Source organism: Streptomyces sp. GL_141 (assembly GCF_057834385.1).
Window position 1 is genome coordinate 4,928,079 of the sequence record NZ_CM174402.1, and the last position, 461,373, is coordinate 5,389,451.

General features: G+C 71.9%; 372 protein-coding genes, 4 tRNA genes, 3 rRNA genes, 1 other RNA gene, 6 pseudogenes and 1 riboswitch (1 of these 387 cut by a window edge). Of the genes and pseudogenes, 257 read left to right on the forward strand and 129 right to left on the reverse strand.

Translation table 11 applies throughout. The features are described 5' to 3' along the window. Positions 1–166: 166 nt before the first annotated feature. The 27 genes from AC3IX6_RS21945 (at position 167) to AC3IX6_RS22075 (ending at position 21,225) form a co-directional block, all read left to right on the forward strand. Positions 167–562, forward strand: coding sequence for a holin (locus AC3IX6_RS21945; RefSeq protein ID WP_489363826.1), 396 nt, complete (start codon positions 167–169; stop codon positions 560–562). 156 nt (positions 563–718) lie between these two features. Beyond that, on the forward strand, positions 719–1,201 hold the full coding sequence (locus tag AC3IX6_RS21950; RefSeq protein WP_489363828.1) for a phage terminase small subunit P27 family: 483 nt from the start codon (positions 719–721) through the stop codon (positions 1,199–1,201). 16 nt (positions 1,202–1,217) lie between these two features. After that, entirely contained in the window at positions 1,218–3,029 is a 1,812-nt protein-coding gene (locus AC3IX6_RS21955) for a terminase large subunit (RefSeq protein ID WP_489363830.1), read from the forward strand. A gap of 15 nt (positions 3,030–3,044) precedes the next feature. Further along, on the forward strand, positions 3,045–3,227 hold the full coding sequence (locus tag AC3IX6_RS21960; RefSeq protein WP_489363832.1) for a hypothetical protein: 183 nt from the start codon (positions 3,045–3,047) through the stop codon (positions 3,225–3,227). Beyond that, entirely contained in the window at positions 3,227–5,248 is a 2,022-nt protein-coding gene (locus AC3IX6_RS21965) for a phage portal protein (protein ID WP_489363834.1), read from the forward strand. The genes AC3IX6_RS21960 and AC3IX6_RS21965 overlap by 1 nt, the downstream gene beginning before the upstream one ends. A 28-nt stretch (positions 5,249–5,276) precedes the next feature. Then, on the forward strand, positions 5,277–5,990 hold the full coding sequence (locus AC3IX6_RS21970) for an HK97 family phage prohead protease (protein ID WP_489363836.1): 714 nt from the start codon (positions 5,277–5,279) through the stop codon (positions 5,988–5,990). Positions 5,991–6,012: 22 nt separating this feature from the next. Continuing rightward, the gene (locus AC3IX6_RS21975) at positions 6,013–7,203 is read left to right on the forward strand and encodes a phage major capsid protein (protein WP_489363838.1); all 1,191 of its coding nucleotides are present in this window, start codon (positions 6,013–6,015) and stop codon (positions 7,201–7,203) included. Between the two features lie 43 nt (positions 7,204–7,246). After that, positions 7,247–7,651, forward strand: coding sequence for a hypothetical protein (locus tag AC3IX6_RS21980; protein WP_489363840.1), 405 nt, complete (start codon positions 7,247–7,249; stop codon positions 7,649–7,651). Positions 7,652–7,662: 11 nt separating this feature from the next. After that, positions 7,663–7,968: a hypothetical protein gene (locus AC3IX6_RS21985; RefSeq protein ID WP_489363842.1), complete on the forward strand. Its 306-nt coding sequence runs from the start codon at positions 7,663–7,665 to the stop codon at positions 7,966–7,968. After that, positions 7,968–8,549, forward strand: coding sequence for a hypothetical protein (locus AC3IX6_RS21990; RefSeq protein ID WP_489363844.1), 582 nt, complete (start codon positions 7,968–7,970; stop codon positions 8,547–8,549). The genes AC3IX6_RS21985 and AC3IX6_RS21990 overlap by 1 nt, the downstream gene beginning before the upstream one ends. Next, positions 8,546–8,875 carry a head-tail adaptor protein gene (locus AC3IX6_RS21995; protein WP_489363846.1) on the forward strand — a complete coding sequence of 110 codons (330 nt, stop codon included), beginning with the start codon at positions 8,546–8,548 and terminating at the stop codon, positions 8,873–8,875. Before AC3IX6_RS21990 ends, AC3IX6_RS21995 begins: the two co-directional genes overlap by 4 nt. A 2-nt stretch (positions 8,876–8,877) precedes the next feature. After that, complete coding sequence (locus AC3IX6_RS22000; protein ID WP_489363847.1) at positions 8,878–9,213, forward strand: hypothetical protein; 336 nt, start codon at positions 8,878–8,880, stop codon at positions 9,211–9,213. Then, positions 9,213–9,380, forward strand: coding sequence for a hypothetical protein (locus tag AC3IX6_RS22005; protein WP_489363849.1), 168 nt, complete (start codon positions 9,213–9,215; stop codon positions 9,378–9,380). Before AC3IX6_RS22000 ends, AC3IX6_RS22005 begins: the two co-directional genes overlap by 1 nt. A 2-nt stretch (positions 9,381–9,382) precedes the next feature. Continuing rightward, entirely contained in the window at positions 9,383–9,748 is a 366-nt protein-coding gene (locus AC3IX6_RS22010; RefSeq protein WP_489363851.1) for an HK97-gp10 family putative phage morphogenesis protein, read from the forward strand. Beyond that, the gene (locus AC3IX6_RS22015) at positions 9,745–10,161 is read left to right on the forward strand and encodes a DUF3168 domain-containing protein (RefSeq protein WP_489363853.1); all 417 of its coding nucleotides are present in this window, start codon (positions 9,745–9,747) and stop codon (positions 10,159–10,161) included. Before AC3IX6_RS22010 ends, AC3IX6_RS22015 begins: the two co-directional genes overlap by 4 nt. Positions 10,162–10,167: 6 nt before the next feature. Beyond that, the gene (locus AC3IX6_RS22020; protein ID WP_489363855.1) at positions 10,168–10,581 is read left to right on the forward strand and encodes a phage tail tube protein; all 414 of its coding nucleotides are present in this window, start codon (positions 10,168–10,170) and stop codon (positions 10,579–10,581) included. A gap of 36 nt (positions 10,582–10,617) precedes the next feature. Beyond that, positions 10,618–11,019, forward strand: coding sequence for a phage tail assembly chaperone (locus AC3IX6_RS22025; RefSeq protein WP_489363857.1), 402 nt, complete (start codon positions 10,618–10,620; stop codon positions 11,017–11,019). A 32-nt stretch (positions 11,020–11,051) separates the two neighbouring features. Next, positions 11,052–11,393, forward strand: coding sequence for a phage tail assembly protein T (locus tag AC3IX6_RS22030; protein WP_489371519.1), 342 nt, complete (start codon positions 11,052–11,054; stop codon positions 11,391–11,393). Continuing rightward, positions 11,326–13,395 carry a phage tail tape measure protein gene (locus AC3IX6_RS22035; protein ID WP_489363859.1) on the forward strand — a complete coding sequence of 690 codons (2,070 nt, stop codon included), beginning with the start codon at positions 11,326–11,328 and terminating at the stop codon, positions 13,393–13,395. Before AC3IX6_RS22030 ends, AC3IX6_RS22035 begins: the two co-directional genes overlap by 68 nt. A 10-nt stretch (positions 13,396–13,405) precedes the next feature. Further along, positions 13,406–16,108, forward strand: a complete 2,703-nt coding sequence (locus AC3IX6_RS22040) for a hypothetical protein (protein ID WP_489363861.1) — start codon at positions 13,406–13,408, stop codon at positions 16,106–16,108. Between the two features lie 3 nt (positions 16,109–16,111). After that, entirely contained in the window at positions 16,112–17,338 is a 1,227-nt protein-coding gene (locus AC3IX6_RS22045) for a poly-gamma-glutamate hydrolase family protein (RefSeq protein ID WP_489363863.1), read from the forward strand. A gap of 11 nt (positions 17,339–17,349) precedes the next feature. Further along, positions 17,350–17,871 carry a hypothetical protein gene (locus tag AC3IX6_RS22050; RefSeq protein WP_489363865.1) on the forward strand — a complete coding sequence of 174 codons (522 nt, stop codon included), beginning with the start codon at positions 17,350–17,352 and terminating at the stop codon, positions 17,869–17,871. A gap of 63 nt (positions 17,872–17,934) precedes the next feature. Beyond that, on the forward strand, positions 17,935–18,747 hold the full coding sequence (locus AC3IX6_RS22055) for an N-acetylmuramoyl-L-alanine amidase (protein ID WP_489363867.1): 813 nt from the start codon (positions 17,935–17,937) through the stop codon (positions 18,745–18,747). A 14-nt stretch (positions 18,748–18,761) separates the two neighbouring features. Continuing rightward, the gene (locus AC3IX6_RS22060; RefSeq protein WP_489363869.1) at positions 18,762–18,983 is read left to right on the forward strand and encodes a hypothetical protein; all 222 of its coding nucleotides are present in this window, start codon (positions 18,762–18,764) and stop codon (positions 18,981–18,983) included. A gap of 20 nt (positions 18,984–19,003) precedes the next feature. Next, on the forward strand, positions 19,004–19,234 hold the full coding sequence (locus AC3IX6_RS22065; RefSeq protein WP_489363871.1) for a hypothetical protein: 231 nt from the start codon (positions 19,004–19,006) through the stop codon (positions 19,232–19,234). Between the two features lie 10 nt (positions 19,235–19,244). After that, positions 19,245–20,861, forward strand: coding sequence for a hypothetical protein (locus AC3IX6_RS22070; protein ID WP_489363873.1), 1,617 nt, complete (start codon positions 19,245–19,247; stop codon positions 20,859–20,861). 112 nt (positions 20,862–20,973) lie between these two features. Further along, the gene (locus AC3IX6_RS22075) at positions 20,974–21,225 is read left to right on the forward strand and encodes a hypothetical protein (protein WP_489363874.1); all 252 of its coding nucleotides are present in this window, start codon (positions 20,974–20,976) and stop codon (positions 21,223–21,225) included. Here the strand turns inward: AC3IX6_RS22075 and AC3IX6_RS22080 are convergent. Next, positions 21,215–22,252, reverse strand: coding sequence for a helix-turn-helix domain-containing protein (locus tag AC3IX6_RS22080; protein ID WP_489363876.1), 1,038 nt, complete (start codon positions 22,250–22,252; stop codon positions 21,215–21,217). The genes AC3IX6_RS22075 and AC3IX6_RS22080 overlap by 11 nt on opposite strands. A gap of 104 nt (positions 22,253–22,356) precedes the next feature. On the opposite strand from AC3IX6_RS22080, the gene AC3IX6_RS22085 reads away from it, so the two are divergent. The 3 genes from AC3IX6_RS22085 to AC3IX6_RS22095 all read left to right on the forward strand — a co-directional run bounded on the left by AC3IX6_RS22085 (position 22,357) and on the right by AC3IX6_RS22095 (position 23,568). After that, complete coding sequence (locus AC3IX6_RS22085) at positions 22,357–22,674, forward strand: DUF6415 family natural product biosynthesis protein (protein WP_489363878.1); 318 nt, start codon at positions 22,357–22,359, stop codon at positions 22,672–22,674. A gap of 94 nt (positions 22,675–22,768) precedes the next feature. Continuing rightward, positions 22,769–23,251 (forward strand): glycine-rich domain-containing protein, encoded by a 483-nt coding sequence (locus tag AC3IX6_RS22090; RefSeq protein ID WP_489363880.1) that lies wholly within the window; start codon positions 22,769–22,771, stop codon positions 23,249–23,251. Further along, on the forward strand, positions 23,248–23,568 hold the full coding sequence (locus tag AC3IX6_RS22095) for a hypothetical protein (RefSeq protein WP_489371520.1): 321 nt from the start codon (positions 23,248–23,250) through the stop codon (positions 23,566–23,568). Before AC3IX6_RS22090 ends, AC3IX6_RS22095 begins: the two co-directional genes overlap by 4 nt. 472 nt (positions 23,569–24,040) lie before the next feature. Here the strand turns inward: AC3IX6_RS22095 and AC3IX6_RS22100 are convergent. The 7 genes from AC3IX6_RS22100 to AC3IX6_RS22130 form a co-directional block, all read right to left on the reverse strand. Continuing rightward, a tRNA-Arg gene (locus AC3IX6_RS22100) sits at positions 24,041–24,113 on the reverse strand. A 446-nt stretch (positions 24,114–24,559) separates the two neighbouring features. Beyond that, positions 24,560–26,038 carry a phosphodiester glycosidase family protein gene (locus AC3IX6_RS22105; protein ID WP_489363882.1) on the reverse strand — a complete coding sequence of 493 codons (1,479 nt, stop codon included), beginning with the start codon at positions 26,036–26,038 and terminating at the stop codon, positions 24,560–24,562. Beyond that, positions 26,035–26,757 carry a peptidase inhibitor family I36 protein gene (locus tag AC3IX6_RS22110; protein ID WP_489363884.1) on the reverse strand — a complete coding sequence of 241 codons (723 nt, stop codon included), beginning with the start codon at positions 26,755–26,757 and terminating at the stop codon, positions 26,035–26,037. The genes AC3IX6_RS22105 and AC3IX6_RS22110 overlap by 4 nt, the downstream gene beginning before the upstream one ends. Before the next feature lie 74 nt (positions 26,758–26,831). Further along, the gene (locus AC3IX6_RS22115) at positions 26,832–28,352 is read right to left on the reverse strand and encodes an FG-GAP-like repeat-containing protein (RefSeq protein ID WP_489363886.1); all 1,521 of its coding nucleotides are present in this window, start codon (positions 28,350–28,352) and stop codon (positions 26,832–26,834) included. 121 nt (positions 28,353–28,473) lie between these two features. Beyond that, positions 28,474–29,325 (reverse strand): poly-gamma-glutamate hydrolase family protein, encoded by an 852-nt coding sequence (locus tag AC3IX6_RS22120; protein WP_489363888.1) that lies wholly within the window; start codon positions 29,323–29,325, stop codon positions 28,474–28,476. Positions 29,326–29,565: 240 nt separating this feature from the next. Continuing rightward, on the reverse strand, positions 29,566–31,074 hold the full coding sequence (locus AC3IX6_RS22125; protein WP_489363890.1) for an FG-GAP-like repeat-containing protein: 1,509 nt from the start codon (positions 31,072–31,074) through the stop codon (positions 29,566–29,568). A gap of 235 nt (positions 31,075–31,309) precedes the next feature. Then, entirely contained in the window at positions 31,310–31,840 is a 531-nt protein-coding gene (locus AC3IX6_RS22130; RefSeq protein WP_489363892.1) for a hypothetical protein, read from the reverse strand. Positions 31,841–32,145: 305 nt separating this feature from the next. On the opposite strand from AC3IX6_RS22130, the gene AC3IX6_RS22135 reads away from it, so the two are divergent. Together AC3IX6_RS22135 and AC3IX6_RS22140 are read left to right on the forward strand one after the other, a co-directional pair. After that, positions 32,146–35,835 (forward strand): ALF repeat-containing protein, encoded by a 3,690-nt coding sequence (locus AC3IX6_RS22135; protein ID WP_489363894.1) that lies wholly within the window; start codon positions 32,146–32,148, stop codon positions 35,833–35,835. Between the two features lie 6 nt (positions 35,836–35,841). After that, positions 35,842–36,999 carry a DUF6183 family protein gene (locus tag AC3IX6_RS22140; protein ID WP_489363895.1) on the forward strand — a complete coding sequence of 386 codons (1,158 nt, stop codon included), beginning with the start codon at positions 35,842–35,844 and terminating at the stop codon, positions 36,997–36,999. 119 nt (positions 37,000–37,118) lie between these two features. Here AC3IX6_RS22140 and AC3IX6_RS22145 read toward each other — a convergent pair whose 3' ends face one another. Next, positions 37,119–38,066 (reverse strand): ScbA/BarX family gamma-butyrolactone biosynthesis protein, encoded by a 948-nt coding sequence (locus tag AC3IX6_RS22145; protein ID WP_489363897.1) that lies wholly within the window; start codon positions 38,064–38,066, stop codon positions 37,119–37,121. A gap of 301 nt (positions 38,067–38,367) precedes the next feature. Between AC3IX6_RS22145 and AC3IX6_RS22150 the strand changes: the two genes are divergently transcribed. From AC3IX6_RS22150 to AC3IX6_RS22165, 4 genes are all read left to right on the forward strand, one after another. Then, a complete protein-coding gene (locus AC3IX6_RS22150) occupies positions 38,368–38,997 on the forward strand; it encodes a ScbR family autoregulator-binding transcription factor (protein ID WP_489363899.1) in 630 nt (209 codons plus the stop codon). A 143-nt stretch (positions 38,998–39,140) separates the two neighbouring features. Beyond that, entirely contained in the window at positions 39,141–39,872 is a 732-nt protein-coding gene (locus AC3IX6_RS22155; RefSeq protein ID WP_489363901.1) for an HAD family hydrolase, read from the forward strand. Beyond that, entirely contained in the window at positions 39,869–40,672 is an 804-nt protein-coding gene (locus AC3IX6_RS22160) for an SDR family NAD(P)-dependent oxidoreductase (protein ID WP_489363903.1), read from the forward strand. The genes AC3IX6_RS22155 and AC3IX6_RS22160 overlap by 4 nt, the downstream gene beginning before the upstream one ends. 155 nt (positions 40,673–40,827) lie before the next feature. After that, positions 40,828–42,135, forward strand: a complete 1,308-nt coding sequence (locus tag AC3IX6_RS22165) for an MFS transporter (protein ID WP_489363905.1) — start codon at positions 40,828–40,830, stop codon at positions 42,133–42,135. Positions 42,136–42,200: 65 nt separating this feature from the next. Here the strand turns inward: AC3IX6_RS22165 and AC3IX6_RS22170 are convergent, their stop codons facing one another. From AC3IX6_RS22170 to AC3IX6_RS22180, 3 genes are read right to left on the reverse strand one after another with little or no spacing between them, the layout of a single operon-like run. Continuing rightward, positions 42,201–43,892 (reverse strand): AMP-binding protein, encoded by a 1,692-nt coding sequence (locus tag AC3IX6_RS22170; RefSeq protein ID WP_489363907.1) that lies wholly within the window; start codon positions 43,890–43,892, stop codon positions 42,201–42,203. 44 nt (positions 43,893–43,936) lie between these two features. After that, complete coding sequence (locus AC3IX6_RS22175) at positions 43,937–44,410, reverse strand: nitroreductase/quinone reductase family protein (protein WP_489363909.1); 474 nt, start codon at positions 44,408–44,410, stop codon at positions 43,937–43,939. Further along, positions 44,410–44,943 (reverse strand): VOC family protein, encoded by a 534-nt coding sequence (locus AC3IX6_RS22180; RefSeq protein WP_489363911.1) that lies wholly within the window; start codon positions 44,941–44,943, stop codon positions 44,410–44,412. Before AC3IX6_RS22180 ends, AC3IX6_RS22175 begins: the two co-directional genes overlap by 1 nt. 296 nt (positions 44,944–45,239) lie before the next feature. Between AC3IX6_RS22180 and AC3IX6_RS22185 the strand changes: the two genes are divergently transcribed. The 12 genes from AC3IX6_RS22185 (at position 45,240) to AC3IX6_RS22240 (ending at position 60,566) form a co-directional block, all read left to right on the forward strand. Then, positions 45,240–46,919: an FAD-binding oxidoreductase gene (locus AC3IX6_RS22185; protein WP_489363913.1), complete on the forward strand. Its 1,680-nt coding sequence runs from the start codon at positions 45,240–45,242 to the stop codon at positions 46,917–46,919. Positions 46,920–47,071: 152 nt separating this feature from the next. Next, complete coding sequence (locus AC3IX6_RS22190; protein ID WP_489363915.1) at positions 47,072–48,022, forward strand: aldo/keto reductase; 951 nt, start codon at positions 47,072–47,074, stop codon at positions 48,020–48,022. A gap of 193 nt (positions 48,023–48,215) precedes the next feature. After that, positions 48,216–49,421 carry a sedoheptulose 7-phosphate cyclase gene (locus AC3IX6_RS22195; RefSeq protein WP_489363917.1) on the forward strand — a complete coding sequence of 402 codons (1,206 nt, stop codon included), beginning with the start codon at positions 48,216–48,218 and terminating at the stop codon, positions 49,419–49,421. Continuing rightward, positions 49,418–51,676 (forward strand): ROK family protein, encoded by a 2,259-nt coding sequence (locus AC3IX6_RS22200; protein ID WP_489363919.1) that lies wholly within the window; start codon positions 49,418–49,420, stop codon positions 51,674–51,676. The genes AC3IX6_RS22195 and AC3IX6_RS22200 overlap by 4 nt, the downstream gene beginning before the upstream one ends. Then, positions 51,673–52,566, forward strand: a complete 894-nt coding sequence (locus tag AC3IX6_RS22205; protein WP_489363921.1) for a sugar phosphate isomerase/epimerase family protein — start codon at positions 51,673–51,675, stop codon at positions 52,564–52,566. Before AC3IX6_RS22200 ends, AC3IX6_RS22205 begins: the two co-directional genes overlap by 4 nt. Continuing rightward, positions 52,551–53,240, forward strand: a complete 690-nt coding sequence (locus AC3IX6_RS22210) for an HAD-IA family hydrolase (protein ID WP_489363923.1) — start codon at positions 52,551–52,553, stop codon at positions 53,238–53,240. Before AC3IX6_RS22205 ends, AC3IX6_RS22210 begins: the two co-directional genes overlap by 16 nt. Before the next feature lie 110 nt (positions 53,241–53,350). After that, on the forward strand, positions 53,351–54,553 hold the full coding sequence (locus AC3IX6_RS22215) for a serine hydrolase domain-containing protein (RefSeq protein WP_489363925.1): 1,203 nt from the start codon (positions 53,351–53,353) through the stop codon (positions 54,551–54,553). After that, complete coding sequence (gene pdhA, locus AC3IX6_RS22220; protein WP_489363927.1) at positions 54,550–55,617, forward strand: pyruvate dehydrogenase (acetyl-transferring) E1 component subunit alpha; 1,068 nt, start codon at positions 54,550–54,552, stop codon at positions 55,615–55,617. Before AC3IX6_RS22215 ends, pdhA begins: the two co-directional genes overlap by 4 nt. A gap of 1 nt (position 55,618) precedes the next feature. Next, positions 55,619–56,620: an alpha-ketoacid dehydrogenase subunit beta gene (locus tag AC3IX6_RS22225; RefSeq protein WP_489363929.1), complete on the forward strand. Its 1,002-nt coding sequence runs from the start codon at positions 55,619–55,621 to the stop codon at positions 56,618–56,620. Positions 56,621–56,634: 14 nt separating this feature from the next. After that, entirely contained in the window at positions 56,635–57,969 is a 1,335-nt protein-coding gene (locus AC3IX6_RS22230) for a dihydrolipoamide acetyltransferase family protein (protein ID WP_489363931.1), read from the forward strand. 42 nt (positions 57,970–58,011) lie between these two features. After that, positions 58,012–59,139, forward strand: coding sequence for a beta/alpha barrel domain-containing protein (locus tag AC3IX6_RS22235; protein ID WP_489363933.1), 1,128 nt, complete (start codon positions 58,012–58,014; stop codon positions 59,137–59,139). 176 nt (positions 59,140–59,315) lie between these two features. Then, positions 59,316–60,566, forward strand: a complete 1,251-nt coding sequence (locus AC3IX6_RS22240; protein WP_489363935.1) for an MFS transporter — start codon at positions 59,316–59,318, stop codon at positions 60,564–60,566. A gap of 5 nt (positions 60,567–60,571) precedes the next feature. Here AC3IX6_RS22240 and AC3IX6_RS22245 read toward each other — a convergent pair whose 3' ends face one another. Next, complete coding sequence (locus AC3IX6_RS22245; RefSeq protein ID WP_489363937.1) at positions 60,572–61,177, reverse strand: TetR family transcriptional regulator; 606 nt, start codon at positions 61,175–61,177, stop codon at positions 60,572–60,574. 173 nt (positions 61,178–61,350) lie between these two features. On the opposite strand from AC3IX6_RS22245, the gene AC3IX6_RS22250 reads away from it, so the two are divergent. Beyond that, entirely contained in the window at positions 61,351–62,553 is a 1,203-nt protein-coding gene (locus AC3IX6_RS22250; protein WP_489363938.1) for an IS701 family transposase, read from the forward strand. Positions 62,554–62,578: 25 nt separating this feature from the next. On the opposite strand, the gene AC3IX6_RS22255 is transcribed toward AC3IX6_RS22250, so the two are convergent. Beyond that, positions 62,579–63,880 carry an NAD(P)-binding domain-containing protein gene (locus AC3IX6_RS22255; RefSeq protein WP_489363940.1) on the reverse strand — a complete coding sequence of 434 codons (1,302 nt, stop codon included), beginning with the start codon at positions 63,878–63,880 and terminating at the stop codon, positions 62,579–62,581. Between the two features lie 145 nt (positions 63,881–64,025). On the opposite strand from AC3IX6_RS22255, the gene AC3IX6_RS22260 reads away from it, so the two are divergent. Continuing rightward, positions 64,026–64,391: an ArsR/SmtB family transcription factor gene (locus AC3IX6_RS22260; RefSeq protein WP_489363942.1), complete on the forward strand. Its 366-nt coding sequence runs from the start codon at positions 64,026–64,028 to the stop codon at positions 64,389–64,391. Then, complete coding sequence (locus AC3IX6_RS22265; RefSeq protein ID WP_489363944.1) at positions 64,388–64,882, forward strand: GNAT family N-acetyltransferase; 495 nt, start codon at positions 64,388–64,390, stop codon at positions 64,880–64,882. The genes AC3IX6_RS22260 and AC3IX6_RS22265 overlap by 4 nt, the downstream gene beginning before the upstream one ends. Before the next feature lie 2 nt (positions 64,883–64,884). On the opposite strand, the pseudogene AC3IX6_RS22270 reads toward AC3IX6_RS22265, so the two are convergent. Then, positions 64,885–65,106: pseudogene (locus tag AC3IX6_RS22270) on the reverse strand (arsenic resistance protein); the annotation flags it as partial. Between AC3IX6_RS22270 and AC3IX6_RS22275 the strand changes: the two are divergent. From AC3IX6_RS22275 to AC3IX6_RS22290, 4 genes and pseudogenes are all read left to right on the forward strand, one after another. Continuing rightward, positions 65,102–65,525 (forward strand): annotated as a pseudogene (locus tag AC3IX6_RS22275) (arsenate reductase ArsC). The pseudogenes AC3IX6_RS22270 and AC3IX6_RS22275 overlap by 5 nt on opposite strands. Positions 65,526–65,705: 180 nt before the next feature. Then, complete coding sequence (locus AC3IX6_RS22280) at positions 65,706–67,214, forward strand: efflux RND transporter periplasmic adaptor subunit (protein ID WP_489363946.1); 1,509 nt, start codon at positions 65,706–65,708, stop codon at positions 67,212–67,214. After that, a complete protein-coding gene (locus tag AC3IX6_RS22285; protein ID WP_489363947.1) occupies positions 67,211–67,957 on the forward strand; it encodes an ABC transporter ATP-binding protein in 747 nt (248 codons plus the stop codon). The genes AC3IX6_RS22280 and AC3IX6_RS22285 overlap by 4 nt, the downstream gene beginning before the upstream one ends. Next, on the forward strand, positions 67,954–69,255 hold the full coding sequence (locus AC3IX6_RS22290) for an ABC transporter permease (protein ID WP_489363949.1): 1,302 nt from the start codon (positions 67,954–67,956) through the stop codon (positions 69,253–69,255). Before AC3IX6_RS22285 ends, AC3IX6_RS22290 begins: the two co-directional genes overlap by 4 nt. A gap of 55 nt (positions 69,256–69,310) precedes the next feature. Here AC3IX6_RS22290 and AC3IX6_RS22295 read toward each other — a convergent pair whose 3' ends face one another. The 5 genes from AC3IX6_RS22295 to AC3IX6_RS22315 form a co-directional block, all read right to left on the reverse strand. Then, on the reverse strand, positions 69,311–70,039 hold the full coding sequence (locus tag AC3IX6_RS22295; protein ID WP_489363951.1) for a tyrosine-protein phosphatase: 729 nt from the start codon (positions 70,037–70,039) through the stop codon (positions 69,311–69,313). Positions 70,040–70,106: 67 nt separating this feature from the next. Next, entirely contained in the window at positions 70,107–71,858 is a 1,752-nt protein-coding gene (locus tag AC3IX6_RS22300) for a PucR family transcriptional regulator (RefSeq protein WP_489363953.1), read from the reverse strand. A gap of 151 nt (positions 71,859–72,009) precedes the next feature. Then, positions 72,010–72,489 carry a RidA family protein gene (locus AC3IX6_RS22305; protein ID WP_489363955.1) on the reverse strand — a complete coding sequence of 160 codons (480 nt, stop codon included), beginning with the start codon at positions 72,487–72,489 and terminating at the stop codon, positions 72,010–72,012. After that, positions 72,486–73,418 (reverse strand): zinc-binding dehydrogenase, encoded by a 933-nt coding sequence (locus AC3IX6_RS22310; RefSeq protein ID WP_489363958.1) that lies wholly within the window; start codon positions 73,416–73,418, stop codon positions 72,486–72,488. The genes AC3IX6_RS22305 and AC3IX6_RS22310 overlap by 4 nt, the downstream gene beginning before the upstream one ends. Positions 73,419–73,568: 150 nt before the next feature. Then, positions 73,569–74,849, reverse strand: coding sequence for a M6 family metalloprotease domain-containing protein (locus AC3IX6_RS22315; protein ID WP_489363960.1), 1,281 nt, complete (start codon positions 74,847–74,849; stop codon positions 73,569–73,571). Between the two features lie 271 nt (positions 74,850–75,120). Here AC3IX6_RS22315 and AC3IX6_RS22320 point away from each other — a divergent pair, with 271 nt between their 5' ends. The 4 genes from AC3IX6_RS22320 (at position 75,121) to AC3IX6_RS22335 (ending at position 78,851) form a co-directional block, all read left to right on the forward strand. Then, positions 75,121–75,948: a TetR/AcrR family transcriptional regulator gene (locus tag AC3IX6_RS22320; protein WP_489363961.1), complete on the forward strand. Its 828-nt coding sequence runs from the start codon at positions 75,121–75,123 to the stop codon at positions 75,946–75,948. An 85-nt stretch (positions 75,949–76,033) separates the two neighbouring features. Then, positions 76,034–77,563, forward strand: a complete 1,530-nt coding sequence (locus AC3IX6_RS22325; RefSeq protein WP_489363963.1) for an MFS transporter — start codon at positions 76,034–76,036, stop codon at positions 77,561–77,563. A gap of 141 nt (positions 77,564–77,704) precedes the next feature. Next, entirely contained in the window at positions 77,705–78,487 is a 783-nt protein-coding gene (locus AC3IX6_RS22330; RefSeq protein ID WP_489371521.1) for a dioxygenase family protein, read from the forward strand. Then, the gene (locus AC3IX6_RS22335; protein ID WP_489363965.1) at positions 78,480–78,851 is read left to right on the forward strand and encodes a hypothetical protein; all 372 of its coding nucleotides are present in this window, start codon (positions 78,480–78,482) and stop codon (positions 78,849–78,851) included. Before AC3IX6_RS22330 ends, AC3IX6_RS22335 begins: the two co-directional genes overlap by 8 nt. On the opposite strand, the gene AC3IX6_RS22340 is transcribed toward AC3IX6_RS22335, so the two are convergent. After that, positions 78,848–79,492, reverse strand: a complete 645-nt coding sequence (locus AC3IX6_RS22340) for a Uma2 family endonuclease (protein ID WP_489363967.1) — start codon at positions 79,490–79,492, stop codon at positions 78,848–78,850. The genes AC3IX6_RS22335 and AC3IX6_RS22340 overlap by 4 nt on opposite strands. A gap of 532 nt (positions 79,493–80,024) precedes the next feature. Here AC3IX6_RS22340 and AC3IX6_RS22345 point away from each other — a divergent pair. Continuing rightward, positions 80,025–81,002 carry a sigma-70 family RNA polymerase sigma factor gene (locus tag AC3IX6_RS22345; protein WP_489363969.1) on the forward strand — a complete coding sequence of 326 codons (978 nt, stop codon included), beginning with the start codon at positions 80,025–80,027 and terminating at the stop codon, positions 81,000–81,002. 248 nt (positions 81,003–81,250) lie between these two features. Here AC3IX6_RS22345 and AC3IX6_RS22350 read toward each other — a convergent pair whose 3' ends face one another. Further along, positions 81,251–82,204, reverse strand: a complete 954-nt coding sequence (locus AC3IX6_RS22350) for a helix-turn-helix transcriptional regulator (protein ID WP_489363971.1) — start codon at positions 82,202–82,204, stop codon at positions 81,251–81,253. Positions 82,205–82,266: 62 nt separating this feature from the next. Here AC3IX6_RS22350 and AC3IX6_RS22355 point away from each other — a divergent pair, with 62 nt between their 5' ends. Then, entirely contained in the window at positions 82,267–83,862 is a 1,596-nt protein-coding gene (locus AC3IX6_RS22355) for an MFS transporter (protein ID WP_489363973.1), read from the forward strand. A gap of 61 nt (positions 83,863–83,923) precedes the next feature. Here AC3IX6_RS22355 and AC3IX6_RS22360 read toward each other — a convergent pair whose 3' ends face one another. Continuing rightward, positions 83,924–84,637 (reverse strand): alpha/beta fold hydrolase, encoded by a 714-nt coding sequence (locus AC3IX6_RS22360; RefSeq protein ID WP_489371522.1) that lies wholly within the window; start codon positions 84,635–84,637, stop codon positions 83,924–83,926. A gap of 148 nt (positions 84,638–84,785) precedes the next feature. Here AC3IX6_RS22360 and AC3IX6_RS22365 point away from each other — a divergent pair, with 148 nt between their 5' ends. Genes AC3IX6_RS22365 through AC3IX6_RS22375 form a run of 3 tightly spaced genes read left to right on the forward strand, consistent with a single transcriptional unit; the run spans position 84,786 to position 88,557 of the window. Then, complete coding sequence (locus AC3IX6_RS22365; protein WP_489363975.1) at positions 84,786–85,547, forward strand: DeoR/GlpR family DNA-binding transcription regulator; 762 nt, start codon at positions 84,786–84,788, stop codon at positions 85,545–85,547. Next, positions 85,544–86,497, forward strand: coding sequence for a 1-phosphofructokinase (gene pfkB, locus AC3IX6_RS22370; protein ID WP_489363977.1), 954 nt, complete (start codon positions 85,544–85,546; stop codon positions 86,495–86,497). The genes AC3IX6_RS22365 and pfkB overlap by 4 nt, the downstream gene beginning before the upstream one ends. Then, positions 86,494–88,557 carry a PTS fructose transporter subunit IIABC gene (locus AC3IX6_RS22375; RefSeq protein ID WP_489363978.1) on the forward strand — a complete coding sequence of 688 codons (2,064 nt, stop codon included), beginning with the start codon at positions 86,494–86,496 and terminating at the stop codon, positions 88,555–88,557. Before pfkB ends, AC3IX6_RS22375 begins: the two co-directional genes overlap by 4 nt. Before the next feature lie 18 nt (positions 88,558–88,575). Here the strand turns inward: AC3IX6_RS22375 and AC3IX6_RS22380 are convergent, their stop codons facing one another. Continuing rightward, positions 88,576–89,346: a DUF6227 family protein gene (locus AC3IX6_RS22380; protein WP_489363980.1), complete on the reverse strand. Its 771-nt coding sequence runs from the start codon at positions 89,344–89,346 to the stop codon at positions 88,576–88,578. Between the two features lie 192 nt (positions 89,347–89,538). Between AC3IX6_RS22380 and AC3IX6_RS22385 the strand changes: the two genes are divergently transcribed. Next, positions 89,539–90,180: a vitamin K epoxide reductase family protein gene (locus tag AC3IX6_RS22385; protein WP_489363982.1), complete on the forward strand. Its 642-nt coding sequence runs from the start codon at positions 89,539–89,541 to the stop codon at positions 90,178–90,180. A 136-nt stretch (positions 90,181–90,316) separates the two neighbouring features. Here the strand turns inward: AC3IX6_RS22385 and AC3IX6_RS22390 are convergent, their stop codons facing one another. After that, the gene (locus tag AC3IX6_RS22390; RefSeq protein WP_489363984.1) at positions 90,317–90,727 is read right to left on the reverse strand and encodes a rodlin; all 411 of its coding nucleotides are present in this window, start codon (positions 90,725–90,727) and stop codon (positions 90,317–90,319) included. A gap of 281 nt (positions 90,728–91,008) precedes the next feature. On the opposite strand from AC3IX6_RS22390, the gene AC3IX6_RS22395 reads away from it, so the two are divergent. Then, a complete protein-coding gene (locus tag AC3IX6_RS22395) occupies positions 91,009–91,554 on the forward strand; it encodes a hypothetical protein (protein WP_489363986.1) in 546 nt (181 codons plus the stop codon). Positions 91,555–91,716: 162 nt separating this feature from the next. Further along, positions 91,717–91,956, forward strand: coding sequence for a chaplin (locus AC3IX6_RS22400; protein ID WP_250737633.1), 240 nt, complete (start codon positions 91,717–91,719; stop codon positions 91,954–91,956). Positions 91,957–92,039: 83 nt separating this feature from the next. Here the strand turns inward: AC3IX6_RS22400 and AC3IX6_RS22405 are convergent, their stop codons facing one another. The 5 genes from AC3IX6_RS22405 to AC3IX6_RS22425 form a co-directional block, all read right to left on the reverse strand. Continuing rightward, on the reverse strand, positions 92,040–92,390 hold the full coding sequence (locus AC3IX6_RS22405; protein WP_489363987.1) for a hypothetical protein: 351 nt from the start codon (positions 92,388–92,390) through the stop codon (positions 92,040–92,042). A 177-nt stretch (positions 92,391–92,567) separates the two neighbouring features. Next, positions 92,568–93,767 carry a chaplin gene (locus AC3IX6_RS22410; RefSeq protein WP_489363989.1) on the reverse strand — a complete coding sequence of 400 codons (1,200 nt, stop codon included), beginning with the start codon at positions 93,765–93,767 and terminating at the stop codon, positions 92,568–92,570. A gap of 121 nt (positions 93,768–93,888) precedes the next feature. Continuing rightward, positions 93,889–94,122, reverse strand: coding sequence for a chaplin (locus AC3IX6_RS22415; protein WP_327306290.1), 234 nt, complete (start codon positions 94,120–94,122; stop codon positions 93,889–93,891). 252 nt (positions 94,123–94,374) lie between these two features. Then, positions 94,375–94,785: a rodlin gene (locus AC3IX6_RS22420; protein WP_383956745.1), complete on the reverse strand. Its 411-nt coding sequence runs from the start codon at positions 94,783–94,785 to the stop codon at positions 94,375–94,377. A 117-nt stretch (positions 94,786–94,902) separates the two neighbouring features. Beyond that, on the reverse strand, positions 94,903–95,151 hold the full coding sequence (locus tag AC3IX6_RS22425) for a chaplin (protein WP_489363992.1): 249 nt from the start codon (positions 95,149–95,151) through the stop codon (positions 94,903–94,905). A 103-nt stretch (positions 95,152–95,254) separates the two neighbouring features. Between AC3IX6_RS22425 and AC3IX6_RS22430 the strand changes: the two genes are divergently transcribed. The 9 genes and pseudogenes from AC3IX6_RS22430 (at position 95,255) to AC3IX6_RS22470 (ending at position 106,983) form a co-directional block, all read left to right on the forward strand. Next, positions 95,255–96,448 (forward strand): DUF3344 domain-containing protein, encoded by a 1,194-nt coding sequence (locus tag AC3IX6_RS22430; protein WP_489363993.1) that lies wholly within the window; start codon positions 95,255–95,257, stop codon positions 96,446–96,448. 19 nt (positions 96,449–96,467) lie between these two features. Then, positions 96,468–97,682, forward strand: coding sequence for a glycosyltransferase (locus tag AC3IX6_RS22435; RefSeq protein ID WP_489363995.1), 1,215 nt, complete (start codon positions 96,468–96,470; stop codon positions 97,680–97,682). After that, the gene (locus tag AC3IX6_RS22440) at positions 97,679–99,283 is read left to right on the forward strand and encodes an exopolysaccharide biosynthesis polyprenyl glycosylphosphotransferase (RefSeq protein ID WP_489363996.1); all 1,605 of its coding nucleotides are present in this window, start codon (positions 97,679–97,681) and stop codon (positions 99,281–99,283) included. The genes AC3IX6_RS22435 and AC3IX6_RS22440 overlap by 4 nt, the downstream gene beginning before the upstream one ends. A 3-nt stretch (positions 99,284–99,286) precedes the next feature. Further along, positions 99,287–100,801, forward strand: coding sequence for an O-antigen ligase family protein (locus AC3IX6_RS22445; protein WP_489363997.1), 1,515 nt, complete (start codon positions 99,287–99,289; stop codon positions 100,799–100,801). A 236-nt stretch (positions 100,802–101,037) separates the two neighbouring features. Next, on the forward strand, positions 101,038–102,810 hold the full coding sequence (gene murJ / locus AC3IX6_RS22450) for a murein biosynthesis integral membrane protein MurJ (RefSeq protein WP_489371523.1): 1,773 nt from the start codon (positions 101,038–101,040) through the stop codon (positions 102,808–102,810). Further along, complete coding sequence (locus AC3IX6_RS22455) at positions 102,800–103,576, forward strand: polysaccharide deacetylase family protein (RefSeq protein ID WP_489363999.1); 777 nt, start codon at positions 102,800–102,802, stop codon at positions 103,574–103,576. The genes murJ and AC3IX6_RS22455 overlap by 11 nt, the downstream gene beginning before the upstream one ends. Beyond that, positions 103,573–104,691, forward strand: a pseudogene (locus AC3IX6_RS22460) (glycosyltransferase); the annotation flags it as partial. The gene AC3IX6_RS22455 and the pseudogene AC3IX6_RS22460, both read left to right, overlap by 4 nt. Positions 104,692–105,130: 439 nt before the next feature. Continuing rightward, positions 105,131–105,844: a YveK family protein gene (locus AC3IX6_RS22465; RefSeq protein WP_489364000.1), complete on the forward strand. Its 714-nt coding sequence runs from the start codon at positions 105,131–105,133 to the stop codon at positions 105,842–105,844. Beyond that, positions 105,841–106,983 carry a GNAT family N-acetyltransferase gene (locus AC3IX6_RS22470; protein WP_489364002.1) on the forward strand — a complete coding sequence of 381 codons (1,143 nt, stop codon included), beginning with the start codon at positions 105,841–105,843 and terminating at the stop codon, positions 106,981–106,983. Before AC3IX6_RS22465 ends, AC3IX6_RS22470 begins: the two co-directional genes overlap by 4 nt. A 14-nt stretch (positions 106,984–106,997) precedes the next feature. Here AC3IX6_RS22470 and AC3IX6_RS22475 read toward each other — a convergent pair whose 3' ends face one another. Continuing rightward, positions 106,998–108,695, reverse strand: coding sequence for a glycoside hydrolase family 26 protein (locus AC3IX6_RS22475; RefSeq protein WP_489364004.1), 1,698 nt, complete (start codon positions 108,693–108,695; stop codon positions 106,998–107,000). Positions 108,696–108,989: 294 nt separating this feature from the next. Here AC3IX6_RS22475 and AC3IX6_RS22480 point away from each other — a divergent pair, with 294 nt between their 5' ends. From AC3IX6_RS22480 to AC3IX6_RS22500, 5 genes are all read left to right on the forward strand, one after another. Further along, complete coding sequence (locus AC3IX6_RS22480) at positions 108,990–110,276, forward strand: carboxylate--amine ligase (protein WP_489364006.1); 1,287 nt, start codon at positions 108,990–108,992, stop codon at positions 110,274–110,276. Positions 110,277–110,404: 128 nt separating this feature from the next. Beyond that, the gene (locus AC3IX6_RS22485) at positions 110,405–111,670 is read left to right on the forward strand and encodes an NAD(P)-binding domain-containing protein (protein WP_489364008.1); all 1,266 of its coding nucleotides are present in this window, start codon (positions 110,405–110,407) and stop codon (positions 111,668–111,670) included. Between the two features lie 32 nt (positions 111,671–111,702). Next, positions 111,703–112,059 (forward strand): hypothetical protein, encoded by a 357-nt coding sequence (locus tag AC3IX6_RS22490; protein WP_489364010.1) that lies wholly within the window; start codon positions 111,703–111,705, stop codon positions 112,057–112,059. 14 nt (positions 112,060–112,073) lie between these two features. After that, positions 112,074–114,194 (forward strand): SpoIIE family protein phosphatase, encoded by a 2,121-nt coding sequence (locus AC3IX6_RS22495; protein ID WP_489371524.1) that lies wholly within the window; start codon positions 112,074–112,076, stop codon positions 114,192–114,194. A gap of 82 nt (positions 114,195–114,276) precedes the next feature. Further along, the gene (locus AC3IX6_RS22500) at positions 114,277–114,456 is read left to right on the forward strand and encodes a hypothetical protein (protein ID WP_267039024.1); all 180 of its coding nucleotides are present in this window, start codon (positions 114,277–114,279) and stop codon (positions 114,454–114,456) included. A gap of 184 nt (positions 114,457–114,640) precedes the next feature. On the opposite strand, the gene AC3IX6_RS22505 is transcribed toward AC3IX6_RS22500, so the two are convergent. After that, on the reverse strand, positions 114,641–115,087 hold the full coding sequence (locus AC3IX6_RS22505) for a DUF6299 family protein (RefSeq protein WP_489364012.1): 447 nt from the start codon (positions 115,085–115,087) through the stop codon (positions 114,641–114,643). Between the two features lie 174 nt (positions 115,088–115,261). Here AC3IX6_RS22505 and AC3IX6_RS22510 point away from each other — a divergent pair, with 174 nt between their 5' ends. Continuing rightward, positions 115,262–115,867 (forward strand): DUF4352 domain-containing protein, encoded by a 606-nt coding sequence (locus tag AC3IX6_RS22510; protein WP_489364014.1) that lies wholly within the window; start codon positions 115,262–115,264, stop codon positions 115,865–115,867. A 57-nt stretch (positions 115,868–115,924) separates the two neighbouring features. Next, positions 115,925–116,419 (forward strand): DUF5949 family protein, encoded by a 495-nt coding sequence (locus tag AC3IX6_RS22515; protein ID WP_489364016.1) that lies wholly within the window; start codon positions 115,925–115,927, stop codon positions 116,417–116,419. A gap of 138 nt (positions 116,420–116,557) precedes the next feature. On the opposite strand, the gene AC3IX6_RS22520 is transcribed toward AC3IX6_RS22515, so the two are convergent. The 3 genes from AC3IX6_RS22520 to AC3IX6_RS22530 form a co-directional block, all read right to left on the reverse strand. Then, positions 116,558–117,805: a cytochrome P450 gene (locus tag AC3IX6_RS22520; protein ID WP_489364018.1), complete on the reverse strand. Its 1,248-nt coding sequence runs from the start codon at positions 117,803–117,805 to the stop codon at positions 116,558–116,560. Between the two features lie 144 nt (positions 117,806–117,949). Continuing rightward, positions 117,950–119,104: a low temperature requirement protein A gene (locus AC3IX6_RS22525; RefSeq protein ID WP_489364020.1), complete on the reverse strand. Its 1,155-nt coding sequence runs from the start codon at positions 119,102–119,104 to the stop codon at positions 117,950–117,952. A 27-nt stretch (positions 119,105–119,131) separates the two neighbouring features. Then, the gene (locus tag AC3IX6_RS22530; protein ID WP_489364022.1) at positions 119,132–119,854 is read right to left on the reverse strand and encodes a sirohydrochlorin chelatase; all 723 of its coding nucleotides are present in this window, start codon (positions 119,852–119,854) and stop codon (positions 119,132–119,134) included. 272 nt (positions 119,855–120,126) lie between these two features. Between AC3IX6_RS22530 and nirB the strand changes: the two genes are divergently transcribed. The 12 genes from nirB (at position 120,127) to AC3IX6_RS22590 (ending at position 136,307) form a co-directional block, all read left to right on the forward strand. After that, the gene (nirB, locus tag AC3IX6_RS22535) at positions 120,127–122,913 is read left to right on the forward strand and encodes a nitrite reductase large subunit NirB (RefSeq protein WP_489364024.1); all 2,787 of its coding nucleotides are present in this window, start codon (positions 120,127–120,129) and stop codon (positions 122,911–122,913) included. A 164-nt stretch (positions 122,914–123,077) separates the two neighbouring features. Then, a complete protein-coding gene (locus AC3IX6_RS22540; protein WP_389686287.1) occupies positions 123,078–124,499 on the forward strand; it encodes a NarK family nitrate/nitrite MFS transporter in 1,422 nt (473 codons plus the stop codon). Between the two features lie 172 nt (positions 124,500–124,671). Further along, entirely contained in the window at positions 124,672–125,976 is a 1,305-nt protein-coding gene (locus AC3IX6_RS22545) for an anaerobic C4-dicarboxylate transporter family protein (protein ID WP_489371525.1), read from the forward strand. A 251-nt stretch (positions 125,977–126,227) separates the two neighbouring features. Beyond that, positions 126,228–128,498 carry a formate C-acetyltransferase gene (pflB, locus tag AC3IX6_RS22550; RefSeq protein ID WP_403719799.1) on the forward strand — a complete coding sequence of 757 codons (2,271 nt, stop codon included), beginning with the start codon at positions 126,228–126,230 and terminating at the stop codon, positions 128,496–128,498. A 108-nt stretch (positions 128,499–128,606) separates the two neighbouring features. Next, positions 128,607–129,434 carry a pyruvate formate-lyase-activating protein gene (gene pflA, locus AC3IX6_RS22555; RefSeq protein WP_489364026.1) on the forward strand — a complete coding sequence of 276 codons (828 nt, stop codon included), beginning with the start codon at positions 128,607–128,609 and terminating at the stop codon, positions 129,432–129,434. 105 nt (positions 129,435–129,539) lie between these two features. After that, on the forward strand, positions 129,540–130,634 hold the full coding sequence (locus AC3IX6_RS22560; RefSeq protein ID WP_489364028.1) for an MFS transporter: 1,095 nt from the start codon (positions 129,540–129,542) through the stop codon (positions 130,632–130,634). Beyond that, positions 130,631–132,961 (forward strand): molybdopterin oxidoreductase family protein, encoded by a 2,331-nt coding sequence (locus AC3IX6_RS22565; protein ID WP_489364030.1) that lies wholly within the window; start codon positions 130,631–130,633, stop codon positions 132,959–132,961. Before AC3IX6_RS22560 ends, AC3IX6_RS22565 begins: the two co-directional genes overlap by 4 nt. A 6-nt stretch (positions 132,962–132,967) precedes the next feature. Beyond that, positions 132,968–133,567 (forward strand): 4Fe-4S dicluster domain-containing protein, encoded by a 600-nt coding sequence (locus AC3IX6_RS22570; protein ID WP_243335392.1) that lies wholly within the window; start codon positions 132,968–132,970, stop codon positions 133,565–133,567. Next, positions 133,564–134,235, forward strand: a complete 672-nt coding sequence (locus AC3IX6_RS22575) for a QcrA and Rieske domain-containing protein (protein WP_489364032.1) — start codon at positions 133,564–133,566, stop codon at positions 134,233–134,235. Before AC3IX6_RS22570 ends, AC3IX6_RS22575 begins: the two co-directional genes overlap by 4 nt. Further along, positions 134,232–134,600, forward strand: coding sequence for a hypothetical protein (locus AC3IX6_RS22580; RefSeq protein ID WP_489364034.1), 369 nt, complete (start codon positions 134,232–134,234; stop codon positions 134,598–134,600). Before AC3IX6_RS22575 ends, AC3IX6_RS22580 begins: the two co-directional genes overlap by 4 nt. 2 nt (positions 134,601–134,602) lie before the next feature. After that, positions 134,603–136,030, forward strand: coding sequence for a NarK family nitrate/nitrite MFS transporter (locus AC3IX6_RS22585; RefSeq protein WP_489364036.1), 1,428 nt, complete (start codon positions 134,603–134,605; stop codon positions 136,028–136,030). 37 nt (positions 136,031–136,067) lie between these two features. Continuing rightward, a complete protein-coding gene (locus AC3IX6_RS22590) occupies positions 136,068–136,307 on the forward strand; it encodes a hypothetical protein (protein ID WP_489364037.1) in 240 nt (79 codons plus the stop codon). 13 nt (positions 136,308–136,320) lie between these two features. Here the strand turns inward: AC3IX6_RS22590 and mscL are convergent, their stop codons facing one another. The 8 genes from mscL to AC3IX6_RS22630 all read right to left on the reverse strand — a co-directional run bounded on the left by mscL (position 136,321) and on the right by AC3IX6_RS22630 (position 143,451). Then, on the reverse strand, positions 136,321–136,824 hold the full coding sequence (gene mscL / locus AC3IX6_RS22595) for a large conductance mechanosensitive channel protein MscL (RefSeq protein ID WP_489364039.1): 504 nt from the start codon (positions 136,822–136,824) through the stop codon (positions 136,321–136,323). Between the two features lie 120 nt (positions 136,825–136,944). Then, positions 136,945–137,544 carry a hypothetical protein gene (locus tag AC3IX6_RS22600; RefSeq protein ID WP_489364041.1) on the reverse strand — a complete coding sequence of 200 codons (600 nt, stop codon included), beginning with the start codon at positions 137,542–137,544 and terminating at the stop codon, positions 136,945–136,947. Positions 137,545–137,682: 138 nt separating this feature from the next. Further along, positions 137,683–138,039, reverse strand: a complete 357-nt coding sequence (locus AC3IX6_RS22605; RefSeq protein WP_489364043.1) for an orotidine 5'-phosphate decarboxylase / HUMPS family protein — start codon at positions 138,037–138,039, stop codon at positions 137,683–137,685. Continuing rightward, a complete protein-coding gene (locus tag AC3IX6_RS22610) occupies positions 138,027–138,767 on the reverse strand; it encodes a carboxymuconolactone decarboxylase family protein (RefSeq protein WP_489364044.1) in 741 nt (246 codons plus the stop codon). The genes AC3IX6_RS22605 and AC3IX6_RS22610 overlap by 13 nt, the downstream gene beginning before the upstream one ends. 106 nt (positions 138,768–138,873) lie before the next feature. Continuing rightward, positions 138,874–139,707 carry an S-methyl-5'-thioadenosine phosphorylase gene (locus AC3IX6_RS22615; protein ID WP_489364046.1) on the reverse strand — a complete coding sequence of 278 codons (834 nt, stop codon included), beginning with the start codon at positions 139,705–139,707 and terminating at the stop codon, positions 138,874–138,876. A gap of 87 nt (positions 139,708–139,794) precedes the next feature. Beyond that, positions 139,795–140,109 carry an FmdB family zinc ribbon protein gene (locus tag AC3IX6_RS22620; protein WP_388498032.1) on the reverse strand — a complete coding sequence of 105 codons (315 nt, stop codon included), beginning with the start codon at positions 140,107–140,109 and terminating at the stop codon, positions 139,795–139,797. Between the two features lie 67 nt (positions 140,110–140,176). Beyond that, a complete protein-coding gene (locus tag AC3IX6_RS22625) occupies positions 140,177–141,517 on the reverse strand; it encodes an MFS transporter (RefSeq protein ID WP_489364048.1) in 1,341 nt (446 codons plus the stop codon). Between the two features lie 365 nt (positions 141,518–141,882). After that, positions 141,883–143,451, reverse strand: coding sequence for a potassium/proton antiporter (locus AC3IX6_RS22630; protein ID WP_489364050.1), 1,569 nt, complete (start codon positions 143,449–143,451; stop codon positions 141,883–141,885). A gap of 321 nt (positions 143,452–143,772) precedes the next feature. Between AC3IX6_RS22630 and AC3IX6_RS22635 the strand changes: the two genes are divergently transcribed. Further along, a complete protein-coding gene (locus AC3IX6_RS22635) occupies positions 143,773–146,619 on the forward strand; it encodes a penicillin acylase family protein (protein ID WP_489364052.1) in 2,847 nt (948 codons plus the stop codon). A gap of 21 nt (positions 146,620–146,640) precedes the next feature. Here the strand turns inward: AC3IX6_RS22635 and AC3IX6_RS22640 are convergent, their stop codons facing one another. Continuing rightward, complete coding sequence (locus tag AC3IX6_RS22640; protein ID WP_489364054.1) at positions 146,641–147,252, reverse strand: 5-formyltetrahydrofolate cyclo-ligase; 612 nt, start codon at positions 147,250–147,252, stop codon at positions 146,641–146,643. 92 nt (positions 147,253–147,344) lie between these two features. On the opposite strand from AC3IX6_RS22640, the gene galU reads away from it, so the two are divergent. The 7 genes from galU to AC3IX6_RS22675 all read left to right on the forward strand — a co-directional run bounded on the left by galU (position 147,345) and on the right by AC3IX6_RS22675 (position 152,748). Then, entirely contained in the window at positions 147,345–148,247 is a 903-nt protein-coding gene (gene galU / locus AC3IX6_RS22645; RefSeq protein ID WP_489364056.1) for a UTP--glucose-1-phosphate uridylyltransferase GalU, read from the forward strand. A gap of 4 nt (positions 148,248–148,251) precedes the next feature. Further along, on the forward strand, positions 148,252–149,607 hold the full coding sequence (gene glp, locus AC3IX6_RS22650; RefSeq protein ID WP_489364057.1) for a molybdotransferase-like divisome protein Glp: 1,356 nt from the start codon (positions 148,252–148,254) through the stop codon (positions 149,605–149,607). 89 nt (positions 149,608–149,696) lie between these two features. After that, positions 149,697–150,200 carry a cyclic pyranopterin monophosphate synthase MoaC gene (gene moaC / locus AC3IX6_RS22655; protein ID WP_254385928.1) on the forward strand — a complete coding sequence of 168 codons (504 nt, stop codon included), beginning with the start codon at positions 149,697–149,699 and terminating at the stop codon, positions 150,198–150,200. Between the two features lie 56 nt (positions 150,201–150,256). Next, positions 150,257–150,781, forward strand: coding sequence for a MogA/MoaB family molybdenum cofactor biosynthesis protein (locus tag AC3IX6_RS22660; RefSeq protein WP_489371526.1), 525 nt, complete (start codon positions 150,257–150,259; stop codon positions 150,779–150,781). Positions 150,782–150,798: 17 nt separating this feature from the next. Next, entirely contained in the window at positions 150,799–151,428 is a 630-nt protein-coding gene (locus AC3IX6_RS22665) for a GNAT family N-acetyltransferase (RefSeq protein ID WP_489364059.1), read from the forward strand. 157 nt (positions 151,429–151,585) lie between these two features. After that, entirely contained in the window at positions 151,586–152,596 is a 1,011-nt protein-coding gene (gene sepX / locus AC3IX6_RS22670; protein WP_489364061.1) for a divisome protein SepX/GlpR, read from the forward strand. Between the two features lie 78 nt (positions 152,597–152,674). Then, positions 152,675–152,748, forward strand: a tRNA-Ala gene (locus tag AC3IX6_RS22675). 88 nt (positions 152,749–152,836) lie between these two features. Here AC3IX6_RS22675 and AC3IX6_RS22680 read toward each other — a convergent pair. Continuing rightward, positions 152,837–153,214, reverse strand: a pseudogene (locus tag AC3IX6_RS22680) (TIGR04222 domain-containing membrane protein); the annotation flags it as partial. After that, positions 153,184–153,684, reverse strand: coding sequence for a GNAT family N-acetyltransferase (locus AC3IX6_RS22685; RefSeq protein WP_489364063.1), 501 nt, complete (start codon positions 153,682–153,684; stop codon positions 153,184–153,186). The gene AC3IX6_RS22685 and the pseudogene AC3IX6_RS22680, both read right to left, overlap by 31 nt. A 38-nt stretch (positions 153,685–153,722) precedes the next feature. Here AC3IX6_RS22685 and AC3IX6_RS22690 point away from each other — a divergent pair, with 38 nt between their 5' ends. After that, positions 153,723–154,526: an exodeoxyribonuclease III gene (locus AC3IX6_RS22690; RefSeq protein ID WP_489364065.1), complete on the forward strand. Its 804-nt coding sequence runs from the start codon at positions 153,723–153,725 to the stop codon at positions 154,524–154,526. Here AC3IX6_RS22690 and AC3IX6_RS22695 read toward each other — a convergent pair. Beyond that, positions 154,508–155,167 carry a MerR family transcriptional regulator gene (locus AC3IX6_RS22695; protein ID WP_489364067.1) on the reverse strand — a complete coding sequence of 220 codons (660 nt, stop codon included), beginning with the start codon at positions 155,165–155,167 and terminating at the stop codon, positions 154,508–154,510. The two genes, AC3IX6_RS22690 and AC3IX6_RS22695, sit on opposite strands and share 19 nt — an antisense overlap. 208 nt (positions 155,168–155,375) lie before the next feature. Between AC3IX6_RS22695 and AC3IX6_RS22700 the strand changes: the two genes are divergently transcribed. The 4 genes from AC3IX6_RS22700 (at position 155,376) to AC3IX6_RS22715 (ending at position 159,036) form a co-directional block, all read left to right on the forward strand. Then, on the forward strand, positions 155,376–156,959 hold the full coding sequence (locus AC3IX6_RS22700; protein WP_489364068.1) for a flavin-containing monooxygenase: 1,584 nt from the start codon (positions 155,376–155,378) through the stop codon (positions 156,957–156,959). Next, entirely contained in the window at positions 156,956–157,918 is a 963-nt protein-coding gene (locus AC3IX6_RS22705; protein WP_489364070.1) for an alpha/beta fold hydrolase, read from the forward strand. The genes AC3IX6_RS22700 and AC3IX6_RS22705 overlap by 4 nt, the downstream gene beginning before the upstream one ends. Next, the gene (locus AC3IX6_RS22710; RefSeq protein ID WP_489364072.1) at positions 157,915–158,799 is read left to right on the forward strand and encodes an SDR family oxidoreductase; all 885 of its coding nucleotides are present in this window, start codon (positions 157,915–157,917) and stop codon (positions 158,797–158,799) included. The genes AC3IX6_RS22705 and AC3IX6_RS22710 overlap by 4 nt, the downstream gene beginning before the upstream one ends. A 78-nt stretch (positions 158,800–158,877) precedes the next feature. Beyond that, positions 158,878–159,036: a hypothetical protein gene (locus AC3IX6_RS22715; RefSeq protein ID WP_489364074.1), complete on the forward strand. Its 159-nt coding sequence runs from the start codon at positions 158,878–158,880 to the stop codon at positions 159,034–159,036. 114 nt (positions 159,037–159,150) lie between these two features. On the opposite strand, the gene AC3IX6_RS22720 is transcribed toward AC3IX6_RS22715, so the two are convergent. Continuing rightward, positions 159,151–162,447 (reverse strand): S41 family peptidase, encoded by a 3,297-nt coding sequence (locus tag AC3IX6_RS22720; protein ID WP_489364076.1) that lies wholly within the window; start codon positions 162,445–162,447, stop codon positions 159,151–159,153. Between the two features lie 210 nt (positions 162,448–162,657). Between AC3IX6_RS22720 and AC3IX6_RS22725 the strand changes: the two genes are divergently transcribed. Together AC3IX6_RS22725 and AC3IX6_RS22730 are read left to right on the forward strand one after the other, a co-directional pair. After that, positions 162,658–163,248: a TetR/AcrR family transcriptional regulator gene (locus AC3IX6_RS22725; RefSeq protein WP_274553102.1), complete on the forward strand. Its 591-nt coding sequence runs from the start codon at positions 162,658–162,660 to the stop codon at positions 163,246–163,248. A 162-nt stretch (positions 163,249–163,410) separates the two neighbouring features. Further along, the gene (locus AC3IX6_RS22730) at positions 163,411–165,618 is read left to right on the forward strand and encodes an MMPL family transporter (protein WP_489364081.1); all 2,208 of its coding nucleotides are present in this window, start codon (positions 163,411–163,413) and stop codon (positions 165,616–165,618) included. 122 nt (positions 165,619–165,740) lie between these two features. Here the strand turns inward: AC3IX6_RS22730 and AC3IX6_RS22735 are convergent, their stop codons facing one another. Continuing rightward, entirely contained in the window at positions 165,741–166,193 is a 453-nt protein-coding gene (locus tag AC3IX6_RS22735) for an SsgA family sporulation/cell division regulator (RefSeq protein ID WP_489364083.1), read from the reverse strand. A gap of 207 nt (positions 166,194–166,400) precedes the next feature. Between AC3IX6_RS22735 and AC3IX6_RS22740 the strand changes: the two genes are divergently transcribed. From AC3IX6_RS22740 to AC3IX6_RS22760, 5 genes are all read left to right on the forward strand, one after another. Continuing rightward, a complete protein-coding gene (locus AC3IX6_RS22740) occupies positions 166,401–167,456 on the forward strand; it encodes an energy-coupling factor ABC transporter permease (protein WP_489364085.1) in 1,056 nt (351 codons plus the stop codon). Position 167,457: 1 nt separating this feature from the next. Continuing rightward, positions 167,458–168,219, forward strand: coding sequence for a cobalt ECF transporter T component CbiQ (gene cbiQ / locus AC3IX6_RS22745; RefSeq protein WP_489364086.1), 762 nt, complete (start codon positions 167,458–167,460; stop codon positions 168,217–168,219). Then, on the forward strand, positions 168,207–168,983 hold the full coding sequence (locus AC3IX6_RS22750) for an energy-coupling factor ABC transporter ATP-binding protein (protein ID WP_489364088.1): 777 nt from the start codon (positions 168,207–168,209) through the stop codon (positions 168,981–168,983). Before cbiQ ends, AC3IX6_RS22750 begins: the two co-directional genes overlap by 13 nt. 62 nt (positions 168,984–169,045) lie before the next feature. Continuing rightward, on the forward strand, positions 169,046–170,212 hold the full coding sequence (locus tag AC3IX6_RS22755; RefSeq protein WP_489364090.1) for a serine hydrolase domain-containing protein: 1,167 nt from the start codon (positions 169,046–169,048) through the stop codon (positions 170,210–170,212). A gap of 54 nt (positions 170,213–170,266) precedes the next feature. Next, the gene (locus tag AC3IX6_RS22760; protein WP_489364092.1) at positions 170,267–170,740 is read left to right on the forward strand and encodes a YbaK/EbsC family protein; all 474 of its coding nucleotides are present in this window, start codon (positions 170,267–170,269) and stop codon (positions 170,738–170,740) included. A 28-nt stretch (positions 170,741–170,768) separates the two neighbouring features. On the opposite strand, the gene AC3IX6_RS22765 is transcribed toward AC3IX6_RS22760, so the two are convergent. Next, the gene (locus AC3IX6_RS22765; protein ID WP_489364094.1) at positions 170,769–171,491 is read right to left on the reverse strand and encodes a 4'-phosphopantetheinyl transferase family protein; all 723 of its coding nucleotides are present in this window, start codon (positions 171,489–171,491) and stop codon (positions 170,769–170,771) included. A gap of 113 nt (positions 171,492–171,604) precedes the next feature. Between AC3IX6_RS22765 and fabG the strand changes: the two genes are divergently transcribed. The 18 genes from fabG (at position 171,605) to AC3IX6_RS22855 (ending at position 206,748) form a co-directional block, all read left to right on the forward strand. Then, positions 171,605–172,351, forward strand: a complete 747-nt coding sequence (gene fabG, locus AC3IX6_RS22770) for a 3-oxoacyl-[acyl-carrier-protein] reductase (protein ID WP_489364095.1) — start codon at positions 171,605–171,607, stop codon at positions 172,349–172,351. After that, a complete protein-coding gene (locus AC3IX6_RS22775) occupies positions 172,348–173,115 on the forward strand; it encodes a thioesterase II family protein (protein WP_489364097.1) in 768 nt (255 codons plus the stop codon). The genes fabG and AC3IX6_RS22775 overlap by 4 nt, the downstream gene beginning before the upstream one ends. A 37-nt stretch (positions 173,116–173,152) precedes the next feature. Then, positions 173,153–174,088, forward strand: a complete 936-nt coding sequence (locus tag AC3IX6_RS22780) for a TauD/TfdA family dioxygenase (RefSeq protein WP_489364099.1) — start codon at positions 173,153–173,155, stop codon at positions 174,086–174,088. Between the two features lie 70 nt (positions 174,089–174,158). After that, the gene (locus tag AC3IX6_RS22785) at positions 174,159–175,133 is read left to right on the forward strand and encodes a TauD/TfdA family dioxygenase (protein WP_489364101.1); all 975 of its coding nucleotides are present in this window, start codon (positions 174,159–174,161) and stop codon (positions 175,131–175,133) included. Between the two features lie 47 nt (positions 175,134–175,180). Then, entirely contained in the window at positions 175,181–176,137 is a 957-nt protein-coding gene (locus tag AC3IX6_RS22790; protein WP_489364103.1) for a beta-ketoacyl-ACP synthase III, read from the forward strand. A gap of 99 nt (positions 176,138–176,236) precedes the next feature. Further along, on the forward strand, positions 176,237–176,482 hold the full coding sequence (locus tag AC3IX6_RS22795) for an acyl carrier protein (RefSeq protein ID WP_489364105.1): 246 nt from the start codon (positions 176,237–176,239) through the stop codon (positions 176,480–176,482). Between the two features lie 3 nt (positions 176,483–176,485). Then, positions 176,486–177,883 carry a condensation domain-containing protein gene (locus tag AC3IX6_RS22800; protein ID WP_489364107.1) on the forward strand — a complete coding sequence of 466 codons (1,398 nt, stop codon included), beginning with the start codon at positions 176,486–176,488 and terminating at the stop codon, positions 177,881–177,883. Further along, positions 177,880–178,893, forward strand: coding sequence for a 2,3-diaminopropionate biosynthesis protein SbnA (gene sbnA / locus AC3IX6_RS22805; RefSeq protein WP_489364109.1), 1,014 nt, complete (start codon positions 177,880–177,882; stop codon positions 178,891–178,893). The genes AC3IX6_RS22800 and sbnA overlap by 4 nt, the downstream gene beginning before the upstream one ends. Beyond that, positions 178,887–179,888, forward strand: a complete 1,002-nt coding sequence (sbnB, locus tag AC3IX6_RS22810; RefSeq protein ID WP_489364111.1) for a 2,3-diaminopropionate biosynthesis protein SbnB — start codon at positions 178,887–178,889, stop codon at positions 179,886–179,888. The genes sbnA and sbnB overlap by 7 nt, the downstream gene beginning before the upstream one ends. Before the next feature lie 67 nt (positions 179,889–179,955). Further along, complete coding sequence (locus tag AC3IX6_RS22815) at positions 179,956–184,824, forward strand: amino acid adenylation domain-containing protein (RefSeq protein ID WP_489364113.1); 4,869 nt, start codon at positions 179,956–179,958, stop codon at positions 184,822–184,824. A 25-nt stretch (positions 184,825–184,849) separates the two neighbouring features. Continuing rightward, a complete protein-coding gene (locus tag AC3IX6_RS22820) occupies positions 184,850–185,767 on the forward strand; it encodes an ornithine carbamoyltransferase (protein WP_489364115.1) in 918 nt (305 codons plus the stop codon). After that, positions 185,743–187,122: an MFS transporter gene (locus tag AC3IX6_RS22825; protein WP_489364116.1), complete on the forward strand. Its 1,380-nt coding sequence runs from the start codon at positions 185,743–185,745 to the stop codon at positions 187,120–187,122. Before AC3IX6_RS22820 ends, AC3IX6_RS22825 begins: the two co-directional genes overlap by 25 nt. Then, the gene (locus AC3IX6_RS22830) at positions 187,115–187,894 is read left to right on the forward strand and encodes an ABC transporter ATP-binding protein (protein WP_489364118.1); all 780 of its coding nucleotides are present in this window, start codon (positions 187,115–187,117) and stop codon (positions 187,892–187,894) included. Before AC3IX6_RS22825 ends, AC3IX6_RS22830 begins: the two co-directional genes overlap by 8 nt. Next, positions 187,891–190,380 (forward strand): ABC transporter permease, encoded by a 2,490-nt coding sequence (locus tag AC3IX6_RS22835; protein ID WP_489364120.1) that lies wholly within the window; start codon positions 187,891–187,893, stop codon positions 190,378–190,380. Before AC3IX6_RS22830 ends, AC3IX6_RS22835 begins: the two co-directional genes overlap by 4 nt. A 218-nt stretch (positions 190,381–190,598) precedes the next feature. Next, positions 190,599–190,814 (forward strand): MbtH family protein, encoded by a 216-nt coding sequence (locus AC3IX6_RS22840; RefSeq protein WP_489364122.1) that lies wholly within the window; start codon positions 190,599–190,601, stop codon positions 190,812–190,814. Positions 190,815–190,898: 84 nt separating this feature from the next. After that, the gene (locus AC3IX6_RS22845; protein WP_489364124.1) at positions 190,899–201,830 is read left to right on the forward strand and encodes an amino acid adenylation domain-containing protein; all 10,932 of its coding nucleotides are present in this window, start codon (positions 190,899–190,901) and stop codon (positions 201,828–201,830) included. Then, positions 201,827–204,697, forward strand: coding sequence for a non-ribosomal peptide synthetase (locus tag AC3IX6_RS22850; RefSeq protein ID WP_489364126.1), 2,871 nt, complete (start codon positions 201,827–201,829; stop codon positions 204,695–204,697). Before AC3IX6_RS22845 ends, AC3IX6_RS22850 begins: the two co-directional genes overlap by 4 nt. A gap of 206 nt (positions 204,698–204,903) precedes the next feature. Next, on the forward strand, positions 204,904–206,748 hold the full coding sequence (locus AC3IX6_RS22855; RefSeq protein WP_489364127.1) for an AfsR/SARP family transcriptional regulator: 1,845 nt from the start codon (positions 204,904–204,906) through the stop codon (positions 206,746–206,748). A gap of 15 nt (positions 206,749–206,763) precedes the next feature. On the opposite strand, the gene AC3IX6_RS22860 is transcribed toward AC3IX6_RS22855, so the two are convergent. From AC3IX6_RS22860 to AC3IX6_RS22880, 5 genes are all read right to left on the reverse strand, one after another. Continuing rightward, on the reverse strand, positions 206,764–207,615 hold the full coding sequence (locus AC3IX6_RS22860) for a 4'-phosphopantetheinyl transferase family protein (protein WP_489364129.1): 852 nt from the start codon (positions 207,613–207,615) through the stop codon (positions 206,764–206,766). A 175-nt stretch (positions 207,616–207,790) separates the two neighbouring features. Next, a complete protein-coding gene (locus tag AC3IX6_RS22865; RefSeq protein ID WP_489364131.1) occupies positions 207,791–207,982 on the reverse strand; it encodes a hypothetical protein in 192 nt (63 codons plus the stop codon). A 156-nt stretch (positions 207,983–208,138) separates the two neighbouring features. Continuing rightward, a complete protein-coding gene (locus tag AC3IX6_RS22870) occupies positions 208,139–211,135 on the reverse strand; it encodes an AfsR/SARP family transcriptional regulator (RefSeq protein WP_489364133.1) in 2,997 nt (998 codons plus the stop codon). Between the two features lie 417 nt (positions 211,136–211,552). Then, entirely contained in the window at positions 211,553–213,199 is a 1,647-nt protein-coding gene (locus tag AC3IX6_RS22875; RefSeq protein ID WP_489364134.1) for a penicillin-binding transpeptidase domain-containing protein, read from the reverse strand. Between the two features lie 144 nt (positions 213,200–213,343). Then, complete coding sequence (locus tag AC3IX6_RS22880; RefSeq protein ID WP_489364136.1) at positions 213,344–215,125, reverse strand: dolichyl-phosphate-mannose--protein mannosyltransferase; 1,782 nt, start codon at positions 215,123–215,125, stop codon at positions 213,344–213,346. A gap of 88 nt (positions 215,126–215,213) precedes the next feature. Between AC3IX6_RS22880 and rsmI the strand changes: the two genes are divergently transcribed. From rsmI to AC3IX6_RS22930, 10 genes are all read left to right on the forward strand, one after another. Next, on the forward strand, positions 215,214–216,146 hold the full coding sequence (rsmI, locus tag AC3IX6_RS22885) for a 16S rRNA (cytidine(1402)-2'-O)-methyltransferase (RefSeq protein ID WP_489364138.1): 933 nt from the start codon (positions 215,214–215,216) through the stop codon (positions 216,144–216,146). Between the two features lie 301 nt (positions 216,147–216,447). Continuing rightward, the gene (locus AC3IX6_RS22890) at positions 216,448–216,819 is read left to right on the forward strand and encodes a hypothetical protein (RefSeq protein WP_489371527.1); all 372 of its coding nucleotides are present in this window, start codon (positions 216,448–216,450) and stop codon (positions 216,817–216,819) included. Between the two features lie 10 nt (positions 216,820–216,829). Beyond that, positions 216,830–217,708, forward strand: coding sequence for a TatD family hydrolase (locus AC3IX6_RS22895; protein WP_489364140.1), 879 nt, complete (start codon positions 216,830–216,832; stop codon positions 217,706–217,708). 850 nt (positions 217,709–218,558) lie between these two features. Beyond that, positions 218,559–219,737, forward strand: coding sequence for a resuscitation-promoting factor (locus AC3IX6_RS22900; protein ID WP_489371528.1), 1,179 nt, complete (start codon positions 218,559–218,561; stop codon positions 219,735–219,737). Between the two features lie 95 nt (positions 219,738–219,832). After that, positions 219,833–220,672 (forward strand): 16S rRNA (adenine(1518)-N(6)/adenine(1519)-N(6))-dimethyltransferase RsmA, encoded by an 840-nt coding sequence (gene rsmA / locus AC3IX6_RS22905; protein ID WP_489371529.1) that lies wholly within the window; start codon positions 219,833–219,835, stop codon positions 220,670–220,672. Then, positions 220,669–221,565, forward strand: coding sequence for a 4-(cytidine 5'-diphospho)-2-C-methyl-D-erythritol kinase (locus AC3IX6_RS22910; protein ID WP_489364142.1), 897 nt, complete (start codon positions 220,669–220,671; stop codon positions 221,563–221,565). The genes rsmA and AC3IX6_RS22910 overlap by 4 nt, the downstream gene beginning before the upstream one ends. 460 nt (positions 221,566–222,025) lie before the next feature. After that, positions 222,026–223,369: an acyltransferase family protein gene (locus AC3IX6_RS22915; RefSeq protein WP_489364144.1), complete on the forward strand. Its 1,344-nt coding sequence runs from the start codon at positions 222,026–222,028 to the stop codon at positions 223,367–223,369. A 28-nt stretch (positions 223,370–223,397) separates the two neighbouring features. Further along, positions 223,398–225,197, forward strand: a complete 1,800-nt coding sequence (locus AC3IX6_RS22920; protein ID WP_489364146.1) for an ABC-F family ATP-binding cassette domain-containing protein — start codon at positions 223,398–223,400, stop codon at positions 225,195–225,197. A gap of 163 nt (positions 225,198–225,360) precedes the next feature. After that, complete coding sequence (locus AC3IX6_RS22925) at positions 225,361–227,040, forward strand: outer membrane protein assembly factor BamB family protein (RefSeq protein WP_489364148.1); 1,680 nt, start codon at positions 225,361–225,363, stop codon at positions 227,038–227,040. A gap of 742 nt (positions 227,041–227,782) precedes the next feature. Then, positions 227,783–228,922: an outer membrane protein assembly factor BamB family protein gene (locus tag AC3IX6_RS22930; RefSeq protein WP_489371530.1), complete on the forward strand. Its 1,140-nt coding sequence runs from the start codon at positions 227,783–227,785 to the stop codon at positions 228,920–228,922. A gap of 124 nt (positions 228,923–229,046) precedes the next feature. On the opposite strand, the gene AC3IX6_RS22935 is transcribed toward AC3IX6_RS22930, so the two are convergent. Next, on the reverse strand, positions 229,047–230,276 hold the full coding sequence (locus AC3IX6_RS22935; RefSeq protein WP_489364150.1) for an IS30 family transposase: 1,230 nt from the start codon (positions 230,274–230,276) through the stop codon (positions 229,047–229,049). A 138-nt stretch (positions 230,277–230,414) separates the two neighbouring features. On the opposite strand from AC3IX6_RS22935, the gene AC3IX6_RS22940 reads away from it, so the two are divergent. From AC3IX6_RS22940 to AC3IX6_RS22950, 3 genes are all read left to right on the forward strand, one after another. Next, positions 230,415–231,104: a response regulator transcription factor gene (locus AC3IX6_RS22940; RefSeq protein WP_489371531.1), complete on the forward strand. Its 690-nt coding sequence runs from the start codon at positions 230,415–230,417 to the stop codon at positions 231,102–231,104. Between the two features lie 125 nt (positions 231,105–231,229). Then, positions 231,230–232,192: a UDP-glucose 4-epimerase GalE gene (gene galE / locus AC3IX6_RS22945; RefSeq protein WP_489364152.1), complete on the forward strand. Its 963-nt coding sequence runs from the start codon at positions 231,230–231,232 to the stop codon at positions 232,190–232,192. A gap of 507 nt (positions 232,193–232,699) precedes the next feature. Then, positions 232,700–233,485 carry a response regulator transcription factor gene (locus tag AC3IX6_RS22950; protein WP_489364153.1) on the forward strand — a complete coding sequence of 262 codons (786 nt, stop codon included), beginning with the start codon at positions 232,700–232,702 and terminating at the stop codon, positions 233,483–233,485. Here AC3IX6_RS22950 and AC3IX6_RS22955 read toward each other — a convergent pair. Next, on the reverse strand, positions 233,444–233,941 hold the full coding sequence (locus AC3IX6_RS22955; protein ID WP_243335294.1) for a MarR family winged helix-turn-helix transcriptional regulator: 498 nt from the start codon (positions 233,939–233,941) through the stop codon (positions 233,444–233,446). The genes AC3IX6_RS22950 and AC3IX6_RS22955 overlap by 42 nt on opposite strands. Positions 233,942–234,102: 161 nt before the next feature. On the opposite strand from AC3IX6_RS22955, the gene AC3IX6_RS22960 reads away from it, so the two are divergent. Beyond that, positions 234,103–234,999, forward strand: coding sequence for a trans-aconitate 2-methyltransferase (locus AC3IX6_RS22960; RefSeq protein ID WP_489364155.1), 897 nt, complete (start codon positions 234,103–234,105; stop codon positions 234,997–234,999). Positions 235,000–235,113: 114 nt separating this feature from the next. On the opposite strand, the gene AC3IX6_RS22965 is transcribed toward AC3IX6_RS22960, so the two are convergent. Together AC3IX6_RS22965 and AC3IX6_RS22970 are read right to left on the reverse strand one after the other, a co-directional pair. Next, positions 235,114–235,785, reverse strand: a complete 672-nt coding sequence (locus AC3IX6_RS22965) for a TetR/AcrR family transcriptional regulator (RefSeq protein WP_250737780.1) — start codon at positions 235,783–235,785, stop codon at positions 235,114–235,116. Next, complete coding sequence (locus AC3IX6_RS22970) at positions 235,785–236,765, reverse strand: acyl-CoA desaturase (protein WP_385380095.1); 981 nt, start codon at positions 236,763–236,765, stop codon at positions 235,785–235,787. The genes AC3IX6_RS22965 and AC3IX6_RS22970 overlap by 1 nt, the downstream gene beginning before the upstream one ends. 384 nt (positions 236,766–237,149) lie before the next feature. On the opposite strand from AC3IX6_RS22970, the gene ppc reads away from it, so the two are divergent. Continuing rightward, positions 237,150–239,915, forward strand: coding sequence for a phosphoenolpyruvate carboxylase (gene ppc, locus AC3IX6_RS22975; protein WP_489364157.1), 2,766 nt, complete (start codon positions 237,150–237,152; stop codon positions 239,913–239,915). A gap of 60 nt (positions 239,916–239,975) precedes the next feature. Here the strand turns inward: ppc and pth are convergent, their stop codons facing one another. The 5 genes from pth to AC3IX6_RS23000 all read right to left on the reverse strand — a co-directional run bounded on the left by pth (position 239,976) and on the right by AC3IX6_RS23000 (position 244,165). Continuing rightward, on the reverse strand, positions 239,976–240,566 hold the full coding sequence (gene pth, locus AC3IX6_RS22980; RefSeq protein WP_327253105.1) for an aminoacyl-tRNA hydrolase: 591 nt from the start codon (positions 240,564–240,566) through the stop codon (positions 239,976–239,978). A gap of 91 nt (positions 240,567–240,657) precedes the next feature. Continuing rightward, positions 240,658–241,233 (reverse strand): 50S ribosomal protein L25/general stress protein Ctc, encoded by a 576-nt coding sequence (locus AC3IX6_RS22985; protein WP_489364159.1) that lies wholly within the window; start codon positions 241,231–241,233, stop codon positions 240,658–240,660. Between the two features lie 195 nt (positions 241,234–241,428). Further along, positions 241,429–242,406 (reverse strand): ribose-phosphate diphosphokinase, encoded by a 978-nt coding sequence (locus AC3IX6_RS22990; RefSeq protein WP_112451977.1) that lies wholly within the window; start codon positions 242,404–242,406, stop codon positions 241,429–241,431. Positions 242,407–242,539: 133 nt separating this feature from the next. Then, positions 242,540–243,985, reverse strand: coding sequence for a bifunctional UDP-N-acetylglucosamine diphosphorylase/glucosamine-1-phosphate N-acetyltransferase GlmU (glmU, locus tag AC3IX6_RS22995; RefSeq protein WP_489364162.1), 1,446 nt, complete (start codon positions 243,983–243,985; stop codon positions 242,540–242,542). 108 nt (positions 243,986–244,093) lie between these two features. Next, positions 244,094–244,165 (reverse strand) — tRNA-Gln (locus tag AC3IX6_RS23000). A 154-nt stretch (positions 244,166–244,319) separates the two neighbouring features. Here AC3IX6_RS23000 and AC3IX6_RS23005 point away from each other — a divergent pair. From AC3IX6_RS23005 to AC3IX6_RS23015, 3 genes are read left to right on the forward strand one after another with little or no spacing between them, the layout of a single operon-like run. Then, positions 244,320–245,582 carry a sensor histidine kinase gene (locus AC3IX6_RS23005; protein ID WP_489364164.1) on the forward strand — a complete coding sequence of 421 codons (1,263 nt, stop codon included), beginning with the start codon at positions 244,320–244,322 and terminating at the stop codon, positions 245,580–245,582. 6 nt (positions 245,583–245,588) lie between these two features. Beyond that, a complete protein-coding gene (locus AC3IX6_RS23010) occupies positions 245,589–246,134 on the forward strand; it encodes a ferredoxin (protein WP_489364166.1) in 546 nt (181 codons plus the stop codon). Between the two features lie 29 nt (positions 246,135–246,163). After that, entirely contained in the window at positions 246,164–246,706 is a 543-nt protein-coding gene (locus AC3IX6_RS23015; RefSeq protein WP_489364168.1) for a hypothetical protein, read from the forward strand. 5 nt (positions 246,707–246,711) lie between these two features. On the opposite strand, the gene AC3IX6_RS23020 is transcribed toward AC3IX6_RS23015, so the two are convergent. Both AC3IX6_RS23020 and AC3IX6_RS23025 read right to left on the reverse strand, forming a co-directional pair. Further along, on the reverse strand, positions 246,712–247,236 hold the full coding sequence (locus tag AC3IX6_RS23020; RefSeq protein ID WP_489364170.1) for an SUKH-3 domain-containing protein: 525 nt from the start codon (positions 247,234–247,236) through the stop codon (positions 246,712–246,714). 5 nt (positions 247,237–247,241) lie between these two features. Beyond that, positions 247,242–247,907 (reverse strand): YwqJ-related putative deaminase, encoded by a 666-nt coding sequence (locus tag AC3IX6_RS23025; RefSeq protein WP_489364172.1) that lies wholly within the window; start codon positions 247,905–247,907, stop codon positions 247,242–247,244. Between the two features lie 229 nt (positions 247,908–248,136). On the opposite strand from AC3IX6_RS23025, the gene AC3IX6_RS23030 reads away from it, so the two are divergent. From AC3IX6_RS23030 to AC3IX6_RS23040, 3 genes are all read left to right on the forward strand, one after another. After that, positions 248,137–249,198: an SMI1/KNR4 family protein gene (locus AC3IX6_RS23030; RefSeq protein WP_489364174.1), complete on the forward strand. Its 1,062-nt coding sequence runs from the start codon at positions 248,137–248,139 to the stop codon at positions 249,196–249,198. Between the two features lie 7 nt (positions 249,199–249,205). Beyond that, complete coding sequence (locus AC3IX6_RS23035; RefSeq protein ID WP_489364176.1) at positions 249,206–251,686, forward strand: SUKH-4 family immunity protein; 2,481 nt, start codon at positions 249,206–249,208, stop codon at positions 251,684–251,686. Positions 251,687–251,845: 159 nt separating this feature from the next. Next, positions 251,846–252,718, forward strand: coding sequence for a DivIVA domain-containing protein (locus AC3IX6_RS23040; protein WP_489364177.1), 873 nt, complete (start codon positions 251,846–251,848; stop codon positions 252,716–252,718). 90 nt (positions 252,719–252,808) lie between these two features. On the opposite strand, the gene AC3IX6_RS23045 is transcribed toward AC3IX6_RS23040, so the two are convergent. Both AC3IX6_RS23045 and AC3IX6_RS23050 read right to left on the reverse strand, forming a co-directional pair. After that, positions 252,809–253,621, reverse strand: a complete 813-nt coding sequence (locus tag AC3IX6_RS23045) for a hypothetical protein (RefSeq protein ID WP_489364179.1) — start codon at positions 253,619–253,621, stop codon at positions 252,809–252,811. 175 nt (positions 253,622–253,796) lie between these two features. After that, positions 253,797–255,353 carry an MFS transporter gene (locus tag AC3IX6_RS23050; RefSeq protein WP_489364180.1) on the reverse strand — a complete coding sequence of 519 codons (1,557 nt, stop codon included), beginning with the start codon at positions 255,351–255,353 and terminating at the stop codon, positions 253,797–253,799. A 448-nt stretch (positions 255,354–255,801) separates the two neighbouring features. Between AC3IX6_RS23050 and AC3IX6_RS23055 the strand changes: the two genes are divergently transcribed. Then, complete coding sequence (locus AC3IX6_RS23055) at positions 255,802–256,578, forward strand: ABC transporter ATP-binding protein (RefSeq protein WP_284715691.1); 777 nt, start codon at positions 255,802–255,804, stop codon at positions 256,576–256,578. Next, positions 256,575–259,148 (forward strand): ABC transporter permease, encoded by a 2,574-nt coding sequence (locus tag AC3IX6_RS23060; RefSeq protein ID WP_489364182.1) that lies wholly within the window; start codon positions 256,575–256,577, stop codon positions 259,146–259,148. Before AC3IX6_RS23055 ends, AC3IX6_RS23060 begins: the two co-directional genes overlap by 4 nt. Positions 259,149–259,218: 70 nt before the next feature. On the opposite strand, the gene AC3IX6_RS23065 is transcribed toward AC3IX6_RS23060, so the two are convergent. Together AC3IX6_RS23065 and AC3IX6_RS23070 are read right to left on the reverse strand one after the other, a co-directional pair. Then, positions 259,219–259,593, reverse strand: a complete 375-nt coding sequence (locus AC3IX6_RS23065; RefSeq protein WP_489364183.1) for a type II toxin-antitoxin system VapC family toxin — start codon at positions 259,591–259,593, stop codon at positions 259,219–259,221. Then, positions 259,590–259,865, reverse strand: a complete 276-nt coding sequence (locus tag AC3IX6_RS23070) for a type II toxin-antitoxin system Phd/YefM family antitoxin (protein WP_489364185.1) — start codon at positions 259,863–259,865, stop codon at positions 259,590–259,592. Before AC3IX6_RS23070 ends, AC3IX6_RS23065 begins: the two co-directional genes overlap by 4 nt. 229 nt (positions 259,866–260,094) lie before the next feature. Here AC3IX6_RS23070 and mfd point away from each other — a divergent pair, with 229 nt between their 5' ends. Then, positions 260,095–263,631 (forward strand): transcription-repair coupling factor, encoded by a 3,537-nt coding sequence (mfd, locus tag AC3IX6_RS23075; protein WP_489364187.1) that lies wholly within the window; start codon positions 260,095–260,097, stop codon positions 263,629–263,631. Positions 263,632–263,741: 110 nt separating this feature from the next. On the opposite strand, the gene AC3IX6_RS23080 is transcribed toward mfd, so the two are convergent. Then, positions 263,742–263,903: an Rv0909 family putative TA system antitoxin gene (locus AC3IX6_RS23080; RefSeq protein WP_327253092.1), complete on the reverse strand. Its 162-nt coding sequence runs from the start codon at positions 263,901–263,903 to the stop codon at positions 263,742–263,744. Positions 263,904–264,013: 110 nt separating this feature from the next. Here AC3IX6_RS23080 and AC3IX6_RS23085 point away from each other — a divergent pair, with 110 nt between their 5' ends. From AC3IX6_RS23085 to AC3IX6_RS23095, 3 genes are all read left to right on the forward strand, one after another. Continuing rightward, the gene (locus tag AC3IX6_RS23085) at positions 264,014–264,496 is read left to right on the forward strand and encodes an HNH endonuclease family protein (protein ID WP_489364189.1); all 483 of its coding nucleotides are present in this window, start codon (positions 264,014–264,016) and stop codon (positions 264,494–264,496) included. A 75-nt stretch (positions 264,497–264,571) separates the two neighbouring features. Beyond that, positions 264,572–265,312 carry an HNH endonuclease family protein gene (locus AC3IX6_RS23090; RefSeq protein WP_489364191.1) on the forward strand — a complete coding sequence of 247 codons (741 nt, stop codon included), beginning with the start codon at positions 264,572–264,574 and terminating at the stop codon, positions 265,310–265,312. Between the two features lie 64 nt (positions 265,313–265,376). Then, on the forward strand, positions 265,377–265,946 hold the full coding sequence (locus AC3IX6_RS23095) for an NUDIX domain-containing protein (RefSeq protein WP_489364193.1): 570 nt from the start codon (positions 265,377–265,379) through the stop codon (positions 265,944–265,946). Here AC3IX6_RS23095 and AC3IX6_RS23100 read toward each other — a convergent pair. The 4 genes from AC3IX6_RS23100 to AC3IX6_RS23115 all read right to left on the reverse strand — a co-directional run bounded on the left by AC3IX6_RS23100 (position 265,891) and on the right by AC3IX6_RS23115 (position 271,848). Further along, positions 265,891–266,421 carry a coiled-coil domain-containing protein gene (locus tag AC3IX6_RS23100; protein WP_489364195.1) on the reverse strand — a complete coding sequence of 177 codons (531 nt, stop codon included), beginning with the start codon at positions 266,419–266,421 and terminating at the stop codon, positions 265,891–265,893. The two genes, AC3IX6_RS23095 and AC3IX6_RS23100, sit on opposite strands and share 56 nt — an antisense overlap. Continuing rightward, positions 266,418–268,190 (reverse strand): hypothetical protein, encoded by a 1,773-nt coding sequence (locus tag AC3IX6_RS23105; protein WP_489364197.1) that lies wholly within the window; start codon positions 268,188–268,190, stop codon positions 266,418–266,420. The genes AC3IX6_RS23100 and AC3IX6_RS23105 overlap by 4 nt, the downstream gene beginning before the upstream one ends. A 359-nt stretch (positions 268,191–268,549) precedes the next feature. Beyond that, positions 268,550–270,358 (reverse strand): hypothetical protein, encoded by a 1,809-nt coding sequence (locus tag AC3IX6_RS23110; RefSeq protein WP_489364199.1) that lies wholly within the window; start codon positions 270,356–270,358, stop codon positions 268,550–268,552. After that, the gene (locus AC3IX6_RS23115) at positions 270,355–271,848 is read right to left on the reverse strand and encodes a tyrosine-type recombinase/integrase (RefSeq protein ID WP_489364201.1); all 1,494 of its coding nucleotides are present in this window, start codon (positions 271,846–271,848) and stop codon (positions 270,355–270,357) included. Before AC3IX6_RS23115 ends, AC3IX6_RS23110 begins: the two co-directional genes overlap by 4 nt. 77 nt (positions 271,849–271,925) lie before the next feature. Between AC3IX6_RS23115 and AC3IX6_RS23120 the strand changes: the two are divergent. After that, positions 271,926–272,183 (forward strand): annotated as a pseudogene (locus AC3IX6_RS23120) (HNH endonuclease family protein); the annotation flags it as partial. A 128-nt stretch (positions 272,184–272,311) separates the two neighbouring features. On the opposite strand, the gene AC3IX6_RS23125 reads toward AC3IX6_RS23120, so the two are convergent. Then, entirely contained in the window at positions 272,312–273,007 is a 696-nt protein-coding gene (locus AC3IX6_RS23125; protein WP_489364203.1) for an Rv1352/Rv1906c domain-containing protein, read from the reverse strand. Positions 273,008–273,149: 142 nt separating this feature from the next. On the opposite strand from AC3IX6_RS23125, the gene AC3IX6_RS23130 reads away from it, so the two are divergent. From AC3IX6_RS23130 to AC3IX6_RS23140, 3 genes are all read left to right on the forward strand, one after another. After that, positions 273,150–275,285: an N-6 DNA methylase gene (locus AC3IX6_RS23130; RefSeq protein ID WP_489364205.1), complete on the forward strand. Its 2,136-nt coding sequence runs from the start codon at positions 273,150–273,152 to the stop codon at positions 275,283–275,285. A gap of 183 nt (positions 275,286–275,468) precedes the next feature. Further along, positions 275,469–276,122 (forward strand): hypothetical protein, encoded by a 654-nt coding sequence (locus AC3IX6_RS23135; RefSeq protein ID WP_489364207.1) that lies wholly within the window; start codon positions 275,469–275,471, stop codon positions 276,120–276,122. Then, positions 276,119–277,627: a protein kinase domain-containing protein gene (locus AC3IX6_RS23140; protein WP_489364209.1), complete on the forward strand. Its 1,509-nt coding sequence runs from the start codon at positions 276,119–276,121 to the stop codon at positions 277,625–277,627. The genes AC3IX6_RS23135 and AC3IX6_RS23140 overlap by 4 nt, the downstream gene beginning before the upstream one ends. 39 nt (positions 277,628–277,666) lie before the next feature. Here the strand turns inward: AC3IX6_RS23140 and AC3IX6_RS23145 are convergent, their stop codons facing one another. Then, the gene (locus AC3IX6_RS23145) at positions 277,667–280,108 is read right to left on the reverse strand and encodes a YfhO family protein (RefSeq protein WP_489364211.1); all 2,442 of its coding nucleotides are present in this window, start codon (positions 280,106–280,108) and stop codon (positions 277,667–277,669) included. 176 nt (positions 280,109–280,284) lie between these two features. Here AC3IX6_RS23145 and AC3IX6_RS23150 point away from each other — a divergent pair, with 176 nt between their 5' ends. After that, entirely contained in the window at positions 280,285–280,905 is a 621-nt protein-coding gene (locus AC3IX6_RS23150) for a SurA N-terminal domain-containing protein (RefSeq protein WP_489364213.1), read from the forward strand. Between the two features lie 43 nt (positions 280,906–280,948). Continuing rightward, on the forward strand, positions 280,949–281,938 hold the full coding sequence (locus AC3IX6_RS23155) for a nucleoside triphosphate pyrophosphohydrolase (RefSeq protein WP_489364215.1): 990 nt from the start codon (positions 280,949–280,951) through the stop codon (positions 281,936–281,938). A gap of 25 nt (positions 281,939–281,963) precedes the next feature. Here the strand turns inward: AC3IX6_RS23155 and AC3IX6_RS23160 are convergent, their stop codons facing one another. Beyond that, on the reverse strand, positions 281,964–283,148 hold the full coding sequence (locus AC3IX6_RS23160) for a globin domain-containing protein (protein WP_489364217.1): 1,185 nt from the start codon (positions 283,146–283,148) through the stop codon (positions 281,964–281,966). A 199-nt stretch (positions 283,149–283,347) separates the two neighbouring features. Between AC3IX6_RS23160 and AC3IX6_RS23165 the strand changes: the two genes are divergently transcribed. The 10 genes and pseudogenes from AC3IX6_RS23165 to AC3IX6_RS23210 all read left to right on the forward strand — a co-directional run bounded on the left by AC3IX6_RS23165 (position 283,348) and on the right by AC3IX6_RS23210 (position 292,721). Then, positions 283,348–284,646 carry a cytochrome P450 family protein gene (locus AC3IX6_RS23165; RefSeq protein ID WP_489371532.1) on the forward strand — a complete coding sequence of 433 codons (1,299 nt, stop codon included), beginning with the start codon at positions 283,348–283,350 and terminating at the stop codon, positions 284,644–284,646. 174 nt (positions 284,647–284,820) lie between these two features. Next, the gene (locus AC3IX6_RS23170) at positions 284,821–286,032 is read left to right on the forward strand and encodes an RNA-guided endonuclease InsQ/TnpB family protein (protein ID WP_489364219.1); all 1,212 of its coding nucleotides are present in this window, start codon (positions 284,821–284,823) and stop codon (positions 286,030–286,032) included. 65 nt (positions 286,033–286,097) lie between these two features. Then, a complete protein-coding gene (locus AC3IX6_RS23175; protein ID WP_489371533.1) occupies positions 286,098–286,370 on the forward strand; it encodes a transposase in 273 nt (90 codons plus the stop codon). Further along, positions 286,355–286,510, forward strand: a pseudogene (locus AC3IX6_RS23180) (cytochrome P450); the annotation flags it as partial. The gene AC3IX6_RS23175 and the pseudogene AC3IX6_RS23180, both read left to right, overlap by 16 nt. A 143-nt stretch (positions 286,511–286,653) precedes the next feature. After that, the gene (locus tag AC3IX6_RS23185; RefSeq protein ID WP_489364221.1) at positions 286,654–287,784 is read left to right on the forward strand and encodes a LysM peptidoglycan-binding domain-containing protein; all 1,131 of its coding nucleotides are present in this window, start codon (positions 286,654–286,656) and stop codon (positions 287,782–287,784) included. A 276-nt stretch (positions 287,785–288,060) separates the two neighbouring features. Beyond that, positions 288,061–288,232, forward strand: a riboswitch (cyclic di-AMP (ydaO/yuaA leader). Between the two features lie 2 nt (positions 288,233–288,234). Further along, a complete protein-coding gene (locus tag AC3IX6_RS23190) occupies positions 288,235–288,942 on the forward strand; it encodes a transglycosylase family protein (RefSeq protein ID WP_489364223.1) in 708 nt (235 codons plus the stop codon). Positions 288,943–289,262: 320 nt separating this feature from the next. Continuing rightward, entirely contained in the window at positions 289,263–290,549 is a 1,287-nt protein-coding gene (gene eno / locus AC3IX6_RS23195; RefSeq protein WP_327306391.1) for a phosphopyruvate hydratase, read from the forward strand. Between the two features lie 99 nt (positions 290,550–290,648). Beyond that, positions 290,649–291,137, forward strand: coding sequence for an FtsB family cell division protein (locus AC3IX6_RS23200; RefSeq protein ID WP_489364225.1), 489 nt, complete (start codon positions 290,649–290,651; stop codon positions 291,135–291,137). 40 nt (positions 291,138–291,177) lie between these two features. Then, positions 291,178–291,753 (forward strand): DUF501 domain-containing protein, encoded by a 576-nt coding sequence (locus AC3IX6_RS23205; protein WP_489364227.1) that lies wholly within the window; start codon positions 291,178–291,180, stop codon positions 291,751–291,753. Further along, a complete protein-coding gene (locus AC3IX6_RS23210; RefSeq protein ID WP_489364229.1) occupies positions 291,750–292,721 on the forward strand; it encodes a Ppx/GppA phosphatase family protein in 972 nt (323 codons plus the stop codon). The genes AC3IX6_RS23205 and AC3IX6_RS23210 overlap by 4 nt, the downstream gene beginning before the upstream one ends. A gap of 59 nt (positions 292,722–292,780) precedes the next feature. On the opposite strand, the gene AC3IX6_RS23215 is transcribed toward AC3IX6_RS23210, so the two are convergent. The 3 genes from AC3IX6_RS23215 to AC3IX6_RS23225 all read right to left on the reverse strand — a co-directional run bounded on the left by AC3IX6_RS23215 (position 292,781) and on the right by AC3IX6_RS23225 (position 294,596). Further along, a complete protein-coding gene (locus AC3IX6_RS23215) occupies positions 292,781–293,050 on the reverse strand; it encodes a type II toxin-antitoxin system RelE family toxin (RefSeq protein WP_489364231.1) in 270 nt (89 codons plus the stop codon). Then, positions 293,047–293,319, reverse strand: a complete 273-nt coding sequence (locus AC3IX6_RS23220) for a type II toxin-antitoxin system Phd/YefM family antitoxin (protein WP_134073792.1) — start codon at positions 293,317–293,319, stop codon at positions 293,047–293,049. Before AC3IX6_RS23220 ends, AC3IX6_RS23215 begins: the two co-directional genes overlap by 4 nt. A 170-nt stretch (positions 293,320–293,489) precedes the next feature. After that, positions 293,490–294,596, reverse strand: coding sequence for a DNA polymerase III subunit beta family protein (locus AC3IX6_RS23225; protein ID WP_489364233.1), 1,107 nt, complete (start codon positions 294,594–294,596; stop codon positions 293,490–293,492). 462 nt (positions 294,597–295,058) lie between these two features. Here AC3IX6_RS23225 and AC3IX6_RS23230 point away from each other — a divergent pair, with 462 nt between their 5' ends. Beyond that, positions 295,059–296,441, forward strand: coding sequence for an NAD(P)/FAD-dependent oxidoreductase (locus AC3IX6_RS23230; protein ID WP_489364235.1), 1,383 nt, complete (start codon positions 295,059–295,061; stop codon positions 296,439–296,441). 171 nt (positions 296,442–296,612) lie between these two features. Next, on the forward strand, positions 296,613–297,938 hold the full coding sequence (locus AC3IX6_RS23235) for a class I SAM-dependent methyltransferase (RefSeq protein WP_489364237.1): 1,326 nt from the start codon (positions 296,613–296,615) through the stop codon (positions 297,936–297,938). A 104-nt stretch (positions 297,939–298,042) separates the two neighbouring features. Here the strand turns inward: AC3IX6_RS23235 and AC3IX6_RS23240 are convergent, their stop codons facing one another. Both AC3IX6_RS23240 and AC3IX6_RS23245 read right to left on the reverse strand, forming a co-directional pair. Further along, entirely contained in the window at positions 298,043–300,595 is a 2,553-nt protein-coding gene (locus AC3IX6_RS23240) for an ABC transporter permease (protein ID WP_489364239.1), read from the reverse strand. A gap of 63 nt (positions 300,596–300,658) precedes the next feature. Beyond that, positions 300,659–301,423 carry an ABC transporter ATP-binding protein gene (locus AC3IX6_RS23245; RefSeq protein WP_489371534.1) on the reverse strand — a complete coding sequence of 255 codons (765 nt, stop codon included), beginning with the start codon at positions 301,421–301,423 and terminating at the stop codon, positions 300,659–300,661. 579 nt (positions 301,424–302,002) lie between these two features. Between AC3IX6_RS23245 and AC3IX6_RS23250 the strand changes: the two genes are divergently transcribed. Together AC3IX6_RS23250 and AC3IX6_RS23255 are read left to right on the forward strand one after the other, a co-directional pair. Continuing rightward, positions 302,003–302,084, forward strand: a tRNA-Leu gene (locus AC3IX6_RS23250). A 195-nt stretch (positions 302,085–302,279) separates the two neighbouring features. Next, positions 302,280–303,137, forward strand: coding sequence for a Bax inhibitor-1/YccA family protein (locus AC3IX6_RS23255; RefSeq protein WP_489364241.1), 858 nt, complete (start codon positions 302,280–302,282; stop codon positions 303,135–303,137). Between the two features lie 157 nt (positions 303,138–303,294). Here the strand turns inward: AC3IX6_RS23255 and AC3IX6_RS23260 are convergent, their stop codons facing one another. Beyond that, positions 303,295–303,525 (reverse strand): DUF4287 domain-containing protein, encoded by a 231-nt coding sequence (locus tag AC3IX6_RS23260; protein WP_489364243.1) that lies wholly within the window; start codon positions 303,523–303,525, stop codon positions 303,295–303,297. A 101-nt stretch (positions 303,526–303,626) separates the two neighbouring features. On the opposite strand from AC3IX6_RS23260, the gene AC3IX6_RS23265 reads away from it, so the two are divergent. Continuing rightward, positions 303,627–304,028 (forward strand): hypothetical protein, encoded by a 402-nt coding sequence (locus AC3IX6_RS23265; protein WP_489364245.1) that lies wholly within the window; start codon positions 303,627–303,629, stop codon positions 304,026–304,028. 19 nt (positions 304,029–304,047) lie between these two features. On the opposite strand, the gene AC3IX6_RS23270 is transcribed toward AC3IX6_RS23265, so the two are convergent. The 3 genes from AC3IX6_RS23270 to AC3IX6_RS23280 all read right to left on the reverse strand — a co-directional run bounded on the left by AC3IX6_RS23270 (position 304,048) and on the right by AC3IX6_RS23280 (position 307,550). After that, positions 304,048–304,866: a hypothetical protein gene (locus AC3IX6_RS23270; protein WP_489364247.1), complete on the reverse strand. Its 819-nt coding sequence runs from the start codon at positions 304,864–304,866 to the stop codon at positions 304,048–304,050. A 313-nt stretch (positions 304,867–305,179) separates the two neighbouring features. Continuing rightward, the gene (locus AC3IX6_RS23275) at positions 305,180–306,400 is read right to left on the reverse strand and encodes an acetyl-CoA C-acetyltransferase (protein WP_489364249.1); all 1,221 of its coding nucleotides are present in this window, start codon (positions 306,398–306,400) and stop codon (positions 305,180–305,182) included. 67 nt (positions 306,401–306,467) lie between these two features. Further along, entirely contained in the window at positions 306,468–307,550 is a 1,083-nt protein-coding gene (locus AC3IX6_RS23280) for an SGNH/GDSL hydrolase family protein (RefSeq protein ID WP_489364251.1), read from the reverse strand. Positions 307,551–307,717: 167 nt separating this feature from the next. Here AC3IX6_RS23280 and AC3IX6_RS23285 point away from each other — a divergent pair, with 167 nt between their 5' ends. Then, positions 307,718–309,103 carry a cystathionine beta-synthase gene (locus AC3IX6_RS23285; RefSeq protein WP_489371535.1) on the forward strand — a complete coding sequence of 462 codons (1,386 nt, stop codon included), beginning with the start codon at positions 307,718–307,720 and terminating at the stop codon, positions 309,101–309,103. Positions 309,104–309,487: 384 nt separating this feature from the next. Here the strand turns inward: AC3IX6_RS23285 and AC3IX6_RS23290 are convergent, their stop codons facing one another. After that, positions 309,488–309,877 carry a hypothetical protein gene (locus tag AC3IX6_RS23290; RefSeq protein ID WP_489364253.1) on the reverse strand — a complete coding sequence of 130 codons (390 nt, stop codon included), beginning with the start codon at positions 309,875–309,877 and terminating at the stop codon, positions 309,488–309,490. A gap of 9 nt (positions 309,878–309,886) precedes the next feature. Continuing rightward, a complete protein-coding gene (locus AC3IX6_RS23295) occupies positions 309,887–311,149 on the reverse strand; it encodes an MFS transporter (protein WP_489364255.1) in 1,263 nt (420 codons plus the stop codon). 243 nt (positions 311,150–311,392) lie between these two features. Between AC3IX6_RS23295 and AC3IX6_RS23300 the strand changes: the two genes are divergently transcribed. Continuing rightward, complete coding sequence (locus AC3IX6_RS23300; protein WP_489364257.1) at positions 311,393–312,235, forward strand: MurR/RpiR family transcriptional regulator; 843 nt, start codon at positions 311,393–311,395, stop codon at positions 312,233–312,235. 741 nt (positions 312,236–312,976) lie between these two features. Here the strand turns inward: AC3IX6_RS23300 and AC3IX6_RS23305 are convergent. Further along, entirely contained in the window at positions 312,977–314,317 is a 1,341-nt protein-coding gene (locus AC3IX6_RS23305) for a type III PLP-dependent enzyme domain-containing protein (protein WP_489364259.1), read from the reverse strand. 104 nt (positions 314,318–314,421) lie between these two features. Between AC3IX6_RS23305 and hutU the strand changes: the two genes are divergently transcribed. From hutU to AC3IX6_RS23345, 8 genes are all read left to right on the forward strand, one after another. Continuing rightward, on the forward strand, positions 314,422–316,086 hold the full coding sequence (gene hutU, locus AC3IX6_RS23310; RefSeq protein WP_489364261.1) for a urocanate hydratase: 1,665 nt from the start codon (positions 314,422–314,424) through the stop codon (positions 316,084–316,086). A gap of 35 nt (positions 316,087–316,121) precedes the next feature. Continuing rightward, positions 316,122–317,312, forward strand: a complete 1,191-nt coding sequence (locus AC3IX6_RS23315) for an allantoate amidohydrolase (protein ID WP_489371536.1) — start codon at positions 316,122–316,124, stop codon at positions 317,310–317,312. Next, positions 317,303–318,661, forward strand: coding sequence for a formimidoylglutamate deiminase (locus tag AC3IX6_RS23320; protein WP_489364263.1), 1,359 nt, complete (start codon positions 317,303–317,305; stop codon positions 318,659–318,661). Before AC3IX6_RS23315 ends, AC3IX6_RS23320 begins: the two co-directional genes overlap by 10 nt. A gap of 180 nt (positions 318,662–318,841) precedes the next feature. Next, positions 318,842–320,020 carry an imidazolonepropionase gene (gene hutI / locus AC3IX6_RS23325; protein ID WP_489364264.1) on the forward strand — a complete coding sequence of 393 codons (1,179 nt, stop codon included), beginning with the start codon at positions 318,842–318,844 and terminating at the stop codon, positions 320,018–320,020. Between the two features lie 210 nt (positions 320,021–320,230). Then, complete coding sequence (locus AC3IX6_RS23330) at positions 320,231–320,926, forward strand: LPXTG cell wall anchor domain-containing protein (protein WP_489364266.1); 696 nt, start codon at positions 320,231–320,233, stop codon at positions 320,924–320,926. 17 nt (positions 320,927–320,943) lie between these two features. Further along, positions 320,944–321,975, forward strand: coding sequence for a hypothetical protein (locus AC3IX6_RS23335; RefSeq protein WP_489364268.1), 1,032 nt, complete (start codon positions 320,944–320,946; stop codon positions 321,973–321,975). Continuing rightward, positions 321,972–323,165 (forward strand): neocarzinostatin apoprotein domain-containing protein, encoded by a 1,194-nt coding sequence (locus AC3IX6_RS23340; protein ID WP_489364270.1) that lies wholly within the window; start codon positions 321,972–321,974, stop codon positions 323,163–323,165. The genes AC3IX6_RS23335 and AC3IX6_RS23340 overlap by 4 nt, the downstream gene beginning before the upstream one ends. Beyond that, positions 323,162–324,472 carry a hypothetical protein gene (locus AC3IX6_RS23345; protein ID WP_489364272.1) on the forward strand — a complete coding sequence of 437 codons (1,311 nt, stop codon included), beginning with the start codon at positions 323,162–323,164 and terminating at the stop codon, positions 324,470–324,472. The genes AC3IX6_RS23340 and AC3IX6_RS23345 overlap by 4 nt, the downstream gene beginning before the upstream one ends. A 58-nt stretch (positions 324,473–324,530) precedes the next feature. On the opposite strand, the gene AC3IX6_RS23350 is transcribed toward AC3IX6_RS23345, so the two are convergent. After that, on the reverse strand, positions 324,531–326,045 hold the full coding sequence (locus AC3IX6_RS23350; protein ID WP_489364274.1) for a peptide MFS transporter: 1,515 nt from the start codon (positions 326,043–326,045) through the stop codon (positions 324,531–324,533). Positions 326,046–326,538: 493 nt separating this feature from the next. Between AC3IX6_RS23350 and AC3IX6_RS23355 the strand changes: the two genes are divergently transcribed. Both AC3IX6_RS23355 and AC3IX6_RS23360 read left to right on the forward strand, forming a co-directional pair. Continuing rightward, positions 326,539–327,216: a response regulator transcription factor gene (locus AC3IX6_RS23355; protein WP_489364276.1), complete on the forward strand. Its 678-nt coding sequence runs from the start codon at positions 326,539–326,541 to the stop codon at positions 327,214–327,216. Positions 327,217–327,253: 37 nt separating this feature from the next. Then, entirely contained in the window at positions 327,254–328,522 is a 1,269-nt protein-coding gene (locus tag AC3IX6_RS23360) for an ATP-binding protein (protein WP_489364278.1), read from the forward strand. A 21-nt stretch (positions 328,523–328,543) separates the two neighbouring features. Here the strand turns inward: AC3IX6_RS23360 and AC3IX6_RS23365 are convergent, their stop codons facing one another. Then, positions 328,544–329,092: a GtrA family protein gene (locus tag AC3IX6_RS23365; protein WP_489364279.1), complete on the reverse strand. Its 549-nt coding sequence runs from the start codon at positions 329,090–329,092 to the stop codon at positions 328,544–328,546. Positions 329,093–329,316: 224 nt separating this feature from the next. On the opposite strand from AC3IX6_RS23365, the gene AC3IX6_RS23370 reads away from it, so the two are divergent. The 4 genes from AC3IX6_RS23370 to AC3IX6_RS23385 all read left to right on the forward strand — a co-directional run bounded on the left by AC3IX6_RS23370 (position 329,317) and on the right by AC3IX6_RS23385 (position 333,479). Further along, positions 329,317–330,456 carry a 5-(carboxyamino)imidazole ribonucleotide synthase gene (locus AC3IX6_RS23370; protein ID WP_489364281.1) on the forward strand — a complete coding sequence of 380 codons (1,140 nt, stop codon included), beginning with the start codon at positions 329,317–329,319 and terminating at the stop codon, positions 330,454–330,456. Next, positions 330,453–330,989, forward strand: coding sequence for a 5-(carboxyamino)imidazole ribonucleotide mutase (gene purE / locus AC3IX6_RS23375; protein ID WP_489364283.1), 537 nt, complete (start codon positions 330,453–330,455; stop codon positions 330,987–330,989). Before AC3IX6_RS23370 ends, purE begins: the two co-directional genes overlap by 4 nt. Further along, positions 330,986–332,197 carry a dipeptidase gene (locus AC3IX6_RS23380; protein ID WP_489364285.1) on the forward strand — a complete coding sequence of 404 codons (1,212 nt, stop codon included), beginning with the start codon at positions 330,986–330,988 and terminating at the stop codon, positions 332,195–332,197. Before purE ends, AC3IX6_RS23380 begins: the two co-directional genes overlap by 4 nt. Before the next feature lie 205 nt (positions 332,198–332,402). Then, positions 332,403–333,479 (forward strand): membrane dipeptidase, encoded by a 1,077-nt coding sequence (locus tag AC3IX6_RS23385; RefSeq protein ID WP_489364286.1) that lies wholly within the window; start codon positions 332,403–332,405, stop codon positions 333,477–333,479. A 7-nt stretch (positions 333,480–333,486) separates the two neighbouring features. Here the strand turns inward: AC3IX6_RS23385 and AC3IX6_RS23390 are convergent, their stop codons facing one another. Next, positions 333,487–334,794: a glycosyltransferase 87 family protein gene (locus tag AC3IX6_RS23390; RefSeq protein ID WP_489364288.1), complete on the reverse strand. Its 1,308-nt coding sequence runs from the start codon at positions 334,792–334,794 to the stop codon at positions 333,487–333,489. 201 nt (positions 334,795–334,995) lie between these two features. Further along, positions 334,996–336,339, reverse strand: a complete 1,344-nt coding sequence (locus AC3IX6_RS23395) for a UDP-glucose dehydrogenase family protein (protein ID WP_489364290.1) — start codon at positions 336,337–336,339, stop codon at positions 334,996–334,998. A gap of 251 nt (positions 336,340–336,590) precedes the next feature. On the opposite strand from AC3IX6_RS23395, the gene AC3IX6_RS23400 reads away from it, so the two are divergent. The 3 genes from AC3IX6_RS23400 to manB all read left to right on the forward strand — a co-directional run bounded on the left by AC3IX6_RS23400 (position 336,591) and on the right by manB (position 339,781). Beyond that, the gene (locus tag AC3IX6_RS23400) at positions 336,591–337,763 is read left to right on the forward strand and encodes an acyl-CoA dehydrogenase family protein (protein WP_266878075.1); all 1,173 of its coding nucleotides are present in this window, start codon (positions 336,591–336,593) and stop codon (positions 337,761–337,763) included. A 142-nt stretch (positions 337,764–337,905) separates the two neighbouring features. Next, a complete protein-coding gene (locus tag AC3IX6_RS23405) occupies positions 337,906–338,556 on the forward strand; it encodes a hypothetical protein (protein ID WP_489364292.1) in 651 nt (216 codons plus the stop codon). A gap of 142 nt (positions 338,557–338,698) precedes the next feature. Next, a complete protein-coding gene (manB, locus tag AC3IX6_RS23410) occupies positions 338,699–339,781 on the forward strand; it encodes a mannose-1-phosphate guanylyltransferase (RefSeq protein WP_489364294.1) in 1,083 nt (360 codons plus the stop codon). Between the two features lie 77 nt (positions 339,782–339,858). Here the strand turns inward: manB and AC3IX6_RS23415 are convergent, their stop codons facing one another. Further along, complete coding sequence (locus AC3IX6_RS23415; protein WP_489364296.1) at positions 339,859–341,223, reverse strand: LCP family protein; 1,365 nt, start codon at positions 341,221–341,223, stop codon at positions 339,859–339,861. Positions 341,224–341,329: 106 nt separating this feature from the next. On the opposite strand from AC3IX6_RS23415, the gene AC3IX6_RS23420 reads away from it, so the two are divergent. Continuing rightward, positions 341,330–341,872, forward strand: coding sequence for an acyl-CoA thioesterase (locus AC3IX6_RS23420; RefSeq protein ID WP_250736822.1), 543 nt, complete (start codon positions 341,330–341,332; stop codon positions 341,870–341,872). Positions 341,873–341,969: 97 nt separating this feature from the next. After that, a complete protein-coding gene (locus tag AC3IX6_RS23425; protein ID WP_489364298.1) occupies positions 341,970–342,788 on the forward strand; it encodes an SGNH/GDSL hydrolase family protein in 819 nt (272 codons plus the stop codon). 64 nt (positions 342,789–342,852) lie between these two features. Here the strand turns inward: AC3IX6_RS23425 and AC3IX6_RS23430 are convergent, their stop codons facing one another. Beyond that, on the reverse strand, positions 342,853–344,382 hold the full coding sequence (locus tag AC3IX6_RS23430; protein WP_489364300.1) for an LCP family protein: 1,530 nt from the start codon (positions 344,380–344,382) through the stop codon (positions 342,853–342,855). A gap of 141 nt (positions 344,383–344,523) precedes the next feature. Here AC3IX6_RS23430 and AC3IX6_RS23435 point away from each other — a divergent pair, with 141 nt between their 5' ends. Further along, positions 344,524–345,549: a glycosyltransferase family 2 protein gene (locus tag AC3IX6_RS23435; protein ID WP_389686516.1), complete on the forward strand. Its 1,026-nt coding sequence runs from the start codon at positions 344,524–344,526 to the stop codon at positions 345,547–345,549. 89 nt (positions 345,550–345,638) lie between these two features. On the opposite strand, the gene AC3IX6_RS23440 is transcribed toward AC3IX6_RS23435, so the two are convergent. The 4 genes from AC3IX6_RS23440 to AC3IX6_RS23455 form a co-directional block, all read right to left on the reverse strand. After that, positions 345,639–347,351: an LCP family protein gene (locus tag AC3IX6_RS23440; RefSeq protein WP_489364302.1), complete on the reverse strand. Its 1,713-nt coding sequence runs from the start codon at positions 347,349–347,351 to the stop codon at positions 345,639–345,641. Positions 347,352–347,452: 101 nt separating this feature from the next. Further along, positions 347,453–349,186, reverse strand: a complete 1,734-nt coding sequence (locus tag AC3IX6_RS23445; protein ID WP_489364304.1) for an LCP family protein — start codon at positions 349,184–349,186, stop codon at positions 347,453–347,455. A gap of 222 nt (positions 349,187–349,408) precedes the next feature. Beyond that, positions 349,409–350,695: an LCP family protein gene (locus AC3IX6_RS23450; RefSeq protein WP_489364306.1), complete on the reverse strand. Its 1,287-nt coding sequence runs from the start codon at positions 350,693–350,695 to the stop codon at positions 349,409–349,411. A 178-nt stretch (positions 350,696–350,873) separates the two neighbouring features. Next, positions 350,874–351,623 (reverse strand): TIGR03089 family protein, encoded by a 750-nt coding sequence (locus tag AC3IX6_RS23455; protein WP_489364308.1) that lies wholly within the window; start codon positions 351,621–351,623, stop codon positions 350,874–350,876. Positions 351,624–351,773: 150 nt separating this feature from the next. On the opposite strand from AC3IX6_RS23455, the gene AC3IX6_RS23460 reads away from it, so the two are divergent. Together AC3IX6_RS23460 and AC3IX6_RS23465 are read left to right on the forward strand one after the other, a co-directional pair. Beyond that, entirely contained in the window at positions 351,774–353,186 is a 1,413-nt protein-coding gene (locus AC3IX6_RS23460; RefSeq protein WP_489364310.1) for a peptidoglycan recognition protein family protein, read from the forward strand. A gap of 624 nt (positions 353,187–353,810) precedes the next feature. Then, entirely contained in the window at positions 353,811–354,923 is a 1,113-nt protein-coding gene (locus AC3IX6_RS23465; protein ID WP_489364312.1) for a DNA-3-methyladenine glycosylase family protein, read from the forward strand. A 134-nt stretch (positions 354,924–355,057) separates the two neighbouring features. Here the strand turns inward: AC3IX6_RS23465 and AC3IX6_RS23470 are convergent, their stop codons facing one another. The 3 genes from AC3IX6_RS23470 to AC3IX6_RS23480 all read right to left on the reverse strand — a co-directional run bounded on the left by AC3IX6_RS23470 (position 355,058) and on the right by AC3IX6_RS23480 (position 357,956). Continuing rightward, positions 355,058–356,365 (reverse strand): coenzyme F420-0:L-glutamate ligase, encoded by a 1,308-nt coding sequence (locus tag AC3IX6_RS23470; RefSeq protein ID WP_489364314.1) that lies wholly within the window; start codon positions 356,363–356,365, stop codon positions 355,058–355,060. Further along, complete coding sequence (gene cofD / locus AC3IX6_RS23475) at positions 356,362–357,321, reverse strand: 2-phospho-L-lactate transferase (protein WP_385381514.1); 960 nt, start codon at positions 357,319–357,321, stop codon at positions 356,362–356,364. Before cofD ends, AC3IX6_RS23470 begins: the two co-directional genes overlap by 4 nt. A 92-nt stretch (positions 357,322–357,413) precedes the next feature. Beyond that, complete coding sequence (locus tag AC3IX6_RS23480) at positions 357,414–357,956, reverse strand: cysteine dioxygenase (RefSeq protein ID WP_489364316.1); 543 nt, start codon at positions 357,954–357,956, stop codon at positions 357,414–357,416. A gap of 660 nt (positions 357,957–358,616) precedes the next feature. Between AC3IX6_RS23480 and AC3IX6_RS23485 the strand changes: the two genes are divergently transcribed. The 3 genes from AC3IX6_RS23485 (at position 358,617) to AC3IX6_RS23495 (ending at position 364,349) form a co-directional block, all read left to right on the forward strand. Further along, the gene (locus tag AC3IX6_RS23485; protein ID WP_112450237.1) at positions 358,617–358,880 is read left to right on the forward strand and encodes a WhiB family transcriptional regulator; all 264 of its coding nucleotides are present in this window, start codon (positions 358,617–358,619) and stop codon (positions 358,878–358,880) included. A gap of 346 nt (positions 358,881–359,226) precedes the next feature. Beyond that, on the forward strand, positions 359,227–362,862 hold the full coding sequence (locus AC3IX6_RS23490) for a glycosyltransferase family 2 protein (protein WP_489364318.1): 3,636 nt from the start codon (positions 359,227–359,229) through the stop codon (positions 362,860–362,862). Continuing rightward, entirely contained in the window at positions 362,859–364,349 is a 1,491-nt protein-coding gene (locus AC3IX6_RS23495; RefSeq protein WP_489364320.1) for a DUF5719 family protein, read from the forward strand. Before AC3IX6_RS23490 ends, AC3IX6_RS23495 begins: the two co-directional genes overlap by 4 nt. Positions 364,350–364,736: 387 nt before the next feature. Here the strand turns inward: AC3IX6_RS23495 and AC3IX6_RS23500 are convergent, their stop codons facing one another. Next, positions 364,737–365,120, reverse strand: coding sequence for a metallopeptidase family protein (locus AC3IX6_RS23500; protein WP_489371537.1), 384 nt, complete (start codon positions 365,118–365,120; stop codon positions 364,737–364,739). A 231-nt stretch (positions 365,121–365,351) separates the two neighbouring features. On the opposite strand from AC3IX6_RS23500, the gene AC3IX6_RS23505 reads away from it, so the two are divergent. The 6 genes from AC3IX6_RS23505 (at position 365,352) to AC3IX6_RS23530 (ending at position 371,061) form a co-directional block, all read left to right on the forward strand. Next, positions 365,352–365,726: a DUF3499 domain-containing protein gene (locus tag AC3IX6_RS23505; protein WP_274552987.1), complete on the forward strand. Its 375-nt coding sequence runs from the start codon at positions 365,352–365,354 to the stop codon at positions 365,724–365,726. A gap of 78 nt (positions 365,727–365,804) precedes the next feature. Next, complete coding sequence (locus tag AC3IX6_RS23510; RefSeq protein ID WP_489364322.1) at positions 365,805–367,175, forward strand: phosphomannomutase/phosphoglucomutase; 1,371 nt, start codon at positions 365,805–365,807, stop codon at positions 367,173–367,175. A 231-nt stretch (positions 367,176–367,406) separates the two neighbouring features. Next, a complete protein-coding gene (locus AC3IX6_RS23515) occupies positions 367,407–367,595 on the forward strand; it encodes a Trm112 family protein (protein ID WP_215031305.1) in 189 nt (62 codons plus the stop codon). Positions 367,596–367,677: 82 nt separating this feature from the next. Next, positions 367,678–368,811, forward strand: a complete 1,134-nt coding sequence (locus tag AC3IX6_RS23520) for an SIS domain-containing protein (RefSeq protein ID WP_489364324.1) — start codon at positions 367,678–367,680, stop codon at positions 368,809–368,811. Between the two features lie 39 nt (positions 368,812–368,850). Next, on the forward strand, positions 368,851–370,023 hold the full coding sequence (gene manA, locus AC3IX6_RS23525; protein WP_489364326.1) for a mannose-6-phosphate isomerase, class I: 1,173 nt from the start codon (positions 368,851–368,853) through the stop codon (positions 370,021–370,023). A 93-nt stretch (positions 370,024–370,116) separates the two neighbouring features. Then, positions 370,117–371,061 (forward strand): cation diffusion facilitator family transporter, encoded by a 945-nt coding sequence (locus AC3IX6_RS23530; protein WP_489364328.1) that lies wholly within the window; start codon positions 370,117–370,119, stop codon positions 371,059–371,061. Positions 371,062–371,142: 81 nt separating this feature from the next. Here AC3IX6_RS23530 and lepB read toward each other — a convergent pair whose 3' ends face one another. Both lepB and AC3IX6_RS23540 read right to left on the reverse strand, forming a co-directional pair. After that, positions 371,143–371,841 (reverse strand): signal peptidase I, encoded by a 699-nt coding sequence (gene lepB, locus AC3IX6_RS23535; RefSeq protein WP_489364330.1) that lies wholly within the window; start codon positions 371,839–371,841, stop codon positions 371,143–371,145. Between the two features lie 119 nt (positions 371,842–371,960). Beyond that, positions 371,961–374,060 (reverse strand): fructose-specific PTS transporter subunit EIIC, encoded by a 2,100-nt coding sequence (locus tag AC3IX6_RS23540; protein ID WP_489364332.1) that lies wholly within the window; start codon positions 374,058–374,060, stop codon positions 371,961–371,963. Positions 374,061–374,423: 363 nt separating this feature from the next. Between AC3IX6_RS23540 and ahcY the strand changes: the two genes are divergently transcribed. Both ahcY and AC3IX6_RS23550 read left to right on the forward strand, forming a co-directional pair. Next, positions 374,424–375,875, forward strand: coding sequence for an adenosylhomocysteinase (gene ahcY / locus AC3IX6_RS23545; protein ID WP_489364334.1), 1,452 nt, complete (start codon positions 374,424–374,426; stop codon positions 375,873–375,875). 113 nt (positions 375,876–375,988) lie between these two features. Continuing rightward, entirely contained in the window at positions 375,989–376,609 is a 621-nt protein-coding gene (locus tag AC3IX6_RS23550) for a hypothetical protein (RefSeq protein WP_489364335.1), read from the forward strand. Here the strand turns inward: AC3IX6_RS23550 and AC3IX6_RS23555 are convergent. Continuing rightward, the gene (locus AC3IX6_RS23555; protein WP_489364337.1) at positions 376,606–377,517 is read right to left on the reverse strand and encodes an RDD family protein; all 912 of its coding nucleotides are present in this window, start codon (positions 377,515–377,517) and stop codon (positions 376,606–376,608) included. The two genes, AC3IX6_RS23550 and AC3IX6_RS23555, sit on opposite strands and share 4 nt — an antisense overlap. A gap of 115 nt (positions 377,518–377,632) precedes the next feature. Between AC3IX6_RS23555 and AC3IX6_RS23560 the strand changes: the two genes are divergently transcribed. From AC3IX6_RS23560 to rrf, 4 genes are all read left to right on the forward strand, one after another. Beyond that, the gene (locus AC3IX6_RS23560) at positions 377,633–378,640 is read left to right on the forward strand and encodes a stage II sporulation protein M (RefSeq protein ID WP_489364339.1); all 1,008 of its coding nucleotides are present in this window, start codon (positions 377,633–377,635) and stop codon (positions 378,638–378,640) included. Positions 378,641–379,237: 597 nt separating this feature from the next. Next, positions 379,238–380,762 (forward strand): 16S ribosomal RNA (locus AC3IX6_RS23565). A gap of 284 nt (positions 380,763–381,046) precedes the next feature. Next, positions 381,047–384,170: ribosomal RNA gene (locus tag AC3IX6_RS23570) — 23S ribosomal RNA — on the forward strand. Positions 384,171–384,244: 74 nt separating this feature from the next. After that, positions 384,245–384,362 (forward strand): 5S ribosomal RNA (gene rrf / locus AC3IX6_RS23575). The 16S, 23S and 5S rRNA genes sit together here, the layout of an rRNA operon. Before the next feature lie 100 nt (positions 384,363–384,462). Here the strand turns inward: rrf and AC3IX6_RS23580 are convergent. From AC3IX6_RS23580 to AC3IX6_RS23605, 6 genes are all read right to left on the reverse strand, one after another. Then, positions 384,463–385,059 carry a Uma2 family endonuclease gene (locus tag AC3IX6_RS23580; RefSeq protein ID WP_489364341.1) on the reverse strand — a complete coding sequence of 199 codons (597 nt, stop codon included), beginning with the start codon at positions 385,057–385,059 and terminating at the stop codon, positions 384,463–384,465. A gap of 58 nt (positions 385,060–385,117) precedes the next feature. After that, complete coding sequence (locus tag AC3IX6_RS23585; protein WP_489364343.1) at positions 385,118–386,428, reverse strand: DUF58 domain-containing protein; 1,311 nt, start codon at positions 386,426–386,428, stop codon at positions 385,118–385,120. Then, entirely contained in the window at positions 386,428–387,390 is a 963-nt protein-coding gene (locus AC3IX6_RS23590; RefSeq protein WP_489364345.1) for an AAA family ATPase, read from the reverse strand. The genes AC3IX6_RS23585 and AC3IX6_RS23590 overlap by 1 nt, the downstream gene beginning before the upstream one ends. After that, on the reverse strand, positions 387,387–388,565 hold the full coding sequence (locus AC3IX6_RS23595; protein ID WP_489364347.1) for a DUF4350 domain-containing protein: 1,179 nt from the start codon (positions 388,563–388,565) through the stop codon (positions 387,387–387,389). Before AC3IX6_RS23595 ends, AC3IX6_RS23590 begins: the two co-directional genes overlap by 4 nt. 200 nt (positions 388,566–388,765) lie before the next feature. Beyond that, positions 388,766–389,434, reverse strand: a complete 669-nt coding sequence (locus tag AC3IX6_RS23600) for a DUF4129 domain-containing protein (protein ID WP_489364349.1) — start codon at positions 389,432–389,434, stop codon at positions 388,766–388,768. Positions 389,435–389,441: 7 nt separating this feature from the next. Beyond that, on the reverse strand, positions 389,442–390,695 hold the full coding sequence (locus AC3IX6_RS23605) for a glycerophosphoryl diester phosphodiesterase membrane domain-containing protein (RefSeq protein WP_489364351.1): 1,254 nt from the start codon (positions 390,693–390,695) through the stop codon (positions 389,442–389,444). A 253-nt stretch (positions 390,696–390,948) separates the two neighbouring features. Here AC3IX6_RS23605 and mtrA point away from each other — a divergent pair, with 253 nt between their 5' ends. From mtrA to AC3IX6_RS23635, 6 genes are all read left to right on the forward strand, one after another. Further along, the gene (gene mtrA, locus AC3IX6_RS23610; RefSeq protein ID WP_489364353.1) at positions 390,949–391,638 is read left to right on the forward strand and encodes a two-component system response regulator MtrA; all 690 of its coding nucleotides are present in this window, start codon (positions 390,949–390,951) and stop codon (positions 391,636–391,638) included. A gap of 1 nt (position 391,639) precedes the next feature. Beyond that, positions 391,640–393,742: an MtrAB system histidine kinase MtrB gene (mtrB, locus tag AC3IX6_RS23615; protein WP_489364355.1), complete on the forward strand. Its 2,103-nt coding sequence runs from the start codon at positions 391,640–391,642 to the stop codon at positions 393,740–393,742. Then, on the forward strand, positions 393,732–395,579 hold the full coding sequence (locus AC3IX6_RS23620; RefSeq protein ID WP_489364357.1) for an LpqB family beta-propeller domain-containing protein: 1,848 nt from the start codon (positions 393,732–393,734) through the stop codon (positions 395,577–395,579). Before mtrB ends, AC3IX6_RS23620 begins: the two co-directional genes overlap by 11 nt. Before the next feature lie 66 nt (positions 395,580–395,645). Next, positions 395,646–396,434, forward strand: coding sequence for a ComF family protein (locus AC3IX6_RS23625; protein WP_489371538.1), 789 nt, complete (start codon positions 395,646–395,648; stop codon positions 396,432–396,434). Between the two features lie 359 nt (positions 396,435–396,793). Continuing rightward, positions 396,794–397,495 (forward strand): ribosome hibernation-promoting factor, HPF/YfiA family, encoded by a 702-nt coding sequence (gene hpf, locus AC3IX6_RS23630; protein ID WP_389434907.1) that lies wholly within the window; start codon positions 396,794–396,796, stop codon positions 397,493–397,495. Between the two features lie 269 nt (positions 397,496–397,764). Then, positions 397,765–398,493, forward strand: a complete 729-nt coding sequence (locus AC3IX6_RS23635) for a response regulator (protein WP_250751046.1) — start codon at positions 397,765–397,767, stop codon at positions 398,491–398,493. Between the two features lie 220 nt (positions 398,494–398,713). On the opposite strand, the gene AC3IX6_RS23640 is transcribed toward AC3IX6_RS23635, so the two are convergent. Next, the gene (locus AC3IX6_RS23640; protein WP_489364359.1) at positions 398,714–399,889 is read right to left on the reverse strand and encodes a winged helix-turn-helix domain-containing protein; all 1,176 of its coding nucleotides are present in this window, start codon (positions 399,887–399,889) and stop codon (positions 398,714–398,716) included. Positions 399,890–399,898: 9 nt separating this feature from the next. Beyond that, positions 399,899–400,555 carry a GNAT family N-acetyltransferase gene (locus AC3IX6_RS23645; RefSeq protein WP_489364361.1) on the reverse strand — a complete coding sequence of 219 codons (657 nt, stop codon included), beginning with the start codon at positions 400,553–400,555 and terminating at the stop codon, positions 399,899–399,901. Positions 400,556–400,794: 239 nt separating this feature from the next. Here AC3IX6_RS23645 and secA point away from each other — a divergent pair, with 239 nt between their 5' ends. After that, positions 400,795–403,569, forward strand: coding sequence for a preprotein translocase subunit SecA (gene secA / locus AC3IX6_RS23650; RefSeq protein ID WP_489364363.1), 2,775 nt, complete (start codon positions 400,795–400,797; stop codon positions 403,567–403,569). Between the two features lie 103 nt (positions 403,570–403,672). Here secA and AC3IX6_RS23655 read toward each other — a convergent pair whose 3' ends face one another. After that, complete coding sequence (locus AC3IX6_RS23655) at positions 403,673–404,335, reverse strand: Rv3235 family protein (protein ID WP_489364365.1); 663 nt, start codon at positions 404,333–404,335, stop codon at positions 403,673–403,675. 566 nt (positions 404,336–404,901) lie between these two features. Here AC3IX6_RS23655 and AC3IX6_RS23660 point away from each other — a divergent pair. The 3 genes from AC3IX6_RS23660 (at position 404,902) to AC3IX6_RS23670 (ending at position 411,479) form a co-directional block, all read left to right on the forward strand. Then, positions 404,902–405,402, forward strand: a complete 501-nt coding sequence (locus AC3IX6_RS23660) for a DUF6912 family protein (protein WP_489364367.1) — start codon at positions 404,902–404,904, stop codon at positions 405,400–405,402. Then, positions 405,399–406,094, forward strand: coding sequence for an HAD family hydrolase (locus AC3IX6_RS23665; protein WP_489364369.1), 696 nt, complete (start codon positions 405,399–405,401; stop codon positions 406,092–406,094). The genes AC3IX6_RS23660 and AC3IX6_RS23665 overlap by 4 nt, the downstream gene beginning before the upstream one ends. Positions 406,095–406,496: 402 nt before the next feature. Further along, entirely contained in the window at positions 406,497–411,479 is a 4,983-nt protein-coding gene (locus AC3IX6_RS23670) for an NAD-glutamate dehydrogenase (protein ID WP_489364371.1), read from the forward strand. Between the two features lie 154 nt (positions 411,480–411,633). Here AC3IX6_RS23670 and AC3IX6_RS23675 read toward each other — a convergent pair whose 3' ends face one another. Then, complete coding sequence (locus AC3IX6_RS23675) at positions 411,634–412,380, reverse strand: ABC transporter ATP-binding protein (protein ID WP_489371539.1); 747 nt, start codon at positions 412,378–412,380, stop codon at positions 411,634–411,636. A gap of 79 nt (positions 412,381–412,459) precedes the next feature. Continuing rightward, positions 412,460–413,419, reverse strand: a complete 960-nt coding sequence (locus tag AC3IX6_RS23680; RefSeq protein WP_489364373.1) for an ABC transporter permease — start codon at positions 413,417–413,419, stop codon at positions 412,460–412,462. 128 nt (positions 413,420–413,547) lie between these two features. On the opposite strand from AC3IX6_RS23680, the gene AC3IX6_RS23685 reads away from it, so the two are divergent. Continuing rightward, positions 413,548–414,183: a TetR/AcrR family transcriptional regulator gene (locus tag AC3IX6_RS23685; protein ID WP_489364375.1), complete on the forward strand. Its 636-nt coding sequence runs from the start codon at positions 413,548–413,550 to the stop codon at positions 414,181–414,183. A gap of 138 nt (positions 414,184–414,321) precedes the next feature. On the opposite strand, the gene AC3IX6_RS23690 is transcribed toward AC3IX6_RS23685, so the two are convergent. The 5 genes from AC3IX6_RS23690 to AC3IX6_RS23710 form a co-directional block, all read right to left on the reverse strand. Further along, positions 414,322–416,598, reverse strand: a complete 2,277-nt coding sequence (locus AC3IX6_RS23690) for a bifunctional glycosyltransferase/CDP-glycerol:glycerophosphate glycerophosphotransferase (protein WP_489364377.1) — start codon at positions 416,596–416,598, stop codon at positions 414,322–414,324. A gap of 125 nt (positions 416,599–416,723) precedes the next feature. Continuing rightward, the gene (locus tag AC3IX6_RS23695) at positions 416,724–417,632 is read right to left on the reverse strand and encodes a carbohydrate ABC transporter permease (RefSeq protein WP_489364379.1); all 909 of its coding nucleotides are present in this window, start codon (positions 417,630–417,632) and stop codon (positions 416,724–416,726) included. Beyond that, positions 417,629–418,954 carry a carbohydrate ABC transporter permease gene (locus AC3IX6_RS23700; protein ID WP_489364381.1) on the reverse strand — a complete coding sequence of 442 codons (1,326 nt, stop codon included), beginning with the start codon at positions 418,952–418,954 and terminating at the stop codon, positions 417,629–417,631. The genes AC3IX6_RS23695 and AC3IX6_RS23700 overlap by 4 nt, the downstream gene beginning before the upstream one ends. 107 nt (positions 418,955–419,061) lie before the next feature. After that, a complete protein-coding gene (locus tag AC3IX6_RS23705) occupies positions 419,062–420,381 on the reverse strand; it encodes an ABC transporter substrate-binding protein (RefSeq protein ID WP_489371540.1) in 1,320 nt (439 codons plus the stop codon). Between the two features lie 218 nt (positions 420,382–420,599). Then, on the reverse strand, positions 420,600–424,493 hold the full coding sequence (locus AC3IX6_RS23710) for an FHA domain-containing protein (RefSeq protein ID WP_489364383.1): 3,894 nt from the start codon (positions 424,491–424,493) through the stop codon (positions 420,600–420,602). A 495-nt stretch (positions 424,494–424,988) separates the two neighbouring features. Here AC3IX6_RS23710 and AC3IX6_RS23715 point away from each other — a divergent pair, with 495 nt between their 5' ends. Continuing rightward, entirely contained in the window at positions 424,989–426,782 is a 1,794-nt protein-coding gene (locus tag AC3IX6_RS23715; protein ID WP_489364385.1) for a serine/threonine-protein kinase, read from the forward strand. 197 nt (positions 426,783–426,979) lie between these two features. Continuing rightward, on the forward strand, positions 426,980–428,230 hold the full coding sequence (locus tag AC3IX6_RS23720) for a serine/threonine-protein kinase (RefSeq protein WP_489364387.1): 1,251 nt from the start codon (positions 426,980–426,982) through the stop codon (positions 428,228–428,230). A gap of 214 nt (positions 428,231–428,444) precedes the next feature. On the opposite strand, the gene AC3IX6_RS23725 is transcribed toward AC3IX6_RS23720, so the two are convergent. Then, on the reverse strand, positions 428,445–429,506 hold the full coding sequence (locus AC3IX6_RS23725; protein ID WP_489364389.1) for an isopenicillin N synthase family dioxygenase: 1,062 nt from the start codon (positions 429,504–429,506) through the stop codon (positions 428,445–428,447). A 312-nt stretch (positions 429,507–429,818) separates the two neighbouring features. Here AC3IX6_RS23725 and prfB point away from each other — a divergent pair, with 312 nt between their 5' ends. Further along, entirely contained in the window at positions 429,819–430,928 is a 1,110-nt protein-coding gene (prfB, locus tag AC3IX6_RS23730) for a peptide chain release factor 2 (protein ID WP_489364391.1), read from the forward strand. Between the two features lie 117 nt (positions 430,929–431,045). Here the strand turns inward: prfB and AC3IX6_RS23735 are convergent, their stop codons facing one another. After that, entirely contained in the window at positions 431,046–431,240 is a 195-nt protein-coding gene (locus AC3IX6_RS23735) for a hypothetical protein (protein ID WP_489364393.1), read from the reverse strand. Positions 431,241–431,464: 224 nt separating this feature from the next. On the opposite strand from AC3IX6_RS23735, the gene ftsE reads away from it, so the two are divergent. From ftsE to ssrA, 5 genes are all read left to right on the forward strand, one after another. Beyond that, on the forward strand, positions 431,465–432,154 hold the full coding sequence (gene ftsE / locus AC3IX6_RS23740) for a cell division ATP-binding protein FtsE (protein WP_243337359.1): 690 nt from the start codon (positions 431,465–431,467) through the stop codon (positions 432,152–432,154). A 17-nt stretch (positions 432,155–432,171) separates the two neighbouring features. Continuing rightward, entirely contained in the window at positions 432,172–433,095 is a 924-nt protein-coding gene (gene ftsX, locus AC3IX6_RS23745) for a permease-like cell division protein FtsX (protein ID WP_250741071.1), read from the forward strand. A 67-nt stretch (positions 433,096–433,162) separates the two neighbouring features. Further along, positions 433,163–434,389 carry a S41 family peptidase gene (locus tag AC3IX6_RS23750; RefSeq protein WP_489364396.1) on the forward strand — a complete coding sequence of 409 codons (1,227 nt, stop codon included), beginning with the start codon at positions 433,163–433,165 and terminating at the stop codon, positions 434,387–434,389. 18 nt (positions 434,390–434,407) lie between these two features. Beyond that, on the forward strand, positions 434,408–434,893 hold the full coding sequence (gene smpB / locus AC3IX6_RS23755) for an SsrA-binding protein SmpB (protein WP_489364398.1): 486 nt from the start codon (positions 434,408–434,410) through the stop codon (positions 434,891–434,893). 127 nt (positions 434,894–435,020) lie between these two features. Then, positions 435,021–435,409: a transfer-messenger RNA gene (gene ssrA, locus AC3IX6_RS23760) on the forward strand. A 78-nt stretch (positions 435,410–435,487) separates the two neighbouring features. Here ssrA and AC3IX6_RS23765 read toward each other — a convergent pair. Genes AC3IX6_RS23765 through AC3IX6_RS23775 form a run of 3 tightly spaced genes read right to left on the reverse strand, consistent with a single transcriptional unit; the run spans position 435,488 to position 437,317 of the window. Next, on the reverse strand, positions 435,488–435,745 hold the full coding sequence (locus AC3IX6_RS23765; protein ID WP_489364400.1) for a Txe/YoeB family addiction module toxin: 258 nt from the start codon (positions 435,743–435,745) through the stop codon (positions 435,488–435,490). Continuing rightward, positions 435,742–436,008 carry a type II toxin-antitoxin system Phd/YefM family antitoxin gene (locus AC3IX6_RS23770; protein ID WP_489364402.1) on the reverse strand — a complete coding sequence of 89 codons (267 nt, stop codon included), beginning with the start codon at positions 436,006–436,008 and terminating at the stop codon, positions 435,742–435,744. Before AC3IX6_RS23770 ends, AC3IX6_RS23765 begins: the two co-directional genes overlap by 4 nt. Before the next feature lie 37 nt (positions 436,009–436,045). Then, the gene (locus AC3IX6_RS23775; RefSeq protein WP_489371541.1) at positions 436,046–437,317 is read right to left on the reverse strand and encodes an MFS transporter; all 1,272 of its coding nucleotides are present in this window, start codon (positions 437,315–437,317) and stop codon (positions 436,046–436,048) included. A gap of 292 nt (positions 437,318–437,609) precedes the next feature. Here AC3IX6_RS23775 and AC3IX6_RS23780 point away from each other — a divergent pair, with 292 nt between their 5' ends. The 8 genes from AC3IX6_RS23780 to AC3IX6_RS23815 all read left to right on the forward strand — a co-directional run bounded on the left by AC3IX6_RS23780 (position 437,610) and on the right by AC3IX6_RS23815 (position 447,683). Then, complete coding sequence (locus tag AC3IX6_RS23780) at positions 437,610–438,602, forward strand: LysR family transcriptional regulator (protein ID WP_489364404.1); 993 nt, start codon at positions 437,610–437,612, stop codon at positions 438,600–438,602. A 141-nt stretch (positions 438,603–438,743) separates the two neighbouring features. Beyond that, positions 438,744–440,114 (forward strand): nitrate/nitrite transporter, encoded by a 1,371-nt coding sequence (locus tag AC3IX6_RS23785; protein ID WP_489364406.1) that lies wholly within the window; start codon positions 438,744–438,746, stop codon positions 440,112–440,114. A gap of 207 nt (positions 440,115–440,321) precedes the next feature. Next, positions 440,322–441,476 (forward strand): uroporphyrinogen-III synthase, encoded by a 1,155-nt coding sequence (locus tag AC3IX6_RS23790; protein WP_489364408.1) that lies wholly within the window; start codon positions 440,322–440,324, stop codon positions 441,474–441,476. Positions 441,477–441,551: 75 nt separating this feature from the next. After that, the gene (locus AC3IX6_RS23795; RefSeq protein ID WP_489364410.1) at positions 441,552–442,094 is read left to right on the forward strand and encodes a GNAT family N-acetyltransferase; all 543 of its coding nucleotides are present in this window, start codon (positions 441,552–441,554) and stop codon (positions 442,092–442,094) included. A 60-nt stretch (positions 442,095–442,154) separates the two neighbouring features. Next, positions 442,155–442,724, forward strand: a complete 570-nt coding sequence (locus AC3IX6_RS23800) for a CGNR zinc finger domain-containing protein (protein ID WP_489364412.1) — start codon at positions 442,155–442,157, stop codon at positions 442,722–442,724. A 128-nt stretch (positions 442,725–442,852) separates the two neighbouring features. Continuing rightward, positions 442,853–445,183: a HelD family protein gene (locus tag AC3IX6_RS23805; RefSeq protein ID WP_489364414.1), complete on the forward strand. Its 2,331-nt coding sequence runs from the start codon at positions 442,853–442,855 to the stop codon at positions 445,181–445,183. 461 nt (positions 445,184–445,644) lie between these two features. Further along, positions 445,645–447,069, forward strand: coding sequence for an NAD-dependent malic enzyme (locus tag AC3IX6_RS23810; protein ID WP_399384508.1), 1,425 nt, complete (start codon positions 445,645–445,647; stop codon positions 447,067–447,069). A 332-nt stretch (positions 447,070–447,401) separates the two neighbouring features. Next, complete coding sequence (locus AC3IX6_RS23815; protein WP_007264399.1) at positions 447,402–447,683, forward strand: HU family DNA-binding protein; 282 nt, start codon at positions 447,402–447,404, stop codon at positions 447,681–447,683. A 206-nt stretch (positions 447,684–447,889) separates the two neighbouring features. Here the strand turns inward: AC3IX6_RS23815 and murA are convergent, their stop codons facing one another. Further along, on the reverse strand, positions 447,890–449,233 hold the full coding sequence (gene murA / locus AC3IX6_RS23820) for a UDP-N-acetylglucosamine 1-carboxyvinyltransferase (protein ID WP_489364419.1): 1,344 nt from the start codon (positions 449,231–449,233) through the stop codon (positions 447,890–447,892). Positions 449,234–449,506: 273 nt separating this feature from the next. Between murA and AC3IX6_RS23825 the strand changes: the two genes are divergently transcribed. From AC3IX6_RS23825 to AC3IX6_RS23870, 10 genes are all read left to right on the forward strand, one after another. Beyond that, positions 449,507–450,067 (forward strand): YqgE/AlgH family protein, encoded by a 561-nt coding sequence (locus AC3IX6_RS23825; RefSeq protein ID WP_489364421.1) that lies wholly within the window; start codon positions 449,507–449,509, stop codon positions 450,065–450,067. A 72-nt stretch (positions 450,068–450,139) separates the two neighbouring features. After that, complete coding sequence (locus tag AC3IX6_RS23830) at positions 450,140–450,427, forward strand: DUF3039 domain-containing protein (protein WP_243337322.1); 288 nt, start codon at positions 450,140–450,142, stop codon at positions 450,425–450,427. A 165-nt stretch (positions 450,428–450,592) separates the two neighbouring features. Next, a complete protein-coding gene (locus AC3IX6_RS23835; RefSeq protein ID WP_489364423.1) occupies positions 450,593–452,230 on the forward strand; it encodes a beta-N-acetylhexosaminidase in 1,638 nt (545 codons plus the stop codon). A 452-nt stretch (positions 452,231–452,682) separates the two neighbouring features. Then, a complete protein-coding gene (locus AC3IX6_RS23840) occupies positions 452,683–453,615 on the forward strand; it encodes an FAD binding domain-containing protein (protein WP_489364425.1) in 933 nt (310 codons plus the stop codon). Then, positions 453,612–455,624 (forward strand): (2Fe-2S)-binding protein, encoded by a 2,013-nt coding sequence (locus tag AC3IX6_RS23845; protein ID WP_489364427.1) that lies wholly within the window; start codon positions 453,612–453,614, stop codon positions 455,622–455,624. The genes AC3IX6_RS23840 and AC3IX6_RS23845 overlap by 4 nt, the downstream gene beginning before the upstream one ends. Further along, complete coding sequence (locus AC3IX6_RS23850; protein ID WP_489364429.1) at positions 455,621–457,954, forward strand: xanthine dehydrogenase family protein molybdopterin-binding subunit; 2,334 nt, start codon at positions 455,621–455,623, stop codon at positions 457,952–457,954. The genes AC3IX6_RS23845 and AC3IX6_RS23850 overlap by 4 nt, the downstream gene beginning before the upstream one ends. A 145-nt stretch (positions 457,955–458,099) precedes the next feature. Beyond that, entirely contained in the window at positions 458,100–458,600 is a 501-nt protein-coding gene (locus AC3IX6_RS23855) for a DUF2563 family protein (protein ID WP_489364431.1), read from the forward strand. Continuing rightward, on the forward strand, positions 458,600–460,078 hold the full coding sequence (locus AC3IX6_RS23860) for a hypothetical protein (RefSeq protein WP_489364433.1): 1,479 nt from the start codon (positions 458,600–458,602) through the stop codon (positions 460,076–460,078). The genes AC3IX6_RS23855 and AC3IX6_RS23860 overlap by 1 nt, the downstream gene beginning before the upstream one ends. A 132-nt stretch (positions 460,079–460,210) precedes the next feature. Further along, positions 460,211–461,293: a type VII secretion-associated serine protease mycosin gene (gene mycP / locus AC3IX6_RS23865; RefSeq protein ID WP_489364435.1), complete on the forward strand. Its 1,083-nt coding sequence runs from the start codon at positions 460,211–460,213 to the stop codon at positions 461,291–461,293. 55 nt (positions 461,294–461,348) lie between these two features. Next, positions 461,349–461,373, forward strand: partial view of a hypothetical protein gene (locus AC3IX6_RS23870; RefSeq protein WP_489364437.1) — the 5' portion only. The gene runs 401 nt beyond the window's last position; 25 of the gene's 426 nt are visible here — the first part of the coding sequence; it begins with the start codon at positions 461,349–461,351; its stop codon lies off the right edge, out of view.

Sequence of the window (461,373 nt, forward strand, 5' to 3'; positions counted from 1 at the left end):
AGCGGCTTGGTCGGCGTTCAGCAGCCGCGTGCAGGTGACTACCCCGACCACGACGCGTACCTCCTCGCCTGGCACACCTGGCGCGCCCAGATGCGAGACGAGCGCCCTACCAGCGATGAGCTCAGTGCAGCGTTCGACGTCATCGCCGAGGCCTTGAGGAGCTGACGTGCCCACACGCGCACCACGACGCTGCACCACGCCAGGCTGCGCGCGGACGCCCGAGCCGGGCACGGCCAAGTGCAAGGAGTGCACGCGCCCCAGGGCGCGCCCCTCCCCCTCCTCCCAGGGCTACGGCCGCGAGCACGAGCGCCGCTTCCGCGACGTCGTGCTGCGCCGTGATCCGACCTGCGTGTGCGACGAGGAGGGCCACGGTCATGACGCAGAGTGCGGGGCGCCGAGCGCGCACGCCGACCATCACCCCTTGTCCAAGCGTGAGCTCGTGGTGCGCGGCATGGATGATCACGACCCGCGCCGTGGCCGCGGGCTGTGCCACTCGTGCCACAGCAAGGTCACCGCGCAGCACCAGCCAGGCGGCTGGAACCAGGCCGGCCCGGCCTACTGAGCTGCGATGTCACGTTCGGTGAGGGGGAGGGGGGCCTCAGATCGCTGGCCCGGGGCCCCGCGGAACGCGGGGGGGAGTCCCCTCTCGCTCCGACAGGTTTCGGGATCCGCCGTACCGGGCCGCCGTATGTGACGCAATGTGACCGTGGGAGTGATCATGGGGAAGCGTGGACCGGCTCCGAAGCCCACCGCCCTGCGGGTCCTGCACGGCGACCGTGCGGACCGCGTCAACCGGGACGAGCCGCGCCCCTCCGAGCTCGGCATCGAGGCGCCCGGCTGGCTGTCGGAGGCGGCCGTCGAGGTGTGGGAGACCCTCGCTGATGACCTGATCGCCAAGGGTGTCCTGACCGCGTGGGACGTCGAGGCGTATGCGAACTGGTGCGACGCGGTGGCCCGCCGGCGGGACGCGGCCGAGCACGTCGCCGAGGAGGGCGCCGTCACCGAGCAGCCGGTCTACAACAAGAACGGCGACGTGAGCGGCCAGCGGCTGGGGAAGAACCCGTGGCTGCTGGCGCTGGACGCCGCCGACGCTCAGGTCCAGCGCTACGGCGCGCGGTTCGGGCTCACCCCCAGCGACCGGGCGCAGCTGAAGATCGGCGGCCAGGACAATCCGGCCGGAGCGGAGCGGCTCCTGTCCTGAGCGTACGGAGGGCGAGATGACCGCCGGGACCACGACCCGCCGCCCGGCCCGGAGCAAGGCCGCCACCCGCCCGCCCGGCCGCCGCCGGGTGCAGACGTTCAACCACCACAGGCGGTGGCGGCCGGCGTCCCGCAAGGGCGGCCGCTGCGGGTACACCCTCGACGGTAAGACGTGTGTCCGCTCGGGCGCGCACTACTGCGAGCCTCGCGCGGACCGCGTGGTGCAGTTCTTCGCCGAGCTCCTGGTCCACCCCGCGGGCGCGTTCTCCAACACTCAGTTCACGCTGGCGCCGTGGCAGGAACACGAGATCATCCGGCCGATGTTCGGCGAGGTGATCTGGTCGGACCAGTGGGGGCGCTACGTGCGCCGCTACTCGCGGGCCACGATCGTCATGGCCCGCAAGAACGGCAAGAGCGCCCTGCTGTCGGGGATCGCGCTCTACATGCTGTGCGGGGACGGCGAGGAATCCGCCGAGGTCTACGGCGCGGCCGCCAACACCCGCCAGGCGGGCAAGGTGTTCGAGCCCTGCGTGAAGATGGTCAAGAAGTCGCCCATCCTGGCCTCGACGATCACGCACATCCGCAACGCGCGGCGCCTGGTGTACGAGGCCAACAGCTCGCACTACGAGGTCATCCCCTCCGACGCGGACAACGAGCTCGGCCACAGCCCGCACTGTTTCATCCTCGACGAGGTGCTCAGCCAGCCGAACGACAAGCTGTGGCAGGCGATGGTCACGGGCGCCGGCGCGCGCACGCAACCGCTCATGCTGGCCATCACGACCGAGACCAGCGACCAGGCCTCGTTCGGCGCCGACCACATCGACGACGCCGACCGCGTGATGGAGGACCCCGCCCGGGCCCCGCACCACTTCGCGTACGTGCGGAAGATGCCGCGCACACAGGACGAACTCGACCGGCTGCACCGGCTCTTCCCCGGCCGCCCGGACCTGCCCGTCTCGCTGGATCCCTTCGACGAGACGAACTGGTACTGGCCGAACCCGGCGCTGGGTACGTTCCTGGCGATCCAGGCCCTGCGGGTGGACGCGGCCGAGGCCGTCAGCAAGCTGTCCAAGCTGAACAGTTTCCTGCAGTTCCGCATGAACCAGCGGGTCTCGCAGGTCTCCCGCTGGATCCCGATGGACCTCTGGGACCTCAACGCCCGCGAGATCGCCCCCACCCCGGGGTGGATCTCCGGGCAGCTGGAAGGGCAGCGCTGCTGGGCCGGCCTCGACCTCTCGTCCAAGCTCGACCTCACCGCGTGGTCGCTCGTCTTCCCCGACGGGTCGCTGCTCTGGCGGATATGGGCCCCGGAGTCGGTGACCGACCACCTCGACGAGCACACCGGCGGCATGTTCTCCGAGTGGGCCCGCGACGGCTGGGTGACGCTGACCGACGGCGACACCATCGACTACGACACGATCTACGACGACATCGAGACCGACCACGAGCTGTACCGGATCGTCGACATCACCTACGACAAGTGGTGCGGTGAGCCGGTCCGGCAGGAGATCGTCAAGCGCACCCGCCTCAAGTGCGTCGAGTCCGACACCACGTACACGCGGATGACCCCGCCGATGGCCGAGTTCATGCGCGGCCTCAAGGCCCGCGAGTACGCGCACTTCGGGAACCCGGTCATCCGGTGGATGGCCGACAACCTCGAATGCAAGAGCCCCCGCGACGACCCGGACCGCATCCGGCCGGTCAAGCCCGCCCGCGACAAGACCGGCAAGCGCATCGACGGCATGCCCGCCCTGCTGTTCGCCATCGACGGCGCCCTGCGCGGCATGCCTGCACCGTCCATCTACGAATCCCAGGGCATGGCCCTCTGACCCATTGGAGGCCCGATGGACCGCTGGGACCTGCTCGCCCTGCTCGGCCTCGTCCTGCTCGGCGCCGGCCTGTTCCTCGTCGCCCCCTGGCTGGGCATCACCGTCACCGGCCTCGTCCTCCTGGCCGTCGGCCTCGGCGGCGCCATCGCCGCCGAGCGCACCCCCGCCCCGGCGGCCGAGCAGGACGGAGACGCCTGATGGGCTTCCTGCGACAGGCCGTACGCGCCACCAGCGGCCCCCTCGCCGGGCTGGCCACACCGGAGAAGTGGGTCGAGGAGTGGTTCCGCGGCGGCACCGCCAACTCGGCCGGCATCCGCGTGGACCACGACACCGCCCTGACCTACGCGCCGTTCTTCGCCGGCGTGCGCGTCATCAGCGAGGACTTGGCCGGCCTGCCGCTGCACCTGTATGAGCGGCTCGTCCCGCGCGGCAAGACTCGGGCCCGTACCCACGCGCTGTACTCCCTGCTGCACGACCAGCCCAATCCGATGATGACGAGCGTGCAGCTGCGCGAGACCCTGCAGGGCCACGCCCTGACGTGGGGCAACGGCGTAGCCCAGCTGGTGACTCACCCGCGTACCGGGGTCATCGAGGAGATGTGGCCGCTGCGCCCGGACCGGCTGCGTATCTGCGTGCGCCGTACGGGCGCCGGCTCCTTCGAGCGGGTCTACCAGTACCGCGACGAGGCGAACGGCATCAAGGCCACGCTCATGGCGGACGAGGTGCTGCACATCGCGGGTCTCGGTTTCGACGGGATCCGCGGGTACTCCGTCGTCGAGCACGCAGCGAACGCGATCGGCCTGGGCCTGGCCACCGAGCACCACGGCTCGAAGTTCTTCTCCAACGGCTCGGCCCCCGGCGGCGCCCTCTCTCACCCCGGGAACCTTTCCCCCGAGGCCCGCAAGCGGATGGCCACCGACTGGGAGAACATCCACGCAGGCATCGACCGCGCGCACCGCGTGGCCATCCTCGAGGAGGGCGTCACCTGGCAGCAGGTCGGCATCCCCAACGACTCCGCGCAGTTCCTCGAGACCCGCAAGATGCAGGTCACCGAAATGGCCCGCTGGCTGCGGATCCCCTCGCACAAGATCCAGGATCTCGAGCGGGCCACGTTCTCCAACATCGAGCAGCAGCAGCTCGACTACGTGACCAGCGCGCTGAACATCTGGCTCGTGCGCTGGGAGCAAGCGATCACCACGCAGCTCCTCCTGCCCGAGGAACGGGAGAAGTACTTCGCCGAGCACCTCGTCGACTCGCTGCTGCGCGGCGACACCCTCACCCGCTACCAGGCCTACGCGATCGGCCGGCAGTGGGGCTGGCTGTCCGCCAACGACATCCGCGACAAGGAGAACGAGAACGGCATCGCCGGCGGCGACGACTACCTCGTCCCGATGAACATGATCCCCGCCGGGCGCGCCCGCACCCGTGAGGACCGGACCGCCTACCGCCGGGCCCGGCTGCTCGCCGGGCGCGGTGGCGCGGTGCGGGCCTCGCTCACCGAGCAGTACGGGGCGAAGATCCGGGCATCCGACGAGGCGATCGCCGCGCTCGAGGCGGAGAAGGTCGGCGCCCTGGTCGCCGAGCACCTCGAGCCGCAGCGCGGCCGCCTGCGGACCCGCTCCGTCTCCGCATTCCTCGCCGCGCTCGGGACCCTGTATTCGACCGAGGGCCCGATCGCCGAGGCCCTGGCCGCGGCGTGGCTGCCGCTGTTCACCGCGTACGCCGCCGACGTCGCCACCGACGCCGCCGAGGAGGTCGGGCACGAGGACGAGGTCGACCTGTCCGTGTGGGCCCGCGCCTACACCCTGGCCCACGTCGCCTATCAGGTGGCCTCCAGCCTCGGCCAGCTCTCCAAGATCACGCAGGCCAAGGAGACCCCGGAGGACATCGTCGCCGGGGTCCTCGAGCGGCTGCAGAAATGGCAGGACGAGCGGCCCGAACAGACCGCCCGGTGGGAGACCAGCCAGCTGCCCAACGCGGCCGCGCGCGAGACGTGGAAGGCCGCCGGCGTCACCCAGGTGCAGTGGGTCGCCCGCGGCTCCAAGCACTGCCCGTACTGCATCAAGCTCGACGGCACGATCCGCGAGATCGACCTGCCGTTCGTCGCCAAGGGCGCCGAGGTCGAGGGCGACGAGCAGAACGAAAAGCTCGTCGCGAAGCGGGACACCTTCCATCCGCCCGTTCACCCCGGCTGCCAGTGCGAGCTGATCCCCGTATGACCCACACCACCACACCCCGGAGGGGCAGATGACGCGGCACTACCTGCGCGGCTACGTGCTGCGCGCTGCCGACAAGACCGAGGAGGCCGGCGCGCTGCGGATCATCGCGGCGACCGCCGGCCGCAAGGGCGACGGCCTCAACCTCACCATGGACGGCGCCGACCTCGGCCGCTTCCAGTCCAACCCCGTCGTCGGGTACGGCCACCAGTACTGGGGCCGCGAGGGCCTGCCGATCGGCCGATCCGACAAGACGTGGATCGACGACGACAAGCTGATGATGGACATCAGCTTTGACCCCGAGGACGAGTTCGCCCGGACCGTCGAGCGCAAGTACCGCGGCGGCTACCTCAACGCGTTCTCCATCGGCTTCGACGTCTGGGACGTCGATGACACCGGCACGCCCCGCGGCTGGGAACTGTTCGAGGTCTCCGCCGTCCCGCTGCCGATGGACCCCAACGCCGTCGTCGAGTCCGGCCGCGAGCTCGCCCTGGCCCGCGCGCTCGACGCCGACCCCGCGGGCGCGCTGCTCCGCGCGGGAGCCGTGCTGTCCAAGAAGAACAAGGGGCTCGTCGAGAACGCCGTCACCGCGCTGCAGGAGCTCCTCGACGCGGCCGGCACCGGCGACGAGAACGACGACGACCAGGCCCGTACCGCCACCACACAGGCGCCCGCACCCGCGGCACCCGCCGCCCCCTTCGACCCGGCCCACACGGCGCGCCTGCGCCGCCTGGCCGGTATCTGACCCGACCCGAGAGGACCACCACATGAACACCAGGGAGCTGCGCGCCAAGCGCACCAAGCTCGGCGCCGACGCCGCGGCCATCATGGACACGGCCACCGCCGCGGGCCGGAACATGACCCCGGAGGAGGAGACCTCCTTCGACCGGATCATGGACGAGCGCGACCAGACCGACGGCATGATCGAACGCGCCGAGCGGCTGCGTGAGGACGACCGCCAGGAGGCCGAGCGCCAGGAGCCGGAGCCCGGCACCGGCAACGCGGAGGCGATGGGCGCGCTGCGCGCCTACTTCCTCGGCGGCCGCGGCGCCCTCAGCCCCGCGCAGGCCCGCGCGCTGAACGCGGGCAACGACCCGGAGGGCGGCTACCTCCTGCCGCCGATGGAGTTCGTCAACCAGCTGATCCAGCGGATCGACGACGCCGTCCCGCTGCGCGGCCTGGCCACGATTCAGCAGCTGCGCACTGCCGACTCCCTCGGCGTGCCCACGCTGGACACCGACCTGAATGACGCCGACTGGACGACGGAGATCGCCACCGGCAGCCAGGACGACAGCCTGCGGTTCGGCCGGCGCGAGCTCGACCCGAACCCGCTCGCCAAGCGCGTCAAGGTCAGCCGCAAGCTGATGCGGCAGACGACCGGCAAGGCCGAGAACATCGTCCGCGACCGCATGGCCTACAAGTTCGGCGTGACGCAGGAAAAGGCGTTCATGACCGGCGACGGGAACAAGCGGCCGTTGGGACTTTTCACCGCCAGCGCGGACGGTATCTCCACCGGCCGCGACGTCAACAGTGGCCTCGCCACGGGCTTCACCGCCAACGGCCTGATCGACGCCAAGTACACCCTGAAGGCCGGCTACTGGCAGGCCGCGCGGTGGCTCTTCCACCGCGACGCCCTCAAGGCGATCCGCAAGCTGAAGACCACCACCGACGAGCAGTACGTCTGGCAGGCCGGCATCGCCTCGGACCGCCCCGACACCATCCTCGACGTCCCGTTCGTCGTCAGCGAGTTCGTCCCGAACACCTTCACCGACGGCCTCTACGGCGGCATGATCGCCGACTTCTCGTACTACTGGATCGCCGAGGCCCTGGGCCTGGAGATCCAGCGGCTGAACGAGCTGTACGCCGAGGCCGACCAGATCGGGTTCATCGGCCGCCAGGAGCTCGACGGTATGCCCGTCCTCGAGGAAGCCTTCGTTCGGATCAAGTGCGCCACCTGATCACTGCCCCCACCCTCACCCCTCCAGCAGAAAGGGCATCGGCATGAGCCGGGACCTGAAGAACAACGTGTCGGTGGCGCAGTCGCTGGCACCCGCCGCGCGGACCGCGGCCGCCGACGGCGCGGCCGTCGACCTCGCCAACTACGCCAGCGCCACCGTCGTCATCGACGCGGGCACCGCTACGGGCACCTCGCCCTCCTTCACGTTCGAGGTGCAGGAGTCGGACACCACCACCTCGGGCGACTTCACCGCGGTGGCCGACGCCGACCTCGACGGCACGGAGCCCGTCATCACCGACGCCAACGACGTGGCCGTCTACCGGATCGGCTACCGGGGCCGCAAGCGGTACCTGCGCGTCACCATCGAAACGGTCGGCGGCACGTCCACGCCGACGCTCCCCTGCACCGGCCTCGTCCTGCGCGGCAGCCCGCGCAAGGCCCCGAAGTAGGGCGGCCCGGCATGCGACGCGTCACCATGCACACCCTGTACGCCGGGCCCGAGCGGTGCGTGCAGGCCGGGCAGAGCGCGGAGTTCGCCGACGAGGAGGCCGCCCGCCTCGTCGGCGGAGGGTTCGGCGTCTACGCCGACGAGCCCCGCCGCACCGAGCCGACCGAGCAGCCGGTCGAGAAGATGACCGTGGCCCAGCTGCAGGCGTACGCGGCCGAGCACTCCATCGACCTCGGCGAGGCCAAGACCAAGGCGGAGATCCTGGCCGTCGTCGTCGCCGGGGTCGAGGCGGCGCGCGAGGCGGAGGCGGAGGCCTGATGTCGGCCGCCACGGCCGCCGAACTGCGGGCGTGGCTGCGCCTGCAGGAGGCCTTCACCGACGACGAGGCAGTCACCGCCGATCTCCTCCTCGGCCTCGCCCAGGGCGTCATCGAGGAGGAGGCCGGCCAGCCGCTGGAGTCCTCCCGGGACACGGTCGTTCTCGACGGACCCACCAAGGACTCATCGCCGTATCAGTCCGCGGCCCGCTCCGTCAGCCTGGTCCTGCCCCGGTGGCCGGTCACCGCCGTGCACACGGTCACCGAGGACGGCGAGGAGCTCGTGCACGGCAACAGCGCCGACTACACGTGGTCGGCGGCCGGGGTCCTCACCCGCCGCGGCGGCTGCTGGCCCTCCCACGACCGGGCCATCACGGTCGACTACACCGCCGGATTCCTGCTCATGCCGACCGGGCTCAAGCGCATCGAACTGAGGCTGGCCGCGGCCGGCTGGTCCAACCCCGAGCTCCTCGCCTCCGAGTCGCTCGGCGACCACTCCCGCTCCTTCGCCACCGAGACGCTTGGGATGGAGCTCACCAAGGCCGACATGCGGGTCATCGCCGCGTACCGGGCCCGGACATGATCGGCCACTGGCTCAACCGCACCCTGCAGGTGTGGCGGCCGGACGAGGTTCCCGACGGCGCGGGCGGCCAGGACGTCATCCTCGTCCGCCAGGGCGACGACGTCCGCGCCAAGGTCGACCAGCCCGGGACAGCCGACCGGGTCCTGGCCATGCAGGCCGGATCCGAGCACACCCACACCGTGTACCTGTCCGCGGCCGCCGACGTCGCCCGCGGCGACGAGCTCCGCGGCGGCGGCCAGGTACTCAAGGTGCGGTCCGTCGCCGCGCCCTCGACCGCCCGCTACCAGCGGGCCGAGTGCAAGCTCATCGAACCCGAAGGAACCTGATCATGGCCGCCCTCACCCTCCACACGCTGCCGGTCGACGGCGGCGCCTCCCTGACCGACAACCTGACCGCGGCCGCCGGCGGCGGGGACACCGCGCCCACCGGCGCGGGCAGGTTCCTCGTCGTCGCCAACGGCTCCGGCGGATCCATCACCGCCACGCTCGCGACCCCCGGAACCGTCTCGGGTCTCGACGTCGAGAACGCCGCCGTTGTCGTCCCCGCCGGGAAGACGTCGATCATCCCGCTGGCCCGGATGTTCGCCGGGACGGCCGGCCGTGCGGCCATCACCTACAGCGGCGTGACCAGCCTCACCGTCGGATGCTTCGAGCTGGGCACCTGATGACCTTCCCCGACCCGCGCTCGCTGCGCCCACCAGAGCCGCACGTGGCCATCGACCACGCCATCGAGTTGGTCCCGCGCAACGCCAGCGGCGCGATCGCGTGGGCGCTCATCGCCATAGCCACCGAGCTCGGTGCGATCCGGCGCGAGCTGCGCAAGGGGAGGTAGCCGTGGCCGTCACCGCCCGCATCCTCGGCGCCGAGCGCCTGCAGGTCGACCTCGCCCAGCTCGACGACACCATCGTCGCCGCCCTGAGGAAGGCCGTACGGGAGGCCGCGGAGTCCGTCCGCGACGACACCAAGGCCACCGTGCCCCGTGCCAGCGGGCACCTGCAGGAGAACGTCGACATCCGCTACGAGAACGACGGGCTCACCGCGGAAGTCGGCTGGTTCGACGAGGTGTCGTACTACGCCACCTACCTCGAGAACGGCACCCGGTCCCGGCCCGCACAGCCCTCGCTCGGCCCCGCCCTCGAGCGGGAGCGCGGCCGCTACCGGGCCCGCCTCACCGAGGAAGTCAGGCGGGTCCTGAGGTGAGCGAGGCCCCGGCCGCGCTGGGCCCCGTGCAGATGGCCGTGTACGGGCGCCTGACGGGCGATGAGGAGCTGATGGCGCTCATCACCGGCGTGTACGACTACGTCCCGGAGACGGCCGCCTACCCGTACGTGGTCATCGGTGAGGCCACCGAGATTCCCGACAACTGGCACGGCGGATTCGGCCGCGAGACCGTGCCCAGCCTGCACGTGTGGACCCGCCACCGCGGGCACGGGCCCGGGCTGCGGATCGCCGCCCGGATCACCGCGCTCCTCGACCACCAGCCCCTCACCGTCGAGGGCCTGCACCACGTGAGCACGCGGTTCGAGTTTTCGCAGACCCTCACCGACCCGGAACCGGGCGCGGACGTCAGGCACATCCCGATGCGGTTCCGCATCATCACAGAGCAGGAGTGATCACCCATGGCTGGACAGGACGGATTCGGCACACAGTTCAAGAGGGGCGACGGCGCCGGGCCCGAGGTTTTCACCGCGCTGGCCAACGTGACCAACATCAGCGGGCCCGGTCTCTCGCGGGAAACCATCGACGTCACCACCCACGGCAGCCCGGACGGGTGGATGGAGTTCATCGGCGGACTCAAGGACGGCGGCGAAGTCAGCCTCGACGTCAACTACGCGCCGGCCAACCACGACGCCTTGATCGAGGACTTCGACGACGACGCCCCCCGGAACTATCAGATCGTCTTCCCCGACCCGGACACCACCACGTGGAGCTTCGCGGCGATCATGACCGGTTACGAACCCGAAGCCCCGTACGACGACAAGCTCGCCGCAACGCTGACCTTCAAGGTCAGCGGCAAGCCCACCATCTCCTGACCTGCCCCACCCCCGACGAGAGAAAGGCGCCCAGCCGTGGCCCTGCTGACCCGAGCACAGATCGACGCCGCCGACGACCGCACCTGGGAGGACGTCCCCGTACCGGAGTGGGGCGGGGACGTGCGTCTGCTCGGCCTGTCCGGCACCGAGCGCGACGCCTACCAGGCATCCATGGTCCGGATGGGATCCCAGGGCAACGTCGCCGGCGTGAACCTCGCCGACACCTCCGCCCGCCTCCTCGTCAAGTGCATCGTCGATGAGGACTTCCAGCGGGTCTACACCGACAAGGACGTCAAGGCCCTCGGCGCCAAGGACGGCAAGGTGATCAAGCGCCTGTACGCGGACGCACAGCGTCTCTCCGGCCTGGGTAAGGGGGCGGTCGAGGACGCGGCGGGAAAATCCGAGACAACCCCGAGCGACAGTTCTACTTCCGACTAGCCCTCGCCAAGGGCCTGTCCGTCGCGCAACTCCTGGCCACGCACTCCTCGGCCGAGCTCACCGAGTGGATCGCCTACGAGCAGATCACCGGCCCCATCGGTCCTGCCCGCGACGACATCCTCATGGCGGTCCTCGCCGCCACCGTCAGCAACGCGAACCGCGGCAAGGGCCGCAAGGCCCGCGTCAAGGACTTCCTCCCTGCCTGGGACCGCGCCAAGAAGCGCATGAACTGGCAGGACATGCTCACCGCCGTGAAGTCGATCAACCGCACATTGGGCGGGGCCGACCTGACCGAAGGAGGCGAGCATGGCAGTCCTCTCGGAACTCCTGGTCAAGCTCGGCATCGACACACAGGAACTGACCGACGGCGCTGAAGGCGCAGCGCGGGACGTCAACAACTCCCTCGTGGGCATCGGCGGTATGGCCGCCGGCGCCGCGGTCGGCGGCATGTTCGCGGTCGGTCTGTCCGCCGCGATGGACGCCGGCTCGGCCAATGCCAAGCTGACCGCGCAGCTCGGCCTGACCGAGGCGGAGGCGGCCCGCGCCGGCGACATCGCGGGCAACGTGTTCTCCGCCGGGTGGGGCGAGTCCATCGACGAGGTGAACGAGGCGATCAGCTCGGTCGGGTCCGCGCTGGGCGGCCTGTCCGCGATCACCGACACCGAGATGGAGTCGATGACCCGCTCGGCCCTGGCGCTGGCCAAGACGTTCGAACTGGACGTGTCCGAGGCGGCGACGGCCGCCGGCACACTGATCAACAACAAGCTCGTCAAGGACGGCGAGGAGGCATTCGACGTCCTGACCAAGGCGGCCCAGTCCCTGCCGAAGTCGATGATGGCGGACATCCCCGCCACCATCAACGAGTACGGCAAGCACTGGGCGCGCATCGGGCTGGACGCCAAGGACGCGATGGGCATGATGTCGCAGTACGTCAAAGCCGGCGGCCGCGACATCGACCAGGCGGGCGACGTCCTGCACGAGTTCGCCCGCATCACCAGCGAGGAGACCGACAAAGCCAGCGAGGCGTTCAAGGGCCTGGGCCTGCCGGCCAAGGAGATGCTGGCCAACATCCACAAGGGCGGCGAGCCCGCCAAGGCCGCCCTGCAGAAAACGATCGAGGCCCTGCGCGGAGTCAAGGACGAGGGCAAGCAAAGCGCGTTGGCCGTCGAACTGTTCGGGGACATGGCCGGTGAGGGCGCCGACGCACTGTGGGCGATGGACCCCGCGACCGCGGCCGCCAAGACCGGGATGGCGGACGCGGCCGGCGCGGCCGCCGCGATGGAGGGCGCCCTCGCCGCGGACCCGATGATGGCGTACGACTCCATCGTCCGCTCCCTGACGACCGCGCTCGGGGAGCTCCTGGCCCCCGCCCTCGAGACGGTGGCAGGGTTCGCCAAGGACCACCCCGAGGCGTTCAAAATGATTGCCGTGGCGCTCGGCATCTTCGCCATCGCCATGGGCATTGCGGCCGCCGCGCAGTGGGCGATGAACTCCGCGATGCTCGCCAACCCGATGACGTGGATCATCCTCGCCGTCATCGCGCTGATCGCCGTGATCGTCCTCATCGCGACCAAAACGACGTGGTTCCAGACCGCGTGGAAGGCCACGGTCGACGCGGTCGGCATCGCCTGGGACTGGCTGTGGGACAAGCTCAAGGTGGGCTTTGCGGACCTGACCGATCTGTTCCTGACGTGGACCGGCTGGAAGTTCGTGATCCAGCACTGGGACACCATCAAGGCGGCCATCGCCACGGCCATGACCTGGGTGACTCAGAAGACCGAGGCCGGATCGCGCGCCATCTCCGCCGCGATCGACTGGCTGTCAGCCCTGCCCGGCCGGGTCTCGGCCTACTTCGGCGGCATGGTCACCTCGGCCAAGGAGAAGGGGAACGCCCTCGTCAACTGGGTGCGCGGCATCCCGCGCAGCATCCAGGCCGCCGTCGGCAACCTCGGCCACCTCCTCCTCGGCGCCGGCCGCAGCATCGTGCAGGGCCTGATCGACGGGGTCACCGGCATGATCGGCAGCCTGCGCAACCGCTTCTCGTCGATCACCTCGATGATTCCCGATTGGAAGGGCCCCATGTCGCTCGACATGCGGCTGCTGACCCCCTCCGGCGAGGCCCTCATGAGCGGCCTCATGGACGGAGTCGAGGACCGCATGCCCGACCTGCGCCGCACCCTGCAGGGCATCACCTCCGACATCCCCGGCAACGTCAACGTCGGCGTCGGCGCGGCCGCCCGCGGCGGCGGCCAGGAGGTCGTCGCCCGCATCGTCATCGACGCAGCCGTCGACAGCATGTTCGCGGCCGCCATCAAACGCTCCGTGCGTACCGACGGCCGCGGCGACCCCGGCGGCTACTTCAGCCCCCGGCAGTGAGGAGCAGACCATGGCCCACCACCTCTTGACCGAGCTCCAGATCGGAGGGGTGTGGACCCCCATCCCCACCGGCGTCCTCGCCCGCTCGCCCGTCGTCATCGAGCGCGGCCGCCGCGACGAGGACGCCGTCGTAGGACCGAGCAAGGTCCGCCTGCAGCTGGACAACCGGTCCGGCGACTACAGCCCCGGCAACCCGCGCAGCGAGAACTACGGGAAGTTCGGCAAGAACACCCCGATACGTTGCAGCGTCCCGTCGACCGAGCCCTACCTTGCGATGACCGGGGTCTCCGGAGACATGATCGCCACCCCGGATCACAGCAGCCTCGACATCGTCAGCGACCTCGACGTCGCGGTCGAGGCGACCGCGGGCTGGGAGAGCATCGTCCACCAGACGCTGATGGGCAAGTGGTCCGCGGTCGACGGCAACCGGTCGTGGATCTTCCGGATCCAAAACGGGCTGGGCGTTTTGGCGTGGTCGCCGACCGGCCTGTCGGCAGCAGCGATCACCGCGGGCGTCGACCTGCCGCAGCTGCCCCACCGGGCGGCCCTGCGCGCGACGCTCGATGTCAACAACGGCGCGGGCGGCTGGACCGTCACGATGTACTGGGCGGACTCCCTCGCCGGGCCCTGGAATCTCGTCGGCACCACAACCGGCACGGGCACGACCAGCATCTACAGCGGCACGGCGCCGCTGGAGATCGCGCCCACCCAAGTCTTCACCGCGGGCAACCGCATGCCCTGGCGCGGCCGCCTGCACCGGGCGGAGCTCCGCGCCGGCATCAGCGGAACCCTCGTCGCCAGCCCCGACGTCCGGGCCCTCACCCCGGGCACCACCTCGTGGGCCGACTCGGCCGGCCGCACGTGGACCGTCGCCGGCGAGGCCACGATCACCGACCGCGATTACCGGATCTACGCCGAGGTGTCGTCCTGGAATCCGCGCTGGGACGCCTCCAACAAGAACGTCTACATCCCGGCCGAGGGATCCGGAATCCAGCGACGCCTCGGCCAGGGAGCCAAGGCCCTGGCCTCACCGCTGCGCCGCCGCATCCCCACCGTCGGGGCGCCCAAGGCCTACTGGCCGATGGAGGACGGCAGGGACGCCGTTCAGGCGTACTCCCCCCTGGCGGGAGTCGCTCCCCTCGCCCTGTCCGGAGTCGAGTTCGCGGCCGATGACTCCCTGGGCGGGTCCGCAGCGCTGCCCCGCCTCACCGCCACAGCCACCATCCTCGGGACCGTGCCAGCCCACACAGCGACCGGCCAGTGGATGCTGGGCTGTGTTTTCTACTGGCCGGCCGCCCCGGCGTCCTCGACACGACTGCTGACCTTCAGCACCTCAGGCACAGCACAGACGATCATCCTCAACGTCGACAACGGCAGCATCCTCCTCGAGGGGTACACCTCAACAGGCAGCGTTCTGTTCAGCATCCCGGCCGTCACGGTCGGGTTTCATGCGGCCTGGACACGGCTGGAGCTCACCGCCGAAACCAGCGGCGGGTCGGTCACCTACCGGCTGGGCTGGATCGACGTGAGCGGCAGCGGGTGGGGGGACACCGCCACCGTGGCCGCCTCGGCCGGCAGGATCACGGGCATCGCCACCACATGCGGGCCCCTCGCGGCCGACGTCCGCCTCGGCCACCTCGCGGCTTTCGACAGCTCGAACACGAGCGTGTACGAGCGCGCGGACGACGGGTGGCTCGGCGAGCTCGCGAGCAGCCGTCTCCTACGGCTCAGCACCGAGGAGGGCGTGCCCCTCACCACGGGCTGGGCGGCGACGGCCATGGGCGCACAGCGGCCGGACCGGCTGCTCACCCTCCTCGGCGAGTGCGAGCGCGCCGACGGCGGCGTGCTCTTCGAGAGCCGCGACAGGCTGGGCCTGGAGTACCGATCGCGGGAGTCCTACTACAACCAGCCCATCAGCCTCGTCCTCGACTACGACGCCAAGGGCCACGTCGCCCCGCCGCTGGAGCCGACCGACGATGACCAGGGATCCCGCAACGCCATCACCATCAGCCGGACCGGCGGGAGCTCGGCGCCGGCCATCGACGAGACGAGCCCGCTGTCAGTGCTCGCTCCGCCGGACGGGATCGGCGTCTACGAACACGCCCAGACCCTCTCCGTCGCGACCGACGGACAGCTGCCGGGCATCGCCGGCTGGCGCCTGCACCTGGGCACCTGGGATGAGGACCGGTACCCGACCGTCCACATCAACCTCTCTGCGGCCCCGTCCCTGATCGGCGACGTCCTGGCGCTCGACATCGGCGACCGGATCCAGATCATCAACCCCCCGGACTGGCTTCCGCCCGGCCCGATCGACCTGATCGTCGAGGGGTACACCGAGACGTTCGGGCACCCGAGCAGCTGGGACGTCGTCCTGAACTGCAGCCCGGCCGGTCCGTGGACCGTGGCCGTGCTGGACGATCCGGCCCTCAGCCGCGGGGAGTCGGACGGCACGACCCTCGGCGCCAGCGTGGACGCAGACGACACGGTCGTGACGATCACGACTCCGGTGGGGCCGCTCTGGACTACCGACATCCTCGACGCCCCTTTCGATGTGCTGGTCGGCGGTGAGGCGATGACCGTAACGATGATCAACGGGGCCAGGCAGGACCGATACCAGCGGCTGGTCACCTCCGGCTGGGGCGCCACCGACTCAGGCCAGACGTGGACGACATCGGGCGGCGCCGCCGGCGACTTCAGCGTGCAGGGAGCGTGAGCGATGGGAGACCTGTACGACAACTGGGCCGAGCTGGAGGCCGCCGAGACTGAAGGCGTCGACTACAACCTGACGTCCATCACCCCGACGGGAGCGACGTACGCGGCGATCGCGATCCACGGCGGCGGCATCGAGGCGGGCAGTTCCGAGCTGGCCCACGAGGTGTCCGGCGGCGGCACGACGATGGCCCTCTACTACCTCGAGGGCTGGAAGACGAGCGGCAATCAGGACCTACACGTCACGAGCACCAACTATGACGAGCCCGGTGGCCTCGCACTCGTGGCAGCCAGCAACCGCACCCTCAGCTTCCACGGCTACACCGGGGTGAGCGCGTTCGCAGAGACCGCGATCGGCGGACTCGACGAGGAGCTCGGCGCCCGAGTCGCCTACGGCCTGAGGGCCGCCGGATTCTCGGTGACAAACGCCCCTTCCGAGATTGCGGGCGACGACCCGGACAACATCTGCAACAAGAATCTCCGCTCAGCTGGCGTGCAGCTGGAAATGTCCCGGCAGCAGCGCGCCGATTTCTTCCCCAACGGCGACCTCTCCCGGGCCATGCGAGACTCCGGACAGCGGACCGAAACTTTCTACAGGTACGCAACTGCCGTACAGAATGCGGTCATCGGATACGGGCTGGTGTCGCTGACGAACACCAACAACTCACGTTGGGCAACGATAAGCGCGCCCGGCGCGAACGTGGATCTCCTGGCCACGGTCGGCACGGACAAACTCGCGGTCGGCGGCGGCCACTTCTGTTCCCTGGCGGCCCGCTGGGCGGACGCCAGTAATACCTACCTGGCACGGGTGGAGTTCTCCTCCTCCCAGGAGGTGCTACTCACCCTTCGGAAACGGGTGGCCGGGACCGAGACCTCCCTTGCAGGGACGTACACCACCGGCCACACCCATGCCGCCGGCGCCCGGTTCTGGGTCCGCTTCGAGACCGCCGGCACCACGCTGAGGGCCCGCGTCTGGCGGGTCGGCGACCAGGAGCCCTATGCCTGGCACCTGTCGACCACCGACTCCGACCTGAGCGCGGCCGGGCAGATCGGCACCCGCTCGATTCTGTCCGTCACCAACAGCAACACACTCCCGGTGACGGTGGCGTGGGGCGATTTTCAGGTGCCTTCACCGCAGCAGATGACCGTGATCCGCAGCGCCAACGGCATCGTCAAAGGGCACGCGTTCGGGGCGAAACTCCGTCTCGACAAACGCGCCATCATCGCACCCTAAGGGGAGGGCAAATGGTCTATCCCAGCGCGACGGCAGGCCGGTGGCTTCAGGCTTCCCAGCTCGACGCAATGCAACCCCTGTACGTCGAGAAGTCGGCGGACCAGCCCGTCACTTCATCGACGACCAACGCCAACGACAACGCATTGCTCGTACCGCTGGAGACCAATGCGAAATACATCCTGAGCGGAATGCTCATCTACTCGGCGCGCTCGGACACCGACATCAAAATCGGCTGGACGGTACCGTCGGGCGCATCCTTGGACTGGATCGCGCACGCCCAAATTCAAGGCGGCACCACCGGCATCGCCAGCTCGGGAATCGTCGTCGACCGGCAAATCCACGGAAACTCGGCCTTCCCCCTGGGTGGCGCGGCCGCCGAGAACACGACCTACATGACAGCCACCGTGTCGGGGCGCCTCGTGACCGGCGGCACGGCCGGGGACCTGCAGCTGAACTGGGCGCAAATCAGCTCCAATGCCACGGCCAGCATCATGCGCGCTGGGTCGTGGCTCCTGCTGACCCGCGTGGCCTGACCTACCCCACCCCGTTCGCCCCGAGCCTGATGGCCGGGGCGTTTCTCATGCCCTGGAGGCGTCATGGACCTCGTCCGCAGATCGCAGTACGGCCTGCCCGCCACCTCAGAAGCCGACTTCATAGCCAGCACCAAGGGCGTCAAGGTGCACTACCTCGGCTCCGCCTACTCCTCCCGCCGGCACGACCTGTGCGACGACTACGTGCGCGCGGTCCGCGCCTCGCACCTCGCCAACGTGGCCGAGGGCTACGTCGACATCGCCTACAACGCGCTCGTCTGCGAGCACGGCACCACGTTCGAGGGCCGCGGCCCCAACCGGCGTACGGGCGCCAACGGGACGAGGGCCCTCAACGACTCCCACTACGCGGTGTGCGCGCTCCTCGGCGTCCCCGGCGGCGGCCTGTCCACACCGCCGGACGCGCAGCTGCACGGCCTGCGTGACGCCATCGAGTGGCTGCGTGCCGAGGGCGAGGCCGGCGCCTACATCGGCGGCCACCGCGACGGCCACCCCACCACCTGCCCCGGCGACTCCCTGTACGCCTGGGTGCAGCGCGGGGCGCCCCGCCCCGGGACCAGGCCGGCGCCGACCACGCCCGTGGTGGACCTGTCCCGGCTCATCGCCGCCGCGTCGGCAGACCCGCCCAAGAGCGGGACCCCCGTCTCGTACGCCGGCGTCCGCACGGTCGAGGCGGCCCTCCTGGCCGAAGGGCTCCTCGAGCGCGCCCTGGTCGACGGCCACTTCGGCACCTCCACCATCCGCGCCTACGCCGCGTGGCAGCGCCGCCTGCACTACTCGGGCGCCGCCGCGGACGGCATCCCCGGCACGGCTTCCCTTACCCGCCTGGGCGCCGCCCACGGCTTCACAGTCATCAGCTGATGAAAGGCCCCGCCATGAAGGACAGCAGCAAGCGCACCGCCCGCACCATCCTCCAGACCGCGGTCGGTTTCGCCGTGGTCCTGCCCGCGATCGTCGCCGCGTCCGGCGTACCGGAGGCCCTGCCCTGGGTGGCCGGCGCGCTCGCCGTGTCGGGAGGCTTCGCCCGCGTGATGGCCGTCCCGGGCGTGCAGCGGCTGCTGCCCGCTTGGCTCCGCACGGACACCGACGTCGAATGACCCCTTCGGAGAGCCAGTCAGTGGCAGCAGAGATCGCCGAGCTCCGGCGCACGGTCGAGGTCGGGTTCACCCGCGTGGACGGATCGCTCGCGCTCCTCGTCCAGCGGGGGGACCAGACCGAAAAGCACGTGGACGACCACGAAAAGCGCCTCGACGCGCTCGAGCGCGGGCGGTGGCCTCTGCCCGCGCTCGCGGGCCTGACCGGCCTGGCATCCCTCGGCGTCGCCCTGTACGCCCTCGTCGGAAAGTAGGGAGGCTGTCATGCCGCTGCCCACGACGCGCGTCGTGACCGGCCGCTACACCAACCCCGTCACCGGCGTGGCCTGCACGGGGTGCGTCGTCCTGACCCCGTCCCCCGGGGTGTGGACCGACGAGACCGGCGGCCAAGTCCTGACCGGCGGGGCCACCCTCCCGCTCGTCGACGGCGAGTTCACCCAAGCGCTCGTCACGACCGACGCGTCAGGGGTGGAGCCCGCCACCGGACGGCTGTGGCTCCTCGAGGAGCGGATCGACGGCCGCCCCTACCGGCGGCGGCCCTTCGCCCTCGAGGCCGGCATCGACAGCATCCGCGTCACCGACCTCGTCGACCCGGACCCCGCCGACGTCGGGTACGTCAAGGGCCCGGCAGGACCAACCGGCCCGCCAGGAGCTGCAGGCGCACCGGGTACACCGGGCACCGACGGGACCGACGGCGCGGACGGAGCGCCCGGCGCCCCGGGAGCTCCCGGGGCGAAGGGCGACACGGGCGACCAGGGCCCGCAGGGGATCCAGGGTGCGCAGGGCAACCCCGGCACGGCTGGAACCGCTGGCGCCGCCGGCCCCCAGGGCGCGATGGGCGCCTCCGGGACGGTCATCACCATGGCTCAGGCCAACATCACGGACGGAACCGTCACCGACCTGCCCTCGTCTACACCGTGGGTCATCGTGCAGACCAGCGCGGGGACTCCGCTGCAGTGCAGCATCCCGGCGGCCGTCGGGGACCGCATCGACGTCGACCTCGGGATGATGTACAACGGCGGTCACTATATGGACATCGCCCTCTTGACCAGCGCTGGCGCCATCTCCATCTACGGCTCCTCCAACACGAGCAGCCCGCTATCCGAGGGCGCCCCGTGGCTGTACCCCAGCGTGAGCTTCTCCAAGATCATGTCCGAGATGTTCACCGTGCAGGCGGGCCACATCGACGGCGCCGGCAACATCACCATCGCGCTCGTCCACAGCGGCACCAGCACGGGCCGGGTGTACGCCAACAGCGCCTATCCGTGGGGGATGCGGCTGTGGAACTTCGGCGCCGTCGGCGGCTCGGCGGCCGGATCATGGCTGCCGCGGCCGGCGGATCAGGGATTGCTCACGTGGACCGGCGACCCCAACGACGCCGGGCACGTCACCGCTCAGTCCAGCGCCGGCGTCGCGGGCCGGATCACGCTCGTCAAGGTTCCGATCCGCGAGCAGATCACCTGGTCATCCATCTGGATCGGCCTGTCCGGCATCGACGCCGCGGCCTCGCTGTCGAACTGCTACCTCGGCGTCTACGACAGCAGCGGCACGCTGAAGGGCGTCACGGCGGACATCTCCAGCTCGCTGATGACCGGCGCCACAGCCAAGGCCCTGCCCCTGGCCGTCCCGTTCGTGGCGGCGCCCGGCCACTACTACATCGCCATGCTGCTCGGCAGCGGATCGACCTGGGCCACGAACGGGCTCACGTTCAAGGCCACGGGCGCAGGCATCTCCGTCAACGCCAATCTGGCGGCAGGGGCGCTCCGCTACTCGAACATGCTCACCGGTCAGACCAGCCTGCCCGGCTCGCTGACCCTGTCCTCGCAGACCACCACGATCATCAACACCGGGTGGGGCAGCCAGTGGTACGGCGTCTCCTGATCCGGGCAGCGCAACGCCCCCTTCCGCCTTTGGGCGGGAGGGGGCGTATTCGTGCGTTCAGGGGTCTTCCAGCCCGGCCGCCCTGTCGGGCCCCGCGGTTACGATCTGCCGCATGGCCCTCTACGAGATCACCTACGCGATCATCCCGCCCGGCGTCGGCCCCGACGACTACGAGCCCGCCGACCTGGAGCGGCGCACTGAGCGCTTTGAGCTCGCCGATCCCGAGCCCGTTGAAGGGTGGGTCTCGGGCGGCACGCAGATGCAGTACGGCCCGCACATGGCCGACGTGCACCGCGCCATCGAGGCCACGCTGCCCGAAGGGTCCGCCGTGTACGTCGTGAGTATGCCCCTCGTCACCGACTGAGGTGGCGCTCCGCGTCCTCCAGCCGCGCTTGGAAGTGCGCCCGGTCTCGCGGGTAGCCCTCCAGCGCCGGCAGTACTTCGCGCAGCCGGTCGGCAGCGAGTCCCCAGTCTCGACACGCGAACGAGATGTTCGCCGCTTGGAGCTGGGCGCGGTCCGGGTCGAGCCAGTACAGCCAGCCCGGCCGGTCGCCCTCCTCGGGCACCACGCCCGCGTGGGTCACAACCTCGTCGGCTAGGCGGCGGGCCCGATCCCGTTCACCGAGGGCTGCCGCGGCCATGGCCTCCTGATACGCGGCGATCGCGGCGGCCGCCGGTGAAAGACGGCCGGTCCGGCCCGCCTCGGCCGTACGGAGGGCGCGGCGTGGGTCGCCCCATTTGAGACTGTAGTGCGACCGGACACGGTGGACCCATGAGGCCATGTCGGTATGGCCACCGTCGACAGCCCAGCCGTGCGCCACGTCAAGCCAGGCCAGCGCGGGCCCGGTCTGCCCCTCGGTGAAGCTGACCCACGACAGCCAGTGCGCATGCTCGGCGGCAAGAAGCATCAGCCGGTCGGCGACGTCGCCGGTGGTCGCTGGGATGAGCTGGGTAACGGTGTCGAGCTGGGCCCGGACAACGGCCCACAGCTGCTGGCCGCCGACCTCGTCCTCGGCCCGCCGGTGCTCGGCCAAAACCCGGCCGATCCAGTCGGCGGTACGCAGGTCGACGCGGCCGCTGGCGTGCCCGTGGGCGATCCTCTCCCGCAGCTCGGGCGGAGGCGCCCAGCCGCTCGCGGTGGGGTTCAGCCCTATCAGTTCCGGTGGCACGTCGAGCCCTTCGGTCAGCCGAGCGATGACGTCCGGCAGCGTGGGGCGCCGGTGGCCCCGCTCGATTGCGGAGATGTGCGGCTGGGGCATCCCTATGACAGCCTCCAGACCGCGCTGGGAGAGCCCAGCGGCGCGTCTGTACTCGAGGAGGATCGCGGCCCAGTCCTGTAGCGCCCACGCTGCTCGCAGACGTGGATCAGCCCAGGGTGTCTGACGGCTCATGCCCCGCACGATACGCCCGCTGATACAGGGGTGTGTATCGGATCCAACTCCCTGTCGCGGGACGGTTATCCCACCACCCGCTGACGACGGTAGGGAGCCCCCGAATGACCGGCAAGACGCAGACCATCGAGGAACTGGTGGCAAGGGCTCTTGCACCGTACTCGGAGCGTCCCGACACCGTAGGTGTTGCCCTACTCATCGACGATCTGATCACCGCCGGGCAGGAACTCGCCACCGACGTCTCCAACGTGCGGCCGGCTGACCGGACCCACCGGGTGGGGGCCGCACTCGTTGAGTGGACGTACTTCACCGAGGCGGGTCCGCTGAACACCGGCGGCCACGCGGCCTGGAACCACGCCCGCGGCCTGGCTCGGATCATCCAGAACATGGCGTCGGGCCTCGACCCGTCAGACGTCCTGTGACCGAGCGGCTGCGTCAGGCCCTGTCCGTCGCAATCGTCCTCGGCATCCTCGCCGTGATCGTCGTCGGCACCTGTTGACCCGCACCTTCCTGCACATGACCAAGGGAGACGCCATGTCCACGCCCCCCAAGCCCCCGCCGCCGTGCAGCGCCGGCAAGGGCGAGTCCCCGACGCCCGCGGCTACGGGCAACGTGCTCACCGCCGCGCCCGGCGAGCGCAACGCCCGCGGACTCCTCGATGCCGACGAGTTCATGACCGTCACCGCGACGCTCGCCCGCAACGAGCCCTCCTTCGGCTGGGCGTACGCCGAGAAGATCATCGTCGAGACCCTCAAGTTCTACATCGCGACCGCTGAGAGCGACGAGCGTCTCGTGCCCTCCGAGATCGTCGACAAGGGCGTTCACGCGCTCCTCGAAAACACCGAAGTCCAGTACGCCCTGGGCGCCCGGCTCGGAGCCTTCGTGCACCACTACCCGACCATCCCGGGCTCCGCACCGATCGCGCCCGGCTGGCTCGAGCGGACGGTCGCCGCGATCCGCCGGGCCGGCCTCGCCGAGGAGCCGGAGATGTGGACGTGATCACGACCGAGTTCCCCACGTCGCCGACGGACGTCACCACCTGCGAGGCCTGTTGGCAAGGGCCTGTCCAAGCGGCCCGTACCGCCGCCCACGCCCACGGTCGTGACCTCCTGTGCATTCCGTGCGCAGAGGCCGGCTACCCGGCCCGCGTCGACCTGTTCCCCCCGCTCGGTATCTACAAGCTCACCGGAAGGACCCTGAAGATGACCATGGACATGGGTAAGCACGGCAGCGGCCGCCCCCAGACCCCGCCGGACCCCGGCCCGCCGCTGCCGTCGCCGAAGCCGACGACCACCCCCAACCGCCCGCCCGTGTAGGCGCCCCAGCACTGTCCCCCCCCACAAGCTCGCCCCCCGCGCCTCGCGCGATCAGGGGCGAGCGGGACGGCTCGGTCGGCGTTCGTACATCCGCCGGCCCTGATCGTCCTGGCCCCGGTTTCGACCGGGGCAGCCGCCCGGTCCCCATCGTGGGGCCGGGCGGTTTATCGTGGGCAGCGAGAAGGCCCCCGGCGACAATCGCGCCGAGGGCCTTCTGTCCGTGTGCCGGGCCTCCCCGCCGCAGCGCACAGATTCTGAGCGGCGTACATCTGGCGCGCGTGGGGGAGTCGCGCCGGCCCCGCTCTAGCAGCACCATAACCCGATGATGCGCCTGTCGGATGCCCCTAAATGGGTGACGGGATGGTCAAGATCCATGGGGATGTGGACTCTATGCGGACTTCGATCATGAGCGAGGCCCCCCGTTCGAACGAACGGGGGGCCTCTTTGGTGCTCTGACCTGCTATCCAGTCAGTGCCCTCGGCAGGATTCGAACCTGCGACACCCGCTTTAGGAGAGCGGTGCTCTATCCCCTGAGCTACGAAGGCGGGGGCTTGTCGGAAACCTTGCCGGAAACCCCAGAGGGATCGCGCGAGCTGCCTCGACAAACATGCTGGTCAGATGGCGTGCCCGCACCCCGGTGGAGATGCCCTCGCGGACACTTTCCCGGGCACACGCTTGGGAGCCGTCTGACCGCTGACAGCCTAGCGGATCGTGCTGGGAGTGGTCGCATGGATTGCCGTGGGGGCCGGGCTGAGGCGAAGGCGTGGTCGTGACCTGGGGATTCTGAGTGTCTCGGGTGGGGTGCCGGGGGTGCGGTACAGGCCTGGGCAGGCTGGTGGAGCGTCCGTTCTGTTCCACCTGCCCCTGAGGGGGCGTTGGCGGAGCGACGGCCGCGCCCTGGGGTGGGCGCGGCCGTCGTGGGGTCGAGGGGGGCAGGCGATGGCTTGAGGACCCGGCACGTGACCGTGGCGGGAATGCCGTCCGTGGCCGGCTACGGGGTCTGTATTCCGTAGCCGCTGCGGCTGGTGTAGACGGCGTTGGAGACCGGACGTTCCACGGTGCTGTTCTCGTTGCCGGGGAGGGTCTGGCGGTTCTTTCCGGTGAGGAGGGTGGTGGAGCCGCCGCCGTCGAGGTTGATGGCGTCGGTGACGGAGAACTTCTCGCGCAGGTAGTGGGCCATTTCCTCGGGGAAGGCGCCGTCCATGGCCTTGCTTCCGGTGATCGTGGCGAGGACGGTGCGGCCGGCGGTGTCGATGCCGATGACGGTGCGCGCGTCTCGGCAGAAGTCGTCCTTCTCGGCAGCCGCGGGTGTCTTGTCCGTCTTGACGTTCCCTGCGGAGTCGAAGAGGCGGCCGCATTGCCCGCGGGTATGGAGGTTGGGGAGGGACGGGACTACGTACGTGCCGTTGCGGAGCAGTTCGTGGACGCCGTTGACGATGTCCACCGACGTGTCGAGGGGGATCAGGTCTTCGGTGCGCGTGTCGGTGACGGTCTGCTCGAGGTGCAGCTGGGTTCCCGGGGCCCAGGCGTTCTTCGTCAGCCAGTCGGCTCCGCTGCCGATGCCCTGGAGGATGGTTTCGCCGGTGCCGGGGATCGTTCCGCCTCGACCTGTACGGCTGCTCTTGACCGTGCCGTTCGGGTTCACCACGACCTCGACGCCTTGAGCGTCGTCCGTGGTGATCGTGGGGTCCACGCCGGGCTTCGGGGTGTAGGCGCGGTAGCTGTCGTTGAACAGGACGATCTCGTTGGCGTCCGTGTAGAGCGTCTGGGGCGCACCGGCGGCCCCCGTCACCGTCGTCGCCCTGTCGTGGGCGTCGCGTGCGCAACCAGGGGCACGGCCGGGGTTGCGGTTGATGTCGTCGATCCGGACGTTCAGTTCGGATGCGGGGTCGGCCGGTTTGGCGCTGCCGACACTGACCGACAGGTTGGTCTTGATCCGGGTGATGTAGGGCACGCCGTGCTGCAGCACCACGGCCATGTTGCCCGCGCCGCCGTTGTGGCAGGTTGCCCCGAGCAGGGTGCCGTTCTCGACGGCACTGCCGTTGAACGCGATGGTGTCGAGCCCGATCTCCGGGTGCGCGGGCTCGGGGGAGAAGTAGCCGCCGTTGGTGCCGGCGATGGGTTGTCCGGGGGTGACCTTGCCGAGTTGGTAGGACGTGGTTTCGGCGAGGACGGCCGCGGTGCCGACAGTGCCGTGCAGCGTCATGCCGCCCATCGACGGGTTGATCTGGACGACGTTCAGGATGCGGGGATCCTTGCGGCCGGACTGCGGTTCCCTTTCGGTGTACCGGGTGTGGAGCACGCCGTCGGACAGCTTCTCAGTCGGGCTCGGCGTCCACTCCTTGGCGGGGATGAATTGCCCCGCGGGCTCGCCGGCGGCGTGGGCGGGCGCGGCCATCAGCAGAGCACTCAGGGCAGTTGCGGAGGCGCCCAGGCGGCGGCGCAGATGCCGGGCACGGGAGATGTTCACGGGCGCTCGCAGTCCTTGCCGGAGGTGTCGATCTGGTGGGAGCTGAAGGAGTCCTGGAAGGTCGGCGGCATGGTGGCGGACTCGCCGGGGAGCACGATGAACGCCCCGTACACCTTGTTGTCCGATCCCGTCCAGGTGCCCTGGAGGGACCTGTCCTCGTAGAAGCAGATCGGCCACGTGCCACGGTTCATGACCGACTGGATGTTGTTCTCCCAGGGCGCCACGTACACATTGATCGTCGTCGTCGTGGTTGCGAACATCTGGCCGCGCCCTCGGACATCGGTGAAGAGACAGACGTGGCTGTCCAACTGCCGGGACATACAGCGTTCGAAGCCGGTGAAGCAGTGCCCCCGGGACGGCACGAGCTTGTGGGAGCTGGGCGCTATCGGGCCCGTACCCGCCGCGAGGTCATCCACGGAGTTTCCGGGAGCCACGGCGCGGAAACCGCCCCCGTACTCGGTCTCCTCGTACAGACAAGCCCAGGAGGAGGTGTTGTTCCGGACCGACCGCGCCATGTCGTCCCAGGCGCCGTAGACCCGTTCGACCGGCCGGGTGTCCGACTTCTGGTTTCCGCCTCCGGCCGGCCCGTCGTACAGACACAGGCTTCCCCGGGGGCATTGGTCGAACGCGGCCTCGGCCGGTGCGGCAACGAGCATCGAGCAGAACAGCGCGAGCACTCCCGCAAGGAGTGAGCCGCGCAGGACATTCATGAGGGACATGGTCTTCCTGGGAATCCTTCGCGGGAGCGCGGGCGGTTGGAGTTGCAGCGGCACGGGGCGCGGGCGTCACTGGGTCAGGTGAGCTGGAGCATGGTCTTCCAGCTGGTGCCGCCCACCATGGCGATGCCGTCCGTGATGCCGCCCATGCCGTCGCCCTTGTAGAGGTGCAGGCTGCCGTCGTTCCAGACGGCCATGAGGTCGGCGATGCCGTCGGCGTTGAAGTCGCCGGCGGTCATGTGCCTGACCGTGCCCCAGGTCGTGCCGCCGAGCGGGACCGGGACCTGGCCGCCGATCTGGCCGGTGCCGTCACCCTTGTAGAGGTGCAGGCTGCCGTCGTTCCAGATGGCCATGAGGTCGGCGATGCCGTCACCGTTGAAGTCGCCTCCGGGCAACAGCTTCACGGTGCCCCAAGTACTGCCCCCGGTGTTCACCTTGACCTCGGGTTCGAGCTGGCCGTTGCCCTTGCCCTTGTGCAGGTGGAGGGTGCCGTCGTTCCAGATGGCCATGAGGTCGGCGATGCCGTCACCGTTGAAGTCGCCGGCCGTGAGCTGCTTGACGGTGCCCCAGGTGTTTCCGCCCTCGGTGACGGTGACGCCGTCGGTGATCTTCCCCTTCCCGTCCCCCTTGTACAGGTGGAGGGTGCCGTCGCCCCAGATCGCCATGAGGTCGGCGATCCCGTCACCGTTGAAGTCGCCCTTGGCCATCTGCTTCATGGTCTTCCAGCTGGTGCCGCCGATCTGCGCGATGTTGGTGCCGGCCAGGCCCTTGTCCTTGTCGCCGGGGTAGACGTACAGATTGCCGTCGCCCCAGATCGCCGCGAGGTCGCCGATGCCGTCCTGGGTCATGTCGCCCGGGGAGTGGAAGGCGGTCTTACGGATCCAGTCCTGGAGGTCGTCCGCGCGAGACGCGACGGCGTCGGTGCGGGTCTCCGAAGCAGGGGTGCCCAGGCACCCGGCCTGCCAGGACCGGGTGTTGACACCGGCCAGTTCGCCCTTGCCGTTGACCAGGGGGCCGCCGGCGTCGCCCTGGCAGATGGAGTCGGTGCCCTTGCCTGTGAGTGTCAACGTCGTGGCGTCCGCGGAGGCGACGCCGAAGGCGGCGGTGTGGACCTTCCCCTGTACCCAGTCGGTCTTCGTGCGTCCGAACCCGGCCGCCGTCACCGCGGCGCTCACCGCAGGCGGCGCGGCCGCGAGCTTGACGGGGGCGATGCCGGTGACTGGCTTGGACAGCCGGGCGAGCACCACATCACGGTCGCTGCGCGGCACGATCCTGACTACATCGAGCGTGGTCGTACCCATCGTGGCCGTGCTCTTGAGCTTCGGCTTCCCGGCAGGCACCGCCTCGCCGGGCTTCGCTGCGAAGCAGCTGGACGCCGTCAGAACCCAGCTCGCGTCGACCAGCACGCCGGAACAGGCCCGGCTGTTGGCCTCGTCGCCGATGTTGAGCCGGGCGGTGTAGGTGTACTGCCCAGCGGCGGCCGGGGTGCCGACAGCCGCAAGGGCGGCGCCGGCGGTCACGAGGCCGGTTGCTACGTCGGTGGCGGTGGCGGCGGCGGCGAGGGCGGTCCACGCGGTGCGGGGACGGGGTGCGGACATGCGAACGTCGTTCCTCGGGAGGTTGGTTGATGGCACCAGGGATGGGAGTGCCTGTGTGCCCGAATGGCTGCAGAGGCCGGTGCCGCGGTCTTTGGACGCGCGGGACGTCCGGGCAGGTCTCTCAGTAAACGAACAGACTTTTGCGTGCTTGCTGTTCGGCCTCCACCGCCGCGATTGCGTCGCGGCAGGCATTGGCGAACTTCCAGAACTCCGCGTTCGTGGTGGTCGCACGGTTGTTCGCACCGGAGAAGTTGTCGAAGAAGCTCTGACGGAGTTCCGTGGTCAGTTCCAGCTGCGCGCCACCTTCGCCAGTCAGGGTGCGGTTGCAGATGTTCTCCGGCAGGTCTCCGTTGAGGTCCTCTGGAGCGGTGCTGAGCACTTGGAAGCCCGCGGTGCGCAGTTGTGCGGACAGAGCCGCGCGGAAACGGGGGTTGAGCCCGCCCACCACAATCGCCTTGGGCTGAGCTGTCGGAGCGCCGGCCTGAGAGGCTGTGCATCCGTGCAAGCTGAGGACGTTCGCGCTGCCTGCGGCCATCGATCGCGCGACCGCGTCGTCGCAGCGTGACGAGGTGACGTGCAGCTCGCGGTTCTGGGACGAACGCAGGCCTTCGAGCATCCAGTAGTCGTACACCGCGGCGCCCGCCGTGACGGGGGCCAGCGTGTCCGGCCGGTACCCGGCTATGCCCAGGCAGAGCTCCGAGGTGCCCATCTCGATGCCACCTCCATGGATGGCCAGCACACTGGTCAGACGGGGGAGAGGGGTGGTGGCCTTCTCGTTGTCGAAGGCCTCGTGCCGCTTGGACCGGCGAGCGAAGTCCTTGCCCTCGATCGTCTTCGTGTAGAGGTCCGAGTTGGAGGTGTACAGGTCACCACTGGCAGCGGCAGCGGCAGCGGCACCGGCACTGGTACCGGCAGCGGCTGACGGAGTCGCGGCCAGGGAAGTCAGCAACGGACCGCCTGCTGCTGCGGCCACGAGGGAGGTGAGGATGGTCCTGCGGCTTGCATGTGGACGGGACATCGTTGCTTTCCTTCAGTGCTGTGCGCCCCGCATCCAGGGATGCGGGCGGTGTCTGGTGCTCTGACCGCATAGGTGGGCCAGGTTGTTCAGGTGGCAGCCGGGATGGGGCGCCCCGCCGCCCGCCGGCCGACGGGCCCGCCCCAGACCCCGGTGCGGAGTCTGGGAGACGGGGCGACCGTGTGGCGTTGCCGGGGGCTAGCTGATGGACTTGATGGAGCCCCAGGCGCCGGATCCGACTTCGATGGACGGGCCGTCGATCGGGCCCTGGGCGTTGGAGCCGCCCTTGTAGAACTTCAACGTGCCGTCATTCGCCGTGGCCCACATGTCCGCGACTCCGTCACGGTTGGCGTCCGCGGCGCCCGCGATGAGGGGACGGTACGACGTGGTGTATCCGTGGCCGAACTCGGAGCGCGCGCCCAGGTGGCCGCCTGCCTTGCCGGGATACAGGTAGAGCTTGCCGTCCCGGGTGTCGCGGGCGAGGAGGTCGGGGCGGCCGTCCCCATTCGCGTCGCCGGGGGCGGTCAGCGTCATCACGTTCCAGCCCGAGCTGCCGATCTGGATCGGAGTCCCGTGCTGGGGAGTACTGCCGACCACGCCCGGGTAGATCCAGAGCTTGGTGTCGTACTGGACGGCGAGGTCGGGCTGTCCGTCGCCGGTGGCGTCACCGATACCGACGATCTTGACGTTCGCCGGCAGGGTGCCGATCTTGATGGGGGCGTCGAGCGTGCCGTCTCCGCGGTTGGGGTAGACGCGGAGTTCACCGCCCACGACAGCGACGATGTCCTCGATGCCGTCCCCGGTCCAGTCGCCGCGGTGGGTGACCTGGGAGCCGCCCCAGCCACCCGTTCCGATGTAGGTCGGGGCCAGCAGGCCGCCGGCGCCGTTGCCGGGGTAGAGCCGCAGCTTGCCCTCGCTGTCCACGGCCACCATGTCGGGCCGGCCGTCACCGTTCATGTCGCCGGCTACCCGGGTGACGTTCTCGGTCGTCCAGTCACGGAGGTCGTCCGTGCGTGACGCGATGGCGTCGGTGCGGGTTTCCGTGTCCGGGGTGCCCAGGCAGCCGCCCTGCCAGGATCGGGTGTTGATGCCGACCAGCTCGCCCTTGCCGTTCACCAGCGGGCCGCCGGCATCACCCTGACAGATCGAGTCGGTGCCCTTGCCCGTCAACGCCAGGGTCGTCGCATCCGAGGAGGTGACATTGAATGCGGCGGTGTGGACCTTCGACTGCACCCAGTCGGCCTTCGTTCGCCCGACGCCGGCCGCCGTCACGGCGGCCCCCGCGGCGGGCTGGGAGCCGCCGAGCTCGATGGGGGCGATGGTGCTCGTGACCGGCTTGTTCAGCTTCGCGAGCACGACGCCACGGTCACCGCGCGGCACGAGGCCGACCACGTCGAACGTGGCCGTTCCCTTGCCGATCTTCATGGTGGTCTTCAGCGCCGGACTGCCCGCCGGCACCGTCGCGCCGGGGGTCTTCGCGAAGCAGCTCGTCGCGGTCAGGACCCAGCTCGCGTCGACCAGAACGCCGGAACAGGACCGGCTGTTGGCCTCGTCCCCGATGGTGAGCTTGGCGGTGTAGGTGTACTGCCCTGCGGCGGCGGGGGTTCCGACCGTTGCCAGGGCGGCGCTGGCGGGCATGAGCGCGGCGGCGCCTGCGATGGTCGCGGCCGTGGCCGTCCGCATGGTGTGCCGGCGTATGTAAGACATGGGGGGTTCCTCGTAGTGAGCTTCGGGAGGGGGTGCGAGCGGCTGGGCCAAGCGCTTCGCAGCGTCACAAGGACGGAGCGCAAGACTTTCCGGTCACGGCACTGGCCGATCGGGGTGAAGCCGTTGGCGGGTACGTTCGCGACGACGGGACTGTGGTGTGGCGTGCGCGTCCGGAACAGGAGCCTTCACGGCGTGGGGCCGTTCGGAGCGTCCATGGCCGGAGGGCGGCGGCCGGTCAGCCGTTGATGCGGAGTTCCACCAGCGTCGCCTTCTTGGATCCGCCCGGGATGTCGCCCTCACCCACCGGCCTGTAGTCGTCCTTGGGAACGTCCACCGTCGACGTGCCGCTGTCGTTCGTCAGCTTCGCCTTCACCGCATTGCCCTCGGCGTGGATGACGAAGGTGTCCTTGAGTTCCAGCGTCAGGTAGCCGCTCTTGCTCGCCGCCTTGAAGCAGAACTTGAAGTCGTCCCCGACCGCGGGGTCGTTGGACTTCACCATGACGTTCCAGGTATCCGAGCACTGGGTGAGCCAGAGCTGGCCGTCCCCGCGCTTCAGCTTGATGCCGCGGTCCTTGAGGATCTGGTCCGCGTTGGGGTACGAGAAGTCCTCCAGCGCGTACGGCATGGATTCTGACGCCGCGTGCGCGGCAGGCGCGGCAGCCGCCGTGGAGCCTTCCTCCTGGCCGGCCGCGTAGGCGACCCCACCGACACAGACCGTCAGGCCGAGAGTCGCCGCGAGTACTGCCCTGTGAGCGCGAAAGCGCATGGAACCACTCCGAGTTCAGTGACCCTTCGGGCCGGGGCAGGGCGGCCTAAGGGGAGCTTAAGTAATTACTTGGTAATGTACCTCAAGATTCACCAATGCGAAGTCGCGGTCGGAGGTGAAGTCTTGGCGGAGGGCCCTTGTCCCCGGGGGGTTGGCGTCCTCGTCGCCCCGACCGTGCGCGTATGCACATACTTCCCAGTTCGCTTCTCGCTGATCCTGCCCTCAGCGAGCCGAGCGATCGTCAGGTTCCGAGGGCGTCCGGCACACCCGGCCGGCCCTCGGTCCCCACCACAGAAGGGCCGAACGTGGCAAAGCGTTACCGTCTCGAGCACGGTGCGAGGGCAGGAACACCGGGGCGGTGGTCCCGCAGACGGCGCGGAACCCTCGCGCTCGCGCTCCCCGTCACGCTGATCGCAGGGCTGTTCTCCGGCCAGGGCCTCGCCGTGGCCGATGAGACCGAGCAGGAGCCGATCGCGGTCCAACGCGGCCTCGTCGTGAGCCAGTGGCTCTACGGCGGCCCCGGCGCCAAGGCCGCGGCGCAAGCCGCGCTCCTCGGGACCGATGAGGACGTACGCCGGTTCCTGAAGGCCGAACTCCCCGGCATCACCGAGCGGGACGACTCCCTCACCGCCGCCCAGATCGGCAGCACGGGCGGGCCGAGCGTGCGCGCCGCCGCGGGCAAGGCGCTCAAGGGCTCGGCCGCGGACATCAGCGCCTTCATCGACGGGGGCTGGAAGCAGCCTCTGGAGATCGACCAGCAGCTCCTCGCGACCCAGGTGTCGAGCCAGGGCGGTCCGGGGGTGAAGGCGGCCGCAGCGGACGCCCTCAAGGGGAACATCGACGACCTCCAGCACTTCCTGAACGAGGTTCAGTACAGCGAGCGCGAGAAGGACAACGAACTCCTCGTCACGCAGATCTCCAGCACGGGCGGCCAGGCCGTGAAGGATGCGGCGCGTGTCGCACTGACCGGTACCCCGGCCGACATCCAGGAATTCCTGGACATCGGACAGCACACGGCCCGTTCCCGTGACCAGGAACACGCCACGGTCGCGGAGCTGGCACGCCAGGCCGAGGAGGCCGGCGCTCAGGCCAAGACCGCGGCCGAGTCCGCGATCGAGACCTCCGAGCAGGCCAAGGAAGCGGCGCGCCGGGCCCAGGAGGCCGCCGCCCGGGCCGCCAAGGAAACCGAAGCCGCCCGCAACGACTCCCTCCGCGCGGCGGCCGCCGCCGGACAGGCCGCGAGTGCGGCCCGCGGCGCGGCCCAGGCCGCGCAGCAGGCGATCTCCGCGTCCAACGCGGCGATCCGTGCCGCGCGCGTCGCGGCGACCGCCGCCCAGCAGGCCGCCGCCGCCGCGGTCGGCGCGTCCGACGCCGCGGCGAAGGCCGGCCGGGCCGCGGCCGATGCCGCGCGGGACAAGAACAAGGCGGGCGAGTCCCGCAAGGCCGCCCAGGACGCCCGTGACGCGGCCAAGGCCGCGGACTCCGCCGTGGTGGCGGCGGACTGGGCCGCCCGGGCGGCGGAGGACACCGAGAAGGTCTCCGCCGCGGCGCGCGGCGCCGCGCAGAGCGCCCAGGACGCCGCCGACGCCGCGACGGAGGCCGACGGGTTCGCCTCGGCCGCCGGCGTCAACGCCGTCGAAGCGCGCGAGGCCGCGGCGCAGGCCCGACGCCACGCCGGCGAGGCCAACCGCGCCGCGAACACCTCGGAGGCCCTCGCCCGCAAGGCCGCCAAGGCCGCCTACCAGGCGCGTGACTTCGCGAAGTCCTCGGCCGACCATGCCCGTAGGGCCGCCGACGAGGCCGACCGTGCCGCCGACCACGCGGGAGAGGCAGCGCAGGCCGCGGCCGAATCGGCCAAGCACGCCAAGGCGGCCCAGGAGTACGCCGACGTGGCCGCCGCGGCGGTGAACAAGGCCAAGGAGATCCACGACCTCGCCCGCGAGACGGAGCAGGCCGACCTCGACACGCGCAGCGCGGCCGCCACCGAACGCGCCAAGGACTACGCCAAGGACGCGGAGAGGTTCCAGGAGGCGTTCCAGAAGTCACTGGACGCCGTGGACGCACGCAAGAAGCGGGCCGAGGAGCTCGCCCAGGAGGCGGCCAAGCCCGACGCGGACCCGGCCCAGCTGGCCCTGAAGGGCCGCACGCTGGCCCTCGACCTCATGAAGAGCGGTGGCGCCTGGACGCAGAACGCCGCCATCAGCGCCCTCACCGGATCCGAGCAGGAGGTACGCGCGTACCTCCTCACCGGCCGCCTGGAGGCGGTCGACCAGGACTCCCGGGACCGTGTCGAGCAGATCTCGAAGGACGAGAAGCGCTCGGCGAAAGTCCGTACCGCCGCCACGACCGCCCTCGCGGGCGACAAGGAAGTCATCACCCGGTTCCTGCGGGACGGCCAGTTCAAGGTCGATGAGATCGACCTGTCGCTGAAGGTCACGCAGATTTCCAGCGAGGGCGGCGCCAACGTCAAGGCCGCCGCGCGCAAAGCCCTGCTGGCGGACACCGGTGAGGCCCTGACGGCCTTCATCAACGAGGGCCAGTACAAGGCGCGCGAGGTCGACGAGAGTCTGATCGCGACCCAGCTCGCCAGCTCGGGCGGGCCCGAACTCAAGGCCGCCGCCCAGATCGCCCTGTACGGCGACGCGCGGAGCCTGCACGAGTTCGTCTCCACCGGCCAGTACTCCGCCCAGCGGCGCGACAACCTCACCACCACCCACAGCATCCGCGTCACGGGCCTGATCGCCGGCGCCGCGAGCGTGGCCTCGAAGGCCCAGGAGCAGGCCTCCCTCGCCGCCAAGGCCGCGGCCGAGGCGAACGACGCGGCCGACCAGGCCAAGGAAGCCGAGGCTCAGGCCAAGGACTCCGCCCGCAAGGCAGCCGGGTACGCCGCGGACGCCAAGCAGTCGGCCGCGGACGCACAGGTCTCCGCCGACAAGGCGGCCCAGTCCGCCAAGACGGCCCGCGCCGCCTCGGACCGGGCCCAGCGGGCCGCGGCCGAAGCCGACATCTCGGCGGCCATGGCCTCTCAGTCCCACCGCGACGCACTCGCCTCCGCGGCCCAGGCCCACGATGCGGCCGACCGGGCGTACGCGGACGCCAAGCAGGCCGGCAAGGAAGAAGAGGAGGCCATCAAGGCCCGCGACGAAGCCTTCGAGATCACCCTCGAAAAGGTGAAGGCGGAGTTCGAGGCAGAACTGAAGGCCGAGGAGAAGCGGCTCCAGGAGGAGGCCGACGCGGAGCGCAGCCGGTACACACGCTGCGAGCAGCCGATCGCCAACAGCATGTCCGGGGCACGCTGCTACTTCGACGAGCAGGCCAAGCAGCGCGACGAATTGTTCGCCGCGAGCGTCCAGAGCGACCCGGCGCAGCGCTTCTTCGCCAAGGTGTGGGCCGAGATCCTGGGTCTCAACGACCTCTCCACGTGCACGGACAACCCGGCCGTGGGGAAGTGCAGCTTCGCGATCCTCGCCATGATCCCCTACGGAAAGGTCTTCAAGGGAACCAAGTACGCGGGGAAGTTCGAAGAGTTCTTCCAGAGTGTCGCCAGCAAGGGAGGCAAATTCTCCACTTGCGCGACACTCCGGATTCAGTGCCCGATCAATTTCACCAAGATCGGCCAGGATGTATTCCGCTCACCCGCCGGCATCAAGTACGGAACCGTCAACGGGGAACATCGAATCCCGCACATCATGAAGCACACTCGGCCAGATCCCGGCAAATTGGATCACAACGTGTTCTTGGCCAAGAATGAGAAGGATGTCCTCGCCCTCATCGACGAGGGGTACAAGCGTCGAGGCTACCCCTTGGCGTCGGACGAGTCGGCCTACGTCGTCGACATGGGGCGCGAGATAGGAACGAAGGGGGAGCGGTACCTGCGCATCATCATGGCTCCGGGCAACAAGATCGTCTCTTCCTACCCCGTGCTCACCAAGAACGGGAAGCTTCCCCCCGCCCCGGGCCCGCACTCTCTCGTTCTGCAGAGCCAAGGAGGGTAACGCCCGATGAAACACCAAGCTGCCGACGGCCGGCTGCGGGACATCTCGACACGGCTACCCGGCATGAAGGACGTGAACCCGGTATACGCCATCGCGGACCGAGCCGTCCGAGAGGGAAACGCGGCGTTCGCGGCCGACCTCGGCATGACCCTGGCGGAGCGGTACGGCTCCTCCGCCCAGCCGGTCTGGCAGTACAGCAGCGTCGTCGACCACATCCTCCGGCTGCTGGCGTCGACTCCAGGAGCGGAGAACGTCCAGCACGCGGTGCGCCTCATGTCCGCCGCGGCATCCGAGCCCGGGAGTCTGGACCGTTACGTCGCATCCCTGCTTGCCGCGAGCCAGGCCGCGGAGGACCTGACACCGGCCTTCACCCGTGGCGGGCCGAGGGCTTCCGTTTCACAGGAATTCCGGATGTGCCTCGTCCACGAGTCCGCGCTTCGAGGCGTTCGGGTCCTGGAAATACCAGGAGTCGAGCCCTTGGTTCGTTCGCCGAATTGGCTGCACCACCCGCTCGGCTGGCTTCCGCTGGAACTGTCCGAGCTGGAGAAAGACGCGCCATTGCCCCGTTTTTCGGCGACAGCGGACAGCTACGCCATGCCGTACGGAAAGCCTGACGGTTCCACCATCAGGCCGGGAAAGGATCTTTCCGTCCCGTCTGCCGTCGAGACGACCGTCGATTCCCTCAGGTCATCGGCCACCGCCGCCGTGGCGAACTGGACGGAGAAATCCAACGGTCGGGTCGAGGTACGGAGCTACGACGTCGACGGCCCGGTCACGACGAGCGGCATGCCCCACCTGATGGAAGGTCTGGGTCTGGAATCACTCAAGGGCGTCGATCGCCGTAAACGCCTGACCGTCTCCTCATGTACGCCGCAGCACGCCTGGCGCGCACTTTTCGCAGCGGCATCGACAGGCGGGGCCTACAGCTGGGGCGAGCACGGCGCCTACGGGCGGCTCGCCGCCTGGCGGTCCTTGGCCGCCCTGGCGGGAACCCCGGCGCAGGCATCGTTCGCCGAGGTGGATCAGCGTGTCCAGGCGTGCGACTGGTACTCCTTCGAGGCCGCGACGCATTGGTTCGAGCACGTTGCCTGGGACATCGGGCTGGTGGCCTTCGACCCCGAGCGTCGACGGCTCGCCGTGCTGGCCGCCACGGATACGGACTGACGGTCGACCTCCTCCGCCCCGGCCGGGCCCCTAGGGCTCCGGTTCGGGGCGGAGGAGGTTGCTGTCGGGTCCGGTTCACCCGGGGGAGTGCCGGATGGCGCCAGGACTGAGGCGTCGGGTCAGGTGGTGCGTATCGGGTGGGTGGTCGTTTCGGCGGTGAAGATGGGGGCGCCGTTCTGTAGGAGTTCGACCAGGGTGGCCCTCGTGCCTTCCGGGGTTCCCGGGGGTGCCGGGAGCGGGGTGGCGGTGACGAGGCACGGGGTGTCGAACTCGGCGTAGCGGGTGAAGGTCGTCTTCATCGCCACCACGGTGGCCGGTCGCGGTGACAGGGCCAGGGCCGCCTGGCGGGCCGCCTCCAGGAGCAGCATCCCGGGGGCGTGGTCGACGGGGTGGTCGAAGAGTGCCGGGTGTCCGAGGTCGGACCGCAGGGTCCAGCGGCCCGGGGTGCCCGTGGAGGACAGGACCACGTCCTCGGGGTGCTCGCGGCCGACGAGGCGGGGAGGGACCGGGGCGCCCGGCGGCAGGGCGCGGGCGTGGGCCGCGGCCATGTCGGCGTACGGGCCGCGCAGGCGCTGGTAGACGGCCGGAGCCTGGTTCGAGAACCGGGTCCGTACGTGGGCTGCGGTGATGCCGCCCAGGGATGCCCGGACGGTCATGGTCATGCCCGCCAGCCGGGTGCCGCGGCGTACGACATCGGTGCAGGTGACGTGCAGTTCGGTGGTGGGCGGGGCGTCGTGGGCGCTGAGCGCCGAGGCGTCGAACTGGAAGTGCAGGTCTTCCCAGGCCTGCCGGAAGCCGAACGGCACGTCGTAGGCGGCGTGGCAGAGCATGGGGATGGCCTGGCGTACGCACTCGATCAGCAGCAGCGGGTCGCGGAAGCCGTACGCACCGCCGTAGAAGCGGTGATGTGCCGGCCACCGTGCCACGATGCCGAACCGGTCGGCACCCAGGGGGTGCCAGCTGGTCAGGAGCCGTTCGCTCGCGTCCGCCTTGTGGACCTCGGCCGCTGACACCGGCCGGCTCTGAGGATGCGATTCGCGCCTTGTCGGCAGTGTGCTCGTGAGCATGCTGTCCCCCCGGGACGTCGGAAACGAAGTCGATTCGGACAGGGGTGGATCAGTGGTTCGGTGGATCAGTGGATCCGGTGGCCCCCGCCCGTTCCTCGTTCAACATAACGAGTGTTCGCTTTTGTTTAAAGTCAAGACTTCGTAAAGTGGCAGGTCTGCGGGGCCTCGGAGGGGTGGGTCTCCCTCCGTCGGGAGGGTTCTGTGGTCTTTCCGGGCATCCGAGTGGCGTTCGGGGTTGCCAACGGATCGCCTCGACTCGTTAACATAGGGACCGTTCCGTTTCTTTTTGAGGGGAGAGGTCGTGGCGGGTCCCAAACAGGAGCGGGCGGTTCAGACGCGGGAGGCGATCCTGCGCGCGGCGGCCGAGACCTTCGACGAGCTCGGCTACGCCGGTGCCAGCGTCAACCTGATCCTGAAGCGGGCGGGCCTCACCACGGGCGCCCTGTACTTCCACTTCGACTCGAAAGAGGGTCTGGCGCGCGCGGTGATGAACGCGCAACCCGAGACCATCGTCCCCAGGCTGCACTCCGAAGGACTCCAACGGCTGGTGGACATCACCCTGTTCTGGTCGCACCTGCTCCAGGTCGACCCGCTTCTGCGGGCCGGAGTCCGGCTGACGGGGGAGCAGGCCTCGTGGGGAGGATCCGACGTGACGCCCTACCAGTCCTGGGCCGGGATCATGGCCGACTGCCTGCGCGAGGCGCAGGGCAGGGGGGAGCTGCAGGCGGGTGTGTCGCCCGAGGAGCTGGGCGAGTTCGTCACCGAGGCGTGTACGGGCATGCAGATGTTCTCCAGCGTGGCCAGCGGCCGGAAGGACCTGAGCGACCGCACCCTCCGGATGTGGCGCCTGCTGCTGCCCGGCATCGCCGTACCGGCGATCGTCTCCCGCACCGAGGTCAGCCATGAACGGCTGAGGAGCCTCATCGGCTGACAGGCCGCCTCATCGGCCGACGCGGCGCCGAACGCCTTGATCGCCGCATCGCCGCATCGCCGCACCGCCGCACCGCCGCCCTGTCGTACCGCCATGCCGCTGTACCGACGTACGTCCCGTCCAGTCCCGTCCCTGGAGGACCCATGCCCCACAGCCTCGGCCGGCTTCGGCTCGCCGCCCTCAACATCGACGGTGTCCTGCTCAACGACACCTTCAGCCCCGTGATCCACGGCTTCGTCGTCGGCCGGGGGGGCGCCTACACCGCCGACACCGAGCGTGCGGTGTTCTCGCAGCCCCAGCACATAGCCGGCCGCAACATGGCCGCCGCCGTACCGCAGGAGCTCAGCGGGGAGGAGGCCCTCGCGGCCTACTTCGAGGAGCGCGAGGTCTACCTCGCCGAGCACCCGGTCACCGTCCTGGACGGCGCGATCGACCTCGTACGGAGACTGCGGGCCCTCGGCCTGCGGACGGTCTGTTACGGAGGGCTCTCCGCGGCCCACTTCGACCGGTTCCTCGGAGAGTGGGCGGAGCTGTTCGACGGTCCGCGCTACGTGTGCACCAACGACTTCCGGCCCGGGATCCACGAGATCACCACCGAGGTCTTCGGGCTGGAGCACGGGGAAGCCCTCTTCGTCGACGACGTGGCCAAGGTGGCCGAGACGGCCAGGGAACTCGACGTTCCCTTCATCGGCCACCCGAGCAAGTTCGTGCACAGCTTTCAGCGGCAACTGATGCAGGAGGCCGGGGTCCGGCACGTCGTGGACTCCCTGGCGGCGATCGACGAGCAGCTGATCCGGGCCATCGACGCCGAGGCCCTGCGCGGCACGGTGTGGAGCGAGGTCCCGAGCGGTACGAGCCTGCGAGCAACGGCATGAGCAACGGCATCAGCAACGTGAGCAACGGCGCGAGCGACCGGCGTCCGATGTCCGGCCGGGTGGTCATGATCACCGGAGCGTCCAGCGGGATCGGTGCGGCGGCCGCCCGTGCGTTCGCCGAGGAGGGCGCGGCCGTCGTCCTGGTCGCGCGGCGCGGCGAGCGGCTGCGCGAGCTGGCCAAGACGATCGGGGCCTCAGGCGGACGCGCCCTCGCGGTCGAGGGCGACGTCGTCGACTCCGACCGGATGCGCGAAGCCGTCGAGGCGGCCGTGGAGACCTACGGGCGGCTCGACTACGCCTTCAACAACGCCGGTTACGCCACGGCGGGCGCGCCGCTGCACGAGGTCGACGACGCCGTCTTCCGGCAGACCATGGAGGTGAACGTGACGGGCGTGTGGAACTGCATGCGCCACCAGATACCCGTGATGCTGGGCCAGGGCTCGGGCGGCTCCATCGTCAACACGGCCAGCGTCGCCGCCACCCGGGCCACGGGGGCCAGCGCCGCGTACGTGGCCGCCAAGCACGCCGTCCTCGGAATGACCCGGGCCGCCGCGGCCGACTACGGCGCCGCGAACATCCGGGTCAACGCCCTGATCGTGGGCGCCACGCGCACCGAGATGATGGAAGAGGTGCTGGGGCAACACGCCGAGCTGGAGCAGCGGTTCGCCGATGCGACCGTGCAGAAGCGCATGGCCTCGCCCTCCGAGGTCGCCGAGGCGGCGCTGTGGCTGTGCAGCGAGCGGGCCTCCTTCGTGACCGGCGCCGCGATGCCGGTCGACGGTGGCGCCACCGCGATCTGAGCGGTCCTCTGCGGTCCTCCGCCGCACTCCGCCGTCCTCCGTGAAACCCGGCGCGACTTGTGGCAGTCGGCAACGACAGCCCGCGCGGGCGCTGATGTGCTGGCCGGCAGAGACGCCGTGACGGACGGTCGGCGCGGGAGCACGGAGGATCCACGATGCACGGAACCGCAACCGGAGCAGGACCCGAAGCAGGGCCCGAAGCAGGGCCCGTAGAAGAAGTCAGACCCGGACCCGGACCCGGACCGACGGCCGCGCTGCCGTCGCCGGGCCCACCGGTCCGGCGTGCGTCGCGCGCCCTCGCCGTCCTCGGACTGAGCGCGTTCGTCGTGGGGACCGCCGAGTTCGCCGTGATCGGCGTCCTCGACCGGATGGCCGAGAGCCTGCACGTCAGCGCCGCCACGGCCGGCCTGCTGGTCACCGCGTACGCGGTCGGGGTGTGCCTGGGCGGGCCGCTCCTGACCGCGATGACGCTCCGGCTGCCCCGCAGGCTCGTGCTGGTCGGCGCGCTCGGCGGCTATGCCCTGGCCAACGCCGTCGCGGCCCTCTGGGCGGACTTCGCCGTCGTCCTGGGGGTACGCGTCTTCGCGGGCGCCGTCCACGGACTGTTCGTCGGCGCCGCCTCCGCCGCGGCCGCCGGACTGGTGCCGGCCGAGCGCAGGGGCCGGGCCGTCGCCGTGGTGTTCGGCGGGATAGCCGCCGCCAATCTCCTGGGCGTGCCGCTGGCCACCTTCGCCGGCCGGGTCCTGCCGTGGCAGTACGCCTTCGCCGGCATCGCCGTGCTCGCGTGCGCGGCCCTGCTGCTGACCCGGGTGGCGGTGCCCGAGTCCGCCGGTGGCGGACAGCAGGCCTTGCGCGCACAGTTCCGGCACGTCGCGAAGGCACCGGTGATGGCGCTGCTGGCGATCGCCGTGCTGGTCTTCTGCGGCCAGTTCACCGCCTTCACCCAGCTGAGCGGCTACCTCCAGGACGTCGTCGGGGTCGAGGGCGGCGCGGTCGGCCTGTACCTGCTGGTGTTCGGAGCCGCCGGGACCGCCGGGACCGTGCTCGGGGGCCGCCTCGCCGACCGGGCCCCCGGCGCCACCGTGATCGCGGCGACCGGGGTGCTCGCGCTGGTGCTCACGACGCTCTTCCTGCTCGGCGAGCGGCCCGTGGCCGTGGCCGTGTGCGTCGCGTTCTGGGGCCTCGCCGGCTTCGGCCTCGCCCCCGCCCTCCAACTCCGTACGATCCGCCGCGCCGGGCCCGGCGGCGACCTCGCGGCCACGCTCGGCGCCTCGGCGGGCAATGCCGGCATCGCGGTCGGAGCGGCCGTCGCGAGCGGCATCACGGGAGCGTACGGGTACGCCGTCCTACCGCTCGCCGCGGCGGCGATCTGCGTGGCGACGCTGCCCCTGACCTGGATCTGCCTGTCCCCACGCCGTTCCGCGGGGGACGCCGCGGGGGACCCCGTACCGCCCGCCCCGTAGGGGATACGGCTCGGGCCCATGCCGCACGGCATGGGCCCGACCCGCGCACCCGCTCGCGGCGGGCGTCAGACGCAGTCCTCCTCGCGGTACTCGGCGGCGGCCCCGTCGCCGCGCTCCGCCGCCGCGCGCAGCTCCACCCGCCGGATCTTCCCCGAGATCGTCTTGGGCAGCTCGGCGAACTCGATGCGCCGCACCCTCTTGTACGGGGGAAGCTCCGTCCGGGAGTGGGCGAAGAGCAGCTTCGCCGTGTCCCCGGTCGGCTCCCAGCCCTCCGCCAGCACCACGTACGCCTTGGGCACCGACAGCCGCAGGGCGTCCGGCGCGGGCACCACGCCGGCCTCCGCCACGGCCTCGTGCGACAGCAGGGCGCTCTCCAGCTCGAACGGGGAGATCTTGTAGTCGGACGACTTGAACACGTCGTCCCCGCGGCCGATGTAGGTGAGCCGTCCGTCGGGGCCGCGCACCGCGAGGTCACCCGTGCGGTAGTAGCCGTCCGCCATGGCCTCGGCGGTGCGCTCCGGGTCGCCCTCGTAGCCCGCCATCACCCCGACGGGTGCGGCGGAGAGGTCCACGGCGATCTCGCCCTCGTCGGCCGGGCGGCCCGTGGCGGGGTCGAGCAGGGCGATGGCGAAGCCGGGGCTCGGCCGTCCCATCGAGCCGGGAGCGACCTCCGTACCGGGGGTGTTGGCGATCTGTACGGTCGTCTCGGTCTGGCCGAAGCCGTCCCGGACGGTCACTCCCCAGGAGCGCCGTACCGCGTCGATGACCTCGGGGTTGAGGGGCTCGCCGGCCGCCACCGCCTCCCGCGGCGGTGTGCGCAGCAGGCCCAGGTCGGCCTGGATGAGCATGCGCCACACGGTGGGCGGCGCGCAGAAGGTGGTCACGCCCGCGCGGTCCATCTCCGCCATCAGCCGGCCCGCGTCGAAGCGCGTGTAGTTCTGTACGAAGACGGTGGCCTCCGCGTTCCACGGGGCGAACAGGCTGGACCAGGCGTGCTTGGCCCAGCCGGGCGAGGAGATGTTCAGGTGGACGTCGCCGGGGCGGAGCCCGATCCAGTACATGGTGGACAGGTGCCCCACCGGGTACGAGGCGTGCGTGTGCCGGACCAGCTTCGGCCGGGAGGTCGTGCCGGAGGTGAAGTAGAGCAGGAGCGGGTCGCCGGCGAGGGTCGGGCCGTCGGGCGCGTAGTGCGCGGACGCCGTCAGCGAGTCCTCGTAGTCCAGCCAGCCCGGGAGCACGGTCCCGGCCGGCCGGCCGACCGCGATGCGGGTGGGGCCGCCGGGTAGCGCGTCGAACCGGGCGTGGTCCTGCGCCCGGGCGATGACGTGGCGGACCGCGCCGCGGTCGATGCGGTCCGCCAGCTCCGCCGCGTTCAGCAGCGTCGTCGTCGGCACGACCACGGCGCGCAGCTTCATCGCGGCCAGCGCCGTCTCCCACAGCTCCTTCTGGTTGCCGAGCATGACCAGGACGCGGTCCCCGGCGCGGACGCCCCGAGCGCGCAGCCAGTTGGCGACCTGGTCCGAGCGGTGGGCGAGTTCCGCGAAGGAGTGCTCGGCGTGGGAGCCGTCCTCCTCGGCGATGCGCAGCGCGGTCCGGTCGTTGCCGCGGGCGATCGCGTCGAACCAGTCCAGGGCCCAGTTGAACCGCTCCGGACGGGGCCAGCGGAAGCCCGCGTACGCCGTGTCGTAGTCCTCCCGGTGGGCGAGCAGGAAGTCCCGGGCGGCGCGGAACTCCTCGGTGGGGTCGGTCGTGGTCATGCGTTGCTCCTTCGTGGTCGGCGCGTGCTCCGGGCCGGACCGGGTCAGCCGGCTCCGCCGGTGCCGGTGCCGGTGTCGCCGACGGGGACCAGTGCGACGACGGCGATGGTCCGGTCGGTCTTGGACCGGAACGTCGCGAAGTTCGGGTCCTGGGCCGTCTGCAGCCGCCACAGCTCCTCGTGCTCCGACTCCGGTACCGGTTCGGGCCGTACGGCGAAGCGGTGCGGGCCGACCTCCACGACGCCCTCGCCGGCCGCCATGAGATTGCGGTACCAGCCCGGCGCCACGCGGGCGCCGCCGTTCGCGGCGAAGACGATGTGGCGTCCGTCCCGGGCCAGGTGGACGAGGGGAGTGGTGCGGGTCAGCCCGCTGACCCGTCCCGTGGTGCTGAGCAGCAGGAGCGGGACGGAACCGAAGTCCTTCACCCGGCCGCCGTTGGCCCGGAATTCCTCGATGACGCCCCGGTTGAATGAATTGCTGTTGACGGTCTCGTCGACCGTGCCGTTCGTGTCCTGCATCAGTTCCATTCACCTTCGGGGAGGAAGAGGCGGGTGTTCGTGGTCTGCTCGAAGGGCATTCCGGCGGGCATGTTGATGAGTTCCATGGAAAGGCCCCACGGAGTCGTGAAGTACACCCAGCGGTCTCCGGCGATGGGGCCGTCCACGATGGTTTCCGGCTCGCCGAGGATGGTCACGCCGGGCTGCTCGCGCAGGTACGCGGTGGCCTTGTCGACGTCGTCCACGTAGATCGCGAAGTGGTGCCCGCCCCAGTCGCTGTTGCGCGGCCGGGTGCGGTCCTGGTCGGGCGAGGTGTACTCGAAGAGTTCGAGGTTGGTCACCGGGCCGAGGCGCAGCATGGCGATGTTCGCCGAGGCGCGGGGGTGTACGGCGAGCTTCTCGGTCATCCACGTGCCCTCGGGGTCCTCCACCGGGCCGAGGCGGTAGGCCAGTTCGGCGCCGATGACCTCGGTGAAGAACTCCACGGCCTGGTCGAGGTCGGGCACGGTGTAGGCGATGTGGTGCACCGCGCGCGCTCCGGGGATCTTGCTCAACGTCACTCCGTCCGCCGGGGGTCCCGCCTTCGGCGGAGCCCCGTGCCGCTGTCCGGGCGGAGGCCCGGGCAGGCCCGACGATGCGGCCCCGCGGCCTGCCGATCAAGGCGTAGTTCCCAAAGTGCGCCGACCTGCCGAAGTTGACTTCGGGGGTTGGCGGCGGGCCGTTCCTTCCTGCTGAGATGCATTCATCGCGGCGAACTCAGCCGATCAGAACCGCCTTCGATGCGCCCCCGCTTCTGCATTCATGGGCTGGACTTCCTTCCAATGAACTCGAAGACCAGGAAACGACGAAGATGACGAATGAAATAAAGCGCCGCCGGTTCGTGGGTGCGGGATCGGGAATGGCTCTGGCCGCCGCCGCCGGCGGACTGGTGCAGGCCCCCGCCGCGCGGGCCGCGGGTGCCCGGCTCGCCGGGGCGGCGGGCGAGGCCGGCGCCCAGGCGGCTGCCGGTGTCACGGTGCTCCCGGCCGACTCCCGGTACCCCGATCTCACCTCGGGCATGAACCAGCGCTGGCAGGCCCGCCCGGACAAGATCGTGCTGCCGAGGACGACGGCCGAGGTCGTCGCGGCGGTGCGCGAGGCCGTTTCCACTTCCAAGCGGCTGTCGGTGGTCAGCGGCGGGCACTGCTTCGAAGACTTCGTCTTCAACGCCGACATCAAGATCAACATCAGGTTGTCGCTGATGAACCAGGTCACCTTCGACACGGCGATGAACGCCTTCTGCGTCGGCGGCGGCGCCACCCTGCTCGACGTGTACGAAGCCCTCTACGAGGGCTGGGGCGTGACCATACCCGGCGGCATCTGTCACAGCGTCGGCGTCGGCGGCCACATCACCGGCGGCGGCTTCGGCAACCTCTCCCGCCAGTACGGCCTGACCGTCGACCACCTGCACGCCGTGGAGGTCGTGGTGGTCAACGCGGACGGTTCGGTCCGCAGCGTGATCGCCGCACGGGACTCCTCCGACGCCCGCCTGCGCGACCTGTTCTGGGCGCACACGGGAGGTGGCGGCGGCAGCTTCGGCATCGTCACCCGGTTCTGGTTCCGCACCCCGGGCGCCACCGGGGGCCCCGAGTCGCTGCTGCCCAAGGCCCCGTCGGAGATCTACCTGACCCTGGCCAACTGGCCCTGGGAGAAGGTCACGCAGGACGGCTTCAGCCGCCTGGTCACCTACTGGGGCAAGTGGCTGCAGCGGAACAACACGGCGGGCACCACGGCCGGTTCGCTCTACTCCTGGCTGCTCCTCAACCACCGAGACAGCGGTTCGCTGGGCGCCGTCGTCCAGTTGGACGCCTCGCTCCCCGACGCCGCGGCCGTACTCTCCGACTTCCTGGCCGGCATGGACCTGGCGCTGGGCCTGAGCTCGGCGACCCGGCGCTCGTCCGGCGTGCTCGACTCCGCGTACACCACGACCCGGCTGCACCCGTGGCTGCGGGGCACGCGCTACATCGGCTCCATCTCCCCCACCCAGCTGGACCCGACCTCCCGCGGCATCCACAAGTCGTCCCACCTGCGCACGGCGACCCCCCAGCGGCAGATCGACGCCATGTACCGCAACCTCACGAGCACCACGGCACCCAGCGCCTTCGCCGGGATCGTGCTCTCCGCTTCGGGCGGCCGGATCGCGTCCGTCTCGCCGACCGCCACGGCGGTCGCCCAGCGCGACGCGATCATGAAGACCAACTTCGAGAGCCTCTGGTACGACACCAAGGACGACGCCAAGAACATCGCCTGGGTGCGCAACGCCTTCAGCGAGGTCTACGCCGACACCGGCGGCGTCCCGGTCCCCAACGAGGTCACCGACGGCTGCTACGTCAACTACCCCGACGGCGACCTCTCGGACCCGGCCTTCAACACCTCAGCCGTGCCCTGGCACGACCTGTACTGGAAGGGCAACTACGCCCGGCTCCAGCAGATCAAGCGCGCCTGGGACCCGAGGAACGTCTTCCAGCACCGCCAGTCGGTCCGGCTCTGACCCGAGGCCGGACCCCCACAGACCTGCCGGTCGGGCCGCCGCCCCCCACACGTACGAGCCCGGCCGGCACCCCCTGCCCCCTTCCCTCCCCCTTCCCCCTCTTCCCCTCCCTTCCATCCCCCCTTCAGCTCGTTCAAGGAGAGAGAACCCTCATGCGAACCACCACCCTCGGCAACGGCGGTCCCGTAGTAGGCCGTGTCGGTCTCGGCACCATGGGCATGTCCTTCGGCTACGACCCGCACGGCTGGGACGACGACGCCTCCGTCGCGGTGATCCACCGCGCCCTCGACCTCGGCGTCAACCTGATCGACACGGCCGACGTCTACGGCCCGTTCACCAACGAGGACCTCGTCGGGCGGGCCATCAAGGGCCGCCGCGACGAGGTGGTGCTGTCCACCAAGGGCGGCCTCGTCGTCGACGAGAACGGCATCGGCCTCAACGGCCGTCCCGAGCACCTGACCGCGGCCGTCGAGGCCAGCCTGGGCCGCCTGGGCACCGACCACATCGACCTCTACTTCCTGCACCGCGTGGACCCGCAGGTCCCGCTGGAGGAGAGCTGGGGCGCCCTCGCCGAGCTCGTGCGCCAGGGCAAGATCCGCTCGCTCGGTCTCTCCGCGGTGAGCCTGGAGCAGGTGCGTGCCGCGCAGGGCGTGCACGCGGTGGCCGCCGTCGAGTCCGAGGCCTCGCTGTTCACCCGGGACGCCTTCGCCGACGTCCTCCCGTACACCGTGGAGCACGGCATCGCCTTCCTGCCGTTCTCGCCGCTGGGCCGCGGTCTGCTCACCGGTGCCTTCCAGAACCCGGCCGACCTGCCCAAGGACGACTGGCGCAGCACCCAGCCGCGCTTCACCGAAGAGGCGTTCGCGCACAACAAGGCGATCGTCGACGCGGTGCGCGCCGTGGCCGACCGGCACGAGGCCGCCCCGGCGCAGGTGGCGCTGGCCTGGCTGCTGACCAAGGGCGAGCACGTCGTCCCGATCCCCGGCACCAAGACCGAGCGCTACCTCGTCCAGAACGCCGGCGCCGCCGCGCTGGACCTCACCGACCAGGACGTCGCCGAACTGGACGCCCTGCCCGCACCCATGGGCGCCCCCGAGGCGTGATCACGCCCCCTCGTCCGGCCGGGTGACCCCCGCCGGAACCGTTCCGCCCCCGCCGGTCCCGGAAGATCCCCGGACCGGCGGGGGCGGGGCTCCCCTCCCCGCGGTCCTTCCGCCGGCCCCTTCTTCCGGCCCGGACCCCGGCCCGGCCCCTCCCGCCTCCCCGCCCCGACCTTCAGACGGAGTACTTCCCACGATGTCCGAGATCACCACGGCCCGTCCGAGCAGCAGCCTCACCTCCGCCTTCGACATCCCCCGCCCGCCGGGCCTGACGTGGTTCGTCCAGTCCCAGATGCCGGTGGGCTACGAGGTCTCCCTGACCCGGGGGCTCCTCAACCCCGCCAACCCCGTCCTCGCCCGCTCCGTCGGCGCCGACGGCCGTACCCCCGTCCGCGCGCTCGTCGTCGTGGACCAGGCCGTCGATGAGCTCTACGGCCCGGGCCTGCGCGGCTACTTCGACGCCTGGCAGGTCGACGCGTTCTGGAAGGTCATGCCCGGCGACGAGGAGACCAAGAACCTCGAGCAGGTCGTCGAGGTGACCCGGGCCATGACCGAGATGGGCATCCTGCGCCGCACCGAGCGCGTGGTCGTCGTCGGCGGCGGTGTCCTGATGGACGTCGTCGGCATGGCCGCGAGCCTCTACCGCCGGGGCGCCCCCTACGTGCGCGTCCCCACCACCCTCGTCGGACAGGTCGACGCGGGCGTCGGCGTGAAGACCGGGGTCAACCACGGCACCCACAAGAACCGCCTGGGCACCTACTTCGCCCCCGAAGTCACCCTCATCGACCCGGAGTTCCTGCGGACGGTCGAGCCCCGGCACATCGCCAACGGGCTCGCCGAGATCATCAAGATGGCGCTCATCAAGGACGGCGCGCTCTTCGAGCTGCTGGAGGAGAACGTCACCCGGATCACCAGCGACTCGCTCGCCGACTGCGGGGCGGCGATGAGCGAGGTCGTCTCCCGGGCGATCGCTGGCATGCTGGACGAACTGGAGCCGAACCTCTGGGAAGGCGTCCTGGAGCGCTCGGTCGACTACGGACACACCTTCAGCCCCTCCCTGGAGCTGCGGGCCGACCCGCCGCTGCTGCACGGCGAGGCCGTCGGCGTCGACATGGCCGTCTGCCTGGCGCTGGCCGTCGGACGCCGCCACCTGTCCGAGGGCGACGCCCACCGCGCGCTGGCCCTCATCGCCGGCTGCGGACTCCCGCTGACCCACCCGGTGTTCACCGCCGAACTGCTGGAGGTCGGCCTCGCCGACGCGGTCAAGCACCGCGACGGCGCGCAGCGTCTGCCGCTGACCAACGGCATCGGCTCCTGCGTCTTCGTCAACGACATCACGGCCGACGAGCTGGCCCGCGCCCTGGAGTTCGTACGGGCCTACGCGGACGGTACGGCCAGGTGAGCGCGCCGGGCCCGATCACCGTCCTCGACGTGGGCGGCACCCATGTGCGCAGCGCCGCCTGGTCGCCCGGCGACGGACTCGGCGACACCCTGGACCAGCCGTCGCCGAGCCGCCTGCGGCATCCCGGCACCCCCGTGGCCGAGCTGAGGGAACGCCTCCTCGCCACCCTCTGCGCGGCCGTTCCCCGCACGCCCGGCGGCTCCGTGGCCGGTGTCTCCTTCGGCGCCGCCCTCGACCACCGCAGCGGCACCGTCTACGGCTCCGCACCGCTGTTCGGCGACGAGACCACGCCGCTGGACCTGCGGGGCGAGCTCAACGCCCGGCGCCCCGACGTCCGGTGGCACATCGTCAACGACGTCACCGCCGCGCTGCTGCACTTCGTCTCCGCACCGCACCGCCGGGCCCACCGCAAGGTGCTGTTGATGACCGTCAGCTCCGGCATTGCCTGCCGCACCGTGGACCTGCGCAGCGGCACCATCGCCACCGACGGCTGCGGGCTGCAGGGCGAGGTCGGCCACCTGCCCGCCTCGGCCGTGCTGGCCGGCGAACCCGTCGAGCTGCTCTGCGACTGCGGCCGGCCAGGGCACGTGTCCTCGTACGCCTCCGGTCCGGGCCTGCGCCGGATGGCCGACGTCCTGCGGGAACGCGCACCCGGCCGCTGGGAGCGTTCGCACCTGGGGCGCGCGATGGCGCAGGGCGCCGCCTTCGAACCGGCGCTCCGGGCGGCCCTGGGCGCGGGCGACGCGCTCGCCTCCGAACTGCTCGACGCGTCCACGGCGCCCGTCGCCGACGTGCTGCGCAGTGCGCTCTGCCTCGATCCGGAGCTGGACGAACTCGCCCTCACCGGCGGTGTGGCCAGCGGACTCGGCGCGCACTACAAGGCGTCGGTCCTCGGCCATCTCCGCCGCGAGGGGCTGTACCTGACCGGGGAACGCGCACCGGACTGGGCGACGGACCGCATCACCGTGTGCGCTCCCGGCGAGGCCAACGGCCTCATCGGGGCGGGCATCGCGGCCCTGGAGGGGGAGCGGCCCGCCGGAAGCGGCGAGCCCTCCACGGCTGCGGCGCCCTCCACGGCTGCGGCGCCCGCCACGGCCACCGCGCCCGCCACGGCCACCGCGCCCGCCACGGCCGCCACGCACGCCGCGGTCGTACGGGAGGGGGAGGCGACGCAGCTGCGTCAGCGGCCCACCCCCGCGCCCGGCCCCGGGGAGCTCAGTGTCGCGCCCCTCGTCGCCGGTGTGTGCGGCACCGACCTGCAGATCCTGCGGGGCCTGCGTGAGGACGGCGCCCCGGTCCTGGGCCACGAAGGCGTGGCCCGGATCGTCGAGGCGGGACCGGGCGTGGCCGACCCGCGGCTGGTGCCGGGCGCCCGTGTCGTGGTCAACCCCACGCACCCGTCCGACCCGTCGTTCCTGCTCGGGCACAACGTCGACGGGATGCTCCAGGCCCGCATGCTGGTACCGGAGAGCGCCGTCAGCGGCGGCCTCGTCCTCCCGCTGGAGGAGGTGCCCGAGGGGAACCTGCCCGCACTGATCGAACCCTTGGCGGTCGTACGGTACGCCCTGCTCGCCCTCGCCCGGCACGAGCCCGACACCCTGCTCGTGATCGGCGACGGCACCGTCGGCCACCTCGCCGTACGCGCCGCCCGGCGCTGGCTCGGCCGCCCCGTACGGACCGTCCACGTGCACCACACGCCGGCCGGCCTGGACTGGAGCGGGCGGGCGCCGCACCGGGCCGACCACCGCGTCCTGCGCGACGGCCTGGCGGCGGGGATCCCCGCCGGGACGCTCGACCGGGGACGGGTGGCCGTCCTGATCGCCACACCGGCCCCGGCGACCCTGCCGAGCCTCGACCTGGCCCTGGGCGCGACGCAGGGCGCCGAGGTCGCCGTCGACCTCGTCGGCGGGCTCCGCCGACCCGCCTTCAGCGCGTGGTTCCCGGGCATCGACCTGGCCGAGGTGCGGGCCGCCAACTGCGGCGGCACGCCCGAACCGCCCGTCGTCGCACGGCTCAGCACGGCCGACGGCCGCACGGTGTCGGTCCTGGGCCACCGCGGCGTGGCCAACGAGCACCTGGAGTACGCGGCGGCCGAACTGTGCCGGGACCCGGAGCGCTACCGGGACCTGGTGACGCACGAGACGGACCTCGCCGGCGCGGCCGCGATCCTGACCGCGCTCGCCCGCGACGAGGGCCGGATCGTCGACGGACGGCGGCTGGTGAAGCTCGCCGTGCGGACGGAGGGACCGTCATGAGCCACGCGCCGAGGCCCCTGCCCAGCCGTACGCCGCGCCTCCCGCTGACCGGCCTCGTCGACTGGCGGCTTCCCGTACGCGGCGAGGCGGCCGTGGACCTGGCCTTCCAACACCGGGTCGACGGGATCCAGTTCGACCTCGGAGGGCCCGGACGCGGCCCCTGGCTGGACAAGCCGGGAACGGCCGGGGGAGCGGTCGGGCGGCTGCGCCGCACCGCCGCCTCAGCCGGTGTGACCCCGCTCGGCGTGGCGGCCAACGTGCTCAACGACATCGGCCTCACCGCCGGGGCGGGCACCCTGGCCGCCGCACGGGTCCGGTCGGTCATCGACCGGCTGCTGGACGTGGCGTGGGAGCTCGGCGTCCCGCTGGTGTTCCTGCCGAGCTTCCGGCGCAGCGCCATCGACGGCGAGGCGGCCCTGATGCGCACCGCCGAGGTGCTGCGCTGGGCGGCGGCGCAGGCGCAGGCCCACGGCCTCCTCCTGGCCAACGAGAACGTGCTGCCCGCGCACCACGCCCTGCGGCTGGTCGAGGAGGTCGGCTCGCCGGCCTTCCGGCTGCTGCTGGACAGCTACAACCCGGTCGGCGCCGGCATCGACGTACCCGATCTGGTGGAGGCGACGGCACCCTTCCTCGCCGACCAGATCCACCTCAAGGACGGCCGTGCCGCCACCGCCTTCAGCCCGCTCCTGGGCGATGGCGACGGCCGCGTCGACGAGACCGTCGACGCCGTGGCACGCCATCTGCCGGGCGTGCACGCGGTCGTGCTGGAGAACGACCACCGCGACGGGGACGGGACCCGGCTCCGCGCGGACCTCGAACGGGCCCGGGCGTTCGCCCGCAGGCTGGACCGACGAAGAATGGAGGCGGCACAGCCATGCCCCTCGTACTGACCGCTCACGCCCTGCTGTTCGACATGGACGGCACGCTCGTGGACTCCACCGCCGCCGTGGAACGCACCTGGCACCGCTTCGCCGCGCGGCACGGGCTCGACGCGGCCGAGATCCTCGCCTCCGCGCACGGCCAGCGCACCGCGGAGACCGTCGCCGCGCACGCCCCGCCGGGCACCGACGTGGAGGCGGAGACCGCCTGGCTCGTCGCCCAGGACGTGGCCGACACCCGCGGCACCGTCGCCGTGCCGGGAGCCGCCGAACTGCTGGCGGCGCTGCCGCCGCACCGCTGGGCGCTCGTCACCTCCGCGGGCCGGGAACTGGCCGTACGGCGCATGGCGGCCGCCGGGCTTCCGCTGCCCGAGGTCCTGGTCAGCGCCGACGACGTACGGGAGGGCAAGCCCTCCCCGGAGGGGTTCACGGCCGCCGCCGCCCTGCTCGGCGTCAGCCCCTCGGCCGCCGTCGTCTTCGAGGACGCCGAGCTGGGCCTGCTGGCCGCCGCGGCCGCCGGCTGCTTCTCGGTGGTCGTGGGCGCACACGGCGGCGAGGCCGCCGAGGGCCGTCCCCGGATCGCCGATTTCACCGGCGCCACCTGCGCCGCCTCCGACGAGGACGGCCTGCGCCTGGTGCTGCCCGCGTCCGCACCGGTGCGCGTACGGGTCCCCGCGCGGACCTGACCCGCGCCCGTACGGGCCGCCCCGCGCAGCCCCCGCCTCGCGCAGCCCCCGCCTCGCGCAGCCTCGCCCCTCCTCTTCCCTTCCCTCCCTCCGATCGGAGCGCCTTCGTCATGCCCATCGACCAGAACACGCTGATTCACGGCCACGTGGCCCCCGGATTCGAAGCCGTTCGCGAGGAGTTCGCCCGTAACTTCGCCGAGCGGGACGAACAGGGAGCCGCCGTCGCCGTGAGCCTCGACGGCGAACTCGTCGTCGACCTCTGGGGCGGCGCCGCCGACCCCACCCGCGGTACCCCGTGGAGCGGCGACACCCGCCAGCTGATCTTCTCCGGCAGCAAGGGCATCCTCGCCACCGCACTGCTCCTGCTCGTCGACCGCGGTGCCGTCGACCTGGACCTGCCGATCGCCCACTACTGGCCCGAGTTCGCCGCCCAGGGCAAGGAGGCGGTGACCCTGCGCGAGGTGGTGACCTTCACGGCGCGGATGCCGGCCGTCGCGGCCCGGCTGGCCCAGGACGATCTGGCGGACCCCGAGGCGATGGCGAAGCTGCTGGCCGACCAGCCCCAGGAGGGCGACCCGCGCGCGGAGGGCATCCTGTACGGCCCGTACGCGACCGGCTGGATCGTCGCAGAGGTGATCCGCCGCGTCGACGGCCGCCGGCTGGACCGGTTCTTCGCGGAGGAGATCGCCGGTCCGCTCGGTCTCGACATCTCCTTCGGGATCCCGCCGGAGCTGGAGCACACGGTGGCGCGCACCGAGTACGGGACCGGCTTCCGCGACCAGTTCAGCGGCTACTTCACCAGCGAGGACCCGCTCACCCAGAAGATCTGGCAGAACCCGATCCCGTTCCCCGAGGACGAGGAGATCTGGAACCGGCCGGACCGCCGTCTCGGCCTGATCCCCGCCGCCAACGTCATCGGCTCCGCCCGCGCCTTCGCCACGCTCTACGGCATCCTCGCCGCCGACGCGGCCCGCCCGTACGACGAGGCCCCGGTCCTGCTCTCGCGGCGGCTGCTGGACGAAGCACGGGCCCCGCGCGTCAGCAAGGTCGACCAGCTCATCGGCGTACCCATGGTCTACGGCGGGGGCGGCTACCGGCTGCGGACCAACCCGCGCCCGGGCGTGGACGGCGACTCCTTCGGCCACGACGGCGCCGGCGGATCGGCCAACCAGGCCTGGCCGCGGGGCCGCGCGGGCGTCTCGTACGTGATGAACCGGCTGATCGCGCTGGGCCCCGACGACAAGCGGGCCGCCTCGCTCGTCAAGGCCGTCGCGGAGTCCATGGCCGGTCTCGGCATCGGGAGCGGGGCGTGAGCGGCGACGGCATACGCCTCCTCGCGCCCGACGGCACCCGGGTGGCGCACCCCGAGCACGCGATCGACCTCTCCCCGGAGGAACTGCGCTCCCTCTACCGGGACATGGCGCTGGCCCGTCGGTTCGACGCGGAGGGGGTGACCCTCCAGCGGCAGGGCGAGCTGGGCCTGTGGCCCTCACTGCTCGGGCAGGAGGCCGCGCAGGTCGGTTCCGTACGGGCCCTGCGGGCCGACGACCACGCCTTCCCCAGCTACCGCGAGCACGCCGTCGCCCTGGGCCGGGGCATGGACCCGCTCGGGCTCCTGCGGCTCTTCCGCGGCGTCGACCACGGCGACTGGGACCCGCAGGAGCACCACTTCCACCTGTACACCCTGGTCATCGGCTCGCAGACGCTGCACGCGACCGGGTACGCCCTGGGGCTGGCCAAGGACGGCTCCGAGTCCGCCGTCGTCGCCTACTTCGGGGACGGGGCCACCGCGCAGGGAGACGTGTCCGAGGCGTTCAACTTCGCGGCCGTGTACGGCGCTCCGGTGGTGTTCTTCTGCCAGAACAACCAGTGGGCGATCTCGGAGTCCAACGAGAAGCAGACCCGGGTGCCGCTCCACCAGCGCGCCGAGGGCTTCGGTTTCCCCGGTGTCCGGGTCGACGGCAACGACGTCCTCGCGTGCCTCGCCGTGACCCGGTGGGCCCTGGAGCGGGCCCGCCGCGGCGAGGGGCCGACCCTGATCGAGGCCTTCACGTACCGCATGGGCGCCCACACGACCTCCGACGACCCGTCCCGCTACCGGGACGCCGCCGAGGTGGAGAGCTGGCGGGCGAAGGACCCGCTGCTGCGGCTCGAACGGCTGCTGCGCGCCGAGGGCGCCGCGGACGACGCCTTCTTCGCCGAGACCGAGGCGGCCGGCGAGGCGCTGGCGGCCCTGGTCCGCGAGGGAGTCCGGTCCATGACCACGCCCGACGACCGCAACCTCTTCGATCACGTCTACGCCGAACCGCACGCCCTGGTGGACGAGGAACGCGCGGCGTTCGACGTCTACCGGGCGGCCTTCGCCCTGGAGGGATGAGATGACGACCACCACCACGGTGGCCGGCGAGCGGATGACCCTGGTGGCGGCGCTCAACGCCTCCCTGCGCACCGCCCTCGTCGAGGACCCCAAGACCCTCCTCATGGGAGAGGACATCGGCCGGCTCGGCGGGGTGTTCCGGGTGACCGACGGGCTCCAGAAGGACTTCGGCGAGCACCGCGTGATGGACACCCCGCTGGCCGAGTCGGGCATCGTCGGCACCGCGATCGGGCTGGCCCTGAGCGGCTACCGGCCGATCGTGGAGATCCAGTTCGACGGGTTCGTCTTCCCCGCGTACGACCAGATCGTCACCCAGCTCGCCAAGATGCACGCCCGCTCGCGGGGCAGGGTGCGGCTGCCGGTCGTGATCCGCATCCCGTACGGCGGCGGCATCGGCGCAGTGGAACACCACTCGGAGTCGCCGGAGGCGCTGTTCGCCCACGTCGCCGGGTTGCGCGTGATGTCACCGGCCACGCCCTCCGACGCCTACTGGATGCTCCAGGAAGCCGTACGGAGCGACGACCCGGTGATCTTCCTCGAACCGAAACGGCGCTACTACGAGAAGGGCGAGGTCGACACCCGGCCCGCCGCCCGCCCCGGACCCCCCACCGCGCGCATCGTGCGCGAGGGCACGGACCTCACGCTGGTGGCGTACGGGCCCATGGTCGCGACCTGCCTGAACGCGGCGGCGGTGGCGGCCGGGGAGGGCCACGAGCTGGAAGTGATCGACCTCCGGTCGATCTCCCCGATCGACTTCGACACCGTCACCCGCTCGGTCCGCCGGACGGGCCGGCTGGTCGTGGCGCACGAGGCACCGGTCTTCTTCGGCGCCGGCGCGGAGATCGCCGCCCGGATCACGGAGCGCTGCTTCTACCAGCTGGAAGCCCCCGTCCTGCGGGTCGGCGGCTACCACACCCCCTATCCACCGTCCCGGCTGGAGGACGAGTACCTCCCGGGACTCGACCGCGTGCTGGACGCGGTCGACCGAGCACTCGCCGCCTGAAGGGGCTGTTGAAGATGACGGACACCATGGTCCGCTACCAGGAGTTCCGCCTGCCCGACGTCGGCGAAGGGCTGCGGGACGCGGAGATAGCCCGCTGGCACGTCGGCGTGGGGGACACGGTGACGGACGGCCAGGTGGTCTGCGAGATCGAGACCGCCAAGGCCATGGTCGAGCTGCCCGTCCCGTTCGCGGGGGTGGTGCGCGAACTCCGCTTCCCGGAGGGGACGACGGTCGACGTGGGCGAGGTCATCATCACCGTCGCACCGCGGGGAGCGACCGGGGACACGGAATCGGCCCCGGCCCCTGCTCAGGCCCCTGCTCCTGCTCGGGCCCCTGCCGCGGCGCAGGCTCCGGCGGAGCCCGCCCGGCAGCCGGTCCTCGTCGGGTACGGGGCGGCCGCCGCCCCGACCTCCCGCCGCCCCCGCCGCCCGGCTCCTTCCGCTCCCGCCCCCGGCGTACGGGGCCCCGAGCGGCCGGTGGCGAAGCCGCCGGTGCGCAAACTCGCCCGGGACCTGGGGGTGGACCTCCACCGGGTGCGCCCCAGCGGGCCGCACGGGGACATCACCCGCGAGGACGTGCGTACGGCGGCCGCGGAACCGGTGCCGGTGCGGGCGGCCGACTCGTACGCCGGCCGTGGCGACGGGGCGGAGTACGAGACGAGGATCCCCGCCGGTGCCGTCCGCAAGGCGACGGCCCGGGCTATGACCGAGAGCGCCTTCGGAGCCCCGCACGTGACGGAGTTCGTCACGGTCGACGTCACCCGCACCATGAAGCTCGTCGCGCGCCTGAAGAAGGATCCCGAGTTCGCCGGCGTCCGGGTGAGCCCGCTGCTCCTCGCCGTACGGGCCCTGCTGTTCGCCGTCCGCCGCCATCCGGAGATCAACGCCTCGTGGGACGAGGAGCGGCAGGAGATCGTCCTCAAGCACCGCGTCAACCTCGGCATCGCCGCGGCGACACCGCGCGGGCTGCTCGTGCCCAACGTCAAGGACGCGCAGTCCCTCTCCCTGCCGCGGCTCGCGGCGGTGCTGGACGGCCTGGTCACCACCGCCCGCGAGGGCCGGACCACTCCGGCCGACCTCGGCGGCGGGACCCTCACCGTGACCAACATCGGCGTCTTCGGCATCGACACGGGAACCCCGATCCTCAACCCCGGCGAGGCCGCGATCCTCGCCCTCGGCGCGATCGGCCCCCGCCCGTGGGTCCACCGGGGCGAGGTCGTGCCCCGTCAGGTCACCACGCTGGCCCTGTCGTTCGACCACCGGCTCGTCGACGGGGAGCTCGGCTCGCGGGTCCTCGCGGACGTCGCCGCCGTACTGCACGACCCGCGGCGTCTGGCCACCCATGGCTGAGGGCGCTCCCCACCATCCGCACGACACCCCCTGGGAGGGACCGTGAACACGAGCACCGTACGGGGGCGATCCGCCGCCGGAACCGTGGCGCTCTGGCTCGACCTGCAGGACACCGTGCCGGAAGGCACCCGGCTGGGCGAGCTCTCGTCCCTGGGCGCCGCGGGCGCGATCGCCGGCGCCGGACTCGGGCCGGACACCGGCGTGGCCACGGCGCGGTCGGTGTGCGACGCGCTGCGTCCCCTCCACGAACGGACCGGCGGCCGCCGGGGAACGGTGGTGCTCACCTTGCCGCCGTCCGCCCCCCTGCCGTCCCCCGTCCTGCCGTCCCCCGTCCTGCCGTCCCCCGTCCTGCCGTCCCCCGTCCCGCCGTCCCCCGTCCCGCCCTCCCCGGTCCTGCCGTCCGCGGCGGCGCCGGACGCTGCCGCGCTGGTCCGCGGGGCGGCGTCCCTCGCCGACCGGGTGGACCGCGCCAACCAGGCCGTCGCCCTGCCCGCGAACGGCGCCGGCGTCGCCGCCATGGAGGTCCTGCTCGCCCGGGGCCTCCCCGTCCACCTGGCCACCTGCTTCTCCGCCCGGCGGTACGAACAGGCCGCGGCCGCCTACCTGGCGGCACTGACCCGGGCCCGCACGGACGGCCGTGACCTGGCGGCCCTCGCCTCGACGGTGGCGTTCGGGCTGCGGCCCCTCGACATCCGGATCGACGCGCTCCTGGACCGGGCCGGCGGCGAGGAGGCGAAGGCGCTGCGGGGGACCGCGGCCCTGCTCGCGGCCCGGCTGGCCCGGCGGGCGAGCGCCCGGATCTTCGATCCCCGCACCTCACCGGCCTGGGAGGCCCTCGCGGCCGCCGGGGCGCGACCCCTGCGCCTGGTCTGGACGGAACTCGGCGACATCGCGCCCGCTGCCGGAGCCCAGACCGACTACGCCGCCGAACTCGCGGACACGGACACCGCGTTGGCCGTACCGCCGGAGTCGCTCGCCACCGCGGCGGGCCTGCGGCCCCGGCCGGCCCGGTCGGACCGGGGGCTGGCCGCGCAGGCCGTGCACTTCGAGGCGTGCCTGCGATGGTTCGGCATCCGTACGGAGGAGGTCGTACGGGAACTGGAGGGGGAACCGGTCGCGTTGGCCGTGCGCCCGCGGAGCAGGGCCCTGGTCGCCGGGGGTGTGTCATGAGGCTCCAGGACTACGCGCGCAGCCTCGGCCCGTCCCTCGCACCCCGATCGCCGACGCCGGTGGTGCGGCCGCAGCCACAGGCGTCACACCCTCCTCGCGAGCCGCGAGTACCTCACCAGTCACAGCCGCCGCAGGCCCCGCCGCCGCAGGCCCCGCCGACGCCGGGGCGGCTGGGCGTGGCCACCGCGGTCGTCGCCCTCGGCGGGCTGCTGTTCGGCTTCGACACCGGGGTCATCTCCGGGGCGCTGCTCTTCCTGAAGCAGGACTTCGCCCTCACCTCCTTCCAGGAGGGCACCGTCATCTCGGCGCTGCTGTTCGGCGCGGCCGTCGGAGCCCTGGGCAGTGCGCGGCCCGCCGACCGGTTCGGGCGCAAGCGCGTCCTCGTCGCGGTGGCGGCGACCTTCACCCTCGGGCTGGCCGCCGCCGTCCTGGCCCGCGACTTCGCGAGCATGGTCGCGGCCCGGACGATCCTCGGCCTGGCCGTCGGCAGCGCCTCCACCGTCGTCCCGCTGTACCTCGCCGAGATCGCCCCGCCCCGCCTGCGGGGACGCCTGGTGACCGCCAATCAGGTCCTGCTCACCGTGGGCATCCTGGTGTCGTACCTGGTGAACCTGGCCTTCGCCGGAAGCGCCGACTGGCGTGCGATGTTCGCGGTGGGCCTGATCCCCTCCGCGGCCATGCTGCTGGGCACCCTCTTCATCCCGGAGAGCCCGGAGTGGCTCCGCCGCCGCACGGACGCCGCTACGGGGGAGCCGTCCGGTTCCCGTCCGAGGCGGACGGCCGGCACGACCGCCCCGGCCCACCCCGCGGTGCGCCGGGCGCTGCTGATCGGCCTCACCCTGGCGGCCGTTCAGCAGTTCGGCGGGATCAACAGCATCATCTACTACGCCCCGAGCATCATGGCCCGGGCCGGACTGCCCGCCACCCACTCCATCCAGTACGCGGTCTTCATCGGCGTGGTCAACGTCGTCATGACCGTGGCCGCCGTCCCGCTCATCGACCGCGCCGGGCGCCGGCCCCTGCTGCTGTTCTCGCTCGCGGGCATGGCCGTATCGCTCGTCACCCTGGGCGCGGCGATGAGCGTCCCGCCCGGCCCGGTGACCAACGTGCTCGCCCTGATCTGCATGATCACCTACGTCGGCAGCTTCGCGATCGGCCTCGGGCCGGTGTTCTGGATCCTGGCCGCCGAGCTGTTCCCGCCGGAGGCGCGGGCGCGCGGCGGCGCCCTGTGCGCGCTGGTCAACTGGGCCGCCAACTTCCTCGTCGGACAGCTCTTCCTGCCCGTCGCCGACGCCGTGGGCGTGTCCTGGGTCTTCTGGTGCTTCGCCGCGGTGGCGGCGGGCGGGCTCGTCTTCGTCGTACGGCAGGTGCCGGAGACGAAGAACCGGTCGCTCGCCGAGATCCAGGGCGAGTTGGTCCTGCGCTGACGGGGTCAGGCGCCGGCTCCCGGCCGGGCGATCGCGGTCAGCAGCAGCCCCCACACCTGCTCGGCCGACGGCGCGTGCGGGCAGGTGTCCGCACCGCCGTGGAGGTCGCGGGCGGACAGCTCGGTGCCCTCGACCAGCCGGATGATCAGGGCCTCGGCCACGCCGGGCGCCACGCCGGCCCGCAGGCTCCCCGTCGCGTGGGCGCGGGCGAGCAGGGACCGCAGGGCCGGTGCCCACGCGTGGGCCTCGGGGCGGCCGGTGGTCCCGGAGCCGGGCCGCTCGCGCCGCAGCCGGGCCGCGGCGCGGGCCTCCACGCTGGTCTCCAGGCGCCGCATCAGCGCCGTGACGAGGGCTCCCAGGGCCACCATCGGCGGCTCCTGGCTCGTCAGTGCCTCGGTCACGTGCCGTGCCGTACTCGCCCGGCAGGCCGAGCGGACGGAGTCGGCCAGGGCCCGCTTCGTACGGAAGTGGAAGGTCAGCCCGCCGACCGAGGTGAGGGCGGTCTCGCTGATCCGCGAGAGCGACGCCCCTTCGTACCCCCGGTGCTCGAACTCCAGGGCCGCAGCCTGGATCAATGCGCTGCGTGTGCGGGTGGCGCGCTCCTGCATCATCTGGATCTTTCTCTGCGGGCATGCGGGGACACCCCCCGCAGCATCCTGGCGGCGCGGGGCGCCCGCCGGGGGACCGACTACAGGAAGTAGGACCGACACCGAGAAATAAAAGAGAACGTTCTCTATGCTTTGGCTATCGGGAGTCGGCATGGAGGACGAAGGAGGTATCGGCGATGGCCGTGACAGGAGTGATCGGCCGTGGACCGGCGGGCGACCGCGCGTCGGTCTCGGCGTTCAGTCAGGAGTTGTTCGCGCAGCTGCCGCGCACGGACCAGATGAAGTGGGCCGAGGTCTACCTGCGGGGGCTGCTGGCGACGCCGGGGCGGAAGTCGGTACGCCGCATGGCGGAGACGGTCACCACGTCCGCCACCGCCTCGCAGTCGCTCCAGCAGTTCGTGAACACCAGCCCCTGGGACTGGAACGCGACCCGGCAGGAGCTCGCACGCTGGATAGACGGCCGCTTCACCCCGCAGGCGTGGACCGTCGTCCCGGCGGTGCTGCCCAAGCGGGGAAGCCACTCGGTCGGCGTGCACCGGCGGTTCGTCCCCGAACTCGACCGCACCATCAACTGCCAGCTCAGCGTCGGCCTGTTCCTGTCCGGAGGCCGTGAACACCTGCCCGTCGGGTGGCGGCTGCACCTGCCGGAGCGGTGGACGAAGGACCCGGAGGCCCGGCGGCGGGCGCGCGTGCCCGACTCGGTCCCGTTCCGGCCGCACTGGGCCCACACGGTGGGCCTCGTGGACGCGCTGTCCGCGCATTCCTCGGTCGTGGCCGCACCCGTCGTCGCCGACGTCGGCTCCACCCCCGACGCCCGCCCGGTCGTCGAGCGGCTGAACGGCAGCGGCCACGGCTTCGTCCTCGCCGTGGCCGACGACCTCCAGCTGCTGCCCGACCCGTCACCGCTCCGCTCGGCGGGCCCGGCCGCGGGCGGCCGCCCGGCCGTGGAGAGCGCCCGGCAGAAGCTGCTGCGCAGTGGAGTCCGGCATCCGCACATCACGACCGTGGTCGGCCCGGACGGCCGCCCGCGGCGCGCCCAGGTGGTGTCGGTCCCCGTCAGGACCCCCGTCCTGCGGCCCGACGGCACCCGCACGGTCGCCGCGGGCCTGCTCTTCGCGGAATGGGAACCCACCCGCCGCAGGCCCGGACGCATCTGGCTCACCAACCTCGTCCACCGCCGCATGGAGGAGCTGCTCGCACTGACGCAGCTGCTCCAGGGCGCCGTCGACACGGTCGCCGCCATGGGCGAACACCACGGCATCCAGGACTTCGAGGGCCGCTCGTTCCCCGGCTGGCACCGCCACATGACCCTGGTCTCGGCGGCCTACGCCTACCAGCGCCTGGCCGGCACCACGACCCGGGCCGCCCGAGCGGCCTGACCGGCCGCACGCGCTCGCCGCACCGTCAGCAGCAGCCGCCGCTCTCCTCGGTTCCGCCGGGCTGGTCGAAGAGGTCGGGGCCGCCGCAGACCCCGGTTCCGGGCAGGGTCAACTCGACGCGTCCGGCGGCTTCGTGGTCGCCCGCGAGGGCGGCGGCGATGGAGCGGACCTGCTCGTAGCCGGTCATGGCCAGGAAGGTGGGGGCGCGGCCGTAGGACTTCATGCCGGCGAGGTAGACGTCCTGCTCCGGGTGGGAGAGCTCGGTGGCGCCGTGGGGGTAGACGGTGCCGCAGGAGTGCTGGTTGGGGTCGATCAGCGGGGCCAGCTCGGTCGGGGCCTGGAGGCGTTCGTCGAGGCCGAGGCGGAGTTCGCCGAGGAAGGTGAGGTCGGGGCGGAAGCCCGTCAGGACGATGAGCTCGTCGACGGGGTCGAGGCGGCGTCCGTCCTCGCCGACGAGGACCAGGCGGCCGTCGGAGTCGCGCTCGATGGTCTCGGTGCGGAAGCCGGTGACCGCGTCGGCGTATCCGCCGTCGATGGCGGCCTTCGCGGCGAGGCCGAGGGCGCCGCGGGCGGGCAGCTGGTCGGCTTCGCCGCCGCCGAAGGTCGACCCGGAGATGCCGCGGCGCAGGATCCAGACGGCACGGGTGCCGGTCTCCTCCTTCGCGAGGCCGGCGAGGTGGGCGAGCGCGGTGAAGGCGGAGGCGCCGGAGCCGATGACGGCGGTGCGCTTGCCGGCGTAACGGGCGCGGACAGCGGGGTCCTTGAGGTTCGGGACCCGGTAGGAGACGCGGTCGCCCGCGGCGCGCTCGCCGAGGGCGGGCAGGCCGCTGCCGCCGGCCGAGCTGGGGGTGGACCACGTACCGGAGGCGTCGATGACGGCGCGGGCGAAGACGCGGGCCTCGGTGCCGTCGGCAGCGGTGTAGTGGATGACGAAGGGCTGGTCCGCGCGGTCGGCGTCGACGATGCGGTCCCGGCCGGTGCGGGAGACCCCGGTGACGGTCGCGCCGTAGCGGACGCGCGCGCCGAGGGCGTCGGCCAGCGGCTGGAGGTAGAGGTTGGCCCAGTCGCCGCCGGAGGGGTAGGTGTCGGCGTCGGGCTTGGTCCAGCCGGTGGGGGCGAGGAGCTTCTCGGCGGCCGGGTCGACGACCTCGCCCCAGGTGGAGAAGAGGCGTACGTGGGCCCATGCGCGGACCGCGGAGGCCGCGGCGGGGCCCGCCTCCAGTACGAGGGGCTCGATGTCCCGCTCGACGAGCCGGGCCGCGGCCGCGAGGCCGATCGGACCGGCCCCGATCACGACGACGGGCAGGGCTTCGGTGGATGCGTTCACGACGGGCTCCCCTGGCTGCTTCCGAGACCGCTTCCGAACACTTCACTGATTCGACGTTCGTCGATGTCTGACGGCTCCAGGCTGACACCCTGTATCGACGTCCGTCAACATAGACATCCATCGAATTTCTGGGGATGATGGCGGCATGCCCCCTTCGAAGGTGTTGCCCCTGCTGGAGCCGGAGGCCGTCGCGGCCTGCTGCCCGCCCCTGTCGGAGCGCCCGCTGACGGCCGAGGAGGCCGAGCGGACTGCGCTGATGTTCAAGGCCCTGGGGGATCCGGTGCGCCTGCGGCTCTTCTCCGCCGTCGCCTCGCACGAGGGCGGCGAGGCGTGCGTGTGCGACATCTCGGATGTGGGCGTCTCCCAGCCGACCGTTTCCCACCACCTGAAGAAGCTGAAGGACGCCGGCCTGCTCTCCTCCGAGCGGCGCGGCACCTGGGTCTACTACCGCGTGGAGCCCGCCGTCCTCGCGGCCATGGGTGCCCTGCTGACCCGGGCTGGCTCGGCATGAGCGTCCGCATCGAGCCGCTGACCCGGGCGCACGCGGACGAGGTCCTCGCGATCTACCGGGCCGGGATCGCCGAGGGCAACGCCACCTTCGAGACCGAGGCCCCCACCTGGGAGGTCTTCGACGCGGCCAGGCTGCCCGAGCACCGCTTCGCCGCGGTCGACCCGGACGGCAAGCTGCTCGGCTGGGTCGCCGCGTCCAAGGTCTCGGACCGGTGCGCGTACGCCGGCGTGGTCGAGCACTCCGTCTACGTCCACCCCGCCGCCCGGGGCCGCGGCGTCGCCCGCGCCCTGCTGGACGCGCTGATCGCCTCGACCGAGGCGGCGGGCATCTGGACGATCCAGTCCGGGATCTTCCCCGAGAACACCCCGAGCCTGGCCCTGCACCAGCGTGCGGGCTTCCGGATCGTCGGCACCCGCCGGCGCATCGGCCGCCTCCGCGGCGTGTGGCGCGACGTCGTCCTGCTGGAGCGCCGCAGCCCGCTGATCGACTGAGGTCAGGCGGCCGTCGTGAACCTCTTGCGCCAGGCCGGCGATACGTAGATCAGCCCGATCAGGACCGGTACCTCGATCAGCGGCCCGACGACCCCGGACAGGGCCTGCCCGGAGGTGACGCCGAAGGTGGCGATGGCGACGGCGATGGCCAGCTCGAAGTGGTTGCCCGCGGCCGTGAAGGCGAGGGTGGCGGTGCGGTCGCAGGGCAGGCCGATGGCCTTGCCCTCCACCCCGCTCGCCTCCGTGCTGTTCGTCTGCGTCCACAACGCGGGCCGGTCGCAGATGGCCGCCGGATTCCTGGGCCACCTCGCCGGAGACCGCGTCGAGGTCCGCTCCGCGGGCTCCCTGCCCGGAGAGCGGATCAACCCCTCCGCCGGCGCCGCCATGGCCGAGCTGGGCATCGACATCTCCGACCAGAAGCCGAAGGTGCTGACCCCCGAGGCCGCGCGGGCGTCGGGCTACATCATCACGATGGGCTGCGGGGACGCCTGCCCGTACTTCCCCGGCAAGACCTACCTCGACTGGCAGTTGGAGGACCCCGCGGGCCAGGGGGGGCGAGGCCGTACGCCCCATCCGGGACGCGATCAAGGGCCTCATCGAGGGGCTCGTCGCCGAGATCGACGCACGGAACCGGCAGAGCTGACCTCGCGCCTCCTGCCGGCCGGAGGCCGGGCCCGTCCGCTTTACGCAACTGTGACGGCTGGCATGTCCCGGACTGTCTCTTTTGCCGGAGCGCCGCGGTGATCTAATGAGCGCCTTGCCGCCGACGGGCCCCAAAGCCGTTCGGCGGGACAGGAATGGGTAGCTCGTGGGGGGCCTCCGGATGAAGGACGAGAAGCAGCCGCCGCCGCCCGCGGGCCTCCCGCGCCGGCGCAGGTGGGTCGTCGGGGTGGCGGCCGGGTCCGTGCTGCTCTCCGGCGTCGCGGTGGCGGTCGCCCAGGTGGTCAAGTCGCCGGCCCAGGCCGCCGCGGACTCCGCGGCCCCTCCGCCGAGCGTGCTGACCGCCCCCGTGGAGCAGCGGGTGCTGGTGGCCTCGGTGGTCGTGCGCGGGACCGTCACCGCACAGCAGTCCGTGGACGTGACCCCGGCCGGCGGAGCCCCCGGCGCGGCCGGCGCCGTCGTCACCAAACTGCCGGTCGCCGTGGGGGGCCGGGTCGAGGAGGGCCAGGTGCTGCTGGAGGTCTCCGGGCGCCCGGTCATCGCGCTACGGGGCACCCTGCCGGCATACCGGGACCTCAAGCCCGGCGCCGAGGGCGGCGACGTCGCCCAACTGCAGCAGGCGCTCGCCCGGCTGGGCCACCCCACGGGCGCGGACGGAGCCGGGCGCTTCGGAGAGGGCACGAAGGCGGCCCTGGCTGCGCTCTACGCCGCCGCCGGCCACGACCCGCAGCCCGCGCTGCCCGACGGGAACGCCTCGGTGGCCGAGGCGCGCCAGGCCGTCACCTCGGCGGAGCGCGCCGTGGAGGACGCGCGGGACGCCCTGGACCGGGCCAGGAAGGCCGCCTCCGCCCCGCGGCCGGCGCCGTCGGCTTCGCCGTCCGCTTCGCCGGGCGCTCGCGGCGCCGATCCGCGGGCGGTGGACGGCAAGGGCTCCGGCGGTGACGCCGGGGCCGACCTGGACGGGCTGCGCAAGCAACTGGATCGCTCCAAGGAGGACTTGGGCACCGCGCGGGCCCGGCTGGCGGAGGTACTGGCGGCGGCCGGCCCGATGGTGCCCGTCGCCGAGGTGGTCTTCCTGTCGAGCTTCCCCGCCCGGGTGGACGCGATCGCCTCCAAGGTCGGGGCGCAGGTGTCCGGCAAGGTGCTCACCGTGTCGGCCGGAGACCTCGTGGTCAACGGCCATCTCCAGGAGCACCAGAAGGGTCTGGTGCAGCCCGGCCGGCAGGTGCGGATCGCATCCGAGGTCACCGGCGTGACCGCGGAGGCCTCCGTCGCCTCGGTCGCCGACACGGTGGGGCAGGAGCAGCCCGCCACCGGGACCGGAGAGCCGTCGGGGCAGCAACCGGTCGGCCCCAAGGGCTACTTGATGGTCGTCCAGCCCAAGTCCCCGCTGGACCCCCGGCTGGCGGGCCAGGACGTGCGCCTGACGATCGAGGCGGCGTCGACGGGCGGCGCGGTCCTGGTGGTTCCGGTCTCGGCGGTCTCGGCCGCGGTGGACGGCAGGACGTACGTGACCGTGCTGGAGCCGGACGGGACCCGCCGCCGGGTCCGGGTGACCACCGGAACGACGGGTGACGGACACGTCGAGGTCAGGCCCGCGGAGGGGGATCGCCTGGCCGAGGGCGAGCGCGCCGTCGTGGGCGTGCGCGGCGGGCCGGAGAAGGGGCCGTGAGGGCGCTCCCGTCCGGTGCGCCAGGCGTCCCCGGCGCCCCCGGAGTCCCCGCCGTCCCCGGCGCCCCCGCCGTCATCGAGCTCCGGCAGGCGGGTCTGACGTACCCGGGCCCGCCGCCCGTGGAGGCGCTGGCCCCCTGCGACCTCGTCGTGGAACGGGGGGAGTTCCTCACCGTCGTGGGCCCCTCCGGAGCGGGCAAGTCCACGTTCCTCAACATCGTCGGGCTGCTCGACGCCCCCACCAGCGGCAACTACCTGCTGGACGGGGTCGACACCGGCACGCTGCGCGACGCCGACCGTACGGCCCTGCGCGCCCAGCGCATCGGCTTCGTCTTCCAGGCGTTCCACCTGCTCCCGCACCGCACCGCCCGGGAGAACGTCGCCCTGGCGCTGGTCTACCGGGGAACCGGCCGTGCGGAGCGACGGGCCAGGGCCGGGGAAGCGCTCGACCGGGTCGGCCTCGGCCACCGGGCGGACGCGCTGCCGACCACGCTGTCCGGCGGCGAGCGCCAGCGCGTGGCCATCGCCAGGGCCCTGGTAGGAGCCCCTTCACTGCTGCTGTGCGACGAGCCGACCGGCAACCTCGACACCGCCACGGCCGGTTCGATCCTGGAGCTCGTCGACGAGCTGCACCGGGACGGCATGACGGTGGTGGTCATCACCCACGACCCCGCGGTGGCGGCCCGCGGCGACCGCTCCGCAGCCGTCCGCGACGGCGTACTGAGCGAGCTGGTGCGCCCGTGAACCGCTTCCGGCTCCTGAACCGCTCTCCGCTACCGAAGGGCCGCCGCCCCCGGTTCCCGACCCGCCGCCGCTCCGCACGCCCCGTACCGCGCTCCCGGTTCGCCTGGCGGGAGCTGCTCTCGGAGTGCCTGGCCGGCGTCCTGCAACGCCCCGGCCGGTCGGCGCTCACCGCGGTCGGCACCGTCCTCGGCGTCGGTACGTTCGTGGCCGTCCTCGGGCTGACCGCCACGGCCTCCTCACAGATCGACGAGCGGTTCAACACCCTGACGGCGACCGAGGTGACCGTCGAGGACGTCTCCGCGCAGACCGACGAGTTCGTGGACCTGGCCTTCCCGCCCGACGCCGACGAACGGGTGTCCCGCCTCAACGGCGTCCGGCACGCGGGCGTCTACTGGACCGTCCGGCTCGGCGCGGGCCAGGCCGTGCGCTCCACCCCCGTCGGCGGTCCGGCCGCCGGCGGGGCCGCCGACCTCCCGGTCGTCGCCGCCTCCTCCGGAGCGCTGGAAGCCGCGGGCCCCACCCTCTCCCAGGGCCGGGTCCACGACGCCTGGCACGATGCCACCAAGCAGCGCGTGGCCGTGATCGGCAGCGGTACGGCGTCCCGGCTCGGCATCACCACCCTGGAGACCCGGCCGGCCGTCTTCATCGGCGACCAGGGGTTCACCGTCATCGGGATCGTCGAGGACGTCGAGCGCAAGGCCGACCTGCTGCTGTCCGTGGTGGTCCCGCGCTCCACGGCCCAGGAGCTGTGGGGCGTCCCGAAGGGCGATGCCCGGATGCTCGTCTCCACCCGGCTGGGGGCGGCCGCCCAGGTCGGGGCCGAGGCACCGGCGGCCCTGTCGCCCGCCCACCCCGAGTACTTCAAGGCGGTTCCGCCGCCCGATCCCAGGACCTTGCGCGCGCACGTCACCGCCGATCTCGACGTGCTGTTCCTCCTCCTCGCCTCCCTCTGCCTCTTCATCGGCACGATCGGCATCGCCAACACCACCCTCGTCGCCGTCATGGAGCGCACCGGCGAGATCGGGCTGCGCCGCGCCCTGGGCGCCCGTACCCGGCACGTCACCGCACAGTTCCTCGCGGAATCCGCGGCCCTCGGCGGCCTCGGCGGCCTGATCGGCACCGCCCTCGGCACGATCACGGTGGTGGCGGTGGCCCTGGTCCGCGACTGGACGCCGGTCCTGCACCCCGGCATCGTCGCGGCGGCTCCCGCCCTCGGCCTGGTGACGGGCCTGCTGGCCGGCGTCCACCCCGCGTGGCGGGCCGGCCGCATCCAGCCGGCCGAGGCCCTGCGCCGCTGACGCGTGCCGTCCGTCCGGCCGGCCAGGCCCGTACCGGCCCGGACGGCACCCGGGGTCACCGCGTCAGGAACCGGTCCCGCAGCCGCGCCGTCGTGGCCGGGGTGATCCCGACCGCGTCCGTCAGGTAGGAGTGGACCGAGCCGTGGCGGGCGGCGAGGTCGGCCAGGGTCAGGCGCAGGATCTCGGCGGGCGCACGGCCGTACGAGGGCCAGCGCATGGTGCGGCCCGGGTGGGCGGTGTGCCAGTCGGCCGTCAGCCGGGCGGTGGCCAGCTCGGTCAGGGCGAAGTCCGCGAGGATCTGCTCCTCGTCCACGCCGAGCAGGGTCAGGACGAGCGCGGCGATCAGGCCGGTGCGGTCCTTGCCCGAGGTGCAGTGGAAGACCGCCGGTCCCGGGCCCTCGGCGAGCAGCTCGATCGCGGCGCGGATCTCCGCCACCCCGTCCTCGGCGACCTCGGCGAACCGGTCCGCGAGGAACCGCCAGGGGTCGGTGTCCGGGTCGATCTCGGCCTGGTCGTACGGCCGGTGCTCGATGCTGTGGTTGGCGTACGTGAACCGCTCGGGCTCCGGTATCCGCCCCTTGGCCTCGATCTCCCAGGGGTAGCGCAGGTCGACGACCGTCCGCACGCCGAGGTCCAGGAACCGGTCCCAGTCGGCGCCCGCGAGCTTGCCGAGCGAGTCCGCCCGGTAGAGGGCGCCCCACGCGACGGTGGAGCCGTCCTCCGTGCGGTAGCCCCCCAGGTCACGGAAGTTGTGCAGTCGCTCGAACTCGATGTGGCGGGCCATGCGGGGATCCCCCTCGGTGCGGTGCCGATGATCTTCCTGCGGACCGAGAGGCTACTCCGGGCGGGGCTCAGCCCATCTGCAGGGCCGCGACGAAGTCCATCTTGTCCTCGAGCCGGCTCAGGTTGCGCCCCGTCAGCGCCTCGATGCGGCTGATCCGGTAGCGCAGCGAGTTCACGTGCAGGTGCAGTGCCTCTCCGCAGCGCGCCCAGGAGCCGTCGTGTTCCAGGAAGGACCGCAGGGTGGGCACCAGGTCCGAGCGGTAGCGCCGGTCGTAGTCCGTCAGCGGGGCCAGCAGCCGGCGGCTGAACTCCCGCCGGACCTCGGCCGGGATCAGCGGCAGCAGCGCCATGACGTGCGCGGCGAGATCGTCCGGCCCGCAGGCGGCGACCTGGTCCGAAGGGGCCGCGACCTGGCGGGCGTTACGGGCCTGCGCGAGCGCGTGCCGCAGTTCCGCGGCCCCGCCCACCGGGTCGCTCACGCCGAAGGCCAGCCGCTCCCCGGCCCGCAGCCCGCGCGGCAGCGAGCCGCCGGCGACCCGGACGACCGCATCGGGGGTCAGCCGGGCGTCCGCCGCGACGAGCACGAAGGCGACGGCCTCGGCCCCGTCCCCGGCCGCCGTGACGGCCATCCGCGGACCGGCGTCCGGCCCCAGGCAGCGCGGATGCAGCAGGACCTCCTCCAGCAGGTCGCGTACGGACGCCGCTACGGGGAACCCGTGCGCCCCCTTGGTGTCCAGCCGGGCCGACACGGCCTGCCAGTGCAGCCGGCCTTCCGAGCCGCCGTCCCCGGCGTGTCCTGCAGCCCCGGTGTCCCCGGTGTCCCCGGCCGTGAGCCGGGCCGCCGCCTCCTCTTCCTCGAAGAGCGCCTGCCCGCTCTCCCCGGCGGCGGCGGCCGAGCCGACCAGCGCCAGCAGCCGTTCGGCCGCGCGCCGCCGCATCGTGCGGTCGGTGTCGCGGCCGCCGCGCTCCACGGAGACCAGCCGCGCGAGCCGGTCCAGCAGGTCGACGCGTTCGTCGTTCCAGTCGGCGCTGTCGGCCTCGACGGCGATCAGCCAGTCGGTCAGCGCCGCACCGGGAGCGGAGTCCTCTTCCCCGGCCCCGGAGCGCACCGGGAACAGCGAGAAGGCCGTCCCGCGCGCGACCGTACGGTGCGGGGCCCGCTCGCCCGCCCGTTCGGCGGCCAGGAACCGCCCGGCCAGCGCCGAGGCCGTCTTCTCCGGCAGCGGCGGCTGCGCGCCCGCGATCAGCCGGCCGGTCGGGGACAGGATGTGCGCGTGCAGGTCCAGTTCGGCCAGCAGCAGTTCGAGGAGGGCTTCGGCCCCCGCCCCGGCCTGCCGCTGGGTGCTGAAGCGCCGGTGCCGGTCGACGAGCGCGGCGAGACCGCCGATCCGCTCCTCGGTCCGCCCGCGCGCCACGTACTCGGTGACCGAGGTGAACGGCACCTCCACGCCCACCGCGAGCAGCGGCAGCCCGTACCGGGCGCAGGCCTCCACCAGATCCTCGGGGACGTGTCCGAACTGCGCCTCGCCCGCGCCCAGCGCCACGGCGCCCGCCTCCACGAGCACCCGGACGAACGCGTCGGACCGGTCGGCCCCCGGGTCCTGGCCGGCCCCCGCGTCCTGACGGTGCCAGGCCAGCCCGGACAGCACCAAGTCCCCCGGGGACACGAAGCGCCCGGGGTCGGGCAGGTCGATGGTCACCGTCCCGAGGACGGGCCGGTCGAGGTCCCGCTCGCCACCGGGCAGCCGCAACAGGCGCACCAGACACAGGTCCGCAGGCGTCTGGGCCTCTTCGGACGACAGCAGATCACGCAGCCTCATGACCCCACTTTGCCATGTGCCGCCAGGTTCCCGATCGCGACGGATCCCCACTGAAGCCCAGGTCAGGCCTTTACGTTGGGGTAATTCCACGGAAATCGGGGTGAGTCCGAGCGCCCCGGTTCGTGGGATCGGTGACCGTCGGACGCCCCGTCTAAAGGCCCATCGGAGCGTGCAGTTCGACGAGGAGCTCCACCTCGACGGGTGCGTCCAGCGGCAGCACGCTCACGCCGACCGCGCTGCGGGCGTGGATGCCCGCGTCGCCGAAGGCGGTGCCCAGCAGCTCGCTCGCGCCGTTGACCACGCCGGGCTGTCCCGTGAAGTGCGGGTCGCTGGCCACGAAACCGACCACCTTGACCACGCGCTTCACCGCGGAGAGGTCCCCGGCGACGGAGGTGACGGCGGCCAGCGCGTTCAGCGCGCACTGCCGCGCCAGCTCCTTGGCCTGCTCCGGGGTGACCTCGGCGCCGACCTTCCCGGTGAGGGGGAGCGCGCCGTCGACCATGGGGAGCTGGCCGGAGGTGTACACGTAGTGCCCGGTCTGTACGGCGGGTACGTAGACGGCGACCGGCGAGGGCGTCGGCGGGAGCTTCAGACCGGCGGCGGCGAGGCGCTCTTCGGGGGTGCTGGTCATGCGCGGATCTCCTTGTGGTCGCTGGCGGAGGCGGAGAAAGCGGAGGAGGGGGCCGGGCGCGGGAAGAGGATGACCGGTTTGATCATGCCCGGCTCCTTCGCGGCGAGCCGCCCGAAGGCCTCCCCGACCCGGTGGAACGGGAACTCGTGCGTGGTGATCACCGTCGGGTCCACCAGCCCGTCCCCGATCAGGTGCAGCGCCCGCGCGAGCCGCGCCCCGCTGCTCTGCGGCGGCCGGCAGCGGGCGTACGTGATCTTCCCGCTCTCCGAGAGCCCCCCGCGGGCTGCCTTCGCGGCGGCGGGCGCGGCCGTCGCCATGATCGCGCGGTCGGCGCCGACGCCGCCGGTCAGCTCCATGATCCGCTCGGTGGTGTCCTCGTAGGCCGGGTCGATCACCACGTCGGCCCCGAACCGCAGGGCGAGGCGCTGGCGCTTCATCTCCGGCTCGACGGCGATGACGCGGGCCCCGCGCAGCCGGCCGGCCGCGATGGTCGCGCTGAGCCCGACCGCGCCCTGGCCGAAGACGACGACGCTGCCGCCCGGGGGCGGCCCGGACTCCTGGGCGGCGGCGAAGCCGGTGGGGAGCGCGCCCGCCGCGTAGAGGGCCTGGTGGTCGGAGATGGTGTCGGGGAGCGGGATCAGCCCGGCCCCGGCCGCCGGGGCGCGGAAGAACTCGGCGAGCCGCCCGTGGCCCTCGACGCCGACGCGCCGGCCGACGTAGGAGGGGCAGACCCCGGGGCCGACGGCCTCGACGACGCCGACGGCCTCGTGGCCGAGCCCGGTGGGCGCCCCGGCGGCGGTGTGCCCGTCCCAGGCGCAGATGAGCGCGGCCGTGGTGCGTACGAGGACCTCGCCGGCCCCGGGGTGGGGGACGGGCCGTTCCAGCACGGCGGGCGGCTCGCCGGTACGGCGCAGCGCGAAGGCCTTCACGGGTCTCCTTGACTCGGCGTTACACGGCTCGGTTTCCAACCATGCGGGTACGGATCCGGCCCGGCGGGGGGCCGTAGGTCGCTAGCGGGCGGGCCGAGCGTCAGCATGTGGAGCCGCTGTTCGTCCCGCTCCACTTGCGGAGCCCGCCGCTCACGGCCGGGTGACCCGGACCTGGTAGCTGCCGTTGCGCAGCTCGCCGACGACCGAGACGCTGATGCCCGACTTCTCGTCGGTGAAGGTCTCGCCCGGCCGGAACGGCGCGTCCGAGAGTTCCGCGTGCACGTTGGAGCGCCGGGTGCAGCCCCCGCTCGCACCGGAGCTGTCGGAGACGGTGACGGGCCCGCGGCCGGTGTCCACCTCGGAGTCCACCTTGTAGATGAGGACCCCGGGCTTGCAGACGGCCTCGTCGTTCCCGGCGCGGGTGCGCACTTCCACGGCGTACCCGGCGCTCTCCGAGACGGGGACGAAGGCCAGCTTGGTGCCGCCCTCCACGGCCAGCGGACTCAGCACGTGGTCGCTGACCCCGGACTTCCCGGCGCAGCTGATCTGGTTGCTGTCGAGCCAGCCCAGCTTCCACTTGTGCCAGCCCAGCAGGTCGTTGTTGGCGCCCCAGTCCTCGCTCATGATGTCCCAGTGCCCCACCGTGCCGCCGCCGTCGGCGGTGTAGAGGTCGGGCAGGCCGAAGACGTGCCCGTTCTCGTGGGGGAGCACGCGGTAGCCGGTCTCCCGGTAGGAGCCGGAGCCGTCGTCCTGGCGGCTGTAGACGAAGGACGTGTTGGCGAGCGGGACGCCGTCCGCCATCGGGGCCTCGCCGTTGCCGGAGAAGGTGACGGAGAGGACGGTGTCGAGGGCGGAGGGGCCGGCGTTCGGGGTGACGAGGATGTTTATCAGGTCATACCGGGAGAAATCGACCTCGGCGTCGGAGGTCTTGATGATGTGCTCGACGAGCTGGCGGTAGCCGGGCTCGTACGCGGAACCCCGCTCGATCCCGTACGCCGCGAACGGCATCGGCATCCGCAGCCAGTTCTTTATGGGCGCCTCGGCCCGGTAGGTCAGCCGCCCGTAGGAGCTGGTGCGAAACCAGTCGGACGTCTGCGGGAAGAACTCCGCCAGCCGGTCGGCCGCCGTGCCCTCGCCCTTGGCGTCGGGGAAGTCGATCATCAGGTTCAGCGCCCGGACCTCGCCGGTCGAGCGCGAGTAGCCCGGCGCGGTCGGCAGTCCCTCGGACATCTGCACGCCCATCGCGCCGGAGATCCGGCAGGGCGCGAGCAGTGCCTCGGCGCTGGTCGCGCCCACCGGCCCGGCCGCCGAATGGCTGCGGCTGGATATGCCCGCGCTCGCCGTCGCCGTGATGCCGAGCGCCAGCGCGGTGATGCCCACGTACACGCTGGTGCGGCTTGGCTTGCGTATCCGGTGGCGCGTCTGCGACATGGAGATCGGCCTTCGGGTCCGCGGCAGCCGGCCGGGTCCGGACTGCGCTCTGTGGGCTCACCCTCCGACGGCTGGAGCGCGCTCGCGCGCCGGAAGAGGCCAAACGGGATCAAAAGCCCCAAATCGGTGTGACCCAGGTCACACGGGAGAGTGAAATAAGCGGGGACCCTCTCCCCGTTTGAACAAGAGTCCCCACGAACCGGGGAGCTGCTCCCCGTTTCGGCGTGAGCGACCCACCCGACCTGCGCGTCACCCCCTCAGGGAGTCGTCCATGAAGAGCCCCGCCACCACCGATCCGGCGGCCCTGCCCGTACCGGGCCCGGAGGCCGACCTCGACCTCACGGCTCCGGCCGCGGGCGGCTCGGGTGCGTGCGTGGGCGCGGCCGTGGGGGCCGCCGTGGGCAAGATCAAGGCGGCCGGCAAGCGCGCCCGTGCGCGCACCGGCACCGGCACCGGCACCGGCACCGGCACGGACGCGGTCCCGCGCCCGCGCGCCGACGCCGTCCGCAACCGGGAGCGCATCCTGACCGCCGCCCGCGACGTGCTCGTGGAATTCGGCCCGGCCGCCCCCCTCGACGAGATCGCCCGCCGGGCCGGCGTGGGCAACGCCACGCTCTACCGGCACTTCCCCGACCGTCCGGCCCTGCTCCACCACGTCGTGCTCTTCGGCCTGGACCGGGTGACCGGCCTGGCCGTCGACTCGCTCGCCGAGGAGCCGGACGCCTTCGCCGCCCTGTGCCGGTTCACGCACGCGGCGGCGGACGAGCGGATCGGTGCCCTGTGCCCCGTGCTCTCCAGCGAATTCGACCACGACCACCCCGAACTGGTCGCCTCCCGCGAGGCCTTGGAGGATTCGATCGAGGCCCTGCTGGCCGCCGGCCGCGCCTCCGGACTGCTCCGCACGGACATCGGCATCGGCGACCTGATGATCGCGCTGTCCCAGCTCAGCCGCCCCCTCCCGGGCACCGGCTGCTTCGACGCGAAGGTGTTCGTCCACCGTCATCTGCAGCTGTTCCTCGACGGGTTGAGGGCCCCGGCCCGCTCCGAACTGCCGGGCTCGGCGACCACGCTGGCGGACCTGAGGCGGAAAACCATGTGACGCCCCCGGGTCGCGCCCTTTAGCGTCGCAAGACCGCCCCAAATATCTCTTTTCAGTCATCTCGCACCATGAAGTGGGTACCCCCATGTCAAAAACAGCCGCGAACCCGCAGCTGACCGGCGCCGACCCCAGTCGCTGGAAGGCCCTGGTCTTCATCGCGCTGGCGCAGCTGATGGTCGTCCTCGACGCCACCATCGTGAACATCGCCCTCCCGTCCGCCCAGACCGACCTCGGCATCTCGGACGGCAACCGCCAGTGGGTCATCACCGCGTACGCGCTGGCCTTCGGCGGACTGCTCCTCTTCGGTGGCCGCATCGCCGACAAGTGGGGCCGCAAGAACGCCTTCATCGTCGGCCTCGTCGGCTTCGCCCTGGCCTCCGCGCTGGGCGGCGCCGCACAGGGTGAGGCCATGATGCTGGGCGCCCGCGCCCTCCAGGGTGCCTTCGGCGCACTGCTCGCGCCCGCCGCGCTCTCGCTGCTGGCCGTCATGTTCACCGACGCCAAGGAGCGCGCCAAGGCCTTCGGCATCTACGGTGCGATCGCCGGTGGCGGTGGCGCCGTGGGCCTGATCCTCGGCGGCGTCCTCACCGAGTACCTGAACTGGCGCTGGACCTTCTTCGTCAACATCCCGTTCGCGATCGTCGCCGCCGTCGGCGCCTGGATGATCATCCGCGAGCCGGCCGGCGGCCGTAACCGCGCACCGCTCGACATCCCCGGCGTCCTGCTGTCCACCACGGGTCTGGTCGCCCTCGTCTACGGGTTCACCCGCGCCGAGTCGGCCGGCTGGTCGGACGGCCTCACCGTGGGCATGTTCATCGCCTCCGTGGTGCTGCTCGGCGCGTTCGTCCTCGTCGAGTCCCGTACGAAGAACCCGCTGCTCCCGCTGCGCGTCCTGCTGGAGCGCAACCGCGGCGGCGTCTACCTCTCGCTGGGCCTCGCCGTCATCGCGATGTTCGGCCTGTTCCTCTTCCTCACCTACTACCTGCAGGTCGTCAAGGGCTTCTCGCCCGTCACGACCGGCTTCGCCTTCCTCCCGATGATCGTGGGCATGATCGCCGGCTCCACGCAGATCGGCGCCCGCCTCATGACGCGGGTTCCGCCGCGCCTGCTGATGGGCCCCGGCTTCATGGTCGCCGCCAGCGGCATGCTGCTGCTGACGCAGCTCGAGGTCGGCTCCTCCTACCCGGCGCTGATCCTGCCGGCGCAGCTGCTGCTGGGCCTCGGCATGGGCACGGCGTTCATGCCCGCCATGTCCCTGGCCACGTACGGGGTGAACCCGGCCGACGCCGGTGTCGCCTCCGCGATGGTCAACACCTCGCAGCAGGTGGGCGGCGCGATCGGCACCGCCCTGCTGAACACGATCGCCGCCTCCGCGACGACCGCGTACCTGACCGACCACGCGGCCGAGGCCGCGGCGGGCGGCCCGGCGGCGAAGCTGATCCAGGCCCAGGCCATGGTGGAGGGCTACTCCTCCGCGATCTGGTGGGCGGTCGGCATCCTGGTCGCCAGCTCGCTCATCGCCCTGACCCTCATCACCACCGGCAAGCCGGGCGCGGGCGACCCGGTCGCCGAGGGCGAGGACGCCGACCTGAAGATCCCGGTGATCGCCCACTGACCCGGGTGGTCCCCGCTCCGGGGCGGGTACGGGAATGACTGATGACCCCGCATCGTTCAAATTTGAACGATGCGGGGTTAGTCTGTGTGTGGCGGCCCGCCGTGACGATTCCTGGAGCCCCTGATGCCGACGCCCGAAGCCATGACCCCCCACCGGACCCGGATGCCGGCGCTCTACCTGAGCCACGGAGCCCCGCCCCTCGCGGACGACCCGCTCTGGCCCGGCGAACTGGCCGCCTGGTCCGCCGACCTGCCCCGCCCCCGCGCGATCCTGATGGTCTCCGCCCACTGGGAAGAGGCCCCGCTCGCCCTCGGGGCCACCGAGCCGGTCCCGCTCGTCCACGACTTCTGGGGCTTCCCCGAGCACTACTACCAGGTCCGCTACGACGCCCCGGGCGCCCCCGAGCTGGCCGCGTCGGTCCGCAAGCTCCTCAAGGCACCCGGCACCCCCGTCCAGGACATCCCCGACCGGGGCCTGGACCACGGCGCGTACGTCCCCCTGGTGGAGATGTTCCCGGAGGCCGACATCCCGGTGCTCCAGATATCCATGCCGACCCTGGACCCGCGCCGCCTGATGGAGATCGGCCGCACACTGGCCCCCCTGCGCGACGAGGGCGTCCTCATCGTCGGCAGCGGCTTCTTCACCCACAACCTGGCCGCCCTGCGCCACACCGGCCCCGGCGTCCCCTCGTGGTCCGCCGAATTCGACGCCTGGGGCCACGAGGCGCTGGCCGCCTCCGACATCGACGCCCTACTGGACTTCGAAGCCAAGTCCCCGGCCGGCCGCCTGGCCCACCCCCGTACGGAACACTTCGCCCCCCTCTTCGTCACCCTGGGCACCGCGGAATCCGACCTCACCGGGGCGACCACCCCGGTCTCGGGCTTCTGGATGGGCCTCTCCAAGCGGTCCCTGCAGTTTGGCTGACCGCGAGCAGCTCTGGTGCCCCAGCGGCTCGGCGTACGCGCCGGAGTCGCTGGTCCTCGCGGTCCGCGACGGCCTCGACGGCCCGCCGGTCTACCTCCCCGCCCCGCGCCCGGCGGCCGAAGCCCTGGCCGCACTCCCGCCCGGAACGGAACCGCGCCGCCTGCTCCGCCTGGCCTCCCACTGCGTCCCGCACTGCCTCAACCGTGCGGGCGACACCTGCACCCTGGCCGCCCGTCTGACGGCAACCCCGAGCCCCCCGACCCCTCTCCCGGCCTGCCGTCTCCGCCCGGCCTGCAGATGGTGGACCCAGTCGGGCCCACCCGCCTGCCGCGCCTGCCCCCAGGTCTCCACCCGCCCCGGTTAGGGGACGCGGGGCGGCCCGGTGATGTCCTCGCCGATGGTGAACCCCTTGGCGGGCCCGCTCGGGATGGTGGCCGTGGCGCCGTAGCCCGCCCGGATCTCGTCGCCGTAGATGGCCTGGTCGGGATCGGGAGCGGTCAGCACGGTCACGATGCCGTGCTCGTCGTGGTCGTCGATGAGGACGTAGACGGGGATGCCCGCCCGCGCGTATTCGCGCCGCTTGCGGGTGCGGTCGCGTGTCACGCCGTCGCTGCCGGGGGAGACGACTTCGACGATCAATTGGACCGCGGAGGCCTTGATGCCGATCCCGTCCTCGCTGCTGTGGGCCTCCACGTCCTCGGGTGCCACCAGGACATCGGGGATCCAGACTTTCCGTGCCTGAATGACATTGGTGTCCTGGAACGCCGCGAACTCGCTCCGGTCCAGGAACTTGTCCAAGGCGCGGCGAAGCCGGTTGGCGATCTGGCTGTGCGACAAGCGATCCGTGGGTGACACCTCGATGAGCCCCTCGATGATTTCGGCGTGGTAGCCCTCGGGGAGTTCGATCGCCTGCCATGCCTGCCACAGGACGTCGTCAAGGTCCGACGGGGGAGTCGTGACCTTCGGCATTACGGCCTCCAGCGTCTCGTGGGCGAGAGCGGTCATGTGCAGCACCTCCTCTGAGTGTGGGCGTCGCCGGCCGGGCGGCACAAGCGACTCTCCGACGCTCGGGGCGCTGCGGGTCATGCCACAGGAATATGCCACCGCTTCATTCGGACGGGTAGGTCATCGCCGACCGAGGCAACCAGAAGCCGGTGACGGCCGTCTCTTGGAGTAGGAGCGCAGCCGGGGGCGGCGCTTCGGCAGGGCGAAAGCGGCCCTGTCAAGTGTGACGGTGGTCTCATCGACGCCCTGGCCCACGGGCCCGCCGGGCTTCGGAAGACGGCCATGATCCCCGCCCTGACCTGCGGATCTTCGAGCCCGACGGCTTCCCCGATCCACTCGGATCGGGGGGTGGCGGGGCAGGATACTGCAAGATCTCGAAAAACAGGGAGCAACGTGGGAATTCTGTCCCGATTCCAGTCGTTGTTTCCTTCGGAAGCGGGCACTCGGGAGAGTGTCCGGGCAGCCGCACCAGGGCAGCCGAACCACCGCACGCACGCACCACCGCGACCGAACTCATCGCAAGGGAGCACGCATGGCAACCCGCGCCGTCGCCCGTCGTCAGTCCACGAGCAGCGCTCGCGCCGTGGGCGGGGAGATCGCAGACCGCGACCTGGTCGGCATGTACCTGGACGAGATCGCGCGCACTCCGCTGCTCGACGCGGCCAAGGAAGTCGAGCTCTCGCAGATCATCGAGGCGGGCGTCTACGCCCAGCAGATCCTCGACGGCGCGATAGAGCGCAAGGGCAAGAAGCCCTCCCAGGAGGAGCTCGAATTCCTGGCCGCCGAGGGTGAGCGTGCGAAGGAAGTCTTCATCCGCTCCAACCTCCGCCTGGTCGTCGCCGTGGCCCGCCGCTACCCGCGCAGCGGGCTGCCGCTCCTCGACCTCATCCAGGAGGGCAACGCCGGCCTGGTCCGCGCCGTGGAGAAGTTCGACTACGCCAAGGGCTTCAAGTTCTCCACGTACGCCACGTGGTGGATCCGCCAGGCGATCACCCGTTCCATCGCCGACCAGTCCCGCACCATCCGGCTGCCCGTCCACCTGGTCGAGGAGCTCGGCCGGATCCGCCGGGTCCAGCGCGAGTTCAACCGCGAGAACGGCCGGGACCCGGAACACGCGGAGATCGCCGCCGAGCTGGACACCACGGAGAAGCGCGTCGGAGACGTCCTGGACTGGGCGCGCGACCCGGTCAGCCTGAACATGGGCGTGGACGAGGACGGCGACACGCAGTTCGGTGACCTGCTCGAAGACACCTCGGCCATTTCCCCGGAGCAGTCCGTCCTCTCCCTCCTGCGCAGCGAGGAGCTGGAGGACCTGCTGGGCAAGCTGGACCAGCGAACCGCGTCGATCATCAAGATGCGTTACGGCATTGACGACGGTCGAGAGCGTACGCTGACGGAAGTGGGCAAGCAGCACGGCCTGACCCGCGAGCGGATCCGCCAGATCGAGAAGCACGCGCTCCTCGAACTGAAGCGAATGGCCCGCGACACCGGCTTCGACGCGGTGGCCTGACAGCCCCCGAGCCGCAGCCCCCCATACGAGCCCCCGGTGCCTATCCCCCCCAGGCGCCGGGGGCTCCCCTTTGCCCCACCCCAGCCCCTCCGGCAAATACTCAGCCCCTCCGGCCAAGCTTCAGCCCCTCCGGCGTTTGAGGAGCGGGGTCTGGGGCGGAGCCCCAGGGCCTTTCCGGGTCCGGGCGCAGCCCGGGGAACGGTGGAAGGGCGGGTAGGGGACAGCCCCGCAGGGCAGCCGGCCCCCGGCTACGGCCCCGCCGCCTCCACCAGCCGAGCCCCCAGCGCCCGCGCGGCCTCCACCAGAGCCTTCGGCCCGTGCACGGAAAACGGCACCCCCGCCAGCGCCAGCCGAGCCACCAGCCACTCCGGCGAGTCCGCCGATTCGAACCGCACCCGTACCCGGTCACCCTCCCCGGCCAGGGGCACCGCGAACTCCCGCGCCCACTCCGGCAGCCCCGCGGCCCCAGCGAAGGTGACATCGACCTGGTAGGTCGACTCCCTGCCACGCAGCCCCAGCCGCACGAAGTCCTCCGCGTCCATCGGCAGATCCCTCCGCACGAACCGGACCCCCGTCGCGCCGGGCTCGCTCACCCGGTCCACGCGGAAGGTCCGCCAGTCCTCGCGCTCCATGTCGTAGGCCACGAGGTACCACCGGCTCCCGGTGCTGACCAGCCGGTACGGCTCCACCAGCCGCCGCGAGGCCGCCCCGTCCCGCGCCCGGTACGCGAACCGCAGCCGCTCCGGCCCCGCCACCGCCGAGGCGATCGCCGTCAGCGTCCGCGGATCCACGCTCGCCCCGTCTCCCCGCACCACCGCGACCGTCGCCGACTGCAGCGCGCCCACCCGCCGCCGCAGCCGCCCCGGCAGGACCTGCTCCAGCTTCGCGAGGGCCCGTACGGAGGCCTCCTCCACGCCCTCGATGGCGTGCCCGGCCCCCGCCCGCAGCCCCACCGCGATCGCGACGGCCTCCTCGTCGTCCAGGACGAGCGGCGGCATCGCCGCCCCCGCCACCAGCCGGTAGCCGCCCTCCGCGCCCAGCGTGGCCTCCACCGGGTACCCCAGCTCCCGCAAGCGGTCGATGTCCCGCCGGATCGTGCGGGCACTCACTCCCAGCCGCTCGGCCAGCTCGCTGCCGGGCCACTCGCGCGGGGTCTGGAGCAGGGAGAGCAGGGAGAGGAGACGGGCCGGGGTATCGGTCATGGTTCAAAGGTGCCAGCCAAATAGGACACCAACTGACCTATATGCCGTCTAGGTTTCTCCTCATGAGCACCGAGACGACCCAGTCATCGCCCGAAGGAAAGAACGGGCCCGTACAAGAAGAGCGGACCGACCCTCCCGCAGAGACCACCTCGATCAGCAAGGCCGGCGACGCCGGCGCAACGGGCCCGACCGGCGAGACCGGTGAGCCCGCGGCCCCCGCAGACCGCCGCCGCTGGATCGCGCTCGCCATCGTGATGACCGCCGCCTTCATGGACCTGGTCGACGTCACGATCGTCAACATCGCGATACCCCGGATGCGCGAGGACCTCGGCGCCTCCACCAGTGCCATCCAGTGGATCACCGCCGGCTACGCACTCGCCTTCGCCGCCGGCCTGATCACCGGCGGCCGTCTCGGTGACATCTACGGCCGCAAGCGCCTGTTCCTCATCGGCATATCCGGCTTCACCGCGGCCTCGCTGCTCTGCGGCCTCGCCCCGAACCCCGACGTGCTCGTCGCCGCCCGCATCCTCCAGGGCGGCATGGCGGCCATGATGGTCCCGCAGGTGCTCGCGATCATCCACGTCACCTTCCCGCCGCACGAGCGCGGCAAGGTCTTCGGCCTGTTCGGCGCGATCATCGGCCTCGGTGCCGTCTCGGGCCCGATGCTCGGCGCGCTGCTCACCGAGTGGAACATCGCCGGTCTCGAATGGCGCCCGATCTTCCTGATCAACCTGCCCGTCGGCATCGCCGGCGTGATCCTGGGCCGCAAGTTCATCTCCGAGTCCAAGGCCCCCAAGGCGCTGCGCCTGGACCTGGTCGGCGTCGTGCTCGCCACCCTCGCCCTGGTCATGCTGATCTTCCCGCTCACCCACGGCCGCGAGAACGACTGGCCCGTGTGGGGCTTCGTCTGCATGATCGCCTCGCCGCTGGTCTTCGGTGCCTTCATCGCCTACGAGAAGTACAAGATCCAGAAGGACGGCTCCCCGCTCGTGGAGCTCTCCCTCTTCAAGGTCAAGAGCTTCGCGGGCGGTATCGCGGTCCAGCTGACCTTCGGCCTCGCGACCGGCATCTTCTTCCTGGTGTGGACGCTCTACATGCAGATGGGCCTCGGCTGGAGCGCCCTGAAGGCGGGCTCCACGGGCATCCCGTTCTCGATCGCCGTCTCGGCCGCCGCGGGTGTGTCCGTACAGAAGCTCGTACCGCGCTTCGGCCGCAAGGTGCTCCAGGCCGGCGCGCTGATCATGGCCGCGGGCGTGCTCCTCTACATCTGGGAGTCGGACCGCTACGGCATGACCATCACCTCCTGGCAGATGGCCGCCCCGCTGATCGTCATGGGCGTCGGCATGGGCCTGATCATCGCGCCGCTGACCGACACCGTGCTCTCCGAGGTGCCGCGCGAGCACGCCGGCTCGGCGTCCGGGCTGATCAACACCACCGGCCAGATGGGCAACGCGCTGGGCCTCGGCCTGACTTCCGTCGTCTACTTCGGGTTCATCGAGGACGACCGCGTCTTCGGTCCGCCGTACGTGGACGCGTTCCACAACGCCATGTGGTGGGTCGTGGCCGTCCTGGTCGTGATCTTCTCCGTGATGTTCATGCTGCCGCGCAAGGCCGTCCCCATGGCCGAGCGCGAGGGCGGCACGGAGTACGCGGGCTAGGGCCCGTATCGACAGTGGATCCCGCCCCATGAATGCTCTTCGTTCATGGGGCGGGGTGCTTTCACTCCACGGCGGCATCGAGGAGGATCTGCGCCAGCTCGCGCGGCCTGGAGAACATCGGCCAATGGCCGGTGTCCAACTCGACCAGCCGCCAGCGCTTGCTGCTCAGCAGCTCAGCCACGTCTTCGTCGGGCCCGGCGTCGTCAGGCTCGGCCCCTGGCATCACGCACAGGATGTAGGTCGCCGGAAGTTCACCGAGCGGCCCCGACAGCACGGCGGGCTCGGTCAGCGTGGCTCCCGGGTGGGGCGTCGAGCCGCGCACGAGGCGTGCGATCTGTTCATCGGTGAGACCCTCGCCGGCGTAATGGGCAGCCGGCGCGAGCGGCCAGAACCCTCCGCTCCCGGCGATCGATGCCTCCACTGCCGCCCCGCCGTCCGGCCAGGCGGAGACGAAGGACTTGCCGTCAGTCGGAACACTCGAGTCGACGAACACCGCGCGGGCCAGTCGGTCACCGATCCGCTCCGCGGCCTGGCCTACCGGGATGCCCGAGTAGCTGTGACCCACCAGGACCACGTCACGCAGGTCCCGGCGTTCCACCTCGGCGACGATGTCCTGGACGTGAGTCGCCTGCCCCGCCGGTACACCCTGCTTGTCGGCAAGACCGGACAGCGTCAGCGGAAAGACGCCGTGGCCGGCCGCGCGCAGATACGGCACCACCTCGTCCCACGCCCACGCCCCGAGCCGTGCACCTGCGACCAGCACGAAATTCACCATGCCCGCACCGTAGCCGGGCCGCCTGACCAGGAAACGGGCATGTCCGTTTCTGTTGGCGGACATGCCCGTTTGTTTTGTTTTCAGCCGCAAGTGGGCGTACGATCCAAGAGAACCCACAGAGTCGGGCATCGAACGGATCTGAAACCACATGTACGCACCGGAGCGCCAGCAGGAGATCCTCCGCCTCGCCCGCGAGGCGGGCCGGGTCGACGTCCTGTCCCTGGCCGACCAGTTCCAGGTCACGGCCGAGACCGTGCGCCGCGACCTCAAGGCCCTGGACCGGGCCGGGCTCGTGCGCCGGGTGCACGGCGGTGCCATACCGGCCGGCCGCCTCGACTTCGAGCCGGACCTCACCGAGCGCGAGGCCACCGCCGCCGACGAGAAGGACCGCATCGCGGCCGCCGCCCTGGCCGAACTCCCCGACGGCGGCAGCGTCGTCCTCGACGCGGGCAGCACGGTGGCCCGCCTCGCGGCCGCCATCCCGGTCGACACCGCGCTCACCGTGGTCACCCACGCCCTGCCCGTCGCCGCCCGGCTCGCCGACCACACCGGCATCGACCTCCACCTCGTCGGAGGCCGGGTCCGGCACCGCACCCGCGCCGCGGTCGACGCCTGGGCCCTGAGGGCGTACGCCGAGATCCGCGCGGACGTCCTCTTCCTCGCCACGAACGGCTTCTCGGCCGAGGGCGGCCTGACCACCCCCGATCTCGCCGAGGCCGCCGTCAAGCGGGCCGCGATCGCGGCGGCCCGCCGCGTCGTCCTCCTCGCCGACTCCGCGAAGGGCGGGCAGGAGCACTTCGCCCGCTTCGGCTCCTTCGCCGACGTCGACCTCCTCATCACGGACAAGGGGCTCAGCCCCGCCCACAAGGCGGCGATCGAGGCCGCCGGTACGGAAGTTGTGCTCGTATGATCCTCACCGTCACCCCCAACCCCTCCCTCGACCGGACCTACGAGGTCCCCTCGCTGGACCGCGGTGAGGTCCTGCGCGCCACCACCGACCGGGTCGACCCCGGGGGCAAGGGCGTCAACGTCTCCCGAGCGGTGGCCGCCGCGGGCGTCCGTACGACGGCGGTCATGCCGCTCGGCGGCGCACCGGGCACGATGATCGCCGAACTCCTCGGCGCGCAGGGCGTGGACGTCACGGCGGTCTCCATCGCCGGCCAGACCCGCTCCAACATCTCCCTCGCCGAACCGGACGGCACCCTCACCAAGATCAACGCAGCCGGACCGGCGCTGACCGCCGAGGAATCGGCGCTCCTCCTGGAAACGGTCCGCACCTGCTCGGGCGGCGCCGCCTGGATCGCCTGCTGCGGCAGCCTCCCGCGGGGCCTCGGCCCCGAGTGGTACGCCGACATCGTGACCCGGGCCCACGCCGCGGGCGCCCGCATCGCGCTGGACACCTCCGGCCCCGCGCTGCTCGCGGCGCTGCCGGCCCGCCCGGACGTCATCAAGCCGAACGCCTCGGAACTCGCGACGGCGGTGGGGCGGCCCCTGGCCACCCTCGGCGACGTGCTCAAGGCCGCGGAGGAGCTGCGCTCGCTGGGCGCGGGCGCGGTCCTGGCCTCCCTCGGCGCGGACGGCCAGCTCCTGGTCTCCGAGGAGGGCACCTACTACGGCACGGCGGCCGTCTCCTCGGTCCGCAGCAACGTCGGCGCGGGCGACGCGTCCCTCGCCGGCTTCCTGATCGCGGGGGGTACGGGGCCTGCGGCCCTGGCCTCCGCCCTGGCCCACGGCGCGGCCGCGGTCCAGCTCCCCGGCAGCGCCATGCCGGCCCCTTCCGACCTGTGCCCCGACGCGGTCCACATCACCCAGGACCTGCCCCTGGACCTCCCTCTGTCCGAAATGAGCGACGAGCGATGAGCGAGATGATCCCCCCTCAACTGGTCGACCTCGACCTGTCCGCCGAGTCCAAGGAGGGGGCGGCACGTGCCCTCGCCGAACGGATGGTGACGCTGGGCCGGGTCACCGACCTGGACGGCTTCCTGGCCGACGTGGCGGCGCGCGAGGCCCAGATGCCGACCGGCCTGGAGGGCGGCATAGGCATCCCCCACTGCCGCTCCACCCACGTCACGACCCCCACCCTGGCCTTCGGCCGCTCCCCGGCGGGCATCGACTTCGGCGCCCCGGACGGCCCGGCGGACCTGATCTTCCTGATAGCCGCCCCCGCCGGCGCCGACGACGCCCACCTCTCGATCCTCTCCACCCTGGCCCGCCGCCTGATGCGCCCCGACTTCGTGGCAGCCCTCCGCACGGCAGCGACCCCGGAGGAAGCGGCGGCCCTGATCGCGGGCGACCCCGATCCAGCCCCGCCGGCCCTCAACCCAGCCCCTCCGACGCCAAACTCAGCCCCTCCGGCGTTTGAGGTGCGGGGGGCCGGGGGCGGAGCCCCCGGTTTCGGGAAGGGGCGGGGTGGGGAAAGCCCCGCAGGGCAGCCGTTCCGGGTGGTGGCCGTCACCTCCTGCCCCACGGGCATCGCCCACACCTACATGGCGGCGGAGTCCCTCCAACAGGCCGCCGCCGAGGCGGGAATCGAGCTCACGGTGGAAACCCAGGGCTCGGCCGGCTTCACCAAGCTCACCCCCGAAACCATCGCCGCCGCCGACGCGGCCGTCTTCGCCCACGACGTCCCGGTCAGGGAAAGGGCCCGCTTCGCGGGCAAGCCCACCGTCGACGTAGGTGTCAAGGCCGGCATCAACCGCCCCGCGGAACTCCTCAAGGAGGCCCGCGACAAGGCCGCCCGGGGCGACATCTCGACCACCACCCCGACCCCGGTCGAAGAGGCCGGCCAGGAGCAGGACGGCTACGGCGCGAAGCTCCGCACCTGGCTGATGTCCGGCGTCAGTTACATGGTCCCCTTCGTGGCCGCCGGCGGCCTCCTCATCGCCCTCGCCTTCGCCATCGGCGGGTACGAGATCAACACCGCCCCCTCGGTCGCCGAGCACTTCGTCTGGACCGAAGCCGCCAGCTGGGCCGCACTGCTCTTCCAGACCGGCGGCCTCGCCTTCGGCTTCCTGGTCCCCGTCCTGGCCGGCTACATCGCCTACGGCATGGCCGACCGGCCCGGTCTCGTCCCCGGCTTCGTCGGTGGTGCGGTGGCCCTCACCATCAACGCCGGTTTCCTCGGCGGCCTGATCGCCGGCCTCATCGCGGGCGGCACCGTCCTCGCCGTCCAGCGGCTGAAGATTCCCACCGCCCTGCGCGGGATCATGCCGGTGGTGGTCCTGCCGCTCATCGGCTCGGCCGTCACCGCGTTCCTGATGTTCCTGGTCGTCGGCAAGCCCGTGGCCTCGCTCCAGCAGGCCCTCACCGACTGGCTGTCGGGCCTCTCCGGCGCCAACGCGATCATCCTCGGCGTGATCCTCGGCCTGATGATGTGCTTCGACCTCGGCGGCCCGCTCAACAAGGTGGCCTACGCCTTCGCCATCGGCGGCCTCGCCACCCCCAACGAGGGCAGCCTCAAGGTCATGGCCGCCGTGATGGCCGCCGGCATGGTGCCGCCGCTGGCGATGGCACTGGCCACCACGGTCCGCGGCCGGCTCTTCTCCAAGACCGAGCGCGAGAACGGCAAGGCCGCCTGGTTCCTCGGCGCCTCCTTCATCAGCGAGGGCGCCATCCCGTTCGCCGCGGCCGACCCGCTGCGCGTGATCCCGGCCTCGATGGTGGGCGGAGCGGTCACCGGCGCGCTCTCGATGGCCTTCGAGTGCACCCTGCGGGCCCCGCACGGCGGCATCTTCGTGATCCCGCTGATCGGCAACCCGCTGCTCTACCTGATCGCCATCACCGCCGGTACGGCCACCAGCGCCGGCCTGGTCATCCTCCTCAAGGGGATGCGCAAGCAGGAGGAAACCCCGCCGCCGCAGGCCGGGACCGCCGAAGCGGCGCCCCTGCCGGACCCGGCGAAGGTCACCGTCGCCGCCTGACCGCCATCCCCGTCCCCGTCACCTCACCCGCGCGCGGAGCTCCATGGCTCCGCGCGCGGCCGTTTCGGTCTCGTAGACCTCGCACATGTGCCGCCCGTCCGGCGTCACCGTGTGCTCGACCTCCCACAGGCTCAACTCGCTCCCGTCCAGCAGGACGAAGGAGTGCTCGTACAGGCTGAAGCCGGCGTCCCGCCCGTCCGCGAGACACTGCCGGGTGCCGAACACCTGCGTGATCTGGTGCGCGTAGGCCGACCGCAGGAGCAGGGCCACCCGCTCGCCCGGCCGGTCCGGGTTCTCCGCACGGCGCAGCACCCGGCGGGCGTGGTCCGCGGACTCCTCCACCCCGTACTCGCGGTGCCGCTGGGCCGGGGTCGGATTGGTGAACAGCGCGCTCAGCACGGCGATGTCACTGTCCGGCTCCTCCTCGACCGTCACCTCCACGAGGTCCCGCGCCACCTGCGAGGGGATCTCGCCGAAGAGCCGGGCCGCCGCGAGGCAGGTCTCCGCCTTGCCGGCGAAGACCTCGTACCGTATCGAGAGGTCGGAGTCCTGACGGTGGGCCAGCTCCCACAGGACCACGGAGTCGCCGTCGGACAGCAGGTAGGCGTGCCGGTGTATCTCCCGCCACGGTCCCGCCGCCGGACTGCGGCGGGTGGTGTGGAGCGAGGACCTGTGGGCGAGCGCGGTGCCCAGCCGCTCGATCAACTCGTCGGGCAGGTCGAAGGAGTTGAGGGCGCGGCCCAGGAGTCGCTCGAGGTGCGCCTCGGTTGTCTCGTGCGGATCGCTCAAGGTGGGTCTCCAGGCCGTCGCAGCTCGTCACTTCGCGGAAGCTCAACGTAGCCCCTGGGTCTGACATCACGTCCGGGGTTCGGTAAAACGTCCGGGAAGCGTCAGGGGTTCCAGCCACCCCTTCAGGTCAACCTCCATGTCGATGAGCATGGTTGGGCCGGATAGCGGGCACAAGGGCGGGAGCATGACCGTATGGCAACAAATACCGTGGGCGTCCCCCGCCAGCAGGGCCGGTCCCACAACCGCAAGGACGCAGAACCGATCGCAGCCCCCCGCGCGCTGGCCTGGGTACTGCTCGTCACCGGGGCCGCCGGAGTGCTGGCCGCCTGGGTCATCACCCTGGACAAGTTCCTGCTGCTGGAGAACCCGGACTTCAAGCCCGCCTGCAGTCTCAATCCGGTGGTCTCCTGCGGCAGCGTGATGAAGAGCGAGCAGGCGGCGGCCTTCGGCTTCCCGAACCCGATGCTGGGACTGGTCGCCTACGGGGCGGTCGTGTGCGTCGGCGCCGGCCTGCTGGCCGGGGCCCGCCACCGCGGCTGGTTCTGGCTCGGTCTCAACGCCGGAATGCTCTTCGGCGTCGGATTCTGCTCCTGGCTCATGGTCCAGTCGCTGTACGAGATCAACGCGCTCTGCCTGTGGTGCTGCCTGACCTGGGCGGCCACCCTGGTGATGTTCTGGGCGGTCACCGCGCACACCGTCCGGACGGGGATCCTCCCCGCGCCCGCGCCGGTGCGGAACTTCTTCGCCGACTTCGGCTGGGCCCCGCCCGTCCTGCACACCGGCGTGATCGGGATGCTGATCCTGACCCGGTGGTGGGACTTCTGGACCGGCTGAGGCCGCCGGACGACATGCGAGGGCCCCGGCAGCTGGACGCTGCCGGGGCCCTCGTCACTTCACGACTTCACACCGCTTCTTCGAACGCGTCGCTCCACGGGCGCCAGGCGCCCGGAACGGAGAACGGGAGCGGAGATCAGCTGCCCTGGGAGACGTTGCCCGAGAGGACCGGGATGTTGCTGAGGATGTGCGAGAGCGGCTCGTCGCCCTTGGCCTGGGTGGAGTTCTCGGTGCACTGCTGGTTCTGCGGGTTGGACAGGACGTTGATGTCCTGGACACCGACGTTGACCAGGGCGACCAGCGACTGGGCGTTGACCTTGGCCGGCAGGCCGATGCAGGGCTTGTTCAGGGTGCCCTGGACGACGCCGAGCTGCGGGCTCATGTCACCGTGGGTCTTCTGGTTGCCGTACGCCTGCACGGCGCCGTTCCCGTTGACGGTGTTGATCCCGTTGTCGTTGCCGATCGCCATGGCGGGGGCGGCAGCAGCAGCGCCCGCGCCGACGGCGGCGGCGGTGACCGCAGCAGCAGTCATGATCTTCTTGAGCATCTTGATCCTTTTGTCGCACGAGTGCCCGCTAGTGGAGCGCCCTGATCAACTGTGCTGCCGGAGGGTTGGTTCCGCTGCTTCACTCAAACGGCCTGTCCGCGTGCAGGTTTTCCCCGGGTGGGGTGAGCCGCCCCCGGACGCGTGCGCGAAGCCCGTACGCACCCCGCAACGGCCTAGGGGGGCCCCGCGCTCCTGTTGCGCTCCGTGGAACCCGTTCGCACGGTGGGTAAGGAAGCGGATCGCTCGGGTCCGCTTTTGAGCGACCACCAGAAGGAACACCCATGCACCGCACCAAGGCCTCCCGCATCCGCGTCCTCGTCCCGTCGGCCCTGGCGGTCGTCATACTCACCGGCGCGGCAGCTCCCGCGGGCGCGGCGGAGGGTGCCGGTGCCGCCGCGAATCGGGTGGCGGCAGCACAGGAGGAGATCAACGAGAGGGTGGCGGCGGCGGGTCCCGTCGAAGACGCCCTCGCCGCGGTCTCCAAGATCCTGGCGGACCTGACCAAGAGCCTGGGCACCCTGCTCCCGGGGATCACGATCCCCGAGATCAAACTGCCCGCGCTCCCGTCCCTGCCGCAGATCCCCGCGATCCCGGGGCTCCCCGACCTGCCGATCCCGGCGGTTCCGGAGATCCCCGACATCCCGGTCCCCGACGTCCCGATCCCTGACGTCCCGGTCCCCGATGTTCCGATCCCCGACGTACCGGCGCTCCCGGTCTCCGATCCCGCGGCCCCGCCCGCGGGGACGGCGCCCGCGGTGCCGGCGGTACCCGGGGTGCCGGCGGGCCTCGTCCCGCAGCTCCCGTCGTTCGCGGAGTTCCTTCCGTAGGACCCGGGACCGGAATCCGTACGCGGACCCGCACGCGGTTACGACTATTGGGCTGAACAGGTCTGATCGCGTGCGGAACCGTGTCGTCTGGGATGGTGGACCGTTTCGCTCGATGTGAGCCCCGGAATCGGGGCAGAACATCGAAGAGAAGGTGCACTTCCCATGAACACTGCCAAGAAGGCCGCCCTGGTCCTGGCCACCGCTGGTCTCGCTGCGGCCGGTGCCGCCGGCTCCGCAATGGCCGACTCCAAGGCCGAGGGCGCGGCCGTGGGTTCCCCCGGTGTCCTCTCGGGCAACCTGGGACAGGTCCCGGTCCACGTCCCGGTCAACGTCTGCGGCAACTCCGTGAACGTGATCGGCGCGCTGAACCCGGCGTTCGGCAACGTCTGCGTCAACGACTGACGTTCGACACACATGACTGTGGGCGCCACCGGCGAGGCCGGGGGCGCCCACAGTCGTGTCGGCGGCTGAACGGACCGGATCCGTCAGTGCTTGGAGCCGCCGCCGTTGAGCTTGACTCCGCCGAGCAGCGGGGAGGCCTGGGTGGCCCCGTTGGCGAGGTGCATCACCTCGGCCGGAGCGTCGTTCTTGACCTCGTTGACCTTCTGGACGGTGGTCACGACCTTCTGGACGCTCTCGCCCTGCTCGGCCAGTCCGTTGCCCACGGTCTGGGGCAGCGCCGCCGAGACCGGGTTCACCGAGTCGGTGACGGCCGTCAGCCCGCTCGTCAGGCTCATGGGGACGGCCGGCGCCTCGGTGGCGGCGAAGGCGGGGGAGGTGGCGCCGAGGGCGGCGACGGAGCCGACGACGACTGCGGCGACCTTCGAGAGCTTCATTATCGAAATCCTTTTCTGGGGGGTGACCCGTGGCGGCCAGTGGCGACCGTCGCGCCACTTTCGACCTGGTTAACGATTCCCCGGCGCCACGGAAACGCGGAACCGAACACGGCAACGGCCGGAGAATCCGACAAGGGATTCTCCGGCCGATATTTCTTCTGATTACCGGTATTGCCGTCAGGTGGCGTTACGGGACCTGCGGTACAGAATGGCGCCGCCCAGGATCAGGGCCGAGGCCAGGGCCGCCGCGGCGCCGGGCTGGCCGGCGCCGGTCGCGGCCAGCTCCGGCCGCGCGGGGGCCGCGGGGACCGCCGCGACGGGAACGGCCTCGGGCGCGGGCGCCGGAGCGGGCGCGGGAACCGGGGCGGGTGCCGGGGCGGGCAGCGGTGCCGGGGGGAGCGGGACGGGCAGGTCACCGGCGGGGGCCGCCGGCGGCTGGTCGGCCGGGGGCACTACCGGCGCCGGGTGCTCCACGACCTGGCTGCCGTGCGGGGGCATCGGCGCGGGAGCTTCCTGCACGACGGGCGCCGGAGCGGGGAGCGTGTGCGGAGCCTCCTCCACTACGGGAGCGGGCGCGGGCGCCGGCGCCGGAAGGGGCTGCGGGGCTTCCTCGACCGGTGCCGGTGCCGGTGCCGGTGCCGGTGCCGGAACCGGCACGGGCTCGGGCTGCGGTGCGGGTGCCTGCTCTACGGGCGCAGGGGCGGGCGCGGGCGCCGGCGCGGGAGCCGGGTGCTCCGCCTCGGGCGCGGGCAGCGGCTTCGGCGCGGGGGGCGCGTGCTGCGGGGCCGGGGGGTGCTCGGCCTGCTGCTCCGGCGGGTGCTGCGGCCGCGGTTCGGGCTTCTCCGGGGCGGGGTGGTCGTCGCACTCCTCCTCGGCGGAGTCTCCGTATCCGCCCTGCGGTCCGGGTCCGTCGTCGCCGTGGCCGCCCTGCTGCCCGGGTCCGTCGTCGCCGTAGCCGCCCTGCTGCTCGGGTCCGCGGTCACCGTAGCCGCCCTGCTCGTGCCGGTCCTCGCGGTCGTCGCGCCGGTCGTCCCGGTCGTGCTGGTCGACGTAGCGACGGACCTGCTCGGCCTGCTGCGGGCTGAGGTAGCGCTCGTAGTCGTGTCCGGCGTCGGAGCCGGTCGTGGTGGCGCAGTTGTTGCCCATGGCGGGGTTGAGGCCCGCTCCGGCGTCCACGGTGTTGCCGCACACGTTCGGCGCGAAGGTGATCGGTACCGAGACGCTGTTGCCGGCCAGCACGCCCGGTGAATGGGAGGCCTCGGCCATCGCCCCGGGCTGCGCGTAGGCCGCGCCGGTCGCGATCGACAGCAGGCTGGACGCGGCGGCCGCGGTGAGCACCCCCTTGCCCAGTACCTGTCGGCTCAGTACCTGTCGCATGGGTCCTTCCCTGTCTACCGGCCCTGCGGCCGGTGCTGAATCGAAGGTGGCCTCGGAGTGCACCGCCGTGCACTCCGAGGCCACCCCGAGGAGGTCTGCCCTTGCGGGCACAGGCGCTTCGTCAGGCGTTGACGCAGGTGTTGCCGAACGCGGGGTTCAGCAGCGCGATCACGTTGACGGTGTTGCCGCAGACGTTGACCGGGACGTGGACCGGGACCTGGAGCACGTTGCCGGAGAGGACGCCCGGGGAGCCGACGGCCTTGCCGTCCGCCGCCGAGTCGGCCATGGCGGGGGAGGCGGCACCGGCGGCCATGAGAATGCCGGCGGCCAGCACCACTGCCTTCTTGTACGTCATTTGTTTTCGTTTCCTTCCCGCAGAGGTCTATCCGCTGCAGAAATAACAACGAGTGGGTCCGGGAAAAGAAACCGGGGATTTTCGCGCGCCTCCGGCCAATTCACTCAGATGCTCGGGCGTCCTGAATTGTGGCCGGATTGTTCCGGTCGCTTCGGTGTCCCTATTCGGTCTCCCGACATGCGGCGGGGCCGCCGCGACCCGAAGGTGCGACGGCCCCACTGGCGCGGTGCTGTGTCAGCTGGCGCGGCGCTGTCAGCTGCCGGCGGAGCCGTTGCCGGACAGGACCGGGATGTTGCTGAGGATGTGCGAGAGAGCCTCGTCGCCCTTGGCCTGGGTGGAGTTCTCGGTGCACTGCTGGTTCTGCGGGCTGGACAGGACCGGGATGTCCTGGACGCCGACGTTGACCAGAGCCAGGACGGACTGGACGTTGGCCTTGGCGGGCAGGGCGATGCAGGGCTTGTTGAACGAGCCCTGGATGAGCGCCATCTGCGGGCTCATGTTGCCGTAGGTGGCCTGGTTGCCGTAGATCTGCGAGGCCCCGTTGCCGTTCACGGTGTTGATGCCGTGGTCGTTGCCGATGGCCATGGCCTGCGGGGCCATGGCGGCACCCAGACCGACGAACGAGGCGGCAACCGCTGCGCCGGCCGCAAACTTCTTGATCATGATGGTCCCTTTTTTGCAGGATTGCCCGGTACTCAAGCACTCGGATCAACGGCGCAACCGCGGTTCGGGTTGCGTGTCTTCACTCGGATGCCGAAGTTTCGAGCGGCACGGTTGACGTCAGGCGTTGACGCAGGTGTTGCCGAACGCGGGGTTCAGCAGGGCGATCACGTTCACGGTGTTGCCGCACACGTTCACCGGGACGTGGACCGGGACCTGGAGCAGGTTGCCGCTCAGGACGCCGGGGGACTCGCCGGTGAAGCCGTTCGCCGTCGCGCCGCCGTGCGCGGAGGCGAGGCCCGCGCCGCCCATCAGCAGCGCGGTGCTCGCGACCGCCAGGGTGGTGCCGCGCACCAGCCTCTTCTTCATCTCCGTTTTTCCTTTCGGTTCGAACAATGGTGCAACCCCATAACGACTCGCCCGTCTCCAGGGTGCGTGTTATCGCCCAAAAGGCCGTACGAGCGAGTCCGGCGTGATTTCCCTCCTGATTTCTGACAAAGTTCACTCCTGTTTTGTCCCCTTGATCGAAAATGGAGACAGGGTCATGGGTTCCTCCCGCAGAATCCTCGGCACGCTCGGTCTGCTGTCCTGCCTCACGCTTTCGGTGAACGCGCCCCTGGCGAGTGCGACCGAGGGGGCCGCCGCCCCGCCGGGTGCGCGGAGTCCGCTGGTCAAGGAGGCGCCCCGGGTGCCCTTCACCCAGCGTTACCAGGCCGTGCAGCACGGCGGCCTGGTCCGGGCCTCGAACTCGTCCATCGGCTGCCGCAAGGAGGAGGCCGAGCAGGCCGAGCCGTGTGCCGCGGTCAACAAGGGCGCGGCCGGGACCAACGGCGACTACGAGATGTTCTACGACGAGGTCGACAAGGACCCGGACACCTACAACTCCACCCGGGCCGAGCTCAAGGTCCCGGCGGGCGCGAAGGTCTCGTACGCCCGGCTGTACTGGGGCGGGAACCTGCGGGTCGGCGAGCAGAAGCCGCCGGAGGACAACGGCCGGGTGCTCGTCGCCGAGCCGGGCGGCGCGTACAAGGAAGTGCTGGCCGACACGGTGATCGGGCACCGCAGCGACGCGGCCGGCGATGCCTACCAGGCCTCCGCCGACGTGACCCCGCTGGTCCGCAAGGGCGGCGCCGGGATGTGGACGGTGGCCCAGCTGAACATCGCCATGGGGCACTCGGACATGGGCGCCTGGGGCGGCTGGACGCTGGTGGTCTCCTACGAGCACCCGCAGGAGCCGGTGCGCAGGGTCTCGATCTGGGACGGCTTCGAAGGGCTGGCGGCGGGGGCCGGCGACGGGACGGTGGACCTCACCGGTCTGGACGCGGCGCCCGGCGCGCGCGGGCGGGTCGGGGTGGTCGCGTACGACGGGGACCGCGGGACGCTCGGGGATTCACTCACGGTGACCGCCGACAGCGGGCGCCGGATCAGCCTCAGCGATGGAGAAAATCCTTTTAATGATGTTATGAATTCCACGATCACGGAATTCGGAGATCACTCGTTCGTGCGACAGCCCGAACATATGAATAACCTCGGATATGACGCGGACGTGTTCGATCTGAGCCCCGCCCTGTCCGGTGGAGCCCGCAGCCTGACCTTCGGGTTCACGGGCGAAAAGCAGGGTCATTTCCTCGGTGTGCTCTTCGTTCAGACAGACGCGCGCCGCTGAACGCAGGAGACCACTCCACGTGCCGACGCAGCCTTCCTCACCCTCTCCTTCCCCCTCCTCCCCCTCCTCCCGGCCTCCGGCCGTCCTCCACCTCGTCCAGCCGGTCGAGGGCGGGGTCGCCCGCGTCGTCGTCGACCTCGTACGCGCCCAGTCCGCGGCCGGTCTGCGGACCTACGTCGGCTGCCCGCGCGGCGGACAGCTCGCGGACGCCGCCCGCGAGGCCGGTGCCGAGGTGCTCACCTGGCGTGCCGGCCGGGCCCCCGGGCCCGGCCTGGCCGCCGAAGTGCTCGGCGCGCGCCGCCTGATCGGGCGCGTCCGGCCCGACCTCCTGCACGCCCACAGCGCCAAGGCCGGACTCGCCGGGCGGCTCGCCGTCCGCGGGGCCGTCCCGACCGTCTTCCAGCCGCACGCCTGGTCCTTCGACGCCGTGGGCGGGGCCACCGCCGCGCTCGCGCTGCGCTGGGAGCGCTTCGGAGCCCGTTGGGCCGACCGGGTGCTCTGCGTCAGCGAGGCCGAACGCCGCACCGGCGAGTCCGAGGGGATCGCCGCCCGCTGGTCGGTGATCCGCAACGGCGTCGACCTCGGCCACTTCCGCCCCGGCGGCCCGGACCCCGTCCAGGACAAGGCCCGGGCCCGCGCCGAACTTCCGTTGCCCGCCGCCTTCCAGGGCGACGGGCCGCTCGCCGTCTGCGTCGGCCGGCTCTGCCAGCAGAAGGGGCAGGACGTCCTGCTGCGTGCCTGGCCGGAGCTGCTCGGAGCCGTTCCCGGAGCCCGTCTCGTGCTCGTCGGGGACGGCCCCGACATGGAACGGCTGCGCCGCGGGGCCCCGGCCTCGGTCCACTTCGCGGGGTCCGCCTTCGACATCCGGCCGTGGCTTCGGGCCGCCGATCTCGTTGTACTGCCGTCGCGGTGGGAAGGCATGGCGCTCGCCCCGCTCGAAGCCATGGCCTGTGGCCGCCCGGTCCTGGTCTCCGACGTCAGCGGTGCCAGGGAGAGCCTCCCGCCCGGCCAGGGACGGCTGTGCCTGGTGGAACCGGAGGACCCGACGGCGCTGGCCAAGGCCCTGGGCGGGTTGCTCGCCGAGCCGCGGCTGCTCGCCGCACTCGGGGAGCAGGCGGAGCGGCACGCGCGGATGGAATTCGACGTGCGGCGCACCACGGACGCGGTCACCGGTCTGTATCACGAACTGCTGGGCAGGCCCCGGCCCTTGAACCAGGAGCGCATCAGCCGATGACGATGGACAGCGCACCCGCCCGGCACACCGGGCAGGACGGCACGGGGCCCGCCGGCGGCATCACCGGCATCACCGGCATCACAGGTACGACCACGACCGCGAGCACCGCCGGCGGTGTCGGCGCGATCGGCACGGCCACCAGTGGCGCGTCCGGCACCGGCGTCACCGCCGTGCGCCGTTCCGTCACCGCCATCCACCCCCCGCGCGGGCCCAAAGCCGACCGCGCTCGGGCCGCCGTACGGCCCGAGCGGGTGCGCCGCCGGGACGGGATCGCCCCGCTGCTGGCCGCCGACGGGTTCGCCGCCGCGGCGGCGGTGGCGGCGCTGCCCGGAGCGGAGCTGCCCCTCGGGGCGGCCGCCCCCCTCGCCCTGGCCCTGGTCGCGCTGCACGCGCAGGCCGGGCTGTACCGGCCGCGGCTCGCCCCCTCCGCGCTCCTCGACCTGCCCGCGCTCGCCGGGCGGGCCGCCGCGCTGTGGTGCGGGGCCGCCGCCGTGCTGGCCGCCACCGCCCCGGGTGACGCCCTGGGCTGGAGCGCCCTGCTCGGCGCCGTCTGCGTGCAGGTCGTCCTGGCCTGCGCGGGGCGGGGCTTCGTCAACCAGCTCCGCCGCCGCACCCGCGCCCGCCGCCCCGCCTCCGCCCTGGTCGTCGGGCCCGGCGCCGGGGCGAGCGCGGTGGCCGCCGCCCTGCACGGGCGCCCCGAGTACGGACTGCGCCCCGTCGGGCTCGCGGACACCGGGCCCGACGGGGAGGCGGCCGCGGGAGTGCCCGTACTCGCGACCCACGAGGACATCCGGCGGGCCGTCATCCAGAACTCCGTCCGGCACGCCGTCTTCACCCGCCCGCCCGAGGCCGACGAACGCACCGCCTCCCTGGTCCGGCTCTTCCACGACCACGGGTGCCGGCTCTGGCTCGCCGACCCGGCGGGCACCGCCAAGGTCACCGGGATGCGCGTCGCGCAGCCCGCCGACCAGCTGTGGGGGTACGCCGTCCAGCCGCTGCTGCCGCGTCCGGCCCGGCCGGTGGAGCGGTGGGCGAAGCGGGTCATCGACTCCTCGCTCGCCGCGATCGCCCTGCTGGCCGCCGCGCCCGTGATGGGCGTCTGCGCGCTCGCCGTACGGATCTCCGACGGGCCCGGCGTGATCTTCCGGCAGGAGCGGGTCGGCCTGTACGGACGCCCCTTCACCCTGCTGAAGTTCCGCACCCTGCGCGCCGACGCGCACGAGTCCGCCACCCGCTGGACGGTGGCCGGCGACTGCCGGATGAGCCCGATCGGCTCCTTCCTGCGCAAGTCCTCGCTGGACGAGCTGCCGCAGCTGTGGAACGTGGTCCGGGGTGACATGAGCCTGGTGGGTCCGCGCCCCGAACGGCCTTTCTTCGTCGCCAAGTTCAGCAGCGTGCACCCCGGGTACGAGGCCCGGCACCGGATGCCCGTCGGCATCACCGGCCTCGCCCAGATCAACGGGCTGCGCGGGGACACCTCCATCGAGGACCGGGCCCGCTTCGACAACCACTACATCGACACCTGGTCGCTGTGGCAGGACCTGTGGATCCTGGCCCGCACCGCGGCCTCCTTCTTCCGCTTCCGGCTGGGGGGCAGCTAAAGCATGAGCCTTGCCGCACCGACGTCACCGACGTCGTGGTCCTGCCCGGACCCCGCCGACCTGCTGCGCCGGCACTGGCCGCTGCTGCCGCTCGCCGCGACCGTACTGGCCCTGCTGATCCCCGTCCCGGCCGGTGACGCGACCGCCTCGGGGAAGGTCGGTCCGGCCGACGCCGCCTCACTGCTGCTCGTGTTCGTCTGCGGGATCCAGGCCCTGCGGGGCCGGGTCCGGCCGCTGAGCCCGCTGGGGGTGCTCGTCCTCGGCCTGCCGGCCCTCGGGCTCGCCGTCTCGACGGTGACCGCGGGTGACCCGTACGCGGCCCTGCCCGGGTTCGTGCGCTACCTCCAGGTGTTCGTGCTGGTCCCGGCGGCGATCGTGCTGCTGGTGCGGGACGCCTCGGAGTTCCGGCTGGCCGCGGGGTGCTTCGTGGTGCTGGCGCTGGTCCAGGGAGCCGTGGGCGTGGTGCAGTTCGCCACCCACACCGGGGCCTCGTACCAGGGCGAGGACATCCGCGCCGTGGGCACCTTCGGACCCGGGGACGTCATGGGCATGGCCACGGTCGTGGCCTACGGCCTGGTCGTCGCGACGGCCGGCGCGCTCGCGCCGGGGCTGCCGGCGCGGATCCGGCGGGCCTCGGGCGCCGCGGCGCTGGTCCTGGTGCTCCCGCTGGTGCTGTCCTTCAGCCGCGGCGCGTGGATCGCGACCTTCGCCGCGGCCGGGCTGGTGATGGCCCTGGCCGGGATCCGTCGGGCCCTGAAGGTGCTCCTCGCGCTGGCCGCCACCGGGGTGGTGCTCGTCGGCGGCTTCGGCGTCGGCTCCGCGATGGTCGCGGAGCGGCTGACCTCGATCACGCAGGTCTCCGACGCCCCCGACCAGTCGGTGACCGACCGCTACACGATGTGGGCCGCGGCCGGGTCGATGTGGCGCGAGCGGCCCGCGGTGGGGGTCGGGCTCAAGGGCTTCCCGGCCAACCGGGACGCGCACTCCGGACTGGCCCTGTCCTCCGGCAGCGACACCGCGGGCGCCGGCCAGGGGTACATCCGCCAGCCGCTGCTGTCCCCGCACAACATGTACCTGCTGGTGCTGAGCGAGCAGGGGCTGATCGGCCTCATCGCCCTGGCGGGCGGCTGGCTGGCCCTGCTGGTGGCGGGCCTGCGGCGGAGTCTGGCCGGGCCCTCGGCGCTGCGGGACTGCGGTCTGGTCGCGATCGGCCTGCTCGTGTGGCAGCTCACCGACTTCCTCTACGCGGACATCGGGGGCCCGTCGACCGTCCTGACCGGAGTGATCATCGGCCTGGCGGCCTGGTGGGCCCTGCCCTCCGGGGGCGGGACGGGTGCCTCCGGCGGTCGTACGGGTGAGCGGAGCCGGGTCGTTCCGGCCCCCGCCCCGGCCCCCGGTCGTGCTCCCGGCCCGGTCGGCGGGGCTGCGGCCTCCGGCGGCCGGGCCGCCGCGGGGTCCGGCCGTGGGCCGGGTGCGCCTGCCCGGGCCGCGGCCCCCGACGGTGCGGCCGGCCGGTGACGGATACGACGCCCTGGCGGCGGCCCGCAGCCGCGGCGACCGAGGTCGCCGCGGCTGCGGGCCGTCCGCCGCACCCGCCCGTTCCGCCCCTGGCCCCCGGCTCCACCGGTGCGCCGTCCACGGGCCCGGCCGAGGCCGCGGGCCGGGTGGCCGCGTCGGGCGGCACGCTGTCCGCCGGGCGCGGAGCCGCGCATGTGGGCGTTCCCGTCCCCACCGGCGAAGCCGGAGCGGGCCGCGTGGTGGCCACCGGCCGGCCCGGGCCGGGCCTCGACCGGGGCGCGGCCGCGCCCGGTCTGGTGCCCGCGGGGCCCGGGGCCGTCGGGTCCGGGGCCTTCGGGAGCGGGCGCCGGGGCACCGACGGGAAGGCCCCGGGCGACGGGGGCCGGTCGGGGAGCGGCGGGGCGCTCGCCAAGGCGGCCGCCGTGACCGCCGGGCTGACCGCCGCCGGGGCGGTGTTCGGGCTGATCCGCGACCAGACCATCGCGCACCTCTTCGGAGCCGGGCACGACAGCGACGCCTTCCTCATCGCCTGGACCGTCCCCGAGATGGCCTCGACGCTGCTCATCGAGGACGCCATGGCCCTGCTGATGGTGCCCGCCTTCAGCCACGCCCTGGCCCGCCGGGCCGCCAGCAGGGCCGGGCTCACCCGCCAGGAGGCCCGCGCGCAGGATCCCGTACGGCTGCTCGTGGGCGCCACGCTGCCCCGGCTGCTCGTGCTCCTGGCAGCCGTGGCCTCCGTGCTCATCATCGCCGCGCCGCTCGTCGTGGGCGTGCTCGCGCCGGGGCTGCCCGACCCCGGGCTCGCCGTCGAATGCACCCGGATGACCGCCCTGACCGTGCTGTCCTTCGGGGTCGCCGGCTACTTCAGCGCAGCCCTCAGGGCGCACCGCTCCTTCCTGCCGCCCGCCGCCATCTACGTGTCGTACAACGTCGGCATCATCGGGACCATGGTCGCCCTGCACGCCCTGTGGGGGGTGCGCGCCGCCGCCGCCGGGGTCGCCGTCGGCGGAGTCCTGATGGCCCTGGTCCAACTGCCCGCCTTCATCCGGAACGTGGGCTTCGGACCGTCCCGCGCCAAGGGCGCCCCGCGCAGCCAGCGCGACCGCGACCGGCCGACGCTGATCGCCTTCGGCGTGATCGCCCCGGTGATCTTCTTCGCCGTCTTCCGGCAGTCCCAGGTCCTCGTCGAGCGGTTCCTCGCCGCCTCGCTGCCGTCCGGCGCCATCTCGCACCTCAACTACGCCCAAAAAGTCGCGCAGATGCCGATGGTGCTCTCCCTCATGATCTGCACCGTCACCTTCCCCGTCGTCGCCCAGGCCATGGCCGGCGGGGAGCGGGACAAGGCCCGTCGGCGGGTCGAGCGGGACCTCGCGCTCGCCTCGCTCGCCGTCCTCATGGGCACCGCGCTCGTCATCGGGTACGCCCCCCAGATCATCCAAGTCCTCTTCGAACGCGGGGCGTTCACCCACGTCGACACCGAGGCCACCGCCTCCGTCATGCGGGTCTACGGCCTCGGCCTGCTCGGCCACTGCCTCGTCGGGGCGCTCTCACGGCCCTTCTTCTCCACCGCCCGGCCCATCTGGTTCCCGGCCCTCGCCATGGGCGCCGGACTCCTCGTCAACATCGTGGCCGGAGCCTTCGCCGTCGGCTGGTGGGGCACCTACGGGATCGCCGCGGCCAACGCCGCCGGCATCTCCACCACCGCCGCACTGCTGCTCACCGGCCTCGGCTCGCGGATCATCGCCATCCAGGTCCGCCGGGTCGCCGTCAGCATCGGCCGGCTCTCCGTCGCGGCCCTCGCCGCCTGCGCCACCGGCTGGATCGCCGGGCCGATGATCCCCGACCCGCTGGTCAGCGCCGCCCTCGGCTGCCTGCTGGTCCCGGCCATGTTCGGCGCCACCGGCATGGCCATACGGGCCCTGGAGGTCACCGCCCTGCCGGGCCAGCTCGCCCAGCTCACCGCTCACCTCACCTCCCAGATCACCCAGAGGTTCCGCAATGTCCGCTGACACCGAAACGGCGCGCCCCGCCACGGCGGCCCCCGCCCGCCGCACCGGCTCGCCGTGGGTCCTGATGTACCACTCCGTCGCCGAGTTCACCGATCCCGCCGAGGACCCGTACGGCATCACCGTCACCCCGGACGCGCTGGAGGCCCAGCTGCTGTGGCTGCGCTCCCGGGGACTGCGCGGGGTCTCCGTCGGCGAACTGCTGCGCGCCCGCGCCGCCGGGCGCGGCGCCGGGCTGGTCGGGCTGACCTTCGACGACGGCTACACCGACTTCCTGACCCGCGCACTGCCGCTGCTGCGCCGCTACGACTGCACCGCCACCCTGTTCGTGCTGCCCGGGCGGCTCGGCGTGGACAACGTCTGGGACCCGCTCGGCCCCCGCAAGCCCCTCCTGACCGCCGAGGGCATCCGCGAAGTCGCCGCCGCCGGACAGGAGATCGGCTCGCACGGGCTGCTCCACCAGGACCTCACCGCGGCCCCCGACGACGTACTGGCGCAGGAACTGCGCGGCAGCCGCGAGCTGATCCGGGAGCTGACCGGGACGCTGCCCGCCGGATTCTGCTACCCGTACGGGCACCTCGACGCCCGGGTCGTCGCCGCGACCCGGGCCGCCGGCTACGGGTACGCCTGCGCCATCGACCCCGGCCGGCTCGCCGGACCCCACGCGATGCCCCGTACGCACATCAGCCAGGCCGACGGCGGCCCGCGGCTGCGGATCAAGCAGGTGCGCCACCAGGCGCGCGCGCTGCGCCGGGCGGTGCACCTGTGAGCCCCGGGAAGGTGCTGCACGTCATCACGGGACTCGGCGTCGGCGGCGCCGAGCAGCAACTGCGGCTGCTGCTGCGGCACATGCCGATGCGCTGCGACGTCCTGACGCTGACCAACCCGGGCCCGGTCGCGGAAGGCCTGCGCGCGGACGGGGTCCGCGTCGTCCACCTCGGGATGCGCGGCAACCGCGACCTGGGAGCGGTCCCGAAGCTGGCCAAGTTCATCCGGCGGGGCCGCTACGACCTGGTCCACACCCACCTCTACCGGGCCTGCGTGTACGGGCGCCTCGCGGCCCGGCTCGCGGGCGTGCGGGTGAGCGTGGCGACCGAACACTCCCTGGGCGCGGCCGAGATCGAGGGCCGGCCGCTCTCGGGCGGGGTACGCGCCCTGTACCTGGCGAGCGAACGGCTGGGAGCCGCGACCGTGGCCGTATCGGACACGGTGGCGGCCCGCCTGGAGGCCTGGGGGGTGCCGGCCGGCCGGGTGCACGTGGTGCCGAACGGGATCGAAGCCGTGCGGTTCCGCTTCGAGGAGGGCGTACGGCGGGCCACCCGGACCCGGACCGGACTGCCCGAGCGGGCCTTCGTGGTCGGCGGCGTCGGCCGGCTGGTGCCGGGCAAGCGGTTCGACGTCCTGGTGCGGGCGGTGGCGGCGCTGCCCGGCGCGCACCTGCTGCTCGCCGGCGACGGGCCGGAGCGGGCGGCGCTGCGCAGGCTCGCCGCCGAGCTGGGGGCACAGAGCCGGATCCACCTGCTGGGGGAGCGGGACCCGCTGGGCGACAGCACGGACGGGCGGACCCCGGGGATCCCGGCGCTGCTCGCGGCGATGGACGTGTTCGTGTCCCCGTCGCGGGAGGAGGCCTTCGGGCTGGCGGTGATCGAGGCGCTGGCGGCGGGCCTGCCGGTGCTGCACGTCACCTGCCCGGCGATCGACGACCTGCCCGCGGCGCAGGCGCCGGGGGCGCGGCGGATCGGCACCGGCACGGAGGAGCTCGTCGCGGCGCTGCGGGGGCACATGGAGGCCGGCGCGCAGCGGCTGCCGCCGCCGGGGGTGGTGCGGCGCTACGACATCGCCCGGAGCGCGGCGCAGCTGCTGCACGTGTACGACCACGCGATGGCCGCTCCCGCGGCCGGGTCCCGGGGGGCGGTGACGCTGCCCCGTCCCGGCCGGGGCCCCCGGGGCACTGACCCGGCGGGTCCGGACCGTGCCGCGCCGTTGCCGGGGGCCGGCCCCCGGACCCCTGCTCCTCAAACGCCGGAGGGGCTGAATTCGACGCTGACGGGGCTGGATGTGGCCCCGGCACGTTCGGACCGTGCGGCGCCGTTGCCGGTGACCAGTCCCCGGACCCCTGCTCCTCAAACGCCGGAGGGGCTGAATGTGACGCCGGAGGGGCTGGGTCTGGCTCCGGCGGGCCGGGACGTGCCCGTCGTGAGCCGCGCCGATGACGGCCCGCCGGGGGGCGCCGCCGCCGGTGGCGACATCGGCTGATCCGTACCCGCGGGGCCCGCACCGGGTCCCGAAGCAAGCACCCGTCCACCAGGAAAGAGGTACGCACATGGCGGACAACGCCGACCAGAAGAAGTCCACCCACCGGCGCCGGGTACGGCTGCTGCCGCCGCCCGCGTGGTGGCCGCTGCCCGCCGCCGCGCTGCTGGGGCTCGCCGCGGGCGGGGCGTACGGGGTGCTCAAGGCGCCCGAGTACGCCGCCACCAGCTACGTCGTCGCGGTCCCCGACGACACCACCGAGCCGGCCACCGCCCTCGGCTTCGCCCAGGCCTACGCCCGCATCGCCACCAGCAGTTCGACCCTCGCCTACGCCCAGCCCCGCGCGGGCATCGGCGTGCAGAAGCTGCGGACCCAGGTCCGCGCCGAGACCTCCCCCGAGTCCCCGATGATCGCCATCACCGGGACCGCGAAGAGCGCCGGCGAAGCCGCCGACATCGCCAACGCCGTCGCCGACGCCCTCTCGCTGAGCAGCAACCAGGCCGCCAAGAACACCGGCGTACAGCTGCTCCTCTTCAACCAGGCCGTCGCGCCCAGCGACCCCGCCTCCGCGTCCCCCACCCTCAGCGGGGCGGTCGGCCTGTGCGCCGGCGGGCTGCTGGGCGGGCTGTGGCTGCTGGCCCGGCCCACCGCCGCCCGGCGGCGCGGCGAGGGTCCCGCCGCGGAGAGCGTCACGGAGACGGCCGCGGAGACCGTCGAGGAGTACGCCTCGCTGCCCGCGCAGGGCGAGCCCGCCGCGGCCAAGGAGAAGGAGTCGGTGCGATGACCACCGGCTCCGCCGGGGCCCTGTCGGTGACGCTGTGCCGCGATCCCCGGCAGTTCGCCGCGCTGGAGGAGCCGTGGAACCGGCTCGTCCGCGGCTGTCCCACCGCCACTCCGTTCCAGAGCCACGCCTGGCTGCACTCCTGGTGGCTGTCCTACGGCAAGGACGGCCGGCTCCGCATCGTCCTGGTGCGGCGCGGGGAGGAACTGGTCGGCGCGGCCGCGCTGATGCTCGTACACCGGCCGCTGCCGCTGCTCGTGCCCCTCGGCGGGGGCATCACCGACTACTTCGACGTGCTCGTGGCCGCGGACCACGCCGACCAGGTCGTCCCGGCCCTGGCCAACGGTCTGCACCGGGCCGCCCGGGGCGCGGTGGTCGACCTGCGCGAGGTGCGGCCCGGGGCCGCCGCCGAGGCCGTGTTCGCGGCCTGGCCCGGGATCGGCAGCAAGCTCACCGACTCCACCTGCATGGAGCTGCCGTCCATGCCCTTCGACGAGCTGGTCAAGCGAATGCCGGCCTCCGGCGCCCAGCGGGTCCGGGCCAAGCTCCGCAAGACCGACGCGGCCGGGATCGAGGAGCACGAGGTCACCGAGCAGGAAGTGCCGCGCGCGGTACGGACCTTGCTGCGGCTGCACGAGAAGCAGTGGCGCGGACGCGGGGTGACCCCCGAACACCTCAAGCCCCGCTTCGCCGAACACCTGACCCGGGCCACGCGGCGGATGGTGCGCGCCGGGGAGGGGCGGCTGGCCGAGTTCCGGCTCGACGGGAAGGTGGTGGCCGCCAACCTCACGCTGCTCTCGGGCTCGCTCAGCGGCGGATACCTCTACGGAGCCGATCCCGACCTGCGCGACCGGAAGGTGGACGTGGCCACGCTGCTGCTGCGCTACGAGACCACCCGCGCGCTCGCCGAAGGCCGCCCGGTGGTGAGCTTCCTGCGCGGCAACGAGCCGTACAAGAACCACTGGCGGCCGCGGACGGTGGTCAACCAGCGCTTCCTGCTGGCCACGACCGCGCTCGCGCCCCTGCTGCGACTGCACGAGTCGCAGGTGACGGGGCGCGAGCGGGCGGTGGACGCACTGCGGGAGGCGTTGCCGGCCGCCAGGGACTGGCGGGCGCGGCTCAACGAACTGCGGGTCCGATGACCCGGACGCCCCGCCTAGAAGGGCCAGAAGCCGGTCTCCTTGCCCCAGTCGACCTTGACGCAGACCGACTGCTTGCCGACCAGCTTGGAGAGCCACTCGCCGAAGTTGATCGGCACGCACCACTCCGTGCTGTTGACGGGCGGGGTCGTCGGCTTGGGCGGCTGGGACGGCTCGGGCTTCGGTACGAGCGGCGAGGGCGAGGGCACCGGGGACGGGACCTCGGGGCTCGGCTTGGGCGCGACCGGGCTCGGGCTGACGCTCGGGCCCGGGCTCACCGGGACCTCGGGGCCGACCGGGCTGACCTCGGGGGACGGGACCAGCGGGCTGGGTTCGGCCGGGCTGGGGACGGCGGGACTGGGCACGGCGGGACTGGGCACGGCCGGGCTCGGCTCGACCGGGACCTCCGGGCTCGGGACCACGGGCGAGGGCGTCGGAACGACCGGGCTCGGGGCGACCGGGCTCGGCACCGCCGGGCTGGGCTCGACGGGGCTCGGGACGGCCGGGCTCGGGACCAGCGGGCTGGGTTCGGCCGGGCTGGGCTCGACGGGGCTCGGGGCGACGGGGCTCGGGGCGACCGGGCTCGGGGCGACCGGGCTCGGGACCTCCGGGCTGGGGAGCACGACCGGCGGGGTGACCACCGGCGTCGGGATCTCCGGCGTGGGGACCTGCGGGGTCGGAACGACCGGCGTGGGCACCACGGGGGTCGGGATGGCCGGGGTCGGGATGACCGGGTCGGGCCGCTGCGGGGTCAGCGCCTCGCGGAACACCTTCGTCGAGGCCGGGTTCTGCTTGCACTGCCAGACGCCGTGCGGGCAGTAGTCGGTGATGGTGTGGTAGAGCGGCTTCTGCTGGTGGATCCACTGCAGCATGCGCCGCATGTACTCCGGGTTGTCCCCGTTGCGGAACAGGCCCCACTCCGGGTACGAGATCTCTTTGCCGTGTGCTCGTGCGAAGTCGACGTGCTGCTGGAGTCCGTACGGCTGGCTGATCTGGTCGTCGAAGGTCCGGCCGGGAGCCTGGTCGTACGAATCCATCCCGACGATGTCGACCACGTCGTCGCCCGGGTAGCACTTGGTCCAGCCGATCGCGTCCGTGCCGCGGTTCGGGGTGAAATCGAACTTGAACTTCTGGCCGGGCACGGAGCGCATCGTGTTGACGATGCGCTTCCAGTAGGCCTTCCAGTTCTCCGGGTCGGGTCCGCAGCGGTGGGTGTACGTGGTGCCGTTCATCTCCCAGCCGAGCACGATCACCGTGTCCGGGACGCCCAGCGCGACCAGCCGTTCGGCGAGCTTCTTGAAGTGCCGGTCGTACTGGCCCTCCGCGCCCGCCCGGATCAGCTGGGCCACCTGGCGGTCGGGGACCCGGTCCTCGTTCCGCTCCTGCATGGGCACGTTGAGGACGAACATCCGGTCGTCCCGCTGGCGCCGCCACTGCGCCCAGTCGTCCAGGAAGCTGACGTTTCCTTCGATGCCGGCCCACTGGTCACCGGGCAGATAGGTGTGCCCGACCCGGATCTCCTTGCCGCCCAGCCAGTTCGACAGGAACGGGATGCGGGCCACTCCGGGAGGCCCGTAGTCGAGGTAGGCGCCCATGGCGATGTCGGACCCGGTGTTCTGCTCCTCGGGGGCCGCGAGGGCGGCCCCGGTGGCGAGCAGTCCGGCCGTCACCGTTCCGATGCAGGTGCTCGCCAGTCGGCGGCGTGGTCTGGGCATGGCGTCTCCCGAGCTTTCCTGAATCGGTGTGCTTACCAAAGACGTTAGGCATCACATCTGACGAATGGCCTGTCCGGTGACGTCTGCCTAGGCCATTCGCACCTGCGCACCCTCCCCGCTTGGTCCGACTAGGTGAAAGACACCGCTCCCATGCACGCGCATCCCAGCCAAGTGCCCGCAGTTCTGCTCAGACTCGATCGGAATCCGTTCCACCACGGAACCCTCGGCGCCGTCAGATCCCTTGGGCGCGCGGGTGTGGAGGTCCACGCCGTCGTCGAGGCCGGGGGAGGTCCCATGGGGCGTTCGCGCTACCTGCGCGCCGTGCATCCCGGACCTTCCGGCGGACTCGACCCCGAGGCGCCCGAAGCGCTGCTGGAGTGCCTGACCGGGGTCTCCGAGCAGATCGGCCGCCCGGCGGTGCTCATCGCCATGGACGACCTCAGCGCGATCGCCGTGTCCCGGGTCGCACCGATGCTGACGGACCGTTTCCGGATTCCCCATCAGCCCGACGACCTGCCCGCGCGGGTGGCGGACAAGGCCGAGCTGTCTCGGCTCTGCGCCCGGTGGGACGTACCGCACCCGGAGACCGTGATCCCGGCGAGCGGGGCCGAGGCGGCGGAGGCGGCGTGGCGGCTGGGGCTCCCGGTGATCGCCAAGTGGAGCCGGCCGTGGCTGCTGCCCCCGGGCACGGGCCTGCGCAGCACCACCCTGCTGCACGCGGCCGCCGAGGCGCGGCGGCTGTACGAGCGCGCGGCCGAGGCGGGAAGCCGGCTGCTGCTCCAGCGGTTCCTGCCGGCCGGGCCGGACACCGACTGGTTCTTCCACGGCGCGTTCGCCCGGGGCGGGCGTCCGCTGATCACCGGGTCGGGGCGCAAGGAGCTGTCCTGGCCGGTGCGGACGGGGCTGACGGCGGTCGGGCGGTGGCTGCCGGATCCGGCGGTGGAGGAGGCGGGGCTGCGGCTCGCCGAGCGGCTCGGCTACCAGGGGATCCTGGACCTGGACTTCCGCCGGGACGAACAGGGCGTCTTCCGGCTGGTGGACTTCAACCCGCGTCCGGGGGCGCAGTTCCGGCTCTTCACGGACGCGGGCGGCCTGGACGTGGTCCAGGCGATGTACCTGGACCTGACGGGCCAACGGGTCCCGGAGCCGTCCGGCGGGCCGGGCCGGGTCTTCGTGGCGGAGAACTACGCCCTGCTCGCCGCGGTGCGCGGCCGTTCGCTGCCGCGCCGCCCCCCGGCTCCGCCCGCCGGGGCGGGCGCCGCGGCCGCCCCCGCGCGCCGGGGCCGGGAGCGGGGGCAGGTGGAGGCGGCGTGGTTCGCGGCCGACGACCCGATGCCGTTCCTGTCGATGCTCGCCGCCTTCCTGGGGCGGGGTGCGTTCAAGGGGCTGCGGGTGCTGCGCGGGGTCCCGGAGCAGGGCCGCCGGACGGCCCGGGCGGTGGTCCGCGCCCCGCGTCAGCGGGGCCGGGAGCTGCCCTCGCCCCCGCCTCCGCCCTCGGCGGCCGGGGCCTCCGGCGGAGCGGGCGGCCGGTCCGCACCGCCGGAGGCCCCGGCGGAGCCGGACGAGCTGGTGACGCGGTGACGTCGTGACGCGGTGACGTCGTGAATCCGTAGAACCGTGAAGCCGTGGAAGCCGTACGGGCGCAGGGCATCGCGGGGTGCAGGTGGCAGGGGACGAACCATGAGGCTGGAGGGACTGCGGTGACACGGATGGACGACCTCGTGGTGGTCGGAGCGGGGCCCTACGGGCTGTCGATCGCGGCCCACGCGGCCGGTGCGGGGCTCGGGGTGCGGATCCTCGGGCGGCCCATGGCCTCCTGGCGGGACCACATGCCCGAGGGCATGTACCTCAAGTCGGAGCCGTGGTCCTCCAACCTGTCGGCACCCGGCGGGCGTTACACGCTGGCCGAGTACTGCGCGGGCCGCGGGATCGCCGCCGAACACGGAACTCCGCTGCCCATCGGGACGTTCAGCGCGTACGGGCTCTGGTTCGCCCGGCACGCAGCACCCCCGGTGGAGGAGGCGACCGTCACCGAAGTCACCCCGCAGGGCGGGGGTTTCCTGATCCGCACCGCCGAAGGGCCGCCGCTGCTCGCCCGGACGGTCGCGCTGGCCGTGGGCGTGATGCCGTTCGTCCGGTACCCCGAGGCGCTACGGGAACTGCCCGCGGCCCACTACTCGCACAGCAGCGGCCACCGCGACCTGACCCGCTTCGCCGGCAGCGAGGTCGCCGTGCTCGGCGCCGGGCAGGCGGCCCTGGAGACCGCGGCCCTGCTCGCGGAGAACGGGGCCCGGCCGTGCCTCGTGGCCCGGCGCTCCCGGCTCAACTGGAACACCGTCCCGCAGCCGCTGAGCAGGCCCCCGCTGCGCGCCCTGCGCGATCCGCACAGCGGCCTCGGCACCGGCTGGCGCAGCTGGGCCTGGTCGGAGCTGCCCTGGGCGGTGCGCCGGCTGCCCGCGCCCACCCGGGAGCGGATCGCGGCGACCGCGCTGGGCCCGGCCGGAGCCTGGTGGCTGCGCGAGCGCTTCGAGCGGCGGGTCCCGGTCCTGCTCGGGCACCGGTTGCAGCGGGCCGTCCCGTCGGGCGGGCGGACCCGGCTCGGGCTGTCCAGCGCCGCCGGGGAGTCCGTCGTCCTGGACACCGCGCACGTCATCGCGGCGACCGGCTTCACCCCGGACCTGGCCCGGCTGGAGCTGCTCGACGCGGGGCTGCGGGCCGCGCTGGCCACCGTAGGGGGGAGCGGGACGCCGGAGCTGAGTCCCGGCTTCGAGTCCTCCTGGCCGGGACTGTTCTTCGCCGGGCTGCTGACCGCTCCCTCATTCGGCCCTTCCATGCGATTCGTGCACGGTGCCGGCTTCACGGCGGGGAGACTGGTGTCAGGAGTCCGCAAGCGTCTGGGGGCCAGGAGCCCGCTGACGGGGTCCACCGGTGCGCCCCGGACCGACCGGGCTCCGGCCGCCGGGCACAGAGCGTGAGAGCCAGTCACACGACGTGAGAGGGGTCCGCGATGAGCGATGAGCGCGCACAGGGCCGGGGCTGGGTGAGGATTCCGGCCAGCCGCGCGGAGCAGCCCGGCACGACGAGGGCGGCGCCCCCGCAGCCGTACGGGCAGTCCCCGTACGCGCAGTCCGCGTACGGGCAGGACCCGCATCCGCAGGACCCGTACCCGCACGCTCCGCACGCGCACGGCCGGCACGCGCAGGCGCCGTACCCGCAGGCCCAGTATCCGCAGGCCCCGTACGACCCCTCGATGATCTACCTCTCCCTCGTCAAGCGCTGGCAGGAGGCCGGACGCACCCTTCCGGGGCATCCTGACGAGGAGTGGGAGCGGCTCATTTCCCAGCCGTGCTGGCCCGGCCGTTAGGTGGTGTGAGTCTCGTGGCAGCGGCGGAGCGACGCGACAAGAGACCGGAGGGCCCCGGGAGCACGGGGAGCACCGGGAGCGCCCCGGAACCCCTCATCGGGCCCGGCGAGCGGCTCGCGCTCAACAGCATGGGCAGCTTCGAGTGGGACCTCGGCGCCGGGACCATGGACATGGACGAGGCCGGGATGGCGGTCTTCGACCTGGGGCCGGAGGACTTCGACGGCACCCCCGACAGCATGGGGCTGCGGATCCCCATCGACGACTCCGCACGGCTCCGGGACACCGTCCAGGGCGTCCTGGACGGCGGTGAGGAGACGTACGGCCAGTACTTCACCGTGCAGCGGCGCGACGGCCGCGACCAGTGGACGCACACCCAGGGCCGGGTCCTGCGGGACGCGGAGGGGCGCCCGGTGCGCATCGTCGGCATCGTCCGGGACGCGACCGCCGAGCTCGCCCACCTCACGGTGCTGCGGAAACTGGAGTCGGCCCGCGCCCAGCAGGCGACCATCGTGCAGCGGACCACGGAGGCCCTGTCGCGGGCGGTGACGGTCGACGACGTGACGGCCACGCTGACGGGCGCGGGGGCGCTGGAACGCCTCGGCGTCGACGGAATGGCTCTGGGGCTGGTCGAGGGCGGCCACATCAAGATCATCGCGCTCAGCGGGGAGTCCCTGGAGATCCTCAGCGAGCGCAAGTTCACCCGGCTGGACGGCTCGCTGCCGCTCTCGCAGGCGGTGCTCAGCCGGAAGGCACGTTTCGTCACTTCGCTGACGGAGCTGGCGGACGAGTTCCCGCTGCTCGCCGACTACCTGAACCGCATCCAGTACGACGCGGCCGCCTACCTCCCCCTCATCGCGCAGGCCGAGGCCATCGGCGGACTGGTGCTCTTCTACCGGCGCCGCACCGACTTCAGCCCCGAGGAGCGCAACCTCTGCCTGGGCCTGGCGGGCATCGTCGCCCAGTCGCTCCAGCGGGCGCTCCTCTTCGACCAGGAGCGAGAGTTCGCCACCATGCTGCAGGCCGCCATGCTGCCGCGGCGGATCCCGGAGATCACCGGCGGGGAGATCGCGGTGCGCTACCACTCGGCCTGGAGCGGGCGAGAAGTCGGCGGGGACTGGTACGACGTGATCGCCCTGCCCCGTGACCGCGTCGGCATCGTCGTGGGCGACGTCCAGGGCCACGACACCCACGCCGCCGCCATCATGGGCCAGCTCCGCATCGCCCTGCGGGCCTACGCGGGCGAGGGCCATCCGCCCTCCACCGTGCTGGCGCGCGCCTCCCGCTTCCTGGCCGAGCTGGACACCGAACGGTTCGCGACCTGCATGTACGCACAGGTCGACCTGGAGACCGGAGGCGTACGGGCGGTCCGCGCGGGCCACCTCGGACCGCTGATCCGGCACACGGACGGGCGAACGGGCTGGCCCAACGTGCGCGGCGGCCTGCCGCTCGGGCTGGCCACCGTCTTCGAGCAGGAGGAGTTCCCCGAGACCCGGCTCGACCTGGTCCCCGGCGAGACCCTCGTGCTGTGCACCGACGGGCTCGTGGAGGAGCCCGGCACCGCCATCACCCAGGGCATGGAGGCCCTCGCCCACGCGGTCCGCAGCGGCCCGCAGGAGGCCGGGGCGCTCGCCGATCACCTCTCGGACCGGCTGTGGGAGCGCTGGGGCTCCGGGGACGACGTGGCCCTGCTGGTGCTGCGCCGGGCGCCCGACCCGGGCACCCACCGGGCACCGCGCATCCACCAGTACGTCCACCAGGCGGACCCGGAGGGGCTCTCGGAGGCCCGCTACGCCCTGCGGCAGGCGCTGCGCGACTGGGGCATGCCGGAGCTCGCCGACGACGTGGAGCTGGCGGCGGGAGAGCTGCTGGTCAACGCCCTGCTGCACACCGACGGCGGAGCGGTGCTGACGATGGAGGTGCTGCCGGAGCCGGTCCGGCGGATCCGGCTGTGGGTCAAGGACCGCTCCAGCGTGTGGCCGCGGCGGCGGACCCCGGGGGAGTCGGCGACCACGGGGCGCGGGCTGCTGCTGGTGGACGCGCTGGCCACGCACTGGGGGGTGGAGTCCCGGGGCGACGGCAAGGCGGTGTGGTGCGAGTTCGACGCGGCGGGCAGCGCGGCGCGGAGCGCCCCGTGAGGGGGCGGACCGTGACCGCGTGCTCACGTCGAGTTGTGGGGTGGTGGGGGCGGGGTGATGATGCCGCCATGGAACGGTTTCTGTGGAACCTCCCGTGCGCCGGCTGAGCAAGCGCGCGGTGACGGGCGTCCTGGCCCTGCTGCTGTGCGCGGCCGGGGCGGCGACGGCGGTGGACTGGTCGACCGGGCGTCCGGACACGGATCCGGGGTGTCAGACGGTGGCCTTCATGTCGATGACGGGCGAGGCGCCCGCGTGCCGGTGACGGGCCGGTCCCGCTGACGGGCCGGTCCCGCTGAGGGGCCGACGGCGGCCGACCCGCTGAGGGGCCCCGGCTTCGGCCGACCCGCTGAGGGCTCCGGCTTCGGTCGACGCCCGGCTGCGCCCGGCGCCCGGGTCCCGGTAGCGGCGGCTACCGGAGGGGCGTACGCGCGCACCGCGGGCGGTGGCTACCGGTGGTCGATCACCCGGACCGGGTGGGCGTCCTGCGCGACCGTGTCGATCGACCGGGGCAGCAGCCCGCCGCCGAAGCGGATCTCCTGCAGCTCGGCCCTGGCCAGCGCCTCGCCGGCGTGCACGGTCGGGGTGAGCCGGAGGGTGCCGTGCGCCGACCAGTCGTGCACCTCGCCGTCGCACTGCGCGTCGCCGCCGCCGATGCTGAGGCGGACGCCCTCCTGCTCGATGGTCGCCTTGATCTGAACCGCTCCCGAGGGTGACGGCGCGGCGCAGTGGTACTCACCGAAAAGGTGGATCGTGCCGTCGGGGGCGATGTGCGCTTCCGAAGATACGTAAATGTCATTGCCGTAAGGGGCCGCATTCGCCGGGGCGGTGAATACCGCCGTGGCGCCCAGTGCGGCGAGTGCGGCCAAGGCCATGCGGGGGCCGGTCGTGGCCATCGTTCCTCCTGTTGGACGAGGGGTGCAAGGGGTTGCGGAATTCCGCCGGAACGCATTGTGCTGGCATATGGAGGCCAATGCGTTCCGCGGACTCGTGTCGGTGTGTGCAATTGCCCGCTCGGGCGCGTGAGACTGACCGGAATACGTTCCCGAAGATCCCCGAAGGGATCCCGCATGCGTCAGTCCGCTCTTGCCACGGCCACCCTCCTCCCGCTCCTGCTGTTCGGTGCCACGGCCTGCTCCGGCGCCCCCGAAGGGGCCGCGCTCGCCCCGGCCGCGGTGCCCGCCGTGCCGGTGGACGACGGTGCGCCGGGTGTCGGGGACGATCCCGCGGCCGAGCGCGACGGAGTGGCGAGGGCCGCTTCGAAGGACGCCCATGTGGGTGACTCCGTACGGGTCAGGGGCCGGGAGGTGGGCCGTCACCTCCAGGTGGTGCTCGGCGCCTACGTCGATCCGGCGGTCAGCGTCGAGAAGAACTTCGCCCCGGCGGCGGGCAAGCGTTGGGTGGCGGCCTCGATGTCCTTCGTCAACGTCGGCGGGGCCTCGTACGGGGCTCTCGGGCGCATGTGGGCGCTCGACGGCGCGGGGCAGCGCCACCCGGTGGTGCCCACCGGGGAGCTCACGACCGGCAAACCGCTCGTCTTCGATTCGCTCTCGGTCGGTGAGCGGGCCGAAGGATGGGTGGTGTTCGAAATTCCGGAAAACGCGCGCATCGTGCGGCTCCAGTACCAGGACGCGAACATGATGGCGAATTCCGGAGGTGGATTCTGGGCGGTCTAGCCCGCCCGGGTGAAACGGCGTCAAAGGGCCGGGCCGTCGACCACTAAGGTGCGGCGCATGACTTCTACCCAGGCCGAACTCGACCGCTCCAAGCTCGGCACCCTTTCGGTGCTCGCGTGGATCGGCGACCCCGAAGAGGCCCACGACATTCCCTATCTCCTCGCCTACATCCTCGGGGACGGTCCCGACGGTCCCGAGGCGAGCGAGGCGGCCGCCCGCGGGCTGCTGGAGGAGATCGGCCTGCCCATCGGCGACGTGGTGATGGACGGCGTCCGCAACCCGGCCTCCTTCCCGGTGCAGATCCTCCTGGAGGGCAACCAGATCGCGCTGACCCTGCCCGGCATGAACGCGAAGTGCATCGCCCCGCCGGAGTGGGTCAAGGCGGCGGCCGACAGCGGGCAGGCGTACTTCCTCTTCGCCACCCGCGCCTGGCCCGAGGCCGTGCCCGGACGGCCGGTCGACGCCGAGACGCTGCAGGCGTTCGCGGGGGACACCGAGGTGCTCAACCACAGTGCCCACGCCGTCCTCGCGGTGCGGCGCCTCCAGCGCTAGGCACCCCCTCGCGCGCAGGGCGTCGCCGGAGGGCGCGCCGCGCGCCGGCACCCCCGCTCCGGCCGCCGGGCTCCCAGCCTGCCCGGTGGCCGGCCCGCCTTTCCGGGCCGCCTCCCGGGGCTGCCCCTCCCGGCCCGCCTACGGCTGTTCGAAGGCGAAGCGCAGCGAGCGGACCCGGTTGTCGAAGCTGGAGCCGGCCAGGTCCGGCAGGCCGACCGCGCGCAGTGCGACCGGGCGGGTCAGCAGCTCGCGGAAGAGCGCCTTCATCTCCACCCGGGCCAGGTGCGCGCCCAGGCAGAAGTGCGGTCCGCCGCCGCCGAACCCCAGGTGGGGATTGGGGGAGCGGGTGATGTCGAAGGCGTCCGGATCGGGGAAGACCTCCTCGTCGCGGTTGGCGGAGGCGTAGTACAGCACCACCTTGTCGCCGGGCACGAACGTGTGGCCGCGCAGGGTGTGTTCGGCGGCGACCGTCCTGCGGAACTGGATGATCGGCGTGGAGTGGCGGATCATCTCGTCCACCGCGCCGTCCGCATGCGCCTCGAAGTCCCCGACCAGCAGATCGCGTTGGTCCGGGTGGTCGGTGAGCAGGGTCAGGCCGTGGGTGATGGCGTTGCGGGTGGTCTCCACCCCGGCCACCATCAACAGGGAGAAGAACGCACCGAGCTGGCGGGCGCCGAGCGCCTCGCCGTCCACGTTCGCGCGGACCAGGGCCGAGATCAGGTCGTCGGTCGGGTTCTCGCGCCGCTCCCGCCCGATCCCCGCCACCATCCGCTGCATCCGGGCCAGGGCCCGCAGTCCGCGCCCGGGCATCCGCAGCCGGGCCGTCAGGCCCCGCTCGACGCCGATGTTCTCGGAGGCGTGGTTGACGCGGTCGGCGATCTCGGCGCGGTAGCGCTCCGGGATGCCCATCATGTTGCAGATGACCTCCAGGGGGAGCTTCGAGGCCACCGCCTCGACGAACTCGTCCGGCCGCCGGTCCAGTACGTCGTCCACGATGCGTGCCGCCACCGCGTGGATGTCCTCCTCGGCCGCCGCCAGCAGCCTTGGGGTGAAAGCCCGTTGCACGATCTTGCGCAGCTGCGCGTGCTCGGCGCCGTCCAGGTTGACCATCGAGTCCCCGAACAGCGCCCGCACCCAGCGGGCCGGCTCGGGCGTCGTCACCCCGGGCGCGCTGGCGAACACCTTGGGCAGCCGGCTCGCCTCCTGCACGTCCGCGTGCCGTACGAGGGCCCAGTGCCCGCTGCCTTCGGGGACGAACACGGGGGAGTCCAGGGCCCGCAGGCGGGCGAAGGCGGCCAGGCGGTGGGCGGGGGGAGCCTGCCAGAAGGCCGGATCGGCCAATTCCCTGCCGGGGGCTGGGCCGGGGCGTTGCGCGGGGAGTGTCATGGGCTGAAAACGGTGCCGGGGGCGCGGGGGTGACGGGTCCGGCGCGGCGCCGTTGCCGGGCTCTGCCCGGACCCTCCCCGAGCCTCGTCGGCGCTTGAGGCGCGGGGTCTGGGGCGGAGCCCCGGGAAGCGGCGACGCACGGCGTCAACGGTCGGCACGCGTCGCCAGGGTCAGGCCGATGGCCACCGTCGCCGCCGCGGCCAGGCCCGCGTACAGGACGGCGTACGTGCCCGTCCACGAGCAGGCCAGGACCACGAGGGCGGAGACCGGCAGGGTCAGCTGCTGGGCGATGCCCCGCTTGAAGTGGCGGGAGTGCAGCAGCCAGACCATCAGCAGGAAGAGCGCGGTCGGGACGGTGACGGCCGCGTTCGCGGCGAGCTGCGAGACGTGCGCCTTGCCGACCGCGTGCTCGACCGCGACCTCGATGCCCGCGCCGATCGCCGCGCCCGAGGCGAAGATCAGCAGGTGTCCGTACCCCCACGGGATCGCCTCCCGGTTGGAGGTCAGGTGCTCGTGCATCGGCACCGCGAAGTAGATCCACCAGGCGGCGAAGACGATGAGCAGCCCGCCGGCCGCGATCGGCAGCAGCTCGCCCAGGGCCTCGTGCTCGTCGAGCGCCGACTTCACGGCCACCGTGCTCGCCGCGATCGTCTCGCCGAGCACGATGATCGTGAACAGGCCGTAGCGCTCCACGATGTGGTGGGCGTGCCACGGCGTCTGGTGGCCGCGCTCCGCCAGCACGGGAACCAGCAGTTCGGCGGCGACCAGGATCAGGAACAGCCAGCGCTTGGAGCCGTCCGGGGCGAACAGCAGCGCCACCCAGCCGGCCTGGCACAGGACCAGCCCGGCCGCGTACTTCAGGGCCGCCGCGCGGGCCTCGCCGCGCTCCCCGGAGGCGGCCCGCAGCCACTGGGCGGTGAGGGCGACGCGCATGATCAGGTAGCCGATGACGGCCACCGTCCAGTCGTTCTGGTCGAACGCCCGGCTCACGCCCGCCGCGTAGACGAGCACGCCGCAGATCTGGACGAGCGTCGCGAGCCGGTACGGCACGTCGTCGCAGTCGTAGGCGGAGGCGAACCACGTGAAGTTCATCCACGCCCACCACACACCGAAGAAGACGAAGGCGTAGCTGATCACGCCGGTGCCGGGATGTCCCTCGGCCAGTGCGTGCACGAGGGCCGCGCCCGCCTGTGCGATCGCGACCACGAAGCACAGGTCGAAGAACAGCTCCAGCGGGGTCGAGGCGCGGTGGCCCTCGTCCCGGCTGCGGGGGGTCATGGGTACGTAAGCCAGAGCCATACCGCCAGGACAGCAGTCCTACGGGGCTCAGCAGGCGAGGCGCGCGGCCCTGAGGGCCCGTGTGCCCCGGGCGGACTCGTACCGGCCCAGGACGAGCCGGGCGAGGCGCGGGTGGTCGGCCAGCGGCTCCGAGACCGTCCAGGCGGCCGAAGCGTTCAGGGTGCGCGTGAAGCGGCCCGGGGCCAGCAGGTGCGTCGCCACCGCGATCCGGCGGTACCCGGCGGCCTGGAAGGAGGCCAGGGCCTCGGGGACGGTCGGCCCGGCGGAGGTGAGGTAGGCGGGGACCGCGGGGACGGGGGCGGCGCCGTCGTCGTACTCCAGCAGGGCGGACAGCTGGGCCGCGCAGGCCTCCGTACCGGCATTGCCACCGGGGCGGGAGGAGCCGGCGCCGGCCACCACCACCGCGTCGGCCCGCGTGTACGGGCCGCGGCGCCGCTCGGCCTCGCGCAGCCGGCCGTGCAGGGCGCGGGCGACGTCGCGCTCGCCGCTGAGGCCCTCGGTGAGCACGCAGCCGGTGCCCTCCAGGACGGCGGGTATGTCGACGCGGCGGTGGAAACCGTCGCCGAGCAGCAGGGGGACGACCACGGCGTACGGGTGCTCCCGCACGACCTCGGCGAGCGAGGGGCGCTGCACGTCGAGGTGCCCGACCAGCGCGTGCACCCCGCTGATGGCCTCGACGGCGGCGACGAGCCGGTCGATGGTCGCGGCCGCTTCCGGAACCGCGCTGCCGTGGACGGCGATGACGAGCATGTGGTCTGCCTCCCTGATCCACCCCGTGGGTCCCCCTCCCACGCTAGGCGCGGCGCGGGCCCCCGGGAGCCTGGCCAAGGGCCCGCGTGACGGGCCGGAGGTCCTGTGTGGAAAGGGTCGTTTCCCCGTCCCCAGGGGTCCTTTTCGGGCGTTCGGGGCCGCGGCGCGGACCTACCGTCGAAGAGTCGGAACGCATGCACGCGTGACGTCTTGGCCCGGCCGCCCTGGCCGCCCCGGGATCGCGCGGCACAGGGACACACGGAGTGAGATCCATGGGGCAGACGCTGGTTGTCATCGGCCACGGCATGGTGGGGCACCGCCTGCTGGAGGCGCTCGCCGAGCGTGACGCGCTCGCCGACCCGACCCGCCCCGAGCGCGGCGGCTGGCAGGTCACCGTCCTCGCGGAGGAGGAGCGCCCGGCCTACGACCGCGTGCACCTGTCCGCGGCCTTCACCGGCTCCACCGGCGAGGAGCTCTCCCTGGTCGAGCCCGGCTTCCTGGAGAAGTACGGCATCGACCTGCGCCTCGGCGACCCGGCGGAGCTGATCGACACCACGGCCCGCACGGTCACCGCCCGCTCCGGCGACGTGCTCGGCTACGACGCGCTCGTGCTGGCGACCGGCTCCTACCCCTTCGTGCCGCCGATCGACGGCGCCGACGCGGAGGGCTGCTTCACCTACCGCACGCTCGACGACGTCGAGGCCCTGACCGCGTACGCCGCGGGCGCCGAGGTCCGCACCGGTGTCGTCATCGGCGGCGGACTCCTCGGCCTGGAGGCGGCGGGCGCGCTGCGCACGCTCGGACTGGCCACGCACGTCGTGGAGTTCGCGCCCCGGCTGATGCCGCTCCAGGTGGACGACGGCGGCGCGGCCGCCCTGCGGGCCACCATCGAGTCCATGGGCGTCGCCGTGCACACCGGCGTCGGCGCGGCCGGTGTGCAGATCCACCCCGACGGGCGGGCGCAGGCGCTCCGGCTGACCAGCGGCGAGGAGATCGGCTCCGACGTCGTGGTCTTCTCGGCCGGTGTGCGGCCGCGCGACCGCCTGGCCCGCGAGTGCGGGCTCGCCGTGGGCGACCGCGGCGGGGTCGTCGTGGACGGCCACTGCCGCACCAGCGACCCCTACGTCTACGCGATCGGCGAGTGCGCGCAGACCGCCGACGGCAAGGTCTACGGGCTGGTCGCGCCCGGCTACCAGATGGCCGAGACCGTCGCCGAGGCCCTGGCGGGCGCCGGCGAGCTGACCTTCACCGGGGCCGACACCTCCACCAAGCTCAAGCTGATGGGCGCCGACGTGGCCTCCTTCGGTGACCCCTTCGCCCCCGAGGGCCGCAACGGGGCCGTCTCCGTGGTCTTCTCCGACGCCCGCGAGGGCGTCTACAAGAAGCTGCTGCTGGGCCCCGACGGCGCGCTGCTCGGCGGCATCCTGGTCGGCGACGCGGAGGCCTACGGTTCGCTGAAGCCGCACGCCGGCCGGCAGCTGCCGGCCCCGCCGGAGGCGTTCATCCTGCCGTCGGGCGACGGCATGGCGCTGCCCGGCGCGGACGCGCTGCCCGACGACGCGGTGGTGTGCAGCTGCCACAACATCACCAAGGGCCGGGTGCGCGAGGCGGTGGTCGCGGAGTCCCTCACCGACATCGGCGGCATCAAGAAGTGCACCAAGGCCGGCACGGGCTGCGGCGGCTGCCTCGGCACGCTGCAGGCGGTCCTGGACGCCGAACTGGCCGCGGCGGGCATAGAGAAGCCCCGCGGACTGTGCGAGCACTTCACCCTGACCCGGGCGGAGATCTACGAGAAGATCCGCACCGAGCGCATCCGCAGCTTCAGCGAGCTGCTGGAGTCCCACGGCGAAGGCGGCGAGGGCTGCGCGGTCTGCAAGCCGGTCGTCGCGAACGTCCTGGGCACCCTCGCCCCCGACCTCGGCATCGGACACATCCTGGAGGGCGAGCAGGCGGCCCTGCAGGACTCCAACGACCTCTTCCTCGCCAACCTCCAGAAGGACGGCACCTACTCGGTCATCCCGCGCGTCGCCGGCGGCGAGATCACGGCCGAGCAGGTCATCGCCCTCGGCGAGGTGGCCAGGGACTACGGCCTCTACACGAAGATCACCGGCGCCCAGCGCATCGGCCTCTTCGGCGTCCGCAAGGAGCAGTTGCCGGACATCTGGCGGCGGCTCGGCGGCGCCGGATTCGAGTCCGGGCAGGCGTACGGGAAGTCCCTGCGCGCGGTGAAGTCGTGCGTGGGAGCCCGCTTCTGCCGCTTCGGGCAGGGCGACTCCATCCAGCTCGCGATCGACCTGGAGCTGCGCTACCGGGGTCTGCGCACCCCGCACAAGTTCAAGGGCGGCGTCTCGGGCTGCCTGCGCGAGTGCGCGGAGGCCCGGGGCAAGGACATCGGCGTCATCGCCACCGCCAACGGCTGGAACCTGTACGTCAGCGGCAACGGCGGCGCGACCCCGCGCCACGCCGACCTGCTGGCCTCGGACCTGAACAGCGCCGAACTCTTCGCGCTGATCGACCGGTTCCTCATGTACTACATCCGCACCGGCGAGCGCCTGGAGCGGACGTCCGCCTGGCTGGAGCGGCTCGGCGGCAGCACCGCGGGCCTGGAGCACCTGAAGGCCGTCCTGATCGAGGACTCGCTCGGCCTCTGCGCGGAGCTGGAGGCGCAGATGGAGCGCCACGTGTCGGCGTACGAGGACGAGTGGTCCGCGGTCCTGGAGGACCCGGCGGCGCTGGAGCGCTTCGGGACCGTGGACTTCGGTGCGGCCGAGGGCGCCGAAGGCGCGGCGCAGGCGCTGGAGCCGGGCCGCGGGCGGACCGCGGTGCTGCCGGACGGCACCGAGGCCGCGGTCTTCAAGGACCGCGCGGGCGAGGTCTACGCGGTCGGCAACCGGGACCCCTTCTCGGGGGCCGACGTCATCGCCAACGGCATCATGGGCTCGCGCGACGGGGTGCCCGTCGTGGCCTCGCCGATGCACAAGCAGGTCTTCGACCTGCGGACCGGCATCTGCCTGGACGACCCCGAGGTGTCCCTGCCGCTGGTGGAGCTCAAGCCCTAGGGCTCTGCGGCGGCCGTACCAACGCACTGTGGGCGATGGGACCTTGTCCTGTCGCCCACGCGACGTTCTCCCCTGATATCGGGCGCCCCTGTAGGCGGACCCTAAGAAGGTCAGGGCTTTCAGCTTCATTCTTCTCAACCCCTCCGAACGTGTCAGGACATGCCATGAGTTCCGCCAAGCAGGACGCGCGCGCGGCGACCGGCCGAGTGCAGGCGCCCGATCCGGCGCAGTACCGCCCCGGTCGCACGATCACGGAGTGGACGCCGGAGGACCCGTCCTTCTGGCAGACCACCGGCAAGAAGGTCGCCACCCGCAACCTGTGGATCGCGGTACCGGCCCTGCTGGTGGCCTTCGTGGTCTGGCAGGTGTGGAGCATCACGGCGACGAACCTCAAGGACGTCGGCTTCGGCTTCTCCCAGTCCCAGCTGTTCTGGCTGACGGCCGTCCCCGGCATCACGGGCGGTACCGCCCGCATCCTCTACACGTTCATCGGCCCGATGATCGGCCAGCGCCGCTTCACCGCGGTCTCCACCGTCGTACTGATCGTGCCGCTGCTGTGGCTGGGCTTCGCGGTGCAGGACCCCACCACCTCCTACAGCACGCTGGTCGCCATCGCCGCGCTCTGCGGCATCGGCGGCGCCAACTTCTCCTCCTCCCTGGCCAACATCGGCTTCTTCTACCCGAAGCAGGAGAAGGGCAACGCGACCGGAATCAACGGCGGCCTGGGCAACCTGGGCGTCTCCGTGGTCCAGCTGCTCACCCCGATCCTGATCACCACCTCGGTCCTGGCGATCGGCTCGGGCCAGAAGAAGGCGGACGGCTCGGAGATCTACCTCCAGAACGCCGCGTTCGTCTGGGTGCCGGTCCTGATCGTCCTCGCGGCCGTCGCCTGGTTCGGCCAGAACGACCTGAAGGTGGCCTCCACCCCCTTCAGCCAGCAGAAGATCATCTTCAAGCGCAAGCACAACTGGCTGATGACCTGGCTCTACGTCGGCACCTTCGGCTCCTTCATCGGTTTCGCGGCGGCGCTCCCGCTGCTCATCAAGACGACCTTCCCGGCGTACTCCGTGGCCACCTACGCCTGGATGGGCCCGGCGCTCGGCGCGCTGGCCCGCTGGGCCGGCGGCTGGATCGCCGACAAGTTCGGCGGCGCACGGGTGACGATCCTGTCCTTCGTGGGCATGGGCGCGTCGATCATCGGCGTGATCACCTTCCTGCCGGCGGGCTCCGACACCGGCTCCTTCTACGGCTTCTTCTTCTGCTTCCTGTCGGCGTTCTTCTTCTCGGGCATCGGCAACGGCTCGACCTTCCGCCAGATCCCGGTCATCTTCCGCGGCCAGCACCTCGCGGGCCTGACGGAGGGCACCCCGCAGTACGCGAAGGCCCTGAAGCAGGCGGAGATCGAGTCGGGCGCGGTGACCGGATTCACCGCGGCCATCGCCGCCTACGGCTTCTTCTTCATCCCGGCGATGTTCGCCAACTTCGCCGTGACCAGCGCGATGTGGGGCTTCGTCGGCTTCTACGCCAGCTGCGTCGTCGTGGCCTGGTGGTTCTACGCCCGCAAGGGCGCGGAAGCCCCCAGCTAGTCAGTAGCCCTGGCCGGGCCGGCCCGGGCGTGGTTCGGCCCTCCGCTCCAGCGGAACCCGACCCCGCCCGGGCTTCTCGGGGCCCGGCCCCCGGACCCCCGCTCCGCACCCGCCGGAGGGGCTGGACTCGGCCGGCGCCCCCACAGACTGAAAGGCCACGCCCGTGCTCGGCATGTTCCTGCAACTCGGTGTCATGGTGGCGGCCATCGCTCTCGGGTCCCGCAAGGGCGGGGTGGCCATGGGGCTCTGGGGAGCCGTCGGGGTCTTCGTGCTCGCGACGTTCTTCGGGGTCACCCCCGCCGACACCTCCGGCATCGTCGACGTCATGCTGATCATCCTCGCGGTGATCATGGCCGCCGCGGCGATGGAGGCGGCCGGCGGCATCGACTACCTCGTCGGCCTGGCCGAGAAGGCGATCCGCCGCAAGCCCAGCCGGGTGGTCTACGTGGCTCCCCTCGTCTCCTGGGCCTTCACCTTGGGCGCCGGCACCGCCCACGTCTTCTACCCCCTGCTCCCCGTGATCCACGACGTGGCCCGCGAAGGCGGCGTCCGGCCCGAGCGGCCCATCGCGGTCGCCTCCATCGCGGCCACCTTCGGTATCACGGCCTCGCCCGTCTCCGCGGCCATGGCCGCCATGATCGTGATGTTCGACGGGGACGGCTGGAACCTGCCGAGGATCATGGCCGTCGCCGTGCCGTCCACGCTGCTCGGCGTGCTCGTCGCGGCCACCGTGCAGTCCCGGATCGGCAAGGAGCTCGGGCAGGACGCCGAGTACCTGCGCCGACTGGCCGCCGGTGAGATCGAGGCTCCGGCCCCGGCCGAAGCCGCTCCGCCGCTGCGGCCGCGGGCGCGCTGGTCCGCGTACCTCTTCCTCGGCGGGACCGTCGCCGTCGTCCTCAGCGGACTCTTCCCGGCGCTCCGCCCCGAAGCGGCCGAGGGGCCGCTCTCGATGCCCGCCACCATCGAGATCCTGATGATGGCCGTGGCCGCGCTGATCCTGCTGCTGTGCAAGGTCGACGCCAAGCGGATACCCGGCACGGACGTGGCCAAGTCCGGCCTCGTCGCCGTCATCGGGGTCTTCGGGCTGTCGTGGCTGGGGCTGTCCTTCATCGGCGCCAACGAGAGCCGGATCACCGGTGCGCTCGGCGGCGTCGCACAGGACCACCCCTGGTTCTTCGCGATCATGCTGCTGCTCCTCTCCGCGCTGCTGTTCAGCCAGGCCACGACCACCAAGGCGCTGATGCCCCTCGGGCTCGCCCTCGGTATCCCGGCCCCCCTCCTCATCGCGATGTGGCCCGCCGTGAACGGCTATTTCCTCCTCCCCACCTACGGCACCTTCATCGCGGCGATCAACTTCGACAGGACCGGCACCACCCGCGTCGGCCGCTTCGTCGTCAACCACTCCTTCATGCTGCCCGGCCTGATCACCACGTGCGTCGCGGTATCCACAGGCTTCGCTCTGGTTCAGATTGTCTGACCGGTCCGGCTCCTTTCCGTCCGCTCCGCCAGGCCTGCACGAACCCTTTCCGAGAATCTTGTGAAAGTTTTCACAAGTGCACGATGGACCTTTGACCTGCTCAAAGTGCCAGGTCAGCCGGGATGGGAGACCCTTGGGGCTGGGGATCAGGGGACTTTCGGGCCCCAGCTCGGGACCAACGCGGCGCCAAATGATCGATCAAAAGGCGTGCAATGGATACAAGCAATGAGGCGACTCGGAAGGTGCGGGCGATGACTGCCACCCCTGCGGAAACCACGAAGAACGGCGAGGCCTGGAACGGCTTCAAGGGCGGTCTGTGGCGCGACGCCATCGACGTCCGCGACTTCATCCAGCAGAACTACACGCCGTACGAGGGTGACGACACCTTCCTCGCCGGCCCCACCGAGCGCACCACCGCCGTGTGGAAGGCGATCACGGACAAGTTCCCGGAGGAGCGCGAGAAGGGCGTCTACGACGTCGCGTACGACATCCCGTCGTCGATCACCGCGCACGCCCCCGGTTACATCGACCGCGACAAGGACCTGATCGTCGGCCTCCAGACGGACGCCCCGCTCAAGCGCGCGATCATGCCCTACGGCGGCTGGCGCATGGTCGCCGGCGCCCTGGAGACCTACGGCTACCCGGTCTCCGACGACCTGGAGAAGGTCTTCACGGAGTACCGCAAGACCCACAACGCCGGTGTCTTCGACGCGTACACCCCCGACATCCGCGCCGCCCGCAAGGCCGGCATCGTGACCGGCCTGCCGGACGCGTACGGCCGCGGCCGCATCATCGGCGACTACCGCCGCGTGTCGCTCTACGGTGTCGACCGCCTCATCGCCGTGAAGAAGGAGGAGAAGGAGGAGATCAACTCCCTCCCCGCGGGCAACCGCTCGCTGGAGGAGACGATCCGCCTGCGCGAGGAGCTCTCCGAGCAGATCCGCGCCCTCGCCGAGCTCAAGGCGATGGCCGCCTCCTACGGCTACGACATCTCCGGCCCGGCCACCACCGGCCGCGAGGCCATCCAGTGGCTGTACTTCGCGTACCTGGCCGCCGTGAAGGAGCAGAACGGCGCGGCCATGTCGCTCGGCCGCACCTCCACCTTCATCGACGTCTACCTCCAGCGCGACATCGAGGCCGGCATCCTCACCGAGGAGCAGGCCCAGGAGCTGGTCGACGACTTCATCATCAAGCTCCGCATCGTCCGCTTCCTGCGCACCCCGGAGTACGACGAGCTCTTCTCCGGCGACCCCACCTGGGTCACCGAGTCGATCGCCGGCATGGGCGAGGACGGCCGTCCGCTGGTCACCAAGACCTCGTTCCGCTACCTCCACACCCTCTACAACCTCGGCCCGGCCCCCGAGCCGAACATGACCGTCTTCTGGTCGCCCCAGCTCCCGCAGGGCTTCAAGGAGTTCTGCGCCCGGGTCTCGATCGACACCTCCTCGGTGCAGTACGAGTCCGACGAGCTGATGCGCCCGCGCTTCGGCGACGACACCGCCATCGCCTGCTGCGTCTCGGCCATGCCGGTCGGCAAGCAGATGCAGTTCTTCGGCGCCCGCGTGAACCTCGCCAAGACCCTGCTCTACGCGATCAACGGCGGCCGCGACGAGAAGTCCGGCGCCCAGGTCGGCCCGTCCACCGGCGCCCTCACCTCCGAGGTGCTGGACTACGACCAGGTCATGGCCAAGTTCGACGAGCAGATGGAATGGCTCGCCGACACCTACGTCCACGCCCTGAACGTCATCCACTACATGCACGACAAGTACGCCTACGAGCGCATCGAGATGGCGCTCCACGACCGCGACGTGCGCCGCACCATGGCCTGCGGCATCGCCGGCCTCTCGGTCGCCGCCGACTCGCTGGCCGCCATCAAGTACGCCAAGGTCACCGCCGTGCGCGACGAGACCGGCCTCGCCACCGACTACACCATCGAGGGCGACTACCCGGCCTACGGCAACAACGACGACCGTGTCGACTCGATCGCCGTCTGGCTGGTCGAGGAGTTCATGAAGAAGATCCGCAAGCACCCGACGTACCGCGAGGCCGAGCACACCCAGTCGGTGCTGACCATCACCTCGAACGTGGTCTACGGCAAGAAGACCGGCAACACGCCGGACGGACGCCGCGCCGGCGAGCCGTTCTCCCCGGGCGCCAACCCGATGAACGGCCGCGACACCCACGGCTACGTCACCTCGGCGCTGTCGGTCGCGAAGCTCCCGTACGAGGACGCCGAGGACGGCATCTCGCTGACCAACACCGTCACCCCCGACGGCCTGGGCCGCACCCCCGAGGAGCGGATCAAGAACCTGGCGGGCGTCCTCGACGGCTACATGGCGGTCGACGGCTTCCACATGAACGTGAACGTGCTCAACCGCGACACGCTCATGGACGCCATGGAGCACCCGGAGAACTACCCGCAGCTCACCATCCGCGTCAGCGGATACGCGGTGAACTTCGTCCGCCTCACGCGCGCTCAGCAGCTCGACGTGCTGAACCGCACCTTCCACGGCTCTCTCTGACCCCCGAGAGACCCACGAACACGCGCGGCCCGGGGCCGGCCCTCACCCGGCCCCGGGACCGCGCGTCACCAGATCAGTCCACGGAATCTGGAAGCTGGAGCACCTGCCATGACCGTCCTCTTCGGTACGAGCCTCCCCGTCGGCCACGCCAACGCGATCAGCGTGAGCGCCGGCCAGACGCCCGCCGCCGCCGCGACCCAGCGGCCGAGCGAGGGCACGGTGCACTCCTGGGACCTGTCCACCGGGGTCGACGGCCCCGGGACCCGGTTCGTGACCTTCCTGTCCGGCTGCCCGCTGACCTGCCTGTACTGCCACAACCCCGACACCATGCGGATGCGCAACGGCAAGCGCACCTCGGCCGACGACGTCATCGCCGAGGCCCGCAAGTACACCAAGTTCATCGCCGCCTCCGGGGGCGGCGCCACCATCTCCGGCGGCGAGCCGCTGCTCCAGCCCGTCTTCGCCGGCGAGCTGCTGCACCGGATGAAGAACGACCTCGGACTGCACACCGCCCTGGACACCTCGGGCTTCCTCGGGGCCCGCGCCACCGACGCGCTGCTGCGCGACGTGGACCTGGTGCTGCTCGACATCAAGTCCTGGGACCGGGAGACGTACAAGAAGGTGACCGGCCGCCCGCTGGAGCCCACCCTCGACTTCGCCCGCCGCCTCGCCGACCTCGGCAAGGAAGTGCACCTGCGGTTCGTGCTGGTGCCGGGACTGACCGACGCGCGGGAGAACATCGAGGGCGTCGCCGCCTTCGCCGGGACCCTGGGCAACATCTCGCGGGTCGACGTCCTGCCCTTCCACAAGCTCGGCGAGAGCAAGTGGGAGGCGCTCGACATGAAGTTCACCCTCCACGACACGCCGTCGCCGACCGCAGGACAGGTGGCAGAGGCGAAGGCGATCTTCGCCGCGCAGGGACTGAACGCGGTCTGAGGGGCGGGGGCCCGCGCGCGGGCCCGTCCGAGCCATCACCCGAACGGCGTACTCGTAAGCTCCGCATAACGGGCTGAATCGGTACAGACCACCTAGCGTGGTGCTGTGTCCGAGCCCTCAGATGTCATCGACGCCGCGCCGCCCCCACCGGCGCCCGAGACCCCGCCGCCGGCCGGGCGGTCCGTCACCGCACGGGCCACCCTGGCCGGCACCGTCGTCTCGCTCCTGCTCATCGTCGCGATCGTGCTCGGCAGCAGGCTGCTGCGGGACTTCGACTCGGCCCTGCTGCCCTACGCCGTCGCCACCGTCTTCCTGGCCTTCGGCGTGGCCTACCGGTACACCGTGTGGGTCTCGGCCCCCGGCGCGCGGCGCCTCTTCAAAAAGGGCATCGGCAGCTTCTGGTCGGTGGACAACTTCCGCAAGGCACCCACCGCCCTGCCGAAGATGATCGCCACCTACCTCGGCTTCCAGAAGTTCCTCGGCGCCCGCTCGCGCCCCCGCTGGATCGCCCACCAGCTGATGTTCTGGGGCTGCCTCCTCGCCGCGGCGATCACCTTCCCGCTGACCTGGGGCTGGTTCACCTTCACCTCGGAGAGCGGCGCGGGCCCCGGCTACGACATGCGGGTCTGGGGCTTCAAGGTCCTCGGCTTCGACGCGCTCAGCGTCCTGGGCTGGCTGATGTTCCACGGCCTGGACATCGCCGCCGTCCTCGTCATCCCCGGGGCCTCGTACTTCCTGTACCGGCGGATGAAGGACCGCGGCGCGATGACCGGCCAGCGCTTCGCCTACGACCTGCTGCCGCTGATCTGCCTGATCGTCATCTCCGTGACCGGTCTGCTGCTGACCTTCTCCTCGATCTTCCTGCACGGCGGCGGATACGAGTTCCTCGCGATCCTGCACATGGTGTCGGTGGTGTTCACCCTCATCTACATCCCGTTCGGGAAGTTCTTCCACATCGTCCAGCGCCCGGCCGCCGTCGGCATGCAGCTCTTCAAGTACACGGCCCGCCAGGACGAGCAGGTCTTCCTCTGCAAACGCTGCGAGGAGCCCATCGACACCACCCCGTACGTGGAGAACCTGCGCGGCACCATGCAGGACCTCAACCTCGACTTCAACGCCTTCGTCGAATACTGCCCGCGCTGCAAGCGGGTCCTGCGCGGCAACGCCTACCTGACCCACGTCAAGAAGGGCTTCAAGTGACCGCGACCGACCCCGCCAAGGCCGCGTCCCGGCCCGTACGCGTCTCCATCGACCCCTCCATCGCACCGCCCGGCACCCGCAACTTCCGCGACGCCGGAGGCATCCCCGCCGACCAATGGCACGCCGACCAGAACGGCGAGACCCTGGTCCCCACCCACTGCTGCTTCTGCGGGGTGCAGTGCGGGATGTACCTGCGCGTGGACAAGGGCGGCAAGGTCTTCGGCGTGGAACCCCGCAACCACGACATCAACCGGATGCGGCTGTGCCCCAAGGGCATCAACGCCTACCAGCAGGTCAACCACCCCGACCGGCTGACCGCCCCGCTGATGCGGCGCTCCCGGGACGAGGAGTTCAAGGAGTGCTCCTGGGACGAGGCCCTGGACTTCACCGTCTCCGAGATCCGCCGCATCCAGGAAGCCCACGGCAACGACGCCTTCGGGCTGCTCGGCGGAGCCAGCCTGTTCTCCGAGAAGACCTACCTGGTCGGCAAGTTCGCCCGGGTCGCCCTGAAGTCCAAGCACGTCGACTACAACGGCCGCCTGTGCATGGTCAGCGCCGCCGGAGCCAACAAGCTCGCCTTCGGCATCGACCGGGCCGGCAACCCCTTCTCCGACATCCTCCTCACGGACTGCCTGCTCATCGCCGGGTCGAACGTGGGGGAGTGCTTCCCCGTGATGACCCAGTACCTGTGGGGCGCGCGGGACCGCGGCGCCTCGCTGATCGTGGTCGACCCGCGCGAGACGGCCGTCGCCCGCACCGCCGACATCCACGTCGCGCTCAAGCCCGGCACCGACTCGGCCTTCTTCAGTGCCGTACTGAACGTGGTCATCGCCGAAGGCCTCACCGACGAGGCCTACATCGCCGCGCACACCACCGGCTGGGAAGAGGTCAAGAAGACCGTCGCCGAGTACCCGCCGGCCCGCTCCGCGGAGATCTGCGGTGTACCGGCCTCGCAGATCGTCCAGGTGGCACGCGTCTTCGCCGGCGCGGACAAGGCCATGGCCTGGCACGCCCGCGGCATCGAGCACCACTCCCAGGGCGTCGAGAACTGCCTGTCCGTCATCAACCTGTGCGTGGCCACCGGCCACATCGGCAAGCCCGGCGCCGGCTACGGCACCATCACCGGCCAGGGCAACGGACAGGGCGGCCGCGAGCACGGCCAGAAGTCCGACATGCTGCCCGGCGGCCGTTCCATCACCAACCCGGAGCACCGCAAGCAGATCTGCCAGATCTGGGGCATCGAGGAGTCCGAACTCCCCACCGCCGGCACCTCCATGATGGAGATGGTCTGGCAGATGCAGCGAAAGGAGATCCGCGGCCTCATCGGCATCTGCAACAACCCCTTCGTCTCCCTCCCCAACTACGCGGTGGTCAAGGACGGCTACGACACCGCCGAGTTCCACGCCCAGTTCGACTTCTTCCTCTCCGAGACCGCGGCCAACGCCCATGTGGTCTTCCCCGTCACCACCTGGGCCGAGGACGAGGGCGTGATGGCCAACGCGGAAGCCCGCGTGGTCAAGCACAACAAGGCCCAGGAGCCCCCCGCCGGAGTGCGCACCGACACCTGGGTCATCTGCGAGCTCGCCCGACGGCTCGGCGCCGGGAAGCACTTCGACTTCCCCGGCTCCCGAGAGGTGTTCGAGGAGCTGCGCGTCGCCTCCGCCGGCACGGTCAACGACTACTACGGCATCACCTACGACCGCCTCGACGAGACCGGCGGGATCGCCTGGCCCTGCCCCTCCACCGAGCACCCGGGCACCCCCCGGCTGTTCGAGGACGGCCGGACCTACCACCCCGACGGAAAGATCCACATGCAGGTCGTGGAATGGCATCCGCCCATGGACGCCTACACCGAGGAGTACCCCCTCTCCCTCACCACCGGCCGCACCGTCGCGCACTTCCTGTCCGGCAACCAGACCCGCCGGCTCGGCGCCCTCGTCGAGCAGACCCCCCGCCCCTGGGTGGAGGTCCACCCCTCGCACGGCTTCCGCAACGGCGAACCGGTACGGGTGGTCACCCGGCGCGGCAGCGAGGTGTTCCCGGCCCTGGTCACCGAGGCGATCCGCCCCGACACCGTCTTCATCCCGTACCACTGGCCCGTTCCGACGTCCGCGAACGCCCTGACCATCGACGCCCTCGACCCCCGTTCGAAGATCCCCGAGTACAAGGTCTGCGCCGCCCGGATCGAGGCCGCCGAGCGGGTCGACGAGGTGCCCGCCCCGCCCACCCCACCGGGTCGTGAGGCCTATCCGGAGACCCAGGTCTCCCGCACCGACCCCCTGCCCCCCACGGCCCCGCAGGGCCGTGGCACGGCGGAGAGGAGCTGACCCGCCATGATGGGCCGCACGATCTTCATCGACCCGGGTCGCTGCATCGGCTGCCAGGCGTGCGTCTCGGCTTGCCGTGAGTGCGATTCGCACCGCGGCAAGTCGATGATCCACCTGGACTACACCGAACCCGGCATGTCCGTGGCCTCCCTCCCGAGCGTCTGCATGCACTGCGAGGACCCGGTCGCACCCTGCGCCGAGGTCTGTCCCGCCGACGCGATCCTGGTGACCGCCGACGGGGTGGTCCAGCAGGCCGACACCACCCGCTGCATCGGCTGCTCCAACTGCGTCAACGCCTGCCCCTTCGGCATCCCGAAGATCGACCTCCAGGCGAAGCTGCAGATGAAGTGCAACCTCTGCTACGACCGCACCGCCTACGGCCTCGCCCCGATGTGCGCGACCGTCTGCCCGACCGGAGCCCTCTTCTACGGAACCCTCGAAGAGCTCCAGGCGGAGCGCCCCGGCGTCCAGGTGGCCGACTCCTTCGTCTTCGGTGACGTCGTCGTCCAGACCGGCGTGGCCATGGTCGTCCCCGCCGACAAGGTCCAGTGGCCCGTCCCCGGCGGCCTGCCCGTCGTCGAGATCAACGGAAGGGATGTCCGATGAGCGTCACCGAGCAGCCCCCTCCACACCCGGGCCCGGCCCCCGACGGCGGAGCTGCCGCCGATGCCGCGATCGAGCAGCTGCGCGACCGGATCAGCGCGGATTCCCTCACCACCCGCCGGGACTACCTGCGGATCGTCGCCACCGTCTCCGGAGGCCTGGCCATCGGCGGTGTCGGTGTCGCCGCGGGCATCCTGCACCGGCACGGCGACAACGAGGGCCTGCCCGACCCGAAGAAGGTCGCCGACCGGCTGGCCCCCGGCCAGTCCGTGGCCTTCCGGTTCCCCGGCGAGGACGACCGGGCCCTGGCCGTGCGGCTCGGGGACGGCTCCCTCGTGGGCTACTCCGCTGTCTGTACGCACCTGGCCTGCGGCGTGCTGTGGCGCAAGGACCGCGGCCCCGACGGGGAGCTGTACTGCCCCTGCCACGAGGGTGTCTTCGACGCCCGCACCGGCGAGGTGACGGCCGGTCCGCCGCCGCGCCCGCTGCCGAGGATCTACCTGACCGAGCAGGCCGACGGCAGCGTCTGGGCCGTCGCCACCGCCCGGTCGGGCGAGCCGGCCAAGGACGCGCTCTGCCGGCAGTTCGGCGACTCCCACCCGGTGGAGTCCGCCCGCCTGGGCTGCCCCGGCTCGGCCCGTGCGGGCAGCACCGAGAGGAGGCCCACATGAGCGAGACACCGCTGCCGCCCCGCCCGGAGTACCACCCGGGCAGTGCCCAGCCACGACTCAACCGCCCGGTGCGGGAGAGGTACCCGCAGATCCGCTCCACCAGCGGGTACGGGGACCCCCGGATCCGGCACACGGGCCCGGGCCCGGGAGCCGGCACCGAGCAGGAGCCCGAGCGCTCCTCACGGCTCAACGCGCGCCTCGTCCTGGCCCTCACGGTCGTGATCGGCCAGCTCTGGGCGCTCACCGTGACCGTCAACGAGTGGATGAAGGGAAACACCGGCACGGCCTGGTGGGGAGCGGGATTCCTGATCCTGTCCTTCCTCGTCGTGATCGGACTGTGGCTCCTCGACCCGAAGGACCGATGACCATGTCGATGCCCCCGCCGACCTCGTCGGCACCCCGCAGCCACCGCGCCGAGAGCTACAAGCCCGGGGCCACCATCGCCGACTGGCGGCCGGAGGACGAGGGCTTCTGGCAGTCCAAGGGCCACCGGGTCGCCCAGCGCAACCTCTGGGTCTCGATCCCGGCCCTGATGCTGGGCTTCGTGGTCTGGCAGGTCTGGTCGGTGACCGTGGTCAGGCTGAACGACGTCGGCTTCGGATTCTCGAAGTCGCAGCTGTTCTGGCTGACCGCCATCCCCGGCATCACCGGCGGCACCTTCCGGATCCTCTACACCTTCATCGGGCCGATGTTCGGCGAGCGGAAGTTCACCGCCTTCAGCACGATCATCCTGATCGCACCGATGCTGTGGCTGGGCTTCGCGCTCCAGGACACCGGTACGCCGTACTGGGAGCTGGCCCTGATCGCGGCCGTGTGCGGCATCGGCGGCGCGAACTTCGCCTCCTCGATGGCGAACATCGGCTTCTTCTTCCCCAAGCGGGAGAAGGGCAGCGCCAACGGCCTCAACGGAGGCCTCGGCAACCTCGGCGTGAGCGTGGTCCAGCTGGTCGCCCCGCTGGTGGTCACCGCGGCCGTCCTGGGCGCCCCGGCGGGCGGCCCGCAGCACGACGCGAAGAAGAACACCGACGTCTGGCTGCAGAACGGCGCCTTCCTCTGGGTGCCGCTGCTGGTCATCATGGCGCTGGCCGCCTGGTTCCTGATGAACGACCTGAAGGTGGCCGCGGCTCCCTTCAGCCAGCAGAAGATCATCTTCAAGCGCAAGCACAACTGGCTGATGACCTGGCTCTACGTCGGCACCTTCGGCTCCTTCATCGGCTTTGCGGCCGCCCTGCCGCTGCTGATCAAGAACAACTTCGAGGGGCAGGGCTACCAGGCCACCACCTACGCCTGGATCGGCCCGTTCATCGGGGCGCTCACGCGCTGGGGCGGCGGCTGGCTCTCGGACAAGATCGGCGGAGCCAGGGTCACCATCCTGTCCTTCATCGGCATGGCGGCGGCCCTCGTCGTGGTGATCTACGCCCTTCCGTCCGGTGGCCAGGAGGGCGACTTCTGGCCCTTCTACATCGGCTTCCTGGTGGCCTTCGCCTTCTCCGGCCTGGGCAACGGATCGACCTTCCGTCAGATCCCGGTGATCTTCCGGGACCATCACATGAAGCAGGCCGAGGGCAAGGGCCCCGAGGCGCAGGCCGCGGCGCTCAAGCAGTCGGAGATGGAGTCGGGCGCCGTCACCGGCTTCTCCTCGGCCATCGCGGCCTACGGCTTCTTCTTCATCCCCGCGATGTTCGCGGCCATGGCCGTCACCAACGCGCTATGGATCTTCATCGGCTTCTATGCCACGTGCCTGGTGGTGTGCTGGTGGTTCTACGCCCGCAAGGGCGCCGAGGCTCCCAGCTGAGCGGGGCCGGCGGCGGGGGCGGCCGTACCCTGGAGGCATGAGCGACACCCCCGCCACCGACCCGCAGGACCCGAAGTCCCAGCCGGAGCCCCAGCCGGAGCCCCAGCCGGGCCCCCAGGCGAAGTCCCGGCCGAAGCCGCGGCTGGACTTCGGCGATCCGCTGGACCAGCAGTCCTCGGACGACACCGACCGGGGCTGGGGCGAGCGGCCGCCCGCCGGCGGAAGCGCGGCCGATCTGGCCCGCTTCCTCGACGAGAAGCCTCCGCACCACGTCTGACCGCGGGACCCGCCTAGAGCCGGGGGCTCGGAGCGTCGGAGTGGACGTTCCCGCCACCCGCGCCGCGCTGGGCGATCAGCTCGTCGCGGATCTCCTTGAGGACCACCAGCTCGGTGATCTCCATGGTCTCCTGGACGCCTTCCTTCGCCTTGCGGCGCTGCTCCTGCCGGGCGAGGTACTTCGACATCGGCAGCACCATGAGGAAGTACACGACCGCGGCGGTGATCAGGAAGGTCAGGGCGGCGTTGAGCACCGAGCCCCAGAGGAGCTCCACGCCCGTCGGCTTGCCGTCCGCGCCGATCCCGCAGGGGTCCTTGATACAGGTCTTGTACGCGTCCAGACTCTGCGTGCCGACGAGGCCGATCACCGGGCTGATCAGGCCCTTCACGACAGAGTTCACGATGTTCGTGAACGCGGCGCCGATGACCACGGCCACCGCCAGGTCGACCACGTTGCCGCGCATCAGGAAGGCCTTGAAGCCTTCCAGCACGCTCACCTTCTTCTTCTCGCTCACCACTGAGCCTTTCTTCGTATCTGCCGAACATGGAGCCAACGGTTCCGAAAGCTACGGCAGTTTGGGTCGGTGGTGTCCAATCGACCCTCCCCCCACGGTGACTTGACCGCACGTTCGTACGATTCAACACAAGGTCACCGCCAGCCGGGACACGGTCCCCGCCCCCACGAGAGCCCGCGCGGTGTCCCGCGGAACGGAGAGCACCACCAGCGCCCCGCCGTCCCCAACGCCCTCCTCCGGGGCGGGTACTTCGGCGACCCGGGCTCCCGCGGCCATCACCCGGGGCGGCCCGCCGCGCTCCGCCGCGACCACGTCCACCCGGTCCCCGGGCCGCAGCAGCCGTACCGTCGCCGCGTCCGCGATGCGCACCGGCGCCGACACCAGCCGCACCGCCGCCGGAGGGGGCTGCGCCGCGGGCGGCGCGGAGCCCCGCGAGGCCCGCGCCTCGGTGCCGCCCACCGCCAGCACGGCCGCCACGACGGCCAGCCCGGCCGCGGCCCCGCGCCTCCGGCGCCGCAGCGCCCTGCGCAGCCGGTCCCCGGCCCGCCCCACGCGCAGCGGGGCGAAGAGGGGAACGGAGCGCGCCGGGGGACACGTGGCGGAAGAGGGATGACGGGGGACGGGGGAAGGGCGCACCGGGGTGTGGGCGTGGGCCTGTGCCTGTGCCTGTGCCTGGAAGCGGGGCGAGGAGGAGGAGGAAGGGACACGGGAGTTCGCGGTCATGACGGCCACCACCTGACGGAGTGAGTCCGGAGTCCGGACCCAGCGCCCGGACAGCCCCCACGATCCGCCGCCCCGCCGGATCCCGCTCGACCCTGTGGAGGATCCACAGCTTGTGGATATCCCGGTCACCCGCAGGAGTTACCGCCCCACGGTGATCCGCCGTAGCGCCGCCACCGGATCCGCGGCCCGCGTCACCGACCGCCCCACCACGACGTGGGAGGCCCCGGCCGCGAAGGCGGCCCACGGGGTATCGGCGCGGGCGTGCCCGCCGGTCTCCCCGCCCGGCAGCGTCACCCCCGGCGTGACGATCAGCCGGTCCGGCCCCAGCAGCTTCCGCAGCGGCCCGGCCTCCCGAGGCGATCCGATGACCCCGTCGCATCCCGCCTCCGCCGCCAGCCGGGCCAGCCACAGCACCTGCTCTTCGGGGCCCGCGGCGATGCCGATGTCGGCGAGGTCGCTCCCGGTCATGCTCGTGACCACCGTCAGCACGAGCACGAGCACGAGCTCCGGTCCGGCGGCCGTGAGGAGTTCCAGTCCGACCTTGTACGCACCGCACGCGCCGCCGAGTCGCCGAGCCGCCGGACGAGTTCATCGGCGGCTCGCCGGTCGCCGAAGTCGAGGGCGACGATCACCTGTCTGCTGTCCACGGCCCCCATGATCCAGGTCAGCGCTTGGCGGGGGAGCTCGCAGGACTCCTTGAAACCCTGGCTGGTCAGGCCGAAGGCGCTGTTGACGCGCGAGCGCATGTTCTCCAGCGCGACCATGGCGGTGAGTTCGACGAAGGCGGCCTCGCCGAGGCGCGCGATCAGGTCGGCGGCGAGTTCGTCCGTGACGGCCGGCTCGGTCTCGGTCATGGCCTCGGCGTACTCCATGACGAGCAGTTCCAGCTCCGTGAACACCTCCCGGGCCGCACGCCACATCGGCACCTTCTCGGCCTTCTCCGGGGCGATCCCCTTCGCCTGGCCCTCCCAGTAGCCGAAGTCCATGCACCACGAGCAGTTCATGCGGGCGGCGGCGGCCATCACCGCGAGGTGCTTCAGGCCGCCGTCGAGGGCGTTCCACTTCGCCGCCTGCTGTTCGAGGCGTACGTAGGTGAACAGCACGCGCGCGTTGTGCCCGTAGGCCAGGCCGGGTTCGAGGACCTGGCCGTAGGCGCGGCGCGAGTACCAGGCGCCGAAGCGGTTGAGGAGGGTGCGGGGCGGGGTGAGCGAGATGCGTGCCATGGCGGTTGCCTCCTGGGGCCGGGTCCGGCCGGGCGTTCTTCGCCCGGCCTTCACCCACTGAGACCGGACAGCCCCGGGAAACGTGACACCGCCCCGGAAACTTTTCCTACGGCAGCTCGATGCCGAGGTCCCAGCCGTCGTGGGCGTGGGTGCACAGGCAGGCGCGGGATTCCGTCGGGGGCAGGGCGGCCACCGCGTCGAAGAGGACCTCGCGCAGCCGGCCGACGTTCTCGCCGAAGACCTTGAGGACCTCCGTGTGGGAGACCCCCTCGCCCGTCTCCGCGCCCGCGTCCAGGTCCGTGACCAGCGCCATCGAGGTGTAGCAGAGCCCCAGCTCGCGCGCGAGGACCGCCTCGGGGTGGCCCGTCATGCCGACCACCGACCAGCCGGCCGCGGCGTGCCAGCGGGACTCGGCGCGCGTGGAGAAGCGCGGCCCCTCGATGACGACCATGGTGCCGCCGTCCACGGGCTCCCACGCGCGTCCGCGCGCCGCCGCCAGCGCCACCGAGCGGCCCACCGGGCAGTACGGGTCGGCGAAGGTGGTGTGCACGACGTTGGGGACGGAGCCGTCCGGGAGCGGCTCCCCGTCGAAGAAGGTCTGGGCGCGGGACTTCGTACGGTCGACCAGCTGGTCGGGGACGAGCAGGGTGCCCGGGCCGTACTCGGGGCGCAGGCCGCCGACCGCGCAGGGGCCCAGCACCTGGCGCACGCCCACGGAACGCAGCGCCCACAGGTTGGCCCGGTAGTTGATCTTGTGCGGGGGGACGGTGTGGCTGCGGCCGTGCCGGGGCAGGAAGGCCACGGTCCGGCCGGCGAGCTCGCCGAGGTAGAGGGAGTCGCTGGGGGGCCCGTAAGGCGTCTCCACCTGGATCTCGGAGACGTCCTCCAGGAAGGAGTAGAAGCCCGATCCGCCGATGACACCGATCTCTGCATTCGCCATGCGGCCCACCCTAACGGGGCATGCCGAAGGCCCCGCGGTCCGTGGGGACGGGCGGGGCCTGGGGCGAAGCGTGAAGCGTCGGGCGGGTCAGGCGGCCGAGGTGCTCGACGAAGACGAGGAGGTCGACGAAGAGGAGGAGGACGCCGAGGTGCTCGACGACGACGCGGCCGGGGTGGCGGCCGGAGTCGACGCGGGCTTCGAGGCAGGGGTGCTGCTCGACGAAGCGCCGCGGCTGTCGTTCCGGTAGAAACCGGATCCCTTGAACACGATGCCGACCGCGGAGAACACCTTCTTCAGGCGTCCGTCACAGCTCGGGCACACGGTCAGCGCGTCATCGGTGAACTTCTGCACGGCCTCAAGGCCCTCACCGCACTCGGTGCACTGGTACTGGTAGGTCGGCACGAATTTCCTCCTGGCACTCTGGCTCAATGAGTGCTAACGACGCTTCATGGTGACGTATTCCGGCGGATCAGTCCACCGTCACCGGGACTCGGTGACCCATCCCACGCTCGTTCACCTTCGTGGACGGTGCGGCGGGCGCGGCCTGTGCGGCCGGCTTGGACGAGCTGACGATCCGGCTCGGGGCCTTCGGGGCCAGCTTCGCACGCAGTGCCAGCAGGATGGCCAGGGCCAGCACGGTGGCCACCATCGGCACGAGGAACCCGTACGAGGACCCGTGCGCGTCCGTCAGACGGCCGGCCAGGGTCACGGCGCCGGCCTGCCCGAAGGCGACGCCACCGGTGAGCCAGGTGAAGGCCTCGGTCCGCGAGGTGGCCGGGACCAGCTGCTCGATCATGGTGTAGCCGGTGATCAGCGCGGGGGCGATGCACAGACCGACGACCAGGCCGAGCGCGCCGAGCAGGATCATCGAGTTCGCGGCCCACAGGACCGAGGCGGCCGCGGTGAGGCCGATGTAGCCGAGGAGCAGGCGGCGGCGCGGGCCGATCTTCCAGGCGATCGCACCGCAGGCGATGCCGGCGATCATGTTGCCCGCGGCGAAGACGCCGTAGAGCAGACCGTTGGCGCCCGGGTTGCCGATCTCCTCGGAGAAGGCGGCGAGCGAGACCTGCATGCCGCCGAAGACGGCGCCGATGCCGATGAAGGCGACGATCAGGACGCGCAGGCCGTGGAACGACAGGGCCGGGGCGTGCTTCTCACCGTGTGCCGGGCGGGCGACGGGCTTGGGCTGCGTGGCGCGCTGGGCGGCGAAGAGCAGGCCGCCGATCAGGGTGAGCGCGGCCTCGGTGACCAGACCGGCCGCCGGGTTGATGCCGGTGCACAGCGCGGTGGCGAGCACCGGGCCGACGACGAAGGTGAACTCGTCGGTGACGGACTCGAACGCGGCGGCCGTCGGCAGCAGCGGGGAGCCCTCGAGCTTGGCCGCCCAGCGGGACCGGACCATGGGTCCGACCTGCGGGACGGATGCACCGGCGGGGACGGCCGCCAGTGCGAGCGCCCAGACGGGCGCACCCAGCAGCGCGAACGCCACCAGGGAGCTGACGGCGGTGGCGTGTACGAGGGCCACCGGGACCAGAACGGCGCTCTGGCCGTGGCGGTCGATGAGCTTGCCCATGACCGGGGCGAACACGGCCATGGAGATACCGGTGAAGGCGGCGACGATGCCGGCGCTTCCGTAGGAACCGGTGGTGTGCTGGACCAGCAGCAGGATGCTGATCGTCAGCATGCCGAAGGGGAGTCGCGCGGCGAATCCCGGGAGAACGAAGCCGAGGGCGCCGGGCGTGCGCAGGAGCTGCCCGTAGCCGGGTCGGGTGGACGTGGCGGACTTGTCGGTCGTGACCGCGGATGTCACGGCCTGGCCTTTCCGCTGCCTGGTAGAACTCCCCGTCTGCGGACGATGCGCCGCCTTGTGAGCGATCGCACCCGTACATGTGGGAGCCCCGAGAGCTGTCCTCTTGCGCAAAACCGAGTGATACCTGGGCGCCCACTGCGGGAGGGTGCCACGGCCGCTTTGCGGTCGCGCCAGCTCTGCGTCAGGCAGAGTTGGTTCGATGTGTTGTTCCTTAATCGTACAGGCAGATCGACCGATACGCCCTGTGATTCGGGCTACAGGGCGTGTCTTCACCTGCGATTAACTGGAACTTTGCATTCAGGCCCCACTCAAACAGGGGTGAATCCGGACAGAGGCCATCGAAAATACTGAATTAGAGCGCCGCTCTAACCCTTCCCGGAGTCCTTCCCGGAGCCTTTGGCAGAGCCCTTGGCAGAGCCTTTTCCGGATCCCTTGCCCGCGCCCTTGCCGGAGCTCCTGGCCTTCCCGCCCGCGGCCCCGTCGCCCTCTCCGCCGGTGCCCAGCCAACCCGCCAGCTTGCCGCCCCGGGCCACCGCACGCAGCCGCGCCTCGGCCGCGTCCCGTACCGGGTCCGTGGCCACCACCAGCAGCTCGTCCCCGCGCCGCAGCACGGTCGACGGTGCCGGTACGAAGCTGCGCGCGTCCCGTACGACCAGCGTGACGGAGGCCCCCGGCGGCAGCCGCAGCTCGCTCACCTCGACGCCGTGCATCCGCGAGGCGGGCGGGATCGCGAAGGACAGCAGGTGCCCGCGCAGCTTCTCCAGCGGCGCCGACTCGATCCCGAGGTCGGAGGCGGTCTCGTCGCTGTTGCCCAGCTTCAGCTTGCGCGCGAGCCACGGCAGGGTCGGCCCCTGGACCAGGGTGTAGACGACGACCAGGACGAAGACGATGTTGAAGACCCGCTCGCTGCCCTCGATCCCGGACACCATGGGGATGGTCGCCAGGATGATGGGCACGGCTCCGCGCAGGCCCGCCCAGGACATGAGCGCCTGCTCCTGCCAGGGCAGCCGGAAGGGCAGCAGCGAGACGAAGACCTCCAGCGGCCGGGCCACCATCGTCAGCACCAGCCCGATGATCACCGCCGGCCAGAAGTCGTTGACCAGCTCGTGCGGGGTGACCAGCAGGCCCAGCAGCACGAACATGCCGATCTGGGCGATCCAGCCGAGCCCGTCCGCGAATCCCCGGGTGGCGGGCCAGTGCGGGAGCTTCGCGTTCCCGAGCACCATCGCCGCCAGGTACACCGCGAGGAAGCCGGAGCCGTGAGCCATCGCGCCGGCCGCGTAGGCCGTGATCGCGATCGCCATCACGGCGATCGGGTAGAGGCCCGAGGCGGGCAGTGCCACGTGCCGCAGTCCGTACGAGCCCAGGAAGCCCACCGCCAGGCCGATGGCGACGCCGATCGCCAGCTCCAGCGCGATCTTGCCTATGAGGACGTACCACTGGTCGACCGGCCCGACGGTCGCGAAGGCCACGACCAGGATGACGACGGGGGCGTCGTTGAAGCCGGACTCGGCCTCCAGCACGCCCGTGATCCGGGAGGGGAGCGGGACCTTGCGCAGGACCGAGAAGACGGCCGCGGCGTCGGTCGAGGAGACGACCGCGCCGATCAGCAGGGCCTGCCGCCATTCGAGTCCGACCAGGTAGTGCGCGCCCGCCGCGGTCACGCTCACGCTGATGGCGACGCCGACCAGCGACAGCACGATCGCGGCCGGCAGGGCCGGCTTGATCTCTTTCCACTTCGTGCCCAGGCCGCCCTCGGCGAGGATCACCACGAGCGCGGCATAGCCGATCACCTGGGTCAGCTCGGCGTTGTCGAACACGACGTTGCCGATGCCGTCCTGGCCTATCGCAATACCTATGCCGAGGTAAATGAGCAGGCTGGGGAGGCCGCTGCGCGAAGAGACGCGTACCGCCGCCACGGCGACGAGCAGCACGAGCGAGCAGACCAGCAGGAGCTCATTCAGCGTGTGGACAGTCAGCGGGCGGCCCTTTCCTCGACGTGCCTGACGATGACGGAACGGGGGACGTCGGACTGACGCATCGTTCCGGCACGGGCACGGACGGCAAGTACTTCGTTACCTTACCTAATCTTTGACGCGCCCTTTACTCGATAGCCACATTGTGAAACGCCCGAGGGTCTCTGTCCTCATGACCTGTCGTCATCACCTCGACCCCTGACGGATCAACGCACCCGGTCCTGCGCCTATGGTTGCTCCCAGCACTCCCAGGACCACCCTGCCCCTCTAAGGACAGCGATGCCCGCCAACGAAACCGCCCCTTCCGTCAAGAAGAAGGGACGACGCGCCCGTCTGATCGTGCTCGTCCTGGTGCTGGCGCTCTTCGCTGGCCTCGGGTACGGGGCGTACTGGAGCGTGGACAGTGTGCGGGCCTCGTTCCCGCAGACCACCGGCTCCCTCAAGGTCCCCGGCCTGACCGGGACCGTCGACGTCAAGCGCGACGCCAACGGAATTCCCCAGCTGTACGCCGACTCCGACGAGGACCTCTTCCGCGCGCAGGGCTTCGTGCACGCGCAGGACCGGTTCTGGGAGATGGACGTACGCCGCCACATGACCTCCGGGCGGCTCTCGGAGATGTTCGGCGCCGGCCAGGTCGAGACGGACGCCTTCCTGCGCACGCTCGGCTGGCGCCAGGTCGCGCAGCAGGAGTACGACACCAAGCTGTCGGCCGACACCAAGAAGTACCTGCAGGCCTACGCCGACGGGGTCAACGCGTACCTGAAGGGGAAGTCCGGCAAGGACCTCTCCGTCGAGCACGCCGCCCTCAAGCTCAGCGACTCCTACCAGCCCGAGCAGTGGACCCCGGTCGACTCGGTGGCCTGGCTCAAGGCGATGGCCTGGGACCTGCGCGGCAACATGCAGGACGAGATCGACCGCGCGCTGATGACGGGCAAGCTCTCGCAGGCGCAGATCGACGAGCTCTACCCGCCGTACCCCTTCGACCGGAACCGTCCGATCGTCGAGGGCGGCACCGTCAAGGGCGGGAAGTACACCCCCGCGGCCGGTCCCGGCTCCGGCAGCCCCGTGGGCTCCGGCGCCACCACCGGCGGATCGGGCGGCGCCACCGGCTCCCAGGTCTCCACCCAGACCACCGGCGAGACCGGGCTGGCCGGCAACGCCACCGCCCAGGGCGCCACCGTGGGCCTGCGCACGCAGCTCGGCGCGCTGGCCGACACCCTCGACGAGATCCCCGCGATCCTCGGCCCGGCCGGCAGCGGCATCGGCTCGAACTCCTGGGTCGTCGCCGGCAAGTACACGACCACCGGCAAGCCGCTGCTCGCGAACGATCCGCACCTCTCCCCGCAGCTGCCCTCGGTCTGGTACCAGATGGGCCTGCACTGCCGGGCGGCCTCGGCCTCGTGCCAGTACGACGTGGCCGGCTACACCTTCTCCGGCATGCCGGGCGTGGTCATCGGCCACAACGCCGACATCGCCTGGGGCATGACCAACCTCGGCGCCGACGTCACCGACCTCTACCTGGAGCAGGTCAAGCCCGAGGGCTACGTCTACGACAACAAGGTGCTCCCCTTCACCACCCGCGAAGAGGTCATCAAGATCGCCGGCGGCGGTGAGAAGAAGATCACCGTCCGGTCCACCAACAACGGCCCGCTGATCTCCGACCGCAGCGACGAGATCGCCACGGTCGGCGCCCGCGCCCCCGTGAACAGCGCCGCCCCGGACCGCGGCAACGGCTACGGGGTCTCCCTGCGCTGGACCGCGCTGGACCCGGGCAAGTCGATGGACGCGGTCTTCAAGCTCAACCGGGCCAAGAACTTCCAGGACTTCCGCACCGCGGCCCGCGACTTCGAGGTCCCCTCGCAGAACCTGATCTACGCGGACAACAAGGGCCCCAGCGGCAACATCGGCTACCAGGCCCCCGGCCGCATCCCGATGCGCACCACCGGCGACGGCAAGATGCCCGCCCCCGGCTGGGACTCCAAGTACGCCTGGAAGGGCGGCAAGGACGGCAACGCCGGCTATGTCCCGCAGGACGAGATGCCGTGGGCGCTCAACCCGGACCGCGGCTTCATCGTCACCGCGAACCAGGCCGTCACCGAGACCGGCCAGGGCAAGTACCCGTACCTGCTGACCACCGACTGGGGCTACGGCGCCCGCAGTCAGCGGATCAACGACCTCATCGAGGCGAAGATCAAGGACAGCGGGAAGATCTCCACCGACGACATGCGCACCATGCAGATGGACAACAGCAGCGAGATCGCCGCGCTGCTGACCCCGATGCTGGCCAAGATCGACGTCTCGGACCCGGCCGTCCGCTCCGCGCAGAAGCTGCTGGACGGCTGGAACTACACGCAGGAGCCCGACTCGGCGGCCGCCGCGTACTTCAACGCGGTCTGGCGCAACATCCTCAAGCTGGCCTTCGGCGACAAGATGCCCAAGGAGCTGCGGGTCGAGGGCAGCTGCATGAACGTCCCCGAGCAGACCACCGGCCCGGCCGACGACCTCGCCAAGATGGTCCGCGAATGCGGTGAGCGCGGCTCCGACTCGGCGCAGCCGGACGGCGGCGACCGCTGGTTCGAGGTGGTCCGCCGCCTGGTCAAGGACGAGAACTCGGCCTGGTGGCAGTCGCCCGCCGTCGGCCGCACCGTGGCCGCCACCACCACCCGCGACCAGCTCTTCGCACGGGCCATGAAGGACGCCCGCTGGGAGCTGACCGCCAAGCTCGGCAAGGACCAGTCGACCTGGAGCTGGGGCCGCATGCACCAGCTGATGCTGAAGAACCAGACGATCGGCACCGAGGGCCCCGGCTACCTCCAGTGGCTCCTCAACCGCGGCCCCTGGAACCTGGGCGGCGGCGAGGCCACCGTCAACGCGACCGGCTGGAACGCCTCCAGCGGGTACGGGGTCACCTGGGTGCCGTCGATGCGGATGGTCGTGAACCTCGCCGACTTCGACAAGTCCCGCTGGATCAACCTGACGGGCGCCTCGGGGCACGCGTACCACGACCACTACACGGACCAGACGACGCTGTGGGCCAAGGGCGAACTGCTGGACTGGCCCTTCGGGAAGGACGCCGTGGACAAGGCCACGGTCGACACCCTGACCCTCCAGCCCGAGGGTTCCTGACGGCCACGGCCGCAGTCGGGTTCACGAGCTGAAGCGGAGCACCCCCGACGGGGTGGCGACCGCCCGGACGGGGTGGTCGTGCGGTTCCTCCGGGACCCGCGCGACCACCTCGTCGTCGTAGAGCAGCACGACCAGTGCCGGATGCGCCCCGGCGCGCTCCAGCCGTTCCAGCACCCGGTCGTACGAGCCTCCGCCCCGCCCCAGCCGCATCCCCCGCCGGTCCACGGCCAGCCCGGGCAGCAGCACGGCGTCGGCGCCGGTCACCGCGTCCGGGCCGAGCCGGGGGCCGACGGGCTCCAGGAGCCGCATCTTGCCCGGGTGCGCGGCCTCGGCCAGGCTGCCGGGGCCTTCGTACGCCGCCCAGTCGAGGTCGTTGTCGGGCAGCAGGACGGGCAGCAGCACGCGGGTGCCGGCCGCCCGCAGGGCGTCGAGCAGCTCGCGGGTGCCGGGTTCGGAGCCGATGGAGACGTAGGCGGCCACGGTGTGGGCGGAGCCGAGTTCGGGCAGCTCCAGGGCGGAGCGGGAGAGGGCTTCGGCCGCCGTGCGCAGGGTGTCGGCGGACAAGGCGCGGCGGGCCGCGAGGAGTTCCCGGCGCAGGTCCGTCTTGGCCCTCGAAGGCTGGTTCTCTGTCACGGTCGGCTCGTATCACTTTCTATCGGGGTATACCTGATCATGTTCATCTGAAGCACACGTGGTTCACAGCACGAGGGACTATCGTTCCGCTCATGACTCAGTTGCACCCCGTGATCAAAAAGGCCGTCATCCCGGCCGCGGGCCTCGGCACTCGGTTCCTTCCGGCAACCAAGGCCACACCCAAGGAAATGCTTCCTGTGGTGGACAAGCCGGCCATTCAGTACGTCGTCGAGGAGGCCGTGTCGGCCGGTCTCGACGACATTCTCATGATCACGGGCCGTAACAAGCGGGCTCTCGAAGACCACTTCGACCGCAACTACGAGCTGGAGTCGGCGCTCATCGCCAAGGGCGACGACGACCGGCTCAAGAAGGTCCAGGAGTCCAGCGACCTGGCCACCATGCACTACGTCCGCCAGGGCGACCCCCGGGGCCTGGGCCACGCCGTGCTGTGCGCGGAGCCGCACGTCGGCGACGAACCCTTCGCCGTCCTCCTCGGCGACGACCTCATCGACCCCCGCGATCCGCTGCTGCGCCGGATGACGGAGATCCAGCAGCGCGCCGGCGGCACCGTCGTCGCGCTGATGGAGGTCGACCCCTCCCAGGTGCACCTGTACGGCTGCGCCGCGGTCGAGCCCACCGAGGAGGCGGACGTGGTCCGCATCACCGGTCTCGTGGAGAAGCCGGACGCCGCGGACGCGCCCAGCAATTACGCGGTCATCGGACGATACGTACTCGATCCGGCGATCTTCGGCATACTGCGGGAGACCGAGCCGGGCCGCGGCGGTGAGATCCAGCTGACCGACGCCCTGCAGAAGCTCGCCGCCGACGAGACCGTCGGGGGCCCGGTGCACGGCGTGGTCTTCCGGGGCCGCCGCTACGACACCGGAGACCGCGGGGACTACCTGCGGGCCATCGTCCGACTCGCGTGCGAGCGTGAGGACCTGGGCCCGGAGTTCCGCACCTGGCTTCACCATTACGTCACGGAGGAGATGTAGGACCTTGAGCAAGCCCGACGCACCGCAGGACCAAACCGCCCCGCAGCGCCTCTGGTCGGTGGACGAGCACTTGGCGGACGTCCTCGGTACGGTCCGGCCGCTGGAGCCCATCGAGCTCCAGCTGCTGGACGCCCAGGGCTGTGTCCTCGTCGAGGACGTCACCGTGCCGGTCGCCCTGCCGCCCTTCGACAACAGCTCGATGGACGGCTACGCCGTCCGGACCGCCGATGTCCAGGGCGCCAGCGAGGAGTTCCCCGCGGTGCTGACGGTCATCGGGGACGTGGCGGCCGGCGACGGCGAGCTGCCGACCGTGGGCCCCGGCCAGGCCGCCCGCATCATGACCGGCGCCCCGCTGCCCCCCGGCGCGGAAGCCGTCGTACCGGTCGAGTGGACCGACGGCGGCACGGGCGGCGGCGCCGCCACCGGAATGACCCCCGCCAGCGAGTCGCCCGAGGGCGCCGCCGGCGAGGTACGCGTCCACCGCGCCGCCGAGGCGCGGGCGCACGTCCGCGCGCGCGGCAGCGACGTACAGGCCGGGGACCTCGCGCTCGCCGCGGGCACGGTCCTCGGGCCGCCGCAGATCGCCCTGCTGGCCGCCATCGGGCGGGGCACCGTGCGGGTGCGTCCGCGCCCGCGCGTGGTCGTCCTGTCCACCGGCAGCGAACTGGTCCAGCCGGGCGAGGCCCTGGCGCCCGGCACGATCTACGACTCCAACAGCTTCGCCCTGGCCGCCGCCGCGCGGGACGCCGGAGCCATCGCCTACCGGGTCGGAGCCGTCGCCGACGACGCCGACACCCTGCGCTCCACCATCGAGGACCAGCTCATCCGGGCCGACCTGCTCGTCACCACGGGCGGGGTCAGCGTCGGCGCGTACGACGTGGTCAAGGAGGCCCTCACGGACCTCTCCACGGGCGGCATCGATGGCGAGGATATCGACGGCGCCGGGATCGACTTCCGCAAGCTCGCCATGCAGCCCGGCAAGCCGCAGGGCTTCGGCACCATCGGCCCCGACCACACCCCGCTGCTGGCCCTGCCCGGCAACCCGGTCTCCTCCTACGTCTCCTTCGAGCTGTTCGTGCGCCCCGCGATCCGCGCCCTCATGGGCCTGCCCGCCTCCGAGGTCAGCCGGCCGAGCGTGCGCGCGGTGTTCACGGCGGACAAGGCGATCGGCTCCCCGGCGGGCCGCCGCCAGTTCCTGCGCGGCAAGTACGACGCTTCGAGCGGCACGGTCAGCCCGGTCGGCGGGGCGGGCTCGCACCTGATCGCCGCGCTGGCGCACGCCGACTCGCTGATGGTCGTACCGGAGGACGTGACCTCGGTGGAGCCCGGGGCCGAGCTGGAAGTGGTCCTGCTCGGCTGAGGTCCCGCTCGGCTGAGGTACGGCGGATGCGGGTAGCGTGTTGCACCACACAGGCCCTTGCGGGGCCCGGACGGGAGCGGCACGCAGATATGAGTACGCAGAGCAGCGCCGGCGGCGCCGCCGGCACCAGGCTGACGCACATCGACGAGGCCGGCGCGGCCCGGATGGTCGACGTCTCGGCGAAGGACGTCACCACCCGGACGGCGCGGGCCAGCGGCCGTGTGCTCGTCTCTCCCCGGGTGATCGAACTGCTGCGGGGCGAGGGCGTTCCCAAGGGCGACGCCCTCGCCACCGCGCGGATCGCCGGGATCATGGGGGCGAAGAAGACCCCCGACCTGATCCCGCTGTGCCACCCGCTGGCCGTCTCCGGGGTGAAGGTGGACCTGAAGGTCACCGACGACGCCGTCGAGATCCTCGCCACCGTCAAGACCGCGGACCGCACGGGCGTCGAGATGGAGGCGCTGACCGCCGTCGCGGTCGCCGGGCTCACCGTCATCGACATGGTCAAGGCCGTCGACAAGGGCGCGGTCATCACCGACGTGCGGGTCGAGGAGAAGACGGGCGGCAAGTCCGGCGACTGGGCGCGCTCGTGAACGCCCCGCGCGGCGGCGAGGTCCACAGCCACGCCCATGCCCCGGAGGCGGAACCGGTGGAGCCCGGGGACCCCGGGCTGCGCGCGCTGGTCGTCACGGCCTCGAACCGGGCCTCGCAGGGCGTGTACGCGGACAAGGGCGGCCCCGTGCTCGCCGAGGGCCTGCGCGCGCTCGGCTTCGCGGTGGACGGCCCGCGCGTGGTCCCCGACGGGGATCCCGTGGAGGCGGCCCTGCGCGAGGGCGTGGCCGCCGGGTACGACGTCATCCTGACCACCGGCGGCACCGGCATCTCGCCGACCGACCGGACCCCCGACGCCACCGCCCGCGTACTGGACTACGAGATCCCGGGCATCCCGCAGGCGATCCGCGCCGAGTCCCTGGCGAAGGTGCCCACCGCGGCCCTGTCCCGGGGGCTGGCGGGCGTGGCCGGCCGCACCCTGATCGTGAACCTGCCCGGTTCCACGGGCGGGGTCCGCGACGGGATCGCGGTCCTGTCCCGCGTCCTGCTGCACGCCGTCGACCAGATCCGGGGCGGCGACCACCCTCGTCCCGAGGGCAGACCCCCGGGGAGCGCGAGCTGAACGGCCCCTCCTGGCCGGTGGTGCTGACGGACGGCGACGTAGCGCTCCGGCCGATAAAGCTCCGGGACCAGGCCGCCTGGCGCGAGGTCAACCGCCGCAACCGCGACTGGCTCCGGCCGTGGGAGGCGACGATCCCGCCGCCCGCTCCCTGGGGGCCGGTGATCCAGCGGCCGACGTACCGCCAGATGGTGCGCCACCTGCGGGCGGAGGCGAACGCGGGGCGCATGCTGCCGTTCGTCGTCGAGTACCAGGGACGCCTGGTGGGCCAGTTGACGGTCGCCGGGATCACCTGGGGCTCGATGTGCGCGGGCCACGTCGGCTACTGGGTGGACCGGGACGTGGCGGGCCGCGGAGTGATGCCGACGGCGGTCGCGCTCGCGGTGGACCACTGCTTCGGCAAGGTCGGGCTGCACCGGATCGAGGTGTGCATCCGCCCGGAGAACGGTCCGAGCCGCCGGGTGGTGGAGAAGCTCGGCTTCCGCGAGGAGGGACTGCGCCCGCGGTACCTGCACATCGACGGGGCCTGGCGCGATCACCTCGTGTACGCGCTGACGGCGGAGGAGGCGCGGGAGGGGCTGCTGCGGCGCTGGCACCGCGAACGCCATCCGCACGGCCCCGCCGAGCCGGGCACGCTGCCGGAACAATAGAAATCCGATATCTGTTCGAATTCTTTCGTCCAATGACCGATTCGCCCATAACCTGATCCGAAGAATCACAAAAAAAGTCCGTGATATCAGCGAGATCGTGCGACACGCCGTCCCAATTGGCGGATCCCCCCGCCCGCGCCCCTCTACGGTGTGGGGTGTGAGCAGCAGCGGCCTCATCTACGCAGTCATCGTCGGGGCCTGGGCCGCCTACTTGGTGCCCATGTGGCTCCGGAGGCAGGACGAGCTGAACGAAGCCCGTCCGACGGAACGCTTCTCCACCGCCATCCGGCTGCTTTCCGGCCGGGCGGGAATGGAGCGCCGTTACGCCAAGGGGCTGCGTGAGCGCGGTGACGAGGAGGCGCGGCCCCAGCCCCCCGCGGACCCGGACGCCGCGACGGAAACGGTCAAACCCGTGGACGCCGCCGACGCCCGGGCCGTCGTCGTGCCCCCGCCGACCCGGTCCGAACCGAGATCGGCCGCCTCCGAGCGGGCCGACCGTGCGGAGCGGGCCCGCCGCGAACAGCGCCTCGTCGTCCTGGCCCGCCGCCGGCGCACCACCGCGCTGCTCTTCCTGATCTTCACCCTCGGCGCGGTCGCCGCCGCCGTCGGCGGACTCCAGTACCTGTGGGCCCCGGCCGTCCCCGCCCTGCTGCTGAGCACGTACATCGTGCACCTGCGGGTCCAGGAGCGACGCCGCTACGAGTTCACCATGGACCGGCGCCGCGCCGAGGCGGCCGCCCGCCACCTGCGCGAGAACCGCCCCCGGCGCCGGGAATCCGAGCCGGCCGCCGGCTCCGACCCGGACCCCGCGCCACCCGTCTCCCCGCAGGAGGCCGGCCGGCGCGCCCTGGTCGAGCAGACCGACCACGCCGAGTGGGTGGACCAGCAGCGCGAACGCGAGCGCGGCCCCGCCCGCGGTGACAGCTGGGAGCCCGTCCCGGTGCCGCTGCCGACGTACGTGACGGCCCCGGTCGCCCCGCGCGCCACCGGCCCGGCGACCCCGGACCCCTGGAGCGCGACCCGCTCCAGCACGGCCGAGCCGACGGAACCCCGCCTGCGCGCCCAGCCGTCGACCCCGTCGCCCCGCCCCCGCCCGCGCGATGCGGCGCGTACGCCCCTCTTCGACCAGTACGAGGGCGACGAGCGCCCGCGCGCCGCGAACGAGTGATCGATGACCTGCGCGGACGCTCCCCGATACCGGTTTTGGAGCACCCGCGAGGGGATGCTAATGTTTCACACGTCGCAAGGGCCTGTGGCGCAGTCTGGTAGCGCACCTCGTTCGCATCGAGGGGGTCTGGGGTTCAAATCCCCACAGGTCCACAAACGACAGTTCACGGGTTGCTCCCGCGAACGTCACGAGATCCCGTCCGGTCGGAAGACCGGGCGGGATCTTTTGCGTTCGGGCCTCGCGCACGGTCGCGATCGCGGCCGGGACGCCGCGTCCGCGCGAGCAGAACGCCGTGAGCACCGCTTCGACCGGGTGGCGGGCGGGTGGTGCGGGCGTGGTCGCGCGGACGCGGGGGCCGGTGATGGTCAGCGCGCCGAGGTCGCGCAGGGCGATCAGGGCGGTTTCGGCGACGCGTTGGGGGCCGCCGGCCAGGTGGGCCAGTTCGTAGACGCTCGGATCGGTGGGCACGGTCCCCCCGCTGGGTCGTGGTGACGTCCTCGGCCCAGTGTGGGCGCGGTGGCCGGAGGGCGACCCCGGCGGTGGGGAGTTCGGAGGCCGATCTGAGGTTCGGGGAGGGGTCGGGGCGGCTACGCCGGGTTCAGGGGCTTCGTCATGCAGCGGCTGGAGTCGTGGAAGCGGTAGTGGCCGAACTTGGCGTCCGTCAGGGTGTAGCCCTCGGAGAGGTAGAGGGCGATGGCCTCCGGCTGCTGGTCGCCGGTTTCCAGGGCCATGCGCACGCGGCCGGCCGCGCGGGCGTCCGCTTCGAGGGCGGCGAGCATGCGGCGGGCCAGGCCCAGGCCGCGGGCCTCGGGGATCACGTACATGCGCTTCAGCTCGGCGTCGCCGTCGGCGTAGCCCTCGTCGTTCGCCTCGTGGCTGCGCCAGCCGCCGCTGGCCACCGGCGCGCCCGAAGCGTCGTAGGCGAGGAGGTAGAGGCCCTGCGGCGGGGCGAACATCGCCGGGTCGAGGAAGGTTTCGTCGCCCTCGCCCTCGTAGCGCTCCTGGTATTCGATCTGCACTTGGTCATTGAGCTTGACCGCGTCCGGGTGGTCGTACGACACGGCGCGGAGCTGGATCTCCTGAGACATCCGAACAGCCTACGGAACGCTCCGGCTATCGTGCAGGGATGTTCTCTGTGACCTCCGTGAATGTGAATGGAATCCGCGCCGCCGCCAAGAAGGGGTTTTCGCCCTGGCTCGCCGGGTCCGACGCCGACGTCGTCTGCCTGCAGGAAGTGCGGGCCGAGGAGGGGCAGATTCCGGACGAGGTGCGGGCGCCCGAGGGGTGGCACACCGTGTTCGCACCGGCCGCCGCCAAGGGGCGGGCCGGGGTCGCGCTGTACACGCGGCGGGAGCCGGAGCGGGTGCAGGTCGGATTCGGGAGCGAGGAATTCGACAGCAGTGGGCGGTACCTGGAGATCGATCTGCCCGGTGTGACCGTCGCCAGCCTCTACCTGCCCTCCGGCGAGGCCGGGACCGAGAAGCAGGACGAGAAGTACCGGTTCATGGGGGAGTTCCTCACGTACCTGAAGGAGCTCAAGGTGCGGGCCGCCGCGGACGGGCGGGAGGTCGTCGTGTGCGGTGACTGGAACATCTGCCACCAGGAAGCCGACCTGAAGAACTGGAAGACCAACCGGAAGAACGCCGGCTTCCTCCCCGAGGAGCGCGAGTGGCTCGGGCAGGTGTACGGCACCGCCGGGTACGTGGACGTGGTGCGGAGCCTGCACCCGGACACCGAGGGGCCGTACTCCTGGTGGTCCTACCGCGGGCGGGCCTTCGACAACGACGCCGGCTGGCGGATCGACCTGCAGGTGGCGACGCCGGGGCTGGCGGCCAAGGCCGTCAAGGCGTTCGTGGAGCGGGCCGAGACGCACCCCGAGCGGTGGTCCGACCACGCGCCCGTGACCGTGGTCTACGAGCTCGGCGTCTGACCCGGTACGGGTGGGCGCAGGCGGTCCATGGACATCGTGAGTTCCGCCTCGACCACGCTCTTGGCCAGGGGGCGCAGGCGCGGGACGGCTTCCTCCGAGATGTGGGTGGAGATGAGCTCCGTGAACAGGGCCGCCATCGCGTCCGTGTGCTCGCGGACCCGGCGGCCCGCCTCCAGGACGGCCGAGAGCGGTACGCCCTCGCGGACCAGGGCCGAGGAGACGTCCAGGAGCCGGCGGCTGACGTGGACGATCTCCTCGCCGTCGGTGGCGAGGTAGCCGAGGTCGAGCGAGGCCGCCAGGTTCTCCGGGGTGACCTCGCCCTCGAAGTAGTCGGCGAGGGCCTCGGGCGTCAGGCGGACCGGGGTCTCCTCGGACCAGCCGATGCCGAGCAGCTCACCCAGCTGGCCCACGTCGCGGCCGTTCTCGAAGGCGACGGTCAGTTCGGCTATCCCGCCGAGGGTGTGGCCGCGCTCCAGCAGGGCGGCGATGGTGCGCAGCCGGGCCAGGTGGTGGTCGTCGTACCAGGCGATGCGGCCCTCGCGGCGCGGCGGCGGCAGGAGCTTGCGCTCACGGTAGAAGCGCAGGGTGCGTACGGGTATGCCGGCGGCCTCGGCCAGCTCTTCCGTGCGGTATTCGCGCACTGTGGTCCTTGCTTCTGTCGCTGAGGTGGGTGGCACGGCGTCCTGCGTCGCATTGTGCGGCACGTGGGCAGCCTAGGGCGTACTCCCGGTAACTTTCCCGGCGCGACCCCTACCCATGAGTACGGGGCTGCTCTACTCTCCCGATTGTGCCAGTGATTGCTGGCAGCATCTGAATGGGCGTTGGCATCGGCATCCGAAGGTGGCTGGCATGGGCGGTGGCATGGACGGGCGCGAGCGGGAACGCGAGCACGGACGCGAGCACGTACGCGTTGCGGTGATCGGGTCCGGGTTCGGCGGGCTGGGCGCGGCGGTGCGGCTGCGGCGCGAGGGGATCACGGACTTCGTCGTCCTGGAGCGCGCCGACTCCGTCGGCGGCACCTGGCGGGACAACAACTACCCCGGGTGCGCCTGCGACGTGCCCTCCCACCTCTACTCCTTCTCCTTCGCGCCCAATCCCGACTGGCCCCGCACCTTCTCCGGGCAGCCCGCGATCAGGGAGTACCTGGAGCACGTGGCGGACACCTTCGGGCTGCGCCGCCACATCCGGCTGAACCACGAGGTCCGGATGATGAGGTGGGACGCGGACGCGATGCGCTGGGAGATAGAGACCTCGGGCGGGGACCTCACCGCCGACGTGGTCGTCTCCGCCACCGGGCCGCTGTCGGACCCGAAGATGCCGGAGATACCCGGACTCGCCGGCTTCCCCGGCAAGGTCTTCCACTCGGCCCGCTGGGACCACGACTACGACCTGCGCGGCAAGCGCGTGGCCATGATCGGTACGGGCGCCTCCGCCATCCAGATCGTGCCCGCCATCGCGCCCGAGGTGGAGCGGCTCACGCTCTTCCAGCGCACCCCGCCGTGGGTGATGCCGCGCACCGACCGGGCGATCACCTCGGTGGAGCGCTGGCTGCACCGCCAGCTCCCCTTCACCCGGGCGGCCCGCCGCGGGCTGCTGTGGGGGATCAGGGAACTCCAGGTCAGCGCCTTCACCAAGCGGCCGAACCAGCTCGGTCTGATCGAGTCCCTGGCCAAGGCGAACATGGCGCGCTCGATCAAGGACCCGGAGCTGCGGGCCAAGCTGACGCCCTCGTACCGCATCGGCTGCAAGCGGATCCTGCTGTCGAGCGAGTACTACCCGGCGCTCGCCCGGCCCGACGTGGACCTCGTGGCCTCCGGGCTGAAGGAGATCCGGGGGTCGGTGCTGGTAGCGGCCGACGGGACCGAGACCGAGGTCGACGCGATCGTCTTCGGCACCGGCTTCCACGTCACGGACATGCCGATCGCCGACCGGGTGGTGGGTGTGGACGGCAAGACCCTCGCGGAGGTCTGGAAGGACGGGATGCAGTCGCTGCGCGGGGCCACCGCGGCGGGCTTCCCGAACTGGATGACGATCATCGGGCCGAACACCGGGCTCGGGAACAGCTCGATGATCCTGATGATCGAGTCGCAGCTGAACTACATGGCGGACTACATGCGCCAGCTGGCCCTCCTCGGTGGGAGCAGTCTGGGCGGGAAGGTCGCCCTCGCCGCCCGGCCGTCCGCGGTCAACGCCTGGAACCGGCAGGTCCAGACCCGCATGGAGCGGACGGTGTGGAACACCGGCGGCTGCACCAGCTGGTACCTGGACGCGCAGGGCCGCAACACCACGGTCTGGCCGGGCACCACCGGGGAGTTCCGCAAGGAGACCCTGGGCGTGGACCTGGGCGAGTACGAGGTCGTACGGGGCCGCGAGCGCGAGCGCGAACGGGTTCCGGCGGCCGCCGCCGAAGCGGAGCGGGAGGGGGCCGCGTGAGCCGCCTGACGCACGTGACCGCGGGGCCGTACGCCCCGCCGGCCGCCCGCCGGGAGCTGGTCGCCACCTCCGCCGACGGTGCGCGCCTGCACGTCGAGGTGCACGGCGAGGACGGGGCCCCGGCCGTCGTGCTCGCGCACGGCTGGACCTGTTCCACCGCCTTCTGGGCCGCGCAGATACGGGCCCTGGCCACCGGGCACCGGGTCATCGCCTACGACCAGCGGGGCCACGGCCGCAGTCCGGCCGGCTCCGTGTCCGGCTACGGCACCGCCGCCCTCGCCGACGACCTGGTCGCGGTCCTGCGGGCCACCCTCGCCCCCGGAGAGAAGGCCGTCGTCGCGGGCCACTCCATGGGCGGGATGACGGTCATGGCAGCCGCCGCCCGGCCGGAGTTCGCCGAGCACGCCGCGGCCGCGCTGCTGTGCAGCACCGGCAGTGGCCGGCTGGTCGAGGAGGCGCAGGTCCTGCCGTGGCGCGCCGGCCGCGCGAGGACCCGTATCACCGGGGCGATCCTGGGATCCCGGGCCCCGCTCGGGCCCGTCACGCCCGTCGCCCGCAAGGTGCTGAAGTACGCCACGATGGGCCCCGGCTCCGCGCCCGAGAAGGTCGAGGCCTGTGCGCGGATCGTCCACGCCTGCCCCACCCCGGTGCGGCACGCCTGGTCCGGGGTGCTGGCCTCGCTGGACCTCGACGCGCAGCTGGCCGCGCTCACCGTGCCCACCGCGGTCCTCGGCGGCAAGAGCGACCGGCTGACGCCGATCGTGCACGCCCGGGGGCTGGCGGCCGCGCTGCCGAACTGCGTGGGGCTCACCGAGCTGACCGGGGTGGGGCACATGAGCCCGATCGAGGCCCCGGAGGCCGTGACCGCCGCCGTGCGCGAGCTCGCCGGGGCGTATGTCGGACGCTCCGCCGTCAGCCGTTCCGACGTCAACGAACCCGCAGAGGAGAAGACCCCGTGAGTGCAGGCAAGAGTCTGGAAGGACAGGTCGCCGTCGTCACGGGGGCCGCGCGCGGGGTCGGCGAGCTGCTCGCCCGCAAACTGTCCGCCCGCGGCGCGAAGGTGGCCCTCGTGGGCCTGGAGCCCGAGGCCCTCAAGGAGGTCTCCGCGCGGCTGCACACCGACAGCGACCACTGGTACGCCGACGTCACCGACCACGAGGCCATGGCCCGGGTCGCGCAGGAGGTCAAGCAGCGCTTCGGCAAGGTGGACATCGTCGTCGCCAACGCCGGTGTCGCCTCCGGCGGGCCTTTCGCCGACTCCGACCCCGACGCCTGGCGCCGGGTCATCGAGGTCAACCTGATCGGCGGCGCCGTCACCGCCCGGGCCTTCCTGCCCGTGCTGATGGAGAGCCGCGGCTACTTCCTGCAGATCGCCTCCCTCGCGGCGATCACCCCGGCGCCGATGATGACCGCCTACTGCGCCTCCAAGTCCGGGGTCGAGGCCTTCGCGCACTGCCTGCGCGCCGAGGTCGGCTACAAGGGGGTCAAGGTGGGCGTCGGCTACCTGTCCTGGACCGACACGGACATGGTGCGCGGCGCCGACCGGGACGAGGTCATGCGCGAACTGCGCCAGCGGCTGCCGTGGCCGTCGAACCAGACGTACCCGCTGGGGCCGGCCGTCGACCGGATCGTGGCGGGCATCGAGCGGCGCTCGGCGCACGTGTACGCCCAGTGGTGGCTGCGGGGCATGCAGGGGGTCCGCGGGTACCTGCCCGCGATCATCTCGGCAGTCGGACAGCGCGAGATGAAGCGGTTCGAGCCGCGACTGGCCAGCGTTTCCAAGGGGCTTGTGGGGGCCGGCGGGGCCGCGGACGAGCAGGAGCGCAGTCAGGGCCGCTGATCGGAATGCGAGGAATGTCCACCTGGGCGAGACTGGTCGGGTTCCCCTTACCGAACACCGTTACAGGAGTGAGGACCCATGGGCATCAGGGACCAGTTCCAGGACAAGGCGAAGGAACTCGCGGAGAAGGCGAAGGCCTCCGGCAAGCAGGACGAGGTGTCCGAGCGCGCCTCGCAGGCCGCCGACCAGGCCAAGGACAGGGCTCGCGACACGTTCGACGAGAATTTCGACAAGTAGGCAGCAGTCCCTGAGAAACGTGCCGAGGGGTGCGACCCGCCGTCCCGGGTCGCACCCCTTTCGCATGCCCGCATGCCCTGCGGTCACCCGCCCCGCCCGGTCACTCCCGCGCGGTCACCCCCGCGGCGGCAGCTTGGGCCGGCGCCGGTCCGGTACGTCCGTGTAGCCGGGCGGCACCGCGGCCGGGTCCTGTTCCAGCAGCTCCAGCGCCAGGTGCACGGCGTCGTCGAGCTGTGCGTGCCGTCCCTCCGCCCAGTCGAGCGGGGTGCGCAGGATCGGCAGGTCGGGCTCCACGCCCTGGTTCTCCACGGACCAGCCGTACTCGGGGAACCAGGCCGCGTTCATCGGCACCGTGATCACCGTGCCGTCGCCGAGGGTGTGCCGGCCGGTCATGCCGACCACCCCGCCCCAGGTGCGCTGGCCCACGACCGGGCCGAGCCCCAGCAGCTTGAAGGCGGCCGTGATCATGTCCCCGTCGGAGGAGGTCGCCTCGTCGGCCAGGGCGACGATCGGGCCCCGGGGCGCGTTGGAGGCGTAGGAGACGGGCTGCGCGTTGCGGGTCAGGTCCCAGCCGAGGATGGAGCGGGTCAGCTTCTCCACCACCAGCTCGCTGATGTGCCCGCCGGCGTTGCCGCGTACGTCCACGAGCAGGGCGGGCTTGGACATCTCGGCGCGCAGGTCGCGGTTGAACTGCGCCCAGCCCGAGCCGCCCATGTCGGGGATGTGCAGGTAGCCGCACCGGCCGCCGCTGATCTCCCGGACCACCGCGCGGCGTTTGGCCACCCAGTCCTGGTAGCGCAGCGGGCGTTCGTCGATCAGCGGGACGACCGCGACCCGGCGCGAGCGGCCCTGGCCCTCGGCGGGCTCGAAGGTGAGCTCCACGGTGGTGCCGCCGGCCGCGGACAGGAGCGGGTAGGGCCCGGTGACCGGGTCCACCGGCCGGCCGTCCACGTGGGTGAGGACCGCGCCCTCGCGGATGCCGGTGCCCGCGAGCGGGGAGCGGGCCTTGGAGTCGGAGGACTCGCCGGGCAGGATCCGGCCGACGACCCAGGACCCGTCGCGGGGGAAGAGGTTGGCGCCGAGCAGGCCGATGGCCCGCTGGTAGTGCGGGGGGCCTTCGTTGCGGCGGGCCGGGGACACGTACGCGTGCGAGGTGCCGAGCTCGCCGAGGACCTCGCGCATCAGGTCGGCGAACTCGTCGGGGGAGGCGACCCGTTCGACCAGGAAGCGGTACTGGCGCAGCACCCCGTCCCAGTCGATGCCGCACATCTTCGGCTCCCAGAAGTAGGCGCGGATCAGCCGCCCCGCCTCCTCGAAGGCCTGGCGCCACTCCGCCGCCGGGTCCACCTCGTGCAGGATCCGCCGCAGGTCCAGGTAGACGGTGGAGTCGCTGTCGCCCGACTCGGTCGCCGGGACCGCGCGCAGGTCGCCGTCCTCGTTGACGACGAGCCGGGTGCCGTCGCCGCTGACCGCGAACCAGTCCAGCCCGGAGGCCAGCTCCGTCTTGCGGGCCTTGGTGAGGTCGAAGTACTCCAGTGTCGGCTTGCCGCTCACGTCGGCCGGATTGGCGAAGGTCTCGCCGAGTGCGCCCGAGATCGGCCAGCGCAGCCACACCAGCCCGCCGCCGTGCACCGGGTACAGGGCCGAGTACTTGGAGGCCGACACCGGGAAGGGCGTCACCCGGCTCTCCAGGCCCTCCACCTCCACGGTGACCGCTCCGTCGCCGGACTCCGAGTCCCCCTCGACCGGGTCCAGTCCGCCCGCGGCCGGGCGCCCGTCGGGGGAGAAGGCGAAGGGGGAGGGGGTGGCCGAGGACAGCGGCACCAGGTACGGGCGGCAGCCCAGCGGGAAGGACAGGTCGCCGGTGTGGACGTCGTAGACCGGGTCGAAACCGCGCCAGGACAGGAAGGCGAGGTAGCGGCCGTCCCGGGTGAAGACCGGGCTCTCGTCCTCGAAGCGGCCGTTGGTGACGTCGATGATCGTGTGGGCGCCGGGTCCGGAGATCCGGGCCATCTTGATCTGGCGCAGCGAGCGGCCGATGCCCGGGTGCGACCAGGTCAGCCAGCAGCCGTCGGGGGAGAAGGCGAGGTCGGTGACGGGCCCGTTCTCGGACCGGATCAGCTCGCTGGCCTCGCCGTTGGACTCCTCGGTCGCGTCGATCAGCAGCAGCCGGCCGTCGTTGGAGGCGATCGCGAGCCGCTCCCCGTCCGGATCGGAGAGCAGCTCCAGTACGCGGCCCAGCGCGCCCGAGGCGAGCCGGCGCGGCTCGCGGTCGCCCGAGGCGCGGGGCAGGTAGGCGATCTCGATCGCGTCCTCGCCCTCCGCGTCGGTCACGTACGCCACCTGCCCGCCGCTGCCGAGCATCTCGGGCAGGCGGACCCGTACGCCCGGGGTGTCGGCGATGGTGCGGGCGGGCCCGTCGCGGTGCGTGAGCCAGTACAGGCTGCCGCGCACGACGACGGCACTGGCCCGCCCGGTGGTGTCGACGGAGAGGGAGTCGACGTGGCTGGCGGCCGGGACCTGGTAGGTGCGCCGGCCGGCGCGGGGGCCGCCGAGGCGGACCTCCAGTTTGCGCGGGGTGGCGCCTTCGGCCAGCGACTCCACGATCCACAGGTCGCCGGCGCACTGGTAGACGATCCGGGAGCCGTCGCTGGAGGCGTGCCGGGCGTAGAACTCCTCGTGGTCGGTGTGCCGGCGCAGGTCCGTGCCGTCGGGGAGGCAGGAGTAGACGTTGCCGATGCCCTCGTGGTCGGAGAGGAAGGCGATCCGGCCGTCCACGAACATCGGCGAGTCCAGGTGGCCTTCGATGCCTTCCAGCAGTCGCTGCCCGTGCAGCCACAGCCGGCCGGTGGCGCCGCCGCGGTAGCGCTTCCACGCGGCGGGCTCGTGCGGGGGCTTGCCGGTCAGCAGCAGGGTGCGCCGCTCGCCCGGCTCCTCGCCGTCGGGGGCCTCGTCGTGGACGGCGATGTCGGAGACGGGCCCCCAGGGGAGCCGGCCGCCGGGGCTGCCGTCGGTGGGGAGGGTGTACGCCCAGGCGAAGTAGGAGAAGGGCTGGCCGTGCGAGGAGACGGCCAGGATGTCGCTGCGACCGTCCTTGTCGGGCGGGGTCCAGCCGCAGACCCGGGTGTCGGTGGCGCCCCAGTAGCTGAGGCGGCGCGCCGGGCCGCCCGAGACGGGGGCGAGGTGGATCTCGGGGTCGAGGCTGCGCCAGGTGGTGAAGGCGATGTGCTTGCCGTCGGGGGAGAACCGGGGGTGACCCACCCGGGTCCGGTCGACGGTGATCCGCCAGGCCCGGCCCGCGGGCTCTCCGGGAGGAACCAGGGGCGCCACCCAGAGATCGTCCTCGGTGGCGAAGCACAGCAGATCGTCGTGGAGATGGGGGAACCGGAGGTACGCCGCGTCGTGACTCACCCCCCAATGCTTTCCGCGCGGAGGGGGGCTGGCAACTCGTACAGGTGATCCATGCGGCTTCCCGCGGGGGCGGCGGGCGGCCTTGGGGACGTGACCGACACCACGCCCCAAGCGAAACGGAACGGTTTCGTTTCGCTCGGGAGCCGGGGTATGGTCGATCCGTACGAAACGGTTTCGTTCGGTTGGGCAAGGTCGGGAGGAGACGCCGAGATGGTCGAAGAGGTCATGTCGCGTCGCAGCCGGATCACCCCCGAACGGGAAGCCGAACTGCACGGTGCGGTCCTCGACCTCCTCCGGGAGGTCGGCTACGAGGCGCTGACCATGGACGCGGTCGCCGCCCGTACGAAGTCCAGCAAGGCCACCCTCTACCGCCAGTGGGGGAGCAAGCCCGAGCTGGTCGCGAAGGCCCTGCGCTGCACCCAGCCGGTCTCCCTCCGGGAGATCGACACGGGCAGCATCCGCGGGGACTTCGGGGTCATGATCGAGAACTCCGACGATGCGCAGATGGCGAAGGACACCGCACTGATGCGGGGCCTGACCCACGCGGTGCACGAGAGCCCCGAGCTCCACAAGGCGCTGCGGGACCTGCTGGTCGATCCGGAGATCAACGGTCTGCAGGAGATGCTGCAAAGAGCGGTCGACCGGGGCGAGATCGCCCCGGACTGTCCGGCCCTGGCCTTCGTTCCGCACATGCTCATCGGGGCGTTCATCGCCCTTCCGCTCATCGAGGACCGGTCCGTCGACCGGACCTTCCTCGGTGACTTCATCGACGCCGTGGTCTTCCCCGCCCTCGGCGTCTGATCCTGCCCGGCCGCACACCTGCCCGGCTGCTCACCCGCGCAGCCGCCCGCCCGCGCTGTCCCCGCGCTCGATTCCTGCCTGCTCCTGACACGCCGCTCTCGTCGTCGGAACGGCATTTCATGCCCTGATCCATCCCACGACCCGAACGGGAGAACCACCGACGTGGCCACCTTCCTTTACCGACTCGGCAGGGGCGCCTTCCGGCGCCGCCGATTCGTCGCCCTCGTCTGGGTGGCGCTGCTGTTCGTCGCCGGTTTCGGCGCGGCATCGGCGTCCGCACCCACCTCAGGCTCGTTCTCCATACCCGGCACGGAGGCCCAGAGGGCCTTCGACCTGCTGGACCAGCGCTTCCCGGGGATGGCCGCCGACGGCGCCACCGCCCGCATCGTGATCAAGGCCCCGGCCGGCGAGAAGGTCGACTCCGAGGCCGTCAAGCCCCAGGTCGAGAAGATCGTCAGTGAGCTGAAGGACGGTCCGGGCAAGGATCAGATCTCCTCGGTCACCAGCCCGTACGAGGCCCAGGCCGTCAGCCAGGACGGTTCCACGGCCTATGTGAGCGTCAAGTACAAGGTCAGCGGCATGGAGCTGACGGACGCCACCCGCGAGGCCCTCACGGAGTCCGCCACGGCCGCCAAGGCCGACGGCCTGAACGTCCAGATCGGCGGCGACGCCCTGCAGGCCGCCCCCGAGACGGGCTCCGGCGAGATCATCGGCATCGCGATCGCCGCGATCGTCCTCGTCATCACCTTCGGCTCGCTCATCGCCGCGGGCCTGCCGCTGCTCACCGCGCTCATCGGCGTGGGCATCGGCATCTCCTCCATCACCGCGCTCGCCAACGTGCTGGACCTCGGCTCCACCACCTCCACCCTCGCGATGATGATCGGCCTCGCCGTCGGCATCGACTACGCCCTCTTCATCGTCTCCCGCTACCGCGCGGAGCTCGCCGAGGGCCGCGAGCGCGACGAGGCCGCGGGCCGGGCCGTCGGAACCGCCGGTTCCGCCGTCGTCTTCGCCGGGCTGACCGTGGTCATCGCCCTCGTGGGCCTGGCCGTCGTCAACATCCCGATGCTCAGCAAGATGGGCTTCGCCGCCGCCGGAACCGTGGTCATCGCCGTCCTCGTCGCCCTGACGCTGGTCCCGGCCATGCTCGGCTTCGCCGGCAAGAAGGTGCTGCCCGCCGGCACCAAGTCCCGCTTCCTCGGCAAGGGCAAGGCGGCCGCCGAAGGTGCCGAGGCCAAGCCCAACGGAGGCACCCGCTGGGCCCGCTTCATCCTGCGCCGCCCCGTCATGGTGCTGCTCGCGGGCGTGATCGGCCTCGGCATCATCGCCATTCCGGCGAGCAAGCTGGAGATGGGCCTGCCGGACGACGGCGCGCAGCCGGTGTCCACCACCCAGCGCCAGGCGTACGACCTGCTCTCCGACGGCTTCGGGCCCGGCTTCAACGGCCCGCTGATGGTCGTCGTGGACGGGGACAAGGCGCTCGCCGACGCGACGGTCGAGCGGATCAAGGGCCTGGACGGCGTGGCCGCGGTCATGCCGGCCACCCAGAACGAGGCCAAGGACGCCGCCGTCATCACGGTCGTCCCGAAGGACCGCCCGTCCTCCGCGCAGACCGAGGACCTGGTCCACGAGATCCGCGAGGGCAGCGACAGCGGCAAGGTGCTCGTCACCGGCGCGACCGCGATGAACATCGACTTCTCGCAGAAGATGAACGACGCGCTGCTGCCCTACCTGGCACTCGTCGTCGGCCTCGCCTTCCTGCTGCTGATGCTCGTCTTCCGCTCGATCCTGGTCCCGCTCAAGGCGGCCCTCGGCTTCCTGCTCTCGGTGGTCGCCGCCCTCGGCGCCGTCGTGGCGGTCTTCCAGTGGGGCTGGCTCGGCTCGCTCTTCGGGGTGGAGCAGACCGGTCCGATCATGTCGATGATGCCGATCTTCATGGTCGGCGTGGTCTTCGGTCTGGCCATGGACTACGAGGTCTTCCTGGTCACCCGCATGCGTGAGGCGTACGTCCACGGGGAGCGGCCGGGCCAGGCCGTCGTCACCGGGTTCCAGTACAGCGCCCGGGTGGTCGTGGCCGCGGCCGTCATCATGATCGCGGTGTTCTCCGGCTTCATGGGCGCCAGCGACCAGATGGTCAAGATGATCGGCTTCGCGCTGGCCATCGCGGTCTTCTTCGACGCCTTCATCGTCCGCATGACCATCGTCCCGGCCGTGCTCGCACTGCTCGGCCACAAGGCCTGGTGGCTGCCGAAGTGGCTCGACCGGATCCTGCCGAACGTGGACGTGGAGGGCGAGAGCCTGCGCAAGCACCTCGGTGACTCCTCGGACGGCTCCGGTCCCGACAAGGACCGCGAGCTGGCCAACGTCTGACCTTTCGGTCGGTCGGCAGTACGCACGCAGAACGGCCCCGCACCGAGAGGTGCGGGGCCGTTCCGCGTGACAGGGCCGTCCGGATCGGGCGGCTCGTCCGGATCGGGCGGGTCCGGCTGGGCCTAACGGGTGGCCGCGGGCACGGGCGCGTACGTACGGCGCAGGAAGCGGCGCAGGGCGGCGATGTCGAACTGGACCACGGCGACGCCCTCCGGGGAGTGGAACTCGACGACCGCCTGGACGCGTCCGCAGGGCCAGACGCGTACGTCGCCGGTCCCGGTCGGGGCCTGGAGGCCGGCCTCCAGGAGGGCGCGGGGGAAGACCCACTCGTTGTCGGTGCCCTCGGGGGAGAGGTCGGCGGGGAAGACGATCCGTACGGCCAGCGGCTCGGCGGGGACGAAGCGCAGGGCGACCGGGATGGCCCGGTAGAGCGGGTCGTCGGTGATCACTCGGGCCCGGACGCGTTCTTCGACGAAGGGGGCCTCGGTGAAGGGGGCCTCGACGAGGGGGGCCGTGGCGGTCGCGGCCCGGGTGGCGGTGGCACCTGCGGATGGATTCTCGGCGGCGGCTGACATCGACAAGACTCCTCGAATCGGAACATTTACGTCCGTATTGCCCCCAGCCTCGCACATTCCCACGAATCCGCACGGGGCTATTTGTGACGCCACCGCTCTTGCCAACTATTCGCAAGAAGGCCCTATTCTTGAACGGTTAAAGACTTTGTCAGCTCAACGGTCCGTTCACCGGTCCGTTCGCCGGACCGCAGGAAGCGGAGCAGAACCATGCATGTGCCCGACGGCTTCATCGATGCCCCCGTCTCCCTTGCCGCAGGTGTCGCCGCCGCCGGAGCCGTGGCGGTCAGCCTCCGCGGCGCCCGCCGGGAACTCGACGAGCGCACCGCGCCGCTCGCCGGCCTGGTCGCCGCCTTCATCTTCGCCGTACAGATGCTCAACTTCCCCGTCGCGGCCGGAACAAGCGGCCACCTGCTGGGAGGCGCGCTCGCCGCGATCCTCGTCGGCCCCTACACGGGTGTCCTGTGCGTGTCCGTGGTCCTGCTCATGCAGGGCCTCCTGTTCGCCGACGGCGGCCTGACCGCCCTCGGCGTCAACATCGTCACCATGGGCGTCGTCACCGTGGTCGTCGCCTACGCCGTCTTCCGCGGGCTGGTCAAGCTGCTGCCCGACAGCCGCCGCTCGGTCACCGTCGCCGCCTTCGCCGGAGCCCTGCTCTCGGTGCCCGCCGCGGCCGCCTTCTTCACCCTCCTCTACGCCCTCGGCGGCACCACCGACGTCCCCCTCGCCAAGGTGTTCGGCGCGATGGTCGGCGTCCACGTCCTCATCGGCATCGGCGAGGCCCTCATCACCGCCGCCACCGTCGGCGCCGTGATCGCCGTCCGCCCCGACCTCGTCCACGGCGCCCGCGGCCTGTCCGCCCCGCTGAAGCTGCGCGTCGGCGGCGAACTGGTCGACGCCCCCTCCGCCCCCGCCGCCGTGCCGGTCGCCGCCCGCTCCACCAAGCCCGTGTGGATCACCGGCCTGGTCGCCGCGCTGGCGCTGGCCGGCATCGTCTCCTTCTACGCCTCCTCCAGCCCCGACGGACTGGAGAAGGTCGCCGCCGACAACGGCATCGACCAGAAGGTCACCGAGCACGCGGCCGCCGGCTCCCCGCTCGCCGACTACGGCGTCAAGGACGTCTCCGACGCCCGCCTCTCCGGCGGCCTCGCCGGGGTCATCGGCGTGGGCGCGACCGTCGCCGTCGGCACCGGGGTGTTCTGGACCGTGCGCCGCCGCCGCAGCGCCGACCTGACGGCCGCCTCCACGGCCGTACCGGCCGCCTGACATGGGAGCGGGCCACGCCCACAAGCTCTACCGGCCGGGACGCTCGCCGGTCCACGACCTGCCGCCGCACTGCAAGCTCGCGGCGACCTTCGGTTTCGTGGCCGTCGTCGTGTCCACACCGCGCGAGGCGGTGTGGGCCTTCGGCCTGTACGCCGTCCTCATCGCGGCCGCCGCCGCCGTGGCCCGGATCCCGCTCGGCTTCCTGCTGCGCCGCCTCCTGATCGAGGTGCCCTTCGTCGCCTTCGCCGTCCTGATGCCCTTCGTGGCCCAGGGCGAGCGGGTGGAGTTCCTCGGCATGTCGCTCAGCGTCAACGGCCTCTGGGGCGCCTGGAACGTCCTGGCCAAGGGCACCCTCGGCGTGGCCGCGTCCGTGCTCCTGGCCTCCACCACCGAACTGCGCGCCCTGCTGCTGGGCCTCCAGCGGCTCAAGCTGCCGCCGCTGCTCGTCCAGATCGCCTCCTTCATGATCCGGTACGGGGACGTCATCAGCGACGAGCTGCGCCGGATGTCCATCGCCCGGCGCTCCCGCGGCTTCGAGGCGCGCGGAATCCGGCACTGGGGGGTCCTCGCGAAGACCGCCGGAGCCCTGTTCATCCGCTCCTACGAGCGCGGCGAGCGGGTCTACCTCGCGATGGTCAGCCGCGGCTACGCCGGCTCCATGCCGGTGATCGACGAGGTGGCGGCCACCCGCACGCAGTGGGCGTACGCGGCCGCCCTCCCGGTGACGGCGCTCGCCGTCTGTCTGATGGGATGGACCCTGTGAACGCACCCACGCCCACGCCCCCGCCCTCGCTGGAAGTCTCCGGCCTCGCCTACGCCTACCCCGACGGCCACCAGGCCCTCTTCGGGGTCGACCTCGCCGTCGGGCGCGGGGAGCGGGTGGCGCTGCTCGGTCCCAACGGCGCCGGCAAGACCACCCTGGTGCTGCACCTCAACGGCATCCTGACCGGCGGCGTCGGCTCCGTGAGCGTGGCCGGGCTGCCCGTGGAGAAGCGCAACCTCGCCGAGATCCGCCGCCGGGTCGGCATCGTCTTCCAGGACCCCGACGACCAGCTGTTCATGCCCACCGTCCGGGAGGACGTGGCCTTCGGCCCGGCCGCGGCCGGAATGCGCGGCGCCGAGCTGGAGGAGCGGGTGCGCGAAGCCCTGGAGCAGGTCGGGATGGCCGCCTTCGCGGACCGGCCCCCGCACCACCTCTCCTTCGGGCAGCGCCGCCGGGTCGCGGTGGCGACCGTACTGGCCATGCGGCCCGAGATCCTCGTACTGGACGAGCCGTCCTCCAACCTGGACCCGGCCTCGCGCCGCGAGCTGGCGGACATCCTGCGCTCGCTGGACGTCACCGTGCTGATGGTGACGCACGACCTGCCCTACGCGCTGGAGCTCTGCCCGCGCGCGGTGATCCTCAGCGAGGGGACCATCGTGGCCGACGGCAGGACGCAGGACGTGCTGTGCGACGAGGCGCTGATGCGGGCGCACCGGCTGGAGCTGCCCTTCGGCTTCGACCCGCGGTCCGTATCGGTGGGATGAGCACAGCGGTGGGATGAGCACAGCGGTGGCATAAGCGCCGGTCGGAGGTTGTTGCACACCCCGTGGACATCAAGGGTGTGGTGGCGGAGGGCTTCGAGCCCGTCAGGGACGCGTTCGTACGCAACTTCCAGGTGCTCGGTGACCGGGGCGCGGCGGTGGCCGTGTACCGCGACGGGCGCAAGGTCGTGGACCTCTGGGCCGGCACCAAGGACGCCGACGGCGGCGAGGGTGCGGAGCCCTGGGCCGAGGACACCGCGCAGATCGTCCGCTCCGCCACCAAGGGCGTGGCCGCCGCCGTACCGCTGCTGCTCCAGCAGCGCGGACTGCTCGACCTGGACGCGCCGGTGAGCTCGTACTGGCCGGAGTTCAAGGCGGGCGGCAAGGAGCGGACCCGGGTGCGCGACCTGCTCGCGCACCGCGCGGGCGTCCCGGCCCTGGACCGCGGGCTGACGGTGGCCGAGGCCGCGGACGGGGTTTCCGGAGCGCGCGCGGTCGCCGCCCAGCAGGCCTTCTGGGAGCCCGGCACCGAGCACGGCTACCACGCGCAGACCTTCAGCTGGCTGCTGTCCGAGCTGGTGCTGCGGGCGACCGGCCGTTCGCTGCCGGGCATCCTCGCCGAGGAGATCGCGGAGCCACTGGGCCTGGACTTCTGGATCGGCCTGCCGGAGTCCGAGGCGCACCGGGTGGGCCGGGTGGCGCCGGTCGATCCGCCGGAGAGCGCGGGCACGCTGAGGACCCGGCCGAAGCGGAACGTTTCCGCGGCCTACGCCGATCCGGACTCCCTCACCCGCCGCGCCTTCGCGGCCATCTTCCCGCTGCCCGACGAGAACGACCCCGCCTACCGGGCGGCCGAACTGCCGGCCTCCGCGGGCATCGGCACCGCCCGCGCCCTGGCCCGCTTCTACGCGGCCACCATCGGCGTGGTGGAGGACGGCGCGCGGATCTTCACCCCGGCCACCACCGCGCTGGCCGGCAAGGAGCTCTCCTCGGGCCCCGACCGCGTGCTGGTGGTCAACACCCGCTTCGGCCCCGGCTACATGCTGCACGGCCCGGCCTCCCCGCTGCTGTCCCCGGCTTCCTTCGGGCACCCGGGACGTGGCGGCTCGCTGGCCTTCGCGGACCCGGAGGCGGGCATCGGCTTCGGCTACGTCACCAACTCCCACGCCAAGTCGGTCACCGCCGACCCGCGCGCCCAGGCCCTGGTCCGGGCGGTCCGCTCGGCGCTGTAGCGGGGCCGCGAAAGGGCGTCGCGCGGGCGGGGCGACAGGCCCTAGCGTGTCTTCATGACCACCACCGCGCACCCCCTCTTCGCCGAAGCCCTCGCCGCACTGGGGCTGGAGCCGGACGTACGGAGCTTCCCCGACGGGACCCGGACGGCCGCCGACGCCGCCGCCGCGATCGGCTGCGAGCTCAGCCAGATCGTGAAGTCGCTGATCTTCGCGGCCGACGGGGTTCCCGTCCTGGTCCTGATGGACGGGGCCTCCCGGGTGGACGTGGAGGCGGTGCGCCGCGAGCTGGGGGCGGGCGCCGTGACCCGGGCGGACGCGGCCCTGGTCCGGGAGACCACGGGCTACGCCATCGGAGGGGTGCCGCCCTTCGGGCACCGCACCCGCACCCGGGTCCTCGCGGACCGCTCCCTGCTGGCCCACGAGGTGGTCTGGGCGGCCGCGGGCACCCCGCACACCGTGTTCCCGATGGATCCGCGCGAGCTGATCCGGCACGCGGGGGCCGCGCTGGCCGACGTACGGGAGGGCTGACCGGGGCGCGCCCCGGGTCAGACCACGTTCAGCACGCCGTGCCGCCGGCGCCGCCGCGCGGCGGCACGGTGACGACGGTGAGTACGAGGCCGTCGCGCACCTGCCAGCGGCCGTCGAAGCCGGTCAGCGGGGGACCGGCCGTCGTGGTGCCCGGGACCAGCAGGGCAGCGGCGAAGGTGCCGTCCGGGCGCAGGGTGACGTGCGCGTCCTGGAAGCCGAGCCAGCGGCCGGTGAGCGGGGACCAGGCCTTGTAGACGGACTCCTTGGCGCTGAACAGCAGCCTGTCCCAGGGGACGTCGGGGCGGTGGGCGGCGAGTTCCCGCAGCGCGGTGCGTTCGGCGGGGAGGGTGACCAGGTTCAGCGCACCCCCGTCGCGTATGGGTTCGGCCGGTTCGGCGTCGATGCCGAGGGAGGCCACGGTCGTGTCCCGCGCGACGGCCGCCGCCCGGTATCCGTCGCAGTGCGTGAGGCTGCCGACCATGCCGTCGGGCCAGCGGGGCGCGCCCCCGGTGCCGGGGAGGATCGGTGCGGGCGGCAGGCCATATCCGGCCAGAGCGGTGCGGGCGCAGTGGCGGACCGTGGTGAATTCGTGCCGCCGCTTGGCCACGCTCTTGGCCACCAGGGCCTCCTCCTCGGGAAACAGGAAGGGTTCGGCGCTGTCGTGGAAGGTGTCGACGGCGGTGACTAGCGGGGGGAGCAGGGGGGCCAGTACACCCGCGAGAGCCGGCCCACCGGTCGGAAGCAAGGTCATGGACGGTCACGGTACCGGGGTCCGGCGCGCGGCCCGGGGCCGTGCCGGACGCCGTATAGGCCAGATATAGCCAGTGAACGCACGCTCGAACCATTCGAACGGATGGGGGCAGCATGCCGGACCAAGAGGCACAGGTGGCACTGGTGACCGGGGGGTCGCGCGGGATCGGCCGGGCGGTGGCCACCCGGCTCGCACAGGATGGCTTCGACGTGGCCATCTGCTATCGCTCCGACGACGCGGCGGCGGAGCAGGTCCAGAAGGAGATCCTGGCAACGGGCCGGCGGGCGCTGATCCGCCGGGTCGACGTCGCCGACCGGGTCGGGGTCCGGGCGTTCGTCGCGGACGTCGAGTCGGGGCTGGGACCGGTGTCCGCGGTGGTCACCTCCGCGGGGATCACCCGGGACCGGCCGTTGGCGCTGATGTCGGACGACGAGTGGGACTCGGTGATCCGCACCAACCTCGACGGAACGTACAACCTGCTCCGTTCGGTGGTCCGGTCGATGATCCGGCGCCGTGCGGGCACGGTCGTCACCCTCTCGTCCGTGGCCGGAGTCGTCGGCAACGCGGGCCAGACGAACTACTCGGCCTCGAAGGCCGGAATCATCGGACTGACGCAGGCACTGGCCAAGGAGTTCGGCCGCTACGGAGTGCGTGCCAACGCGGTCGCGCCGGGCTTCATCGACACGGAGATGGTCGCCGGCGTGCCGGAGGCCGTTGCCAAGGAGGCCATCAGCCGCATCCCGATGGGGTGCTTCGGCACTCCGGAGCAAGTGGCCTCGCTGGTCTCCTTCCTGGCCTCCCCGCAGGCCGAGTACATCACCGGCCAGGTGGTCCGGATCGACGGGGGCATGGCGCTGTGAGTGCCTCCTCGGAGACCTGGTTCCGCCGGTACGCGCGGACGGGAGTGCCGCGGCTGCGGCTGGTCTGCTTCCCGCACGCGGGCGGCAACGCCCAGCTGTTCCACGGCTGGTCCTCGCGGCTCCCCGCCGACATCGAGGTGCTCGCCGTGCGGTATCCGGGCCGGCAGGAGCGGATGGACGAGCCGTGCATCGAGTCGATGGACGAGCTGGCCGGCCGGATCTCCGAGGCGCTCGTCCCGTACGGCGACCTGCCGACGGCCTTCTTCGGACACAGCATGGGCGCCGCGGTGGCCTACGAGGTGGCGGTGCGGCAGGAGGCCGGCGCGGGCGAGGGCCCGGTCCGGGTCCTGCTCTCGGGGCGCAACGCCCCGCACCGTACGTCTCCCACGACCCTGCACACGGCCGCCGACGACGTGCTGGTCGCCGGGGTGTCACGACTGGGCACCCCGGGCGGCTCCCCGTACGCGGTCCCGGAACTGCGCGAGCTGCTGCTGCCCGTGCTGCGCTCCGACTACAAGCTCATCGAGACCTACCGCCCGCACGGCCCGGTGGCCCTGCGCGCTCCGATCGTCGCGTACCACGGCGACAGGGATCCGGGCATCTCCTACGAACAGCTCGTGGCCTGGCAGGAGTTGACGACCGGAGCCTTCGCGGTGCGGTCGTTCCCCGGGGACCACTTCTACCTCGCCCCCCGGGAGGCGGAGCTGACCGCGGACATCGCGGAGCGGCTGGCTCGTATCCCGTCCGGCCTGCGGGCCGGATAGCCGAAGGCTTCACCACAACAGCGAGAGGAGCGGCGCCGTGACGCGTCCGACGTCCTGGGCACCACTGGAGATCGAAGCGAAGGGTGAGGGCGGGACCGGCGAACTGCTGAGCCGCCTGGCGGAACTGGAGCTCGGCCTGGCCGGGACCCTGGTCAAGGAGAAGGCGCTGGTGTTCCGCGGTTTCGGGATCACCCCGCAGACGCTGGACACGGCGCTGGACCGGCTGCTGCCGAACCGGCTGGCGTACGTGCACGGCAACTCGCCGCGCACCAAGGTCGGCGGCAACGTCTACACCTCGACCGAGTACCCGCGGGAATTCACCATCTCGATGCACAACGAGATGAGCTACGCCCACGCGTGGCCGTCCCGCCTGGCCTTCTTCTGCCAGGTGCAGCCGGGCTCCGGCGGGGCCACCCCGGTGCTGGACGCCGAGCGCTGGCTCGCCGTCCTGGACCCGGAGGTGCGCGAGGCCTTCGCCGGCGGCGTGCGCTACGTGCAGAACCTGCACGACGGCTACGGCCTCGGCAAGAGCTGGCAGGACACCTTCGAGACCGCCGAACGCGCGGACGTGGAGGCGTTCTTGAAGAACGCCGGAGCCGAGTGGGAATGGCGGCGCGACGGGAGCCTGCGCGTGGAATCCCACCGGCCGTCCACCACCAGGCACCCCGTCACGGGCGTCGAGGTGTGGTTCAACCAGGCCGATCAGTGGCACCCGGCCGGTCTCGGCGACGACACCGCGGCCGAGCTCGCCCAGATCCTGACCGAGGACGAGCTGCCGCAGTCGGTGCGGTTCGCCGACGGCAGTCCCATCCCCGCCGAGTACGTCACCCAGGTCCGCGACCGCGGGCTGGAGGCCGCCGTGGACGTCGACTGGCGCACGGGCGATCTGCTGCTCATCGACAACGTCCTGCTGGCCCACGGCCGGCGGCCGTTCACCGGGGACCGTCGCGTCCTCGTGGCGATGTCCGACTGACGCCGCCCCTGCCGGGCCGGTCGCACCGCGCCCTGTGCCCCGACTTCTTCGACCACGGAGCAAGCTGACCATGACCATCACCTCGGAAGAGACACCCGCCGGCTGGGTGGGGAGCGGAGCCGTGCCCGGACTGCGACGCCCCGCGGCCCCCGGCACCGGCATCCACGGCTACATCACCGAGAACCGGGCGGAGCTGCGCGAGCTGCTCACCGAGCGCGGCGCCCTGCTGCTGCGCGGATTCGAGGTCGGCGGTGTCGACGGCTTCGACGGCACCGTCCGGGCGTTCTCCGGTACGCCGCCACTGGCGTACGCCGAGCGCTCCTCGCCCCGCAGCACCATCAAGGGGCAGGTCTACACCTCGACCGACTATCCGCAGAACGAGGAGATCTTCCTCCACAACGAGAACTCCTACCAGGCGGTCTGGCCGCGGACGCTGTACTTCTTCTGCGCCGAGCCGGCCGTGACGCAGGGGGCCACCCCGCTCGCCGACATCCGGCAGGTCCTCAGGTCCATCGACCGGGAGGTGCGCGCGGAGTTCGAGGCGCGCGGCTGGCAGGTCACGCGCAACTTCCACGCCGGGTTCGGACTGCCCTGGCAGGAGGCCTTCAACACCTCGGACCAGGACGCCGTCGTGGCGTACTGCAAGGAACGCAGGATCGAGGCGCAGTGGCGGCCCGACGGCGGTCTGCGCACCACCGCGGTGCGCCGGGCGGTGCACCGCCATCCGGTGACCGGCGAGGCCGTGTGGTTCAACCACGCGACGTTCTTCCACGTCAGCACCCTGGCCCCGGAGGTCGGCGCCGGTCTGCGCGCGATCTTCGCCGATGAGGACCTGCCCACGAACACCTTCTACGGGGACGGCGGGGTCATCCCCGACGAGGTGACGGACCACCTGCGCGCCGCGTACCGGTCGGCGGCGGTCCGCTTCGACTGGCAGCGCGACGACGTCCTGGTCGTCGACAACATGCTGGCCGCGCACGCGCGCGAGCCGTTCACCGGACCGCGGCGGATCGCCGTGGCCATGGCAGAGCCGTCCGACGCCTGAGGCCTGACGGCTGACGGCTGACGGATCTATGGGGAGTTGAGGGAGACATGTTCGAAACGCATGGATCACGGATCTCCGGACTGGCCGTGTACCGGCCCGCCCGGCTGGTGTCCAACGAGGAACTGGCGCCACTGACGACGGTCTCGCCGCAGTGGATCGAGGGCCGGACCGGCATCAAGACCCGCCACCACGCCTCCGAGGAGGAGGACCTGGTCACGATGTCGGCGGCCGCGGGCGAGAAGGCCGTCGTCTCGGCCGACATCGACCCGGGCGAGGTGGACCTGACGATCGTCGCCAGCGCCACCCGCCGGGTCCGCATGCCCGGCATCGCCCCCGAGGTGGCCAGCCGCATCGGACTGCCCAACTCCGGCGCGTACGACCTCAACGCGGTCTGCGCCGGCTTCACCTACTCGCTGGCCATGGCGTCCAACGCCGTGCGCCTCGGCGAGGCGCGCAACGTCCTGGTCATCGGCGCCGAGCGGACCAGCGAGTGGATCGACCCCGCCGACCCCGACACGTTCGTCATCTTCGGTGACGGCGCCGGAGCGGCGGTGGTGTCCCGCTCGGACCGGCCCGGCATCGGCCCGGCGGTCTGGGGCAGCGACGGCGCACGGCACGACGTCCTCGGCATCACCGAGAAGGCGGACGGCCGGGAGTACGTCACGATGAACGGCCCGCTCGTCTACAAGTGGTCCACGGCCACCATGCCGGACGTCGCCCACCGGGCGTGCGCCGCCGCCGGGATCACGATGCAGGACGTCGACTGGTTCGTGCCGCACCAGGCCAACAACCGGATCATCAAGACGCTGGCCGCGAATCTGGGCCTCCCGCCGGAGCGCGTCGTCAATGACGTCGTCGACACCGGAAACACCTCCGCGGCCTCGGTGCCGCTGGCGCTGAGCAGGCTCAAGGACAGCGGCCGCAGCACCCCCGGAGAGAACGTCCTCCTGCTCGGCTTCGGCGCCGGCCTGACGTACGCCGGCCAGGTCATCCGGATGCCGTAACCGGCTCCGGCAAGCACCACCCGCCATCCCCCACACCCCCCCCACACACAGCACAGCCCTCCGCACATCCACGCGCACACACCTATGGAGATGAAGACCATGACCAGAGACGAACTGATCGTCGAGATCATCAACCTCACGCTGCGTACGGCGCCGGACCTGGAGGGCGAGGTCACCGCCGACTCCAGCTTCGACGAGCTCGGCATGGACTCCCTCACCCGCATCGACCTGCTGGCCGCCGTGGAGAAGGCCTTCAACCAAACGGTTCCCGACGACCGGGTCGGCGACCTGCTGCGCGTGAGTGACGTCGCGGACTTCCTGACGGCAAACAAGGCAGGAGTCTGACCCATGGGCCACACGGACCCCATGGGCGGGGCGATGCCCCTGTCGGTGGGCCAGGAGGGCTTATGGCTGCTCTACAAACTGGCTCCCGACAGTGCGACCTACAACCTCGCGGGTGGTGCCCGGATGGAGCCCGCGCCGGACCCTGAGGTCCTGGCGCGGGCGGCCCGGGCGCTCACCGGACGGCACCCGATGCTGCGTTCGGTGTACGTCGAGGTCGACGGGCATCCCCGCCGGCTGGTGAAGGACCCGGGCGACATCGGCGAACTCGTCGTGCACGACGTACCGGACGCGGACGACGCCGAGCTGGAGCGGCTCGTCGCGGCGGAGGCGGCCACCCCCTTCCGGCTGTCGGAGGAGGGGCCGTTCCGGTTGGTGCTGTGGCGCCGTCGTACCGACGCCGTGCTGCTGGCGCTCACCCATCACATCGCGACCGACGCCATCTCCCAGTGGCTCCTGTGGCGCGACCTGCTGGCCGCGTACGAGGCGTTCGCCGGGGGCGAGGAGCCCGGCTGGGCCCCCGTCCTCGTCGAGTACGACCATTTCGTCGAGAGCGAGCGGGCCCTACTCGAATCCTCGCGCGGGCGGCGCCAGGCGGAGTTCTGGCAGGAGCAGTGCGCGGGTTCCGCCCCCGCCGAGCTGCTGACCGACAAGCCCCGGCCGGCCGTCGCTTCGTTCACCGGCGCCAGCCTCGTACGCAGGCTGCCCGACGAACTCTCGGAGCGGCTCAAGCGGGCCGCCGCCGAACAGGAGGTCTCACAGTTCGCCCTGGCACTCGGCTCCCTGCAGGCCCTGGTGCACCGATGGACGGGACAGACCGACTTCCTCGTCGCCTGCCCGGCATCGGTGCGCCGCTCGGCCGCCAAGGACGTCGTCGGCTACTACGTCAACCCGGTGCTCGTCAGGGCGGTTTTCGACAGGAACACCCCGCTGGGCGAGGTGACGGCCGCGGCCAACGACCGCCTCAGGCAGGCGACCGCGCGGGCCACGTACCCGTTCCCGCTGGTCGCGCAGGCCGCGGCGGCGGCCGGGCCGCTGTTCAGGATCGCCATGACCATGGTCACCACGGACCGCTTCGGTTCCGAGCTGGGCGGTGCGGTCGCCGGCGTACCCCTCGACGTGGCCGGTCTGGCGACCACGTACCTGGAGATCCCGCACCTCGAGGGCCAGTGCGACATCACCATCGAAGTCACCCGTGACGTGCAGGGGCTCACCCTGGCCCTGCGCTACGACACCGCGCTCTTCGAGCGGGACACCATGGACCGGCTGTTCGACCAGCTCATCCGCTTCCTGGCCGCGGCCGTGGACACACCCGAACGCCCGGTCTCCCGGATCCCGTTGACGGACGCCGCTCAGAAGCGTTCGCTGCTGGCCCTGGGCAGCAACGCCGGCGACAGATCATGAAGCAGCCCGTTCTGCGCGGCATCCTCGACGGCGTGGGCAACACGCACCTCGTCGAACTCGGCGGGCTGCTGCCCCGCTTCGGGTCCCGCGTCTTCGCGAAGCTCGAGGCCTTCAACCCCGGCGGCAGCGTCAAGGACAGGTCGGCGCTGTCGATGCTGCTCGGCAGGATCCGCAGCGGGGAACTGGTGCCGGGGCGGTCCACGGTCGTGGAATCCAGCTCCGGGAACCTGGGGATCGGCATTGCGCAGATCTGCCGGTACTTCGGAATCGACTGCATCTGCGTCGTGGACCCCAAGACCACCCAGCAGAACCTCGCCATCCTGCGCGCCTACCGGGTCACGGTCGAGATGGTGACCGAGGTCGACCCGGACACCCGCGCCTACCTGCCGATGCGGCTGGCGCGGGTACGGGAACTGGTGGCCTCGATACCCGGCGCGTACTGGCCCAACCAGTACGCCAACCCGCTCAACCCGCGGGCCCACGTACAGACCATGCGGGAGATCGCCGAGGCCCTGGACGGCCGGGTGGACTACCTGTTCTGTTCGACCGGTACCGGCGGCACCATGACCGGCTGCGCCCAGTACATCCGGGAGCACGGGCTCTCCACCACGCTGGTGGGGGTCGACGCGATGGGCAGCGTGCTGTTCGGCGGCCCTTCGGGCCCGCGGCTGCTTCCCGGACACGGGGCCGCGATCAAGCCCCCGCTCTTCGATCCGGCACTGGCCGACGAGGTCGTACTCGTCTCCGATCTCGACTGCGTCGTCGCCTGCCGGACCCTCACGCACCGCGAGGCGATCCTCGCGGGCGGCTCGTCGGGCGCGGTGGCCGCCGCACTGGGGAAGATGGCCGACCGCATTCCGGCCGGCAGCAACTGCGTGATGATCTTCCCCGATCGCGGCGACCGCTATCTCGACACCATCTACTCCGACGACTGGGTGCGCGCCCACTTCGGAGAAGTCGCACATCTGTGGAACGAACCCGAACACACACTGGCGGTGGGCGCATGCTGATCATCAAGCACGGCGAAGCGGCCGGGCTGCTGGCCGGACGCGAGAAGGAGATCATCGATCTCGTCGCCGAGGCCTACCGGCGTCACGACGAGGGCCGCACGGTCCTGCCGCACTCCGTCTTCCTGCGGTTCCCCGACCGCCCGAGGGACCGGATCATCGGCCTCCCCGGCTACCTCGGGGGCGACACCGAAGTCGCCGGAATGAAGTGGATCTCCTCCTTCCCCGGCAACGTCGCCGCCGGGCTGCAGCGCGCCAGCGCCGCCGTCCTGCTGAACTCGCTGGAGAACGGACACCCCGAGGCGCTCATCGAGGGCTCGCTGATCTCGGCCCGGCGCACCGCTGCCTCGGCAGCGCTCGGCGCACGGATGCTCCTCGGCGGCCGCAGGCCGTCCGGGATCACCCTCATCGGCACCGGAGTCATCAACCGCGAGGTGCTGCGGTTCCTGGCCGCCGAGCGGCCCGAGCTCGATTCCCTCGCCGTCTACGACACGGACATGGAGCGGGCCAGGCGCTTCACCGCCGATCACGCCAGGCTGCTGCCGGGCGCGAAGATCCGCCACTGCGCCACGCTCGACGAGGCGCTGGCCACCCACGACCTGGTGTCCTTCGCGACGACGGCACCCTCGCCGTACACCGGCCTGGACGCCTGCCCGCCGGGCACCGTCGTGCTCCACATCTCGCTGCGCGACCTCACCGTGCCCGCCGTACTGGGGGCGCACAACATCGTCGACGACCCCGACCACGTATGCCGTGAGCAGACCTCACTGCACCTCGCGGAACAGCGGACCGGCGGGCGCGAGTTCGTCGACGCCTCCATCGGTGCGCTGCTGCGCGGCACCGCCGGGCTGGCACCGGAAGCCGGAAAGCCGCTCGTGTACTCCCCGTTCGGTCTGGGCGTCCTGGACCTGGCGCTCGCCGGCTTCGTCCGGGACGAGGCACGACGCAACGGGGTCGGGACCCGTGTCGACGGATTCCTCCCGGCGCCGACGTTCTAAGGCTCGGCGCGCCAGCCCGGGTCACCGCCACTGAACGCTGCAACTGATCAACACCTCTGGAGAAGAGATGTCTGTCCCGCTGCACGAACTGATCGCCCAGCAGACCGTCCGTACCCCCCACGCCATCGCGGTCGACGACGCACAAGGGTCGATGACGTACGCGCAGCTGGACCGCCGCGCGAACGGCATCGCGCGGCTCCTGCGCGGGCGCGGCGTCCTCCCCGAATCGAGGGTGGCCGTCTGCCTGCCGCGCGGGCGGGAGCTCATGGCGGCGCTCCTGGGCGTCTGGAAGGCCGGCGCGGCCTACGTGCCGCTGGACGCGGGCCACCCGGCCGAGCGCATCGCCTGGATGGTCTCGGACAGCGGGGCGCGGACGGTCTTGACCGTCGGCGCGTCGGCGGAGGCCCTGGACGGTGTCGTACCCGACGGGGTCGTCCTCCTCGACGCGGCCGGCGGCGAGGCCGACGCCGAGCCGGTCGCGACGGGCCCGCAGCACGCCGCGTACATCACCTACACCTCGGGCTCGACGGGCCGCCCCAAGGGCGTGCTCGTCGAGCACGGCGGGATCGCCAACCGGGTGTCCTGGTCCGTCGCCACACAAGAACTCACCCCGCACGACAGGGTGTTGCAGAAGACCGTCCTCACGTTCGACGCCGCGGCCCTGGAGCTCTTCGCGCCGCTGGTGGCGGGCGGCACCGTGGTGATGGCCCCCGAGGGCGCCGAATCGGACCCCGCGCTCCTCGTACGCACGGTGGCCGAGCGGAACATCACCGTCCTGCAGGGCGTGCCCTCCGTGCTGCGGCTGCTCGCGGAGGAGCCCGCCTGGTCCGAGTGCACCGGGCTGCGGCTCGTCCTGTCCGCGGGTGAGGCGCTCGACGCCGAGTTGTGCCGCAGGCTCGGCGAACCCACCGGCGCCAAGGTGTGGAACACCTACGGCCCCACCGAGTGCTCCATCGACGTCACGGCCCAGGAGTTCGACCCGGAGCTGCACACCGAGGCGGTGCCGATCGGCCGGCCGATCGACCACATGCGGGTGTACGTGCTCGACGAGGAGCTCGACCCGGTCCCGATCGGAGTCGTCGGCGAGCTGTACGCCGGAGGCATCGGCGTGGCACGCGGCTACGTCGGCAACGCGGCGCAGACCGCGGAGCGCTTCGTACCGGATCCGCACGGCCCGGCCGGCAGCCGCATGTACCGTACCGGCGACCTCGCGCGCTGGCGCTCCGACGGCGCGCTCGCCTACCTCGGCCGCGTGGACCACCAGGTCAAGGTGAACGGCGTCCGGATCGAGCCCGCCGAGGTGGAGGCCGCGCTCAACGCGCACCCCGACATCCGGGGCGCCGTGGTCGGCGCCTACACCGTCGGCGGCGGGAAGCGGCTGGTCGCCCACCTGGTCACCGCCCGCCGCATACCCCGGGACGAGCTGCGCAGCTTCCTGCGCAAGCGGCTGCCCGAGCCCATGGTCCCCGCCCTCTTCGTGCCGGTGGACGCCTTCCCGCTGACCGGCAACGGCAAGATCGACCGCAAGGCCCTGCCCGACCCCGAACAGCCGGGCATGCGGAACGCCTGGGAGGGCCCGCGGTACACCGCGCCCCGCACCGCCGCGGAACGCCTCGTGGCCGAGGTGTGGGCGCAGCTGCTCCAGGTGGAGAAGGTCGGCGTGCACGACGACTTCTTCGCCCTCGGCGGATCCTCCCTCGTCCTGACCCGGCTGGCCGACGCCCTGGGCAGGGCCTCCGGCGACAGCATCCAGCTGCGCGGGCTCTTCACGGCCTCCACGGTCGAGGCCCAGGCCGCACTCCTGGAGGAGGCACGGCCCGCCGTGCCCGAGGTGGTGCCGGTGGGGCGCGAGGTCCCGCTGCCGCTCTCCTTCGGGCAGCACCGGCTGTGGTTCCTGGACCGCATGCACCCGGGCAGCGCGGAATGGGTGGCGCCGCTCTTCCTGCGGCTGCCCGCCGGCACGGCCGCCGACGCCGTGCGGTCCGCGCTGGACACGCTGGAGGTCCGCCACGAGTCCCTGCGCACCCGGTACGTCCTGGAGGGCGAGGAGCCCCGGCAGGTGGTGGCCCCCGCGCAGCCGGTGGAGCTGCGCGTGGAGGACGCGAGCGAGGCGGAGATCGAGGGCCTGTTCGCCGAACAGTTCGCCCGGGGCTTCGACCTGAGCGACGGGCCGCTGTGGCGGGCCCTGCTGGTACGGGTTCCCGTCGGCGGCCCCGTCCTGCTGGTGACGACCCACCACATCGCCTGCGACGGCTGGTCGACGGTGCTCATGGACCGGGAGATCCGCGAACTGTGCGCCGCCTCCGCCGAAGGCCGCACCCCGGAACTCGCCGACCTGCCGGTGCAGTACGCGGACTACGCGGCCTGGCAGGCCGCCCGGTCCGACGACGCGGTCCTCGACCGCGAACTCGACTACTGGAAGAACGCGCTGCGCGGCATGCCCGAGCTGCAGTTGCGCACGGACCGGCTGCGCCCGGCCCGGCGCGACGGACGGGGCCAGGGCGTGCGCTTCTCGGTGCCGGCCGGCCTCGCCGACGCGCTCAGCGGCATCGGACGCAAGCACGGCGCGACCCCGTACGCGACCCTGCTGGCCGTCTTCGCGGCGCTGCTCTCGCGGCACAGCGGACAGGACGACTTCGGCATCGGGAGCCCGGTCACCGGGCGGCTCAGGCCGGAGACCCAGGGCACGGTCGGCTTCTTCCTCAACTCGCTCGTCATGCGCTGCGACCTGACCGGCGATCCCACCTTCGGTGAGCTGCTGGGGCGCACGAAGAACACGGCCATGGCCGGCTTCGCGCACCAGGAGCTGCCGTTCGAGCGGCTCGTGGACGAGCTGCAGCCGGTCCGCGACCTGTCCCGTACGCCGCTGTACCAGGTGGCCTTCGACCTGCAGGACGAAGGCACCACGTCGGTGGCCGCCGACGGGGTGCTGGTGGATGCCTTCCAGGGCGCCTGGCGGGTGGCCAAGACCGACCTGACGATGTTCGTGTGGCGCCAGGCCGACGGCTCGCTGAACGGCGCCCTCGAGTACGCGACCTCGCTGTTCGACCGGCCCAGCATGGAGCGCATGGCCGACCACTTCGTGCGGCTGGTCGAGGGGGTGGTGGCGGCGCCGGAGGCGCCGCTGTCGGCCATCGACATCACGTCGGTCCACGAGCACCGGCTCCTGCGGGTCTGGAACGACTCGGCGGTGGTGGTGCCGGAGGTGTCGGTGCCGGAGCTGGTGGCGCGTCGGGTGGTGGAGTCGCCGGGTGCGGTGGCTGTGGAGGCGGGTGACGGGTCGTTGTCGTTCGCGGAGTTGGATGTGCGGGCGAATCGTCTTGCGCATCGTTTGCGTGTGGCTGGTGTGGGTCCGGAGTCGATGGTCGCGGTGTTGCTGGATCGTTCGGTGGATCTGGTGGTGTCGTTGCTCGCGGTGTGGCGTGCGGGTGGTGGGTTCGTTCCGATGGACCCGGTGCTGCCGGCAGGGCGTATCGCGGGGATGGTCGAGGACGCCAGGGTGGGTGTGGCGTTGACGTCGGCTGCGTATGCGGATCGCTTCCCGGGTGTGGAGACGGTACTGGCCGGGGGTGATGTGTCCTCGTTCCCGGATTCGGCGCCTTCGGGGGTCCTGGACTTGGATTCGGTGGCGTACACGGTGTTCACGTCGGGTTCGACGGGTCGGCCGAAGGGGGTGCAGGTTTCGCATCGCAGTCTGGTGAACCATGTGGACTGGGCGGTACGGGAGTTGGTGGCATCGGGTTTGGGTGGTGCGCCGGTGTTCTCGTCGGTGGCGTTCGACCTGGTGGTGCCGAATGTGTGGGCGCCGCTTGCCGCGGGGCAGCGGGCGTGGCTGTGGGACGGTGAGCTGACGGAGCTGGGCGAGAGCTTGGCTGCGGCGGGTCCGTTCTCCTTCATGAAGCTGACCCCCGGCCACCTCGAAGTCCTGTCGAGTCAGCTGTCGGACGAGCAGATTCAGGCCTTGACCCCCCGTGTGGTGGTTGCGGGTGAGGCGTTGCCTGGTGGTCTGGTGGAGCGTTGGCGGGTCCTGCTGGGTGAGGGCCGGGTGCTCAATGAGTACGGTCCGACCGAGGCGACGGTAGGTACGTGTGTGTTCCCGCTGGTGGAGGCGTTCGAGGGTGTGGTGCCGATCGGGCGTCCGCTGCCGAACATGATCATGCGGGTGTTGGACGCGGGCTTGCAGCCGGTCCCGGTCGGTGCGGTGGGGGAGTTGTTCGTCGGGGGTACGGGTGTGGCGCGCGGCTACGCGTTCCGCCCCGGTGCCACGGCTGAGCGGTTCGTGCCGGACCCGTTCGGGCCGGCGGGTGCGCGGCTCTATCGCACGGGTGACCTGGCGCGGTGGCGCAGTGATGGTGCGGTCGAGTTCCTGGGCCGGATCGATGACCAGGTGAAGGTCCGCGGGTATCGCATCGAGCTCGGTGAGATCCGGGCCGCGCTGGTCGCTCATCCGCAGGTCACCGACGCCACCGTGGTGGTGTCCGAGGACCAGCGCCTCATCGCCTACGTCGTCGGCGCCACCGACGACCTGGCCGAAGGGCTCGGGGCCCTACTTCCCGAGTACATGGTCCCGTCCGTCTTCATCGGGCTCGACGCCCTCCCCCTGACGGCCAACGGCAAGATCGACCGGCGCGCTCTCCCCGACCCCGAGGGATCGGCCGAGGAAGCGTTCGTCGCTCCCGGCACGCCCACCGAGGAGCGCATCGCCGGCATCTGGCGTGACCTGCTGGGCAAGGAAGCGAGCACTCAGGACAGCTTCTTCGACCTGGGCGGCCACTCCATCCTCGCCGTCCGGCTGGTCTCGCGCCTGCAGAACGAGTTCGACCTGGACCTGCCGATGCGCGTCGCCTTCGAGAGCCCGACGATCGCGCGGCTCGCCGTGGAGATCGAGGAGCGGATCCGGGCCGAGATCGACGCCGTACTCACCGACTCCCACTGATTCCGTCGAGACGAAGGGCGTGCCCGTGCGACACCTCATCTCCATCAGCGACCTGACCGACGACGACCTGCGAGACCTGGTCGAGCGAGGGGCGGAATTCGCCGCCGGGGCCCGCGCGAAGTCCCTGGCCGACGCGATCGTCGGCATCTACTTCCGGCGGACGTCCACCCGTACCCGTACCGCCTTCACCAGCGGCGCTCTGCGGCTCGGCGCGAAGGCGGTGACCTTCGGTCCCGACGATCTGCAGCTGAACACCGGGGAGACCACCGAGGACACCGGCCGGGTGCTGTCCGGCATGCTGGACCTGCTGGTGGCCCGTACCGCGGACGCCACCGAGGAGCTGCGGACCTGGGCGGCCGGCGGGCGGATGTCCGTCATCAACGCGATGAGCGCGGAGGAGCACCCCACCCAGGGGCTCACCGATCTCACCACGCTGCACCACCACTTCGGCCGGGTCGAGGGACTGCGGGTGCTGTACGTCGGCGAGGGCAACAACAGCGCCGCGGCGCTGGCGCTGGCCCTGACCCGGTTCCCCGGGATCGAGCTGGAGCTGCGGACACCGCCGGGCTACGGGCTGGCGCCGGAGATCCTCGCCACCGCTGCCGAACAGGCGCGGCGCAGCGGATCGAAGGTGTCCGAGCAGCACGACATGGCTGCCCGGCCCTCGGGGCTCGACGCCGTGTACACCACGCGGTGGCAGACCACCGGAACCAGTAAGGCCACCGCCGACTGGCGGGACGTCTTCGCACCGTTCCAGGTCACCCGCGAACTGTGGGAGGACAGCCCGGACGCGGTCTTCCTGCACGACCTTCCCGCCCACCGCGGCCAGGAGGTCACCGCCGAGGTGCTGGACGGTCCGGCGAGCATCGCCTTCACCCAGGCGACGCACAAACTGCACAGCGCGATGGCTGTCCTGGAATGGTGCTGGGCCGATCGGCCATGAGAGAGAAGAAGGGGGATCGAGTACGGCAAGGAAGCAAGAACGCGCTGCGGACGCTGGGCAGTTACCGCGACTTCCGGCTGCTGTGGACCGGCTCCGCCATGTCCGTCATGGCGGAGCGCTGCTCGGGGATGGCGTTCACGCTGCTCGTGCTGTGGCACACCGGATCGAAGAGCGCGGCCGGACTCGTGGCCTTCGCGGGGCTGTTGCCGGCCCTGCTGGTCCAGCTGCCGGCCGGTGTGATGGTGGACCGGCTGAACCGTCGGCGGGTGATGATGACGTGCGTCGTCGTGCGGATGGTCGCGGTCGCCACGGTGGCCGTGTCGCTCGTCGGGGACACCGTCTGGGTCTGGCACATCGCGACGGTGGCGTTCATCCAGAGCAGCATGACGGTCTTCTACCAGCTGTCCGAGCGGGCCATGGTCCGCAGTGTGGTGCCGCCCAGCCAGCTGGGGGCGGCGATGGCGACGAACGAGGCCCGTTCGCGGGGGGTCAACTTCGTCGGGCATCCGGTGAGCGGTGCCATGTTCGGCCTTTCGGCATGGATTCCGTTCATGTCGAGCGTCGGGCTGTACCTGCTCTCCCTGATCACTCTCGTGCGGCTGCGGGGGGAGAAGGAACCGCCGCCCAGGCCCGGCAACAAGCGCCGCAAGATGCGGGCCGACATCGCCGTCGGGCTGCGGTGGGTATGGGATCGGGCCTTTTTCCGTACGGCCCTGCTGATCATCGCGGGAAGCAATCTGGTCTTCCAGGGGCTCATCCTCACCGTGGCCGTCGTGGTCAGGGAGGACGGAGGCGCCGCGGGCACCATCGGGCTGATCATGGCGTCCGGGGGTATGGGAGGGCTGCTCGGAGCGTTGGCCGGCGGCTGGCTGAACCAGCGGCTGGCGATGCGCCAGATCATGATCGTGGCGCATGCGACCTGGGCGCTGGTCATGCCCGCAGCGGTATTTTTCAGACAACCCGTGGCACTTGGTGTTCTCTTCTTTATAACGTCTCATATAGGAGCCGCTGTTACTGTCTCCGGCATGTCCTACCAGGTGCGTATTACGCCCGACGACATGCAGGGGCGGGTCGGCAGCGTCGTCATGCTCCTTGTATCGGGGGCGAGTTCACTCGGTGCGCTCGGAACCGGATTTCTGCTGGAAGCGGTCGGCACGCGGACCACGCTCGTGGTCGTGTCGGGAGTGATGGTGGTACTCGCCCTGGTAGCCGCCGTGATCTTCACCAGGCCGGGTGCGGCGCTCGAGGACCGGCAGGGCAAGGCGCCGCCCCCACAGCCCGCGCCGGTCGCCATCGTGGACGGGGCGACGGCCGAACCCCTCACCAACGCGGAAATGCGGAGAATCGATGGATGACGCAGTGCGGCTCGAGTCGCTGACCAAGACCTATGGATCCGGGGACAGCGCGGTGACGGCGCTGCGCGAGGTCGAACTGTCCTTCCCCCGGGGGAGCTTCACCGCCATCATGGGCCCGTCGGGCTCCGGCAAGTCGACCCTCCTGCAGTGCGCCGCCGGACTCGACAGGCCCACATCGGGGCGGGTGTTCATCGACGGAAGGGACATCGTCGGGCTGAACGAGACCCAGCTCACCGAACTCCGGCGCGAGACGACGGGGTTCATCTTCCAGGCCTTCAATCTGCTGCCCTCGCTCACCGCCGAGCAGAACGTGGCGCTGCCGATGCGGCTGGCCGGGCGCAAGCCCAAGCGCCGGACCGTGCAGGAGGCGCTCGCCCAGGTGGGGCTGGAGAACAAGGCGGGCAGCAGGCCGAGCCAGCTCTCCGGCGGCCAGCAGCAGCGGGTCGCCATCGCCCGCGCGCTGGTGTCCCGGCCGGCCGTGCTCTTCGCGGACGAACCCACCGGCGCACTCGACCTGACCACGGGACGGGAACTGCTGGAGACCTTACGGAGGCTGGCGGGTGCGCCCGTGCAGGAGTCCGCTCTCGTGCCCGCCCCCGGTCACGGTGAACGCGTGACCACGACGATCGTGATGGTCACGCACGACCCGAACGTGGCCGCGTACGCGGACCGGGTGGTGTTCCTCGCCGACGGCAGCCTGGTCGGCGAGTTGCGCTCGCCCACCGCCGAGGCGGTCGCCGCGCGGATGACGGCGCTGGCGGTGTCGCGGTGATCAGGGTTGCCTTCCAGACCCTGCGGGCACGGTGGGTGTCGTTCCTCGGCACCGTCGTGGCGCTGGTGCTCGGCGTCGCGCAGGTCGCGGCCATGGGCGTACTCATCATGACCATGCTCGATCTGCCGGACCGGCCGGTGGAGCGGTTCTCCGGGGCTCCCGTCGTGGTGCAGGCGTCCGACCCGGACTGGGACCCGGCCCATCACGACCTCGGGATCCGGTCGCTCGCGGCCGCCCGGGGAATCCAGCCCGAGCTGATCGAGAAGGTCGCCGCGACCGGCGAGACCGTGGTCGACCGTGCCTTCTACGCCCAGCTGGAGGGCGGCCCCGAGGACCAGGTCGGCCACCCCTGGCCGGTGGCGCGGTTCGGCGGCTACGAGCTGGCCGACGGCAAGGAGCCCTCGGCCGCCCAGGAGGTCGTGGTCCCGTCCGACCGGGCCCGTACCGGCGACAAGGTGACGGTTCTGACCGCCTCCGGCGTCGCGCAGTACACGGTCAGCGGCACGGTCTCCCCGGTCGGCTGGGAGGACGCCGTCTTCTTCACCGACGCGGAGGCGGCCCGGCTCTCCCCGCGCGTCGAGTCCCTGGTGGCACTCGGCCCGCCGGCCGCGGTGCGGGCCGCCGTCGGCGACAGCGCCGCGGTGCTCACCGGCCAGGACCGGCACAAGGCGGATGCCAGCGAGGCGAGCGACCGCGAGACGCTGGACAACACCATCACGCTGGTTCCGGTGATGGCCAGCGTGGCGGGTACGACCGCGATCTTCGTGGTGGCCTCCACCTTCGCCTTCGCCGTGGTCCAGCGCCGCCGGGAGGTCGCGCTGCTGCGCACGGTCGGCGCCACCCCCAGGCAGGTGCGCAAGATGGTCCGCAACGAGGCGCTGCTCGTCGGCATCGTCGCCTCCGCGCTGGGCACGGTCCTGGGACTGCTCGGTGCGCAGCTGCTCGCCGACATGCTCATCGCGATGGACATCTCGCCGGAGTGGTTCACGGTGGAACCCTCGCTGCACTGGACCGTCCTGGCGCCGCTCGCCGCCGCCTTCCTGGTCGGCCTCCTCGTGGCGGTCGGCGGTGCGGCGGCCGCGGCCCGCAGGGCCGGCGGCATCCGTCCCATCGAGGCACTGCGCGAAGCGTCGGTCGACGACACGGGAGTGACGCCCGGCCGGGCGCTGCTCGGTGTCATCGCCCTGGTGGGCGGTGTCGGGTGGACGGCGTGGATCGCCGTCGCGTCCCCGACGAGCGTGCTCTCGCCCACGGTCTACGTCGTATCGCTGATGGTGCCGGTACTGGCCGCCGCGGTGCTCGCACCCCTGGTCGTCGGGCCGCTCACCAAGCTGCTGATGCTGCCCTTCCGGGGCGCGTCGGGGCCCACCGCGATGCTGGTGCGGGAGAGCGCGCTGACCTCGCGGCGGCGTACCGCTGCCACCGCGGCGCCCGTCCTGCTCACCGTCGGGCTCGCCTTCTCGCTGCTCGCCGCCACCGACTCGCTCGGCGCCGCCCGCGACAACGGCCTGCAGAACCGGGTCAGTTCGCAGTACGCACTCGCGCCCGACGGCACACCGGGCATCAGCCCGCAGGTGATCGAGCGCGTCGCGGCCATCGACGGCGTCCACGTCGCGGCGCCGATCCTCACCACCATCTACACCAAGGACGAGGACCGGTACGAGGAGAACGACGGGCTCGTGGTCGATCCCGCCGCGCTGAAGAAGACGATGGACCTGAAGATCATCGAGGGGTCCCTGGACGATCTCGACGACAACAGCACGGCCGTGGCCGATCTGTGGGGCATGGACGTCGGCGACAAGCTCGCCGTGGAGATGCCCGACGGCCAGAGCGTCGAGCTGCGGATCGCCGCGACCTACAAGGCGCTGCGGGGCGAGGACGTGGCCTATCTGCCGCAGCGGTTCGCCCCTTCGGCCGTCTACGCCCGGGACGGACTGGCCCGGCGCGCCTACATCACGCTGGACTCCGGTGCCGATCACGCCGCGGTCACCGCACAGATCCGCAAGGCGGTGGCCGGCGGCGGAGCGGCGTTCATGACCAGGGACCAGCTGGTCGCGTCCGAGAGCGCGTACGCACGCCACCTCACGGAGGTGCGGCAGCGTTCCACCGCGGTGATCATCATGATCTTCTGCTTCATCGCGATCCTCAACACGCTCCTCATGGCGACCGCCGACCGGCGCCGCGACCTGGCGGTGCTGCGGATGGCGGGAGCCACCCCGAAACAGGTCGTCCGGTTCTTCGTCGCCGAGTCCCTGCTGGTCTCCGCCATCGGAGTGGCGCTGGCACTGGCGGCCACGGCGGTCAACCTGGCCGGCCTGTGGGGCGCGCTGTTCCAGCTGTTCGGCACGACACCGATCGTCGTGCCGTACACGATCGTCCTCGCCGTCGCCGTCGTGTCCACCCTGCTCGCCGTGATCGGCACGGTGCTGCCCGTCGGTACGGCGCTGCGGGCGCGAACCGTCCAGCTCCTCGGCGCACGCGAGTAGCCCAGCCACGCCCACAGGGGGCGCCCGGCGGCCTTCCGGCTCCCGGGCGCCCCACCCGCACCACCCCGAGACCCACGCGGTCCGGTCCCGCCTCCCCCGACGGGACCGGGCCGCGTGCTGCGTTGTGGGCGCATGTCGACGGATGCGTTCAGTAGAGGCCCGGTATAGGCGGGCGTCCGAAGCTGAAGGCGAATCCGACCACCGAAAGGGAAACCGACATGCCTGACGAGCAGACCGACAACCGCGTCTACCGGGTCGTTCTGAACGACGAGGAGCAGTACTCGATCTGGGACGCGGACCGCGAGCTGCCGGCCGGCTGGCACACCGAGGGCACCGAGGGTGCCCGGCAGGTCTGCCTCGACCGGATCGAAGAGGTCTGGACGGACATGCGGCCCGCGAGCCTGCGCCGCCGCATGGAGACCTCCGGCGCCTGAGCACGGCCGCCGGCACGGCCGGCGGCAGCACCACGCAGACACCCAGTGAGACGTACGGAACGAAGGTCGGGAGGGGCGCTCAGCATGAGTACTGGTGAAGTTCGCACGGGCGGACAGGCCGAGGAGAGGCGCGAGGAACTGGTGCGCGCCCGACTCGCGGGAGGCCGTAGCGGCCGGCGTGCCGCAGTGGTGCCGGTCGAGCGGGGCGGACCACTGGTGCTCTCCCACGGCCAGCAGCAGATGTGGTTCCTGAGCAGGCTCGACCCGGACAGCTGGGAGTACAGCGTCCCGGTCGCACTGCGGCTGCACGGACCGCTCGACACCTCGGTGCTGCGCCGTAGCCTCGGGGAACTGGTGGCGCGGCACGAGATCCTGCGCACCCGGTACCGCCTCCAGGGCGGCGAGCCGGTCCAGCTGATCGACCCTCCCGCCCCGTTCGACCTTCCGGTCGAGGACCTCACGGGCACGGCGGACCTCGCCGAGCGGGAACGGCGCGCCCTCGCACTGGCCGAGGCCGAACCCGGCCGCCCCTTCGACCTGGAGAACGGCTCGCCGCTGCGGGCCCGGCTCATCCGGATCGCGGACGACCACCACCTGCTGGTCGTGGTCTTCCACCACGTCGCCTGCGACGAGTGGTCCGTCGGCCTCTTCATGTCCGAACTCTCCGAGGTGTACGGGGCGTTCGGCGAGGGCAAGCCGTCACCCCTGGCGCCGATGCCCGTCCAGTACGCCGACTACGCGGCCTGGCAGCACACCCGCCTCGCCGGAGACGACCTGACCAAGCAGCTCGACTACTGGCGCGGTCAGCTGGCCGGCAGCACCCCGCTCGAGGTGCCCACCGACCGGCGCCGCCCCGCCTCCCGGAGCTACGACGGCGACGCGGTTCCCGTCGAGATCCCGGCCCCGGTGGCGGAGAAGCTGCGCGCGCTCGGCTCCGCACACGGCGCCACCCCGTTCCAGACCCTGCTCGCCGGCTACCAGGCGCTGCTCTCCCGGTACACCGGGCGCGACGACGTGGCGGTCGCCACCGTGGTGTCGGGCCGAAGCCGTCCCGAACTGGAACGGCTCATCGGCTACGGCATCAACACCCTCGTCCTGCGCGGGCAGTGGCAGGGCGACCCGACCTTCCGGGACCTGCTCGTCGGCGCCCGCGAGACCGTCCTGGACGCCTTCGACAACCAGGAGTTCCCCTTCGCGCGGCTCGCGGACGAACTCGCGCCGGTGCGGGACATGTCCCGCACACCCCTCTGCCAGGTGGCCTTCACCATGCACCGGGAACGCACCCGGGACTTCCGGCTGCCCGGCGTCGAGGCGGAGTCCCTGCACGCGACCTCGCGCGTCTCGCGTTTCGACCTCACCCTTCAGCTGAGCGAATCCGCGGACGGCGGCGTCCGCGGCGCGCTGGAGTACAGCACCGCCCTCTACGACCGGGCCACCGCCGAACGCATGGCCCGGCACTTCGTGCGCCTGGTCGAATCGGCGGTCGCCGACCCGGACCTGCGGCTCTCCCGCCTCGACATGCTGGACGAGTCCGATCTGGCCGCCCTGCTGCCGGAGCCGCACTTCTTCGCGGGCCCCGGCCGCTGCGTCCACGAGCTCGTCGAAGACCGCGCGGCGGCCACCCCCGACGCGATCGCCCTCGTCTTCGGAAAGCAGCAGCTCAGCTACGCCGAACTCAACGCACGGGCCAACCGGCTCGCCCACTACCTGCGGGCCCACGGCGCCCGCCCCGGCGGACTCGTCGGCGTCAGCCTGGACCGGACCCTCGACCTGGTGCCGACCCTGCTCGCCGTGCTCAAGACGGGGGCCGGCTACCTGCCCCTGGACCCGGAGCACCCGGCCGACCGCATCAGCTACACGCTCAAGGACGCGGGCGCCTGGATCGTCGTCACCTCCGGCGCGCACGCCGCGCACCTGACCGACGTCGTCGACGGCCTGCTCGTGGTGCTGGACGGTGAAGCGGAGACCGCCGCCCTGGCCGCGGCCCCGGACACCAACCCCGCCTCCGGCGCACTGCCCGAAGACCTGATCTACACCATCTACACCTCCGGCTCCACCGGCCGCCCCAAGGGCGTCGGCCTCAGCCACACGAACGTGCTCCGGCTGCTCACCGCCACCGAGGCGCACTTCGGTTTCGACGAGAACGACGTATGGACGCTCTTCCATTCCTACGCCTTCGACATGTCGGTCTGGGAGATCTGGGGAGCCCTGGCCTACGGCGGCCGCCTCGTGGTCGTCCCGCCGGACGTGGCGCGCGCCCCCGAGGACTTCCTGCGCCTCCTCGCCGAGCAGCGGGTCACCGTCCTCAACCAGACCCCGTCCGCCTTCCGCAGCCTGGTCTCCCTCGCCGCCGACGGGGATCGCCTGATCGACGAACTCTCCTTGCGCGTCGTGGCGTTCGGCGGGGAACGGCTGGACATACCGGGCCTGAAGCCGTGGGTCGCCCGCCGCGGCCTGGAACGGACCGCACTGGCCAACCTGTACGGCATCACCGAGACCTGCGTCCACACCACGTACCACCTGCTCACCGAGTCCGACCTGGAGTCGGACACCGGGAACGCGATCGGGCTGCCGCTGCGCGACCTGCAGGTCCACCTGTTCGGCCCGCACGGCGAGCTGGTTCCCGTCGGAGTGCCCGGCGAGATCCACGTCGGCGGTCCCGGCGTCGCCCGCATGTACCTCAACCGGCCGGGACTGACCGCGGAACGCTTCGTACCCGACCCCTACGGAAAGCCGGGCTCCCGGCTGTACCGCAGCGGTGACCTCGCGAGCAGGCGGCCCGACGGCAGCCTCGACTACCTGGGCCGTATGGACCACCAGGTGAAGATCCGCGGCCACCGCATCGAACTGGGCGAGATCAAGGCCGCGCTGACCACCCACCCGCGCGTACGGGACGCGGTCGTCGTCGCCCGCGAGGACACCCCCGGCGATCGCCGGCTCGTGGCGTACGTCGTCCCCACCAGCGATGCCGTCGCCGCCCCCAGCGAACTGCGGACCCTGCTGGCCCGGACGCTCCCCGACTACATGATTCCGACGGCCTTCCTCGTCGTCGGAAAGATCCCGCTGACCGTCAACGGCAAGCTGGACCAGGCGGCGCTGCCCGCCCCCGACCGCAGCGCACTCGGTGTCGAGGCCGCCCACATCGCGCCGCGCACCGCCGCCGAGGAGGAGATGGTCGCGGTCTGGCGCGAGGTGCTCGGGGTCGAACAGGTCGGCGTCGAGGACAACTTCTTCGACCTGGGCGGCGACTCGCTGCGCGCGGTCGCCCTGGTCGGCGCACTGCGCGACGGCGAGTACGACGTGACGGTCCGCGATGTGTTCGAGCACCGGACCCCCGCCGAACTGGTCGCGTTCGTCACCGGACGCCCCGCTCCCGCCAAGGCCGAACCGGCCGTCGCGCCCTTCGCGCTGCTCGCCCGGGAGGACCGCGACCGCCTGCCGGCCGGCCTCGTCGACGCCTACCCGCTGGCACAGGTGCAGCTCGGCATGGTCGTCGAGATGCTCGCCGACGACGGCCGCAACCACTACCACAACTCGACCTGCTTCCGGATCCTCGACGACCGGACGTTCGACCGCGAGGTGCTCCAGCAGACCGTGGACACGGTGCTCGCCCGGCACGAGATCCTGCGCTCCTCGTTCGAGATCGAGGGCTACTCCGTACCGCTGCAGCTCGTCCACGCCCCGTCCGAGGTCACCTCGCCCGTCGGGGCACGGGATCTGCGGGGGCTCGACGCCGCCGCCGTCGAAGCGTCGCTGCGCGCCTTCATGGCCGAGGAGCGCACCCAGCTCTTCGACCTGACCCGGGCCCCGCTCATCCGCTTCACCGGACACGCCTGCGACGACGGCTCCTGGTGGCTGACCCTGACCGAGTGCCACGCCGTACTGGAGGGCTGGAGCCACCACTCCCTGCTGATGGAACTGGCCACGACCTACCGCGCGCTGCGCGACGGGACGCCGGTCGAGGAGCCCGCAACCGCCGCCGTGCGGTACGCGGACTTCGTCGCCGCCGAGCTGGTCTCCCTGGCCGGGGACGAGGACCGCGCCTACTGGCGGACGATCCTCGAGAACAACGCCTCCTTCGAGCTCCCCGCCGGCTGGGGCGACGACCCCGCGGAGACACCGCGCGGACTGCACCGCGCCTGGGTTCCGTACCACGACCTGGACGCGGGGCTGCGGACCCTGGCCAGCAAGGCGAAGGTCCCGATCAAGAGCGTCCTGCACGCGGCGCACCTCAAGGTGATGAGCCAGCTCACGCCGGAGGAGTCCTTCTTCACCGCCCTGGTGACCAACGCCAGGCCGGAGGCCGTGGGCGCCGAGCGGGTGTACGGGGTCTACCTGAACCCGCTGCCCTTCGCCTTCACCCGCGGCGCCGCGACCTGGCGTGACCTGGTGCGCCAGGTCTTCGACCAGGAGATCGAGGTGTGGCCGCACCGCCGGTATCCGCTGGGCGTGATGCAGCGCGAGCTCAGCACGAGCGACCGACTGGTGAACGTGCGCTTCAGCTACCAGAACTTCCGCCAGGTCGACCAGGACCTCGTCGACTACCCGGCCACGCTCGACGACAGCCCCACCGAGTTCCCGCTGGGTGTCTCCACCCGCGCCGGGTTCATGGTGATCACCGCGAACCGGCACCTCATCGGCAGGGCGGGCACGGACCGCCTCGCGGCGATGTACCGGTCGGTGCTGGAGTCGATGGCCGCGGACGTGGAGGGTGACGCCCGTCAGGTGTTCCTGCCCGGTGGTGAGCGGGAGCAGGTGCTGACCGGGTGGAACGATTCGGCGGTCGTGGTGCCCGAGATCTCGGTGCCGGAGCTGGTGGCGCGTCGGGTGGTGGAGTCGCCGGGTGCGGTGGCTGTGGAGGCGGGTGACGGGTCGTTGTCGTTCGCGGAGTTGGATGTGCGGGCGAATCGTCTTGCGCATCGTCTGCGTGCGGCTGGTGTGGGTCCGGAGTCGATGGTGGCGGTGTTGCTGGATCGTTCGGTGGATCTGGTGGTGTCGTTGCTCGCGGTGTGGCGTGCGGGCGGTGGGTTCGTTCCGATGGACCCGGTACTGCCGGCAGCCCGCATCGCGGGCATGGTGGCCGACGCCCGGGTGACGGTCGCCGTGACCTCGAATGCGTACGCGGACCGGTTCGACGTGGCCGTGGTGCGGGTCGACGACGAGGACGGCGTGTCCTCGTTCCCGGTGTCGGCTCCGGATGTGGTTGTTGATCTGGATTCGGTGGCGTACACGGTGTTCACGTCGGGTTCGACGGGTCGGCCGAAGGGTGTGCAGGTTTCGCATCGCAGTCTGGTGAACCATGTGGACTGGGCGGTACGGGAGTTGGTGGCATCGGGTTCGGGTGGTGCGCCGGTGTTCTCGTCGGTGGCGTTCGACCTGGTGGTGCCGAATGTGTGGGCGCCGCTTGCCGCGGGGCAGCGGGCGTGGCTGTGGGACGGTGAGCTGACGGAGCTGGGCGAGAGCTTGGCTGCGGCGGGTCCGTTCTCCTTCATGAAGCTGACCCCCGGCCACCTGGAGGTGTTGTCAGGTCAGCTGTCAGATGCCCAGATCGCTTCGCTCACGTCTCGTGTGGTGGTTGCGGGTGAGGCGTTGCCTGGTGGTCTGGTGGAGCGTTGGCGGGTCCTGCTGGGTGAGGGCCGGGTGCTCAATGAGTACGGTCCGACCGAGGCGACGGTAGGTACGTGTGTGTTCCCGCTGGTGGAGGCGTTCGAGGGTGTGGTGCCGATCGGGCGTCCGCTGCCGAACATGATCATGCGGGTCCTGGACGCGGGCTTGCAGCCGGTCCCGGTCGGTGCGGTGGGGGAGTTGTTCGTCGGGGGTACGGGTGTGGCACGCGGCTACGCGTTCCGCCCCGGTGCCACGGCTGAGCGGTTCGTGCCGGACCCGTTCGGGCCGGCGGGTGCGCGGCTCTATCGCACGGGTGACCTGGCGCGGTGGCGCAGTGATGGTGCGGTCGAGTTCCTGGGCCGGATCGATGACCAGGTCAAGGTCCGCGGGTATCGCATCGAGCTCGGTGAGATCCGGGCCGCGCTGGTCGCTCATCCGCAGGTCACCGACGCCACCGTGGTGGTGTCCGAGGACCAGCGCCTCATCGCCTACGTCGTCGGCGCCACCGACGACCTGTCGGCCTGGCTGGCCGGCTCGCTGCCGGAGTACATGGTCCCGTCCGTCTTCGTCGGCCTCGACGCGCTCCCGCTGACGGCCAACGGCAAGATCGACCGGCGCGCTCTCCCCGACCCCGAAGGATCGGCCGCGGACACCTACGTGGCCCCCCGCACGCCCACCGAGGAACGCATCGCCGCCGTGTGGAGTGGCGTTCTCGGGCTGGAGCGGGTCGGGGTGGAGGACAACTTCTTCGATCTGGGCGGTCACTCGATCAAGGCCATCGCCCTGGTCGGTGCCCTGCGCGCCGAAGGCTTCGAAGCCGGGGTCCGGGACGTCTTCCAGCACCGTACGGTCGCCGGACTCGCCACCGCACTCACGGGAACGGAACCCGTCACCGAGTCCGCGGTCGTCGCACCGTTCGCGCTGATCGGTGACGAGGACAGGGCGAAGCTGCCCGAGGGCCTCGTGGACGCCTTCCCGCTGGCGCAGGTACAGCTCGGCATGCTGGTCGAGATGCTCGCCGACGAGGGCCTGAACAAGTACCACAACACCACCGCGTTCCGGATCAGGGACGGACGCCCGTTCGACGTCGAGGCCCTGCGCCGCTCCGGGCAGGCCGTGGTGGAACGCCACGAGATGCTCCGCGCGTCCTTCGACCTCGAAGGCTTCGCCGTGCCGCTCCAGCTCATCCACGCGAGCGCCGTCATCCCGGTGACCGTGCAGGATCTGCGAGGCCTCGACGCCGAGCAGCAGGCAACCGCACGCCGGGCGCACATCACGGCCGAGCGGGCCGAGACGTTCGACCTGTCCCGCGCCCCGCTCCTGCGCATCTCCGCGCTCGTCGAGTCCGACGAGGCCTGGTGGCTGTCGGTCAGTGTCTGCCACCCGATCACGGAGGGCTGGAGCCACCGCACGCTCCTCAGCGACATCGTCGAGGGGTACCTGCGGGTCCGCAGCGGTGAAACCCTGCCCGAGGTGGAAGTCCCTGCCGTGCGGTACGCGGACTTCGTCGCCGCCGAGCTGGCGTCGCTGGCCTCGGAGGAGGACAGGAACTACTGGAGCGACGTACTCGGCTCGCACGCCAAGTTCGAGCTGCCGTCCGGGTGGGGCGACGCGGAGCCGGGACACCGTGCGCACACCGTGCACGTACCGCTCGGCGACCTCACCCCGGCGCTCCGGGCTGCCGCGAGCGGCACCGGAACGTCGCTCAAGGCCGTGCTGCACGCGGCGCACCTGAAGGTGATGAGCCAGCTCACCGTCGAGGACTCCTTCTGCACCGGCCTGGTCTCCAGCGGCCGGCCCGAGGTCGTGGGCGCCGAGCGGGTCTACGGCATGTACCTCAACACCGTGCCGTTCGCCTACGAGCGCGGCGCACGGACCTGGCGGGAGCTGATCCGCCAGGTCTTCGACCAGGAAGGCACGCTCTGGCCGCACCGGCGCTTCCCGATGCCGGTGATGCAGCGCGAACTGAGTGACGGCACGCGACTCCTCGACGTGCGCTTCAGCTATCTCGACCTGGCGGACGCCCAGGCGGAGACCGACGTCGTGGACGCCGACTCCGGGGACGGCGAGGGTGCCACGGAGTTCGGCCTCGCCGTCGCGGCCCGAGGCAGCGGTCTGCTCCTCACGGTCAACCCCCACGTACTCGGCGCCGCCGGCGCGCAGCGGATCGCCGCGATGTACCGGTCGGTGCTGGAGTCGATGGCCGCGGACGTGGAGGGTGACGCCCGTCAGGTGTTCCTGCCCGGTGGTGAGCGGGAGCAGGTGCTGACCGGGTGGAACGATTCGGCGGCGGCGGTGCCCGAGATCTCGGTGCCCGAACTGGTGGGCCTCTGGGCTGCCAAGGAACCGGGTGCGGTGGCTGTGGAGGCGGGTGACGGGTCGTTGTCGTTCGCGGAGTTGGATGTGCGGGCGAATCGTCTTGCGCATCGTCTGCGTGCGGCTGGTGTGGGTCCGGAGTCGACGGTCGCGGTGTTGCTGGATCGTTCGGTCGATCTGGTGGTGTCGTTGCTCGCGGTGTGGCGTGCGGGCGGTGGGTTCGTTCCGATGGACCCGGTGCTGCCGGCAGCCCGCATCGCGGGGATGGTCGAGGACGCCAGGGTGGGTGTGGCGTTGACGTCGGCTGCGTATGCGGATCGCTTCCCGGGTGTGGAGACGGTACTGGCCGGGGGTGATGTGTCCTCGTTCCCGGTGTCGGCTCCGGATGTGGTTGTTGATCTGGATTCGGTGGCGTACACGGTGTTCACGTCGGGTTCGACGGGTCGGCCGAAGGGTGTGCAGGTTTCGCATCGCAGTCTGGTGAACCATGTGGACTGGGCGGTACGGGAGTTGGTGGCATCGGGTTCGGGTGGTGCGCCGGTGTTCTCGTCGGTGGCGTTCGACCTGGTGGTGCCGAATGTGTGGGCGCCGCTTGCCGCGGGGCAGCGGGCGTGGCTGTGGGACGGTGAGCTGACGGAGCTGGGCGAGAGCTTGGCTGCGGCGGGTCCGTTCTCCTTCATGAAGCTGACCCCCGGCCACCTGGAGGTGTTGTCAGGTCAGCTGTCAGATGCCCAGATCGCTTCGCTCACGTCTCGTGTGGTGGTTGCGGGTGAGGCGTTGCCTGGTGGTCTGGTGGAGCGTTGGCGGGTCCTGCTGGGTGAGGGCCGGGTGCTCAATGAGTACGGTCCGACCGAGGCGACGGTAGGTACGTGTGTGTTCCCGCTGGTGGAGGCGTTCGAGGGTGTGGTGCCGATCGGGCGTCCGCTGCCGAACATGATCATGCGGGTGTTGGACGCGGGCTTGCAGCCGGTCCCGGTCGGTGCGGTGGGGGAGTTGTTCGTCGGGGGTACGGGTGTGGCGCGCGGCTACGCGTTCCGCCCCGGTGCCACGGCTGAGCGGTTCGTGCCGGACCCGTTCGGGCCGGCGGGTGCGCGGCTCTATCGCACGGGTGACCTGGCGCGGTGGCGCAGTGATGGTGCGGTCGAGTTCCTGGGCCGGATCGATGACCAGGTGAAGGTCCGCGGGTATCGCATCGAGCTCGGTGAGATCCGGGCCGCGCTGGTCGCTCATCCGCAGGTCACCGACGCCACCGTGGTGGTGTCCGAGGACCAGCGCCTCATCGCCTACGTCGTCGGCGCCACCGACGACCTGGCCGAAGGGCTCGGGGCCCTACTTCCCGAGTACATGGTCCCGTCCGTCTTCATCGGGCTCGACGCCCTCCCCCTGACGGCCAACGGCAAGATCGACCGGCGCGCTCTCCCCGACCCCGAGGGATCGGCCGAGGACACGTACCTCGCCCCCCGAACCCCCACCGAGGAACGCATCGCCGCTGTCTGGCGCCGTGTGCTGGGGCTGGAGCGGGTCGGGGTGGAGGACAACTTCTTCGATCTGGGCGGTCACTCGATCAAGGCCATCGCCCTGGTCGGTGCCCTGCGCGCCGAAGGCTTCGAAGCCGGGGTCCGGGACGTCTTCCAGCACCGTACGGTCGCCGGACTCGCCACCGCACTCGCCGGAACGGAGCCCGGCCGGGAGGACGTGGTGGTCGCGCCGTTCGCCCAGGTGTCGGACGGGATCCGGGCGGCGCTCCCGGCCGGTCTGGTCGACGCTTACCCGATCTCCAAGGTGCAGCTCGGGATGCTGGTCGAGATGCTCGCCGACGACGGGCTGAACAAGTACCACAACACGTCCACCTTCCGGATCAAGGACGGCCGGCCCTTCGACGCCGACGCCCTGCGCCGTGCGGGGCGGACGATCGTGGAACGCCACGAGATGCTGCGGACGTCGTTCTCCCTGGAGGAGTTCGACATCCCCCTCCAACTGGTCCGTGCGAGCGCCGTCATTCCGGTGGCCGTACGGGACCTGCGGGGCCTGGACGCCGAACAGTTCGCGGAAGCGCGCCGGGTACACATCGCGGCCGAACGGGCCGAGCTGTTCGACCTCGGGCGGCCTCCCCTGCTCCGCATCGCCGCACTCGTCGAGTCCGACGCGGCCTGGCACCTGGGCTTCACGCACTGCCACGCCATCACCGAGGGGTGGAGCCAGCAGTCGCTGCTGATGGAGGTGCTCGACCTCTACCGGGCGTACGCCGCCGGTGAGGAGCCGGAGCAGCCGGAGCCGACGGCCGTGCGCTACGCCGACTTCATCGCCGCGGAGCAGGAGTCGCTGGAGTCGGACGAGGACAAGGACTACTGGCAGGGGATCGTCGACCGGTACGCGATGTGCGTGCTCCCCGCGGACTGGGGCGACGGCAACGGTGCTCCGCGCGAGGACTTCAAGCTGTCGGTGGAGTTCCGCGACATCGAGCCCGCTCTGCGTGCGCTGGCCACGTCCAGCGGCACGTCGTTCAAGGCGGTGCTGCTGGCCACGCACCTGAAGGTGCTGGGCACGGTGACCAACGAGCCGGCTTTCCACACGGGAGTGCTGTACAGCGCACGCCCGGAGGTTCCCGGGGCCGAGCGGGTCTACGGCATGTACCTCAACACCCTGCCGTTCGCGCACGACCGCACGGCGAGGACCTGGCGCGAGCTGGTCCGTCAGGTCTTCGACCGCGAGGCCGAGGTGTACGGCCACCGCCGCCATCCGCTTCCCGCGGTGCAGCGACTGGCGGGCGGGCGAAGGCTGTTCGACATCATGTACCGCTACCAGGACTTCCATCAGGTGGACACCGGGACGGTCGATGTCCAGGGCGGGGCGGGGGACAGTTCCAACGAGTTCACCCTGTCGATCGCGAACGTGCCGGGGCGGCTGGTCCTGCGGGCGGTCAGCACCGGTCTGAACCGTGCGAACGCCGAGCGGCTTGCCGGCATGTACCGGGCGGTGCTGGAGGCCATGGCGGCCGACCCCGACGGAGACGTCGACGCGGCACTCCTGTCCACGGCGGAGCTGACCCGGGTTCTCGAGGACTGGAACGACACCGAGGTGGAGTGGGGATGAGCAGATATGTGCACGAGGTGATCGAGGCGACCGTCTCGGCCACCCCCGATGCCGTCGCCGTGCAGGTGGGCGCGGAGACCCTCACGTACCGCGAGCTCGACGTCCGGGCCAACCGGATCGCGCACCGGCTGCGTGACGCCGGGGTGGGGCCCGAGTCCGTGGTCGGTGTCCTGCTGAACCGCGGGCCGGACACCCTGCCGTGTCTGCTGGGGATCTGGAAGGCGGGCGGCTCCCATCTGCCGCTGGACGCCGCACTGCCGGCGGACCGGCTGACCTACATGCTCGACTCCGCGGGAGCCCGGCTGATCGTGACGCAGGGAGGCCTGTACGAGCGCCTCGGCGGGGGTTACGACGGTGAGGTCGTCGATCTCGACCGTGACCGCGCCCTGATCGCGGCCCGGCCGGACACCGGTGTGGACGTGCCGGCGGACCGGGACCCGAAGGACCCGTCCCGCGGGCACCGGCTCGCCTACACGCTGTTCACCTCCGGCTCCACCGGACGTCCCAAGGGGGTGCAGATCGCGCACTCCTCCCTGCTGAACGTCCTGTTCTCGATGCGGGAGCGGTACGGGGCGAATCCGGACCACGTCTGGCTGGCGCCCACGTCGCTGTCCTTCGACATCTCGACGACCGAGCTCTACCTGCCGCTGATCACGGGCGGCCGGGTGGTGCTCGCCGATGACGGGGAAGCACGCGACGCGGCCGCACAGCTGCGGCTGATCGAATCCGCCGGGGTCACCCATGCGGAGGCCACCCCGGCCGGGTGGAAGCTCCTCATCGCCGCCGGGCTCGGCCGTGTCCCGCTCACCGCCATCACCGGTGGTGAGGACTGCCCGCCCGCGCTGGCCCGTGATCTGGGCGGCCGGGTGGACCGGCTGGTCAACCAGTACGGTCCGACCGAGACGACGGTCTGGGCCACCGCCTGGGAGGTCGCGCCGGACGCCGGCAGCGTGCCGATCGGGCGTCCCATCCACAACTACCGGGCCTACGTGCTGGATGCCGTACAGCGGCCCGTGCCGGTGGGCGTGGTCGGGGAGCTGTACATCGCGGGCGCCGGTGTGGCCCGCGGGTACGTCGGCCGGCCGGGGCTGACGGCCGAGCGGTTCCTCCCGGAGCCGTTCGGCGGTCGCCCGGGTTCGCGGATGTACCGGACCGGCGACCTGGCCCGGTACCGGGCGGACGGGGAGCTGGAGTGCCTCGGCCGGATCGACAACCAGGTGAAGATACGGGGCTACCGCATCGAACTGGGCGAGATCGAGGAAGTGCTGCTGGCCCACCCCGAGGTCAGGGACGCGACCGTGATCGCACGCGAGGACGGCAACGGCGAGAAGCTGCTCGTCGCCTACGCGGTCACCGGCGGGGCCGCCGAACAGGCGCAGTTGCGCGCACACCTGGCCGCTTCACTGCCCTCGTACATGGTGCCCACCGCGTTCGTCCTGCTCGACGCGATGCCGCTGAACCCGTCCGGCAAGGTCGACCGCAAGGCACTGCCCGCACCCGGCCGTACGGCGCTGGTCGCCGACCGGGAGTACGTGGCGCCGCGCACCAGGACCGAGCGGCTGCTGGTGGAGACCTGCGCCGAGGTGCTCCACGTGCCCGAAGTGGGCGTACGGGACCGGCTGCTGGACCTGGGAGCCGACTCGATGCGGATCGTCCATGTGATGGCCGCCGCCCGGAAGGCCGGGCTCGACCTCACCCTGCGCATGCTGCTGGACAGCGAGACCATCGAGGATCTCGCGCTGACGATCGACGGTGCGAAGCCCGGAACCGGGCACGCCGACCCGACCGGGACGACCGAGCCGACCGGGACGACCGATGAGGGAGAGGGCAGGCCGATGACCGTTGCCATCGCAGGAGGCCCCCGGGCCGCGTCCGACGTGGCCGGGGCCATGGAGGCGCACAGGGTGCCGGGTGCCGCGGTCGCGCTCCTCCGGGACGGCCAGCTGGTCGGGGTGCAGGCCTACGGGATCAGGGCGGCCGGGACCGGTGCTCCGGTGACGCTGCGGACCCGCTTCCAGGCCGGGTCGATCAGCAAGCACGTCACGGCGTTCGCCGCGCTGCGTCTCGTCGACCGGGGCGTGCTCGACCTGGACGCGGACGTCGACGGCTATCTGACCGGCCGCCGCGCACCCAGGGCGTCCGGTGGCGGTCCGCTGACGCTGCGGCACCTGCTGTCGAACACGGCGGGCCTGTCACAGACGTCCGCGACCTGGTGGCGGCCCGGTGAGGCCATGCCGAAGCTGTCGGCCGTACTGGACGAGGTGGAGGCCGAGCACGAGCCCGGGGCGCTGTTCCGCAAGGCGGGCAGCCAGTGGGCCGTGATCGAGCAGCTGCTGACCGATGTGACCGGGCAGGAGTTCCAGGAGCTGGCGGCGGAGCTGGTGTTCGGCCCCCTGGGCATGCGGGACAGTTCCTTCCTGGCTCCCGAGGACCCGCACGCCGCGGGCCGGGACGTCGCCGACGGTCACGACCAGCACGGCGGTGCCCTCCTGGACGGCTACCGGGTGCGTCCGGTGCTCGCGGGCAGCGGGCTGTGGTCCTCGCCCACGGATCTGGCCCAGCTGGCCGTGGAGATCCGGCAGGCCCACCGGGGCTTCTCGGACCTGCTGTCCGCGAAGTCCGCCGGCGTCATGCTCACGGAGGAGTTCCCCGGGAGCTTCTACGGTCTGGGCACCGTGGTCGACGGCTCGATGGCGGACCCGGAGTTCGGGCACGGCGGGCAGACGGCCGGATTCCGAGCGCTGACCTCGCTGCAACTGCGCTCCGGCAACGGCTGCGTGGTGATGACCAACTCCGACAACGGCAAGCAGGTGCACAAGGTCGTGGCGGCGCTCCTCGGCCGTGATGTGGACATCACGGCGGGCTGAACCGCACGCCGCACCCCCGGACGGGACGAGCCGCCGGTTCGCCGAGCGGCCCGTCCCGGCCCGGGACACGGCGTGGGGGCGAGGCTCCCACGCCCGCGTCACAGGGCCGGGACCACGGTGTTACCGAACGAATAACCCGCGAATAAGGCCCCCGCATAGCTTCTGCAGCGAGCAATCGTTCGCATGAGACAGACGGGGGGTGCCGAATGGACTTCCGAGTCCTCGGCCCGGTTGAAGCTCACAAGGACGGCACACGCGTTGCGCTGTCCGGTTCCAAGGTGCACACGGTGCTCGCGACCCTGCTGCTCGCCAGGGGCCGCGTGGTGTCCGACGCCCGGCTCAACATGCTCCTGTGGGGCTGGGAGCCGCCGGCGACGTCGGGCGCGCAGATCTATACGTACATGTCCAGGCTGCGCAAACTGCTGGGCGACGAGGTCAGGATCGAGCGCCGCCAGCCCGGCTACCTGCTCCGGGCGCCGCACAGCAGGTTCGACCTCCTGGAGTTCGAGAGGCTGGAGAAGCAGGGGCGCGAGGCGCTGCGCCGCAAGCGCTTCGGCGAGGCCGGGGCGCTGCTCACGGAGGCGCTGGAGCACTGGCGGGGAACCGCGCTCTCCAACGTCACCGAACACCTCGCCGACGCCGAGCTCCCCCAGCTGGAGGAGGCGCGGATGCACGCCCTCGAAAGCCGGATCGAGGCGGACCTGGCGCTCGGCAGGCACGAGCAGCTGGCCGCGGAACTCACCGGACTCGTCGCGCAGTTCCCGCTCCGGGAGAAGCTCCGCGCGCAGCTGATGACGGCGTACTACCGCGGCGGGCGCCAGAGCGACGCGCTGCAGAGCTACTACGAGGGCCGCAGTCTGCTGGCCGACCAGCTGGGCATCGACCCCGGCGAGGCCCTCGGATCGACGTACGCGGCCGTGCTCGCCGGCCATCGGGGACCCGGGCCGGGGAGCAGGGACCGGCAGCCCGAGCCGTCCGGCCACGAGGACGAGGACGCCCCGGCGATGCTGCCCCCGGACACCGAGGACTTCATCGGGCGCCAAGCCGAACTCGCCGCCCTGCGCACCCAGCTGGCGGACTCCGCGGCCGGCCGGGGCCCGCGCCATCTGCTGGTCACCGGTATGGCGGGCGTCGGCAAGACCGCGCTGGCCCTGCACGCCGCCCACACGAGCACCGGGCACTACCCCGGCGGCTGCCTCTTCGCCGAGATCGCGCAGCCCGACGGACGGCCGAGGCCTCCCGCGGAGGTCCTCACGACGCTGCTGCGCGGGCTGGGCGAACACGTCGGCGGCAGGGGTGCGGACGGGCGCGTGGAGCTGGACGAGCTGGTGCGTCTCTACCGCGCGCGCACGGCGGGCAGGCGGCTCCTGATCGTCCTCGACGGCGCCGTCGGCAGCCGCGAACTCGACCCCCTGCTGTCCGGGGCGCCGGACGCCGTGGTGCTGATCACGAGCCGCGCCCGGCTCACCCAGGTGACGGGTGCGAGGACGACCGCGCTCGCCCCGTTCGGCGACGGCGCCGCGTTCGACCTGCTGGCCGCGTCCGCGGGCCGTGCACGGCTGCTGGCCGAGCCCGACGCGACGGACGATGTGATCGCCTACTGCGCGGGGCTGCCGCTCGCGCTGCGCATCACCGGCAGCAGGCTCGCGGCGCGTCCCTACTGGCCCGTCGCCCGGCTGGCCGCCCGGCTGGCGGATCCGCGGACCCGTCTGCGGGAGCTGTCCTTCGGCGGGAGCGGCGTGGTCGACGCGCTGATGCCGGCGCTGCGGCAGCTGCCCGGATCCGACCGTGCGCGGACCACGCTGGTTCAGCTGTCCGGCATCGGCGTGGACTCCTTCCCGGCGCAGCGGGCGGCCATGTATCTCGGAGCCCGGGAGTCGGAGGCGGAACAGCGCCTCGAACAGCTCGTGGACGGTGCGCTGCTCGACATCTGCGGCGTCGACCGGCAGGGCCGGCCGCTCTACCGCTTCCACGAACTGGTGCTCCTCCTCGCCGGGTCGCTGAAGGACCCGGCACGCAGCGGACAGCCCGAAGTCACCGCCGCCCTCTGAACGGGCCCCGCGGTGTCAGGGCTCGCAGGGAAGGGCCCGGCCCGTCCGGCCGCCGGGCAGGTGTATCCGTACCGGGCCGCAGGCCGGCTCGGTCCCGGCGGGCTGGGCGACGGCCGCGGCCGCGCGCCCGGAGAGCGCCAGGTCCCGTACGACCCAGGCGGTGCGGCCGTCCGGATGCCGTGCGCCGGGGGCGCCGGGGCAGTGCATCAGCACGGTGCCGGTCGCGGCCGGATAGGACTCGATCTGGTCCGGCCGGATTCCCTCGGGTACGTGCCCCAAGGCTCGCAGGACGGCGTCCTTCCGGGCCCAACATCGGTAGAAGACCTCGTCCCGGACAGGGCCCCGCGGTAGCTCCAGCAGATGGAGCGCCTCGTCCGCGGTGAGCCACGACTCGCTCAGCACGTCCTGGCGCACGGGCCGCAGGCGCTCCGCGGCCACGCCGATCGCGGCTCCGGTCCCCACCGCGAGGACGGTGTGACCACCGGTGCGGGACAGGCTGATGGCCAGAGGCACGTCCGGGCGGCTCAGCCGCGCGGGCCCGTGCCCGGGGTCCTCGCACACCGGACAGAGCGGTTTGTCGATGTCGACGTCCTCGGGTGCGACGTCGAGGAGGTCCCCGATGGCCCTGCGGGCCGTCGCCCTGGTGTGGACGTACGCCGCGGCATCCCGCTCCGAACGGAGGCACAGGGCCTGCCGGAACTCCTCGGTGTTGAGGAGGGCGAGATCGGCGGGGTCGGTGCGCAGCGGCTGGCGCCACCACCAGACGTGCGTATCCCCACCGGCGCGCAGAGCGCGGAACACGGCCGCGGGGCTGTCCTCGGCCCCGTGGCCTCCGATGTTCTCGAACATGTCGTACGGGGGCGCCATGGGCACTCTCTGTCATTCGACGGGTGGCTGCGTGGCGCGGACCGTATCGCCCCCGTATATCGCGGATATATTTTCGCCGCCCCGGGCGCCGAAACGCGCAGCGGGCGCCGGAGCCCCGGCGCCCGCTGCTCACTCACCTGCTCGGGCCGCGCGTACCGCGCCGGCCGAGGATGGATCAGTGCCAGCTCTCGTCATCCGTGCCGGCGGCAGCCTGGGCGGGGACACCGGCGGCCGACACGGCGAGCCCGTTGCCGGACCGAGCGGCCGTCGCGGTCGTGGCGCTCACGCTGACGCACAGCCCCAGGAGAACGGTGGTGACCGTGACGGTGGTGATGACGTTGCGGACGTTCTGCATGATTTCCCCCATGTCGTCAACCTGCTCTGCGATGGACGGTATGGCACAAGGGCTTCGGCTCATTATCGCTCTGCTTTCGGTCTTCGAGCCGACCGATATCGCAGAAAGGGATTCCATGGTTCCGGAGGGTGGATTGGCCGGCGGAGCGAGGAGGGAATTGAGGGACCGTCAGATAATTTCCGGCGTCTCTTCCCGGGGCAGGGCCCTGACGAGTGCCAGATGCGCCCGCTCCACCCACATCTCGATACCGATCCTGGCGAAGTCGGCCCGGGCGTCGGCGAAATACTGCCGGGCGATGGAGTGATCACCGCATTTCCAGCACGCCTCACCGAGCGCCAGTTTGATTTTCCCCTCGATCAGGGCGCTGTCGATCAGTCCGGAGATTTCGAGGGCGTGGAGCAGGGTCCCCCTGGCCTGCCCCCAGCTCTGCGCGCCCAGCCTGGCCTCGCCCAGGCCGAGGAGCCCGTGCGCCAGACCGAGCATGTCGGCCTTGGCTCGGACGATCCGGATCATCCGCAGGAACGCCTCCTCGGCCAGGCCGTACTCGTTCTGCGCGAGGTACACCCGGGCCAGCCGGTGGGTCCCGAGCGCCAGACTGCGGGCTCCGCCTTCACCGATCGCCGTCGAGACCCGCAGGGACTCCAGGCTCAGCCGCTGCGCCGAGTCCGTACGGCCGCGGTCCAGCTCGATCTGCGCCATGTTGTTCAGCACATGGGCCTCCGAGGAGAGGTCCCCGACCGCCCGGAACGTCGCCAGGGCCTGCGCACTGCGGTCCATGGCGGTCTGCAGGTCCCCGCGCATCTCGTCGATCATGGCCATGTTGCGCAGCACGAGGGCGTGGCCGTGCTCCTCGCCCGCCCGCTCGTGGAGGGCGAGAGCCTCGGTGAAGGAGGCGTACGCCTCACCGAAGTTGCGCTGCCGCATCTCCAGGGCGCCGAGATTGTGCAGCATCGCGGCCTGGCCGCGGGCGTTGCCGGCCGCCCGGGTCGCGGCGAGCGCCCGCTCGCTGCACTCGCGCCAGTCGTCGACGTAGTTGCGCGTCTCGAAGAGCACCACGATGGACATCGTGAGGTCCCAGGCGAGCTCGTCCATACCGAGGCCGGCGGCCTGGTCGACCACCGCGACCAGGGAGAGCCGCTCGGTCTCCAGCCAGTCCAGGGGAGCGGTGAGCAGCCCGGCAGCGAGCTCGTCGGGCAGCGGATGGCGGGGTACGGCGCTGTGGATGATGCTGAAGTCGCCTCCGTACGCGCGCCGGTGGGCCTGTTCGGCGAGCGAGAGGTAGGCCCGGAAGGCGCGTTGCCGTGCGGCGTGCCGCTCCTCGGCGGTCTCCTCCGCCTCGGCGCGTTCACGGGCGAACAGGCGCAGCAGGTTCTGGAACCGGTACCGGGGATGCCCGGTCGCGTCCAGGCCGACCACGTCCAGGAACTGGGCGTCGACCAGCTGCTCTATGAGCCGCTCCCCGGTGAGCAGATCCGTGTCCAGCAGCGCGGCGGCGACCCAGGCGCCGAAATCCGGCACGTCGAGCAGCCCCAGGCTCCGGTACAGCAGCGCCGTCGGCGCCGAGAGACCGCGGTACGTCAGGGTGAAACTGGCGCGCACCTGGGACTCTCCCGAGCTGAGCTCGTCCAGTCGCAGCCGCTCGTCGCTCAGTCGGCGCACGAGCCGCGACACCGTCCAGTGCGGTTTGGAGGCGAGCCGCGCCCCGGCGATCCGCAGGGCGAGCGGCAGCAGGTCGCACAGCTCCACGAGGCTGGCGGCGGACGGCGGATCGGCGGCGATGCGCTCCTCCCCGACGATCTTCCCGAGCAGCTCGACCGCCTCGTACGGTGACAGCCGGCCGAGGCGCACCCAGGCCTGCGGCGGCCAGGCGACCATCTCGGTCAGCTGCTCCCGGCTGGTGACCAGGACGCAGCAGCCTCCACTGCTCGGCAGCAGCGGACGCACCTGGGCGTAGGTCCGCACGTTGTCGAGCACCACCAGGACACGGCGGTCGGCCAGCAGGCTGCGGTAGAGGGCTGCGCGTTCCTCGGGTTCGGCCGGGATCTGGCCGATGGGCACCGAGAGCGACCGCAGGAACCGGCCGAGGATCTCCCCGGCCGGGGTGGGCTCCAGATGCTCGTCGTAGCCGCGGAGGTCGGCGAAGAGCTGGCCGTCGGGGAAGCGGTCGCAGACGCTGTGCGCCCAGTGGACCGCCAGGCACGTCTTGCCGACCCCGCCGACGCCGGTGATCAGCCCCGTGGCGGGGCCGCGCGCCTGCGCGCCGAGTTCGAGGAGGTCGTCGAGCTGGGCCAGTTCCTCCTTGCGGCCGGCCAGACCCGGTACGTCGGGAGGCAGTTCCAGCGGGTCGCCGACGGGCTTCGACAGCAGCGGCGAGTCAGCGCCCGCGCCCTCGGGGCCGCGCGCGAGCAGCGAGGGTTCGTCCTGCAGGATCGCGTTGTGCAGCTCGGACAGGGCGGGGCCCGGTTCCAGACCGAGCTCGTCGATGAGCCGGCGGCGCCCGTCCCGGAAGGTCTCCAGGGCTTCGGCCCGCCGGCCCGAGTGGTACTGGGCGGTGATCAGTTGATGCCGTGCCCGCTCGCGCAGCGGATGCTCGCGGACCATCGCCGCCAGATCGGGCAGGATCTTCTGGTGGTCGCCGAGCTGCAGGTGCACGGCCGTCGCGTTCTCGTAGGTGTCGAGCCGCAGCTCTTCGAGGCGCTGCGCCTCGTCCTCCACCAGCCGGCCCGTCACGCCCGCCAGCGGCCGGCCGCGCCACAGCTTCAGCGCGTCCGCATAACAACGGGCCGCCTCGGCAGACCTGTTGTTCCGGACGGCCAGCTCGGCCGCCGAGACCAGTCCGGAGAACTCCTCCGAGTCGAGCCGGTGCATGCCGACCTGGAGGAGATAGCCGGGATGGGCGGTGACGATCACCTCTCCGGGGAAGCCGGCGGCTTTGAACGTCTTGCGCAGCGCCGCGATACAGATGGACACCTGGGTGCGGGCGGTGGCCGGCGGGTGGTCGCCCCACACGGCCTCGATCAGGGTGTCGACGGGAACGATCCTGCCCGGGCTGAGCAACAGCACGACAAGAATGGTCCGGTGCCGCGGCCCTCCCACCGATACCTGTGAGGTCCCGGACGTCACTTCCAGGGGCCCTAACACTTTGAAGGTCAGACGCTTCTCCACGTATCCCCCTTGCTTCCGAATGGTGGAAGCAATTGATTTTGCTGCCCGGCAGGGCCGCCCGGCCTGCCGCTTACCACCCCCGCACCCGTTGATCCGCCGCGTGCGGTGATCCCGGAGGTCGGGCCGGATCACCGCAACGGGCGGGAAAGCGGGTGCTGCCACGCATTCTGCTGCATTTCCTGAGCCGTCCTGTGAGCCCAAGATAGGGCGACCATACGATCTACCGCCCAGTACGTGGGGCTCTACTCCCGAGTAACGGTGGGGTGTGCGAGAGCGGGGACGGCCGGGCCGGGACGTGAAGAGAGCCGTACGGGACGGGTGTTGTCGTGACGCAACACCCGACCCGCACGGCTCTCTCGCCCTGGGTCCGTACCGGCGCCTCCCGGCACCTCCCGCCGCCTGCGCGGCGTCCCGCGGTCAGCCCGCGTTGAGGACGGCCGCCACGATCGGGCCCGCCGCGTCGCCGCCGTGGCCACCGCCCTCGACCATCGCCGCGGCCGCCACGTCACCGCTGAAGCCGGTGAACCAGCTGTCCGGGTTCTGCGCGCCGTCGACCTCGGCCGAGCCGGTCTTCGCGCCCTTGTCGGAGCCGTGGACCGCGGACATCGCGCCCTGGGCGGTGCCCGAGGCGGCCGCCAGCTTCATCATCCGCACGAGCTGCGCCGCCACCGAGGGCTTCATCTTCCGGGTGGCCTTCGCGATCTCGCGGCCGTCCAGCGAGGCCTTGACGACGACCGGCTGGCGGAAGACCCCGGTGCGGGCGGTCGCCGTGACCGAGGCCATCGTCAGCGGGTTCATCTGGATCTGGCCCTGCCCGATGTACGCGGCGGCCGCCGCCGGACCGGTCGCGTCCGGGACCTTGCCGTCGACGGTGGGCACGCCGACCTTCCACTCGACGCCGGCGCCGATGCCGAAGACCTCACGGGCCTCCTCGGGGAGCGCGTCGTCGTCGTCGACCGGCAGGATCTGCTTGATGAAGGCGGTGTTGCAGGACTGGGCGAAGCTCGTCGCGAAGGTCTCGCCGTCCAGCTTGAAGCCCTTCAGGTTCGTGAAGGTCTTGCCTCCCCACTGCACCTGCGCCGGACACTCGGCGACCTTGTCCGCCGCCACCAGACCCCGGTCCAGCAGCATCGCGCCGGTCACGATCTTCATCGTGGAGCCGGGCGCGCGGGCTCCGCTGAGGGATGCGGGGAACCCGTCGCCGCGGTGGTCGGCGATGGCAAGGATGTTCCCGGTGCTGGGCTGGACGGCGACCACCGAGGCCTGCGGGAACTTCAGCACCGCCTGCTCGGCCGCCGCCTGGACGTCCGCGTCCAGGACGGTCTCGATCTCCCCCGCCTTCCCCTCGACCAGCGTCAGCAGGGTCCGCCGGGGGGCCTCCTGGGCGACCGGCTCGATCCACAACTCGGCGCCGCTCGTGCCGCCCTGCCGCTCCCCGTACGTCTTGCGCAGGCTGTCCAGGACCGGGCGCAGCGACGGGTACTTCTCGGCCGTCAGTTCCCTGCCCTTGCGGTCGACGGCCTTGACCGGAGGGCTGGCGGGCGGGCCGGCGCGCAGCTTCTCGCCTTTCTGGAGCTGCGGGTGGAGCACCGAGGGCTGCCAGTCGACGAGCGGCAGCCCCGTGGTGTTGCCGCGGACCACGGTCAGCTTGGACTCGTAGGCGAGGGGCTTGGTGACCCCCTCGTAGGTGACCTCCGCCGCGACGGAGTACGCCACCGTGGTCCCGGTCTGGACGCCGGGGGTGATCGCGACCTTGGACACGTTGGCCCGGGCCGTGAAATCGCCCAGGGTGACCTGCGCCTCCGCCGGGTTGTTCGTCAGGTCGGCCCCCGCCCGGGCGTCCCCGGCGGCCCACGCGGCGAAGAAGGCCTGGGCGGTCGCCGCTGCGTCCTTGTCGCTGACCGGCCCGGTGCCCTTGGCGGGCACGGCCGGGCCGGTCGCGCTCGTGCCCTTGGCGTCGCCGTCACCGGCGTCCCCCACCAGCGCGTACACCCCGTACACGGCCCCGCCCAGCATCGCGAGGAAGGCCCCGCCGACGACGGCTCCCTTTGCAGCCCCGTTCATTCCCGCTCCCCGTTCCCGTGTGCCCCGACCCCGGCGCCTGAACGCTGAACGCGTTCAAGTAGCCCTGGAATAGACCTTACGTCGAACAGACAAGCGGTTCAGGGCTTTGGTTGCCCCGGGGCGACCGGGATCACAGCGGCCCCGCTACACCCAGGTGTCCAGCCACATCCGGTTCTGCCAGGAATCCATCGGGATGGTCTGGCCCGTGTAGATCGGCCAGAAGTAGATGAAGTTCCACACGATCAGGAGGACCAGCACGCCCGCCGCCACCGCGCCCAGGGCGCGGCGGCGTTCCGAGGAGCCCGCCCGGCCCAGCAGGGCGCCGATCATCATGGCCACCGCCAGGCACAGGTACGGGACGAAGACCACCGCGTAGAAGAAGAAGATGGTCCGCTCCTGGTAGTTGAACCAGGGCAGCAGGCCCGCGCCCAGCGCGCACGCGATCGCGCCCGCCCGCCAGTCGCGGCGGAAGAGCCACCGCCACAGCACGTACAGCAGCGCGAAGCAGCCCGCCCACCACAGCAGCGGCGTGCCGAGCGCCAGCACCTCGCGCGCGCACTTGGCGGTCTCCGTCGCCGGGCAGCCGTCGGTGCCGGGTGCGGGGGACTCGTAGAAATAGGAGACGGGACGGCCCAGGACCAGCCAGCTCCACGGGTTCGACTCGTAGGTGTGGCCCGAGGTCAGGCCCACGTGGAAGTTGTAGACCTCCGTCTCGTAGTGCCACAGGCTCCGCAGCCACTCCGGCAGGAAGGACCACGAGCTGTGCTGGTCGTTCTTGGCGGCCCAGTCGCGGAAGTAGCCGCCCTTGCCGTTGTCGGGGGAGAGGATCCAGCCGAGCCACGAGGCCACGTAGACGGAGATCGCCACGGGGACCAGGGAGAGGAAGCCGGTCCAGCTGTCGCGGCGCAGCATCGCCACGTACGGGGAGCCCGCGCCCGCCGTGCGGCGCGCGGCCGCGTCCCACAGGACCGTCAGCACGCCGAAGAAGGCCAGCACGATCAGGCCGTTCCACTTCGTGCCGAAGGCCAGACCCAGGCTGACGCCGGCCAGGAGCCGGTACGGGCGCCAGCCCAGCTTCAGCGTCTCCGCGATCCGGGCGTCCGGGCGGGTCCGCCCCTCCTCGTCCACCGGGAGCGCCGCCGCGAGCCGGGCCCGCACCTTGTCCCGGTCGATCACCAGCGATCCGAAGGCGCCCAGCACGAAGAACATCAGCACCAGGTCGAGCAGCGCGGTCCGGCTCATCACCAGGTGCAGGCCGTCCACGGCCAGCAGGAGGCCGGCCAGGCAGCCCAGGAAGGTGGAGCGGAACAGCCGCCGGCCGATGCGGCACAGCATCAGCACGGACAGGGTGCCGAGCAGCGCGGTCATGAACCGCCAGCCGAACGGGTCGAAGCCGAACATCCACTCGCCCAGGCCGATCACCCATTTGCCGACCGGCGGGTGCACGACGTAGCCCGGGTCCAGCGGGAGGGGGACCCCGTCGGGGTTGGCGAGGATCGACTTGTCGATGTCCTTGGGCCAGCTCGCCTCGTAGCCCTGCTTGACCGTGGCCCAGGCGTCCTTGGCGTAGTACGTCTCGTCGAATATCACCGCCTTCGGGCTGCCCAGGTGGACGAACCGCAGCACCCCGGCGACCAGTGCCACCAGCAGCGGCCCGGCCCACGCCAGCACCCGCTCCCAGCGCTCCGCCGCGGCCGGCCCGATCCCGATCTGCGCCCACAGCTGCGCGGACGGCCGCGCGTACGGGGGCACCAGGCGGGTGCGCACGTCCGACTGCCGCTTCGCCCCGGCGGGCGGCACGTAGCCGAAGCCGCGCAGGCGGCGCAGCCAGGCGGACGGCTGGTCGGCGGGGTCCGGGCCGGCCCCGGCCTCGGTGGCGGGCGGGGCCCCCGCAGGGCTGGGCGGCGGCGTCGCGGTACTGGTCACCGGCACATCGTAGGGAACGACCCTGTGCCGGACCCAGGGGGACGGGAGTGTGGGGCGCGGCGGTTGGGGCGGCTGAGAGGATGGGACGGTGACCACTGACCAGCCCGGCACCGCCGAAGCCCCCTCCACGGCCCCCTCCGCGGCGCCGTCCTCCGACGCCCACGGGGTCGGCGTCCTCGTCCTCGCCGGGACCCCCATCGGGGATCTCGCCGACGCCCCGCCGAGGCTCGCCTCCGAGCTGGTGCGGGCCGACGTGATCGCCGCCGAGGACACCCGGCGGCTGCGCAGGCTGACGCAGGGCCTCGGCGTGTACACCACGGGGCGCGTCCTGTCGTACTTCGAGGGCAACGAGTCCGCGCGCACCCCCGAGCTGGTCGAGGCCCTGGAGGCCGGCAAGCGCGTCCTGCTGGTGACGGACGCCGGCATGCCCTCGGTCTCCGACCCCGGATACCGGCTCGTCGCCGCCGCCGTGGAGAAGGACATCAAGGTCACGGCCGTGCCCGGGCCCTCCGCCGTCCTCACCGCGCTCGCCCTCTCCGGCCTGCCGGTCGACCGCTTCTGCTTCGAGGGCTTCCTGCCGCGCAAGGCCGGCGAGCGCCTCGGCAAGCTCCGCGAGCTCGCCGCCGAGCGCCGCACCCTCGTCTACTTCGAGGCCCCGCACCGGCTCGACGACACCCTGGCCGCCATGGCCGAGGTCTTCGGCGCCGACCGGCGCGCCGCCGTCTGCCGCGAGCTGACCAAGACCTACGAGGAGGTCAAGCGCGGCGGGCTCGGCGAGCTGGCCGCCTGGGCCGCCGAAGGCGTGCGCGGGGAGATCACCGTGGTCGTCGAGGGCGCCCCGGCCGCGGTCCCCGGCGACATCGACGCCGAGGAGCTGGTGAACCGGGTGCGGGTGCGCGAGGAGGCGGGGGAGCGGCGCAAGGAGGCCATCGCGGCGGTCGCGGCCGAGGCCGGGGTACCCAAGCGCGAGGTGTTCGACGCGGTGGTCGCGGCAAAGAACGCGGCACAAAAGTCGCCGTGAGTCGGTAAAGAGCTAACCTGAAAAGCAAAGCTCAGACCGCGCACCGGGCGCTTTGGGCATGACTCGCCCAAGGACCGTCCAACACTAGACAGGGCCTGATGCGCTCCCGCCCGAAGAGGCGTCCACTGGCAATGGCAGCAGTGGAACAAGAGGAGCTGGCATGAGTGAGATCGCCGAACCCCGACCCCTCCCCCAACCCGCCGGACCCGTCGCTACGACCGTCGCCGCACCGGCCGCCCCGGAGACGGGCCCCGCTCCCGCCGCCGTGCCGACCGTGCACGAGGCGTACGCCTTCGCCTGCATGAAGTGCGGCTACGGCTGGGAGCAGGGCTACGAGATAGAACACCACGTCGACGGCAGGGGCCTGCCGTTCATCGTCTACACGGCGGACGGCGAGCGGGTCCCCTCTCCCCTGTCCAATCCGACCTGCCACAACTGCGGCGGCCACGTGGTGCGGATCATGCGGGAGGGCCAGGTCAAGTCGGTCATCGGCATGCTCGACCAGCTCTACCACCACCGCGCGGCCCCGGGGATCGCCGGACCGGTGCCCGCCGGGTACACCGCGAAGGCCCCGAAGCCCCACAAGGCCGCCCCGCACGAAGGCCCCGGCCCGGTCCCGGTGGAACGGCCCGGGCCGATGGCCCGGCTGCTGGGGTTCTTCCGCCGGTCATAAGATCGGCCGTATGAGCCGTAGCACGCCGAACGACGCGCCGCCCCCGCTGCCCGAACCGCTCCGGGTGGCGGTCGCCGACTCCCACACCCACCTGGACATGCAGTCCGGCACCGTCGAGGAGGGCCTCGCCAAGGCCGCCTCCGTCGGGGTGACCACCGTCGTCCAGGTGGGCTGCGACGTGAAGGGCTCCCGCTGGGCCGCCGAGACCGCCGCCGCGTACGAGAACGTCCACGCGGCCGTGGCCCTGCACCCCAACGAAGCCCCCCGGATCGTGCACGGGGACCCCGACGGCTGGTCCCGGCAGGGCGCCCGGACGGGCGGCGGCGAGGCCGCGCTCGACGACGCGCTCGCCGAGATCGAGGCCCTGGCGGCCCTCGCGCACGTGAAGGCGGTCGGCGAGACCGGACTCGACCACTTCCGGACCGGCCCGGAGGGCATGGCCGCGCAGGAGCGTTCCTTCCGCGCGCACATCGAGATCGCCAAGCGGCAGGGCAAGGCCCTGGTCATCCACGACCGCGAGGCCCACGCGGACGTACTGCGCGTCCTGCGCGAGGAGGGCGCCCCCGAGCGGACCGTCTTCCACTGCTACTCCGGAGACGCGGAGATGGCCCGGGAGTGCGCGGCCGCCGGCTACTACATGTCCTTCGCCGGGACCGTCACCTTCAAGAACGCGGCGCCGCTGCGCGAAGCCCTGGCGGTGGCCCCGCTGGAGCTGGTGCTCGTGGAGACGGACGCCCCCTACCTCACCCCGGCCCCGTACCGCGGGCGGCCCAACGCGCCCTACCTCATTCCGCTGACCGTACGGGCCATGGCCGCGGTCCGCGGCATCGACGAGGACGCCATGGCGACGGCACTGGCGGCCAACACGGCCCGCGCCTTCGCCTACTGAGCACCCCTCACCCGTTCGCCACGTTCCGTAGTCGTCCCGCTTTGTAGCGTGACGGTCGCTCCGCTAGGGTGCCGTGCCCGAAGCAGCCGGACGGACCAGTGGAGCGAGCGCGATGAGCGATGTGGCCTGGCCGGCCGGTGGACGCGACCCCTGGGCCGTGGCCCCGGACCCGACCGCGGAACCGGCCCCCCGCCCGGACCCGTTCCTCGCCCCGGGCACGGACCAGGACCTGCTGGACCCGGACCTGACGGACCCGTACGCGGACCCGTACCCGGGCCCGGGCTCGGGTCCGACAGCCCCGGCTCCGACCGCCGGCCCGGGACCCTACCGGGACCCGGATCCGTACTCCGGCCCGCCGGCAGGCCTGGACGCGGAGCCGTACGGGAGGTCCGGAGCAGGCCTGGTCCCTGGTCCGCACTCCGGGCCGGACCCGGATCCGTACGCGGGCCCGGGGGCAGGCCCGGACCCGGATCGCTTCCCGGGCCCGGCGGCCGGCCGGGATCCGGACCCCTTCCGGGGCCCGGCGGCGGATTCGGACCTGGACCTGCTCCTGCGCCGGGGCGCGGACCGGGATCCGGACCCGGACCCGGGAGCGCACCCGGGAGCGCACCCGGAGCCCGCCGTGCCGGCGCCCCGGGGCGGTGGGCGGCGGCGGACCGCCGCCGAGCCAGGGGCGGGCCGCCGGGCACGCGGCCGGACCCCGGCCCCGGCCGGCCCCGCACCGGGCCCCGAGCCGGAGCCGCCGGCCACCGGCCGTCGGCGCCGCACCGCGCCCGCGGCGCCCCCGGACACCGCACCGGCCGGACCGGCCCCCGCGGGGACCGGACGGCGCCGCGGCGGGCTCGGCACGGTGCCCGCACCGGCCGTCCCGGGCCCGGCCGCCGCCCCCGGAGCCGCCCCCGGTCCCCGGCGGCGTAGAAGCGCCGCCCCCGCTTCCCGCGACACCTGGCGGCGCATCGTGCCGCAGGCCCTGGTCGTCGCGTTCCTGGCGGGCGGCACCACCGCCTTCGTCGCCGCGGACAAGGCCGTACGCCTCACCGTCGACGGTGTCCCGCGGACCCTGCACACCTTCGCCGACGACGTCGACGAGCTGCTCGCCGCCGAAGGACTCGGCGTCGGCCCGCACGACCTCGTCGCCCCGGCCGGGGCGGAGGTCCTCGACGACGGGGACGAGATCGTCCTGCGCTACGGCCGCCCGCTGAGCCTGACCCTCGACGGGCAGCGGCGCGAGGTGTGGACCACCGCCCGCACCGTGGACGGCGCACTGCGCCAGTTCGGCATCCGGGCCGAGGGCGCCTACCTCTCCACACCCCGCACCGCCCCCGTCCCCCGCACCGGCCTGACCCTCGCCGTCCGCACCGAACGCAGCATCACCTTCATGGCCGACGGCCGCGAGCGGACCATCCGCACCAACGCCGCCACCGTTCAGGAGGCCCTCGACGAAGCCGGGATCACCCTCCACGGCCAGGACGCCACCTCCGTGCCCGCCGGCTCCTTCCCGCGCGACGGCCAGACCGTCACCGTGCTCCGCATCACCGGCACCCGCGAGATCCGCGAGGAACGCATCCCGTACGCGACCGAGCGGGTCAAGGACCCCGCCCTCTTCGCCGGAACCGAAGTCGTCGAGCGCTCGGGCCGACCCGGAGCGCGCAGGGTCACGTACAGCCTGCGCACCGTCAACGGGGTCCGGCAGAAGCCCCGCCGGGTCGCCGAGGAGACCGTCCGCGAGCCCGTCAGCCAGCTCGTCAAGGTCGGCACCAAGCCGCTGCCGACCTCCGTGCAGGGCGCGGACGGCCTCGACTGGGGCGCGCTGGCCCGCTGCGAGTCGGGCGGCCGGCCCGGCGCCACGGACCCCTCGGGGACGTACGGGGGGCTCTACCAGTTCGACGTGCAGACCTGGCAGGCCCTCGGCGGCAGCGGCCGCCCGCAGGACGCTCCGGGCCCGGAACAGACGTACCGCGCCAAGAAGCTGTACGTCCAGCGGGGGGCGAGTCCCTGGCCACACTGCGGCCGTACCCTTTATCGGTGAGCACCGCAGAGCAGCAGCCCGAATCCTCCGCGCCGGAGACCGCCCCGACCGAGACCGCCGCCCCCGAAACGTCCGCCCTCCTCGGCGCGGCCGACATCCGGGAGCTGGCCGCCGTACTCGGCGTACGGCCGACGAAGCAGAAGGGCCAGAACTTCGTCATCGACGCCAACACCGTGCGCCGCATCGTGCGCACCGCCGAGGTCCGGCCGGACGACGTGGTCGTCGAGGTCGGACCCGGGCTGGGCTCGCTGACGCTGGCACTGCTGGAGGCCGCCGACCGGGTCGTCGCCGTCGAGATCGACGACATCCTGGCCGCCGCGCTGCCCGCCACCATCGAGGCGCGGATGCCGGAGCGCAAGGACCGCTTCGCGCTGGTCCACTCCGACGCGATGCTGGTCAAGGAGCTGCCCGGGCCGCCGCCGACCGCGCTCGTCGCGAACCTTCCGTACAACGTGGCCGTGCCGGTCCTGCTCACCATGCTCGACCGCTTCCCGAGCATCGAGCGGACCCTGGTCATGGTGCAGGCCGAGGTCGCCGACCGCCTGGCCGCCGAGCCCGGCAACAAGGTCTACGGGGTCCCCTCCGTCAAGGCCAACTGGTACGCGGACGTCAAGCGGGCCGGCGCCATCGGCCGCAAGGTCTTCTGGCCCGCCCCGAACGTCGACTCCGGGCTCGTCTCCCTGGTCCGCCGGGCCGAGCCGGTCAAGACCACCGCGACCAAGGCCGAGGTCTTCGCGGTCGTCGACGCGGCCTTCGCGCAGCGCCGCAAGACGCTGCGCGCGGCGCTGTCCGGCTGGGCCGGGTCCGCGGCGGGCGCCGAGGCGGCGCTGGTCGCCGCCGGCGTCTCCCCGCAGGCCCGCGGCGAATCCCTCACCGTCGAGCAGTTCGCGGCGATCGCCGAGCACAAGCCCGCCGCGGAGAGGCCCGCGCTGTGAGCGAGTCGGTCACCGTACGGGTCCCCGCCAAGGTCAACGTCCAGCTGGCGGTGGGCGCGGCCCGGCCGGACGGCTTCCACGACCTGGCCAACGTCTTCCTCGCGGTCTCCCTCCACGACGAGGTCACCGCGACCGCCGCCGACGGGCTCACCGTGACCTGCGCGGGCCCGGACGCCGACAAGGTGCCGCTCGACCGCACCAACCTCGCGGCCCGGGCGGCGGAGATCCTGGCGGAGCGGGCGGGCATCGCCCCCGACGTGCACCTGCACATCGAGAAGCGGATCCCGGTGGCGGGCGGCATGGCGGGCGGCAGCGCCGACGGGGCGGCCGCCCTGCTCGCCTGCGACGCGCTGTGGGGCCTTCGGACCCCGACCCGCGACCTCCTCGCCCTCTGCGCGGAGCTGGGCAGCGACGTGCCGTTCAGCCTGGTCGGCGGGGCCGCGCTGGGCACCGGGCGCGGGGAGATCCTGACCCCGGTCGAGGCCGGCACCTTCCACTGGGTGTTCGCGGTGGCCGACGGAGGCCTCTCCACCCCGGAGGTGTTCCGCGAGTTCGACCGGCTCACCGCCGGTACGGAGGTCCCCGTCCCGCAGGCCTCCCCGGCCCTCCTCGCGGCCCTGGCCTCCGGCGACCCGGACGCGCTGGCCGCCACCCTGGCCAACGGGCTCCAGCCCGCGGCCCTCTCGCTGCGGCCCTCGCTCGCCGACACCCTCGCGGCGGGGGTCGGTGCCGGAGCGCTGGCCGCGCTGGTCTCGGGCTCCGGCCCCACGACGGCCTTCCTCGTCCGCGACGCGGAATCCGCGGCGAAGGTCGCGGCCGCCCTGGAAGCCTCCGGCACCTGCCGCAGCACCCACACGGCCACAAGCCCGTCCCCGGGCGCAACCCTCCTCTGACCGCCCGGCGCCAGCCCGGGGCGAAGCCCGCGCGGTGCGCTCCCGCCGCCCCGACCCGGCTGCGGGGCGTACCGCTGCGCGGCGCCGAGTTCCCCGCAGCACCCTTCGCCGCTGCGCGGGGCGGAGTTCCCCGCAGCACCCTTCGCCCGTTCCCCGGGCTGCGCCCGGACCCCCTGGGGCTCCGCCCCGGACCCCGCGCCTCAAACGCCGGCGGGGCTGGATCCTGGCCGGCGTCAGCCCGTACGTGCGGATCTTTCAGCCCGTCCGGCGTTTGAGGACCGGGTCCGGGCAGCGCCCGGGGAACGGTGGAAGGGCGGGTAGGGGAACTCCGGCCGCGCAGCGGGTCCGTCCCCAGCCGCCCCCGGGGAGCTGGGGACGGGGGCACCAGCCCCCGGGTACCTAGGGCGGGCTGAGTACCCGCGCCCTGTTCCGGCACCCGCCCCCGCGGGAGCGTAGGGACATGGGAGCCAGCGCAAGCGACATCGCCGCCGTCACCCCCGCCTCGCGGGACCGCTACGTCGACCTGCTCCGGGTCGCCTCGCTCGGGACCGTCATCGCCGGGCACTGGCTGATGGCCGCCGTCAGCGGCGACGGCATAGGGAACCTGCTCGCCGTCGTGCCGCCGCTCCAGGTGCTCACCTGGGCGCTCCAGGTGATGCCGGTGTTCTTCTTCGTCGGAGGGTTCTCGCACGCCCTGTCCTACCGGTCCCTCGCGCGCCGCACCGAGGGCCCCGTCTACGCCGCCTTCCTGCGGGCCCGGCTCCGGCGGCTGCTGCGGCCCACCCTGGTGTTCGTCGCCGTCTGGACCGCCGTGGCCCTCACCGCGCAGCTCCTCGGCGGGGGCGGCGGGCGCCTGTCCGGGGCGGCGTTCCGGCTGGTCACGCAGCCGCTGTGGTTCATCGGGATCTACCTCGCGATGGTCGCCCTGACCCCGCCCCTGCTGAAGCTGCACGAGCGCCACGGCTGGGCCGCCTTCGGGGCCCTGGCCGCCGCCGCGGCCGCCGTCGACCTGCTGCGCTTCGCGGGCGGTGTCCCGTACGCCGAGTTCCTGAACTTCGCCTTCGTCTGGCTCGCCGTCCACCAGCTCGGCTTCCTGCGCGCCGACGGGCGCATCCGCCGCCCCGGCGCCCTCGCCGCCGCCGGGCTCGCCGGGGCCGTGGCGCTGGTGGCGTACGGGCCGTACCCGCTGTCCATGGTCGGGATGCCCGGGGAGAAGGTCTCCAACATGGCCCCGCCCACCCTCGCCCTGCTCGCGCACGGGATCTGGCTCGTGGGCGCCGTGGAGCTGCTCAAGGCCCCCGCCGCCGCGTGGCTGGCCCGGCCCCGGGTCTGGCGCGGCGTGGTCGCCGCCAACGGGGTCGCCATGACGGCCTTCCTCTGGCACCTCACCGCGATGCTCGCCGTGTACGCCGCCCAGCTCGGCCTCGGCATCGCCCTGCCGGAGCCCGCCGGGGCGGCCTGGTGGGCCCAGGTCCCGGTCCGGTTCCTGGCCGCCGCCGCGCTGACCGGCGTACTCGTCGCGCTCTTCCGTCGCTTCGAGGCGCCCGCCGGGAGCAGCGCGCACCCAGGCGCACACCCAGGCCCGGCCCCCGGCTCCGGCCCCCGCGCCGCCCTCGGCACCGCGCTCTGCCTCCTCGGCGTCCTCGGGCTCTCCACGACCGGCCTCGGCGGGCTCCTGGAGGGCCACAGCGCCACCCTGATCGCGCTCCCGGTCACCGCGCCCGCCGCGATCGGCATGGCGCTGGGCGGCTGGCTGCTGGTGGAACGGTCCGGCACTTCGCGGAGGGTTAGGCTGAGGGGCTGATCCACACCCCTTCCCTGGAGCGCTCCTGATGGCCGTCAACCTGGTCAATGTCGAGGCAGTCAGCAAGGTGTACGGCACCCGTACCCTGCTCGACGGCATCTCCCTCGGCGTATCCGAGGGGGACCGGATCGGTGTCGTAGGCCGCAACGGCGACGGCAAGACCACCCTCATCCGCATGCTCGCCAAGCTGGAGGAACCCGACACCGGCCGGGTCACCCAGAACAGCGGCCTGCACATGGGCGTGCTCACCCAGCACGACTCCCTCGACCCCAAGGCCACCGTCCGGCACGAGATCATCGGGGACATGGCCGACCACGAGTGGGCCGGCAACTCCAAGATCCGCGACGTGCTGACCGGCCTGTTCGGCGGGCTCGCCCTGCCCGGCTTCGGGCAGGGCCTCGACACGGTCATCGGCCCGCTCTCCGGTGGCGAGCGCCGCCGCATCGCGCTGGCCAAGCTGCTCATCGCCGACCAGGACCTCCTCGTACTCGACGAGCCCACCAACCACCTCGACGTCGAGGGCATCTCCTGGCTGGCCAAGCACCTCCAGGAACGCCGCTCCGCGCTCGTCTGCGTCACCCACGACCGGTGGTTCCTGGACCAGGTCTGCACCCGCATGTGGGACGTGCAGCGCGGAGAGGTCCACGAGTACGAGGGCGGCTACAGCGACTACGTCTTCGCCCGCGCCGAGCGCGACCGCATCGCCGCCACCGAGGAGTCCAAGCGGCAGAACCTGATGCGCAAGGAGCTGGCCTGGCTGCGCCGCGGCGCCCCCGCGCGCACCTCCAAGCCGCGCTACCGCATCGAGGCCGCCAACGAGCTGATCGCCGACGTGCCGCCGCCGCGCGACAAGTCGGCGCTGATGAAGTTCGCCAACGCCCGCCTCGGCAAGACGGTGTTCGACCTGGAGGACGTGACCGTCCAGGCCGGACCCAAGACCCTCCTCAAGCACCTCACCTGGCACCTGGGCCCCGGCGACCGCGTCGGTCTCGTCGGTGTCAACGGCGCCGGCAAGACCTCCCTGCTGCGCGCCCTCGGCGAGGCCGCCCGCACCCAGGGCGAGGTCCAGCCGGCCGCCGGCACCGTGACCGTGGGCAAGACCGTCAAGCTGGCCTACCTCTCCCAGGAGGTCGGCGAACTCGACCCGTCCCTGCGGGTCCTGGAGGCCGTGCAGCGCGTCCGCGACCGGGTCGACCTCGGCCAGGGCCGCGAGATGACGGCCGGCCAGCTGTGCGAGCAGTTCGGCTTCACCAAGGAGAAGCAGTGGACGCCCGTCGGTGACCTCTCCGGCGGTGAGCGGCGCCGGCTGCAGATCCTGCGCCTGCTGATGGACGAGCCCAACGTCCTCTTCCTCGACGAGCCCACCAACGACCTCGACATCGAGACCCTGACCCAGCTGGAGGACCTCCTCGACGGCTGGCCCGGGTCGATGATCGTGATCTCGCACGACCGGTTCTTCATCGAGCGCACCACCGACACGGTCATGGCCCTGCTGGGCGACGCGAGCCTGCGGATGCTGCCGCGCGGCCTCGACGAGTACCTGGAGCGCCGCCAGAAGATGATCGACGCGGCCTCCCCGGCGCCCGCCGCGTCCGCCGCCGGAAAGTCCTCCGCCTCCGGGGACGCGCGCGCCGCGAAGAAGGAGCTGCAGAAGATCGAGCGGCAGCTCAACAAGATGACGGACCGCGAGAGCAGCCTGCACGCCCAGATCGCCGAGAACTCCACCGACTTCGACAAGGTCGCCAAGCTCGACGCCGAACTGCGGGAACTCATCTCGGACCGGGACGACTTGGAGATGCGCTGGCTGGAGCTCGCCGAGGAGTCGTAGGGCGCGCCGGGTCTCCGGGGCCCGCGGGCCCCGACGGGCCGATAACGGCGGCATCACGGGCCGGTCCTCCCTTGGGAACAGGGGTCGGACCGGCCCGGCGCAGTTCTCGCCCACAGTGATAGAAAGGGCTTCCTCCCACACCCGAAGCCGAAGGTATGCGCTGATGACCGAGCCGCCCCAGCCGCCGAACCAGCCGCCGAACCCCTCCGGTTACGGGCACCTTCCCGGGCCGCCGCAGCCCGGTTACGGGTTCCCCCCGCAGGGCGAGAACCCGTACGCGCAGCAGCCCCAGCCGCAGGGTCCGTACGGTCAGCAGCCGCAGGGCCCGTACGGCCAGCAGCCGCCCGGGGGCTACGGCTTCCCGCCCCAGCCCCCGCACATGCCCCCCGGCGCCCCCGGCATGCAGCCGCCTCCGCCCTCCGGTCCGAAGAAGAAGCTCGCCGTGCTGATCGCGGCCGCCGTCGCCGGGGTCCTCGTCCTGGGTACCGGCGGCTACTTCGTGTTCTTCTCCGGCAAGGACAAGGGCTCCGACAAGGTGATCGGGCAGGACACGACGCCGCCGCCCGCCGACGACAAGGCCTCGCCCTCCGCCTCCGTGGACAAGGGCGACGGCAGCGGCAACGGCGACGAGGAGGAGCAGGACCTCAACGCCGGGCGCAAGCAGGGCGAGGACAAGGTCCTCTGGTTCAAGAGCAGCAAGATCGACGGCCCCGGCTCGGGGGTCGACTCCAAGGGGCAGTGGATCGTCGGCGACACCGTCGTCAAGACCCTCTGGAAGTCGGTCACCGGCTACGGGGTCAAGGACGGCAAGGAGCAGTGGACCCTCACCCTCCCCGCCGTGATCTGCGGGGTCGCCGACATGACCGCGGACGGCAAGACCGTCGTCATGTACAAGAACGGCGAGTCCAGCAGTGCCGACTGCAACATGATGCGGATGATCGACCTCAAGGCCGGCAAGGAGGGTTGGTCGAAGGAGGTGCCGAAGGAAGGCCTCTTCGACATCATGACCACCCCCGACCTCGCCCTCACCGGTGACACCCTCGTCGTCAACCGGATGGGCACGAGCAGCGCGTTCAAGGTCAGCACCGGGGACAAGCTCTTCGACAACAAGGTGGAACAAGGCTGCCAGCCGAGCGACTTCGCCGCCATGAACGGCAAGATGCTCGCCGTCGCGACCTGCCAGGACGCCGACAAGACCGTCCAGGTCATGAACGCCGACCCGGCCACCGGCAAGACCACCTGGATCTACAAGCTCCCCAAGGGCTTCGACGTCAAGAACGTCTACTCGCTGGACCCGATCGTCCTCGACCTCGGAAACAGCACGAGCAAGGAGCGCTCCATCGTGGTCCTCGGACCCGACGGCAAGCAGCGCACCACCGTCTCCGGCGAGGGCAGCTTCCCGGTCGGCTGCGGCGGCCTCTTCAACCACTCCATCCAGAGCTGCGGTTCCTCCTACGTGGACGCGAACACCCTCTACCTGCCCACCAAGGCCGACATCGGCAAGCCGAACGAGATCGTCGCCTTCGACCTCGGCACCGGCAAGGTGAAGTGGCGCACCCCGGCCGGCGAGGGACGCACCCTCACCCCGCTGAAGGCGGCGGGCGGCCAGGTCGTCGTCTACCGCGAGGCGGAGAGCGAGAAGGGCGGCGAGGTCCTCACGATCCCGGCCGCCGGGGGCACGCCCACCGCGGTGCTGCGCAACCCGTCCGGGGCCGCGGCCCCGGTGGAGAGCTCCTTCCTCGCCCCGAAGGTGGACTACGTGGACGGCCGGCTGTTCGTCTCCGCCTCCCATCTGCAGGCCCAGAACAAGAGCGAGAAGTTCCTGATGGTCTTCGGCAAGTGAGCGACCGCCCCGAGAACGAGCAGTCCACCGCGCAGCCCACAGTGCAGTCCGCCGTGCAGTCCGCCGAGCCGCCCACCGAGAGGCAGTAGCACCGATGAGTACCCCGCCGCCCCCCAGCCAGCCGCCGTCCGGCGGGTTCGGCGCGCCGCAGGATCCGCCGCCGGGCGGTTTCGGCAAGCCCGCGGACCAGCCGCCCGGCGGTTTCGGCGGGCCCCCGCCGGTGCCCCCGGCGATGCCGGCCGGCCCCCCGCCGCCGCCCCCGTCCCAGCCGCCGGCCGTCCCGGCGCAGCCGCCGACGGTCCCGGCCGGACAGCCCGCCGGGCAGCCCTCGTACGGCTATCCGCAGGAGTCCTACGGCTACCCGCAGCAGCAGCAGCCCGTCACCGCGCCGATGTACGCGGCCCAGAGCCCGGCCGTGCCCGCCGCCGGCGGCGGTGGCGGCAACGACGTCCGCACCCAGCTGATGATCGTCGGCGCGGCCCTCCTGGCCATCGTCGTCATCGTCGGCGGCGGCTTCTGGTACGTCTCCGGCAAGGACGAGGGCACCGGCAACCAGCCCGTGGCCGAAGGCAGCCCGAGCCCCGGCACCGGCGGCGACAAGGCCCCGGGCGGCGGCGGCACCGAGAAGGTGCCCGCCAAGACCAAGTCGAAGACGCTGATCAACGTCCCGATGCCGGAGTCGGCCGAGATCGTCCAGATCACCGGCTCCTGGCTCACCGACACCACCTACGCCAAGTCCGACATGGGCAAGGTCGTCGGCTACAACGTGGCCGACGGCGTCAAGAAGTGGGAGATCCCGCTCGGCGCCAACGTCTGCGGCGCGAGCCGCTGGGTCTCGGACAACAAGACGGCGATCCTCTTCGACGAGGCCCTGCCGACGGCCGAGAAGAAGTACCAGCCGTGCAACCAGGTCGGCGTCATCGACCTGAACACCGGCAAGCTCCTGTGGAAGGCCCAGGCCAAGTCCCAGACCGGCGGCGACAAGCCCGTCAACTTCGGCGAGGTCACCGTCAGCGGCCAGACCGTGGCCGCGGGCGGCCTGTACGGCGGCGCCGCCTGGAACCTCGCCGACGGCAAGGTCCTGTGGGCGCCCAAGGTCGACGCGGACAACTGCAGCGACCTCGGCTACGCGGGCGGCCCGGCCCTCGCCGTGATCCGCCGGTGCGGCCGGAGCTCGGGCTACACCCTCTACGCCCAGGCCCTCGACCCGGTCACCGGCGCGCAGAAGTCCCAGTACAAGCTCCCCGCGGGCCTGGAGTTCGCCCAGATCGTCTCCACCCAGCCGCTGATCGTCGCGGCGGACGTCAACAACACCTCCAAGAACGCCACGGGCGTCAGCGACCTCTTCGTCCTCGACGACGGGGGCCAGTTGAAGGCGCGCATCCCGCTCACCTCGGGCAACTACAACCCCGAGTGCGGGGCCACCGAGGTCGAGGACTGCGTCAACATGGTCGTCGGCAACGGCAAGCTCTACCTGCCGACCGAGGAGCACAAGGGCACGACCGACTCCGGCCGCACCAACGAGCTCGTCTCCTTCGACCTGGAGACCGGCAAGCTGACCGCCGACCGCGCCGACGCCGGCGAGCGCTACACCATCTACCCGCTGCGCATGGACGGCTCCAACCTCATCGCCCACAAGGTCCCGCCCTACGACGGCGGCGGCCAGGTCGTCTCCATCGACGGCAAGACGATGAAGGAGACCGTGCTCATGCAGCAGCCGGCGACCAAGGAATCGCAGCGCGCCGAGACCCAGTTCCTGGCGGAGAGCGCGGAGTACCGCTACCAGAACGGGAAGCTGTTCATCGCCCGCACGGCCGTCATGACCAAGTCCACCGTGGCCACGGACCCGTACTACAGCTTCGTCTCCTTCACCACGGGCTGAGCCGTGCCGGGCGCACCCGCGGCGGGTCGGCCCGCCGCGGCTCGCGCCCAGCCCCCGAAGTCCCCCGAAGCCCCCGGAAGGTCCGGGTGAATTCGAGGGGTCGTTGCAACACGTGGTCGGTTGATCAGGCCGCGAGCAGTTTAGACAGGCGCTCGGCTGGGGTTTCCCAGCCGAGCGTTTTGCGTGGGCGCCCGTTGAGTTCGGCGGCGACGGTGGCCAGGTCCTGGGGCGTGTGCCGGGACAGGTCGGTGCCCTTGGGGAAGTACTGCCGCAGCAGGCCGTTCGTGTTCTCGTTGGTGCCGCGCTGCCAGGGGCTGGCGGGGTTGCAGAAGTAGACCGGGATGTTCGTGGCGATGGTGAATGCCTGGTGGGCGGCCATTTCCACGCCCTGGTCCCAGGTCAGGGATCGCCGCAGGTGGGGCGGGAGGGTCTTCACCCTCTCCACGAGCGCGTCCCGGGTGCTGGCTGCCGTGTGGTCGACGGGCAGGTGGGCGAGCATCACGTAGCGGGTGGTGCGTTCGACGAGGGTGCCGATCGCGGACTTGCCGTCCTTGCCGATGATGAGATCGCCTTCCCAGTGGCCGGGGACGGCTCTGTCGGCGGCCTCGGCGGGCCGGTCGCTGATCATCACCATGTTCGGGATGGCGCGCGGCTTGCGCTTGTGGGACTGGCGGTGTGGCCGGCGGCGGGACCGGCCCGTCCGCAGGGCGCGGGTGAGTTCGCGGCGGAGTTCTCCGCGGCTTGGGACGTAGAGAGCCTGGTAGATCGTCTCGTGGGCCACGTGCATCTCCGGCCGGGCGGGGAACCGTGCCCTCAGAGCCTGGCAGATCTGTTCCGGACTCCAGCGGAGTGTGAGGTGGGTCTGGATGAACTGGCGTAGTTCGGCGCTCTGGCCGATCTTGCCGGGCTTGGGGCGGGGGCGCCGCTGCTCGGCGCGCCGGTGGGCTGCGTGGGGCCGGTAGGCCCAGCAGGACGAGTCGCCGCGTGGGGCAGTCCCGTTGCGGCGGATCTCCCTGCTGACGGTGGAGGGGCTGCGGCCCAGCTCGGCGGCGATGGTGCGGATCGACGCCTTCTCGCGTAGCCGGTCGGCTATGTGGATGCGGTCCTCTTCGCGGAGGTACCTGGATACGCCAGAAGCCGAAGCCTCCACGGTGATCGGAGGCTTCGGCTTCCCAGATGGCGGCGAGTGCCAACCGTTGCGCCATCTCTTGCCGGTCCGCAGGTTGATACCGACGATCCGGCAGGCTTCTCTGTTGCTGTAGCCCTGCTGCATGAGCCGGGAGTATGCCTCCCGCTCACGCGTCAGACGGCCGCCGCCCCCTGGTCCCCGGTTCTCCCGGATCTTGAAGTCCATCGCATCCCCTGAGCTGGGGTGTTGCGACGACCACTAGAACTCAAGCCGTCCTTCCGGGGGCTTCTGCGCCGTAACACCACCGCGTCGTCGAACAAGCGTGTAGCTTGCCGGGTCAGAAGGGCGGGGGTGGGTACCTCAATGGGCGTACGGGTCATGGTGGTCGACGAGCACCGGCTGCTGGCCGAGGCGCTCGCCTCGGCCCTGAAACTGCGCGGCCACCGGGTGCTGGCGGCCGCCGCGCCGGCCGCGGGCGCCGCCGAACTGGTCATCAGCCGGGCCCCGGAGGTCTGCCTGCTGGGCACCGCCACGCCCGCCGAGCCAGGGGTCTTCGAACCGATCGTCCGGATCAAGCGGGAGCGCCCGCAGATCGCCGTGGTCGTGCTGGGCCCCGTGCCGAGCCCGCGCGGGATCGCAGCCGCCTTCGCGGCGGGCGCCTCGGGGTACGTACGCCACGACGAGCGCATCGAGGGCGTGGAGCGGGCCCTGGCCAAGGCCCGGGCGGGGGAAGTGGCCATCGCGCCGCAGCTGTTGCAGGGTGCCTTCGCCGAGCTGCTCAACCCCACCGCCCAGCCCGACGACGAGGGCAGCCGGCTGCTGCGGCTGCTCACCCCGCGGGAGGTGGAGGTGCTGGTCCGGGTCGCCGAGGGCGAGGACACCCGGCTCATCGCCGCCGGCATGGCCATCGCGCCGAGCACCGCGCGCACGCACGTCCAGCGGGTGCTGATGAAGCTGGGCGTGGGCTCGCGGCTGGAGGCGGCCGCGCTGGCCGCCCGTACCGGTCTGCTCGACCGGGCCGGACTGCCGCCGTCCGGGGGTGCCCGGCCCTGATCGGGGCCGGGGATTTCCCCGGCGGCGCGGATTCGGGTATGCCGGTGACCAGCACGCGCACGGTGCGTGCTTCCCCGGCGAGAGGCAGTAGGCACGTGAGCGAGACGGCGTCTTCCAAGGCTTCCATGTCTTCCAAGTACCTGGTCACCGGCGGAGCCGGATACGTGGGCGGGGTGGTCGCGGCGCACCTCCTGGAGGCGGGCCACGAGGTCACCGTCCTCGACGACCTCTCCACCGGCTTCCGTTCCGGGGTGCCGGCCGGCGCCGCGTTCATCGAGGGCCGGATCCAGGACGCCGCCGAGCACCTGGACCCCTCCTACGACGGGGTCCTGCACTTCGCGGCCTCCTCACAGGTCGGCGAGTCCGTGGTGAACCCCGGCAAGTACTGGGAGAACAACGTCGGCGGCACCCTGGCCCTGCTGGCCGCGATGCGCGGGGCGGGCGTGCGCCGCCTGGTGTTCTCCTCCACCGCGGCCACCTACGGGGAGCCGGGCGACGGGCCGCTGACCGAGGCCTCGGTGACCGCCCCCACCAACCCGTACGGGGCCTCGAAGCTGGCCGTCGACCACATGATCGCGGGGGAGTGCACGGCGCACGGCCTCGCGGCGGTCTCGCTGCGCTACTTCAACGTGGCAGGGGCCTACGGGCAGTTCGGCGAGCTGCACGACCCCGAGACCCACCTGATCCCGCTGGTGCTGCAAGTGGCCCTCGGCGAGCGGGAGTCGATCTCGGTGTTCGGCGAGGACTACCCGACCCCGGACGGCACCTGTGTACGGGACTACATCCACGTCGCCGACCTGGCCGAGGCCCACCTGGCCGCGCTGCGGGTCGCCGCCGAGGGGGAGCACCTGGTGTGCAACCTCGGCAACGGCAGCGGGTTTTCGGTCCGCGAGGTCATCGAGACGGTCCGCAAGGTCACCGGGAAGGAGATTCCCGAGGTGGTGGCTCCGCGCCGGGCCGGCGACCCGGCCTTCCTCGTCGCCTCCGCCCGCACGGCCCACGAGCGCCTCGGCTGGACCCCGGCCCGCTCGGACCTCACGGGCATCGTGACGGACGCCTGGAACTTCACCCGCGCCCGGCGCGGCTGACCCCACCGGCCCCCACCCGTACCCACCGGCCCCCACCGGCACCCCCGCCCCACCCCTGCCGCACGCACGCCCCCGCCCCGAACAGGGCGGGGGCGCACGCATGTTCAGGGCGCGCCCTCGGCGGGCGCTGCGCGCGGGCGCCCGGCGTGCGCACGCCGAGTGAAATACCCCCCGTGCAACTGCCCGCGGCACACCACCGGACGGATGGGGGCTTCCGCTGGAAGGAACTAGGCGATTTCAAGCCACACCGGAGCCCTTGTGGAAGCGCCTCGCCGGAAAATCGCTCGGAAAACTTCTGCAATTCGGCCAACCACGAGCCGACCCCGGCCCTACGCTGATGCGTGACACCGGTGGGGGCCGGTGTTGATTCAGGGGTCGAGACAAGTCGGGTACGACGTCCGGTCCGGGGTAGTGCAGAGATGTCACGGCGGCGGCCGCGGCGCCTGCGGATCACCCGGTCCGGGCGCCGTACCCGCAGCCGTCCGTTCCCCGACCCTTGGGGGTTTTGTGGTCCGTATCCGGGTACTCGTGGTCGACGATCACCGCATCTTCGCCGAATCTCTCGCCGCCGCGCTCGCGGCCGAACCGGACGTGGACGTCTCCGCGGCCGGCAGCGGCCCCGCAGCGCTGCGCTGCCTCGAACGCGCGGCGGCCGAGGGCCGCCGCTTCGACGTCCTGCTGGTCGACTCCGACCTGGCCGCCGTCCCGGCGGGCGTCCCCGCCCAGCGGGAGTCCGGCTCCGCCCCGCCCGCCGCCGACGGGATCGCACTGGTGGCGGGCGTACGGGTGTCCCATCCCGAGGTCCGTACGGTCGTGCTCGCCGAGCGCGACGACGCGCGCCGGGCCGCCCTCGCGCTCCAGGCGGGCGCCTCGGGCTGGGTGGCCAAGGACTGCTCGCTCTCGCGGCTGCTGGCCGTGATCCGCGGAGTCCTGCGCGAGGAGACGCACCTCCCGCCCGCGCTGCTCACCGGAGTGCTCCGCGAACTGACCGCGGCGCGCAAGCACCGTACCGACAGCGAACGGCTGGTGGAGTCCCTCACGCCGAGGGAGCACGAGGTGCTGCGCTGCATGGTGGCGGGGCTGGGCCGCAAGGACGTGGCCGCGCGGCTGTTCCTCTCCCCGCACACCGTCCGCACCCACATGCAGAACGTGCTGGGCAAGCTGGGCGTGCACTCCACGCTCGCGGCGGTGGCCCTGGCCCGGCGGGCCGGCGTACGGCCCGCGGACCTGCCCGGACTGCCGGGGCAGGGGCTATCCGGGGATGTTGTCGAACGGAGCGGTCAACTGGCGTAGCAGGCCGGCGAGATCGCCGCGCTGCGTCCGCGAGAGCTGGGCCAGGATCGCCCGTTCCTGGGCCAGCAGGCCGGCGAGCGCCTGGTCGGCGCGGTCGCGGCCCTCGGGGCTGAGGCGCACCAGGACCCCGCGGCGGTCGTTGGGGTCCGGAAGCCGTTCGACGAGGCCCTTCTTGGCGAGCCGGTCGATGCGGTTGGTCATGGTCCCGGAGGTCACCAGGGTCTGCGTCAGCAATTGGCCGGGGGAGAGCTGGTAGGGCGCGCCGGCTCGCCGCAGCGAGGTCAGGACGTCGAACTCCCAGGGCTCCAGGCCGTGCTCGGAGAAGGCCAGTCGGCGGGCGCGGTCGAGGTGCCGCGCGAGCCTGCTGACGCGGCTGAGCACCTCGAGCGGTTCCACGTCGAGGTCAGGGCGTTCCCGCCGCCATGCCGCGACCAGTCGGTCGACCTCGTCCTCCATGCCGATCAGTGTAAAGGGTCTGTCGATGTGAAGTCTCTTTAAATCGAGTATCTCGATCCGAAGTATCTTGACGTCGAGATATATTTTCCGCCACCATGGGGCATGGAGGGGGCCGGAGAAGCTTCCGATTCCGACCGTACTGCCAGCAGGGAGGCTCGAACATGCATTCCGATACCGCGCCGGCCAGGATTCCGGCGTCGACCACCGCCGCCCCCACGGACGACGCGCCCACCACGCAGACCGTCGCCCCCGCCCCCACCTGGGACCCGCAGCAATACCTCCGGCACGCCGGCCACCGGGCCAGGCCCTTCCTCGACCTTCTGGCCCGCATACCCGAGCTCCCCTCCCGGGCCGCCCGCATCGCCGACCTCGGCTGCGGCCCGGGCAACGTCACCGCGCTCCTCGCGGACCGCTGGCCCGAAGCGCACATCACCGGCTACGACCTCTCCCCGGAGATGCTCCACCGCGCCGACGCCGAGTACGCCGGCCCCACCGGCGGCGGTGGCACGCTCGAATTCCGCCACGGCGACCTCGCCGACTGGCTCCCGGAGGAGCCCTACGACCTGATCGTCTCCAACGCCGCCTTCCAGTGGGTCCCCGGCCACGCCGGATCCTTCGCCCCCTGGATCAACGGACTGCGCCCCGGCGGCACCTTCGCCTTCCAGATCCCCGGCAACTTCACCGCCCCCAGCCACCGGATCCTCGCCGACCTGTGCGACACCCCGCGCTGGCGGGCCCGGCTCGCCGGACACGGAGCGCGCTACATCCACATCCTCGAACCCTCCGGATACCTGGAGCGGTTCACCGAGCTCGGCTGCACCGCCGACGTGTGGGAGACCACCTACCACCAGCTGCTCCAGGGCCCCGACCCGGTACTGGACTGGGTCAAGGGCACCGCACTGCGGCCCGTGCTCACCGCGCTGGCCGATGACGAGGAGGCCGTCGAGGCCTTCATCGCCGAGTACCGCGCCCTGCTCCGCGCCGAATACCCCACGGGCCCCCGCGGCACCGTCTTCCCGTTCCGCCGGATCTTCGCCGTCGCCCGTAGGGAGGCCTGACCGGGCCCGACCCCACGGGCGTACGGGCCCGCACGGCCCGCCGGGCACCACACGACGGCGCCCCGCCACCGGAATCCGGTGACGGGGCGCCGTCGTGCGCACGGGGTGCGGGGCTCACTTCTTGCGGTGGCCCACCAGCCGCGGCTTCGCCTCCAGGTTCTCCAGTCCGTGCCAGGACAGGTTCACCAGGTGCGCCGCCACCTCGGCCTTCTTCGGCTGGCGCGTCTCCAGCCACCACTGCCCGGTCAGCGCGACCATCCCGACCAGCGCCTGCGCGTACAGCGGGGCCAGCTTCGGGTCGAAGCCGCGGGCCTTGAACTCAAGGCCCAGGATGTCCTCGACCTGCGTGGCGATATCGCTGATCAGCGAGGCGAAGGTACCCGTCGACTGGGCCACGGGGGAGTCCCGCACCAGGATCCGGAAGCCGTCCGTGTAGTTCTCGATGTAGTCCAGCAGCGCGAACGCCGCCTGCTCCAGGAGCTCCCGCGGGTGCCCGGCCGTCAGCGCGCCCGTCACCCCGTCCAGCAGCTGGCGCATCTCGCGGTCCACGACGACCGCGTAGAGGCCCTCCTTGCCGCCGAAGTGCTCGTAGACCACGGGCTTGGAGACTCCGGCCTTCGCCGCGATCTCCTCCACCGACGTGCCCTCGAACCCCTTCTCGGCGAACAGGGTGCGGCCGATGTCCAGCAGTTGCTGACGCCGTTCGGCGCCCGTCATCCGGACCCGGCGGCTGCGCCTGGGCTTCTCGCTGCTGGAACTGCTGCCGTCGTTTCCCACGCCCCCCATCATGCCGCGTTCGACACTTCTTCCTTGCGCCGGGCGTCGATGCGGGCCTCGGACGGCCAGCGGACGTCGGACGCCCACCCCAGCTGTTCGAACCAGCGGATCAGACGCGCACTGGAGTCGACCTGGCCGCGCAGCACACCGTGCCGGGCCGAGGTCGGATCGGCGTGGTGCAGGTTGTGCCAGGACTCGCCGCAGGACAGCACCGCCAGCCACCACACGTTGCCGGAGCGGTCGCGCGACTTGAACGGGCGCTTGCCCACCGCGTGGCAGATCGAGTTGATCGACCAGGTCACGTGGTGCAGCAGCGCGACCCGGACCAGGGAGCCCCAGAAGAACGCGGTGAAGGCGCCCCACCACGACATCGTCACCAGACCGCCCACCAGCGGCGGCAGCGCCAGCGAGAACATCGTCCAGAAGATGAAGTCGCGCGAGATGCGGCGGATCGCCGGGTCCTTGATCAGGTCCGGGGCGTACTTCTGCTGGTCGGTCTGCTCCTCGTCGAAGAGCCACCCGATGTGCGCCCACCACAGGCCCTTCATCAGGGCCGGCACCGTCTCGCCGAAGCGCCACGGCGAATGCGGGTCACCCTCGTGGTCGGAGTACTTGTGGTGCTTGCGGTGGTCGGCCACCCAGCGCACCAGGGGTCCCTCGACCGCCATCGAGCCCATGACCGCCAGGGCGATGCGCAGCGGCCGCTTCGCCTTGAAGGAACCGTGCGTGAAGTAGCGGTGGAAGCCGATGGTGATGCCGTGGCAGGCGAGGAAGTACATGAACACCATCAGGCCCACGTCCAGCCAGCTCACCCCCCAGCCCCACGCGAGCGGAAGCGCCACCAGCAGTGCGAGGAAGGGGACGGTGATGAACAGCAGCAGCGCGATCTGCTCCACGGACCGCTTGCTCTCACCGCCGAGGGTCGCGGACGGCACGGACGCGCCGGAAGACGCCGAGGCGTCCTCGATCACGTCGGGACTGATGGTCATAGGTGTGTCCCCTGAGGGTGAGGGAGTCGGCAGGCGCGCCGCCCGGCCACACACCCCTACGGGTGCGTAACCTACGGCAACGTAAGTATGGCAAAGGTCCCCCGCGCGGCAAGAGGAGCGCGCTGCCGTCCCGGCCTCAAGGCGCTGGCTACGGGGCCGATCGGCCCGAGTCGCAGGGCCGGCGTCCCGCCTGCTGACACAGGGACCTGGTCACCGGTACGGGCCACCTATCCTGGTGTCGTCGGACAGCGCGGTCCGCACGGGCAGCCCGAGCTGCGCATCAGGAGCGGTGGCTCCGCCGGACCCAGGTCCGGGCGGGCACCACCGCGCGTATCCGGGGCCCACCTCCCAGTAGCGCTCGAAACACTGCAAGGAGCCGCACCTGTGAGCAGTGCCGACCAGGCCCACTCGACCACCGCCCCGGCGACGTCCCCCGCCGGCGCGGCCAACGCCGAGCTGCGCGCGGACATCCGCCGCCTCGGCGACCTCCTCGGCGAGACCCTCGTACGCCAGGAGGGCCAGGACCTCCTCGACCTGGTCGAACGCGTCCGAGCCCTCACCCGCACCGACGGCATCGCGGCCGCCGAGCTGCTCGGCGACACCGACCTGGAGACCGCCGCCAAGCTGGTGCGCGCCTTCTCCACCTACTTCCACCTCGCCAACGTCACCGAGCAGGTGCACCGCGGCAAGGAGCTGCGCGCCCACCGCGCCGCCGAGGGGGGCCTGCTGGCCCGCACCGCCGACATGCTCAAGGACGCGGACCCCGAGCACCTGCGCGAGACGGTCAAGAACCTCAACGTCCGCCCCGTCTTCACCGCGCACCCGACCGAGGCGGCCCGCCGCAGCGTCCTGAACAAGCTGCGCCGCATCGCGGCCCTCCTGGAGGAGCCCGTCTCGGGCGCCGGCGAGCGCCGCCGCCACGACCTGCGCCTCGCGGAGAACATCGACCTCGTCTGGCAGACCGACGAGCTGCGCGTGGTCCGCCCCGAGCCCGCCGACGAGGCCCGCAACGCGATCTACTACCTCGACGAGCTGCACGCCGGCGCCGTCGGCGACGTCCTGGAGGACCTCGCCGCCGAGCTCCAGCGCGTCGGCATCGAGATCCCGGCCGGCACCCGCCCGCTCACCTTCGGCACCTGGATCGGCGGCGACCGCGACGGCAACCCCAACGTCACGCCCGACGTGACCCGGGACGTGCTGATCCTCCAGCACGAGCACGGCATCACCGACGCCCTGGAACTCATCGACTTCCTGCGCGGCCTGCTGTCGAACTCCATCCGCTACACCGGTGCCACCGAGGAACTCCTCACCTCCCTCCAGGCCGACCTGGAGCGCCTCCCGGAGATCAGCCCGCGCTACAAGCGGCTGAACGCCGAGGAGCCGTACCGCCTCAAGGCCACCTGCATCCGGCAGAAGCTCCTCAACACCCGCGAGCGCCTCGCCAAGGGCATCCCGCACGAGGAAGGCCGCGACTACCTCGGCACCGCCGAGCTGCTCACCGACCTCACCCTCATCCAGACCTCCCTGCGCGAGCACCGCGGCGCGCTCTTCGCCGACGGCCGCATGGACCGCACCATCCGCACGCTGGCCGCCTTCGGCCTCCAGCTCGCCACGATGGACGTGCGCGAGCACGCGGACGCCCACCACCACGCGCTGGGCCAGCTCTTCGACCGGCTCGGCGAGGAGTCCTGGCGCTACGCGGACATGCCCCGCGACTACCGAGGCCGCCTGCTGGCCAAGGAGCTCCGCTCGCGCCGCCCGCTGGCGCCCACCCCGGCCCCGCTCGACGCGGCCGGCCAGAAGACGCTCGGCGTGTTCGGCGCCATCAAGGACGCCTTCGAGAAGTTCGGCCCCGAGGTCATCGAGTCCTACATCATCTCGATGTGCCAGGGCGCCGACGACGTCTTCGCCGCCGCCGTCCTCGCCCGCGAGGCCGGTCTCATCGACCTGCACGGCGGCTGGGCCAAGATCGGCATCGTGCCGCTCCTGGAGACCACCGACGAGCTCAAGGCCGCCGACGTCATCCTCGACGAGATGCTCGCGGACCCCTCCTACCGGCGCCTCGTCTCGCTGCGCGGAGACGTCCAGGAGGTCATGCTCGGCTACTCCGACTCCTCCAAGTTCGGCGGCATCACCACCTCCCAGTGGGAGATCCACCGCGCCCAGCGCCGGCTGCGCGACGTGGCCCACCGCTACGGCGTGCGCCTGCGCCTCTTCCACGGCCGCGGCGGCACCGTCGGCCGCGGCGGCGGCCCCTCGCACGACGCGATCCTCGCGCAGCCCTGGGGCACCCTGGAGGGCGAGATCAAGGTCACCGAGCAGGGCGAGGTCATCTCCGACAAGTACCTCGTCCCCTCCCTGGCCCGCGAGAACCTGGAGCTGACCGTCGCGGCCACCCTCCAGGCCTCCGCCCTGCACACCGCCCCGCGCCAGTCCGACGAGGACCTGGCCCGCTGGGACGCGGCCATGGACACCGTCTCGGACGCCGCGCACGACGCGTACCGCGCGCTCGTCGAGGACCCGGACCTGCCGGCGTACTTCTTCGCCGCCACCCCCGTGGACCAGCTCGCCGACCTGCACCTGGGCTCGCGCCCCTCGCGCCGCCCCGACTCCGGCGCCGGCCTCGACGGCCTGCGCGCCATCCCGTGGGTGTTCGGCTGGACCCAGTCCCGCCAGATCGTCCCGGGCTGGTACGGGGTCGGCTCGGGCCTGAAGGCCCTGCGCGAGGCCGGTCAGGGCGACGCGCTGGCCGAGATGGGCGAGCGCTGGCACTTCTTCCGCAACTTCCTGTCCAACGTCGAGATGACGCTGGCCAAGACGGACCTGCGGATCGCCCGCCACTACGTCGACACCCTGGTGCCCGACGAGCTCAAGCACGTGTTCGCCCGCATCGAGGCCGAGCACGAGCTCACCGTCCGCGAGGTCCTGCGGATCACCGGCGGCGAGAAGCTCCTCGACTCCAACCCGGTCCTCCAGCAGACCTTCTCGGTCCGCGACGCCTACCTGGACCCGATCTCCTACCTCCAGGTCTCCCTGCTGGCCCGCCAGCGGGCGGCCGCCGAGCGCGGCGAGGAGGCGGACCCGATCCTGTCGCGGGCCCTGCTCCTCACCGTCAACGGCGTCGCGGCCGGCCTGCGCAACACCGGCTGAGGTTTCGTACGGCACGCAAGAGGGCCCGCACACCGGATGGTGTGCGGGCCCTCCGCCGTACTAGCTGTTGTACGTGGACTGCGCGCGCTCCAGGCCCTCCTGGATCAGGCATTCCACGGCGTCCGCCGAACGGTCGACGAACCAGTCCAGCTCCTTGCGCTCCGTGGAGGAGAAGTCCTTCAGCACGAAGTCGGCGACCTGCATCCGGCCGGGCGGGCGGCCGATGCCGCAGCGCACGCGGTGGTAGTCCGGGCCCATCGACTTGGTCATCGACTTGAGCCCGTTGTGGCCGTTGTCCCCGCCGCCCAGCTTCAGCCGCAGCGTCGGGTAGTCGATGTCCAGCTCGTCGTGGACCGCGATGATCCGGTCCAGCGGCACCTTGTAGAAGTCCCGCAGCGCCGTCACCGGGCCGCCGGAGAGGTTCATGAACGACATGGGCTTGGCCAGCACCACGCGCCGGTTCAGCGGTCCCGGCGGGCCCATCCGGCCCTCGACCACCTGGGCGCGGGCCTTGTGCGCCTTGAACTTGCCGCGCATCCGCTCCGCCAGCAGGTCGGCGACCATGAAACCGATGTTGTGGCGGTTGCCCGCGTACTCCGCACCCGGGTTACCGAGACCCACGATCAGCCAGGGCGCCGCGTCGTCCGACATCAAAAGCTCCTTATACGAAGACGACCGCCGTCCCGCTCCAGTGGAGCCGGACGGCGGTCGTTCAGCAAGTGCTGAGGGGGAGGGGCGAGGCTCAGGCCTCGGCGCCCTCGGCGGCCGGCTCCTCAGCCGACGCGCCGATGACCTGCAGGACGGCGATGTCGCCGTCGACGGCCAGGGTGGTGCCGGCCGGCAGGACCAGGTCCGAGGCGGTGATGGTGGCACCGGCCTCCAGGCCCGCGATCGAGACGGTGACCTCGGTCGGGATGTGCGTGGCCTCGGCCTCGACGGAGATGGTGTTCTGGAGGGTCTCCAGCATGTTGCCGCCCGGGGCCAGCTCGCCCTCGGTGACGATCGCGACGTCGACGGTGACCTTCTCGCCCTTCTTGACGATCAGGAAGTCGACGTGGGAGATCGAACGCTTCAGCGGGTGCTTCTGAACGGCCTTCGGGATGACCAGCTCGGTGCCGGCGCCCTCGATGTCCAGGGAGAGCAGGACGTTCGGGGTGCGCAGCGCCAGCTGGAGCGCGTGGGCGTCCACGTTGACGTGCTTCGGGTCGGTGCCGTGGCCGTAGATGACCGCGGGGGTCAGGGCGTCACGGCGGGCCTGGCGGGCAGAGCCCTTGCCGAAGTTTTCGCGGACCTTCGCGGCAAGCTTGATCTCGGACATGCTCACTCCTCGTGGGGTGACGGAAATGGACGACAGTCACCCGGCCGGAACACGGCCTGCTACGAAGAGCGCGTCGATAACGGAGCACCGGAACCTGTCGCAAAAACAGGTACGGCCTCCCTCGCCGAGCAACTCAAGGAGTGTACCCGGCGGGGAGGCCGTACCCAAAAATGATCTAACGCACAGCGGACGTGCTTACTGCTGCTCTTCGAACAGGCTGGTGACCGAGCCGTCCTCGAAGACCTCGCGCACGGCGCGGGCGATCATCGGGGCGATGGAGAGCACCGTGATCTTGTCGAGCTCCAGGTCGGACGGGTCCGGCAGGGTGTTCGTGAACACGAACTCGCTGACCTTGGAGTTCTTCAGGCGGTCGGCGGCCGGGCCCGACAGGATGCCGTGCGTGGCCGTCACGATGACGTCCTCCGCGCCGTGCGCGAAGAGCGCGTCGGCGGCGGCGCAGATGGTGCCACCCGTGTCGATCATGTCGTCGACCAGGACGCAGACGCGGCCCTTGACCTCACCGACGACCTCGTGGACGGTCACCTGGTTGGCGACGTCCTTGTCGCGGCGCTTGTGCACGATCGCCAGGGGGGCGTCCAGGCGGTCGCACCAGCGGTCGGCGACGCGCACGCGGCCGGCGTCCGGGGAGACGATCGTCAGCTTGGAGCGGTCGACCTTGGCACCGACGTAGTCCGCGAGGACCGACAGGGCCGAAAGGTGGTCGACCGGGCCGTCGAAGAAGCCCTGGATCTGGTCGGTGTGCAGATCGACCGTGAGGATGCGGTCGGCACCCGCGGTCTTCAGCAGGTCCGCGACCAGGCGCGCCGAGATCGGCTCGCGGCCCTTGTGCTTCTTGTCCTGGCGGGCGTACCCGTAGGACGGGACGATCACGGTGATGGAGCGTGCCGACGCGCGCTTGAGCGCGTCGATCATGATCAGCTGCTCCATGATCCACTTGTTGATCGGAGCCGTGTGGCTCTGGATCAGGAAGCAGTCCGCGCCACGCGCCGACTCCTGGAATCGGACGTAGATCTCGCCGTTCGCGAAGTCGAAAGCCTTGGTCGGCACGAGGCCGACACCGAGCTGGTGCGCGACCTCCTCGGCCAGCTCGGGGTGGGCGCGGCCGGAGAAGAGCATCAGCTTCTTCTCGCCGGTCGTCTTGATCCCGGTCACAGCACTGTCTCCTCAGACGTGGGAAAGCTGCTCGCCCCCATGTGCGTCCGTCCCGCACACGGTGAGCCAGCCGAATTGCGTTCACGTATCACGGTACGCCGTCTCGGGCGTAGCCGTTTCCGGTCAGTTCACCTCAGCGTTCGTCGGAGTCCTCGTGGACCGCCGACTGAGCGGCCGTTGCGGCGGCGCTTCCCGGACGCTTGCGGGCCACCCAGCCCTCGATATTCCGCTGCTGGCCACGGGCCACGGCCAGGGCGCCGGGCGGCACGTCCTTCGTGATCACGGAGCCGGCGGCCGTGTAGGCGCCGTCCCCGATGGTGACGGGAGCCACAAACATGTTGTCCGAACCCGTCTTGCAGTGTGAGCCGACGGTGGTGTGGTGCTTGTGCTCGCCGTCGTAGTTCACGAACACGCTGGCGGCGCCGATGTTCGTGTACTCGCCGATCGTCGCGTCGCCGACGTAGGACAGGTGCGGGACCTTGGTGCCCTCGCCGATCGTGGCGTTCTTCATCTCCACGTACGTGCCGGCCTTGGCCTTCGCGCCCAGGTTCGTGCCCGGACGCAGGTAGGCGAAGGGGCCGACGCTCGCCGAGGCGCCGACGACGGCGGTGTCCGCCACGGTGTTGTCCACCCGGGCGCCGGCGCCGACGTGCGTGTCCTTCAGGCGGGTGTTGGGGCCGACCTCGGCCTGCTCGGCGATGTGCGTGGTGCCGAGCAGCTGGGTGCCGGGGTGCACGATCGCGTCCTGGCCGAAAGTCACCGTCACGTCGACGAGCGTGCTCGCCGGGTCGACGATCGTCACGCCGGCGAGCATGGCGCGCTCCAGCAGGCGGGCGTTCAGCAGGGCGCGGGCCTCGGCGAGCTGGACCCGGTTGTTGATCCCGAGGATCTGCCGGTGGTCCGCGCCCACGGCCGCGCCGACGCGGTGGCCGGCCTCGCGCAGGATGCCGAGCACGTCGGTGAGGTACTCCTCGCCCTGGCTGTTGTCGGTGCGGACCTTGCCGAGGGCGTCCGCGAGGAGGGCGCCGTCGAAGGCGAAGACCCCGGAGTTGATCTCGCGGATGGCGCGCTGGGCGTCGGTCGCGTCCTTGTGCTCGACGATGGCGGTGACCGCCCCGTCGGCGCCGCGGATGATCCGGCCGTAGCCGGTGGAGTCGGGGACCTCGGCGGTCAGCACGGTGACGGCGTTGCCGTCGGCCTCGTGCGTGGCCGTCAGCGCGGCCAGGGTCTCGCCGGTCAGCAGCGGGGTGTCGCCGCAGACGACGACCACGGTGCCGGCCGGCCGGTCGCCGAGCTCTTCGAGGGCCATCCGGACGGCGTGCCCGGTGCCGTTCTGCTCGTACTGGACCGCGGTGCGGACGTCGGCGTCGATCGCGGAGAGGTGCGCGGTGACCTGCTCGCGGGCGTGGCCCACGACGACGACGAGGTGGGTGGGGTCCAGCTCGCGGGAGGCGGCGACGACGTGACCGACGAGCGAGCGCCCGCTGATCTCGTGCAGAACCTTGGGTGTGGCCGACTTCATGCGGGTGCCTTCACCCGCTGCGAGTACGACGACGGCTGCCGGGCGGTTGGCGCTCACGGGTGTGCCCTTCGGCTTCGGGTGGTGGACCCGTGAAGGATACCGGTGGGTTTAAGGCCCTAAACGAGGGTGGGTCCCGACTGGAAAGTCAGGACCCGGACCGTGGGGCTCCCCTGTCAGGACTCGAACCCGAACATAAGGCACCAAAAGCCTCAGTGCTGCCAATTACACCACAGGGGATTAATCGACTAAACCAGACATTAAGCCCTGGCGGTCGAGCCGACGGGACCTACTATGCCGCACCGGGCGCCCTGAATGCGACGGTACAAATCCGAGCCCTTCAGCGGGATTTCCGGTCGCCTGCGGACCGGGGCCGCTGCGTAGGCTGGTCCGTATGACCAGTACGGGGGAAGAGCAGGGAAGGGCGGGGGCCGGGCGGGACGGGCCCCTGTGGTGGGAGCGGCGCAGGTCGGCCGTGTTGGACGTGGGGCTCGGCGCGGTGTCGGCCGTCGAATGCGGGGTGGAGGGAATCGCCTTCGCCCACGAGGCGGGGATCCCGGTCTTCGCCGGAGTGCTGTTCGGACTGCTGGTGGGGGCCGTGCTCGTGCTGCGGCGGCGCTGGCCGATCGTCGTGGTGCTCGTCGGCATCGCGGTGTCGCCGGCGGCCATGGGCTTCCTGCTCGGGGTGGTCGGGCTGTACACGCTGGCCGCCTCCGAGGTGCCCCGGCGGATCACCGCGACCCTGGCGTCGATGTCGCTGGCCGCGACCTACGTGGCGATGTACATGCGGATCTGGAACGACCCCGACGTCACCCGCACCTTCGCCATCACCCTGTCCGTGTTCGTGGCGGTGGCGCTGACCGTGCCGCCGGTGCTGTTCGGGCTGTACACGGCGGCCCGCAGACGACTGATGGAGAGCCTCCAGGAGCGGGCGGACTCGCTGGAACGGGAGCTGTCGCTGCTCGCGGACCGGGCGGAGGAACGCGCCGAGTGGGCCCGTACGGAGGAGCGGACCCGGATCGCGCGCGAGATGCACGACGTCGTGGCGCACCGGGTGTCGCTCATGGTGGTGCACGCGGCGGCGCTCCAGGCGATCGCCGCCAAGGACCCGGCGAAGGCGGCGAAGAACGCCGCGCTGGTCGGGGACATGGGACGGCAGGCGCTGACGGAGTTGCGCGAGATGCTCGGCGTGCTGCGGGCCCAGGCCCCGAAGCCGGCGGCCCTGACGGCGCCGGTGGCCCTGCTGGGGACCTTCGACGACGGGCCGACGCTGGCCGAGCTGGAGGTGCTGGTCGGACAGTCGCGGGCGGCCGGGATGACCGTGGAGCTGGACGTGCGCGGCGAGTACTCCGCGTACGTGGCCGAGGTGGAGCAGACGGCCTACCGCGTGGTGCAGGAGGCGCTGACCAACTGCCACAAGCACGCCGCGGGCGCACGCGTCGTCGTACGGCTGGCGCACCGGGAGGGGGAGGTGGCCATGCAGGTGGAGAACGGCCCCTGCGACGGCAAGGCGGCCGAGCCGGGCCTGCCGAGCGGCGGGAACGGCCTGGTCGGCATGCGCGAGCGGGTCCTCGGCCTGGGCGGGGTGTTCGTGTCCGGCCCGACGGACGAAGGCGGCTTCAAGGTCTCGGCGGTCCTGCCGAGCGAGCGGGGGTAGGGGCGGATGGCCTGGGATCCGGTGGCGGAGCTGACGGACGAGGAACGCCGGTCTTTCGGGATCCACGGTGCGCACCGGCCGTACTGGGAGGGGCGGCTCTGGACGAACCTGCCCGGGCCGTTCTACACGAGGGACAACGACACCTGCTGGACCGGGCGGACCGAGGCGCCCGACAACGTGCTGTACGAGGGCGAATACTTCACCGAGTACGTGTTCCGGCAGCCCCGGGGTCCGGCCGAGGTGCGGGGGCTGGCCCGGGCCGCGGCGATCGAGATCACCGCGGGCTACGCGTGCGACGGGGACGTGGGGTGGACGCCCGGACTGGTGCGGGAGTGGTGGGCCGCCAGGGCGCGGATCGAGGAGGATCTGGCGGCGGCCTCGGCCGAGTTCGCGAAGTCGCGGGATCCGCAGGGCGTGGACGCGGCTGCCGGTGTGCGGCAGTACCGCGCCTACTTGGACGGTGGCGGCCTCGCGGCTGATCTGCGGGCGTATGTTTTCCGGCTGGAGGAAGGCCGGTACCCGGAGGCCGGGGAGCGGCTGCCGGAGCTGTGAGGCGCGGCGGTGAAACAGGGGAGGGCGGTATGGCGGTGGGCTGGGATCCGATCGGGGAGCTGACGGGTGAGGATCGGAAGCTGTTTCAGGGGCGGTGGGAGAAGAGGCTCTGGCTGAACGTGCCGGGGCCCTTCTACACGGGCGAGACGGACACGTGCTGGACCGGGCGGCTGAACGCGCCGCGCAACGTGATGTACGCGGCGAGCACCGAGGGCACGCTCGAGTACGTGTTCCGGCAGCCGCGGAGCCCGGCCGAGGTGCGCGAGGTGGTGAACGCGGCCGACGAGGAGCCGTTCCAGGAGTACGCGTACGACGGGGACCGCTGGTGGACCCCGGAGACGGTGCGCCGGTGGTGGGCCGGGCGGGGCCGGGTCGAGGAGCACCTGGAGCTCACGCTGGCCGAGTACGGGGACAGCGTCCACCCCGCCGACCGGGACGCCGCCGTGGGGGCGCGGGAGTTCCGGGCCTACCTGGAGGGCGGGCTCGCCGCCGATCTGCGGGCGTACCTGTTCCGGCTGGAGGAGGGCCGCTACCCCGGGGAAGGGGAGCGGCTCCCCGGGCTGGAGGGCTAGGCCGTCTAGCCCGTCGTCAGGCGGGTCGGCTGGAGGCCGGTGAGGAGGAGGGTGAGGGCCTCGTCGAGGCTCGCGCCGAGGTACCAGTCGCCGGTGTGGTCCACGCAGTAGACGCGGCCCTCGCGGTCGAGGGCGAGGTGGGACCCCCCGCCGGCCAGGTGCGTGTCGGCCTCGACGCCGAGCGGGCAGAGCTGGGTGGACAGGGCGCGGCCGAGGTCCGCGAAGGTGCGGGCGAGGTGGAGGCCCGTGAGGGGGTCCACGCGTATCGCGGTGGGCGCGATCTGGCGGCCGGGGCCCGGGGCGGTGACGGTGAGGTTCCCGAACTCCGCCCAGGCTTCGACGGCGGCCGGGAAGACGGTGTGCCGGTGCCCGGCGGGGGTGGTGTGGTCGCGCAGGGCGTCGGCCCAGTACTCGGCCTGCTTGATGTCCCAGCGGCCCGGCTCCCAGCCGGCGGTGCGCAGGGCGGAGTCCACGGCGACGGGGAAGCGGGTGGCCGAGGAGCGGGCGTACGAAGCGGAAGCGGTGGTCATGGCGGCTACTCGCGGTGGGAGAGGTCGACGGGACGTACGCCGAAGTGGGCGAGGAGGGCCTCGCAGGAGCGGCAGGGAGGTGCGTAGCTGCCGTGGAGCGGGTCGCCGTCCTCGCGGATGCGGCGGGCGGTGATCTTGGAGTGCTTCAGCGAGCGGCGGGCCTCGCTGGGCGTCAGGGGCTTGCGCGAGGCGCGCTTGCTGCGGGCGCCCTCCACGGTGGCGAGGTGGCGGGAGAGCAGGATCGCCTCCGGACACCGGCCGGTGAAACGTTCGCGCTGGCCGCTCGTGAGGGTGTCGAGGAAATCCTGTACGAGCGCGTGCAGCACGGGCGGCTGGTCCGCCTTGCCGGCCGTGCCGGTGAGGGTCTCGCCGCGTACGGACAGGGCGGCGGCCACGGTGGGCAGGATCCCGTCGCGGCGGAAGCGGAGCGTGGGCACGGCGGGGCGGCCGTCCCCGCCGCCGCCCCAGCGCAGGCGGGGATCGCCGGAGCCCTGGTCGGCCGCGGCGCCGGTCTGCGCCGGGACGGCCGCCGGGCCGCCGGTTCCCGCCGGGCCGCCGGTTCCCGCGGGGCCGCCGGGCCCGGCAGGGCCCGCGGGGTCCGCGGATCCCCGGGCTCCCGCGCCTCCTGAGTGGGCGTCGGCCGCTGCTGTGCGTGTTGCCGTGTTCTGCATGGTGCGCTTTCCCTCCCGTGGCCGCGGTGCTGACCGCTGTCGCGCACGCCCCCGTGCTGTGGGGACAGCCTGTCAAATGTCTCCTCGCCTGTGGAAGCGGGGTCGAATATTCGTATCAATTCGGATCTTCCCGGCCGTCCCGCGGGGTCCCCGCACACGCGCGGGTGACGTCCTTGCCGGAGCACATAGGCTGTGGTGAACCAGCCAGATCCAGCAGGGGGCTACCGCCATGACGACAGGTCGGCTCGGGCATCAGGCCGCGCCACCCAACGCCGCTTACTCGGGGCAGGTCGTGCATTTCCCGGACCCCGTCCGGGCCGCGCGCCATCCCCACGGAGTCCGCATCGACGCGAACGGCCATCCCGACTTCGCGGCGTACGCGCGCGCGGCCGTCGAGATCGCCGAGCCCCCGGAGGGCTTCGGCGTGGACGAGCTGCGCCTGACCGACTGCGTGTCCGCGAACGCGGCCATGCGGGCGACCGGCCACGAACTGTGGGACACGGTCGGCCCGGTGTCGACCCCGCACGGCTGGACCTGGCACCACGTGTCCGGCACGCGCCGGATGGAGCTGGTCCCCGTCGAGGTCAAGTGCCTGCTGAGGCACCACGCCGGTCTGGCGACGGCGGCGGTGGACCACGGCAAGCGCGGGACGCGGCCGTTGCAGGAGGTGCGCCCGGTGCACCTGGGACTGCCCAAGACGGTGGTCTCGGTGTCCGAGCAGCAGGTCCAGGGCGTCGAGGAGGACCTCGGCTACCGGCTCCCGGAGGCGTACCGCTCCTTCCTGAAGGCGGCGGGCGGCTGCGCGCCGGTGGGCACGGGCCTCGACGTGGAGCTGGGACTGCTGGTGGACCAGCCGTTCTTCACGGTGCGCGAGGAGGCGGCGGTCAACGACCTCGTCTACGTCAACAAGTGCCTGCGGGACCACCTGACGAAGGACTACCTGTGCGTGGCCTTCGCCCAGGGCGGGCTCCTCGCGGTGAAGGTCCGCGGGGAGGCCGTCGGCTCGGTCTGGTTCTCTCCGTACGACGATGCGCGCGACCAGGACGGCTGGTCGGTGCAGGAACGCGTGGAGCGGTTGCTGCTGCCGTGCGGTACGGATTTCGACGCCTTCCTGGAACGGCTGGCGGGCAATCCGCCGGAACTGGAAACGGTGGCCGGTCTGATGGTGGACGGCGGATTCGCGCGCTCGGTTCCCGTGACGGGTCCGGCTTCGGGCGCGGGTTCGAGTGCGGGTTCGACGGACCGTTCGGTTCCGGGTGCCGGGCCGGCAGCGGCACCGGTGGAGGGGTGACGGCGCGATGGTGACGTTTGCGCAGGCGCAGGAGCGCGCCGAGGAGTGGATCAACGGGGACGTGCCCGCGTACCAGCACCGCGAGGTGCGCGTACGGGAGTTCGGACTCGGTTTCGTGGTGTGGGCGGAGGACCGCCCCGCGGGCCCGGTGTCCGGGGGCGGCCGCCAGCGGCTCGTCATCGCGCGGGACAGCGGGGAGGTGACGCTCTGGCCCGGCCTGCCGGTGGGTGAGGTGATCCGCCGCTACGAGGAGGAGTACGGGGCGTCGGCCGCGCAGGCCGAGGCTTCGGTGCCGGTGCCGCGCATCGACTCGGAACAGACCTCGTTCATGCTGAGTCCGCCGGAGTGGCTCCAGGAGGCGGCGGACCGGGCCGGGATCCCGGCGGCTCCGGCGAACCCGGTGGCCCCGGTGACTCCTCCGGCTCCTCCGGCGCCGGCCGGGCAGGCGGCTCCGGCCGCTTCCGGGGCGGGCGCTTCGGAGCCGGGCCCGGAGCCCGTGCCGCTGCGGCGCGGGGGAGAGGTCCCCTACGAGCCGACCGCCAACGACGGGGTGCCCGCCGCGGTCCCGACCGGGGCCACGCCCTGGGCCGGGACCGACGTGAACCCCGGTGCGGACTCCGTGTCCGTACCGCTGCCGGCGACGGTGTTCGCGCCGCCGCTGTCCGGCTCGGACCTGGACGACGCCCCGGCGCCCTCGGGACCGGGGCCGGAGGCGCGCACGACCCTCATGCCCAGGGGCAGTGAACTGCCGAAGACCGCCGTCGTGCCCGCGCTGAACCCGGAGTCGGGGGCGGGGCAGGGCCAGGCGTCCGGTCCCGGTTCGGCCTCCGGCGGGGACATCGCCGACGCGCCGACGAGCAAGGCCCGGGTCAACCGGCCCGGGACCCCCGCGCCCGTGACTCCGCCGGGTCCGCCCGGTGCGCCGGGCGGCGGTGCGGAGTCGCCTTCGTACGCCGCCACGATGCTGGCCGGTCCCGGCGGACCGCAGCAGCCCGGCCCGCCCGGTCCGCCCGGAGCTCCGGGCGGCGGGCTGGACCACGCCGCGACGATGCTGGCGGGTCCGGCCGTGACGGGGCAGCCCGCGCCTCCCGGTCCGCCGGGGGCTCCCGGGGCCTCCGGCGGGCGCGGAGACGCGTACGCGGCCACCATGCTGGCCGGTCCCGGCGTCCCCCAGCCGCCCGGTCCGCCCGGCCGGCCCGGCGTTCCGTCGGGTGCCGGGCAGCCGCCCGCGCCGCCCGGTCCCCCCGGCGTGCCCGGGGGCGGGCTGGACCACGCCGCGACGATGCTGGCGGGTCCGGCCGTGACGGGGCAGCCCGCGCCTCCCGGTCCGCCGGGAGCTCCCGGGGCCTCCGGCGGGCGCGGAGACGCGTACGCCGCCACGATGCTGGCCGGTCCCGGCGGACCGCAGCAGCCCGGCCCGCCCGGACCGCCCGGGGTTCCGCAGGGCGCCGGGCAGCAGGCACCCGTACACGCGCCGCAGGCCCCCGCACCGCAGGCCCCCGCACCCGGGGTGCCCACGGTCGGCCCCGGCTACCAGGCCGTGCTGCGCTACCGCGCGCCCGACGGTTCCGAGCAGCAGCTCATCCGCCGTTCCGCGCCCGGCACCCCGCACCCGGAGTGGCAGATCCTGTACGAGCTGCGGGCGATGAACGTGCCTCCGCAGCAGGTGCTGGAGCTGCACACCGAGCTGGCCTCGTGCGAGCTGCCCGGCGGCTACTGCGCGCGCATGATCCGCGAGACCTGGCCGCAGGTCCGGATCACCAGCGTGGCCCCGTACGGGACGGACCACGCGGGCCGCCAGCAGGGCATGCGGCACCTGCTGACCCACCAGGGCGAACTGCACCAGGTGGCGGACGGGCCGGCGCGCCCCGCGCCGGTGCGCGCACCGCTGCCGCAGCTGCCCTTGCAGCCGGCGATCCCGCTGGACGCGATCGCGCAGGAGCTGGCGGGGGCGTTCGGGCCGCAGGGGGTGTTCCGCTTCGAGCAGCGCGCGGTGTCCCGGCAGGGTGTGCCGGAGATCGTGGCGCAGACGCTGATGTGGTCCGGACTGCCCGTCGATTTCGGGCCGTTCTTCTGGGCCCAGGCCGTGCCGGGTGCCCCGCTGCCGACGCTGGCCGAACTGGCGGCGCAGCGGCAGGTGCAGCCGGCCTCGGACGCGGGCTCGTACCTGGTGGTGGGCAGTGACTTCGGCAAGGCGCTGTGCGTGCAGTACGGGACCGCGCACATCGTGGCGGTGCCGGTGGAGAGCGGTCCGGGCGGGGCGCCCGTGCCCCCGCAGTTCGTGAACTCCTCGCTGCCGCAGTTCGTACGGTCCCTGGCGATGCTGGGTCACATGTGGCGGCTGCGCCAGCATCTGACGCCGGAACAGGCGGGCCGCTGGACCGTCGATTTCCAGGCGAATCTTGCGGGGCTGGACAGCGCGGCGCTCGCGTCGCCGGAGAACTGGTGGTCGGTGCTGCTGGAACAGATGTGGGACGGGCTCCTCTGACCGGTTCCTGTTGATCTCGCACGGATCCTCCGCGGGTCCTGCCGTCGTCCGGATGGCCGGGTCGTGACCCTCGAACAGGGTCTCGGCCCGGCCATTCGGGCTTCTGGGAGCAAATGACGCATCCTTGACAGGAACCCCCGCGAGAGAGGCGCTTCCAGGATGAGTGCACCCTTTACGACCGTGCGTGGCCGTGGCTACCGGGCGGAAGAGGTGGACCGGTACCTCGCCCGGCTCTCGGGGAGCCGGGACGAGGCCTGGGAGCGGGTGGCCCGCCTTACCGTGCTGGCCAGGAACATGGAGGCGGAGGCGGAGCGGCTGCGCGTGGAGGTCTCCGGACTGGCCCCGCAGACGTACGAGGAGCTCGGCGAGCGCGCCCGCCGGATCCTGCTGCTGGCCGAGGAGGAGGCCGAGACCCTACGGGGTGACGCGCGGGCGGACGCGCTGGCGACGGCGGGCGCCGCCGAGGCGCACGCCGACCGGGTGACGGAGCTGGCGCGCGGCGACGCGGAGGCGGTGCGCGAGCAGACCGAGGTCCGGGCCCGGCAGGCGCTGCTGCGGGCGGGGCGCGAGGCGGACGACGCGCGGACCGGGGCGCGGGACGACGCGGCGGCCTGGCGGGCGGAGGCGCAGGCGGCGCTGGCGGACACGGCCCGCCGGGCGGACGCGCTGCTCGCCGAGCGCGAGCAGGAACACGCGGAGCGCTGGGACGCGGCGGAGCGGGAGCTGGCGGCGCGGGACGCGGAGCTGGAGTCCCGGCACGCGGAGCTGGAGCGGTACGCGGAATCCCGGCTGGCGGAGGCGAAGCGGGCGTTCGCACAGGCCCAGGAGACCGCCCGGCACGGCCAGGAGGACGCGGAGGCGCGGGCGGCGGAGCTGATCGCGGAGGCACGGGTGCGGGAGGAGCGGGTCGGGCGGGAGACGGAGCGGATCCTGCGGGAACACGGGGAGTCCCAGGACGAGATGCGGGCCCACATGAACCACGTCCGCTCCAGCCTGGCCGCCCTGACGGGCCGCGCCCCTGCGGAGGGCTGACCCGGGCGGGTACGCGCGGTGCCGCTGCCGGGGACCAGTCCCCGGACCCCTGCGCCTCAAACGCCGGAGGGGCTGGACGGTGCGGATCCGTCAGGACGGCGGCGGGCCGTAGGGGGCCGGGTCGCTGCGGAGGCCGTGGGTGGTGACCACCACGGTGAAGGCGGGCGGCGCCGTCGAGGGGAGGGGCGCGGTCAGGGTTCCGGCCGGGGTGACGGTCGTCGGGAGGGCGGTGCCGTCCAGCTCGACCCGCGGGTTGTCCCCGAAGCCGCCGCCCTCGACGGTGAGGAGACCGTCCGTCACGGAGACCCTCGTGATCACCGGATTGCCCCGCACCGCCACCTTGTTCAGGAGATAGGCGCCGGCCGGCGCCCCCGTCAGCGCCCACATCTCCGTCGGCAGCTTCGGCAGCCCGCCGCCCACGTCCGTGACGAAGAACGCCACCACGTACAGCATCGTGACCGCGCTCAGGGCGACGTACTGCAGGTCGACCAGGTCGGTCCGCCCGCCGTCGTTCGAGATCAGGTCGTGCATCGGGCGCCGCTCGGTGCCCTTCGGCGCGGGTTTGGCCATGGAGCCCCGCTCCACCCGCATGCCGACCACGGCCTTCGCCGCGATCAGGGCGGCGTACGGGCCCCCGAGCAGCGGGAGGTAGACGGTCGTCAGGGAGGACAGGGGTCCCTCGGGGCCCCGGAACCAGTCGACGCCGCCGCCCGCGGTGAGTCCGTAGCCGAGGGTCGCCAGGAGCAGCCAGACCAGGATCACCGTCCAGGCCAGGGCGAGCGTGGTCGAGGTGGAGAGGCGTCCGTCGCGGCCGGTGACGAAGCCGGGGTGGCGGAGCAGGCGCAGGACGATCGGGCCCGCCAGGGCGGCGAGTAAGGCGAGTGCGAAGAGCGCGGACGTCATGTGTGGTCCCCCCGGGAGTGCGGCGTCTCCGCAGAGGGTTACCGACTCGGCCCGGGCATGACAAGTTCCCGGCCCCTCCGCAGCGGCCCTTTCGCGCCAACCCCGCCAACCCCGCCAACCCCGCCGTGCCCGCCGTGCCCGCCGGCGCCCGCTCCAGCCCGCACGCCTGCCGCCCTCACCCCTCGCGTTGTTCCGGCAGCACCGGGAACCGGCGCGGCGCCACCAGCAGCAGCACCAGGGCCGACGCGGCCGCCGCCATGCTCGCGCCGAGGAAGATGTGGTCCCCGGCGGCGGCCACCGCCCGGCGCAGGTACTCGGAGGCCTCAGGGGAAAGCAGGCCGGGGTGGGTCAGGGCCCTGGCCACGTCGTCCAGGTTCGTGGGGAGCCCGGGCACCGGGGCCTCCGAGAGCCGGGCGGCGATGGTGGCGTTGGCGACGGCCCCCAGCAGCGCCGCCCCGACGCTCTGTCCGACGTTGCGGCAGAACAGCACCGAGGCCGTCGTGGTTCCGCGCTCCTCCCAGCCCACCGTGGACTGGACCCCGACGACCAGCGGGAGCTGGAAGAGGCCGAGGGCCGCGCCCAGCAGCAGCATGATCAGTACCGGCTGCCAGGTCGGGGCGGGGTAGGGGAGCAGGGCGAAGGAGCCGAGGATCAGGGCGGCCAGCCCGACCCCGGTGGCGGCGGTGTTGCGGAAGCCGATGCGCCGGTAGACGTGCTGGGCGAGGGCGGCGCTGATCGGCCAGCTCAGGGTCATCGCGGAGGCGACCAGGCCGGCGCCGGTGGGGCCGAGGCCCAGGACGGACTGGGCGTACGTCGGCATGAACAGCATCGGGGCGACCATCAGCAGGCCGAGCCCGGCCATGGCCAGGTTGACGGCGGCGATGGTGCGCCGGCGCCACACCCAGCCGGGCAGGATGGGCTGCTCGGCCCGGCGTTCGATCCGGACGACGACCACGCCCAGCGCCGCGGCGGCTCCGAGCAGGACCAGGGAGGGCGCCGACAGCCAGGGCCAGGCGACCCCGCCCTGCACCAGCGCGAAGAGCAGCAGCCCCCCGCAGGCGAAGACGGCGACGGCTCCCGGCCAGTCGACGGGGCCGGTACGGCCGGGGGCCCGGGTGGGCTCGACCAGGTGGCGGCTGATGATCCACAGGGCGGCGGCGGCCAGCGGCAGGTTGAGCAGGAAGATCCAGCGCCAGTCGGTGTACGCGGCGATCAGCCCGCCGAGCGCGGGGCCGGCCAGTGCCGAGCCGGCCCAGACCACGGACATCCGGGACTGGATGCGCGGCCGGTCCTTGAGGGGGTAGAGATCGGCGGCCAGGGTCTGCACGGTGCCCTGCAGCGCGCCGCCGCCCAGGCCCTGGAGGATCCGGAAGGCGATGAGGGCGGCCATGTTCCAGGCGCCCGCGCACAGCAGGGAGCCGAGCAGGAAGAGGCTGATGCCGAAGAGCAGGACGGGCTTGCGGCCGTAGGTGTCGGAGAGCTTGCCGTAGACGGGCAGGGTGACCGTTCCGGCCAGGATGTAGCCCGAGAAGATCCAGGAGAAGACGGCGAAGCCGCCGAGGTCGCCGACGATCTGCGGGACGGCGGTGGCGACGATGGCGCCGTCGAGGGCGACGAGGCCCATGGTCAGCATCAGGGCGGCGACGACGGCCGTACGGGGTCGCCCGGCCGGGGCCGCCGGCTGCGTACCGGTACCCGTGACCGCGCCCGCGCCGGCATCCGCACCCGCCATGGCGGAGGCTTGGCCCCCGGACCCGGCCCGGTCCTCCTCGGGTATGCCACCGGCACTGTCGTCGGTACTCGCGCCCGTGCTCTCCCCTGAGCCCATGAAAAACCCTTCACCCCGTGCGTACCTGCGCGGACACCTTCTCACTGCGGCATTACGGGGTGGTATCCCCCGAGGGCGCCTCGTCCCAACGGGCGAGATCCCCTAGGGGTTGGTCCTCATAAGGGTCCAGGGGTGCTTCGTCCCGGGGGAGGAGGAGGAAAGGCCGCCCGGGTCCTTAACTGGTTTCTACAGGGCGGGAGTCCGGGGGGTAGGGCTAGCACCCCTATGGATACGGCGATTGGCACCAGCGCGCCGCGGCACCCCGCCCAGCAGACTTCGAATGAAGCGCATCACAGCGCACGCACCGACGACCAGACGCACCGACACGAGGGGAAACACCGTGACAACGGCTATGACCGAAACCAGGCACGGGGGTACTGGAGGGCATGAGGCCGTCGCGGCACGGGCACGGAAGGTCGTCAAGGCCTACGGCTCCGGCGAGACGCGGGTCGTCGCCCTCGACGCGGTGGACGTGGACATCCACCGCGGCCAGTTCACCGCGATCATGGGGCCCTCCGGCTCCGGCAAGTCCACGCTGATGCACTGCCTGGCCGGCCTGGACACGGTCACGAGCGGCCAGATCTTCCTGGACGACACCGAGATCACCGGCCTGAAGGACAAGAAGCTCACGCAGCTGCGCCGCGACCGGATCGGCTTCATCTTCCAGGCCTTCAACCTGCTGCCGACGCTCAACGCCCTGGAGAACATCACGCTCCCCATGGACATCGCCGGCCGCAAGGCCGACGCGGAGTGGCTGAACCGGGTCGTGGAGACCGTGGGTCTGGCGGGCCGCCTCAAGCACCGTCCGACCGAGCTCTCCGGCGGCCAGCAGCAGCGCGTGGCGGTCGCCCGCGCCCTGGCCTCCCGGCCCCAGATCATCTTCGGCGACGAGCCCACCGGAAACCTCGACTCCCGGGCCGGCGCGGAGGTCCTCGGCTTCCTGCGCCGTTCGGTGAACGAGCTGGGCCAGACCATCGTCATGGTCACCCACGACCCGGTCGCCGCCTCCTACGCGGACCGCGTCATCTTCCTCGCCGACGGCCGGATCGTGGACGAGATGTACACGCCCACCGCCGACCAGGTCCTGGACCGCATGAAGGACTTCGACGCCCGTGGGCGGACGTCATGACCGTCATGAAGACCGCGCGGCGCAACTTCTTCGCGCACAAGGGGCGCATGGCGCTCTCCGCCGTGGCCGTCCTGCTCTCCGTCGCCTTCGTCTGCGGGACGCTGGTGTTCACGGACACCATGAACACCACCTTCGACAAGCTGTTCGCGGTCACCAACTCCAATGTCACGATCACCCCGAAGGAGGCCGAGAACAGCGGGGAGACCCCCGACACCGGCAAGCCGCAGGGCCTCCCCGCCTCGGTCGTCGAGCAGGTGAAGAAGGCCGAGGGCGTACGGTCCGCCGAGGGCGGCGTGTCCTCGATGGCGGTCACCGTCGTCAACTCCAAGAACGAGAACCTCGGCTCGTCCACGGGAGCCCCGACCTTCGCGGGCAACTGGACCGAGAACGAACTGCGGTCGATGAAGATCATCGAGGGGCAGGCCCCGCGCGGCCCCACCGACGTGATGATCGACAGCGACACGGCCAAGAAGCACCACCTCGAGCTCGGTGACGACATCCGCACCATCGCCGTCACCGGCGACATCCGCTCCAAGATCACCGGCATCGCCGCCTTCACCGTGACCAACCCGGGTGCGACCGTCGTCTACTTCGACACCGCCACCGCGCAGCAGAAGCTGCTCGGCGCCGCGGGCACCTTCACCCACGTCAACGTCACGGCCAAGGACGGGGTGAGCGACGCCCAGCTCAAGACGAACGTCGCGTCCGCCCTCGGCGCCGACGCCTACAAGCTGCAGACCGCCAAGGAAGCCGCGGACGACAACCGCAAGAACATGGACTTCCTCGACATCATGAAGTGGGTGATGCTCGGCTTCGCCGCGATCGCCTTCCTCGTCGGGATCTTCCTGATCTTCAACACCTTCTCGATGCTGGTCGCCCAGCGCACCCGGGAGATCGGCCTGATGCGGGCCATCGGCGCCGACAGCGGCCAGGTCCTCAAGTCGGTGGTCATCGAGGCCCTGCTGCTCGGCGTGGTCGGCTCGATCCTCGGCGTCGCCGCCGGCGTCGGCCTGGCCGTCGGCCTGATGCAGCTCATGAGCCAGATGGGCATGAGCCTGTCCACCGAGGACCTGACCATCGCCTGGACCACCCCGGTCATCGGCATCGTCCTCGGCGTCGTCGTCACCGTCGTCTCCGCCTTCATACCGGCCCGCCGGGCCGGCAAGGTCTCCCCGATGGCCGCCCTGCGCGAGTCCGGCACCCCCGGCGACAAGAAGGCCGGCCGGATCCGTGCCGCCCTGGGGCTGGGCCTCACCGGCATCGGCGCCGCGGCCCTGTACCTCGCCGGCAGCGCCGACGCCGCCGGCACCGGAGCACAGTGGCTGGGCCTGGGCGTCCTGTTCACCCTCATCGGGTTCATCGTGATCGGCCCGCTCCTCGCGAGCGTCGTGGTCCGGGCCCTGTCCGCCCCGGTGCTGCGGCCCTTCGGCTCCATCGGCCGCCTCGCCGAGCGCAACGCGCTGCGCAACCCGCGCCGCACCGGCGCCACCGCCGCCGCGCTGATGATCGGGCTCGCCCTGGTCGCCTGCCTGTCGGTGGTCGGCTCCTCGATGGTGGCCTCGGCCACCGACGAGCTCGACAAGTCGGTCGGCGCGGACTTCATCGTCCAGTCCATGACCGGGCAGCCGGTCGTACCGCAGGCCGAGGAAGCCCTGCGGCGGACCCAGGGCCTGGCACACGTCACCACCTACCGGGAGGTCGACGCCAAGATCACCGCCCCCGACGGCACCACCGAGTCCGACGGCCTCGGGGTCCAGGACCCCACCTACGCCAAGGACGTCCGACGCAAGACGACCGCCGGCGAGCACGCCGACGCGTACAAGCCGGGCTCGATGTCGGTGGGTTCCGAATACGCCACCAAGCACCAGGTCAAGCTCGGTGACGAGCTGACGGTCGCCTTCACCGGCGGCAAGACCGCCAAGCTCAAGGTCGCGGCGATCACCAGCGACGAGGGCAACCTCGACAAGGGCATGAAGTACGTCAGCACCGCCGTCGCCGAGGCGAACCTGCCCGCCGACAAGCTGCCCAGGCCCTTCATGGTGCTCGCCACCGCGAAGGACGGCCAGGACGACGCCGCCTACGCGGCGGTCAAGTCGGCGCTGGCCGAGTACCCGCAGTACCAGGTGCTCAACCAGACGGACTACAAGCAGGCGCTGAAGGACCAGGTCGGCCAGCTCCTGAACGTGGTCTACGCCCTCCTCGCCCTCGCGATCATCGTCGCGGTCCTGGGTGTGGTGAACACCCTGGCCCTCTCGGTGGTCGAGCGGACCCGCGAGATCGGCCTGATGCGCGCCATCGGCCTCTCCCGCCGCCAGCTGCGCCGCATGATCCGCCTGGAGTCCGTGGTCATCGCCCTCTTCGGCGCCCTGCTGGGCCTCGGCCTGGGCATGGGCTGGGGCGCCACCGCCCACCAGCTCCTCGCACTGCAGGGCATGAAGATCCTCGAGATCCCGTGGCCCACCATCCTCGGCGTGTTCGCCGGCTCCGCACTGGTCGGCCTGCTGGCCGCACTGGTCCCCGCCTTCCGGGCGGGCCGGATGAACGTCCTGAACGCGATCGCCAGCGAGTAGTCGCCGGCCGGTCGTACGGGGGAGCCCCGGCCCCGCCTCACCCGTTCGGGTGGGGCGGGGCCGGGGTCGTTCACACGCTCATGACGGGCACGTCGTAGAGCGGGATGTACTTGTCCCGGGTGACGAGGGTGAGCCCCTCCGTCTGGGCCTGGGCGATCAGTATCCGGTCGAAGGGGTCCCTGTGGTGCAAGGGCAGCTGACCCGCCCGGATTCCGTGAAGAGCCGTGATCGGGAGGGGCCTGAGCTGGCAGTCCCGGGCCTGCTCCGGCAGGTCCTCCGGGCCGTCCAACTTGCCGAGCGCCTGCTTGACGGACAGTTCCCAGGGGGTGACGGCGCTGACGTGGACGAGCCGCTCGGTGTCGAGGAGGTGCTTGACTTCGTCCGACAGTTGAGGAGAGTCCGTCAGCCACCAGACGATGACGTGCGTGTCGGCCAGGAGCTTCACTCGGAGGCCTCGGCGCCAGGGGCCGGGAGCAGTCCGAAGGCCTCGGCGAAGCCGGGATCGTCGGACATGTCGTCGAAGTCCTCGTGGAAGACGACGGGCTCGGTGACCGACCCTCGGGCGGTCCGCCGGACCTTCCCCGCGAGCGGGATCACCTTGGCCACCGGCTCGCCGGCCTTGCTGATGATCACTTCTTCGCCGGTGGCGACGGTCTCCAGGATCTTGGAGAAGTTGGTCTTGGCCTCATGGACGTTGTACTGCCGGGCCGCTTCCATCGCGTACTCCAGGGCATGGGGCAGAGGTGGACTAACTATCGGGCTAAGCGTAATCAGGTCGGTCCAGTCCGCGCCAGTTCCATCACCCCCACGGGGGACCCGAATCCCACGCGCGGCTGTCGGAGCCGCGTCGTAGGGTGGGAACCCCCGGCCCGTTCGACGTGTCGGGTCCTTCGCGTTGCCGCCTCGCGGGGACGCGCCGCACCTCATCGGATGGAAAGCCGCCTTCATGAGCCTGCACGGACTGCTCGACGCCGTCACCCGGGACCCCGCACTCGCCGAGGCGGTCACCGCGGCCGGGGACGGCAACCGCATGCACGTGGACCTCGTCGGCCCGGCGGCCGCGCGGCCCTTCGCCATCGCCGCGCTGGCCGCCCGTACCGGGCGGACCGTGCTCGCGGTGACCGCCACCGGACGGGAGGCGGAGGACCTGGCCGCCGCGCTGCGCTCGATGCTCAACCCCGACGAGGTCGCGGAGTACCCCTCCTGGGAGACGCTGCCGCACGAACGGCTGAGCCCGCGCAGCGACACCGTGGGCCGCCGGATCGCCGTACTGCGCCGGCTCGCGCACCCGAGCAAGGACGACCCCGCCGCCGGACCGGTCTCCGTGGTCGTCGCGCCGATCCGGTCCGTGCTCCAGCCGCAGGTCAAGGGGCTCGGGGACCTGGTCCCGGTGAGCCTGCGCCAGGGCGAGAGCGTGGACCTCGGCGCGGTGACGCAGGCACTCGCCGCGGCCGCGTACGCCCGCGTGGAGCTCGTCGAGAAGCGCGGCGAGTTCGCGGTGCGCGGCGGCATCCTCGACGTGTTCCCGCCCACCGAGGAACACCCGCTGCGCGTGGAGTTCTGGGGCGACGAGGTCGAGGAGATCCGTTACTTCAAGGTCGCCGACCAGCGCTCCCTGGAGATCGCCGAGCACGGCCTGTGGGCCCCGCCCTGCCGGGAACTGCTCCTCACCGACCAGGTGCGCGAACGCGCCGCGGCCCTCGCCGAGCTCCACCCCGAGCTCGGCGAACTGCTGCACAAGATCGCCGAAGGGATCGCCGTCGAGGGCATGGAATCCCTGGCTCCGGTCCTGGTCGACGACATGGAGCTGCTGATCGACGTCCTGCCCGCCGGTTCCATGGCCGTCGTGTGCGACCCGGAGCGGGTGCGGACGCGGGCCTCGGACCTGGTGGCGACCTCGCAGGAGTTCCTGATGGCCTCCTGGGCCGCCACGGCCGGCGGCGGCGAGGCCCCCATCGACGTGGGCGCGGCCTCGCTCCGCGGGATCGCCGACGTACGGGAGCACGCGCGCGAGCTCGGCATGATGTGGTGGTCGGTGTCCCCCTTCGCGGCGGACGAGGACGCAGCGGTCGGCCGCGACACCCTCACCCTCGGCATGCACGCCCCCGAGGCCTACCGCGGGGACACCGCCCGCGCGCTCGCCGACACCAAGGCCTGGCTCGCCGACGGCTGGCGCACCGTCTACCTGACCGAGGGCCACGGGCCGGCCGCCCGTACCGTCGAGGTGCTCGGCGGCGAGGGCATCGCGGCCCGCCTGGAGGCGGACGTCAACGTCCTGGAGCCCTCCCTGGTCCACGTCTCGTGCGGCTCCCTCGACAACGGCTTCGTGGACCCGGTCCTCAAGCTCGCCGTCCTCACCGAGACCGACCTGACCGGCCAGCGCACCGCCACCAAGGACCTCGGCCGGATGCCGACCCGGCGCCGCAAGACGATCGACCCCCTCACCCTGGAGGTCGGCGACTACATCGTCCACGAGCAGCACGGCGTCGGCCGCTACATCGAGATGGTGCAGCGCACCGTGCAGGGCGCCACCCGCGAGTACCTGCTCGTCGAGTACGCGCCGGCCAAGCGCGGCCAGCCCGGCGACCGCCTCTACATCCCCACCGACCAGCTGGAGCAGGTCACCAAGTACGTCGGCGGCGAGGCCCCGACCCTGCACCGGCTCGGCGGCGCCGACTGGACCAAGACCAAGGCGCGCGCGAAGAAGGCGGTCAAGGAGATCGCCGCCGACCTCATCAAGCTCTACAGCGCCCGCATGGCGGCCCCCGGCCACACCTTCGGCCCGGACACCCCCTGGCAGCGCGAGCTGGAGGACGCCTTCCCGTACGCGGAGACCCCCGACCAGCTCACCACCATCGCCGAGGTCAAGGAGGACATGGAGAAGTCCGTCCCCATGGACCGGCTGATCTGCGGCGACGTGGGCTACGGCAAGACCGAGATCGCGGTCCGCGCCGCCTTCAAGGCCGTCCAGGACGGCAAGCAGGTCGCCGTCCTCGTCCCGACCACCCTGCTGGTGCAGCAGCACTTCGGGACCTTCTCCGAGCGGTACGCGCAGTTCCCGGTCAAGGTGAAGGCGCTGTCCCGCTTCCAGAGCGACACCGAGTCCAAGGCGACGCTGGAGGGCCTGCGCGAGGGCTCCGTCGACATCGTCATCGGCACGCACCGGCTGTTCTCGCAGGAGACCAAGTTCAAGGACCTGGGCCTGGTCATCGTCGACGAGGAGCAGCGGTTCGGCGTCGAGCACAAGGAGCAGCTCAAGAAGCTGCGCGCCAACGTCGACGTGCTGACGATGTCCGCGACCCCCATCCCGCGCACCCTGGAGATGGCGGTGACCGGCATCCGCGAGATGTCCACGATCACCACCCCGCCCGAGGAGCGCCACCCGGTCCTGACCTTCGTCGGGCCCTACGAGGAGAAGCAGATCGGCGCAGCGATCCGCCGCGAACTGCTCCGCGAGGGCCAGTGCTTCTACATCCACAACCGGGTCGAGTCCATCGACCGGGCGGCCGCCAAGCTCCGCGAGATCGTGCCCGAGGCGCGCATCGCGACGGCGCACGGCCAGATGTCCGAACAGGCCCTGGAACAGGTCGTGGTGGACTTCTGGGAGAAGAAGTTCGACGTCCTGGTCTCGACGACGATCGTCGAATCCGGCATCGACATCTCCAACGCCAACACCCTCATCGTCGAGCGCGGCGACAACTTCGGCCTCTCCCAGCTCCACCAGCTGCGCGGCCGCGTGGGCCGTGGCCGCGAGCGCGGGTACGCGTACTTCCTGTACCCGCCGGAGAAGCCGCTGACCGAGACCGCGCACGAGCGGCTCGCGACGATCGCCCAGCACACCGAGATGGGCGCGGGCATGTACGTGGCGATGAAGGACCTGGAGATCCGCGGCGCGGGCAACCTGCTCGGCGGCGAGCAGTCCGGCCACATCGCGGGCGTCGGCTTCGACCTCTACATCCGGATGGTCGGCGAGGCCGTGGCCGACTACCGGGCGGCCATCGACGGCGGGGTGGAGGAGGAGCCGTCGCTGGAGGTCAAGATCGAGCTGCCGGTCGACGCGCACGTCCCGCACGACTACGCGCCGGGCGAGCGGCTGCGCCTCCAGGCGTACCGGTCCATCGCGGCGGCCAACTCCGAGGAGGACGTCAAGGCGGTCCGCGAGGAGCTCACCGACCGCTACGGCAAGCTGCCGGAGCCGGTGGAGAACCTGCTGCTGGTGGCCGGACTGCGGATGCTCGCCCGCGCTTGCGGGGTCGGCGACATCACCCTCCAGGGCCCGAACATCCGCTTCGGGCCGGTGGAGTTGCGCGAATCACAGGAGCTGCGGCTGAAGCGGCTCTACCCGGGGTCGGTCATCAAGCCGGCCGCCTCGCAGGTGCTGGTGCCGCGGCCGAAGACGGCCCGGGTGGGCGGGAAGCCGCTGGTCGGACGGGAACTGCTGGGCTGGACCGGGGAGTTCCTCGCCACGATCCTCGGCTCGTAGGCGCGGCTCCCGTAGGCACGGCGACGTAGGCACAGCTCCCGTAGGTACGGCGACGGCCGCGGCGGGGACCTTCCGGTCCCGTGTCGCGGCCGATCGCGTTCCCGCGGGGGCTACTTGTTCGGGTCGTCGTCGATGCCGAGCTTCTCTTCCATCTGCTGCTGGGCCTTGTCGATCTGGTCGGCGTACTTGTTGCCGGTCTTCTCGTTGGCCTCTTGTTCGAGGTTGTCCGAGATGTCCTTGCCCTTGTCCTTGAACCTGTCGAAAATCCCCATGCTCGGGCTCCTTCCGTGATCCCGTTTGCGACGCTACTCCCGTTTGGGGTGGTTCGCCTGCTGGAGGGTCGGAACGTCCCGTAAAGGCAGGGAGTTTATGATCTTGTCCCATGCGCTCCCACCTGCTGCTTCCCGCCCTCCTCCTCGCCTCCGCCGTCGCGGTCTCCGGCTGTACGGCGCTGCCCGGGTCCGGCGGCGGTGCGGTTGCGAACGCTCCCGGCCCGGCCAACGGCCCGGTGGCCCTGGCCTCGGTGGACGGGCTCGCGGTCAAGGGGCGGGCGCCGAAGACGGGGTACGCGCGCGAGCGGTTCGGCAAGGGCTGGCTGGACACGGACGGCAGCGGCTGCGGGACCCGCGAGGACATCCTCAAGCGGGACCTGGCCCGGACCACCTTCAAGGACGGCTGCAAGGTGCTGACCGGGGTACTGGAGAAGGACCCCTACACAGGGGCCCGCATCACGCACGAACGGAGCCGCACCGGCGTGGACATCGACCACATCGTGGCCCTCTCCGACGCCTGGCAGAAGGGGGCCGGAGGCTGGGACAAGGGCAAGCGGATCGCCTTCGCCAATGATCTTATGTTGGCGGTTTAGGTGTCTCACGGTGTTGTGTCTCACGAACGGAATCGGCGGAGCGGGGTTGTCCAGGTGAACGGGGTGGGGGCGCGGGTGACCCGCGTGTCGGTGGCCGGGTGCTTCCTGGCCGTGGCAGGGGCTGCCCTGGCTGCCTGCGCGGTGACCGGGCCGGAGGGTGGCGGCGAACCGGTGGGCGATCGTGGGGTAGCGGGTCCACTCACGAACACGAACGGCATCAAGCCGGGTCTTGCGGCGATCGCCGCCGAGAGTGAGAAGTCAGCGGCTCGCGACCTGATCGACAAGGTCACGGCCAAGGGGCGCGGGTCGAAGACCGGCTACGAGCGCAAGGAGTTCGGTCCGGCCTGGACGGACACCGCCGACGGGGTCCCTTTCGCCCGTAACGGCTGCGACACCCGTAATGACCTGCTGAAACGTGACGGCAGGGCGGTCCGCTTCCGGTCCGGCTCGGACTGCGTGGTGGTGGCGATGACCCTGTCCGACCCGTACACAGGCAAGGACATCACCTGGAAGAAGGAGAAGGCTGCCGAGGTTCAGACAGACCACGTCGTGCCGCTGTCATACGCGTGGCAGATGGGAGCGTCCCGCTGGGACGCGGCGAAGCGACAGCGGTTCGCCAACGACGGCCTGAACCTCCTGCCGGTGTCGGGACGGGCCAACTCGTCCAAGGGCGACTCAGGTCCGGCTTCCTGGCTGCCGCCGAACAAGGCCATCCGATGCTCGTACGTGGTGCGGTTCGCGCAGGTGGCGCAGAAGTACGAGCTTTCTGTGACGTCGGCGGACAAGAACGCGATGCTCAAGCAGTGCGGCGGTTGATTGGCCAGCCGTCCGGCAGTCCTGCACGCGGGTGCTGTCAGAGCAGTGTGGAACTGTGCGCGTCATGGGCGAATTGGTGGAGCAGGTCGACGATCAGGATCGGGTGCTGGGAGTCGTCGAGCGGGGTGATGCCATCCGAAGTGGGTGGCTGCACCGAGTTGCGACGACTGTCTGTCGTCGCCCCGATGGTCGGATCTTGGTGCATCGACGGCCGCGGACCGTGTCCCGGTTCCCGGGTCAGTACAACTGGCTGGTGGGCGGGGCAGCGGACGTCGGCGAGTCCTACGAGGAGGCGGCAGCCCGGGAGCTCGCCGAGGAACTGGGCGTCAGTGCGTCACCACAGTTCGTCTTCAAGTACCTCTGCCAGGGGACGATCAGTCCCTACTGGCTGGGGCTCCATGAAGTGGTGATCACGGAAGATGTCGTTGTCGACCCGACGGAGATCGCGTGGCATGAATGGCTCACTCCTCAAGAGTTCCTGGACGCGCGGCAGCGCTGGAGCTTCGTAGAGGACGGCGTCGATGCGTTGAGGCACTACCACCAGCGGCAGGAGGATACGGCTGGGACGGCCTGGGGAGTCACGGCAGAAACGACGGCGACCCTTCGGATGTCCGGGAACGGCGGAGCTGCTTGACCACTCCGTCCTCTCCCCCGGCGAGCTGGGCCTGCATTCGGTGGGCGTCCGCTTCCAGTTCGGCGTTCCTGAGCGTGAGGACCTGGATCTGGTTCGCGTACGCCGCGACGGTCGATCGCAGGTCCCGGATCTCGGCAGCCTTCTCGCTGCGGAGTTCCTGCACGGTCTTCTTGAGCCGGGCGATCTCCAGCCTGAGTTCGTCGGCCTCGGGCCGCTTGGCCTCCGGAGCGTCAAGGAGTTCCTTGATGACCGCCGAGACAGGGGATCGGTAGTACGAGGCTCGCGAGACGCCGGCCTCGGCGCAGATGTTCACCGCCGAGGTCCGGCCGTCGGTGATCTCGGGTCGGCCGATCATGAGCTGCTCGAAGGCGCGCATGATTCTGTGGTCGATCTCGCCCAGTGTGCTGTTCTCGCGAGTCAGCCGCGCGAAGGCGGCTTGGACGACAGGGAGGGTCTGGTCGGTGGAGTCGGTCATCGTCGGGTGTCCTCGTCGTCGATCTCGGCGATCAGGCGGGTGAGCGTGGCCAGATGTTCGGTGATGGCGAGTTTCTGGAGATGCGGGATGTCCACCGCGGCTCCGAGCTCGGTCTGTGCCATGTCACGGGCCCGCTCCAGACGCGGCACATGCATCGCGGAGCGGCGGGAGTTGGGGCAGCTCATGCACATGTCGAGCATCGGTACGGGGCGACCCATAGGTTTCGCGCGTTTGCGGCAGACGGCTGTCTCGGCTTGGTAGAAGCAGTCGTTCAGGACGCCGGGATGGAGCGTCCTGGTCAGGTGCCGCAGCAGGGTCCGGAGCCGGGACGGACTGGCCACGACTCCGGGGAGATCGCCCAGCTCGCTGCGGATGCGATCGAACTCCGCCTCGATGCGCTGGGCGGCTCCGCCGGAGGAGGGGCCGCCGTCGTTCCAGTCGTGATAGAGGTCCTCGACGTAGTCGAGCTTGGCGACAGCCTCCTCGGCGGCGACCTCGTCGGCGAAGCCGGACGCAGAGCTACCCGCGTACCCCTCGAACACGGCGATCGCCGTGTGTTTGTACTGGCGGGCACCGGCGACCACACCGAATGGCTGATGGGCGATGTGCCAGGCGAGGGTTCGTCGGAACTGCTGGGTGTCGAAAGCCCAGGGGAGGGCGACCGGATCTTCGGCGGCTTCCCCGGTGCGGTCAGTGGCTGAGTCGAACCCCACCGGGGCAGCCGTGACCGGCGGGATGTAGGGGTTCTCCGTGGTACTGAACAGTGCGTTGAGGTGATCCCGGAAGGCGCGCAAACGCCGGGGCATGTTGCTGAGCAGAACATGCCCGTTGCGGCCTCCGCCGTCGTAGCCGAAGAGATGGCCGGGATCGTCGTTGGCCTCCCGCAGTACGGCGATGGCACGGTGGACGATCTCCAGGACCACCCACTCGGCTTCCTCGCCGTCGAGTCCGCGGCCCTTCCCTTTGTAGGCCTTGCCCCGGATCTTGTAGCGGTTCCGCCCATCCGCTCCGGGTTCCTCGAAGGCGCACTCCCGGCCCAGCTCGCGCACTTCCACATCCCGCATGCCCGACAGGTAGGCGATGACGATCCAGCACGCCGTGCGTAGGAACGACAGCTCGTTGGCCAGGGTGAAGGGGCTCAGCCGTGACCGCCATGCTTCCCCGGTGCCTGACCAGGCCGACATCGGCGTGTCGAGGCCGCCGTCCTCGAAGCAGGTCCTTTCGCCGGCCTCGGCCATCAGCGACCGCAGGCGGCCGGCGCGTCCGCAGCCGGCGAGGAGTGAGACCAAGGTGTGGTTCGGGGCTTGCACCACGCCGTCGACGACCCGGGCATGCGGGACGGTGTGTGCCTGCTCGAGCGGGACGGAGGGGATGCCGCGGCCGGCAGCCCGGCGCGCAGAGATGAAGGAGAGCACACGCTCCCGCGCTTGTCCGTATCCCAGGTGCTGCCCCTCGCGTGCCGCTTCGAGGGCCTCGACTTCGCTCCGCGCGGCAAGGATGTCCGTGCCCGCCGCCTCGACGTAGAACACCGCCGCCCGCAGCAGGGGCGCGAGGATCTCCTCCGGGATGCGGGGCGTGGCGTTCTCGCCCTTGACCCGCTGCACCCCGGCCACCCCATAGGCGCTGCGGCCGTTCCACGGGAGGACGCACAGCCGGTCCTCGGACAGGAAGAAGCCGTGCGCCGACAGGTGCTTCAGCAGCGTCACGTTGCGGACCGCTGTGTGCGGGCTGTTGCTCTTCCATGCCCCCAGGGCCGTGTCCAGATGCACCCTGTCGACATCGGAGAGTCGGGGAGCTCCGGCCTTCTGTAGATCTCGTACGACTGCGACGAGGGCCCGCAGCTCGTTTGCCGCCGCTGTGGCTTTGAGTGGACTGAGTCCCAGCGAACCCCGGCGGAGGCGGGACGCGATGTACTCCTTCGCCGTGCGTCGTGTCACGGGATCGGGAATCTGTGTGAAGTCGAGTCGCCACGTGCGCCACGTACGGGGCAGGACGCACCGCAGATCCCAGATGTCTTCGGACAGACGTGGGCCTCGGCTCGTGCCGCCGAGTGTGAGCCGTTCTGGGAGGACGAACTCCCCGGACCGGTCCGACGTCGGGTGTCCGGCCCGGGGCTCGGGGACGGCAGTCATGCGATGACCTCCAGGAACGAGGCGGGCAACAGTAGCCGGGAGCCGTCGGCCTCGGCGATGGCCTGTGCCGTGGTGATCTGGCGGGTGCTGAAGCGGGCCCGGACGCCGTGGACGATGCGTTCCCACGCGAGTCCGAACCGCGCGTTCCACTCGACGGCGGGGTACTCCTCGCGTTGTCGTTCCAGGAAGTCCAGGAACGACAGCACGCTCGGCAGATGTCGGCTGGTGAACACCGCGTTCGGGCACTCCAGACAACCCCAGGCCGGGACAGGGCATGCCACGCCGGGCTTGCGGGCGAAGGGGGAGGCGAAGAAGTCTCGGCAGGACGCCAGCCACACGTCCTTCTCACCGGAGAGCGCCTCCTTGATCTCCTGCGTACTCAGCGCGCCTTCGCCGTCGTCCAGACGGGCGCCTTCGTCCGAGACGACCACGGGTGGGGCCAGAGCCGCGCCGAGTGCCTGCTCAAGCCCTGCTTCTACCGCTTGCTCGTGTGTCTCGCGATGGGCATCGATGTCCGCGTAGTGCTTCGCCGCCACCTGACGGGTGTGGCCTGACGTGAAGTCCTCCAGTACTCCGCCGGCTTGCAGGTATTGCCGGGACTTGACGGTCTTGCGCACCCGACGCAGATCGAGGGTGACCGGCAGACCGCCTCGGTCGGCGAAGGAGTCGAGTCCGTGCTCGGCCAGCCACTCCCGAGTCACCGCCGACCAGGCGTACGGCCCGTCGAAGGGGGCCCGAGCCTTGCCGAACCCGCTCACGTCGCACCACAGCGCGTCGCTGCCGATCAGCTCGCGAGTCCGCCTGGTCAGGCGCAGAGCCAGGCGGATCACTCCACCGGGGAAGCGCAGGGAACCGCCGTCGGAGACCCTGATCGTCTTGTGCGTGGAACCGGCGGCCCGCTTCTTGACGTACGCGACACTGACATAGCCGCGCGCCGGGCTGGCCAGGCAGTCGGACCGCAACTGCCGGATACTCTCCGGCTCCATGCCGGTCTGGCAGGCCAGCAGGACGAGGAAGGGCACCAGATCGCGGGAGGTCAGATGGAGACGGCCGTTGAGTTCGTTCCTGCCGCCCACGGGGCGCAGGATCTTGTACGAGACGTCGTCGGCGGTCAGCGGGCCGTGGTTCAGGATGCGCCACAGGCCGTTCTCCGACCGGTCCCAGCCGTGCAGGTGCGGGTCGCGGCCCGAGGCGGCGAGCTTCTCGCCTTCCAGGATCCGGTCGCGGATGCGGGCGATGTCGTCCCGGGCGGCGGCCTCCAGGGCGTCGAGCACGGGAAACGGGTAGGCGTCGAGCGGCTTCGTCGCTCGATTGGCCGATGCCGAGGTGAATCCCAGGCGAGCGTGGAACGCGGCATCGAAGGCGCCGGGGTGGGCCTCGTGCACCAGCTTCAGCAGCCGGACGAGGTAGGTCATGGTCAGGTACGGCTCCTTGCTCGTCTCCCCGTACCGGGCGATCAGACGCAGCTCGAACGCGTCCAGGAGATCGGGCTCCAGGTCGGCCAGTCCTGGGTCGCCTTCGATAGCCGGGCATGCGGCTGCTGCGAAGGCAACGAACTCTCGGATGCGCCTGACCACGTAGCGGACGGCGCTGCGGTCGCGCAAGGTGCCGGGGCTGCTCACGACTTCGGCGAGGGAGGCGGCCAGGGCCCGGGTCAGGCGCGGGAACGGCAGCCCGGACAGGTCGACGTGCTCCGGTGTCCCGTTCAGATCCAGATCGAAGACCACGGGCCCGATCGACGGCACCGGAGCCGCGGGGGCGGGAACGTCGACAGCGGCGGGGAACCGGACGCGGCGCGGGCTCACCGCTCTTCCTCCGCATCCGAGTGGACCTGCTCGAAGGCCGCGGCCTGGTCGTCCCAGTCGCCGAGAGCCGCCAGCACGATCTCCTGAGCCTCGTCCAGTACGTCGAGATACGTGTAGACCGTCGCCTCGTTACGGTGGCCGAGCAGCAGTTGCAGTTTGCGCAGGGGGTTGCCGATGAGCAGGCGTTTCACCTCGGCGTGCGTGAACCGGCGGTCCTCGCGCATGCCGAGCGCCCGAACGGTCTGCCGCAGCAGCAGGCCCAGCATGTGCACGGCGAAGGAGTGCCGCAGGGTGTGCGGGTGGACGTCGAAGTCGAGTCCGAAGCCGGCGCACCGCTCGTTCGCGCGCCGGAAGGCCGACTGCCAGGTCGTTGCGCGCAACGGCAAGCCGTTCTCGCCGAGCCACAGCCACAGAGGACCGGTGGCCCGCCCTTGTCCGTCGACGCTCATAAGCCGTGCCCGGTCCGTCGCATCGATCCGGGAGTACGGCCAGGCGGTACCGGACTCGACCGCCAAGGCGTGACGGTTGGCGCGGCGCACCGGTACCAGGTCCATGTATCCCTCGTACGCACCCTGGGCGCGCCGTCGCTGCACCAGCTCATCCCGCTCGATCTCGACGTAGTGGTGCAGGTCGCGGGCGACGCGGGGGCGGACGTACACGGTCCGTGCCCGATTGCGTTTCGCTACGGCGGCCGAGACGGTGATGTCGCCGATCACGCGCCTTCCGGTGACCGGTGGCAGCTCCGTCGTCAGCAGGCTGGACGCCTCGCTCAGCCGCATGCCGGTACAGATCAGCAGATCGGCGAAGAGAGCGTTACGTTCGCCGTTGCGCCCTTTCCACTTCGGATCAGGGGAGCCGTCCGGCAGTTGCCCAAGGAGCCCGACGTCCCGCCAGAGCATGAAATCCTCGTGGGAGAGGAATGTGATCGGCTGGCGTGGTACCTCGGGCTCGGCATCCGCGTTGACGCGCACCAGCTTCGGCCCTTGCGGTGACACCACAGTCTTGTCGATGTAGCGGAACGGTTTGGCGGGCAGCAGTTCCTCGTACAGCGACCACCGCACCCACTTGTCGAGTGCGGCCACCGAGCGGTTCCAGGTCGCCACGGAGATCTGTCCCGGCCCGCCGCCGCGAAGCCGGACGGCCTTGTACGCGCGAAGGTCGGCGGAGTCCGTGTCCCAGATGGACTTCCCGCCACGGGACTCATGGAGGAACCGGCAGTACAGCATGAGGTCGGTGCTGTAGCCGATACGGCTGTTCTCCGAGCGCACGCCCCAGTTCTCCATGTCCCGAAGGAACCGGTTGAGTTGGATGTCATAGCTGCCGTCGGGGCCAAGGATGAACGGTCTGCCCTCGTGGGCACCGACCCGCCCGAGCAGTCCGTCCACATCGAAGGGGAGATCCGCCATACGGGATGCCCCGCCAGTTGTCCGATGGAGCAGCACCGTCGCTTGCCCCTCGGCGTCGGTCGTCTTCGTGTCTGCTGTGCGCAAGCCACCCTCCCCGTATGAGACACGCTGTATGCGCACATAACGGGGAGATCGGTGAGACAGTTACGGGTGCCCACATAAATGATCCGCTGAACCTCCTGGCGGTCGACGCCGCGGCCAACCGCAAGAAGGGCGACGGTGATGCGGCCACCTGGCTCCCGCCCGACCGCGGGTACCGCTGCCGCTACGTCGCGGCCCAGATCGCGGTCAAGCAGAAATACGGCCTGTGGGTCACGGCCGGCGAGCGCGACGCGATGAAGCGCGTGTTGACCGGCTGCCCCGGGGAGCGCCTTCCGACCGGGGGCAACCCCACCCGGCCGCCGGAACGGCTCCGCTGATCCACCCCCTGGGTCGGGTCCGGGGCCGCCGTTTCGGCGCGACCCTGGACCACCCCCCTGCATGTCAGGTCCTGGGTCACCCCGTATCGGGACCCGGACCACCCCCTGCGTTTACTTCAGGCCCTGGATCAGGCCTTCTTCCAGTCCTGGCAGTCGACGGTCGTGAAGAAGCCGTCGCCGGCCTCGATCGTCACGACGGCCTGGCCCTCGGGGTTCTCGTTCGCGATGATCGTGTCGACGCTGCCGGACGCGTCCTTGGTGCGCTCCCAGTAGCAGCCGGTGCCGTCCTCGGTGGAGCCCGCGGACTTGTAGGTGCCCGGGGCGATGTCGACGCCGACCTTGAGCATGCCGGCCTTGCCGGACATCTCGGCCTTCGGCGTGCCCGCGGCCTTCGGGTCCACGAGCTCCCAGCCCTTGCAGCCCTCGGTCTTGAAGATCTTGTCGGTGGCGGCGATGGCCACGTACGTGGAGCCCACGGCGTTGGCGTTGTCTATGAGCGAGTCCGCCTCGCCCTTGGAGTCCTTGGCGCGCTCCCAGTAGCAGTTGTCGTCGGCCTTGTTGCCCGCCGAGCGGTAGAGGCCCGGCTGGACGTCGGAGCCGACCTGGAAGGTGCCGCTGCCCTTGATGGCCGACTTCGCCTTGCCCGCGTCGGGGGCCGGGGCACTGCTCGCCGCCGCCGGCTTCGAGGCGGCCGCGTCGGCGCCCTTGTCGGCGGTGGTGTCCGCGCCGCTGCACGCGCTGAGGGTCACGAGGGCGAGGGCTGCGCCGCAGCTGGTGAGGATCGCGTGACGGGCGGTCCAACTGGCGCGCGTGGTGTGGGACATGTGGGTGGCTCCTGCCTGGTCTGAGTCCTTTTGGCTTGATCATCACAACAGAGGCTGTGAACCGAGTCAACGGCTTTTTGATGGATTGTTAAATTCACGCTGTGAATGGGTCTCTCCTCTTTGCAGCGGTATGCTCGCGCACATGCCGGAGCAGAAGCCCCCCACCGAGGCCCCAGCCACCCCCACAGCCCCTACCGCCCCCGAAGTCACCGCCGCGGAGATCGCCCGCCTCGCCGGAGTCGGCCGCGCCGCCGTGAGCAACTGGCGCCGCCGCCATGTCGACTTCCCCCGCCCCGTCGGCGGCACCGAGACCAGCCCCTCCTTCGCGCTGGCGGCGGTCACCGACTGGCTCCGGGCCCAGGGCAAGCTCGCCGAGGTCCCGCTGCGCGAGCGCGTCTGGCAGTACGTCACCGCCCACCCCGGCGGCTCCGTGGCCGCGCTCGTCAAAGCCGGGAGCGCGCTGCTCCTCGTACGCGACCGGCCCATGGAGTGGCTGGAGGCCGCGGCCGTCTCCGACGAGCGGATGGCCACCCTGCTGCCGCCCGCCCTCGACCGGGTGCTCGCGCTGCGGTTCGGGCCCGCGCACCCGCTCGGAGCCACCGCCCCCCTGCCGCCCGCCACGGTGCCCTTCCTGCGGGCCGCCGCCGAGCTCGCCGCCGAACTCGGCACCCGGGGAGCCTTCGAGTTCCTGCTCGGCCGCCACCTCGAAGCCAACCCCCGCCAGTACACGCTCACTCCGGACGGCCTCGCCACCCTCATGGCCGCCCTCGCCGCCCCCGCCGTCGGCGCGAGCACCGGACCGGCCGGCGCCGCGCCCTTCACGGTCCTGGACCCGGCCTGCGGCACCGGCACCCTGCTGCGGGCCGTCCCCGGGGCCACCACCCGCTACGCGCAGGACAGTTCCCCCGAGCTCGCCTCCCTCGCCGCCCTGCGCCTCGCCCTGCAGTCGGACGCCCCGGTCCGCGCCGCCGCCGCCGACAGCCTGCGCGCCGACGCCTTCGCGCGGCCCGCCGCCGAACCGGTCGACGCCGTGCTCTGCCACCCGCCCTTCAACGAACGCAACTGGGGCCACGAGGAGCTGGCCTACGACCCGCGCTGGGAGTACGGACTGCCCGCCCGCGCGGAATCCGAACTCGCCTGGGTCCAGCACGCCCTGGCCCACCTGCGCGAGGGCGGCACCGCCGTCCTGCTCATGCCGCCCGCCGCCGCCGCCCGCCGCTCCGGCCGCCGGATCCGGGCCGACCTGCTGCGCCGAGGCGCGCTGCGGGCCGTCGTCGCCCTCCCGGCCGGCGCCGCGCCGCCGTACGGGATCCCGCTGCACCTGTGGGTGCTGCGCAGGCCCGCCCCGCAGACGGCGCCCCCCTCGGGGCTGCTCCTCGTGGACACCGCCGCGCTCGCCGACGGGCCCGGGCCGGGTCCGGGGCGGGCCGGGTGGGCCGCCGTGCACAGCGCGGTGGAGGAGGCCTGGACGGCGTACGAGCGCGGCGGCCCGGCCCCGGACGTCCCGGGCGTGCGCCGTGTGGTGCCCGTCGTGGACCTGCTCGACGACGATGTGGACCTGACCCCGGCCCGCCACCTGCCGCCGCCCGCCGCGGGCGGCGGCCTGGCCGAGCTGGCCGCCGTACGGGACCGGCTGGACTCGACGCTGACCCGTGCGGCCCGGCTCACCCCGCCCGCCCCGCCCGCCGCCTCCGCGGACCGGCCCGCCGCCGCGCCCGCCCGGCTGCCGCTGACCACCGTCGGCGAACTCGCCCGCGCCGGAGCCCTGCTCCTGTACACGGGCACGGGCAGCGGCGCGGGCCGGGCCCCCGTCCTGACCGAGTACGACGTGAGCGCCGGCACCGGGCCCTCCGGCACCCTGGCCGCCGCCGCGGAGCAGCCGCTGCTGACCGCACCCGGCGACGTGGTCGTCCCCCTCACCGGAGGCGCCGGCGTGGCCCGCGTGGTCGACGCGGCCACCGCCGGGGCGGCGCTCGGCCGGGGCCTGCAGCTGCTGCGGCCCGATCCGGCCGCGCTGGACCCCTGGTTCCTGGCCGGGTTCCTGCGCGCCACCGCCAACAACCGCCGCGCCAGCAGCCACGCCTCCACCACGACCCGGCTCGACGTGCGCCGCCTCGAACTGCCCCGGCTGCCGCGGACCGAGCAGGAGGTCTACGGGGCGCGGTTCCGCGCGCTGGCCGAGTTCGAGGACGCCCTGAGGCTGGCCGCCCGGCTCGGGGAGCAGCTCGTCCAAGGCCTGTACGACGGACTGTCGGACGGTACGGTCCGGCCCGAATGAGCACCCAGGCCGTCTCGGGCCGGGGCGGTGGACCGCGCGGGGCTGCGACCGTACAACGGTTGAGCGCATCCCCTCACTCCCGGCCGGGAACGCTGTATACGCTCTGACCCGGAATCCTCCGCACTTCTTCGTCCTTCCGCCCTTTACTCCGCCCTTCCTCCGCACGGCCCGTCAGGAGCAGCGATGCACGGCCCCGGCACCCCGCCGCCCCACGGTCACCAGCCCACCACCGGGGGCGTGGTGGCGCTCCGCGTGCTGTTCGCGCTGCTGCCGATCCTGAGCTGCGGGTTCCTCGCCTGGGGGACGATGCTGCGGCTCGCGCTGGTCACCCGCAAACCCCGGGACTGGTGGCTGCTCGCGGCCTCCGGCGTGGCCGAGGTGGTGTCGCTGGCGCTGATCGGAGCGGACCCGACCGAGGACGTCAGCGGCTGGCAGAGCGACGCGGGGGCCTTCGGCACGCTCCTGAACGGCCTCGCGGTGTGCATCTACTACCTCGTCGCCGAGATCCGGCACTTCGAGGCGCTCAAGGCCGGGCCCGGCGCGGCCGGCTGGTACCCGCCGCCCGTGTCCCCGTACGTACCGCCCCAGCAGCCGTCCGGGCCCGCCTACGGATACCCGCCGGCGGCCCAGCCCGCCCCGCAGCAGCACCCGCAGCACCCCCAGCCCCAGCAGCCCCCCCAGCACCAGCCCCACCAGCCCGCCCCGCAGCAGGCCCCCGAGCCCGCGCCCGCCCCGACGCCGCCCCCGCGCATCGGGCAGGTCCGCGCCGAACTCGACGAGCTCAGCGAGCTCCTGCGCCGCCAGCAGCCGCCCCACACCGAGGACCCCCGCCCGTGACGGACCGGCTCATCGGGGACCGCTACCAGCTCGCCACCATCCTCGGCCAGGGCGGCATGGGCCAGGTGTGGACGGCGTACGACCGGCGCCTGGACCGCCGCGTCGCGGTCAAACTGCTGCGCCCCGACAAGGTGGCCGGCCCCGGCTCCGTCGCCGAGGAGCTGCGCCGCCGCTTCGTGCGCGAATGCCGGGTCACGGCCCAGGTCGACCACCCCGGGCTGGTCACCGTGCACGACGCGGGCAGCGACGGGGACGAGCTGTACCTCGTCATGCAGTACGTGGAGGGCGCCGACCTCGCCGACCACCTCGCCGAGCACGATCCCTACCCGTGGCCGTGGGCGGTCTCGGTGATCGCGCAGCTGTGCTCGGTGCTGTCGGCCGTGCACGCGGTGCCGATCGTGCACCGGGACCTGAAGCCGCGCAACGTCATGGTCCGCCCCGACGGGACCGTGCTGGTCCTCGACCTCGGTGTCGCCTCCGTGATGGACACCGACACCACCCGCCTCACCAGCACCGGTTCGCCGATCGGCAGCCCCGCGTACATGGCCCCCGAGCAGGCCATGGGCGGGGCCGTCGGCCCGCACACCGACCTCTACGCGCTCGGCGTGGTCCTGTACGAGCTGCTGTCCGGCAACGTCCCCTTCGCGGGCTCCACCGCGCTCGGGGTGCTCCACCGGCACCTGTACGAACCCCCGCTGCCGGTGCGTCAGTTGCGCCCCGAGGTCCCGCAGCAGCTGGAAGCCGTACTGCTGAGCCTGCTGGCCAAGGATCCGCAGGACCGGCCCGCCTCCGCGCAGGCGGTGTACGCGGCCCTCGCGCCGCTGCTGCCCCACCACGGCTCGGGCGCCCCCACCGGCCCCCTCGACCCGACCCGCCCCTTCCTGCGCCCGATGGCCCCCTGGCCCGACCGCGCCACCGTGATCCCGCCCCGGCCGGCCACCCCGCCCGCGCCGCCGCGGCCGGACGTCCCGGCGGCCGTCGAGGAGGCCAAGAAGCTCCTCGACCAGGGCCGGCTCACCCAGGCGGTGGACATCCTCGGCGGCATCCTCCCGGCGGCGGCCGAGCAGCACGGCGCGCACTCCCCGGTGGTCCGCTCCCTGCGCAAGCAGTACGCGGCCACGCTGATGGACGACGGCCAGTACCGCCGGGCCCTGCCCGAACTGCGCCGGCTCGCCGAGGAGTTCCCGGCCGGCGACCCGCGGTCCCTGCGCTTCCGCTACGACGCGGCCCAGTGCCTGGAACAGCTCGGCGAACCGGCGGCCGCCCTCGCCGAGTACCGCGCGCTGCTGCCGCTCTTCGAGAACCACTACGCGAACCCGGACCCGGGTCTCCCGCTGGAGGTCCGCCGCCGCATAGCGCACCTGCTGCTCTCCCTCGGCGACCGCCCGGCGGCCCACGACACCCTGGCCCGCCTCCTCTTCGACGCGGAACGCCTGCACGGCCCGAACCACCCCTTCACCGAAGAGGTCCGCCGCACCCTGCTCTGGCTGGGCCAGGTCCGCTGACGCCCCGGCGGGGCCGGGTCCGCCGATGCCCGGGCCGGGTCAGGTCCGCTGGAGCTCCGCCCGGGTCGGGTCCGCTGACGCGACGGCCGCTCGGGTCCGCCCGCGCCGCCGTCCCGCTCCGAGCGGACCGGCCCTGCCGGGCAGTCCCAGCAGGGCCAGAAGGGTGAGCAGGGCCGCCACCGCCACCGCCGCGCCCGGGATGAGGCCCGGGGGCCGGAAGGCGCAGTCGATGCTGGTGGTGCGGCCGTCCAGCGGGACCGAGACCAGGCCCAGCCGGCCCGCGGCCGGGCGGCCGTTGCAGGTCCAGCCCGCGATCGCGGGGGCGGCGAGCACCGCCGTGCCGGTGCTGCCCGGCGGGAGCACCGCGCGGACGCCCGAGGATCCGACCCGTACGGATACCGCCGCCGTGCCGCGCAACCGGTCGACGGCCGCCGTCAGCAGGGGGCGGTCCAGGCAGGACAGCCGCCAGTGCGCCGGAGCCGCCTGCTCGAAGACCAGCACCGAGGCCGGGCCGCGGGAGACGCCCAGGGGCTGCAGGGCGGCCCTGTTGCGGGGCGGGTTGGCGTTCAGCCGGAAGGCGGGCCCGTCCGCGAGGCGGGCCGTCGCGTTGTACTCCGGGGCCCACAGGAAGGCCTCCGTGCCCGCGCGGCAGACACCGGGGGAGAGCGGGTCCTCGTAGACCCGTGCGCCCAGCAGGAGTTCCTGGTTGGTGAAGGGGGACGGGCCGAAGACCGGCTCGGGCCCCGGCGGGCGGACGGTGACCAGCGGCGGGACCTCGGCCCGCGCGATCGTGCCGTCCGGCCGCAGCCGGGCGCCGACCGAGAAGACGGCGTCCGTCACCGGATTGTCGAGGCTCTGCACGTTGCGGCCGCGCGAGGTCCAGCCCGCCCCGAGGGCCACCATCGTCCGCGTGAACAGGTCCGGGGTGTGGCTGCTGTAGTACGCGCCGCCCTCCCCGCCCAGCAGCATCGGGTCGTTGCCGGTCAGCGCCGGCCGCCCGGCGTCCGTGCGGTACGCGGGCCACCCCTCGGCGCCCTTCAGGGCCCCGGCGCGTGCGGTGTGCGCCGCGCCCCACACCGGGTAGTCGTCCAGGCCCGCGAGCTTGCCCTGCTGCCCGTGAGCCGTCGTCGCCGCCGCCTGGCCCACCAGGACCAGAGCCAGCGTTCCCACCGCCGGCAGCACGAGGTGCCGACGGCCGCGCCCCCCGTGGCCGAGCGCCCACCAGGCGGCGCCCGCCACGGCCAGGCCGCCGCCGAAGAGGGCGAGCCCCCACGGGGTCGCCAGCCCGCTCCCGCTCGCCGCGAGCAGGACGGCCGCCAGCACCGCCGCGCCGCCCGCCAGCGCCCACGGCCCGGGCGGGCCGGCCGACAGCCCCGCCCAGGCGGCCATCACCACGATCCCGGCCAGCACGAAGGTCTGCCGGTACGGGCTGCCGTTGGGCGTCGCGAAGAGGTGCCAGGCCAGGTGCGTCGGCATCCACTGGAAGGACAGCAGCACCAGCAGGACGAGCCCCGTCCACACCAGCCGCTCCCGCCCCGCCAGGGCCCGGTGGAAGGGCAGGGCCGCCACGAGCAGCAGGGTCCCGGTGCCGATGAACAGGGCGGGGGAGGAGAAGGAGTAGGTGGCGGGCAGCAGCCGGGCCAGCAGATCCTCGGTCGCCACCGGCACGAACGGCTTGAACCACCCCGGGTAGGCCTGCTTCGAGCTGAGGAAGAGCGGCACGAGCACCGGCGCCGACAGGGCGACGCCCAGCGTGGTGGTCAGCGCCGCCCGCGCCAGGACCCGTAGCCGATCCTGCACACCCTCCCGGGTGAGGAGCAGCCGGACCAGCAGCACCAGGACCGCGCCCAGCGTCGCCATGTAGGCGGTGTAGAAGTTCGCCGTCCAGCACAGCGCCACCACCACGACGGCCGCCACCGGCCGGCGCGAGCGCAGCGCCCACTCACCCGTCAGACACAGGAGCGGGAAGGCGATCAGCCCGTCCAGCCACATCGGGTTGTACGAGGCCTCGATCACCGACCAGCCGCACAGCGCGTACGAGGCCCCGAGCAGCCCCGCCGCCCACACCGGCCCGCGCCGCTGGGTGCGCAGCAGCCAGGCCATCGCCGCCGCCGCGGCCGCCGTCTTCAGCACGGTGACCACGTACACCGCGAGGTCGATGTCCTGGCGCGGGAACAGCCCCACCAGCACCGCGAAGGGGCTGGTCAGGTAGGTCCCGAAGTCGGGCAGGAAGCTGGTCCCGTAGCCGGACTGCCAGTTCAGCAGCAGCCCGCCCGCGGCGCGTCCGTGCAGCAGGTCCCACAGGTGCGCGTGGAAGGGCACGAACTGATTGCCGAGGTCGTTGACGCTGCGGTGGCGGGGGCCGTACGGGAAGACGCGCGCCACGGCGTCTCCGGCGCCCACGGCCACCACCGTGACCAGGGCGGCGAGCGCCGAGCCGAGCAGACCGGGGCGGCGCGGGGAGCGGTGCGGTGTCGACATGGTGGGCCGACCCTGGCACTCCCGGTGGGCCGAAGGGTGGCCATCGGTGGACGCGAACCCCAACACCCCCGGAATCGTTGGTCGAACCGGTGGCTCTGATCACCTCGACTGCATAACATCGATCACCGCACGGCCCTTGTGCACCGAAGCACAATCTCCCGGCCCTGGAGGCTCCTTTGCACCGTCGCACAGCGCTCTCCGTTTCCGCCGCCCTGCTCCTGGCGGCCCCTCTGCTGTCCGCGTGCTCGGGCGAAGCCCGCCCCGGCACCGCGGCCGTGATCGGCGGCGAACGGATCACCACCTCCGCGCTCCAGGCCCAGGTGAACGACGTCCGCACCGCACAGAACCGCTCCGAACACGCGGCCGAGCTCATCGCGGCCGTCCCGCAGCTCGACCGGGTCAAGCTCAGCACGATGCTGCAGAGCCGGATCCTCGACCGGATGGCGAAGGACGCCGGGATCACCGTCACCCCCAAGGAGCTCCAGGACGCCCGCAAGGCCTACGACGAGGGCAACCGCGGGGCCGCGGCGTTCGAGGAGGCGATCCTGCAGAAGGCCGCCGTCGCCCCCGACCAGATCGAGCGCTGGGTCCGGGACCAGGTGCTCTTCGAGAAGCTGAACGCCAAGTACGGCGAGGGCAAGCTCGCCGAGCCCGCCGCGAAGGCCGCGGCCGGACTCGGCATCGAGGTCAACCCGCGCTACGGCGTCTGGGACCCCCAGCGGGTCACCCTCGGCGAGCACTCCACCCCCTGGATCACCCAGGTCACCCGGCCCGAGCAGCCCCCGGCCGGCGCCTGACCCGGCGGCCCGGGCCGTCCTCCCGGCGAGGTAGGTTCGGAGGGTGACTGACGACGTGTCCTCCGAGCCCACCGGCCGCATCGTGCTGCTGACCACGAGCCACCGGGTGGCCCCCGGCATGCTGTCCTGGCCGGCCTGGCAGACCCTGCGGACCGCGCACCGGGTGCTGTGCGCCGACCCGGGACACGTCCAGCTCCCCTACCTGCGCGAAGCGGGCGTCGACGTCACCCTGGAGGCCCCCGACGCCCAGGCGCTGATCGAGGAGTGCGCCGGCGGACACACGGTCGTCGTCCTGCTCAGCGGTGAGGGAGACCGGCGGCTCACCGACGGGCTGGCCCGCTTCGCCGGCTCCGGCCGGGTCGCCGTACCGGACCTGGAGCTGCTGCCGGGCTCGTACGACCTGCCCGGCGCACGCCTGCTCGACCTCGTCCAGGTCATGGACCGGGTCCGGCGCGAATGCCCCTGGACCTCGGAGCAGACGCACGAGGGACTGGCGAAGTACGCCATCGAAGAGGCCTACGAGCTGGTCGAGGCCATCGAGGCCGGGGACCGCGAGGAACTGCGCGAGGAACTCGGGGACGTCCTGCTCCAGGTCGTCTTCCACGCGCGCATCGCGGAGGAGGGCGGTCCGGGCGAAGAGGACGAGCCGTTCTCCATCGACGACGTGGCGGGAGCCCTCGTCGAGAAGCTGATCCACCGGCACCCCCACGTCTTCGGCGACGCCACGGCGGAAACCCCGGAGGACGTGCACGCACACTGGCAGCGCACCAAGCAGGTGGAGAAGCAGCGGGAGTCGGTGACCGACGGGATCCCGCTCGGCCAGCCCGGTCTCGCGCTGGCGTCCAAGCTGGTGGGCCGCGCCCGTGCGGGGGCGGTGCCCGTCGACCTGCCCCGCGGGGAGGGAGTCGGGTACGAACTGCTGGAGCTGGCGGCGCGCGCCGAGGCGGCGGGAACCGACCCCGAAACCGCACTGCGCGCTGCGGCCCGCACCTACCGGGACGCGATCCGTGCGGCCGAGGGCGTCGGCGAATAACCCTCAGCAGCGGGAGGTCCCGGCGTCAGTGCTCCCGGGGCGCGCGGCCCGACGGGTTGTGCCAGTGCGGGTCGGGGCGGTTCAGGAACCACTCGCCGAAGCCCATCGGGCGGCTTCCGTCGTCCTGGCCCTTGCCACTGGCAGGTACGGAGTCGTAGAAAATCCGGTCGGGGCGCGCGCCGAGCTCCTCCAGGAGGTACGAGGTCTCCCGGATGAACTGCGGCGGACCGCTCAGGTAGACGTCCTGGTCGGGCCAGAGCCCGCGGTTGCTGAGCGCCGTCGCCAGCCGGTCGGTGGCCTGGTTGCGGTGCTGGCCGGGGGCGGGGGTGATGTAGGTGACGCTCAGCCAGCCGAGGGAGTCCGCGTACGCGTCGATGAGCGGGCGGTCGTAGAGGTGCGCGGCGTCCCGTGCGACCACGAAGAGCCGCACGTCCTGATCGGGAGGGTGTTCCGCCAGGTCCTCCAGCATGGCGCGGACCGGGGCCCAGCCGGTGCCGGCGGCTATGAAGCTGACCGGGCGGTCCTCGCGGCGGAAGGTCATCTGCCCGCCGGCCGCGCCGAGCCGCAGCACGTCCCCGGGCTGGGTCTCGCGGATCAGGGCGGTGCTGAGGCGGCCGCCCTCGATCCGGCTGATGTGCAGGTCGAGCGTCCCGTCGGCGCGGGGGGCGTTGCCCAGGGAGTAGGTGCGCCAAGTGGTCGGCACCCGGTCGCTGCTCACGCTCGCGTACTGGCCGGGGAGGTGGGGGAAGTGCTGGTGCGGGCGGAGGGTGAGGACGCCGATGTCCTCCCCGTACAGCAGGTGGCGTACGACTTCCGCGTCCCACCAGGGCGGGTCCTCGCTGGCGGCGGCGCCGGCCATCATCGCGTCGGCGATCACTTGGTACGCCTCTGACCAGGCCTTTTCGGCCTGGGGGTGCCAGGCGGACCCGGAGGTCTCGGCGAGCGCGGCGATGAGGCTGGTGCCCACGGCCGCGTAGTGCTCGGGCCCCGCGAGGAACTTGCGGTGGTCGCGGCCGAGGTCGCGTAGATAGGGGACGAGCGTCTCGTTCTCCAGGTGGGCGATCACATGCGTGAGCGCGGCGAAGAGCCGGTCCCGCTGTCGTTCCATGTCTTCGAAGGAGGCCGGGAAGAGATCACGGACTCCGGGGTTGTGCCAGAAGAGGTGGGAGTAGAAGAACTTGACCGCGTGCTCGGCCCGTCTCTCCACCACCGCGAAGCTGCTTTTCAAGATCCTCACATCCACAAAACCGAAAGTAGGAACGCCGGGGAACGTGAGGTCAAGCCAGAGTCGATCTACGGACAGCCGCGACAACTGGCCCATATGGGGTGATGGGTGGCGGGCGGGATACGGTCTCCGGGTGCACGAGCAGACCCCCGCAGCCCCCGAAGAGCCCACCGCCGACCAGTCCGTGGACGGATCCACGGGCGGATCCGCAGCCGCGTCCGCAGCCGGATCCGCCCCGCCGACCCTGTTCGACTGGGAGTTCGCGACCGACCCGTACCCGGCGTACGCCTGGCTGCGCGAGCACGCGCCCGTGCACCGCACCACGCTCCCCAGCGGGGTCGAGGCCTGGCTCGTCACCCGGTACGCCGACGCCCGCCAGGCCCTCGCCGACCAGCGGCTCAGCAAGAACCCGGCCCACCACGAGGGCTCCGCTCACGCCAAGGGCCGCACCGGGATCCCGGGGGAGCGCAAGGCCGAGCTGATGACCCACCTCCTCAACATCGACCCGCCGGACCACACCCGGCTGCGCCGGCTGGTGTCGAAGGCGTTCACCCCGCGCAGGGTCGCCGAGTTCACACCGAGGGTGCAGGAACTGACCGACCACCTCATCGACCAGTTCTGCGAGAAGGGCGAGGCCGACCTCATCCACGAGTTCGCCTTCCCGCTCCCCATCTACGCCATCTGCGAGATGCTCGGTGTACCGCGAGAGGACCAGGACGACTTCCGCGACTGGGCGGGCATGATGATCCGGCACGCGGGTGGTCCGCGCGGCGGGGTGGCTCGCGCGGTCAAGCAGATCCGCAGCTACCTCGTCGAACTGATCCACCGCAAGCGCGATGATCTGGGCGACGACCTGATCTCCGGCCTGATCCGGGCGAGCGACCACGGCGAGCACCTCACCGAGAACGAGGCCGCGGCGATGTGCTTCGTGCTTCTTTTCGCAGGTTTCGAAACTACGATCAACCTCATCGGCAACGGGGCCTACGCCCTGCTGCAGCACTCGGACCAGCGTGAGCGTCTCCAATCCTCCCTTGCCGCCGGAAACACCGACCTGCTGGACACGGGCATCGAAGAGCTGTTGCGCTACGACGGTCCCGTGGAAATGGCCACCTGGCGGTACGCGACGGAGCCGCTGACTCTGGGCGGCCAGGACATCCCCGCCGGCGACCCGGTCCTCGTCGTGCTCGCCGCTGCCGACCGCGACCCGGAACGGTTCAGCGATCCGGACACGCTCGACCTCGCCAGGAGCGACAACCAGCATCTCGGGCTCGGCCATGGCATCCACTACTGCCTGGGAGCTCCCCTGGCCCGCCTCGAGGGCCAGACGGCCCTCGCCGAGCTGCTGACGCGGCTGCCCGACCTGGAACTCGCCGTAGACCCCTCAGAGCTGCGCTGGCGCGGCGGGCTCATCATGCGGGGCCTGCGCACGCTCCCGGTCCGATTCACCCCGAGCCCTGTCCGGGATAGTGGACGAGCAGGGTGACGAAAACCAAGTGAACGTGCAGGTTGTGAACAACATGACGACCGGTTCTGGCATCGGGATGACGGTTCCAGTGCGGTGGCATAAGCCCCTGCTAGGCTCCCGATTGCGAGTCAAGGCACCCTGGTCAAGCGACAGTTCGGGCACCGTGCTCGACTCGCACTGCCGCCTGCGGGTGTGCTGAAGACTGATGGCCAGGCCCACGCCGCCCGCACGATGTGGAACTGTCTTCACGCGTGGTGGCAGATGATGCCGAAGGACAAGCGAACTCCTGCGAATGCGGATGCTGCGATCCGCCAGGCCCGCGAGGACATCAGCTTTCTCGCCGTTCTTCCCGCGCAGGCAGCGCAAGCGGTGCTGAAGACGTACTTCCAGGCGTGGAAGAACTACTGGGACGGCCGCGCCGACGCACCGAACTTCAAGGGTCGCATCCGCACGGTGATGTCCGTGGACATCCCGCAGGGCCGAGATCTGAACATCACCCGCGTGCACCGCCGCTGGGGCGTGGTCAACATTCCCAAGGTGGGCCGGGTCCGCTTCCGGTGGACCAAGGACCTACCCGTGGGCAAGCACGCAGACGGCGAGAACCGGATCACCGGGGCCCGGCTGGTCAAGGACGCGCTCGGCTGGCACATCGCCTTCCGCGTTCAGACCTTGGAGGCCGGTCCCTCCCCCCACCAGGGGCCGGACGTCGGCATCGACGTGGGCGTCGCCGTCCCCATCGCCCTCTCCGACGGCGAAACTTACGAGCACGGCGAGTGGCTGACCGGCAAGGAGCAGGCGAAGCTTCTGCGTGTGGAGCAGCGCGCCGCCCAGCGCAAGGCATGCCGCAAGCCGGGCGAGCACGCCAGCCGCCGGCTGCACCGCACCTACGACCAGATCGCAGGACTCCGCGCGAAAGCCAAGCGCCGGGCCCTGGACTGGCAGCACCAGACGACCACCACCATCGCCCGCACCTACGGCACCGTCGTGGTCGAAGCACTCACCATCACGAACATGGTCAAATCGGCCAGGGGAACCCTCGAGGCGCCGGGACGGAACGTCGCCCAGAAGTCTGGGCTGAACCGCTCGATCGGCGGGGAGGCATGGGGTCGGACGGTTGCCATGCTGACGTACAAGACCGCCCAGCTTGGCGGGGCCCTGCACAAGGTCCCCGCCCCCGGCACTTCCCAACGCTGCTCCGCGTGCGGCGTCACCACCCCCGGCAACCGGGAGAGTCAGTCTGTGTTCGTGTGCAAGAACCCGGACTGCGGCTGGTCGGGCAACGCCGACCACAACGCGGCCTGCAACGTCTTGCATCTGTACCGGATGGGCCTCGCGCTCATCCCGGCTGCCGGGAGGGCAGTCGTCAGGCGCGCCAAACGCGTCGAGCCCGCTACCGCAAGGTAAGCAGGAATCTCCCGGCTTCAGCCAGGAGAGCACTTCAACCGCCCGCTTCGTTCGCCAAGACCACGATCGACCTGCGGCTGGCGCTGAACGGCATGCTGCACCGTCTGCGCACGGGGATCACCTGGAAGGAGATCCCCGTGGTGTTCGGGCCGGCGCAGCGCATTCGTGAGCGGCAGCTCTCCTGGTGGCAGCAGGGGGCATGGCCGCTGCTGGTGACGCGGCTGAACGAGCAGCGCGCGGGGACACCGGTGTACGTCCGTCCGACGATTCCGGCCCTGCGAGTGACGGTGCGTGTGGCGGAGACCGTGAGACTGCTCTCCCCCTCGCGACCCTGCTGACGCGGCTGCCCGATCTGGAACTGGCCGTGGCTCCCGGGGAGCTGCGGTGGCGCGGTGGGCTCATCATGCGGGGACTGCGGACGCTCCCGGTCCGCTTCATGGCCGAATCCACTGCCGAAAAGATCACCCAAACCACCTGAAACCTGCCTGACCTGAAGTCAGTTGGCTGCCCAAACTTGTGACAGGCGTTCGAAGGCCGCTAGGTTCTGCCGTTACCCCGCCGTTATGCGAAAGGTGCAGCCTCATGCGTTCCGGGAACGGCCGCCACAGACGCCCCCGACAAGTGCCCGCACTTGTCGTCACCGCCGGAGTCACCGGCACCGCACTCGCCCTGCCGCTGCTCGCGGCCACCGGCGCGAGCGCCGCGGAGACCTCCACATGGGACAAGGTCGCCGAGTGCGAGAGCGGTGGCACCTGGAGTGCCAACTTCGGCGGCGGCACCTACGGCGGGCTGCAGTTCAGCCAGGAGCAGTGGAAGAGCGCCGGCGGGCTCGACTTCGCCGAGCGCCCCGACCTCGCCAGCCGCTCCCAGCAGATCGCCGTGGCCGAACGGGTCCTGGCCTCCCGGGGTCCCGTGGCGTGGCCGCTGTGCGCGGTGCAGGCCGGCCTGACGCAGGACGCGCCCGCCGCCGTGGTGGACCCGGGTCTGCCCGGCGGTTCCGGATCCGCCACCCCCGCCCCGTCCCGCCCGGACGACTCCGTGCCGCACACCGGCTCGGGCAAGCCGTCCACGGACTTCGGGGCGCCGACGCCGAAGGGCCCGGCCGCGCCGGCTCCGTCGGACTCGCCGCTGCCCGACTATCCGATCGGCGTGCCCGGCGAACTGCCCGTCATGCCCGAGCCGGACCTCCAGGCGCCGCCTCCGGGACTCCCGGGCGATCCGACGGCTCCCACGAGCCCGGTGGACCCCACCGCCCCGGTGGGCCCCGTCGCTCCGGTGGACCCCACGACTCCGGCGCCGCCGCCGGTGGACCCGACCGTGCCGGTGGGCCCGACGGCTCCGATATCCCCGTCCGGCCCGGGGGACGCGGCGAACCCGACGGACCCGGCGAACCCGGCGAATCCCGGTAATACCTCGAACCCGGCAAATCCGCTCAACCCGGTTGATCCCACGGCCCCGACGACTCCGGCCGCACCCGGCGGTTCGGCCGCCCCGAGCGCTCCGGCGACCCCCGGCGCGGCCGAGGGCGGCGGCAAGCACCGCGGCCAGGCCGCGGTCGAGACGCCCGCCGCATCTGATGCCGCGTCGGAGCCGACGTACACCGTGAAGGCGGGCGACAGCCTCGTCGCGATCGCGGACGCCAACGGAGTGAAGGGCGGCTGGAAGGGGCTGTACGAGGCCAACGAGCAGGTCATCGGCGGCGATGCGGACCTGATCAAGCCCGGTCAGAACCTGGATCTAACGCATCAATAAGGGCACTTAAGGCGCCCGGAACCAGCTGATTGTCCGTTTTCTGTAAGTGAGACATGTGTCTCTTCAGGTCAACTGGCGTGTCCGGCCCGGACGGTTCCGCAAACCCGGCCCTCACCTGCGCAAACGCCCTTCCGGGGAGCGCAAGTAGGCACCGTTTCCCCCCGATGTCCCTCGTTGAACATCGGGGGGAGACCTGTCTACCTTCTGAATCGCTCGCCACCGCGGGCTCCTTCGACCGCATCGCCGAATCCTGCCGGCGGACGGAGGGAACACTCGTCGCGTAAAGCGCCGAAGGCAGGAGCGGGGGAACCAAGGTAGGCGCCGGAACCGGCCGTTGAGAGACGGTCACGGAACCGGCTAGGGGTTAAGCCGAGCGCTAGGTCGCTCGGCCGGGCACTCACTCGCCCGAACCCGACAGCTCACCTCGTAGGCGTCGGTGAGGAGAACTCCATGCTGCTTTCGGGCAAGGGCAAGCACCGTCGCGGCTCCAAGGCCGTCCGCATCGTCACTCTGGCCGGCGTCGCCGGTGTCGCCGTGGCCGCGCCGCTGATGGCCGCGGGCACCGCTTCCGCCGCGACCGCCGGTGAATGGGACCGCGTCGCCGCGTGCGAGTCCGGCGGCAACTGGTCCATCAACACGGGCAACGGCTACTACGGCGGCCTGCAGTTCTCGTCCTCCACGTGGGCCGCGTACGGCGGCAAGACGTACGCCGCGCAGGCCAACCAGGCCTCCAAGTCGCAGCAGATAGCCATCGCCGAGAAGGTCCTCAAGGGCCAGGGCAAGGGCGCCTGGCCGTCCTGTGGCGTCGGCCTGTCGAACTCCTCCTACAACGGCGGCTCGGCGGAGACCCCCTCCAAGCCGAAGACCCAGCCGAAGCCGGCGCCGAAGCAGGAGAAGAAGGCCGAGTCGAAGAAGGAGACCAAGCGCGTCGAGGCTCCGACCACCCGCTCCGAGCGTCCGGCCGCCCCGGCCGCACCGAAGACCGAAGCCCCCAAGACGGGCAACGGTTCCTACGAGGTCAAGTCCGGCGACACGCTGGGTGCGATCGCCGACGCGAACAACGTGTCCGGTGGCTGGGAGAAGCTCTTCGAGCTCAACAAGGACATCGTCTCGGACGCCGACCTGATCTACCCGGGTCAGAAGCTGAACCTCAGCTGAAACATGTGAGAACGGTCGTGTCCGCTTTCGCGACGCGCAGTAGTTCCACACGTAGCTCCACCACGTAATTCCACCGCCCGGCGCGCAACCCCCTTCGCGCCGGGCGGTGCTGTGTGCGGACGCGGCCGGCCTGACGGACCTTCCGGATCGCCGATGATCAAGGGCCCTATGTCCTGTAAGAGGGGCATTCAGGCCCTTTTTCGTCCCAAGGCCCGGGCGGTCGGCTGGCCGAGTGCCCGGAGGCGGTTAGGCTCTAAGCGGCAAGGCCATCCCACGGCCTGACATGCCACCGCACACCCAGCGTCACATCCCAGAAGGAGATGCTCGTGCCGTCCATCGACGTCGTCGTAGCCCGGGAAATCCTGGACTCCCGAGGCAACCCCACGGTCGAGGTCGAGGTGGGCCTCGACGATGGCAGCACCGGCCGTGCTGCAGTCCCGTCCGGCGCCTCCACCGGAGCGTTCGAAGCCGTAGAGCTCCGTGACGGTGACCCCAACCGTTACTTCGGCAAGGGCGTAGAGAAGGCCGTCCTCGCCGTCATCGAGCAGCTCGGCCCGGAGCTCGTCGGCTACGACGCCACCGAGCAGCGCCTGATCGACCAGGCGATGATCGACCTGGACGCCACCGAGAACAAGGGCTCCCTCGGCGCCAACGCCATCCTCGGCGTCTCCCTCGCCGTGGCGCACGCCGCGTCCGAGGCCTCCGACCTCCCGCTGTTCCGCTACCTCGGCGGCCCGAACGCGCACCTGCTGCCCGTTCCGATGATGAACATCCTGAACGGTGGGTCGCACGCCGACTCCAACGTCGACATCCAGGAGTTCATGATCGCCCCGATCGGCGCGGAGTCCTTCTCCGAGGCCCTTCGCTGGGGTGCCGAGGTCTACCACACCCTCAAGAAGGTCCTGCACACCAAGGGCCTCTCCACGGGTCTGGGCGACGAGGGCGGCTTCGCGCCGAACCTGGAGTCGAACCGCGCCGCGCTGGACCTCATCGTCGAGGCCATCAAGCAGGCCGGCTACGTCCCGGGCACTCAGATCGCGCTCGCGCTCGACGTCGCCGCGTCCGAGTTCTACAAGGACGGCAACTACGAGTTCGAGGGCAAGTCCCGCTCGGCCGCCGAGATGACCGACTACTACGCCGAGCTCGTCGAGGCGTACCCGCTGGTCTCCATCGAGGACCCGCTGTTCGAGGACGACTGGGCCGGCTGGAAGACCCTCACCGACCGCCTGGGCTCCAAGGTCCAGATCGTCGGCGACGACCTCTTCGTCACCAACCCCGAGCGTCTTGCCCGCGGCATCGAAGAGGGCTCGGCCAACGCCCTGCTCGTCAAGGTGAACCAGATCGGTTCGCTGACCGAGACGCTGGACGCCGTCGAGATGGCCCAGCGCAACGGCTTCAAGTGCATGATGTCGCACCGCTCCGGTGAGACCGAGGACGTCACGATCGCCGACCTCGCGGTCGCCGTGAACTGCGGCCAGATCAAGACCGGCGCCCCGGCCCGCTCGGACCGCGTCGCCAAGTACAACCAGCTGCTGCGCATCGAGGAGATCCTCGACGACGCCGCGGTGTACGCGGGCCGCAGCGCGTTCCCGCGCTTCAAGGGCTGATCGGTCCTTTAGGGCGCAAGCCTCCCTACGTCCCCGCACTCGGTCCCGTACCGTGTGCGGGGACGTAGTGCGTCGTGCGCATATAGGGGAGGCGGATCAATGGCCGGGAACCGGGACCGGTTCGCCACGTTCTCGACCGCGACCAGGCTCAAGCAGCTCGGCGAGCGGACCGCGGCGCACGTGTACCGCTCGCAGTCCCGCCGCCAGGTCCGCCGCAGCCGGCTCACCGGCCGGGCCGCGCTGCTCGTGCTCGTCCTCTGTACCCTGGTCGTCGCCCTCGCGCTTCCGATGCGCCAGTACTTCTCCCAGCGCTCGGAGATCGCCAAGCAGCAGAAGGACGCCGTCTCCGCGCGGGACCGGCTGGAACGGCTGCGCGACGAGAAGGCCCGCTGGCAGGACAACGCGTACGCCGAGCAGCAGGCGCGCAAGCACCTGCACTTCGTCCGGCCGGGGGAGATCAGCTACATCATGACCGACCCCGGAGCCGCCGCGGGAGAGCAGCGCCGCGGCGGACAGGCCGCCACCGACCGGCCCTGGTACTCCAACGTCTGGGACGGCGTCGACAAGGCCGACCGCCCGGGCGACTGAGTCCCACCCATCCACGAGAACGAAAAGACTTCCTCCAGGCATGCAGACGCCCCCGCCCCAGACCGACCGGACCGAGCCGACCGCCGCCGACATCGAGGCGTTCGAACAGCAGCTCGGCCGCCCCCCGCGCGGGCTCCGCGCCATCGCGCACCGCTGCCCCTGCGGGCAGCCGGACGTGGTGGAGACCGCCCCGCGGCTCCCCGACGGCACCCCCTTCCCGACGCTGTACTACTTGACCTGCCCGCGCGCCGCCGGTGCCATCGGCACGCTGGAGGCCAACGGCGTGATGAAGGAGATGCAGGCGCGTCTCGCGGTGGACCCGGAGCTGGCCGCCGCCTACCGGGCCGCGCACGAGGACTACATCACCCGCCGCGACGCCATCGAGGTGCTCCAGGGCTTCCCGAGCGCCGGCGGCATGCCGGACCGGGTGAAGTGCCTGCACGTGCTGGTCGGCCACTCCCTGGCCGCGGGCCCGGGCGTGAACCCGTTCGGCGACGAGGCCCTGGCGATGCTGCCCGAGTGGTGGGCCAAGGGCGCCTGCGTCACCCCGTGCGGCGAGAAGAAGGCCGAAGAGAAGGAGGCCGACGAGAGCGCCGCGGCGGAGGCGGGCGCGTGACCCGCGTCGCGGCCGTCGACTGCGGTACGAACTCCATCCGGCTCCTCGTCGCCGACCTCGACCCCGCCACCGGCGAGCTGATCGAGCTGGACCGCCGGATGATCGTCGTCCGGCTCGGGCAGGGCGTCGACAAGACGGGCCGGCTGGCCCCGGAGGCGCTGGAGCGCACCTTCACGGCCTGCCGTGAGTACGCGGCGGTCATCAAGGAGCTCGGCGCCGAGCGGGTGCGCTTCGTGGCGACCTCGGCTTCCCGGGACGCCGAGAACCGGGACGAGTTCGTCCGGGGCGTCCTGGACATCCTGGGCGTCGAGCCCGAGGTGATCAGCGGGGACCAGGAGGCCGAGTTCTCCTTCACCGGCGCCACCGGCGAGCTGACCGGCCGCACCGACCTGGAGCGGCCCTTCCTGGTCGTGGACATCGGCGGCGGCTCCACGGAGTTCGTGGTCGGCACCGAGCACGTCCGGGCGGCCCGCTCCGTCGACGTGGGCTGTGTCCGGATGACCGAGCGCCACCTGACGGTGGACGGGGTCGTCACCGACCCGCCGACCGCGGAGCAGATCGCCGCGATACGGGCCGACATCGAGGCCGGGCTGGACCTGGCCTCCGAGACGGTTCCGCTGGCCGAGGCGCGCACCCTGGTGGGCCTGGCCGGTTCGGTGACCACGGTCGCCGCGATCGCGCTGGGCCTGGAGGCGTACGACTCGGAGCGGATCCACCACTCCCGGATCCCGTACGAGACGGTCCGCGAGGTCAGCGAGCGGATGCTGACGCTGACGCACGCCGAGCGCGCGGCCATCCCGGTGATGCACCCGGGACGGGTCGACGTGATCGGCGCGGGCGCCCTGGTCCTTCTGACGATCATGGAGCGGGTCGGCGCCTCGGAGGTCGTGGTCTCGGAGCACGACATCCTCGACGGCATCGCGATCAAGGCAGCGGAAGAGGCCGAGGCGGACAAGCAGCGGTCCTGACCGGCAGCACCACTGAACGGCGGCGTTCCGGTCGGCTGACCGGAGCGCCGCCGTCGTATTCAGATGTTGCGGTAGACGTCGCGGCGGTCGCCGACCTTGACGACGAGGACGACGAGCTCGCCGTCCAGCACCTGATAGGCGATCCGGTAGCTGCCGACCCGGAGCCGGTAGAGGCCGGAGGGGCCGGTGAGCTTCTTGATGTCGGCGTCCTCGCGGTAGGGATCATCCCCCAGAGCGGTCAGCGCGGCGAGGATGCGCATGGCCGCGGGCTTGTCGATCGCCCGAAGCTGTCGTTGTGCCGCGGTGGTGAAGCGAAACGCGTACTTCACGCTGCGCCGTCACCCCGTTCGCTGAACAGGTCGGCCAGCAGCTCGGCCATGGTCACGGTCGGCCCGCCTTCGGCCAGCACGGCCTCGGCCTCGCGTGCGAGCAGTTCGTCGGCCGCTTCTTCGAGTGCGTTGAAGTCCGCGATGGGGACCAAGGCGGCCACGGGAGCGCCATTGCGGGTGATTATCGTCGGCGCGCCCTGCTCGGCGCGGTTGATGTGGTCCGCAAGGTGGGCGCGGGCTTCGCGCACGGTCACAGCGTTCTCACTCATGACGTCAGTGTACGCAGGGCTGTGTACACGCGCACTGCCGCCGCAACGAGGTGTTGGTTTACCGGACATGCTGGACGGCATCGCCTGGTCCATCGCCTGACGGCCCACTCGAAACGCACACCACGGTGCCCCCGGCGGATCCCGCCGAGGGCACCGGCGTGTGCGGGCGGCTAGCCGTCCAGCCGGACCGGCATCAGGAGGGAGAAGGACTCCTCGTCGTCGGGGCGGCGGATCACCGCGGGGGCCTTGGGGGCGCCGAGTTCCAGGATCAGCCGGTCCCGGGCCCCGGCGGCGAGGGCGTCCAGCAGGAACGTGCGGTTCAGGCCGACGTCGGCCGGGTCGTCGTCCCCGTCGCCGCAGAGGGACACCTCGTCCCCGTCGGTCACCCTGAGCACGCTGAGGTCACCGGTCGCGCCGTCCTGCTCGCGCTCGGCCGGGCGGACGGGGCCGGTCTCCAGGGCCGCGCGGAAGGCCGGTACGTCGACGAGGACCCGGCGCCCCGCGGGCAGGGTGACCAGGCGGCGGTAGTCGGGGAACTCGTGGTCCAGGCAGCGCCCGGCCGCCTGGCGGTCGGCCGGTTCCGTCTCCAGGGCCACGCGGTCACCGTCCACGGTGAGCAGGACCGGGGCGTCGTCGCTCAGCAGCGCCCGCATCGCGTCCGCGAGCGGGGCGGGTACGAGGACCTGCAGGCGTGGTCCGGTGTGGCCGGTGACCCCGGCGCGGGCGACGGCCAGGCGGTACCGGTCGGTGGCCACGACGCGCAGCGCCCCGCCCTCGATGTCGAACAGGAGTCCGCCGAGCACGGGCAGCTCGGGGTCGGAGCCGACGGCGAACCGGACCGCGTCCAGGGCGGCTGCCAGCTCGGGCGCCGAGAGGGTGAGCCGGGTGGTCGGGACGGCGGTGGCGAGGGGCGTGCTCATGGGGTTCTCCCTGCGTTCGAGTAGTGCGCGGACCGCGGAGAGCTCGCTGCGTGCATCGGACAGGCCCCGTTCGAGCCGGAGCAGGTGCGCCCGGAGCAGGCCGCGCACCAGATCGCTGTCCGCGCCGGCCCAGCCGGCCAGCACGAGGCGGGTGTCCGCCAGGGGCATGCCGGCCCGCCGGAGCCGGGCCAGCAGCCGGGCCTCCTCGACCTGCTCGGGCCCGTACCAGCGGTACCCGCTCGCCGGGTCGACCACGACGGGCACCAGGACGCCGGCCCCGTCGTAGAACCGCAGGGCACTCACGCTCAGGCCGCTGTCGCGGGCCGTCTCGCCGATGCTGCGCATCTCGTTCTCCACGCCCCGAACACTGGTCCCTCGACCAGGTCGAGGGTCAACGGCAGGGGGCAACGGTGGCCTCAGGGGGGTCTCGGGGGGTCTCGGGGGGCCGTTCGGGGGTCTTAGGTCCCGTCGTCCACATGAACTTCGTGAAGTTCTTCACAAGGAAAAGGTGCCTGTGAGGGCCTTGGAGGAGCCTTTTGGGCGAGTCCGGAGCCTCATGGACCTTCTTTTTGCTCGCGTTCGTGCGATTGCCGGACCTCGCGCACCTCTGGCGGTAGGTATCCACGAAGGCGGTGGTCTACTCCGCTTGAGGGCCTGGAGGCCAGGTCGGGACTGGTGTTCAACGACTCCCGTTACACCCTGGTTCCCGCTTCGCGCCATGACCTCGGTCACGTGGGCCGCGGAGTGTAGCAGAGGGCCCTCAGGTCCTTGTGAAGGGGCTCACGAGCGTCACCCCTTGGGGTGCTGGATACTCGTTCCATGAGCACCACGGAGCGTCCCAGGATCCTCGTTGTAGGAGGTGGGTACGTAGGCCTGTACGCAGCCAAGCGCATCATGAAGAAGATGCGTTACGGCGAGGCGACCGTCACGGTCGTCGACCCGCGCTCGTACATGACCTACCAGCCCTTCCTCCCCGAAGTGGCCGCAGGCAGCATCTCGCCTCGGCACGTCGTCGTACCGCTGCGACGCGTGCTTCCGAAGGCTGAGGTCCTCACCGGCCGGGTCACGAACATCGACCAGGACCGCAAGGTCGCCGTCGTCACGCCGCTGGTCGGCGAGGCGTACGAGCTGCCCTTCGACTACCTGGTGATCGCGCTCGGCGCCATCTCCCGCACCTTCCCGATCCCCGGCCTCGCCGAACAGGGCATCGGAATGAAGGGCGTGGAAGAGGGCATCGGCCTGCGCAACCACGTACTCGAGCAGCTCGACAAGGCCGAGTCCACGACGGACGAGGACGTCCGCCGCAAGGCCCTCACCTTCGTCTTCGTCGGCGGCGGCTTCGCCGGCGCCGAGACGATCGGCGAGGTCGAGGACATGGCCCGCGACGCCGCGAAGTACTACTCCAGCATCAAGCGCGAGGACATGCGCTTCATCCTGGTCGACGCGGCCGACAAGATCCTTCCCGAGGTCGGGCCCAAGCTCGGCACCTGGGGCAAGGAGCACCTCGAGTCGCGCGGCATCGAGATCTACCTGAACACCTCCATGGACTCCTGCGTGGACGGCCACGTGGTGCTGAAGAACGGCCTCGAGGTCGACTCCAACACCCTCGTGTGGACCGCCGGCGTCAAGCCCAACCCGGTGCTGGCCCGCTACGGCCTGCCGCTGGGCCCCCGCGGCCACGTGGACGCCGAGCCGACCCTCCAGGTCAAGGGCACGGACTACATCTGGACCGCCGGCGACAACGCCCAGGTGCCCGACCTCGCCGCCCGCAAGGCCGGCGTGGAGAACGCCTGGTGCCCGCCGAACGCCCAGCACGCGCTGCGCCAGGCCAAGGTCCTCGGCGACAACGTCATCTCGGGCATGCGGGGCTTCCCGCAGACCGAGTACTCGCACTCCAACAAGGGTGCTGTGGCGGGCCTCGGCCTCCACAAGGGCGTGGCGATGATCGTCATGGGCGGGATGAAGATCAAGCTCAAGGGCCGGCTCGCCTGGTACATGCACCGTGGCTACCACGGCATGGCCATGCCGACCTGGAACCGCAAGATCCGCGTCTTCGCCGACTGGACCCTCGCGATGTTCCTCAAGCGCGAGGTCGTCTCCCTCGGTGCCCTGGAGACCCCCCGCGAGGAGTTCTACGAGGCCGCCAAGCCGGCGCCGGCTCCGGCCGTCGCGGCCCCGGCCGAGAAGGCCAAGGCCTCCTGACCCCGTAGGGGCCGGCAGGACCAGTACGACGAGTCAGACCCAGCGTGTCCCGAAGGGGTCGCCCGCCATCCGTGGTGCGGGCGGCCCCTTCGGCATATTCGGGCCCGGATCCGGGTATGCCGTGCGGTCGGAACTTATCGGAGCTTGTCAGCGCTTGCCGGAGGACCCCGCATGAACGACGCCGCGCCGCGGCTGGCCGCTTTGGCCGAAACCCTGATGGGAGCCCCTCTCCCCGTCCGGATCCGGGCCTGGGACGGCAGCGAGGCCGGCCCGCTCGGTGGTCCCGTCCTGGTCCTGAACAACCGCCGCGCCCTGCGCCGGATCCTGTGGAAGCCGGGCGAGCTCGGCCTGGCCCGCGCCTGGGTGGCCGGGGACCTCACCGTCGACGGCGACCTGTTCGAGCTGCTGGACCGGGTCGGCGGGCTGCTCTGGGAGCGGGACCGCGACCCCGCTCCCGAGGCGGCCGCCAAGGACACCGGGCCCGCCGCCCTGCTGCGCGATCCGCGCGCCCGGGCCGCCGTACGGGACCTCGTGGGCCTGGCGCGGCCGTGGACCAAGCCGGCCCCGCCGCCCGAGGAGGCCCACCGCCGCGGCGGCCCCCGGCAGCCCCGGCACACCCGGGGCAGCGACCGGCGGGCCATCAGCCACCACTACGACGTGGGCAACGCCTTCTACGAACGGGTGCTCGGCCCCTCGATGGTGTACTCCTGCGCCTACTGGACCCCCGGCGGGAGCCTGGAGGACGCCCAGCGGGACAAGCTGGACCTGGTCTGCCGCAAGCTCGCCCTGGGCCCGGGGGACCGGCTCCTGGACGTCGGCTGCGGCTGGGGCTCGATGGCCCTGCACGCGGCCCGGGAGTACGGGGCGAAGGTCACCGGGATCACGCTCTCGCGCGAACAGGCCGCCTACGCCCGCAAACGGGTCGCGGAGGAGGGCCTGGCCGACCTCGTCGAGATCCGGGTCCAGGACTACCGGGACGTCAAGGACGGGCCGTACGACGCCGTTTCCTCCATCGGGATGGCCGAACACGTCGGCGCCGACCGCTACCGCACGTACGCCCACACGCTGCACGGCCTGCTGCGGCCGGGCGGGAGGCTGCTGAACCACCAGATCGCGCGGCGTCCCGAGCCGGACGAGGAGGAGTACCGGATCGACGCGTTCATAGACGCCTACGTCTTCCCCGACGGGGAGCTGTCCCCGCTGGGCACCACCGTCGGCGAGCTGGAACGGGCCGGCTTCGAGGTCCGCGACGTGGAGGCGCTGCGCGAGCACTACGCGCTCACCCTGCGGGCCTGGGTGGCCCGGCTGGAGGAGCACTGGGCGGAGGCGCAGCGGCTGACCTCGCCCGGGCGGGCCCGGGTCTGGCAGCTGTACATGGCCGCCTCGGCGCTCGCCTTCGAGCACAACCGGCTCGGCGTCAACCAGGTGCTCGCGGTGCGCACCGGGACCCGCTCGGCCTCCGGGATGCCGCTGCGCGCCCGGGAGTGGCCGGCGTAGCCCCGTACGGGCGAGGAACGCCGCAGGGCCCCGCGACGGGATGTCGCGGGGCCCTGCGGCTCGGTACGGGTGCGCTCGTACGGGTCGGCCGTACGGCCGCCCTGCTACTCCGTCTTGATCGCGGTCAGCATGTTCAGCCGGGCCGCGCTGCGGGCGGGCCACATGGCCGCCAGGGCGCCCACGATGCCGGCCAGCACCATGAAGATCGCGATCCGGTCGAAGGGGATCACCAGGGCGTAGTTCGGGATCGAGCCCTTGATGGTCTCGCCGACGGCCCAGGCGATGAAGGTGCCCAGCGCCACGCCGATCACCGCGCCGAAGAGCGAGATCACGATGGCTTCCAGCCGGATCATGTTCTTGACCCGGCCGCGGTCCAGACCGATGGCCCGCAGCATGCCGATCTCCTGCGTCCGCTCGTACACCGACATCGCCAGGGTGTTGACGACGCCGAGGACCGAGATGATCAGCGCCATGGCGAGCAGGCCGTACATGATGTTCAGGGCGGTGTTGATGAGGCCGCCCATCTCGTTGCGGATGTCCTGCTGGGTGGCGAAGGTGATCGCCGGGTTCTTGCCGAGGGCGTCGACGAGGGCCTGCTCGCCCTTGTCGGAGGCGCCGCCGTCCATCTTGACGTAGACCTCGCGGATGTACGGGTTCTCGCTGTGCGGGGTGAGCAGGTTGTAGTCGATCACGTAGGAGGAGACCATGCCCTCCATGTCCTTGAAGATCGCGCCGACCTTCAGGTCCGCCTTCTTGTTGTCCATGAAGGTGGTCTTCAGGGTGGAGCCGACGGAGAGGTTGTTCTCCTTCGCGGTCTTCTCGGCGACGGCCACCTCGCCCTTGGCGAGGCTGCTGAGCTGCCCGCTGACCACGTCGAAGTTGAGGAGCTGGCCGATGGTGGCCGGGTTGACGCCGGAGACGGACTGGTACTGCTTGCCGTCGCCGATCCGGAAGTCACCGGCCTGCTGCGGCGAGACCGCCTTGACGCCCGGGGCCTTCTCCAGGGCCGGGAGCACGGAGGGGTCCAGGGTGCCGAAGCTCTCGCCCATGGAGACCTTGTAGTCGGCCCTGAGGTGGTCCGTCGTCATCCGGTCGATGGCCTTGCCCATCGTGATGCCGAGCACGGACAGGGCGGTGACCAGGGTCAGGCCGATGGCCAGCGAGGCGGCGGTGACGGCGGTGCGGCGCGGGTTGCGGACCGCGTTCTGCGCGGCCAGCTTGCCGGCGACGCCGAAGACCTTCTCCAGCAGCGGGCGGACCGAGGCGATGACCGGGCGGGAGAGGGCCGGCAGCAGGATGATGATGCCGATCATCGTGAAGAAGGCGCCGGCGCCGATGAGCACCTTGCCGTCCTTGCCGGTCATCGCGCCGCCGAGGATGGCGAGCAGACCGAGCAGGGTGACGGCGCCGCCGATGCTGTTGCGCAGCACCAGGGACTTGGAGGAGGCCGGCAGGTGGGCGCTGCCCATCGCGGCGACCGGGGAGATCTTGGCGGTGCGGCGCGCCGGCAGCCAGGCGGCCAGCATCGTGACGACGACGCCGATGACGATCGCCGCGAGGACGGTGACGGGGGCGACGACCAGCGGACCGGCCGGGATCTTGACGTCGAAGGCGTTCATCGCGGAGCGCATGCCGACCGCGAGCCCGACACCGGCGATCAGGCCGATGGCGGAGGAGATCACGCCGACGACCAGGGCCTCGGCCAGGACCGAGCGCTTGACCTGGCCGCGGTTGGCGCCGACGGCGCGCAGCAGGGCCAGTTCCTTGGTGCGCTGGGCGACCAGCATGGTGAAGGTGTTGTAGATCAGGAAGATGCCGACGAAGAGCGAGATCAGCGCGAACGTCAGCAGCATCTGGTTCATGTTGCCCATGCCGGCTTCGATGTCCTTGGCCTGCTCGGCCGCGAGGGCAGCGCCGGTCTGGGCCTTGGCGTCCTTGCCGACGAGCGGCTTGATCTCGGTGAGCAGCGCGTCGGCGCTCGTGCCGGCCTTGGCGCTGACGGAGAGCTCGCTGTAGTAGCCCGGCTCCAGGTAGAGCTGCTGGGCGGTCGGGGTGTCGAACAGGACGAGCGAGCCGCCCGCGTTGACCGCGCCGTCCTCGGTGGTGAAGACGCCGGTGAGCGCGTACTCCTTGGCCGGGCCGTTGTCGGCCACCCGGACCTTGTCGCCCACCTTGTACTTGCCGCGCTTGGCCGTCTCCGCGTCGAGGGCGATCTCGCCGGCCTTGGCCGGGCCGTTGCCCTCGGTGAAGGTGTAGCGCGGGTCCTTGCCGTCCTTGAGGGGCACGAAGTTGGCGCCGGTGTTGGCCCAGCCGGTGCCGATCAGCTTGCCGTCCTGGTCGCCGACGGCGGCGAAGCCGCTCACGCGGCCGGACGCGGCGTCGACGCCGCCGAGGGCCTTGACCTTGTCGAGGGTCTGCTGGCTGATGCCCGGCTCGCCCTCCTTGACGCCCTCGTCGTTGCGGGGGGCGCCGTAGGAGGTGACCGAGACGGCGACGCCGTCGAAGCTCTTGGCGGACTGGTTCGACATCGCCTTGCCGACGGTGTCGGTGAAGACGAGCGTGCCGGAGACGAAGGCGACGCCGAGGACGACGGCGAGCACCGTCATCAGCAGCCGGGCCTTGTGCGCGAGCACGTTGCGCAGGGCGGTACGGAACATGGTGGAGGAATCCAGGTCTCTGGGGTCAGCGGGGAGGGACGGCTGCGAGGGGGTGCGCGTCCCTCAGCTGGTGCGGCCCTTGGCGTCGAAGGCCTTCATGCGGTCGAGCACGCCGTCCGCGGTGGGCTGGATCATCTCGTCGACGATGCGGCCGTCGGCGAGGAAGATGACGCGGTCCGCGTAGGAGGCGGCGACCGGGTCGTGCGTGACCATGACGACGGTCTGGCGGAGCTCGCGCACGGAGTTGCGCAGGAAGCCGAGGACCTCGGCGCCGGAGCGCGAGTCGAGGTTTCCGGTGGGCTCGTCACCGAAGATGATCTCGGGGCGGGAGGCCAGGGCGCGGGCCACGGCCACGCGCTGCTGCTGGCCGCCGGAGAGCTGGGTCGGGCGGTGGGACAGGCGGTCGGAGAGGCCGACCATGCTGATCACCGAGTCCAGCCACGTCCGGTCGGGCTTGCGGCCGGCGATGTCCATGGGGAGCGTGATGTTCTCCAGGGCCGTCAGGGTCGGCAGCAGGTTGAAGGCCTGGAAGATGAAGCCGATCTTGTCCCGGCGCAGCTGCGTGAGCTGCTTGTCCTTCAGCGTGGACAGCTCGGTCTCGCCGATGCGGACGGACCCGGCGGAGAAGGTGTCCAGGCCGGCGACGCAGTGCATCAGCGTGGACTTGCCGGAGCCGGAGGGGCCCATGATCGCGGTGAACTGGCCCGCCGCGAAGTCCACGGAGACGTTGTCCAGAGCGACCACCTGGGTCTCGCCCTGGCCGTACACCTTGGAGAGGCCGGTGGCGCGCGCGGCGACGGCCTGGGCGGTGTGCGGGGCGTAGTTCATGGTGGTCACGGGGGCGACTCCTCGAGGGACGGACCGGGCTCACGGTCCGCGGTGGGCGGGACTCCTCCATCGTCGCGGCGCCCACCCCCGCTCCGGATCAGCCGTGATGCCCGTTCTCCGGGCCACCGGAGACTGACCACGGAGGGCCGCGCCTCCTCCTTTGGTATGACAGCGGCCCGGTGGAGGCGCGGGGAGGCCGCCGCCGAGCGGAGCCGGGAGCGGCCGGCGGGAGCCGCGGCGGAGGGCGGGGCGGAGTCGGAACCCGGGTGGAAGCGGAGCCGGAACCGGGGCGGAAGCGGAGCCGGAACCGGGGGTGGAAACGGACCGGAAGCGGAGCCGGGCCGAGGGGGTGGCGCACGGGGTGGCGTGCGGGGTGGCGCGGGCCATCGAAATCCCGTCAATCCCGTGGCGGCCATGATCGACGCCCGGAACGGGCCGACCGCGCCTTCTGTCCCCTGACGGGGCATCAAGCGCCAATAAAATCAGACAACATCGGCGAGACGCCCAGGTGGGGGCGCAAGTGTTCCGGATAGGCTCGGCGCAGCGTTCAAGGCTTTTCCTACGGGGCCGCTACGCCCTGCCCGGATGGTGGAATGCAGACACGGCGAGCTTAAACCTCGCTGACCCTCGGGTCGTGCCGGTTCAAGTCCGGCTTCGGGCACGATGATGTTGAGGACGTTCCGTTTCAGGCCGGAACACGCGGAGGGCGGGGGCGCCACGGCTACCCCCGCCCGTCCTGCGCAGCAGCGGGCCCCGTACCAGTGGGGAAAGATCCTCCTCCAGCAGTAGGGCGATTCCTTTGCGTTCGCATTACTCTTGATTCCAAGGCCGCGCACGGTGGCCATGGAGGAGTGAGATGAGGAGCAGCAACCCGGTCTTCTCGCGACGGGGATTCAGCCGCGACAACGGTGCTTATGCGGGCTTCGGCACGCAGCAGCCCCAGGCCCAGGCCGGGACCGCCACCAACCCGTACGCGACCAACCCCTACGCGACCGACCCGGCCACGGGTATGCCGCAGGCGCCGGTCCGCGGCAACGCGATGACCATCGACGACGTCGTGAGCCGTACGGCTCTGACGCTCGGCACGGTCATCCTGACGGCGGCGATCTCCTGGATCGTTCTTCCGGTCGACCCGGCCAACATCAACAAGTCGTACGGCATCGCCTTCGTCGCCGCGCTCATCGCGTTCGTCTTCGCGATGGTCCAGTCGTTCAAGGCCAAGCCGGTCCCGGCGCTGATCCTGGCGTACGCGGCGTTCGAGGGCGTCTTCCTCGGCGTCATCAGCTCGGCCGTCAGCACTTACGTCAGCCCCGGTACGGTCGTCCAGGCCGTCATGGGCACGATGTGCGTCTTCGCCGGCGTGCTGATCGCCTACAAGATGCGCTGGATCAGGGTGAACCGGCGCTTCGTCGGCTTCGTGACGGCGGCCGCCATCGGCTTCATGCTCCTGATGGTCGTCAACATGCTGTTCTCCGTCTTCGGGGGCGGCGACGGCCTCGGCTTCCGCAGCGGCGGCCTCGGCATCCTCTTCGGTGTCATCGGCATCCTGCTCGGTGCCGCCTTCCTCGCCATGGACTTCAAGATGGTCGAGGACGGCCTGACCTACGGCGCCCCCCGCGAGGAGTCCTGGCTGGCGGCCTTCGGCCTCACCATGACCCTGGTGTGGATCTACGTCGAGATGCTGCGCCTGATCTCCATCCTCAAGGGCGACTAGGCGGCGTTTCCGAAACTGCCCCTGGTACCCACCGGTTGAGCTGAGGAAGGCCCCGCGAGCACACGCTCGCGGGGCCTTCCCGCATGTCGGGGGTCAGCAGATCGAGTGATCGGGCGGTCGGGAAGTCGGGGGACTGCGGACGGGGGCAGGGGCCGGCTCAGCCGAACTTGCGGGCGGCCCTGCGCAGGTCGTACTCGTGGATGATCGCCTTGGCCTGGCCGTACGACAGATCGTGCGCGCCGAGCAGCCAGCTGACCTTCTCTTCGAACCGGACGAGGGAGGGACCGTCGTCCACGGTGCGGAGCCAGTCGGAGACTTCACGACCTGTGGCCCGGGGGATTCTGTCGATCATGTTGCGGTGGGTCTGCTCGGAGAACTCGACGGACATGGGCGCCTCCGGAGGTATCGCCGTGCTGCTCTCTTCACGCCACCGTGCCGGAGAGTTCGCCTGTTGGCAATGGCGCCGCGGCGGCGCGTAAGGTCGGCCGGGTGCTCGATACCTCACCCTTGACCGCCGCCGTGGAACGTTTCGCCGACCGGCTGCGGGCGGCTCCGCAGAGCCGGCTCCAGCAGGGCGCCGCCGAGGTGGCGCTGGACCTGGCCCGGGAGCTCTCGCTGAGGGCGCAGCGACTGGAGGCGGCCTCCGCGGGCTCCGGGGACGGCACGGGGGCGGCTCCGGCGCGGACGATGCCCGACGCCGGGATCTTCGTCGTCGGCGACCAGCTGGCCGTGGCCGGGCTGGACCTCGCCGAGGCCCTGCACGCCGCCGTGGCGGGCCGGGCGGCGGGCGCCGCGGCGGACCGGGGTCCGGACGCGGCGAAGGCCCCGTCCGAGGTGCTGGACGAGGCCGTTCGGCTGGTGGATCAGGCGGAAGCCGGGGCGCTGCGGTGACGCGGGGCGGTGCGGGGACTCAGAGCGATGCGATGACGCGGTCGGCGAGGATGTAGACGTTGCTGTCCGGGTCCTCGGCGTCGCCGCAGGAGAAGGTCAGGGCGTAGGCGCCGGAGATGCCGGAGCCGCCCAGCAGGACCGGTGCGCTGCCCGAGCGCAGGGCGTCGGCGAGCCGCTCGGCGGTCTCCCGGTGTCCCGGGGTCATGCAGAGCGTGGTGCCGTCGGTGAAGACGTACACGTCCAGGGTGCCCAGCGGGCCGGGGCGGACGTCCGCGAGGGCCGTACGGGCCTCCGCGAGCTCCTCCAGGCGGTTGACCGTGCGCTCGTGGTCGGCGCCGGGGTGCGAGGCCTGCACGGGGACGAAGTCGGGGTGCGAGGGGTGGCGCCGGCGGGCGGCGGCCAGCTCGGCCGAGTCCTCCGGGTAGGCACGGTATTCGTCGGCCTCCTCGGCGCCGTCGCCCAGGAGCGGCTCCAGGCCCACCATGTCCGCCTGCCGGGGCAGGAAGACGGGGCTCTCCTCGCCGAGGCCGGACAGGCCGCCCAGCAGCGAGGGGGCGTCGGCGGCGTCACGGGCCTCCTGGGCGGCCCAGAAGGCGCGCGCCTCGGCGAGCTCGCGCTCGCGCTCCTCGGCGAGTGCCTCGGCGACGGCGGCTCGTATCTCGGCGGCGGGGGACTCCACGGCGCTGCGGGCGTGCGGAACGGTGGCACCACGGGTGTGCGAAACCGTCAGCTCACCGCGCAGTGCGGTGACCTGCTTGCGCAGGCCGTGGACGGCGTGCAGCGCAGCAGCGCCGACGGCCGTGGCAGCGGCCGTGGTCAGCAGTAGGGCAAGAGACATGGCGCTCACTGACTAACTCCTGATTGATTCGATCCCCCGACTTCCTACATCAGCTTGTCCCGTCCTGGGAATGGGCAGCAGTGCATTACGTCATGAATTGGACAGGCCTTTCGTCCCGATCTCCCCGCCGAGAACCGGCCTGACCTGCGAAAACAATGATCCCCCAGGACTAAGGTCACATCCTGGGGGACATTTGGTCACAGAATGGCCGCGACAGGATTAGATTCGATGTCAGTACGACGCGCGGGATCAAGCGGATCCCTTACGGCGTCTGGCCTCGGCTCTTGATCCCGACGGCCCCGCTCGCCTCGGACTAGCTCAGCCGCTCGATGATCATGGCCATGCCCTGGCCGCCGCCGACGCACATGGTTTCGAGGCCGAACTGCTTGTCGTGGAACTGCAGGCTGTTGATCAGCGTGCCCGTGATGCGCGCGCCGGTCATCCCGAACGGGTGACCGATGGCGATGGCCCCGCCGTTGACGTTCAGCTTCTCCAGCGGGATCTCCAGGTCCCGGTAGGAGGGGATCACCTGGGCCGCGAAGGCCTCGTTGATCTCGAAGAGGTCGATGTCGCCGACGGTCAGGCCCGCCCGCTTCAGCGCCTGCTTCGAGGCCTCGACCGGGCCCAGGCCCATGATCTCGGGGGAGAGGCCGGTGACGCCGGTGGAGACGATCCGGGCCAGCGGGGTCAGGCCCAGCTCGCGCGCCTTGGTGTCGCTCATGACGACCAGCGCCGCGGCGCCGTCGTTCAGCGGGCAGCAGTTGCCGGCCGTGATCAGGCCGTCGGGGCGGAAGACGGGCTTGAGGCCCTGGACGGCCTCCAGGGTGACCCCGGCGCGCGGGCCGTCGTCCAGCGAGACGACCGTGCCGTCCGGGGTGGTGACCGGGGTGATCTCGCGGGCCCAGAAGCCGTTCTTGATGGCTTCCTCGGCCAGGTTCTGCGAGCGCACGCCGAACTCGTCCATGTCGGCGCGGGTCACGCCCTTGAGCCGGGCCAGGTTCTCCGCGGTCTGCCCCATCCCGATGTACGCGTCGGGGGTGCGGCCGTCCTCGCGCGGGTCGTGCCAGGAGGAGCCGGTGGACTCGGCGACCTCCTTGGTGCGGGCCTCGGAGTCGGCGAAGAGCGGGTTGTGGGTGCCCGGGATGCCGTCGGAGGAGCCGTTCACGGACCGGGAGACCATCTCGACGCCCGCGGAGATGAAGACGTCGCCCTCGCCCGCCTTGATGGCGTGCAGCGCCATCCGGGAGGTCTGGAGCGAGGAGGCGCAGTAGCGGGTGATCGTGGTGGCGGGCAGGTGGTCCATGCCCATCTGCACCGCGACGATCCGGCCGAGGTTGTGGCCCTGCTCGCCGCCCGGGAGACCGCAGCCCAGCATCAGGTCGTCGATCTCGCGCGGGTCCAGCCCGGGGACCTTGGCGAGGGCGGCCTGGATGACCGTGGCGGTCAGATCGTCCGGGCGGACGTCCTTGAGGGATCCCTTGAAGGCGCGACCGATCGGCGAACGGGCGGTGGAAACGATGACGGCTTCGGGCATCGGGGCTCCAAGGGAGGTGGTGTCGTACCGGGACCGCATGCGAAGTTACCGCCCCGTACCGTCGAGGTCACTGCCCTTGCGATGTGACTCCGGTCGCTCTGGGCGCATCCGCCGCACCGTCCGCCGGGGCGTTCGGCGCGATGTCCGGCGCGGCTCCTCCAGTCTGCTCCGTGAGGTCCTCGCCCGGCACCCGGCGCCTGCGCCGGTATTTGAGCAGCGCCCACGCGCCGCGGGCCCCGGTCACCTCGGTGCCGGCCTGGCCCGCCGCGGCCGAGGCGGCCTTGGCCAGCGGGAGCATGTCCTCGTTGCGCGAGACGTCCAGCCGGTCCGACTCGGGCCAGACGCCCAGGGCCGCGCACAGGGTCGGCAGTATGGCCATCGCCGCGGTCGCGTACCCCTCCGCCGACGGGTGGTAGGAGTCCGGGCCGAACATCTCGCGGGGGTTCGCCGCGAACTCCGTTCCCATCAGGTCGCCGATCGAGACGGTACGGGCGCCCAGCGCGAGCACCCCGATCGTCTGGGCGGCCGCGAGCTGGCGCGAGACCCGGCGGGCCAGCCACCGCAGCGGCTGGTACACCGGCTCGATCGTGCCGAGGTCGGGGCAGGTGCCGACCACCACCTCGGAGCCCGCGAGCCGCAGCCGGCGTACGGCCGCGGTCAGCAGCCGCACCGACTGGGTGGGCGGCATCCGGCGGGTCACGTCATTGGCGCCGATCATGATCACGCACACGTCGGGGGGCGGGCCGTCGCCGTCCAGCAGCAGCCCCGTCTGGCGGTCCAGGTCGTCGGACATGGCACCCGAGAGGGCCACGTTGCGCAGCTCGACCGGCCGCTCGGCCACCGCCGCCAGCCCCGAGGCCAGCAGGGCTCCCGGAGTCTGCCGGGCCCGCCGCACCCCCAGCCCGGCGGCCGTGGAATCACCCAGTACGCCGAACCGCAGCGGGCCCGGACTCAGCTCCGGGCCGCCGAACTCGCTCCCGTACAGCCCGTCCGCGCGCGGCGGATCCGGCAGGCCCGTGCCGACCGTCCGCTTCGCGAACTGCATCTCCGCGACCACCAGCCCGACCGCGGCGGCTCCGACGAGCCCGAGCCCGCCACCGCCGTACGCCGCTCCCGCCGCGATGCGGCGGGCCGTCCTCGCCCTGGACACCCTTCAAGCCACCTTCTCGGTCCCTTGGCCGGATCCCTGCGCCGTCCCCGCAGACCCCGCCGTCCTGTTGACCTACCTGCCCCGTACTGCCGGTCGGCCAATCCCTTTCCGCATAGTCTGGCGGTGCCTCCCGGAGAACCCGTGGAGTCCCCTCCTTGGAGAACATGGTGCAATTCCACGACTCGATGATCAGCCTCGTCGGCAACACCCCGCTGGTGAAGCTCAACCGTGTGACCGAAGGCCTTCAGGCCACCGTCCTTGCCAAGGTCGAGTACTTCAATCCCGGCGGATCCGTGAAGGACCGGATCGCCGTCAGGATGATCGAGGCCGCCGAACAGAGCGGAGCACTCAAGCCCGGCGGCACCATCGTGGAGCCCACGAGCGGCAACACGGGTGTAGGACTCGCCATCGTGGCCCAGCAGAAGGGCTACAAGTGCATCTTCGTCTGCCCCGACAAGGTCTCGGCTGACAAGATCAACGTCATGCGCGCGTACGGCGCCGAGGTCGTGGTCTGCCCGACCGCCGTCGACCCCGAGCACCCGGACTCGTACTACAACGTGTCCGACCGCCTCGTGCGCGAGACCCCGGGCGCCTGGAAGCCCGACCAGTACAGCAACCCGAACAACTCGCGGTCGCACTACGAGACCACCGGCCCCGAGCTCTGGGAGCAGACGGCCGGGAAGATCACCCACTTCGTCGCCGGCGTCGGCACGGGCGGCACGATCTCGGGCACCGGCCGGTACCTCAAGGAGGCCTCGGACGGCCGCGTGAAGATCATCGGCGCGGACCCGGAGGGCTCGGTCTACTCCGGCGGCTCGGGCCGCCCGTACCTCGTCGAGGGCGTCGGCGAGGACTTCTGGCCCACCGCCTACGACCCGAACGTGACCGACGAGATCATCGCGGTGTCCGACAAGGACTCCTTCCAGATGACCCGCCGCCTCGCCAAGGAGGAGGGCCTGCTCGTCGGCGGCTCCTGCGGCATGGCGGTCGTCGCCGCGCTGCGGGCGGCCGAGGGCCTCGGCCCGGACGACGTGGTCGTCGTCCTGCTCCCGGACAGCGGGCGCGGCTACATCAGCAAGATCTTCAACGACGAGTGGATGGCCGGACACGGCTTCCTGGAGGACGCGGGCCCCTCCGCCCGCATCCGGGACGTGCTCGCGGACAAGACGGGCGGCATCCCCTCCCTGGTCCACATGCACCCCGAGGAGACCGTCGGCGAGGCCATCGAGGTGCTGCGCGAGTACGGCGTCTCGCAGATGCCGATCGTCAAGCCGGGCGCCGGTCACCCCGACGTGATGGCGGCCGAGGTCATCGGCTCCGTGGTCGAGAAGGAACTGCTGGCGGCGCTGTTCGCGGGCGGCGCTTCCCTCGGCGACCCGCTGGAGAAGCACATGAGCGCGCCGCTGCCGCAGGTCGGCTCGGGCGAGCCGGTCGCCGAGCTGATGGCCGTGCTCGGCGAGGCCGACGCGGCGATCGTGCTGGTCGAGGGCAAGCCGACCGGTGTGGTGAGCCGTCAGGACCTGCTGGCGTTCCTGGCCAAGGGCGCGAAGTAGCCCGTACGGGCCGGCGTCCGGGTTCGCGTCCGGGTTCGCGTTCGAGTCCGGGTACGGGCCCGCGTGCGGACGACGCGCAAACGGTACGGGCCCGACACGTGACGGCAGCACCCGCTTAACAAGGCTCCGGCACAGTGGTGGTTGTCGGCAGGGAAGCCCGGGAAACCGGGACCCGGCCGGCACCACGAACGGCGCACGGCGCACCTCCGGAGCGGCTCCCGGACCGCGTTGGACGCCACGGACGCGCGGACGGCCCTGACCCGGCCCGTGTCCTGCGCGGGGACCGCCGTCGTCCCGCCCCCGGGAAACCGGGGTGCGGCGGTCCCCGCGCATAAACATGTGCGCGGGCGGACCACCGGGTGCTCTCCCCGCTCTGCCTGCCCGTCAGGCCGGCTGATCGGTATCGCGCGCGCCGCGCAGAAGCCCGCGGAACTTCGCCGCGTGGACGTAGTTGACGCCCAGGATGCCGAGCCAGGCCACGCCCAGGCCGCTCAGACCGGCCTGGGCGGCGCCGATCGCGGACAGCGGGATCGCCAGCACCAGGGTGATGATCGCGAAGCCGAAGCGCTCGCCGAAGTTGCCGTCCGCGGAGTCCGCCGCACTCGGATCGGTGCCGCGGGCCGCGGAGAGCCGCTCCTCCGCGAGGCGCCGGCGCACCTGCGTGTCGACCTTCTCCACGAACGAGTCCACCAGCGCGGCCTCGTACTCCGCCCCCAGCTCCCGCCGGGCGTCGAGCGTGGCGGAGAGTTCCTTCTTCAGCTCTTGCGACTCCATTCCGTCACCCTAGGATCCGCCGCCCTTGCCGGCACTGGGGCTAGCCCCCGTATCGCGCCGCACGAGCCCGCGGACGGGCCGGACGGCGATGAGGGCGAGGGCGCAGCCGAGACTGATCGCGGCGCCGGCCAGCAGGAGCGGGCGGACGCCGAAGAGGCTGCTCGCCGGGCCCGAGAGGACCTGGCCGAGGGGGATGGCGAGGATCGAACCGCCCACCTCGTACGCCGTCACGCGGTTGAGCCGGTCCTCGGGGATCCGGGTCTGCACCGTGGTGGACCACTGGACGCCCCAGAACGCCCAGCCCACACCACTGATCGCGTAGCCGAGCATGAGCAGCGGCAGGGCCGGGACCAGGGCCGCGGCCAGCGGCATCATCGGGAACAGGAACATCGCGAAGCCGCCGCCGAGCAGCGGGCGGGCCGGGCGGACCCGGAGCGCCACGAGCCCGCCGAGGACACAGCCGGCCCCGAAGGCGCCCTCCGCGTACCCGAAGGCTGCCTTGCCGTGCTCGGCGATGATCGAGGCCGCGCCGAGCGGGGTGAGCGGCCCCCAGACGAAGACCCCGAGCACCCACCAGATCAGGATCACCGTCCACAGCCAGGACCTGGAACGGAACTCGTCCCACCCCTCCCGCAGGTTCGTCAGGGTGGACTGCGAGCGGTCGGGCGCGAAGCGGGGGAGCCGCAGGGCGAGCAGGCACGCCCCGCTGATCGCGAAGGTGGCGGCGTCGATCACGAAGACCCAGGCCGTCGAGGTGGCCGCCACGAGGACACCGGCGAGCGCCGGCCCGGCCATCGTGGCCATCCCCTGGCTCACCCGCAGCACCCCGTTGGCCCGGGTGGGGTCGGTGGAGACCTGGGGGACGAGGCTGGAGGTGCCCGGCTGGAACATCGCGGTCGCGATGCCGCCGAGGACCGATCCCGCGATGACGAACCACAGGGTGGGGTGGCCGAGCCAGAGGTACACGGCGAAGGAGCCCTGCGCCACGCACCGGACCGCGTCGGCGCCGATCATCTGCGGCAGCGGGTGGAAGCGGTCCGCGATCACCCCGCCGAAGACGATGAAGAGGGCGAAGGACCCCATCCAGGCGCCCAGCGCGTACCCGATGCCGCTCACCCCGTAGCCGAGGGAGATCATCGCGACGGCCAGGGCGACCGGCATCATCATGTCGCCCAGCATCGACACGATGCGGGCGGTGAAGAACAAGCCGAAGTTCCTGGTCCACAGGCGGGTTCCGGGCAGGGGCGGGGCGGAGACGGACGAAGTCACCATGAGGGCCAATTCACTTGAATTCGGTGGGGGTTGGCCGGGTGGATCTCGGCGGCCGGCCCTTGAGGATCAAGCGCCCGCCGCGGCTCGGTCAAGCGAATTGACCGGGGTCCGCGGCGGCTCCGGGAGGTCTCGGATCGCGGGATCGGGTTGCCGTCCTGCATAGCCGCATGCAGAGTGCTCGGTGACTGAATATCCCGTCGGCGGCCGCCCGGCCGCCGGGTGGACGGGACGGAGGGGAACGGGATGAGCGAGAGCCCTGCGGCCCGGCTGCAGAAGCTGTTCGAAGGGCACCGGCTGACGCCGACCCAGCGGCGCATCGCGCACTGCATGGTGCGCGGCGCGGCGGAGGTGCCCTTCCTGTCGAGCGTCGAGCTCGCCGAGCTGGCCGGGGTGAGCCAGCCCTCGGTGACCCGGTTCGCGGTGGCGCTGGGCTTCGACGGCTATCCCGCGCTGCGCCGGCACCTGCGCGAAGTGGCCCCCGCCGAGCGGGCCGCGGGCGGGGAAGAGGACGCGTACAACGAGTATCAGCAGGCCGTGCAGGGCGAGATCGAGAACCTGCGGCAGCTCTCCGCGATGCTCGCCGACCCGGCGCCGGTGCGGGAGGCGGGGCGGCTGCTGGCCGGGTCGAGCCCGCTGCCCGTACTGGGGCTGCGCGCGGCCTCCTCGCAGGCGCGCGGGTTCGCGTACTTCGCCGCGAAGGTCCATCCGGACGTCCGGCTGCTCGACGAGGGCGGCTCGATGCTCGCCGACCGGATCGACGCGGCCGCGGGCGCCGGGGCCTCGGCCCTGCTGTGCTTCGCGCTGCCGCGGCATCCGAAGGAGGTCGCCGAGGCGCTGGAGCATGCGCGGGGGGCCGGGCTGACGGTGGTCACGGTCGCCGACTCGGCCTTCGCGCCGGTGGCCCGCCACTCCGACCTGCTGATCCCGGCGCCCGTCGGCACCGGCCTCGCCTTCGACACGGCGTGCGCGCCGATGCTGCTGGGGCGGGTGCTGCTGGAGGCGATGGCGGACGCGCTGCCGGACGCGCAGGCGCGGCTGGAGGCCTTTGACGCGCGGGCCGCGGCGCGGGGGCTGTTCGTGGAGTAGGTCCGTGGGCGGGTGCGGGTGCGGGTGCGGGTGCGGCTGTGTTGTGGTTGGGGTCCGGCGGTACGTGAGGTGGGCTGCGGGTGGGTCGGGGCCGGGGCCGGGGTGGGGTGTTGGCCTGGACTGCATGATTTAGGCGCCCCCTGCCCTACTCCGACAGGGCGCGGCCCGTTCTCGCGCCACACATCACGCTCTACGTCCAGGCCAACACCCCACCCCGTCCCCGTCCCCGCCCCGCCGGGCCCGTCCCCTCCACCTCCGGCCCCGCCCGGGGGCGACCTTCCGGCCCCGCCCGGGTTGGCCTTCCGGCCCCGTCCGGGGTTGGCCTTCCGGACCTGTCCGGGGTTGGCCTTCCAGCCTCGGACGGGGGGCTTCTGGCCTTGCCCGGGGGTGGTCTTCCGGTCCTGGCCGGGGTTTGGGTTTTTCAGCCGTCCGGCGTTTGAGGACCGGGGTCTGGGGCGGAGCCCCAGGGGTCCGGGCGCAGCCCGGGGCTCTGCTTTCAGCCCGTCCGGCGTTTGAGGACCGGGTCCGGGCAGAGCCCGGGGAACGGGCGAAGGGTGGGTAGGGGAACTTCGCCCCGCGTGGCGGCAAGGGTCGCAGCGGGGGCTTCGTCCCGCAGGGCCTGGCCGTCGGCAGCCGCCCAGTGGCCCCGCGCAGCGGGGTCGCGGGCTCCGGGCCGGCCGGAGGGTCGGGCTGCCGGGTCGGACGGAGGGGCGGGCCCCCGGGGCGCAAGCGCACAGGGGGTCAGAGGAGGGATTCCGGGGTGGCTGCGCCTGCCTCCGTGGGGATCGTGGACAGGGGCTGGGCCGCGCGGGCCAGGGTGAAGCGGACCTCGGCCGAGGGGGTCACCGTGAAGCCGTGTACGGGCGGGCGGGGCAGGCTGTTGTAGCCGTAGTGCGCGGTGAAGGCGTACGCCCCGGTGTCGGGCACGCAGACCAGGTCCCCCGGAGCCAGCAGCGGCAGCTCCCGCGCGGCTGCCAGCAGGTCACCCGCGAAGCACGCCGGCCCGGCGATGTCCTGGACGACGAGGGGCCCCGTCAGCGGAGCCCCCTTCGCGGAGTAGGGGAGGATGCGCAGCGGCCAGGCCGCGGGGGCGTACACCGTACGGGTGGCCAGTTGGACCCCCGCGTGCGTGAGCGCGATCGCCCGCCCGCCGGTGGTCTTCGTGTATTCGACGCGGGACAGCACCAGCCCGTGCTTGGCGGTCAGGGACCGCCCGAACTCCGTGACCAGCCCGTACGCCCCCGAGAAGAGTCCGGGGACGGCCGAGCGCAGCGCGCTCACGTACTCCGCGTAGGTGGGGGTGGCCGCGTCCGAGGTGAAGTTCACCGGGAGCCCGCCGCCGATGTCCAGGGTGTCGATCTGCCGCCGCCCGGACGCCGCGTTGATCTCCTCGGCCAGGGCGTAGAGCTCCCGTACTCCTTCGGCGATCAGCGGGAGCGGGACCCCCTGGGAGCCCGAGTGGGTGTGCAGCCGGGTGAGCCAGGGCCGGTCCAGGCAGGCCCGTACGAGCCACTCGCGCGCGCCCGGATCGCGCAGGGCGATGCCGAACTTCGAGGTGGCCGTGGCGGTGGAGAGGGCGTCGATGGTGCCGGCGCCGGTCTGGGTGTTGATCCGTAGGCCGATCGGGGAAGTGGTGGCCGTCGTCGTGAGCAGCGCGTCGAGGCGTTCCAGCTCCTGGCGGTTGTCGGCGTTCAGCGCGACGCCCAGGGCCAGGGCCTCCCGCAGCTCGGCGGGCGTCTTCGCGGGGGAGTCGAGGACGATGCGCTCCGGCGCGACCCCGGCCGCGCGGGCCAGGGCCAGCTCGCCGGGGCTGGCCACCTCGCAGCCGAGCCCGGCGTCGGCGAGCAGCCGCAGGACCGGGACGAGCGGGGCCGCCTTGACGGCGAAGGCGTGCAGGACGGGGGTGCCGGGGGCGAGGGCCCGGGCGAAGGCGCCGGTCAGGGCGGCGGCGGAGGCGCGGATGCCGGCCGTGTCGAGCAGGCAGAGGAGGGGCGTGTCCTCGTCGAGCAGGCCCTGCTCCACTGCGGCTCGTACGGCCAGGTCCCGTCGCCGGGCGGCGTGCGCGTGTGCGTCGGCTGCCATGTTCGCCATCCCATCATCCGGCGCGTCCGCCCGCAGCTGTTGACTGAATCTATTCAGGGAGTAAAGATGTGAATAGATTGACCAACACCGGAGGAGGCACCGCCATGTCAGGACCCCGCCCCGTACGTGCCGCGCGAGGTACCGAGCTGAGCACCCTGGGATGGCAGCAGGAGGCCGCGCTGCGGATGCTCCAGAACAACCTCGACCCCGAGGTCGCCGAGCACCCCGACAAGCTCGTCGTCTACGGAGGCACCGGGAAGGCCGCCCGCGACTGGCGCTCGTACGACGCGATGGTCCGCACCCTCCAGACCCTCAAGCAGGACGAGACGATGCTCGTCCAGTCCGGCCGCCCGGTCGGCGTGATGCAGACCCACGAGTGGGCTCCGCGCGTGCTGCTCGCGAACTCCAACCTGGTCGGCGACTGGGCCAACTGGGAGGAGTTCCGCCGCCTGGAGAACCTGGGTCTGACCATGTACGGCCAGATGACGGCCGGTTCGTGGATCTACATCGGCACCCAGGGCATCCTCCAGGGGACGTACGAGACCTTCGCGGCCGTCGCCGCCAAGAAGTTCAACGGGACCCTGGCGGGCACCATCACCCTCACCGCCGGCCTCGGCGGCATGGGCGGCGCCCAGCCGCTGGCCGTGACGATGAACGACGGCGTCGCCATCTGCATCGACGTGGACCCGCGCGCCATCGACCGCCGCATCGAGCACCGCTACCTCGACGTCAAGGCGAACGACCTGCGGCACGCGCTGCAGCTCGCCGTCGAGGCGCGGGACGCGCGCAAGCCGCTCTCCATCGGTCTGCTCGGCAACGCCGCCGATCTGCTGCCGCAGATGCTGGCCGAGGGTGCGCCGATCGACATCGTGACGGACCAGACCTCCGCCCACGACCCGCTCGCCTACCTGCCCGTGGGTGTCGACTTCGACGACATGGCCTCCTACGCCGCCAAGGACCCGGCCGGGTTCACCACCCGCGCCCGCGAGTCCATGGCCACGCACGTCGAGGCCATGGTCGGCTTCATGGACGCGGGCGCCGAGGTCTTCGACTACGGCAACTCCATCCGCGGCGAGGCCCAGCTGGCCGGCTACGACCGCGCCTTCGCCTTCCCCGGCTTCGTCCCCGCCTACATCCGGCCCCTCTTCTGCGAGGGCAAGGGCCCCTTCCGCTGGGCGGCGCTGTCCGGCGAGGCCTCGGACATCCACAAGACCGACAAGGCGATGCTGGAGCTCTTCCCCGAGAACGAGTCCCTGCACCGCTGGATCAAGATGGCCGGCGAGCGCGTCCACTTCCAGGGACTGCCCGCCCGCATCTGCTGGCTCGGCTACGGCGAGCGCGACAAGGCCGGCGAGCGCTTCAACGAGATGGTCGCCGACGGCACCCTCGCCGCGCCGCTCGTCATCGGCCGCGACCACCTGGACTGCGGCTCGGTGGCCTCCCCGTACCGCGAGACCGAGGCCATGCTCGACGGCTCCGACGCGATCGCCGACTGGCCGCTGCTCAACGCCATGGTCAACGTGGCCTCCGGCGCCTCCTGGGTCTCCATCCACCACGGCGGCGGCGTCGGCATGGGCCGCTCCATCCACGCGGGCCAGGTCACGGTCGCCGACGGTACGAAGCTCGCGGGCGAGAAGATCCGCCGCGTGCTGACCAACGACCCGGGCATGGGCGTCATCCGCCACGTCGACGCCGGCTACGACATCGCCGAGACGGTCGCCGACGAGCGCGACGTCCGCATCCCGATGCGCGAAGGCGACTCGGCGTGACCCAGGACGCCGCCGCCGGGGCCTCGTTCCACGCCATGTGGGCCGAGCTCCGGCCCATCGGCCGGCACGCGGACTCCGGCGGGTACCGCCGCTACGCGTGGACCGGCGCCGACGCCGACTGCCGGACCTGGTTCCAGGCGCAGGCCGAGGCGCGCGGGCTCGCGTACGAGACCGACCGCAACGGCAACCAGTGGGCCTGGCTCGGCGACCCCCTCGCCGGGGACGCCGTCGTCACCGGCTCCCACCTGGACTCCGTCCCCGACGGCGGGGCCTTCGACGGCCCCCTCGGAGTGGTGTCCTCCTTCGCGGCCCTGGACGAACTCCGCAGGAGGGGAGCGGAGTTCTCCAGGCCCCTGGCCATCACCAACTTCGGCGACGAGGAAGGGGCCCGCTTCGGGCTGGCCTGCGTCGGCTCCCGGCTCGCCGCCGGACAGCTGACCAAGGAGAAGGCGTACGAGCTCCGCGACGCGGACGGCGTCAGCCTCCCGCAGGCCATGGAGGCCGCCGGCTACGACCCGGCCGCCATCGGCGCCGACCCCGAACGCCTCGCCCGCATCGGCGCCTTCGTCGAACTGCACGTGGAACAGGGCCGCGCCCTGGACCTGTCCGGGGACCGGGTCGGCATCGCCTCCGCGATCTGGCCGCACGGCCGCTGGCGCTTCGACTTCCGGGGCGAGGCCAACCACGCCGGCACCACCCGGCTGGCCGACCGCCGCGACCCGATGCTCACGTACGCGCAGACCGTGCTCGCGGCCCGCGCCGAGGCGGCCCTCGCCGGGGCCGTGGCCACCTTCGGGAAGATCGCCGTCGAGCCCAACGGGGTCAACGCCATCCCCTCGCTCGTGCGCGGCTGGCTCGACTCGCGCGCCGCCGACCAGGCCACCCTCGACACGGTCGTGACCGCGATCGAGAAGGCCGCCCGGGAGCGCGCGGACGCGGAGGGGATCGACCTGGACGTGGTCCGGGAGTCCTTCACCCCGGTCGTCGAGTTCGAGCACGCCCTGCGCGAGGAGATGAACCGGATCCTCGGCGGCCGCGTCCCCGTGCTCGGCACGGGCGCGGGACACGACGCCGGGATCCTCTCGGCGGCCGTCCCGACCGCCATGCTGTTCGTGCGCAACCCCACCGGGGTCTCGCACTCCCCGCGGGAGTTCGCCGCCGAGGACGACTGCGTGGCGGGCGTCCTCGCCCTCGCCGACGTACTGGAAGGCCTCGCATGCAGGTGAAGGGGCACGTGCCGAAGACGTACTGGCTGGAGCACGCCTGGCTCGGCACCCATGTCGAGCCGGGCGTCGCCCTGGACGTAGCAACGGACGACGGGCGGATCTCCGCCCTGCGGACCGGGGTCGAGACCCCGCCCCCGGGGGCGGAGGTCCTGCGCGGCCTGACGGTCCCGGGCCTGGCCAACGCGCACAGCCACGCCTTCCACCGGGCCCTGCGCTCGACGGTCCAGGTCGGCTCGGGCACCTTCTGGACCTGGCGCGACTTCATGTACAAGGTCGCCCAGAACCTCACCCCCGACAGCTACTTCGCGCTCGCCCGCGCCGTCTACGCCGAGATGGCGCTGGCCGGCATCACCGCGGTGGGCGAGTTCCACTACGTCCACCACGCCCCGGGCGGAGCCCCGTACGCCGATCCCAACGCCATGGGCGAGGCCCTGATCGCCGCCGCCGCCGAGGCCGGCATCCGCATCACGCTCCTCGACACGGCGTACCTGTCGGCGGGCTTCGGGAAGGCCCCCGAGCCCCACCAGCTGCGCTTCTCCGACTCCACCGCGGACGCCTGGGCCGAGCGGGTCTCGGCCCTCAAGCCCCGCGAACACGCCCTGATCGGCGCCGCGATCCACTCGGTCCGCGCGGTACCGGCCGGGCAGCTCGCCACGGTCGCCGGCTGGGCGTCCGAACGCCGGGCCCCGCTCCACGTCCACCTCTCGGAGCAGACCGCCGAGAACGACGCCTGCCTGGCGGCCCACGGCCGCACCCCGACCGAACTGCTCGCCGACCACGGGGTGCTCGGCCCGCGCACCACCGGGGTGCACAACACGCACCTCACCGACGCGGACATCGCGCTCCTGGGCTCCACCACCACGGGCACCTGCATGTGCCCCACCACCGAACGCGACCTCGCCGACGGCATCGGCCCGGCCGTACGCCTCCAGCGCGCGGGCAGTCCGCTCTCGCTGGGCAGCGACAGCCACGCGGTGATCGACCTGCTCGAAGAGGCGCGGGCGATGGAGCTCAACGAGCGCCTGAGCAGCCGTACCCGGGGCCACTGGACGGCGAACGCCCTGCTCACCGCCGCCACCGAGGACGGGCACGCCGCCCTCGGCTGGTCGCAGGCGGGCCGCCTGGAGGCGGGCGCACTCGCGGACTTCACCACGATCGCCCTCGACTCCGTCCGCACGGCCGGGGCCCTTCCCCGCCTGGGCGCGGAGACGGCCGTCTTCGCCGCCTCGGCAGCGGACATCCGCCACACGGTGGTGGGCGGCCGCCACATCGTCCGCGACGGGTCGCACACCCTCGTCGGGGACGTCCCGACGGCCCTGGCCACCACCATCGCGGCCCTCCGCGGCTAACGACTCCGCCTGCGGCGGGCCCTCCCCACCCCGCCCCTTCCCGAAGCCGGGGAAAGTCCAGCCCGCGCGGCGTTTGAGCGCACCGGGCGCGCAGCGCCCGGAACGGGGTCCGGGGGCGGCGCCCCCGGTTTCGGGAAGGGGCGGGGTGGGGGAACAAACCACTCGACGACCCGAGGGATCATGACCACCACAGCCATCACCAACATCGGCAGCCTCGTCACCAACGACCCCGCCCTGGGCGACGGCACCCCCCTCGGCCTGATCCAGGACGCGGCCGTGGTCATCGACGGCGACCGCATCGCCTGGGTCGGCCCCGCCGACAAGGCCCCGTCCGCCGACGAGGCGTTCGACGCGCAGGGCCGGGCGCTCATCCCCGGCTTCGTCGACTCCCACTCCCACCTCGTCTTCGCGGGCGACCGCACCGCCGAGTTCAACGCCCGCATGTCCGGCCGCGCCTACTCCGCCGGAGGCATCCGCACCACCGTCGCCGCCACCCGCGCCGCCTCCGACGCCGCGCTCGAAGCGAACCTGGTGCGCCACCTCCACGAGGCCCGCCGCCAGGGCACGACCACCTTCGAGACCAAGTCCGGCTACGGCCTCACGGTCCAGGACGAGGCACGAGCACTCCGCATCGCCGCCGCGCACACCGAGGAGGTCACCTACCTCGGCGCGCACATCGTTTCCCCGGACTACGCCGACGACCCGGCGGGCTACGTAGCCCTCGTCACCGGCGAGATGCTGACCGCCTGCGCCCCGTACGCCCGCTGGGTGGACGTGTTCTGCGAGAAGGGCGCCTTCGACGGCGACCAGGCCCGGGCGATCCTCACCGCCGGCGCCGCCGCCGGGCTGATCCCGCGCGTCCACGCCAACCAGCTCTCCCACGGCCCCGGCGTCCAGCTCGCCGTCGAGCTGGAGGCCGCGTCCGCCGACCACTGCACCCACCTGACCGACGCCGACGTGGACGCCCTCGCCCAGGCGGCCGGCACGACCGTCGCCACGCTGCTGCCCGGCGCGGAGTTCTCCACCCGCGCGCAGTGGCCCGATGCCCGCCGGCTCCTCGACGCGGGGGTCACCGTGGCGCTGTCCACCGACTGCAACCCGGGCTCCTCCTACACGAGTTCGATGCCGTTCTGCATCGCCCTCGCCGTCCGCGACATGGGGATGACCCCGGACGAGGCCCTGTGGTCCGCCACCGCCGGCGGCGCCCGCGCCCTGCGCCGCACCGACATCGGCACCGTGACCCCCGGCGCCCGCGCGGACCTGGCCCTGCTCGACGCCCCCAGCCACGTCCACCTCGCCTACCGGCCGGGCGTTCCGCTGGTCTCCGCCGTCTGGCAGAAGGGCCTCAAGACGGCCTGAAACAGCCTGAATCCGGACGCCGCAGACCGCTCCCGGGTGCGGATCGCGGCGTCCGGACGGCCCGTTGACCGCTTACGGACGGCCTGTGGACGGGCTGTTGATACGGCGCCGTCCTTTGTCTTCCCTCCGTAAGGCCCCGGGGCTACCTTGAGCCACCAATCTGATGTGCCGTCAGTAACTTGTGGCCCAAGGTTCGAGGGGAAGACGAAGGTGTCCGACCGGAAACGCTCCACCGCGCTCGCGCTGGCCTCCGCGCTGGCGGGGGCGGCGGTACTGCTGGCCGCCCCCGCAGCCCATGCGGCCGTTGTCGACGTCCAGTACGACTGCAAGACCCCCATCGGGGACAAATCGGCGGTCTCGCCGATCGAGATCAAAGGAGTCAAGGAGGGCAGCGGGTACAAGCTGACGATGTCCTTCCAGAAGGGCGTCTCCTCCAGCCCCATCGAGCTCGGCAAGGGCGCGATGACGCCCAGCGCCGTGATCGTGGTCGACGGCGCGGAGAAGGCGTCGGTACCGGTCTCCGGTCCGCCCAACGCCGAGGCCGTCCCGGCCAACACGCCCATCAAGATCAGCGACTTGTCGGGCACGTACACGCCCAAGAAGTCCGGCAAGGTCACCCTCACCGCCGGCGTGCTCACGATCAAGGCGATGGGTACGACCACCACCTGCACCCCGGGCAACAGCCCCAAGCCGTCCCTCGAACTGGACGTGACGGCCCCCGGCGGCGGCAGCGCGACCGGATCGACCGGATCGACCGGCTCCACCGGATCCACCGGGGACAGCCTCCCGCAGACCGGCCCCGAGGACTCCGCCATCGCCCTCGGAACCCTCGGCGCCACCGTGCTCCTCTCCGGCGCGGCCGGCGTGCTCTGGCTGACCCGGCGCGGCCAGCGGGCCCGGTCCTGAACGGAGCGCACCCGGTCATGTCCGTGCGCCACTCGCCCCGAAGGCCCGGCGGGCTCCTCCTCGCCACCGTCGCCGCCGTCGCCGCCGCCGTGCTCTCCTGCGCGACGGCGGCCCCGGCCGCCGCCGAGGAGCCCGGCTGGACCGCCGAGCCCGTCGCCGGGAGCGCGCCCGCGGCGGCGAAATCCGGGGCCCGCCCGTACTTCTACCTTTCGGGCACCTCCGGCACGGTGCTGGAGGACCGCCTCGCCCTGGCCAACACCAGCGACCAGGAGCACACCATCACCCTGCGCGGCGCCGACGCCTACAACACGGCGGCCGGCGCCTTCGCCGTGCGCTCCGCCCGGGAATCCACCGGCGCGGGCCTCTGGATCAGCTTCGGCGCGGGCAGCACGGTCAAGGTCCCGGCGCACACCCGCGCCGTGGTCCCCTTCACCGTCACCGTGCCGCCCGGATCCCCGCCCGGGGACCACCCGGCCGCCGTCGTCGCCACCGAGTCCGGCCGCGAGGTGGGCGTACGGGTCCACCTGCGCGTCGGCGGCCCGGCGCTGGCGGCGCTCACGGTCGAGGACGTCTCCGTACGGGGCAAGGGCGCGACCGCACGCGTCGCGTACACCCTGGTCAACCGCGGCAACGTGGCCCTCGCCCCGGAGCTCGCCATCAGCGCCGAGGGAACCCTCGGCAAGGTCGCGGGCCGTGGCATCCGCAGCCTGCCGGTCGAGGTGCTGCCCGGCCAGCGCGTCGAGCTGACCGAACCCTGGCCCGGTGCGCCCGTGTTCGACCGGGTCGCCCTGACCCTCACCGTCACGGCCCCCGGCGGCGCCCGCGCCACGGGGAGCACCTCGGCCTGGTTCGTGCCCTGGGGCATCGCCGGCACGACCGGCCTCGGGCTGCTGGGCCTCGGCGCCGTCGCGACGGCCGCGCTGCTCCTGGAACGCAAGCGGCGGATCCGGTCCGGCGACGGGCCCGGATCCGGGCCCGCACCGCACGGGAGCGCCGTACCCGAAGAAGCCCCAGCGCCGGAACACGAGTTGACGGGAGCACCCAGGTGAGCGCCAAGGCCGGTGGGAGACACGGCGGCAAGGTCAGGGCCCTGGTCGCGGCGGGACGCGCGGGGCTGTCGGCGGGGCTGGTGGTGTGCGCGCTGGCGCTGCTCCCGGCGGCCCCGGCCGCCGCGGACGAGGGGCCCGCACCCGCCGTGGCCCTCTCGCTCAAGGAGGCCGCCAAGGGCACGGAGATAGCCGTCACCGGGACGGGCTGGCGGGCCAAGACCATGGTGATGCTGCTGGTCTGCGGGCAGAACATGATCGGCGGCACCAACAGCTGCGCCAACGCCGACGGCGTGGCCGTATCGGTCGCCGACGACGGGCACTTCTCCGCCCAGCTCCCGGTGGTCGCCCCGCCCAAGCCCTGCCCCTGCGTGGTCAACGTGACCTCCGTCAACGGGGACCAGTCCACCGTCGGGGCCCCGCTGAAGATCACCGACCACCCGGTGGCCGACCTGCCCGCCGAGGGCGGCACGGCCCGGCTCGCCCTGCTCACCGGGGTCCGGCTCAAGGGCGAGGACGGGGTGCTGACCTGGTTCGGGGCCCCGCCCGGCCGGAAGTTCACGGTCACCGTGGGCAATCTCGGCTCCGCCGCGGTCAAGGACCCGGTCTTCCAGCTCGGCACCGCCCACGGGGTGTTCGCGCCGACCTGGGAAGAGGTCCGCTGGAAGGGCACCATCCCGCCCGGCGGCAAGGCGGAGGTCTCCCTCGACGCCACCCTGCCGGCCGGCGCCCACGGGGACTACACCCTCTCCCTCAAGTACGGGGAGACGGTCCTGGCCACGCAGCCCTGGGGCGTCGCCCGCCCGTACGGGGTGCTGCTGTTCTGGGGCCTGCTCCTGCTGGTCATCCCGGCCGGCATCTTCCGGATCGGCATGGCCGCTGTCGACAAGGTCCGCCCGCGGGAGTCGGGCCGCCACCGAGGCCACCGGCCGCAGCCCGAACCGGCGGCGGCGGTGACCGCCCGGCTGCCCCGGATCCCGGCGGTACGGGGGCCCGCGCGGGGCCCCGTACGAGGACCGCTGGCCCGCTCCGCCCCGCCGGCCGAACCCCCACAGACCACCACGGCGGCACTGCCGTGGTTCACCCCGGACAGCGCGCCGGGGACACAGGAAACAGAAGCACCCACCGAAGCACCAGCACCACAGACGTCCGCACCGTCTGAGAACAGTCCGACGACGAAGGGACTTCAGTGAAAACCCAACGGAGGGCGAGCGCGGCCGCGGTCGCGCTGCTGCTCGGCGGCGCGGGCATCGCCATGGGGGCCACGCCGGCTCAGGCGGCCGTGGTCGACGTGAAGTACGACTGCAAGACGCCGATCGGGGACAAGTCGGCGGTCTCGCCGATCGACATCAAGGCCGTCAAGGAGGGCAGCGGGTACAAGCTGACGATGTCCTTCCAGAAGGGCGTCTCCTCCAGCCCCATCGAGCTGGGCGCGGGCGCGATGACCCCGAGCGCGAAGATCGTCCTGGGCGGCGCGGAGACCGGGACGGTCGATGTGACCGGCCCGGCCAACCCCGAGCCGATCCCGGCCAACACGCCCATCAAGATCAGCGACCTGTCGGGCACGTACACGCCCACGAAGTCCGGCAAGGTCACCTTCACCGCCGGCGTCCTGCTGATCAAGGCGATGGGCACCACCTCCACCTGCACCCCGGGCAACAACCCGGGGCCGTCCCTGGAGCTGGACGTCACGGCCGGCGGCGGCACCACCCCGCCGACCACGCCGCCGCCGACCAGCAAGCCGCCCACGAGCCCGCCGCCCACCAGCAAGCCCCCGACCACCCCGCCGCCCACGACGGCCCCGCCCACCACGGCTCCGCCCACGAGCCCGGCGCCCTCCCCGTCCGGCGGGGGCCAGACGGACTTCCCGGGCCAGACCGTGGACGTCACCTTCGACTGCGGGAGCTTCATCCAGGGAGGTCCGCTCAAGGGCAAGGTGACGATCAACGCGAAGAAGAACGGCGGCAGCTACGACCTGACCGCCACGACCGCCAAGGGCGTGATGAACAGCCCCATGGACCTTCCCGCGGGAGCGCTCCAGCCCTCGCTGGACATCAAGCTCGGCGGAGCCGACAGCGGCATCGTCAAGGTCAGCGGCCCGGGCAACCCCGAGCCGATCAAGGGCGGCGCGCCGGTCAGCCTCAGTGACATGAAGGGCAGCTACAAGCCCGGAAAGACCGGCAAGACCACGCTGACCCCGGACAAGCTGACGATCAACGTGGTCATGGCCCCGGGCGCCGCCCCGATCGTGGTGCCCTGCGCCGCGACCGCCAGCGCGGTGTCGCTCACGCTCGACACCGCCGCCCAGCCCGGCGGCTCGGGCACCTCGGGCTCCGGCACCTCGGGCAGCGCCTCCGGCACCGCGGGCGGCCTCGCCCAGACCGGAGCGTCCGACGACGGCGGCATCAAGGCCCTGGCCCTGGTAGCCGGCACGGTCATGCTGCTCGGCGCGGCAGTCTTCACCTTCACCCCGTGGCGCCGCCTGCGCGGCCAGCGGTAACCCGTGGAAGCAGAACGGCCCGGCACACGAGGTGCCGGGCCGTTCTGTACTCGGTGGGTCAGTGAACGCTGCCCATCAGGGACTGGACCTTCTGGCGGTACATGTACACGGCGATACCGGCCGCGACGGCGAGAGACGCCTGCATGGCGATGATTCCGGTGCCGTTCAGGTCGACGCCGGCCAGCGAGAGCAGACCGGTGGTGCAGTCGCCGGCAGTGACCGCGAGGAACCAGACACCCATCATCTGGGAGGCGTACTTCCGCGGCGCCATCTTCGTGGTGACGGACAGGCCGACCGGGGAGAGGCACAGCTCGGCGATCGTCTGGATCATGTAGATCGAGACGAGCCACATCGGGCTGACCTTGCCGCCGTCGCCCGCCATGCCCATCGGGACGATGAAGACGAAGAAGGAGGCACCTACCAGGACCAGGCCCATCGCGAACTTCACGATGGTGTTCGGCTCCTGGTTCTTGCGGGCCAGCCACAGCCACAGCCAGGCGAAGACCGGGGCCAGAGCCATGACGAACATCGGGTTCAGCGCCTGGTACAAGACGGTCGAGGGGGTCCAGCCGAAGATGGATCCGGTCTTGTTGTCGGCGAACAACGAGAGCGTCGAGCCGCCCTGGTCGTAGATCATCCAGAACACGGCGGCGGCGACGAAGAACCAGATGTACGCCGTCATCTTCGACTGCTCGGGCTCCGACAGGTCCCGGTCCCGCTTGATGCGGACCAGAACGGTGACGGGGATGATCAGACCGGCGATGGTGATCGGGTACAGAGCCCAGTTGATGGTGAACATGCCGAGGGCGGTCACCGTGCCGTAGAACACGGCGATGATCGCGAAGGCGGCGGCGGCCTTGACGATGACGCCGTTGCGCTCGGAGACCGACAGCGGATTCGGGACGATGCTGCTCTGCGGGCTCAGGGTGCGGCCGAACACCAGGAACATGACCAGGCCGGCGCCCATGCCGATCGCGGCCAGCAGGAAGCCGAGGTGCCAGTTGACGACCTCGCCGACGATGCCGATCACCCACGGGGCACCGAAGGCGCCCAGGTTGATGCCGATGTAGAACAGCGTGAAGCCGCCGTCACGGCGCGGGTCGTCCGGGCCGTTGTACAGGTGGCCGACCATCGTGGAGATGTTGGCCTTCAGCAGGCCGGATCCGACCGCGACCAGCAGCAGGCCGACGAAGAACGCGATCTGGCCGGGCAGAGCCAGCGACACGTGACCAGCCATGATCACGAAACCGGCGATGGCGACGGTCTTGCGGGCGCCCCAGACGCGGTCACCGAACCAGCCGCCAGGCAGGGCCATGAGGTAGACCATGGCCACGTAGACGGAGTAGATCGCCGTGGCGACACCCATTTTGAAACCGAGGCCGCCGCCCTGGCTCCCGGTCGCGGCGTCCGTACCGCCGGAGACCAGGTACAGGACGAGAAGCGCACGCATGCCGTAGTAGGAGAAGCGCTCCCACATCTCGGTCATGAACAGCGTGGCCAGGCCGATCGGGTGGCCGAAGAGGGTCTTCTCGTGAGCTGGGCTCGGAGAATCCTTCGTCAGGCTGGAAGCCATGGTCGATCCTTGCTTGCTCGGGACGCGCGGCTTCGTGAGCTCAACGGCGCCCGGTGAGGGGTGGCCGGTACCGGCTATGGGTGTTCCGGACCCCACGCCCGGGGGGTTCGCTCCGCGGGGGCGAAGACGAAGGAACATCCACAACCGGGATCCACGCCCCGTCGCGCTCCATCGCGCGAAGGGCCCGGCCCATAGGTCATTCACTGTCATCCCGCCCGGAACGGGCGTGCGACAACAATGCCTGCCCGATCAGGGCAGAAATAGAGACTTTCGGCTGGTTTTCGCTCGAAAGTCTCGTGGAGGTAGTGCATCAGGCGTCTCGACACCATACGACACGACAGTGTCGGATATGAAAGCACTTGAGAGATGGATCACAGGCCAGAGTGGAACCGGCGGGCCACATTCGAAGGCCGTGAGTAGCACAAGAGCGCAGATATAGAGGGGTCCGTAGGCAGGCCTCTTCTTTGCGCTGCCGCGGACTACCATCACCCACATGACGCGTGTACTGCTCGCCGAGGACGACGCATCCATCTCGGAACCCCTGGCCCGCGCCCTGCGCCGGGAAGGGTACGAGGTCGAGGTCCGGGAGGACGGCCCCACCGCCCTGGACGCGGGACTGCAGGGCGGCATCGACCTCGTCGTGCTGGACCTGGGCCTGCCGGGCATGGACGGTCTGGAGGTCGCCCGCCGGCTGCGCGCCGAGGGCCACGGCTTCCCGATCCTGGTCCTCACCGCCCGCGCCGACGAGGTCGACACGGTCGTGGGCCTGGACGCCGGCGCCGACGACTACGTGACCAAACCCTTCCGGCTCGCCGAGCTGCTCGCCCGCGTCCGGGCCCTCCTGCGGCGCGGCGCCACCGAGGCCTCCCAGTCCCCGGCCACCCACGGGGTGCGCATCGACGTCGAATCGCACCGCGCCTGGATGGGTGAGGAGGAGCTCCAGCTCACGGCGAAGGAGTTCGACCTGCTGCGCGTCCTCGTCCGCGACGCGGGCCGGGTCGTCACCCGCGACCAGCTCATGCGCGAGGTCTGGGACACCACCTGGTGGTCCTCCACCAAGACCCTCGACATGCACATCTCCTGGCTCCGCAAGAAGCTCGGCGACGACGCGGCCAACCCCCGCTACATCGCCACCGTGCGTGGGGTCGGCTTCCGCTTCGAGAAGAGCTGACCGCCCCCGGGGGCCGCTCTAGGGCATGCTCTGAACCATGCGCCGCCGCCTGATCAACTCCACGCTCGCCGTGGTGCTCGTCGTCATCGCCGTCTTCGGGGTCTCCCTCGTCATCGTCGAGACCCGCACCATCACCAGCAGCGCCCAGGACCGCATCGAGTCCGAGGCGCTACGGCTGGTGGGCATCGTCGAGAGCGACGTCCTGGAGAAGAAGCCGGTCGACGCCGGCGCGCTCGCCGAACAGCTCGACGCCGGGCGGTACGCCCGGATCACGATCCCCGGCCGGGAGCCGGTCGAGATCGGGGCGCACATCACCGACAGCGTCATCCGGGGCGCCGCCCGCGGGGAGCAGGGCGAGACCGTCGTCGTCGAGGAGTCCCGCTCCACCGTCACCCGCGAGGTCGGCCGGACCCTGGCCGTGGTCGGCGCCGTCGCCCTGCTCGCCGTCGTGGCCGCCGTCCTGCTCGCCGTACGCCAGGCCAACCGGCTGGCCTCCCCGCTGACCGACCTCGCCGAGACGGCGGAGCGCCTCGGATCGGGCGACCCGCGGCCCCGCCACAAGCGGTACGGGGTCCCCGAGCTGGACCGGGTCGCGGACGTACTGGACTCCAGCGCCGAGCGGATCGGCCGCATGCTCACCGCCGAGCGGCGCCTGGCCGCGGACGCCTCGCACCAGTTGCGCACCCCGCTCACCGCCCTGTCGATGCGGCTGGAGGAGATCACCGTCACCGACGACCTGGAGACCGTACGGGAGGAGGCGACGATCGCCCTCACCCAGGTGGAGCGGCTCACGGACGTGGTCCAGCGGCTCCTGACGAACTCCAGGGACCCGCGCACGGGCTCGGCCGTCCCCTTCGACCTGGACGAGGTCGTCAAACAGCAGCTGGAGGAGTGGCGCCCCGCCTACCGCAGCGCCGGCCGGGCCGTCGTCCGCTCCGGGAAGACCGGCATCCGCGCCGTGGGCACCCCGGGCGCGGTCTCGCAGGTCCTGGCGACCCTGGTGGAGAACTCCCTCATGCACGGCGGCGGCACGGTGGCCCTGCGGACCCGCGTGATCGGCAACCAGGCCGTACTGGAGGTCACCGACGAGGGGCCGGGCGTGCCGCCGGACCTCGGCAACCGGATCTTCGAGCGGGCCATCAGCGGCCGCAACTCCACCGGCATCGGCCTCGCCGTGGCCCGGGACCTCGCGGAGGCCGACGGCGGCCGCCTGGAGCTGCTCCAGACCCGGCCGCCGGTGTTCGCCCTCTTCCTCAGCCGGACCGCGCCGGACCACTCCGAGCCGGAGCGGTCGACGGTCCGCTGAGGCGGGGAGCCCCGGGGAGCCTCAGTTCGCGGCGGTCTCCGGGGTCCGCGCCGCCTGGGCCTGCGCGTCCACCGGGGCCTGGCCGTCACGCTGCTCGACGACCAGCGAGGCCGCGGACGGCGCGGGCAGGGCCTTGAAGACCCAGGTGCGGTAGGACCAGAAGCGGAACACGGTGGCGATGCCGATGCCGGTGAACTTGAAGAAGTTCGAGGCGAGCGGCCCGTCCCAGTGGAAGCCGTAGGTGGCCGTGAACAGGATGCCGTTTTCGATCACGAGCCCGATCGCGCTGAAGGCGACGAACAGCCCGAGCTCACGGGTGCGGCCCGCCCCGGTCCGGTCGGCCCGGTCCCGGTAGGCGAAGTAACGGAAGCCCAGGTAGTTCGTGACGATGGCCACCAGAGTGGCTATCACGCTCGCGCGCACCACCTGGAGATCGGTGACCTGCCGGATCAGGTTGAAGACGCCCAGGTTGACCAGGACCCCCAGCCCGCCGACGGCCCCGAACCTGGCGATCTCGCGCGCGAGCCCGCGCACGCGGTCGAGGACGGATCCGTTCTCCGGCTTGCTCATATGAGGCTCAGTCCTGTCTTCGGGGCCCCCGTATGAGGCGTCACACGTTTACATCACACGTTTGACCCGTGCGCGCCCATGCTAAGTGTCGCCCCATCGGTACGTCTGCGCCTTCGGACACCGTGCGACACACGGCACACCCGTGCCACGCGAGCGCCGGGTACCGGCCAGGAGGGTCCCCATGCGGGTCCGGATGGCGGAATACCGCCGGATACCCTGGAGGAGTGACGTTCCCGGTAGTCGGCATGGTCGGCGGCGGACAGCTCGCCCGCATGACCCACGAGGCGGGTATCCCCCTCGGCATCAGATTCAAGATCCTCAGTGACACCCCACAGGACTCGGCGGCCCAGGTCGTGAGCGACGTCGTCATCGGCGACTATCGCGATCTGGAGACCCTCCGCGCCTTCGCGCGCGGCTGTGACGTGATCACCTTCGACCACGAGCACGTGCCCATCGCGCACCTGCGGGCCCTGGAAGCCGACGGCATCCCCGTCCGCCCGGGGCCCGACGCGCTGGTGCACGCCGCGGACAAGGGGGTGATGCGCGCCCGCCTCGACGAGATCGGCGCGCCCAGCCCCCGCCACCGGATCGTGAGCGATCCGGCGGACGCGGCGGCCTTCGCAGAAGAGGTCGGCGGTTTCCCCGTCATCCTCAAGACGGTGCGCGGCGGGTACGACGGAAAGGGCGTGTGGTTCGTCCGTACGCAGGCGGACGCCGAGGCCCCCTTCAAGGCGGGCGTCCCGGTCCTGGCCGAGGAGAAGGTGGACTACGTCCGCGAGCTCGCGGCCAACATCGTCCGCTCCCCGCACGGCCAGGCCGTGTCCTACCCCGTCGTGGAGTCCATCCAGGTGGACGGGGTCTGCGACACGGTCATCGCCCCCGCCCCGAACCTCTCGGAGGCCCTCGCCGGCGAGGCCCAGGCCCTGGCCCTGCGCATCGCCAAGGAACTCGACGTGACCGGCCACCTGGCCGTCGAGCTCTTCGAGACCACCGACGGCCGGATCCTGGTCAACGAACTGGCGATGCGCCCGCACAACAGCGGCCACTGGACGCAGGACGGTGCCATCACCTCCCAGTTCGCCAACCACGTACGGGCCGTCCTGGACCTCCCCCTCGGCGACCCGCGCCCCCGCGCCCGCTGGACGGTCATGGCGAACGTGCTCGGCGGGGACTACCCCGACATGTACGCGGCGTACCTCCACTGCATGGCCCACGATCCCCAGCTGAAGATCCACATGTACGGCAAGGACGTGAAACAAGGCCGCAAGGTCGGCCACGTCAACACCTACGGCGACGATCTGGACGATGTGCTGGAGCGCGCACGTCACGCAGCCGGCTATCTCAGAGGATCCATCACCGAATGAGCACCTCCGCAGCAGCTCCCGTCATCGGCATCGTCATGGGCTCGGACTCCGACTGGCCCGTCATGGAGGCCGCCGCCCAGGCGCTCGACGAGTTCGAGATCCCCTACGAGGTCGACGTGCTCTCCGCGCACCGGATGCCGCGCGAGATGATCGCGTACGGGGAGCGGGCCGACGGGCGCGGCCTCAAGGCGATCATCGCGGGCGCGGGCGGGGCCGCCCACCTGCCCGGCATGCTGGCCTCCGTCACCCCGCTGCCCGTCATCGGCGTACCCGTCCCGCTGAAGTACCTCGACGGCATGGACTCCCTGATGTCGATCGTCCAGATGCCGGCCGGGATCCCCGTCGCCACCGTCTCGATCGCCGGAGCCCGCAACGCCGGGCTGCTCGCCGTACGGATGCTGGCCGCGCACGACCCGGAGCTGCGGGCCCGCATGAGCGACTTCCTCCAGGACCTCAACGACCAGGCCACCGAGAAGGGCAAGCGGCTGCGCAACAAGGTGGCCGGCCAGGACTCGTTCGGATTCGGCAAGTGACCCCCGCCAACGCGGCGGGCGGGACGGGCGCCGCCCGGCACTTGGACGCGGCGCGCGAACTGCTCGCCGAGCACCCGGTCGTCGACGGACACAACGACCTGCCGTGGGCCCTGCGCGAGACGGTGCGCTACGACCTGGACCGGCGGGACATCGGCCGCGACCAGAAGGGCCACCTGCACACCGACATCCCCCGGCTGCGCGCCGGCGGGGTCGGCGCGCAGTTCTGGTCGGTCTACGTGCGCTCCGACTACACGGGGGACGAGGCGGTCAGCGCCACCCTGGAGCAGATCGACGTCGTCGCCCAGCTGATCGACCGTTACCCGCGCGATCTGGTGCGGGCGCTGACGGCCGACGACATGGAGGCGGCGCGCGCCGAGGGCCGGATCGCCTCGCTGATGGGCGCCGAGGGCGGGCACTCCATCAACAACTCGCTCGCCACCCTGCGCGCCCTGCACCAGCTCGGCGTGCGGTACATGACGCTCACGCACAACGACACCATCGACTGGGCGGATTCGGCGACCGACGAGCCCCGGCACGGCGGGCTGAGCGAGTTCGGCCGCGAGGTCGTCCGCGAGATGAACCGGATCGGCATGCTCGTCGACCTCTCGCACGTCGCCGCGACCACGATGCGCGACGCGCTCGCGGTCACGGCCGCGCCGGTGGTCTTCTCGCACTCCTCGGCCCGGGCCGTCTGTGACCACGTGCGCAACATCCCCGACGACGTGCTGGCGCTGCTGCCGGCCAACGGCGGGGTCGCGATGGCCACCTTCGTGCCCAAGTTCATCCTCCCGGCGGCCGTCGAGTGGACCCTGGCCGCCGACGAGAACCTGCGCGCGCACGGCCACCACCACCTCGACACCACCCCGGCGGCGATGGCCCTGCACCGGGCCTTCGAGGAGGCGCGCCCGCGCCCGGTGGCCACGGCCGCCACCGTCGCCGACCACCTCGACCACATGCGCGAGGTGGCCGGAGTCGACCACATCGGCATCGGCGGGGACTACGACGGCACCGCCTTCACCCCGGCCGGGCTGGACGACGTGGCCGGGTACCCCAACCTGGTCGCCGAGCTGCTGGCACGCCGCTGGTCGAAGGCCGACCTGGCCAAGCTGACCTGGTCGAACGCGGTACGGACGCTGCGCGACGCCGAAGCGGTGGCGCGCGAGCAGTCGGCCTCCCGGGGCCCGTCCAACGCGGTGCTCCCGGTGTGAGTCCGAGGAGCCCCGCCGCTTCCTGACCGGCCCGCCCGGCGGATCCGGCGCACGGGCTGTGACCAGCGAACACCTGCCGGTTACACCCGAACGCCACATCCGCCGGGCGCCTCCGGCGTCCCACATGTCACGGTGGCAACATCTTCCCTGCTTCTCTCCCGCTGCTTTTCGCACCGACACAGCCGCCGAGACCGGAGCGCACGCCATGGCCGACCTGCAGGACGAACCGCACACGAACCCGGTGACCCCCGTGGGCCCCGGCTCCCTAGGAGCCGAGGATCCCACCGGCACGTTGCTCCCGGGAGCCCTGGACCGGGCCGCCGCACTGCTTTGCGTCCATCCCGTCATGGATGGCTGCAACACCCTCGTCTGGACCCTCCGGACCAGTCCGTACCACGACATCGACACCTCGGACACGGGCGTCGACACCGACATCCCACGGCTGCGCGCCGGGGGAGTGGGTGCCCAGTTCTGGTCGCTGCTCATGCCGCGCGAGGCCGGGGCCACCGACCAGGTGGTGTCCGACACCCTCGAACAGATCGACGTGGCGCTGGCCCTGATGCGCCGGTACCCCGACAGCCTCACCCTCGCGCTGACCGCCGACGACCTGGCGGACGCCCGCAACCGGGGCCGCATCGCCTCCCTCCTCGGTCCCGTGCCCGGCCGCACCCTGACGGACTCGCTGGGCGCGCTGCGCGCCTTCCACGCGCTGGGCGTACGGATCCTCGCGCCGGCCGGGGCGCCGTGGGCGATGGAGGGGCTGACCGCCTTCGGCCACGAGGTGGTCAAGGAGATGAACCGGCTGGCGATGCTGCTGGACCTCCGGGGCTGCCCGCCCGCGCCGGCCTGCCAGCTCGCCGCGGCCTCCAAGGCGCCGGTGATCATTTCGCACACCGGGGCGGCCGCCCTCAATCCGCACCCGGACAACGTGACCGACGAGGTGCTGCTCGCGCTGCGCGCGGCGAACGGCCTGGCGATGGTCAGCTTCGACACCGCGCTGACCGGGGACTCCCTGCACGCGGTCGCGGACCACGTGGACCACGTACGAGCCGTCGCGGGCCCCCACTGCGTGGGCCTGGGCGCCGGCTTCGGCGCCGAGCCGGGCATCCCCCGGCCGGCGGGACTGACGGATCCCTCGGGCTATCCGCGACTGATCGCGGAACTGCTGGAGCGGGGCTGGCCGGAGACCGACCTGGCGCTGCTGACCTGGGGGAACGCCCAGCGGGTGGTGCGGGACGCGGAGTTCACGGCCCGCGCGGCGCAGCACCGTAGGGCGTCCTGAGCGGGAGCTAGACGCGCGCCGGCACTTCGGAGCCGGCCTTGGGCGCCGGGGCCGCTGCGGTCCCGGCGTTTGCGTTCCCCGGCCCGTTCCCGGTGTCGGGGACGGGGCTCACGCTGGCCCGCCACAGGCGCAGGCAGGACCAGACGGCGGCCCAGCCGAGCAGGCCGTTGCGGAGCACGAGGAGGAACGTGCCGAAGCCGGTGCCCGGGAGGATCTCCGAGCCGTAGGTGAGCGGGTAGATCGCGGTGCTGAGCGCGGTCGAGGCGACGATCAGCCAGGCCACCGGCCGCTGCGTGGTGTGCTTGCAGGTCAGGCAGACGGCCGCGAGGCCGACCAGCCAGATCAGGTACTGCGGGCTGAGCACGCGGCTGGTGATGGTGAAGACGAGGATGGCGCACAGCGCGGCGTCCAGCGGGGTCGCGGTCGTCCAGCGCCGGGCCTTCACCCGCCACAGCAGCAGCCACGCGAACCCGACGACCGTGAGGCCGACGGAGACCAGGGCGACGCTGGAGACGTACGGGCCGAGGTACTCGTAGGCGCCGTAGCGGACTTCGACCTTCCCGGACCAGGCGCCGACGAGCTTGCCGAACATCAGGGCGGAGCCGCCGAGGGACTCGACCTGGATGCCGCGGTTGCCCTGGTTGCCCAGGAAGCCGAGGGTGTCGCGGAAGAACAGCGCGAGCACGGCGAGCAGCACGGCCCCGGCCGCCACGGCCGAGACGACGGCGTCGCGGGTGGTGCGGCCGCGCGGGGTGCCGATCAGCGTGAGCAGCGGCCAGACCTTGACCAGGGCCCCGACTCCGGCGAGGACGCCGCCGAGCTTGCGGCGGAAGCGCAGGCACAGCAGCGAGCCGACGGCGAGCAGGGTGACCTGGAGGTCGTAGCGGCCGAAGGGCAGCGACAGCAGCAGCGGCAGCGTGGTCAGCCACAGCACGGCGCCGGCCAGGCTGCCGTCGGAGCGGCGGGCGGCGCGGACCAGGCCGACGGTGATCAGCGCGTCGCAGATCACGGTCAGCGCGACGAAGGCCTGGAAGTAGCTGAGGAAGGGGAGCAGGTCGGGCGACAGGAAGATCGCCGCCGCGGCCGGCGGGTACTGCCACATGACGTCGTCGTGCGGCATGGTCCCCGTGACGAGGACGTCGTACCAGTTGTTGTAGGTCTGGGTGATCTCCACGCGGACCGAGGAGGTGCCGTGCAGGTTCACCACCAGGAGGACCACCATCAGGGTCCGGGTGGCCAGCCAGAAGCCCGCCATGGCCAGGCGGCCGGCGCGCCCCCGGAGTGCGGAGTCGATGGTCGTGCTCGTACTGGTCATCGGCCGTGAGTCTAGCGATCCATTGCGTGCGGCCCCGGCGGGTCCCGCCAACGATCCGGTGACGAGATGTGAAACCGCGCATTCCGGAACGAAGCGGATCAAGGTCCGCCGGGGCGGGGCGCGCGGGGCAAGTGCGGTGGTCAGGCGAGGGGGTGGCCCGCCGCGCGGCGGGCCGACGCGGTGGTGGCCCGCCGCGCGGAGTCAGGCCCGGGGGCGGCCCATCGCGCGGTACGTCCAGCCGGCGGCGCGCCACAGGGCGGGGTCGAGGGCGTTGCGGCCGTCGAGGACGAGGCGGTCGGTGACGACCTCGCCGAGGGCCGCGGGGTCCAGGTCGCGGAACTCCCGCCACTCGGTGAGGTGCAGGACGACCTCGGCGCCGCGGGCGGCGTCCAGGGCGGTGTCGGCGTACCCCAGGGTGGGGAAGACGCGGCGGGCGTTGTCCATGCCCTTGGGGTCGTAGACGGTGACCTGGCCGCCCTGGAGGTGGATCTGCCCGGCCACGTTGAGCGCGGGGGAGTCGCGGACGTCGTCGGAGTCCGGCTTGAAGGTGGCACCGAGGACGGCGACCCGCTTGCCGAGGAAGGAGCCGCCGACGGCATCGCGGGCCAGCTCGACCATGTGGCCGCGGCGGCGCATGTTGATGGAGTCGACCTCGCGCAGGAAGGTCAGGGCCTGGTCGGCGCCGAGCTCGCCGGCCCGCGCCATGAACGCGCGGATGTCCTTGGGCAGGCAGCCGCCGCCGAAACCGATGCCGGCGCGCAGGAACTTCTTCCCGATGCGCTCGTCGTACCCGATGGCCTCGGCCAGCTTCACCACGTCGCCGCCGGCGGCCTCGCAGACCTCGGCCATGGCGTTGATGAAGGAGATCTTCGTGGCGAGGAAGGAGTTGGCGGCGGTCTTGACGAGTTCGGCGGTGGGGAAGTCGGTGACGACCAGCGGGGTGCCCTCGCCCATGGGGGTCGCGTAGACCTCCCGCAGGAGCTTCTCGGCGCGTTCGCCGTCGACCCCGATGACGATCCGGTCCGGGTGCAGGGTGTCCTGGACGGCGAAGCCCTCGCGCAGGAACTCCGGGTTCCAGGCGAGCTCGATCTCCTCGCCGGCCGGGGCGAGGGCGGTCAGCTTCGCGGCGAGGCGCTCGGCGGAGCCGACCGGCACGGTGGACTTGCCGACGACCAGGGCGGGCCGGGTCAGGTGCGGGGCGAGCGATTCGACGGCGGAGTCGACGTAGCTCATGTCGCAGGCGTACTCGCCGTGCTTCTGCGGGGTGTTCACACAGACGAAGTGGACGTCGCCGAAGGCGCCGACCTCCTCCCAGGAGGTCGTGAAGCGCAGCCGGCCCGTGGAACCCGGCATTCCGGCCACGTGGGCGGACAGCAACTCCTCCAGTCCGGGCTCGTACATGGGTACGCGACCGGCGGCGAGCATGGCGATCTTCTCCGGCACCACGTCCAGTCCGAGCACCTCGAACCCCAGCTCCGCCATTGCCGCGGCATGCGTGGCACCGAGGTATCCGGTGCCGATCACAGTGATCTTGAGGGGGGCCATGAGTGCTCCTGGAGGTGCGGGGCCGTTCGCGGCAACCGAGCATAGTCGGGCCGGTGACCGGGGATGCATTCCGGAGTCCGTCACCCGTCCGCCACCCCGCGGCCACCGCCTCGCCGCCCGCCCGACGCCCCCACCGGGCCCGCTGTCATGCAACTCACGTGCGACGGCCGTGTCGCGGTCGGCGGACGGACACTAAGCTTGGGCTACTTAACGGTAGTTAACACCACGCACCACCTGGGGAGTGAGAGATCTTGGCGGGTTCTGCCGACTTCGACCTGTACCGCCCGGCCGAGGAGCACGACATGCTCCGCGAGTCCGTCCGCGCGCTCGCCGAGGCGAAGATCATGCCCTTCGCCGCCGCGGTCGACGAGGAGTCCCGCTTTCCGCAGGAGGCCCTGGACGCCCTCGTCGCCAGCGACCTGCACGCCGTCCACGTGCCCGAGACCTACGGCGGCGCGGGCGCCGACGCCCTCGCCACCGTGATCGTGATCGAGGAGGTGGCCCGCGTCTGCGCGTCCTCCTCCCTCATCCCGGCGGTCAACAAGCTCGGCTCGCTCCCGGTGATCCTCTCCGGTTCCGAGGAGCTCAAGGCCAAGTACCTCGGCCCGCTGGCCAAGGGCGACGCGATGTTCTCGTACGCCCTCTCCGAGCCCGACGCGGGCTCGGACGCCGCGGGCATGAAGACCCGCGCCGTGCGCGACGGGGACTTCTGGGTGCTCAACGGCGTCAAGCGCTGGATCACCAACGCCGGCGTCTCCGAGTACTACACGGTCATGGCCGTCACCGACCCGGAGAAGCGCTCCAAGGGCATCAGCGCCTTCGTCGTCGAGAAGTCCGACGAGGGCGTCTCCTTCGGCGCCCCGGAGAAGAAGCTCGGCATCAAGGGCTCCCCGACGCGCGAGGTCTACCTCGACAACGTCCGCATCCCCGCCGACCGCATGATCGGCGCCGAGGGCACCGGATTCGCCACCGCGATGAAGACCCTCGACCACACCCGCATCACCATCGCCGCGCAGGCACTGGGCATCGCCCAGGGCGCCCTGGACTACGCCAAGGGCTACGTCCAGGAGCGCAAGCAGTTCGGCAAGCCGATCGGCGACTTCCAGGGCGTGCAGTTCATGCTCGCGGACATGGCCATGAAGATCGAGGCCGCCCGCCAGCTGACCTACTCGGCCGCGGCCCGCTCGGAGCGCGTCTCCGGCGGCGGCCCGCACGAGGACCTCACCTTCTTCGGCGCCGCGGCCAAGTGCTTCGCCTCGGACGTGGCCATGGAGGTCACCACGGACGCGGTGCAGCTCCTCGGCGGCTACGGCTACACCCGGGACTACCCGGTGGAGCGCATGATGCGCGACGCGAAAATTACTCAGATTTACGAAGGCACGAACCAGGTCCAGCGGATCGTCATGGCCCGCAACCTGCCGTAGGAAGGCCCCCGGCCCGTGTGAACGCGTGCGCCCCCGGCATATGCCGGGGGCGCCGCGTACGCCCCGCACGGCGTGGCTAGGCTGTGCGCCCGACCGGTCCTCGGTACGGGATTCGGGGCGGGTTTCAGGGCGGGGAACGAACGTGTTCGTAGAACGTGACATAGCGGGACTGCTGAAGCAGATCGCCCGGCAGGACGTCGTGGAGATCGGCTCCGACGGGAGCATCGGGACCGTGCGGGGAGCCGCCCTGGCCCACATCGCCGAAAGCTACGGCTTCGAATACCTCGAGACGCTCCGCACCGGGCACAAGAAGGCGAACGTCCTGGTCCGGATGTACCGGGACCCGCGCCCCGAAGCCCGGGACCGCGAGGCGGCCGCCATCACCGCGCACCCGCAGGCGGGCAACGGCGGGACGGTGCCGGGGATGCGGCAGGGCTCGCTCAAGCCCCTGCCCGAAGCGGCCGGGGCCGTCGCCCTGATGAAGGACCGGATCCTGTTCGACACCATGGCCGCCGCGGCGGACAAGCGCCAGCAGATGACCGCGTACGGATCCTGCGCGTTCCTCGTCCTCCTGATGCTGGTCCTCGGAGAGCCGGTCCTCGCCCTGGTCGTCGGCGGCGCCCTCACCGCTTTCCTCGTCGGCGCCTTCCGGTTCGGCGCGGTCCGCCGGAGCCGGATCGCACAGCGGCTGCAGGCCGCCGGGTACCTCCAGGTGCGCGACGAGTACGGAGTACAGCGCTTCCTGCGCCCCGGGCAGCAGCTGCCGGGCCACGCCAACCCCTTCGCCTCCTGACCGCCGTGACCGTCCCGACCGCCGCAACCGCCCTGAGCAGCGGCGCAGACGACCGCACACATCGGGCAGCAGCCCCCTGGGGACCCCCCGGATGGGCTAAATTTGGACCTTCGTACGCCGGAACCGGTTGGGGAGAACGCAAATGACGGAAGCGATCCTGCTGGTCGGCGGACAGGGGACGCGGCTGCGCCCCGTCACGGTGAACACGCCGAAGCCGATGGTCCACACGGCAGGCGTTCCCTTCCTCGCCCACCAGATAGCCCGGGCCGCCGCCGCCGGCGTCACGCACATCGTGATGGCCACCTGCTACCTCGCCGAGGTCTTCGAGCCCTACTTCGGGGACGGGTCCGCCTTCGGCGTCCACCTGGAGTACGTGGTCGAGGACGAGCCCCTCGGCACCGGCGGCGCCATCCGCAACGCCGCGCGGCTGCTCACCGGCGGCCCGGACTCCTCGGTGCTCGTCTTCAACGGGGACATCCTCACCGGCCTGGACATCGCCGGGCTCGTCGAATCGCACAAGGCGGCCGACGCCGACGTCTCCCTGCACCTGGTCCGGGTCGACGACCCGCGCGCCTTCGGCCTGGTCCCCACCGACGCCCACGGTCGGGTGCTGGCCTTCACCGAGAAGCCGCAGACGCCCGAGGAGATCATCACCGACCAGATCAACGCCGGCTGCTACGTCTTCCGGCGCAGCGTGATCGACACCATCCCGGCCGGCCGGTCCGTTTCCGTGGAGCGCGAGACCTTCCCCGGGCTGCTCGCCTCCGGGGCCACCCTGCACGGGGTCACCGAGAACACGTACTGGATGGACCTCGGCAAGCCGGAGGCGATCATCCAGGCCTCCGCCGACCTGGTCCGCGGCGTCGTCCCCTCCCCGGCCGTCCCCGGACGCCGCGGCGAGTCCCTCGTCCTGCCCGGAGCCCACGTCGCGGCCGGGGCCAAGCTGTCGGGGGGCACCGTCGTGGGCGCCGGAGCCCGCATCGAGGCGGGTGCGGTCGTCCAGGGCTCCATCGTGCTGGGGGACGCGGTCGTCGGCCCCGACGCGCAGGTGTCCGCCAGCCTGATCGGCGTCGGCGCCTCGGTGGGCGCACGGACCGTACTGGACGCCGCCGTCATCGGTGACGGGGCCGTCGTGGGGGCCGACAACGAGCTCCGCGCCGGCGCCCGCGTCTGGTGCGGGGCGCAGCTGCCCGACGCGGCGATCCGCTTCTCCTCCGACGCCTGAGCCGGCGCCTGAGCCGGCGCCCGAGCCGGGGCGGGCGCCCCGGCAAGGGGCGCCCGGCCTCGTGACCGGCCGTGTGATCAGTTCCCGCGGACGGTGACCTTCTCGTCCTTCTGGATCTGCTGGACCAGCAGCTGCACCTTCGCCTTGTCCCAGACGAGGTTGCCGCCGCGCTGACCGGAGATCGGCATGTTCATGGACACGCCGTCACCGCCGCTGATGCCCTTCATCGCGAAGAACATCGACCCCATGTCGTACAGGCCCATGTCCTTGTCCACGATCAGGGTGTCCAGACCCGCGCCCAGCACCGGGTACAGCGAGAACGGGTTCAGGATCGTCGTCGGGGTCGCCGCCTGGCTGGCCAGCGCCGACAGGAACTTCTGCTGGTTCTTGGTCCGCTGCAGGTCCGACTCGGCGAAGGCGTAGCGGGTCCGTACGTAGGCCAGCGACTGCTCGCCGTTCAGCGTCTGGGTGCCCTCCTTGAAGTCGGCCCCGGACTTCTCGTCCTTGAACCCCTTCTCGATGTTCAGCTCCACCCCGCCCAGCGCGTCCACGATGTTGGCGAAGCCGGCGAAGCCGATCTCCGCGTAGTGGTCGATGCGCAGGCCGGTGTTGAACTCCACCGTCCGCACCAGCAGCTCCGGGCCGTCCTCCGCGTACGCCGCGTTCAGCTTGGTCCGCTTGCCGGTGCCCGCGAACTTCTTGCCCGACTCCGAGCCGACGAAGGAGGGGATCTCCACGTCGGAGTCGCGCGGCAGGGAGATCATCGTGTTCCCGCTGGAGCACTTGGCGAGGATCATCATCGAGTCGGTGCGCTTGCCCTCGGCCGAGCCGGTGTGGAGCTTCTTCTTGTCCTCGGCGGACATGCCCTCACGGCTGTCGGAGCCCACGATCAGGTAGGTCGTGCAGTCGCCCTCCTTCGGGCGCTCGATGACCTTGGAGAGGTCGACCTCGCGGCGCACGTTGGAGTCGGCCCAGAAGTAGGTGCCGATGCCCGTCACGAGCAGGCCGGAGACCAGCACGATCGAGCCGATCTTGATCCGCTTGCGCCAGTCCGGGGCCGGTCCCGCCGGCCGGGCCGGGCCGCCGGGGCCGCCCGGTCCGCGCCCGCGCGGCCCGCTGGGCGGCTGGCCGCCGCCGTAGACCTGGCCGGTGTTGTAGCCGCTGTCGTAGCTGCCGTCGGCGCCGCCGCCGCTGTACGAGCCGCCCTGCTGCGGAGGCACGTAGGCGGGCCCGGCCGGCGGCTGAGCCGGGCGGCGCGGGGGCTGCTGGGGCTGCGGCGGCTGCTGCGGCTGCCGGGACGCCTGGGGGCCGGGACCGGGCCGCTGGACGTGCCTCATCCGCCGTGCGCCTTCCGGCTCCGCCTGGCCGCTGCCGCGGCCGTACCCGTCATCGCGGCGGCCGCGCTGGTCCTGCTCGCCGCTCCACCCGTCCCAGTCACTCATGTGCCCAAGAATGCCTGGCCGGGAGGGTCGCGGAATACCCCCGGAGGCTGTTCGTACCGGTGCTGTTGCAGAGCTGACACCGGCAAGCCGCACTTAAGCTGTCCCCATGACAGAGATACCGGGCGAGCTGCGCGGAAAGCCGATCTCGGCTTCCCGCACCACCCTGAGCCACATCATGACCGCCAATGACACCAACCTCCTCGGCACGGTGCACGGCGGCGTGATCATGAAGCTGGTGGACGACGCGGCCGGTGCCGTGGCCGGCCGCCACTCCGGCGGCCCGGCGGTCACCGCCTCCATGGACGAGATGGCCTTCCTCGCCCCGGTCCGCGTCGGCGACCTCGTCCACGTCAAGGCCCAGTGCAACTGGACGGGCCGCTCCTCCATGGAGATCGGCGTACGCGTCCTCGCGGAGCGGTGGAACGAGTCCACCCCCGCCACCCAGGTCGGCAGCGCCTACCTCGTCTTCACCGCGGTCGACGCCGAGGGCAAGCCCCGCGAGGTCCCGCAGGTGATCCGGGAGACCGAGCGGGACGAGCGGCGCTACCAGGAGGCCCAGATCCGCCGCACGCACCGGCTCGCCCGCCGCCAGGCCATCCGCGACCTGCGGGAGGAGCGGTCCGCGCAGGGGCTGGACGCCGACGTCTAGTGCGCCCGGACCCGCGCCCGAACCAGCTCCCGAACCGGCTCCCGGCCCTGCTCCCGCACCCGGCCGCCCTGTCGCCCCGCTCCACCCGGAAGGCACCATGAACCGCCGCTCGGCCCTGCTCGCCGGCCTCACCGGCCTCGCGGGACTCGCGGGGGTCGCCGCCACGCTCCCGATGCTGACCAAGGACTCCCCCCGGGCAGCCGCCGGGAGCGAGCCGTCCCCGCAGGCCTCCCCGGAGCCCTCCTCCGGCACGGGACGGCCCCGGAGGATCCGCGTCATGCCCCTCGGCGACTCCACGGCCGCCGGCTCGGGAAGCTCCGGCCGCGGCGGCTACCGGCTGCCCCTGGGGCAGCTGCTCTCCGGCCAGTCCCGGTACACCGTCGACTTCGTGGGCTCCCAGGAACAGGGACCCATGGCCGACAACCAGCACGAAGGCCATCCCGGCTACACCATCGACCGGATCCTCGCCGGGGCGGACCGGTGGATCAAGACGGCCCGGCCGGACGTGGTCCTGCTCTCGATCGGTCTCAACGACCTCAACCAGGGCGACGACCCCGAGCACGCCGCGGACCAGGCGCAGGAGCTGGTCGACCGGATCTTCACCCTGCGCCCCGGGGCCACCGTCGTCATGCAGGGCCCGGTCTCCACGACCCCCGGCTCCAGGGGCCTGGACCTCACCGGGCCCATCGCCGCGTACAACCAGCGCCTCAAGCGGATGGAAGCGGAGCAGCAGGGGTCGGGACGGCACTTCCGGTACGTCAAGCCCCCGTGGCTGACGCCCCTGGACCGGGCGGACGCGTCCATGCCGGCCGAGCTGGCCGACGGCCTGCACCCGAACGACATCGGGTACGAGAAGGTGGCGGAGGCCTACTTCGAGGCCCTGGAGCAGGCCCGCTCCGACGGCTGGTTCGGCTGAGGGCCGACGGCGGGTTCGGCTGAGCGCCGTCGGCCGGTTCGGCCGAGGGCCGTCCCGGCTCCGGTCAGGAGCCGCCGCAGACCACCTGGTCACCGGTGACCACACCGAATTCGCCCTGGTACGGGTCCTCCGCGCGCACCGCCACCACCTTGCGGTAGTCGGCGCCCGCGATCACCACCACGGTCCGCCCCTGCCCCCGTACGGCCCGCATCTCGCTGCCGGGCAGCGCGGTGGACACCGTACGGGCCGACCGGTCCCAGCGCGGGTCGTACGTGATCACCGTGCGCTTGACGTCCCGGCTCGCGCCGTTCCCCGGAGCCCGGGTGGTGTCGAAGCCGGTGGCGCGCAGCGCCGAGTCCACCCGGGTGCCCAGCCCGTCGATCCGGGTGCCGTTCTCCACCTGGACCCGGACCTGCCCCGGGGGCACGTCCACCGGTACCGCCGGCTGCCGGCGCACCGGCTTGCCGGGGGAGGGGGCCGGGGGCGGGGCCATCGGCCGGTCCTCGCGCAGCGCCTGGAAGAGCTTCGCGGCCTTCCCCTCGTCCCATTTCACGGTGGAGCCGATGCCCTTGACCGGGAAGGAGGGGTTGCCGACGGGCACGGAGGCGAACTCCGAGGAGGACGGGGTGAAATCGCGCATGGCCTGCCCGAGCGCCAGCATCTGCTCCGAGCCGAAGCCCCGGTCGGCCCGGACCGAGCTCAGCAGGGTGGAGCTGACCTGCTTGAGCTTGACGGGATTGAGCAGCACCCCGCCGCCCGTGGCCTGCTTGATCAGGGCGGCGATGAACCGCTGCTGGCGCTGCATCCGGCCCAGGTCCGAGGCCCCGTCGACATGGCGCGAGCGCACGTACTGCAGGGCCTGGCCGCCGCTGAGCCGGTGGGTGCCGGGGAGCAGGTCGAGGCCGGTGTTGGGGTCCTTCATGGTCTTGGCGGTGCAGATCTCCACGCCGCCCATGGCGTCGACCGTCTTCATGAAGCTGGTGAAGTCGACCTCCAGGTAGTGGTCGATCTTCACGCGGGTCATGCTCTCGACGGTGCGCACGGTCAGCTGGGGCCCGCCCTCGGCGTAGGCGGCGTTGAGCTTCACGGGGTGCGCCCCGTGCGGTTTCCCGCTGGAGCCGTCCACGTGGGCGGGCAGCTCCACGAAGCTGTCCCGGGGGAGGCTGACCACGCTGGCCCGCGAGCGGTCCGCCGAGAGGTGGACCAGCATCACGGTGTCGGTGCAGTGGCAGGGCGCGCCGCCCAGGCGGTACTCGCGCTTCTCCTCGGCGGTGATCTTGTCGCGGCCGTCGGTGCCGACGAGCAGGAAGTTCACCCCGTGCCCGGCCTGCGGGCGGTTCTTCATGTCCTTGAAGGGGTCCACCCGCTGGATCCCGGTGTCCAGCCCGGTCATCACGGCGTGCCCGAGGGCCCCCGAGCCCAGGACGAGCACCGAGAGTCCCGCGGCGAGCCGGACCCCCCAACGGGGTCTGTCCGCGGGCCGGTTCCCGCCCGTCCGGGGCCCTGCCGGACCGCCTGGCCGCGGCGCGCGCTGCGACGGCCGGGCGGACCGGGCGGGCAGGGCGGGTCGGGTGGGACGGTGCGGCTGGGGCACGGGGGACACCTCGCACGTTCGGCAGATTCGTCAGAACAGTAGGTCCATACGATCAGCCGTTGTCCGTACTGCTCATCCGGCGCGCACCCGGTTCCCCCGTACGCGGTAACGTGACACCGATACCCGACCTTGAAGGACCACATGCCCGCCCAGCAGCCCGCAGTCTCGGTGATCATGCCGGTACTCAACGAGGAGCGCCATCTGCGCAACTCGGTCCACCACATCCTCGGACAGGAGTACGGGGGTGAGATGGAAGTGGTGATCGCGCTCGGGCCGTCCAGGGACCGTACCGACGAGATCGCCGCCGAGCTGGTACGCGAGGACCCCAGGGTCCACACCGTGCCGAACCCCACCGGCCGCACCCCCGCCGCTCTCAACGCGGCCATCCAGGCCTCGCGCCACCCGATCGTGGTGCGCGTGGACGGCCACGGCATGCTCTCCCCGAATTACATCGCCACCGCGGTCCGTCTCCTGGAGGAGACCGGCGCGCAGAACGTCGGCGGCATCATGCATGCCGAGGGCGAGAACCCCTGGGAGGACGCCGTCGCCGCCGCGATGACCTCACGGATCGGCGTCGGCAACGCCGCCTTCCACACCGGTGGCAAGGCGGGTCCGGCCGACACCGTCTACCTCGGGGTGTTCCGCCGGGAGGCCCTGGAGGCCGCCGGCGGGTACAACGTGGAGTTCGTCCGCGCCCAGGACTGGGAGCTGAACTTCCGCATCCGCGAGGCCGGCGGGCTGATCTGGTTCTCGCCGGAGCTGAAGGTCCAGTACCGCCCGCGCCCCTCGGTACGGGCGCTCGCCAAGCAGTACAAGGACTACGGGCGCTGGCGCCACGTGGTGGCCCGCTACCACTCGGGCTCCATCAACCTGCGCTACCTCGCCGCACCGGCCGCCGTCTGCGCGATCGCCGCCGGTGTGGTCGTCGGAGCCGCCGTCACCCCGTGGGCCTTCGTCCTCCCGGCGGGCTACCTCGCCGCGATCACCGTCGGCTCCGTCCCGGCCGGCAAGGGGCTGTCCCTCAAGGCCCGGCTGCGGATCCCCGTCGCCCTGGCGACCATGCACGTGTGCTGGGGCTACGGCTTCCTGACCAGCCCGCGCTCGCTCGCCGCCAAGGTCATCGCGAGCCGCCGGCCGTCGGTGAACCGGGACCCCGCCGAGCTCTGAGCCGCGTACAGACACGAAAGGGGTGACCCGGTCCGACGAGGACCGGGTCACCCCTTTCGGTGTGTGTGGGACGGTGTCGGCCCCTCAGCTCACCAGGTGAACGGACCGTAGATGTCCATGCAGCTGGTGTCCGTGCCGTTGAGCACGTCGGCCGACTCCGGGACCGAACCGGCCTCGGGGGGCGCCTGCACCGGGTAGGTGGTGCCCTCGCGCCAGTCCGCGCCCACCAGGACCGTGATCTTGGCCGCCGCGGCCGACTTCTGTACGGAGGTGGCCGGGATCCCGAGCGCCGCCGCCACGCTCTGCGCGTCGGCCGCCTGAGCGTCCGTGGCGTAGCGGACGATCGTCGCCTTCTCCGGGGTCAGCGCGCCGTCCGCCTTGGCCAGCGCGAAGCCCTTGGCGACCAGCTGGCCCGCGATGGCCGTGGCCCGCTTGGGCACCGCCTGCGACCCGGAGCCCGTGCCGTTGACCACCTGCACGGCGAGCTTCGCGGGGTTGGAGGCCGGCGGCGCGGAGGACGTCTGCGGGGTCGGCTCGGTCGACGGAGCGGGGCCCGAGGGGTCTTGGCTCGCCCCCGGCTGGCCGCTCTCGGCCGGCGCCGGGTCGCCGTTCTTGTCCATGGCGATGTCCTTGCGGAGCATCTCCCACACCCTCTCGGCGTCCGTGGGGTTGAGGATCAGCCGGTCCTTGTCGCCCGGGGCCTGCAGCACCGGGATCGTGGCCGTCGTGAGGCGGTTGACCGGCACGTCCTTGAGCAGCAGGGCAAGGTCGAGGAGCTTCTTGACCGTCCCGATCTCGTCCGACACCTGCAGCGCCTTCGTCGCCGCCTCTGCCAGGCCCGTGAGGCGGGGGAGGTCGGTGAAGGCGTTCTGGCTCTTGAGCCCGCGCATCATCGAGTTCATGTACATGTGCTGCGCCTTGGCCCGGGCCATGTCACTGCCGAAGGCGTGCCGGGTGCGCAGCCACTGGAGCGCCTGCTCGCCCTGGACCCTGTGGGTGCCCGCCGTCAGCTTGAGGCCGGAACCGCCCGTCCCCGTCCCCGGCTTCGACTGGTCGAAGACGTTCTGGTTGACGCAGACGTCGACGCCGCCGATCGCGTCGGCCATGCTGACGACACCGGCGAAGTCGATCATCATCCAGTGGTCGATGTAGACGTTGGCCAGCTTCTCCCAGGTGGCCAGGGTGCAGCCGGGGCCGCCGTTGGCGAGGCTCTCGTTGATCATCGTCTTGGTGGCTTTGTACTTCTTGCCCGTCGCGGGATCGGTGCACTCCGGGATGTCCACGATGGTGTCGCGCGGAACGGTGGTGACCGAGGCGTTCTTCCGGTCGGCGGATATGTGGACCAGCATCTGCACGTCGGCCCGCGCGGGGTCGCCGATGTTGTCCCAGCCCCCGCCGAGCTTCGCGTTCTCCTCGTCGCGGACGTCGGAGCCGAGCATCAGGATGTTGATCGGGCGCCGGCCCGCGGCGTCGGCCTCGCCCCGGGCGACTCCGCTGTCGCCGCTCAGGCGCTGGCCGCTGCGGATGTTGCCGTTGAGGTGGCGGTAGTAGAGGTAGCCGGCCGCCGCCGTCCCGAGTATGAGCAGCGCGACGATGAAGGCCGTCCAGCGCAGGACGCGGCGCCGCCCCCGCCGGGTCGGCCGCTTGCCGCCCCCGCCCCCGGGGCCACCGCCGCGGCGGTGGCCGGAGCCGGACCTCGGCGCGGGTACGGCACTGGTCGCCGTCGGCCGGGTGCCGGCGCCGGATATGCCGTCGCCGGCGCGGCCCGGCGCCCCCTCCCCTTGCACGCTGCTGTGCCTCACGCGTCCCCCATCACGATCACTCTGTGTCGGTATTGTGCCGGTCCAACAGGATCCGGCACGTCATTGCGTGACCGCGGAGGGCCGGCCGGCCCCCCTGTCGGTCACTTGGCGCAGACGGACTTGTCCGCTTCGACCCGCTGGACGCCTTCCGGCGCCTGCTGAGGCGCTGTCATGGAGACCCCCGCCCCCTTGAAGTCGGCGCCGAGCGTCAGTTTCATCGGCGTCTTGGGCGCGGCGTCGGCCGTGCCCATCTTCAGTGCCGTCGCCGGCAGGCCCATCATGTCCGCCAACGCCCTGGCCTGGTCGGCCTGGTTGGGCGCGTACTCCAGCTGCGTGGCGTCCACCTTGGCGGGCGCGTTGCCCAGGTTGCTGGACTTCGGCACCCCCTTGGTGTTCTGCAGCCAGTTCAGCGTGCCGGACGCGGATCCGGCCGGGCCGCCGCCGTTGTAGACGTCCACCCGGACGTCCTTGGCCGCCGCGCGGGCGCCCTGCATGAGGGCGTCCAGCTTGGCCTTCGCGTCGGCGTCCGCCGCGTCCTTCGCCGCCTGTTCCTTCTTCTCGACCTCGGTGAGGGAGACGTCCCCGCGGATCATCTGCAACAGCGGTTCGGCCTGGGCCTGGTTGACGACCACCGTGGCTTTGACCTTCTCCGCCGGATTGTCGAGCACCGGAAGCGTGGTGAAGGTGATGTTCTTGAGGTCTATGTTCTTCAACTCGCTCGCAAGATCGGTGAGTTTTCCGATCGAACCTATCCCCGAATCCACGCTCAGCGACTTCGTGGCGGCTTCCGCGAGGGAGAGGAACTTCTTGGGGCTCGTCAGTGTTTCCTTGGACTTCATCTCGCGCATCATCGAACTGAGGAACTGCTGCTGCGTCTTGATGCGGTCGAGGTCGCTCTCGTTGCCGAAGGCGTGCCGGGTCCGTACGAAGGCCAGCGCCTGCTCGCCCGCCAGCCGGTGCTCGCCCGCCGTCAGCTTGAGCTTGGAGTCCCTGTCGTCGACGTCCTTGGCCACGCAGACCGGCACCCCGCCGACCGCCGTGCTCAGGTTCTTCACCGCGTTGAAGTCGGCCATCATGAAGTGGTCGACCTGGATCCCGGTGAGCTCCCTGACCGTGCGCATCGTGCAGCCCGGGTCGCGGCCCGCCTGCCCCAGGCTGGTGTTGAAGCGGGCCCCGCGCTCGCCGGGGATGTCCTTCGTCGAGCCGTCCGGCTGCTTCGTGGGGCAGACTGGCAGGTTGGTGATCAGGTCGCGCGGGATGGACAGCGCCGTGGCGTTGGAGCGGTCCTTCGACACGTGGAAGAGGATCGTCGTATCGGCGTGGCCGACGCTGCCGGCGTCCCCGTACCCCTCGTTGCCCGCGCCGCTGCGCTTGTCCGTGCCGATGACCAGGATGTTGATCGGCTGGTCCTTCTTGAACCCGCCGCTCGTGCCCGCGTCGCCGACGTCGGTGACCACGATGTTGCCGTTCAGGTGCTGGTAGTAGAGGTACCCCGCCACCGAGCCGCCGATCAGCAGCACCGCCAGGGTTCCACCGGTGATGGTCAGGGCCCGTTTGCGGCCGCCACCGCCGACCTTGCGCGAACGCCCGCCGCGCCGGCCGCCGCCGGGTGGACCGTCACCGCGGCGCGGTCCGGGAACCGCGGGGGACGGGGCGGCGGGGGAGCGGGGAGGAACGGGGGTTCTGCGGGGCGCCGCGCGGGGGGCGGACCGTTGCGCCGGTGCTTGCGCAGCGGTGTCGTCCAGTCGCAGTTCGTAGTTGCCGGTGCGGGGGTTGAGTACCCATTGATCTGCGGGGTCGATCTCGTCGGCCCGTCCACGGCTTTGCGCATCCACGGTTTGCTCGAATCCTCCGTCGGTGCTTCGCGACGCGCCTCCCCCAGGCGCACGGTCAACGATCCGGCTGCTGGCGCACGGCCTCTGTACTGGCCGGGCGCCGGATCGCTCACCTTATCCGGACAGGTTCGCCGCAAACCATGCTGGTGATGAATTCCACGCACTTACAACGGGGCAATCGCCCCAACAAGCTCGGCCCGGACACCGGCTTTTGGGATTGCTTTACCGGCAGTCGGCCACACCGGCCGTGGTGCCCGTGAAGGTGGGGACGGGCGTCGAGGGCTCCGCGGTTCCCGTGCCGTCTCCGGTGCCGTCACCGTTGCCGTCACCGGTACGGTCCTGCGTGCCGTCCTCGGCGCGGTCCGCCTTGTCGTCGGCCGCCGCCTCCCCCTGCCGGTCCCCGTCCGGCCGCGGAACCGGGGCGGGCGTGGCCGTGGCCGCGGGCGGGGCGATGGTGAGCGGCTGGTCCGCCCGCAGCCGCTGGAAGAGCTGGGTGGCGTCCGGCTCCCGCAGCTCGTCCCGGTTGCGGTCGGCGGCGTACGGCCGGCGCGGCACCGTGAGGAACTTGATCTGGTCGGTCGGGATGTCGCGGACGCCCCGGACCAGCTCGTACAGCCCCCGCAGCGAGGCCAGCCCCGGGTCGGTGGTCACCGAGGAGGTCGCCGCGTCCAGCAGCGGGTACAGCCGGGCCGGATTGAGCAGCACCCCGTTGCTCTGCACCTTCTTGACGAGCGACCCGAGGAACGCCTGCTGGCGCTCCATCCGCTCGGTGTCGCTGCCGTTGCCCAGGCTGTAGCGGGCCCGGACGAAGCCCAGCGCCTGCTCGCCCTGCAGGGTCTGCCGGCCCGCCGGCAGCTTCAGCTTGGCCTCGGTGTCGTCCACCGGCCGGCGCAGGCACACCTCCACCCCGCCGATGGCGTCGATCATCTTCTTGAAGCCGCTGAAGTCCAGCACCATGTGGTGATCGACCCGGATCCCGGTCATCGCCTCGACCGTACGGATCGTGCAGGCGGTCCCGCCCCACTCGAAGGCCCAGTTGAACTGGGCGAACTGCTCCCGGGTGCGGCTGCCGTCCGCCTTCAGGCAGGCGGGTATCTCCGCCATCAGGTCCCGCGGTATCGAGACCGCCGTCGCGCTCTTCCGGTCCGCCGGCAGGTGCAGCAGGATCGTGGTGTCCGAGCGCTGCGTGCCCTCGTCCTGCCCGTACGGGGCGTTGCCCGCGCCGGTGCGCGAGTCCGAGCCGATCAGCAGGATGTTCTGCGCGCCGCCCGCCAGGTGGGCCGGGCGCTCCTTGTCGTAGCGCCGCAGCTCGGCGGCGGCGGAGGTGTCCTCGGCGATGTTCCCGTCGAGCTTGGAGTAGATCCACCAGCCCGTGCCCGCCCCGACGACGGCCAGCAGGCCGGTCCCGAGCCCGATCCAGCGCAGCAGCCGGCGCCGCTTGCGGCCGTCTCGAGGCTTCTCGCCTCCGGCCGCATCGGTGCCGCCCGGTATGCCCGCGCTGTCCGTCACTCGCGTTCCGTCCCCTCACCCGACCGGTACGGGCCGTACGGGTGAGTACGGCCTGTGCCGATCCTGCCCCCGGGGCACCGATGCGGCCCGGGGGCACGGCCGTGTACAGGGCCATGTGGGTGACAAATCGCCCAGATCCGGCATGGGGCGGTGTGGGTGACGGCGGGGTCGGGCCGGGTCAGGCCGTGTGGGTGACCCGCTCGCTCTCGATCCGCTGGGCCAGGGCCGCGTCCGCGAGCCCCTCGGCGTTGCGGCACAGCACCACGGAGCCGCCCGTGGCCAGGGCCGCGTAGAGCCCGGCCGAGAGCCCGTCCCAGCTGTCGTAACCCTGCCGGGACAGCACCCGGGCGCCCTCGCCGAAGCCGAGCTTCGCCGCGTCCTCGCGGGCCCGCTCGCAGATCCGTGCGTACGAGAGCTCCTCGCCGCCGACCATCAGGCCCGGGCCGTCCGCGTCCACGGGCTGGAAGGGGGCGAACCGGTCACCCTGCCCCGGCACCTCCACGGCGTAGTCGGCGAACCCGGCCGGTGGCTGCGGGAAGCGCCCGCCCAGCGGCCGCAGCGCGAGCGCCACCCGCTCGCCGGAGCACGCGGCGGCCTCCTCCAGGGTGTCCGGCCCGCTCACCACGAGATCGGCGCCGCCCGGGTCCCCGCCCACCTCCACCACGACCCCGACGGAGGCGCAGGCGAGCAGCCACACGGCGCTCTGCCAGTGCGCGGGGAGCAGCAGGGCGAGCCGGTCGCCGGGCTCGGCGCCCAGGTCGCCCTGGAGCAGATTGGCGGTCTTGGCCACCCAATTGGCGAAGGTGGCGACGGACAATTCGACGCGCTCGCCCGTGGCGTCGTCGTAGAAGGTGACGAGCGGGCGGCCGGGATCGGCGGCGAGCGCGGATCGCAGCAGGTCGGCAGGGGTGCGGTCAGTGGCGTTCACGGACCAGAGCCTACGCGGGAGGACCCGCGTCCCTCCTCCGTACGGCCGCAGCACGATCCCCCGTACGGAGGAGGGGTATCGGCGCCGGGACCGGACGGCACGTCAGTTCTCGGATGGCGCCGGCCTGCGGCAGTCCCCAGCATCCTTTCCATGCGTGCATTCCTTGCTTCCTCCATCGGCGTCGCGACGGCTGCCGCACTGGCCCTGCCGCTCGCGCTCCCCTCCACGGCCCTCGCACACCCGGCAGCGGTCACCAGGTCGGCAACACCCGCGGCCCCCGCCGGATCCACCCAATCCCTGCCGCTCGTCCCCGTGGGACCCACGGCGGACCGCACCTCCGGGGTGCCCGGCATGAGCACCTCGCCCCGGCTGCCCGAGACGCGGGGCCTGTCGGCGCGCGAGGTCAAGACCTTCTCGCTGGTCGGCGTCGTCTGGGACGACGCGAGCACCCAGCTCGACGGCAGCGTCCAGGTCCGCACCCGCTCCGTGGCCACCTCGGCCTGGTCCGAATGGCAGGACGTCGACACCCACAACACCGAACACGCCGCCGACCCCGACACGGCGGAACGGGGCAGCGGCCGCGTCCGCGGCAGCACCGCACCCCTCTGGGTCGGACAGTCCGACGGCATCGAGGTCCGGGTCCAGGCGGAATCCGGCGGCCGCACGGTCAGCAGCGGACTCCCGACGGGCATGCGCATCGAACTGGTGGACCCGGGAGACTCCTCCCGCCCCCACTCGGACGCGAAGAACGGCACCGCGGAGTCCTCGCCCGTCGTCGATGACGACGACAAGGGCGAACTGGCCCTCCTCCCCGGCATGACGATGGAGATGGCGGAAGCCTCCTCCGTCAACATCCCGATGGCGCCCCTGGGCGCCAAGGAGATCTCCGCCCTCAACAAGGCCGACTCCACCGCCGACGCGGTCCTCGCCGACGAGGCGCTCGCGGCCGCCCCGTACATCGGCCCGCGCCCGAAGATCGTCACCCGGCTGGGCTGGGGCGCGGACGAGAGCCTGCGCGAAAAGGGCTTCGTCTACACGAACACGGTCAAGGCCGCCTTCGTCCACCACACCGCCTCGGGCAACAACTACGCCTGCAAGGACGCCCCGGCCGTCCTGCGCAGCCTGTACCGCTACCACGTGGTCAGCAGCGGCTGGCGGGACATCGGCTACAACTTCGCCGTCGACAAGTGCGGCACCGTCTACGAGGGCCGGGCGGGCGGAGTCGCCAAGGCGGTGCTCGGCGCGCACACCATGGGCTTCAACACGGACAGCATGGGCGTCGCGGTCATCGGCACCTTCGCCTCCACGGCGCCCCCCAAGGCGGCGGTGGACGCGGTGGCCCGCCTCACGGCCTGGAAGCTGGGCCTCTTCGGAGCGGACCCCCGCGCGAAGACCACCCTCCGCTCGGGCGGCGGCAACCTCTACGCGAAGGGCAGCAACGTCCGCCTGAACGTCATCTCCGGCCACCGCGACGGCTTCGCCACGGAATGCCCCGGCCGCCAGCTCTACACCCAACTCCCCCCCACCCGAACCGCCTCAGCCAAACTCCAGGGCCGCCCCTGAGAGGCCGCACCCTCGTGACGCGCCGCTCCCACCGCTCGGCCCCGTTGCCGGGTGCGGCGTCGCTGCACGGGGGCTAGCCCCCGGACCCCCACGCCTCAAACGCCGACGAGGCTGGAATGACCCTCCGGGCGGCGGGGCTCCTTTCAGCCGTCCGGCGTTTGAGGACCGGGGCCTGGGGCGGAGCCCCAGGGACCCCGGGCACAGCCCGGCACCCCTCCACCGCGGGGACCGACGTCTAGGGACCCCGCGCGCAGCCCGGCACCCACTCAGCCCGTCCGGCGTGTGAGGACCGGGCTCCGGGCAGAGCCCGGGGACAGCCCCAGCCTCGCCGGCGTGTGAGGACCAGGCTCGGGGCTGGTCCGGGGGTATCCCCGGCCTTGCCGGCGTGTGAGGACCAGGCTCCGGGCTGGCCCGGGGGTATCTCCAGCCTCGCCGGCGTGTGAGGACCAGGTTCGGGGCTGGTCTGGGGATATCCCCGGCCTTGCCGGCGTTTGAGGACCGGGCTCCGGGCTGGCCCGGGGGGTATCTCCAGCCTCGCCGGCGTTTGAGGCGCGGGTCCGGGCAGCGCCCGGGGAACGGTGGAAGGGCGGGTAGGGGACAGCCCCGCAGGGCTACGCTCAAGGCATGGCCGGCCGCTACGACCCCCTCACCCGCACCGCGATCCGCGGAGGCCGCACCACCGTGCCCCCGGCCCCCGCCCCGGGTACGCCCCCGCCCCCGGCCCCCGCCCCGGCCCCGACCACAGGAACACCCCCAGCCCCCGGCACGGCCACACCCCCCGGCCCAGCCACCCGCACGTGGACCCCACCCGGCCCCCTGGACCTGGGCCTCACCCTCGGCCCCCTCAGACGCGGCCCCGCCGACCCCACCTTCCGCATCACCCCCGGCACGGTCTGGCGAGCCACCCGCACCCCCGCCGGCCCGGCCACACTGCGGATCGCGCGGGACGGGGACGGGGGCGGGGTGACCGCCACCGCCTGGGGACCCGGCGCCGACTGGATCCTCGACGGTCTGCCGGAACTGCTCGGTGCCGCCGACGACCCCGCCGCCTTCGTCCCCCGCCACAGGCTCGTGCACGCCAGCCACCGCCGCCGCCCCGGCCTGCGCCTGACCCGCACCGGCCTGGTCCTGGAGTCCTTGATCCCGACGGTCCTGGAACAGAAGGTCACCGCCGACGAGGCGTACCGTGCCTGGCGCCGCCTCGTACGCCAGTACGGCGAGCCGGCCCCGGGCCCGGACAAGACCCAGACCCAGAGCCAGGCCCAGGCCCAGGGCCAGACCCCGATCCCGGACCTCTACGTCATGCCCGACCCCCGCACCTGGGCCCTCATCCCGTCCTGGGACTGGCACAAGGCCGGAGTCGACTCGAAACGCTCCGCCACCATCGTCCGCGCGGCCCGCCTCGCCGCCCGCCTCGAAGAGGCCGCCGCCATGGACCTGCCGGCGGCCACCGCCCGCCTGGAGGCGATCCCCGGCATCGGCCCGTGGACCTCCGCCGAAACCCTCCAGCGCAGCAACGGCGCCGCCGACGCCGTCACCACCGGCGACCTCCACCTGCCCGGCATCATCGGCTACGCCCTGGCCGGGGACCGGGACGCCGACGACGCCGCCATGCTGGAGCTCCTCGCCCCCTACGCAGGTCAGCGCCACCGCGCGGCCCGCCTGGTCCTCCTGGCCGGCGCCGCCCCGCCCCGCCGGGCCCCCCGGATGCCCCGGGGCGACATCGGCAAGCTCTGACCCCGCCCGACCGGGCCACGCCTCCCGACGGGGGAAAGCCCGTACATCCCTGGCCTGCCCTGCGGGGGCATGCACGGCCGTGGCGGCATGCGCGGCCGCGGCCCGCCCCCCCGTCCAAGGCCCGCACCAGCGGGTCACCGCACCTCGATGAACTCCTCCGCCGCCCGCCCCGCCCGCTCCGCCGGAGCGACCGCGGCGTGCCCTACGGCCACCGCACCCATCGGGTCCCAGTCCTCCGGAAGCCCGAGCACCTTGCGCACCACGTCCCGGCAGAACATCGTCGAGGACACCCACGCGGAGCCCAGCCGTTCCCCGGCCAGCGCGACCAGGAAGTTCTGCACGCCCGCGCCCATCGCCACGACGAACATCTCCCGCTCCGCCGCGTCCCGCCGCGCGTGCCCGTAGTCGTGCGCGCCGTCCGTGACCAGACAGGGCACCACCAGGTAGGGCGCGGCCCGCAGGACGTCGCCCCGCCGGACCCGCTTCGCGATGGACTCCTCGGACTTCCCGTCCCGCCGCAGGTCCTCGATCCAGGCGTCCCGCATCGCGTCCAGCAGCTCCAGCCGCGCGCCCGCCGACTCCAGCAGGACGAACCGCCACGGCGTCGTGTGGTGCGGGGCGGGGGCCGTCACGGCCGCCGCCACCGCACGCCGGACCGCGCCGGGATCCACCGGCTCGGACGTGAAGGCCCGTACGGTACGCCGCTGCGTCACGGCTTCCCGTACCGCCTCCGAGGTGCCCAGCCGGAACATGTCGTCGGCCGGCGAGCGCACCAGGTCGGCCCCCGAGGAGCCCTCGCCCAGGACGTGCGCCAGCCCGCGCACCACCGCCACCGGCAGGCCCTCCGCCTTGCCCTTGACCAGGTCGCCCGCGGCGGCCAGCTCGTCGGCGGTCGCGACGACCGTCGCGCTCAGCGGGTTCCCGTGGGCGTCGGTGCCCCCGCGCAGGTCGTCCAGGACCCGTACGCCGGCGGCGCCGATCGCCACGTCGGTGAGCCCGGTGCGCCACGGCCGCCCGAAGGTGTCCGTCACGATCACGCCCACGTCCACCGACAGCAGCTCCCGCAGCCCCGCCCGGATCGCGGCGGCAGAGGCGTCGGGGTCCTCGGGCAGCAGCAGGACGGTGCCGGCCTCGGTGTTCGAGGCGTCGACCCCGGCCGCCGCCATGACCAGGCCCTGCCGGTTCTCCACGATCCGCAGCGTCCCGCGGCGCGCGACGACCCGTACGGTCTCGGCGTCTATCGCCTCCTCGCGCGAATCGGCGCGGACGATCCGGCCCTCCGCCTTGGAGACGATCTTCGAGGTGACGAGCAGGACGTCGCCGTCCCGCAGCTCCGGTCCGGCGGCGGCCGCGATCAGCGAGGCCAGGTCGTCGCCCGGCCGCACCTCCGGGATCCCGCCGAGTGCCCGGACCTCGTACGAGGGCCCGTGCGGGGCGGTCACCGGGAGGCCTCCGCCAGTTCCAGCGCGGCCCGCGCCATCTCCGCCGTGGCGGCCAGGTCGGTCATCATCAGCGGGACCGCCCGGCAGGTGATGCCGGCGGCCTCCACCGCGGCGACGGAGTCCGCGTCGGCGGTGTCGACGAGCCAGCCGTCGAGCAGCTCGGTGCCGTAGTGCAGGGCGACGGCCGCGGCGGTGGACTCGACGCCGACGGCGGCCAGCACCTTGTCGGCCATCCCGCGCACGGGGGCGCCCCCGACGATGGGGGAGAGGCCCACGACGGGCGCCGCGGCGGCGGCCACGGCCTCCCGGATGCCGGGTACGGCGAGGATGGTCCCCACCGACACCACGGGGTTCGACGGCGGGAAGAGGATCACGTCGGCGGCCGCGATGGCCTCCAGGACGCCGGGTGCGGGCTTGGCCTGCTCGGCGCCCACGGGTACGACGGCCTCGGCGTCCACCGCGGCGCGCATGCGGACCCAGTACTCCTGGAAGTGGATGACCCGGCGCTCGCCGGTCTGGGAGTCGGTGATCGCGACGTGGGTCTCGACCCGGTCGTCGGACATGGGGAGCAGCCGGACCCCGGGCTGCCAGCGGTCGCAGAGGGCCTCGGTGACGGCGCTGAGCGGGTAGCCCGCACCGAGCATCTGCGTACGGACGATGTGGGTGGCGAAGTCGCGGTCACCGAGGCCGAACCAGGTCGGTCCGACCCCGTACGCGGCGAGTTCCTCCTTGACGGTGAAGGACTCGTCGGTGCGGCCCCAGCCCTGGTCCTCGTTGATGCCACCGCCGAGGGTGTACATCACGGTGTCCAGGTCGGGGCAGACCTTGAGCCCGAACAGGTGAATGTCGTCACCGGTGTTGCCGATGACCGTGATGTCCGCGTCGGGAACGGCGGACTGGAGACCTCGGAGGAAACGGGCGCCGCCGATGCCGCCGGCCAGAACAACAATGCGCATGCGAACAGTCTGTCAGCCGCGCGCGGGGCCTTCGCGGGGCGGTGGCCGGGTGACGGGCGGGACGGCCGGAAGGCGTCCGGAAGGCGTCCGGATCAGACGGAGAGGGCCTCGGGCAGGGCCGGAGAGCAGCTGTGCATCGGCATCCGGGTGAGGCCGGGGAAGTACACGTGCAGGCTGACGGCCCCGTCGAGGCTGTCGTTCTGCACCTCGTGGGCGTAGCCGGGGGCGAAGACGCGCTGGGAGCCGGCGCCGAGGGTGAGCGGGCCGCGGGCGGTGTGCTCGGTCAGCTCGCCCTCCAGGACGGTGAGCACGCCGGAGGAGTCGCCGTGGTCGTGCAGGCCGCTGCCCTGGCCGGGGACCCAGCTGAGGAGCCAGACCTCGTAGCCGGGGCCGGTGCGCAGCCGGTGGTACCAGCGGGTCGTGGCGTCGTACCGGACCAGGTGCTCCCACTCGGAGCGGTCGGCGGCGATGGAACGCGCGAGGCCCACGAACTCGGCGACGGTGGCCGGGTGCTCGCGGGCGGGCTGCAGGAGGTGCTGGACGGAGAGGATGTCGCCGGCGATCTGGAGGTCGCTCTCGACCATCGCCGGGGCGATGGGGGCGGCGTTCAGGGTGCTGGTGCTGGTGCTGTTCATCGGGGGGTTCCTCGACGGATGTCAGTCATGCGGCGGTTGCTGTGGGGGGCGAGCTGGAGCTCAGGGGAGCCGGGGCTCCCGAGGCATCAACAGCTGCAACAGCAACAGCGAACCTGGGCAGCGCACAGGAACCCACGAATGGGGGTCCGGGTGACTGCTGAGGGCGCTGACATGCGTACAAGAAGACCCGGTAGGGGGTCGGACTGTCAACCCAATGTCCGATTTGGTGGAAAAGTTTCACCTCATCCGGTTACCGTGCCCGGAGAAAGGTTTGTGCAGTCGGTACCAGGGGATGTGGCGCTGCGAGTCGAGCTGCAGCCCGCTGTGGCGGCTCTCAAACCCGCAAAGCCGTGCGATGTCCTTCTGTGGCTGAAATGTGATCTGCGCCGCTTCTTCGGCCGGATCGGAACCCCACCACAGAGTGACGCGTCGACTACGGGGGAGAGGGTCCCACATGTGACACGTGTGGCATGTGTCACGATTTTTGGCGATATGAACACTTTCTGCATAGGCTTGGTTCCGCAGAGTGAATAAGGGGCCCAATAGCAGATCTCGGCTTGACTGCGCTGGAGCCCCGCACTTGTAATTTCACTCGTGTCGTTACGTAGCGATGAGTGACGGCATGACCACGGGGACGCACAGACAGAGCGAGGGGCGCACATGACCGAGCTGGTTCAGGAACTGCTGGTCGAGGAGGCGGACGAAGAGCTCGGATGGCAGGAGCGAGCTCTCTGCGCCCAGACCGACCCCGAGTCCTTCTTTCCCGAGAAGGGCGGCTCGACCCGCGAGGCCAAGAAGGTCTGCCTCGCCTGCGAGGTCCGCTCCGAATGCCTTGAGTACGCCCTCGCCAACGACGAGCGATTCGGCATCTGGGGCGGCCTGTCCGAGCGCGAGCGGCGACGCCTGAAGAAGGCCGCCGTCTGAAGCGCCCTCGGCGTGCAGGCAACGGCGCCCACGGCAGGGCCCGCGGTACGGCCCACGACAGATCCGGCGACATATCCAGCGGCAGAACCGACGGCATATCCAGCGGCATAGCCGCCTGTGCACCCGGCCTCACGCACGGCAGTGGCCGAAGTGCACGCACCGGCACAAAACGCACCACGGCGAACGGCACGACCCGCACGGCAATGAGCAGAGCAAACGGTCCGCCTCCTGCACCTTCCCCGCAGGAGGCGGACCGCTGTGTTCCCAGCCGTTAGGGTGGGGCGCTGTCCAGCAGCCTCCGAGGGCACACCACCCCCGGACCCCCGGCCGGAGGGCCCGTACCGCGATGTCCCTGCACAGCCAGTCGAGCGCCTCCCACCAGGCTGCCGCCGCACCAGAGTTCCCCCGGCACGTCGTCACCGCGGTCCTCGTCGCCCACGACGGCGCCCGCTGGCTGCCCCGGACCCTCGCCGGACTCCTCGGCCAGGAACGCCCCGCCCAGAGCCACATCGCCGCCGACACCGGCAGCGCCGACGACTCCGCGCGCCTGCTCGGCGAAGCCCTCGGCGAGGACCGCGTCCTGCACCTCGCCCGCCGCACAGGCTTCGGCGCCGCGGTCGACGAAGCCGCCCGCACCGCCGGCACGCTGACCCCCGAGGAACTCCCGTACCTCAAGCGCCCCTCCGGCTGGGACCCCGTCAGCCGCACCTGGCGCGACGACACGTACGACCTCCCCGACCTGCCCCACGGCGAACCCGTCCAGTGGCTCTGGCTGCTCCACGACGACTGCGCACCCGAGCCCGACGCCCTCGCCGAACTGCTGCGCGTCGCCGACGAGAACCCCGACGCCGCCGTCATCGGCCCCAAACTGCGCGGCTGGTACGACAAGAAGCAGCTCCTCGAAGTCGGCGTCACCATCGCCCGCAGCGGCCGCCGCTGGACCGGCCTGGACCGGCGCGAACAGGACCAGGGCCAGCACGACCAGGTCCAGCCCGTCCTCTCCGTCTCCAGCGCCGGCATGCTGATCCGCCGCGACGTGTACGACGCCCTCGGCGGCTTCGACCGCCGCCTGCCCCTCATGCGCGACGACGTCGACCTGTGCTGGCGCGTCCAGAGCGCCGGCCACACCGTCCTCATCGCCCCCGACGCCGTCCTGCGGCACGCCGAGGCCTCCGCCCGCGAACGCCGCACCGTCGACTGCGTCGGCCGCTCCGCCGCCAGCCCGCACCGCGTCGACAAGGCCGGCGCCGTCTACACGATGCTGGCCAACAGCCCCGGCCGCGCCCTCCCGTACGTCCTGCTGCGCATCCTCTTCGGCACCGTCCTGCGCACCCTCGCCTACCTCGTCGGCAAGGCCCCCGGACAGGCCGTCGACGAGATCACCGGCCTCCTCGCCACCCTGCTCCGCCCCGGCCGGATCCTCGGAGCCCGCCGCCGCAGGGGCCGCGCGGCCGTCCCCGCCAAGGAACTGCGCCCCCTCTTCCCGCCGCCCGGCGCCAGCCTGCGCGCCAACGCCGAACAGCTCGCCGGCTACTTCGGCGCCGACGGCGACACCGAGGCCTCCACCGCCGGCCGGCACGGCGGAGCCGTCGAATCGGGACCCGGCGGGGACGACGCCGACTACCTGGAGATCGAACAGTTCGCGCGCCTCAAGCGGATCGCCCGCAAGCCCGCGCCCGTCCTCTTCGCCCTCCTCCTGCTCGTCTCCGTCATCGCCTGCCGCTCCCTCCTCGGCGGCGGCTCCCTCATGGGCGGAGCCCTGCTCCCCGCCCCCGACGGCGGACTCGGCCTCTGGCGCGTCTACGCCGACGACTGGCAGCCCGTCGGCACCGGCACCACCGCGGGAGCACCGCCCTACCTCGCCGTCCTCGGCGCCCTCTCCACCCTGCTCCTCGGCTCCACCAACGCCGCCCTGACCCTGCTGCTCGTCTGCTCGGTCCCGCTCGCCGGACTCACCGCCTACTTCGCCTCCCGGCCGCTGGTGGAATCCCGGCTGCTGCGCGCCTGGGCCGCCGTCGCCTACGCCTTCCTCCCCGCCGTCACCGGAGCCCTCGCCGGCGGCCGCCTCGGCACCGCCGTCCTCGCGATCCTGCTCCCGCTCATCGCCCGCTCCGCCGTCACCGCCTTCGGATGCGGCGAAGGGGAGGGCAGCTGGCGCTCCGCCTGGACCTACACCCTCCTGCTGACCCTGGCCACCGCCTTCACCCCCGTCGTCTGGCCGCTCGCCGCCGTCCTCGGAGCCGCCGCGCTGGTCCTGCGCCGCGCGCACTGGAAGACGTACGGACCCCGCCTCCTCGCGACGCTCGGCGTCCCCGTCCTCGTGCTCGCGCCCTGGTCGCTGAGCCTGCTCACCCACCCCGCGCGCTTCCTGCGCGAGGCCGGACTGCCCTACGGAGCCGGCTCGGCCACCGCCCTGGACCTGCTCGGCATCAGCCCCGGCGGCCCCCGCACCGCGGGCGGCCTGATCCTCCTCGGCGTCGTCCTCGCCGCCCTGGCCGCGCTGCTGCGCGCCGACCGGCAGTTCGCCGTACGCACCGCCTGGGCCACCGCGCTCGCCGCGCTCGTCCTGGCCGTCCTCGTCAACCGCACCACGTGGGCCGGCCCCGCCACCCTCGTCTACGGACTGGCCCTGCTGGCCGCCGCCGTCGTCGGCGCCGACGGGGCCAAGGAACGCGTCGCCGCCCGCAGCTTCGGCTGGCGCCAGCCCCTCGCCGCCCTGATCGCGCTCGCCGCCGCCGTCGGCCCGCTCGCCGGCGCGGCCGGCTGGATGCTCAGCGGAGCCGCCGGACCGCTGGAGCGCCGCGACCCCGTCCAGGTCCCCGCCTTCGTCGCCGAGGAGAGCGGCACCCGCGACCAGGCCCGCACCCTCGTCATCGGCGCGGACTCCCCGGCCGCCCTCTCCTACAGCCTGGTCCGCGGCTCCGGCGGCCGCCTCGGCGACTCCGAGCTCGCCGCCGAGGCCGGCAGCGACGCCCGCCTCGACAAGGTCGTCTCCAGCCTCGTCGCCGGCTCCGGCGCCGACCAGACCGACCAGCTCGGCGGCTTCGCCATCCGCTACGTCCTGGTCCGCGACGGTGCCCCCCAGGAAATCGGCCGCGTCCTGGACGCCACCCCCGGCCTCAGCCGCCTCAGCAAGCTCGAAGGCAGCGCCCTGTGGCGCCTCGACCGGCAGGTCGCCCGCGCCGTCATCGTCTCCGGCAAGCCCGGAGAGGCCCCCATCCCCGTCGCCTCCGGCCCCGTCGAGGCCCACACCAAGATCCCGGCCGGCGAGGCCGGACGCGTCCTGCGGATCGCCGACCAGGCCGACCCCGGCTGGCAGGCCACCCTCGACGGCAAGCCGCTCAAGCCCAAGACGCTCGACGGCTGGGCCCAGGGCTTCGAACTCCCGGCGGACGCCGGCGAGCTCGACCTCGTCCACGAAGACGCCCTCACCCGGACCGCCTGGCACTGGGCCCAGGGCCTGCTCGCCCTGGTGCTGCTGGTGATGGCCCTGCCCGGCCGCCGCGCCAGCCTCGACGACGACCTGCCCGAGGAGGAGGCCCCCGCCGAGGAGGCCGGCGAAGGCCGCCGGGCCCGCCGCCTGCGCGAGCAGTCCGAGCAGGAAGCGCCGTCCGGAACCGCCCCCGCCGAGGCGGCCGTCGCGGCCGACCCGTACGCGCAGATCCCGGCGCAGCCGGTGTACGGCGACGACGCGTACGCCTACCAGCAGCCGGCGTACGGGGACCAGAGCGGCTACGCCTACGGCGGCCAGGAGCAGCAGCCGCAGCAGCCGCAGCAGTACGACCAGTACCCGTACGAGCAGCAGCAGTACGTCAACCACCCGGGCACGCAGTACGAGCAGCCGTACCAGCCGTACGAACAGCCCTACCCGCCCTACCAGCAGCAGCCCGATCCCCAGACCGGCTACGACACCTACGGCCAGCACGACGGACAGCAGGGCGGGCAGCACGCCCCGCGTCCGGACGGGAGCCCCCAGCAGTGAAGCAGCGCGTACCCCTCACGCTCGCCGCCGTCACGGCCGCCCTGGCCGCCGTCACCGGCCTCGCCACCCTCACCGCACCGGCCGCCGACGGGGCCTCCACGGCCGCGGAGGGCAAGCCGGCGGCCCGGATGCCGGTCGAGCGGTCCCTGCTCGTGTGCCCCGCTCCCAGCACCTCCGACATCGCCGAGACCCTGTACACGGCGATCACCCCGGGCGCGGCCGCCGCGGGCGGCACGGGCACGGCCCGGCTGCTGGGCGCGACCAAGGAAGCCAAGCCCGTCCTGGAACTCAAGGAGCCCGGCAAGCCCGTCGGCGCCAAGGCCTCCGGCGCCGAGGCCCCCGCGCTCAGCGGCGTCGCCGACGGGTTCCTCGCCCCCGGCTGGAGCGCGCAGCAGACCACCGTGGTCTCGGTCGGCCGCACCCGCGGCCTGCTCGGCGTCGGCTGCACCCCGCCCGGCACCGACTTCTGGTTCCCCGGCGTGAGCACCGCGAAGGGCCGCGAGGACTACGTCCACCTCACCAACCCGGACGACACCGCGGCCGTGGTGGACATCAAGCTGTTCGGCCCGGACGGCGCGGTCAAGGCCGAAGCGGGCACCAGCGAGAACATCCGCATCGACCCGAAGTCCAGCAAGGCCATCTCCCTGGCCTCCCTCGCCCCCGGCGCCCAGCTCGCGGACGTCACCGCCCACGTGACCACCCGCGCGGGCCGGGTCGGGGCCACCGCCCAGGCGGGCGAGGAAGGCGTCGGCTCCGACTGGCTGCCCGCCTCCGTGGACCCGGCGGGGACCCTGGTCCTGCCCGGCATCCCGGCGGACGCCACCTCCGTACGGCTGGTCGCCTTCGCCCCCGGCGAGGAGGACGCGGACCTCAAGGTGAAGCTGGCCGGGCCGACCGGCTCGATCAGCCCCGCGGGCAGCGAGCAGATCCACGTCAAGGCCGGCATGACCGCGAGCCTCGACCTCAAGGACGTCACCCGGGGCGAGGCGGGCTCCCTCGTCCTGTCCCCGGCCGACGACAAGAAGCCCGTCGTCCCGGTGGTCGCCGCCCTACGGGTGGTCCGCGGCACCGGCGCCAAGCAGGAGGTCGCCTTCATCCAGGCGGCCGCCCCCGTAGGCACGCGGGCGACCATCGCGGACAACCGCCCCGAGGAGAACGCCACCCTCCTGTCCCTCACCGCCCCGCCCGGAGCCGACGCGAAGGTCAAGGTCACGGCCTCCCCGGGCACGGACGGCGGCGAACCCGCCTCCCAGGAGGTCACGGTCAAGGGCGGCACCACCCAAACCCTGACCCTCGCCCCGGCGGGCGGCAAGGGCGCCTACGCCCTCACGGTGGAAACCGTCTCCGGCGGCCCCGTCCACGCGTCCCGCACCCTGACGATCCCGCGCGACGGCATCCCCATGTTCACGACCCAAACCCTCTCGGACGACCACTCCACGGTCTCGGTCCCCAAGGCCACCCAGGACCTCTCGGTCCTGACGCAGTAGCGAACCGGCCTTCTCAGCCGCCCGTCCGACAATCCCAGCCCCGCCGGCGCTGGAGGCGCGGGGTCTGGGGCGGAGCCCCAGGTCTTCTCAGCCCGTCCGGGGCCGTCCCCAGCCCGCCGGCGTTTGAGGCGCGGGTCCGGGCAGAGCCCGGGGACAGCCCCAGCCCCGCCAGCGTTTGAGGACCGGGCTCCGGGCTGGCCCGGGGGGTATCTTCAGCCCCGCCGGCGTTTGAGGCGCGGGTCCGGGCAGCGCCCGGGGAACGGTGGAAGGGCGGGTAGGGGACAGCCCCGCAGGGCCGACCTCCCGCACCCCGCCGCGAGGCAGCACGGCAAGGACAGGCGGGGACGGCAAGGACGGGCCGGTACGGCAAAGGCAGAGCCCGGACGGCTAGTCCGACCCGTACCGCGGATCCACCGTCTCGGGCGACAGCCCGAGCAACTCCGCGACCTGCTCCACCACGATCTCGTGCACCAGCATCGCCCGCTCGTCCCGAGACTTCGCCCGGATCTCCACGGGCCGCCGGAACACCACGATCCGGGCCGGCCGCCCACCCCCGGCCTCCGCGAGCGCCCCCAGCGGCACCGCCTCGTCGTTCCAGCCGGTCTCCGCGCCCCCCGGCGCACCGGGCACGTCGCCGATCATGAACTCCACCTCGGCCAGCTGCGGCCAGCGCCGTTCCAGCCGCTCCACGGAGTCCCGTACGAGGTCCCCGAAGAGCTCCCCCCGGCTCGCCGACAGCGGTACCTGCGGAGGGGCCACCGGCCCGCGCATCCCGCGCCCGTGCCGGTCGCGCCGCCGCACCCGTGGCTCACCGGCGGGGGACCCGCCGGGCAGGGGGGTGGCCGGGGGCGCGGGAGGGGTCGGGGGAGGCACAGTGCTGTCCGTCACCCCCGCAGGGTAGCCCGCACATCTACGCCGGGGCGGGGGAGATCGGACGACACGGGGGAGCGCCCGGGGGAGAGTCGTCGCGGCCCGGTCAAGAGTGCGGTACCGTCCAACGTCGTGAGCCTTGTACGTCGCTGTTCGCGCACCGCGTGCGGCCGCCCTGCCGTCGCGACTCTGACGTACGTCTACGCCGATTCGACCGCAGTTCTCGGCCCGCTCGCCACCTACGCCGAACCCCACTGCTACGACCTCTGCGCCGAGCACTCGGAGCGCCTGACCGCCCCGCGCGGCTGGGACGTCGTACGCCTCACCGACGGGTCGGCGCCCTCGCGTCCCACTGGTGACGACCTCGAAGCCCTCGCCAACGCCGTCCGCGAGGCGGCCCGTCCGCCGGAGCGCGCGGCCGGGGCGGGTGGCGCTGGTCAGGGCGGTTCCACCCCCGGGGAGACCCGTCGCGGACACCTGCGCGTCCTGCGCTCGCCGGACTCCTGACATTCGGTTGATCTGAAAAGCCGCACGGTGTCCACGGTAGGTTTGCTTCACCGCACATCACCTTACGGAGGGCAGGCAGTGGCCACCGATCTTTCGAACATCGTCAAGGCGTACGACGTACGAGGCGTCGTGCCGGACGAGTGGGACGAGCACCTGGCCGAACTGTTCGGTGCCGCCTTCGTCGAGGTGACCGGCGCCCCGGCCATCGTCATCGGCCACGACATGCGGCCCTCCTCCCCGGCCCTGTCCGCCGCCTTCGCCCGCGGCGCGGCCGCCCGCGGCGTGGACGTCACCCTCATCGGGCTGTGCTCCACCGACCAGCTGTACTACGCCTCCGGCAAGCTGGACCTGCCCGGCGCGATGTTCACCGCCTCGCACAACCCGGCGCAGTACAACGGCATCAAGCTCTGCCGCGCCGGCGCGGCCCCGGTCGGCCAGGACACCGGCCTCTCCACCGTCCGCGAGCTCGCCGAGAAGTGGAGCGACGAGGGCGCCCCGGCGATCCCCGCCGGCACCGTCCCGGGCACCGTCACCGAGCAGGACACCCTCACCGGCTACGCCGACCACCTGAAGGGCCTGGTCGACCTCACGGCCGTCCGCCCGCTCAAGGTCGTCGTCGACGCGGGCAACGGCATGGGCGGCCACACCGTCCCCACCGTCTTCACCGGTCTCCCCCTCGACCTGGTCCCCATGTACTTCGAACTGGACGGGACCTTCCCCAACCACGAGGCCAACCCCCTCGACCCGAAGAACATCGTCGACCTCCAGGCCCGCGTGCTGTCCGAGGGCGCCGACCTCGGCATCGCCTTCGACGGCGACGCCGACCGCTGCTTCATCGTCGACGAGCGCGGCGAGGGCGTCTCCCCGTCCGCCATCACCGCCCTGGTCGCGGCCCGCGAACTGGCCCGCAACGGCGGCACCGGGACCGTGATCCACAACCTGATCACCTCCTGGTCCGTGCCCGAGGTCGTCCGCGAGAACGGCGGCACCCCCGTCCGCACCCGCGTCGGCCACTCCTTCATCAAGGAGGAGATGGCCAAGTCCGGCGCCATCTTCGGCGGCGAGCACTCGGCGCACTACTACTTCAAGGACTTCTGGAACGCGGACACCGGCATGCTCGCCGCGCTCCACGTCCTGGCGGCCCTCGGCGGCCAGGACGGCCCCCTCTCGGCCCTGGTGTCCTCCTACGACCGCTACGCGGGCTCCGGCGAGATCAACTCGACCGTCGCCGACCAGGCCGGCCGCCTCGCCGCCGTCAAGGAGACCTACGGAGCGGTCGAGGGCGTCACCCTGGACGAACTGGACGGCCTCACCGTGACCGCCGCCGACTGGTGGTTCAACGTCCGCGCCTCCAACACCGAGCCCCTCCTCCGCCTGAACGTCGAGGCCCGAGACGAGCCCACGCTGACCAAGGTCCGCGACGAGGTCCTGGCGCTGATCCGCGCGTAGCGCCGCGGGCGGGCCGGACGTGGCGCTACGCGCACAGCCCGGCCCGCCCGCACTTCCAGGCCAGGGCCGCGAAAATCAGCCCCGCCGGCGTTTGAGGCGCGGGGTCCGGGGCGGAGCCCCGGCTGCGCCGCCGCGCCACCGTGCCCCGCCGTACCACCGTCGACCCCTCACCGGAGGTGACTCGGCGGTAGGCTGACCTGGCCCGATCCACATCCCCGAAGGGAACCGCACATGCCGCTCGAAGCCGGCCTCCTGGAGATCCTCGCCTGCCCCGCCTGCCACTCGCCCCTCGAGGACAAGTCGGCCGACGCGGAGGCCCCCGAGCTGATCTGCACCGGAGGCCAGGACTGCGGTCTCGCCTACCCGGTCCGCGACGGCATCCCGGTGCTCCTCGTCGACGAGGCACGCCGTCCCGCCTGAGCCTCCTTCCGCCACCCCGCGCAAAAGCCGAGACTGGTTCCGTCCCACGCAGGTTCCGTCACAGACATAGCCGGAGGCCGCCATGCTCGACGAGTCACTCCTCGACGCACCTGACGATCTCGCCCGCGCCGACCGCCGCGGCCTGCTCCGCGGCGCCGCCGACGCCGGCGCCCGGGTACGCACCGCGGCCCGGCACGCCGCCGAGGCCGGCCTCGGCGACCTGCGCCCCGACGGCCGCCCCCGCGCGGTCCTCATCGCCGGGCCCGGCACCGCCGCCACCGGGGTCGCCGACCTGCTCGGCGCACTCGCCGGAGCCTCCGCGCCCGTCATCCGGCTGCACCCGACCGGCGTCGCGCACGCCGCCGGGGCCCTGCGCTGGACCCTGCCCGGCTGGGCCGGACCCGTCGACCTGCTGCTCATCGCCACCACCGACGGAACCGAGCCCGGCCTCGCGGTCCTCGCCGAGCAGGCCTACCGGCGCGGCTCCACCGTCGTCGCCGTCGCCCCCGAACGCTCGCCGCTGAGCGAGGCGGTGGACGGCGCGCACGGGCTCCTCGTACCGATGGCCAAGGCCCCGTACCAGGAGTACGACGAGTCGGCCGCGGCCGGCCCCGGCGCCCTCTGGGCCCTGCTGACCCCGCTGCTGGTGCTCCTCGACCGGGTCGGCCTGATCACCGCCGCCCCGCACACCCTGCAGCTCGTCGCCGACCGGCTCGACCGCACGGCCGAACGCTGCGGCCCCGCCATCGCCACCTACTCCAACCCGGCCAAGACCCTCGCCTCCGAGCTCGCCGACTCCCTCCCGCTCATCTGGAGCGAGGGCGCCGCCGCCGGACCCGCGGGGCGCCGCTTCGCCGCCACCCTCGCCGAACTCGCCGGGCGGCCCGCACTCGCCGCCGACCTTCCCGAGGCCCTGCCGGCCCACGGGGTGCTGCTCTCCGGCGGTTTCGCCGCCGGCGCCGACCCCGACGACTTCTTCCGCGACCGAGTGGAAGAACCGCAGGCCCTTCGCGCACGCATCGTCCTGTTGCGCGACCGGCCCGCAGGCGGACTGACAGCCGCCCCTGCCGCACGAGAGCTCGCCCTCAGCCACGACACGGCCATCAGCGAGCTCGAACCGGAGGAGGGCACAGAGCTGGAACAGCTCGCCGAACTCCTCGCCGTCACGGATTTCGCCACCGCCTACCTGGCGTTGGCCTCCGGGGGACACAGCTGAGGCGCACAACCGCGCCCCTCTTACCCAGGAAGACGACCGATGGACCGCCTCACGAACACGATCCGCCCCTACGCCTGGGGATCGACCACCGCGATCCCCGAGCTCATCGGAGTCGCCCCCACCGGCGAACCCCAGGCCGAGATGTGGATGGGTGCCCACCCCGGCGCCCCCTCCCGCCTCGACCGCGGAGCAGGCGAGAGCGCCCTCTCGGACGTCATCGCGGCCGACCCCGAAGGCGAACTGGGAGTCGCCGCCGTCCGCAAGTTCGGCCCCAGGCTCCCCTTCCTCTTCAAGCTCCTCGCCGCCGGAGCCCCGCTCTCCCTCCAGGTCCACCCCGATCTCACCCAGGCGAAGGCCGGGTTCGAGGACGAGGAGCGCCGCGGCGTCCCGATCGACGCACCGCACCGCAACTACAAGGACGCCAACCACAAGCCCGAGCTGGTCTGCGCGCTCACCCCCTTCGAGGGCCTGTCCGGATTCCGCCCGCCGCTGGAGGCCGCGGCGCTGCTGGAGGGCCTCGGCGTCAACTCCCTGAAGCCCTACGCCGACCTCCTGCGGGCACACCCCGAGGAGGCGGCCCTGCGCGAGGTGCTCACCGCCGTCCTGACCGCCGACCGCGCCGAGATGGCCCGTACGGTCACCGAGGCCGCGGCCGCCGCCGAGCGGCTCGCAGGGCCGTACGCCCCGTACGCCGGGCTCGTCCACCACTACCCGGGCGACCCGGGCGTCATCGCCGCGATGCTCCTCAACCACGTGCAACTCCAGCCCGGCGAAGCCATGTTCCTCGGCGCCGGCATCCCGCACGCCTACCTCGACGGCCTCGGCGTCGAACTCATGGCCAACTCCGACAACGTCCTGCGCTGCGGGCTCACCCCCAAGCACGTCGACGTTCCGGAGCTGCTGAAGGTCGTCGTCTTCGAGCCCGGCGACCCCGGCATCCTGCGCCCGGAGGGCAACGGCGAGGAGGTCTACGAGACCCCCATCGACGAGTTCCGCCTCTCCCGCTTCGTCCTGGCCGCGGGCGGAGCCCCCCGGGTGCTCCCCGACGGCACCGCGCAGATCCTGCTGTGCACGGCCGGCTCCCCGAAGGCGAACTCCCCGAAGTCCGGCGAACTGGCCCTGGCTCCCGGCGAATCGGTCTTCGTACCGGCCGGCGAAAAGGTCGAACTGTCCGGAACCGGCACCGTCTTCCGTGCCACGGTGGTGGTCTGACGTACCGTCCCTCTCGGTGGCTGTGAGAATCTGCGGCCGTAGCGCGGCGTCCCGGCCCGGGGCGCCGCACCGAGGAAGGGATACATCGCAACCATGAGCGCGTCGGGCGGTACCAAGGCGATCGTGGCGGCACTCGCCGCCAATCTGGCCATCGCGGTAGCCAAGTTCGTGGCCTTCGTCTTCAGTGGCTCGTCGTCGATGCTCGCGGAAAGCGTCCACTCGCTGGCGGACTCCGGAAACCAGGGCCTGCTCCTCCTGGGCGGCAAGAAGGCCCAGCGCGAGGCGACTCCGGAACACCCCTTCGGGTACGGGCGCGAGCGCTACATCTACGCCTTCCTCGTCTCCATCGTGCTGTTCACCGTCGGTGGCATGTTCGCCATCTACGAGGGCTACGAGAAGATCCACGAGCCGCACGCGATCTCGCACTGGTACTGGCCGGTGGGCGTCCTCGTCTTCGCGATCATCGCGGAGTCCTTCTCCTTCCGCACCGCGATCAAGGAGTCGAACGAGATCCGCGGCAGCCTCACCTGGGGCCAGTTCATCAAGCGCGCCAAGGCCCCCGAGCTCCCCGTGGTCCTCCTGGAGGACCTCGGCGCCCTCATCGGCCTCGTCCTCGCCCTCGCGGGCGTGGGCATCGCCCTGCTGACCGGCAACGGCGTCTGGGACGGCATCGGCACCCTGTGCATCGGCGTCCTGCTGATCGTCATCGCCATCGTGCTCGCCGCCGAGACCAAGTCCCTGCTGCTCGGCGAGGCCGCCGGCACCGAGGACGTCGAGAAGATCAAGGCCGCCGTCGTCGACGGGGACGTCGTGACCGGTGTCATCCACATGCGCACCCTGCACCTCGGCCCCGAGGAGCTCCTGGTCGCCGCGAAGATCGCCGTCAAGAGCGACGACACGGCGACGGAGGTGGCCCGGGCCATCAACGCCGCCGAGGCCCGCATCCGCGAGGCCGTCCCGATCGCCCGCGTGATCTACCTGGAGCCGGACATCTTCAACGCCGAAGCCGCCGCGAAGGGCACCAACCCGGGCGTCTGACCCCGCGCGTGAGGTGACGAGGCCCCCGCACAGCCGCACCCGCGGCCGTACGGGGGCCTTCGCCGTGCATCCCGGGGTCCCTCAGACCCCCGGCGGTACGTGCCCCGCGTACACCGGCAGCGCCGCGGACGCCGTGGCCCGGCGCCGCTGCCGCCGGGCCACGATGCCGCCTGCGGCGCCCGCGGCCAGCACGGCGATCCCGCCGGGCAGTGCGGAGCGCAGGCCGACGAGCAGCGGATGGCCCTCGTCGATCACGGCGCCCTTCACGTCCGACAGGGATACGGTCCCGTACGCCTCCCTGTGCAACCGGTAGCGAGAGTCCTGCGAGTTGTTGCGGTTGTCGCCCAGCAGGAACAGCCGGCCCTCGGGCACCGTCACGCTGAACGCGCCGGGCGGCGTGCCCGCAACGGGGTCGCCGTCCAGGACGTACGGCTCGGCCAGCGGCTTCCCGTTCAGCGTGAACGACCGGTCGCCGGGCGCGTAGGAGAGCCGGTCGCCGCCCACGGCCACCACCCGTTCCACGAACAGGCCCCGCTCACCCCAGGCCGAGGCGTCGAAGAGCACCACGTCGCCGCGCTCCACCCCGGTGATCAGCAGGTTGAAGACCATCGAGGAGCCCGCCTGATAGGAGGGCCTCATGTTGTCCGACGGCAAGACCCTCGTGGGCATGAAGAAGTACCCGCCGATGCCGCCGACGCAGCTCAGCGCCGCGCCCAGCACCAGCAGCACCACCGATACCACCCCGAGCCGGCGCCCCGGCATCCCGCCCTGCGTTCCCACGATTGCGCCCCCTGTGTTCTCCGTGATCAGACCCGCGGCCGCACTGTACGGGCCGCCCGTGGCGCAAACGCGTCCGGGCCCCCACCAGCGGGTGGGGGCCCGGACGCGTTTGGCTGCGGCTACTGGATCTCGCGCAGCACGTCCAGGATCGCGGCCCTGCCGGGCGCGGCCTGCAGCCGCTCACGGAAGCCGGTGTCCATCAGCTTGCGCGACAGCAGCGCCAGGATCCGCAGGTGCTCGTCCCCGGCCGCGGCCTCCGGTACGGAGATCATGAAGACCAGCCGGGCCTTCGTCCCGTCCAGCGCCCCCCACTCGATGCCCTCGTCGGACCGGGCGAAGCCCACCGTCGGGCGGGTCACCGCGTCCGTCTTGGCGTGCGGGATGGCGATGGACTCGCCGAGGCCGGTCGTCCCCTGCGCCTCCCGGGCCAGGGCGACCCGTACGAGCTCGTCCACGTCGGTGACGTTGCCGGTCGTGGCCAGCATCTCCGCCATCTCGCGGATCGCCGCCTCCTTGGAGCCGGAGGACAGCTCCGTCTTCACGGTCTGCTCGGTGAGGTACCCGGACAGCACCTCCGGGGGCCCGTCCGCGGCCACCGGAGCCGCGGCCGCGGGCCGTGCCCGTACGGCCGTACCGGCACCCGCACCCGCGGCCGCCGTCGCGACGGCGCCCGCACCGCCACCGCCGCCCACGGGGGCACCCGCGCCGACCAGGGCCGGCTCCGGCGCGAGGACCGCGGACCCGCCGCCGGTCACGCCCTCCCGGCGCAGCTTGAACTCGATCAGCGCGTTCGTCGTCAGCGCGGTCACGACCGCACCGGCGGCGATGGCCACGAAGAACATCGCGACGCCGCTGATCGCACCGAACAGCGAGACGATCGGACCGCCGTGCGGCACCGAGTCCTGGACCCCGGCCACACCGGCGATCGCACCGGCCACCGCGCCACCGAGCATGTTCGCGGGGATGACCTGGGCGGGCCTGGCCGCGGCGAAGGGGATCGCTCCTTCGGAGATGCCGAAGAAGCCCATGAACAGGGCGGCGAGGCCGGTTTCCTTCTCCTCGTCGCTGTAGAGCTTGCGTCGCAGCAGCGTGGCCAGACCCTGGCCGAGCGGCATGACGGGGATGGCCGCGGCGGCCATGCCCATGACGTGGTTGTTGGTGCCGATGAGGCCGACGGCGACGAGGAAGGCGGTCTTGTTGACCGGGCCGCCCATGTCGAAGGCGATCATCAGGCCGATCAGGGTGCCCAGCACGATCGCGCTGGAACCGGTCATGCCGTTCAGCCAGTTGGTCAGGTTGGTGAAGACCCAGGAGATCGGCTTGCCGATCACGTAGATGTAGAACAGGCCCAGGGCCACGGTCGACACGATCGGGATCACGATGATCGGCATGATCGGCTGGATGACCTTGGGGACCTTGACCTTCTTGATCCACATGACCAGATAGCCCGCGAGGAAGCCCGTCGCGATGGCACCCAGGAAGCCGGCGTTCGCGTCGGCCCCGTAGATGTGCACGGCGTCCGCGGCGAGGAAGCCGCCGATCATGCCGGGTACGAGGGCCGGCCGGTCGCCGAGCGCGTAGGCGATGTAGCCGGAGAAGATCGGCAGCATCAGCGAGAAGCCGGTCACGCCGAGCTTGTTGACGTAGAACCAGAAGGTCCCGTCGGGAATGACCAGCCCGCCCTTGGCGTCCGCGTGCCCGCCGAGGGAGAGGGAGATGGCCAGCAGCAGACCGCCCACGACCACGAACGGGATCATGTGGGAGACGCCGTTCATCAGCGCCTTGTAGGCCTGACTGCGCTGATGGCCACCGCCACCGCCACCACCGCCGCCACCGCCCGCCGCCGCCGCGGTCCCGGCCTGCACCGGCGCGCTCTGCGCGCGCTGGATCAGCTCCTCCGGCTTGTGGATGCCGTCCGCGACGCCCGTGGACAGCACCCGCTTGCCGGCGAACCGTTCGAGGTCGACTTCCTTGTCGGCGGCGATGATGACGGCGTCCGCTTCTCTGACATCGTTGTCAGAGAGCACGTTCTCGGCCCCGATCGAGCCTTGGGTCTCCACCTTGATCGAGACGCCGAGACGGTCGCCGGCCTGCTGCAGCTTCTCCGCCGCCATGTACGTGTGCGCGATACCGGTGGGGCACGCGGTAACGGCGACGATCTTCACGGACTTGCGCCCGCTCGCGTCCCCGCCTTCGGGAGGGCCTGCCGGACTGGTCACTGGAATCTCCTCACGACACATGCGTTGTCCTGCGGGATCGCGCGTACAACCCGACCCAACGGCATCCTCGTCCATGTAAGGGCTTGATCAAAAGTCCGAAAGGCCCCTAATTCTCCGCCGGAGGCCCCGAACTCCGGCCGAGACTTGCCCACGGCGGTCTCAAGTCGCCTGGGCCGCGCTCGGCCGATCGGTGTAGATTCGTCATCAGTGTCAGGCGTCGCTGCTGATGGCGGTCGGGCGGTCTTCGAGACCGGCCGAGGGGAGAGAGGACCCCCGACGGACTGAGCGCCATGTGCGCCGTCTTGACGACGGTGCGCGGCTCAGCCGTACCCACCTCTCCACATCACGAGGAGCAGCACCCAGATGACTGCCGCATTCACCGACTTCAAGGTCGCGGACCTCTCCCTCGCCGTCTTCGGACGCAAGGAGATCACCCTCGCCGAGCACGAGATGCCGGGCCTCATGTCCATCCGCCGGGAGTACGCGGCCACCCAGCCGCTCGCCGGCGCCCGCGTCACCGGCTCCCTGCACATGACCGTGCAGACGGCCGTACTCATCGAGACCCTCGTCGCCCTCGGCGCCGACGTCCGCTGGGCCTCCTGCAACATCTTCTCCACCCAGGACCACGCGGCCGCCGCCATCGCGGTCGGCCCGAACGGCACCGCGGAGAACCCGCAGGGCGTCCCCGTCTTCGCCTGGAAGGGCGAGACGCTGGAAGAGTACTGGTGGTGCACGGAGCAGGCGCTGACCTGGCCGAACACCCCCACCGGCGGCCCGAACATGATCCTCGACGACGGTGGCGACGCCACCCTCCTCGTCCACAAGGGCGTCGAGTTCGAGAAGGCCGGCGCCGCCCCGGACCCGTCCACCGCGGACTCCGAGGAGTACGCCCACATCCTCACCCTCCTCAACCGCACCCTGGGCGAGGCCCCGCAGAAGTGGACGCAGCTCGCGTCCGAGATCCGCGGCGTCACCGAGGAGACCACCACCGGCGTCCACCGTCTCTACGAGATGATGGCCGAGGGCACCCTGCTCTTCCCGGCGATCAACGTGAACGACGCCGTGACGAAGTCGAAGTTCGACAACAAGTACGGCTGCCGCCACTCCCTCATCGACGGCATCAACCGCGCCACCGACGTCCTCATCGGCGGCAAGACGGCCGTGGTCTTCGGCTACGGCGACGTCGGCAAGGGCTGCGCCGAGTCGCTGCGCGGCCAGGGCGCGCGCGTCATCGTCACCGAGATCGACCCGATCTGCGCCCTGCAGGCGGCGATGGACGGCTACCAGGTCGCGACCCTGGACGACGTCGTCGCGACGGCCGACATCTTCATCACGACCACGGGCAACAAGGACATCATCATGGCCGCCGACATGGCCAAGATGAAGCACCAGGCCATCGTGGGCAACATCGGCCACTTCGACAACGAGATCGACATGGCCGGTCTCGCGAAGATCGAGGGCATCGTCAAGGACGAGGTCAAGCCCCAGGTCCACACCTGGAAGTTCCTCGACGGCAAGGTCCTCATCGTCCTGTCCGAAGGCCGCCTCCTGAACCTGGGCAACGCCACCGGTCACCCGTCCTTCGTGATGTCGAACTCCTTCGCGGACCAGACCCTGGCCCAGATCGAGCTCTTCACCAAGCCGGCCGAGTACCCCACCGATGTCTACGTGCTCCCCAAGCACCTCGACGAGAAGGTGGCCCGCCTCCACCTCGACGCCCTCGGCGTCCGCCTGACCACCCTGCGCCCGGAGCAGGCCGCCTACATCGGCGTGGACGTCGCGGGCCCGTACAAGCCGGACCACTACCGCTACTGATCCCCACGGATCAGCGGCACCCACGCGTCAGGACAGGCCCCCGGCATCCGTGCCGGGGGCCTGCCCCGTACCCGCCCGCACCCCTCTCCGCCCGAAGTCCAGGAAGACGCCCCATGCCCCGAGGCCGCTACGCGCTCCACGACCCGCACGACCACGCCCCCCTCGGCGAGGAGCACTTCCACTGCGCCCCGGGCCCCTCCGGATGGCGCTACGTCTCCCAGCTCACCGCGCCCGACGGCGCGCACCGCGGCTCCGTCGACCTGGCCGTCGACGAACTGGGCCGCCCCATCCGCCTCGAGGTCAACGCCTCCAGCTGGCAGGTCCGCGGCGCCGCCATCGACGGGATCACCTGGGTCCGCACCGACCCGGCGGGAGCCGAGGCCACCGAAGGCAACGTCCCCGGGGCGGCCGGCTTCACCGGCACCTCCCCGGCCTTCCTCGTCGCCACGGCCCGGCTGCTGCGCCTGACCCCCGGCGCACCCGCCACCCGCGTCCGCCTCGTCGCCCTGACCGACCCCGTCCTGGCGGCCCGTACGACGGACCAGGCCTGGGCCCTCCTGGACCGCGCCGAGCACCCCACGGACAGCGGCCCGCTCCTGGTCGACGAGTACCGGGTCACCGCCCTGGACACCGGCGAGGTCCACACGGTCCACATCGCCGGGGACGTGGTCCTCTCGGCCCCCGGCATCGAACTCGAACACCTGGAGACCCCGCCGTCGGCCTTCCCCGACTAGGCGGGCGGCGCGAACCCGGTCGCCTTCGGCGGCTCCACGGGCAGAGGTACGGGTACGGGCGCCACCGGGACCACGGGAGCCGCGACGGGCGCCACCACCGGCGGCATCACCACGGGCGCGGGCTGCCCGTACGGAACGGGAGCCGCCCCGGGAGCCGGCTGCTGCCGGAAGGCCCGCGCGGCGTCCCGCGACTGCCGCTCGTGCACCACGGCCATCAGGAACGCGGCGGCCGGCACCCCGACCGGCGGCGGAGCACCCGTACGGGCCACCAGATCGTCCGCGAGCCGGGCCGCCATCGAGGCCCCCACCTGCGGATCCAGCTGGTCCATGCGCGTCAGGTACTGCCGGATCGCCAGCCACAGCCCGTCCGGCACCGCGGACAGGTCCAGCCCGCCGAACCGCCCGGCCAGCCACGGCGGCGGCGGGGGCACCGGCATCACCCGTGCCCCCGGCACCCGCTCCCGGATGACCAGCGTCCCCGCGAACACGTCCCCGAGCCGCCGCCCGCGCTCGGAGAACAGCGAGGCGATGCACGCCACCGACCCGAGGGTCATCAGCAGTTCGAAGACCCCGAAGGCCCCGCGCACCAGCGCGTGCCGGAAGCGGATCGGCCCGCCGTCGTCGCGCACCACGCGCAGCCCGCACGCGAGCTTGCCCAGCGACCGCCCGTGGCTCAGCGTCTCCACCGCGATCGGCACGCCGACCAGGACGAGGACGAAGGAGGCCACCGACACGGCCGCCTGGGCCGCCCCGTCCAGCGAAGCGGTGGCCAGGACCAGCCCGATGGAAACCAGCAGGTACCCGGCGACGTACACGACCAGGTCGAGCAGGATCGCCAGCGCCCGGCTCGGCAGCCTCGCCGGCCGCAGCCCCAGGACGACCGCGTCCCCCGTCACCAGATCGCTCACCGACGCACACCCTTCACGTGACCTGCCCCGCCCCATCGGCCTCCAGTCTGCCAAGCTGACGAAGCAAGCAGTAGGAGAAACCGGCAGGGACCAGGGGCAGGGGAGCGCCAACCGCATGGATCTCGACGTCTTCGTTGCGGCCCACCAGGCCGAGTGGGCCCGCCTGGAACAGCTCCTGGGCCGGGGCCGCCGCCTCACGGGAGCCGAGGCCGACGAGCTCGTCGCGCTCTACCAGCGCACGGCCACCCACCTCTCCCTCGTGCAGTCCAGCACGCCCGACCCGATGCTCACGGGCCGGCTGACCCAGCTCGTCGCCCGCGCCCGCGCCACGGTGACGGGCGCCCGCCGCTCCGGCTGGCGCGACGCGGCCCGCTTCTTCACGTCGGGCTTCCCGGCCGCCGTCTACCTCACCCGTCGCTGGTGGATACCGACGGCCCTGATCTCCACCGCCGTCGGCGTGCTCGTCGGCTGGTGGATAGCCACCCACCCGGAGATCCAGAACGCGATCGGGGCTCCGGAGGACCTGAAGGCGCTGACGAAGCCGGGCGGCGGGTACGAGACGTACTACTCCAGCCACCCCGCGGCCTCCTTCGCCGCCCAGGTCTGGACGAACAACGCCCAGGCGGCCGCGATCTGCCTGGTCCTGGGCGGCTTCCTGGGCCTGCCGGTCCTGTACATCCTGTGGCAGAACATGCTGAACCTGGGCGTCGGCATCGGCCTGATGTCCTCGGCCGACCGCCTCGACGTCTTCCTCGGCCTGATCCTTCCGCACGGCCTGCTCGAACTGACGGCCGTCTTCGTGGCCGCCGGTACGGGCCTCCGCCTGGGCTGGACGGTCATCGACCCGGGCCACCGCACCCGCCGCGTGGCCCTCGCCGAACAGGGCCGGGCCGCCCTCGGCATGGCCATCGGCCTGGCGGCGGTCCTGTTCCTCTCGGGCCTGATCGAAGGCTTCGTCACCCCCTCCGGCCTGCCCACGTGGGCCCGCATCGCCATCGGCGTGGCCGCCGAGGCGGCCTTCCTGCTCTACGTCTACGTCCTGGGCGGCCGCGCGGCCCGCGCCGGCGACGTGGGCGACGTGGAACGGGCCGACCAGACGGCGACGCTCCCTACCGCGGCCTGATGTGCATACGAGCCTGCTGAGCTGCTAGTCTCCTCGTCGTCCCGCAAACACCGTTGACACGGCGGCTGCGGGGAGGTAGATTCGAACGGTTGCCTCGAACTGGACAAGTTCGGCAGCGATGGTTTAAAGTCTCTCTAGCCCCCAGGAATTGAATTCCAAGCGGGCACAATCGACTCTTCATTCAGGAATCTGAAGCCGGGAAATCCGGTGGAAATCTTCTGATAGAGTCGGAATCGCCGGAAAGGGAAAACGCGAAAGCGGATGACCTGGAAGGCGGAAAACAAGCGAGACAGACTCTGATAGAGTCTGAAACGCAAGAACAGAACAGAACGAAAGCCCGGAGGAAAGCCCGAGAGGGTGAGTACAAAGGAAGCGTCCGTTCCTTGAGAACTCAACAGCGTGCCAAAAATCAACGCCAAAAAGTTGATACCCCGTCCATTTCGGTGGATGAGGTTCCTTTGAAAAAGACCTGTGAGGTCGCGGCTTCGGCCCTGACGCTTGCAGGCAATTACACAGCGAGGACGCAGTGGACGGTCGGTCTTATTCCGACATGACTGTCCCGCTCTAAGTGCGTGTGCACCGGATAACCGGTAAACATTCATGGAGAGTTTGATCCTGGCTCAGGACGAACGCTGGCGGCGTGCTTAACACATGCAAGTCGAACGATGAAGCCCTTCGGGGTGGATTAGTGGCGAACGGGTGAGTAACACGTGGGCAATCTGCCCTTCACTCTGGGACAAGCCCTGGAAACGGGGTCTAATACCGGATAACACTCCTGCCTGCATGGGCGGGGGTTAAAAGCTCCGGCGGTGAAGGATGAGCCCGCGGCCTATCAGCTTGTTGGTGGGGTAATGGCCCACCAAGGCGACGACGGGTAGCCGGCCTGAGAGGGCGACCGGCCACACTGGGACTGAGACACGGCCCAGACTCCTACGGGAGGCAGCAGTGGGGAATATTGCACAATGGGCGAAAGCCTGATGCAGCGACGCCGCGTGAGGGATGACGGCCTTCGGGTTGTAAACCTCTTTCAGCAGGGAAGAAGCGAAAGTGACGGTACCTGCAGAAGAAGCGCCGGCTAACTACGTGCCAGCAGCCGCGGTAATACGTAGGGCGCAAGCGTTGTCCGGAATTATTGGGCGTAAAGAGCTCGTAGGCGGCTTGTCACGTCGGATGTGAAAGCCCGAGGCTTAACCTCGGGTCTGCATTCGATACGGGCTAGCTAGAGTGTGGTAGGGGAGATCGGAATTCCTGGTGTAGCGGTGAAATGCGCAGATATCAGGAGGAACACCGGTGGCGAAGGCGGATCTCTGGGCCATTACTGACGCTGAGGAGCGAAAGCGTGGGGAGCGAACAGGATTAGATACCCTGGTAGTCCACGCCGTAAACGTTGGGAACTAGGTGTTGGCGACATTCCACGTCGTCGGTGCCGCAGCTAACGCATTAAGTTCCCCGCCTGGGGAGTACGGCCGCAAGGCTAAAACTCAAAGGAATTGACGGGGGCCCGCACAAGCAGCGGAGCATGTGGCTTAATTCGACGCAACGCGAAGAACCTTACCAAGGCTTGACATATACCGGAAAGCATTAGAGATAGTGCCCCCCTTGTGGTCGGTATACAGGTGGTGCATGGCTGTCGTCAGCTCGTGTCGTGAGATGTTGGGTTAAGTCCCGCAACGAGCGCAACCCTTGTCCTGTGTTGCCAGCATGCCCTTCGGGGTGATGGGGACTCACAGGAGACCGCCGGGGTCAACTCGGAGGAAGGTGGGGACGACGTCAAGTCATCATGCCCCTTATGTCTTGGGCTGCACACGTGCTACAATGGCCGGTACAATGAGCTGCGATACCGTGAGGTGGAGCGAATCTCAAAAAGCCGGTCTCAGTTCGGATTGGGGTCTGCAACTCGACCCCATGAAGTCGGAGTTGCTAGTAATCGCAGATCAGCATTGCTGCGGTGAATACGTTCCCGGGCCTTGTACACACCGCCCGTCACGTCACGAAAGTCGGTAACACCCGAAGCCGGTGGCCCAACCCGTAAGGGAGGGAGCTGTCGAAGGTGGGACTGGCGATTGGGACGAAGTCGTAACAAGGTAGCCGTACCGGAAGGTGCGGCTGGATCACCTCCTTTCTAAGGAGCACAGTACCGATTGCAGACAAACGTTCTGCACGGTCAGCTCAGGGTGGAACGTTGATTAGTTGGCACGGTTTCCAAAACCTTCTGTGAGTACTGCTTCGGCGTGGAAAACAGTTAAGAGTGGCGGGGATCGTGCTTGGCACGTTGTTGGGTATCTGAGGGTACGGCCGAAAGGTCTTATCTTCGCGATGCCGGCCCCAGTGAACTTCGTCTTCGGATGAGGGTGATGGGTGACTGGTCGTTGCTTGAGAACTACACAGTGGACGCGAGCATCTGTAGGCCAAGTTTTTAAGGGCGCACGGTGGATGCCTTGGCACCAGGAACCGATGAAGGACGTGAGAGGCCGCGATAGGCCCCGGGGAGCTGCCAACTGAGCTTTGATCCGGGGGTGTCCGAATGGGGAAACCCGGCAGTCGTCATGGGCTGTCACCCACTGCTGAACACATAGGCAGTGTGGAGGGAACGCGGGGAAGTGAAACATCTCAGTACCCGCAGGAAGAGAAAACAACCGTGATTCCGGGAGTAGTGGCGAGCGAAACCGGATGAGGCCAAACCGTATGCGTGTGATACCCGGCAGGGGTTGCGCATGCGGGGTTGTGGGAATTCTTTTGATCGGTCTGCCGGCCGGTCGGCGAGTCAAAAACCGTTGATGTAGTCGAAGGACATGCGAAAGGTCCGGCGTAGAGGGTAAGACCCCCGTAGACGAAACATCAGCGGCTTGCTTAAGAATCTCCCAAGTAGCACGGGGCCCGAGAAATCCCGTGTGAATCTGGCGGGACCACCCGCTAAGCCTAAATATTCCCTGGTGACCGATAGCGGATAGTACCGTGAGGGAATGGTGAAAAGTACCGCGGGAGCGGAGTGAAATAGTACCTGAAACCGTGTGCCTACAAGCCGTGGGAGCGTCGCTGTATGTGCTTGCACATACAGTCGTGACTGCGTGCCTTTTGAAGAATGAGCCTGCGAGTTAGCGGTGTGTAGCGAGGTTAACCCGTGTGGGGAAGCCGTAGCGAAAGCGAGTCCGAATAGGGCGATTGAGTTGCACGCTCTAGACCCGAAGCGGAGTGATCTAGCCATGGGCAGGTTGAAGCGGAGGTAAGACTTCGTGGAGGACCGAACCCACCAGGGTTGAAAACCTGGGGGATGACCTGTGGTTAGGGGTGAAAGGCCAATCAAACTCCGTGATAGCTGGTTCTCCCCGAAATGCATTTAGGTGCAGCGTCACGTGTTTCTTGCCGGAGGTAGAGCACTGGATAGGCGATGGGCCCTACCGGGTTACTGACCTTAGCCAAACTCCGAATGCCGGTAAGTGAGAGCGTGGCAGTGAGACTGTGGGGGATAAGCTCCATGGTCGAGAGGGAAACAGCCCAGAGCATCGACTAAGGCCCCTAAGCGTACGCTAAGTGGGAAAGGATGTGGAGTCGCAGAGACAACCAGGAGGTTGGCTTAGAAGCAGCCACCCTTGAAAGAGTGCGTAATAGCTCACTGGTCAAGTGATTCCGCGCCGACAATGTAGCGGGGCTCAAGCGTACCGCCGAAGTCGTGTCATTGCAGCAATAGGGCCAACGCCCGCTGTGATGGGTAGGGGAGCGTCGTGTGCCGGGTGAAGCAGCAGCGGAAGCTAGTTGTGGACGGTTCACGAGTGAGAATGCAGGCATGAGTAGCGATACACACGTGAGAAACGTGTGCGCCGATTGACTAAGGGTTCCTGGGTCAAGCTGATCTGCCCAGGGTAAGTCGGGACCTAAGGCGAGGCCGACAGGCGTAGTCGATGGACAACCGGTTGATATTCCGGTACCCGCTTTGAAACGCCCAATATCGAATCAGGCGATGCTAAGCCCGTGAAGCCGTTCCGGACCCTTCGGGGAAAGGAAAGTGGTGGAGCCGGCGAACCAGACTTGTAGTAGGTAAGCGATGGGGTGACGCAGGAAGGTAGTCCAGCCCGGGCGGTGGTAGTCCCGGGGTAAGGGTGTAGGCCGAGGGGTAGGCAAATCCGTCCCTCATATAAGGCTGAGACCTGATGCCGAGCCGATTGTGGTGAAGTGGATGATCCTATGCTGTCGAGAAAAGCCTCTAGCGAGTTTCATGGCGGCCCGTACCCTAAACCGACTCAGGTGGTCAGGTAGAGAATACCGAGGCGTTCGGGTGAACTATGGTTAAGGAACTCGGCAAAATGCCCCCGTAACTTCGGGAGAAGGGGGGCCATCACTGGTGATCGGATTTACTCCGTGAGCTGGGGGTGGCCGCAGAGACCAGCGAGAAGCGACTGTTTACTAAAAACACAGGTCCGTGCGAAGCCGTAAGGCGATGTATACGGACTGACGCCTGCCCGGTGCTGGAACGTTAAGGGGACCGGTTAGTCACATTTCGGTGTGGCGAAGCTGAGAACTTAAGCGCCAGTAAACGGCGGTGGTAACTATAACCATCCTAAGGTAGCGAAATTCCTTGTCGGGTAAGTTCCGACCTGCACGAATGGCGTAACGACTTCTCGACTGTCTCAACCATAGGCCCGGTGAAATTGCACTACGAGTAAAGATGCTCGTTTCGCGCAGCAGGACGGAAAGACCCCGGGACCTTTACTATAGTTTGATATTGGTGTTCGGTTCGGCTTGTGTAGGATAGGTGGGAGACTTTGAAGCAGCCACGCCAGTGGTTGTGGAGTCGTCGTTGAAATACCACTCTGGTCGTGCTGGATGTCTAACCTCGGTCCGTGATCCGGATCAGGGACAGTGTCTGATGGGTAGTTTAACTGGGGCGGTTGCCTCCCAAAAAGTAACGGAGGCGCCCAAAGGTTCCCTCAGCCTGGTTGGCAATCAGGTGTTGAGTGTAAGTGCACAAGGGAGCTTGACTGTGAGACCGACGGGTCGAGCAGGGACGAAAGTCGGGACTAGTGATCCGGCGGTGGCTTGTGGAAGCGCCGTCGCTCAACGGATAAAAGGTACCCCGGGGATAACAGGCTGATCTTCCCCAAGAGTCCATATCGACGGGATGGTTTGGCACCTCGATGTCGGCTCGTCGCATCCTGGGGCTGGAGTCGGTCCCAAGGGTTGGGCTGTTCGCCCATTAAAGCGGTACGCGAGCTGGGTTTAGAACGTCGTGAGACAGTTCGGTCCCTATCCGCTGTGCGCGTAGGAATATTGAGAAGGGCTGTCCCTAGTACGAGAGGACCGGGACGGACGAACCTCTGGTGTGCCAGTTGTCCTGCCAAGGGCATGGCTGGTTGGCTACGTTCGGGAGGGATAACCGCTGAAAGCATCTAAGCGGGAAGCCTGCTTCAAGATGAGTATTCCCACCTCCTTGAGAGGGTAAGGCTCCCAGTAGACGACTGGGTTGATAGGCCAGATGTGGAAGCCCGGTAACGGGTGGAGCTGACTGGTACTAATAGGCCGAGGGCTTGTCCTCAGTTGCTCGCGTCCACTGTGTTAGTTCTGAAGTAACGAACTGTGTCCATATCCGGTTGGTTAACTTCATAGTGTTTCGGTGGTCATAGCGTTAGGGAAACGCCCGGTTTACATTCCGAACCCGGAAGCTAAGCCTTTCAGCGCCGATGGTACTGCAGGGGGGACCCTGTGGGAGAGTAGGACGCCGCCGAACAATCATTGTAGAAAGCCCCGTACCGGGTAACCGGTACGGGGCTTTTCTGCGTTTACAGACCTTTTTTGGCGCCCGGTCGTGCGGGCTCAGCAGCTGGGCTCTACCAGGCGGCGGGGTAGCTCTTGAGGCTGCTCGTGTCGAGTGCCCAGCGGCCGGCAACGACGGTGTCCCCGAAGGAATAGGGGACCTTCTTCCGGTAGCGGACGCCGTCAGGGCCTTCTGAGGGTTCGCTGTGCACCGTGGCGGTCTTGTTGTCCTTGCGGGGGTCCACCACGACGTAGAGGGGGACCCCCATTTTCGGATAGTCGTGGAGCTTGTCGCGGATGTCGGTGAGGGAGTTCGTGCGTGAGACGACCTCGATCACCATCAGGACATCGCGGGAGTTGACGACCTTAGCCGTATCGTCGGTGTCTTCCTCGGCGATGACCATGAGGTCGGGAACCTTGGTCAGGCCCGTCACCGGATCGCCCATGTTCGTGTCGTTGAGAGCCATGACCTCGGGCGTTTGGGCCTCGATCTGACGGCGGAGCCGCACTACGTTCAGCCCGTGGGGCGCCGTGGGGCTCATCATCGTGAGGGAGATCTGCCCGTCGGTGGTCTGCACCTTCCACCGGTCTTCCTGGTGCTCGGCCAGTTCCGAGAGCTGCTCCGCGAAGTCGTGCATGCGGCGCAGCTGCTCGGGGGTGAGGTCGGCCATGGTGTCCTCCTGGTGGGTGGCGAACCCAGCGTATCCAGATCGGAGGGCCGGGGACGGGCTAGAGCCGGCCCGCGGCCTTGAGGGACAGGTAGGCGTCGGCCAGGGTGGGGGCCAGGGTGTCCGGGGTGGCGTCCACCACGTGGACGCCGTGGCGGGTGAGCTGTTCGGCCGTGCGGCGGCGGGCGGACTGGGACTGGGTGCCCGCGGCGGCTTCGTAGACGGCTTCCAGGGTGCCGCGGGACGCGGCCATCTCCGCCACGTGGGGGTCGGAGACCGAGGCCAGGAGGACCGTGTGGCGCTGGGTGAGGCGGGGGAGGAGCGGGAGCAGGCCCTCTTCGACGGGGGCCGCGTCCAGGCTGGTCAGGAGGACCACCAGGGAGCGGCGCGGGGCGCTGCGCAGGATGGTGGAGACCAGGGTGCGGGAGTCCGTCTCGACCAGTTCCGGTTCGAGGGTGGCCATCGCGTTCACGAAGGCGGGGAGGGTGTCGGCCGCCGAGCGGGCCTGGACCTGGGCGCGGGGGCGGCGGTCGTGGGCCAGGAGGTCCACGCGGTCGCCCGCGCGGGTGGCCAGGGCCGTGAGGAGCAGGGCCGCGTCCATCGCGGAGTCGAGGCGCGGGGCGTCGCCGACGCGGCCGGCCGCGGTGCGGCCGGTGTCGAGGCAGATCAGGATGTGGCGGTCGCGTTCCGGGCGCCAGGTGCGGACGGCGACCTTGTTCTGGCGGGCGGTGGCCCGCCAGTCGATGGAACGGGTGTCGTCGCCCGGTACGTAGTCGCGCAGGCTGTCGAACTCCGTGCCCTCACCGCGGGTCAGGACGCTGGTGCGGCCGTCGAGTTCGCGCAGGCGGGCGAGGCGGGAGGGGAGGTGCTTGCGGCTGGTGAACGGGGGGAGGACGCGGACCGTCCAGGGAACCGTGTGGTGGCCCTGGCGGGCCAGGAGGCCCAGCGGGCCGTACGAGCGGATCGTGACGCGGGCCGCCTGGCGGTCGCCTCGGCGGGTCGGCCGCAGGCGGGTGGTGAGGCGGCGGCGCTCGCCCGGGGGGACCGTCAGGGTGTGGCGGGAGCCTGCGACTTCCGTTCCGGGGACCCAGCTGCTCGGGGGCCAGGCGTCGCGGATCCGGGCGCGGAGGGTGCGGGGGGAGGGGTTCGTGACGGTGAGGTGGACGTCCGCGGTTTCGCCGAGGCGGACGGAGGTGTCGCCGGAGCGGGCCAGTTGGAGCGTGCGGACCGGGGCCGCGAGGGCGTAGTCGATCGCGCAGGCCAGGGCGATGGGGGCGTTGACCGCCAGCATCCCCGCCCAGCTCGGTCCGAGGATGCCGACGGGGATGCTGCCGAGGGCCGCGAGCAGGGCGGCGCGTCCGGTGAACGCCATCAGCGCGGGACGGGGACGTGGGTGAGGATCGCGGTGATGACCGCGTCGGCCGTGACGCCCTCCATCTCGGCCTCGGGGCGCAGTTGGACGCGGTGGCGCAGGGTCGGCAGGGCGAGGGCCTTCACGTCGTCGGGGGTGACGTAGTCGCGGCCCACGAGCCAGGCCCAGGCGCGGGCGGTGGCCAGCAGCGCGGTGGCGCCGCGCGGGGAGACGCCGAGGGTGAGGGAGGGGGATTCGCGGGTGGCGCGGCAGATGTCGACGACGTACGCGGTGATCTCCGGGGAGACGCTGGTGGCCTCGACGGCCTTGCGGGCGGCGTCCAGTTCGGCGGGGCCGGCCACGGCGCGGAGGCCGGCGGAGTGCAGGTCGCGGGGGTTGAAGCCGGCCGCGTGGCGGGTCAGCACGCCGATCTCGTCCTCGCGGGAGGGGAGGGGGACGGTGAGCTTCAGGAGGAAGCGGTCGAGCTGGGCCTCGGGGAGGGGGTACGTGCCCTCGTACTCGACCGGGTTCATGGTGGCGGCGACGAGGAACGGCTCCGGGAGCTTGCGGGGGGTGCCGTCGACGGTGACCTGGCGCTCCTCCATCGCTTCGAGGAGGGAGGACTGGGTCTTGGGGGGCGTGCGGTTGATCTCGTCGGCGAGCAGCAGGTTGGTGAAGACCGGGCCGTTCTGGAAGGAGAACTCCGCGGTGCGGGCGTCGTAGACGAGGGAGCCGGTGACGTCGCTCGGCATCAGGTCGGGGGTGAACTGGACGCGCTTGGTGTCGAGTTCGAGGGAGGCGGCGAGTGCCCGTACGAGGAGGGTCTTCGCGACGCCGGGGACGCCTTCGAGGAGGACGTGGCCGCGGCAGAGGAGGGCTACGACGAGGCCGGTGACGGCGGAGTCCTGGCCGACCACGGCCTTGCCGATCTCGGTGCGGAGCGCCTCCAGGGCGGAGCGGGCGCTGTCCGTGGTGGCCGTCATGAGGTGCGGACCTCTCTTTCGAGGGCGTCGAGGTGGTCGGCGAGCGCGATGAGCGCCGCGTCGGTGGTGGGGGTCGTGCCGAAGAGCAGGGCGTCCGGGTCGTGCGGGGGCCGTCCGGTGGTGAGGCGGGCCGCGACGGCGGGGACCAGGGCGGCGGGATCGTGGGCCCGGGAGGCCGGTACGCCGACCAGTGCGGCCAGGCGTTCGCGGGCGGCGGCGCGCAGCACGGTGGCCGCGCGGTCGCGGGCGCCGGCCTTGCGGTACAGGCGGGCGCGGCCCTCGGTGGCCTCGGAGGCGCGGACGAGGACGGGCAGGCGTTCGGTGACGAGCGGGCCGAGGCGGCGGGCGCGCCAGAGGGCGGCGACGGCGGCGGCGAGGAAGAGCTGGAGCAGGGCCCAGCTCCAGCCGGCGGGGATCAGGGCGAGGAAGTCCTGCTCCTCGCCGGTGCCTTCGCCGTTGTCGGGGGTGCCGTCGGCGAGGGACGGCAGGTACCAGACGAGGTGCGGGCGGGAGCCGAGGAGTTGGAGCGCGAGGGAGGCGTTGCCCTCCTTGGCGAGGGTCTTGTTGAGGAGGATGCCTTCGGAGCCGAGGAGGACGGTGTCGCCGCCGCGGATTCCGGTGGGCAGTACGAGGAGGGTGGGGTGGCCGGCGCTGGGGTAGCAGCCGGTGGCTCCGGGGGTGCCGGTCGTGTAGCGGTGGCCGCCGCCGGTCGCGGCGCGGCCCGCGGTGGTGGCGGCGGGGAGGGTGCAGGTGCTGCCCGGGTGGAGGTTCGTGTCCGGGGCGTCGCCGTCGGTGCGGGTGCCGGGGGCCAGGGCGGGGAGGCTCAGGGTGCTCGGGGCGAGCAGGACGGTCCGGCCGCCGGAGAGGTCGATCGCGGAGCGGATGTCGCGGAGCTGGGTCTCCCCGAGCCGGTCGGGGTCGGTGACCAGCAGGGTCGTGTCGGGGCCGGCGGCGTCGGCGGCCTCCTCGGCGGTCGTGACGACCCGCGTGGTGACCCCGCGATCCTTGAGCAGCTCGGCCGCGGCCCGGCTGCCGAAGGGGGCGGCGGAGCGGGGGTCGAGGTAGCCGTGCCGGGCCCCGGAGTTCAGGGCGGCGAGGGCCAGCCCGGCGGCGAGGAGCACGGCGAGCGCGACGAGGAACCCGCGGGCGCGGGTCCAGAGGTCCCGGGGTCGCATGCCTCCGGCGGTCGTACGGGGAGGGGAGGCGGCCTCGGCGGCCGCCGCGGGGGCTGCTGCGCCGGCAGCGGGGTGTCCCGGGCCCGGGGTGGCTGCGCCGGCGGTGGAGTGGCCCGTGCCGGGGGCTGTGTCCCCCGTGGGGTGGACCGGGTCCGGGGCTGTGTGCCCGGTGGGGTGTTTGGGGTTTGGGGTGGGGTTGGTCATGGGGTGGGGCCTGTCAGGAGGGGCTTGGTGCGGGACAGGGCCTGGTCCAGGGTGGTGAGGGTCGCGTACATCTCGGGGGTGGCCGGGTGGGCGCCGTAGGTGACGTCGTCGAAGGTGCGCGCCGCCGTGCGCAGGGCCGTGGCGTGGGACGGGAGGGAGACGGCGGCTTCGGCCGCGGCCTCGTCCGCGGTGCGGCCCGGGCGGGGGTCGAGGAGGGTGCGCTCCTCCAGGGAGCGGACCACGGCGCGCATGCGCTCCTGGACGGCTTCGCTCCAGCGGCCCTCGCCGGCCAGTGCCTCGGCGGTGGCGCGGTGGTCCGCCGCGCTGCGGATGCCGTCGTCGAAGAGGGTGCCGGCGGGGCGGGAGGCCGTACGGCGGGGGGCGCCCAGGCGCCACCACAGGGCGGCGATGACGAGGACGGCGAAGACGGCGATGGCCAGCAGGCCGAGGGCTCCGCCCGGGGCCGCGCCGGAGGCGCGGTCGAAGAGGTCGCCCACCCAGTCCCAGAAGCGGTTCAGGGCCCTCTGGAACAGCCCCGGGTCGTTCTCGTGGTACGCGGGCTTGGACAGCTCGTGGCGGGCCGCCTCGCGGGCGGCGTCACGGCCGATGGTGATGGGCGGGGTGGGTGGTGGTGTGTGGGTGAGCAGGCCCCCCGTGCTCCTCATTCCCGCGTCAGCCTCCGGTCGGCGGCGTGGTCGTGCCGTAGTTCTCGATGCCCGCCGCCCGGGCCAGCTCCAGGTCGAGGGCCTCGCGGCGGATGCGCTGGTCGACGTAGAGGAGGACCGTGACGCCGGCCTGGATCGGCATGGTGATCGTCAGCGCGATGATCGCGCCGATGGCCGTCGTGATCAGGTATCCCCAGCTCGCGGCGACGGAGCCGTCGACCATGCCCTCGAAGCCGCCGCCGGACAGCAGGCCGCCGACGATGGTGAGGGGGAAGAGGATGACGCCCGAAACGAAGAACGTGAGGAGGGCCGTGAGGAGGGTGATGCCGAAGATCCGCCACCAGGAGCCCTTGACCAGCTTCGAGGAGCGGACGAGGGCCTTGCGCACCGTCGCCTTCTCCAGCATCAGGGCGGGCGAGGCCAGGGAGAACCGGATCCAGAGCCAGAGGATCAGGCCGAGGGCGACGAGACCGCCGAGGGCGACGAGGCCGGTCTGGCCGGCGAGGGCGCCGGGCAGGACCAGTACGGCGAAGAGGAGGGCCGAGCCGAGGCCCAGGAGGAGGGTCAGGCCGAACAGCCGGGCGAGCTGGGGGCGGGCCTCGCGCCAGGCGGTGCCGATGGAGGAGCCGTGGCCGAGCACCGCGCGGCTGAAGATCATGGTCAGCATCGCGGTGGCGACGATGGTGCCGATGAGCACGATGAACTGATCCGCCGCGAGCAGTCCCATCATGGAGCCGAGGGAGTCGATCTGCTCGTCCAGGGACGCCGTGCTCGACTGGGTCACCGCGAGGTCGTCGAACGCGTACTTCTGCACGAGCACGCTCGCCAGCTGCACGAGGACGGCCACGACCAGGGTGATCGGGAGCACCGCGCGCCAGTGCTTGCGCATGGTGGTCACGGCCCCGTCGAGGATCTCGCCGATGCCGAGGGGCCGCAGCGGGATCACGCCGGGCTTCGCCGCCTGGGGCTGGCTGCCCCAGCCGCCCTGGCCGCCGCCCTGGGGCGGCCTGCCGCTGTCGTACGAGCCCCAGCCCGCGCCCGGCTGCGGAGCCGCGGGCGGCTGCTGCTGCGGGTTCTGCGGGTTCTGGCCCGGGGTCTGGCCCGGTGTCGGGCTCGACCACTGGCCGGGGGGCGGCTGCTCGGCGGACCATTTTGAGTCGCCGGATGCGCCGGATCCGCCCGCGGGTGGCTGCGTACCGTGGGAGCCCTCACCGTCGGACGGGGAGGATCCGGGCGTAGCCCAGCCCGGAGAGTCGTTCATCGTCGCTCCTTCACGTGCACTGCGGGGTGCGGGGCGCATGGTTCGGCTGCCATCGTGCCATGTGACAACCTCGAACGGACCAGCCGTCCCGAACGGACCAGCAGCCTCTTGGAGCCCGGGACGTTCGCGCCTTCGTATGGCGGCCGGATCCGGTGCACACTGGGCGCCCTGATCTCCACGCAGGTCCGAGGGACGATTTCCAGCCCCTTTGGCTGTGGGACAGCTCACCGCCGGGTAACGATTAGCTAATGGGATGATGTCAATCATGAAGGGACGCGTCCTTGTCGTCGACGACGACACCGCGCTGGCCGAGATGCTCGGCATTGTGCTGCGTGGAGAAGGTTTTGAGCCGTCGTTCGTAGCGGACGGCGACAAGGCACTGGCTGCCTTCCGGGAGGCGAAGCCGGATCTCGTGCTGCTCGACCTCATGCTGCCCGGTAGGGACGGCATAGAGGTGTGCAGACTGATCCGCGCCGAGTCGGGCGTACCGATCGTCATGCTCACCGCCAAGAGCGACACCGTTGACGTGGTCGTGGGCCTGGAGTCCGGGGCCGACGACTACATCGTCAAGCCGTTCAAGCCGAAGGAGCTGGTGGCCCGCATCCGGGCCCGTCTGCGCCGTTCGGAGGAGCCCGCGCCCGAGCAGCTGACCATCGGTGACCTGGTCATCGACGTGGCCGGCCACTCGGTCAAGCGGGAGGGCGCCTCGATCGCCCTGACCCCCCTGGAGTTCGACCTGCTGGTCGCGCTCGCCCGCAAGCCCTGGCAGGTATTCACCCGCGAGGTACTGCTGGAACAGGTGTGGGGCTACCGCCACGCGGCCGACACCCGTCTGGTCAACGTGCACGTCCAGCGACTGCGCTCCAAGGTCGAGAAGGACCCGGAGCGCCCCGAGATCGTCGTGACCGTGCGCGGGGTCGGCTACAAGGCCGGACCGAGCTGACATGACACCCGGCAAGCCCCGTGGCCGCTCCCGCTGGGGAGCGCTGCGGGGCGGCCGGCTGCTCCATGAGGGAGCACCCGGCGGATCCGTGCTGCGGCTGTTCGTACGCCTCGTGCGCCGGCCGCTGCTTCCGGCTGTCCGGCTGTGGCGGCGCAACATCCAGCTCCGGGTGGTCGCCGCCACCCTGCTGATCTCCCTCGCCGTGGTCCTCGCCCTCGGGTTCGTGGTCATCGCGCAGGTCAGCAAGGGCCTCCTCGACGCCAAGGAGGAGGCCGCGCAGAGCCAGGCCGCGGGCGGCTTCGCGGTCGCACAGGAGAAGGCCAATACGCCCTATACGGCGGACGGGCCCGACGCTTCCGACAACAAGGTCGGCCGGGACGCCAGTACCTGGATGAACTCCCTGGTCAAGCAGCTCGCCAGTGGCGGGCAGAGCGCCTTCGAGGTGGCAGCGCTGGGCGCCGGGACCGGGACCGGCGAGGAACAGCCGGCCCGTGGCGCCGTCGGCGGCGTCCGCGGAGCCCGCGCCTCCGGCAACGTGGACCCGACCGCCAGCGTCCCGCCGGCGCTGCGCCGCAACGTCAACCACGCGACCGGCGCCTTCAAGACCTTCTCGCAGATCCGCTACACCGACGCCGGCGACAAGCTGCCCGAGCCCGCGCTGGTCATCGGCAAGCGGCTCACCGACATCAACGGCGACCCGTACGACCTGTACTACCTCTTCCCGCTCACCCAGGAGGAGGAGTCCCTCAACCTGGTCAAGGTCACCATCGCCACCGCCGGGCTCTTCGTGGTGGTCCTGCTCGGCGGCATCGCCTGGCTGGTCGTGCGCCAGGTCGTCACGCCCGTCCGGATGGCCGCGGGGATCGCCGAGCGGCTCTCGGCGGGGCGGCTCCAGGAGCGGATGAAGGTCACCGGCGAGGACGACATCGCCCGTCTGGGCGAGGCCTTCAACAAGATGGCCCAGAACCTCCAGAGCAAAATCCAGCAGCTGGAGGACCTCTCCCGGCTGCAGCGCCGCTTCGTCTCGGACGTTTCCCACGAGCTGCGCACCCCGCTCACGACGGTACGGATGGCGGCGGACGTCATCCACGACGCCCGCGCCGACTTCGACCCGGTCACCGCGCGCTCCGCCGAGCTCCTCGCCGGACAGCTCGACCGCTTCGAGTCGCTCCTCGCCGACCTGCTGGAGATCAGCCGGTTCGACGCGGGCGCGGCCGCCCTGGAGGCGGAGCCGATCGACCTGCGGGACGTCGTACGCCGGGTCATCGACGCGGCCGAGCCGCTCGCCGAGCACAAGAACACCCGGATCCGCGTCCTCGGAGACACCCAGCCGGTGATAGCCGAGGCGGACGCCCGGCGCGTGGAGCGGGTCCTGCGCAATCTGGTCGTCAACGCCGTCGAGCACGGCGAGGGCCGCGACGTGGTCGTCCGGCTCGCCTCGGCGGGCGGGGCCGTCGCCGTGGCCGTACGGGACTACGGAGTCGGGCTCAAGCCCGGCGAGGCCACCCGGGTCTTCAACCGCTTCTGGCGGGCGGACCCGGCGCGGGCGCGCACGACCGGCGGTACCGGCCTCGGCCTGTCCATCGCCGTCGAGGACGCCCGGCTGCACGGAGGCTGGCTCCAGGCGTGGGGCGAGCCCGGCGGCGGTTCGCAGTTCCGGCTGACACTGCCGCGCACCGCCGACGAGCCGCTGCGCGGATCGCCGATCCCGCTGGAGCCCGAGGACTCCCGGGCCAACCGGGCCAGGGCCGCCGCGGAGGCCGCGGAGGGCTCCGCGGCCGCCGGGCAGCGGGCGCAGCAGGCGGGGCGCGGCGACCGGTCGCCGATGCCGCCGAGGTCCCCCGTCGCGGGTGCGGTGCCGGTACCGGCCGACCCGACGGCGCTGCCGGGCAACGGGGCGCGGGTCGTGACCCGGCCCGGGGCGGCGGAGCAGGCCAACGGTTCCGGGGGCGGGGCGGCGACCACGCGGTCCGGCGGTCCGGCGGGAGCAACCGACCGAGAGGGTGGAAGCGGTGGAGCGGGCGGAACCGGTGGAACCGGCGCAGCGGGCGGAACCGGCGCAGCGGGTGGAGCGGCTGGAGCGGGTGGGTCGCATGGGCGCTGAGCCGGGCCGGTCGCCGCGCCGGCGCACGCCGCGCGGGCTCAGGGCCGTAAGGGCCCTGGCCTTCGGCGCCGCGGGGCTGCTGTTCGCCGGCTGTGCCTCCATGCCCGACCGCGGCGAGGTCCGTCCCGTGGAGGCCTCCCAGGGCGTCGACTCCCAGGTCCGCGTGTTCGGCGTGCCGCCGGCCGACAAGGCCAGTCCGCAGGAGATCGTCGACGGCTTCCTGGAGGCCATGACCAGCGACGATCCGCAGCTCCAGACCGCACGCAAGTACCTCACCGAGGAGGCGGCGAAGAACTGGAAGCCCGGAGCGGCGGTCACCGTGCTCTCCGCCGGCCTCGACCGGTTCTCCGTACCGGGAGAGAAGGATCCGGCGGCCCCCCGGTTCAAGATCGCGGGCAAGATGCTGGCCACGGTGGACGAGCGCAGCGCGTACCAGCCGGAGACCGGTGACCGGCGCTACGAGGAGTTCCTCCAGCTCTCGCAGAAGGACAATCAGTGGCGGATCGCGACCCCGCCCAGCAGCCTGGTGCTGAGCGAGTCCGACTTCCAGCGCATCTACCGGCCGGTCAACAAGTACTACTTCGCGGGCTCCACGCTCGTCGCCGACCCCGTCTACGTGCGTCAGCGCAGCGACCCGGACTCCCGGATGGACCCCACCACCCAGACCGTCACCTCGCTGCTGGCCGGCCCTTCCAAGTGGCTCGGTCCGGTGGTCACGTCCAGCTTCCCGACCGGTACGCAACTGCGTGAGGGCACCAAGTCCCTTTCGATCGACGGCCAGAACACGCTGCGCGTGCCCCTGAACAAGAACGCGGACGACGTCGACGAGCCGCAGTGCCAGCGGATGGCGACCCAACTCCTCTACACCGTCAAGGACCTGACGGGTTCCCGGGTCGACCGGGTCGACGTCCTGCGCTCCGACGGCACCCCGCGCTGCCAGGTGCTGGAGCCGGCCGCGGCCGTGCTCGCCAACCGGCCGCCCTCGCCCGGCCACCAGTACTACGTGGACGCCGAGAACCGGCTGCAGCGGTTGAACCTGGATCCCAACCGCGAGGACCAGCAGGACCCGCCGACACCGGCCCCCGGGCCGCTGTCCGGGAACCCGGCCTTCAAGGTGGGCTCCGCCGCCGTGTCCTACGACGAGAAGCGCGCCGCGGTCGTCTCCGAGGACGGGCACGGGCTCTACGTGGTCAACCTGACCACCGCCGGAGCGATGCCGCCACCGCTGCTGACCGCCAAGGGGGCCAAGCCCAACGGGCTCGCCACCCCGACCTGGGACGCGGCGGGCGATCTGTGGGTCGCGGACCCCGATCCGCAGGACCCGACGCTGTGGCGGCTGCCCGGCGGCACCGGGACACCCGAACGGGTCGAGGTGTCCGGGCTGGCCGGTGGACGGATCACCGGGCTGAAGGCCTCCCCCGACGGGGTGCGGATCGCGCTGCTGGTGCAGCGGGAGAGCCGCAAGTACCTGTACATCGGGCGGATCGAGCGGCCCGACGTGAAGGGCGACGTCTCCGCGGTCTCGGTGCGCGAGCTGCGCCCGGCCGCTCCGCAGCTGGCGGACGTGGCGGCGATGAGCTGGGCGCCGCGCGGCCGGCTGCTGGTGGTGGGCCGGGAGAGCGGCATGGTCGTACAGGCCCGCTACCTGCTGGCCGACGGCTCGATGGTCGGGGCGGGGCTGCCCGGGGCCACCGGGCTGGTGGCGGTGGCCGCGAGCGAGGACGAGAAGAAGCCGGTGGTCGCCGAATCGCTGGAGGACGGCATCGTGTGGCTGCCGCCGGGGGCGCAGTGGCGCACGGTGGTGGCCGGCGGGCAGGCTCCGGTCTACCCGGGCTGAGCCGTGCTTTGCGTGGTTGTCCACAGGGGTGGTGCGGTGCTGTCCGGGCCCGGCATCGTGGACGTCATGCGGGAGTGGTGGCGGGTCCTGGCCGGTGAGCTCGCCGGGCTGGTGCTGCCGGTCGGGTGCGCCGGCTGCGGTTCCGGGCGCGCGGTGCTCTGCGGAGCCTGCCGGTCGGCGCTCAGTGGGGCCGGGGCGGGGCCGGTACGGCCCTCTCCGTGCCCGGCGGGGCTGCCCGCGGTCTACGCGGCCACCGCGTACCGGGAGGCCGTACGGGCCGTCGTACTGGCCCACAAGGAGCGCGGCGCGCTGCCGCTGGCCGCCGTCCTCGGCGCCGCCCTGGCCGCCGCGGTCCGTGCGGGCGGGGCGGGCGGGCCCGGGGGAGGGGGCGTGGCCCTGGTTCCGGTGCCCTCCGCGCGGCACCGGGTGCGGGCGCGCGGGCACGATCCGGCGCGCAGGATCGCGCTGGCCGCCTCGGCGCGGCTGCGGCGGGAGGGCGTGCCCGCGCGCGTGACGCCCGTACTGCGGCTGCGGCGGGCGGTGGCCGACCAGGCGGGCCTGGGGGCGCTGCAGCGCCGGGAGAACCTCGCGGGGGCCCTGGAGGCGCGGCCCGGCGCCGGCCGGGTGACGGCGGGGGCGGCCCGGATCGTCGTCGTGGACGACCTCGTCACCACCGGATCCACCCTGGTGGAGGCGGCGCGGGCGCTGCGCGCGGCCGGGATCGGGGTGCCGGGCGGGGCGGCCGCGGGGGTGCCGGGGGTGGCTCTGACGGCCGCCGTGGTGGCGGCTCCGGCGGACTCCTTCGTGCGTCCCGGCGCGGGTGCAACTCGAACAGAGCAACAAACTCGTGAATAGATTTGGAACTGGAAGGGAAGGCGCATCGTTGCAGGTAGTAAGAGGGAACGGCCACCTGAACGGAGGTACGTTCCGGTAGCGGGTGCCGACAACCGGCTTAGAGGGATATGTTCGGTTGTAAGGAATTGGCGAACCTTGGGCCCCACGCATCGGAGCGCACGTTTCGAGCGTCGTGACGTTTCGGAAACTTCGTGTCAGAGGTTGTCCCTCGACTCCGAAGTCGGTGGGGTGTAGATCTTGCCGATGGGGGAGGAGGAGGTGGAAGTCGCCAAGTCCGAGGCTCCGGTGTTCACCGGGGTCTGGTGCGAAAGGGAGACGCTTCGCCCCTGAGGCGGAGCTATCCGGGAACGGAGTTCTGCGTGGACATCGTCGTCAAGGGCCGTAAGACCGAGGTGCCCGACCGGTTCCGCAAGCACGTGGCCGAGAAGCTGAATCCGGAGCGGATCCAGAAGCTCGACGCCAAGGTGATCAGCTTGGACGTCGAGGTGTCCAAGGAGCACAACCCGCGCCAGGCCGACCGTTCCGACCGCGTGGAGATCACCCTGCGTTCGCGGGGCCCGGTGATTCGTGCCGAGGCTTCCGCCGCCGACGCGTACGCGGCGCTCGACCTCGCTCAGGACAAGCTGGAGGCCCGGCTGCGCAAGCAGCACGACAAGCGCTACACCCGGCGCGGCGCCGGACGACTCTCGGCGGCCGAGGTCGCCGACGTGGTCCCGAACGCCGCCACCCTCAACGGCAACGGCGAGCCGGTCAACGGCGAGAAGACGGACGCGATTCCGACCACCCGGATCGGATCGCTGGAAGTGCAGGGCGACGGCCCGCTCGTCGTTCGCGAGAAGACCCACTCGGCCGCACCCATGTCGCTCGACCAGGCTCTGTACGAGATGGAACTGGTCGGTCACGACTTCTATCTGTTCGTCGATTCCGACACCAAGATGCCGAGCGTCGTCTACCGGCGCCACGGTTACGACTACGGCGTGATCCACCTCAATGCATCCGACGCCGCCTCCAGCTCGGGTGAGCTCGACGGCGCGGGAGCGGGTGGCGCGCTCGGAGGCTGAGCCGCTGATGTCCGACTGATTCCGGACTGATTCCGGGCTGGATCCGGATGTCCGTACGGAGCCGGTGTGGTGCCCCCGTGTTCGCCCAGGCGGGCGCGGGGGCACTCGTGTGAGATGACGGCCGCGAAACGGTGGCTTGTATGGGTCGGCCGGTAACCGTCGGCCCCCGCTCGGTCACGCAGGCATGGAATCATGTCGGGCAGTCAGCCGGCGGCCGCTCTCGTCGGATTGATCCAGCAGCTCAGCACCGTGGTGCAGGGGGAGGAACGATGGCCGACAGCTTCGGGCCGGTGCGCGATGACAACGGTGCGGGCTGCCGTGAGGAGGACCGGGTGGCAGAGCCGATCCGGGTGCTCGTGGTCGACGACCACGCGCTGTTCCGGCGCGGGCTCGAGATCGTCCTCGCGCAGGAGGAGGACATCCAGGTCGTCGGCGAGGCGGGTGACGGGGCGGAGGCCGTGGACAAGGCGGCCGATCTGCTGCCCGACATCGTGCTGATGGATGTGCGGATGCCGCGGCGGGGCGGGATCGAGGCGTGTACCTCGATCAAGGAGGTGGCGCCCTCCGCGAAGATCATCATGCTGACGATCAGCGACGAGGAGGCGGACCTCTACGACGCGATCAAGGCGGGGGCCACCGGGTACCTGCTGAAGGAGATCTCCACGGACGAGGTCGCCACGGCGATCCGGGCGGTGGCGGACGGGCAGTCGCAGATCAGCCCTTCGATGGCGTCGAAGCTGCTGACGGAATTCAAGTCGATGATCCAGCGGACGGACGAGCGGCGGTTGGTGCCGGCGCCGCGGCTGACGGATCGGGAGCTCGAGGTCCTGAAGCTGGTGGCCACCGGGATGAACAACCGCGATATCGCGAAGGAGTTGTTCATCTCCGAGAACACCGTGAAGAACCACGTGCGGAACATTCTGGAGAAGCTGCAGCTGCACTCCAGGATGGAGGCGGTCGTGTACGCGATGCGCGAGAAGATCCTCGAGATCCGGTAGGGGCCGTGCCGGGTCCCGGGTGCGGGTGCCCGGTGCGGGTGGTGGGCCCTGCGGGGCAGTCCCCTACCCGCCCTTCCACCGTTCCCAGGGCTCTGCCCTGACCCGGTCCTCGAGCGCCGGACGGGGTGCCGGGCTGCGCCCGGCCCCCCCTGGGGCTCCGCCCCAGACCCCGGTCCTCAAACGCCGGACGGCTGAAATGGGCTGAGATGGTCGCGGGGCCTCAGAGGGTGGAGAGCTCCGCAACGACCGCTGCCGCTTCCGCGGGAGAGCTCGCGCGGTCGATGCGGATGGTGTCGCAGCCGACCCAGGTCGCGGCTTCGTGGAGGGCTTCGGCCATGGGGCGGGCCGCCTTCGGGGTGGTCAGGGAGAGTTGGCGGGCCACCAGGGTGCTGCCCTCGCGGGCCGGGTCCACGCGGCCCTGGAGGTGGCCTCCGGCCAGCAGGGGCATCGCGAAGTAGCCGTGGATCCGCTTGGGCTTGGGCACGTAGGCCTCCAGGCGGTGGGTGAAGCCGAAGATCCGCTCCGTGCGCGGGCGCTCCCAGACCAGCGAGTCGAAGGGGGAGAGCAGGGTGGTGCGGTGGCGGCCCCGGGGGAGCGGGGAGAGGGCCGCGGGATCGGCCCAGGCCGGCTTGCCCCAGCCTTCCACCTCCACCGGGACCAGGCCCGAGTCCTCGACCACCGCGTCGAAGTCGGGGCCCTTGAGGCGGTGGTAGTCCGCGATGTCGGAGCGGGTGCCCACGCCCAGGGACTGCCCGGCGAGGGCCACCAGGCGGCGCTTGCACTCGCGGTCGTCCAGGTCGTCGTGGAGCAGCGCTTCGGGGACGGCCCGCTCGGGGAGGTCGTAGACCCGCTTCCAGCCGCGGCGCTCGGTGCAGACGACCTCGCCGATGTCGAGGAGCCACTCGACCGCGATCTTCGTCTCGGACCATTCGAACCATTCGCCGCCGTTCTTGGCGCCGCCCAGTTCGGTGGAGGTCAGCGGGCCCTCGGTGGCGAGGCGGTCCAGGACCGTCTTCGTGGAGGAGCGCTTGTCCTCCAGGATGTGCCAGCGGTGGCCGCGGACCTTGTTGGCCCGGCGGCGGAAGGCGAAGTGCGGCCATTCCTCGATCGGCAGGATGCAGGCCGCGTGCGACCAGTACTCGAAGGCGTGGTTCTGCGACCAGTACGAGGCTTCGACGGCGGAGCGTCCGACCGCGCCGAGGCGCGCGTACGGGACGAGCTCGTGGGAGCGGGCCAGTACGGAGATGGTGTCGAGCTGGACGGCGCCCAGGTGGCGCAGAACGCCGCGGACGCCGCCCTTCCGGTCGGGCGCGCCCATGAACCCTTGCGCGCGCAGCGCGATGCGGCGGGCCTCGTCGGCGGAGAGGGACACGGTCGGCGCGGGTGCGGACGTCATGACGGCACCCTAGACCCGGCCACTGACAGTGCTCCTCGGTGCGGGCGGGGGAAGGGGCGAGGGAAGGGGCGAGGGAAGGTACGGGAGGCGGGAGGGCAGGCCCAGGTCGGAGGGGAGCAGGGCGCCGGTCCAGCAGTCCCGCAGGGTTCCGCGGTGTTCCATGCCCGCCCGCGCGAGGCCTTCGATGGTGAAGCCGGCCTTCTCGGCGACCCGGCGGGAGGCGTCGTTGCCGACCCCCGCGCGCCAGATCATCCGTACGCAGCCGAGGTCCGTGAAGGCCCAGCGCAGTACGGCGGGCAGTGCCTCGGGCAGGTAGCCGCGGCCCCGGTGGCCGGCGACGGTCCAGTAGCCGACCTCGTGGGCGTTCGCGCCGGCCGGGGTCACGCCTATGCAGGCGACCAGCGGTCCGTCGGCGCCGAGCCGGACCGCGAAGTTGTACTCGGAGCCGTCCCGCCAGCCGCCCGGGGCCCTGGCCGTGAAGGCCTCGGCGTCCGGGAGCCCGTACGGCACGGCCACGGGGATCCAGCGCTGGATCACCGGGTCCTGGCACGCGGCGTGCACCTCGGCGGTGTCGCGGGGGGCGAGGGGGCGCAGCACCAGGCGTTCGGTGGTCAGGGTGGTCGGTTCCACGGTCGCCTCCACGGTCGGTTCCATGGTCGTTTCCATGGACGGATTCTGCTGTGGGAGGACGGCCGGGGTGAAACGGATTCCGGAAGAGGGACCGCCCATACCGGCACCTTCGGTGCCCCTCGCACGTTCTCATTTCCGGGCAGTCCAGCCCCGCGGCAGTGCGGACCTCCCGACGCGACCGCGTCCTCGCTTACGATGGCCGTTGCGGTGGGGCCCACCCTCCGTGCCCGTGCACGAACCAGTGCCAGGCCCGACCGGCAAGGAGACAAACCTCGGTGTCCGTCTTCAACAAGCTCATGCGTGCAGGCGAAGGCAAGATCCTCAAAAAACTGCACCGCATCGCGGACCAGGTCAACTCCATCGAAGAGGACTTCGTCAACCTCTCCGACGCCGACTTGCGTGCGCTCACGGACGAGTACAAGCAGCGCTTCCAGGACGGCGAGAGCCTGGACGACCTGCTGCCCGAGGCCTTCGCGACGGTCCGCGAGGCCGCCAAGCGCGTCCTCGGCCAGCGTCACTACGACGTCCAGATGATGGGCGGCGCCGCACTGCACCTCGGCTACGTGGCCGAGATGAAGACCGGTGAGGGCAAGACCCTCGTCGGCACGCTGCCCGCGTACCTGAACGCGCTGTCCGGCAAGGGCGTCCACCTGATCACGGTGAACGACTACCTCGCCGAGCGCGACTCCGAGATGATGGGCCGGGTGCACAAGTTCCTCGGCCTGGAGGTCGGGTGCATCCTGGCGAACATGTCTCCGGCGCAGCGCCGTGAGCAGTACGCCGCCGACATCACGTACGGCACGAACAACGAGTTCGGCTTCGACTACCTCCGCGACAACATGGCGTGGTCGCAGGACGAGCTCGTCCAGCGCGGCCACAACTTCGCCGTGGTCGACGAGGTCGACTCGATCCTCGTCGACGAGGCCCGTACCCCGCTGATCATCTCGGGCCCGGCCGACCAGGCCACCAAGTGGTACGCGGACTTCGCGAAGCTGGTCACGCGCCTGACCAAGGGCGAGCCCGGTCAGCCCCTCAAGGGCATCGAGGAGACCGGCGACTACGAGGTCGACGAGAAGAAGCGCACCGTCGGCATCCACGAGTCCGGTGTCGCGAAGGTCGAGGACTGGCTCGGCATCGAGAACCTCTACGAGTCGGTGAACACCCCGCTCGTCGGTTACCTCAACAACGCGATCAAGGCCAAGGAGCTCTTCAAGAACGACAAGGACTACGTCGTCATCGACGGCGAAGTCATGATCGTCGACGAGCACACCGGCCGCATCCTCGCCGGCCGCCGCTACAACGAGGGCATGCACCAGGCCATCGAGGCGAAGGAAGGGGTGGACATCAAGGACGAGAACCAGACCCTCGCCACGATCACCCTGCAGAACTTCTTCCGCCTGTACTCGAAGCTGTCGGGCATGACCGGTACGGCCATGACCGAGGCCGCCGAGTTCCACCAGATCTACAAGCTCGGTGTCGTCCCGATCCCGACCAACCGGGACATGGTCCGCAAGGACCAGGCGGACCTGATCTACCGCACCGAGGTCGCGAAGTTCGCCGCCGTCGTCGACGACATCGCGGAGAAGCACGAGAAGGGCCAGCCGATCCTCGTCGGTACGACGTCGGTCGAGAAGTCCGAGTACCTCTCGCAGCAGCTCTCCAAGCGGGGCATCCCGCACGAGGTGCTGAACGCGAAGCAGCACGACCGTGAGGCGACGATCGTCGCCCAGGCGGGCCGTCGCGGAGCCGTCACGGTCGCCACGAACATGGCCGGCCGCGGTACCGACATCAAGCTCGGCGGCAACCCCGACGACCTCGCCGAGGCCGAGCTGCGTCAGCGCGGCCTGGACCCGGAGGAGCACATCGAGGAGTGGGCGCACGCCCTTCCCGAGGCGCTCACGCGGGCCGAGGCGGCCGTGAAGGCGGAGTTCGAGGAGGTCAAGGACCTCGGCGGGCTGTACGTGCTGGGCACCGAGCGCCACGAGTCGCGCCGCATCGACAACCAGCTGCGCGGCCGTTCCGGCCGACAGGGCGACCCGGGCGAGTCCCGCTTCTACCTGTCGCTCGGCGACGACCTGATGCGCCTGTTCAAGGCGCAGATGGTCGAGCGCGTCATGTCGATGGCGAACGTGCCGGACGACGTGCCGATCGAGAACAAGATGGTCACGCGGGCCATCGCCTCGGCCCAGTCGCAGGTCGAGACCCAGAACTTCGAGACGCGCAAGAACGTCCTGAAGTACGACGAGGTGCTGAACAACCAGCGCACCGTCATCTACAAGGAGCGCCGCCGGGTGCTGGAGGGCGAAGACCTCCAGGAGCAGATCCGGCACATGATGGACGACACGATCGACGCGTACATCTCGGCCGAGACGGTCGAGGGGTTCGCGGAGGAGTGGGACCTGGACCGGCTGTGGAACGCCTTCCGGCAGCTCTACCCGATCAAGGTCACGGTGGAGGAGCTGGAGGATGCCGCGGGCGACCGCGCGGGCATCACCGCCGAGTTCATCGCGGAGTCCGTCAAGGACGACATCCACGAGCAGTACGAGGCCCGCGAGGCGACGCTCGGCTCCGACATCATGCGCGAGCTGGAGCGGCGCGTGGTGCTGTCGGTGCTGGACCGCAAGTGGCGCGAGCACCTGTACGAGATGGACTACCTGCAGGAGGGCATCGGCCTGCGGGCGATGGCCCAGAAGGACCCGCTGGTCGAGTACCAGCGCGAGGGCTTCGACATGTTCAACGCCATGCAGGAGGGCATCAAGGAGGAGTCCGTCGGCTACCTGTTCAACCTGGAGGTCCAGGTCGAGCAGCAGGTCGAGGAGGTCCTGGTCTCGGACTCCGGTCCGTCGCTGGCCAAGCCGGAGATCCGGGCGAAGGGTCTGGACGCCCCGCAGCGGCCGGACCGGCTGCACTTCTCCGCGCCCACGGTCGACGGTGAGGGCGGCGTCGTCGAGGGCGACTTCGACGCGGATTCCGGTGACGACTCCGGGATGACGCGCGCGGAGCGCCGTAAGGCCGCGAAGGCCACGGGCGGCCGTCGCCGCAAGAAGTAACCCGCGCCGTTCGCGGGATCACCGCCGGGGCCGGACACCACGCTGTGCGTGGGGTCCGGCCCCGGCGGCGTTCGCGGGCGGGGCCGGGGGCCCGTGGCCGGGGTCATGGGCGGGGGCCGTGGAGTTCCACGGCGGCGCAGCGCCAGCGCAGGTCGGGGCCCTGTTCCAGGCGGAAGGCCAGCGCGGTGAGGCGGTCGCCCGTCGCGATCCGGGCGAAGGCCTCGATGATCCCCGGGCCGGGGGTGAAGCGGCCGCATCCGTGGAGGACGGGGCTGAGCCGGCGGGTGTCGTACGGGTGGTCGTGCGGGGGGTCGGCGGGGGCGAGGGTGATCAGCTGGTCGTAGGCCGGGCCGATGGTGTGGCCGATCAGGGAGTGCACGGGGCGGCGTCCGCTGAGGACGGCGAGCAGCCGTTCGGCGAACCAGTGGTGCGGGCCGCTGCCGCGGTGCACGGCGGTGGGCGGCCGGCGGCGGTCGTGGCGGCGGCCGGGCCTCGTGGTGCCGGGGCCGGTGCCGGCCGGCCTCGCGGGGCCGGGGCCGGTGCCGGCGCCGCCGCCGGTAGCCGTTCGGGGGCTGCCGCTCCCGGGGCGCCGGGCGGTCCCGGTACCCGTGGGCGCCGTTGTTTCGGTGGTGCGGTTCGGCCGCGCGGTCCTGGGGACGGTGCTTCCGGTGCTCCCTGCGGGCCTGGGCACGCGGGGGCTCGCGGTGGTCCCCATGGCGCCGGTTCCGGGGGTGGTGCCCGTGGTGTGGGGTGTGCTGGTGGTCATGGCGGTCGTCCCCGGGGTCGGGCCCGGCGTGGTACCGGGCGGTAACTTGGTAGGGGACTTCTACGGGGCCGCGAACACGCTCCGCAACGGCGCCGCGGGGGTGCCCCGTACCCGGCCCGCCTTCACCTATCCGGGTCGGTCCCCGGCCGCCCCGGGCCCCGCCGCCGGGGCCTGCCGGGAGCGAAGTGGACGCCTCCGGGCCCCGCCGCGGCAGCCCGAAGGGGGACGCGGGCCGTCACGGACGGAGTCCGGGCCGCGGGGCCGGACCCTTCCAGGTGCGCCGTCACCTGACGCAGCGGGGTGCGAGGTGCTGGAGACGGGGAGCTCGCCAGGGGCCGGGGCCCCGCCGGACACCGAGTCGCGGCTTCGGATCGGCCCTTGGGTCCCCCAGGCCGAGCGGTCCCCGGCCGGACCCGCCCCGGGCTGCACCGGACGGAGTCCGGTGCAGCCCGCCGAAGCCGCGGAGGCCCCCGGGGCCGACGCGTGCGAGGGGGGGGCGTCGGGGGATGCGCGGCGGGTCGCGGTCGTATCCTGGGGGCGTTTCCGACTACCGAAAGCAGCCGGCCATGCGCGTGTACGTCCCCCTGACCCTGCCCGGGCTCGCCGAGGCGCACCAGGCGGGTGAGCTGGGCCCGGCTCCGCTGCGGGCGTACGCCGTCACGCCCGGGCTGCGCGAGTGGTACGCGTCGGACGACATGGAAGAGCTGGAGTACGCCGCCCTGACCAGGGCCGCCGCCGCCTCGCTGCGGATGATCGCCGAGGACGGGGCCGCGCCCCGCAAGCGGGTCGTGGTGGCCGTCGACGTGGACGACAAGGCCGCCACCGCCGCCCCCGGCGCCGACGAGGCCGCGCTCGGCCAGGTGGCCCTCGCCGGGGCCGTACGGCTCTCGGTGGCGGCCGCGGTGCACGTGGACGCCGAAGAGGCCCTGGAGGACGTGAGCGCCGCCGTGGCGGCCGTCCCGGCCGCGGACGGGGGCGACGAGGATGCGCTCGCCACGGTCGACGGAGCCGAGGACCACGAGCTGCTGTGGTTCGGGGTCCAGGAGATTCCGGGGCTGCTGAAGTGAGCGCGGCACCCGGGAACGCGAGCCCCGCCCCCACGGCCCCGCACATCGTCTGGGACTGGAACGGCACGCTGCTCCACGACATCGACGCCGTGATAGCGGCCACCAACGCCTCCTTCGCCGAGCTCGGCCTCGCACCGATCACCCTGGAGCGGTACCGCGAGCTGTACGTCGTACCGGTGCCGAAGTTCTACGAGCGCCTCATGGGCCGGCTCCCCACGGACGCCGAGTGGCTGGTCATGGACGAGGCCTTCCACCGGCACTACTGGGTGGCCGCCGAGGACGCCGGGCTGGCCGAGGGGGCCCGCGAGCTGCTGCGGGACTGGCAGCAGGACGGGCTCACGCAGTCCCTGCTGTCCCTCGCGCCCCACGACAAGCTCGTGCCGCTCGTCCGGGCGCACGGGATCGACACGCACTTCCTGCGCGTCGACGGGCGTACCGGGCCCTCCCACACCAGCAAGGCCGGACATCTCGTACGTCATTTGGCGGCCCTGGACGGGACGGGAGTGACGGCCGGCCGTACGGTCCTCATCGGAGACGCCGTGGACGACGCGCTGGCCGCCGCGCACGTGGGCGCGCGGGCCGTCCTCTATACGGGCGGTTCGCACAGCCGCGGCAGTCTGGAATCAGCCGGTGTCCCCGTCGTGGACAGCCTGGCGGAGGCCGTACGCACTGCTCGCGAGCTGGCCGGATAGCGACCGCGGCATGAGCGGAGAGCGACCGCGCACCGGCCTGGCACGCATGGCCGGGCCAGGCCCTATCCAGAGTGTCAAAGTTACCCCCCCTCTTTTGTACACATACAGCTCATGACGAGCCGGGGGTGGAGCGAGATAGCCTGGTACCCGTGATCAGCGCGATAGTTCTCGGAGGCACTGAAGCCTCCGCCCGGCGCCCGGCGCACCACTGTGCCCGGGCCGTCGCTGATCCCCGCCCCCGGTCCCTGGACGTCCTGCCGATCATGGCCGATTTCCTCCCGGTGGGCTCTCTCGACGGCATAGCGTCGATCCCGAACGGACACCGACACCCCGCCTCGCGGTGCTATGCCATTCCTTCCTTCACCTACGTCACGCAATGGCGCGCGACAGGAGCCAGAGGACATGCAGACCAAGCTGGACGAAGCAAAGGCCGAGCTGCTCGCGCGGGCGGCACGGGTAGCTGAGAACAGCCCGGCCGGGGGGCTACTTCCGACTGGGTCCGAGCAGGGGGAGCGTCCCGACCGGGACACGACTCTCGCCTACCTCCAGCGCTACTACCTGCACACCGCCCCGGAAGACCTCCTCGACCGGGACCCGGTCGACGTGTTCGGGGCCGCACTCTCGCACTACCGGCTCGCGGAGAACCGTCCGCAGGGCACGGCGAACGTGCGGGTGCACACGCCCACGGTGGAGGAGAACGGCTGGACCTCCAGCCACTCCGTCGTCGAGGTGGTCACCGACGACATGCCCTTCCTCGTGGACTCGGTGACGAACGAGCTGTCCCGCCACGGGCGCGGCATCCACGTCGTGATCCACCCGCAGGTCGTCGTCCGCCGCGACGTCACCGGCAAGCTCATCGAGATCCTCGGCCCCGACTGCGACGCGCACGGTCCCCGCACCGCGCGCCCCCACGACTCCCTCGTCGAGTCCTGGATCCACGTCGAGATCGACCGCGAGACCGACAAGGCCGACCTCAAGCAGATCACCGCCGATCTGCAGCGCGTCCTGTCCGACGTACGCGAGTCCGTCGAGGACTGGGAGAAGATGCGCGACGCGGCCCTGCGCATCGCGCACGAGCTCCCCGAGGAGCCCACCGCCCCGGACCTGCGCGAGTACGAGCTCGAAGAGGCCCGCGAGCTGCTGCGCTGGCTCGCCGACGACCACTTCACCTTCCTCGGCTACCGCGAGTACAACCTCGTCGACGGCGACGCCCTGGCCGCCGTGCCCGGCACCGGCCTCGGCATCCTGCGCTCCGACCCGCTGCACCACGGCCAGGACGAGGCGCACCCCGTCTCCCCGTCCTTCAACCGGCTGCCGGCCGACGCCCGCGCCAAGGCCCGCGAGCACCGTCTGCTGGTGCTGACCAAGGCCAACAGCCGCTCCACCGTGCACCGCCCGTCCTACCTCGACTACGTCGGCGTCAAGAAGTTCGACGCCGAGGGCAACGTGGTCGGCGAGCGCCGCTTCCTCGGCCTGTTCTCCTCCGCCGCGTACACCGAGTCGGTGCGCCGGGTCCCGGTCATCCGCCGCAAGGTCGCCGAGGTCCTCGCGGGCGCCGGCTTCGCCCCGTCCAGCCACGACGGCCGCGACCTGCTCCAGATCCTTGAGACCTACCCGCGCGACGAGCTGTTCCAGACCCCGGTCGACCAGCTCCAGGCCATCGCCACCTCCGTCCTGTACCTCCAGGAGCGCCGCCGGCTGCGGCTGTACCTGCGCCAGGACGAGTACGGGCGCTACTACTCCGCGCTGGTCTACCTGCCGCGCGACCGGTACACCACCGGCGTGCGGCTGCGGCTGATCGCGATCCTGCAGGAGGAACTCGACGGCATCAGCGTCGACTTCACCGCGTGGAACACCGAGTCGATCCTCTCCCGCATCCACTTCGTCGTCCGCGTCCCGCAGGGCACCGAGCTGCCCGTGCTGACCGACGCCGACGTCGAGCGGATCGAGGGCCGGCTGGTCGAGGCCGCCCGCTCCTGGGCCGACGGCTTCGGCGAGGCGCTCGTCGCGGAACTGGGCGAGGAGCGCGCCGCCGAGCTGCTGCGCAAGTACGCGAACTCCTTCCCCGAGGGCTACAAGGCCGACCACTCGCCGCGTTCGGCCGTGGCGGACCTGTGCCACCTGGAGCGGCTGTCCGCGAGCGACCGCGAGTTCGCGCTGTCGCTGTACGAGCCGGTCGGCGCGGGCCCCGGCGAACGCCGGTTCAAGATCTACCGCACGGGCGAGCAGGTCTCGCTCTCCGCGGTCCTGCCGGTCCTGCAGCGCCTGGGCGTCGAGGTCACCGACGAGCGGCCGTACGAGCTGCGCTGCACCGACCGCACCAACGCGTGGATCTACGACTTCGGTCTGCGGATGCCGCTGCAGAGCGGCAACGGCGACTCCGCCGGGACTGCCAACTACCTCGGCGACGACGCCCGCGAGCGGTTCCAGGACGCCTTCTCGGCGGTCTGGCAGGGCGACGCCGAGAACGACAACTTCAACACCCTGGTGCTGGGCGCCGGACTGACCTGGCGCCAGGCCGTGGTCCTGCGCGCGTACGCCAAGTACCTGCGCCAGGCCGGTGCCACCTTCAGCCAGGACTACATGGAGGACACCCTCCGCAACAACGTCCACACCACCCGGCTGCTGGTTTCCCTCTTCGAGGCCCGGATGTCGCCCGGCCGCCAGTCCGCGGGCACCGAGCTCGTCGACGCGATGCTGGAAGAGCTGGACGGAGCCCTGGACCAGGTCGCCTCGCTGGACGAGGACCGGATCCTGCGCTCCTTCCTCACCCTCATCAAGGCGACGCTGCGCACCAACTTCTTCCAGCTCAACGCCGCGGGCGAGCAGCACTCCTACGTGTCGATGAAGTTCGACCCGCAGGCCATCCCCGATCTCCCGGCGCCGCGTCCGGCCTTCGAGATCTGGGTCTACTCCCCGCGCGTCGAGGGCGTCCACCTGCGCTTCGGCAAGGTCGCCCGAGGCGGCCTGCGCTGGTCCGACCGCCGCGAGGACTTCCGTACGGAGATCCTCGGCCTGGTCAAGGCGCAGATGGTCAAGAACACCGTCATCGTGCCCGTCGGCGCCAAGGGCGGCTTCGTCGCCAAGAACCTCCCCGACCCGTCGGTGGACCGCGACGCGTGGCTCGCCGAGGGCATCGCCTCGTACAAGATCTTCATCTCGGCGCTGCTCGACATCACCGACAACATGGTCGGCGGCGAGGTCGTGCGGCCCAAGGGCGTGGTCCGCCACGACGAGGACGACACCTACCTCGTCGTCGCCGCCGACAAGGGCACCGCGACCTTCTCCGACATCGCCAACGGGGTCGCGGAGTCCTACGGGTTCTGGCTGGGCGACGCCTTCGCCTCCGGCGGCTCGGCCGGCTACGACCACAAGGGCATGGGCATCACCGCCCGCGGCGCCTGGGAGTCCGTCAAGCGGCACTTCCGCGAGCTCGGGCACGACACCCAGACGCAGGACTTCACGGTCGTCGGCGTCGGCGACATGTCCGGCGACGTCTTCGGCAACGGCATGCTGCTCTCCGAGCACATCCGCCTGGTCGCGGCCTTCGACCACCGGCACATCTTCATCGACCCGAACCCGGACGCGGCGACCTCCTACGCCGAGCGCCGGCGCCTGTTCGACCTGCCGCGCTCCTCGTGGGCGGACTACGACAGCTCCCTGCTGTCCGCCGGCGGCGGGATCCACCCGCGCAGCGCGAAGGCCATCCCGGTCAACGCACAGGTCCGCGAAGCCCTCGGCATCGAGGCCGGCGTCACCAAGATGACCCCGGCCGACCTGATGAAGGCGATCCTCCAGTCCCCGGTGGACCTGCTGTGGAACGGCGGCATCGGTACGTACGTCAAGGCGACGGCCGAGACGCACGCGGACGTCGGCGACAAGGCCAACGACCCGATCCGCGTCAACGGCTCCGACGTGCGGGCCAAGGTCATCGGCGAGGGCGGCAACCTGGGCCTGACCCAGCTCGGCCGCATCGAGTTCGCGCACATCGGCGCCGGCGGCGAGGGCGGCAAGGTCAACACCGACGCCATCGACAACAGCGCGGGCGTGGACACCTCCGACCACGAGGTGAACATCAAGATCCTGCTGAACTCGGTGGTCGCCGACGGGGACCTGACCGTCAAGCAGCGCAACAAGTTCCTCGCCGAGATGACCGACGAGGTCGGCCGGCTGGTGCTGCGCAACAACTACGCCCAGAACGTGGCGCTGGCCAACGGCGCCGCCCAGGCCCCCAGCCTGCTCCACGCCCAGCAGCGCTTCATGCGCCGCCTGGGCCGTGACGGCCTGCTGGACCGCGCCCTGGAGTTCCTGCCCAACGACCGGCAGATCCGCGAGCTGCTCAACAACGGCAGGGGCCTGACCCAGCCGGAACTGGCCGTCCTGTTCGCCTACACCAAGATCACGGTGGCGGACGAGCTCATCCACACCGAGCTGCCGGACGACCCGTACCTGGACCGCCTGCTGCACGCCTACTTCCCGGGCGCGCTGCTCGCGAAGTTCCCCGAGCAGGTCGACGCACACGCGCTGCGCCGCGAGATCATCACCACGGTGCTGGTCAACGACACCGTCAACAGCGGCGGTTCGACCTTCCTGCACCGGCTGCGCGAGGAGACCGGGGCCTCCCTGGAGGAGATCGTCCGGGCGCAGCTCGCGGCCCGTGAGATCTTCGGCCTGGCCGGGGTGTGGGACGCGGTCGAGGCCCTCGACAACGAGGTCGCCGCCGACGTCCAGACCCGGATCCGGCTGCACTCGCGGCGCCTGGTCGAGCGCGGCACGCGCTGGCTGCTGAACAACCGGCCGCAGCCGCTCCAGATCACCGAGACCATCGAGTTCTTCGCCGAGCGGGTGGAGCGGGTCTGGTCGGACCTGCCGAAGCTGGTGCGCGGCGCGGACCTGGAGTGGTACGAGGCCGTCATGGCCGAGCTGATCGGCGAGGGCGTGCCGGAGGAGCTGGCGGCCAAGGTGGCCGGGTTCTCCTCGGCCTTCCCGACGCTGGACATCGTCGCGATCTCGGACCGCACGGGCGTCGAGCCGCTGGCGGTCGCCGAGGTGTACTACGACCTCGCCGACCGGCTGGACATCACCCAGCTGATGGACCGGATCATCGAGCTGCCGCGGGCCGACCGCTGGCAGTCGATGGCGCGCGCGTCCATCCGCGAGGACCTGTTCTCCGCGCATGCGGCGCTGACCGCGGACGTGCTGGCGGTCGGGAACGGGACCTCGACTCCCGAGGAGCGCTTCAAGGCGTGGGAGGAGAAGAACGCGGCGATCATCGGGCGTGCGCGGACGACTCTGGACGAGATCCAGGGGTCGGACGACTTCGACCTGGCGAACCTGTCCGTGGCCATGCGGACGATGCGCTCGCTGCTCCGGGCGCACGCGTAGCCCTGGCGGGCGGCGGTACGAGTACGGGCCGGGCCCGGGACCCTCTTGGGGGTTCCGGGCCCGGCCCGTTCGTGTTCCGGCCGGCCGTGGTCTGGTGCGGCGCCGTTGCCGGGGGAGCTGCCCCCGGACCCCCGCTCCTCAAACGCCGGAGGGGCTAGTTCTTGGCCGACGTGAATTCCTCGTACGCGTCGCAGACCTCGTCCGAGGGGCCGTCCATGCGCAGGACGCCCGATTCGAGCCAGATCGCGCGGTCGCAGGTCTCGCGGACCGTGCCGATGCCGTGGCTGACGAGGAAGACGGTGCCGGCCCGTTCGCGGAGTTCCTCGATGCGGGCCTGGCTGCGGCGCTGGAAGGCGGCGTCGCCGGTGGCCAGGGCCTCGTCGATCATCAGGACGTCGTGGTCCTTGGCGGCGGCGATGGAGAAGCGCAGCCGGGCGCCCATGCCGGAGGAGTAGGTGCGCATGGGCAGGGAGATGAAGTCTCCCTTCTCGTTGATGCCGGAGAAGTCGACGATCTCCTGGTAGCGCTCGTGGATCTGCTGCTTGGACATCCCCATGGCGAGGCCGCCGAGGACCACGTTGCGTTCGCCGGTCAGGTCGTTCATCAGGGCGGCGTTCACGCCGAGCAGCGACGGCTGGCCGTGCGAGAAGATCCGGCCGCGGGCGACCGGCTGGAGGCCGGCGATGGCGGACAGCAGGGTGGACTTGCCCGAGCCGTTGGTGCCGATCAGGCCGATGGCCTCGCCCTTGTACGCGGTGAAGCTGACGCCCTTGACGGCGTGCACCTCGCGGATGCCGGGGGCGGGCTTGCGGGAGAAGAGCCGGCTCAGGGCGGCGGTGGCGCCGCCCTTGCCGCCGCCGGCGCCGTGCACCTTGTAGATCACGTGGACCTCGTCCGCGATGACGGTCGGGACACGGGTGTCCGGGACCTGCGGGGCGGGGGTCCGCGTGCGGGTCGGGGATGCGGTTGCGGTTGCGGTGTCAGCCACGGCCGTACTCCTCCTCTGCCTTCCAGAAGAAAACGAACCCGCCGACGCCGACGAGCAGGGACCAGCCGAGCGCGATCAGCCAGACGTGGGGCGGGAGCTGGCTCGCCTTGAACGAGTCGATGAGCGCGAAGCGCATCAGGTCGATGAAGACGGCCGCGGGGTTCAGTTCGAGTGCCGACGTGACCCAGTGCGGGAGGTGATCGTCCTTGAGCATCTTGTCGATCGACCACATGACGCCCGAGGCGTACATCCAGGTCCGCAGGACGAACGGCATCAGCTGGCTGATGTCCGGGTGCTTCGCCCCGATCCGCGCCATGATCATGGCGCAGCCCGCGCAGAAGCCGGCCATGAGGAACAGGACCGGAACGGCCAGCAGCCAGTTCGGGGAGGGCGTCTGGCCGAAGGCGAGCAGCAGGATGAACAGCGCGCCCATGGTGACGAGGAGCTGCTGGAAGAGCTGGACGACGGTGGACAGGGGCAGCGAGGCGCGCGGGAAGTGCAGGGCGCGCACCAGGCCGAGGTTGCCCTGGACGGCCCGGGTGGAGGCGTTGATGGAGCTTCCGATGAAGTCCCAGACGAAGACGCCGGTGATCAGGAACGGCAGGTAGTCCGGCACGCCGCGGCTGGCGTGCATGACGACGCCGAAGATGAAGTAGTAGACGGCCGCGTTGAGCAGCGGCGTCACCAGGTGCCAGACCTGGCCGAGGCTGGCCTCGCTGTACTGGGCGCGCATCCGGGCGGTGGCGTACGCGGTCACGAAGTGGCGCCGGGTCCAGAGCTGCGCGATGTAGCGGGGGAGGGTGGGGCGGGCTCCGCTGAGGGTCAGGTCGTGGGCCGCCGCCAGCTCGGCGATGGGGTCCGGGGTCCTGTCCTGGTCCTTGGCCCGGCCCGTCGGCTGCGCGGGGGCGGGGGGCGGGGCCGGGGCCTTGGGTGGCGCGGTGGTCGCTGTCACGGGGGTCGCTTTCGACGGGGTCGGGGCGTCGGCTGGCGATGGGACGGGTCCGTATCGTCGCTACGGTGAGGTTAGGTCGTTCGACGTCGGAACGCAACCGTATCGTCGTCGCGGGTTATGCTCTGCTTATGACGCCTGAGCCTGCCGCCGCCCCCACTGCGCCCACCGCCCGTAGAGCCCCCGCGGGGGCCGCCGTTCTCCGTGAGGACGTGACCGAGGCGATCCGGGCGGCCGTGGTCGAGGAACTGGCCACCGTGGGCTTCGCGCGGATGTCGATCGAGGGCATCGCGCGGCGGGCGGGCGTCGGGAAGACGGCCGTGTACCGCCGGTGGAAGTCGAAGCTGCACCTGGTGCTGGACCTGGTGGGCGCCTTCGCCCTGGAGGGCCTGCCGGTGCCCTCGACCGGGTCGCTCTACGGGGACGTACGGGCGCTGCTGGAGGTGATGTCACACGTGCTGCGGCATCCGGTGGCCTCCGCGGTGATCCCCGACCTGTTGGTGGAGGCGGCGCGGAATCCGGAGATCGCGGATGCGGTGCGGGGCGCTCTGCTGGAGGGGCAGCGGCGGATGGCGGAGGGGATCATCTCCGAGGCGGTTTCGCGCGGCGAGCTTCCCGTGGGGGTGGATGCGGGGAGGGCGCTCGATCTGGCGATCGGGCCGCTGTACTGGCGGCAGGTCGTCGTACGGGACTCCGTCCCGGGGGGATACCTGGACGACCTCGCGCGGTCGGTGGTCGCCGGGCTGACGGTCGGGCCGGCGGCCTGAGGGCTTCCGCTGCGCGGGGCGGAGTTCCCCTACCCGCCCTTCGCCCGTTCCCCGGGGCTGTGCCCCGGACCCCCCGGGGCTCCGCCCCGGACCCCGCGCCTCACACGCCGGACGGCTGGATCGGTTCCGGCGTGGCTGTTAGGGCCAGCGGGACGTCGTCAGGTGGGCCAGGGTGGGTTCCGGGGTGGTGGAGGGGGCTGCTGGGGTGGGGCGGCGGTCTTCCAAGGGGGTGATGGGGGCGGTCGGCTGGCTCAGGAAGACGCGGCGGACCACGCGCTCCGCCGCCTGGCCGTCGTCGTGCGTGCAGAACCGGCTCCGGAAGGACGCGCGGAGCTGCGCGGAGCGCGAGCCCTGCCAGTGGCCGGTGGAGAAGATGTCCACCAGCTCGTCCTCGGTGCGGGCGATCGCCCCCGGGGGGAAGGCGCGGAGGTCGAAGTACGTGCCGCGGGAGGCCTCGTACGCCTCCCAGTCGTCGGCGTGGATGACGATCGGGCGGTCCAGGGCCGCGTAGTCGAACATCAGCGACGAGTAGTCCGTCACCAACGCGTCCGAGGCCAGGCAGAGTTCCTCGACGGAGGGGTGGGAGGAGACGTCGAGGAGGCGCGGGTGGGGGTCGGGGGCGGCCGAGCCCGCGTACGTGAGGTGGGTGCGGGTCAGGATCGTGTAGCGCGGGCCCAGGTCGCGCAGGATGCGGTCGAAGTCCGGGTGGGCCGGCCGGCTGCGCCGGTAGTCGCGGTGGGTCGGCGCGTACAGGATCGCCGTGGAGCCCGGCGGGATGCCGAGGCGTTCGCGCAGTTCCAGGACGTCGGCCTGGGTGGCCCGGTGGAACACGTCGTTGCGGGGATAGCCGTACTCGAGCGTGGTGTACGAGGAGGGGACCGCCTTCTCCCAGACGAGGGTGGAGTGGCGGTTCGAGGAGAGCAGGTAGTCCCACTGGTCCGCGCCGCGGAGCAGGCCGGCGAAGTCCGTCGTGGGGGTGGCCGCCGGGCGGTCCTGGAGGTCGAGGCCGACGCGCTTGAGCGGGGTGCCGTGCTGGGTCTGGAGGAGGATCTGGCCCGGGCGCTTGACCAGGGTGCGGTCGAAGTTGACGTTCGTGACGAGGTAGGTGGCGCGGGCCAGGGCCGCCCAGTACGCCGCCGAGCCCGGGCGGAGCGGGGTGGTGCCGCGGGGCAGCGTCGAGGCGTGCGCGGGATCGCAGATCCAGGCCGTCCGCATGCGCGGGGCGAGTTCGCGCAGCTTGGCCTCGATCGCCGCCGGGTTGCAGGCGTAACCGCCGTGCCAGTACGCGGAGAAGACCGCCAGCTCCGGCCGGAGCGGGAGCAGGCGCTGGGTGCGGTAGTGCAGGCGCAGGACGCTCTCGCGCAGGCCCCCGCCCAGGGTGATCCCGGCGCGGCCCGCGGTGAGCGAGGCCGAGCGGAGCAGGGACAGCACGCGGTACGCGCGCCTCGTGCCCAGCCGCATCAGGAGGTGGCGGGTGCGGTCCGTCCGGCTCAGGGACAGCGGCCGGGGGCCCGGCACCCGGTAGCGGCGCAGCAGGGCAGAGGCCCGGGCGAAGAACTCGGCCCGGGCGGCGCGCGGGAGCCGGCGCGGGTCCGCGTACAGGGCGCAGAAGTGCTCGGCCATCCGCCGGTGCACGGCGGGCCGCCAGCGCTCCAGCTCGGGGCGGGTGGCCAGGTAGCCGAAGACGCGGTCGTACTGGTCGAAGACGTCGAGGTGGCGGCGGGTGGACGTGGTGAGGATGGAGCCGGTGCGGCGCTGGCGGTAGTGCACGCAGACCCGGTCGAGGACGGCGACCGACTCCGCCGCCAGCAGGGCCGGGTAGGTCCAGGGGGTGTCCTCGTAGAAGCCGGGCGGGAAGGAGAGGCCCTCGCGCTCCACGTACTCGCGGCGGTAGGCCTTGTTCCACACCACCATCAGCATGCCGAGGAGGGCGGGGCGGTCGGCGAGGCGGAAGCTGGCCGGGCCCTCCTCGGAGAGGCGGTGGGAGAGGCTGTTGCGGACCAGCTCGCCGGTCCAGTAGGTGCGCGCGTAGTCGTAGACGAGGACGTCCGGGGAGCCGGTGGCCTTCAGCCGGTCGGTGATGGCCTGCAGGGCGCCGGGGGCCAGGGTGTCGTCGCCGTCGAGGAAGAGGACGTAGTCGCCGGTGGCGCGGGACAGGCCCGCGTTGCGGGCCGGGCCCAGGCCGAGGTTGTGCGCCAGGTGCACGGCGGTGACCCGGGGGTCGCGGGCCGCGCAGTCGTCGATGATCGAACCGCAGGCGTCCGGGGAGGCGTCGTCGACCACGATCAGTTCGAGATCCGGGTACGACTGGGTCAGGACCGAGTCCAGACTCTCCTGGAGGTAGGCCTGGACCTTGTACGCGGGCACGATGACGCTGAACCGGGGCACGGCACATCCAGGGGTCGGCGCGGGCATATGGCCCAGGAACCCCCGGCGTGGTGATCGGGTTACGCAGGGTGCGGCATTCGGGTTACGGAGCGTCAACACGGCACGTCAACACCATGATCAAGGGCTGATTTCTTGATCGCTCGTCCGGCCGCCTACTTGATCGCTCCCGCCATCACCCCCGAGACGAACTGCCGCTGGAAGGCGAAGAAGACGACGAGCGGCACCACCATCGACAGGAAGGCGCCCGGTGCCAGCACGTCGATGTTGTTCCCGAACTGCCGTACCTGCTGCTGGAGCGCGACCGTGACGGGCGGGTGCGCCGAGTCCGCGAAGACCAGCGCGACCAGCATGTCGTTCCACACCCACAGGAACTGGAAGATGCCGAGCGAGGCGATCGCCGGACCGCCCAGCGGCAGCACCACCCGGGCGAACAGCCGCAGTTCGCCCGCCCCGTCGAGGCGGGCCGCCTCCATCAGCTCGCGCGGGATCTCCGCGAAGAAGTTGCGCAGCAGGAACACGGCGAACGGCAGCCCGAAGGCGGTGTGGAAGAGGACCACGCCCGCCGTGGTCTCGAACAGGCCGATGGAGCCGAAGAGTTCGGAGACCGGGATCAGCGCCACCTGGACGGGTACGACGAGCAGCGCGACCACGATCAGGAACAGCCAGTCGCGGCCGGGGAACTCCAGCCAGGCGAAGGCGTATCCGGCGAACGCCCCCAGCGCCAGGACCAGCAGGGTCGCCGGGACGGCGATGGCCGCCGTGTCGAGGAGGGAGCCGGTGACGGTCTCGTTGGCCAGCAGCCGCTCGTAGTTGTCGGCCGTGAGGCGGGAGGGCGCCGTCAGCACCTGCCACCAGCCGCCGTCGTTCAGGGCGGTGGGGGAGAGGAAGGAGGAGACCAGCAGGCCGAGCGTGGGCAGCAGCCAGAACAGTCCCGCGAGGACGAGGAAGACGCGCAGCGCCCCGCCGGCCGCACGGGCGGCGAGGGACCGCGCGGCGGCCACTGGCGCGGGGGGCGAGCCGGTGGACGGCGTACGGGACCGCGTGCGCGGCGGTGTGCTCATCGGCGGGCCTCCCGGCGCATCCGGCGGATGTTGTAGGCCATGACGGGAGCCACCAGCACCAGCAGCAGCACCGCGATGGCGCTGCCCAGCCCCGGATCGGCGTCCGCGGCGAAGGCGGTCCGGTACAGCTGGAGCGCCAGGACGTTGGCGTCGTCCTGCACGGCGCCCGGGGCGATCACGAAGACCAGGTCGAAGACCTTCATGACGTTGATGACCAGGGTCACCAGCACGACGGCCAGGACGGGCGCCAGCAGCGGCACCGTGATCCGCCGCAGCACCTGCCACTCGCTCGCCCCGTCCACCCGCGCCGCCTCCAGCAGTTCGCGCGGTACGGCGGCCAGCCCGGCCCCGATCAGCACCATCGCGAACCCGGCCCACATCCACACGTAGGCCCCGATCACCGCCGGGGTCACCAGGGTCGGGCCGAGCCACTCGACGCCCCCGTACGCCTCCCGGAAGTTCGAGGCGGGCAGTCGCAGCAGTGCGCCGTCGGCCGCGGCGGACAGGGTGAAGGTGCCGTCGGCCCGGGTCCTCGCCGAGTCGACCACCCGGCCGTCCTTGACCGCCTCGACGCGCAGCCCCGACAGGGCGGACTCGGTGGGGTCGACCGTGTTCGTCGTACCGCCCCCGCCCCGGGTGAAGTCCTGCCAGGCGGTGCCGGTGACCTTCCCCCCCTCGCCGGCGGCCGGCCGCGCCGTCCGCGTTCCCGGGGGGAGGGCCTCGGGGGCGATGCCGACCAGCGGGAGCGGCGCGGGCACGCCCGCCCGTACCGGATCGCGGGTCACGTACGCGCCCCCGTCGGCCGGGAGCAGCGGCGAGTCCCGGCCGGGACGGGCCTTGGGGAAGGCGGAGGACTCGGCGAAGGTGTCGTGGACGCCGACCCAGACGGCGTTGGCCACGCCCCGGTCGGGGTCGGCGTCGTAGACGAGCCGGAAGATGATGCCCGCCGCGAGCATCGAGATGGCCATCGGCATGAAGACGATCAGCTTGAAGGCCGTTCCCCAGCGCACCCGTTCGGTCAGCACGGCGAAGAGCAGACCGAGAGCGGTGGCGGTGACCGGGGCCAGGACCACCCAGATCGCCGTGTTCCCCAGCGCCGTGCGGATCGTGTCGTCGCTCAGGATCTCCCCGTAGTTCCCGGCGCCCACGAACTCCTCGCCGGAACGGTCGAAGAAGCTGCGGTAGAGCGAGTAGCCGATGGGGTGCACGACGAGCGCGCCGAGCAGGACGAGGGAGGGGAGGAGGAACGCCGCGGCGGTCAGCCGGCGGCGCCGGGTCTCCTTGGCCTTCGGGGAGCGGGGGCCGGTGGCGGGGGAGGTCACGGGGGATCCGGTGGGAGCGGCCGCCGGGGTGGGGGCGGGGGATCCGGTGGGGGAAGCGGCGGATCCGGTCGGGGAAGCGGCGGATCCGGTGGGGGAGGCCACCGGGATCAGTTCCCGTAGGCCTTGGCCGCGTCCGCCTCCAGCCTCGCCTGCGTCCCCGCCACGTCGGCCGGGTTCGCCAGGAAGTCCTGGAGCGCCTTCCACTCGCCCGCGCCCGGGGTGCCGCCGAAGGCCGCCGGAGCCTGGTCCGACATGTCGAAGCGGAAGGTGTCGCCCGCCGCGATCAGGGCCTCGGCGATGCCGCGCTGGATGTCGTTCGGGTACGCGTCCGGTTCGAGCGCCTTGTTCGGGGAGAGGAAGCCGCCCTCACGGGCGTGGATCCGCGCCGAGTCCACCGAGGCCAGGAACGTCAGCAGCGCCTGCGCGCCCTTCGAGTCCTTCAGCGCGACCGCCACGTCCCCGCCCGAGATCACCGGGGCCCTGGCGCCGACCGCCGGGAAGGGGAAGACCAGCGCGTCCTTGCCCACCTCGGCGTCCGTCTGGGCGATGTTGACCGCCACGAAGTCGCCCTCGTAGACCATCGCGGCCGCCGGCCGGTCGCCGCCGGTGAAGGTCTGCGTCACCGACTTCGGGAACTCGGTCGCCAGCGCCCCGCTCTGGCCGCCCGCCAGGAAGTCCTTGCGGCCGAACAGCTCGGCGAGCGAGGTCAGCGCCTGCTTGACGCTGTCGTCCGTCCACTTGATCTCGTGCTTCGCCAACTGGTCGTACTTCTCCGGGCCCGCCTGCGAGAGGTAGACGTTCTCGAACCAGTCGGTCAGGGTCCAGCCGTCGGCACCGGCCACCGAAACCGCCGGGGTACCGGACGCGGACAGGGTGTCGGCGGCCGTCAGGAGCTCCTTCCAGGTCGCCGGGGGACGTACGCCCGCCGCCTCGAAGGCCTTCGCGTTGTACCAGATCAGCGACTTGTTGGCGGCCTTGTAGTAGACGCCGTACTGGGTGCCGTCGACCGCGCCCAGCTTCTTCCAGCCGGGGGAGAAGTTCTGGTCCAGCTGGGCCTGCGCGTCGGCGCCGACCGGCTGCGCCCACTTGTTCTTGACCGCCGAGACCAGCGCCCCGACCTGCGGGAGCAGTGCCACGTCCGGCGGGGCGCCGCCCGCGATCTTCGAGCCGAGGAAGGTGACGATCGGGTCCTGCGCCGGGACGAAGGTGACCGTGGCACCGGTCCGCCGCTCGAACTCCTTCAGGACCTTGACGAAGTTCGCCTGCTCCGCGCCCGTCCAGACGGCGGCGACCTCCAGCTTCTGCCCGTCGAGACGGGGTAACGCGACGGACGGCCCGCCCGAGTTGCCGGGGGCGGCCGTGCCCTTCGCCGGCTCCTTGCCGTCGCCGCCGCCACCGCAGGCGCTGAGCGCCAGCGCGCCGGCCATGGCCAGAGCGGCCCACGTGTGGTGCGTACGCACTGATGTCGTGCGGCTCGATCCGTGCTTGCGCATGACGGTGCCCCCGATGCCTCGCTGGCGATGGTGTGTCCCGTGCCACAAGGTCTACGCCGCCCCGCCCACCCCCGCAATACCGCCTCGCGGCGTACGGGGGTGGGCGGGGGACCGCTCGGGGGGCTCCTCGGGGGTCCGGGTGAGGGGCCGTCTCAGGGGGCCGGCGGGAACAGCACCGGTACCGCCGACACCAGGTGCGAGGCCCGGTCCAGGGCGCTGGCCAGCAGCGCCAGGTCGGTCGGGCCGTTGCCCAGCTCGCGGACCGGGCGCCGGGCCGGCGGATCACCCATCCGCTCCCACTCCACCGGCACCACCGTCGGCCGCAGCGTCGCCGTCCGGGGGATCCGGCCGGTGACCCGGCCGCCCTGGAACGGGACCGTGCGTCCGTCGGCGTACCGGAGCACCCCCCGGCCGGGCCCCGGCTGGTCGGGGGCGTCGAGCTCCACGCGCAGGGTCGTGAGCCGGGCCAGCTCGGTGTCGGCCGTCCGGTCCGGCCGGGCACTGGTGGCCACCAGGTGCACCCCGAGCCGGGCACCCTCGCGGGCCACCGCCTCCAGCGCGCGGACCACCGAACCGGCGGCGGGCCGGCCCGTGCTGCCCAGGCCCGGTGCGACCAGTGCGTCGAAGTCGTCCACGAGCACGACGAGGCGGGGCAGCGGGCTGGGCCCGGCCGCCGGATCGGCCCGGGTGGCCGAGGAGCGCAGCCGCAGGGTGCCGGAACGCTGGGGTTCGAGATCGCCGCGCAGCTCGCCGGGGGTGGGCTGGCGGGGCGAGACCATCCGGTCGGAGACCTCGCGCACGGCGTGCCACTCGGAGAACGGCACCCCGTCCAGGAGCTCGGCCCGCCGCTTCAGCTCGGCGCCCAGCGCCTGCGCGAACTCCCGCATCCGCAGCGGGTCCGAGGCCACCAGGTGCGCCGAGACGTGCGGCAGCTCCGTACAGGGCAGCAGGCCGTCGCCGCGCTCGCCGCCGGCCCCGTCGAGCAGGACCAGGCCGAGCCGGTCGGGCCGGGCGGCCGCCGACAGGGAGGCCGCCACCGAGCGCAGCAGTTCCGTACGGCCGCTGCCGGCGGGCCCCTCGATCAGCACGTGCGGCCCGTCGGTGACCAGTTCGGCGCCCACCGGCCCGCGCCGCCCGGTGCCGAGGACTATCTCCGCGAGCCCGCCGACGCGCTGCCCCTGGTCGGTTGCGGCGGCCCAACGGGCCATCAGTGAAGCCGGGGTGGCCCGGGCCAGCCCCAACTCGTCGAGCAGCCGGGAGGTCTGGGGCAGGTTGGCCGCGGCCGGCCGGTAACCGCCCTCCGTGGTGGGGGAGTCGGCCTTGAGGGGGGCCAGGGCGCGGGCGAACCGCTCCGCCCAGGCCGCCGACACGGCGTCCGCCGTGGCCGTACCGCCGGACCCGGCCGGTGTGCCGCCCGAGACCGCGAAGGTCCGTACGGTCGTGGCCACATCACCGCTGAGCAGGGCGGCGGCCCGGCAGTCCCGGAAGGCGGGGGCGGCCGCGCAGGCCGCCTCGTACGTCTCGGTGACGGGCGAGGCGGGCGTCGCGGCCGGCGCCTCGGCCAGGGCCAGCACGTGGATCCCGGCGGCCGGCCCGTGCGAGGTCAGCCTGCCGGTGATGTCCCGGAGCGCCCCGGGACCGGGGTCCCCGTCGAGGACCAGGAGCGTGTACGGGCCCCGGTAGGCGTACGAGGCCTCGCGCACCGCGTCCGGGCCGGCCGTGGCCCAGTGGGTGCCGAGGGGGCCGTCGTCGAGCCGCCGGGTCAGCTCCCCGGCGCGGGCGGCCGCCTGATCGCGGTCGTACGCGAGCAGCAGCCGGCAGTCCTGGCCGTGCGCCGGGCGTACGTGGGGCAGCCAGCCGAGCCAGCCCCAGTCGCGGCGGCGTTCGGCGAGCGGGCGGGCCCGGTCGGTGGAGATCAGCACGATCTCCAGGCGCTGGCCGGGGGCGTGCAGGGCCGCCAGCCGCGCGATGACGGAGCGGGCCACGCCCGTCAGCCGGGCCCGGGGGCCGGCGATGCCGAGCGCTCCGGTCTCGCGGAGCGAGACCTCACTGCCCGCGCCGAGCGTGACGTCGAGCCCTTCGGGCCCGGCCCACAGCCGCGGGGCCGGCCCCAGGGCGGTCAGCAGCAGGGTCGCGGGATCGTCGGAGCCGGGCCGCGGGGTGACGTCGGCCGCGGTCTCGGCGACCACCTCCGCCTCGGCGGCCTCCGCCCCGCGCACCCACTTGCGCGCCCAGGCGCCGATGCCGCGACGCCCCGCGCGGCGGGGCTCGGAGCCCGGCCGGGCCTCACGGGCCGCCCCCGGCTCCTCCCAGCCGCCCGCACCGTGATGCTCGACCCCGGTCCGATGCACGGCCCCGGGCCCGTCGTACCCGTACGGTCCTGCGGCTCCGCCGTCGTGTTCTGCTCCGGGGTACGGGCCTGCGGCCGCGCCTCCGGGGGCGCCTCCGGTGTGCCGACCGGCGGCTCCGCCTTCGTGGGCCGCTCCGGCGTACGGGCCCGCGGCTCCGGCCGGGTGCGGTGCTCCGGGGTGCTGCCCGGGGGTGCTGTCGGGGTGTGCCGGTCCGGCATGCCGCCCGGGGGCCGCTCCGGGGTGTGCGGCCGCACCGTAGGAACCCGGGGCTGCGCCCGGTGCACCGTACTGCCCGGCGCCGGGGCGGTCGGGGAGCGAGTGCTGTCCGGCTCCCGGGGCTGCGCCCGGGTGTCCGGCTCCGCCGTGTTGTCCGGCTTCGCCGTACTGCCCGGCGCCCGGGCGGTCGGGGGCCGCGTGGTGTCCGGCTCCCGGGGTGCCGGGGGCTGACCCGGGCGCGGGCCTGGCGATCCGGCCCGCGCGGTGCGGGTCGGCGCCGCCGTCCCGGTCGGCCTCGCCGTACGGCCAGGGGTCCGGGGAAGCGGAGCCGGACGCGGCCCGGCCGCCCCCGGAGTGGTGTGCGGTGCCCCGGGCGGCGGGGACCGTGCCGGTGCTGCCGTCCCAGTGCGCCGCGGGCGCGCCGGGGGTTCCGTACCCGGGGCCACCGGCCCCGGAGCCGGGCCGGACGGGGTCGGGGGCGGAGCCCCCGTTTCGGGAAGGGGCGGGGTGGGGGATCTGCCCCTGTGCTCCCCGGCCCCCCGCGTCGGGGTACGCCCCGCCGGCCCGGGCTCCGCCGGAGCCACCGCCCTCGGGGTACGCCCCGGCCGCGGTGCCCGCCGTAGCCGCGGACCAGCCGCCGCCTCCGGGGTGCGACCCCGAAGGGGTGCCCGACGCAGCGCCGCTCCAGCCGCCGCCTCCGGGGTGCGACCCCGCAGGGCTGCCGGGCGTAGCGCCGACCACCGCCCCGTCAGGGGTGCCCTCGGTGGGGTGGCCCGGGAGGGAGACGGAGAGGTGGCCCTCCAGGTCCGGGGTGAGGGGGAGGGGGGCGGGGGCCGGGCCCATGGCCAGGCGGAGCGTGGATTCGCCGACCCGCAGCAGCGCCCCCGGCGCGAGCGCCACCCGCTCCGCGCCGACGACCGCGCCGTCGAGGGTCGTACCGTTCGTCGACCCGAGGTCGGCCACCGCCACCCGCCCGTCGGGCAGCACCGTCACGGTGCAGTGCAGGCGCGATACGTCGGGATCGTCCAGCGGGACGTCCGCGTCGGCCGAGCGCCCGATCCGGATCGCCCCCGGGTGCAGCAGGTGCACCCCGCCGGCGTCCGGCCCGGCCACGACGTGCAATTGCGGCCCGTCCCCGAGGGAGGCCGCGGTCCCGTCCGTCCGGACGTCGGGGCCGGGCACGTTCAGCGACAGCACCGCCCCGTCCACGAGCGGCGGCTCGCCGAGCGCGCAGCGGGCGGGGTCCAGGCGCTCCGTACCGGCGTACAGCACGACCGTGCCCCCGGTATCGGGTCCGCCGACGGTCGCCGCGAGCCCGGAGGCCACCGCGGACAGGGCGGTGCCGGCGGGCGCGGTGACGAGTACGTCACAGCTCGCCGGCGCGCCTCCTCCGCCGGTACCCCCGCCGGTGGCGGTCGCGGTGGCGGTCTGGTGGCCGCTGCGCGACCCCGACCCAAGGACGGTCAGCCGGATCTGCATCGCCGTCAGCGGTCCCTTCTGCGCGGTGCGCGGTGTGTGCGCCCGGCAGGGACCCGCGGGACGGAGCACTCGCGCTGTCCGCACGTGGTGCCCGCCCGTCCGCCCCCACCCGGCACGGACGCGTCGTCCGGTCAGGTCTGCCCGGAAGGCGGGGCTCCCGTCCCGGCCGTTCCGTACGGGTGCATCCTCGCACCTGTCGTCATCGACACGCCCGCCACCCACCGGCAAGTGATCTTGATCGGTCGCGGACCGGCGCCGGACCTGCAAGCGGGCCGATCGGATATCGACAGGCCGGCCGGGAAAATCGCCCCCGGCATACGCCGCAAACATCACCCTTCGTGCATATGTGCGGCAACCAACCTCCCTCACCCCGCGTCTTCCTCCGGGACAAGCCCTAGAGTGGGCCGGAAAACCATTTCGCAGATCAGGCCTGGATCACGCGTGGATCATGCGTGGATCACTCGCCGGAAGCGACGACAGCAGGGAGCGCGCGACGTGCGGCCAGTCGGCAGCAAGTACCTGCTCGAGGAGCCGCTCGGGCGCGGCGCCACGGGCACCGTCTGGCGCGCCCGCCAGCGTGAGGCGGCCGGTGCGGAGGCGGCGGTGGCAGGCCACCCCGGCGAGACCGTGGCCATCAAGGTCCTCAAGGAGGAGCTGGCCCAGGACCCGGACATCGTCATGCGCTTCCTGCGCGAGCGCTCGGTCCTGCTGCGCCTGACCCACCCCAACATCGTCCGCACCCGCGACCTCGTCGTCGAGGGCGATCTCCTCGCCCTGGTCATGGACCTCATCGACGGTCCGGACCTGCACAAGTACCTCCGCGAGAACGGCCCCTTCACCCCGGTCGCCGCGAGCCTGCTGACCGCCCAGATCGCGGACGCGCTCGCCGCCAGCCACGCCGACGGCGTGGTCCATCGTGACCTGAAACCCGCCAACGTCCTCGTCGACGAGCGCGACGGCCAGATGAAGCCGATGCTCACCGACTTCGGCATCGCGCGCCTCGCGGACTCCCCGGGCCTGACGCGCACGCACGAGTTCGTCGGCACCCCGGCCTACGTCGCCCCCGAGTCCGCCGAGGGCCGCCCGCAGACCTCCGCCGTCGACATCTACGGCGCCGGCATCCTGCTCTACGAGCTCCTCACCGGCCGGCCGCCCTTCGCCGGCGGTACCGCGCTGGAGGTCCTGCACCGCCACCTCAGCGAGGAGCCGCAGCGGCCGCCGAACGTGCCCGAGCCGCTGTGGACGGTCATCGAGCGCTGCATGCGCAAGGAGCCGTACGAGCGTCCGAGCGCGGAGACCCTCGCGCGCGGCCTGCGCGTGGTCGCCTCCGGCATCGGCGTGCACTCCACGGCCGCCGAGGTCGAGGCCGCCCTCGGCGTCGGCGCGCTCCTCGCGCCCGACCCCTCGCCCGCGCCCGTGCCCGAGACCCCGGGCGCCGCGGACGCGACGCAGATGCTGCCCGGAGGGTCCGCCGGGGCCTCCCCGATGGGGGCCTACGACCCCAATGCCATGACCAGCGTGATGCCGCCGGTCGGCGCGGCCGACGCCACGTCCGTGCTCCCGAGCACCGGTGCGCCCGGCGCCGACCCGACCTCCGTGATGCCGCCCGTGCAGCGGCCGGACTCGCCGCACCCGTGGCAGTCGCAGATGCAGGCGGCCCGCGACCGCAACGAGCAGACGCAGATGCACTACCTGGACCCGAGCGAGGACCCGCTGCGCCGCCGGCCGCAGCGCCAGGGCCCGCCGCCGCAGCAGCAGTACCAGCAGCCGCAGCGGCCCCAGCAGCCTCCGCAACAGCGCCCGCAGCAGCCTCCGCAGCAGCAGCCGTACCGGCAGGCGCCGCCGCCGCAGCAGTACCAGCAGCCTCAGCAGTACCCGCAGCAGCAGTACGCGCCGCCGCCCCCGCCGCAGCACTATCAGCCGCAGCCGCAGCACCCCCAGCAGTACCAGCAGCCGCAGGGGCAGCCCCAGTACCGCCAGCCGCAGCAGCCCCAGCAGCAGCCCCCTCAGGGACCGCCGCCGCGTCAGCAGCCGCCGCAGCGGGAGCCCCGCGAGCCGCGTCGCCGCAGCGCGAACCCGGTGAAGATCCCGGGGCTGGGCTGCCTCAAGGGCTGCCTGGTGATGATCGTGCTGTTCTTCGTCGCGGGCTGGCTGATCTGGGAGTTCAGCGGACTCCAGGAGTGGGTCGGCACCGGCCGCGGCTGGTGGGACCAGGTGTGGACCTGGGGCTCGGACGCCGTGGACTGGGTCACCACGATCGGCGACGCCGCGGGCGGTACGGGCTCCTGAGCCTTCCGGCCTTCGACTGGGCGCGCTGTACCGGCGCAATCCGCCCGAACCGGGCCTTGTATCGGTGACTTCGTGGATTTGTCGACTTCCGGGACGTGATTTCGCCCGCAGAAGTGAAGGTCGCCGCGATCCGTGGACTCCAACACCCACCTGGCCGCGTAGCTTTGGTGCGTACGCCAGCCGCTGAGGGAGCAGTTGTGGCACGGAAGATCGGCAGCCGGTACACCGCGCACCAGATCCTGGGACGCGGCAGCGCGGGCACGGTGTGGCTGGGCGAGGGGCCTGACGGCCCCGTCGCCGTCAAACTGCTGCGCGAGGACCTCGCGTCCGACCAGGAGCTCGTCGGACGGTTCGTCCAGGAGCGCAGCGCGCTCCTGGGCCTGGAGCACCCGCACGTCGTCTGCGTCCGCGACCTCGTCGTGGACGGCAACGACCTCGCCCTCGTCATGGACCTCGTCCGCGGTACGGACCTGCGCACGCGCCTCGACCGCGAGCGGCGGCTCGCCCCCGAGGCGGCCGTCGCCATCGTCGCGGACGTCGCCGACGCGCTGGCCGCGGCGCACGCGGCCGGGGTCGTGCACCGGGACGTCAAGCCGGAGAACGTCCTGCTCGACATGCAGGGCCCGCTCGGACCGGGCGGCGCGCATCCGGCGCTGCTCACCGACTTCGGCGTGGCCAAGCTCATCGACTCGCCGCGGCGGTCCACCGGCGGCCGGGCCTCCGCCCCCACCACCCGGATCATCGGCACGCCCGACTACCTGGCGCCGGAGATCGTGGAGGGACTGCCGCCGCGCGCGGCGGTGGACATCTACGCCCTGGCCACCGTGCTGTACGAACTCCTCGCCGGTTTCACGCCGTTCGGCGGCGGGCATCCCGGGGCGGTGCTGCGGCGCCATGTGACGGAGACCGTCGTCCCGCTGCCCGGCATCCCCGACGAGCTGTGGCAGCTGATGGTCCAGTGCCTGGCCAAGGCCCCCGCCTCGCGGCTGCGGGCCTCGGAGCTCTCCCTGCGGCTGCGGGACCTGCTGCCGATGCTGGCGGGGATGCCGCCGCTGGACGTGGACGAGCCGGACGAGCCGGAGCAGGCGGATTTCGCGGAACCGGAGGCGGTGGCCGCCGCCGATCCGGTGCGGCGGCGGGGTGTGGTCCCGCTGGTCCCCGGCTCCTCCACCGACTCCAACCGGGACACCCACACCTCGATGCGGGTGCCGGGGCCGGACGAGCTGGCCGGCGGGGCCCTGGGCACCGCCCGGGTTCCGCGTCCCGCCGGGGGGCACCGGCCCGGCTCCGCGCGGCACCGGGCGGAGACCGTCCGCAAGCGGCGGCTCGCGCTGTCGGCTGCCGCCGTGGCCCTGGCCGCGGCCGTCGGCGTCGGTGGCTGGCTGGCCGTCTCCTCCGACTCGGCGCCGCCCCAGGACAACAAGCAGTCGGGCTCCACGGCCCCGTAGCGGGTGGTGCTCCTCAAACGCCGGCGAGGCTGGAATGGCGCTCCGCGCCGGCCGGCCCCGGCCAGGCGAAAACCAGCCCCTCCGGCGTTTGAGGAGCGGGGGTCCGGGGGCTGGCCCCCGGGAACGGCGCCGCACCCGGCAACGGGTCCGGGCGGAGCCCGGGGAACGGTGGAAGGGCGGGTCGGGGACGGCCCCGCAGGGCTGTCCGGCCGGGCTACGCCCCCGTCAGCTCCGGGTGCCAGCGCCGCGCCACCGCCGGGTGGGCCCGGACCCAGCCCTTCAGCTCGTTGCGGCCGTACTCCGCGTGCAGCGGGTTCGACGCGTCGTGCGCTATCCCCGGCGCCGCGTCCAGGTAGTCGCCCGGGACCGTCTCGATGACGGCGTCCAGCCGCGGGTTGTAGAAGAACGGCACCGAGAACCGCTCCACGCCCCCCGCCGGGCTCACCACCCGGTGGTCCGTCGCCGTCAGGTACCCCTCCGTCGCGATCTCCAGCAGCTCGCCCAGGTTGACCACGAAGGCCCCCGGCAGCGGCGGGACGTCCAGGAAGGCCCCGTCCCGGACCACCTGGAGCCCGCCCACGGAGTCCTGGAGGAGGAGGGTGAGGAAGCCGTAGTCCTTGTGGGCCCCGACCCCCTGGTCGGTGCCCGTCGGGGCGGATCCCGGGTAGCGGATCAGCTTCGTGTGCAGGTGGGGCCGGTCCGCGAAGGCCTCGTCGAAGAAGTCCGCCGGCGCGCCGATCGACGCGAGCAGCTCCCGGAGCAGCCGGTGGGCCACCGCCGCCAGCCGGGACTGCCACTCCAGCACCGCGTCCCGCAGTTCCGGAAGGGCCGCCGGCCACTGGTTCGGGCCCTCCAGCCACAGGTACGCCGGGTCGTCCGGTCCCACGTCCCGCGCCTCCCGCTCCGCGCCCACGTCGAGCTGGTCGCGCCAGTCGGAGGCGCCGCCGGTCAGCTCGTGCCCGATGCGGGTGTACCCCCGGAAGTGCGGGGAGTTGAGATTGCTCACGGCCAGCCGGTCCGCCTCCGGGAGCGCGAAGAACTCCCTGGTCAGAGCCAGGATGCGGGCGGTCTCGGCGGCAGTGACCCCGTGCCCGGTGAGGTGCAGGAAACCGCTGTCGCGGGCGGCCGCGTGCAGTTCCTTGCGGAAGGAATCGCGCAGCGCCGGATCGTCGGCCTGGGAGAGGTCCAGGACCGGGAGGGAGGTGGCTTCGGGCGCAGCGGAGGGAGCGGAAGAAGAAGAGGGGGAAGGAGAGGGAGAAGGGTGCGCGGACGGCATGACGGCTCCGTTTCGGATGTCACGGGGTCCTGTCCCCAGGGGTGGCGGGGGCCGCGGCTGGGGAGGGCCGCCGGCAGGGTTGGCGCCGGGACCGCGAGGCCGCGTACAGGACCAAGTCGGATCGGGGTGGATCAGGCTTGGGGATGGTCCGGCGGCAGACAGCTCGTCGTCGTGACACGCATGTGGTCCACATGGCGGCGCTTGACGAGGAAGACGGTCATATCGTGAGCGTACGCCCGTACGACCCACCATTAGTACGGGTGATTCGGCCTGGCCGGAGAGCGCCCCCCGGGGACCGGCTACGCTGGACCCGTGGCAGTCGTCGATGTTTCCGAAGAGCTGAAGTCCCTCTCCTCGACCATGGGGTCGATCGAGGCCGTCCTGGACCTCGACAAGCTGAGGGCAGAAATCGCCGTGCTCGAGGAGCAGGCCGCCGCGCCGTCCCTGTGGGACGACCCGGAGGCCGCCCAGAAGATCACGAGCAAGCTTTCGCACCTCCAGGCGGAGGTCCGCAAGACCGAGAACCTGCGCGGGCGCATCGACGACCTCGCGGTGCTGTTCGACCTCGCCCAGGAGATGGACGACGCGGACACCCTCGCCGAGGCGGAGATCGAGCTGGTCTCCGTACGCAAGGCGCTGGACGAGATGGAGGTCCGCACCCTGCTCTCCGGCGAGTACGCCGAGCGCGAGGCGCTGGTCAACATCCGTGCCGAGGCCGGCGGCGTGGACGCCTCCGACTTCGCCGAGCGCCTGCAGCGCATGTACCTGCGCTGGGCCGAGCGGCACGGCTACCCGACCGAGATCTACGAGACCTCGTACGCGGAAGAGGCCGGCATCAAGTCGACCACCTTCGTGGTCAAGGCCCCGTACGCCTACGGCACCCTCTCCGTCGAGCAGGGCACGCACCGCCTCGTCCGGATCTCACCCTTCGACAACCAGGGCCGCCGCCAGACCTCCTTCGCGGGCGTCGAGGTGCTGCCGGTCGTCGAGTCCAGCGACCACGTCGAGATCGACGAGGGCGAGCTGCGCGTGGACGTGTACCGCGCCTCGGGCCCCGGCGGCCAGGGCGTCAACACGACCGACTCCGCGGTGCGCATCACGCACCTGCCGACCGGCATCGTGGTCTCGTGCCAGAACGAGCGCTCGCAGATCCAGAACAAGGCCAGCGCGATGAACGTCCTCCAGGCCAAGCTGCTCGAGCGGCGCCGCCAGGAGGAGAAGGACAAGATGGACGCCCTCAAGGACGGCGGAAGCTCCTGGGGCAACCAGATGCGGTCCTACGTCCTGCACCCGTACCAGATGGTCAAGGACCTCCGGACGGAGTTCGAGGTCGGCAACCCGCAGGCGGTGCTCGACGGCGAGATCGACGGCTTCCTGGAGGCCGGGATCCGCTGGCGCAAGCAGCAGGAGCAGACCGCGTAGTCAGCGCCTCGGAACGGCCGGAAGGGCCCGGACACCTCTACGGTGTCCGGGCCCTTCCGTTCGTGCGTCGTGCGTCGTGCGTCTTCTGCGTCTGATCGGGACGTGGCGGCTGAGGAACTACGCCGTCTGCTGAGCCACCAGTGCCAGCGCGGCCACCAGGATCACCAGCAGCGCGACGAGCGCCACCGGGTTGATACCACCGGAGAAGGGGTCCTCCTGCTGGAGGCGCCCCCGGTTCGCCCGGCACACCGGGCAGCGGCCCTGGCTGACGGGTGCGGCGCAGTTCGCGCACACGAGCCGGTCATATGTCATGCGCTCCTCCTTTCGTCCCCTCGGTACAACGGTGACGGGAACCGGTCCGTTCCCCCTCCCACTGTGCCAGCTTCGGTGACATTCGGCGCGGCCCCTCCGGGCAATCGCGGTCGCGCACCTCTCGGACCAGGGGATATATCGGGCAACTCCGGACGCCGGGTCCACACCTCGCGCCTGTTCGCGTATGGTCACGCACACCTACTCCCGGCGACCGTGGTGCACCCGTGATCCGATTCGACAACGTCTCCAAGTCCTACCCGAAGCAGAGCCGCCCCGCACTCAGAGATGTCTCCCTGGACATCGCGAAGGGCGAGTTCGTCTTCCTGGTCGGCTCCTCCGGCTCCGGCAAGTCCACCTTCATGCGGCTCATCCTGCGCGAGGAGCGGGCGAGCCACGGCCAGGTGCACGTCCTGGGCAAGGACCTCGCCAAGCTCTCCAACTGGAAGGTCCCGCAGATGCGGCGCCAGCTGGGGACCGTCTTCCAGGACTTCCGTCTCCTGCCCAACAAGTCGGTGGCCGACAACGTGGCCTTCGCCCAGGAGGTCATCGGCAGACCGCGCGGCGAGATCAAGAAGGCCGTTCCCCAGGTCCTGGAACTCGTCGGCCTCGGCGGCAAAGAGGACCGGATGCCCGGCGAGCTCTCCGGCGGTGAGCAGCAGCGCGTGGCCATCGCCCGTGCCTTCGTCAACCGGCCGGCGCTGCTGATCGCGGACGAGCCCACCGGCAACCTGGACCCCCAGACCTCCGTCGGCATCATGAAGCTGCTGGACCGGATCAACCGGACCGGCACCACCGTGATCATGGCGACCCACGACCAGCAGATCGTCGACCAGATGCGCAAGCGCGTCATCGAACTCGAGCAGGGCCGTCTCGTCCGCGACCAGTCGCGCGGCGTCTACGGCTACCAGCACTGAAAGGCTCCTGAGACGCGATGCGCGCCCAGTTCGTCATGTCGGAGATCGGGGTCGGTCTCCGCCGCAATCTGACCATGACCTTCGCGGTCATCATCTCCGTGTCCCTGTCGCTGGCCCTGTTCGGCGGGTCCCTGCTCATGCGCGACCAGGTGAGCAAGATGAAGGGGTACTGGTACGACAAGGTCAACGTCTCCATCTACCTCTGCAACAAGAGCGACGCCGAGGCCACCAACGGGGCCTCCTGCTCCAAGGGCGCGGTGACCCCGGAGCAGAAGCAGGCCCTGGAGACCGAGCTCAAGGGCATGGACCTCGTCGAGGCCGTCACGTACGAGTCCTCCGACGAGGCCTTCAAGCACTACAAGGAGCAGTTCGGGCACACCGCCCTGGCCGCGTCCATCACCCCGGACCAGATGCCCGAGTCCTTCCGGGTGAAGCTCAAGCAGCCGGAGAAGTACAAGGTCATCACGACCTCCTTCTCCGGGCGGGACGGGGTCCAGTCGGTGGAGGACCAGCGCACCGTGCTGGACAACCTCTTCAGACTCCTCGGCTACCTCAACTGGGCCGCCCTCGGCATCATGCTGATCATGCTGGTCGTGGCCCTGCTGCTGATCGTCAACACGGTGCGCGTCTCGGCCTTCAGCCGTCGGCGCGAAACCGGGATCATGCGCCTGGTGGGCGCCTCCAGCTTCTACATCCAGGTGCCGTTCATCATGGAGGCCGCCTTCGCCGGCCTCATCGGCGCGCTGCTCGCCTGCGGGATGCTCGGCGCGGGCCAGTACTTCGTGATCGACCACGGCGCCGCGCTGCGCGACAAGATGGAGCTCATCAACTTCATCGGCTGGGACTCGGTCCTGACCAAGCTGCCGCTCGTCCTGGTCATCGGCGTGCTGATGCCCTCGCTGGCCGCCTTCATCGCGTTGCGCAAGTACCTGAAGGTGTGACGAGCGCCCCGCGAGCGGTACGGCCAACCACCCGTACCGCCGCGGGCCTTGTCCTAGACTCGGCGCCATGCCGGGACTGCCCGCCCTCTGTCTCCGGCCCCGCGACGTGCGTCGCGGGGCCGTTTTGACGTTGGTCTTCCTCGCCGCCGTGGGTGCCGGCGCGTGCACCGGGAGCTGGGACCGCTCCGGCCCCGGCGCCTCCGCGGGCCCCGCCGCCCTGGTGGTGGGTACGGAGCCCTCCGCGGCCGTGCCCGCGCCGCGGGCACCGGCCCCGGCGCAGCCGCACCGCGAGGCGGCCACCGCCGACCGGGACGAGGTGGCCCGTGCGGCCGCCGAGGCCGTCGCCGAGGGCAAGTCCGCCAAGTCGGCGGCCCAGGACGTGGTCAGCCGCAGCGGGGACCGCTGGGCCGCGGTGTACGACCAGGGCGAGTACGAGGCCTTCGCCGACGACCTGGACGGCCACTGGACGGGCGTCGGCCTGTGGGCCGGGCGGCTGCGCGACGGCCGCATCGAGGTCGACCGGGTGCAGCCCGACAGCCCCGCGGCGCGGGCCGGGATGCGTGCCGGGGACCGGCTGCTCAGCATCGACGGGCAGGGCGTGACGGGGCTCAGGGTGGCCGAGGTGGTGGCCCTGCTGCGCGGCGAGGCCGGCACCCCGGTGGAACTGAAGCTGACCCGCGGCGGGGCCGACGTCACGCGGACCGTGCGGCGCGAGAAGCTGCGCAGCGAGCCCGTGACGGTACGATCGCTTGCCGGCGGGATCACCGTCATCAAGGTCGCCTCCTTCACCCGGGGTTCCGGCGACCTGGTGCGTTCCGCGGTCCGCGCCGCCCCGGCCGGCGGCGGGGTCATGCTCGACCTGCGCGGCAACACCGGCGGCCTGGTCACCGAGGCCGTGACGGCCGCCTCCGCCTTCCTGGACGGCGGGCTGGTGGCGACGTACGACGTGCGCGGCGCGCAGCGCGCCCTCTACGCGACCCCGGGCGGCGATACGACCCGGCCGCTGGTGGCGCTGATCGACGGCGGCACGATGAGCGCGGCCGAGCTGGTCACCGGAGCCCTGCAGGACCGCGGCCGCGCGGTGGCGGTCGGCACCCGCACCTTCGGCAAGGGTTCGGTGCAGATGCCGACGGAGCTGCCGGACGGCTCGGTGGCCGAGCTGACGGTGGGGACGTACCGCACTCCGGCGGGCCGCAGCCTGGACGGCGCGGGCATCACCCCGGACCTGGCGGTGGCGGACCGGGTCGAGGAACGGGCCCGCACGGTATTGAGTGGCATCGGGGTGGGTCCATAGTGCGAAAATGACCGCACTATGGCTAAGGAAACAGGGCGCAAGCTGATCGCCCAGAACAAGAAGGCGCGGCACGACTACACGATCATCGACACCTACGAGTGCGGCCTCGTGCTCACGGGTACCGAGGTCAAGTCCCTGCGTCAGGGCCGTGCCTCGCTGGTGGACGGCTTCGTGTCGGTGGAGAGCGGCGAGGCCTGGCTCTACAACGTGCACGTGCCGGAGTACAGCCAGGGCACCTGGACGAACCACAGCGCGCGGCGCAAGCGCAAGCTCCTCCTGCACCGCGAGGAGATCGACAAGCTGGAGTCGAAGACGGGGGAGACGGGCAACACGATCGTGCCGCTCGCCCTGTACTTCAAGGACGGCCGGGCCAAGATCGAGATCGCGCTGGCGAAGGGTAAGAAGGAGTACGACAAGCGGCAGTCGCTGCGCGAGAAGCAGGACACGCGCGAGACGAACCGGGTGATCTCGGCCGTGAAGCGCAAGGAGCGCGGCCAGCTTTAATGTCCTGGCAGAGTGTGGTCCACGTCGCGTACCATGGCGTCAGCACCACGCGCTTGCGAGTGGCGCCGGTCGAGCGGGACGCATGGAGAGCGCCTGCTGGATCTCATAACTGAACAGCGTGAAACATGGGGATGATCGGTTTCGACAGCGGATGTCGATGTAGGGGAAGCGAGCCGAGAAAGCGGCAATGATCTCGTTAACCATATGTCGCAAACAATAATCGCCAACTCCAAGAGCGATAACTCCCGCTTCACCCTCGCTGCCTAATAACAGTGAGCTGAAGCCTCTGTGAGGAGCGTCAGCCCGGAAGTGGTCCCGGTCCGGATCCTGGCGTCAATTAGGGATCTAAACCTCTAACTCCGGTCACGGGGGATAGAGGGAAATCAAACAGTGACTGAGCCCGTCGGAGACTTGTCCGTGTGATCTCCGGGGCCGAGAAAAGCGCAGCGGAATGCGCTCGGAGAAGCCCTACTTCTGCACCGTTGGACGCGGGTTCGATTCCCGCCATCTCCACCACCCCATGTGAAAAAGCCCCCGGCCCGCGAGTTCACTCGCCGGCCGGGGGCTTTTTCGTGCGCGGGGGCGGGGGCCCGGTCAGTAGGGGTAGCGGGCCTTCAGGATCTTCACTTCCTTCTCGTCGGCCCGGTAGCCGAGGCGGTGTTCGTCATCGATCCGGCGGGACCAGTAGCCCGACAACTCAGCCTTCAGGGGTTCGGGTTTGCCGATCCCGCCGAACGGGTCGCGCTGGATCTCGCCGATCAAGCGGTTGATCCATCGGGCCGGCTTCCGGCCCGATGCACGCCAGAAGAGGAAGTCGTCCCAGGCCGCGGGGTCGAAGTGGGCGCTCCTCACTCCTCGCCCCCGGCCATCTCCTTCAGCTCGTCCAGTGTCCTGGCGAAGGTGTCGCGGTCGCGGGCAACCGCTTCCATCAGGCGCTTCGCGTTCTCCGGCGACCGGAGGAGGTGGATGGTCTCCTGCCAGGAGTCGTAGTCGTCGGCGTCCATGAGGACGGCGTCGCCGTTCTCGGACGTGATGCGCACCGGAGTGTGGTCGGTGCTGACGTGCGAGATGAGCTGGAACAGGGTCGCTCGGGCCTCGCCGGCGCTCATGGACATGGCGTCACTCGATTCGGGATCAGAGATCAGTACGTGGCTAACGTGCCGATCTCTTACGGGAAACTGCTCCCACTCCGCCCAGGAGCAGCGCCACCAGCGCCGCCCCCGCCGGGAGGGCGTACGGGGTGGTCGTGCCCCAGTGGTCGATCGCCGAGCCGGCCGTCGCGGAGCCCGCCGCGATGCCGGCGAAGAGGGCGGTGACGGCGAGGGTCATGCCCTCGTTGAGGCGGCCCGGCGGGGTGACGGCGTGGATCCGGGACATCGCGGTGACCATGACCGGAGCCGTGGCCATGCCGGCCAGCAGGAGGGCCAGGGCCAGGGGGAGCAGGGAGCCGGTGGCCGCCGCGGCCCAGGGCAGGGTCATGGCGAGGGCCAGGACGCCGAGGCAGGTGGGGAGCGTGCGCGGGCGCAGGGTGCCGTAGAGCAGGCCGGCCGCGCAGGAACCGGCCGCCTGGAGGGCGAGGACCGGGCCCGAGAGCCCGCCGAGGCCGTGGGCGCCGAGATGGGCGATGGAGGTGATCTCCATGGAGCCGAACATCGCGCCGAGGGCGAGGAAGAGCGGCAGCAGTCCGCCCAGGGCGCGGAGCGGGGAGGGTCCCCGGACCGCGGGCGCCGGCGGGGGCTCGGTGGCGCGGTGGGCCGTGAAGACCAGCATCCCGGTGAGGAGCAGTACGGCCCCGGCCAGGGTGCCCGCCTCCGGGAAGGCGGCGGTGCACAGGAAGGCGGCGGCCACCGGCCCGAGCATGTACGCCAGTTCGTCCGCGGCCTGCTCGAAGGACATCGCGGTGTGCCGGGAGGCCGGGTCGTCCCGCAGCAGGTGGGTCCAGCGGGCGCGGGACATGCCGCCGATGTTGGGGGTGGTCGCGGTGGCGGCGTAGGAGGCGAAGAGGGTCCACGCGGGGGCCTCGGTACGGACGCACGCGATCAGGGAGAGCGAGCCGAGGACCGCGATCAGGGTGGCGGGCACGGCGACCCGGGCCTGCCCGTGCCGGTCGACCAGCCGGGCCGTCCAGGGCGCCACGAGGGCGGTGGCGGCCAGGCCGGCCGCCACGACCGCGCCGGCGAGGGCGTACGAGCCGCGCTGCCCGGCGATCATCATGACGGCGCTGACGCCGAACATGCCCATCGGGAGCCGGGCGATGAGGTTCCCGGCGGTGAACCCGCGGGTGCCGGGGAGCGCGAAGAGCCGGCGGTACGGGCCCGGGGCGCGGGTCGGCCGCGCCGCGCGGTGCGGCTGCGCCGCGCGGGACGGGTGCTCCGGCCGCGCCGGGGCGGCGGCGAGCACCAGCGTGGTGCCGGAGACGGCCATGAGCGGGCCGCGTGCGGCGGGGGCGGCGCGGCGCGCGGCGCCCCCGGACCGGGCAGACGACGGAGTGCCCGCGGCGGGGCCGGCGGACGGCAGGGCAGACGGCGGGGTGATGGCGCCCGGGCCGGCGGACGGACGGGCGGACGGCAGGGTGGTGGCGACCGGGCCGGCGGGCGGCGGGGTGGTGGGCATGGGTCAAGGCTCGGGCCGGGGGCCGTCCGTGGTCCAACACCTGTTCGGGAGTGATTCACCGCCCCGCGTTGTCAATCCGGTCGCTGTTGCCTAGTCTCCGCAGGTGACGCCCCGAGACGTGGAACCCCGCCTGCTGCGCGCCTTCCTCGCCGTGGCCGAGGAGCTGCACTTCACCCGTGCCGCCGCCCGGCTCTACGTGGCCCAGCAGGCCCTCAGCCGGGACGTGCGCCGGCTGGAGCAGACCCTGGGCGCGGCCCTGTTCGTCCGTACCACCCGCGCCGTGGAGCTGACCCCGGACGGGGAGCGGCTGCTGCCCCTGGCCCGGGGCGCGCTGCGGGCCCACGAGGAGCTGGCCGGGGCGTTCGCGGGGCCCCGGCCGCTGCTCGTCGACCTCAACACCGACGGCCCCGGCACCGCCCGCACCGTCCTGGACCGGGCCCGCGAACTCGCCCCCGACTGCGAGCTGATGGCCCGCTTCGAGTCCGGGCTCACCCACGCCGCCGCCGAGATCGCCGCGGGCCGCCTCGACGTCTCCTTCGGGTACGCCGAGGGCCTCGACCCGGCGCTGCGGGCCCGGCTCGCGCGGACGCCCGTACGGTACGAGCCGCTCGCCGTGCTGCTGCCCGAGGGGCACGCGCTGGCCGCGCTGGACTCCGTACCGCTGGACGCGCTGCGCGGGGAGACGGTGTACACGGGGGCCGGGAACCCGCGGACCCTGGAGTGGACCGGGCTGGCGCGCGAGCTGTTCGCCGGGCGGGGCATCGAGTCGGCGCCGCCCGCGCCGGTGGCGGTGGGCAAGGAGGAGTTCCGCCGGGTCATGGCCAAGACGGGCCGTCCGGTCCTGGCCACGGTGGGCTTCCTCGACATGCCCGGCTGCGTCAAGCGGCCGCTGACCGCCCCGGTGCCGCTGTCGCCGCTGTCCATGGTGTGGCGGAAGGGATCGAGCCATCCCGGACTCGACGCGCTGCGCCGCGCCGCCGCGGAGCTCGGGGCGGGGCACGGCTGGCTGGAGGTGCCCCCGGACAGCTGGCTGCCCGCGCTCACACCGCCCGCGCTCACACCGCCCGCGCTCACACCCGACCTGGGCGGCGGGTGAGTGCAAGGTTTCCCGCCGGTCATCCGGCGGGGACCGGGGCTGAAACGAGCCCTTCTTACGGTCGTCACCACGGACGGGACGCGACGAGCCGGACTAGGCCCGACGAGCGCGACGTGATCGCAGCAGCTGTGGAGGCGTGTGATGACCAGTACGACCGCACCGCGCAAGGGTGGCCGCTGGATCGAGCGGTGGGACCCCGAGGACGAGACCTTCTGGCGGGAAACGGGTGAGAAGACCGCCCGCCGCAACCTGATCTACTCCGTGCTCTCCGAGCACATCGGGTTCTCGATCTGGTCCCTGTGGTCGGTGATGGTGCTCTTCATGGGCCCGCAGTACGGGATCGACCCCGCCGGGAAGTTCTTCCTCATCGCCACCGCCACCTGCGTGGGCGCCCTGGTCCGCGTGCCCTACACCTTCGCTGTGGCCCGCTTCGGCGGCCGCAACTGGACCGTCGTCAGCGCCCTGCTGCTGCTCGCCCCGACCGTCGCCGCCTGGCTGGTGATGGAGCCCGGGACCTCGTACAACACCTTCCTGCTGGTGGCCGCGCTGACCGGGGTCGGCGGCGGCAACTTCGCCTCGTCGATGACGAACATCAACGCCTTCTTCCCGCTGCGCAAGAAGGGCTGGGCGCTCGGCCTCAACGCGGGCGGCGGCAACATCGGCGTCCCCGTCGTCCAGCTCGTCGCCCTGCTGGTCATCGGCACGGCCGGGGCCGGCCACCCGCGGCTGCTGCTCGGCGCCTACATCCCGCTGATCGTGATCGCCGCGGTGCTGGCCGCCGTGCGGATGGACAACCTGGCGCCCGTGCGCAACGACACCGGGGCCGTACGGGACGCGGCCCGCGACGGGCACACATGGATCATGGCGTTCCTGTACATCGGCACCTTCGGCTCCTTCATCGGCTACAGCTTCGCCTTTGGCCTGGTGCTCCAGACGCAGTTCGGCCGCACCCCGCTCCAGGCGGCCTCGCTCACCTTCATCGGACCGCTGCTCGGCTCGCTGATCCGGCCCGTCGGCGGGGCCCTCGCGGACCGCTTCGGCGGCGCCCGGATCACCCTGGGCACCTTCGTGGCGATGGCGGCGGCGACCGGAGTGGTGATCCTGGCCTCCGTACGGGAATCCCTGCCGGTGTTCCTGGTCGGCTTCGTGGGGCTGTTCGTCCTCAGCGGGCTCGGCAACGGCTCCACCTACAAGATGATCCCCGGCATCTTCCAGGCGAAGGCGCTGGCCCGCGGGATGAGCGGCGAGGACGCGGCCGCGTACGGGCGGCGGCTGTCCGGCGCCTCCATGGGACTCATCGGCGCGGTCGGCGCGCTCGGCGGGCTCGGCATCAACCTGGTCTTCCGCGAGGCGTTCCTGAGCTCCGGCTCGGGCACGGCGGCCTTCGTGACCTTCCTCGGCTTCTACGCGGTGTGCTGCGCCGTCACCTGGGCGGTATACCTTCGCCGGCCCGCCCAGGTCATGATCCCCACGGCCGGGGCGGAGGCGAAGCCGCAGCTCACCTCGGTGTAACGGCGAGCACACGCCGGTTAACGGCACCGAAATACGCGTGAACCGAGCCTGATACGCCCCCAGGGCAGGCTCGGTTCACGCGAACGTCACGCATGCGGGTGACCGCGACACCGGACCGCGACACCGGACCGCGACACCGGACCCCCACACCGGAACCCGATATCGGACCCCGACACCGGACCCGACCACTGTGCGAGGCAGGTCACCATGCACGACCACGACCACGACACCCACGCCGTTCCGCTGGCCGGCCCGCTCGCAGGATTCACCGTCGGGGTCACCGCCGCCCGGCGGGCCGACGAGCTCATCGCCCTGCTGCGCCGCCGCGGCGCCACGGTGCTGCACGCGCCCGCCCTGCGGATCGTGCCGCTCGCCGACGACGCCGAACTGCTGTCCGCCACGAAGGAACTGATCGGCTGCGCGCCCGACGTGGTGGTGGCGACCACCGCCATCGGCTTCCGCGGCTGGATCGAGGCGGCCGACGGGTGGGGGCTCGGCGAGGAACTGCTCGGTCGGCTGCGGGAGACCGAACTGCTGGCGCGCGGACCGAAGGTGAAGGGGGCGATCCGGGCGGCCGGGCTCGTGGAGACCTGGTCCCCGCGGTCGGAGTCGCTCGCCGAGGTACTGGACCGGCTGCTCACGGCCGGGGTGGCCGGCCGGCGCATCGCCCTCCAGCTGCACGGGGAGCCGCTGCCCGGGTTCATCGAGGCCCTGCGGGCGGGCGGCGCCGAGGTGGTCGGCGTACCCGTCTACCGGTGGATGGCGCCGGAGGACCTCGGGCCGCTGGACCGGCTGCTCGACGCGGTGGCCGCGGGCGGGGTGGACGCGGTCAGCTTCACCTCCGCGCCGGCGGCGGCCTCCCTGCTGACGCGGGCCGCGGAGCGGGGCGTACGGGAACCCGTGCTCGCGGCACTGACCGGCGGGTCGGTGCTCTCCGCGTGCGTGGGGCCGGTGACGGCCCTGCCCCTGCAGGCGGAGGGCGTGCCCACGGTGCAGCCCGAGCGCTTCCGGCTCGGACCCCTCGTGCAGCTCCTGTGCCAGGAACTCCCGGGCCGGGCCCGCGTGCTCCCGGTGGCCGGACACCGACTGGAGCTGCGCGGCCACGCGGTCCTCGTCGACAGCGAGCTGCGCCCCGTACCGCCGGCCGGCATGGCCCTGCTCAGGGCCCTGTCCCGGCGCCCGGGCTGGGTCGTGGCCCGCTCCGAACTCCTGCGCACCCTCCCGGGCGCGGGCCGCGACGAGCACGCGGTGGAAACGGCGATGGCCCGCCTGCGCGTGGCCCTGGGCGCCCCCAACCTCATCCAGACCGTCGTCAAGCGCGGCTACCGGCTGTCGCTGGACGCGGGCCCCTGCGCGGACTGAGGGCCGCCCGGGAGACCCGTACGGGCTCGGTCCCGTGGCTGGCAGGGCTCCGCCCGTTTCCGTTAGCGTGCCCGGATGATCATTGACGGGGTGGAGATGCGGGAGATCCGGCCGGCCGACGCCGCCGGGGTCGCCGAGGTGCTGGAGCGGAACCGGGCGTACATGGCCCCCTACGAGCCCTGGCGGGCCGAGGACTTCTACACGGAGGCGGCGCAGCGGATCCGGATCGAGGAGCTGCTCGCGGCCCGGGCGGACCGGCGGGCACGGCCGTTCGTGCTGGTCACCGCCGACGGGGTGGCCGGGGCGATCAACCTCCAGAACATCGTGCGCGGGGCGCTGCACAGCGGCGCCATCGGCTACTGGATCGACGAGGCCTGGACCGGCAAGGGGCTGGCCACCGCCGCGCTGCACGAGGTCTGCCGGATCGCCCGCGACGAGGAGGGGCTGCACCGGGTCGAGGCGGGCACCAGGGTCGAGAACCTGGCCTCGCAGCGGGTGCTGGCGAAGGCGGGCTTCGAGCAGTACGGGCTCGCGCCCCGCTACCTGCACGTCGGCGGGGACTGGCGGGACCACCGCCTCTTCCAGCTGCTCCTGAACGACGAGCCGCCCGCCCTCTAGCCGCCGGCCCCGGAGACGGGCACTCTGGGGGCACGCCCCGAGCGGGAGGCGGTGACGGGCATGTGGTTCGACTCCGGGCGGGTCTGCCTGGACCTGGTGGCTACTTTTGCGCCTCTCGCGAAGACCGAGGGCATCCGCGACGGCGACGGGCTGTGCCTGTGGCTCACCGGAGCCGGGCTGGTGCCCGACCGGACGCCGCTCACCCGGGTCGGCGACGACTGGGTGCACGCCTTCCGGGTGCTGCGCGCAGACGTCGAGAGCCTCGTACGGGCCGAGCTGGCCGGAACCGCGCCGCCCGGGCCCGCGCTGGCCCGGGTCAACGCGGCGGCCGCCGGTCCACCCCCGGGACTGTGTGCAGTGCAGGACCAAGAAGGTCACCTCGTACGGGAGTTGTGCGGCGGAGTCGAATGCGCCGGGCTGCTCGCCGCCGTGGCCCGGGACGCCGTCGAACTGCTCACCGACCCCGGCGAACGGGACCTGCTGCGGGCCTGCGAGGGCGACGGCTGCGCCCGGGTCTACCTCGACACCTCGCGCGGACACCGCCGCCGCTGGTGCTCCAGCGAGCTCTGCGGCAACCGCGAGCGCGTGGCCCGGCACCGGCGCCGGGTCCTCGAATCCCGCCCCGGCTGACCCGGCCCGCGGCGCCCGCCGGGCGTGATCTTCGTCTTGATCCGCGAGCCGTCCCGGAAGGGGCGTGCGCGGGAGGGCCCCTTGGCGTACGGTTGACGGCTGCCCATGCACGTCAGAAAGGGGCCTTGGTGGCCGCGCAGAATGCCGCTGTCGACAGCACGGCGGATTCCGTCCGCGATCGGGAGATCGCGGTCGAGCAGACGCATCTCGATCACGTGTACCGACGCCTTGAGGAGAAGATCCACGAGGCGGAGTTCCTGATGAACGACGCCGCCAAGCGTGGCCAGGTCGGCACGCCCGGCGCCCTCGCGGAACGGGACGCGCAGGTGTTCCGCGCCGGGATCCACCTCAACCGTCTCAACAACGAGTTCGAGGACTTCCTGTTCGGCCGCATCGACCTGGTCCTCGGCAAGGACGGGGAGCGGGGCCCCGACGGCGCCTTCACCTCCGTCGAGCCCGCCGACGACGCGATCCGCACCGACCTCACGGCCGATATCGCCGAGACGCTCCACATCGGCCGCATAGGAGTCCTCGACTCCGACTACGCGCCGCTCGTCATCGACTGGCGGGCCCCCGCGGCCGCGCCGTTCTACCGCTCCACCCCCAAGGAGCCCGGCCGCGTCGTGCGCCGCCGGGTCATCCGCTCCAAGGGGCGCAAGGTGCTCGGCGTCGAGGACGACCTGATGCGCCCCGAGGTGACCGCCTTCCTCGACGGGAACGAGCTGCCCGTCATCGGCGACGGCGCCCTGATGGCCGCCCTCGGGCGGGCCCGTACCCACTCGATGCGCGACATCGTCTCCTCCATCCAGGCCGAGCAGGACCTCGTCATCCGGGCGCCCGCCGCCTCGGTGGCCGAGGTCGCGGGCGGACCGGGCACCGGCAAGACCGCCGTCGCCCTGCACCGCGCCGCCTACCTGCTCTACCAGGACCGGCGGCGCTACTCCGGCGGCATCCTGATCGTCTCCCCGACCCCCCTCCTGGTCGCCTACACCGAGGGCGTCCTGCCCTCCCTCGGCGAAGAGGGCCAGGTCGCCATCCGGGCGCTCGGCTCGCTCGTCGACGGGGCCGAGGCGACCACGTACGACGATCCGTCCACCGCACGGATCAAGGGCTCGTCCCGGATGCTGAAGGTGCTGCGCAAGGCCGTACGGGGAGCCCTGGAGTTCGGCGGCCCCGGCGGGGCCCCCGCTCCCGAGCGGCTGCGCGTGGTGGCCTTCGGGCGCCGCCAGGAGCTGGAGGCCCCCGACCTCGACCGGATCCGGCAGAACGTCCTGTCCGGCACCGCCCCGGTCAACCTGCTGCGCCCGCGGGCCCGCAAGCTCCTGCTGGACGCGCTGTACTCCAAGTCCGGCGGGGCCGGCCGGCACAGCGACCCGGAGCTCGCCGCCGAGCTGCGCTCCGCCTTCGACGAGGACATCTCGACGGAGGACGCGTTCATCGACTTCCTGAACGCCTGGTGGCCCGAACTGACCCCGCGCGGGGTGCTGGCCTCCATGGCGGACGAGCGGCGGCTGTCGCGCTGGTCGCGCCGGGACCTGAACCCGCGCGAGACCCGGCAGGTGGCACGCTCCCTGCGCCGGGTCGGCCCGGACGGCAAGGGCGCCCTGTCGGTGCACGACGTGGCGCTGCTGGACGAGCTCCAGCAGCTGCTGGGCGCGCCCGCGCGGCCCAAGCGCAAGCGGGAGCTGAACCCGCTGGACCAGCTGAGCGGGCTGGAGGAGCTGATGCCGACCCGCGAGGAGACCCAGTGGGAGCGGGCCGAGCGGCTCGCGGCGGAGCGCACCGAGTACGCGCACGTCATCGTCGACGAGGCGCAGGACCTGACGCCGATGCAGTGGCGGATGGTCGGCCGTCGCGGCCGGGGCGGCACGTGGACGGTGGTCGGCGACCCGGCGCAGTCCTCGTGGACCGATCCGCAGGAGGCGGCCGCCGCGCGCGACGAGGCGCTGGGCACGCGGCCGCGGCGCAAGTTCACCCTGACGGTGAACTACCGCAACCCGGCCGAGGTCGCGGAGGTCGCCTCGCGGGTGCTGAAGCTGGCGGCGCCGGGCACGGAGCCGCCGACGGCCGTGCGCTCCACGGGCCTTCGGCCGCGCTTCACGGCGGTGGCGCCCGATGGACCGGATCTGCGCTCCACGGTCGTGGAGGAGACCCGGCGGCTGCTGGAGCAGGTGGACGGCACGGTCGGCGTGGTCGTGGCCATGGACCGGCGCGCGGAGGCCGCGGGCTGGCTCGCGGACCTGGGGGAGCGGGCGGTCGCCCTGGGCAGCCTGGAGGCGAAGGGGCTGGAGTACGACGCCACGGTGGTCGTCTCCCCGGCGGAGATCGCGGACGAGTCCCCGGCGGGCCTGCGGGTGCTCTACGTGGCCCTGACCCGTGCGACCCAGCAGCTGACGGTGGTCTCCACCGACCGGGACGCCCCCGACGCCGAGGGGGTCGCGGCGCTGCTGCAGCCGTGAGGCCGGCCCGCGCGCGGAGCCTCGTACGGCCGGTTGGTCGGCGGCCAAGGGCGTGGTCCCGCAACCGCTCGCCGGTGGGGGGATCACTTCGGGCGAACCTTTGTTAGCCTGGGTTACGGCACCGACTCGATCCAAGCCCCCGGGCCCAACCTTAGTCGCCTAGAGCGACCACTTGCCGCGAGGCGAGCATGGCGGGTCGGTGTCATAGACGTAAGAAGCACCAGGTCCGCGTCCTCCACTCAGTGGGGGGCGCGGACCTTTTTTGTATGGGCCACCCATTCCCCAGACCCCGGGTATCTCGTATGGTGGAAGAGTTCTTCCGAAATTTGTAGCTGGTTACCTTGTACCGGCTGGTAGGTGGGACGATCGGACAACAGGTCCTGCCGCACCTGCCATGTTTCGGCCGGAGCAGCGCTGGGCCCTGTGTACAGAAGAACCAGGGACAGAAGAGGAACACGGCCATGGCAACGGCGCCCAGCGTCTCGTACTCGATGACGGTCCGCCTGGAAGTGCCCGCGAGCGGAACCGCGGTCTCCCAGCTCACCACCGCCGTGGAGTCCTCCGGTGGCTCGGTCACCGGCCTCGACGTGACCGCATCCGGTCACGAGAAGCTCCGAATCGACGTGACGATCGCCGCGACGTCCACGGCGCACGCCGACGAGATCGTCGAGAAGCTCCGCGGGATCGAGGGCGTCAGCCTGGGCAAGGTCTCCGACCGCACCTTCCTGATGCACCTCGGCGGCAAGATCGAGATGCAGTCGAAGCACCCCATCCGCAACCGCGACGACCTCTCGATGATCTACACCCCGGGCGTGGCCCGCGTGTGCATGGCGATCGCCGAGAACCCCGAGGACGCGCGCCGCCTGACCATCAAGCGCAACACCGTCGCAGTCGTGACGGACGGCAGCGCCGTGCTGGGCCTGGGCAACATCGGCCCGATGGCCGCCATGCCGGTCATGGAGGGCAAGGCGGCCCTCTTCAAGCGCTTCGCCGACATCGACGCCTGGCCGATCTGCCTGGACACCCAGGACCCCGACGAGATCGTCGCCGTCGTCAAGGCGATCGCCCCGGGCTTCGCGGGCATCAACCTGGAGGACATCTCCGCGCCGCGCTGCTTCGAGATCGAAGCCCGGCTGCGCGAGGCCCTCGACATCCCCGTCTTCCACGACGACCAGCACGGCACCGCCATCGTGGTCCTCGCCGCCCTCACCAACGCACTGCGCGTGGTGGGCAAGGCCGTTGGCGACGTGAAGGTGGTCATGTCGGGCGCCGGCGCCGCCGGTACCGCGATCCTCAAGCTGCTCCTCGCGGCGGGCGTCAAGAACGCCGTCAGCGCCGACATCCACGGTGTCGTGCACGCGGACCGCCCCGACCTCGTCGACGCGGCCGCGGACTCGCCGCTGCGCTGGATCGCCGACAACACCAACCCCGAGGGCTACACGGGCACCTTGAAGGAGGCCGTGGTCGGCGCCGACGTCTTCATCGGCGTCTCGGCCCCCAACGTCCTGTCCGGCGAGGACGTGGCCGCCATGGCGGAAGGCGCGATCGTGTTCGCGCTCGCGAACCCGGACCCCGAGGTGGACCCGGCGGTCGCCCGCCAGACCGCCGCCGTCGTGGCCACCGGCCGTTCCGACTTCCCGAACCAGATCAACAACGTGCTGGTCTTCCCGGGCGTCTTCCGCGGCCTGCTGGACGCCCAGTCCCGCACCGTGAACACCGACATGATGCTGGCCGCCGCGAGCGCCCTGGCCGACGTGGTCGGCGAGGACGAGCTGAACGCGAACTACATCATCCCGTCGGTCTTCAACGACAAGGTCGCGGGCGCGGTCGCCGGAGCCGTCCGCAAGGCGGCCTCCGCGGCTGTGACGCCGCCCACCTCCGTCTGATCCCCCGGCGCGTCGCGGGATGCGGGCCCCCCGGGCCGCCCATAGGGTTGCGGGGATGCCCGCGTGGCCCGCGGTCCGTGTCTGTCGGACGTCATCCGGAGACCCTCCGGACGCCTTCCGGTGCGGACGGAGCGTCACCGCGGCGTGACTGTGGCGCTTTTCGTGTGACCCCGGCGGGTGCCGGATTGGCTTTCCCGCCGGTGGTGGGGGCAGGATGCGTAACCGGGCGAGAGGGTCTGACGTCAGACCCGGGTCCGGGGACTGTCCTAGGGCCCTGGCAGCATCGGCTTCGATCTCACGCCTCTAAGGCACGTTGAACACGGGAGTACAACATGAACCGCAGTGAGCTGGTGGCCGCTCTGTCCGAGCGCGCCGAGGTGACCCGCAAGGACGCCGACGCCGTTCTGGCCGCGCTCGCCGAGACCGTCGGCGAGATTGTCGCCAAGGGCGACGAGAAGGTCACCATCCCCGGCTTCCTGACCTTCGAGCGCACCCACCGTGCCGCTCGCACCGCGCGCAACCCGCAGACCGGCGACCCCATCCAGATCCCGGCCGGCTACAGCGTGAAGGTCTCCGCGGGCTCCAAGCTCAAGGAAGCCGCCAAGGGCAAGTAGTCAGCCCTTGTGCCGAAGGCCGCACAGGCCCTCGGGACGGCAGTAGTAGTACGTAGTACGCGAGAGGCGGCCACCCGGCACCGGGTGGCCGCCTCTCGGCGCTCCCGGCACGCCGAGTGGCTCCCGGGAGCCAGAACGCCCCCACAGGCCCTGTACGGGGCCCGTGGGGGCGTTCTGGGACGGTCTGGGTGGATCTACGGGTGGATCTAGACGAGGTCCCCGCCCGGGAGCTCGACCTTGGCGCCCAGTTCCACGAGCTTCTCCATGAAGTTCTCGTAGCCCCGGTTGATCAGGTCGATGCCGTGCACCCGCGAGGTGCCCTCGGCGGCGAGCGCCGCGATCAGGTACGAGAACCCGCCGCGCAGGTCGGGGATGACCAGGTCGGCGCCCTGGAGCTTGGTGGGCCCCGAGACGACGGCCGAGTGCAGGAAGTTGCGCTGGCCGAAACGGCAGGCGCTGCCGCCCAGGCACTCCCGGTAGAGCTGGATGTGCGCACCCATCTGGTTGAGCGCGGAGGTGAAGCCCAGGCGGGACTCGTAGACCGTCTCGTGGACGATCGAGAGGCCGGCGGCCTGGGTCAGCGCCACGACCAGCGGCTGCTGCCAGTCGGTCTGGAAGCCCGGGTGGACGTCGGTCTCCAGTGCGATGGCGTTGAGCGGGCCGCCCGGGTGCCAGAAGCGGATGCCGTCGTCGTCGATCTCGAACGCCCCGCCGACCCGGCGGAAGGTGTTCAGGAAGGTCATCATCGAACGCTGCTGCGCGCCGCGCACGTAGATGTTGCCGCCGGTCGCCAGCGCGGCGGACGCCCAGGAGGCGGCCTCCAGCCGGTCCGGGAGCGCCTTGTGGTTGTAGCCGCCGAGGCTGTCCACGCCGGTGATCCGGATGGTCCGGTCGGTGTCGACGGAGATGATCGCGCCCATCTTCTGCAGGACGCAGATGAGGTCTTCGATCTCCGGTTCGACGGCGGCGTTGCTGAGCTCGGTGACTCCCTCGGCCAGGACGGCCGTCAGCAGCACCTGCTCGGTCGAGCCGACCGACGGGTAGGGGAGGCGGATCTTGCAGCCGCGAAGGCGCTGCGGGGCCTCCAGGTACTGACCGCCCTCGCGCTTCTCGATGGTCGCGCCGAACTGGCGGAGCACCTCGAAGTGGAAGTCGATCGGCCGGCCGCCGATGTCGCAGCCGCCCAGGCCCGGGATGAAGGCGTGGCCGAGGCGGTGCAGCAGCGGACCGCAGAACAGGATCGGGATCCGCGAGGACCCCGCGTGCGCGTCGATGTCGGCGACGTTCGCGCTCTCGACGTGCGAGGGGTCGAGCACCAGCTCGCCCGGTTCGTCACCGGGGCGGACGGTCACCCCGTGCAGCTGGAGCAGCCCGCGCACGACCCGGACGTCACGGATGTCGGGAACGTTGCGCAGCCGGCTGGGCTCACTGCCGAGCAGGGCCGCGACCATCGCCTTGGGTACGAGGTTCTTCGCGCCGCGGACACGGATCTCGCCCTCGAGCGGAGTTCCGCCGTGGACAAGCAGTACATCGTCACTGATGCCGGTCATGAATCTCGCGTTCCGGAGAGGGGTGGGCAGGGGGCCAGTGAAAAGGGTAAGGGGCATGACCCCCCTGTTCGTAAGGCTGACGGGGCCGTAGGACTGTCATGAATTCGGCACAACACCCTGGGTGCCCGCCAGGTGGCGGAGCGTCTCCTTCCGGCTGGGGTCCGGCCCGGGGGCCGTGCGCGCCCCGTACTGCAGCGGTGCGCCCTGAGCTGCGCAAGGTCCGGACGCGCCGCCCACTCCCCCTCACGGGCGAATGTGCGAGACCATGGCGCCATGACCGAGGTGTCCTCCCTCACAGGGCGGCTGCTCGTGGCCACCCCCGCCCTCGCGGACCCGAATTTCGACCGCGCGGTGGTGCTGCTGCTCGACCACGACGAGCAGGGCTCGCTCGGCGTTGTCCTCAACCGGCCCACCCCGGTGGGCGTCGGCGACGTCCTGCTGCCCTGGGCTCCGCTGGCCAAGGACCCCGGAGTGGTCTTCCAGGGAGGCCCGGTGGCGCTGGACTCGGCGCTGGGGCTGGCGGTCATCCCGGGCGAGGAGGGGCCGCTCGGCTGGCGCCGGGTGCACGGGGCGATCGGTCTGGTCGACCTGGAGGCCCCGCCCGAACTCCTCGCGGCGGCCCTGGGGGGCCTGCGCATCTTCGCCGGCTACTCGGGCTGGGGCCCGGGGCAGCTGGAGGAGGAACTGGGCGGTGGCGCCTGGTACGTCGTCGACTCCGAGCCGGGCGACGTCTCCTTCCCGGACCCTGAACGGCTGTGGCGCGCCGTGCTGCGGCGCCAGCGCAGCGAGCTGGCGATGGTGGCCACGTACGCGGACGACCCGTCGCTGAACTGAACCCGGGGCCGGGGGCGGCCGCGGCGGCCGGTGCGGATCCCTCGCGCGCGAGGGACTCGGTACCCTGGCGTCATGAGCACTCTTGAGCCCGATCGCGGGACTGGTACGGGGACCCTCGTAGAGCCGACGCCGCAGGTGTCCCACGGCGACGGCGACCACGAGCGCTTCGCCCACTACGTCCAGAAGGACAAGATCATGGAGAGCGCGCTCGGGGGCACCCCCGTCGTCGCGCTCTGCGGCAAGGTCTGGGTGCCGGGCCGGGACCCGAAGAAGTACCCGGTCTGCCCCATGTGCAAGGAGATCTACGAGTCCATGGGCCCCGGCGGGGACAAGGACAAGGGTGGCAAGGACGGGAAGTAGTCGTCCGGCCCTCCTGAGACGGGACGAAGGCCCTCGGTGCGCAGCTTTGCGTACCGGGGGCCTTTTCCGTGCCCTCGGGGCGGGCTAGGGTCGGCCGCGACGAGCACGGTGCGGAACGGTCGTTGCGTACTGTGCAACAGGCTGGCTGCTGTGAAGGGCTGACGCATGGACCTGATCCCCGTACCCCTGGCCGCGGTTCCGGACGGGGGCGGCCGCCGCCTCGTCCTGGGGCCCGAGCCGGTTCTGGAGGCCGGGCCCGGCACCGAGGGCGTCGCGCGGTGGCTGCGCCGGGAGCTGGGCTCGGCCACCGGCTGGAGCCTGCCGCCGGCCGCGGCCGGCGTGCGCGCCGACGTACGGCTGCGGATCGACCCCGAAGGTGCCGGTGGACCGGGGCCGGAGTCGTACGGGATCACCGTCGGCGCCGACGGCGTGGAGCTGACCGGCGCGAGCCCGGCCGGGCTGTTCCGGGGCGCCCAGACGCTGCGTCAGCTCCTGGGTTCCGACGCCTACCGAAAAGCCCCGCTGCCCGGCCGGACCTGGAGCCTGCCGTACATCGACATCGCCGACGGCCCCCGCTTCGGCTGGCGCGGCCTGATGCTCGACGTGGCCCGGCACTTCCTGCCCAAGGACGCGGTGCTGCGGTACATCGACCTGCTCGCCGCCCACAAGCTCAACGTGCTGCACCTGCACCTGACGGACGACCAGGGCTGGCGGGTCGAGATCAAGCGCTACCCGAGGCTCACCGAGGTCGGCGCGTGGCGGGCCCGCAGCCGCTGGGGCCACCGGGCCTCCCCGCTGTGGAACGAGACCCCGCACGGCGGCTTCTACACCCAGGACGACCTGCGCGAGATCGTCGCGTACGCGGCGGAGCGGCACGTGCGGGTGGTGCCGGAGATCGACGTGCCGGGGCACTCGCAGGCCGCGATCGCCGCGTACCCGGAGCTGGGGAACACGGACGTGGTGGACACGGCGGCGCTGGAGGTGTGGGACGACTGGGGCATCAACGAGAACGTGCTCGCGCCCACCGAGGCCGTCCTGCGGTTCTACGAGGGCGTCTTCGAGGAGCTGCTGGAGGTGTTCCCGGCGGAGGTCTCGCCCTTCGTGCACATCGGCGGCGACGAGTGCCCCAAGGCGCAGTGGCGCGAGTCCGCGGTGGCGCAGGAGCGGATCCGGGAGCTGGGGGTCGACGGCGAGGACGGTCTGCAGTCCTGGTTCATCCGGCACTTCGACGGCTGGCTCGCGCGGCGCGGCCGCCGGCTCATCGGCTGGGACGAGATCCTGGAGGGCGGACTGGCCCCGGGAGCGGCCGTGTCCTCCTGGCGCGGCTACGCGGGCGGCATCGCCGCCGCCGAGGCCGGCCACGACGTGGTGATGTGCCCCGAGCAGCAGGTGTACCTGGACCACCGTCAGGCGGACGGCACGGACGAGCCGATGCCCATCGGGTACGTACGGACATTGGAGGATGTGTACCGGTTCGAGCCGGTACCGCCGAAGTTGTCCGAAGAGGCCGCCGCCCACGTGCTGGGCGCGCAGGCCAACGTGTGGACCGAGGTGATGGAGGACCAGAGCCGCGTCGACTACCAGGTGTTCCCGCGCCTCGCGGCCTTCGCCGAGGTGGTGTGGTCCCGGCTGCCGCTGCCCGGGGAGCGGGACTACGCGGACTTCGAGGCGCGGATGACGGCGCACTACCACCGCCTGGACGCCCTCGGGGTCGACTACCGGCCGCCGGGCGGCCCGTTGCCGTGGCAGCGCAGGCCCGGGGTGCTCGGACGCCCGATCGAGGGAGCGCCCCCGAACGTGTGACGAGCGCCCCGCGGGGTGAGCGCGAGCCCCCGGGGGGATGGGCGCGAGCTCCCGGGGGATGAATGCGAGCTCCTTGGGCGCGAACTCCTTGAAGGGATGGGCGCCGGCTCCCCGCGCGGAAGGGGAGCCGGCGGCGGCGCCGGGGCGGGAACGCGGCGCCGCCGGCGCGGGATCGAGGCCTGATCGAGGCCGGAGCGAGACCCGGTCACGGCCCGGTCGCAGCCCGATCGCGGCCGGATCACGGCGTGATCGCGCGGGTGGCGCGGGCCCCGTGCGGGGGCCCGCGCGCGGGGTATTGCGGGGGTGGTGCGCCGGTGGTGCACGGGCGGTGGACCCTCGCGTCCGGTGCTCCGGAAGATGTGCCAGAGTTGCCACCTCCCGGCGGTGAGCACGTACCGTACGGCGGACAGGCGTGAGCGCCGGGACCGGGACATCGGGAAGGGGCAGCTGGGTTGACCACGCACGCACCGCACGCACCGCAGGCACGGGACTCGTCCCAGGGGCCCCGCAGCGACCCGCGGGCGGGGAACGCGGCGCAGTCCGTGACGCTGCCGGCCTCGCTGGACGAGGCCGTGGCGGCGCTCGCGGCCATGCCCGCCGCCGTCCCCGTGGCGGGCGGCACCGACCTCATGGCCGCCGTCAACGCGGGACTCCTGCGCCCCGCCGCCCTCGTGGGCCTCGGCCGGATCAACGAGATCCGCGGCTGGCAGTACCAGGACGGCCACGCGCTCCTCGGCGCCGGCCTCACGCACGCGCGCATGGGCCGGCCGGACTTCGCCGCCCTGATCCCGGCCCTGGCCGCCGCCGCGCGCGCCGCGGGTCCGCCGCAGATCCGCAACGCCGGCACGCTCGGCGGCAACATCGCCACGGCCGCGCCGACGGGTGACGCGCTCCCCGTGCTGGCCGCGCTGGAGGCCGTACTGATCATCGTCGGGCCCGGCGGATCGCGGCGCGAGATCCCGGTCTCGCACCTGCTCGCCGGCCGGGAGATGCTCCGCCCCGGAGAGCTGATCGGCTTCGTGCGCGTGCCGTTGCTGCACGCGCCGCAGGTGTTCCTCAAGGCCACGGGCCGTACGGGACCGGGGCGCGCGACGGCGTCCGTGGGGCTCGTACTGGACCCCGCGCGCCGGGGTGTGCGCTGCGCGATCGGCGCGGTCGCCCCGATGCCGCTGCGGCCGCTGGAAGCCGAGCAGTGGGTTGCTTCGTTGATCGACTGGGACGGGGACCGCAGTCTGGCCCCCGAGGCGCTCGAAGCCTTCGGCGAGTACGTCGCGGCGGCGTGCGTGCCCGACCAGGGGGAGCCGGTGGCTCCCGCAGTACTGCATTTGCGGCGGACGGTGGCCGTGCTGGCACGGAGGGCCCTGGGGAGGGCGCTGAGCTCATGAGTGAGAACGAGAACACGGGTGCTGCGGGCCCGACGGGCCCCACGGGACCCAACTGGGGCTGGGAGCCGGTGCCGCACGGCGGCGAGTACGACTCCGACGCGACGGCCTTCGTGAAACTGCCGCAGGACATGCTGGACGCGCTCGGCACCGGGGAGCCCCTCGCGGCCCCCGGGCACGGCTACGTGCCGCCGCCGATGATCGTGCCGCTGGGTACGGGGAGTACGGATCCCGCGGCCACGGGCACGTGGACGATTCCGGTGCAGTGGCCGGAGGCGGGCGCCTCCGCCCCGGCGGACGCGGGCGCGGGAGCTTCGGGAGCCGCGGCGCGGGCGCCGATCCCGGCCTCGGTGCCCATTCCGGCCTCGGTGGCCGCGGCGTTCGCGGAACCGGCGGCGGAGCCGGTGGCCGAGCCCGTCGCGGAGCCCTTCGGCGAGTCCTACCCGGAGCCTTTCGCGGAGTCCTTCGCCGAGCCCTTCACCGAGCCCTTCGCGGGCAGTCGGGCCGCCGCGCACGAACCGGGGGCGACCGCCGAGTGGCGCTTCCCCGAGGCGGCGGCGAGCGACGTGTGGACCCCGGGCGGCGCCGGCGACACGGGCAGCTTCGGGCAGCTCGCGGCCGCGGCCGACTGGAGCCAGGCCCCCGCGACGCTGCCCGGCGGGGCCGCGGCCCCGTGGGCGACCCATCCGGACTTCGAGGGTGCGCGCGGGTACGTGGCGCAGCAGCCGGGTGCCGACGGGACGGGTTCCGACCCGCTGGGCTCCGACCCGCTGGGCTCCGGGGTGTTCCCCGGGGCGTTTCCCGGGGTGCCCGCACCGGCCGGCGGTTCCTTCGCCCCGGCCCTGGGACGCGGACCGCGCGTACTGGGCGGCCCGGGAGTCGGTACCCCGCTGGACGGGGAGCCGGGCTACCCGGCCCCGCACGACATCGAAGCCGCCCACGGCCCGGCGCAGGTCCCGGACTCGGGGGAGCGGCAGCATCCGGGGAACGAGGGCGAAGCGGGGGCAGGGGCCGAAGCCCGCGGCGACGGCGAAGCCCGCGGTGAGGCCGAAGCAGGGGCCGCTGAGCGGGCCGCGGCCGAAGCCGGGGAGCAGGGCGCGCGCGAGGGCCGGGGCGGGCCCGGAGCCGGGGCCGTGGAGGCGGAGCAGGGTGACGGCGGAGCCGTGCCGGCCGCCGGCGGAGCAGGGGCCGCGCCCGCGCCGGGTACGGAGGACGCCGACCTGGCTGTCGAGACGGCTCCGGCGGGGACGGCCGAAGGGATTCCGGGCGAGGGGGCGACGTACGGGGAAACGGACGCCGACGGAGCGGACGCCGCGGCCGTCGCCCACCACGAGCACCCGTCGGCCTCCTACGTCCTGCGCGTCAACGGGGCCGACCGCCCCGTCACCGGTGCGTGGATCGGCGAGTCCCTCCTCTACGTGCTGCGCGAGCGCCTCGGTCTCGCCGGCGCCAAGGACGGCTGCTCCCAGGGCGAATGCGGCGCCTGCGCCGTGCAGGTCGACGGCCGGCTCGTCGCCTCCTGCCTCGTCCCGGCCGCCACCGCGGCGGGCAGTGAGGTCCGCACCGTGGAAGGTCTCGCGACCGACGGGGAACTGTCGGACGTACAAGAGGCGTTGTGCAGGTCGGGTGCGGTGCAGTGCGGGTTCTGCGTGCCCGGCATGGCCATGACCATCCACGACCTGCTGGAAGGCAACCACGCCCCCAGCGAGCTGGAGACCCGCCAGGCGCTGTGCGGCAACCTCTGCCGCTGCTCCGGGTACTCGGGCGTGATCGAGGCCGTGCGCGAGGTCGTCGCCGAGCGCGGTTCGGCGGCGGAAGCGGCCGCCGCGGCCTCGGCCGAGGCCCGGATCCCGCACCAGGCCCTGCCGGGCGAGGGCGGCGTCCAAGGGATGCAGGGCAATCAGGGGAACCAGGGGAACCACGGGATGCAGGGCGACCAGGGGATCCAGGGGATCCACGGGATGCAGGGCGACCAGGGGATCCAGGGCAACCACGAGGGAGGCACGGCGTGAGCGCCCACGACGCGGCGACGGTCCCGGTTGCGATCGCGACACCGGCCCCCGAGGGCACGGAGCCGTCGGAGTCGGCGGTCCCGCGCGGCATCGGCGCGTCCGTTCCGGCCACCGACACCCGCGCCAAGACCGAGGGCACCTTCCCCTACGCCGCCGACCTGTGGGCCGAGGGCCTCCTCTGGGCCGCCGTGCTGCGCTCCCCGCACGCCCACGCCCGCATCCTCTCCATCGACACCTCCGCCGCCACCGACATGCCCGGCGTGCGGGCCGTCGTCACCCACGCCGACGTCCCCGGCGCCACCACGCACGGCCGCCGGATCGCCGACCGGCCCGTCTTCGCGCACGACGTGGTCCGCCACCACGGCGAGCCCATCGCCGCCGTCGCCGCCGACCACCCGGACACCGCACGCCTCGCGGCCGCCGCGATCGCCGTCGAGTACGAGCTCCTCGACCCGGTCACCGACCCCGAACAGGCCTTCGGCGCCCCCGACCTGCACCCCGACGGCAACCTGATCCGGCACATCCCGCTGCGCTACGGCGACCCCGAAGCCACCGGCGACGTCGTCGTCGAGGGCCTCTACCGCATCGGCCGCCAGGACCCCGCGCCCATCGGCGCCGAGGCCGGGCTGGCCGTGCCGCGCCCCGACGGAGGCGTGGAGATCTACACCGCCTCGACCGACCCGCACACCGACCGCGACCTGGCCGCCGCCTGCTTCGGGCTGGAACCGGACCGCGTACGGGTCGTGGTCACCGGGGTCCCGGGCGCGACGGCCGACCGCGAGGACGCCGCGTTCCAGCTCCCGCTCGGCCTGCTCGCCCTGCGCACCGGCTGCCCGGTCAAGCTGGCCGCCACCCGCGAGGAGTCCTTCCTCGGCCACCCCCACCGCCACCCGACGCTGCTGCGCTACCGCCACCACGCGGACGCGGACGGCCGGCTGGTCAAGGTCGAGGCCCAGATCCTGATGGACGGCGGCGCCTACGCCGACGCCTCCTCGGAGTCCCTGGCCGCGGCGGTGGCCTTCGCCTGCGGCCCGTACGTGGTCCCGCACGCCTTCGTCGAAGGCTGGGCGGTCCGCACCAACAACCCGCCCTCCGGCCACGTGCGCGGCGAAGGCGCCATGCAGGTCTGCGCGGCCTACGAGGGCCAGATGGACAAGCTGGCGGCCGCCCTCGGCATCGACGGCGCCGAGCTCCGCCTGCGCAACGTCCTGGCCACCGGCGACCTGCTCCCGACCGGCCAGACGGTCACCTGCCCCGCCCCCGTGGCGGAACTCCTGCGCGCGGTCCGCGACTACGAGCTGCCCGCCCTCCCGAAGGACACCCCGGAGGAGGACTGGCTGCTCCCGGGAGGCCTGGAGGGTGCGGGGGAGCCGGGCGCGGTACGGCGCGGAGTCGGGTACGGGGTCGGCATGGTCCACATGCTCGGCGCGGAGGGCACCGACGAGGTGTCCACGGCCACGGTGAAGATCGTCGGCGGCGCGGCCACGGTGATCTGCGCGGCCGTCGACACCGGCCAGGGCTTCTCCACGCTCGCCCGCCAGATCGTCCAGGAGACCCTGGGCGTGGACGAGGTCGTCACGGCCCCGGTCGACACCGACCAGCCGCCGGCGGGCCCCTCCGCCCACGGCCGCCACACCTGGGTCTCGGGCGGCGCGGTGGAACGCGCCGCGAAGATGGTCCGCACCCAGCTCCTCCAGCCGATGGCGCACAAACTGGGCATGTCCACCGAGCTCCTGCAGATCGCGGATGGCCGGATCACGTCGTACGACGGCGCCTTCTCGACGACCGTCGCGGAGGCGATGGAGGGCAAGGAACTCTGGGCCACGGCCCAGTGCCGCCCGCACCCGACGGAGCCGCTGGACGGCGACGGCCAGGGCGACGCCTTCGTGGGCCTCGCCTTCTGCGCCATCCGCGCGGTGGTCGACGTGGACATCGAGCTCGGCTCCGTACGGGTCGTGGAGCTCGCAGTCGCCCAGGACGTCGGGCGCGTCCTCAACCCCCGCCAGCTGGAAGCCCGTATCGAAGCGGGCGTCATCCAGGGCGTGGGCGCGGCCCTGACGGAGAACCTCCGCACGGCCTCCGGCCTGATCCGCCACCCCGACCTGACGGGCTACGCCCTGCCCACCTCGCTGGACGCCCCGGCGGTCCGCATCGTCAAACTCGTCGAGGAACGCGACGTGGTGGCCCCCTTCGGCGCGAAGCCGGCGAGCGCGATCCCGGTGGTCACGGCCCCGGCAGCGGTGGCCTCGGCGGTCCGCGCGGCGACGGGCCGCCCGGTCAACAGGCTCCCGATCCGGCCATCCGCGGCAGTGGCGGCGCCCAACTCGTAACCTTGTGACCCTGATTGCACCTGCAACCCGGAACTTGGGCCTGTCGGACTCTCTCGATAGAGTGTTTGTGGACACTGGCGACGTGCGGTGCGAATGCGCGCGAAGCGGGTGCGAACGGGGACGACGGGGAGTCGGGGAGGCCATCGTGGCAGTGGACTATGGGCCGGGCGTGTTCGGGCTGGACTTCGGCGTGGGCGTGGCCTCGCCGGCGGCTCTGGGCGCGCTGCAGGTCGAATACGAATCGCTGACCGACTACAAGAAGCGGGTCGACGGCCTGCTGGAGAAGCTGGACGGCTCCCCGGCGAGCAACAAGAAACTGGCCGACGGCACCCTCCCGGAGAACTCCCTGGGCGAGGGCTTCGCGGAGGCCAAGCGGCTGTTCACGGCTTACACGAACGTGCACACGCAGTTGCTCGCGCTGTCGAAGGGGCTGGCTGAGCAGATCGAGGGGCTGGGCATCGCGATCCAGACGGCGGGACGGGGCTTCGGGGGCGTGGACGAGGACACGAAGCGGCGGATGCTGGCGATCAGTGAGCAGGCGAAGGCGAATTACGTCCCAGAACGGGACCCGCTCGCACCCCCGCCGCCGCACAGCTCTGCCTCGCAGGGCGCAACTCCTGGTGCCACGCAGGGCGGTGGCTTCTGATGGCGACGAACTTCGAGAGCCACACGCACCAGCAGCTGCTGGCCATGCTCGCCTCGGCCAATGCGGAGACCCTCAAGGCGCGCGGCGACCAGCTGACGGACGCCGCGGCGATCATCAAGGAGATCGGCGAAAGCCTCAAGGACCACCGGGTGACCGGCTGGGAAGGCGAATCGGCCACGGCCTTCCAGGACTGGGTCAGCCGCACGGGCAACGCGACGCTGCGCCTGGGCGAGTACAGCGCCGAGGGCGGCAAGCAGCTGACGCAAGCCAGCCAGGTCGTCATCGAGGTCAAGGCCAACATGCCGACCTACGACAGCGGGGCCGCGGCCAACCTGGAGGCCGCCCGTGAGTACCGCAACGACCCCGACGCGGCGCAGATCGGCCAGCAGGCCCACTCGAAGCTGAGCGGCGACCGGCAGCAGGCGATCCAGCAGATGACGAAGCTGGCGCAGGGGTATGAGGCTTCGGCTACCGGGATGGAGATGGCGGAGATTCCGACGTTTCCGGAGCCGCCGCCGGCGTTCGTCCCGCCGCACATCTTTGCGGAAGAGGAGCTCGCCCGCTCTGGAGGGGTTCCTCAGGGGGCAGTTGGAGGGGCTGCTCCGGGGGTGATCGGTGCAGGTGGTTCGTCGTATACCCCGTCACCAGTGGGTCCAGGCGGGTCGCCGTCTGACTCTGGTTCTGTGTCCACCCCGCAGCCGTCGCCGGGACCCGTTCCGGGGCCCCCAGACCGCAACATCGGCACTGGCCTCGACACCGTAGGCCCGACGCCGGGTACAACCCTTCCCCCGGCCCCGGGAGTCCCCGGAGGCCCGGGTCCGGTTGGTCCGGGCGGTGGCGGTCCGGGTATTCCCCCCGGTGGGTTCGTCCCACCCTTGACGCTGCCGCCGGGCGCGGGTGTACCGAAGCCGATCGGCGGCGTCGGCCCTGGCGGCTTCGGTCCCGGCGGGACCATGCCCGGCGTAGGTGGGAAGGGCGGCGGACTGGGTGGTGTTGCAGGGCTGCCCCCGCGCGACAGCGGGATCACGGGCGGTCGGCCGGTCACACCTGGCGGGCCGGGCGCGAGCATTCCCCGTGGCACGGTCATCGGTGCTGAGGGCGCCCAGGCGGGCGGTCGCGGTATGGGCATGGGCGGCGGCATGGGTATGGGCGGTGGCGGAGCGCATGGCGCTCTCGGCAACCCCATCGCCGGTCGCCGTCTCGCAACCGAACCGGGAGGCGTCTTCGGCGGAGGGCAGCCGGGTGCGGGTGGTCGCACTATCAGTGGTGGTCAGCCGTTTACCCAGGGCGGTTCCGGACTGGTTCGCGGCGGATCGGGCGCTGGTCCGGTAGGCGGTCCCATGGGTCACGGCGGAGCCGGTGCGCAGGCTCCAGGCCGACGGGGTGATGGTCGGCAGGGTCAGCGCCCTGACTACCTGGCCGAGGACGAAGAGACGTGGCAGGGCGATGGTCGTGTCGTTCCGCCGGTGATCGACTGAGTGGAGCGGACGTTGCACGGGATGCGTATGCGTAAGGCGACGGCTGCCCTGGCGGGTTTTCTGCTTGCCGGGATCTCTGCGACTCCGGCCCACGCGGAGACAGTTCGGTCTAAGCAGTGGCATCTCACGTCTATGAAGGCCGAGGAAATCTGGAAGACCAGCACGGGGGAAGGTGTCACGGTCGCCGTCATCGATAGCGGTGTGGACCGACTTCCGGAACTGGAAGGGCAAGTTCTCCCTGGAAAGGACTACGCGCCTTCGTCGTATAAGGGAGATGAGCGAACGGACTGGATGCCCCACGGGTCGAGCATCGCGGCGATCATCGCTGGCACTGGGAAGCACCCCAGTGGCGACGGGGCGTTCGGGCTTGCGCCTGGCGCCAAGATCCTTCCGATCCGTACGCCTCAAGGCGAGAATGCGTCCAACCCGATCTGGACCGAAGCTATTCGCTACGCCGCGGATTCCGAGGCGAAGATCATTAACATCTCGATGGCCGCGCCCTCCGAGGACCCAGCGCGACTTGATGCGGTGAAGTATGCCCTTTCGAAGGGGAAGTTGATCTTTGCTGGTGTTGGAAATGACGGCGATTCAACCAACGCCACCCTGTACCCCGCGGCGACCCCCGGAGTGGTCGGGGTCGGTGCTGTCGACAAGGGCGGCAAGGTGACTGCCGAGTCGCAGCATGGTTCTCAGGTCGACCTGTCCGCACCAGGCGCCGACATTGTTACGGCCTGCTCGACAGGCAAGACCGGCCTGTGCACAAGCCACGGCACAAGCGACGCCACCGCCCTCGCCTCCGCCTCTGCCGCGCTGATCTGGTCCGCCCACCCCGACTGGACCAACAATCAGGTGCTCCGGGTCATGATGAAGACCGCGGGCAAGCCCGTCGACGGCTCCGAGCGCAGTGACTTCATCGGCTACGGCACCGTCCGCCCCCGCATCGCGGTGCCCAACCCCGGCGACCCCGGCCCCGCGGACGTCTACCCGATCCCCGACCTCGCCGCCGCCGGCGGAGGGACCGGGACGAAGGCTCCGTCGGCCTCCTCCTCGTCCAGCCCTGAGGCTCCCGCCCCCGCCCCTCAGGCCGGCGTGAAGAAGGACGACGGCGTCGGCGGCAGCAACCTCCCCTACGTCGGGCTCGCGCTCGGGCTCGGTGCCTGTCTGCTCATCGGTGGAGCCGTCACCGCCGTTGTCGTCCGGCGCCGGAGCCGCTGACTCGCGCGCAGCTCCGCAACCGCACACCACGAGAGCCAGATGGGAAGGCCCCGCCATGTCGTTCGACGAGGAATGGTCCA

What these genes read in the sequence shown, in the direction of transcription:
- AC3IX6_RS23295 (WP_489364255.1), bottom strand. Translation starts at nt 311,149, where the DNA reads ATGGTGACTTCGTCCGTCTCCGCCCCGCCCCTGCCCGGAACCCGCCTG.
- AC3IX6_RS22315 (WP_489363960.1), bottom strand. Translation starts at nt 74,849, where the DNA reads ATGTCGCAGACGCGCCACCGGATACGCAAGCCAAGCCGCACCAGCGTG.
- AC3IX6_RS23095 (WP_489364193.1), top strand. Translation starts at nt 265,377, where the DNA reads ATGGGCGAATTGGTGGAGCAGGTCGACGATCAGGATCGGGTGCTGGGA.
- AC3IX6_RS23045 (WP_489364179.1), bottom strand. Translation starts at nt 253,621, where the DNA reads ATGACGTCCGCGCTCTTCGCACTCGCCTTACTCGCCGCCCTGGCGGGC.
- AC3IX6_RS23235 (WP_489364237.1), top strand. Translation starts at nt 296,613, where the DNA reads ATGAACGACGCCGCGCCGCGGCTGGCCGCTTTGGCCGAAACCCTGATG.
- AC3IX6_RS22570 (WP_243335392.1), top strand. Translation starts at nt 132,968, where the DNA reads ATGATGGGCCGCACGATCTTCATCGACCCGGGTCGCTGCATCGGCTGC.
- AC3IX6_RS22585 (WP_489364036.1), top strand. Translation starts at nt 134,603, where the DNA reads ATGTCGATGCCCCCGCCGACCTCGTCGGCACCCCGCAGCCACCGCGCC.
- AC3IX6_RS22915 (WP_489364144.1), top strand. Translation starts at nt 222,026, where the DNA reads ATGGGAGCCAGCGCAAGCGACATCGCCGCCGTCACCCCCGCCTCGCGG.
- AC3IX6_RS23010 (WP_489364166.1), top strand. Translation starts at nt 245,589, where the DNA reads ATGGCCTGGGATCCGGTGGCGGAGCTGACGGACGAGGAACGCCGGTCT.
- AC3IX6_RS22170 (WP_489363907.1), bottom strand. Translation starts at nt 43,892, where the DNA reads ATGACCACGACCGACCCCACCGAGGAGTTCCGCGCCGCCCGGGACTTC.
- AC3IX6_RS23425 (WP_489364298.1), top strand. Translation starts at nt 341,970, where the DNA reads ATGAACCGCCGCTCGGCCCTGCTCGCCGGCCTCACCGGCCTCGCGGGA.
- AC3IX6_RS23670 (WP_489364371.1), top strand. Translation starts at nt 406,497, where the DNA reads ATGCAGACCAAGCTGGACGAAGCAAAGGCCGAGCTGCTCGCGCGGGCG.
- AC3IX6_RS22165 (WP_489363905.1), top strand. Translation starts at nt 40,828, where the DNA reads ATGCACGGAACCGCAACCGGAGCAGGACCCGAAGCAGGGCCCGAAGCA.
- AC3IX6_RS23205 (WP_489364227.1), top strand. Translation starts at nt 291,178, where the DNA reads ATGCAGACGCCCCCGCCCCAGACCGACCGGACCGAGCCGACCGCCGCC.
- pfkB (WP_489363977.1), top strand. Translation starts at nt 85,544, where the DNA reads ATGATCCTCACCGTCACCCCCAACCCCTCCCTCGACCGGACCTACGAG.
- AC3IX6_RS23645 (WP_489364361.1), bottom strand. Translation starts at nt 400,555, where the DNA reads ATGGAAACGACCATGGAACCGACCGTGGAGGCGACCGTGGAACCGACC.
- AC3IX6_RS22920 (WP_489364146.1), top strand. Translation starts at nt 223,398, where the DNA reads ATGGCCGTCAACCTGGTCAATGTCGAGGCAGTCAGCAAGGTGTACGGC.
- ahcY (WP_489364334.1), top strand. Translation starts at nt 374,424, where the DNA reads ATGACTGCCGCATTCACCGACTTCAAGGTCGCGGACCTCTCCCTCGCC.
- cofD (WP_385381514.1), bottom strand. Translation starts at nt 357,321, where the DNA reads ATGCGCATTGTTGTTCTGGCCGGCGGCATCGGCGGCGCCCGTTTCCTC.
- sbnA (WP_489364109.1), top strand. Translation starts at nt 177,880, where the DNA reads ATGAAGCAGCCCGTTCTGCGCGGCATCCTCGACGGCGTGGGCAACACG.
- AC3IX6_RS23800 (WP_489364412.1), top strand. Translation starts at nt 442,155, where the DNA reads ATGTGGTTCGACTCCGGGCGGGTCTGCCTGGACCTGGTGGCTACTTTT.
- AC3IX6_RS22575 (WP_489364032.1), top strand. Translation starts at nt 133,564, where the DNA reads ATGAGCGTCACCGAGCAGCCCCCTCCACACCCGGGCCCGGCCCCCGAC.
- hutU (WP_489364261.1), top strand. Translation starts at nt 314,422, where the DNA reads ATGTCAGGACCCCGCCCCGTACGTGCCGCGCGAGGTACCGAGCTGAGC.
- AC3IX6_RS23300 (WP_489364257.1), top strand. Translation starts at nt 311,393, where the DNA reads ATGAGCGAGAGCCCTGCGGCCCGGCTGCAGAAGCTGTTCGAAGGGCAC.
- AC3IX6_RS22160 (WP_489363903.1), top strand. Translation starts at nt 39,869, where the DNA reads ATGAGCAACGGCATCAGCAACGTGAGCAACGGCGCGAGCGACCGGCGT.
- AC3IX6_RS23055 (WP_284715691.1), top strand. Translation starts at nt 255,802, where the DNA reads ATGACCGAAACCAGGCACGGGGGTACTGGAGGGCATGAGGCCGTCGCG.
- AC3IX6_RS21960 (WP_489363832.1), top strand. Translation starts at nt 3,045, where the DNA reads ATGGACCGCTGGGACCTGCTCGCCCTGCTCGGCCTCGTCCTGCTCGGC.
- AC3IX6_RS23825 (WP_489364421.1), top strand. Translation starts at nt 449,507, where the DNA reads ATGACCGAGGTGTCCTCCCTCACAGGGCGGCTGCTCGTGGCCACCCCC.
- AC3IX6_RS23835 (WP_489364423.1), top strand. Translation starts at nt 450,593, where the DNA reads ATGGACCTGATCCCCGTACCCCTGGCCGCGGTTCCGGACGGGGGCGGC.
- AC3IX6_RS22005 (WP_489363849.1), top strand. Translation starts at nt 9,213, where the DNA reads ATGACCTTCCCCGACCCGCGCTCGCTGCGCCCACCAGAGCCGCACGTG.
- AC3IX6_RS21985 (WP_489363842.1), top strand. Translation starts at nt 7,663, where the DNA reads ATGCGACGCGTCACCATGCACACCCTGTACGCCGGGCCCGAGCGGTGC.
- AC3IX6_RS22480 (WP_489364006.1), top strand. Translation starts at nt 108,990, where the DNA reads ATGGGGCGTTCGCGCTACCTGCGCGCCGTGCATCCCGGACCTTCCGGC.
- AC3IX6_RS22125 (WP_489363890.1), bottom strand. Translation starts at nt 31,074, where the DNA reads ATGTCTTACATACGCCGGCACACCATGCGGACGGCCACGGCCGCGACC.
- AC3IX6_RS23690 (WP_489364377.1), bottom strand. Translation starts at nt 416,598, where the DNA reads ATGCCCGCGCCGACCCCTGGATGTGCCGTGCCCCGGTTCAGCGTCATC.
- sbnB (WP_489364111.1), top strand. Translation starts at nt 178,887, where the DNA reads ATGCTGATCATCAAGCACGGCGAAGCGGCCGGGCTGCTGGCCGGACGC.
- AC3IX6_RS22210 (WP_489363923.1), top strand. Translation starts at nt 52,551, where the DNA reads ATGCCCCTCGTACTGACCGCTCACGCCCTGCTGTTCGACATGGACGGC.
- AC3IX6_RS23245 (WP_489371534.1), bottom strand. Translation starts at nt 301,423, where the DNA reads ATGAACTACGCCCCGCACACCGCCCAGGCCGTCGCCGCGCGCGCCACC.
- AC3IX6_RS22195 (WP_489363917.1), top strand. Translation starts at nt 48,216, where the DNA reads ATGTCCGAGATCACCACGGCCCGTCCGAGCAGCAGCCTCACCTCCGCC.
- AC3IX6_RS22785 (WP_489364101.1), top strand. Translation starts at nt 174,159, where the DNA reads ATGACCATCACCTCGGAAGAGACACCCGCCGGCTGGGTGGGGAGCGGA.
- AC3IX6_RS22865 (WP_489364131.1), bottom strand. Translation starts at nt 207,982, where the DNA reads ATGGGGGAAATCATGCAGAACGTCCGCAACGTCATCACCACCGTCACG.
- AC3IX6_RS23390 (WP_489364288.1), bottom strand. Translation starts at nt 334,794, where the DNA reads ATGACCAGTACGAGCACGACCATCGACTCCGCACTCCGGGGGCGCGCC.
- AC3IX6_RS22320 (WP_489363961.1), top strand. Translation starts at nt 75,121, where the DNA reads ATGAAGAGCCCCGCCACCACCGATCCGGCGGCCCTGCCCGTACCGGGC.
- AC3IX6_RS22060 (WP_489363869.1), top strand. Translation starts at nt 18,762, where the DNA reads ATGAAGGACAGCAGCAAGCGCACCGCCCGCACCATCCTCCAGACCGCG.
- AC3IX6_RS22515 (WP_489364016.1), top strand. Translation starts at nt 115,925, where the DNA reads ATGACTTCTACCCAGGCCGAACTCGACCGCTCCAAGCTCGGCACCCTT.
- AC3IX6_RS23125 (WP_489364203.1), bottom strand. Translation starts at nt 273,007, where the DNA reads ATGTCCCACACCACGCGCGCCAGTTGGACCGCCCGTCACGCGATCCTC.
- AC3IX6_RS22260 (WP_489363942.1), top strand. Translation starts at nt 64,026, where the DNA reads ATGCCCCCTTCGAAGGTGTTGCCCCTGCTGGAGCCGGAGGCCGTCGCG.
- AC3IX6_RS22925 (WP_489364148.1), top strand. Translation starts at nt 225,361, where the DNA reads ATGACCGAGCCGCCCCAGCCGCCGAACCAGCCGCCGAACCCCTCCGGT.
- AC3IX6_RS23725 (WP_489364389.1), bottom strand. Translation starts at nt 429,506, where the DNA reads ATGCCGTCCGCGCACCCTTCTCCCTCTCCTTCCCCCTCTTCTTCTTCC.
- AC3IX6_RS23655 (WP_489364365.1), bottom strand. Translation starts at nt 404,335, where the DNA reads ATGACCACCAGCACACCCCACACCACGGGCACCACCCCCGGAACCGGC.
- AC3IX6_RS22045 (WP_489363863.1), top strand. Translation starts at nt 16,112, where the DNA reads ATGGGAGACCTGTACGACAACTGGGCCGAGCTGGAGGCCGCCGAGACT.
- AC3IX6_RS23015 (WP_489364168.1), top strand. Translation starts at nt 246,164, where the DNA reads ATGGCGGTGGGCTGGGATCCGATCGGGGAGCTGACGGGTGAGGATCGG.
- AC3IX6_RS22985 (WP_489364159.1), bottom strand. Translation starts at nt 241,233, where the DNA reads ATGTCCGAGATCAAGCTTGCCGCGAAGGTCCGCGAAAACTTCGGCAAG.
- AC3IX6_RS23480 (WP_489364316.1), bottom strand. Translation starts at nt 357,956, where the DNA reads ATGAACAGCACCAGCACCAGCACCCTGAACGCCGCCCCCATCGCCCCG.
- AC3IX6_RS21980 (WP_489363840.1), top strand. Translation starts at nt 7,247, where the DNA reads ATGAGCCGGGACCTGAAGAACAACGTGTCGGTGGCGCAGTCGCTGGCA.
- AC3IX6_RS22115 (WP_489363886.1), bottom strand. Translation starts at nt 28,352, where the DNA reads ATGTCCGCACCCCGTCCCCGCACCGCGTGGACCGCCCTCGCCGCCGCC.
- ftsX (WP_250741071.1), top strand. Translation starts at nt 432,172, where the DNA reads ATGCGCGCCCAGTTCGTCATGTCGGAGATCGGGGTCGGTCTCCGCCGC.
- AC3IX6_RS22245 (WP_489363937.1), bottom strand. Translation starts at nt 61,177, where the DNA reads ATGATGCAGGAGCGCGCCACCCGCACACGCAGCGCATTGATCCAGGCT.
- AC3IX6_RS22540 (WP_389686287.1), top strand. Translation starts at nt 123,078, where the DNA reads ATGAGTTCCGCCAAGCAGGACGCGCGCGCGGCGACCGGCCGAGTGCAG.
- AC3IX6_RS22140 (WP_489363895.1), top strand. Translation starts at nt 35,842, where the DNA reads ATGAAACACCAAGCTGCCGACGGCCGGCTGCGGGACATCTCGACACGG.
- AC3IX6_RS23320 (WP_489364263.1), top strand. Translation starts at nt 317,303, where the DNA reads ATGCAGGTGAAGGGGCACGTGCCGAAGACGTACTGGCTGGAGCACGCC.
- AC3IX6_RS23530 (WP_489364328.1), top strand. Translation starts at nt 370,117, where the DNA reads ATGAGCGCGTCGGGCGGTACCAAGGCGATCGTGGCGGCACTCGCCGCC.
- galE (WP_489364152.1), top strand. Translation starts at nt 231,230, where the DNA reads ATGTCTTCCAAGTACCTGGTCACCGGCGGAGCCGGATACGTGGGCGGG.
- mtrA (WP_489364353.1), top strand. Translation starts at nt 390,949, where the DNA reads ATGATGTCAATCATGAAGGGACGCGTCCTTGTCGTCGACGACGACACC.
- AC3IX6_RS22930 (WP_489371530.1), top strand. Translation starts at nt 227,783, where the DNA reads ATGGGCAAGGTCGTCGGCTACAACGTGGCCGACGGCGTCAAGAAGTGG.
- purE (WP_489364283.1), top strand. Translation starts at nt 330,453, where the DNA reads ATGAGCACCTCCGCAGCAGCTCCCGTCATCGGCATCGTCATGGGCTCG.
- fabG (WP_489364095.1), top strand. Translation starts at nt 171,605, where the DNA reads ATGCCGGACCAAGAGGCACAGGTGGCACTGGTGACCGGGGGGTCGCGC.
- moaC (WP_254385928.1), top strand. Translation starts at nt 149,697, where the DNA reads ATGAGTACGCAGAGCAGCGCCGGCGGCGCCGCCGGCACCAGGCTGACG.
- AC3IX6_RS23190 (WP_489364223.1), top strand. Translation starts at nt 288,235, where the DNA reads ATGCTGCTTTCGGGCAAGGGCAAGCACCGTCGCGGCTCCAAGGCCGTC.
- AC3IX6_RS23750 (WP_489364396.1), top strand. Translation starts at nt 433,163, where the DNA reads ATGCCGGGACTGCCCGCCCTCTGTCTCCGGCCCCGCGACGTGCGTCGC.
- AC3IX6_RS22395 (WP_489363986.1), top strand. Translation starts at nt 91,009, where the DNA reads ATGCACCGCACCAAGGCCTCCCGCATCCGCGTCCTCGTCCCGTCGGCC.
- AC3IX6_RS22405 (WP_489363987.1), bottom strand. Translation starts at nt 92,390, where the DNA reads ATGAAGCTCTCGAAGGTCGCCGCAGTCGTCGTCGGCTCCGTCGCCGCC.
- AC3IX6_RS22130 (WP_489363892.1), bottom strand. Translation starts at nt 31,840, where the DNA reads ATGCGCTTTCGCGCTCACAGGGCAGTACTCGCGGCGACTCTCGGCCTG.
- AC3IX6_RS22000 (WP_489363847.1), top strand. Translation starts at nt 8,878, where the DNA reads ATGGCCGCCCTCACCCTCCACACGCTGCCGGTCGACGGCGGCGCCTCC.
- AC3IX6_RS23590 (WP_489364345.1), bottom strand. Translation starts at nt 387,390, where the DNA reads ATGACGGCCACCACGGACAGCGCCCGCTCCGCCCTGGAGGCGCTCCGC.
- AC3IX6_RS23290 (WP_489364253.1), bottom strand. Translation starts at nt 309,877, where the DNA reads ATGGAGTCGCAAGAGCTGAAGAAGGAACTCTCCGCCACGCTCGACGCC.
- AC3IX6_RS22050 (WP_489363865.1), top strand. Translation starts at nt 17,350, where the DNA reads ATGGTCTATCCCAGCGCGACGGCAGGCCGGTGGCTTCAGGCTTCCCAG.
- AC3IX6_RS22425 (WP_489363992.1), bottom strand. Translation starts at nt 95,151, where the DNA reads ATGAAGAAGAGGCTGGTGCGCGGCACCACCCTGGCGGTCGCGAGCACC.
- AC3IX6_RS22875 (WP_489364134.1), bottom strand. Translation starts at nt 213,199, where the DNA reads ATGAACGGGGCTGCAAAGGGAGCCGTCGTCGGCGGGGCCTTCCTCGCG.
- AC3IX6_RS23695 (WP_489364379.1), bottom strand. Translation starts at nt 417,632, where the DNA reads ATGAGCACACCGCCGCGCACGCGGTCCCGTACGCCGTCCACCGGCTCG.
- AC3IX6_RS23815 (WP_007264399.1), top strand. Translation starts at nt 447,402, where the DNA reads ATGAACCGCAGTGAGCTGGTGGCCGCTCTGTCCGAGCGCGCCGAGGTG.
- AC3IX6_RS23490 (WP_489364318.1), top strand. Translation starts at nt 359,227, where the DNA reads ATGTCCCTGCACAGCCAGTCGAGCGCCTCCCACCAGGCTGCCGCCGCA.
- AC3IX6_RS22355 (WP_489363973.1), top strand. Translation starts at nt 82,267, where the DNA reads ATGAGCACCGAGACGACCCAGTCATCGCCCGAAGGAAAGAACGGGCCC.
- AC3IX6_RS22525 (WP_489364020.1), bottom strand. Translation starts at nt 119,104, where the DNA reads ATGGCTCTGGCTTACGTACCCATGACCCCCCGCAGCCGGGACGAGGGC.
- AC3IX6_RS23735 (WP_489364393.1), bottom strand. Translation starts at nt 431,240, where the DNA reads ATGACATATGACCGGCTCGTGTGCGCGAACTGCGCCGCACCCGTCAGC.
- AC3IX6_RS23520 (WP_489364324.1), top strand. Translation starts at nt 367,678, where the DNA reads ATGCTCGACGAGTCACTCCTCGACGCACCTGACGATCTCGCCCGCGCC.
- AC3IX6_RS22740 (WP_489364085.1), top strand. Translation starts at nt 166,401, where the DNA reads ATGCATGTGCCCGACGGCTTCATCGATGCCCCCGTCTCCCTTGCCGCA.
- AC3IX6_RS21995 (WP_489363846.1), top strand. Translation starts at nt 8,546, where the DNA reads ATGATCGGCCACTGGCTCAACCGCACCCTGCAGGTGTGGCGGCCGGAC.
- AC3IX6_RS22795 (WP_489364105.1), top strand. Translation starts at nt 176,237, where the DNA reads ATGACCAGAGACGAACTGATCGTCGAGATCATCAACCTCACGCTGCGT.
- AC3IX6_RS22305 (WP_489363955.1), bottom strand. Translation starts at nt 72,489, where the DNA reads ATGACCAGCACCCCCGAAGAGCGCCTCGCCGCCGCCGGTCTGAAGCTC.
- pflB (WP_403719799.1), top strand. Translation starts at nt 126,228, where the DNA reads ATGACTGCCACCCCTGCGGAAACCACGAAGAACGGCGAGGCCTGGAAC.
- AC3IX6_RS22300 (WP_489363953.1), bottom strand. Translation starts at nt 71,858, where the DNA reads ATGAGGCTGCGTGATCTGCTGTCGTCCGAAGAGGCCCAGACGCCTGCG.
- AC3IX6_RS22505 (WP_489364012.1), bottom strand. Translation starts at nt 115,087, where the DNA reads ATGGCCACGACCGGCCCCCGCATGGCCTTGGCCGCACTCGCCGCACTG.
- AC3IX6_RS22440 (WP_489363996.1), top strand. Translation starts at nt 97,679, where the DNA reads ATGACGATGGACAGCGCACCCGCCCGGCACACCGGGCAGGACGGCACG.
- AC3IX6_RS22455 (WP_489363999.1), top strand. Translation starts at nt 102,800, where the DNA reads ATGTCCGCTGACACCGAAACGGCGCGCCCCGCCACGGCGGCCCCCGCC.
- AC3IX6_RS22530 (WP_489364022.1), bottom strand. Translation starts at nt 119,854, where the DNA reads ATGCTCGTCATCGCCGTCCACGGCAGCGCGGTTCCGGAAGCGGCCGCG.
- AC3IX6_RS22750 (WP_489364088.1), top strand. Translation starts at nt 168,207, where the DNA reads ATGGACCCTGTGAACGCACCCACGCCCACGCCCCCGCCCTCGCTGGAA.
- AC3IX6_RS23230 (WP_489364235.1), top strand. Translation starts at nt 295,059, where the DNA reads ATGAGCACCACGGAGCGTCCCAGGATCCTCGTTGTAGGAGGTGGGTAC.
- AC3IX6_RS22520 (WP_489364018.1), bottom strand. Translation starts at nt 117,805, where the DNA reads ATGACACTCCCCGCGCAACGCCCCGGCCCAGCCCCCGGCAGGGAATTG.
- manB (WP_489364294.1), top strand. Translation starts at nt 338,699, where the DNA reads ATGACGGAAGCGATCCTGCTGGTCGGCGGACAGGGGACGCGGCTGCGC.
- AC3IX6_RS22830 (WP_489364118.1), top strand. Translation starts at nt 187,115, where the DNA reads ATGGATGACGCAGTGCGGCTCGAGTCGCTGACCAAGACCTATGGATCC.
- murA (WP_489364419.1), bottom strand. Translation starts at nt 449,233, where the DNA reads ATGACCGGCATCAGTGACGATGTACTGCTTGTCCACGGCGGAACTCCG.
- AC3IX6_RS22215 (WP_489363925.1), top strand. Translation starts at nt 53,351, where the DNA reads ATGCCCATCGACCAGAACACGCTGATTCACGGCCACGTGGCCCCCGGA.
- AC3IX6_RS23200 (WP_489364225.1), top strand. Translation starts at nt 290,649, where the DNA reads ATGGCCGGGAACCGGGACCGGTTCGCCACGTTCTCGACCGCGACCAGG.
- AC3IX6_RS22445 (WP_489363997.1), top strand. Translation starts at nt 99,287, where the DNA reads ATGAGCCTTGCCGCACCGACGTCACCGACGTCGTGGTCCTGCCCGGAC.
- AC3IX6_RS22800 (WP_489364107.1), top strand. Translation starts at nt 176,486, where the DNA reads ATGGGCCACACGGACCCCATGGGCGGGGCGATGCCCCTGTCGGTGGGC.
- AC3IX6_RS22965 (WP_250737780.1), bottom strand. Translation starts at nt 235,785, where the DNA reads ATGGGGGGCGTGGGAAACGACGGCAGCAGTTCCAGCAGCGAGAAGCCC.
- AC3IX6_RS22110 (WP_489363884.1), bottom strand. Translation starts at nt 26,757, where the DNA reads ATGTCCCTCATGAATGTCCTGCGCGGCTCACTCCTTGCGGGAGTGCTC.
- AC3IX6_RS23795 (WP_489364410.1), top strand. Translation starts at nt 441,552, where the DNA reads ATGATCATTGACGGGGTGGAGATGCGGGAGATCCGGCCGGCCGACGCC.
- AC3IX6_RS22325 (WP_489363963.1), top strand. Translation starts at nt 76,034, where the DNA reads ATGTCAAAAACAGCCGCGAACCCGCAGCTGACCGGCGCCGACCCCAGT.
- AC3IX6_RS23420 (WP_250736822.1), top strand. Translation starts at nt 341,330, where the DNA reads ATGACAGAGATACCGGGCGAGCTGCGCGGAAAGCCGATCTCGGCTTCC.
- AC3IX6_RS22250 (WP_489363938.1), top strand. Translation starts at nt 61,351, where the DNA reads ATGGCCGTGACAGGAGTGATCGGCCGTGGACCGGCGGGCGACCGCGCG.
- AC3IX6_RS23830 (WP_243337322.1), top strand. Translation starts at nt 450,140, where the DNA reads ATGAGCACTCTTGAGCCCGATCGCGGGACTGGTACGGGGACCCTCGTA.
- AC3IX6_RS23580 (WP_489364341.1), bottom strand. Translation starts at nt 385,059, where the DNA reads ATGGCCGACCTCACCCCCGAGCAGCTGCGCCGCATGCACGACTTCGCG.
- manA (WP_489364326.1), top strand. Translation starts at nt 368,851, where the DNA reads ATGGACCGCCTCACGAACACGATCCGCCCCTACGCCTGGGGATCGACC.
- AC3IX6_RS21955 (WP_489363830.1), top strand. Translation starts at nt 1,218, where the DNA reads ATGACCGCCGGGACCACGACCCGCCGCCCGGCCCGGAGCAAGGCCGCC.
- AC3IX6_RS23020 (WP_489364170.1), bottom strand. Translation starts at nt 247,236, where the DNA reads ATGACCACCGCTTCCGCTTCGTACGCCCGCTCCTCGGCCACCCGCTTC.
- AC3IX6_RS23260 (WP_489364243.1), bottom strand. Translation starts at nt 303,525, where the DNA reads ATGTCCGTCGAGTTCTCCGAGCAGACCCACCGCAACATGATCGACAGA.
- AC3IX6_RS21990 (WP_489363844.1), top strand. Translation starts at nt 7,968, where the DNA reads ATGTCGGCCGCCACGGCCGCCGAACTGCGGGCGTGGCTGCGCCTGCAG.
- AC3IX6_RS23220 (WP_134073792.1), bottom strand. Translation starts at nt 293,319, where the DNA reads ATGAGTGAGAACGCTGTGACCGTGCGCGAAGCCCGCGCCCACCTTGCG.
- AC3IX6_RS22400 (WP_250737633.1), top strand. Translation starts at nt 91,717, where the DNA reads ATGAACACTGCCAAGAAGGCCGCCCTGGTCCTGGCCACCGCTGGTCTC.
- AC3IX6_RS23145 (WP_489364211.1), bottom strand. Translation starts at nt 280,108, where the DNA reads ATGTCGACACCGCACCGCTCCCCGCGCCGCCCCGGTCTGCTCGGCTCG.
- AC3IX6_RS22895 (WP_489364140.1), top strand. Translation starts at nt 216,830, where the DNA reads ATGAGCCGTAGCACGCCGAACGACGCGCCGCCCCCGCTGCCCGAACCG.
- AC3IX6_RS21970 (WP_489363836.1), top strand. Translation starts at nt 5,277, where the DNA reads ATGACGCGGCACTACCTGCGCGGCTACGTGCTGCGCGCTGCCGACAAG.
- AC3IX6_RS22855 (WP_489364127.1), top strand. Translation starts at nt 204,904, where the DNA reads ATGGACTTCCGAGTCCTCGGCCCGGTTGAAGCTCACAAGGACGGCACA.
- AC3IX6_RS22020 (WP_489363855.1), top strand. Translation starts at nt 10,168, where the DNA reads ATGGCTGGACAGGACGGATTCGGCACACAGTTCAAGAGGGGCGACGGC.
- AC3IX6_RS22815 (WP_489364113.1), top strand. Translation starts at nt 179,956, where the DNA reads ATGTCTGTCCCGCTGCACGAACTGATCGCCCAGCAGACCGTCCGTACC.
- AC3IX6_RS22935 (WP_489364150.1), bottom strand. Translation starts at nt 230,276, where the DNA reads ATGGACTTCAAGATCCGGGAGAACCGGGGACCAGGGGGCGGCGGCCGT.
- AC3IX6_RS23030 (WP_489364174.1), top strand. Translation starts at nt 248,137, where the DNA reads ATGACGACAGGTCGGCTCGGGCATCAGGCCGCGCCACCCAACGCCGCT.
- AC3IX6_RS23550 (WP_489364335.1), top strand. Translation starts at nt 375,989, where the DNA reads ATGCCCCGAGGCCGCTACGCGCTCCACGACCCGCACGACCACGCCCCC.
- AC3IX6_RS22075 (WP_489363874.1), top strand. Translation starts at nt 20,974, where the DNA reads ATGGCCCTCTACGAGATCACCTACGCGATCATCCCGCCCGGCGTCGGC.
- AC3IX6_RS22295 (WP_489363951.1), bottom strand. Translation starts at nt 70,039, where the DNA reads ATGGCCCGCCACATCGAGTTCGAGCGACTGCACAACTTCCGTGACCTG.
- AC3IX6_RS23415 (WP_489364296.1), bottom strand. Translation starts at nt 341,223, where the DNA reads ATGAGTGACTGGGACGGGTGGAGCGGCGAGCAGGACCAGCGCGGCCGC.
- AC3IX6_RS23315 (WP_489371536.1), top strand. Translation starts at nt 316,122, where the DNA reads ATGTGGGCCGAGCTCCGGCCCATCGGCCGGCACGCGGACTCCGGCGGG.
- AC3IX6_RS23620 (WP_489364357.1), top strand. Translation starts at nt 393,732, where the DNA reads ATGGGCGCTGAGCCGGGCCGGTCGCCGCGCCGGCGCACGCCGCGCGGG.
- AC3IX6_RS22970 (WP_385380095.1), bottom strand. Translation starts at nt 236,765, where the DNA reads ATGACCATCAGTCCCGACGTGATCGAGGACGCCTCGGCGTCTTCCGGC.
- mfd (WP_489364187.1), top strand. Translation starts at nt 260,095, where the DNA reads ATGAGCCTGCACGGACTGCTCGACGCCGTCACCCGGGACCCCGCACTC.
- pth (WP_327253105.1), bottom strand. Translation starts at nt 240,566, where the DNA reads ATGTCGGACGACGCGGCGCCCTGGCTGATCGTGGGTCTCGGTAACCCG.
- AC3IX6_RS23625 (WP_489371538.1), top strand. Translation starts at nt 395,646, where the DNA reads ATGCGGGAGTGGTGGCGGGTCCTGGCCGGTGAGCTCGCCGGGCTGGTG.
- AC3IX6_RS22420 (WP_383956745.1), bottom strand. Translation starts at nt 94,785, where the DNA reads ATGATCAAGAAGTTTGCGGCCGGCGCAGCGGTTGCCGCCTCGTTCGTC.
- AC3IX6_RS22790 (WP_489364103.1), top strand. Translation starts at nt 175,181, where the DNA reads ATGTTCGAAACGCATGGATCACGGATCTCCGGACTGGCCGTGTACCGG.
- AC3IX6_RS23485 (WP_112450237.1), top strand. Translation starts at nt 358,617, where the DNA reads ATGACCGAGCTGGTTCAGGAACTGCTGGTCGAGGAGGCGGACGAAGAG.
- AC3IX6_RS22265 (WP_489363944.1), top strand. Translation starts at nt 64,388, where the DNA reads ATGAGCGTCCGCATCGAGCCGCTGACCCGGGCGCACGCGGACGAGGTC.
- AC3IX6_RS22090 (WP_489363880.1), top strand. Translation starts at nt 22,769, where the DNA reads ATGACCAAGGGAGACGCCATGTCCACGCCCCCCAAGCCCCCGCCGCCG.
- AC3IX6_RS22175 (WP_489363909.1), bottom strand. Translation starts at nt 44,410, where the DNA reads ATGCAGGACACGAACGGCACGGTCGACGAGACCGTCAACAGCAATTCA.
- AC3IX6_RS22725 (WP_274553102.1), top strand. Translation starts at nt 162,658, where the DNA reads ATGGTCGAAGAGGTCATGTCGCGTCGCAGCCGGATCACCCCCGAACGG.
- AC3IX6_RS23005 (WP_489364164.1), top strand. Translation starts at nt 244,320, where the DNA reads ATGACCAGTACGGGGGAAGAGCAGGGAAGGGCGGGGGCCGGGCGGGAC.
- pflA (WP_489364026.1), top strand. Translation starts at nt 128,607, where the DNA reads ATGACCGTCCTCTTCGGTACGAGCCTCCCCGTCGGCCACGCCAACGCG.
- AC3IX6_RS23660 (WP_489364367.1), top strand. Translation starts at nt 404,902, where the DNA reads ATGCGCGTGTACGTCCCCCTGACCCTGCCCGGGCTCGCCGAGGCGCAC.
- AC3IX6_RS23785 (WP_489364406.1), top strand. Translation starts at nt 438,744, where the DNA reads ATGACCAGTACGACCGCACCGCGCAAGGGTGGCCGCTGGATCGAGCGG.
- AC3IX6_RS23305 (WP_489364259.1), bottom strand. Translation starts at nt 314,317, where the DNA reads ATGGCAGCCGACGCACACGCGCACGCCGCCCGGCGACGGGACCTGGCC.
- AC3IX6_RS23355 (WP_489364276.1), top strand. Translation starts at nt 326,539, where the DNA reads ATGACGCGTGTACTGCTCGCCGAGGACGACGCATCCATCTCGGAACCC.
- AC3IX6_RS22340 (WP_489363967.1), bottom strand. Translation starts at nt 79,492, where the DNA reads ATGACCGCTCTCGCCCACGAGACGCTGGAGGCCGTAATGCCGAAGGTC.
- AC3IX6_RS23810 (WP_399384508.1), top strand. Translation starts at nt 445,645, where the DNA reads ATGGCAACGGCGCCCAGCGTCTCGTACTCGATGACGGTCCGCCTGGAA.
- AC3IX6_RS23050 (WP_489364180.1), bottom strand. Translation starts at nt 255,353, where the DNA reads ATGGCGGGTGCGGATGCCGGCGCGGGCGCGGTCACGGGTACCGGTACG.
- AC3IX6_RS22690 (WP_489364065.1), top strand. Translation starts at nt 153,723, where the DNA reads ATGTTCTCTGTGACCTCCGTGAATGTGAATGGAATCCGCGCCGCCGCC.
- AC3IX6_RS21950 (WP_489363828.1), top strand. Translation starts at nt 719, where the DNA reads ATGGGGAAGCGTGGACCGGCTCCGAAGCCCACCGCCCTGCGGGTCCTG.
- AC3IX6_RS23635 (WP_250751046.1), top strand. Translation starts at nt 397,765, where the DNA reads ATGGCCGACAGCTTCGGGCCGGTGCGCGATGACAACGGTGCGGGCTGC.
- AC3IX6_RS23100 (WP_489364195.1), bottom strand. Translation starts at nt 266,421, where the DNA reads ATGACCGACTCCACCGACCAGACCCTCCCTGTCGTCCAAGCCGCCTTC.
- AC3IX6_RS22415 (WP_327306290.1), bottom strand. Translation starts at nt 94,122, where the DNA reads ATGACGTACAAGAAGGCAGTGGTGCTGGCCGCCGGCATTCTCATGGCC.
- AC3IX6_RS22940 (WP_489371531.1), top strand. Translation starts at nt 230,415, where the DNA reads ATGGGCGTACGGGTCATGGTGGTCGACGAGCACCGGCTGCTGGCCGAG.
- AC3IX6_RS23585 (WP_489364343.1), bottom strand. Translation starts at nt 386,428, where the DNA reads ATGGCGTTCACCGGACGCGCCGCCCTGCTCGCGGCCCTCGGCAGCATC.
- AC3IX6_RS23515 (WP_215031305.1), top strand. Translation starts at nt 367,407, where the DNA reads ATGCCGCTCGAAGCCGGCCTCCTGGAGATCCTCGCCTGCCCCGCCTGC.
- AC3IX6_RS22765 (WP_489364094.1), bottom strand. Translation starts at nt 171,491, where the DNA reads ATGACCTTGCTTCCGACCGGTGGGCCGGCTCTCGCGGGTGTACTGGCC.
- AC3IX6_RS23060 (WP_489364182.1), top strand. Translation starts at nt 256,575, where the DNA reads ATGACCGTCATGAAGACCGCGCGGCGCAACTTCTTCGCGCACAAGGGG.
- AC3IX6_RS22410 (WP_489363989.1), bottom strand. Translation starts at nt 93,767, where the DNA reads ATGCGACAGGTACTGAGCCGACAGGTACTGGGCAAGGGGGTGCTCACC.
- AC3IX6_RS22475 (WP_489364004.1), bottom strand. Translation starts at nt 108,695, where the DNA reads ATGCCCAGACCACGCCGCCGACTGGCGAGCACCTGCATCGGAACGGTG.
- AC3IX6_RS23255 (WP_489364241.1), top strand. Translation starts at nt 302,280, where the DNA reads ATGAGGAGCAGCAACCCGGTCTTCTCGCGACGGGGATTCAGCCGCGAC.
- AC3IX6_RS22485 (WP_489364008.1), top strand. Translation starts at nt 110,405, where the DNA reads ATGGACGACCTCGTGGTGGTCGGAGCGGGGCCCTACGGGCTGTCGATC.
- AC3IX6_RS23465 (WP_489364312.1), top strand. Translation starts at nt 353,811, where the DNA reads ATGGCCGGCCGCTACGACCCCCTCACCCGCACCGCGATCCGCGGAGGC.
- AC3IX6_RS22360 (WP_489371522.1), bottom strand. Translation starts at nt 84,637, where the DNA reads ATGGTGAATTTCGTGCTGGTCGCAGGTGCACGGCTCGGGGCGTGGGCG.
- AC3IX6_RS22040 (WP_489363861.1), top strand. Translation starts at nt 13,406, where the DNA reads ATGGCCCACCACCTCTTGACCGAGCTCCAGATCGGAGGGGTGTGGACC.
- galU (WP_489364056.1), top strand. Translation starts at nt 147,345, where the DNA reads ATGACTCAGTTGCACCCCGTGATCAAAAAGGCCGTCATCCCGGCCGCG.
- AC3IX6_RS23275 (WP_489364249.1), bottom strand. Translation starts at nt 306,400, where the DNA reads ATGCCCGAAGCCGTCATCGTTTCCACCGCCCGTTCGCCGATCGGTCGC.
- cbiQ (WP_489364086.1), top strand. Translation starts at nt 167,458, where the DNA reads ATGGGAGCGGGCCACGCCCACAAGCTCTACCGGCCGGGACGCTCGCCG.
- AC3IX6_RS22155 (WP_489363901.1), top strand. Translation starts at nt 39,141, where the DNA reads ATGCCCCACAGCCTCGGCCGGCTTCGGCTCGCCGCCCTCAACATCGAC.
- AC3IX6_RS22465 (WP_489364000.1), top strand. Translation starts at nt 105,131, where the DNA reads ATGGCGGACAACGCCGACCAGAAGAAGTCCACCCACCGGCGCCGGGTA.
- AC3IX6_RS22545 (WP_489371525.1), top strand. Translation starts at nt 124,672, where the DNA reads ATGTTCCTGCAACTCGGTGTCATGGTGGCGGCCATCGCTCTCGGGTCC.
- AC3IX6_RS22230 (WP_489363931.1), top strand. Translation starts at nt 56,635, where the DNA reads ATGACGGACACCATGGTCCGCTACCAGGAGTTCCGCCTGCCCGACGTC.
- AC3IX6_RS23605 (WP_489364351.1), bottom strand. Translation starts at nt 390,695, where the DNA reads ATGAACGACTCTCCGGGCTGGGCTACGCCCGGATCCTCCCCGTCCGAC.
- AC3IX6_RS22715 (WP_489364074.1), top strand. Translation starts at nt 158,878, where the DNA reads ATGGGCATCAGGGACCAGTTCCAGGACAAGGCGAAGGAACTCGCGGAG.
- mycP (WP_489364435.1), top strand. Translation starts at nt 460,211, where the DNA reads ATGAAGGCCGAGGAAATCTGGAAGACCAGCACGGGGGAAGGTGTCACG.
- AC3IX6_RS22860 (WP_489364129.1), bottom strand. Translation starts at nt 207,615, where the DNA reads ATGGCGCCCCCGTACGACATGTTCGAGAACATCGGAGGCCACGGGGCC.
- AC3IX6_RS23790 (WP_489364408.1), top strand. Translation starts at nt 440,322, where the DNA reads ATGCACGACCACGACCACGACACCCACGCCGTTCCGCTGGCCGGCCCG.
- AC3IX6_RS23710 (WP_489364383.1), bottom strand. Translation starts at nt 424,493, where the DNA reads ATGCAGATCCGGCTGACCGTCCTTGGGTCGGGGTCGCGCAGCGGCCAC.
- AC3IX6_RS22840 (WP_489364122.1), top strand. Translation starts at nt 190,599, where the DNA reads ATGCCTGACGAGCAGACCGACAACCGCGTCTACCGGGTCGTTCTGAAC.
- AC3IX6_RS22185 (WP_489363913.1), top strand. Translation starts at nt 45,240, where the DNA reads ATGACGAATGAAATAAAGCGCCGCCGGTTCGTGGGTGCGGGATCGGGA.
- AC3IX6_RS22365 (WP_489363975.1), top strand. Translation starts at nt 84,786, where the DNA reads ATGTACGCACCGGAGCGCCAGCAGGAGATCCTCCGCCTCGCCCGCGAG.
- AC3IX6_RS22225 (WP_489363929.1), top strand. Translation starts at nt 55,619, where the DNA reads ATGACGACCACCACCACGGTGGCCGGCGAGCGGATGACCCTGGTGGCG.
- AC3IX6_RS23600 (WP_489364349.1), bottom strand. Translation starts at nt 389,434, where the DNA reads ATGAGGAGCACGGGGGGCCTGCTCACCCACACACCACCACCCACCCCG.
- AC3IX6_RS22590 (WP_489364037.1), top strand. Translation starts at nt 136,068, where the DNA reads ATGAGCGACACCCCCGCCACCGACCCGCAGGACCCGAAGTCCCAGCCG.
- AC3IX6_RS23130 (WP_489364205.1), top strand. Translation starts at nt 273,150, where the DNA reads ATGCCGGAGCAGAAGCCCCCCACCGAGGCCCCAGCCACCCCCACAGCC.
- AC3IX6_RS22735 (WP_489364083.1), bottom strand. Translation starts at nt 166,193, where the DNA reads ATGTCAGCCGCCGCCGAGAATCCATCCGCAGGTGCCACCGCCACCCGG.
- AC3IX6_RS22955 (WP_243335294.1), bottom strand. Translation starts at nt 233,941, where the DNA reads ATGGAGGACGAGGTCGACCGACTGGTCGCGGCATGGCGGCGGGAACGC.
- AC3IX6_RS22055 (WP_489363867.1), top strand. Translation starts at nt 17,935, where the DNA reads ATGGACCTCGTCCGCAGATCGCAGTACGGCCTGCCCGCCACCTCAGAA.
- AC3IX6_RS23240 (WP_489364239.1), bottom strand. Translation starts at nt 300,595, where the DNA reads ATGTTCCGTACCGCCCTGCGCAACGTGCTCGCGCACAAGGCCCGGCTG.
- AC3IX6_RS22375 (WP_489363978.1), top strand. Translation starts at nt 86,494, where the DNA reads ATGAGCGAGATGATCCCCCCTCAACTGGTCGACCTCGACCTGTCCGCC.
- AC3IX6_RS22205 (WP_489363921.1), top strand. Translation starts at nt 51,673, where the DNA reads ATGAGCCACGCGCCGAGGCCCCTGCCCAGCCGTACGCCGCGCCTCCCG.
- AC3IX6_RS22145 (WP_489363897.1), bottom strand. Translation starts at nt 38,066, where the DNA reads ATGCTCACGAGCACACTGCCGACAAGGCGCGAATCGCATCCTCAGAGC.
- AC3IX6_RS22610 (WP_489364044.1), bottom strand. Translation starts at nt 138,767, where the DNA reads ATGGCACGCATCTCGCTCACCCCGCCCCGCACCCTCCTCAACCGCTTC.
- AC3IX6_RS23270 (WP_489364247.1), bottom strand. Translation starts at nt 304,866, where the DNA reads ATGTCTCTTGCCCTACTGCTGACCACGGCCGCTGCCACGGCCGTCGGC.
- hutI (WP_489364264.1), top strand. Translation starts at nt 318,842, where the DNA reads ATGACCACCACAGCCATCACCAACATCGGCAGCCTCGTCACCAACGAC.
- AC3IX6_RS22330 (WP_489371521.1), top strand. Translation starts at nt 77,705, where the DNA reads ATGACCCCCCACCGGACCCGGATGCCGGCGCTCTACCTGAGCCACGGA.
- AC3IX6_RS23365 (WP_489364279.1), bottom strand. Translation starts at nt 329,092, where the DNA reads ATGAGCAAGCCGGAGAACGGATCCGTCCTCGACCGCGTGCGCGGGCTC.
- AC3IX6_RS23025 (WP_489364172.1), bottom strand. Translation starts at nt 247,907, where the DNA reads ATGCAGAACACGGCAACACGCACAGCAGCGGCCGACGCCCACTCAGGA.
- nirB (WP_489364024.1), top strand. Translation starts at nt 120,127, where the DNA reads ATGGGGCAGACGCTGGTTGTCATCGGCCACGGCATGGTGGGGCACCGC.
- eno (WP_327306391.1), top strand. Translation starts at nt 289,263, where the DNA reads ATGCTCGTGCCGTCCATCGACGTCGTCGTAGCCCGGGAAATCCTGGAC.
- AC3IX6_RS22390 (WP_489363984.1), bottom strand. Translation starts at nt 90,727, where the DNA reads ATGCTCAAGAAGATCATGACTGCTGCTGCGGTCACCGCCGCCGCCGTC.
- AC3IX6_RS23770 (WP_489364402.1), bottom strand. Translation starts at nt 436,008, where the DNA reads ATGTCCATGAGCGCCGGCGAGGCCCGAGCGACCCTGTTCCAGCTCATC.
- AC3IX6_RS22345 (WP_489363969.1), top strand. Translation starts at nt 80,025, where the DNA reads ATGGCAACCCGCGCCGTCGCCCGTCGTCAGTCCACGAGCAGCGCTCGC.
- AC3IX6_RS22385 (WP_489363982.1), top strand. Translation starts at nt 89,539, where the DNA reads ATGGCAACAAATACCGTGGGCGTCCCCCGCCAGCAGGGCCGGTCCCAC.
- AC3IX6_RS23775 (WP_489371541.1), bottom strand. Translation starts at nt 437,317, where the DNA reads ATGGCCGTCTCCGGCACCACGCTGGTGCTCGCCGCCGCCCCGGCGCGG.
- AC3IX6_RS22490 (WP_489364010.1), top strand. Translation starts at nt 111,703, where the DNA reads ATGAGCGATGAGCGCGCACAGGGCCGGGGCTGGGTGAGGATTCCGGCC.
- AC3IX6_RS22890 (WP_489371527.1), top strand. Translation starts at nt 216,448, where the DNA reads ATGAAGTGCGGCTACGGCTGGGAGCAGGGCTACGAGATAGAACACCAC.
- AC3IX6_RS23640 (WP_489364359.1), bottom strand. Translation starts at nt 399,889, where the DNA reads ATGACGTCCGCACCCGCGCCGACCGTGTCCCTCTCCGCCGACGAGGCC.
- AC3IX6_RS23595 (WP_489364347.1), bottom strand. Translation starts at nt 388,565, where the DNA reads ATGCGACCCCGGGACCTCTGGACCCGCGCCCGCGGGTTCCTCGTCGCG.
- AC3IX6_RS23705 (WP_489371540.1), bottom strand. Translation starts at nt 420,381, where the DNA reads ATGGCCGGCGCGCTGGCGCTCAGCGCCTGCGGTGGCGGCGGCGACGGC.
- AC3IX6_RS23460 (WP_489364310.1), top strand. Translation starts at nt 351,774, where the DNA reads ATGCGTGCATTCCTTGCTTCCTCCATCGGCGTCGCGACGGCTGCCGCA.
- AC3IX6_RS22080 (WP_489363876.1), bottom strand. Translation starts at nt 22,252, where the DNA reads ATGAGCCGTCAGACACCCTGGGCTGATCCACGTCTGCGAGCAGCGTGG.
- AC3IX6_RS22070 (WP_489363873.1), top strand. Translation starts at nt 19,245, where the DNA reads ATGCCGCTGCCCACGACGCGCGTCGTGACCGGCCGCTACACCAACCCC.
- AC3IX6_RS23845 (WP_489364427.1), top strand. Translation starts at nt 453,612, where the DNA reads ATGAGTGAGAACGAGAACACGGGTGCTGCGGGCCCGACGGGCCCCACG.
- mtrB (WP_489364355.1), top strand. Translation starts at nt 391,640, where the DNA reads ATGACACCCGGCAAGCCCCGTGGCCGCTCCCGCTGGGGAGCGCTGCGG.
- AC3IX6_RS23395 (WP_489364290.1), bottom strand. Translation starts at nt 336,339, where the DNA reads ATGGCCCCCCTCAAGATCACTGTGATCGGCACCGGATACCTCGGTGCC.
- AC3IX6_RS22825 (WP_489364116.1), top strand. Translation starts at nt 185,743, where the DNA reads ATGGTGCTGGGCCGATCGGCCATGAGAGAGAAGAAGGGGGATCGAGTA.
- AC3IX6_RS22580 (WP_489364034.1), top strand. Translation starts at nt 134,232, where the DNA reads ATGAGCGAGACACCGCTGCCGCCCCGCCCGGAGTACCACCCGGGCAGT.
- AC3IX6_RS23080 (WP_327253092.1), bottom strand. Translation starts at nt 263,903, where the DNA reads ATGGGGATTTTCGACAGGTTCAAGGACAAGGGCAAGGACATCTCGGAC.
- AC3IX6_RS23035 (WP_489364176.1), top strand. Translation starts at nt 249,206, where the DNA reads ATGGTGACGTTTGCGCAGGCGCAGGAGCGCGCCGAGGAGTGGATCAAC.
- AC3IX6_RS22190 (WP_489363915.1), top strand. Translation starts at nt 47,072, where the DNA reads ATGCGAACCACCACCCTCGGCAACGGCGGTCCCGTAGTAGGCCGTGTC.
- AC3IX6_RS23040 (WP_489364177.1), top strand. Translation starts at nt 251,846, where the DNA reads ATGAGTGCACCCTTTACGACCGTGCGTGGCCGTGGCTACCGGGCGGAA.
- AC3IX6_RS23135 (WP_489364207.1), top strand. Translation starts at nt 275,469, where the DNA reads ATGCACGGCCCCGGCACCCCGCCGCCCCACGGTCACCAGCCCACCACC.
- AC3IX6_RS21975 (WP_489363838.1), top strand. Translation starts at nt 6,013, where the DNA reads ATGAACACCAGGGAGCTGCGCGCCAAGCGCACCAAGCTCGGCGCCGAC.
- AC3IX6_RS22280 (WP_489363946.1), top strand. Translation starts at nt 65,706, where the DNA reads ATGAAGGACGAGAAGCAGCCGCCGCCGCCCGCGGGCCTCCCGCGCCGG.
- AC3IX6_RS21965 (WP_489363834.1), top strand. Translation starts at nt 3,227, where the DNA reads ATGGGCTTCCTGCGACAGGCCGTACGCGCCACCAGCGGCCCCCTCGCC.
- AC3IX6_RS22510 (WP_489364014.1), top strand. Translation starts at nt 115,262, where the DNA reads ATGCGTCAGTCCGCTCTTGCCACGGCCACCCTCCTCCCGCTCCTGCTG.
- AC3IX6_RS23360 (WP_489364278.1), top strand. Translation starts at nt 327,254, where the DNA reads ATGCGCCGCCGCCTGATCAACTCCACGCTCGCCGTGGTGCTCGTCGTC.
- AC3IX6_RS22845 (WP_489364124.1), top strand. Translation starts at nt 190,899, where the DNA reads ATGAGTACTGGTGAAGTTCGCACGGGCGGACAGGCCGAGGAGAGGCGC.
- AC3IX6_RS22035 (WP_489363859.1), top strand. Translation starts at nt 11,326, where the DNA reads ATGGCAGTCCTCTCGGAACTCCTGGTCAAGCTCGGCATCGACACACAG.
- smpB (WP_489364398.1), top strand. Translation starts at nt 434,408, where the DNA reads ATGGCTAAGGAAACAGGGCGCAAGCTGATCGCCCAGAACAAGAAGGCG.
- AC3IX6_RS22685 (WP_489364063.1), bottom strand. Translation starts at nt 153,684, where the DNA reads ATGTCTCAGGAGATCCAGCTCCGCGCCGTGTCGTACGACCACCCGGAC.
- AC3IX6_RS23435 (WP_389686516.1), top strand. Translation starts at nt 344,524, where the DNA reads ATGCCCGCCCAGCAGCCCGCAGTCTCGGTGATCATGCCGGTACTCAAC.
- AC3IX6_RS22850 (WP_489364126.1), top strand. Translation starts at nt 201,827, where the DNA reads ATGAGCAGATATGTGCACGAGGTGATCGAGGCGACCGTCTCGGCCACC.
- AC3IX6_RS22085 (WP_489363878.1), top strand. Translation starts at nt 22,357, where the DNA reads ATGACCGGCAAGACGCAGACCATCGAGGAACTGGTGGCAAGGGCTCTT.
- AC3IX6_RS23335 (WP_489364268.1), top strand. Translation starts at nt 320,944, where the DNA reads ATGTCCGTGCGCCACTCGCCCCGAAGGCCCGGCGGGCTCCTCCTCGCC.
- AC3IX6_RS23685 (WP_489364375.1), top strand. Translation starts at nt 413,548, where the DNA reads ATGACGCCTGAGCCTGCCGCCGCCCCCACTGCGCCCACCGCCCGTAGA.
- AC3IX6_RS22615 (WP_489364046.1), bottom strand. Translation starts at nt 139,707, where the DNA reads ATGGCGAATGCAGAGATCGGTGTCATCGGCGGATCGGGCTTCTACTCC.
- AC3IX6_RS22470 (WP_489364002.1), top strand. Translation starts at nt 105,841, where the DNA reads ATGACCACCGGCTCCGCCGGGGCCCTGTCGGTGACGCTGTGCCGCGAT.
- AC3IX6_RS23070 (WP_489364185.1), bottom strand. Translation starts at nt 259,865, where the DNA reads ATGGAAGCGGCCCGGCAGTACAACGTCCATGAGGCCAAGACCAACTTC.
- AC3IX6_RS22600 (WP_489364041.1), bottom strand. Translation starts at nt 137,544, where the DNA reads ATGACCGCGAACTCCCGTGTCCCTTCCTCCTCCTCCTCGCCCCGCTTC.
- AC3IX6_RS23350 (WP_489364274.1), bottom strand. Translation starts at nt 326,045, where the DNA reads ATGGCTTCCAGCCTGACGAAGGATTCTCCGAGCCCAGCTCACGAGAAG.
- AC3IX6_RS23860 (WP_489364433.1), top strand. Translation starts at nt 458,600, where the DNA reads ATGGCGACGAACTTCGAGAGCCACACGCACCAGCAGCTGCTGGCCATG.
- AC3IX6_RS22760 (WP_489364092.1), top strand. Translation starts at nt 170,267, where the DNA reads ATGACCACCACCGCGCACCCCCTCTTCGCCGAAGCCCTCGCCGCACTG.
- AC3IX6_RS22700 (WP_489364068.1), top strand. Translation starts at nt 155,376, where the DNA reads ATGGGCGGTGGCATGGACGGGCGCGAGCGGGAACGCGAGCACGGACGC.
- AC3IX6_RS22350 (WP_489363971.1), bottom strand. Translation starts at nt 82,204, where the DNA reads ATGACCGATACCCCGGCCCGTCTCCTCTCCCTGCTCTCCCTGCTCCAG.
- AC3IX6_RS23500 (WP_489371537.1), bottom strand. Translation starts at nt 365,120, where the DNA reads ATGCGCGGGCCGGTGGCCCCTCCGCAGGTACCGCTGTCGGCGAGCCGG.
- AC3IX6_RS23085 (WP_489364189.1), top strand. Translation starts at nt 264,014, where the DNA reads ATGCGCTCCCACCTGCTGCTTCCCGCCCTCCTCCTCGCCTCCGCCGTC.
- AC3IX6_RS23560 (WP_489364339.1), top strand. Translation starts at nt 377,633, where the DNA reads ATGGATCTCGACGTCTTCGTTGCGGCCCACCAGGCCGAGTGGGCCCGC.
- AC3IX6_RS23385 (WP_489364286.1), top strand. Translation starts at nt 332,403, where the DNA reads ATGGCCGACCTGCAGGACGAACCGCACACGAACCCGGTGACCCCCGTG.
- AC3IX6_RS22960 (WP_489364155.1), top strand. Translation starts at nt 234,103, where the DNA reads ATGCATTCCGATACCGCGCCGGCCAGGATTCCGGCGTCGACCACCGCC.
- AC3IX6_RS22635 (WP_489364052.1), top strand. Translation starts at nt 143,773, where the DNA reads ATGCCCGCCAACGAAACCGCCCCTTCCGTCAAGAAGAAGGGACGACGC.